This is a genomic window from Methylobacterium sp. XJLW (assembly GCF_003254375.1).
GTDB classification, from domain to species: domain Bacteria; phylum Pseudomonadota; class Alphaproteobacteria; order Rhizobiales; family Beijerinckiaceae; genus Methylobacterium; species Methylobacterium fujisawaense.
This window is the reverse complement of record NZ_CP016429.1, coordinates 5306426-5767798: the sequence shown is the minus strand read 5'-3', so window position 1 is coordinate 5767798 and position 461373 is coordinate 5306426. Positions and strand designations below refer to the sequence as shown.

The 461373-nt window shown below is 69.9% G+C and carries 391 protein-coding genes, 3 tRNA genes and 16 pseudogenes (2 of these 410 only partly in view); 220 read left to right on the top strand and 190 right to left on the bottom strand.

The window, feature by feature from the left end; all coding sequences use genetic code 11:
* A protein-coding gene (locus A3862_RS26545) for an SDR family oxidoreductase (RefSeq protein ID WP_043756025.1) crosses the window boundary here: on the bottom strand, positions 1-911 show its 5' portion. It extends 100 nt beyond the left edge of the window; only the first 911 of its 1011 coding nucleotides appear in the window; it begins with the start codon at positions 909-911; the stop codon falls past the left edge of the window.
* Between the two features lie 178 nt (positions 912-1089).
* Here A3862_RS26545 and A3862_RS26540 point away from each other — a divergent pair, with 178 nt between their 5' ends.
* The 4 genes from A3862_RS26540 to pbpC all read left to right on the top strand — a co-directional run bounded on the left by A3862_RS26540 (position 1090) and on the right by pbpC (position 7514).
* The gene (locus A3862_RS26540) at positions 1090-1338 is read left to right on the top strand and encodes a hypothetical protein (RefSeq protein WP_043354976.1); all 249 of its coding nucleotides are present in this window, start codon (positions 1090-1092) and stop codon (positions 1336-1338) included.
* A gap of 146 nt (positions 1339-1484) precedes the next feature.
* Positions 1485-4898, top strand: coding sequence for an acyl-[ACP]--phospholipid O-acyltransferase (locus A3862_RS26535; RefSeq protein WP_043756026.1), 3414 nt, complete (start codon positions 1485-1487; stop codon positions 4896-4898).
* Between the two features lie 111 nt (positions 4899-5009).
* On the top strand, positions 5010-5261 hold the full coding sequence (locus tag A3862_RS26530; protein WP_236961548.1) for a hypothetical protein: 252 nt from the start codon (positions 5010-5012) through the stop codon (positions 5259-5261).
* Positions 5262-5381: 120 nt separating this feature from the next.
* Positions 5382-7514 carry a penicillin-binding protein 1C gene (gene pbpC, locus A3862_RS26525; protein ID WP_043756030.1) on the top strand — a complete coding sequence of 711 codons (2133 nt, stop codon included), beginning with the start codon at positions 5382-5384 and terminating at the stop codon, positions 7512-7514.
* Positions 7515-7578: 64 nt separating this feature from the next.
* Here the strand turns inward: pbpC and A3862_RS26520 are convergent, their stop codons facing one another.
* The 4 genes from A3862_RS26520 to A3862_RS26505 form a co-directional block, all read right to left on the bottom strand.
* Positions 7579-8022: a hypothetical protein gene (locus A3862_RS26520; RefSeq protein WP_043354970.1), complete on the bottom strand. Its 444-nt coding sequence runs from the start codon at positions 8020-8022 to the stop codon at positions 7579-7581.
* Positions 8019-8852, bottom strand: coding sequence for a nucleotide-binding protein (locus A3862_RS26515; RefSeq protein ID WP_043756032.1), 834 nt, complete (start codon positions 8850-8852; stop codon positions 8019-8021). The genes A3862_RS26520 and A3862_RS26515 overlap by 4 nt, the downstream gene beginning before the upstream one ends.
* Before the next feature lie 683 nt (positions 8853-9535).
* Positions 9536-10249 carry a MarC family protein gene (locus A3862_RS26510; protein WP_043756034.1) on the bottom strand — a complete coding sequence of 238 codons (714 nt, stop codon included), beginning with the start codon at positions 10247-10249 and terminating at the stop codon, positions 9536-9538.
* Between the two features lie 67 nt (positions 10250-10316).
* Positions 10317-11051, bottom strand: coding sequence for a methyltransferase domain-containing protein (locus A3862_RS26505; protein ID WP_111474114.1), 735 nt, complete (start codon positions 11049-11051; stop codon positions 10317-10319).
* Between the two features lie 148 nt (positions 11052-11199).
* Between A3862_RS26505 and gloB the strand changes: the two genes are divergently transcribed.
* The 10 genes from gloB to lpdA (A3862_RS26455) all read left to right on the top strand — a co-directional run bounded on the left by gloB (position 11200) and on the right by lpdA (A3862_RS26455) (position 23531).
* Positions 11200-11976, top strand: a complete 777-nt coding sequence (gene gloB / locus A3862_RS26500) for a hydroxyacylglutathione hydrolase (RefSeq protein WP_111474113.1) — start codon at positions 11200-11202, stop codon at positions 11974-11976.
* A 342-nt stretch (positions 11977-12318) separates the two neighbouring features.
* Positions 12319-12888: a TetR family transcriptional regulator gene (locus A3862_RS26495; protein WP_007560094.1), complete on the top strand. Its 570-nt coding sequence runs from the start codon at positions 12319-12321 to the stop codon at positions 12886-12888.
* A gap of 400 nt (positions 12889-13288) precedes the next feature.
* Positions 13289-14251: a malate dehydrogenase gene (gene mdh, locus A3862_RS26490; RefSeq protein WP_043354955.1), complete on the top strand. Its 963-nt coding sequence runs from the start codon at positions 13289-13291 to the stop codon at positions 14249-14251.
* A 102-nt stretch (positions 14252-14353) separates the two neighbouring features.
* The gene (gene sucC / locus A3862_RS26485) at positions 14354-15550 is read left to right on the top strand and encodes an ADP-forming succinate--CoA ligase subunit beta (RefSeq protein ID WP_043354953.1); all 1197 of its coding nucleotides are present in this window, start codon (positions 14354-14356) and stop codon (positions 15548-15550) included.
* Between the two features lie 2 nt (positions 15551-15552).
* Positions 15553-16437, top strand: a complete 885-nt coding sequence (sucD, locus tag A3862_RS26480) for a succinate--CoA ligase subunit alpha (protein WP_043354951.1) — start codon at positions 15553-15555, stop codon at positions 16435-16437.
* A 172-nt stretch (positions 16438-16609) separates the two neighbouring features.
* Positions 16610-19609 (top strand): 2-oxoglutarate dehydrogenase E1 component, encoded by a 3000-nt coding sequence (locus A3862_RS26475; protein ID WP_043388850.1) that lies wholly within the window; start codon positions 16610-16612, stop codon positions 19607-19609.
* Between the two features lie 10 nt (positions 19610-19619).
* Positions 19620-19919: a YciI family protein gene (locus tag A3862_RS26470; protein ID WP_043756039.1), complete on the top strand. Its 300-nt coding sequence runs from the start codon at positions 19620-19622 to the stop codon at positions 19917-19919.
* Between the two features lie 49 nt (positions 19920-19968).
* Entirely contained in the window at positions 19969-21297 is a 1329-nt protein-coding gene (gene odhB / locus A3862_RS26465) for a 2-oxoglutarate dehydrogenase complex dihydrolipoyllysine-residue succinyltransferase (protein ID WP_043354944.1), read from the top strand.
* A gap of 7 nt (positions 21298-21304) precedes the next feature.
* On the top strand, positions 21305-22060 hold the full coding sequence (locus A3862_RS26460) for an SDR family oxidoreductase (protein ID WP_043756041.1): 756 nt from the start codon (positions 21305-21307) through the stop codon (positions 22058-22060).
* 67 nt (positions 22061-22127) lie between these two features.
* Positions 22128-23531: a dihydrolipoyl dehydrogenase gene (gene lpdA / locus A3862_RS26455; protein ID WP_043756043.1), complete on the top strand. Its 1404-nt coding sequence runs from the start codon at positions 22128-22130 to the stop codon at positions 23529-23531.
* 216 nt (positions 23532-23747) lie between these two features.
* Here the strand turns inward: lpdA (A3862_RS26455) and A3862_RS26450 are convergent, their stop codons facing one another.
* Both A3862_RS26450 and A3862_RS26445 read right to left on the bottom strand, forming a co-directional pair.
* Positions 23748-24605, bottom strand: a complete 858-nt coding sequence (locus tag A3862_RS26450; protein ID WP_043354938.1) for a response regulator — start codon at positions 24603-24605, stop codon at positions 23748-23750.
* 155 nt (positions 24606-24760) lie between these two features.
* The gene (locus A3862_RS26445) at positions 24761-25729 is read right to left on the bottom strand and encodes a tyrosine recombinase XerC (RefSeq protein WP_043388863.1); all 969 of its coding nucleotides are present in this window, start codon (positions 25727-25729) and stop codon (positions 24761-24763) included.
* Between the two features lie 113 nt (positions 25730-25842).
* Here A3862_RS26445 and ruvC point away from each other — a divergent pair, with 113 nt between their 5' ends.
* Positions 25843-26466 carry a crossover junction endodeoxyribonuclease RuvC gene (gene ruvC, locus A3862_RS26440; protein WP_043388865.1) on the top strand — a complete coding sequence of 208 codons (624 nt, stop codon included), beginning with the start codon at positions 25843-25845 and terminating at the stop codon, positions 26464-26466.
* Positions 26467-26483: 17 nt separating this feature from the next.
* On the opposite strand, the gene A3862_RS26435 is transcribed toward ruvC, so the two are convergent.
* A tRNA-Tyr gene (locus A3862_RS26435) sits at positions 26484-26567 on the bottom strand.
* Positions 26568-26868: 301 nt separating this feature from the next.
* Between A3862_RS26435 and A3862_RS26430 the strand changes: the two genes are divergently transcribed.
* From A3862_RS26430 to A3862_RS26415, 4 genes are all read left to right on the top strand, one after another.
* Positions 26869-28674, top strand: a complete 1806-nt coding sequence (locus tag A3862_RS26430) for a DEAD/DEAH box helicase (protein ID WP_236961546.1) — start codon at positions 26869-26871, stop codon at positions 28672-28674.
* Between the two features lie 23 nt (positions 28675-28697).
* Complete coding sequence (locus A3862_RS26425) at positions 28698-29021, top strand: hypothetical protein (RefSeq protein WP_043388869.1); 324 nt, start codon at positions 28698-28700, stop codon at positions 29019-29021.
* Between the two features lie 97 nt (positions 29022-29118).
* Positions 29119-29520, top strand: a complete 402-nt coding sequence (locus A3862_RS26420; protein ID WP_043388871.1) for a DUF3597 domain-containing protein — start codon at positions 29119-29121, stop codon at positions 29518-29520.
* A 42-nt stretch (positions 29521-29562) separates the two neighbouring features.
* The gene (locus A3862_RS26415) at positions 29563-30402 is read left to right on the top strand and encodes an ankyrin repeat domain-containing protein (protein ID WP_236952870.1); all 840 of its coding nucleotides are present in this window, start codon (positions 29563-29565) and stop codon (positions 30400-30402) included.
* A gap of 147 nt (positions 30403-30549) precedes the next feature.
* Here the strand turns inward: A3862_RS26415 and A3862_RS26410 are convergent, their stop codons facing one another.
* Together A3862_RS26410 and A3862_RS26405 are read right to left on the bottom strand one after the other, a co-directional pair.
* The gene (locus tag A3862_RS26410) at positions 30550-31677 is read right to left on the bottom strand and encodes a polyamine ABC transporter substrate-binding protein (RefSeq protein WP_075379771.1); all 1128 of its coding nucleotides are present in this window, start codon (positions 31675-31677) and stop codon (positions 30550-30552) included.
* Positions 31674-32030 (bottom strand): RidA family protein, encoded by a 357-nt coding sequence (locus A3862_RS26405; protein ID WP_043354990.1) that lies wholly within the window; start codon positions 32028-32030, stop codon positions 31674-31676. The genes A3862_RS26410 and A3862_RS26405 overlap by 4 nt, the downstream gene beginning before the upstream one ends.
* A gap of 182 nt (positions 32031-32212) precedes the next feature.
* Here A3862_RS26405 and A3862_RS26400 point away from each other — a divergent pair, with 182 nt between their 5' ends.
* Positions 32213-32476, top strand: a complete 264-nt coding sequence (locus A3862_RS26400; RefSeq protein ID WP_043354988.1) for a GlsB/YeaQ/YmgE family stress response membrane protein — start codon at positions 32213-32215, stop codon at positions 32474-32476.
* Between the two features lie 80 nt (positions 32477-32556).
* On the opposite strand, the gene A3862_RS26395 is transcribed toward A3862_RS26400, so the two are convergent.
* The 3 genes from A3862_RS26395 to rpsO all read right to left on the bottom strand — a co-directional run bounded on the left by A3862_RS26395 (position 32557) and on the right by rpsO (position 36259).
* Positions 32557-32778, bottom strand: coding sequence for a YgaP family membrane protein (locus A3862_RS26395; protein WP_043354986.1), 222 nt, complete (start codon positions 32776-32778; stop codon positions 32557-32559).
* 783 nt (positions 32779-33561) lie between these two features.
* A complete protein-coding gene (pnp, locus tag A3862_RS26390) occupies positions 33562-35781 on the bottom strand; it encodes a polyribonucleotide nucleotidyltransferase (RefSeq protein WP_043388877.1) in 2220 nt (739 codons plus the stop codon).
* A 208-nt stretch (positions 35782-35989) separates the two neighbouring features.
* Positions 35990-36259 (bottom strand): 30S ribosomal protein S15, encoded by a 270-nt coding sequence (gene rpsO / locus A3862_RS26385; RefSeq protein ID WP_012317943.1) that lies wholly within the window; start codon positions 36257-36259, stop codon positions 35990-35992.
* 479 nt (positions 36260-36738) lie between these two features.
* On the opposite strand from rpsO, the gene A3862_RS26380 reads away from it, so the two are divergent.
* From A3862_RS26380 to A3862_RS26370, 3 genes are all read left to right on the top strand, one after another.
* The gene (locus A3862_RS26380; protein WP_043756049.1) at positions 36739-38739 is read left to right on the top strand and encodes a hypothetical protein; all 2001 of its coding nucleotides are present in this window, start codon (positions 36739-36741) and stop codon (positions 38737-38739) included.
* A complete protein-coding gene (locus tag A3862_RS26375; RefSeq protein ID WP_052083555.1) occupies positions 38732-39406 on the top strand; it encodes a hypothetical protein in 675 nt (224 codons plus the stop codon). Before A3862_RS26380 ends, A3862_RS26375 begins: the two co-directional genes overlap by 8 nt.
* 132 nt (positions 39407-39538) lie before the next feature.
* Positions 39539-40927 carry an amino acid permease gene (locus A3862_RS26370; RefSeq protein WP_442919047.1) on the top strand — a complete coding sequence of 463 codons (1389 nt, stop codon included), beginning with the start codon at positions 39539-39541 and terminating at the stop codon, positions 40925-40927.
* Here the strand turns inward: A3862_RS26370 and A3862_RS26365 are convergent.
* The 4 genes from A3862_RS26365 to A3862_RS26350 form a co-directional block, all read right to left on the bottom strand.
* Positions 40911-41321 (bottom strand): flagellar basal body rod C-terminal domain-containing protein, encoded by a 411-nt coding sequence (locus tag A3862_RS26365; RefSeq protein ID WP_043348870.1) that lies wholly within the window; start codon positions 41319-41321, stop codon positions 40911-40913. The two genes, A3862_RS26370 and A3862_RS26365, sit on opposite strands and share 17 nt — an antisense overlap.
* Positions 41322-41383: 62 nt before the next feature.
* On the bottom strand, positions 41384-42244 hold the full coding sequence (locus tag A3862_RS26360; RefSeq protein ID WP_043756053.1) for a formyltransferase family protein: 861 nt from the start codon (positions 42242-42244) through the stop codon (positions 41384-41386).
* The gene (locus tag A3862_RS26355) at positions 42244-43011 is read right to left on the bottom strand and encodes an SDR family NAD(P)-dependent oxidoreductase (RefSeq protein ID WP_043348866.1); all 768 of its coding nucleotides are present in this window, start codon (positions 43009-43011) and stop codon (positions 42244-42246) included. Before A3862_RS26355 ends, A3862_RS26360 begins: the two co-directional genes overlap by 1 nt.
* Before the next feature lie 109 nt (positions 43012-43120).
* Positions 43121-44428, bottom strand: a complete 1308-nt coding sequence (locus tag A3862_RS26350) for a capsule biosynthesis protein (protein ID WP_043348864.1) — start codon at positions 44426-44428, stop codon at positions 43121-43123.
* Positions 44429-44763: 335 nt separating this feature from the next.
* Between A3862_RS26350 and A3862_RS26345 the strand changes: the two genes are divergently transcribed.
* The 3 genes from A3862_RS26345 (at position 44764) to A3862_RS26335 (ending at position 49353) form a co-directional block, all read left to right on the top strand.
* On the top strand, positions 44764-46326 hold the full coding sequence (locus A3862_RS26345) for a capsular polysaccharide export protein, LipB/KpsS family (protein ID WP_236961545.1): 1563 nt from the start codon (positions 44764-44766) through the stop codon (positions 46324-46326).
* Positions 46327-46484: 158 nt separating this feature from the next.
* Entirely contained in the window at positions 46485-47975 is a 1491-nt protein-coding gene (locus A3862_RS26340) for an LTA synthase family protein (protein ID WP_043756062.1), read from the top strand.
* 193 nt (positions 47976-48168) lie between these two features.
* Positions 48169-49353 (top strand): polysaccharide biosynthesis/export family protein, encoded by a 1185-nt coding sequence (locus A3862_RS26335; protein WP_111474110.1) that lies wholly within the window; start codon positions 48169-48171, stop codon positions 49351-49353.
* A gap of 189 nt (positions 49354-49542) precedes the next feature.
* Here A3862_RS26335 and A3862_RS26330 read toward each other — a convergent pair whose 3' ends face one another.
* The 3 genes from A3862_RS26330 to A3862_RS26320 all read right to left on the bottom strand — a co-directional run bounded on the left by A3862_RS26330 (position 49543) and on the right by A3862_RS26320 (position 60061).
* A complete protein-coding gene (locus A3862_RS26330) occupies positions 49543-50910 on the bottom strand; it encodes an aminotransferase class I/II-fold pyridoxal phosphate-dependent enzyme (protein ID WP_043351049.1) in 1368 nt (455 codons plus the stop codon).
* Positions 50907-58349 (bottom strand): type I polyketide synthase, encoded by a 7443-nt coding sequence (locus tag A3862_RS26325; RefSeq protein ID WP_170861887.1) that lies wholly within the window; start codon positions 58347-58349, stop codon positions 50907-50909. The genes A3862_RS26330 and A3862_RS26325 overlap by 4 nt, the downstream gene beginning before the upstream one ends.
* A 368-nt stretch (positions 58350-58717) precedes the next feature.
* Positions 58718-60061 (bottom strand): UDP-glucose dehydrogenase family protein, encoded by a 1344-nt coding sequence (locus A3862_RS26320; protein WP_043351052.1) that lies wholly within the window; start codon positions 60059-60061, stop codon positions 58718-58720.
* Between the two features lie 311 nt (positions 60062-60372).
* Here A3862_RS26320 and argB point away from each other — a divergent pair, with 311 nt between their 5' ends.
* From argB to rplS, 3 genes are all read left to right on the top strand, one after another.
* Entirely contained in the window at positions 60373-61266 is an 894-nt protein-coding gene (argB, locus tag A3862_RS26315; RefSeq protein WP_043351054.1) for an acetylglutamate kinase, read from the top strand.
* Between the two features lie 188 nt (positions 61267-61454).
* Positions 61455-62216 carry a pyrimidine 5'-nucleotidase gene (locus A3862_RS26310; RefSeq protein WP_043756067.1) on the top strand — a complete coding sequence of 254 codons (762 nt, stop codon included), beginning with the start codon at positions 61455-61457 and terminating at the stop codon, positions 62214-62216.
* A gap of 131 nt (positions 62217-62347) precedes the next feature.
* Positions 62348-62749 (top strand): 50S ribosomal protein L19, encoded by a 402-nt coding sequence (rplS, locus tag A3862_RS26305; protein WP_043351057.1) that lies wholly within the window; start codon positions 62348-62350, stop codon positions 62747-62749.
* A 115-nt stretch (positions 62750-62864) separates the two neighbouring features.
* Here the strand turns inward: rplS and A3862_RS26300 are convergent, their stop codons facing one another.
* The 3 genes from A3862_RS26300 to A3862_RS26290 form a co-directional block, all read right to left on the bottom strand.
* Positions 62865-64553, bottom strand: coding sequence for a methyl-accepting chemotaxis protein (locus tag A3862_RS26300; protein ID WP_236961544.1), 1689 nt, complete (start codon positions 64551-64553; stop codon positions 62865-62867).
* 394 nt (positions 64554-64947) lie between these two features.
* Entirely contained in the window at positions 64948-65331 is a 384-nt protein-coding gene (locus tag A3862_RS26295) for a RidA family protein (RefSeq protein WP_043353789.1), read from the bottom strand.
* Complete coding sequence (locus A3862_RS26290; protein WP_052083556.1) at positions 65328-66542, bottom strand: lytic murein transglycosylase; 1215 nt, start codon at positions 66540-66542, stop codon at positions 65328-65330. The genes A3862_RS26295 and A3862_RS26290 overlap by 4 nt, the downstream gene beginning before the upstream one ends.
* 171 nt (positions 66543-66713) lie before the next feature.
* On the opposite strand from A3862_RS26290, the gene A3862_RS26285 reads away from it, so the two are divergent.
* A complete protein-coding gene (locus tag A3862_RS26285; protein ID WP_078947260.1) occupies positions 66714-67055 on the top strand; it encodes a carboxymuconolactone decarboxylase family protein in 342 nt (113 codons plus the stop codon).
* Positions 67056-67105: 50 nt separating this feature from the next.
* On the opposite strand, the gene A3862_RS26280 is transcribed toward A3862_RS26285, so the two are convergent.
* Positions 67106-67759 carry a TetR family transcriptional regulator gene (locus A3862_RS26280; protein WP_043756071.1) on the bottom strand — a complete coding sequence of 218 codons (654 nt, stop codon included), beginning with the start codon at positions 67757-67759 and terminating at the stop codon, positions 67106-67108.
* A gap of 94 nt (positions 67760-67853) precedes the next feature.
* Between A3862_RS26280 and A3862_RS26275 the strand changes: the two genes are divergently transcribed.
* Positions 67854-68525: an O-methyltransferase gene (locus tag A3862_RS26275; protein ID WP_043756073.1), complete on the top strand. Its 672-nt coding sequence runs from the start codon at positions 67854-67856 to the stop codon at positions 68523-68525.
* Between the two features lie 73 nt (positions 68526-68598).
* On the opposite strand, the gene leuD is transcribed toward A3862_RS26275, so the two are convergent.
* Complete coding sequence (gene leuD / locus A3862_RS26270) at positions 68599-69201, bottom strand: 3-isopropylmalate dehydratase small subunit (RefSeq protein ID WP_043350546.1); 603 nt, start codon at positions 69199-69201, stop codon at positions 68599-68601.
* 69 nt (positions 69202-69270) lie between these two features.
* Positions 69271-70002: a HisA/HisF-related TIM barrel protein gene (locus A3862_RS26265; protein ID WP_100793918.1), complete on the bottom strand. Its 732-nt coding sequence runs from the start codon at positions 70000-70002 to the stop codon at positions 69271-69273.
* Positions 70003-70011: 9 nt separating this feature from the next.
* On the opposite strand from A3862_RS26265, the gene A3862_RS26260 reads away from it, so the two are divergent.
* From A3862_RS26260 to A3862_RS26245, 4 genes are read left to right on the top strand one after another with little or no spacing between them, the layout of a single operon-like run.
* Positions 70012-71061 carry a hydantoinase/oxoprolinase family protein gene (locus tag A3862_RS26260; protein WP_111474109.1) on the top strand — a complete coding sequence of 350 codons (1050 nt, stop codon included), beginning with the start codon at positions 70012-70014 and terminating at the stop codon, positions 71059-71061.
* On the top strand, positions 71058-71258 hold the full coding sequence (locus A3862_RS26255; protein WP_043350558.1) for a hypothetical protein: 201 nt from the start codon (positions 71058-71060) through the stop codon (positions 71256-71258). Before A3862_RS26260 ends, A3862_RS26255 begins: the two co-directional genes overlap by 4 nt.
* Before the next feature lie 23 nt (positions 71259-71281).
* A complete protein-coding gene (locus A3862_RS26250) occupies positions 71282-72064 on the top strand; it encodes a hypothetical protein (protein ID WP_043756077.1) in 783 nt (260 codons plus the stop codon).
* 34 nt (positions 72065-72098) lie between these two features.
* A complete protein-coding gene (locus A3862_RS26245) occupies positions 72099-72719 on the top strand; it encodes a GNAT family N-acetyltransferase (RefSeq protein ID WP_043756079.1) in 621 nt (206 codons plus the stop codon).
* Between the two features lie 78 nt (positions 72720-72797).
* On the opposite strand, the gene hpnH is transcribed toward A3862_RS26245, so the two are convergent.
* Positions 72798-73961 carry an adenosyl-hopene transferase HpnH gene (gene hpnH / locus A3862_RS26240; RefSeq protein ID WP_043386340.1) on the bottom strand — a complete coding sequence of 388 codons (1164 nt, stop codon included), beginning with the start codon at positions 73959-73961 and terminating at the stop codon, positions 72798-72800.
* 620 nt (positions 73962-74581) lie between these two features.
* Between hpnH and A3862_RS26235 the strand changes: the two genes are divergently transcribed.
* Positions 74582-77248 carry an MMPL family transporter gene (locus tag A3862_RS26235; RefSeq protein WP_043386381.1) on the top strand — a complete coding sequence of 889 codons (2667 nt, stop codon included), beginning with the start codon at positions 74582-74584 and terminating at the stop codon, positions 77246-77248.
* Between the two features lie 48 nt (positions 77249-77296).
* On the opposite strand, the gene A3862_RS26230 is transcribed toward A3862_RS26235, so the two are convergent.
* From A3862_RS26230 to A3862_RS26205, 6 genes are all read right to left on the bottom strand, one after another.
* On the bottom strand, positions 77297-78172 hold the full coding sequence (locus tag A3862_RS26230; protein WP_043756081.1) for a bifunctional helix-turn-helix transcriptional regulator/GNAT family N-acetyltransferase: 876 nt from the start codon (positions 78170-78172) through the stop codon (positions 77297-77299).
* Positions 78173-78204: 32 nt separating this feature from the next.
* Complete coding sequence (gene hpnK, locus A3862_RS26225; protein WP_043756083.1) at positions 78205-79047, bottom strand: hopanoid biosynthesis-associated protein HpnK; 843 nt, start codon at positions 79045-79047, stop codon at positions 78205-78207.
* A gap of 121 nt (positions 79048-79168) precedes the next feature.
* Positions 79169-80602 carry a hopanoid biosynthesis associated radical SAM protein HpnJ gene (gene hpnJ / locus A3862_RS26220; protein ID WP_043386333.1) on the bottom strand — a complete coding sequence of 478 codons (1434 nt, stop codon included), beginning with the start codon at positions 80600-80602 and terminating at the stop codon, positions 79169-79171.
* Positions 80603-80659: 57 nt separating this feature from the next.
* Positions 80660-81868 (bottom strand): bacteriohopanetetrol glucosamine biosynthesis glycosyltransferase HpnI, encoded by a 1209-nt coding sequence (hpnI, locus tag A3862_RS26215; RefSeq protein ID WP_043756085.1) that lies wholly within the window; start codon positions 81866-81868, stop codon positions 80660-80662.
* 87 nt (positions 81869-81955) lie between these two features.
* Complete coding sequence (locus A3862_RS26210) at positions 81956-82609, bottom strand: MlaC/ttg2D family ABC transporter substrate-binding protein (RefSeq protein WP_043756087.1); 654 nt, start codon at positions 82607-82609, stop codon at positions 81956-81958.
* Positions 82600-83712 carry a flippase-like domain-containing protein gene (locus tag A3862_RS26205; RefSeq protein WP_043756089.1) on the bottom strand — a complete coding sequence of 371 codons (1113 nt, stop codon included), beginning with the start codon at positions 83710-83712 and terminating at the stop codon, positions 82600-82602. Before A3862_RS26205 ends, A3862_RS26210 begins: the two co-directional genes overlap by 10 nt.
* Positions 83713-83921: 209 nt before the next feature.
* Here A3862_RS26205 and A3862_RS26200 point away from each other — a divergent pair, with 209 nt between their 5' ends.
* Positions 83922-85097, top strand: coding sequence for an amidinotransferase (locus A3862_RS26200; RefSeq protein ID WP_043350578.1), 1176 nt, complete (start codon positions 83922-83924; stop codon positions 85095-85097).
* 188 nt (positions 85098-85285) lie between these two features.
* Here A3862_RS26200 and A3862_RS26195 read toward each other — a convergent pair whose 3' ends face one another.
* Entirely contained in the window at positions 85286-86296 is a 1011-nt protein-coding gene (locus A3862_RS26195; RefSeq protein ID WP_043756091.1) for an alpha/beta fold hydrolase, read from the bottom strand.
* A gap of 173 nt (positions 86297-86469) precedes the next feature.
* Here A3862_RS26195 and A3862_RS26190 point away from each other — a divergent pair, with 173 nt between their 5' ends.
* Together A3862_RS26190 and kdsA are read left to right on the top strand one after the other, a co-directional pair.
* The gene (locus A3862_RS26190; RefSeq protein WP_043756092.1) at positions 86470-86958 is read left to right on the top strand and encodes a hypothetical protein; all 489 of its coding nucleotides are present in this window, start codon (positions 86470-86472) and stop codon (positions 86956-86958) included.
* Between the two features lie 10 nt (positions 86959-86968).
* Positions 86969-87823: a 3-deoxy-8-phosphooctulonate synthase gene (gene kdsA / locus A3862_RS26185; RefSeq protein WP_043756093.1), complete on the top strand. Its 855-nt coding sequence runs from the start codon at positions 86969-86971 to the stop codon at positions 87821-87823.
* Positions 87824-87828: 5 nt separating this feature from the next.
* Here kdsA and A3862_RS26180 read toward each other — a convergent pair whose 3' ends face one another.
* Entirely contained in the window at positions 87829-88503 is a 675-nt protein-coding gene (locus A3862_RS26180) for a class I SAM-dependent methyltransferase (RefSeq protein WP_043756094.1), read from the bottom strand.
* A gap of 333 nt (positions 88504-88836) precedes the next feature.
* Between A3862_RS26180 and A3862_RS26175 the strand changes: the two genes are divergently transcribed.
* Complete coding sequence (locus A3862_RS26175) at positions 88837-89175, top strand: hypothetical protein (protein ID WP_043756095.1); 339 nt, start codon at positions 88837-88839, stop codon at positions 89173-89175.
* 64 nt (positions 89176-89239) lie between these two features.
* Here A3862_RS26175 and queF read toward each other — a convergent pair whose 3' ends face one another.
* Positions 89240-89692, bottom strand: a complete 453-nt coding sequence (gene queF / locus A3862_RS26170) for a preQ(1) synthase (protein WP_043386379.1) — start codon at positions 89690-89692, stop codon at positions 89240-89242.
* 194 nt (positions 89693-89886) lie between these two features.
* Between queF and eno the strand changes: the two genes are divergently transcribed.
* Both eno and A3862_RS32245 read left to right on the top strand, forming a co-directional pair.
* Complete coding sequence (gene eno / locus A3862_RS26165; protein WP_043356273.1) at positions 89887-91176, top strand: phosphopyruvate hydratase; 1290 nt, start codon at positions 89887-89889, stop codon at positions 91174-91176.
* Positions 91173-91577 carry a DUF3574 domain-containing protein gene (locus tag A3862_RS32245; RefSeq protein ID WP_236962139.1) on the top strand — a complete coding sequence of 135 codons (405 nt, stop codon included), beginning with the start codon at positions 91173-91175 and terminating at the stop codon, positions 91575-91577. Before eno ends, A3862_RS32245 begins: the two co-directional genes overlap by 4 nt.
* Before the next feature lie 56 nt (positions 91578-91633).
* On the opposite strand, the gene A3862_RS26155 is transcribed toward A3862_RS32245, so the two are convergent.
* Positions 91634-92836 carry an adenylate/guanylate cyclase domain-containing protein gene (locus A3862_RS26155; RefSeq protein WP_043756096.1) on the bottom strand — a complete coding sequence of 401 codons (1203 nt, stop codon included), beginning with the start codon at positions 92834-92836 and terminating at the stop codon, positions 91634-91636.
* 95 nt (positions 92837-92931) lie between these two features.
* On the opposite strand from A3862_RS26155, the gene A3862_RS26150 reads away from it, so the two are divergent.
* The 7 genes from A3862_RS26150 (at position 92932) to lpdA (A3862_RS26120) (ending at position 99798) form a co-directional block, all read left to right on the top strand.
* Complete coding sequence (locus A3862_RS26150; protein WP_043356265.1) at positions 92932-93243, top strand: FtsB family cell division protein; 312 nt, start codon at positions 92932-92934, stop codon at positions 93241-93243.
* A 137-nt stretch (positions 93244-93380) separates the two neighbouring features.
* Complete coding sequence (gene pdhA / locus A3862_RS26145; protein WP_111474108.1) at positions 93381-94454, top strand: pyruvate dehydrogenase (acetyl-transferring) E1 component subunit alpha; 1074 nt, start codon at positions 93381-93383, stop codon at positions 94452-94454.
* 58 nt (positions 94455-94512) lie between these two features.
* The gene (locus A3862_RS26140) at positions 94513-95955 is read left to right on the top strand and encodes a pyruvate dehydrogenase complex E1 component subunit beta (RefSeq protein WP_043356260.1); all 1443 of its coding nucleotides are present in this window, start codon (positions 94513-94515) and stop codon (positions 95953-95955) included.
* Positions 95956-96025: 70 nt separating this feature from the next.
* Complete coding sequence (locus tag A3862_RS26135) at positions 96026-96313, top strand: DUF5076 domain-containing protein (RefSeq protein ID WP_043356258.1); 288 nt, start codon at positions 96026-96028, stop codon at positions 96311-96313.
* 15 nt (positions 96314-96328) lie between these two features.
* Positions 96329-96922: a Uma2 family endonuclease gene (locus A3862_RS26130; RefSeq protein WP_043756099.1), complete on the top strand. Its 594-nt coding sequence runs from the start codon at positions 96329-96331 to the stop codon at positions 96920-96922.
* A 4-nt stretch (positions 96923-96926) separates the two neighbouring features.
* Complete coding sequence (locus tag A3862_RS26125) at positions 96927-98345, top strand: pyruvate dehydrogenase complex dihydrolipoamide acetyltransferase (protein WP_053610583.1); 1419 nt, start codon at positions 96927-96929, stop codon at positions 98343-98345.
* Between the two features lie 13 nt (positions 98346-98358).
* On the top strand, positions 98359-99798 hold the full coding sequence (lpdA, locus tag A3862_RS26120) for a dihydrolipoyl dehydrogenase (RefSeq protein ID WP_053610584.1): 1440 nt from the start codon (positions 98359-98361) through the stop codon (positions 99796-99798).
* 62 nt (positions 99799-99860) lie between these two features.
* Here the strand turns inward: lpdA (A3862_RS26120) and A3862_RS26115 are convergent, their stop codons facing one another.
* Together A3862_RS26115 and A3862_RS26110 are read right to left on the bottom strand one after the other, a co-directional pair.
* The gene (locus A3862_RS26115) at positions 99861-100064 is read right to left on the bottom strand and encodes a hypothetical protein (protein ID WP_043356243.1); all 204 of its coding nucleotides are present in this window, start codon (positions 100062-100064) and stop codon (positions 99861-99863) included.
* 133 nt (positions 100065-100197) lie between these two features.
* Entirely contained in the window at positions 100198-100416 is a 219-nt protein-coding gene (locus A3862_RS26110; protein WP_051045078.1) for a hypothetical protein, read from the bottom strand.
* Positions 100417-100625: 209 nt separating this feature from the next.
* On the opposite strand from A3862_RS26110, the gene A3862_RS26105 reads away from it, so the two are divergent.
* Together A3862_RS26105 and A3862_RS26100 are read left to right on the top strand one after the other, a co-directional pair.
* Positions 100626-101642 carry a threo-3-hydroxy-L-aspartate ammonia-lyase gene (locus tag A3862_RS26105; protein WP_442919046.1) on the top strand — a complete coding sequence of 339 codons (1017 nt, stop codon included), beginning with the start codon at positions 100626-100628 and terminating at the stop codon, positions 101640-101642.
* A 122-nt stretch (positions 101643-101764) separates the two neighbouring features.
* Positions 101765-102142: a HesB/IscA family protein gene (locus A3862_RS26100; protein WP_043356239.1), complete on the top strand. Its 378-nt coding sequence runs from the start codon at positions 101765-101767 to the stop codon at positions 102140-102142.
* 111 nt (positions 102143-102253) lie between these two features.
* Here the strand turns inward: A3862_RS26100 and A3862_RS26095 are convergent, their stop codons facing one another.
* From A3862_RS26095 to A3862_RS32240, 3 genes are all read right to left on the bottom strand, one after another.
* A complete protein-coding gene (locus A3862_RS26095) occupies positions 102254-103312 on the bottom strand; it encodes a GGDEF domain-containing protein (RefSeq protein ID WP_043356236.1) in 1059 nt (352 codons plus the stop codon).
* 101 nt (positions 103313-103413) lie between these two features.
* Positions 103414-105006, bottom strand: coding sequence for a DEAD/DEAH box helicase (locus tag A3862_RS26090; RefSeq protein ID WP_043756109.1), 1593 nt, complete (start codon positions 105004-105006; stop codon positions 103414-103416).
* 209 nt (positions 105007-105215) lie between these two features.
* A complete protein-coding gene (locus tag A3862_RS32240) occupies positions 105216-105443 on the bottom strand; it encodes a hypothetical protein (protein WP_236961534.1) in 228 nt (75 codons plus the stop codon).
* A gap of 623 nt (positions 105444-106066) precedes the next feature.
* Between A3862_RS32240 and A3862_RS26080 the strand changes: the two are divergent.
* Together A3862_RS26080 and A3862_RS26075 are read left to right on the top strand one after the other, a co-directional pair.
* Positions 106067-106932: pseudogene (locus A3862_RS26080) on the top strand (outer membrane protein).
* A gap of 228 nt (positions 106933-107160) precedes the next feature.
* The gene (locus A3862_RS26075; RefSeq protein ID WP_043349409.1) at positions 107161-107652 is read left to right on the top strand and encodes a PRC-barrel domain-containing protein; all 492 of its coding nucleotides are present in this window, start codon (positions 107161-107163) and stop codon (positions 107650-107652) included.
* 45 nt (positions 107653-107697) lie between these two features.
* On the opposite strand, the gene parE is transcribed toward A3862_RS26075, so the two are convergent.
* The gene (gene parE / locus A3862_RS26070; protein ID WP_043349421.1) at positions 107698-109770 is read right to left on the bottom strand and encodes a DNA topoisomerase IV subunit B; all 2073 of its coding nucleotides are present in this window, start codon (positions 109768-109770) and stop codon (positions 107698-107700) included.
* 359 nt (positions 109771-110129) lie between these two features.
* Here parE and A3862_RS26065 point away from each other — a divergent pair, with 359 nt between their 5' ends.
* Entirely contained in the window at positions 110130-110318 is a 189-nt protein-coding gene (locus tag A3862_RS26065; protein WP_043349406.1) for a hypothetical protein, read from the top strand.
* A 177-nt stretch (positions 110319-110495) separates the two neighbouring features.
* On the opposite strand, the gene topA is transcribed toward A3862_RS26065, so the two are convergent.
* The 3 genes from topA to A3862_RS26050 all read right to left on the bottom strand — a co-directional run bounded on the left by topA (position 110496) and on the right by A3862_RS26050 (position 115190).
* Positions 110496-113180 (bottom strand): type I DNA topoisomerase, encoded by a 2685-nt coding sequence (topA, locus tag A3862_RS26060; RefSeq protein ID WP_043387664.1) that lies wholly within the window; start codon positions 113178-113180, stop codon positions 110496-110498.
* A gap of 205 nt (positions 113181-113385) precedes the next feature.
* Positions 113386-114333, bottom strand: coding sequence for a molybdopterin-dependent oxidoreductase (locus tag A3862_RS26055; protein ID WP_043756114.1), 948 nt, complete (start codon positions 114331-114333; stop codon positions 113386-113388).
* On the bottom strand, positions 114330-115190 hold the full coding sequence (locus A3862_RS26050; RefSeq protein ID WP_043387667.1) for a cytochrome b/b6 domain-containing protein: 861 nt from the start codon (positions 115188-115190) through the stop codon (positions 114330-114332). Before A3862_RS26050 ends, A3862_RS26055 begins: the two co-directional genes overlap by 4 nt.
* A gap of 354 nt (positions 115191-115544) precedes the next feature.
* On the opposite strand from A3862_RS26050, the gene A3862_RS26045 reads away from it, so the two are divergent.
* From A3862_RS26045 to coaA, 3 genes are all read left to right on the top strand, one after another.
* Entirely contained in the window at positions 115545-116492 is a 948-nt protein-coding gene (locus A3862_RS26045; protein WP_043356791.1) for an aspartate carbamoyltransferase catalytic subunit, read from the top strand.
* Positions 116493-116616: 124 nt separating this feature from the next.
* The gene (locus A3862_RS26040) at positions 116617-116940 is read left to right on the top strand and encodes a phosphoribosyl-ATP diphosphatase (protein ID WP_043356782.1); all 324 of its coding nucleotides are present in this window, start codon (positions 116617-116619) and stop codon (positions 116938-116940) included.
* Positions 116937-117926, top strand: a complete 990-nt coding sequence (gene coaA, locus A3862_RS26035; protein WP_043356784.1) for a type I pantothenate kinase — start codon at positions 116937-116939, stop codon at positions 117924-117926. Before A3862_RS26040 ends, coaA begins: the two co-directional genes overlap by 4 nt.
* Before the next feature lie 109 nt (positions 117927-118035).
* Here the strand turns inward: coaA and thpR are convergent, their stop codons facing one another.
* Together thpR and A3862_RS26025 are read right to left on the bottom strand one after the other, a co-directional pair.
* A complete protein-coding gene (gene thpR / locus A3862_RS26030) occupies positions 118036-118575 on the bottom strand; it encodes an RNA 2',3'-cyclic phosphodiesterase (RefSeq protein ID WP_043756116.1) in 540 nt (179 codons plus the stop codon).
* Positions 118575-119270, bottom strand: coding sequence for an arylesterase (locus A3862_RS26025; protein ID WP_442919065.1), 696 nt, complete (start codon positions 119268-119270; stop codon positions 118575-118577). Before A3862_RS26025 ends, thpR begins: the two co-directional genes overlap by 1 nt.
* Positions 119271-119363: 93 nt before the next feature.
* Here A3862_RS26025 and A3862_RS26020 point away from each other — a divergent pair, with 93 nt between their 5' ends.
* Both A3862_RS26020 and A3862_RS26015 read left to right on the top strand, forming a co-directional pair.
* Positions 119364-120065 (top strand): ABC transporter ATP-binding protein, encoded by a 702-nt coding sequence (locus A3862_RS26020; RefSeq protein ID WP_374701379.1) that lies wholly within the window; start codon positions 119364-119366, stop codon positions 120063-120065.
* On the top strand, positions 120065-122641 hold the full coding sequence (locus A3862_RS26015) for an ABC transporter permease (protein WP_053610802.1): 2577 nt from the start codon (positions 120065-120067) through the stop codon (positions 122639-122641). The genes A3862_RS26020 and A3862_RS26015 overlap by 1 nt, the downstream gene beginning before the upstream one ends.
* A 57-nt stretch (positions 122642-122698) precedes the next feature.
* Here A3862_RS26015 and A3862_RS26010 read toward each other — a convergent pair whose 3' ends face one another.
* Entirely contained in the window at positions 122699-123178 is a 480-nt protein-coding gene (locus A3862_RS26010; protein ID WP_052083557.1) for a hypothetical protein, read from the bottom strand.
* Between the two features lie 35 nt (positions 123179-123213).
* On the bottom strand, positions 123214-123498 hold the full coding sequence (locus A3862_RS26005; protein WP_043355304.1) for a hypothetical protein: 285 nt from the start codon (positions 123496-123498) through the stop codon (positions 123214-123216).
* Between the two features lie 159 nt (positions 123499-123657).
* Here A3862_RS26005 and A3862_RS26000 point away from each other — a divergent pair, with 159 nt between their 5' ends.
* From A3862_RS26000 to A3862_RS25990, 3 genes are all read left to right on the top strand, one after another.
* Positions 123658-124245: a PAS domain-containing protein gene (locus A3862_RS26000; protein ID WP_043355306.1), complete on the top strand. Its 588-nt coding sequence runs from the start codon at positions 123658-123660 to the stop codon at positions 124243-124245.
* A 376-nt stretch (positions 124246-124621) separates the two neighbouring features.
* The gene (locus A3862_RS25995) at positions 124622-125392 is read left to right on the top strand and encodes a Bax inhibitor-1/YccA family protein (protein WP_043355307.1); all 771 of its coding nucleotides are present in this window, start codon (positions 124622-124624) and stop codon (positions 125390-125392) included.
* Positions 125393-125487: 95 nt separating this feature from the next.
* A complete protein-coding gene (locus tag A3862_RS25990; protein ID WP_111474106.1) occupies positions 125488-126390 on the top strand; it encodes a dihydrodipicolinate synthase family protein in 903 nt (300 codons plus the stop codon).
* Positions 126391-126428: 38 nt separating this feature from the next.
* On the opposite strand, the gene A3862_RS25985 is transcribed toward A3862_RS25990, so the two are convergent.
* Positions 126429-126803: a DUF2794 domain-containing protein gene (locus A3862_RS25985; protein WP_043355313.1), complete on the bottom strand. Its 375-nt coding sequence runs from the start codon at positions 126801-126803 to the stop codon at positions 126429-126431.
* A 353-nt stretch (positions 126804-127156) separates the two neighbouring features.
* On the opposite strand from A3862_RS25985, the gene bluB reads away from it, so the two are divergent.
* Both bluB and A3862_RS25975 read left to right on the top strand, forming a co-directional pair.
* Positions 127157-127795: a 5,6-dimethylbenzimidazole synthase gene (bluB, locus tag A3862_RS25980; RefSeq protein ID WP_043756125.1), complete on the top strand. Its 639-nt coding sequence runs from the start codon at positions 127157-127159 to the stop codon at positions 127793-127795.
* A gap of 174 nt (positions 127796-127969) precedes the next feature.
* A complete protein-coding gene (locus A3862_RS25975) occupies positions 127970-128479 on the top strand; it encodes a L,D-transpeptidase (RefSeq protein ID WP_043355310.1) in 510 nt (169 codons plus the stop codon).
* Between the two features lie 12 nt (positions 128480-128491).
* Here A3862_RS25975 and A3862_RS25970 read toward each other — a convergent pair whose 3' ends face one another.
* Positions 128492-128800: a cupin domain-containing protein gene (locus tag A3862_RS25970; RefSeq protein ID WP_043387678.1), complete on the bottom strand. Its 309-nt coding sequence runs from the start codon at positions 128798-128800 to the stop codon at positions 128492-128494.
* 216 nt (positions 128801-129016) lie between these two features.
* Between A3862_RS25970 and A3862_RS25965 the strand changes: the two genes are divergently transcribed.
* On the top strand, positions 129017-130030 hold the full coding sequence (locus tag A3862_RS25965) for a 2-keto-3-deoxygluconate permease (RefSeq protein ID WP_236961530.1): 1014 nt from the start codon (positions 129017-129019) through the stop codon (positions 130028-130030).
* 33 nt (positions 130031-130063) lie between these two features.
* Here A3862_RS25965 and A3862_RS25960 read toward each other — a convergent pair whose 3' ends face one another.
* Entirely contained in the window at positions 130064-130315 is a 252-nt protein-coding gene (locus A3862_RS25960) for a DUF1674 domain-containing protein (RefSeq protein WP_043345843.1), read from the bottom strand.
* A gap of 152 nt (positions 130316-130467) precedes the next feature.
* Between A3862_RS25960 and A3862_RS25955 the strand changes: the two genes are divergently transcribed.
* Entirely contained in the window at positions 130468-131751 is a 1284-nt protein-coding gene (locus A3862_RS25955) for an RsmB/NOP family class I SAM-dependent RNA methyltransferase (RefSeq protein ID WP_053610806.1), read from the top strand.
* Positions 131752-132167: 416 nt separating this feature from the next.
* On the opposite strand, the gene A3862_RS31685 is transcribed toward A3862_RS25955, so the two are convergent.
* Positions 132168-132386, bottom strand: a complete 219-nt coding sequence (locus A3862_RS31685; protein WP_043756676.1) for a hypothetical protein — start codon at positions 132384-132386, stop codon at positions 132168-132170.
* Positions 132387-132646: 260 nt separating this feature from the next.
* Here A3862_RS31685 and A3862_RS25945 point away from each other — a divergent pair, with 260 nt between their 5' ends.
* The 3 genes from A3862_RS25945 to mscL all read left to right on the top strand — a co-directional run bounded on the left by A3862_RS25945 (position 132647) and on the right by mscL (position 134694).
* Complete coding sequence (locus A3862_RS25945; protein ID WP_012318030.1) at positions 132647-133357, top strand: phosphatidylserine decarboxylase; 711 nt, start codon at positions 132647-132649, stop codon at positions 133355-133357.
* A gap of 4 nt (positions 133358-133361) precedes the next feature.
* Positions 133362-134213, top strand: a complete 852-nt coding sequence (locus A3862_RS25940; protein ID WP_111474105.1) for a CDP-alcohol phosphatidyltransferase family protein — start codon at positions 133362-133364, stop codon at positions 134211-134213.
* Between the two features lie 61 nt (positions 134214-134274).
* Complete coding sequence (gene mscL, locus A3862_RS25935; RefSeq protein WP_111474104.1) at positions 134275-134694, top strand: large conductance mechanosensitive channel protein MscL; 420 nt, start codon at positions 134275-134277, stop codon at positions 134692-134694.
* Between the two features lie 26 nt (positions 134695-134720).
* Here mscL and A3862_RS25930 read toward each other — a convergent pair whose 3' ends face one another.
* The 14 genes from A3862_RS25930 to A3862_RS25865 form a co-directional block, all read right to left on the bottom strand.
* Entirely contained in the window at positions 134721-134996 is a 276-nt protein-coding gene (locus A3862_RS25930; RefSeq protein WP_043352614.1) for a hypothetical protein, read from the bottom strand.
* 133 nt (positions 134997-135129) lie between these two features.
* Complete coding sequence (locus A3862_RS25925; protein WP_043352617.1) at positions 135130-135543, bottom strand: DUF1236 domain-containing protein; 414 nt, start codon at positions 135541-135543, stop codon at positions 135130-135132.
* 125 nt (positions 135544-135668) lie between these two features.
* The gene (locus tag A3862_RS25920) at positions 135669-136409 is read right to left on the bottom strand and encodes a NepR family anti-sigma factor (protein ID WP_043352613.1); all 741 of its coding nucleotides are present in this window, start codon (positions 136407-136409) and stop codon (positions 135669-135671) included.
* A gap of 163 nt (positions 136410-136572) precedes the next feature.
* Complete coding sequence (locus A3862_RS25915) at positions 136573-137358, bottom strand: class II glutamine amidotransferase (protein ID WP_043352612.1); 786 nt, start codon at positions 137356-137358, stop codon at positions 136573-136575.
* Positions 137359-137436: 78 nt separating this feature from the next.
* Positions 137437-137748, bottom strand: a complete 312-nt coding sequence (locus A3862_RS25910) for an oxidase (protein WP_111474103.1) — start codon at positions 137746-137748, stop codon at positions 137437-137439.
* A 1-nt stretch (position 137749) separates the two neighbouring features.
* Complete coding sequence (locus A3862_RS25905; RefSeq protein ID WP_043383401.1) at positions 137750-138409, bottom strand: cytochrome c oxidase subunit 3; 660 nt, start codon at positions 138407-138409, stop codon at positions 137750-137752.
* Positions 138406-140082 carry a cytochrome c oxidase subunit I gene (locus A3862_RS25900; protein ID WP_051976092.1) on the bottom strand — a complete coding sequence of 559 codons (1677 nt, stop codon included), beginning with the start codon at positions 140080-140082 and terminating at the stop codon, positions 138406-138408. Before A3862_RS25900 ends, A3862_RS25905 begins: the two co-directional genes overlap by 4 nt.
* A 394-nt stretch (positions 140083-140476) precedes the next feature.
* Positions 140477-141442, bottom strand: coding sequence for a cytochrome c oxidase subunit II (gene coxB, locus A3862_RS25895; protein ID WP_043354179.1), 966 nt, complete (start codon positions 141440-141442; stop codon positions 140477-140479).
* Complete coding sequence (locus A3862_RS25890) at positions 141439-141927, bottom strand: hypothetical protein (RefSeq protein ID WP_043354181.1); 489 nt, start codon at positions 141925-141927, stop codon at positions 141439-141441. Before A3862_RS25890 ends, coxB begins: the two co-directional genes overlap by 4 nt.
* Entirely contained in the window at positions 141924-142985 is a 1062-nt protein-coding gene (locus A3862_RS25885) for a hypothetical protein (RefSeq protein WP_043756130.1), read from the bottom strand. The genes A3862_RS25890 and A3862_RS25885 overlap by 4 nt, the downstream gene beginning before the upstream one ends.
* Entirely contained in the window at positions 142982-143527 is a 546-nt protein-coding gene (locus A3862_RS25880) for a c-type cytochrome (protein WP_043756131.1), read from the bottom strand. Before A3862_RS25880 ends, A3862_RS25885 begins: the two co-directional genes overlap by 4 nt.
* A complete protein-coding gene (locus tag A3862_RS25875) occupies positions 143524-145548 on the bottom strand; it encodes a quinol:electron acceptor oxidoreductase subunit ActD (protein ID WP_043383409.1) in 2025 nt (674 codons plus the stop codon). Before A3862_RS25875 ends, A3862_RS25880 begins: the two co-directional genes overlap by 4 nt.
* Positions 145549-145550: 2 nt before the next feature.
* Entirely contained in the window at positions 145551-148532 is a 2982-nt protein-coding gene (locus A3862_RS25870) for a TAT-variant-translocated molybdopterin oxidoreductase (RefSeq protein WP_111474102.1), read from the bottom strand.
* On the bottom strand, positions 148529-149188 hold the full coding sequence (locus tag A3862_RS25865; protein WP_043345872.1) for a cytochrome c3 family protein: 660 nt from the start codon (positions 149186-149188) through the stop codon (positions 148529-148531). Before A3862_RS25865 ends, A3862_RS25870 begins: the two co-directional genes overlap by 4 nt.
* A gap of 385 nt (positions 149189-149573) precedes the next feature.
* Here A3862_RS25865 and A3862_RS25860 point away from each other — a divergent pair, with 385 nt between their 5' ends.
* The 3 genes from A3862_RS25860 (at position 149574) to A3862_RS25850 (ending at position 154667) form a co-directional block, all read left to right on the top strand.
* On the top strand, positions 149574-152159 hold the full coding sequence (locus tag A3862_RS25860; RefSeq protein WP_043383415.1) for an ABC transporter ATP-binding protein: 2586 nt from the start codon (positions 149574-149576) through the stop codon (positions 152157-152159).
* A 167-nt stretch (positions 152160-152326) separates the two neighbouring features.
* On the top strand, positions 152327-153520 hold the full coding sequence (locus A3862_RS25855) for a L,D-transpeptidase family protein (RefSeq protein ID WP_043383416.1): 1194 nt from the start codon (positions 152327-152329) through the stop codon (positions 153518-153520).
* Positions 153521-153725: 205 nt separating this feature from the next.
* The gene (locus A3862_RS25850) at positions 153726-154667 is read left to right on the top strand and encodes an MBL fold metallo-hydrolase (RefSeq protein WP_043756139.1); all 942 of its coding nucleotides are present in this window, start codon (positions 153726-153728) and stop codon (positions 154665-154667) included.
* Between the two features lie 9 nt (positions 154668-154676).
* On the opposite strand, the gene A3862_RS25845 is transcribed toward A3862_RS25850, so the two are convergent.
* Positions 154677-154859: a hypothetical protein gene (locus A3862_RS25845; RefSeq protein WP_236952875.1), complete on the bottom strand. Its 183-nt coding sequence runs from the start codon at positions 154857-154859 to the stop codon at positions 154677-154679.
* A gap of 246 nt (positions 154860-155105) precedes the next feature.
* On the opposite strand from A3862_RS25845, the gene A3862_RS25840 reads away from it, so the two are divergent.
* Complete coding sequence (locus tag A3862_RS25840; RefSeq protein ID WP_052083558.1) at positions 155106-156350, top strand: complex I NDUFA9 subunit family protein; 1245 nt, start codon at positions 155106-155108, stop codon at positions 156348-156350.
* 26 nt (positions 156351-156376) lie between these two features.
* Positions 156377-157393: an NAD-dependent epimerase/dehydratase family protein gene (locus tag A3862_RS25835; RefSeq protein ID WP_052083559.1), complete on the top strand. Its 1017-nt coding sequence runs from the start codon at positions 156377-156379 to the stop codon at positions 157391-157393.
* Positions 157394-157421: 28 nt separating this feature from the next.
* On the opposite strand, the gene A3862_RS25830 is transcribed toward A3862_RS25835, so the two are convergent.
* Entirely contained in the window at positions 157422-158201 is a 780-nt protein-coding gene (locus tag A3862_RS25830) for a class I SAM-dependent methyltransferase (RefSeq protein ID WP_043756141.1), read from the bottom strand.
* An 88-nt stretch (positions 158202-158289) separates the two neighbouring features.
* On the opposite strand from A3862_RS25830, the gene A3862_RS25825 reads away from it, so the two are divergent.
* Positions 158290-158745, top strand: coding sequence for an Rrf2 family transcriptional regulator (locus A3862_RS25825; RefSeq protein ID WP_043383423.1), 456 nt, complete (start codon positions 158290-158292; stop codon positions 158743-158745).
* Between the two features lie 141 nt (positions 158746-158886).
* The gene (locus A3862_RS25820; RefSeq protein WP_043345852.1) at positions 158887-159264 is read left to right on the top strand and encodes a PH domain-containing protein; all 378 of its coding nucleotides are present in this window, start codon (positions 158887-158889) and stop codon (positions 159262-159264) included.
* 111 nt (positions 159265-159375) lie between these two features.
* On the opposite strand, the gene A3862_RS25815 is transcribed toward A3862_RS25820, so the two are convergent.
* The 4 genes from A3862_RS25815 to A3862_RS25800 all read right to left on the bottom strand — a co-directional run bounded on the left by A3862_RS25815 (position 159376) and on the right by A3862_RS25800 (position 163439).
* Positions 159376-160581, bottom strand: a complete 1206-nt coding sequence (locus tag A3862_RS25815; protein ID WP_043345863.1) for a CaiB/BaiF CoA transferase family protein — start codon at positions 160579-160581, stop codon at positions 159376-159378.
* Positions 160582-160592: 11 nt separating this feature from the next.
* Positions 160593-161408 carry an IclR family transcriptional regulator gene (locus A3862_RS25810; protein ID WP_051976095.1) on the bottom strand — a complete coding sequence of 272 codons (816 nt, stop codon included), beginning with the start codon at positions 161406-161408 and terminating at the stop codon, positions 160593-160595.
* An 8-nt stretch (positions 161409-161416) separates the two neighbouring features.
* The gene (locus A3862_RS25805; RefSeq protein WP_043756143.1) at positions 161417-162172 is read right to left on the bottom strand and encodes an enoyl-CoA hydratase-related protein; all 756 of its coding nucleotides are present in this window, start codon (positions 162170-162172) and stop codon (positions 161417-161419) included.
* Positions 162173-162422: 250 nt separating this feature from the next.
* Positions 162423-163439, bottom strand: coding sequence for an NAD(P)H-dependent flavin oxidoreductase (locus A3862_RS25800; protein ID WP_170861890.1), 1017 nt, complete (start codon positions 163437-163439; stop codon positions 162423-162425).
* Positions 163440-163785: 346 nt separating this feature from the next.
* On the opposite strand from A3862_RS25800, the gene A3862_RS25795 reads away from it, so the two are divergent.
* The 4 genes from A3862_RS25795 to A3862_RS25775 all read left to right on the top strand — a co-directional run bounded on the left by A3862_RS25795 (position 163786) and on the right by A3862_RS25775 (position 169816).
* Positions 163786-165858 carry a 3-hydroxyacyl-CoA dehydrogenase NAD-binding domain-containing protein gene (locus tag A3862_RS25795; protein ID WP_043756145.1) on the top strand — a complete coding sequence of 691 codons (2073 nt, stop codon included), beginning with the start codon at positions 163786-163788 and terminating at the stop codon, positions 165856-165858.
* Between the two features lie 166 nt (positions 165859-166024).
* Entirely contained in the window at positions 166025-167212 is a 1188-nt protein-coding gene (locus A3862_RS25790; protein WP_043756147.1) for an acetyl-CoA C-acyltransferase, read from the top strand.
* A 4-nt stretch (positions 167213-167216) separates the two neighbouring features.
* Positions 167217-168413, top strand: coding sequence for an acyl-CoA dehydrogenase family protein (locus A3862_RS25785; protein WP_111474101.1), 1197 nt, complete (start codon positions 167217-167219; stop codon positions 168411-168413).
* 248 nt (positions 168414-168661) lie between these two features.
* Positions 168662-169816, top strand: coding sequence for an acyl-CoA dehydrogenase family protein (locus tag A3862_RS25775; protein WP_111474100.1), 1155 nt, complete (start codon positions 168662-168664; stop codon positions 169814-169816).
* A 132-nt stretch (positions 169817-169948) separates the two neighbouring features.
* Here the strand turns inward: A3862_RS25775 and A3862_RS25770 are convergent, their stop codons facing one another.
* The 4 genes from A3862_RS25770 to A3862_RS25755 form a co-directional block, all read right to left on the bottom strand.
* Entirely contained in the window at positions 169949-170821 is an 873-nt protein-coding gene (locus A3862_RS25770) for a tetratricopeptide repeat protein (RefSeq protein WP_043347979.1), read from the bottom strand.
* Between the two features lie 331 nt (positions 170822-171152).
* The gene (locus A3862_RS25765) at positions 171153-172265 is read right to left on the bottom strand and encodes a 5-(carboxyamino)imidazole ribonucleotide synthase (RefSeq protein WP_043383440.1); all 1113 of its coding nucleotides are present in this window, start codon (positions 172263-172265) and stop codon (positions 171153-171155) included.
* Positions 172262-172759 carry a 5-(carboxyamino)imidazole ribonucleotide mutase gene (purE, locus tag A3862_RS25760; protein WP_043756154.1) on the bottom strand — a complete coding sequence of 166 codons (498 nt, stop codon included), beginning with the start codon at positions 172757-172759 and terminating at the stop codon, positions 172262-172264. The genes A3862_RS25765 and purE overlap by 4 nt, the downstream gene beginning before the upstream one ends.
* Positions 172760-172837: 78 nt before the next feature.
* Positions 172838-173098 carry a YdcH family protein gene (locus A3862_RS25755; RefSeq protein ID WP_078947082.1) on the bottom strand — a complete coding sequence of 87 codons (261 nt, stop codon included), beginning with the start codon at positions 173096-173098 and terminating at the stop codon, positions 172838-172840.
* A gap of 131 nt (positions 173099-173229) precedes the next feature.
* On the opposite strand from A3862_RS25755, the gene A3862_RS25750 reads away from it, so the two are divergent.
* The 4 genes from A3862_RS25750 to A3862_RS25735 all read left to right on the top strand — a co-directional run bounded on the left by A3862_RS25750 (position 173230) and on the right by A3862_RS25735 (position 178078).
* A complete protein-coding gene (locus A3862_RS25750; RefSeq protein WP_043347966.1) occupies positions 173230-173412 on the top strand; it encodes a YdcH family protein in 183 nt (60 codons plus the stop codon).
* A gap of 446 nt (positions 173413-173858) precedes the next feature.
* Positions 173859-175784, top strand: a complete 1926-nt coding sequence (locus A3862_RS25745; RefSeq protein WP_111474099.1) for a propionyl-CoA synthetase — start codon at positions 173859-173861, stop codon at positions 175782-175784.
* Positions 175785-176307: 523 nt separating this feature from the next.
* Entirely contained in the window at positions 176308-176727 is a 420-nt protein-coding gene (locus A3862_RS25740; RefSeq protein ID WP_043347948.1) for a CopG family transcriptional regulator, read from the top strand.
* Positions 176728-176788: 61 nt separating this feature from the next.
* The gene (locus tag A3862_RS25735; protein ID WP_111474098.1) at positions 176789-178078 is read left to right on the top strand and encodes an extracellular catalytic domain type 1 short-chain-length polyhydroxyalkanoate depolymerase; all 1290 of its coding nucleotides are present in this window, start codon (positions 176789-176791) and stop codon (positions 178076-178078) included.
* 72 nt (positions 178079-178150) lie between these two features.
* Here the strand turns inward: A3862_RS25735 and A3862_RS25730 are convergent, their stop codons facing one another.
* Positions 178151-178621 carry a hypothetical protein gene (locus A3862_RS25730; RefSeq protein ID WP_111474097.1) on the bottom strand — a complete coding sequence of 157 codons (471 nt, stop codon included), beginning with the start codon at positions 178619-178621 and terminating at the stop codon, positions 178151-178153.
* Positions 178622-178797: 176 nt separating this feature from the next.
* Here A3862_RS25730 and A3862_RS25725 point away from each other — a divergent pair, with 176 nt between their 5' ends.
* Positions 178798-179916: an NADH:flavin oxidoreductase/NADH oxidase gene (locus A3862_RS25725; RefSeq protein ID WP_111474096.1), complete on the top strand. Its 1119-nt coding sequence runs from the start codon at positions 178798-178800 to the stop codon at positions 179914-179916.
* Positions 179917-179924: 8 nt separating this feature from the next.
* Here the strand turns inward: A3862_RS25725 and A3862_RS25720 are convergent, their stop codons facing one another.
* Positions 179925-180677, bottom strand: a complete 753-nt coding sequence (locus A3862_RS25720) for a phosphodiester glycosidase family protein (protein ID WP_442919064.1) — start codon at positions 180675-180677, stop codon at positions 179925-179927.
* A gap of 221 nt (positions 180678-180898) precedes the next feature.
* Here A3862_RS25720 and A3862_RS25715 point away from each other — a divergent pair, with 221 nt between their 5' ends.
* From A3862_RS25715 to A3862_RS25705, 3 genes are all read left to right on the top strand, one after another.
* Positions 180899-181423: a hypothetical protein gene (locus tag A3862_RS25715; protein WP_043347940.1), complete on the top strand. Its 525-nt coding sequence runs from the start codon at positions 180899-180901 to the stop codon at positions 181421-181423.
* Positions 181424-181550: 127 nt separating this feature from the next.
* Positions 181551-182855 carry an MFS transporter gene (locus A3862_RS25710; protein WP_043383458.1) on the top strand — a complete coding sequence of 435 codons (1305 nt, stop codon included), beginning with the start codon at positions 181551-181553 and terminating at the stop codon, positions 182853-182855.
* Positions 182856-182857: 2 nt separating this feature from the next.
* Positions 182858-183727, top strand: a complete 870-nt coding sequence (locus tag A3862_RS25705; protein WP_043347936.1) for an amidohydrolase family protein — start codon at positions 182858-182860, stop codon at positions 183725-183727.
* Between the two features lie 83 nt (positions 183728-183810).
* On the opposite strand, the gene A3862_RS25700 is transcribed toward A3862_RS25705, so the two are convergent.
* Both A3862_RS25700 and A3862_RS25695 read right to left on the bottom strand, forming a co-directional pair.
* Entirely contained in the window at positions 183811-184008 is a 198-nt protein-coding gene (locus A3862_RS25700; RefSeq protein ID WP_043383461.1) for a hypothetical protein, read from the bottom strand.
* A 104-nt stretch (positions 184009-184112) separates the two neighbouring features.
* Entirely contained in the window at positions 184113-184673 is a 561-nt protein-coding gene (locus A3862_RS25695; RefSeq protein ID WP_012318079.1) for a cupin domain-containing protein, read from the bottom strand.
* Positions 184674-184840: 167 nt separating this feature from the next.
* Between A3862_RS25695 and A3862_RS25690 the strand changes: the two genes are divergently transcribed.
* Together A3862_RS25690 and A3862_RS25685 are read left to right on the top strand one after the other, a co-directional pair.
* A complete protein-coding gene (locus A3862_RS25690) occupies positions 184841-186175 on the top strand; it encodes an aspartate aminotransferase family protein (protein WP_043347931.1) in 1335 nt (444 codons plus the stop codon).
* 231 nt (positions 186176-186406) lie between these two features.
* Positions 186407-187468 (top strand): SDR family oxidoreductase, encoded by a 1062-nt coding sequence (locus tag A3862_RS25685; protein ID WP_043383463.1) that lies wholly within the window; start codon positions 186407-186409, stop codon positions 187466-187468.
* 107 nt (positions 187469-187575) lie between these two features.
* Here the strand turns inward: A3862_RS25685 and A3862_RS25680 are convergent, their stop codons facing one another.
* Both A3862_RS25680 and A3862_RS25675 read right to left on the bottom strand, forming a co-directional pair.
* Positions 187576-188868, bottom strand: a complete 1293-nt coding sequence (locus tag A3862_RS25680) for an ArgE/DapE family deacylase (protein ID WP_043756169.1) — start codon at positions 188866-188868, stop codon at positions 187576-187578.
* Positions 188869-188954: 86 nt separating this feature from the next.
* Positions 188955-189839: a LysR family transcriptional regulator gene (locus tag A3862_RS25675; protein WP_043756171.1), complete on the bottom strand. Its 885-nt coding sequence runs from the start codon at positions 189837-189839 to the stop codon at positions 188955-188957.
* A 136-nt stretch (positions 189840-189975) separates the two neighbouring features.
* On the opposite strand from A3862_RS25675, the gene A3862_RS25670 reads away from it, so the two are divergent.
* The 4 genes from A3862_RS25670 to A3862_RS25655 all read left to right on the top strand — a co-directional run bounded on the left by A3862_RS25670 (position 189976) and on the right by A3862_RS25655 (position 192885).
* The gene (locus A3862_RS25670) at positions 189976-190959 is read left to right on the top strand and encodes an NAD(P)H-dependent flavin oxidoreductase (protein WP_043756173.1); all 984 of its coding nucleotides are present in this window, start codon (positions 189976-189978) and stop codon (positions 190957-190959) included.
* 110 nt (positions 190960-191069) lie between these two features.
* Positions 191070-191705 (top strand): L,D-transpeptidase, encoded by a 636-nt coding sequence (locus A3862_RS25665; RefSeq protein ID WP_043383475.1) that lies wholly within the window; start codon positions 191070-191072, stop codon positions 191703-191705.
* A 152-nt stretch (positions 191706-191857) separates the two neighbouring features.
* Positions 191858-192343, top strand: coding sequence for an SRPBCC family protein (locus tag A3862_RS25660; protein WP_043347923.1), 486 nt, complete (start codon positions 191858-191860; stop codon positions 192341-192343).
* Positions 192344-192540: 197 nt separating this feature from the next.
* Positions 192541-192885 (top strand): hypothetical protein, encoded by a 345-nt coding sequence (locus tag A3862_RS25655; RefSeq protein WP_081948680.1) that lies wholly within the window; start codon positions 192541-192543, stop codon positions 192883-192885.
* A 254-nt stretch (positions 192886-193139) separates the two neighbouring features.
* On the opposite strand, the gene fdhE is transcribed toward A3862_RS25655, so the two are convergent.
* The 5 genes from fdhE to A3862_RS25625 all read right to left on the bottom strand — a co-directional run bounded on the left by fdhE (position 193140) and on the right by A3862_RS25625 (position 199589).
* On the bottom strand, positions 193140-194135 hold the full coding sequence (fdhE, locus tag A3862_RS25650) for a formate dehydrogenase accessory protein FdhE (RefSeq protein ID WP_052083560.1): 996 nt from the start codon (positions 194133-194135) through the stop codon (positions 193140-193142).
* A 3-nt stretch (positions 194136-194138) separates the two neighbouring features.
* Entirely contained in the window at positions 194139-194861 is a 723-nt protein-coding gene (locus A3862_RS25645; RefSeq protein WP_075379820.1) for a formate dehydrogenase subunit gamma, read from the bottom strand.
* Positions 194862-195061: 200 nt separating this feature from the next.
* On the bottom strand, positions 195062-195997 hold the full coding sequence (gene fdxH, locus A3862_RS25640; protein ID WP_043756175.1) for a formate dehydrogenase subunit beta: 936 nt from the start codon (positions 195995-195997) through the stop codon (positions 195062-195064).
* 13 nt (positions 195998-196010) lie between these two features.
* Positions 196011-199091, bottom strand: coding sequence for a formate dehydrogenase-N subunit alpha (fdnG, locus tag A3862_RS25635; RefSeq protein ID WP_100793919.1), 3081 nt, complete (start codon positions 199089-199091; stop codon positions 196011-196013).
* A gap of 156 nt (positions 199092-199247) precedes the next feature.
* Positions 199248-199589 (bottom strand): hypothetical protein, encoded by a 342-nt coding sequence (locus A3862_RS25625; RefSeq protein ID WP_043347895.1) that lies wholly within the window; start codon positions 199587-199589, stop codon positions 199248-199250.
* 191 nt (positions 199590-199780) lie between these two features.
* Here A3862_RS25625 and A3862_RS25620 point away from each other — a divergent pair, with 191 nt between their 5' ends.
* From A3862_RS25620 to A3862_RS25590, 7 genes are all read left to right on the top strand, one after another.
* On the top strand, positions 199781-199966 hold the full coding sequence (locus A3862_RS25620) for a NepR family anti-sigma factor (protein WP_043756179.1): 186 nt from the start codon (positions 199781-199783) through the stop codon (positions 199964-199966).
* Positions 199967-200351: 385 nt separating this feature from the next.
* Positions 200352-201389: a sulfate ABC transporter substrate-binding protein gene (locus tag A3862_RS25615; protein WP_043347916.1), complete on the top strand. Its 1038-nt coding sequence runs from the start codon at positions 200352-200354 to the stop codon at positions 201387-201389.
* A gap of 10 nt (positions 201390-201399) precedes the next feature.
* On the top strand, positions 201400-202254 hold the full coding sequence (gene cysT / locus A3862_RS25610) for a sulfate ABC transporter permease subunit CysT (RefSeq protein ID WP_043347891.1): 855 nt from the start codon (positions 201400-201402) through the stop codon (positions 202252-202254).
* Positions 202247-203128 carry a sulfate ABC transporter permease subunit CysW gene (gene cysW / locus A3862_RS25605; protein ID WP_043347889.1) on the top strand — a complete coding sequence of 294 codons (882 nt, stop codon included), beginning with the start codon at positions 202247-202249 and terminating at the stop codon, positions 203126-203128. The genes cysT and cysW overlap by 8 nt, the downstream gene beginning before the upstream one ends.
* Positions 203129-203186: 58 nt before the next feature.
* Positions 203187-204170: a sulfate/molybdate ABC transporter ATP-binding protein gene (locus A3862_RS25600; protein ID WP_043347886.1), complete on the top strand. Its 984-nt coding sequence runs from the start codon at positions 203187-203189 to the stop codon at positions 204168-204170.
* Between the two features lie 39 nt (positions 204171-204209).
* On the top strand, positions 204210-205259 hold the full coding sequence (locus A3862_RS25595; protein ID WP_043347884.1) for a cysteine synthase A: 1050 nt from the start codon (positions 204210-204212) through the stop codon (positions 205257-205259).
* 122 nt (positions 205260-205381) lie between these two features.
* Positions 205382-205537 carry a DUF3309 domain-containing protein gene (locus A3862_RS25590; protein ID WP_085987623.1) on the top strand — a complete coding sequence of 52 codons (156 nt, stop codon included), beginning with the start codon at positions 205382-205384 and terminating at the stop codon, positions 205535-205537.
* A gap of 117 nt (positions 205538-205654) precedes the next feature.
* On the opposite strand, the gene A3862_RS25585 is transcribed toward A3862_RS25590, so the two are convergent.
* Positions 205655-207136, bottom strand: a complete 1482-nt coding sequence (locus tag A3862_RS25585) for a S1 family peptidase (RefSeq protein ID WP_043756181.1) — start codon at positions 207134-207136, stop codon at positions 205655-205657.
* A 194-nt stretch (positions 207137-207330) separates the two neighbouring features.
* Between A3862_RS25585 and A3862_RS31680 the strand changes: the two genes are divergently transcribed.
* The gene (locus tag A3862_RS31680; RefSeq protein WP_164706401.1) at positions 207331-207507 is read left to right on the top strand and encodes a hypothetical protein; all 177 of its coding nucleotides are present in this window, start codon (positions 207331-207333) and stop codon (positions 207505-207507) included.
* Between the two features lie 127 nt (positions 207508-207634).
* Here A3862_RS31680 and A3862_RS25575 read toward each other — a convergent pair whose 3' ends face one another.
* Both A3862_RS25575 and ccrA read right to left on the bottom strand, forming a co-directional pair.
* Positions 207635-207931 carry an alkylphosphonate utilization protein gene (locus tag A3862_RS25575; protein WP_043347877.1) on the bottom strand — a complete coding sequence of 99 codons (297 nt, stop codon included), beginning with the start codon at positions 207929-207931 and terminating at the stop codon, positions 207635-207637.
* Positions 207932-208102: 171 nt separating this feature from the next.
* Positions 208103-209389 carry a crotonyl-CoA carboxylase/reductase gene (gene ccrA, locus A3862_RS25570; protein ID WP_043347875.1) on the bottom strand — a complete coding sequence of 429 codons (1287 nt, stop codon included), beginning with the start codon at positions 209387-209389 and terminating at the stop codon, positions 208103-208105.
* Between the two features lie 613 nt (positions 209390-210002).
* Here ccrA and A3862_RS25565 point away from each other — a divergent pair.
* From A3862_RS25565 to A3862_RS25550, 4 genes are all read left to right on the top strand, one after another.
* Positions 210003-212045, top strand: a complete 2043-nt coding sequence (locus tag A3862_RS25565) for a protein meaA (protein ID WP_043383488.1) — start codon at positions 210003-210005, stop codon at positions 212043-212045.
* A 110-nt stretch (positions 212046-212155) separates the two neighbouring features.
* Positions 212156-213841 (top strand): methyl-accepting chemotaxis protein, encoded by a 1686-nt coding sequence (locus A3862_RS25560; RefSeq protein ID WP_111474094.1) that lies wholly within the window; start codon positions 212156-212158, stop codon positions 213839-213841.
* A 56-nt stretch (positions 213842-213897) separates the two neighbouring features.
* Entirely contained in the window at positions 213898-214935 is a 1038-nt protein-coding gene (locus A3862_RS25555) for a glycosyl transferase (RefSeq protein ID WP_111474093.1), read from the top strand.
* Positions 214932-215867, top strand: a complete 936-nt coding sequence (locus A3862_RS25550; protein WP_043383492.1) for an NAD-dependent epimerase/dehydratase family protein — start codon at positions 214932-214934, stop codon at positions 215865-215867. The genes A3862_RS25555 and A3862_RS25550 overlap by 4 nt, the downstream gene beginning before the upstream one ends.
* A 15-nt stretch (positions 215868-215882) precedes the next feature.
* On the opposite strand, the gene A3862_RS25545 is transcribed toward A3862_RS25550, so the two are convergent.
* Positions 215883-216806 (bottom strand): class I fructose-bisphosphate aldolase, encoded by a 924-nt coding sequence (locus A3862_RS25545; RefSeq protein WP_111474092.1) that lies wholly within the window; start codon positions 216804-216806, stop codon positions 215883-215885.
* Positions 216807-217234: 428 nt separating this feature from the next.
* Between A3862_RS25545 and A3862_RS25535 the strand changes: the two genes are divergently transcribed.
* Positions 217235-217759: a SixA phosphatase family protein gene (locus tag A3862_RS25535; protein WP_111474091.1), complete on the top strand. Its 525-nt coding sequence runs from the start codon at positions 217235-217237 to the stop codon at positions 217757-217759.
* Between the two features lie 4 nt (positions 217760-217763).
* Here A3862_RS25535 and A3862_RS25530 read toward each other — a convergent pair whose 3' ends face one another.
* On the bottom strand, positions 217764-218798 hold the full coding sequence (locus A3862_RS25530; RefSeq protein ID WP_051044692.1) for an alpha/beta fold hydrolase: 1035 nt from the start codon (positions 218796-218798) through the stop codon (positions 217764-217766).
* 205 nt (positions 218799-219003) lie between these two features.
* Here A3862_RS25530 and A3862_RS25525 point away from each other — a divergent pair, with 205 nt between their 5' ends.
* The gene (locus tag A3862_RS25525) at positions 219004-219486 is read left to right on the top strand and encodes an Hsp20 family protein (protein WP_053609183.1); all 483 of its coding nucleotides are present in this window, start codon (positions 219004-219006) and stop codon (positions 219484-219486) included.
* Between the two features lie 150 nt (positions 219487-219636).
* A complete protein-coding gene (locus tag A3862_RS25520) occupies positions 219637-220635 on the top strand; it encodes a GNAT family N-acetyltransferase (protein WP_043347850.1) in 999 nt (332 codons plus the stop codon).
* A gap of 188 nt (positions 220636-220823) precedes the next feature.
* Here A3862_RS25520 and A3862_RS25510 read toward each other — a convergent pair whose 3' ends face one another.
* Positions 220824-221273 (bottom strand): DNA-directed RNA polymerase sigma-70 factor, encoded by a 450-nt coding sequence (locus A3862_RS25510; RefSeq protein ID WP_043347847.1) that lies wholly within the window; start codon positions 221271-221273, stop codon positions 220824-220826.
* 278 nt (positions 221274-221551) lie between these two features.
* Between A3862_RS25510 and A3862_RS25505 the strand changes: the two are divergent.
* The 4 genes and pseudogenes from A3862_RS25505 to A3862_RS25490 all read left to right on the top strand — a co-directional run.
* Positions 221552-221953, top strand: a pseudogene (locus tag A3862_RS25505) (Kdo hydroxylase family protein); the annotation flags it as partial.
* Between the two features lie 17 nt (positions 221954-221970).
* Positions 221971-222270: an antibiotic biosynthesis monooxygenase family protein gene (locus A3862_RS25500; RefSeq protein WP_043347845.1), complete on the top strand. Its 300-nt coding sequence runs from the start codon at positions 221971-221973 to the stop codon at positions 222268-222270.
* Between the two features lie 146 nt (positions 222271-222416).
* Positions 222417-227705 (top strand): alpha-2-macroglobulin family protein, encoded by a 5289-nt coding sequence (locus A3862_RS25495; RefSeq protein WP_043756196.1) that lies wholly within the window; start codon positions 222417-222419, stop codon positions 227703-227705.
* A gap of 280 nt (positions 227706-227985) precedes the next feature.
* A complete protein-coding gene (locus A3862_RS25490) occupies positions 227986-229110 on the top strand; it encodes a mechanosensitive ion channel family protein (RefSeq protein WP_043756198.1) in 1125 nt (374 codons plus the stop codon).
* Positions 229111-229291: 181 nt separating this feature from the next.
* Here the strand turns inward: A3862_RS25490 and rlmN are convergent, their stop codons facing one another.
* On the bottom strand, positions 229292-230566 hold the full coding sequence (rlmN, locus tag A3862_RS25480) for a 23S rRNA (adenine(2503)-C(2))-methyltransferase RlmN (RefSeq protein WP_043756199.1): 1275 nt from the start codon (positions 230564-230566) through the stop codon (positions 229292-229294).
* Between the two features lie 99 nt (positions 230567-230665).
* Here rlmN and A3862_RS25475 point away from each other — a divergent pair, with 99 nt between their 5' ends.
* Positions 230666-231322, top strand: a complete 657-nt coding sequence (locus A3862_RS25475; RefSeq protein WP_043756200.1) for a class I SAM-dependent methyltransferase — start codon at positions 230666-230668, stop codon at positions 231320-231322.
* Positions 231323-231394: 72 nt separating this feature from the next.
* On the opposite strand, the gene grxD is transcribed toward A3862_RS25475, so the two are convergent.
* The 5 genes from grxD to recQ form a co-directional block, all read right to left on the bottom strand.
* Positions 231395-231733: a Grx4 family monothiol glutaredoxin gene (gene grxD, locus A3862_RS25470; RefSeq protein WP_043347809.1), complete on the bottom strand. Its 339-nt coding sequence runs from the start codon at positions 231731-231733 to the stop codon at positions 231395-231397.
* 46 nt (positions 231734-231779) lie between these two features.
* A complete protein-coding gene (locus tag A3862_RS25465) occupies positions 231780-232250 on the bottom strand; it encodes a DUF29 family protein (protein WP_236961526.1) in 471 nt (156 codons plus the stop codon).
* Positions 232251-232306: 56 nt separating this feature from the next.
* The gene (locus A3862_RS25460) at positions 232307-232543 is read right to left on the bottom strand and encodes a BolA family protein (protein ID WP_007568343.1); all 237 of its coding nucleotides are present in this window, start codon (positions 232541-232543) and stop codon (positions 232307-232309) included.
* 26 nt (positions 232544-232569) lie between these two features.
* The gene (gene purL / locus A3862_RS25455) at positions 232570-234795 is read right to left on the bottom strand and encodes a phosphoribosylformylglycinamidine synthase subunit PurL (RefSeq protein WP_043347803.1); all 2226 of its coding nucleotides are present in this window, start codon (positions 234793-234795) and stop codon (positions 232570-232572) included.
* 155 nt (positions 234796-234950) lie between these two features.
* Positions 234951-236792: a DNA helicase RecQ gene (recQ, locus tag A3862_RS25450; protein WP_043756204.1), complete on the bottom strand. Its 1842-nt coding sequence runs from the start codon at positions 236790-236792 to the stop codon at positions 234951-234953.
* A gap of 83 nt (positions 236793-236875) precedes the next feature.
* Between recQ and A3862_RS25445 the strand changes: the two genes are divergently transcribed.
* Positions 236876-237115 (top strand): type II toxin-antitoxin system VapB family antitoxin, encoded by a 240-nt coding sequence (locus tag A3862_RS25445; RefSeq protein ID WP_043756206.1) that lies wholly within the window; start codon positions 236876-236878, stop codon positions 237113-237115.
* 175 nt (positions 237116-237290) lie between these two features.
* On the top strand, positions 237291-237515 hold the full coding sequence (locus A3862_RS32230; protein WP_236961524.1) for a type II toxin-antitoxin system VapC family toxin: 225 nt from the start codon (positions 237291-237293) through the stop codon (positions 237513-237515).
* Between the two features lie 4 nt (positions 237516-237519).
* Here the strand turns inward: A3862_RS32230 and denD are convergent, their stop codons facing one another.
* From denD to A3862_RS25415, 5 genes are all read right to left on the bottom strand, one after another.
* The gene (denD, locus tag A3862_RS25435; RefSeq protein WP_043756207.1) at positions 237520-238497 is read right to left on the bottom strand and encodes a D-erythronate dehydrogenase; all 978 of its coding nucleotides are present in this window, start codon (positions 238495-238497) and stop codon (positions 237520-237522) included.
* Between the two features lie 28 nt (positions 238498-238525).
* Positions 238526-239800 carry a 3-oxo-tetronate kinase gene (otnK, locus tag A3862_RS25430; protein WP_043756210.1) on the bottom strand — a complete coding sequence of 425 codons (1275 nt, stop codon included), beginning with the start codon at positions 239798-239800 and terminating at the stop codon, positions 238526-238528.
* The gene (gene otnI, locus A3862_RS25425; RefSeq protein WP_043756211.1) at positions 239797-240579 is read right to left on the bottom strand and encodes a 2-oxo-tetronate isomerase; all 783 of its coding nucleotides are present in this window, start codon (positions 240577-240579) and stop codon (positions 239797-239799) included. Before otnI ends, otnK begins: the two co-directional genes overlap by 4 nt.
* Before the next feature lie 167 nt (positions 240580-240746).
* On the bottom strand, positions 240747-241661 hold the full coding sequence (gene ltnD, locus A3862_RS25420; protein ID WP_043756213.1) for an L-threonate dehydrogenase: 915 nt from the start codon (positions 241659-241661) through the stop codon (positions 240747-240749).
* 106 nt (positions 241662-241767) lie between these two features.
* Positions 241768-243090, bottom strand: coding sequence for an MFS transporter (locus tag A3862_RS25415; RefSeq protein WP_043756216.1), 1323 nt, complete (start codon positions 243088-243090; stop codon positions 241768-241770).
* Between the two features lie 354 nt (positions 243091-243444).
* Here A3862_RS25415 and A3862_RS25410 point away from each other — a divergent pair, with 354 nt between their 5' ends.
* Both A3862_RS25410 and otnC read left to right on the top strand, forming a co-directional pair.
* On the top strand, positions 243445-244452 hold the full coding sequence (locus tag A3862_RS25410; protein ID WP_043347788.1) for a LacI family DNA-binding transcriptional regulator: 1008 nt from the start codon (positions 243445-243447) through the stop codon (positions 244450-244452).
* A complete protein-coding gene (gene otnC / locus A3862_RS25405) occupies positions 244449-245129 on the top strand; it encodes a 3-oxo-tetronate 4-phosphate decarboxylase (protein WP_043347786.1) in 681 nt (226 codons plus the stop codon). The genes A3862_RS25410 and otnC overlap by 4 nt, the downstream gene beginning before the upstream one ends.
* Positions 245130-245310: 181 nt before the next feature.
* Here the strand turns inward: otnC and glyS are convergent, their stop codons facing one another.
* The 3 genes from glyS to A3862_RS25390 all read right to left on the bottom strand — a co-directional run bounded on the left by glyS (position 245311) and on the right by A3862_RS25390 (position 248886).
* Positions 245311-247410 carry a glycine--tRNA ligase subunit beta gene (gene glyS, locus A3862_RS25400; RefSeq protein ID WP_111474090.1) on the bottom strand — a complete coding sequence of 700 codons (2100 nt, stop codon included), beginning with the start codon at positions 247408-247410 and terminating at the stop codon, positions 245311-245313.
* 52 nt (positions 247411-247462) lie between these two features.
* Complete coding sequence (locus tag A3862_RS25395) at positions 247463-247906, bottom strand: DUF3828 domain-containing protein (RefSeq protein ID WP_111474089.1); 444 nt, start codon at positions 247904-247906, stop codon at positions 247463-247465.
* Positions 247907-247974: 68 nt separating this feature from the next.
* The gene (locus A3862_RS25390) at positions 247975-248886 is read right to left on the bottom strand and encodes a glycine--tRNA ligase subunit alpha (RefSeq protein WP_043347781.1); all 912 of its coding nucleotides are present in this window, start codon (positions 248884-248886) and stop codon (positions 247975-247977) included.
* Between the two features lie 190 nt (positions 248887-249076).
* Between A3862_RS25390 and A3862_RS25385 the strand changes: the two genes are divergently transcribed.
* Both A3862_RS25385 and A3862_RS25380 read left to right on the top strand, forming a co-directional pair.
* Positions 249077-249526, top strand: coding sequence for a GNAT family N-acetyltransferase (locus A3862_RS25385; protein ID WP_043389491.1), 450 nt, complete (start codon positions 249077-249079; stop codon positions 249524-249526).
* A gap of 148 nt (positions 249527-249674) precedes the next feature.
* Complete coding sequence (locus A3862_RS25380) at positions 249675-249953, top strand: hypothetical protein (RefSeq protein ID WP_051044690.1); 279 nt, start codon at positions 249675-249677, stop codon at positions 249951-249953.
* A gap of 90 nt (positions 249954-250043) precedes the next feature.
* Here the strand turns inward: A3862_RS25380 and A3862_RS25375 are convergent, their stop codons facing one another.
* The 4 genes from A3862_RS25375 to A3862_RS25360 all read right to left on the bottom strand — a co-directional run bounded on the left by A3862_RS25375 (position 250044) and on the right by A3862_RS25360 (position 253989).
* Positions 250044-251648, bottom strand: coding sequence for a Na+/H+ antiporter (locus tag A3862_RS25375; protein WP_043389493.1), 1605 nt, complete (start codon positions 251646-251648; stop codon positions 250044-250046).
* Between the two features lie 421 nt (positions 251649-252069).
* Positions 252070-252588, bottom strand: a complete 519-nt coding sequence (locus tag A3862_RS25370; protein WP_051044689.1) for an MmcB family DNA repair protein — start codon at positions 252586-252588, stop codon at positions 252070-252072.
* A gap of 103 nt (positions 252589-252691) precedes the next feature.
* Positions 252692-253468, bottom strand: coding sequence for a cobalamin-binding protein (locus A3862_RS25365; RefSeq protein ID WP_111474088.1), 777 nt, complete (start codon positions 253466-253468; stop codon positions 252692-252694).
* Complete coding sequence (locus A3862_RS25360) at positions 253468-253989, bottom strand: DedA family protein (protein WP_043347771.1); 522 nt, start codon at positions 253987-253989, stop codon at positions 253468-253470. The genes A3862_RS25365 and A3862_RS25360 overlap by 1 nt, the downstream gene beginning before the upstream one ends.
* Before the next feature lie 136 nt (positions 253990-254125).
* Here A3862_RS25360 and pdxY point away from each other — a divergent pair, with 136 nt between their 5' ends.
* The 12 genes from pdxY (at position 254126) to A3862_RS25300 (ending at position 265903) form a co-directional block, all read left to right on the top strand.
* Positions 254126-254974 (top strand): pyridoxal kinase PdxY, encoded by an 849-nt coding sequence (pdxY, locus tag A3862_RS25355; protein WP_043756227.1) that lies wholly within the window; start codon positions 254126-254128, stop codon positions 254972-254974.
* Between the two features lie 261 nt (positions 254975-255235).
* Complete coding sequence (locus A3862_RS25350; RefSeq protein ID WP_043756229.1) at positions 255236-256633, top strand: tetratricopeptide repeat protein; 1398 nt, start codon at positions 255236-255238, stop codon at positions 256631-256633.
* A gap of 14 nt (positions 256634-256647) precedes the next feature.
* Entirely contained in the window at positions 256648-258024 is a 1377-nt protein-coding gene (locus tag A3862_RS25345; RefSeq protein ID WP_043756232.1) for a hypothetical protein, read from the top strand.
* A gap of 264 nt (positions 258025-258288) precedes the next feature.
* Complete coding sequence (locus A3862_RS25340; RefSeq protein WP_043756234.1) at positions 258289-259173, top strand: PhzF family phenazine biosynthesis protein; 885 nt, start codon at positions 258289-258291, stop codon at positions 259171-259173.
* Positions 259166-259891: an NUDIX hydrolase gene (locus A3862_RS25335; RefSeq protein ID WP_043756236.1), complete on the top strand. Its 726-nt coding sequence runs from the start codon at positions 259166-259168 to the stop codon at positions 259889-259891. The genes A3862_RS25340 and A3862_RS25335 overlap by 8 nt, the downstream gene beginning before the upstream one ends.
* 177 nt (positions 259892-260068) lie before the next feature.
* On the top strand, positions 260069-261067 hold the full coding sequence (locus A3862_RS25330; protein WP_043389503.1) for an ABC transporter substrate-binding protein: 999 nt from the start codon (positions 260069-260071) through the stop codon (positions 261065-261067).
* Positions 261068-261184: 117 nt separating this feature from the next.
* Positions 261185-261424: a DUF4926 domain-containing protein gene (locus A3862_RS25325; protein WP_043389506.1), complete on the top strand. Its 240-nt coding sequence runs from the start codon at positions 261185-261187 to the stop codon at positions 261422-261424.
* A 32-nt stretch (positions 261425-261456) separates the two neighbouring features.
* A complete protein-coding gene (locus A3862_RS25320; protein ID WP_124263019.1) occupies positions 261457-261786 on the top strand; it encodes a DUF6883 domain-containing protein in 330 nt (109 codons plus the stop codon).
* Between the two features lie 263 nt (positions 261787-262049).
* Complete coding sequence (gene glgX / locus A3862_RS25315) at positions 262050-264320, top strand: glycogen debranching protein GlgX (protein ID WP_043756238.1); 2271 nt, start codon at positions 262050-262052, stop codon at positions 264318-264320.
* Between the two features lie 141 nt (positions 264321-264461).
* A tRNA-Ser gene (locus tag A3862_RS25310) sits at positions 264462-264551 on the top strand.
* Positions 264552-264969: 418 nt separating this feature from the next.
* Positions 264970-265131: a hypothetical protein gene (locus A3862_RS25305; RefSeq protein WP_236952879.1), complete on the top strand. Its 162-nt coding sequence runs from the start codon at positions 264970-264972 to the stop codon at positions 265129-265131.
* 406 nt (positions 265132-265537) lie between these two features.
* Positions 265538-265903, top strand: coding sequence for a c-type cytochrome (locus A3862_RS25300; protein WP_043357149.1), 366 nt, complete (start codon positions 265538-265540; stop codon positions 265901-265903).
* Positions 265904-266159: 256 nt separating this feature from the next.
* Here the strand turns inward: A3862_RS25300 and A3862_RS25295 are convergent, their stop codons facing one another.
* Both A3862_RS25295 and A3862_RS25290 read right to left on the bottom strand, forming a co-directional pair.
* Positions 266160-266513 carry a hypothetical protein gene (locus tag A3862_RS25295; RefSeq protein WP_236952880.1) on the bottom strand — a complete coding sequence of 118 codons (354 nt, stop codon included), beginning with the start codon at positions 266511-266513 and terminating at the stop codon, positions 266160-266162.
* A 144-nt stretch (positions 266514-266657) separates the two neighbouring features.
* Entirely contained in the window at positions 266658-266924 is a 267-nt protein-coding gene (locus A3862_RS25290; protein WP_043356855.1) for a hypothetical protein, read from the bottom strand.
* A gap of 189 nt (positions 266925-267113) precedes the next feature.
* On the opposite strand from A3862_RS25290, the gene A3862_RS25285 reads away from it, so the two are divergent.
* From A3862_RS25285 to A3862_RS25245, 9 genes are all read left to right on the top strand, one after another.
* Positions 267114-268412, top strand: a complete 1299-nt coding sequence (locus tag A3862_RS25285) for a nucleotide sugar dehydrogenase (RefSeq protein WP_052083562.1) — start codon at positions 267114-267116, stop codon at positions 268410-268412.
* Positions 268413-268468: 56 nt separating this feature from the next.
* Positions 268469-269083 (top strand): CoA-binding protein, encoded by a 615-nt coding sequence (locus A3862_RS25280; RefSeq protein ID WP_111474087.1) that lies wholly within the window; start codon positions 268469-268471, stop codon positions 269081-269083.
* Positions 269084-269774: 691 nt separating this feature from the next.
* A complete protein-coding gene (gene rplM / locus A3862_RS25275; protein WP_043356851.1) occupies positions 269775-270236 on the top strand; it encodes a 50S ribosomal protein L13 in 462 nt (153 codons plus the stop codon).
* A 2-nt stretch (positions 270237-270238) separates the two neighbouring features.
* On the top strand, positions 270239-270724 hold the full coding sequence (rpsI, locus tag A3862_RS25270) for a 30S ribosomal protein S9 (RefSeq protein WP_043356850.1): 486 nt from the start codon (positions 270239-270241) through the stop codon (positions 270722-270724).
* 169 nt (positions 270725-270893) lie between these two features.
* Complete coding sequence (argC, locus tag A3862_RS25265; RefSeq protein ID WP_043356848.1) at positions 270894-271844, top strand: N-acetyl-gamma-glutamyl-phosphate reductase; 951 nt, start codon at positions 270894-270896, stop codon at positions 271842-271844.
* A 254-nt stretch (positions 271845-272098) separates the two neighbouring features.
* Positions 272099-273448, top strand: a complete 1350-nt coding sequence (locus A3862_RS25260; protein ID WP_111474086.1) for a coagulation factor 5 8 type domain-containing protein — start codon at positions 272099-272101, stop codon at positions 273446-273448.
* A gap of 73 nt (positions 273449-273521) precedes the next feature.
* Positions 273522-274766 carry a hypothetical protein gene (locus A3862_RS25255; RefSeq protein WP_111474085.1) on the top strand — a complete coding sequence of 415 codons (1245 nt, stop codon included), beginning with the start codon at positions 273522-273524 and terminating at the stop codon, positions 274764-274766.
* Between the two features lie 23 nt (positions 274767-274789).
* On the top strand, positions 274790-276445 hold the full coding sequence (locus tag A3862_RS25250) for a GDSL-type esterase/lipase family protein (protein WP_111474084.1): 1656 nt from the start codon (positions 274790-274792) through the stop codon (positions 276443-276445).
* Between the two features lie 308 nt (positions 276446-276753).
* Complete coding sequence (locus A3862_RS25245) at positions 276754-277533, top strand: class I SAM-dependent methyltransferase (RefSeq protein ID WP_111474083.1); 780 nt, start codon at positions 276754-276756, stop codon at positions 277531-277533.
* A 52-nt stretch (positions 277534-277585) separates the two neighbouring features.
* On the opposite strand, the gene A3862_RS25240 is transcribed toward A3862_RS25245, so the two are convergent.
* From A3862_RS25240 to A3862_RS25205, 7 genes and pseudogenes are all read right to left on the bottom strand, one after another.
* Positions 277586-279970 carry a glycosyltransferase family 2 protein gene (locus A3862_RS25240; RefSeq protein WP_043756247.1) on the bottom strand — a complete coding sequence of 795 codons (2385 nt, stop codon included), beginning with the start codon at positions 279968-279970 and terminating at the stop codon, positions 277586-277588.
* Between the two features lie 52 nt (positions 279971-280022).
* A complete protein-coding gene (locus A3862_RS25235; protein WP_043756250.1) occupies positions 280023-280439 on the bottom strand; it encodes a hypothetical protein in 417 nt (138 codons plus the stop codon).
* Positions 280440-280604: 165 nt separating this feature from the next.
* Positions 280605-281660, bottom strand: coding sequence for a glycosyltransferase family 2 protein (locus A3862_RS25230; protein WP_051976372.1), 1056 nt, complete (start codon positions 281658-281660; stop codon positions 280605-280607).
* 43 nt (positions 281661-281703) lie between these two features.
* On the bottom strand, positions 281704-283857 hold the full coding sequence (locus A3862_RS25225; RefSeq protein ID WP_043756252.1) for a glycosyltransferase family 4 protein: 2154 nt from the start codon (positions 283855-283857) through the stop codon (positions 281704-281706).
* 605 nt (positions 283858-284462) lie between these two features.
* Positions 284463-285098, bottom strand: a pseudogene (locus A3862_RS32535) (DedA family protein); the annotation flags it as partial.
* A gap of 127 nt (positions 285099-285225) precedes the next feature.
* The gene (locus A3862_RS25215) at positions 285226-286269 is read right to left on the bottom strand and encodes an NAD-dependent epimerase/dehydratase family protein (protein ID WP_051044846.1); all 1044 of its coding nucleotides are present in this window, start codon (positions 286267-286269) and stop codon (positions 285226-285228) included.
* Positions 286266-288938: a glycosyltransferase family 61 protein gene (locus tag A3862_RS25205; RefSeq protein WP_236961522.1), complete on the bottom strand. Its 2673-nt coding sequence runs from the start codon at positions 288936-288938 to the stop codon at positions 286266-286268. Before A3862_RS25205 ends, A3862_RS25215 begins: the two co-directional genes overlap by 4 nt.
* Before the next feature lie 266 nt (positions 288939-289204).
* Here A3862_RS25205 and A3862_RS25200 point away from each other — a divergent pair, with 266 nt between their 5' ends.
* The 5 genes from A3862_RS25200 to A3862_RS25180 all read left to right on the top strand — a co-directional run bounded on the left by A3862_RS25200 (position 289205) and on the right by A3862_RS25180 (position 297675).
* Positions 289205-289849 carry a NeuD/PglB/VioB family sugar acetyltransferase gene (locus A3862_RS25200; protein WP_051976374.1) on the top strand — a complete coding sequence of 215 codons (645 nt, stop codon included), beginning with the start codon at positions 289205-289207 and terminating at the stop codon, positions 289847-289849.
* A 124-nt stretch (positions 289850-289973) separates the two neighbouring features.
* The gene (locus A3862_RS25195; RefSeq protein WP_043756255.1) at positions 289974-291083 is read left to right on the top strand and encodes an aminotransferase class I/II-fold pyridoxal phosphate-dependent enzyme; all 1110 of its coding nucleotides are present in this window, start codon (positions 289974-289976) and stop codon (positions 291081-291083) included.
* Between the two features lie 42 nt (positions 291084-291125).
* Positions 291126-292895: a glycosyltransferase family 61 protein gene (locus A3862_RS25190; RefSeq protein WP_052083566.1), complete on the top strand. Its 1770-nt coding sequence runs from the start codon at positions 291126-291128 to the stop codon at positions 292893-292895.
* Positions 292896-292967: 72 nt separating this feature from the next.
* Entirely contained in the window at positions 292968-295301 is a 2334-nt protein-coding gene (locus tag A3862_RS25185; protein ID WP_043756257.1) for a glycosyltransferase, read from the top strand.
* 283 nt (positions 295302-295584) lie between these two features.
* Positions 295585-297675: a glycosyltransferase family 4 protein gene (locus A3862_RS25180; protein WP_164706400.1), complete on the top strand. Its 2091-nt coding sequence runs from the start codon at positions 295585-295587 to the stop codon at positions 297673-297675.
* Between the two features lie 59 nt (positions 297676-297734).
* Here the strand turns inward: A3862_RS25180 and A3862_RS25175 are convergent, their stop codons facing one another.
* From A3862_RS25175 to fcl, 8 genes and pseudogenes are all read right to left on the bottom strand, one after another.
* Positions 297735-298736, bottom strand: a complete 1002-nt coding sequence (locus A3862_RS25175) for a hypothetical protein (protein ID WP_124263018.1) — start codon at positions 298734-298736, stop codon at positions 297735-297737.
* A 1189-nt stretch (positions 298737-299925) separates the two neighbouring features.
* A pseudogene (locus A3862_RS25170) lies at positions 299926-301017 on the bottom strand (IS630 family transposase).
* A 336-nt stretch (positions 301018-301353) separates the two neighbouring features.
* On the bottom strand, positions 301354-302820 hold the full coding sequence (locus A3862_RS25165; RefSeq protein WP_043756261.1) for a hypothetical protein: 1467 nt from the start codon (positions 302818-302820) through the stop codon (positions 301354-301356).
* Positions 302821-302964: 144 nt separating this feature from the next.
* Positions 302965-304395: a mannose-1-phosphate guanylyltransferase/mannose-6-phosphate isomerase gene (locus A3862_RS25160; protein ID WP_043756264.1), complete on the bottom strand. Its 1431-nt coding sequence runs from the start codon at positions 304393-304395 to the stop codon at positions 302965-302967.
* A gap of 14 nt (positions 304396-304409) precedes the next feature.
* A pseudogene (locus tag A3862_RS25155) lies at positions 304410-305392 on the bottom strand (GDP-mannose 4,6-dehydratase).
* A 137-nt stretch (positions 305393-305529) separates the two neighbouring features.
* Positions 305530-306294 carry a DUF6492 family protein gene (locus A3862_RS31200; protein WP_124263017.1) on the bottom strand — a complete coding sequence of 255 codons (765 nt, stop codon included), beginning with the start codon at positions 306292-306294 and terminating at the stop codon, positions 305530-305532.
* A 505-nt stretch (positions 306295-306799) separates the two neighbouring features.
* Positions 306800-308053, bottom strand: a complete 1254-nt coding sequence (locus tag A3862_RS25150) for a glycosyltransferase family 4 protein (protein ID WP_124263016.1) — start codon at positions 308051-308053, stop codon at positions 306800-306802.
* Positions 308054-309024, bottom strand: a pseudogene (gene fcl, locus A3862_RS25145) (GDP-L-fucose synthase). It lies immediately after the preceding gene.
* A gap of 324 nt (positions 309025-309348) precedes the next feature.
* Between fcl and A3862_RS32650 the strand changes: the two are divergent.
* Positions 309349-309744, top strand: a pseudogene (locus A3862_RS32650) (transposase); the annotation flags it as partial.
* Between the two features lie 96 nt (positions 309745-309840).
* Here the strand turns inward: A3862_RS32650 and A3862_RS25135 are convergent.
* From A3862_RS25135 to A3862_RS25130, 3 genes are all read right to left on the bottom strand, one after another.
* Positions 309841-310851: an STELLO glycosyltransferase family protein gene (locus tag A3862_RS25135; protein ID WP_043756268.1), complete on the bottom strand. Its 1011-nt coding sequence runs from the start codon at positions 310849-310851 to the stop codon at positions 309841-309843.
* Between the two features lie 134 nt (positions 310852-310985).
* Positions 310986-312086 (bottom strand): hypothetical protein, encoded by a 1101-nt coding sequence (locus A3862_RS31195; protein ID WP_124263015.1) that lies wholly within the window; start codon positions 312084-312086, stop codon positions 310986-310988.
* 473 nt (positions 312087-312559) lie between these two features.
* Positions 312560-313521 (bottom strand): IS630 family transposase gene (locus tag A3862_RS25130; RefSeq protein ID WP_100793929.1). Its coding sequence is split into 2 segments (ribosomal slippage): positions 312560-313170 and positions 313170-313521, totalling 963 coding nucleotides; the frame shifts between segments, so codons are not numbered across the junction.
* Positions 313522-313651: 130 nt separating this feature from the next.
* On the opposite strand from A3862_RS25130, the gene A3862_RS25125 reads away from it, so the two are divergent.
* A protein-coding gene (locus A3862_RS25125; protein ID WP_100793923.1) for an IS5 family transposase occupies positions 313652-314457 on the top strand; the annotation gives its coding sequence in 2 pieces (ribosomal slippage) (positions 313652-313982 and positions 313982-314457; 807 coding nt in all).
* Between the two features lie 233 nt (positions 314458-314690).
* Here the strand turns inward: A3862_RS25125 and A3862_RS25120 are convergent.
* Genes A3862_RS25120 through A3862_RS25095 form a run of 6 tightly spaced genes read right to left on the bottom strand, consistent with a single transcriptional unit; the run spans position 314691 to position 319218 of the window.
* Entirely contained in the window at positions 314691-315332 is a 642-nt protein-coding gene (locus A3862_RS25120; protein WP_043756272.1) for an acetyltransferase, read from the bottom strand.
* Positions 315329-316054: an SDR family NAD(P)-dependent oxidoreductase gene (locus tag A3862_RS25115; protein ID WP_043761015.1), complete on the bottom strand. Its 726-nt coding sequence runs from the start codon at positions 316052-316054 to the stop codon at positions 315329-315331. Before A3862_RS25115 ends, A3862_RS25120 begins: the two co-directional genes overlap by 4 nt.
* A 16-nt stretch (positions 316055-316070) precedes the next feature.
* A complete protein-coding gene (locus A3862_RS25110) occupies positions 316071-316298 on the bottom strand; it encodes a hypothetical protein (protein WP_010685059.1) in 228 nt (75 codons plus the stop codon).
* On the bottom strand, positions 316295-317335 hold the full coding sequence (locus A3862_RS25105) for a 3-oxoacyl-ACP synthase III family protein (protein ID WP_043756274.1): 1041 nt from the start codon (positions 317333-317335) through the stop codon (positions 316295-316297). Before A3862_RS25105 ends, A3862_RS25110 begins: the two co-directional genes overlap by 4 nt.
* Positions 317328-317645: a hypothetical protein gene (locus tag A3862_RS25100; RefSeq protein ID WP_012318195.1), complete on the bottom strand. Its 318-nt coding sequence runs from the start codon at positions 317643-317645 to the stop codon at positions 317328-317330. Before A3862_RS25100 ends, A3862_RS25105 begins: the two co-directional genes overlap by 8 nt.
* Positions 317611-319218 carry an HAD-IIIC family phosphatase gene (locus A3862_RS25095; RefSeq protein ID WP_043756276.1) on the bottom strand — a complete coding sequence of 536 codons (1608 nt, stop codon included), beginning with the start codon at positions 319216-319218 and terminating at the stop codon, positions 317611-317613. Before A3862_RS25095 ends, A3862_RS25100 begins: the two co-directional genes overlap by 35 nt.
* Positions 319219-319397: 179 nt before the next feature.
* On the opposite strand from A3862_RS25095, the gene A3862_RS25090 reads away from it, so the two are divergent.
* A complete protein-coding gene (locus A3862_RS25090; RefSeq protein ID WP_043756279.1) occupies positions 319398-320825 on the top strand; it encodes a MaoC family dehydratase in 1428 nt (475 codons plus the stop codon).
* A gap of 196 nt (positions 320826-321021) precedes the next feature.
* Here A3862_RS25090 and A3862_RS25085 read toward each other — a convergent pair whose 3' ends face one another.
* Positions 321022-321546, bottom strand: a complete 525-nt coding sequence (locus A3862_RS25085; RefSeq protein WP_043756280.1) for a hypothetical protein — start codon at positions 321544-321546, stop codon at positions 321022-321024.
* 351 nt (positions 321547-321897) lie between these two features.
* Here A3862_RS25085 and A3862_RS25080 point away from each other — a divergent pair, with 351 nt between their 5' ends.
* The 8 genes and pseudogenes from A3862_RS25080 (at position 321898) to A3862_RS25045 (ending at position 331369) form a co-directional block, all read left to right on the top strand.
* A complete protein-coding gene (locus A3862_RS25080; RefSeq protein ID WP_043349829.1) occupies positions 321898-322500 on the top strand; it encodes an acyltransferase in 603 nt (200 codons plus the stop codon).
* A gap of 343 nt (positions 322501-322843) precedes the next feature.
* Positions 322844-326775 (top strand): annotated as a pseudogene (locus A3862_RS25075) (glycosyltransferase).
* Positions 326776-326859: 84 nt separating this feature from the next.
* The gene (locus A3862_RS25070) at positions 326860-327654 is read left to right on the top strand and encodes an ABC transporter permease (protein WP_043349821.1); all 795 of its coding nucleotides are present in this window, start codon (positions 326860-326862) and stop codon (positions 327652-327654) included.
* 199 nt (positions 327655-327853) lie between these two features.
* Positions 327854-328195 carry a hypothetical protein gene (locus A3862_RS25065; RefSeq protein ID WP_043756281.1) on the top strand — a complete coding sequence of 114 codons (342 nt, stop codon included), beginning with the start codon at positions 327854-327856 and terminating at the stop codon, positions 328193-328195.
* A 50-nt stretch (positions 328196-328245) separates the two neighbouring features.
* Entirely contained in the window at positions 328246-328998 is a 753-nt protein-coding gene (locus tag A3862_RS25060) for an FkbM family methyltransferase (RefSeq protein WP_043756282.1), read from the top strand.
* A gap of 14 nt (positions 328999-329012) precedes the next feature.
* Positions 329013-329333 (top strand): hypothetical protein, encoded by a 321-nt coding sequence (locus A3862_RS25055; protein ID WP_043349814.1) that lies wholly within the window; start codon positions 329013-329015, stop codon positions 329331-329333.
* Positions 329334-329525: 192 nt separating this feature from the next.
* Positions 329526-330944 (top strand): phosphomannomutase, encoded by a 1419-nt coding sequence (locus A3862_RS25050; RefSeq protein ID WP_043756284.1) that lies wholly within the window; start codon positions 329526-329528, stop codon positions 330942-330944.
* 233 nt (positions 330945-331177) lie between these two features.
* Positions 331178-331369 carry a hypothetical protein gene (locus A3862_RS25045; protein WP_043756286.1) on the top strand — a complete coding sequence of 64 codons (192 nt, stop codon included), beginning with the start codon at positions 331178-331180 and terminating at the stop codon, positions 331367-331369.
* Between the two features lie 19 nt (positions 331370-331388).
* On the opposite strand, the gene A3862_RS25040 is transcribed toward A3862_RS25045, so the two are convergent.
* The 4 genes from A3862_RS25040 to A3862_RS25025 form a co-directional block, all read right to left on the bottom strand.
* A complete protein-coding gene (locus A3862_RS25040; protein WP_043756288.1) occupies positions 331389-331706 on the bottom strand; it encodes a hypothetical protein in 318 nt (105 codons plus the stop codon).
* Positions 331707-334800: 3094 nt separating this feature from the next.
* Positions 334801-335727, bottom strand: coding sequence for an NAD-dependent epimerase/dehydratase family protein (locus A3862_RS25035; protein ID WP_043756290.1), 927 nt, complete (start codon positions 335725-335727; stop codon positions 334801-334803).
* A complete protein-coding gene (locus A3862_RS25030) occupies positions 335714-336679 on the bottom strand; it encodes an NAD-dependent epimerase/dehydratase family protein (protein WP_043756292.1) in 966 nt (321 codons plus the stop codon). Before A3862_RS25030 ends, A3862_RS25035 begins: the two co-directional genes overlap by 14 nt.
* A 2-nt stretch (positions 336680-336681) precedes the next feature.
* Positions 336682-337938, bottom strand: a complete 1257-nt coding sequence (locus A3862_RS25025) for a class I SAM-dependent methyltransferase (protein WP_236952883.1) — start codon at positions 337936-337938, stop codon at positions 336682-336684.
* 206 nt (positions 337939-338144) lie between these two features.
* Between A3862_RS25025 and A3862_RS25020 the strand changes: the two genes are divergently transcribed.
* Together A3862_RS25020 and A3862_RS31675 are read left to right on the top strand one after the other, a co-directional pair.
* The gene (locus tag A3862_RS25020) at positions 338145-338687 is read left to right on the top strand and encodes an NUDIX hydrolase (RefSeq protein ID WP_043756296.1); all 543 of its coding nucleotides are present in this window, start codon (positions 338145-338147) and stop codon (positions 338685-338687) included.
* A 98-nt stretch (positions 338688-338785) separates the two neighbouring features.
* Positions 338786-338935: a hypothetical protein gene (locus A3862_RS31675; protein ID WP_164706398.1), complete on the top strand. Its 150-nt coding sequence runs from the start codon at positions 338786-338788 to the stop codon at positions 338933-338935.
* 51 nt (positions 338936-338986) lie between these two features.
* Here A3862_RS31675 and A3862_RS25015 read toward each other — a convergent pair whose 3' ends face one another.
* The 5 genes from A3862_RS25015 to A3862_RS24995 form a co-directional block, all read right to left on the bottom strand.
* A complete protein-coding gene (locus A3862_RS25015; protein WP_236961515.1) occupies positions 338987-340225 on the bottom strand; it encodes an HAD-IIIA family hydrolase in 1239 nt (412 codons plus the stop codon).
* Between the two features lie 10 nt (positions 340226-340235).
* Complete coding sequence (locus A3862_RS25010) at positions 340236-340823, bottom strand: D-sedoheptulose 7-phosphate isomerase (RefSeq protein ID WP_043386513.1); 588 nt, start codon at positions 340821-340823, stop codon at positions 340236-340238.
* A gap of 82 nt (positions 340824-340905) precedes the next feature.
* A complete protein-coding gene (locus A3862_RS25005) occupies positions 340906-341838 on the bottom strand; it encodes an NAD-dependent epimerase/dehydratase family protein (protein WP_043756300.1) in 933 nt (310 codons plus the stop codon).
* 68 nt (positions 341839-341906) lie between these two features.
* A complete protein-coding gene (locus A3862_RS25000; protein WP_051044748.1) occupies positions 341907-342908 on the bottom strand; it encodes a GHMP family kinase ATP-binding protein in 1002 nt (333 codons plus the stop codon).
* Positions 342909-343878: 970 nt separating this feature from the next.
* Complete coding sequence (locus A3862_RS24995; protein ID WP_043349792.1) at positions 343879-344169, bottom strand: hypothetical protein; 291 nt, start codon at positions 344167-344169, stop codon at positions 343879-343881.
* A gap of 239 nt (positions 344170-344408) precedes the next feature.
* Here A3862_RS24995 and A3862_RS24990 point away from each other — a divergent pair, with 239 nt between their 5' ends.
* Positions 344409-344672 carry a hypothetical protein gene (locus tag A3862_RS24990; protein ID WP_043756303.1) on the top strand — a complete coding sequence of 88 codons (264 nt, stop codon included), beginning with the start codon at positions 344409-344411 and terminating at the stop codon, positions 344670-344672.
* Positions 344673-344709: 37 nt separating this feature from the next.
* On the opposite strand, the gene A3862_RS24985 is transcribed toward A3862_RS24990, so the two are convergent.
* Complete coding sequence (locus tag A3862_RS24985) at positions 344710-344937, bottom strand: hypothetical protein (protein ID WP_043349788.1); 228 nt, start codon at positions 344935-344937, stop codon at positions 344710-344712.
* A 412-nt stretch (positions 344938-345349) separates the two neighbouring features.
* Between A3862_RS24985 and A3862_RS24980 the strand changes: the two genes are divergently transcribed.
* The gene (locus tag A3862_RS24980; RefSeq protein WP_043756305.1) at positions 345350-346963 is read left to right on the top strand and encodes a hypothetical protein; all 1614 of its coding nucleotides are present in this window, start codon (positions 345350-345352) and stop codon (positions 346961-346963) included.
* Positions 346964-347338: 375 nt separating this feature from the next.
* Here A3862_RS24980 and A3862_RS24975 read toward each other — a convergent pair whose 3' ends face one another.
* The 5 genes from A3862_RS24975 to A3862_RS24955 all read right to left on the bottom strand — a co-directional run bounded on the left by A3862_RS24975 (position 347339) and on the right by A3862_RS24955 (position 353716).
* Positions 347339-347797 (bottom strand): GtrA family protein, encoded by a 459-nt coding sequence (locus A3862_RS24975; RefSeq protein WP_043349782.1) that lies wholly within the window; start codon positions 347795-347797, stop codon positions 347339-347341.
* Positions 347787-348749 carry a glycosyltransferase gene (locus tag A3862_RS24970; protein ID WP_043349781.1) on the bottom strand — a complete coding sequence of 321 codons (963 nt, stop codon included), beginning with the start codon at positions 348747-348749 and terminating at the stop codon, positions 347787-347789. The genes A3862_RS24975 and A3862_RS24970 overlap by 11 nt, the downstream gene beginning before the upstream one ends.
* A 161-nt stretch (positions 348750-348910) precedes the next feature.
* Positions 348911-352075, bottom strand: coding sequence for an efflux RND transporter permease subunit (locus tag A3862_RS24965; protein WP_043756307.1), 3165 nt, complete (start codon positions 352073-352075; stop codon positions 348911-348913).
* 8 nt (positions 352076-352083) lie between these two features.
* Positions 352084-353442: an efflux RND transporter periplasmic adaptor subunit gene (locus A3862_RS24960; protein ID WP_236961513.1), complete on the bottom strand. Its 1359-nt coding sequence runs from the start codon at positions 353440-353442 to the stop codon at positions 352084-352086.
* Between the two features lie 76 nt (positions 353443-353518).
* Positions 353519-353716: a polyhydroxyalkanoate synthesis regulator DNA-binding domain-containing protein gene (locus A3862_RS24955; RefSeq protein ID WP_043349771.1), complete on the bottom strand. Its 198-nt coding sequence runs from the start codon at positions 353714-353716 to the stop codon at positions 353519-353521.
* A 285-nt stretch (positions 353717-354001) separates the two neighbouring features.
* Between A3862_RS24955 and A3862_RS24950 the strand changes: the two genes are divergently transcribed.
* The 4 genes from A3862_RS24950 (at position 354002) to A3862_RS24935 (ending at position 358211) form a co-directional block, all read left to right on the top strand.
* The gene (locus A3862_RS24950; protein ID WP_043386537.1) at positions 354002-354679 is read left to right on the top strand and encodes a response regulator transcription factor; all 678 of its coding nucleotides are present in this window, start codon (positions 354002-354004) and stop codon (positions 354677-354679) included.
* Positions 354672-356114, top strand: a complete 1443-nt coding sequence (locus A3862_RS24945) for a HAMP domain-containing sensor histidine kinase (RefSeq protein WP_052083569.1) — start codon at positions 354672-354674, stop codon at positions 356112-356114. Before A3862_RS24950 ends, A3862_RS24945 begins: the two co-directional genes overlap by 8 nt.
* A gap of 95 nt (positions 356115-356209) precedes the next feature.
* Complete coding sequence (locus tag A3862_RS24940) at positions 356210-357751, top strand: sensor domain-containing diguanylate cyclase (RefSeq protein ID WP_075379910.1); 1542 nt, start codon at positions 356210-356212, stop codon at positions 357749-357751.
* A gap of 211 nt (positions 357752-357962) precedes the next feature.
* Positions 357963-358211 (top strand): PilZ domain-containing protein, encoded by a 249-nt coding sequence (locus A3862_RS24935; protein WP_043386543.1) that lies wholly within the window; start codon positions 357963-357965, stop codon positions 358209-358211.
* A gap of 117 nt (positions 358212-358328) precedes the next feature.
* Here A3862_RS24935 and A3862_RS24930 read toward each other — a convergent pair whose 3' ends face one another.
* Positions 358329-359057, bottom strand: a complete 729-nt coding sequence (locus A3862_RS24930; protein ID WP_043386546.1) for a GntR family transcriptional regulator — start codon at positions 359055-359057, stop codon at positions 358329-358331.
* A gap of 176 nt (positions 359058-359233) precedes the next feature.
* Between A3862_RS24930 and A3862_RS24925 the strand changes: the two genes are divergently transcribed.
* The 9 genes from A3862_RS24925 (at position 359234) to A3862_RS24885 (ending at position 367000) form a co-directional block, all read left to right on the top strand.
* Positions 359234-359983: a maleate cis-trans isomerase family protein gene (locus tag A3862_RS24925; RefSeq protein ID WP_236961511.1), complete on the top strand. Its 750-nt coding sequence runs from the start codon at positions 359234-359236 to the stop codon at positions 359981-359983.
* On the top strand, positions 359980-361062 hold the full coding sequence (locus tag A3862_RS24920) for an ABC transporter ATP-binding protein (RefSeq protein ID WP_043349755.1): 1083 nt from the start codon (positions 359980-359982) through the stop codon (positions 361060-361062). Before A3862_RS24925 ends, A3862_RS24920 begins: the two co-directional genes overlap by 4 nt.
* Positions 361063-361099: 37 nt before the next feature.
* Complete coding sequence (locus A3862_RS24915; RefSeq protein ID WP_043349754.1) at positions 361100-362143, top strand: ABC transporter substrate-binding protein; 1044 nt, start codon at positions 361100-361102, stop codon at positions 362141-362143.
* Complete coding sequence (locus tag A3862_RS24910) at positions 362140-363045, top strand: ABC transporter permease (RefSeq protein ID WP_111474077.1); 906 nt, start codon at positions 362140-362142, stop codon at positions 363043-363045. Before A3862_RS24915 ends, A3862_RS24910 begins: the two co-directional genes overlap by 4 nt.
* Positions 363046-363052: 7 nt before the next feature.
* A complete protein-coding gene (locus A3862_RS24905; RefSeq protein ID WP_043386552.1) occupies positions 363053-363871 on the top strand; it encodes an ABC transporter permease in 819 nt (272 codons plus the stop codon).
* Between the two features lie 6 nt (positions 363872-363877).
* On the top strand, positions 363878-364630 hold the full coding sequence (locus tag A3862_RS24900; RefSeq protein ID WP_111474076.1) for an aspartate/glutamate racemase family protein: 753 nt from the start codon (positions 363878-363880) through the stop codon (positions 364628-364630).
* Positions 364627-366048: an amidase gene (locus tag A3862_RS24895; protein ID WP_111474075.1), complete on the top strand. Its 1422-nt coding sequence runs from the start codon at positions 364627-364629 to the stop codon at positions 366046-366048. The genes A3862_RS24900 and A3862_RS24895 overlap by 4 nt, the downstream gene beginning before the upstream one ends.
* Positions 366045-366377 carry a hydroxyisourate hydrolase gene (locus A3862_RS24890; protein ID WP_043354274.1) on the top strand — a complete coding sequence of 111 codons (333 nt, stop codon included), beginning with the start codon at positions 366045-366047 and terminating at the stop codon, positions 366375-366377. The genes A3862_RS24895 and A3862_RS24890 overlap by 4 nt, the downstream gene beginning before the upstream one ends.
* A 131-nt stretch (positions 366378-366508) precedes the next feature.
* On the top strand, positions 366509-367000 hold the full coding sequence (locus tag A3862_RS24885; protein WP_236961500.1) for a hypothetical protein: 492 nt from the start codon (positions 366509-366511) through the stop codon (positions 366998-367000).
* On the opposite strand, the gene A3862_RS24880 is transcribed toward A3862_RS24885, so the two are convergent.
* Entirely contained in the window at positions 366942-367274 is a 333-nt protein-coding gene (locus A3862_RS24880; protein ID WP_043354278.1) for a hypothetical protein, read from the bottom strand. The two genes, A3862_RS24885 and A3862_RS24880, sit on opposite strands and share 59 nt — an antisense overlap.
* Positions 367275-367338: 64 nt before the next feature.
* On the opposite strand from A3862_RS24880, the gene A3862_RS24875 reads away from it, so the two are divergent.
* The 3 genes from A3862_RS24875 (at position 367339) to A3862_RS31670 (ending at position 369013) form a co-directional block, all read left to right on the top strand.
* Positions 367339-367692 carry a hypothetical protein gene (locus A3862_RS24875; RefSeq protein ID WP_043386561.1) on the top strand — a complete coding sequence of 118 codons (354 nt, stop codon included), beginning with the start codon at positions 367339-367341 and terminating at the stop codon, positions 367690-367692.
* Between the two features lie 197 nt (positions 367693-367889).
* Positions 367890-368738 carry a methyltransferase domain-containing protein gene (locus A3862_RS24870; protein ID WP_043354281.1) on the top strand — a complete coding sequence of 283 codons (849 nt, stop codon included), beginning with the start codon at positions 367890-367892 and terminating at the stop codon, positions 368736-368738.
* 98 nt (positions 368739-368836) lie between these two features.
* Complete coding sequence (locus A3862_RS31670; RefSeq protein WP_164706397.1) at positions 368837-369013, top strand: hypothetical protein; 177 nt, start codon at positions 368837-368839, stop codon at positions 369011-369013.
* A 24-nt stretch (positions 369014-369037) separates the two neighbouring features.
* Here the strand turns inward: A3862_RS31670 and A3862_RS24865 are convergent, their stop codons facing one another.
* The 4 genes from A3862_RS24865 to A3862_RS24845 form a co-directional block, all read right to left on the bottom strand.
* A complete protein-coding gene (locus A3862_RS24865) occupies positions 369038-369322 on the bottom strand; it encodes a hypothetical protein (protein ID WP_236961499.1) in 285 nt (94 codons plus the stop codon).
* Between the two features lie 64 nt (positions 369323-369386).
* A complete protein-coding gene (locus A3862_RS24860; RefSeq protein WP_111474074.1) occupies positions 369387-369680 on the bottom strand; it encodes a hypothetical protein in 294 nt (97 codons plus the stop codon).
* Between the two features lie 836 nt (positions 369681-370516).
* Positions 370517-371461 carry a helix-turn-helix domain-containing protein gene (locus A3862_RS24850; protein ID WP_043756315.1) on the bottom strand — a complete coding sequence of 315 codons (945 nt, stop codon included), beginning with the start codon at positions 371459-371461 and terminating at the stop codon, positions 370517-370519.
* Between the two features lie 249 nt (positions 371462-371710).
* Positions 371711-372925 (bottom strand): FAD-dependent oxidoreductase, encoded by a 1215-nt coding sequence (locus tag A3862_RS24845; protein ID WP_236961497.1) that lies wholly within the window; start codon positions 372923-372925, stop codon positions 371711-371713.
* A gap of 950 nt (positions 372926-373875) precedes the next feature.
* Between A3862_RS24845 and A3862_RS24840 the strand changes: the two genes are divergently transcribed.
* The gene (locus A3862_RS24840) at positions 373876-374808 is read left to right on the top strand and encodes an NAD(P)-dependent alcohol dehydrogenase (RefSeq protein ID WP_043756317.1); all 933 of its coding nucleotides are present in this window, start codon (positions 373876-373878) and stop codon (positions 374806-374808) included.
* Between the two features lie 2 nt (positions 374809-374810).
* A complete protein-coding gene (locus tag A3862_RS24835; protein ID WP_043756319.1) occupies positions 374811-375512 on the top strand; it encodes a helix-turn-helix transcriptional regulator in 702 nt (233 codons plus the stop codon).
* A 36-nt stretch (positions 375513-375548) separates the two neighbouring features.
* On the opposite strand, the pseudogene A3862_RS24830 reads toward A3862_RS24835, so the two are convergent.
* Both A3862_RS24830 and A3862_RS24825 read right to left on the bottom strand, forming a co-directional pair.
* A pseudogene (locus A3862_RS24830) lies at positions 375549-376002 on the bottom strand (IS5/IS1182 family transposase); the annotation flags it as partial.
* A 76-nt stretch (positions 376003-376078) separates the two neighbouring features.
* Positions 376079-376375, bottom strand: a pseudogene (locus A3862_RS24825) (transposase); the annotation flags it as partial.
* A gap of 77 nt (positions 376376-376452) precedes the next feature.
* Between A3862_RS24825 and A3862_RS24820 the strand changes: the two are divergent.
* Positions 376453-377264, top strand: a pseudogene (locus tag A3862_RS24820) (IS3 family transposase); the annotation flags it as partial.
* 238 nt (positions 377265-377502) lie between these two features.
* On the opposite strand, the pseudogene A3862_RS24815 reads toward A3862_RS24820, so the two are convergent.
* Positions 377503-378778 (bottom strand): annotated as a pseudogene (locus A3862_RS24815) (IS110 family transposase).
* Positions 378779-378924: 146 nt separating this feature from the next.
* Between A3862_RS24815 and A3862_RS24810 the strand changes: the two are divergent.
* Together A3862_RS24810 and A3862_RS24805 are read left to right on the top strand one after the other, a co-directional pair.
* A pseudogene (locus A3862_RS24810) lies at positions 378925-379212 on the top strand (integrase core domain-containing protein); the annotation flags it as partial.
* Positions 379213-379357: 145 nt separating this feature from the next.
* On the top strand, positions 379358-379552 hold the full coding sequence (locus A3862_RS24805) for a hypothetical protein (RefSeq protein WP_111474072.1): 195 nt from the start codon (positions 379358-379360) through the stop codon (positions 379550-379552).
* A 137-nt stretch (positions 379553-379689) separates the two neighbouring features.
* Here A3862_RS24805 and A3862_RS24800 read toward each other — a convergent pair whose 3' ends face one another.
* Positions 379690-380922, bottom strand: coding sequence for an alpha/beta hydrolase (locus A3862_RS24800; protein ID WP_164706396.1), 1233 nt, complete (start codon positions 380920-380922; stop codon positions 379690-379692).
* A gap of 19 nt (positions 380923-380941) precedes the next feature.
* Positions 380942-384841 (bottom strand): CHAT domain-containing protein, encoded by a 3900-nt coding sequence (locus A3862_RS24795; RefSeq protein WP_164706395.1) that lies wholly within the window; start codon positions 384839-384841, stop codon positions 380942-380944.
* Between the two features lie 249 nt (positions 384842-385090).
* Here A3862_RS24795 and A3862_RS24790 point away from each other — a divergent pair, with 249 nt between their 5' ends.
* Positions 385091-385477, top strand: a complete 387-nt coding sequence (locus tag A3862_RS24790) for a transposase (protein ID WP_111474069.1) — start codon at positions 385091-385093, stop codon at positions 385475-385477.
* A 3-nt stretch (positions 385478-385480) separates the two neighbouring features.
* On the opposite strand, the gene A3862_RS24785 is transcribed toward A3862_RS24790, so the two are convergent.
* On the bottom strand, positions 385481-386989 hold the full coding sequence (locus A3862_RS24785; protein WP_111474068.1) for an ATP-binding protein: 1509 nt from the start codon (positions 386987-386989) through the stop codon (positions 385481-385483).
* Between the two features lie 600 nt (positions 386990-387589).
* On the bottom strand, positions 387590-388078 hold the full coding sequence (locus A3862_RS24780) for a transposase (protein ID WP_111474067.1): 489 nt from the start codon (positions 388076-388078) through the stop codon (positions 387590-387592).
* 204 nt (positions 388079-388282) lie between these two features.
* Between A3862_RS24780 and A3862_RS32645 the strand changes: the two are divergent.
* Positions 388283-388831: pseudogene (locus A3862_RS32645) on the top strand (transposase); the annotation flags it as partial.
* 61 nt (positions 388832-388892) lie between these two features.
* The gene (locus tag A3862_RS32210; protein ID WP_236961490.1) at positions 388893-389318 is read left to right on the top strand and encodes a helix-turn-helix domain-containing protein; all 426 of its coding nucleotides are present in this window, start codon (positions 388893-388895) and stop codon (positions 389316-389318) included.
* A 142-nt stretch (positions 389319-389460) separates the two neighbouring features.
* Here A3862_RS32210 and A3862_RS31190 read toward each other — a convergent pair whose 3' ends face one another.
* The 4 genes from A3862_RS31190 to A3862_RS24755 all read right to left on the bottom strand — a co-directional run bounded on the left by A3862_RS31190 (position 389461) and on the right by A3862_RS24755 (position 395281).
* A complete protein-coding gene (locus A3862_RS31190) occupies positions 389461-389796 on the bottom strand; it encodes a hypothetical protein (RefSeq protein WP_124263013.1) in 336 nt (111 codons plus the stop codon).
* Between the two features lie 14 nt (positions 389797-389810).
* Positions 389811-390635 carry a hypothetical protein gene (locus tag A3862_RS31185; protein WP_124263012.1) on the bottom strand — a complete coding sequence of 275 codons (825 nt, stop codon included), beginning with the start codon at positions 390633-390635 and terminating at the stop codon, positions 389811-389813.
* Positions 390636-392154: 1519 nt separating this feature from the next.
* On the bottom strand, positions 392155-392544 hold the full coding sequence (locus A3862_RS24765) for a hypothetical protein (protein ID WP_111474065.1): 390 nt from the start codon (positions 392542-392544) through the stop codon (positions 392155-392157).
* Positions 392545-393082: 538 nt separating this feature from the next.
* Positions 393083-395281: a helix-turn-helix domain-containing protein gene (locus A3862_RS24755; protein WP_111474063.1), complete on the bottom strand. Its 2199-nt coding sequence runs from the start codon at positions 395279-395281 to the stop codon at positions 393083-393085.
* A gap of 228 nt (positions 395282-395509) precedes the next feature.
* Between A3862_RS24755 and hsdR the strand changes: the two genes are divergently transcribed.
* The 5 genes from hsdR (at position 395510) to A3862_RS24730 (ending at position 404558) form a co-directional block, all read left to right on the top strand.
* Complete coding sequence (hsdR, locus tag A3862_RS24750) at positions 395510-398908, top strand: type I restriction-modification system endonuclease (protein ID WP_111474062.1); 3399 nt, start codon at positions 395510-395512, stop codon at positions 398906-398908.
* Positions 398908-400392 carry a class I SAM-dependent DNA methyltransferase gene (locus tag A3862_RS24745; protein ID WP_111474061.1) on the top strand — a complete coding sequence of 495 codons (1485 nt, stop codon included), beginning with the start codon at positions 398908-398910 and terminating at the stop codon, positions 400390-400392. Before hsdR ends, A3862_RS24745 begins: the two co-directional genes overlap by 1 nt.
* On the top strand, positions 400389-401768 hold the full coding sequence (locus A3862_RS24740) for a restriction endonuclease subunit S (protein WP_111474060.1): 1380 nt from the start codon (positions 400389-400391) through the stop codon (positions 401766-401768). Before A3862_RS24745 ends, A3862_RS24740 begins: the two co-directional genes overlap by 4 nt.
* Positions 401768-402691 (top strand): restriction endonuclease, encoded by a 924-nt coding sequence (locus A3862_RS24735; RefSeq protein ID WP_111474059.1) that lies wholly within the window; start codon positions 401768-401770, stop codon positions 402689-402691. Before A3862_RS24740 ends, A3862_RS24735 begins: the two co-directional genes overlap by 1 nt.
* Positions 402692-402908: 217 nt before the next feature.
* The gene (locus tag A3862_RS24730; protein WP_111474389.1) at positions 402909-404558 is read left to right on the top strand and encodes an RNA-directed DNA polymerase; all 1650 of its coding nucleotides are present in this window, start codon (positions 402909-402911) and stop codon (positions 404556-404558) included.
* 80 nt (positions 404559-404638) lie between these two features.
* Here A3862_RS24730 and A3862_RS32205 read toward each other — a convergent pair whose 3' ends face one another.
* Both A3862_RS32205 and A3862_RS24720 read right to left on the bottom strand, forming a co-directional pair.
* Positions 404639-407266, bottom strand: coding sequence for a serine protease (locus tag A3862_RS32205; RefSeq protein WP_236961488.1), 2628 nt, complete (start codon positions 407264-407266; stop codon positions 404639-404641).
* A 249-nt stretch (positions 407267-407515) separates the two neighbouring features.
* Positions 407516-407592: transfer RNA gene (locus A3862_RS24720), tRNA-Arg, on the bottom strand.
* Between the two features lie 195 nt (positions 407593-407787).
* Between A3862_RS24720 and A3862_RS24715 the strand changes: the two are divergent.
* From A3862_RS24715 to A3862_RS24700, 4 genes and pseudogenes are all read left to right on the top strand, one after another.
* Positions 407788-408601, top strand: a pseudogene (locus tag A3862_RS24715) (IS5 family transposase).
* A gap of 811 nt (positions 408602-409412) precedes the next feature.
* On the top strand, positions 409413-410507 hold the full coding sequence (locus A3862_RS24710) for an acyltransferase family protein (RefSeq protein WP_043756488.1): 1095 nt from the start codon (positions 409413-409415) through the stop codon (positions 410505-410507).
* 83 nt (positions 410508-410590) lie between these two features.
* On the top strand, positions 410591-411013 hold the full coding sequence (locus tag A3862_RS24705) for an RNA polymerase sigma factor region1.1 domain-containing protein (protein ID WP_043756490.1): 423 nt from the start codon (positions 410591-410593) through the stop codon (positions 411011-411013).
* 79 nt (positions 411014-411092) lie between these two features.
* Complete coding sequence (locus A3862_RS24700) at positions 411093-411482, top strand: phage holin family protein (protein WP_043756492.1); 390 nt, start codon at positions 411093-411095, stop codon at positions 411480-411482.
* Between the two features lie 228 nt (positions 411483-411710).
* Here A3862_RS24700 and A3862_RS24695 read toward each other — a convergent pair whose 3' ends face one another.
* The 3 genes from A3862_RS24695 to A3862_RS24680 all read right to left on the bottom strand — a co-directional run bounded on the left by A3862_RS24695 (position 411711) and on the right by A3862_RS24680 (position 416711).
* On the bottom strand, positions 411711-413471 hold the full coding sequence (locus A3862_RS24695; RefSeq protein WP_100793942.1) for a sensor histidine kinase: 1761 nt from the start codon (positions 413469-413471) through the stop codon (positions 411711-411713).
* A 6-nt stretch (positions 413472-413477) separates the two neighbouring features.
* A complete protein-coding gene (locus A3862_RS24685; protein ID WP_052083587.1) occupies positions 413478-416339 on the bottom strand; it encodes a hybrid sensor histidine kinase/response regulator in 2862 nt (953 codons plus the stop codon).
* Between the two features lie 153 nt (positions 416340-416492).
* Positions 416493-416711, bottom strand: a complete 219-nt coding sequence (locus tag A3862_RS24680; protein WP_043356299.1) for a hypothetical protein — start codon at positions 416709-416711, stop codon at positions 416493-416495.
* A 222-nt stretch (positions 416712-416933) separates the two neighbouring features.
* Here A3862_RS24680 and A3862_RS24675 point away from each other — a divergent pair, with 222 nt between their 5' ends.
* Genes A3862_RS24675 through A3862_RS24665 form a run of 3 tightly spaced genes read left to right on the top strand, consistent with a single transcriptional unit; the run spans position 416934 to position 420701 of the window.
* Positions 416934-418178 carry an MFS transporter gene (locus tag A3862_RS24675; protein WP_043761057.1) on the top strand — a complete coding sequence of 415 codons (1245 nt, stop codon included), beginning with the start codon at positions 416934-416936 and terminating at the stop codon, positions 418176-418178.
* Complete coding sequence (gene fhuF / locus A3862_RS24670) at positions 418175-418939, top strand: siderophore-iron reductase FhuF (protein ID WP_111474058.1); 765 nt, start codon at positions 418175-418177, stop codon at positions 418937-418939. Before A3862_RS24675 ends, fhuF begins: the two co-directional genes overlap by 4 nt.
* Positions 418940-418952: 13 nt before the next feature.
* On the top strand, positions 418953-420701 hold the full coding sequence (locus tag A3862_RS24665) for an ABC transporter ATP-binding protein (protein ID WP_043756496.1): 1749 nt from the start codon (positions 418953-418955) through the stop codon (positions 420699-420701).
* Between the two features lie 38 nt (positions 420702-420739).
* Here the strand turns inward: A3862_RS24665 and A3862_RS24660 are convergent, their stop codons facing one another.
* Both A3862_RS24660 and A3862_RS24655 read right to left on the bottom strand, forming a co-directional pair.
* Positions 420740-421804, bottom strand: coding sequence for a LacI family DNA-binding transcriptional regulator (locus tag A3862_RS24660; RefSeq protein WP_236961486.1), 1065 nt, complete (start codon positions 421802-421804; stop codon positions 420740-420742).
* A 579-nt stretch (positions 421805-422383) separates the two neighbouring features.
* On the bottom strand, positions 422384-422590 hold the full coding sequence (locus A3862_RS24655; protein ID WP_043382414.1) for a hypothetical protein: 207 nt from the start codon (positions 422588-422590) through the stop codon (positions 422384-422386).
* A gap of 238 nt (positions 422591-422828) precedes the next feature.
* Between A3862_RS24655 and A3862_RS24650 the strand changes: the two genes are divergently transcribed.
* A complete protein-coding gene (locus A3862_RS24650) occupies positions 422829-423050 on the top strand; it encodes a DUF6894 family protein (RefSeq protein ID WP_043382412.1) in 222 nt (73 codons plus the stop codon).
* A 292-nt stretch (positions 423051-423342) separates the two neighbouring features.
* Here the strand turns inward: A3862_RS24650 and A3862_RS24645 are convergent, their stop codons facing one another.
* Positions 423343-424206 carry an SMP-30/gluconolactonase/LRE family protein gene (locus A3862_RS24645; RefSeq protein ID WP_043352263.1) on the bottom strand — a complete coding sequence of 288 codons (864 nt, stop codon included), beginning with the start codon at positions 424204-424206 and terminating at the stop codon, positions 423343-423345.
* A 29-nt stretch (positions 424207-424235) separates the two neighbouring features.
* The gene (locus A3862_RS24640) at positions 424236-425561 is read right to left on the bottom strand and encodes a sugar MFS transporter (RefSeq protein WP_043756500.1); all 1326 of its coding nucleotides are present in this window, start codon (positions 425559-425561) and stop codon (positions 424236-424238) included.
* 160 nt (positions 425562-425721) lie between these two features.
* Between A3862_RS24640 and A3862_RS24635 the strand changes: the two genes are divergently transcribed.
* Both A3862_RS24635 and A3862_RS24630 read left to right on the top strand, forming a co-directional pair.
* Positions 425722-426885, top strand: a complete 1164-nt coding sequence (locus A3862_RS24635) for an aldose epimerase family protein (RefSeq protein WP_205782302.1) — start codon at positions 425722-425724, stop codon at positions 426883-426885.
* Positions 426882-428681, top strand: coding sequence for an IlvD/Edd family dehydratase (locus tag A3862_RS24630; protein WP_043756503.1), 1800 nt, complete (start codon positions 426882-426884; stop codon positions 428679-428681). The genes A3862_RS24635 and A3862_RS24630 overlap by 4 nt, the downstream gene beginning before the upstream one ends.
* A 40-nt stretch (positions 428682-428721) precedes the next feature.
* On the opposite strand, the gene A3862_RS24625 is transcribed toward A3862_RS24630, so the two are convergent.
* Positions 428722-429462 carry a FadR/GntR family transcriptional regulator gene (locus tag A3862_RS24625; protein ID WP_043756504.1) on the bottom strand — a complete coding sequence of 247 codons (741 nt, stop codon included), beginning with the start codon at positions 429460-429462 and terminating at the stop codon, positions 428722-428724.
* Positions 429463-429612: 150 nt separating this feature from the next.
* On the opposite strand from A3862_RS24625, the gene A3862_RS24620 reads away from it, so the two are divergent.
* The 14 genes from A3862_RS24620 to A3862_RS24555 all read left to right on the top strand — a co-directional run bounded on the left by A3862_RS24620 (position 429613) and on the right by A3862_RS24555 (position 444408).
* Entirely contained in the window at positions 429613-431220 is a 1608-nt protein-coding gene (locus A3862_RS24620) for an aldehyde dehydrogenase (NADP(+)) (protein WP_043756505.1), read from the top strand.
* 72 nt (positions 431221-431292) lie between these two features.
* Positions 431293-432273: an AraD1 family protein gene (gene araD1 / locus A3862_RS24615; protein ID WP_043756506.1), complete on the top strand. Its 981-nt coding sequence runs from the start codon at positions 431293-431295 to the stop codon at positions 432271-432273.
* A gap of 1 nt (position 432274) precedes the next feature.
* Positions 432275-433216: a Gfo/Idh/MocA family protein gene (locus A3862_RS24610; protein ID WP_043756507.1), complete on the top strand. Its 942-nt coding sequence runs from the start codon at positions 432275-432277 to the stop codon at positions 433214-433216.
* Positions 433217-433300: 84 nt separating this feature from the next.
* A complete protein-coding gene (locus tag A3862_RS24605) occupies positions 433301-434827 on the top strand; it encodes a carbohydrate porin (protein WP_043756511.1) in 1527 nt (508 codons plus the stop codon).
* A 260-nt stretch (positions 434828-435087) separates the two neighbouring features.
* Positions 435088-436596, top strand: a complete 1509-nt coding sequence (locus A3862_RS24600) for an ATPase domain-containing protein (RefSeq protein ID WP_043355227.1) — start codon at positions 435088-435090, stop codon at positions 436594-436596.
* Entirely contained in the window at positions 436583-437623 is a 1041-nt protein-coding gene (locus A3862_RS24595; protein WP_043355225.1) for a sensor histidine kinase, read from the top strand. Before A3862_RS24600 ends, A3862_RS24595 begins: the two co-directional genes overlap by 14 nt.
* A 145-nt stretch (positions 437624-437768) precedes the next feature.
* Positions 437769-438131 (top strand): hypothetical protein, encoded by a 363-nt coding sequence (locus A3862_RS24590; RefSeq protein WP_043382391.1) that lies wholly within the window; start codon positions 437769-437771, stop codon positions 438129-438131.
* A 445-nt stretch (positions 438132-438576) separates the two neighbouring features.
* Positions 438577-439152, top strand: a complete 576-nt coding sequence (gene msuE, locus A3862_RS24585; RefSeq protein WP_043355222.1) for an FMN reductase — start codon at positions 438577-438579, stop codon at positions 439150-439152.
* An 8-nt stretch (positions 439153-439160) separates the two neighbouring features.
* On the top strand, positions 439161-440120 hold the full coding sequence (locus A3862_RS24580) for an aliphatic sulfonate ABC transporter substrate-binding protein (protein ID WP_043756512.1): 960 nt from the start codon (positions 439161-439163) through the stop codon (positions 440118-440120).
* A gap of 18 nt (positions 440121-440138) precedes the next feature.
* Positions 440139-441161 carry a sulfonate ABC transporter substrate-binding protein gene (locus tag A3862_RS24575; protein ID WP_043756513.1) on the top strand — a complete coding sequence of 341 codons (1023 nt, stop codon included), beginning with the start codon at positions 440139-440141 and terminating at the stop codon, positions 441159-441161.
* Positions 441161-441943 carry an aliphatic sulfonate ABC transporter permease SsuC gene (gene ssuC, locus A3862_RS24570; protein WP_043357563.1) on the top strand — a complete coding sequence of 261 codons (783 nt, stop codon included), beginning with the start codon at positions 441161-441163 and terminating at the stop codon, positions 441941-441943. Before A3862_RS24575 ends, ssuC begins: the two co-directional genes overlap by 1 nt.
* Positions 441943-442794, top strand: a complete 852-nt coding sequence (locus A3862_RS24565; protein ID WP_043382382.1) for an ABC transporter ATP-binding protein — start codon at positions 441943-441945, stop codon at positions 442792-442794. The genes ssuC and A3862_RS24565 overlap by 1 nt, the downstream gene beginning before the upstream one ends.
* A 19-nt stretch (positions 442795-442813) precedes the next feature.
* Positions 442814-443989: an FMNH2-dependent alkanesulfonate monooxygenase gene (ssuD, locus tag A3862_RS24560; RefSeq protein ID WP_043382379.1), complete on the top strand. Its 1176-nt coding sequence runs from the start codon at positions 442814-442816 to the stop codon at positions 443987-443989.
* A 149-nt stretch (positions 443990-444138) separates the two neighbouring features.
* On the top strand, positions 444139-444408 hold the full coding sequence (locus A3862_RS24555; protein ID WP_043357569.1) for a hypothetical protein: 270 nt from the start codon (positions 444139-444141) through the stop codon (positions 444406-444408).
* 4 nt (positions 444409-444412) lie between these two features.
* On the opposite strand, the gene A3862_RS24550 is transcribed toward A3862_RS24555, so the two are convergent.
* On the bottom strand, positions 444413-445858 hold the full coding sequence (locus tag A3862_RS24550; protein WP_111474057.1) for a hypothetical protein: 1446 nt from the start codon (positions 445856-445858) through the stop codon (positions 444413-444415).
* A 296-nt stretch (positions 445859-446154) separates the two neighbouring features.
* Here A3862_RS24550 and A3862_RS24545 point away from each other — a divergent pair, with 296 nt between their 5' ends.
* Positions 446155-448410 (top strand): SLC26A/SulP transporter family protein, encoded by a 2256-nt coding sequence (locus A3862_RS24545; RefSeq protein ID WP_043761061.1) that lies wholly within the window; start codon positions 446155-446157, stop codon positions 448408-448410.
* 34 nt (positions 448411-448444) lie between these two features.
* Here A3862_RS24545 and A3862_RS24540 read toward each other — a convergent pair whose 3' ends face one another.
* Positions 448445-448840, bottom strand: coding sequence for a DUF3307 domain-containing protein (locus A3862_RS24540; protein ID WP_043756514.1), 396 nt, complete (start codon positions 448838-448840; stop codon positions 448445-448447).
* A 360-nt stretch (positions 448841-449200) separates the two neighbouring features.
* Here A3862_RS24540 and A3862_RS32200 point away from each other — a divergent pair.
* Positions 449201-449701, top strand: a pseudogene (locus tag A3862_RS32200) (sigma factor); the annotation flags it as partial.
* A gap of 24 nt (positions 449702-449725) precedes the next feature.
* On the opposite strand, the gene A3862_RS24530 reads toward A3862_RS32200, so the two are convergent.
* From A3862_RS24530 to A3862_RS24520, 3 genes are read right to left on the bottom strand one after another with little or no spacing between them, the layout of a single operon-like run.
* Positions 449726-451138 carry an MATE family efflux transporter gene (locus tag A3862_RS24530; RefSeq protein ID WP_043756515.1) on the bottom strand — a complete coding sequence of 471 codons (1413 nt, stop codon included), beginning with the start codon at positions 451136-451138 and terminating at the stop codon, positions 449726-449728.
* Positions 451135-452466, bottom strand: a complete 1332-nt coding sequence (locus A3862_RS24525; protein ID WP_043382372.1) for a lysine N(6)-hydroxylase/L-ornithine N(5)-oxygenase family protein — start codon at positions 452464-452466, stop codon at positions 451135-451137. Before A3862_RS24525 ends, A3862_RS24530 begins: the two co-directional genes overlap by 4 nt.
* A 31-nt stretch (positions 452467-452497) precedes the next feature.
* Positions 452498-453502: a GNAT family N-acetyltransferase gene (locus A3862_RS24520; protein ID WP_236952900.1), complete on the bottom strand. Its 1005-nt coding sequence runs from the start codon at positions 453500-453502 to the stop codon at positions 452498-452500.
* 186 nt (positions 453503-453688) lie between these two features.
* On the opposite strand from A3862_RS24520, the gene A3862_RS24515 reads away from it, so the two are divergent.
* Both A3862_RS24515 and A3862_RS24510 read left to right on the top strand, forming a co-directional pair.
* Positions 453689-456649 (top strand): amino acid adenylation domain-containing protein, encoded by a 2961-nt coding sequence (locus A3862_RS24515; protein ID WP_043756517.1) that lies wholly within the window; start codon positions 453689-453691, stop codon positions 456647-456649.
* Positions 456646-457425 (top strand): GNAT family N-acetyltransferase, encoded by a 780-nt coding sequence (locus tag A3862_RS24510; protein ID WP_043382476.1) that lies wholly within the window; start codon positions 456646-456648, stop codon positions 457423-457425. The genes A3862_RS24515 and A3862_RS24510 overlap by 4 nt, the downstream gene beginning before the upstream one ends.
* A 27-nt stretch (positions 457426-457452) precedes the next feature.
* Here the strand turns inward: A3862_RS24510 and A3862_RS24505 are convergent, their stop codons facing one another.
* Positions 457453-458433, bottom strand: a complete 981-nt coding sequence (locus tag A3862_RS24505; RefSeq protein WP_043756519.1) for a quinone oxidoreductase family protein — start codon at positions 458431-458433, stop codon at positions 457453-457455.
* Between the two features lie 87 nt (positions 458434-458520).
* On the opposite strand from A3862_RS24505, the gene A3862_RS24500 reads away from it, so the two are divergent.
* Positions 458521-459432: a LysR family transcriptional regulator gene (locus tag A3862_RS24500; protein ID WP_043756521.1), complete on the top strand. Its 912-nt coding sequence runs from the start codon at positions 458521-458523 to the stop codon at positions 459430-459432.
* Here the strand turns inward: A3862_RS24500 and A3862_RS24495 are convergent.
* Together A3862_RS24495 and A3862_RS24490 are read right to left on the bottom strand one after the other, a co-directional pair.
* Entirely contained in the window at positions 459405-459716 is a 312-nt protein-coding gene (locus A3862_RS24495) for a hypothetical protein (RefSeq protein ID WP_100793943.1), read from the bottom strand. The two genes, A3862_RS24500 and A3862_RS24495, sit on opposite strands and share 28 nt — an antisense overlap.
* Positions 459713-460489 (bottom strand): SGNH/GDSL hydrolase family protein, encoded by a 777-nt coding sequence (locus A3862_RS24490; protein ID WP_043756522.1) that lies wholly within the window; start codon positions 460487-460489, stop codon positions 459713-459715. The genes A3862_RS24495 and A3862_RS24490 overlap by 4 nt, the downstream gene beginning before the upstream one ends.
* Positions 460490-460868: 379 nt before the next feature.
* On the opposite strand from A3862_RS24490, the gene A3862_RS24485 reads away from it, so the two are divergent.
* Positions 460869-461373, top strand: the 5' portion of a protein-coding gene (locus A3862_RS24485) for a 3-hydroxyacyl-CoA dehydrogenase (RefSeq protein ID WP_236952901.1). It continues 260 nt past the right edge of the window; 505 of the gene's 765 nt are visible here — the first part of the coding sequence; it begins with the start codon at positions 460869-460871; its stop codon lies beyond the right edge, outside the window.

Sequence of the window (461373 nt, the reverse complement as noted above, 5' to 3'; positions counted from 1 at the left end):
CGGGTGCGGCTCGTGGCGAACTCGGTCCGGCTCGCCTTGGTCCTGTCGGAGAATCGGCCGTCGATCCCGACGGAACCGGGCACAGGCTCGTAGAGGTTGCCCGCCATGGCGGGAATGGTCTCGTCGGAGAGCTGCGCCGACCACATGGATGCGGCCTTGCGGTCGGCGAGCGCCGGCGCCAGCGCCTGCGCTGCGGCCATCATCATCGACGAGCGTCCGACCCAGACCTCCCGGCGCGGATGCTCGACCGCGTACAGGATCGCCTCGGCGCAGAGCCGCGGGTCGAAGACCGGATCCGGCGCGAATTGGCGGTGCCCGGTGCGGTTGCGCGCCCAGTTGAACTGGGGCGTGTTGACCGCCGGCAGGTAGATCACGCTGAGGCTGACATTGACCCGGTCGTGCAGCAGCTCGCAGCGCAGGGCGTCGGTGAAGCCCGACACCGCGAACTTCGCCGCGCAATAGGGCGCCTGCAGCGGCGCCGCCCGGATCGCCAGACCGGACGAGACCTGGATGATCGCGCCGCGATCGCGTCGCTTCATGTAGCGCAAGGCGGCGAGCGTCCCGTAGACCTGGCTGAGATAGGTCGTCTCGGTGACTCGCCGGTATTCGTCCGGCGTGATCCGATCAGCCGGGCTCACCACGGTCGACATGGCGTTATTGACCCAGGCGCGGATCGGGCCGAGTTCGCGCTCCACCCGTTCCGCGGCCTCGTCCACGGCCTGCGAATCGGCCACGTCGGCCCCGATCGCCAGGACCGGCTGGCCGTAGGCGGCCAGCGCCCGCTCCACCGCGGCGAGACGACCCGGATCCCGTGCGATCACCGCCACCGACCAGCCGCGCGCAGCGAATTCATGGGCCGTGGCGAGCCCGATCCCGGCCGTGCCCCCAGTGACGACCGCAACCCGTGCCATACCCACCTCACCGTCGACAGATCGAACCGGCAACACGGATCGGCGCCCTCGGTTGCGTCGTCGGACCGGGCCGCATCGTCACGGGGCGGCCGAATTCCGTTCCGGCGACGCAACGTCCGACGGCCACAGCTGTTGACTGCCTGTACCGCGTCATGCCGAACCATCGAGGGTCGCAGCCATGCGCACCGGACGACGCTTCTCCCTGCCGATCGATCCCTGGCCGCAGGCCTCTCTGGCCGAGCGGACCGCCGTCGGGATGGTGCTGACGTTCCTGCTGCTGCTGCCGGCCTGTGCGGCCGGGGCCGCGCTCTTCGTGATCACGACGCTCGCGGCCCACATGTACTGGTCCTACGACCTCGGCGCCTCGCTGCACGCCCTCATCGCCCGGCACGTCGGGCGGAAGGAGCGCCTGGCCCCGAAGACCTGACGCGGCCTGCCGGCCGATCCGCCACGGGCGGTGCCGGTTCACACGGTCCGACACCGCGACGGCCGTGATCCCTGTGCGTTCGCATCGGTCCGATTTGACCTGACCGTCTCTCGTAGGCCAGTCAGGGTCGGAACCGAGAGAATGCCATGTTCCGTACCCTGATGACTGCGCGGCGGTTCGCGCCGCTGTTCTGGTGCCAGTTCTTCTCGGCGTTCAACGACAATTTTCTCAAGAACGCGCTGGCCTTCCTGATCCTGTTCGGCATCGGCGGCCAGGCGGATGCCCATGCCGGCGTCCTGGTGACCCTGGCGAGCGCCGTCTTCATCGGGCCTTTTTTCATCCTGTCAGGACTCGGCGGCCAGTGGGCCGACCGGTACGACAAGGCCCTGATGGCCCGGCGGCTCAAGTTCGCCGAGATCTTCGCGGCCGGTGCCGCCGTGCTCGGCTTCCTGCTGCATTCCGTGCCGATCCTGTTCGTCGCGCTCGGCCTGTTCGGGACGATCGCGGCCCTGTTCGGCCCGATCAAGTACGGGATCCTTCCGGACCATCTCCGGCGCGAGGAGCTGCCCGCCGGCAACGCCCTGGTGGAGGCGGCGACCTTCCTGGCGATTCTGCTGGGGACGATCGCGGCGGGCGCGGCCTCGGCGATGGGCGGGTCCGGAATCGTGTTCGGCGCCCTGGTGATGGGCTTCGCCGTCCTGTGCTGGCTCTCGGCCCGGATGATCCCGGCGACCGGGGAGGGGGCACCGGACCTGCGCGTCGACCCGAACGTCGCCCGCTCCACCTACGCGCTGCTGCGCGACCTCTGGGCCGACACGCGCCTGTGGCGCGGCTCGCTCACCGTGAGCTGGTTCTGGCTCGTCGGCGTGGTGGTGCTGTCGCTGCTGCCCGTCCTGGTCCGCGGCGCCTTCAACGGCACCGAGACGGTGATCACGCTGCTCCTGGCGCTCTTCTCCATCGGCATCGCATTGGGCTCCGGCCTCGCCTCGTGGCTCGCCAGCGGCCGGATCGTGCTGCTGCCGACGCCGGTGGGCGCGGTTCTGATGGGGCTGTTCGGCCTCGATCTCGCCTGGACGGTCGGCCATCTCCCGGCGCCCCCCGCGGAGCCGATCGGGCCCCTCGCGTTCCTGCAGACCGGCCACGGCCTGCGCGCCGGGATCGACTTCCTCGGACTCGCGGTCTCGGGCGGCCTCTACATCGTCCCGTCCTTCGCGGCCGTGCAGGCCTGGGCCGAGAAGGCGATGCGGGCGCGAATCATCGGCGCGGTCAACGTCATGACGGCGGCCTTCATGGTGGCCGGCACCCTGGCGCTCGCGGGCCTGCAGGGCGCGGGCCTGTCGATCGCGAGCCTTCTCGCCGTGGTGGCGGTGCTGAACGTCCTCGTCGGCGCGATCGTGTTCGCGACCCTGCCGACCAGCCCGTTCCGCGACGCCCTGTCGATCGTGTTCCGGGCCTTCTATCGCCTGGAAGTCCGGGGCTTCGACAACCTCGCGGCGGCCGGGCCGAACGCCATCGTGGCGCTCAACCACGTCTCGTTCCTCGACGCGCCGCTGGCCCTGTCGCTCCTCGAGCAGGAGCCGGTCTTCGCCATCGACAGCGGAATCGCGCAGCGCTGGTGGGTGCGGCCGTTCCTGCGCGTCACCAAGGCGATGCCCCTGGACCCGACCCGGCCGCTGGCCACCCGGACGCTGATCAATGCGGTCAAGGGCGGCGAGACCCTGATCATCTTCCCCGAGGGTCGGCTCACCGTCACCGGCAGCCTGATGAAGGTCTATGACGGCGCCGGGCTCATCGCCGACAAGTCCGACGCGATGGTGGTGCCCGTGAAGATCGACGGGCTGGAGCGCACCGCCTTCTCGCGCCTCTCCCGCCGGCAGGTCAGCCGCCGCTGGTGGCCTAAAGTCGTCGTGACGGTGATGCCGCCGGTGCGCCTGACGGTGGACCCGGCCCTCAAGGGCAAGGCGCGGCGGCAGGCGGCCGGTGCGGCCCTCTACGGCATCATGTCGGACCTCGTCTTCCGCACCACCGACATCGACCGCGGATTGATGGCGGCTTTGATCGAGGCGGGCGAGCTTCACGGCTGGCGCCGCAACGCCCTGGAGGACCCGGTCGGCGGAAAGCTCAGTTACGGCCGGCTCGTGATGGGCGCCAACATCCTCGGCCGCAAGCTGATGCCCCTCGCGCCCCTCGGCGGGCGGATCGGCGTCATGCTGCCGAACGCCAACGGCGCCGCCGTGACGCTCTTCGCGCTGGCTTCCGCGGGCCGGGTCCCGGCGATGATCAATTTCTCGGCCGGCCCCGCCAACGTCCTCTCCGCCTGCCGGGCGGCCGAGGTGAGCCGGATCCTCACCTCCCGGGCCTTCATCGAGAAGGGGCGGCTCGGACCGCTCGTGGAGGCGATCCGCGACTCGGTGGAGCTCGTCTACCTGGAGGACGTGCGGGCCGGCATCACCACCGGGGACAAGATCCGGGGCTTTCTCGCGCCCCGGCGCCCCCTCGTGGCCCGCCGCGGCGAGGATCCGGGAGCGGTGCTGTTCACCTCGGGCAGCGAGGGCACGCCGAAGGGTGTGGTGCTCGCCAACCGCTGCATGCTCGCCAACGTGGCGCAGGTGGCGGCCCGGATCGATTTCGGGCCGATGGACAAGGTGTTCAACGTCCTGCCCGTGTTCCACGCCTTCGGCCTGACGGCCGGGCTGATCCTGCCCTTGGTCTCGGGCGTGCCGGTCTACCTCTACCCGTCGCCGCTGCACTACCGGATCGTCCCGGAGCTGATCTACGGCTCGAACAGCACCGTTCTGTTCGGGACCGACACGTTCCTCACGGGCTATGCCCGGGCCGCCCATTCCTACGACCTGCGCTCGCTGCGCTACGTCGTCGCCGGCGCCGAGGCCGTGAAGGAGACGACCCGGAGGACCTATGCGGAGAAGTTCGGGCTGCGCATCCTGGAGGGCTACGGCGTCACCGAATGCGGACCGGTCGTGGCGCTCAACACGCCGATGTTCAACCGCTTCGGCACGGTCGGGCGGATCCTGCCCGGTATCGAGACCCGCCTGGACCCGGTGCCGGGGATCGACGAGGGCGGCCGCCTGTCGCTACGCGGCCCCAACATCATGCTGGGCTATCTGCGCGCCGAGAAGCCGGGCGTCCTGGAGCCGCCGCCGGGGGGCTGGCACGACACCGGTGACATCGTAGCGATCGACCCGATGGGCTTCGTGACGATCAAGGGCCGGGCGAAGCGCTTCGCCAAGGTCGCGGGGGAGATGGTCTCGCTCGCCGGCGTCGAGGCGTTGGCCGCCGAACTCTGGCCCGATCGTCCGAGCGCCGTGGCGGCGCTGCCGGACCCGCGCAAGGGCGAGCGGCTGGTCCTGTTCACGCAGGAGACGGGCGCCACCCGGGCGGCCTATCAGAGCTTCGCCAAGAGCCGTGGCGCCTCGGACGTGGCGATCCCGGCCGAGGTCGTGGTGCTGGAGGCGATCCCGATGCTCGGCACCGGCAAGATCGACCAAGTGGCCGTCACCAAGCTGGCCCTGGAGCGCGCGAAAGAGACGGCGGCCGCCTGACCGGAGGCCCTCACGCCCCGCGTCACCCAAACGGGGGATGCGGGGTGCCCCGGGATCCGATGGTATCGCGCATACAGCCGCGATTCGAGACGCTCGGCGCGTACGGGTTGCGTGTCTGAGGGGGACGCGGGTCGGTTCGACGAGGGGCAGATCATGCAGAAGGGCAGGCCTATTCCCGCTTGGCTGGCGAGGCGGACCTATTTCAAGCGGATCGGGCGCTGGACGAAGCCCGGCAAGGCGGCGCCGCCGCCCTCCGGGCCGGTGGCGGCCCCGATGCCCTCCAACGTCGTGCCCTTCCCGGTGCGGATGAACCGCCCGGATCGCCCCGTCCTCGAGGACCTGCGCGTGGTCGGCACGGCGTAGGGTCGGGCCTCACCCGGACCGGACGGTCGCGCGCGGTCGGCGCTCGGGATCGCCGGAGGACTTGTCGGCCGCGCCGGAACGGTAAATCCTGCGCCGTCGGAGCCGGAACCGGGGGGATGCGTGCCGCACGACGGGTCCGATCCGAGCAGGCCGGCGCCCCCGCGGGCGCGGCGCATCGGTTCGCGGCTGGCTTTCGGAGCCGCCGCGCTCGGTCTGAGCCTCCTTGTGGCCGGCGTCGGCGCGCTCTGGCGTTTCGCCGACGCGCTTCCCCCCCTCGACCTCAGCCCCGCAGAGGCGCGCTCGACGGTGGTGCTGGACCGGGCCGGCACGCTGCTGCGCCCTTTCGCGACGGCGGACGGGCGCTGGCGCCTGCCGGTCACCGCGGAGACGGTCGATCCACGCTATCGGGCCATGCTGCTCGCTTTCGAAGATCGCCGGTTCGCCGATCATCCCGGCATCGATCCGGCCGCGGTGTTGCGCGCCGCCCTCCAGTGGCTTGTCCGGGGCCACATCGTGTCGGGTGCCTCGACCCTGTCGATGCAGGTGGCCCGCCTGGTCGAGCCGCGGCGGGAGCGCTCCCTCGCGGCCAAGCTCCGCCAGATGGTGCGCGCGGTCGCGCTGGAGCGACGTCTCGGGAAGTCCGGGCTCCTCGATCTCTATCTGGCGCTGGCCCCCTATGGCGGTCCGCTGGAGGGCGTCCGGGCGGCGAGCATCGCGTATTTCGGGCGGGAGCCGGTGCGGCTGACCGCGGCGCAGGCGGCTCTCCTCGTCGCCCTGCCGCAATCGCCCGAGACCCGCCGCCCAGACCGGTTCGCGGAGCGCGCCCGCGCCGCCCGCGATCGGGTCCTAGCCGTCGCGCAGGCCCGCGGCATCCTCACCGCGGCCGAGGCCGAGGCCGCCCGGGCCGAGCCGGTGCCGACGGCGCGCCGGCCGTTCCCGATGCTCGCGGCGCATGCCGCCGAGGAGGCGGTCGCGGCCGACCCGGAGGCTGCAACGATCCGCCTTGCCATCGACGGCCGCCTGCAGGAGAGACTGGAAGCGCTGGCGGCCGAGCGCGCAGCCGCCGCCGGGCCGGACCTCTCGGCCGCGATCCTCGTCCTCGACAATCGTGACGGGCGGGTGCTCGCCCAGGTGGGCAGCGCCGGCTACCTCGACCCGTCCCGGCGCGGCGCCATCGATATGACCCTGGCGGTGCGCTCCCCCGGCTCGGCGCTGAAGCCGTTCGTCTACGCCATGGCCTTCGCGGACGGCCTCGCGCATCCCGAGACTCTGCTGGAAGACCGGCCAGCCCGCTTCTCGGCAAGCTACGCCCCGGAGAATTTCGACCTGACCTTCCAGGGCACGGTGACGGCCCGCCGGGCCCTGCAGCTCTCGCTCAACGTGCCGGCGGTCGAATTGATGGACGCGGTGGGGCCCGCCCGATTCATCGCCCGCCTGCGCGCCGCCGGGGCCGGGATCCAGCTCCCCCGAGAGGCCGCGCCGGGGCTGCCGGTCGCGCTGGGCGGGCTCGGCATCACGCTCACCGATCTCGCCCGTCTCTATGCCGGGCTCGCCCGCGGCGGCGCGGTTCCAGACCTGCTGCGCCGCGCCGACGGGGTCGCGGCCGAATCCCGGCACCGCGTCGCGGAGCCCGTGGCCGCCTGGTACGTCGCCGACATCCTGCGCGGGACACCGCCGCCGGAGAACGCCCTGCCCAATCGCATCGCCTACAAGACCGGCACCTCCTACGGGTACCGCGACGCCTGGGCGGCGGGCTTCGACCGTCACGTCACGGTCGTCGTCTGGGCCGGTCGGCCGGACGGCGCCGCGGTGCCGGGGCTCGTGGGCCGGACGGTCGCGGCGCCGCTCCTGTTCGACGCCTTCGCGCGCCTCGGGATCGAGCCCGAGCCGGTCTCGCAGCCGCGGGATGCGCTGGTCGTGGGGACGGGGCGCCTGCCGCCGCCGCTGCAGCACCTGCGCCGAGAGGCGGCCGAGACGGCGGCCCCGGCGCTGCGGATCGCGTATCCGCCGGACGGGGCGCGGATCGATCTCGGCCTCGGCGCGGACGCCCACGGCGCGGCGGATGGCGGTCCGGGCCTCGCCCTGAAGGCCCTGGGCGGGGTGCCGCCGCTCACCTGGCTGGTCGATGGGCAGCCGGTCATTCAGACGCCGCGACGGCGGGCAGAATGGGTGCCGGGGGGCGCAGGCTTCGCCCGGATCTCCGTCCTGGATGCGACCGGCGCCAGCGACAGCGTGTCTGTCCGGCTCGAATAGGCCTACGCATTCCTGGCTGCCGGCGCAGCACCGGGCGCCGCAGTGGAATCCGGATGCGTCTGGATCAGCGGCCGATCCCGAACCCGCGCGGTGTGTCGGCGGCGCCGCGCTGCCCGCAGGCCTCCAGCGCGGCGGCGATCCGCGTCGCGCTGGCCGCGGACCCGTGCGACAGGCTGAGGACGGTGCCGAGGATCCCGGCGCTCACGAGGACGCCGAGGGCTGCCACACCGAGCAGCACGTAGCTCATCAATCTGTTGCGGCGCAGGTCGGCCGTCAGCGCCCGGATCAGATCCTGGTTGTCTTCGGCCAGTCGATTCCGCGCCGCCACCAGCTCGTTGTACATGTTGGTGATGGCGTTGGTGGACATGTACACGAGCAGCAGGTGGACGACGAAGTCGTCGTCCGTCGTGGTGTTGAGGGCGGCCGCGATCCGCACGGCGAGCTGGCGCTCCCAGGGCTGCAGATCGCGGCCATGGACCGACCGGTAGAACCGCTCGAGGTTGGTCACGGCCGAAGGGCATCCCGCCACGCCGTGTGGAAGTTGCGCCGCAGGCGGCGACCCTCGACCCGAAGGCGCATCGGCGCGCTGTTCGCCAGAGCCTGCCAGGTCATGTGCTGGACCCGCAGGGCCTCGATCAGCCGCTCGCCGATCCGCTCCACCTCGATGACGCGGAAGTTCGACTGCTTGCGCAGGGAGCGCACGAGATCGGACGATTCGAGATAATCGAAATTCGTCGCCTGGGCGGTGTTCTTGGCCAGGATCGCCCGATCGCACTCGATCAGCATGGGCCGGAGTTCCCTGAGGACCTCCAGGGCGGTGGGATCGACCGCGCCGGCCGCAACGACCACGGCGAGGCGGATATTCGCCTCCCGGCAGCTCTCCACGATGATCTCGGCACAGCGGCGCGTCGTCTCGGTATCGCCGGCCGGGAAGTCGACCACGATGAAGCGTTCGGGGGTCTCGATGACCCGTTCGATCAGGTCTTGGCACAGGGTCGGGTCGACGCGCCCCGTGCTGTCTTCGGCACGCAGGCGCTGCCGGAAGCCGGCGATTCCGGACCTGCGCGCCACGAAATTGTCGCTGCCGGGATTGGTCTCCTGCATGAGCGCGGTGTGGAAATGCCGGTTGGCCGGATCGGTGTCGATCGCCAGCACCGGACCCGCCTCCGCACAGAGATCGGCCACCTGAAGGGCGATGGTGGTCTTGCCGACGCCGCCCTTGCCGCCGAGGCAGAGGACGAGAACCTTCGCGGCAGAGCCCAGAAGATCGCGCTGGATGTCCTGGATCTCGTCCGGGCTGTACCAGGCCGGAACTTTACTCTGGGACGTGTCGGTCATGCGCTGTCTCCTTGCTGATTCATGCAGGACGGCCTCGGCACGCGGGGCACCGGGCCTGCGGGCATTCGGGGGTCACGGGACCAGCCCGCACGGGCGCTCCGGGGACGCGGTGCGGGCTCCCGACGGCGCGATCGCACAAAGGGCTCTCGGGCCTTCGTGAGGGAAGGATCCGATCATGCCGGTGCCGACGGGGGCGGGGAGACCCACCGGTGACGCTGGCCTGGGCCGAGCGCGGTCGCGTGCGCCGTCCCTTCGCGTCCCCCCGGCGATAGGCGTCTCGGCTTGGCGTCCGTCGCCACGGTAGGCACTCCGTTCCTGGATCTCTTTCTTCGACAGTTGGACCCAGAAGCTTTCGCATCGCTGCAGCCGCGTTCTGGAAAGATCTGGCGTGCCACAGGAAACGACGCAAGCCATGTCTTATCAGTTTTCCTCTTAAATCTCCGTCTAACGTTCGATCATTAAAAAACTTTTATATTTGATTATAACGCACTAATCGTCGGTTAAATGAGTAATTTTATTATACTCATCGATATACGACAGACATAATCGTCAATTCGGCAGATTCGTCCGGACGGATAGCGAGCCCCTCCGCATATCCGGCATGTCACGGGAAAGGCCCGTCGAAACGATCCGATCCGGGGCGGCCCTCAGCACTTCGCGAATGACGGGTGCGCGCGCGGACGTCAGCGGGCCGCAGCGAGGGGGGCGAACACGTCCAGGAGGCCGTTCACCAGGATCTGCGTGCCGACGCACAGCAGCAGGAAGGCGAAGAGGCGGCCCATCACCCGGGCGCGGGCCGGGCCTATGAACGCCACCACCCGGTCGGCGGAGGCGTAGAGCACGGCGACCGTGGCGGCGACCGCGAGGGCTGCCAGCGTGACGCCGATGTAGAAGCTGAACCGCTCCGCATAGGCCGTCGGCCGGTTCGCCCCCAGGGTGATGGCAACCGCGATCGTCCCCGGTCCCGTGGTGAACGGCAGCGTCAGGGGGAAGAAGGCGATGTCGGAGAGGGGGCCCGGTGCCGGATCGCCCTGCGGCTCTGTCGAGACCGCGCCGCGGGCCGCCGAGCCCGAGGCCTCGGCCTGCTTGCGCGCCTCCCGCGCCTCCGGCCGGTTCAGCTGCGTCCAGGCCGACGACATGACCACGAGTCCGCCGGCGATGCGCAGCGCCCCCAGCGTCACGCCGAAGAAATTGAGGATCGGCGTGCCCGCCCAGAGGGCGCCGAGCATCACCAGGGCGGCGTAACCGCCGATCCGCCGCGACAGCAGCACGCGCTCGGCGTGGCTGAAGGCGCTCGTCACCTGTGCGAAGATGAACGCACCCCCGATCGGGTTCACGATCGAGAACAGGGCCGACAGGGCGAGCAGGAACTGCTGGGTGGTGAGGTCGAGGCTCATCGGGTCCAACCGGATCGCACGCTGTCCTGGACCATCGACCGCCGTGGATGGGGATCGCGCATCCGGATCAGCCCGGGGAGGGGGCCGGCACCAGCACACGGGCCGGCGCGAGACGGCGGGCGCGCCGCACCTGCTGCACGGCGACGGGCCGGTACAGCTGCTTCGTCGCGTCGACGACGTGCAGGCCCGCGAAGGGCAGGGACAGGCTGGTGCCGAGCCACTCCCAGGCGGGTCCGGTGCGCAGCATCAGGCGCGAGCGTGCCGGCGGCATGTACAGGGTCTCGGCCCAGCTCACCGGCGAGAACAGCGTATCCCGCATCAGCCGTCCGAGCTGCGAGCGGCTGTAGGGCTGGCCGTGACCGAAGGGCGTCGCCTCCCGGCGGGCCCAGACGCCCCGGCGGTTGGGCACCACCAGGATCATGCGACCGCCCGGGGTGAGGGTCCGCCAGACCTCCTGCAGCAGCTCTGTCGGGCTCTCCACCGATTCGAGGGCGTGGACCAGGATGACCCGGTCGATGGCGGCCTCGGGCAGCGGCATCATGGTGGGATCGGCCAAAGCCGCGCAGGAACGCCCGGTGCTCGGCCAGTTCACCACGCCCTGCGTGGCCGGCATGAAGGCGAGCGTGCGCTCGGCGATATAGTGGACCGGCCCGAGATAGGGCGTCGCGTAGCCGATCCCGAGGACGCGCAGTCCCGAGACCGAGCCGAGGAAATCGTGGAGCGCGTGGCCGACCACACGATGCGTCGTGCGGCCCAGAGGGCTGGCGTAGAAGGCCCGCAAGCCGTTGACGTCGAGACGCATGGGAACAGAAGATCGCGATCGGAACGGTCGTTGTACTCAATGGTGAGCCGCGCGCCGCGCGGCAAGCGTCCGAGGAACCCGGCGGGACCATCACCTGTTCACGGCAACAGATTTCGCGCCCCTTCGCGTTCCTGGGAGACCCCGTCCGATGGCCGCCGAGACCGAGATTCGCACCTTCCTCTGCCGCAGCGACAATATCGGCGTGCTCATCCGCGATCCGGCGACCGGCGCCTGCGCGGCGATCGACGTCCCGGAGGCCGAGCCGGTCCTGAAGGCCCTCGACGAGACCGGCTGGCGCTTGACCGACATCCTCGTCACGCACCGGCACGGCGACCATGTCGAGGGCATCCCGGCGGTGAAGCAGGCGACCGGAGCCCGGGTGGTCGCCCCCGCCAAGGCCGGGGACGCGGTCCCGCAGGTGGACGTGACGGTGCGAGAGGGCGACACCGTCGCGATCGGCCGCCTGGAAGCCCAGGTCTGGGAGACGCCGGGCCACTGCGCCGACCACGTGACCTATTGGTTCGCCCAGGCCGGCCTCGTCTGCGCCGGGGACACCCTGTTCACCCTCGGCTGCGGGCGGGTGATGGAGAGCCCGCCCGAGACCCTGTACCGCTCCCTGCGGCGCTTCGACGATCTGCCCGACGCGACGCAGGTGTTCAGCGGCCACGACTACGTACTCTCCAACGCACGCTTCGCCCTGGCGGCCGATCCGGACAATCCGGACCTGAAGGCGCGCTTCGCCGAGGCCGAGCGCGCCAAGGCGGAAGGCCGCTTCCTGATCCCCTCGACCATGGGCGCGGAACGGGCGACCAACCCGTTCCTGCGCAGTGGACAGCCGGCCCTGGCCCGGTCCGTCGACCTACCGCCGGAAAACGATCCCGAGGCGGTGTTCGTCGCCTTGCGAGCGTGGAAGAACCGCTTTTAACGCAGGTGATAACGAGAAAAATTTGTTGCCTTCTCAAGGCAAACTGACACATAGGGATGTTTAAGCGGTCCTAATCCGCTCAGGTAACCGGGCTCCCGGGGGGAAGCCGTAACGTCAACGCGAAGCGCCGGGACGCTTCAGCCGGTATGATGGGGGTCCGTCTCGCCCTACCACCTGTCCACTTCCCGCCTGCCGCTGCCTTTCCTCAAGCCAGAGTCCGACGGGTCCAAGGAGGAGGCGCTCAGCGCCAAGCCCAAGATTTCCGTCGCCGACGCACTCCGCGAAAATGGTGACGCGGCCAGTCCTGCGCGCCCGCGGGCGCCGGTTGCGGCCGACGTCCGGCTGCTCGGCATCGCCACCGAGCATCTGTCGCGGCTCGGCCCCAAGCGCGTGACGGTCGTGGCCGTTGCCGCCGAGGCCGGCATGACGCACGCCAACGTGTACCGTTACTTCCCGTCGAAGGACGCGCTCCTCGACGCGGTGGCGGGGCGCTGGCTGCGCGAGGTCGAAGCGCGGCTCGCCGGCATCGCCGACGCGCCCGATCCCGCCGACGACAAGATCGAGCGTCTGCTGACAGCCCTCGCGACGGTCCAACGGGACGCCCTGTTCGACGAACCGAACCTGTTCGCGGTCCATCTCGACGCCACCGTGTCGGCCCGGCCGATCGCCCGGCGGCATCGCGTCCGCCTGCGCAGTCTCGTGGAGCGGGTGGTCGAAGAGGGGATCACGTCCGGGATCTTCTCGGCTCGCGATCGGGAGCGGGCGATCGCCTACATCTTCGACGCGAGCTACCGCTTCACGCATCCCCTGGCGATCCAGCACGATGCCGAAGTGCCCCGCGACCTGATCGAGGCCCGTTTCGGAGCCGTCATCCACGCGATCCAGCGGGTGCTCCGCTCCGGCATCCTCTGATCCACCGCTTTCGCGAACGCCGCTCGCCGGGCCCGGACTCCCCTGTCCGGGCCCTTGTCGTTTCCGCGCTGCGGGCCGATCCGAGCGCCGCCCCCGACCGAAATGACAGGTTTCAAAATCTGTCATCGAGACTTCGGAGCGCCTGCGGAGCCGGGTGCACTGCACCTAAAACCTTCGCGACGTTGACGTTTCGGCACACCCCTCGCCTCGTTGAGAGGCCGCCGGATGCCTCGGACGCGCCGGCCGCGCACCCTGCATCGGGTTGAAGCCACGGTGCTTTTCGGCCACACAGCCGCGCAGATTTCAGAGTGACGAATCCGGTCTCGGACCCTGGCGGCCGAGCACGGCCGGCCTCGCGCACCGCATCACCGAAGTCGAACGCAGCGGAGACGAATCCGACATGGCTCGCAACAAGATCGCGCTCATCGGTGCCGGCCAGATCGGCGGCACCCTGGCACTTCTCGCTGGCCTCAAGGATCTCGGGGACGTGGTGCTGTTCGACATCGTCGACGGCGTGCCGCAGGGCAAGGCACTCGACATCGCCGAGGCCGCCCCGGTGGAGGGCTTCGACGCGACCTACGCGGGCGCGAGCGACTACGCCGCCATCAAGGGGGCCGACGTCGTGATCGTCACCGCGGGCGTGCCGCGCAAGCCCGGCATGAGCCGCGACGACCTGATCGGCATCAATCTCAAGGTGATGCAGGCGGTGGGCGAGGGCATCAAGACCCACGCGCCGGACGCCTTCGTGATCTGCATCACCAACCCGCTCGACGCGATGGTCTGGGCGCTCCAGAAGTTCTCCGGTCTGCCCACCAACAAGATCGTCGGCATGGCCGGCGTTCTCGACTCGGCCCGCTTCCGCCACTTCCTGGCCGAGGAGTTCAAGGTCTCGGTCGAGGACGTCACCGCCTTCGTCCTCGGCGGCCACGGCGACGACATGGTGCCGCTGACCCGCTACTCGACGGTGGCGGGCGTGCCGCTGACCGACCTCGTCAAGCTCGGCTGGACCACCCAGGAGAAGCTCGACGCCATGGTCGAGCGCACCCGCAAGGGCGGCGGCGAGATCGTCAACCTGCTCAAGACCGGCTCGGCCTTCTACGCGCCCGCCGCCTCCGCCATCGCCATGGCCGAGAGCTACCTGCGCGACAAGAAGCGGGTCCTGCCCTGCGCCGCCTATCTCGACGGCCAGTACGGCGTCTCCGGCATGTTCATCGGCGTGCCGATCGTGATCGGCGCGAACGGCGTGGAGCGCGTGCTCGAGGTGACCTTCGACGCGGCCGAGAAGACGATGTTCGACAAGTCGGTCGCCTCGGTGGCGGGCCTGATCGAGGCCTGCAAGGGCGTCGACAGCAACCTCGCCTGACCGGTAAGCGGATACCGGGCCGCGCGTAGCGTTCGGGGATTCGAATCCCCGTCGCTCCACGCTGTTCGTTGCCACCTATTCGCTCCTCCCTACGAGGCTCCGATGAACATCCACGAATACCAGGCCAAGGCCGTGCTGAAGGAGTTCGGCCTGCCCGTCTCCCGCGGCGTGGCCATCTTCAACCCGTCGGAGGCTGAGGCCGCCGCCAAGGAGCTCGGCGGCCCGGTCTGGGTCGTGAAGAGCCAGATCCACGCGGGCGGCCGCGGCAAGGGCACCTTCAAGGGTGCACCCGAGGGCGCCAAGGGCGGCGTGCGCGTCACCAAGTCGATCGACGAGGTGAAGCAGTATGCGGGCGAGATGCTCGGCCAGACGCTGGTGACGATCCAGACCGGCCCGGCCGGCAAGCAGGTCAACCGCCTTTACATCGAGGAAGGCGCGCAGATCGCCGAGGAATTCTACCTCTCGATGCTGGTGGACCGCGCCACGGGCGGCGTCGCCTTCGTGGTCTCCACCGAGGGCGGGATGGACATCGAGGCGGTGGCCCACGACACGCCCGAGAAGATCCACACGATCGCGGTCGATCCGGCCACGGGCGTCATGCCCCATCACGGCCGCGCCGTCGCCAAGGCGCTCGGGCTGTCCGGCGCCCAGGCCAAGGAAGCCGGCGCGCTCACCGAGAAGCTCTACGCGGCCTTCGTCGCCAAGGACATGAGCCTCCTCGAGATCAACCCGCTGGTGCTCACCGCGGACGGGCATCTCAAGTGCCTCGACGCCAAGATGGCCTTCGATTCGAACGCCCTCTACCGGCACCCGGACATCGTGGCGCTCCGCGACGAGACCGAGGAGGACGCCAAGGAGATCGAGGCGTCCAAGTACGACCTCGCCTACATCGCGCTCGACGGCACGATCGGCTGCATGGTCAACGGCGCCGGCCTCGCCATGGCGACCCTCGACATCATCAAGCTCTACGGCGAGGAGCCGGCGAACTTCCTCGATGTCGGCGGCGGCGCCTCGGAGGAGAAGGTCACGGCGGCGTTCAAGATCATCACCGCCGATCCGAACGTGAAGGGGATCCTCGTCAACATCTTCGGCGGGATCATGAAGTGCGACGTGATCGCAAACGGCGTCATCGCGGCCGTGAAAGCGGTGGGCCTGCAGGTGCCGCTGGTTGTGCGCCTCGAGGGCACGAACGTCGAGGAGGGGAAGGCGATCATCCGGAATTCCGGTCTCAACGTGATCCCGGCGGACGACCTCGACGACGCCGCCCAGAAGATCGTCGCCGCCGTGAAGGGAGCCTGATCATGTCGGTGATGATCGACGCCAACACCAAGGTCATCTGCCAGGGTTTCACCGGCAAGAACGGGACCTTCCACTCCGAGCAGGCCATCGCCTACGGCACCAAGATGGTCGGCGGCACGAGCCCCGGTAAGGGCGGCTCGACGCATCTCGGCCTGCCGGTGTTCGACACGGTGGCCGAGGCCCGCGAGGCCACGGGCGCCGATGCCTCGGTGGTCTACGTGCCCCCGCCCGGCGCCGCCGACGCGATCTGCGAGGCGATCGCCGCCGAGATCCCGCTGATCGTCTGCATCACCGAGGGCATTCCGGTGCTCGACATGGTCAAGGTGAAGCGGGCGCTCACCGGCTCGAAGTCGCGTCTGGTCGGGCCGAACTGCCCGGGCATCGTCACGGCGGGCGAATCGAAGATCGGCATCATGCCGGCCAACATCTTCCGGCAAGGCTCGGTCGGTATCGTCTCGCGTTCCGGCACGCTGACCTACGAGGCGGTGTTCCAGACCTCCAATGCCGGCCTCGGCCAGACCACCGCGGTGGGCATCGGCGGCGACCCGGTGAAGGGCACCGAGTTCATCGACGTGCTGGAGCTGTTCCTGGCCGACCCGAAGACCGAGTCGATCGTGATGATCGGCGAGATCGGCGGCTCGGCCGAGGAGGAGGCTGCGCAGTTCCTGAAGGACGAGGCCAAGCGCGGGCGCAAGAAGCCGATGGTCGGCTTCATCGCCGGCCGCACGGCGCCTCCGGGCCGCCGCATGGGTCATGCCGGCGCGATCATCTCGGGCGGCAAGGGCGGCGCCGAGGACAAGATCGCCGCCATGGAGGCCGCGGGCATCCGCGTGTCGCCGTCGCCGGCCCGGCTGGGCTCGACGCTCGTCGAGGTCCTGAAGGGCTGAGGGCAAGCGCGCCTGCGTTGCGGCCATCGCAGGGCCGCAACGCCCATATCGGGCGTGCAGACGATTTCAGCGGGGCGGTCACCCGCCCCGTTTCGGTTTGAGGGCGATCCGCCGCGCTGACGGGGAGCCCGAAGGGCAGGGGAGCCTGCCCGCGCGACAGGATGGACGCACCATGGCACGCCAGGACGTGAACGAAGCGCTCCTCGAAACCTCGTTCCTCTACGGCGCCAACGCCGCCTACATCGAGGAATTGCAGGCGGCCTACGCCCGCAACCCGTCCTCGGTGGATCCGGAGTGGCAGACCTTCTTCAAGGGGCTCGGCGAAGACGAGACCCTGGTCGAGAAGAACGCCGCCGGCGCCTCCTGGGAGAAGCCCAACTGGCCGGTGCCGCTGAACGGCGAGCTGGTCTCGGCGCTCGACGGCAATTGGGGTGCCCTGGAGAAGGCGGTCGGCGACCGCATCGTCGCCCGGGACGGCAAGGACGCCAAGGACGCGAAGCCCGGCAAGCCGCAGGACAGCGTCACCGCAACCACCGGCGTGTCTGTGGAGCAGGCGACGAAGGATTCGGTGCGGGCGATCATGCTGATCCGCTCCTACCGCATGCGCGGCCACCTGCACGCCAAGCTCGACCCGCTCGGGCTTGCCCCCCGCGGTGACCACGAGGAGCTGCACCCGCAGCATTACGGCTTCACCGAGGAATCCGACTGGGACCGCCCGATCTTCCTCGACAACGTGCTCGGCCTCCAGTTCGGCACGATCCGCGAGATCGTCGACATCCTGGAGCGGACCTACTGCCAGACGCTCGGCGTCGAGTTCATGCACATCTCCGACCCCGCCGAGAAGGCGTGGATCCAGGAGCGCATCGAGGGCAAGGACAAGGAGATCTCCTTCACGCCCGAGGGCCGCCGCGCGATCCTCAACAAGCTGATCGAGGCCGAGGGCTTCGAGAAGTTTCTGGATCTGAAGTACACCGGCACGAAGCGCTTCGGCCTCGATGGCGGCGAGTCGATGATCCCGGCGCTGGAGCAGATCATCAAGCGCGGCGGCGCGCTCGGCGTCCGCGAGATCGTGCTGGGCATGGCCCATCGCGGCCGGCTCAACGTCCTCACCAACGTGATGGCGAAGCCCTTCCGGGCGGTGTTCCACGAGTTCAAGGGCGGCTCGGCTTCCCCGGCCGAGGTCGAGGGCTCGGGCGACGTGAAGTACCATCTGGGCGCGTCCTCGGACCGCGCCTTCGACGGCAACAACGTCCACCTGTCGCTCACCGCCAACCCCTCGCATCTCGAGATCGTCGATCCGGTGGTGCTCGGGAAGGTCCGCGCCAAGCAGGACCAGTGGGCCAAACCCAACATCGAGCGTCGCACGGTGCTGCCGCTGCTGATTCACGGCGACGCCGCCTTCGCGGGCCAGGGCGTGGTGGCCGAGTGCTTCGGCCTGTCGGGCCTGAAGGGCCACCGCACCGGCGGCTCGATCCACTTCATCATCAACAACCAGATCGGCTTCACCACCGATCCGCGCTTCTCGCGCTCCTCGCCCTACCCGTCCGACGTCGCCAAAATGGTCGAGGCGCCGATCTTCCACTGCAACGGCGACGATCCGGAAGCCGTCACCTTCGCGGCCAAGGTGGCGGTCGAGTACCGGCAGAAGTTCGGCAAGCCGGTCGTGATCGACATGCTCTGCTACCGCCGCTTCGGCCACAACGAGGGCGATGAGCCGGCCTTCACCCAGCCGAAGATGTACCAGCGGATCCGCAAGCATCCCTCGGTGCTGGAGAATTACGGCCGCAAGCTCGTCGAGAACAGCTCCGTGACCCAGGAGGCGCTCGACGCCCGAAAGGCCGAGTTCCGCGGGATGCTCGACACCGAGCTCGACGTCGCCAACACCTACAAGGCCAACAAGGCCGACTGGCTCGACGGCCGCTGGTCCGGCGTGAAGGCGGTCCACGAGGACGTGGACGATCCGCGCCGGGGCCGCACCGCCGTGCCGGCCGAGACCCTGCAGGAGATCGGGCGCAAGATCACCCAGGCGCCGCCCGGCTTCCACCTGCACCGCACGATCCAGCGGTTCATGGACAACCGCGCCAAGGCGGTGGAGACGGGTGTCGGCATCGACTGGGCGACCGCCGAGGCCCTGGCCTTCGGGGCGACCCTGCTCGACGGCAACCGGGTCCGGCTCTCCGGCCAGGATGTCGAGCGCGGCACCTTCTCGCAGCGCCACGCGGTGGTGATCGATCAGGAGAACGAGCAGCGCTACACGCCGCTCAACGCCATCCGCGAGGGCCAGGCCTCCATCGAGATCATCAACTCGATGCTCTCCGAGGAAGCGGTGCTCGGCTTCGAGTACGGCTACTCCCTGGCCGAGCCGAACGCCCTGGTCCTCTGGGAGGCGCAGTTCGGCGATTTCGCCAACGGCGCCCAGGTGGTGATCGACCAGTTCATCGCGTCCGGCGAGCGCAAGTGGCTGCGCATGTCCGGCCTCGTGCTGCTGCTGCCGCACGGCTACGAGGGGCAGGGGCCGGAGCACTCCTCCGCCCGGCTGGAGCGCTACCTCCAGGCCTGCGCCGAGGACAACATGCAGGTCGCCAACGTCACGACGCCGGCGAACTACTTCCACATCCTGCGCCGGCAGCTGAAGCGCGACTTCCGCAAGCCGCTGGTGCTGATGACGCCGAAGTCGCTGCTGCGCCACAAGCGCGCCGTCTCCAGCCTCGACGCGCTGGCCGAGGGCTCGACCTTCCACCGCGTCCTCTGGGACGACGCCGAGGAGGAGGGCGCGCCGAACAAGCTCGTGCGCGACGACAAGATCCGCCGCGTCGTCCTGTGTTCCGGCAAGGTCTATTACGACCTACTGGAGGAGCGGGAGAAGCGCGGGCTTAACGACATCTACCTGATGCGCGTCGAGCAGCTCTACCCGTTCCCGCTCAAGGCTCTGGCCAACGAGATGGCCCGCTTCCGCAACGCCGACGTGATCTGGTGCCAGGAGGAGCCCAAGAACATGGGCGCCTGGTCCTTCGTCGAGCCCTACCTCGAGTGGGTGCTCGGCCAGGCCGGCTCCGCGGTGAAGCGCGCCCGGTACGTCGGCCGTCCGGCTTCCGCCTCCACGGCGGTCGGTCAGATGTCGAAGCACCAAGCGCAGCTCCAGGCCTTCCTCAACGAGGCCCTGGCGGTCTGATCATCCGGCCATGGCTTATTTCCTGCTCCGTCTGGAACCGCCCCGCCCGAGCTTCCCGTTCGACGCGACGGAGGCCGAGAAGGCGCTGTTCTCGGCTCATTCCGGCTACTGGATGGAGCAGGCGGCCGCAGGGGCCGCCATCGCGGTCGGACCCGTCTTCGAGTCCGGCGGCACCTGGGGCCTGACCCTGGTCGAGGCCGACGACGCGGCCCAGGCCGAGGCGCTCGGCGAAGCAGATCCCGTCCTGATGGCGCAGGCAGGCTTCCGGTACACCGTCTCGCCCGTTCCATCCCTGATCCTGCGGCGCTGACGTCGCGGCCCGACATCCAGAGGAGGCCCCCCGCGGGGCAGAAGAGAGCATGGCAACCGACATCCTCGTCCCGACCCTCGGCGAATCCGTGAGCGAGGCCACGATCGGCCGCTGGTTCAAGAAGCCCGGCGACACGGTCGCGGCCGACGAGCCGATCGTCGAGCTCGAGACCGACAAGGTCACCCTGGAGGTCAACGCCCCGGCGGCCGGCGAGCTCGGCGAGATCCTGGTCAAGGATGGGGAGACCGTGGAGCCCGGCGCCCTGCTCGGCTCGATCGTCGAGGCCGGCGCGGCCGGCAGCGGCAAGAAGGCCGCCCCCAAGGAGGCCCCGAAGGAGGCCGCCGAGATCAAAGCCGAGAGCCGGAGCGAGGCCCCGAAGGCCGCCGCCCCCGCGAAGGCCGAAGCGCCCGCCCAGGAATCCTCTGCCGGCTACGGCAACCACGGCGACGCTGCCGCTCCGGCGGCAGCCCAGCAGCGCCCGGTGGGCGACAACGGCCCGGCGGTGGCGAAGCTCGCCCGGGAATCCGGCGTCGACCCGTCGGCGGTCAGTGGCTCCGGCAAGGACGGCCGCGTCACCAAGGGCGACATGCTCGGCGCCATCGCAAAGGGCCCGTCGGCCGCGCCCGCCAAGGAGGCCCGACCGACCCTGCCGCGCGCGCCTTCGGCGCCGGACGACGCCGCGCGCGAGGAACGCGTGCGGATGACGAAGCTGCGCCAGACCATCGCGCGCCGCCTCAAGGACGCGCAGGACACGGCGGCGATGCTGACGACGTTCAACGACGTCGACATGTCGGCCGTGATGGCGATGCGCAGCCAGTACAAGGATATCTTCGAGAAGAAGCACGGCACGAAGCTCGGCTTCATGGGCTTCTTCACCAAGGCGGTGATCGGCGCCCTCAAGGACGTGCCGGCGGTCAACGCCGAGATCGACGGGCAGGACCTCGTCTACAAGAACTACTACCACATCGGCATCGCGGTCGGGACCGATAAGGGCCTCGTCGTGCCGGTGGTGCGCGACGCCGACGACCTGTCGATCGCCGGCATCGAGAAGAAAATCGCGGGCTTCGGCAAGAAGGCCCGCGACGGCAAGCTCTCCATCGAGGAGATGCAGGGCGGCACCTTCACGATCACCAACGGTGGCATCTACGGCTCGCTGATGTCGACGCCGATCCTCAACGCGCCGCAATCGGGCATCCTCGGCATGCACCGCATCGAGGAGCGCCCGGTGGTCCGGGCCGGCAAGATCGAGGCCCGGCCGATGATGTACCTCGCGCTGTCGTACGATCATCGCATCGTCGACGGTAAGGAGGCCGTGACCTTCCTGGTGCGGGTGAAGGAGGCGCTGGAGGATCCGGCGCGGCTCGTGCTGGACCTCTGAGGTCGTCATGTCGGGCGCTGAGAACAGGGTTGCGATCGTCACCGGCGGCAGCCGCGGCATCGGCCAGGCCGTGTCGCTGCTTCTCGCGGAGCGCGGCTACGCGGTCTGCCTGAGCTACGTGTCGGACGCCGCCGCAGCCAAGACCGTGGTGGACGCGATCACCGCCAAGGGCGGCAAGGCGCTCGCCGTGAAGGGCGATGTCGGCAGCGAGGCCGACGTCATCGCGCTGTTCAGGGCGGCCGACGGGCTCGGGCGCCTCGCGGCTTTGGTCAACAATGCCGGCGTCGTCGACGTGAAGTCCGACGTCGCCGACATGACCGAGGGCCGGCTCCAGCGGATGATGACAACCAACGTGGTCGGCAGCTTCCTGTGCGCCCGCGAGGCGGTCCGGCGGATGTCGACCAAGCGCGGCGGGGCAGGGGGCGCCATCGTCAACCTGTCCTCGGTGGCGGCGCGGCTGGGCGGCCCCGGTCAGTTCGTGGATTACGCCGCCTCGAAGGGGGCCATCGACGCGCTGACGATCGGGCTCGCCCGGGAGGTGGCCGCCGAAGGCATCCGGGTCAACGCGGTGGCGCCCGGCATCATCGCCACCGAGATCCATGCCAGCGGCGGCGAGCCGGACCGGGTGGAGCGCCTCGGCCCGGGCGTCCCGATGAAGCGGGCCGGCACCGCCGAGGAGGTGGCCGCACCGATCGTGTGGCTGCTCTCGGAGGAGGCCTCCTACACCACGGGCGCCATCCTCGACGTCGGCGGCGGCCGCTGAGCCTCAGCCCGACCTGACATTCCCTGCCCGTCTCACACGCGGCACGACCGAGCGGAAGCGAAGCCTCATGTCCTACGATCTCGTCGTCATCGGCACCGGTCCCGGCGGCTACGTGTGCGCCATCCGCGCGGCGCAGCTCGGCCTGCGGACCGCCGTGGTCGAGAAGCGCGCGACCCATGGCGGCACCTGCCTCAATGTCGGCTGCATCCCGTCCAAGGCCCTGCTGCACGCCTCCGAGGCGTTCGAGGAGGCCAACACGCATTTCGCCGATCTCGGCATCGATGTCGGCACGCCGAAGCTCGACCTGAAGAAGATGATGGCCTTCAAGGCCGAGGGCGTGGCGGGCAACACCAAGGGCGTCGAGTTCCTGCTCAAGAAGAACAAGGTCGAGACCTTCCACGGCACCGGCCGGATCGCGGGTGCCGGCCGGGTCGAGGTCGTGTCCGAGGATGGCGGCAACCAGATGCTCGAGACCAAGAGCATCGTCATCGCCACCGGCTCGGACGTGGCGCGCCTGCCCGGCGTCACCATCGACGAGAAGGTGGTGGTCTCCTCGACCGGCGCCCTGGAGCTCGACCGGGTGCCGAAGAAGCTCCTGGTCATCGGCGCCGGCGTGATCGGTCTGGAGCTGGGCTCCGTCTGGCGCCGGCTCGGCTCCGAGGTCACCGTGGTCGAGTATCTCGACCGGGTGCTGCCCGGCATGGACGGAGAGGTCGGCAAGCAGTTCCAGCGGATCCTGACCAAGCAGGGCATCGCCTTCAAGCTGTCCACCAAGGTGACCGGCGTCGAGGTCGGCAAGAAGGGCGGCGCGACCGTCACCGTGGAGCCGGCCGCGGGCGGCGCGGCGGAAACGCTCCAGGCGGACGCGGTCCTCGTCTGCATCGGCCGGGTCCCCTACACGGAGGGCCTGGGCCTCGACACGGTGGGCGTCCAGCGGGACGACAAGGGCCGGATCCTCACGGACTCGCACTACGCCACCAACGTCACCGGCATCTACGCCATCGGTGACGTGATTGCCGGCCCGATGCTGGCCCACAAGGCCGAGGACGAGGGCGTCGCGGTGGCCGAGATGCTGGCCGGCCAGTCCGGCCACGTGAATTACGGCGTGATCCCGAACGTGGTCTACACGTTCCCGGAGGTCGCCTCGGTGGGCAAGACCGAGGAGGAGTTGAAGAAGGACGGCGTCGCCTACAACGCCGGCAAGTTCCCCTTCACGGCCAACGGCCGGGCCAAGGCGAACGGCACCACGGACGGCTTCGTGAAGGTGCTGGCCGACGCCCAGACCGACCGGGTGCTGGGCGTGCACATCGTCGGCGCGGATGCCGGCAACCTGATCGCCGAGGCGGCGGTGGCGATGGAGTTCGGTGCCTCCTCGGAGGACATCGCCCGGACCTGCCACGCGCATCCGACGCTGACCGAGGCCGTCAAGGAAGCCGCCCTGGCGGTGAGCAAGCGCGCGATCCACGTCTGAGTGGCGGGCGGACGCACGAGCGTCCATCCGCAGGGGGGCTGGGACAAAAGGGGCGGCTCACCGAACTGCCCCTTGTCCTGAGTCGCCGGAGCGCAGCGCAGACCATGAGGCAGGGCGCCGGAGACCGTCGCGCTCCCCGAAGCCCTCCTTCGAGGCCCGCTTCGCGGGCACCTCAGAAAGAGGCTGGGAGATCGCGGCCGCCTGCCGGCGGCGGGATCAGGCGATCTTGCGCCGGGAGTTCGGCAGGTCGGCGATCCGCAGGAGGGCACTCGGTGCGGGCGGCGCCGTCAGGGCGTTGAGCAGGTAGGGCCTGCGCAGGCCCAGGGCGTTGTGCAAGGCGAGGTCAATGTCGCGGGCGTAGAACGGCATTCGCAGGACCGCATCGACGCCGAAGTAGCGGCCGGCCTGGGCGACGGGCTCCAGCTCGGACGTCGTCAACAGTGTGATCCGGGTCGGAAGGCTGAGGGGCTGGATCTGGCAGGCCAGTTCGAGCCCGTCGATGCCACCGAGCTTCACGTCGATGAAGGCGAAGTCGTAGGCGGCAAACTTCAGCTGCCTGAGGGCGTGGCGTCCGTCATCCGTCTCGTCGAGGTCGATGGCGAAGCCGCTGCGCGCCACGACGCGGCTGATGGCCGAGCGCCCCGCCGGGGTCGAGCAGGCGAGCAGAGCCCGGGTCGGGGCGCGGCGCCGGGCATCGGCGTGGAGCAGCTGCTCGATATGGCCTGGATCGAGGGGGGTCTTCAGGACCTCGTAGGCCCCGAGGCTGGTGGCGATCTCCTGCCAGTGCGGCAGGACGCGGGTGGCGACCAGAACCAGACAGGGCGGCTCCGCACCCGCGCGACGCGCCACGGCGACGGCTTCGGGCCCGCTCAGGTCGTCAAGCTGAAGCCCGACGAAGGCCAGAGTCGGGCGGTGACGCAGCAGGATGTCGCAGAGCGCCTGACCGGAGGTCGCCTCGTCGATCACAGCGCGTGGATCGAAGCGCAGGACGATCTCTCGCAGGGAGAGGCGCCGGCCCGGATCGCAATCCGCGATCACGACACGTGCCGGCGCCCCTCCGTCCTCAAGCTCCATGACGCCCGCCCAAGCCGATCCGAATGTTCATGCTCATAGTGGCTGAAGATCGTGACGAAGCTCTTAAAAAGCGCGGTTGTGCAATGAGCCGATCGGATGACGCGTCTATAGATGATGTTGAACAGCCCCGAAGTCGAAACTTCCAGCACTCTTGATCAGCGACCCGCCCGGGGATGGGCCGCCGCGTAGGCGCTCATGAGACGGGCGGCATCGACCTGGGTGTAGAGCTGAGTGGTGGACAGGGAGGCGTGACCGAGGAGTTCCTGGATCGCGCGCAATTCACCCTGGCGGGCCAGCAGATGGGTGGCGAAGGAGTGCCGCAGGGCGTGCGGCGTGGCGCTGTCGGGCAGGCCGAGGGCTCCCCGCGCGCGGGCCACCGTATACTGGATGATCCGCGGCGACAGGGCCCCCCCGCGCGCGCCGACGAAGAGCGGCCCCTCCGGCGGCAGCGGCAGCGGGCAGGCGGCGAGGTAGTCGGCCACGGCCTGCGCCACCACGGGCAGGATCGGCACCATGCGCTGCTTGCCGCCCTTGCCGAGCACGGTGACCTGATCGACCCCGGGCAGGGGCGCGTCGCGGCGAGTCAGTCCGAGGGCCTCGGAGATGCGCAGGCCTGCGCCGTAGAGCAGCGCCAGCACGGCGGCATCCCGGGCGAGAACCCAGGGCGCGCGTTCCTCGCCGGCGCGAATCGCCGTGTCGGTCAACGCCACGGCGGCGCTGACGGGCAGGGGTCGCGGAAGCCGCCGCGGAACCTTGGGCGAGCGCACGCCGCCCAGGGCCGAGACGGTGCCGAAGCCCTCGCGTTCGAGGAAGCGTGCGAAGGAGCGCAGGCCCGCGAGCATGCGCATCAGCGAGCGCCCGGAGACCTCCTCGGCCCGGCGCGCCGCCATGAAGGCGCGGATGTCCCGCACCTTCAAGCCGACGAGCATCGGGATGGTCGGCGTGCTCTGCCGCGACGCGAGGTGGTGGAGAAACTGACGGAGGTCACGCCCGTAAGCCTCGACGGTGTTGGGCGACATTCGCCGCTCGCGGGCCAGCCCCTCGATCCAGGCCTGGACGGCCGCGCGGAGGCGGGCATCGCCCGGAAACAGCAGCCGATCGCCTTCGGTTTCGTGCGCGCTCATGGTGCCACTCGACCGGATCATCCTTGCTGGGAGCTTAAGACCCTGCCTTGGTGAAACCGGGCGTTCACGATACGTACGGCAGCCTCGGGCCGTTCACCGAGCCGTGGAGCCCCATGACAACCCCCATCCGCATCCTCGGCATCGATCCCGGCCTGCGCCGCACCGGCTGGGGCCTGATCACCGCGCAGGGCACGAAGCTCACCTACGGCGATTGCGGCGTCGTGACCTCGGACGGCGACCTGCCGCTGGCCCTGCGCCTGCGCGAGCTGTTCGAGGGGATCAGCCGCATCGTCGAGACCGTGCGGCCCGACGAGGTCGCCGTGGAGGAGACCTTCGTCAACAAGGACGCGCAGGCGACGCTCAAGCTGGGTCACGCCCGGGCGATGGCGCTGGTGGTGCCGGCCCTCGCCGGCCTGCCCGTGTTCGAATACGCCGCGAACCTGATCAAGAAGACCGTGGCGGGCTCCGGTCACGCCGAGAAGGTACAGATCCAGGCGATGGTACGCTTCCTCCTGCCGAAGGCCGAGTTCCGCGTGGCGGACGCCGCCGACGCGCTGGCCATCGCCATCACCCATGCCAGCCATCGGGACGCCCACGCCCTTCGGCAGGCGCATCTGCCGAAGGGTAAGCGCCGCACGCTCACGGGCCAAGCGGCCGCAGGACAGGGGCTCGAAGGGAAGGGATTCTCCGCCGCCGCAGCCGCGCGCATCGAGGCCGCATTGGCGAAACAGGGCTGATGGGACCGGGAAGAACTTGGTGGGGGAAGTAGGACTCGAACCTACGAAGCTTACGCAGCGGATTTACAGTCCGCCCCCTTTGCCGCTCGGGACATTCCCCCAAGGCAGGTTTCTCACCCGCGGCGCCCTTATGGTGAGGGGGCGGCCGGGTGTCAACGCTTATGGTGAGCTGATCCGCGTTGGCGCGTGCGGCAACCGTGGAGAGCGGTGCGGTTTCGATCGATCGCACCGCGCGAGCGCCTCCCTGTCCGCCCCTCGGGGAGGGGGACGAAAACGCGAACGTTCCGCGACTCCAGGGATTCACAAAGGAATCCGGATCGGCCACGGTGCGCGGATGTCATCCTGCTTCGCCGGCCCTTGACCCGCCCCGCCCCGTCTCTGCGGTCCCACCAGCGCACGCTGATGGCCCTGGTCGCGGCCATGGCGCGCGGCGAGGCGGCCCATGTCCGGAAGATCCTGGCCGCGGTGACGCCGGGCGGCGGCAAGTCGCTGCTGCCGGTGATCGCCGCGCACGGGCTGATCGCCGCCGGGCTCGTCGAGCGCGTGGTCTGGGTGGTGCCGCGGGATTCCCTGCGATTGCAGGCGGAGGAGGCTTTCGCCGACCCACTCTGGCGCGCCGCGTTCGGGCACGCCCTCAGCGTGCGGGCGGCGGACAACGAGCGCGACCCGGCGCGGGGTCTGGCCGGCTACGTCACCACCTATCAGGCGGTCGCCGCCGCCCCGGCGCTCCACCTCGCGGAAGCCCGGGCGCACCGGACCCTGCTGGTCGTCGATGAGGTCCATCACCTGCCGGTGCCCGGACGGCCCGGCGCCGATGAGAACGCCGCCGAGGACGCGGAAGCGGGGGCGTGGTCCCGCGCGATGCTGCCCGTCATGGAGGCAGCGACCGTTCGCCTCTACCTGTCCGGGACGCTGGAGCGCGCGGACGGGCGACGCATCCTCGGCCTGCCCTATCAGCCCGCCGCGCCCGGCCGCGGGCCGGATCTCGACCTCGACGCGCCCGGCCTCGCGGTGATCGGCTATTCGCGGGCGCAGGCGCTGGCCGAGCGGGCGGTGCTGCCGGTGACCTTCGGCGCCATCGACGGCGAGGCCAGCTGGCTGGAGGGCGGCCGGATCGCCGGCGACAGTCCGCGGGTCGGCCCGCACCGGCTGGGTGCGGGCTCGGTCCGGATCACCACCCGGCCGGCCCTGTTCACCGCCCTGCGGACCGGCTTCGCCCGCGACCTGCTGAGCGAGGCCTTCTTCGCCACGAAGCGCCTGCGTGCCCGGCGCCGGGCCGAGCGGGATCTCCCGCCCGGCGAGCCGGCCCGGGGACTCGGCAAGCTCCTCGTGGTGGCGCCCGATCAGGCGAGCGCGCGGGCCTACCTCGCCACCCTGCGGGACTGGATGCCGGCCGGGCAGGGCGAGCGCGACGTCCGGCTCGCGACCTCCGGCCAGGGCGACGCCCACGCGGCGCTCGCCGCGTTCCGGCTCACGCCGGAACCGGCCGTGCTGGTGACGGTGGCCATGGCGTATGAGGGCCTCGACGCCCCCGAGGTCGCGGTGGTCGCGGCGCTGACCCATATCCGCTCGCGGCCCTGGCTGGAGCAGATGCTCGCCCGGGCCACCCGGGTCGATCCGCATGCGGGCCCCTACGACGGGCAGCAGGCCCTGATCTTCCACCCCGACGACCCGCTCTTCGCCCGGTTCCGCCTGGAACTGGAGACCGAGCAGGGCAGCAGCGTGCGGCCGCCCCGCGAGCGGCCGGCGAGCGCCATCGTGCCCGAGCGGACCCGCTGGCGCGACGACGAGCCGGCCGGGATCACGCCCCTGGAGAGCAACGCGATCGGGCTGCGCTACGCCCTGCTGCGCCCCCGCCTGCCCGAGCCTGTCCCCACGATACCCGCGCCCGAACCGCCGTCCATCACCGAGCGGACCCTGCGCCAGCGGCTCGCCGCCGCGGTGGCGGCCCAGGCGGTCGAGGACGAGACGTCCCTGCGGGTGCCCCGCGGCGGCAACCTCGCCCACCGGTACAACGCCGTGCTCAAGCGCGTCCTCGGCAAGGGGCGTGCGACCATGACCCTGCCCGAGTTGGAGGCGGCCTTGTCCTGGCTTGAACGCAACCGCCTCGCCGACCATCTCGACTGCCTCGACGGCGATGCCCGCTACGCGTGGTCCGCCCGCCAGCGCCGCGGCCGCTGGCTGCCGGAGCGCGCCGCCGGCCGCTGAACCGGCACGGGAGGGAGAGAGCCGTGACCGAGAGCCTGCCCGCCGCCTTCACCGCGACACTCTCGGCGCCCGAGCCGCCGCCCGGCTGGCCCGCACCGCTCGCCGCGCTCTGGTGGCTCGCCCACGATCCGTCCGGACCCGCCTCTGCCGCCTGGGACCGGGCCCACCGCCTCGTTCAGGACGCCGCCGGGCCCGATGCCGCCTGGGTGCACGCCCATCTCCACCGGATCGAGGGCGATGACGGCAATGCGCGCTACTGGTACGGCCGCGCCGGCCAACCGGGCCCGCATGGCACGCTCGCGCAGGAGCGGGCCGCGCTCGTCGGCGCCCTCTTTAAGCCGATCTGATCGCCCGGCCCCCGCCGAGTCTCGGAACGCCCGGCCTCACAGCCAGTTGAATGGCCGCCCGGTGCGGAGATCGGGCCTCGATCATCGGAGCGGATCCATGAGCCTTCTCGGCAGCATCGTCAGCAAAATCCTCCATCCGTTCGGCGGGGGTAGCGCGGACGCGGCCCCCGCCCCCTCCGGCGGCACGACCGGCACGAGCGCCCCGTCCACCCCGTCGGCCCCCGGCACCGCCGGCGGCGAACCCGTGGACGTCGCGGCGGTCCTCACCGGCCTCGCCGAGAAGAACCCGCAGAAGCTCGACTGGCGCCACTCGATCGTCGACCTGATGAAGCTGCTGGGCCTCGATTCCGGTCTCGCCTCGCGCAAGCAGCTCGCCGACGAGCTGCACTACACCGGCGACAAGGACGATTCGGCCAGCATGAACATCTGGCTGCACAAGCAGGTCATGCAGAAGCTCGCCGAGAACGGCGGCAAGGTCCCGGACGATCTGAAGCACTAGATCGCCCGTTTCATCTTACCTGAGCATCGCCGCGGGCGGCCTGTGACGGCCGCCCGCGGCACTGTCCCGGACGATGCGGGCGGGAGAAGCGAGGCTGCCGAACGCCTGCGCTTGTCCCCGGCAGCGGGCCTTGCAGGGGCCCTGTCCTTTCCGATCACATGGACCGCGTCACACAGCGCCGAATCACGGGGCGCCGGGGAGCGATCGGTCATGTCCATACCGATGGGGCATCACAGGGACCCGTTCCGAGGGCTGCACCTTGCGCCCATCGCCGCCGCCGTCGCCCGCGGCGATCTCGCCGGCATCGCCGCGCTGGCCCCGGGCGTGAACCTGTCCGACCGCGGCGACCAGAACATGACCCTCCTCGAATGGGCAATCTGGAACGGGCAGCCGCGCGCAGTGTCCGCGCTTCTCGAGGCCGGCGCCGACCCGTCCGAACCGGGCCTCGACCAAGAGACCGTCATGCACATGGCGGCGATGGTCGAGGATCCGCACTATCTGGAGATCCTGCTGCGGCACGGCGCGCCGGTCGATCCCGTGAGCGTGCCCCGTCACTGGACGCCCCTGTTCCGTGCAGTCCAGAATCGCCGGGAGGCACAGATTGCGTCGCTGCTGCAGGCCGGCGCGGATCCGAACCGGGTCGATGACACCGGCAATTCCCTGCTCCATCTGGCAGCGCAGGTCGGTGCGGCCAATCCGTGGGTGCTGAGGCTGCTTCAGGCCGGCCTCGACCCGACGCTGCGCAATGCACAGCAGAAGACATTCCAGCCGTATTTCTTCACGACGCCCGATCATCTGCTGAACGATGCCGCGCGGCAGACCCGCTCCGCCGTCCGCACTTGGCTGATCAATCACGACATCCCGCTGGACGAGGCGTGCTGACGGGGCATCCACAGGGTCCGACGCGTCAGCGCGGCCAAGGCATGCCCGGGCCGGCCACGCGCGATCCGTCCGATCCGCCGCGAAGCCCCCGCGGGACATCGCATCGGCGGGGGGCCGAGAGGCACACGCCCCCCCGGCTCTCGCCCGTCAGCGCCCGGTGCGGACCCGGGTCCAGAGCCGGGTGACGAAGCGCTGGGTACGGTCGTCCCAGGCGGTGTTGATCGACAGGCGCTGCATCGTCGCCTCGTCCGGGTAGATGCCGGTATTGTTCAGGATCTCGGGCTTCACGAATTTCTTCGCCGCGAGGTTGCCGCTGGCATAGGACACGAAGTTGGTGTTGGCCGCCGCCACATCGGGCCGCATCATGTAGTCGATGAAGGCCAGGGCCTCGGCCGGGTGGGCGGCATCCTTCGGGATCGCGAAGGTGTCGAACCACATCAGCGCGCCCTCTTTCGGCACCACGTAGGCGATGTCGATCCCGTTCTTGGCCTCCTCGGCCCGGCGCTTGGCCTGCATGATGTCGCCGGAATAGCCCACCGCCAGGCAGATATCGCCGTTGGCCAGCGCCTGGATGTATTCCGACGAGTGGAACTTCCGCACGGCGCCGCGCACCTTGTAGAGGGCGTCGGTCACCAGGGTCAGGTCGTCCCAGCGCTTCGAATCCGCCTTGGCGCCGAAGACCGGGAGCAGGCTGGGGATCAGATCCTCGGGGCTGTCGAGCATCATGATCCCGCACTCCTTCAGCTTGTTCGCCGAAGCGGGATTGAGGACGACGCCCCAAGAGTTCAGCGGCGCATTGGGACCCAGCCGCTCGCGGACGGCGGCGACGTTGTAGCCGATGCCGGTCGTGCCCCACATGTAGTCGACGGCATAGGTGTTGCCGGGGTCGTAGGCCGCCAGCCGGCTGGTGACCTCCGGCCAGAGATTGCCGAGGTTCTTGAGCTTGGACTTGTCCAGCGGCAGGAAGGCGCCGGCCCGGATCAGCCGCTGCAGGTAGGGCCCCGACGGCACGACGATGTCGTAGCCGGACCGGCCGGCGAGCAGCTTGGTCTCCAGGATCTCGTTGTTGTCGTAGGTGTCGTAGACGACCTTGATGCCGGTCTCGCGGGTGAAGGCCTCGAGCACCTTCGGGTCGATGTAATCCGACCAATTGTAGATGTTGACGACCCGCTCCTCGGCGGCCGGGGCGGGCGGCACGAGGGGCAGGGCCGCCAGGACGCCTCCCAGCAGGGCGGCCGCGGCGGCCGCCAGCACCGAGCGACGGCGGCCGCTCATCGGCTCTTCGCGGCCACGATCACGATCTCCACGAGGTACTCGGGCGCCGCGAGCTTGGCCTCGACGGTGGCGCGCGCCGGCGGGTTCTCCGGGGAGACCCAGGCATCCCACGCGGCGTTCATCTCCGCGAAGGTCGCGATGTCGGCGAGGTAGATCGTGGCCGCGAGGATGCGCGCCTTGTCGCTGCCGGCGGCGGCCAGGAGACGGTCGATCTCCGACAGGATCTGCTGGGTCTGGATCGTCACCCCGGTGCCGACCGTGTCGGACGCGACCTGACCGGCGAGATAGACCATGTCGCCGAAGACGACGGCCTGCGACATCCGCTTGCCCGGCTCGATCCGCTGAATGTCCATACCCGCCTCCACAACCTTGATAACCGGCGTATCTGCCGTCGCACCCACCCGGCCGTAAAGGGCCACACACGCACGCACCGCTGGAACACGCGGAAAATCGTCACCGCGGGGCAGGGTGCGGGCAACCGTCGCGGGTCTCGAAGCGTTCTGCCGCCATCGACAGTCATGCTTTGGGGTTTGTCATGGGTATCCTCTGGACCATCATCATCGGTTTCCTCGCGGGCGTCATCGCCAAGTTTCTCATGCCGGGACCGAATGAGCCGGCGGGCTTCATCCTCACGACGATCCTCGGCATCGTCGGCGCCTTCGTGGCGACGTTCCTCGGCCAGGCCGTGGGCTGGTACGGGCCGAACCAGGGAGCGGGCTTCATCGGCGCCATCGTGGGAGCCGTGGTGGTTCTGTTCATCTACGGCATGATCGCCGGCCGCCGCACCACCACCTACTGATCCTTCCGGCCGACCCGGAAACGATGAGGGGCGCCCCGCGGGGCGCCCCTTTTTCTTTGTCGTCCGATCGGCCTGCGCGCTCAGAAATGCTCGGAGGCGGCCTTCACGGCGCAGTGGCCGGTCGCGCCACGCACCGCCAGGCCGACGCCGACGACGAGCGCCAGCAGGCTCAAAAGCTTGTTGGGCCGCGGCTGCGCGGCCACGGCCGCGATCCCGAGTCCGAGAGCCACCGAGACAGCGCGCTCGGTGGTGGAGATGTTCGGCTCCCCGCTGAAGATGTCGTGCATCATGTCGTTGGCCATGGACGGATCCCTGTTGTGAAGGTCGCCGGTCGAACGCGGGCGCGCCGGCTGCGTTCCCTTCGCCGTCGGACGGGGCGGCCGCGGATGCCGCCGGACCCGTCGCGCAGGGTGTCGGACGCGGCGGCGATCCTGGTCCTCGCTTACGCTTCCGGTGTTCCAGCGCGGCGCCCTAGCGCTGCGCCGGCCCGTGACCCGCCGAGGCGAGGCTGCGGGTGCTCGACGACACCGTGGACCGCCCGCCGGGCCGCAGACTCCGCGGGCCGTGCTGCGGCACCTCGCGGAGGCCGCGCATGCGTGTCCTCCGGACTGGGTGATCGCCCTCGCGGATCACCGGTCGCCGTCGATCAGGCCTCTTACACATCGGAGGCGCAGGGCCTGTATCCGCCGTTTGGCCTTCGGCTGGCGCCCTTGTCCGCGTGGATCGCGCAGACGCGCGATGTCCTGAAACCCGGAACGGCTTGGGCCGTCGCCCCACTCGCGAGATGACGAGCGACGGGCGCTGATCGCCAAGACAGGTCATGCGCAGGCGTGGCAGCAACGTCCGCTTCGGTGCCTGTGCCGCCGGGACGCGAACCGTCGCGAAGCCACCCATCGCCGCCCCCATGCGGTCGAACCGGGCAGTCTCCGTGCGGGTGTACGGCGACGCGCCCGCGATGAGGGAGGGGGCACCGCTCCGGGCGGAGGCGGGGCGATGCGCCATGAAAAAGGGCGCGGCCCCGAAGGACCGCGCCCATCTGAACCATCCCGCGCCGGCCGAAGCCCGCACGGGGTGCGTGCGCGCGCTTACTCGCCCGCCTCGCGGCGGCGCTCGCCGCGGTGGCGGCCGCCCTCGCGGGGCTCGCGGGACTCGCCGTCCCGCTCGCCGCGGCTGGAATCGCGCTCGGCCTTCACCTTCTCGGTGATGTCCTCGCCGGTCTGCTGATCGACGACCTTCATGGACAGGCGGATCTTGCCGCGGTCGTCCTGACCGAGGAACTTCACCTTGACCTTGTCGCCCTCCTTGACGACGTCCTGCACCTTGGCGACCCGCTGGGCGGCGAGTTCCGAGATGTGGACGAGGCCGTCCTTGGCGCCGAAGAAGTTCACGAAGGCACCGAACTCCATGCACTTCACGATCGTGCCGTCGTAGATCACGCCGACCTCCGGCTCCGCCACGATCGAGCGGATCCAGTTGTAGGCCGCCTTGATCGCCTTGCCGTCGGCCGAGGCGATCTTGACGATGCCGGTATCCTCGATGTTGATCTTGGCGCCGGTCTTCTCGACGATCTCGCGGATCACCTTGCCGCCGGTGCCGATCACGTCGCGGATCTTGTCGGTCGGGATCTGCATCGTCTCGATGCGCGGCGCGTACTCGCCGAGCTCCGGACGGGCAGCGGTCAACGCCTTGGCCATCTCGGCCAGGATGTGGGCGCGCCCGTCCTTCGCCTGATCGAGGGCGACCCGCATGATCTCCTCGGTGATGCCGGCGATCTTGATGTCCATCTGGAGCGAGGTCACGCCCTCGTCCGTGCCGGCCACCTTGAAGTCCATGTCGCCGAGATGATCCTCGTCGCCCAGGATGTCGGACAGGACCGCGAAGCGCTCACCCTCAAGGATGAGGCCCATGGCGATGCCGGCCACGGGACGGCGCAGGGGCACGCCCGCGTCCATCAGCGACAGCGAGCCGCCGCAGACCGAGGCCATCGAGGACGAGCCGTTCGACTCGGTGATCTCCGACACGACGCGGATCGTGTAGGGGAACTCGTGGGCCGGCGGCAGGACCGGGCGGATCGCCCGCCACGCCAGCTTGCCGTGGCCGATCTCGCGACGGCCGGGGGAGCCCATCCGGCCGGTCTCGCCGACGGAATAGGGAGGGAAGTTGTAGTGAAGCAGGAAGCGCTCCTTGTAGGTGCCTTCCAGCGAGTCGATGAACTGCTCGTCCTCACCGGTGCCGAGCGTGGCGACCACGAGGGCCTGGGTCTCGCCGCGGGTGAACAGCGACGAGCCGTGGGCGCGGGGCAGGACGCCGACCTCGGAGACGATCGGGCGGACCGTCTTCAGGTCACGGCCGTCGATGCGCGAGCCGGTGTCGAGCACGTTCCAGCGCACGACCTTCGACTGGGCTTCCTTGAAGGCGGCCTTGACCTTCTCGGCCGGGAACTTCTCGGCACCCTCGGGGCAGAGGGCGGCCATCACCTTCGCCTTCACGGCGTCGACGGCGGCGTAGCGCTCCTGCTTGACGGTCTTGGTGTAGGCGGCGCGCAGCTCCGTCTCGCAGATCTCCAGGACCGCCTTCTCGACGTCGGCGTTCTCGGGGGCCTTGAAGTCGCGCGGCTCCTTGGCGGCCTTCTCGGCCAGGCGGATGATCGCCTCGATCACCGGCTGGAAATGCTTGTGGCCGAACATGACGGCGCCGAGCATCACGTCCTCGGAGAGCTCCTTAGCCTCCGACTCGACCATCAGCACCGCGTCCTGCGTGCCGGCGACGACGAGATCGAGGCTGGATTCCTCCTTGGTCTCGGTGACCAGCGGGTTCAGCCGGTAGCCGCCGTTGATGTAGCCGACGCGGGCGCCGCCGATCGGGCCCATGAACGGGACGCCCGACAGGGTCAGGGCCGCGGAAGCCGCCACCATGGCGACGATGTCGGGATCGTTCTCGAGGTCGTGGGTCAGGACGGTGACGACGACCTGCGTGTCGTTGCGCCAGCCCTCGACGAAGAGCGGACGGATCGGGCGGTCGATCAGGCGGGAGACCAGGGTCTCCTTCTCGGAGGGACGGCCCTCGCGCTTGAAGTAGCCGCCGGGGATGCGGCCGGCCGCGTAGGCCCGCTCCTGGTAGTTCACGGTGAGCGGCATGAAGTCGATGCCGGGCTTGGGCTCCTTCGTGGCGACCACGGTGGCGAGCACCGAGGTCTCGCCGTAGGTGGCGACCACGGCGCCGTCGGCCTGACGGGCGACCTTGCCGGTCTCGAGGACGAGCTTGCGGTCGCCCCACATCAGCTCTTCGCGTTGAACGTCGAACATTCTTGATCTCTTCCTTGCCTGCGACGGGCCTGGCCCGGCGCCGCCCGGGGGCAAGACGGCGCGACACTTCCCGCTGAAGTGTCGTGCGATCCTGCCCCGATGCCGGCGCCTCGAAGCGGCCCGTTTGTCGGGAGGCCGGACCCATTCCGGCAGCCCGCGATGGTGAAACGCGGCCCCGGGCCGGGCCCGGAACCGCGCGAAACGCGCCTTAGCGGCGGATGCCGAGACGCTCGATGAGGGCGCGGTAGCGGGCCTCGTCCTTGCGCTTGACGTAGTCGAGCAGCGAGCGGCGCTGCGAGACCAGCTTCAGGAGGCCGCGGCGGGAATGGTTGTCCTTGCCGTGGGTCTTGAAGTGGCCGGTCAGGTTGGTGATCCGCTCGGTGAGGATCGCCACCTGGACCTCGGGGGACCCGGTGTCCTTGGCGTCCTTGCGGTGTTCCTTGATGAGCGCGGTCTTGCGCTCTGCCGTGATCGACATCGCATGCCTTTCGGGTTGTGCTGGTCGGATGCGGCGCCCCGTTCGGGCGCGCGCGGGCTCGGCGTTCGGCCGGTGCCGGGATGTCGTCCAGCACGGTCACAGCGCCAAGCGGCTCAAGCCCCGCCCGGTAACCCGGGTCGAGGCCGCGCGATCCATACACGAAATCGCCAATTATGCCAGCCCTGGGCGAAGCGGTCGCGACTGAACGGTTCTCGCGGCGACCCGCGTGCCGGCTCCGCCGGGCCGGGCCGGGTCGTGCCAAGCCGCGGCCCCCTGGCGCAGCACCCGTCCGGGAACGGGCATCGGGCTCGCGACGCCCCCGCGGCCCTGGCCCCGACAGGCGGAACGCTCGTGGAAACGGCCCCGATCCTGCGCAAGGACAGGGCGCGAAGCCGCCGCACCAAGGGGCCCCGGATTTTCCAAGGGAACGGTTAACGCGTGCATGGTAGCCGAGCCGGAGCACGAAACGCGGCCCGGCGATGAACGGCACCCTCTCGGATGCGTGCGGCGTCGTGGTGGCGACGCTGCTCGGCATCCCCCTCGTCCTCCTGCCGGGCTACGCCCTGGGCAGGCTGACCGGCATCTTCGGCTTCCGTGCGCTCGCGGCCGGCGACCGCCTGCTGTGCGGGGCGCTCCTCGGGATCGGGCTCCTGCCCGCCCTCGACAGCCTGGTGATCCAGGCAGCAGGCGTCCCGGCTGCGGCATTGGCGAATGGCGCGTTGGGACTCGCCGCGCTGCTTCCGGCCCTGCGAAGCCTGCGGACGTCCCTCAACCGGGCGGTCCTGGCGCTCGCCGCACTCTGGCTCGGCGTCGTAGCCTATGCGCTGATCGACATCGACACCGGCACCGCCCTCTATCAGCCCGTGACGGTCATCGACCTCGTCAAGCACGCGGCTCTCACGCGGGCGATCGTCGCGCATGGGCTTCCGCCCGTGGATCCCTTCTTCGCCCGGCCCGATCGGGCGGGCTACTACTATGAGTTCTATACGCTCACCGCGCTGGTCGACGGGGTCGGAGGGCGCCTCGTCGACGGGCGCACCGCCTTCGCGGGGCTGGCCTTCTGGACCGGTCTCGCGCTCCTCGGCCTGCTGGACCGGCTCCTGGCCGCGACCGGCCTCCTGGGAGACGCCGCGCCCCGGCTCGTCCGCCGCGCGGTGCTGTTGTTGCTGCCGGCGGGCGGCCTCGACATCCTGCTGGTCCTCGCCGATCGGGCCGCGTCCGGGACCTGGCTACCGGTTCCGGAATGGGTGAACGAGCAGGTCCTCAACTGGCCCGCCTCCCTGGTCTGGGTGCCGCACCACGTGGCCGGCGCCCTGGCCGGATGGCTCGGCCTCCTGGCCCTGGCCGAGGTGGCCGACCGCACGCAGCCGAGTCGGCATACGGAAGCCGTGGCGATCGGTGTCGCGGGCCTGGCCTTCGCGGCCTGCGCGGGCCTGTCGGTCTGGGTCTGTCTCGGCACGGCGACCGCCGCGGGGATCTGGCTGGTGCTGCTGGGCCTGGAGCGCCGCTGGCGCGCCGCGGCCCGGCTGGCGGTCGCCGGCCTGCTCAGCGCCGCGCTGGCCGCACCCTGCCTGCTGAGCATCCTGGCCAACCGGACCGATGGTGGCTCGCCGATCCGACTCGCGATCCGGCGATTCGGGCCCCTCGACGGACTCGTCGACGAGCCCGCCCTGAGCGCGCTCCGGATCGTCCTGCTGCCGCTGAACTACTACGTGGCGCTGGGTGTCTTCGCCGCCGGGACGCTGCTGTTCTGGCGGCTCGTCCCGCGCCGTGAAGCGCATGCCCGGGAGGCGGGACGGTTGCTCACCCTCTGCGCAGCGGCCAGCCTGCTCCTCGGCGGCCTCCTCCGCTCGGCGATCCTCAACAACGACCTCGGCGCCCGCGTGGTCCTGCTGGCGCAGGTCGCGGCCCTCGTCTGGACCGTCGTGGCCCTGAGCCGCCTGGTCGAGGCGCGGCGACTCCGGTTCCCCGGCCTGCTCGCCACGCTGTTGATCCTCGGATACGCGACGACCCTCTACGGCTTCGTCGGGATGCGCGCCTATTCCGCCTCCGACCGGCCCGCCTTCGCTCGCTTGGCCGGCCGTCCCGACATCGACCGGGCGCTGCGCGCGGCCTATGCCTGGGCCGGCCTGCACCTGCCCCGGGATCTGGTGCTGCAGCAATCGCCCGTGCCGCGGCGGGTGTTCGATTTCGGCCTCTACGGGCTCCAGCCGACGGGAGTGGCCGATTCAGAGGCGCGGCTGTTCGGCGCCCCGCCCGAGGCCGTGGCGTCCCGGCTCGCCGATGTCGCGCCGATCTTCCGCGACCGCCTGGACGGTCGCGAGGTGCGCCGCCGGGCCGAAACGGCCGGGATCGGCGCCCTGGTCGTCACCGAGCAGGATGCCCCCTGGAGCAGCCAGGATTCCTGGGTCTGGCGGCACCGTGCGGTCTATGCCGATCCGCTCGTCCGGATCCTGCGGGTCGAGGATCTTCATGACTGACGCCGGCTCCAGGCCCCCCGCAGGCCGGCGCGCCGGACAGGTCGTGCGCTGGCTCTGCGCCCAGGCGCTGCTGCAGGCCGGCGCCGTCGCCCTCGGCCTCGGCTGCTTCGTGCTGCTGTTCCAGACGGATCTCTGGTCCGGCGTGACCATCCTGTTCTACCGCGGCCTGATCCTGCTGGGCGTGGCCTTCCTGCTGACCCTGGCGGCGACGGCGGCGCTTGCCGGCCTCGGCCGGGCCTGGGGGCTGCGCCGCCGGGACGCCCTCGGCGCCTGCGTCCTGTCGCTGGCCCTCAACCTGAGCGCCTTCGTGATCCTGCCGGTGACGGTCGACCGCTCGATCAGCGTGTTCCTGCTCGGCCAGATGGCAGCCCATCCCGAGGAGCGCTTCACCCCGGAGCGGGCGCGGACGGTGTTCGAGACGGTCTATCTCGGCGCCTTCCGGCAGATGGAGCGGCGCCTGTCCGAGCAGCAGGCCTCGGGCAACGTCGCGCAGACGGCCGACGGCTACGTCATCACCCCCCAGGGCCGCGCCTTCATCCGCTTCTGCGGCCTCGTGGCCCGGGCATTCCGGACCGACACCCGGATGATCGACGCCGCAGCGTCCGCCCCGTCTGCCGCCCGCGATCCGGGAGCGCCCGACAGGTCCGCGGGCGCGGTGCCGCGATAGGCTGGTCCGCCAACGACCGGACTTGGACCGGATCGGAGTTGGTCACGCCTCCGGGGAGGCCGGCATCCCGGCATGGACTGTGCCAGATGACCATCCGGGCGAGGGAGAAGGGACGCGATGGCGGATCCCGCGATGACCAGGAATGAGCGTGCGGATGCCGGGGAGGGGCGTGAGCTCGCCCGGAGCCTCACCGCTCCGGGCCTCGTCGCCATCGGCCTCGGCGCCACGATCGGCGCCGGCATCTTCGTGCTGACCGGAACGGCGGCGGCGCAGTATGCGGGTCCCGCGCTCAGCCTCTCCTTCGTGATCGGCGGCATCGCCTGCGGCTTGGTCGGCCTGTGCTACGCCGAATTGGCCGCTATGATCCCGGAGGCGGGATCCACCTACACCTACACCCGCGCCAGCCTCGGCCGCCTCCCCGCCTGGATCATCGGCTGGGACCTCGTCCTCGAATTCGCCGTGGCGGCGGCGACCGTGGCGGTCGGCTGGTCCGGCTACGCGCAATCCCTCGCGGCGGAGTTCGGTCTGCATCTGCCGCCGGCTTTGGCCAGGGCCCCCGGCGATGGCGGGCTCGTCAACCTGCCGGCCGTCGGCATCGTGCTGCTGCTCAGCGCGCTCCTGATGCGCGCGACGAAGCAGGCTTCCCTGGTCAACGGGCTGCTGGTCGTCTGCAAGGTCGCGATCATCCTGGCCTTCGTGGGCGTCGGAGCCGCCCATCTCCGGCCCGAACTCTGGCACCCCTTCGTGCCCGAGAATACCGGCGCCTTCGGCGCCTATGGCTGGAGCGGCGTGTTCCGCGGCGCCGCGGTGGTGTTCTTCGCCTTCGTGGGCTTCGAGACCGTGGCGACGGCCGCGGGCGAGTGCCGGGCGCCGCAGCGCGACGCGCCGGTCGGCCTGATCGGATCGCTCCTGATCACCACGATCCTGTACGTGGCCATGGCGGCCGTCCTCACCGGCCTCGTGCCCTATCGCGATCTGAACGTTGCCGACCCGGTGGCCAAGGCGGTGGACGTGATCGGCCTGTCGGGGTTCTCGACCGTGATCAAGGTCGGCGCCCTGATCGGCCTGACGACCTCGGCGCTGACCGCCCTCTACGGACAGAGCCGGATCTTCTTCGCCATCGCCCGGGACGGACTCCTCCCGGAGATCTTCTGCCGGGTCCATCCGGTCACGCGGGTGCCCGTGGCGAGCCAGCTCGTCATCGGCGTGTTCACCGCTGGTGTCGCGGGGCTCGTGCCCATCGACGTGCTCGGCGAGATCGTCAGCATCGGCACGCTCCTGGCCTTCTGCCTCGTCTGCGCCACGGTGCTGATCCTGCGCCGCACCGCCCCGGACCGGGCGCGTCCGTTCCGCGTGCCGGCGGTGACGCTCACGGCGGGGCTCGGGATCCTGTCCTGCGTGACGCTGATGGCCGCCCTTCCGGCCGACACCTGGATCCGCCTCGCGATCTGGCTGGCGATCGGCCTCGCGATCTACGCCGGCTACGGCCGGCGGCACGCCGGGTTCAGCCGATCAGGTTGATCGTGGCCTGCGTGAGCGTTTTGATCGACGACGAGGCGTTGAGGCTGAGCTCGTAGTTCCGGATCACCCGCTGCAGGTCGGCCGATTCCACCGCGATGTTCACGTTCGGCAGGCGGACATAGCCCTGGAGGTCGGCACCGGGATTGGTCGGGTCGTAGCGGCTGCGGAAGCCGGTGGTGTCGCGGACGATCCGGCCGACCGGGTCTCCGGGGGCGTCGGCGACCACGGGGGCGAACACCGCGATCTTGCGCGCATAGGGGGCGCCGCCGGGGGTGGTCGGGACCGAATCCGCGTTGGCGAGGTTCTCGGAGATCGCGCGGATCCGCCCGCTCTGCACCTGCCGGCCGGCGGCCAGCGCGCTGGAGGCCGAGTGGAGGGCGCTGGAATCCGGCATGCGCGGGCCCTGTCGACGGCGAGGATCTGACCGAAACCTTGTCGAACAGCCTTAACCTGCGGTTAAGACGCCCGGGCGGAGAGGCTCAGCGCCTCGCGGAGATCCTGCCCATCCGTCAGACGCAGCCCGCGGCGGCGCAGGGAGGCCAGCATCGCGCGGTCCGGGAATGGGCAGTAGGGCAGCACCGGCACAGTCTGCCCCTCGGGCAGGCTACCGGTCCGGTCGATCGTGTCGAGCAGCCCGTCCAGCATGCCGCGCCCGTGGGCATGCAGCGCCACGGCGGCCCGGGTGGCGGTGGTGCCGGCAGGCAGCGGTACGGCTTCCTGGGCGAGGATCGCCCCGGTATCGATCGCGGCCGCCAGCCGGTGCAGGGTCATGCCGAAGCTGCCGGGGCCCTCGGCGAGGGCGTGGATCGTCGGCACCGGACCGCGGTGGCGCGGCAGCAGGCCGGGATGTCCGTTGATGCCGCCGAGCCGCGCCAGCCCGATCGTCTCGGGCTTGAGGATCTGGTCGAAATGGTAGGTGAGGATCAGGTCCGGCGCCGTGTCCCGCAGGGTCCGCGCGACGTCGGGACCGTTGACGTCGTCGACCGTCACGGTCGGGATGCCCATGCGGCGGCACAAGGTCTTGAGCGGTGTCGCCTCCGGCGCATCGCCGCTTCCGGACGCCGCCTGGGTCAGGGGCGCCAGGGGGCGCAGCAGGTCCGGCAGGCCGAAATTGACCGCCAGATACGGCAGGATCCCAGTGCCCGAGCGCGCGAGGTGTCGCCGGATCTGGCCGGTGAGGCCGCCGCTCGAGGGCCGCTCGGCATTGGAGAGGCCCACGAACGCGATGTCGGCCCGGTAATCGGCGACGAGCCGGCGCACCACGCGGGCGTTCGGCAGCGCCTCCAGGACGAACAGCGCGATCCGGGGCCGCGCCATCAGCGCCGCTTCCGGCGCTGGAATCGGAAGGCGTAGAGGCCGGCCTTGCGGACGTTCTCCGGCAGGAGCAGCACGGTGCGGGCGAGCGCCGTGAGGATGAAGGGGAAGGCGATCACGTCGCGGTTGGCCGCGATGCCCTTGGCGATGCGCACGGCGGCCGCCTCGGCACTGATCTCGAGGGGGCGCCAGCCCTTCAGTTCGCCGCCCATCGGCGTCTTCACGTAGCCGGGCGTGACGACGTTGACCTTCACGCCCCGGGGCGCGACCTTCTGGCGCAGGGCGAGGCCGTGGGCGACGAGCGCCGCCTTGGCGCCGCTATAGGCCGGCGCGTCCTGAAGCGGCGCGTAGGCCGCCAGCGACGACAGCAGCACGATCTGACCGCGCCCGCGCTCCAGCATCCGCGTCAAAGCGGGCAGCATCACGTTGAGCGAGCCGGTGTAGTTGATGTCCGCGGTCTCGAAGGCGACGTCCTCGGCCTCCACCTGCCCCTCTTGATTGCCGCCGTTCACCGCCGCATTGGCGATGACGAGGTCGAGGGGCGCCTCCGTGTCCGACTGCCGCACGAGCGCCACCGTGGCGGCCCGGTCGCGGGTGTCGAGGCGGGCGGTCTCGGCGGTGGCGCCGCTGGCACGGCAGTCGCGGGCGACCGCCTCCAGGCGTTCGGCGTTGCGTCCGACGAGGACGAGGCTCACGCCGGGTTGCGCGTAGTGGCGCGCCAGCGCGGCGCCGATGCCGCTCGACGCGCCGGTGATCAGAATGCGGGGCATGGGGCGGGTTACGCCGCCGCGCATGGAAAGATCAAGGTCGCGAAAGACTCACCGGCGGCGAAAGCCGCATCAAAGGCCGCCGAATGACGACGGGTCGGCGGCCGGCCGGTCAGTAGACCGGCGCGAGTTCGCCGTCCCGCTCGGCCGCCTCGACGACCGCCCGCGCCGCCGCCAGCATCGAATCGGGCAGGGCCGATTCCATCCGCGGAACCGAGCCGGCCACGGCCCGGTCGATCGCTTCCTTGGAAAAGAAGCCGCCATTGACCTGGGTCCGGTGCAGGACGACGCGGCGGAAATCCGCCATCAGGTCCATTTCCGGCGGCGTCGGGCTCTTCCAGAAGCTGTCGAGATCGCCCTGATGGGTCAGGCCGGCCATGTTGTAGATCGCGGTGCCGACCGCGTGGGTCGGACAGCCCATCTCTAGGGACAGCATCCCCACCGTCGAATTGACGATGACCACGCCGCGGGCGCTCTTGATCAGGGCCGGGAGGTCGCCGCCGTCGATGAAGTCCAGCCGATCGCTGACGCCGTGGCGGCGGGCCGAAGCGCGGGCGAACTTGCGCCAGTTGATCAGGCCGCTGTCGAGCGGGTGCAGCTTCACCAGGAGCCGGGTCGGCGCCGAGGAGCCGTCCGCGAAAGACTTGATCACCCGGTCCATGAAGCCCTCGACGCCGAGGAACGGCGAGTGGACCCGGATCTGGTAGTCGCTGTCGAGCTGGAGCGGCAGCAGGAAGTAGTCGCAGCCGACCGCGCGGTAAATCTCGTCGCAGCGCGCCGCCTCGCGGCGGGTATGGGCGCGGCGGGCGAACTTCTTGACCCAGCCGGCATACTCGGCGGCGATATGGGTCGGCCGATGGCTGCGGAAATGCGGGAAGAGGTAGGGGAACAGGACGTTGGCGAGGTTGTAACCGACGTCCCAGACGCTGCGACGGGCCATGTCGCCGGTCGAGGGCATCGCCCGGCCGGGCTGCGGCAGGCGCCGCGCCAGAGCCCGGATCTCGGCGGCCGTCCGGGGGAGGGACGAGAAGCCGTTCACGCCGCCGAGTTCGCAGGTGATCCAGTTCGGCCGGATATAGCCTTCCTCGAACACATGCACCCGCAGGCCGCGATACTCGGCGATCATGCGGGCGGCCTTGTGGAACGGCCGGCAATCGCCGAACAGAACGATGTCGGTCACGGTTTCGCGGTCGAGATAGGCCTCGAGATACTCGCCCCAGGCCTCGCGGCGACCCCGGTAATTGTCGGCGTCGCCGCTCCAGAACAGCCAGTCGCCGGGGCAGAGATTGATGCGCCGGACAGTGTGTCCCCGTGCGCGCAGCGCCTTTCCGAGATCGGAGAAGAACGGCGTCGCGATGCCCTGCAGGAAGAGGAAAGTCGCGGGGCGGTCGCGAGGGACGTCGAGGGCGGGCTGTTGCATTCCGCGGCGCTTCTGTCCTTGACCCAGGGCCGGATGAACCGAACCGACGAGAGACTCTTGAGGTGGCACGGCGCCCGGCGGGCCCGCAATCCGAAGCCATGCCGCGGCATGGCATTTCCGCGCCTGCGTGGCCCGTCTGCAACGGTCGCACGCCTGCGGCTCAGCCTTCGGATTAGGCGGGCAATCGCGGCGACGATATGTCCAAATCCTTTCCAGGACGTGGCGACGGCGACGCGCGCTCAGGTTGTCCCCGCGTTGCACCACATCCCAGGCCGACGAAAATGCGCTACAGGCGGGCCCAGCACCTCACCCGACCGGAGCCGGACGCACCGACCATGCCCCCTGACCCGACCTCGTCGCTCTATGCGACCGGCCGCACGATCCGCCGCCTGCGGGCGGAAATCGAGGCCGCGACGGGCCTCGCCTTCGGGGCGGCGCGTCCGGGCGCGATCGGCGCGGTCTGGGGCGCGGGAAGCTTGGCCGCGCGGATTCTGGCGCTGACGGGCCGGCGCCGCCTCGTGGTCGCCCCCGGGCCGCTCCTGAGCCCGTACGACTCGCCGGAGACCGGCTTCGCATCCCTGCGGATCAGCCTCGACGGGGCGCCGGTCGGCGGGGAGGGGGGCGTCCACTACTTCGACCCCTGGACCCGGCTGCCGATCGACCGCGCGACTTGCGCCGAGCGGGTGGCATGGCTCGCCGCGAGCTTCGCCGAGAACGACCGGCGGGTGGTCTATGTCGGGATGTCCCGCTGGAAGCGGCCCGCCTTGGACGTCCTCGGCGCCGGGCCCGCCGGCCGGCCGATCCACACCATGACCACCGAGGCCGCGATCGCGGCGGGGCGGCGCCATGACGGCCGCCTCCTCGCCTGGGCGACGCGGGCCCCGGGCCAGCTCGAGGAGGCCTGCGCGCGGGCCGGCCTGCCCCTCGCCCGGGTGGAGGACGGGTTCCTGCGCTCGGTGGGCCTCGGCGCCAGCCTTCAGCCCGGCGCCTCCGTGGTGGTGGACGACCTCGGCATCTACTACGACCCGCGCCGGGAGAGCCGCCTGCAGCGCCTGCTGGCCGAGGCCGACTTCACCCCGGACCTCGTCGCCCGGGCGCGGCGCCTGCGCGAGGAGGTCGTGGCGCGCCGGCTCAGCAAGTACAATGTCGGCCTCGACTCCGCGGCCCTCGACTGGCCCGCCGGACGGCGGATCGTGCTGGTGCCGGGGCAGGTGGAAGACGACGCCTCGGTGCGTCACGGTTCGCCGCTGGTCCGCTCGAACCGGGCCTTGCTGGAGGCGGCGCGGCGGCGGAATCCGGACGCGTTCCTGCTCTACAAGCCGCATCCCGACGTGGAGGCCGGGTTCCGTCCCGGCATCATCCCGGAGGCGGAGGCCCTGACCCTGGCCGACCGGATCGTCGCGGGCATCAGCATCGTCGACCTCCTCGACCGAGTGCATCACGTCGAGACCATGACGTCATTGGCCGGATTCGAGGCCCTGATCCGCGGACTCAGCGTGGCGACGCATGGCCGGCCGTTCTACTCGGGCTGGGGCCTGTCGGAGGATCTCGCGCCGGGCGCCGATCGCGGCCGCCGGCTGAGCCTCGACGAGTTGGTGGCGGGCGCCATGATCCTCTATTCGCGCTACCTCGACCCCGTGGCGATGAAGCCGTGCAGCCCGGAGCAGCTCCTCGACCGCTTGAGCGCGGCCCGGGCGGCGGCGCCGCGCAACGCCCTCTCCCTCGGCCGGACGGCCCATTTGGTGATGCGCGCGCGCTACGGCCTCCTCAATCCGGTGGTCCGGGCCCTGCGCCTCCGGCGCGGCGTCGGCCGCGAGGCCGGAGGCGGCCCGCGCTTGACCGGGGCCGTCGCGCGGAATCCGGTTTCACGAGACTCTGATGTGACACCAAAGCGATAGCGCGCGCTGCTAGAGTCAGACCTCAGCAGCCCGCCCCGGGGCCGGTCCCGATCATTCCGGATCAGGAGCGGCTCGCAACTCCTTGCTCCCGCGCGCTGTTTCCCGCCGGACCGGATTCCGGCGGAGAGCAGGCCCGCCCCACGCCGAGTGTCCGAGTCTTGACGACGTTCCTCATCGCCACCGGTCTCGCGCTCGCCGTCTGCCTCGCCCTGGAGGTTTTGGCGGGCGACTCGCTCAGCCGGGCGAGCCTCGCGCCGCGGGATCTCGGCCTGCGGCTGCTCGGCTACCTGCTGATCCTGCTGTTCTGGTTCGCATTCTCCTGGCGCCCCTGGCTCGCCGGGCTGACCTGCGTGATCACGGTGGCGATCCTCATCGTCGTCAGCCGCGCCAAGCGCTCGGTCATCGGCGAGCCGCTGCTGTTCAGCGATTTCGCCCTGCTGCCCCAGGTGCCGCGGCATCCGCAGCTCTACTACATCCCGCCCCTGTGGGATCCGCGCATCGCGGGTCCGGTCCTGCTCACCCTGGCGGTGACCGTGTTGTGGTACCGGACCGAGCCGAGCGTGCTGCCCGCCGCCACGCTGCCGCGCATCCTGGCCCTGCTCGGCCTGCCGCTCGCGCTCTGGCTGCTGGTCAAGGCCGCGCCGCGCCCGCCGCTCGCAGGGCTGATCGCCCGCTGGTTCCCCCAGCCCGACCTGGAGGCGGACGTGACCCGGGTCGGCCTGCCGGCGAGCCTTCTGGGCTACACCGCCCGGGCGATGGCGGGCGGCGAGCCCGTGCCCGAGGCGCCGGCGCTGCCGCACGGGCCGGGCGACGACGTCGTGGTGGTGATCCAGCTGGAATCCTTCGTCGATCCGGAGCGGCTGGGCGGCGCGAAGCTGCCGGTAATGGACCTGTTCCGCACCCGGGCCGCGCAGTACGGGCGCCTTCGGGTCCCGGCGCACGGTGCCTACACGATGCGCAGCGAGCACGCGGTGCTCACCGGCCGGCCCTCCGACAGCCTCGGCTTCGGCCGGTACGACCCCTACACGTCCCGGGGCGGGGACGAGCCGACGAGCCTCGCCAGGCTCGCCCGCGGACGGGGCTACGGCACGTTGTTCCTGCACCCGTTCCACAGGGACTTCTTCCGCCGGGCACGGGTGATGGAGGCCTTCGGCTTCGCCGACCTCGTGATGGGCGAAGCCTTCACGGACACGCCGCGAGTCGGCCCCTATGTCGGAGACATCGCCCTCGGCGATCGCCTCCTCGCGGAGGTCCGGGCCCGGCAGACGCCGCTGTTCCTGTTCTGCGTGACCATGGAGAACCACGGCCCCTGGAAGCCGGGGCGGCTGCCGGGCATTGACGACCCGCAGGCCCAGTATCTCCACCACGTCGCCAATACCGGACAGATGGTGGAGGACATCGTGGCGGGCCTCGACGTCATCGCCCGCGAGCGCCACCAGACCATCACGCTCTGCGTGTTTGGTGACCACGCACCGTCGCTGCCGAGTTGCAAGCCGGGCTTTGGAGGCCGGACCACCGACTACGCCCTGTTCCGCTTCGGCCAACCGCAGGGCGCTCCGGCTCAGGTCGACATCGCCGCCGACGAGCTCGGGCGGGCGCTGCGGGGGATTCTCGCGAGCGCACCGGCGGACATGGCTGCCGGGACATGATAAGGTTAAGCTTGCGCGCCATAAGCGTGGCTGTGCCACGCTGGTGACGCATTGCCCACGGATAGCGCGACCGTCCGCGAGGCGGCCGCCGGTTCGGCGCGGCCGTTAAAGCGATCGCAGCGTTTGGCGGTCAAACTGGATGTCCCGGCCCGGGCCAGCGATGGCGCGGGGTCGGCGAGGAGAAGTCTCTGTGATGCTGCGTAAGACGGCGCGCACCGCCCTGATGGCCGCTCTGGCGGCGGGATCTGCAGGGGGTTGCACCTACCTGCCTGCGGCGGGTCCGACGGCGAGCGCGATCCAGGCGGGGGCGGAGGTGGCCACCGCCGACGGCGGCCTGATCGCCCGCTACGAGATCATCGACGTCACGCCCTCGGTGGTCGAGGCCCTGCGCGGCCGGCCGCTGGACAGCCTGCTCGCCTCCTTCGGCGACCACCGCCCCTCCTCGGAGCCGGTGATCGGCGTCGGCGACATGGTCTCGGTCTCGATCTGGGAAGCCGGGTCGGGCGGCCTGTTCTCCGGGCCGCTGGTGGCCGACCGCTTCTCGGCGGGCTCCAAGTCCGCCCTCATCCCCGAGCAGCCCGTCGGGCGCGACGGCGCCATCTCGGTGCCCTATGCCGGCCGCATCAAGGTCGCCGGCCGCCGCACCCAGGACGTCCAGGCGCTCATCGAGAACGAACTCGCCGGCAAGGCCATCCAGCCGCAGGTGCTGGTCTCGGTCACCCGGCCGATCAGCCAGGCGGTGACCGTCACCGGCGAGGGCGCCGCCGGCGCCCGCCTGCCGCTCTCGGGCCACGGCGACCGCATCCTCGACGTCATCGCCGCCGCCGGCGGCAACCGCGCGCCGGTCAACGAGACCTTCGTGCGGCTCTCGCGCGGCCCGGTGACCGCGACCGTGCCGCTGACCACGGTGGTGTCGAACCCCAAGGAGAACATCTACCTGCGGCCCAACGACGTGCTCACCCTGGTGCGCGACCCGCAGACCTTCATCGCGGTGGGCGCGCTGGGCAACAGCACCGAGCTGCCGTTCCAGGCCGACGGCATCACCCTGGCCCAGGCGCTGGCCAAGGCGCGCGGCCTGTCGGACTTCGCCGCCGACCCGGCCGGGACGTTCATCTTCCGGTTCGAGCCGGCCAGCGTCGTGCGGCGCCTCAGCCCCAGCTCGCGGCTGCTCGGCACGCCGCTGGTGCCGGTGGTCTACCGGATCGACATGCGCGATCCCAACAGCCTGTTCGTCTCCCAGGCGTTCCGCATGCGCAACCGCGATCTGATCTACGTGTCGAACGCGCCGTTCACCGAGGTCCAGAAGGTGCTCACCGCCTTCAGCGGCGTCACCGGACCAGTCTCCTCCGCCGCCTTGGCCTACTCCTACGCCAAGTAGGGAGCGGCCCGCATACGGGACGATCGGGATCGCGGCGCCGCCTGTGCGCGCGATCCTGGATCCCGGCCCTTCCTTATCGAGCCTGCAGACACCCTGGATTCAAAGCGAAACGGGGCGCGGATGACATCCGCGCCCCGTTTCCCGTCATAACGCTCAACGTGGATCCGGGGCCCACGGCCCCGGACGGGCTCAGACCCGCTTGGCCAGCAGCTGCTCGATCAGCGAGCCGCCCTTGTCTATGGCCGCCAGTTCCTCGGCCACCGCGTTCACGGTGTCGCGGATCTGGTCGGGGGTGTGCTCGGAGGTCAGGAAGAAACGCAGGCGCGAGGCCCGCTCCGGCACCGCCGGGTGGATGATCGGCTGGACGTTGATGCCCCGGCGGAACAGCCGGTCCGACAGGGTGACGGCTTTCAGCGAGTCACCGACGATGATCGGCACGACCGCGAGGCCCAGGCTGAAGCCGGTGTCGAGGCCCAGCTTCTTGGCGGTCGCCAGGAACAGGGTGCCGTTCTGACGCAGGCGCTCGACCCGCTCCGGCTCGGCATGCATCACCGCGAGGGCCACCTCGGCAGCGGCGGCGAGCGGCGGCGACATGCCGACGCTGTACACGAATCCGCCCGCCGTGTGCTTGAGGTACTCGATCAGGGCAATCGGCCCGCAGATGTAGCCGCCGCAGGTGGACAGGGTCTTCGACAGCGTGCCCATCCAGATGTCGACCTCCTTCGGGTCGACACCACAATGTTCGAACAGGCCCGCGCCGGTGCGGCCGGTGACGCCGAGACCATGGGCCTCGTCGACCATCAGCCAGGCGTCGTAGCGCTTCTTGAGGGCCACGAGCCCGGCGAGGTCCGGCGCATCGCCGTCCATGCTGTAGAGTCCCTCGACCACGATCAGCGCCCGGCGGTGCTCGTGGCGGGTCGACTGGAGCAGGGTCTCCAGGGCGTCGAGGTCGTTATGCGCGAAGGAGCGCCGCTGCGCCCCCGAGAGTTGCGCGCCCGTGACGATGCTGTTGTGGGAGAGGGCGTCGTGGAAGATGACGTCGCCGGATTCCAGCAGGGCGCCGATCGTCGTGACGTTGGTGGCGTGCCCGCTCACCATCACGACGCAGCCCTCGGACTGATAGTGCTTGGCCAAAGCCTGTTCGAGGCTGATATGGCCCGGCCGCTCCCCCGCCACGACACGGCTCGCCGACGAGGAGGTGCCGTAGGCATCGATCGCCTCGCGGGCGGCGTTGCTCACCCGCGGATGGCCGTTCAGGCCGAGATAGTCATACGACGAGAAGTTGGTGAAGGCCTTCTGGTCGATCCGGGTGGTTGCTCCGGCCTTGGCGTCGTGGACGCGGAAGAACGGGTTGCCCAGGCCGATCAACTCCGCCGCCTGACGCTGAAGCTTCAGCTCCCGGTAGCCCGGCAGGTTCTCAAAGTTCTGCGCCGCCGACTTCCCGGCCGGCGAGGCCGCTTTGACGGGGGCCGGGCGCGGCGTGGCGCGCCCGAGCCGGTTGGTCACGAAGCCGGCGAGCGCCGCCCGCCCGCCGTCCGGCCGTGCCGTGTCGGTCATGAGTTGGTCTCTTTGATCCCGCTGGACGTCTGCTCGATGAGTTCCTTGAGAGGCGCGATCATCTGCGCATCCACCTCACCGCCGACATGCTTCGCCACGAGGCTCATCGCGACGCCGGCGGTCTCATCCATGGGCGCGGAAACCGCCTGAATTAAGGACTCCGACAGTTCGGTGACGGTCATGCCCGAGGACAGGCCCGCGGGCGGCGCGTCGAGGGCGAAGCGCTCCTGCAGGCTGGCGCCGAGTTCGACGCCCATCAGCGAGTCGAGGCCGATCTCCGAAAGCTGGCGGACGCGGCTGATGTCGTCCTTCGGCAGGCGCAGGATCCGGGCGATGTCCTCGACGATCGCATCCGACACGGTCTTGCGGACCGCGTCGAGGTCGCCCCCCTTGAGGAGCGCCCCGATGTTGATCGCCTGGACGCCGCCGGCCTCGACCTGCTGGTCCGACCCGAGTTCCGCGTAGCTCGGCGAGCGCATGGTGGCGAGCCGCTCGCGCGCCTTGCCCCAATGCATCGCCGCGATGGCGATCACCGCCTCGTCGGGGGACGTCCCCTGGCATTCCAGCGCCTCGGCCATCAGGTCGAGGCAGCGGCGGGCCTCCATCGGCGTGACGCCGACGCGACCGGCCAGACCTTCCATGACCGCCCTGTTGCGGGCGAGCATGCCGACATCACCGATGGCCCCCCAGGCCACCGCCAGGGCGGGCAGACCGCGGCGGCGGCGCTGGCGCGCCAAGCCCTCCATGAAGCCGTTGGCGGCCACGTAGGAGCCCTGACCGGGATTGCCGATGAAGGTCGTCGCCGAGGAGAACAGGACGAAGTAGTCGAGGCTCCGGTCACGGGTCGCGGCGTCCAGGTGCTGGGCGCCGATCACCTTCGGGCCGATCACCGCGTCGAGCGCAGCCGCGTCGATGTTGGAGATCAGGCCGTCCTGGAGCACCGCCGCGGCGTGGAGCACGCCCGCGAGCTTCTTGCCCTTCTGCTCGATCTCGGCGAGCAGACGGTCCACCGAGGCGCGGCTGGTGATGTCGACGGCCTTCGCCTCGACGGTCACACCCTGGGCCGACAGCTCGGCGACGATCGCCTTGGCCTCATCGGTGGCCGCCCCCTTGCGGCCGGCCAGCACGAGGTGCTTGGCACCCCGGTCGATCAGCCACCGCGCCGCCTCGAGGCCGAAGCCGCCGAGGCCGCCGGTCAGCAGGTGGACGCCCGTCTCCGAGACCGTGAACGGCTTCGCCGTGTCCTTCATGATCGTGCCGGCCTTGGGCGGGCTGATCACGATCTTCCCGATGTGACCCGACTGCTGCATCAGCCGGAACGCGTCCGAGGTCTCGGCCGCCGTGAAGGGCTGGTAGGGCAGGGGCTTCAGGCCGCCGTCGTTGAACAGCGCCATCACCTCGCGGAACATCCGCGCGCCGTCATCGCCCTGGTGCTGGATCACCTGATCGAGGTCGACGCCGAAGTAGCTGAGGTTCCGCCGGAACGGGCGCAGGCCGATATGGGTGTTGGCGACGTAGTCGCGCTTGCCCAGCTCGACGAAGCGGCCGAAGGGCCGTAGCGCGTTGAGCGAACGCTCCATCGCCTCGCCGAACAGGCTGTTCAGCACGATGTCGACGCCGTCGCCGGTGATCGCCCGGACCTCGTCCACGAAGGCGAGCGAGCGGGAATCGAGCACGTGCTCGGCGCCCAGCGCCTTCACGAGGGCCCGCTTCTCGCGGGAGCCGGCGGTGGCGATGACCCGCGCACCCTTCAGCTTGGCGATCTGCAGGGCCGCGAGGCCGACGCCACCCGCGCCGCCATGGACCAGCACCCACTCGCCGCGCCGCATCCGGGCGCAGGAAACGAGGCCGTAATAGGCGGTGAGGAAGGCCACCGGCACGGTGGCGGCCGCCATCGGGTCGAGGCCCTGCGGCATCGGCGCGACGACGAGGTCGGGCACCACGATATGCGTGGCGAAGCCCGACTGGGCGAAGGCGACGACCGGATCGCCGACCTTGAAGCCCTTCACGCCCGGGCCGACGGCCGTGACGCGGCCGGCGCATTCGAGGCCGAGGCGCGGGCCGGCGAAGCCGTCCTCAAGGATCTCCTCGGGGAGCATCGAGAGCGCCCAGAGCACGTCGCGGAAGTTGAGGCCGGTGGCCTCGACCGCGATCTCCATCTCGCCCTTGCCGGGGGCGCGGCGCTCGGCCGGACCCCAGACCATCTCGCTGAGGCCGCCGGTGTTGCTGCGCTCGAGCCGCGCGGCCTCGGCCGGGACGGTATCGGCCGGATCCCGGTGCTGCGGCCGGCCGGCATGGAAGCGCACGACCTGGGTCCGCTCATCGTCCAGCACGATCTCGGTCTCCGGCGTGCCGGAGAGGATCAGGTCGCGCAGACGCTCCGAGGCGCGCTTCGACGACATCTCGGGGGAGAGGTCGATGCGGCGGACGTCGAGGTTCGGGGCCTCGTTGGCGAGGGTGCGGGAGAAGGCCCACACGCCGGCCTCGATGTTGGTGGTCTGGCCGCCGCGGTCGCGGGTGGCCCCCGGCGCCACGACCCACAGCCGGGTCTGGCGGGCGCCGAGATGCTCCGTGCAGCGCTTCAGGCTGAGGCAGCGGTCGCGCAGCCGCTCGGCCGCCTCGCCGCCGCGGGTGAAGGCGCCGGCCAGGAACACCACCGTGTCGGGGGTCTCCTTCTCCAGCTCCATCAGGGAGGTCTCAGAGTCGAGGATGATCGAGACATGCACGCCGCCCGCGACCAGCAGCGTCGCCAGGGAGGAGGCGGTCTCGGCCGCGAACTCGTCGTCGGAGCCGATGATGAAGGCGAAGCTCTGTGCCGGAGCCGGGCCCGGACGCACCGGCGCCTCGGCCGTCAGCAGGAGGTCATCGCCGTTGGCGGAGGCCGCCCGCTCGACCTCCACCTTGACGAGGCCGTGGGCGCTCAGCGTGCGCTGCCAGCCCTCGATGTCCTCGAGCCGGCCCACAGGCATGCCGCCCACGGCCTCCTCGAACCAGCCGGCCGTGAGACCGAACACGAGGTCGCGGAACAGGGACGCTCCCGGCTCGACCGCCACCAGCAGGCCGCCGGTGGCGAGCGCCCCGGCGAGCTGGCCCGGAAGGGACCGGTCGCCCCGGTGGAGGCTGCCGGCCGCCAGGATCAGGTCGAAGCTGCCGGGAGCGAGCTCCTCGGCGGTCTCGACCACGGCGGCGGCGCGTCCCAGGGACAGACGGGCGCGCTCGGCGAGCCGGCGATCGGTCTCGAAGACGGTGAGCCGGGCCTCGGCGGCGGCCGCGAAGGTCGCGGTTTGCGCCGAGAGCGGGCCGAAGCCGACCTGGAGGACCCGCAGCGCCCGCTCCTTCGGGAGCTGGGCTCGGCTCCGCTCGATCAGGCTGGCGACCACGTCGGCGCCGTGGCGCGCGGTGGCCGAGCGCAGCACGAAGGCGTCGATCGCCCCCTGCGGCAGGGCGGGCGCGTCGGTCAGCTTCCCGGCGAGCAGCCGGTCGACCAGGGCGCCGACATCGGCGATCAGCACCAGTTCGGCCGAGAGATCCGGATGATCACCGGCGATCCAGCGCATGATCTCGTCGGGCGCCGGCAACGCGGAGCCGTCGCCCAGCGTCCAGTTCTGGCCGGCACGCTCGGCGAGGCCGCTGCTTTCCAGGGCGTAGAGGGCGTTCAGCAGCCAGGGGCGCAAGGCCTCGGGCACGCGGCTGTCGGTGACAGAGACGGTCGCACCCTGGGCCAGACCGGAGGCGAGGCGGTAGGCGAGCGAGGTCGCCCAGCCTTCCAGCAGGAGGTGCCCCGGAGACAGGGCGGCGTCGGCCGGCCCCTTCGCCTCGGCGGCCAGCGGGCGCAGCCGCGCGGCCACGCTCGGACGGCGTTCCATTGGGATCGCGGTCGGCTCGGTGGCGAGTTCCGGCACCTGCGAGATCGCGAAGGCCGCGAGGTCACCGCCGCTCTTGGCCCGCAGGGCCTGGAATCGGCCCTCGCGGATCGTGGCGACCACCGCCCCCTCGGCATCGAGGAGGGTGAAGTCCGCCAGGATCGAACGCTCGTTGCAGCGGCGTGTCCGGATGATCGAACGGGCGATCACCGCGCCGGGGCGCAGGAGGCGCACCTCTCCGAAGCGTACCGGGATGTAGGCCTTGCCGCCATTCTCGCCGAGAAGATCGGCGAAGAGCAGGATCAACCCGTGAAAACAGGCATCGAGCCGGTTCGGCACCAGGGCGTAGCGGCTGTCGGGCTCGGCCGGCAGCAGATCGGACACGATGGTGGCGTCGTCCAGCCGGGCGCTCATCGCCACCTGCTGGAAGCTCGGGCCGAAGGCCAGACCCGAGGCGAGGGCCTTGGCGTAGAGCGCGTCGCCGGTGAGCACGTGCTCGCCGGCGGTCTCGAAGCTGAAGCCGTTCAGGTCGGGGGCTTTCGGCGACGAGAAGGTGCCCTCGACGATCTTCGCCTGGGCGTGGAGCTGCCAGGGCGTCTGCGTCAGGCGCGGACGGCTCAGCACCTGGATGCCGTTGCCGGAGCCCGAGAGGCGCACCGCGACCTCGCGCAGGGCCTCCTCGGCGAACACCATCGGCGCCACGATCTCGAAATCAGCCAGCACGACCTCGTCGTCGCGCAGGGCCTCGCGGACGCAGGCCAGCGCCATCTCGACGAAGCCGGCGCCGGGCATGATCACCTGGCCGTCGACCTTGTGGTCCTCCAGCTCCGGCACGGTGACCGGATCGACGAAACCGTTCCATTCCAGTCCGTCGAAGGTCGTGCGCGACCCGATCAGCGGATGGTAGGGGCGGGGGCTCATCGCGCCGACGCCTTCGGTGGTGTCGGCGAGACGGAACGGCCGGCGCTGCCACGGATAGGTCGGCAGGCGGACATCGCCCTTGGGCGCGTCGCCGAACAGCAGGGTCTCGTCGACCTGCGCGCCCTGGACCAGCGCGGCGCTGACCGCCTTGGCGATCGGATCGCCACCGGAGGCCTTGCGGTGCATCACGCCGACCGTGGCGGTCTCGATGCCCAGCGGCTCGACCGCGTCGCCGACATGGGACATGAGGGTCGCGCGCGGGCCGACTTCGACGAAGACGCGGGCGCCGCGGCGGGTCGCGTCCTGCACGGCTTCACAGAAGCGCACCGGCTCGCGGATGTTGCGCCACCAGTAGCCGGCGCCGAAATGGCTGCCGTCCAGCACGCTGCCGGTGACGGTGGAGACCATCGCGGTGGTGCCGGCCTTGGCCTTCAGCCCGGCGAGATCGCGCAGGAGCGGCTTCTCGGTCGGGTCCATCAGCCGGCCATGGAAGGCGTAGGCGAGGTCGAGCTTGCGGCCGCGGCGGCGCTTGCGCGACAGCGCCTTGAGGGCGGCGTCGATATCGGCCACCGGCCCGGCGACCGTGACGGCCTTCGGGCTGTTGTAGGCGGCGATGTCGAGGGACGGGTAGTCCTTCAGGAAGGCCTCGACCTCCTCGGACGGCATCAGCAGCACCGCCATGGTGCCCTGGCCGTGCGTCGTCTCCTGATGGTGGCTGCGGTAGTAGATGACCCGGACCGCGTCCTCCAGGCTCAGGATGCCGGCGGCCTCGGCGGCCGCGATCTCGCCCACGCTGTGGCCGAGGACATAGGACGGGATCAGACCCTTGGCCTTGAGGGCGGCCGTGGAGGCGCTCTCGATGGCGAAGATCAGCGGCTGCGAGACGCTGGTGAGCACGAGGCGCTCGTCCAGGTCGTCGGCGTAGAGGGCGTCCTTGAGCGACCAGTCGGAGTAGCCCTGGAACAGGGTGTCGATCCGGTCGAAGGCGGCGCGGAAGGCGGGGTTCTCCTCGTAGGCCTCGCGGCCCATGCCGGCCCACTGGCTGCCGTTGCCCGAATAGACGAAGGCCACCTCGGCGACGCGGTCGACGGCGGTGCCGGTGAAGGCGTCCTGCGTGTCCTCGCCTTCGCCGACGGCGCGCAGGGCGGCAACCACGTCGGCCTTGCCGTCGAGGGCGATGGCGAGGCGGGCCGACATGCGCTCGCGGCGGTGGGCGACGGCGGCCGCGATGGTCGGAACCTGGGCGGGCTCGGCCTCCAGGCGCTCGGCGTAATCGAGGGCCAACTCGTTCAGTGCGGCCCGGCTCTGGGCCGAGAGCAGCAGCACCTGGGCTTCCGGCGCCGGGGCCGACTCGGCGGCCCTGGACCAGGCCGGGGCGTCGGTGATGACGACATGGGCGTTGGTGCCGCCGAACCCGAAGGAGTTCACGCCCGCGAAACGCTCGCGCGCGCCGCGGGTGATCGGCAGGGCCTTCCGCACCACGTGCAGGTTGAGGTCGTCGAAGGGGATCTCGGGATTCAGCTCAGCCGCATGCAGCGACGGCGGCACGAGGTCGTGCTCCAGCGCCAGCGTCGCCTTCATCAGGCCGGCAAGGCCCGAGACAGGCTCGGTGTGGCCGATATTGGTCTTGATCGAGCCGATCGGCAGCGGCGCCTGCCGGCCGCGGCCGAGCTTCGAGCCGATGGCCGAGGCCTCGATCGGATCGCCCACCGGCGTGCCGGTGCCGTGCGCCTCCATGAAGGCGAGGTCGTCGAGACCGATCTCGGCCTCGCGGTAGACCTTCTCCAAGAGGGCGCCCTGGGCGTAGCCCGAGGGCAGCGAGATGCCGGTGGTGCGCCCGTCGGAATTGATGCCCGAGGCCGCCACCACGGCGCGGACCGTGGCGCCGTTGCGCCGCGCGGCCTCGGCCGATTGCAGCACGAACACCACGCCGCCCTCCGAGCGCACGTAGCCGTCGGCGTTCTTCGAGAACGCCTGGCACAGGCCGGTGCGCGAGAGCATCTGCGCGGTGGAGAAGCAGATGAAGTTGAACGGGCTCGCCAGCACGTTGACGCCGGCGACGACCGCGGTGTCCACCCGGCCCGACCGGATCGCCTGCACGGCGTTGTCGAAGGCGACGAGGGAGGACGAGCAGGCCGTGTCGACCGTGAAGCTCGGGCCCTTCAGGTCGAAGATGTAGGAGATGCGGTTCGAGATGATCGAGAGCGTGTTGCCGGTGGCCGCATAGGCGTCGCCCGACGGCGCGTCGAGGATGCGCAGGTTGCCGTAATCGAGCGACGAGGCGCCGACGAACACGCCGATATTGCTGCCGGCCACGCTGGACGGGCGCAGGCCCGCATCCTCCAGAGCCTCCCAGGTCAGTTCCAGCAGCATCCGCTGCTGCGGATCCATCTGCTCCGCCTCGCGGGGCGAGATGCCGAACACCGCAGGGTCGAACGACCACACGTCGTCGATGACACCGGCGGCCCAGGTGTAGCTCTTGCCGCGCTCATGGGCGCGCGGGTGCGCGAACCGCTCCAGGGAGAACCGGTCGGCCGGCACCTTGCTGACGGCGCAGCGCCCCTCGGACAGGAGTGACCACAGCCCGTCGACGCTGGGGGCTCCGGGCAGTCGGCATGCGCGTCCGACAATCGCAATGTCTGTACGTTGTGTCACGTTCGGTTCGCACACGCTCGTTATCGGAAGTCGGCTCGGCTCTCGACGAGTGAGTACCCTCTCACCCCTTACTGTGGCACCATTGCGGTGTCCAACCAGCCCCAACGCGAGGTCATCCCTCTGCGGCGAAATTGCCAGAGGCTGTGACATGTATTCATCAGCGGCTTATCCAATCCCTGCGCCCAAAACGCCAAGATTGAACCGCTGGACCGCCTGTCGAGACGCGAACTCGACCACGAGAAAGCCACAGTTGCCCCTCGGGGGCGGCAGCCCGTCTAGCGGCATCGGGCCCGATTCCGGAAGAAATCTTCGCGCGCCGGCGCAGATCCCGCACAGGAATTCAGGCCCGTCGGTCTCCACCGCGATGATCAAGACCCGTTCCGCGCGACGCTCTCCTTGGTTCGTCCGACGCCGCAATAGGTGAAACCGTGTCGCGCCGCGCTCGCGGGGTCGTAGATGTTGCGCAGGTCGATCAGCACGGGGGCCGATCCGTCGGAGGACATGATCTGACGCAGCCGGTCGAGGTCCAGCGCCCGGAACGCGTTCCACTCGGTGACGATCACCAGGGCGTCCGCACCCTCCGCGCAGGCATAGGCGTTCTCGGCGTAATCCACAGCCGGCATCAGGATCCGGGCCTGCTCCATGCCCTCCGGATCGTAGGCGCGCACCTTCGCCCCCGCATCCTGAAGCCCGGCGATGATCGCCAGCGAGGGCGCATCGCGCATGTCGTCGGTGTTCGGCTTGAAGGTCAGGCCGAGCAGCGCCACCGTCTTGCCGCGTACGCTGCCGCCGCAGGCCTTGATCACCTTGCGGGCCATGGCGCGCTTGCGCTGGTCGTTGACCGCCACCACCGTCTCGACCATCCGCAGCGGGGTGCCGGCATCCTGGGCGGTCTTGACCAGCGCCAGCGTGTCCTTGGGAAAGCACGAGCCGCCGTAGCCCGGCCCGGCATGCAGGAACTTCGACCCGATCCGGTTGTCCAACCCGATGCCGCGAGCGACCGCCTGAACGTCGGCGCCGACCGCCTCGCACAGGTCCGCGATCTCGTTGATGAATGTGATCTTAGCCGCCAGGAACGCGTTCGCCGCGTATTTGGTCAGTTCGGCGGTGCGCCGCGCGGTGACCATGATCGGGGCCTGATTGAGATAGAGCGGCCGGTAGACCTCGCGCATCACGGCCTCGGCCCGCGCCTCCTCGGCGCCGACCACGATGCGGTCGGGACGCTTGAAGTCGGCGATGGCCGCGCCCTCGCGCAGGAACTCGGGATTGGACACCACCGCGACGTCCGCGCCGGCATTGGTCTCGCGGATGATGCGCTCGACCTCGTCGCCGGTGCCCACCGGCACGGTCGACTTCGTCACCACCACGGTGAAGCCCGAGAGCGCCCCGGCGATCTCCCGGGCGGCATCGAACACGAAGCTCAGGTCGGCGAAACCGTCGCCGCGGCGGGACGGCGTGCCCACCGCGATGAACACCGCGTCGGCCTCGGCCACGGCCTCCCGCATCGATGTGCTGAATGCGAGCCGTCCCTGGCGGACGTTCTCGGTCACCAGCGCGTCGAGGCCGGGCTCGTAGATCGGCATGCGGCCGGCATTCAGGCTCGCGATCTTGTCGGGATCCCGGTCGATGCAGACGACCGCGTGGCCGAAATCGGCGAGGCATGCCCCGGAGACCAGGCCGACATACCCGGCCCCAATCATCGCAATCCGCATCGGGCCCTCCCGGCAGCTCGCCCAGCGGCTTGCTGCGATGCAACATGATCCCGGCCGCCAGACGATGCAAGCCGGGCCAGCCTGGATCCGGTCCAGTCTGTCACGGGAATGCAACACCCGCGAAGGATGACTGTAGTTTGACAGCCACCGGGGCGCCGTGCGCCGGCGGCCGGGCCGCGCGCCGCCGATCCGCGAATGGAGGCGGGGCGGCTTCGCAGCGCGGACGGCTTCCTGTAGAAGCGCCACCGCCCGAAGGGGAGGCCGCAGATCCGCCCCCGAGGACCCGACCCAAGGATCGGCGAAGGACCGCGATGACCGAATTGCCCAACGTGCACGTGCGTGCCGAGGTCCTGGCTCAGGCGCTGCCCCACATGCAGCGCTACGACCAGGAGATCGTGGTCATCAAGTACGGCGGCCATGCCATGGGCGACCGGGCCGCGGCCGAGGATTTCGCCGAGGACATCGTCCTCCTGGAACAGTCCGGGCTGAAGCCGATCGTCGTGCACGGCGGCGGGCCGCAGATCGGCAAGATGCTCGACCGGCTCGGCATCCAGTCTGAGTTCCGCGGCGGCCTGCGCGTCACCGACGAGGCCACCGTCGAGGTGGTCGAGATGGTCCTGGCGGGCCTGATCAACAAGCAGATCGTCGGCTGGATCTCCGCCGAGGGCGGCCGGGCGGTCGGCCTGTGCGGCAAGGACGGCAACATGGTCCGGGCCAAGCGGGCCATGAAGACCGTCGTCGATCCCGAGAGCCACGTGGAGCAGACCGTCGATCTGGGCCTCGTCGGCGAGCCGGATCACGTCGAGCGCGGCGTCCTCGACGCGGTGCTGAAGGCCGAGCTGATCCCGGTCCTGGCGCCCGTCGCCTACGGCGCTGACGGCCAGACCTACAACGTCAACGCCGACACCTTCGCGGGGGCGATCGCCGGGGCGCTTCGGGCCAAGCGCCTGCTGCTGCTCACGGACGTGCCGGGCGTGCTCGACAAGGACAAGAAGCTGATCCCGGAACTCACCGTGGAGGATTGCCGGCGCCTGATCGCGGACGGCACCATCACGGGCGGGATGATCCCGAAGATCGAGACCTGCATGTATGCGCTCGAGCGCGGTGTCGAGGCGGTGGTCATCCTCGACGGCAAGGTCAACCATGCGGTGCTCCTCGAGCTGTTCACCGATTACGGCGCCGGCACCCTGATCCGTCGGGGCTGAGAATCGGACCGACCCGCACCGCGCCGCCTCCCGGCGCGGTGCCGCCCGCATCGGTGGCGGCAACATCTGCGCCCGCCGCGCATTGTCGTACCCCGCCCACAGGACCAGCCCCGGACAAGCATCAAACTTGCGAGCTTGACCGTTCCGGTCCACAGATTCCGTGGGTATCAGCAACCTGAGGGGTTCCGGTGCACCACCCCGGCAAGGCCCAGTTCACCACCCCCGCGGCGCGCGGCTTCGCCGACGTCGACACCTGGGTGTTCGACCTCGACAATACCCTTTACCCGAGCGATGCCGCGGTCTGGCCGAAGGTCGACGAGCGCATCACCCTGTACGTGATGCAGCTCTACGGACTCGACGGGATCTCGGCGCGCGCGCTGCAGAAGCATTTCTATCACCGCTACGGCACGACGCTGTCGGCGCTGATGGTCGAGGCGGGCGTCGATCCCCACGATTTCCTCGACTTCGCCCACGACATCGATCACTCGTCGATCAAGCTCGACAAGAGCCTCGGCGACGCGATCGAGCGGCTGCCCGGGCGCAAGCTGATCCTGACCAACGGGTCGCGCCGGCACGCCGAGACCGTCGCCGCCAAGCTCGGCATCCTCGATCATTTCGAGGACGTGTTCGACATCGCCGCCGCCGACTTCGTCCCGAAGCCGGAACGCACGACTTACGAGCGGTTCCTGGAGAAGCACGCCGTCGAGCCGACCCGCGCGGCCCTGTTCGAGGACATCGCCCGGAACCTCGCGGTGCCGCACGACCTCGGCATGGCCACCGTGCTGGTGGTGCCGAGGGTCACCGATCCCTACCGCGAGGCCTTCGAGCAGGAGGCCGTGCGCGAGCCGCATATCGATCACATCACGGACGACCTCGCCGCCTTCCTGGCCGCCTGCGTGCTGCCCGAGGCCAAGGCGGAGCGAGAGCCGGTCGACCGGGACCGTCGCTGAACCGCGTCCAACGGCAATCGACAAGCCGGCAACGATCCTGTAGAGAGCCGCCCAACTCACAACAGGATCGCCGAAATCCTGGCGCCGATCGCCCATGAGGGGCGAAGCGGCGCGACGGCCGGAGCTATGCCATGAACATCATCGAGCAGCTGGAGCGCGAGGAAGTCGCGCGCCTCGCCAAGACCATCCCGGATTTCGAGCCGGGCGATACGCTGATCGTCAACGTCCGCGTGAAGGAAGGCGAGCGCACCCGCGTTCAGGCCTACGAGGGCGTCTGCATCGCCCGCTCGGGCGGCGGCCTCAACGAGAGCTTCACGGTCCGCAAGATCTCCTACGGCGAGGGCGTGGAGCGCGTGTTCCCGGTGCACTCCCCGATGATCGATTCGATCAAGGTGGCCCGTCGCGGCAAGGTGCGTCGCGCCAAGCTGTACTACCTGCGCGACCGCCGCGGGAAGTCGGCCCGCATCGTCGAGCGCACCGACCGCTACAAGACCAAGGACGCCCCGGCCGCCGCGCCCACCGCCGCCGAGTAAGCTGTCCGAATCGCTCCGCAGGCCGGAGCGATCGCCCGGTTTCAGACCGGCCCGGCTCAGCCGGGCCGGTTTTTTCTTGGCCGGCCGCCCCGTCCCGGCCGCCGATACGATCCGCTCAGGCGGCCCGGATCCCGTCCAGGAACCGGCGGATCTCGGCGGCGAGTTGCTCGGACCTGCGCGACATGTCGATCGCGGCGTCCAGAACGCGCTCGGCCGCCCCGCCCGTCTCCTCGGCGCCCTGCGAGACGTCGGCGATGTTGCCGGTGACCGCCTCGGTGGCCGCCGCGGCGCGCCCGACGCTGCGCACGATCTCTTCGGTTGTCGCGCCCTGCTGCTCGATCGCCGCAGCGACCGTGGCGGCGAGGGTGCTGACCTCCCCCATGGTGCGGCCGATCCCCTGGATCGCCTCCACGGCCTGGCAGGTCGACGCCTGGACCGCGCCGATCCGTAGGGCGATCTCCTCGGTGGCGCTGGCCGTCTGCTCAGCCAGCGCCTTGACCTCGGCCGCCACGACGGCGAAGCCCCGGCCCGCCTCGCCGGCCCGGGCCGCCTCGATCGTGGCGTTGAGGGCCAGGAGGTTGGTCTGACGGGCGATGCCGGCGATCATGTTGGCGACGGCACCGATCTGCTCGGCCCCGTTCGCGAGGTCGCCCACGAGGGTGTCGGTGCGCTGCGCTTCGGTCGCGGCCTGCGCCGTCTTGGCCGAGGATTGCGCCATCTGTCCGGAGATGTCCTGGATGGTGACCGCCATCTCCTCGGTGGCGGCGGCGACGCTCTGCACGCTCCCGGCGGTCTCCTGCGCGGCCCCCGCCACATGCGTGGCCCGGACACTCGTGCGGGAGGCCCGCCGTGCCATGGCCTCGGCGGTCACCTGCATCTGCGCAGCGGCCGCGGAGACGCCCGTCATGAGGGCCCCGGCATCGGCCTCGAACGCCCGGGTGAGCACGTCGAGCCTCTGCACGTGCTGGGCCTTGGCCGCCGCTTCCTGCGCCGCCGTCCGATCCATCTCGGCCTTTGCGATCAGCGCTTGGCGGAAGACCTCCACAGTCCGGGCCATCTGCCCGATCTCATCCGTCCGATCGAGCCCGGGAATCGAGCCCGTCACGTCGCCCTGGGCGAGGGCCTGCATCCGGCGGCCGAGCCGGTCGAGCGGACGCGTGATGCCGCGCCCGATCAGGACCGAGCCGAGCACGCCGAGGGCGCCGACCGCGAGAAGCAGGCCGCTTGCCGCCAGAGCGAGCGACAGGAAAGCGTCCTTGATGTCGTCGGTATAGGTCCCGGCCGCGATCATGATGTTCCAGGGCGTGAACCTGACGGCGCGTGTGGTCTTCAGGTACAGGCCCTCGCGGCCGGGTCGCGGATACTGATACGTCGTCAGGGCCGTGTCGGAGGTCTTCAGCAGATCGATCAGCATCCCGGCCACGCGCACCCCGTTGACCCGGACGTCCAGCTGGTTGCTGCCGACAAGCCTGCGGTCGGGAACCGCCAGAGCCGTACCGTCCATCGCGTAGATGGCGACGTAGTTCGTGCCGTTGTCGAAGCGCATGGCCTTGGCCGTCTCGGCAAGTTCCGCCAGGGCGGCTTCGCGGGTCAGGGCGCCGCTTCTGACCCGGGATTCAAGGTTTTGTGCGTAGGTGGTGAACAGCTCCGTGATCGCGCGCAGGGATTGAAGCCGCTCGGCCAGCATTTCCTCGTAATACAATCGCAATCCGCCAGCGCCAATGGCTGAAACGATCAATACGGTGAGTACAATTTGCGCCATCATACGACGAAACAGACTTACGCTGAAAAATCGAATGCGCATAATAAATTCCCGCAGATCGCCAAATCCAGCGATATCGCGGCATGATCTGATAAATTCGATTGCTCATGTCAACAGAAGCGCGCAGATCAAGATCATGACCTACAAGTTGAACGACCGAGATCTGCAGATGAGGCGACGATGCCGTTGCTTTTGACATGGCGCATGCCGGCCGCACGGATGGGCTGCCGCCAGCGACGACAGAACCTGAGATCGCCCCGGCGAACCGCACCTGCACCGCAGCAATGGACGGGTCGAATGCCCCCGGCACACGGCACGGGCGCGGCCGTAATGCGGGCGCGACGGAGATGATCGGGTCGGAGGATCGGATGGCTCTGCGGCCCGGCGGAACGGCACGCGGGGGCCGCTCGCCGTCGCCGGCGCGATCGGGGCGCCGCTACCGGGTCCGCGCGGTGACCTCGATCTCGACGCGCATCTCGGGGCGTAGAAGACCCGCCACGACCAGGATCGTGGCGGCCGGCCGGACATCGGCCAGCACCCGGCCGCAGACCGCCAGCACGGCCTCGGCGTCGTCCCGGTCGATGACGTAATAGGTGGCGCGCACGATGCCGGCGAGATCTGTTCCGGCCTCCGCGAGCACCGAGCGGATCGTGCGCCAGCAGGCCTCGGCCTGCGCGGCGGCCCCCTCGGGCATGGTCATCGTGGCGTAGTCGTAGCCGGTCGTCCCGGACAGGTAGACGGTGTCCCCGTCGACCACCGCCCGGGAGTAGCCGTAGTCCCGCTCGAACGGGGAGCCCGACGTGATCAGCCGCCGTCTCACCCGCCGCGCAACGCCTCCAGCACCTTGCCGCCGGGACGGCCCGTGGGCGTCATCCCGAGCCGGCGCTCCACGTCCTTGATGGCATCGCGCGTCTTCTGGCCGACCTTGCCGTCCGGCTCACCGACATCGTAGCCGCGGGCGGCCAGCCGGGTCTGGAGATCGCGCCGCTCGGCCCGGGACAGGGGCGGGTCGTCGGTCGGCCAGGCGGCCTGGACGCCGGGCTTGCCGCGCAGCCGGTCGGAGAGGACCGCGATGGCGAGACCGTACGACTCGGCGGCGTTGTACGAGTAGATCGCGTCGAAGTTCTTGGTCACCAGGAAGGCCGGGCCGTCGATGCCGGCGGGCGCGATGATCCCGGCCGGGCCCTCGCCCGAGAGCGGGCGCCCGTCCACACGGGTCACGCCGAGCGAGGCCCAGTGGGCGACCGGTTTCTTGTTCTTGCGTCCGGCGGCTCCGACGTTGAAGCCCCGAGGCAGCTTCACCTCGTAACCCCAGACCTGGCCGTTCTGCCACTTGGCGACGTGCAGGAAGTTGGCGGTGGACCCGACGGCGTCGGCCACCGAATCGACCACGTCGCGCCGTCCGTCGCCATCGCCGTCAACGGCGAGGCGGTGATAGGTGGTGGGCATGAACTGGGTCTGGCCGAAGGCGCCCGCCCAGGAGCCGGTGAGCCGCTCCGGCGCGATGTCGCCGCGCTCGATGATCCGGAGCGTGGCGATCAGCTCGCCGCGGAAGAAGTCCCGGCGGCGGTTGTTCGAGCAGGCCAGCGTCGCCAGCGACTGGACCAGCGGCATCTTGCCGAGGTTCTTGCCGAAATTCGACTCGACGCCCCAGACCGCCGCGATCGTGTAGCGGTCCACCCCGTAGCGCGCCTCGGCCTGGGCCAGGGCCGCCGCGTGCTGGCGCATGGCCGCCCGCCCGTCCTCGACCCGCTCGTCGTCGACCAGCGCCGCCATGTAGTCCCAGATCGGCGTCTTGAACTCGGGCTGCGCCTGAGACAGCTCGATCACCTTGTCGTCGTAACTGATGCCGCTCGTGGCGGACCGGAAGGTCTGCGCCGAGACGCCCGCCGCGGCGGCCTGCCCTTGGATGCCGGCGAGGCAGCGGTCGAAATCGGCCCGTGCGGGCAGGACTGCCAGCGGCACGACCGCGATCCCGGATAGCAGCCCGAGCGCGCGCGCTTTCCTCGGTCCCGTCGGGTGCTTCGGCATGCTGGCGATCCTCACGATGCGGGGCGGAGTCTGGGCGCGGATTCAGGCGACATGTGGGTTAACGAAGGGTGAGGAAATCCGCGTCGTCTTGACCACCGCGCCTACCAATCGATAGGTTGGCTCGGAGCCCGCCAGCGAGCGGCGGGCCCTCCAAGGCGGGAGACGAAACGCATGATGAAGGATTGGAATCAGTACGGCGCCGAGCTGGTGAGCACGCTCGGGCGCATCGGCGCGGTGAGCCCGGACCTGCTCAAGGCTCATGACCAGCTCGCCGCGGCGGCGCCGACCGAGCGCAAGCTCGACGCGAAGACCCGCGAGCTGATCGCCCTCGCGGTGGCGGTGACGACCCGGTGCGACGGCTGTATCGCCGTCCATTCCGAGGCCGCCCGCAAGGCCGGGGCGAGCAAGGAGGAGGTCGTGGAGGCGCTGGGCGTCGCGGTGGCGCTGAATGCCGGTGCCGCCCTGGTCTACACCGCCCGGGCTTTCGAGGCCTTCACCGGCGAGAACGGCTGAGGCGGCGAACCGCGTCGATCCCGGGCCCTCGCGCGGGCCCGGTGCCGGCTTCAAGACGAGGCGCCCGCCCGGCCCAGGCTCCGCAGGCGGTCCAGGTAGGCGCACAGCATGTCGGCCAGCGCGCCGGCGGAGGCTTCCACGGCGGCCTGCGTCCGCGCCGCCTCCGAGATGCGCTCGCCGACCTCGCCGAGGGTCATCGCGATGATCGCGCCCGCGACCTGCAGATCCGCCTCGGGAACCGCCGGAAGCGCCTCGCGCAGGAAGTCGCGAAACGCCTGCGTGCCGGCCAGCTGCGGCTCCGCGGCCTCGGGCGCATCGCGATAGGCCGGGGCGGCTGCGTCGAGGGCCCGTCGCATCGCCGCCTCCGCGCATTCCGAGCGCACGAAGGCGTGGACCGCGGCGCGCAGCCGATCGCCCGGCATCGTCGTGCGATCCTGCAAAATGCCGGCGAGGAGAGCCGTCGTGTCCCGCCATTCGTCGCTCTGCAGCTGGAACAGGATCGCCGCCTTGTTGGGGAAGTACTGGTAGAGCGAGCCGATGCTGACGCCGGCGCGCTCGGCGACCCGCGCCGTCGTGAACCGCTCCGCCCCGACCTCCGCCAGAACCTGAGTGGCCGCCTCCAGGATGGCCGCGACGAGGTCGCTGGAGCGCGCCTGCCGGGGCTGCTTTCGCTTGGAAATTCCGAGGCTTGGCCGATCGGGCATGACGTGTGGCTCGGAACGCGAATAGGCGCGGGCAGGGGGCGCCGGTATTCTGCGTCGTGTTCAGTCGAGCACGCAAGACGGAAAGCAAATCGCCATGTCACGCTCAGCTTCTACTCTCGCCGAGCCGCGTATCGCGTCCTTGTTGGACAGTCTCTTCATGGAATCAGAGGCCTCCTCACCCGTGAGCGCCATCGGCGATCTCTCGGCGGACGAGCGGACGCGCCTCATGGGCAGCCGAACCGGCTACCGAGACTTCTACAGCCGGCTCAAGGACATGCCCCTCGCGGTCTCACGGGAGACCGGCCGGCTGCTCTACATGCTCGCCCGGACCCGCCGCGCGCGGACGATCGTCGAGTTCGGCACCTCCTTCGGCCTCTCGACCCTGCACCTCGCCGCGGCCCTGCGCGACAATGGCGGCGGCCGGCTGATCACCTGCGAGTTCGAGCCGTCCAAGGTGGTGCGGGCGCGGGCGAACCTGATGGAGGCCGGGCTGGCGGATCTCGTGGAGTTCCGCGAGGGCGATGCCCTGCAGACCCTCGGCCTCGACCTGCCCGACTCGGTCGACCTGCTGCTCCTCGACGGGGCGAAGGGGCTCTATCCGGAGGTTCTCAGCCTCGTGGAGAGCCGCCTCGGACCGGGCGCCCTGGTGGTCGCCGACAACGCGGACCACAGTCCGGACTACCTGGCGCGCGTGCGCGCGCCGAGCCGCGGCTACCTGTCGGTGCCGTTCGCCGAGGTCGTCGAGCTGTCGATGCGGCTCGGGTGAGGCAGGGCCCGGTATCCGGGCCGGACCGGCGGCCGCCTCAGCGCGACCGCCGTCGGGACACTCAGCGGGCCGCTCAGGCCCATTCGCGCTGGGCCAGCTTCTGCTCGTAGGCATCGATCGACGCGGCGCGCGCCAGCGTCAGGCCGATCTCGTCGAGGCCGTTCAGCAGGTTGTGCTTGCGGCCCTCGTCGATGTCGAAATGCAGGGTGCCGCCGTCCGGCCCCCGGATGGTCTGCGCCGCCAGATCGATCGACAGGGTGGCGTTCGCGCCGCGCTCGGCATCCTCGAACAGCTTCTCCAGGTCCTCGGGGGACACGACGATCGCCAGGATGCCGTTCTTGGCGCAGTTGTTGAAGAAGATGTCCGCGAAACTCGTGGAGATCACGCAGCGGATGCCGAAATCGGCCAGCGCCCAGGGCGCGTGCTCCCGGGACGAGCCGCAGCCGAAATTGTCCCCGCACACCAGGATCTTGCTGTTCCGGTAGGCGGGCTGGTTGAGGATGAAGTCCGGGTTCTCGGAGCCGTCCTCACGGTAGCGCATCTCGGCGAACAGGCTCTTGCCGAGCCCGGTCCGCCGGATCGTCTTCAGGTACTTGGCCGGGATGATCCGGTCGGTATCGACGTTGATCGTCCGCAGGGGCGCCGCGACGCCCTCCAGGGTCGTGAACTTTTCCATCGTCTGACGGCTCGTGTCGGTGGTCTCTCTGTCGCGCGGTTTAGCAGCCGCAGGCCCGGGCCGGAAGCATCACGCGAGGTCGGGTGCCGTCGCCCGGGACAGGGTGCCGTCGTGGAGGGCGGAGGCGACCAAAGCCCCAGCGATCCCGGCCGCCCGCAGCGCCCGCAGGTCGTCCGGGCCGCGCACGCCGCCCGCCGCGTAGAGGCGGCGGTCCGGCGCCCGCACCCGCAGGGCCCCCAGGGCCGCGAGGTCCGGGCCGGCCCCGGCCCCGACCTGCGCCAGCGTCATGGCGATCACCTCCGGCGGCCAGAGCGACGGATCGTCGTGGAGCGCCGCCGGGCCGAGCCGCTCCGCCCCGCGGGTGTCGAGGGAGAACACCGCCCGGTCGCCGAGCCGCGTCACGAGGCCGGCATCCGCCTGGCTCTCGCTGCCGATCACCGGGCGCCCGAGGCCGGCGGCCAGGAACGCCGCGACGCCCGCATGCTCGGCGAAGCCGGCATCGATCCACAGGGCGATTCCCGGGCAGGCACGGGCGATCGCCTCCAGGGCGCGGAGGTCGGGCGCGGCGCGATCGATGATCGCGTCGAGGTCGGCGACGTAGAGGATCCCGGCGGGCCACGCATCGACCAGCCCGCGGGCCACCGCGGCCGGCGCCGAGCCCTTTGCCAAGGGCGTCTCGATCGGGGCATAGGAGGAGCGCTCGCCCCGGCGCGCCCGCACCACGCGGCCGCCCCGGAGATCGAGCACCGGGATCACCGCGAAGCCGGGGCGCCCGATCCTGTGGTCCATCGAGGCGCTCATCGCGGTCCCATGCGCTCATCAAACCCAATGACGATCGGGTGGGACCTCGGCGGGGTCCACGTCAAGGTCGCCCTGGTGGAGGACGGCCGCGTCGTGGCCGCCGCCCAGGTGCCGTGCCCGCTCTGGCAGGGCCTGCCGGCCCTCGACCGGGCGCTGGAGGCTGCGCCCGACTGGGCCCGCGGCGCGGCCCTGCACGCCGTGACCATGACGGGCGAACTGACCGACTGCTTCGCCGACCGGCGCGACGGCGTCGCGGCCCTGTCCGGATGGGCCGAATCGCACCTCGCCGGAACCGTGCGGATCTATGCCGGCCGATCCGGCTTCGTCGCCCCGGAGGCGGCCGCCTCCCTGTCGGCGGACGTGGCCTCGGCCAACTGGCACGCCACCGCGGCCCTCGCCGGCCGGGTCGTCCCGGACGCGCTCCTGATCGATATCGGCTCGACCACCGCCGACCTGATTCCCGTCGTGGGCGGGCGGCCGGCCGCGACCGGCTACAGCGATGCCGAGCGGCTGGAGACCGGCGAGCTCGTCTATACCGGCGCGGTGCGCACGCCGGTGATCGCGCTGTCCGGCCACGCCCCCTTCGCGGGCCGCCGGACCCGGCTGATGACCGAGACCTTCGCCCACATGGCGGACGTCTACCGCATCCTCGGCCTGCTCCCCGAAGGCGCCGACCAGCAGCCGAGCGGCGACCGCAAGGGCAAGACGGTCGCCGAGAGCGAGACCCGGCTCGCCCGGATCGTCGGGCGCGACCGGGCGGAGGCGCCCGCCTCGGCCTGGACGGCGCTCGCCGCCCACTTCGCCGAGGCGCAGCTGCGCCTGCTCCACGACGCGGCGGCGGAGCTCCTCAGCCGGCCCGATCTCGGCGTGGACGCGCCCCTCGTCCTGTGCGGCGCCGGCGCCTTCGTGGGCGCCCGCCTCGCGGAGCGGCTCGGCCGGCCGGCGACGCCGCTGGTGGCGCTGCTGGCGGACCGGATCGCCGGTGCCCGCGACGGGATCTCGACCTGTGGACCGGCGGTGGCGGTCGGCCTCATCGCCGCGGAGGAGGCAGTCGCATGAGTGCAATCAAGATCCTGGCCCGGATCCTGACGGCCCGGGTGGGGCCGCATATCGAATTAGCCGTGGAGACGGAGTCCGGGGAGGTCCTGAAGGTGCTCGCCACCGAGGACCAGATCGACCGGCTGGTCGACGAGCTGGACGACATCCTCAACTCGCCGGCCGACCCGGAGGATGACGGGCCGCCCCAGGCGGCCTGACGCCGCGGGCCGTTCGGATCGCCATGAGCCTGATCGCCGCCAAGATCATCGTCACGCCGACGCTGATGTGGGCCGTCTCGGCGGCGGCGCGGCGATGGGGCAGCCTCGTCGGCGGCCTGCTCTCGGGGCTACCGCTCACCTCGGCGCCGATCTCGATCTACCTCGCCGCCGAGCAGGGCGAGCGTTTCGCCGCCGACGCCGCGATCGGCTCGGTGGAGGGGCTGGGCGCGGTCACGGTCAGCTATCTCGCCTACGCCGTCTCCGCGCCACGGATGGGGATCCTCGCCGCCATCCTCCTCGCTCTGGCGGCCTTCATCCTCGGCGGCGCCCTGCTGCACGGACTCCTCCAGCCCGGCCTGTGGCTCGCCACGGCGATCGACCTGCCGGCGATGGCACTGCTGGTCGCCCTGTGCCGGCCGCGCGTGGGGACCGAGGCGCCGGTCCGCCGGTCGCGCCCGCCGCGCTGGGACATGCCGGCCCGGCTCGCCGCCGCCACGGCCCTGGTCCTGCTGGTCTCGACGCTGGCGCCACATCTCGGCTCCGGCCTGAGCGGCGTCCTGGCGCCGATCCCGATCATCTCCTGGCCGCTGATCGTCTTCGCCCGGGTTCAGGACGGTGTCGGCGCCGCCCTCGACGTGGTGCGCGGCAGCGCCCAGGGCGCGTTCGGCGTGCTCGCCTTCTATGTCTGCGTGCACCTGCTGCTCGGGCGAATCGACCCGGTCGCGGCCTACGCCGTGTCCATCGCGGTCTCGGCGCTCTGCGTGCTGCCGTGGCTCGTCGCGCGGCGCCGCCCGCGGGCCGCGTGACCGAGCCGCGCCGACGCGACAGCGGAGGAGATTCATGCTGCCGGATACGGGGATCCCGACCCTCACCCCGGGCTACGCGGCGGTGCCGCCGGGCCATCTCGCCTCCATCGTCACCAGCCTGGAGATGCTCCGCCCGCCGCCCCCGCGTCCCGGACGGCCGTTCCCGCCGGGGCTCGCCCTCGAGCCCCTGGCGCGCACCGACCCGGAGACCTACCGGACCCTGTTCCGGGAGGTCGGCGCCGACTGGCTCTGGTTCTCGCGGCTCACACTGGCGGACGGGGCGCTGGCGGCGATCCTGGCCGACGGGGACGTCGAGATCTTCGCGCTCCGGCGGGACGGGCGGAACGTCGGCATGCTGGAACTCGATTTCCGCAGGCCCGGCACCTGCGAGCTGGTCTTTCTCGGACTGACCGGGGATGCGGTCGGAACCGGGATCGGCCGCACGCTGATGAACGCGGCGATCGGCCGGGCCTGGGCGCGTCCGATCACGCGGTTCTGGGTGCATACCTGCACCCTGGACCATCCCGGCGCGCTCGCCTTCTACCGGCGCTCGGGCTTCGTCCCCTTCGCGGTCCATGTCGAGGTCGCGCCCGATCCGCGGCTCGACGGGACCCTGCCGCGCACCTGCGCTTCGCACGTGCCGCGGCTCGGCTGACGCGTTGCGGGGATCCGGAAACCAAAAGACCCGCGGCCTCGCGGCCGCGGGTCTCGTGTCGTCAATCGTTCGGGCCGGTCAGGCGGCGGTGCGCTTGCGGGCTTCCTGCTTCGTGTCGACGCCGGCCGCTTTGATCTCGGACAGCTTCTGCGCGACGTTGCGCGAGAACACGAACTCGGCCGGGCGCTGGTTCTCCAGGCTGACCTCGGGGGCCATCGCGCCGTCGGTCTTGATGCCGCGGATCGCGTGCACCAGCGGCTTCCAGGGCTTGCGGACCGAATCGACCACCGAGGAGGCCTCGTAGCCCGAGTGGACCATGCAGTCGGCGCACTTCTCGTAGTTGCCGGTGCCGTAGGAATCCCAGTCGGTGGTCTCCATCAGCTCCTTGAAGGTCGCCGCGTAGCCCTCGCCGAGCAGGTAGCAGGGCTTCTGCCAGCCGAACACGGTGCGGGTCGGGTTGCCCCACGGGGTGCAATGGTAGGTCTGGTTGCCGGCCAGGAAGTCGAGGAACAGGCCCGACTGCTGGAAGGTCCACTTCTCGCGGCCCTTCTCCTTGCCGTGCCGGAACACGCCGCGGAACAGGTCCTTCGTCGCCTTGCGGTTCAGGAAGTGCTTCTGGTCGGGGGCGCGCTCGTAGGCGTAGCCGGGGGAGACGGTGATGCCGTCGATACCCATCCGGGTCACGCTGTCGAAGAAGTCGGCGATCTTCTCCGGCTGGGAATTGTTGAAGAAGGTGCAGTTGATGGTGACGCGGAAGCCCATCTCCTTGGCCTTCGCGATCGCCGCCACGGCCTTGTCGTAGACGCCGCGCTGGCACACCGACTGGTCGTGCATCTCCTTGTCGCCGTCCAGATGGATCGACCACGTGAAGTACGGGCTCGGCTTGTACTCCTTGATCTTCTTCTCGAGGAGCAGCGCGTTCGTGCAGACGATCGCGAACTTCTTCTGGGCGATGATGCCCTCGACGATCTGCGGCAGATCCTTGTGCAGGAGCGGCTCGCCGCCGGCGATCACCACCACCGGAGCGCCACACTCGCGCACCGATTCGAGGGCGTCGGCGACCGGCAGGCGCTTGTTCAGGATCTCGTCCGGATAGTCGATCTTGCCGCAGCCGGCGCAGGCCAGGTTACAGCGGAACAGCGGTTCCATCATCATCACAAGCGGGTAGCGCTTGCGGCCCGTGAGGTGCTGCTTCAGGATGTAGCCGCCGATCTTCGCGACGTACCGGAGGGGGATACCCAAGATTGCGGCTCCTTACTTCGTCGACCCCGGGGCATTGGGGTGCTTAACGCGAAAAAATCTCGAATTCCAGCGATCTAGCTTGGAACTAATCTGAAACGACCCCGTTTCGGCGAGGTCATGACATCTTATCCTGCTCCTGACGCAACGGCGCCACACGCACCGCTCCCGCGGGATCCGTGAGCGGAGACGTCCGATCGTTGAGGACAGCACGTGCATTGCGTCGGCAATACGACCGGAATCCCAAGATTCTGGTGGCCGCGCCAGGATCGCCGTGCGCTAGCGCACACGGACAGGCGCGGGATGCGCGCCACAGCGGCCGCGTTGCAATCTGGCATCGCCCTCTTTACTGAGCCTCGTGGCCGCGATGCAAGTCCCGGCCCGCGGCGGGTGACCCGACCGCGGGCCGCGTCATCGGGCGGAGTCGGGTCCTGGACGCGCACGGCGTGGCCAGAACGGGCAGTGCGGCGTTCCTCGAACCCGATGCGCACCCGACCGGATCGCGGCGCGATCGGCCGGCGGAGCCCGGGGCCCGTCCGTGTCGGTGGGCGGGGTCTGGACCGGACGAATGACAGGAGCCGGTCGCGCATGGGGCGCGTCCGATGCGAACAGGCAGGGTGCTCGTGATCGAAAGTCTCGTCGCGTTCTCGGTGCGGTATCGGTGGATCGTGATCGCCTTCACGGCGTTCGTCACGGTCGCGAGCCTCGGGGTCGCGGCGCACCTGTTCCGAATCAACACGGATGTCGAGCGGCTGATCGACCCGAAGGAGCCGTGGCGGCAGGACGAGATCAATTTCGAGAAGGCGTTCCCGCAGCGCAGCAACACGATCGTCGCGGTGATCAACGGCGAGACGCCCGAGGAGACCGAGGAGGCGGCCGCCAACCTCGCCAAGGCGCTGACCGCCCACAAGAACCTGATCGAGACGGTCTACCGGCCCGATGGCGGCCCGTTCTTCAACAAGAACGGCCTGCTGCTGATGTCGCAGGCGGACCTCGATAAGACCCTCGAAGCGCTGACCCAGCAGCAGGGCCTGCTCGGGCCGCTCGCCGCCGATCCGTCCCTGCGGGGCGTGATGCGGGTGCTGACGCTGGGCGCCCGCGGCGTGAAGACTGGCGACGCCAAGCTCGAGGATCTCGAGAAGCCCATGGGGCAGATCGACGACACGCTGCAGAAGGTGCTGGCCGGCAAGCCGGCGCGGATGTCGTGGCAGGAGCTGCTGTCGGGGGGCCAGACCAGCGTCACCGACAAGATGAAGTTCGTGGTGATCCAGCCGGTCCTCGACTTCAACGCCCTGGAGCCCGGCTACCAGGCGACCAAGCTGATCCGCAACGTCGCGAAGGATCTGGGGATCGACGGGCAGAACGGCCTGCGCATGCGCCTGACCGGCACGGTGGCGGTGGCGGACGAGGAGTTCGCGACGCTGTCGGAGGATGCGGGCCTCAACAACAGCATCATCGTCGGCGCGATCGTGCTGTTCCTGTGGCTGGCCCTGCGCTCGGGCAAGCTCGTCGGCGCGGTGATCATCACCACCTTCGCGGGTCTCGTGGTCACGGCCGCCCTGGGCCTCGTCATGGTGAAGGAGCTGAACCCGATCTCGGTGGCCTTCGCGGCCCTGTTCGTCGGGCTCGGCATCGATTTCGGCATCCAGTTCTCGGTGCGCTACCGGGCGGACCGCTACGAGCAGCCGACCCTGGAGAGCGCGATCCGCGCCGCCGCCCGCGGGGTCGGCTGGTCTCTGACGCTCGCCGCGGTGTCGCTGGTCGCGGGCTTCTTCGCCTTCCTGCCCACGGCCTTCCGGGGCGTGTCGGAGCTCGGCCTGATCGCCGGCGTCGGCATGGTGGTGGCCTTCCTGTTCTCCCTGACGCTGCTGCCCGCGCTGATCGCGGTGTTCAAGCCCGTGGGCGAGAAGGCGGCGGTGCAGACCAACTGGCTCGTCGGCGTCGATCCGTGGATCATCCAGCACCGCAAGCCGATCCTGATCGGCGTCGGCCTCGTGACCCTGGCCGGGGCGCCGCTGCTCTGGCACCTGCCGTTCGACTCGAACCCGATGCACCTGCGCAGCCCCAAGACGCAGTCCATCGCGACCTATCTGGACCTGATCAAAAATCCCGAGACCAGCCCGAACTTCATCGACGTGCTGGCGCCGAGCGTCGACGCAGTCCCGGCGCTGTCGAAGACGCTTCTGGCCCTTCCGGTCACCGCCTCGGTCAACAGCATCGACACGTTCGTCCCGCGCGACCAGGACAAGAAGCTGGCCCAGGTCGCCGATACGGCCCAGCTCCTCGACCCGGTGCTCAATCCCGGCCGTCGGCCGCCGCCGCCGACCGACGCCGACAACGTCAAGGCGCTCAAGGACGCCGCCGCGGCGCTCAACGGCCTCTCGACAGACGCCAAGGGCGACGCGAAGGGCGCCCAGGAGGCCAAGCGCCTCGCCGGCACCCTCGACAAGCTCGCCGCTGGCCCGGTGCAGATGCGCGAGGCGGCTTCGGTGGCGCTGACCAAGGACCTCGTGCCGCTGCTGGCGCGGCTGCGCGACCTGCTGCATCCCGAGAAGATCACGCTGGAGAACCTGCCGCCGCAGCTCAAGGCCGACTGGGTGGCGGCGGACGGGCGCGCGCGCATCGAGGTCCACCCCAAGGGTGATTCGAACGACGATACGGTGCTGCGCCGCTTCTCGGACGAGGTCCTGAAGGTCGCCCCGCACGCCACCGGTGCGCCCGTGGCCACGACGCAGTCGAGCTACACGATCCTGGGCGCCTTCGTGCAGGCGGCGGTGACGGCCTTCGTGCTGATCTTCGTCATCCTGTCGGTCGCCCTGCGGAAACCCTGGGACGTGGCGATGACCCTCGGCCCGCTGGTGATCGCGACCCTCTGGACGCTCATGGCGATGCGCATCGTCGGCATGCCGCTGAACTTCGCCAACATCATCGCCCTGCCGCTGATGCTCGCGGTCGGCGTGGCGTTCCACATCTACTACGTGATCGCGTGGCGGGCGGGCGTGACCGACATGCTCGCCTCCAGCCTGACCCGGGCGATCTTCTTCTCCGCGCTGACCACCGGCAGCGCCTTCGGATCGCTGGTCCTGTCGAGCCATCCGGGCACGGCGAGCATGGGCAAGCTGCTGGCGCTGTCGCTGTTCTTCACCCTGGTGGCGGCGTTCTTCGTCGTGCCGGCAACCCTCGGTGAGCCGCCGGCGCAGCCCGACGATGACCGTCCGGAAGCCGAGAAGGCGGCCGGCGCGGCCCTGCGCAAGACCGCCCCGCACCAGGATCCGGTGCCGGCCAAATAGGACGGGCCGAGTCGCGCCGGCCGGTCGTGGCCGGCGCTACGGAAGGCCTCAGAGGGCCTTCTCGAAGAAATGGTCCGGGTAGGGGTCGTCGTTGAACCGGTCGATCTCCACCCAGCCCGACCGCCGGTAGAGCGTCAGGGCCTCGGGGAGGGCACTGTTGGTGTCGAGCCGCAGCGTCCGGATCCCGAGGTCGCGGGCGGCCACCTCGGCCGCCTGCATCAGCCGCTTGGCAAGGCCCAGCCCGCGGGCCGCGGGATCGATCCAGAGCCGCTTGATCTCCGCGACCGCGCCGCCGTTCCCCTTGAGCCCGACGCATCCGACCGGCAGCCCGTCGCCGCTCGCGAGCAGGAACACGCCGCGTGGGCGCACCATGGCGGCGGCCTCGGGGTCGCACGACCGGGCGACGTCGAACCCGCCGGCGAATCGGCTGGCCAGCTCGGCGTAGTAGGCGTCGAGGCAGGCGCGGGACGCTGCGCCGGTCGGATCAGTCTCCGTGATGGCGATGGCGTCGTGGCCGAGGGCCAGGGCGACCCGGTCCATGGCGTGCAGGAGCGCGTCCACCTGCGGCGCGCGCTCCAGCAGGGCGACGGCGCGGGCATCCGACAGCGCCTCGTAGGCCGCGAACTCGCTCCGCCCGGCCTCGGTCAGCGACGCGATCCGGCGACGGGCATCCGCGGGATGCGGCGCCGTCGCGACCAGTCCCTCCTCCTCCAGGCCCCGCAGGAGACGGCTCATCAGGCCGGAATCGAGGCCGAGATAGGTGCGGATCGCGCCGACCTCCGTGCGCCCGGCCCCGATCGCGTTCAGGACGCGCGCGGCCCCCAGGGGACGGCCCCGGCCGAGGAACGAGGAATCGAGCGCCCCGACCTCGGCGGTGACGGCACGGGCGAACCGGCGGACACGGGCGATCTCGGCGGGCGTCATTTTATCTGACTAAAGTCAGATATCGGCGCGGGTCAAGTGAGGAAGTCGGAGAAGCCGCCGCGAACCGCGCCCGAGGCTTCGGCTGCCGCGCGGGAGGCGGGGGCGGTCAGCGCATCGCGCTCGTCGGCATAGCGGTAGCCCGGCGCCTCGCCCGGGAAGCCGCCGCCGGTGGCCGGATGGGTGTAGAGTTCGGTCAGGCCGTCGGGGAGCTGGGCCAGCAGCGCCGCGACGCGCGCCGGTGTCATGGCGCCGGACCAGGCCAGGCCGAGGGTGCGGTCGGGGATCAGCAGCCCGGCCTGACGGGCGCGCACGGCGAGCAGCGCCGCCCAGGGGGCGATGTCGAGGGCGGCCCGCGGCCGCGCTCCGGGCTCGGCGCGGCGCAGGATCTCCCGCGGCTCCCGGGGCACCCGCAGGGCGCGCATGCCGAAGTCGCGGCCGATGCGCAGCACCGCGCCCGCGATCAGCGGATGGACGTGGAAATGCTTGTGGGCGTTGACATGGTCGAGCGGCAGGCCGGTCGCCCGGTAGGCCTCGAATTGGGCGCGGATCTCGGCCGCGAGCTGCCGCCGGGCGGCGGGCTTGCGGGCGAAGTCGAGGCCGAGGCGCCCCATGTCGGCGCGCATCAGACCGGCCGCGTCGGTCAGGTCGGGCAGGTCCGCGGCGGGGAGGGTGGGCCACGCCTCGACGAGGACGAGGTGCAGCCCGACCCGCAGGGACGGCATCCGCCGGGCCCGCGCCACCGCGTCGGCGGCGGCCGGCGCCGAGACCATCAGGCTCGCCGCCGTGAGGATCCCGTCGCGATGGGCCTGCTCGACGGCCTCGTTGACCTCGGGGCTCAGCCCGAAATCGTCCGCGGTGACGACCAGACGCTTCACGCAAACCTCGTAACGGGTGTCGAGAGGGCGTGCCCTCTCGCGGGTCCAGGGCGGAGCCTTGGGTAGGGGGCGGGGCTCTGCCCCGCTCCCCGCCGGGGCCGAAGGGCCCCGGACCCCTGACTTACGCCGCCTTGGCGGTGCCCTGACGCTCCTTGAGGAAGCGGTAGAACTCGACGCCCTCGCGCAGGCGGCGCTTCATCATGTCGGGCGAGCGCACCATCTCGCTCACGATCGAGGCGATCTTCGGCGCCCGGAAGTAGAACTTCTTGTAGAACTCCTCGACCGAGGTGAAGATCTCGGTGTGCGAGAGGTGCGGGTAGTGCAGCGGCGCGACCTGCACGCCGTTCTCGTCGACGAGTTCGGCGTTCTCGATGTCGAGCCAGCCGTTCTCCACCGCCTGCTTGTACAGGAATGTGCCCGGGTAGGGCGCGGCCAGGGAGACCTGGATCGTGTGCGGGTTGATCCGCTTGGCGAAGGCGATCGTCTCCTGGATCGTCTCCTTGGTCTCGCCCGGCAGGCCGAGGATGAAGGTGCCGTGGATGGCGATGCCTAGGTCGTGGCAATCCTTGGTGAACTTCTCGGCGACCTCGACCCGCATGCCCTTCTTGATGTTGTGCAGGATGGTCTGGTTGCCGGACTCGTAGCCGACCAGCAGCAGGCGCAGGCCGTTCTCCTTGAGCACCTTCAGGGTCTCGCGCGGCACGTTCGCCTTGGCGTTGCACGACCACGTGACGCCGAGCTTGCCGAGCTCGCGGGCGATCTCCTCGGCGCGCGGGAGGTTGTCGGTGAAGGTGTCGTCGTCGAAGAAGAACTCCTTGGTCTGCGGGAACTCCTTCAGGCAGTACTTGATCTCTTCGATCACGTGGGCGACCGAGCGGGTGCGGTAGGTGTGGCCGCCGACCGTCTGCGGCCAGAGGCAGAAGGTGCAGCGGCTCTTGCAGCCCCGGCCGGAGTAGAACGAGATGTAGGGGTGCTTCAGGTAGCCGATGAAGTACTTCTCCATCTCCAGGTCGCGCTTGTAGACGCTGGTGACGAAGGGCAGCTGGTCCATGTCGGTCATGATCTCGCGGTCCTCGTTATGGACCACGACACCGTTGGCGTCGCGATAGGACAGGCCCTTGATCTCCGACATCGGGACGCCCTCGGCGACTTCCTTGACGGTGAAGTCGAACTCGTTGCGGGCGCAGAAATCGACCACCGGGGCCTGGGCCATGGCGCCGGCGGCGTCGACCGCGACCTTGGCGCCGATCAGGCCGGCGATCAGCTTCGGGTTGGCGGCCTTCAGCGCCTCGATCGTCTTCACGTCGGACTTGAACGACGGCACCGAGGTGTGGAGCACGACGAGGTCGAAATCGTTGGCCTGGGCCACGATCTCGGGAAGCTTGATGTTGTGCGGCGGCGCGTCGATCAGCTTCGAGTTCGGCACCAGGGCGGCCGGCTGGGCCAGCCACGTCGGGTACCAGAACGACTTGATCTCGCGCTTGGCTTGATAGCGGGAGCCGGCACCGCCGTCGAAACCGTCGAAGGTGGGGGCCTGGAGGAAGAGCGTGCGCATGGGGTTCAAGGCCTCAGGGCAATGCCGGGGGGAGGGGGAAGGAAGCGAAAGCCGGGATCAGCGGGTGGGCGCGCCGGCATCGCGGCCGAGTTCGGCGTCCGGGATCAGGGTGCCATCCGCAACCACGTGATAATCGTGACCTTTCCATGTCACCGCCCCCGACACGAAGGCCCAGGAGAAGTTCAGGAAGGAGAGGATGTCGCGGATCGGCAACAGTCCGTAGGGGTGCGGAGCCAAGCCGAAGGCACGCTCCAGTTGCCGACAGAGCAGGATCCGACTCGCCAGCGCCGCAGCGGCGACCCAGAGCGCGCCGGTGCCGGCGCCGGGCAGGAGGGCGCCCAGCAGGGCGAGGGGGAAGGCGTGGGTGACGATCGAGCCGGCATAGCCGGCCGGATCGACGGTGCGGATGGTGCGGTTCCAGCGCAGCTCGTGCCGCCACAGGCCGGCGAGGTCGGTGTCGACGCTGGTATGGCCGATGGTGAAGCTGGGGATCGCCACACGGCCCCCGAGGCCGCGCAGGGCGGCGCCGATGGCGTAATCGTCCGCGAGATCGTTGCGGAAGGTGCGGAAGCCCCCCACCGCCTCGAGGCTCGCCCGGGTGAAGGCCACGGTGGAGCCGAAGCAGGGCTTCGCCAATCCGAGGCTCAGGCCCATCACCACGTTGGGCAGGAACTGCGTGTCGATCGCGAGCGTCGAGAGCTGGTCGTAGAGGCCGCGATAAGCGGGCACGCCGTGATACAGGCAGGTGACGCCGGTGACGCCGTCCTGCGACAGCTCCGCCACGAGGCGCTCCAGATAGTCGGGGCCGACCACCATGTCGCTGTCGGCCAACACCACCACGTCGTGGGCGATGGCCTCGGCCATGTTGATCAGGTTCGAGACCTTCCGGTTCGAGCCGTGCTGGCGGCTGTCGATCACGAGGTCGATGCGGGCATCGGGATAGGCCTGCTGCAGCCGCTCCACCACGCCGATCGCCGGATCGGTGGTCCTCTGGACGCCGAACAGGATCTGGACCGGCCCGGCATAGTCCTGGCGCAGCACGGTCTCGAGATTCGCGTAGAGGTTCGGCTCGAGACCGCAGAGCGGCTTGAGGACGGTCACGGAAGGCCGGGCCGCGCCGCCGGCAAGCACCGGGGGGCGGCGTGCCGCGTAGCGGCCGGCGCAGACGGCGGCGGCCAAGCCGTAGACGCAGCCCGCCGCCGCCAGGATCAGGCAGAGCAGCGAAAGCCACGAGAGGCCGAGCAGCGCCAGCGAAGAGACATCCATCCGGTCGGATCCGTGCGGTCGTCCGGCCGCCTCAGGCGGCGAAGGCCGCGAACGGCCGGTTCAGGTCGGCACTGGCAGAGACGACGCTCACGGCGTCGGCTTCGCGGCGAGCATGCCGTCGGCCCGCGCCCGAAGGAACTTCACGACGCCGTCGGCCCCCCCGGATTTCAGCGGCGCCGACAGGGCGTTGCGCTGCGCGGCGATCTCGCTGACATCGCCGTTGAGCAGCACGTCCTGGATGCGGTTGTCGGCGTTGACCACGAAGTCCACGGCGGAATCGTCGCCATCCGCCGCGGTGACGCGGGTCGGCACCACGCGCTGGGCGCCGCGCTCCTCGATCTTCGGGGTCACCTCGAACTTGCCGCCGGCGGCGCGGGCCAGCCGGTTGGCGTAGGTGACGGTCAGGCTGCGCTTGAAGGCGTCGATCACCGCCGCCTGCTGCTCCGGCGTGAAGCTCGACCATTTCGAGCCCACGGCGATGCGGGTCATGGCGGGAAAATCGAACGCCTTCTCGATCGCCGGCCCGACGGCCTCGACCCGCGCCGACAGGGGGCTCGGGCCATCCTTCAGCGCCGCCGCGAAGGCGGCGTAGAGGTCGCGCACGGTCTGAACGGCGGCCTCGTCGGCAGCCCAGGCGGGACCCGCGGCGAGCAGGGGCAGGGCCAAGGGAACGGTGATCGAGGGAACGGTGCTCAAGGGAGCGGCGACGAGGGCGGCCGCGAGCCGGCGGGTCAGGCGCACTTCTTCAACTCCTCGCCGTCACCGAGCCGCGATCCCATGCGCGGCGGGGCGTAGCTGTAGAACGGCCCCAGCGTCGCGGGCGGCGCGATCCTCTTGGCCTTGCGTCCGGCCTCCGGAACCGGCTCGCGCTCCTCCTCCTCGGGCGCCTCGGACCGGAGCTTGGACTCGATCCGGTGCCAGAGCAGGAGGCTCGGGAGCCCGACGCCGAGATCGGCGAAGCGCTTGACCAGGGAGAGGGCGAGCGCCGCCTCGGCCGGGATATCGAACAGGCCGCACAGGGCGATCAGGCCGCCCTCCTGCGCGCCGAGGGCACCGGGCACCGCGAAGGCCGCGCCGCGCACCGCCTGGGCGAGGCTCTCGATCATCAGCGCCTGCGCGAAATCGATGGGATAGCCCATGAAGCGCAGGCAGACGTAGACCTCCAGCGTTCCGATCACCCAGCCGGCGAGGTGCACCGCCAGAGCCAGCGCGAAACGCCCGTGGTTGCCGTAGAGCCGGCGCAGGCTGTCGTACAGCTGGTCGATCGCGCCGAAGGCGCGCCATTCGCGCCCCGAGGCGAAGCGGCTGAGCAGCCCCTGGATCAGGCGGTGCCCGGCCCGCCGCTGGATCAGGTAGAAGGCGCCGAGGGCCGGGACCGCCAGGGCCAGGCCGCCCTCGACCGTGTGGGCGATCGGGCCGTCGCCGGAGATCAGGACCAGCAGGGCGAGGCCGATCACGGTGAACAGGAGCTGCGTCAGCGCCTGGGTCATCAGATCGACGAACATGCTGGCGCCCGCGAGCGCGCCGGGGACGTTGCGCTTCGACAGGAGGCGCGCGCCGACGAAGTCGCCGCCGACGGTGGCAACGGGCAGAAGCGTGTTGATGCCCTCACGGACGAAGCGGAGGGACACGCAGTCGGCGAGCTTGGCCGCGGCCCGCGGAAAGACCACGTACCAGCCGAGCCCCGCCCAGGCGACGGCCACGATGCGGGCGAGCACCACCAGGGCGGCGCCCCAGCCGGCGCTCACGACGGCGGCCGACACATCCTCCAGTCCGGAGGACATGAACAGGCCGACGACCGTGCACAGACCGGCGATCGAGGCCAGGGTCGTGAGGCGCTTCATTGTCGTCTTTCAAGCTCGCAAAAGGCTTGATGCGGGAAATCGGTCACGGTCGCGGCAGAAATAGGTCCGTCGGCCCGGGAACGTTTCTGTCACGTTGCAGCACGGATTAGCGGTGTCTATCACCCGTTTGACACACCGGGTGCCAAAGCGGCGCGGGGCTTGAGCGCCTACGCAGAAGGCCGCGGCACGTCGCAGAAGGGGCACACGTCATGGAGCGCGAATCACCGATCACGGCCCTCGAGGCCGTGACCGACGAAACGCATGCCGGCGGCCTTACGGGCAGAATGGAACCGGGTGTCCCGGCCCCCCAGTCCCCGGTTATGGCCTGGAACGAGTGGGATCCGCTGGAGGAGGTGATCGTCGGCTCCCTCGACGGCGCCACGATCCCGACCCATCACCTCACGGTGATCTTCAACCTGCCGCGCGCCGCGCAGCCGTTCTACCGGCTGGCCAGCGGGTGGAAGTATCCGAAGTTCATGAAGAAGCTCGCCCAGGCCGAGCTCGACAACTTCATCACTATCCTGGCCGGCGAGGGCGTGAAGGTCCGCCGCCCGGACGCAGTGGACTTCTCCAAGAAGTTCAAGGCCCCGCGCTGGTCCTCCCGGGGCTTCTGCGTGGCCTGCCCGCGCGACCCGTATCTCGTCATCGGCGACGAGATCATCGAGAGCCCGATGTGCTGGCGCTCGCGCTACTTCGAGGGCGACGCCTACCGGTCGCTGTTCAAGGAATACTTCCGCGCCGGCGCCCGCTGGACTTCAGCCCCGCGGCCGCAGCTCACGGACGACCTCTACAATTACGATTACCGGGTGCCGAACCTGAAGGCCGGCGAGCCCATGCAGTTCACGGTGAACGAGTTCGAACCGGTCTTCGACGCCGCCGACTTCGTGCGCTGCGGCCGCGACCTGTTCGTCACCCGCTCCAACGTGACAAACCTGATGGGCATCGAGTGGCTGCGCCGCCACCTCGGCCCGGGCTTCCGCATCCACGAGATCGAGAGCCGCTGCCCGCAGCCGATGCACATCGACTCGTCGTTCATGCCTCTGGCCCCCGGCAAGGTGCTGGTGAACCCAGACTACGTCGACGTCGAGAAGCTGCCGGCCGTGCTCAAGAAGTGGGACGTGCTGATCGCCCCGCGCCCCGACCCGGTCGAGGGCTTCATGAGCAAGATCTCGATGTGCTCGCCCTGGACCTCGATCAACGTGCTCGCGATCACCGAGAAGAAGATCGTCGTCGACCAGAGCCAGCCGACGCTGATCAAGGCTCTGAAGGATTGGGGCTTTGACCCGATCCCGGCGCCGTTCCTCAGCTACGGCCCGTTCGGCGGCTCGTTCCACTGCGCGACCCTCGACGTCCGCCGCCGCGGCGTGCTGAAGTCATACTTCTAGGACCGGTCCACGCCGACGACCGTCATCGCCGGTCGTCGGCGATCGCCGGACGTCCGAACCACGCCCCGCATCCTGAGGTGGCGGGCGATCAACGATCGCTCGGCACCCCAGGATGCGATCGAGGACGGGATTGGCCGGTCGAGCACGCCGTCAGATGCATCCGCGCCGGCACACGGACGACCGGACTTTCACGGCGCGGACATCCCCTTGATCAGCGCCGCATTAAATCCCTCGGGGTCGGACATCTGCGGCGCGTGGCCCAGGGCCGGGAACTCCACGAGCCTGGCCCCCGGGATCGCCTGGGCGGCCGCCTTGCCGAGCTCCGGGTAGTTCCCGAGCCGGCCCCGCACCTCCGGCGGGGCGAGGTCCTTGCCGATCGCCGTGTTGTCCTTCTGGCCGATCATCAGCAGGGTCGGCACCGCGATCTGCGGGAACCGGTAGACCACCGGCTCGGTGACGATCATGTCGTAGAGGAGCGCCGAGTCCCAGGCGACCGCCTCCTTGCCGGGGCCGCCGTTGAGACCCGCCAGCATCGTCACCCACGGCTCGTAGCGGGGCTCCCACAGGCCGGCATAGTAGGTCGCCGTCTCGTAGGCCCGGATCGAATCCGCCGTCACCTTCAGTTCGCGCTCGTACCAGTGCTCCACCGAGGTCGGCGGTACGCCCTTGGCGGCCCAGTCCTCCAGGCCGATCGGGTTGACCAGCACGAGCTGCTCCACCGCCTTGGGGTAGAGCAGGGCGTAATGGGCGGCCAGCATGCCGCCCGTGGAATGGCCGACCAGGACCGGACGCTCGATCCCGAGCTTGGCCAGGAGGGCGTGGGTGTTCTCGGCGAGCTGCCGGAAGGTGAACTGGTAGGCCGCCGGCTTGCTCGACTTGCAGAAGCCGATCTGGTCCGGCGCGATCACCCGGTACCCGGCGGCGCTGAGCACGCGAATCTGGCTCTCCCAGGTGGCGGCGCAGAAGTTCTTGCCGTGCAGCAGCACGGCGGTGCGGCCGTTCGGCGTCGCCGGTCGGACGTCGAGATAGGCCATCTGCAGCGGCTGGCGCTGCGAGGTGAACAGGAACCGCTCCACCGGGAACGGGTAGGCGAAGCCCTCGAGCTCCGGCCCGTAGGTCGGCTGCGGTTGCGGCTCCGCGGAGACGCCGCCGGGCAGCGCCAGGGCCAGGAGGGCGGAGGCGAGGACGGTTCGAAGCATGGCCGCGACGGAGCCTGATCTGCGAGCGGCGTGCGGCGCCGCGCCGCCCGCTCAGATCGGGCATCCGGGATGCCCTGTCCATGCGCAGTCGGCATTTGTCGCGCCGCGGCTACGCGGCTCGGGCAACCCGCGCTATCTGGTGCAAGCCGATCTGTCCTGCCGCGGATTTCCCCATGCTGCGCCTCTCCGCTCTGACTGTCCTCGTCGGCGTGTTCAGTCTCGGATCCGCACCAGCCCGCGCCGCCGACGCCTGCGACACGCTCGCCGCGACGGTGATCCGCGCGACCGGAGCCTCTCTGGCCGGTCGGACGGGCCCCGTCGCGGTATTCCGGGCGCAGGATGCCGAGCGGATGAGCCTCGATTGCCGCGCCCCCGCCAGGCTCACCGTGGCGTCCCTCGATCGCGAGCCGCCCCCGGGCTACTTCATCCTGATCGGCCGCGCGGCGCGGGCGCTGGCCGGGGCTGACGCCGCCTCGGCCGAGGTTCTGGCGCTCAACCTCCACCAGGCCAGCCTTCTGGCGCAGGCCCCGCGCCGGGGCGGCATCGGCCCGATCCTGATGCTGTGCGAGACCGGGCCCCGGACCGATGGCCTGCGGGACGACCTCACCGTCTGCCGGATGGCCCACAGGCCCGGGCTTTCGCGGATCCGCCGCGCGGGCTAGACCGGCCCGCATGTCGCAGATCGAGACACCCGGCCCCGTCGTCCAAGTCGGCGGCGTGCGCTTCGCCAACCACCTGCCGCTGACGCTGATCGCCGGCCCATGCCAGCTCGAAGGGCGCCAGCACGCCCTGGAGATCGCCGCCGCCCTCAAGGAGATGGCCGCGGGCCTCGGCGTCGGTCTCGTGTTCAAGACCTCCTTCGACAAGGCCAACCGCACCTCCGGCAGCGCCGCCCGGGGCATCGGCCTCGACGGGGCGCTCCCGGTCTTCGCCGAGATCCGCGAAACCCTCGGGCTGCCGGTGCTGACCGACGTGCACGCCGCCGAGCAATGCGCCCCCGCCGCCGAGGCGGTGGACGTGCTCCAGATCCCCGCCTTCCTGTGCCGCCAGACCGATCTGCTGCTGGCCGCGGCCGCGACCGGCCGGGCGGTCAACATCAAGAAGGGTCAGTTCCTGGCGCCCTGGGACATGAAGCACGTCGCCGCCAAGGTGACGGAGGCCGGCAATCCCAACGTCATCGTCACCGAGCGCGGCGCCTCCTTCGGCTACAACACCCTGGTCTCGGACATGCGCAGCCTGCCGATCATGGCGCAGGTCACGCAGGGCGCGCCGGTGGTGTTCGACGCCACCCACTCGGTGCAGCAGCCCGGCGGCCAGGGGGCGAGTTCCGGCGGCCAGCGGGAATTCGTCGCCGTCCTCGCCCGCGCCGCCGTGGCGGTGGGCGTGGCGGGCGTGTTCATCGAGACGCACCCCGACCCGGACCGGGCCCCCTCGGACGGCCCCAACATGGTGGCGCTGAAGGACCTGCCGGCGCTGCTCGAGGAACTCCTCGCCTTCGACCGCCTCGCCAAGCGCCGGACCGCCTGAGCGGCTCAGGCGGCCTCCGGCTCCAGCACGTGGATCCGCAGGGGCTGGACGAGGCCGAACCGCCCGTCCGCCTCGCGCGCGGCCGCCTTGTGGAAAGCCTCCGCGATCACGGGGCGCCGGTCCCGAATGGTCGCCGCGCGGGCCGGGTCCACGGCGCTGACGCGGGCGAGGAAGGCGTCGAGGGAGTCGAAGTGCTCCCGCCGCTCGACGGTCACGTCGCGGCGGCACGCGTAGGCGCGGCGGGCCAGGGCGTCGGCGATGGCCGCCTGGGCCGCGGCCCGGACCGCCGTCTCGTCCTCGATCGGCCGCAGGGCGTCGAAGAAGCTGCCCTCCGCCAGGGGCTCCACCACGACGAGCCGGCCGCCCGGGACCAGCACGCGCGCCGCCTCGGCGAGGGCGGCCGCCGGGTCCGGCACGTGGTGCAGGGCGTTCAGCATCACGGCGCCGTCGAAACCGGCATCGGGGAAGGGCAGGGCCTCGCCGGTCGCGGATTCGAAGCGCGCCTCCGACACGGTCTCCCGCGCCCGGGCGAGCGCCGCCCCACCGGGGTCGATGCCGGTGACCGCCGCGCCGGCGTCAACCAGCCGGCGCGCGAGCGCCCCGGGCCCGCAGCCGATGTCGAGGATCCGCTTGCCGGGCAGGGGCGCGAAGCTGTCGCGAATTAGGGTCCAGGCATCCATCGTCGGTCCTCCGGACGGAGCCGTAGCACGACCGCCCCGGAGGAGGGCGGATTTCCGCCGCCGGGCCCGGCCGATCGCCAATGCGCCGCCCTCGAGCCCCGGCCGTCGCCGGCCGCGGCCGCGGCCGCGCCAGGCTCTTCGCAAGAGTTCGGGCGTGCTCCACAGGCGAACGCTCAAGCTTGACCGCAATCACGGCGGCGCGAGCGCCGATGAACAACGGTTCAGGATCCAGACTGTGTGCGCATACGCACCAAAACTCCGGGCGAGATCTGGAACGGTATCGGGGCGACAACGTTATCGGGCATGTTCGATCGAGGATCGAGAAGGAACACTATGCGCAAGATCGGTATCATCGCCACCGCCGCCGCCATGGCCATTGGCAGCGTCGCCGCTACGACGGGCGCCGAGGCGCGTCCGTGGGGCTACCACGGTGGTTACGGCGGCTACGGCCACGGCTACTACCGCGGCCGCCGCGGCATCGGCACCGGTGCCGCCATCGGCCTCGGCATCGCCGGCCTCGCCGCCGGTGCGATCGCCGCCGGCGCGGCCCGCGACAGCTACTACGGCGGTGGCTACGGCTACGCCCCGTCCTACGGCTACGGCTACGCCCCGGTCTACGGCGGCTACGGCTACGCGGCTCCAGGCTACGGCTATTACGGCTATGGCTACTGAGATCTGAGATCCGGATGGATCGGGGGCGACCGGCGCGAGCCGGTCGCCCTTTTCGTTTGGCCGGTCAGCGTCCGCGGTAGGGCGGCACGCCCGGATCCGGCAGCCACGCGTTCTTCGGCAGCTCGCCCGTCTGCCAGAACACGTCGATCGGGATGCCGCCGCGGGGATACCAGAAGCCGCCGATGCGCAGGTAGCGCGGCTCCAGAAGGTCGCGCAGCCGCTTGCCGATCGCCACGGTGCAATCCTCGTGGAACGCGCCGTGGTTGCGGAATGAGCCGAGGTAGAGCTTCAGCGACTTCGACTCCACGAGCCAGTCGCCGGGCACGTAGTCGATCACCAGGATCGCGAAATCCGGCTGCCCGGTGACCGGGCAGATCGAGGTGAATTCGGGCGCGGTGAACCGGGCGACGTAGTCGGTGTCCGCGTGCGGGTTCGGGACCCGGTCGAGTCGCGCCTCCTCGGGGGAGGTGGGGAAGGGCGTCGGCTGGCCGAGCTGGAGGTCGTTGGCGGAGGTCATGGCGGGCATATAAAGCCTGTCGGCGCCGCGCGCATCTGTCTGATCCGCGACGCTTTCCCGGGTGGACCGGGCTGTGCGCCGCCCGTCCCGACGCTTGCCGCCGGCCGCCGCTTGACGGATAAGCCGCCGCGATGCGCCGCACCCTCTGATTTGGGCGCGGCCACCGACCCGCGGCCCCCGCGAGAGGACGTTCCATGACCGCGATCACCAATATCAGCGCCCGCGAGATTCTCGACAGCCGCGGCAACCCCACGGTCGAAGTCGACGTCATCCTGGAGGACGGCTCCTTCGGCCGCGCCGCGGTGCCGTCGGGCGCCTCCACCGGCGCCCACGAGGCCGTGGAGCTGCGCGACGGCGACAAGAATCGGTTCCTCGGCAAGGGCGTCCTCAAGGCGGTCGAGGCGGCCCAGACCGAGATCCTCGACGCGATCGGCGGCATGGAGGCCGAGGATCAGGTCGCGGTCGACGAGGCGATGATCGAGCTCGACGGCACGCCCAACAAGGCGCGGCTCGGCGCCAACGCGATCCTGGGCGTCTCGCTGGCGGTGGCGAAGGCCGCGGCCGAGGCGTCCGGCCTGCCGCTCTACCGCTACGTCGGCGGCGTGCAGGGCCGGGTGCTGCCGGTGCCGATGATGAACATCATCAACGGCGGGGCGCATGCCGACAACCCGATCGACTTCCAGGAATTCATGATCATGCCGGTGGGCGCCGATTCGCTCGCCGAGGCCGTGCGCATGGGCTCCGAGGTGTTCCACACCCTCAAGGGCAAGCTGAAGAAGGCCGGTCACAACACCAATGTCGGCGACGAAGGCGGCTTCGCTCCGAACCTGCCGTCCGCCGAGGCCGCTCTCGACTTCGTGATGGAGGCGATCAGCGCCGCCGGCTTCAAGCCCGGCCAGGACATGGCCCTGGCGCTCGACTGCGCCGCCACCGAGTTCTTCAAGGACGGCGCCTACGCCTACGAGGGCGAGGGGAAGACCCGCACCATCGAGGCGCAGGTCGATTACCTCGCGCAGCTCGTCGCCACCTATCCGATCGTCTCCATCGAGGACGGCATGTCGGAGGACGACTGGGCCGGCTGGAAGCTCCTGACCGACAAGATCGGCGCGCAGTGCCAGCTCGTGGGCGACGACCTGTTCGTCACCAACGTCGAGCGCCTGTCCCGCGGCATCGCGGAGGGCACGGCCAACTCGATCCTGATCAAGGTCAACCAGATCGGCTCGCTCACCGAGACCCTGGCGGCGGTCGATATGGCCCAGCGCGCCGGCTACACCGCGGTGATGTCGCACCGTTCCGGCGAGACCGAGGATTCGACCATCGCCGACCTCGCGGTCGCCACCAATTGCGGGCAGATCAAGACCGGCTCGCTCGCCCGCTCGGACAGACTGGCCAAGTACAACCAGCTGATCCGCATCGAGGAAGGCCTGGGCCCGCAGGCGCTCTATGCCGGCCCGGCGGCGCTCAAGCAGCTCGCCCGGCGCTGATCCGGCGGATCCTGCTGACCGGCCTGCTCACCCTCGGAGCGGCCGGCCCAGCCTGTGCCGACCCGCTCTGCGACGGCGCACGTCCGACGCTCAGCGCGCAACTGCTGTTCGGCCTGTCGCGGCCGGATGGCGGCCTCATCCCGCAGCGGGCCTTCGACCGGTTTCTGGCCGAGCGGATCACCCCCCGCTTCCCGGACGGGCTGACGGTGTTCTCCGGTCGGGGCCAGTGGCGCGGGCCGGACGGACGGCGCGTGCATGAGGCTGCCCGCATCGTCCTCATCGTCACCGGGGCGACGCCCGAGGCGGTCGCGGCCCTGCGCAGCATCAAGGAAGAGTACCGGGAGCACTTCGCCCAGGGCGCCGTCGGGCTGGTGCTGCAGCGGAGCTGTGCGCTGTTCTGAGGGCGGCGGCAGGACGGGGGGAGGCCGGTCTTCCGGGCCCCGCAGCCTGCGCCGCCTCAGGCCGACGCGGCATCGGACGGCTCCGCCGGCACGGTCCAGACCCGCATCGGCCGCGACAGGCCCCGCAACTCGATCGTCCCGACAGGCTCCAGCCGCCGGGCGCACCGCTCGGCGAAGGAATCCGAGACCAGGAGCGCATGGCCGAGGGCCGCGCACTGGCTCTCGATCCGGCTGGCCTCGTTGACCGCCCGCCCGATGATCGTGAAGTCGAGGCGCCGCTCGGTCCCGACATTGCCGTAGATGACCGTCCCGAAATGCACGACGCACTCGGCCGGCAGCTCCGGCAGACCCGCGGCGCGACGGCGGTCGTTGAGCGCCGCGTTGGCGGCGAGCCCCTCGGTCGCGGCATCCAGGGCGCCGCCGCAGACCGGGCAGGGGAGGGTGTCGGCGTCCGGCACCGGGAAGATGGCCAGGAACCCGTCACCCAGGAATTTCAGGATCTCGCCGCCGTGCCGCGCCACCGGGTCGCCCAGCGCGTCGAAATGCTCGTTGAGCCACGTGACCATGTCGGCCGGATCGACCCGGTCGGCCAGCGCCGTGAAGCCGCGCAGGTCCGTCAGCAGGATGGCGGCCGGAATGGCCCGCCCCTCGCCCCGCCGGATCTGGCCGTCGAGCACCCGTTCGGCGGTGGAACGGCCGAGATAGGTCGCCGACACCTCGCGGAACGTGTGGGCCAAGCTCATCTTGGCGATCGCCAGCGTCAGGAACGGCAGGACGTCGGCGATGGCCGACAGGTGCGCCTCGGTGAAGCCGCCGGCGCCGCGGGTGCAGAACGACACCGCGATGCCGCGCAGCGCAGTGCCGGGCGCAAACTCGACGATGTGCAGCACGTAATCGACGCCGCCCTGTGCCCCGAGGGCCTTCAGGACCGGAAAGTCCGTCTCCAGCTCGGGCGCGTCGAGGCGCCAGCGGCCGAAGGTCTCGCCCTTCTCCACCAGCGCGTAGACGGGGCTCAGGAGCCAGTCGCTCTCCTCGTCGGCACCGTGGGCGTTGGCCACGAAGGACAGCCCCTCGCCCGCATGCCAGTTCAGGCTGACGCCGCGCAGGGTCGGATCGAGGGCCGGGGCCATGACGCTGACCCGCCAGACGGGGATGCCCGCACCGACCAGCGCCTCGCAGAAACCGGAGAGCAGGCTGTCGTGGTCGTCGGTCGCCGTTGCGTGCGCGGCGACCCAGCGTCCCAGATGCGTCAGGTCCATCCCTCAGCCTCGCCCCTGTCCGTGCCGATCGCGCCCCGACCCTGTCGCGGCACGATCGCAAAGAACCATTAACCTTTCCGCGCGAGGGTCGCGCCATGGTCGTGCGCCGCCGAGTCAGAATGGTTGTGTTGCCGCTGGGTCTCTGGACCCTGTCGGCGCTCGTGGTCGGCTATTTCGTATGGCAGGCCGAGAGCGGCAACCGCGGACTCGAAGCCAAGAAGGCGCTGAAAATCCGCGCCTACGGCCTCAATCAGGAACTCGCCGCCGTGCGGGCCGAGCGCGCCACCTGGGAGCACCGGGTCGCGCTGCTGAAGAGCGACCAGATCGACCGCGACCTCCTGGAGGAACGGGCGCGGATCGTGCTCGGCCGGGTCCACGCCAACGACGTGGTCATCATCACGCCCTGATCGCCGCCGGGCCCCGGGAGCCCGCCCCGAAAGTCCTCTGACAAGAGCGGCTTCCTGTCAGAGCGGCAGCCCTCGCTTTCCAATCCTCGCTGTCCTACACCCCCACCACGTCGCGTGGAATCACGGGGAGAGCGCCGATGGACGCCGCCAAGGAGCCTGCCAAGGACGCTTCGTCCTCCCAATCGCAGGCCGCGAGCCCTCAGGCGGCCGAGGCGCACAAGCCGGCGCCCAACATGCCGCAATTCACCCGGGACGAGGATCTCCACGCCTACCACGAGATGCTGCTGATCCGGCGCTTCGAGGAGAAGGCCGGCCAGCTCTACGGCATGGGCCTGATCGGCGGCTTCTGCCACCTCTATATCGGCCAGGAGGCCGTGGTGATCGGCATGCAGATGGCCTCGGTCGAGGGCGACCAAGTCATCACCGGCTACCGCGACCACGGCCACATGCTGGCCTGCGGCATGGACCCGAAGGGCGTCATGGCCGAGCTGACCGGCCGCCGCGGCGGCTACAGCCGCGGCAAGGGCGGCTCGATGCACATGTTCAGCCGCGAGAATCAGTTCTTCGGCGGTCACGGGATCGTCGGCGCACAGGTCTCGCTGGGCACGGGCCTCGCCTTCGCCGACCATTACCGGGAAAACGGCAAGGTCAGCCTGACCTATATGGGCGACGGCGCGGCCAACCAGGGCCAGGTCTACGAGAGCTTCAACATGGCGGCGCTCTGGAAGCTGCCGGTCGTCTACGTCATCGAGAACAACCGCTACGCCATGGGCACCTCGGTGGCCCGGGCCTCGGCGCAGACCGACTTCTCGAAGCGCGGCCTCTCCTTCGGCATCCCGGGCGAGCAGGTCGACGGTATGGACGTGCGCACCGTCCGCGAGGCCGCCACCCGGGCGATCGAGCACGCCCGCAGCGGCCAGGGGCCCTACATCCTGGAGATGCAGACCTACCGCTATCGCGGCCACTCCATGTCCGATCCGGCCAAGTACCGGACCAAGGACGAGGTCTCGAAGATGCGCGACGAGCACGACCCGATCGAGATGGTGCGCAAGCGCCTGCTCGAGCTGCACGGCGTGCCCGAAGCCGAGCTGAAGGCCACCGACGCCAAGGTCCGCGAGACGGTGAACGCCTCGGCCGAGTTCGCCACCAACGATCCCGAGCCGGATCCGTCCGAGCTGTGGACCGACATCCTGCTGGACGCGCACGCCTGAGCGCGTCGCCGACGACGCTGGCCGCCCCCCAAACGAGACGACGACCGCAGAGCTGAGCATGGCGACCGACATCCTGATGCCCGCCCTCTCGCCCACCATGGAGGAGGGCAAGCTCGCCAAGTGGCTGAAGAAAGAGGGCGACCCGATCAAGTCCGGCGACGTGCTGGCCGAGATCGAGACCGACAAGGCCACCATGGAGGTGGAGGCGATCGACGAGGGCGTGCTCGCCAAGATCCTGATCGCGGAGGGCACCGAGGGCGTCGCGGTGAACACGCCGATCGCCGTCATCGCCGGCGAGGGCGAGGATCCGGCGAGCGTCCAGTCCGGCGGCGGGGCGAAGCCCAACGGCGCCGGCGGCCATCCGGCGCCGACGCCCGACATGCAGGCCGAGGGCATGGCCGACAAACCCGCGCCCGCCGCCAAGACCGGCGACGACGCCCCGAAGGCGCCGGCGGCACCGGCCGTCATCACCAACAAGGCCCGAGAGCCGGTGATGGAGGAGTTCCCGGCCGACACGCCGATGGTCACCCAGACGGTCCGCGAGGCCCTGCGTGACGCCATGGCCGAGGAGATGCGCCGCGACGGCGACGTCTTCGTCATGGGCGAGGAGGTCGCCGAGTATCAGGGCGCCTACAAGGTCACCCAGAACCTGCTGCAGGAATTCGGACCGAAGCGCGTGGTCGACACCCCGATCACCGAGCACGGCTTCGCCGGCATCGGCGTCGGCGCGGCGCTCGCCGGGCTGAAGCCGATCGTGGAGTTCATGACCTTCAACTTCGCCATGCAGGCGATCGACCAGATCATCAACTCGGCGGCCAAGACCCTGTACATGTCCGGCGGCCAGCTCGGCTGCCCGATCGTGTTCCGCGGCCCGAACGGCGCGGCCGCCCGCGTCGCCGCCCAGCACAGCCACGACTACGCCGCGTGGTACTCCAACGTGCCGGGTCTCAAGGTGATCGCGCCCTACACGGCCTCCGACGCCAAGGGCCTGCTCAAGGCCGCGATCCGCGACCCGAACCCGGTGATCTTCCTCGAGAACGAGATCCTGTACGGGCAGTCCTTCCCGGTGCCGCAGCTCGACGACTTCGTGCTGCCGATCGGCAAGGCGCGGATCCACCGGACCGGCAGCGACGTGACCATCGTGTCCTTCGCGATCGGCATGACCTACGCCCTCAAGGCCGCGCAGGCCCTGGCCGAGCAGGGCATCGAGGCGGAGGTGATCGACCTGCGCACGATCCGCCCGATGGACACCGAGACGGTGGTGGAATCGGTGAAGAAGACCGGCCGCTGCATCACCGTCGAGGAGGGCTTCCCGCAATCCGGCGTCGGCGCCGAGATCGTGGCGCGCCTGATGGTCGACGCCTTCGATTTCCTGGACGCGCCGGTCCTGCGCATCACCGGCAAGGACGTGCCGATGCCCTACGCGGCGAATCTGGAGAAGCTGGCGCTGCCGAATGTGGCGGAGGTGGTCGAGGCCGCCAAGAGCGTCTGCTACAAGTGACGGGCGCGCGGGCGGGGCGCATGTCCCCGCCTCCGTCCCGGCAGGGGGCCCAAGGAACAGCCGGCGCGCCATGAGCCAAGATTCCAGCAGCGACTTCGCCGAACTCGCCATCCCGCCCGACGCCCTCGAACAGGGCGGCATCGAGGTGCTGCGCGCCGCCGTGGTCGACGGCGCGGTGAGCGTGGCCCTCCGCCGCTCCTTCGACGACCCGGCCACCTGGGGCCGGCTCCTGGCCGATCTCGCCCGACAGGCAGCCCGCGCCTACGCGCTGGAGACCGACATGTCGGAGGAGGAGGCGGTCGAGCGCATCCGCGCGGGCTGGGAGGCCGAGGGGCTCGACCCCGGCGGCCTCAACTAGCGATGGCTGCCGACCATGGCTGAGGCGGCTGTCCGGCAGGCGACCTACGCGGATCTGGAGGCTGTCCCCGCGCATCTCGTCGCCGAGATCATCGACGGTGTGCTGGAGACGCATCCGCGGCCGCGGCCCCGGCACGCGATGGCCGCGTCCGATTTGTCCACCTTGCTGGGCACCCCGTTCCGTTATGGACGCGGCGGACCCGGCGGCTGGATTTTCATGATTGAACCGGAACTCCACCTGGGTGCCCATGTCGTGGTGCCGGATCTGGCGGCTTGGCGCCGGGAGCGGGCGCCGACCGACTTGGAAGCGGCCCACATCGAGATCGCGCCGGACTGGGTCTGCGAGATCCTCTCGCCCTCCACGGTCCGCCTCGACCGCGGCCGCAAGCGCCGCATCTATGCGGAGGCCAAGATCGGTCACCTCTGGCTGCTCGATCCAGCCGCGGGCGTGCTGGAAGGCTTCGCCCTCGCGGACGGGCGTTGGGTGCTCCTCGCCACGGTCCAGCGCGGCGAGGCCGTGGCCCTTCCACCCTTCGACGCCGTCCCGTTCCCCCTCGACGACCTCTTTCCCTTCGACGATCCGGCCGCCCCGGCCTTGCCCGAGACCTGATGCCATGCCGATCAACGTGCTGATGCCCGCGCTCTCCCCGACCATGGAGAAGGGCAACCTCGCCAAGTGGCTCAAGAAGGAGGGCGACGCGGTCAAGTCCGGCGACGTGCTGGCCGAGATCGAGACCGACAAGGCCACTATGGAGGTGGAGGCCATCGACGAGGGCGTGCTCGCCAAGATCCTCGTGCCCGAGGGCACCGCGGACGTGCCGGTCAACGACCTGATCGCCATCATCGCCGCCGAGGGCGAGGACGTGTCGGCGGCCGCCGCCGGCGGTGCGCCGAAGGCGGCCTCCAACGGAGCGGCCAAGCCTGACGCCAAGCCTGAGCCGAAGGCCGACGCCTCGGCGGCCAACCAGAACACCACGCCCGGCGGCGGCCACATGGGGTACGAGCGGGTGAACGCGGCGCCGGAAGGCGCGCAGCCCGGCGGGGCGCCGCAGGCCAGCACGGGCGGACGGGTCTTCGCTTCGCCGCTCGCCCGGCGGATCGCCAAGCAGGAGGGTGTCGATCTCGGCGCCGTCCAGGGCAGCGGCCCGCACGGCCGCATCATCGCCCGGGACGTCCAGGCCGCGAAGGCCTCCGGGGCCACCCAGGCGCCCGCCGCCCCCCAGGCCGCCGAGGCGCCGAAGGCGGCCACCCCCGCCCCGAAGGCCGCCGCCGCGGGCGGCGCGCCGGCTGGCCTCACGACCGATCAGGTCAAGGGCTTCTACGCCAAGGATGCCTACGAGGAGGTGCCCCTCGACGGCATGCGCAAGACCATCGCCAAGCGCCTCACCGAGGCGATGCAGGTCGCCCCGCACTTCTACCTGACGGTGGATTGCGAGCTCGACGCGCTGATGAAGCTGCGGGAGACGCTCAACGGCTCCGCGGCCAAGGACAAGGACGGGAAGCCCGCCTTCAAGCTCTCGGTGAACGACTTCGTCATCAAGGCGATGGGCCTCGCGCTCACCCGCGTGCCGGCCGCCAACGCGGTCTGGGCCGAGGACCGGATCCTGCGCTTCAAGCACGCCGAGGTCGGCGTCGCGGTCGCCATCGACGGCGGGTTGTTCACCCCGGTGATCCGCCGGGCGGACGAGAAGACGCTCTCGACCATCTCCAACGAGATGAAGGACTTCGCCGCCCGGGCCCGCGCCAAGAAGCTGAAGCCCGAGGAGTACCAGGGCGGCGTCACCTCGGTGTCGAACCTCGGCATGTTCGGCATCAAGCACTTCACCGCGGTGATCAACCCGCCGCAATCGAGCATCCTGGCGGTGGGCGCCGGCGAGAAGCGCGTCGTCGTGAAGGACGGGGCGCCGGCCGTGGTCCAGGTCATGACCTGCACCCTGTCCTGCGACCACCGCGTCCTCGACGGCGCGCTCGGCGCGGAGCTGGTCTCGGCCTTCAAGGGGCTGATCGAGAACCCGATGGGCATGCTGGTCTGAGCCGGAGCACACGATGTCCGACACCTACGACGTCCTCATCATCGGCGCCGGGCCCGGCGGCTACGTCACGGCGATCCGCGCGGCGCAGCTCGGGTTCAAGACCGCCGTGGTCGACCGCGAGCATCTCGGCGGCATCTGCCTGAACTGGGGCTGCATCCCCACCAAGGCGCTGCTGCGCTCGGCCGAGATCTACCACTACTTCCAGCACGCCGGTGATTACGGGCTGACGGCGGAAAAGGTCGGGTTCGACACCGCCGCCATCGTGAAGCGCTCCCGCGGCGTCTCGGGCCGGCTCAACGGCGGCGTCGGCATGCTGCTCAAGAAGAACAAGGTCGACGTGATCTGGGGCGAGGCCGCGGTCGACAGCGCCGCACAGGGCAACCAGCCCGGCCAGGTCACCGTGACGGAGACCAAGCGCGCCGAGGCGCCGAAGGGCGCCAAGGGGGCCGGCACCTACAAAGCCAAGCACATCATCGTGGCGACCGGCGCCCGGCCCCGGGCGATCCCCGGGATCGAGCCCGACAAGAATCTGATCTGGACTTACTATGAGGCCATGGTCCCCGAGACGATGCCCAAGAGCCTGCTGGTCATGGGCTCGGGCGCGATCGGCATCGAGTTCGCCTCGTTCTACCGCACCATGGGCGCCGAGGTGACCGTGGTGGAGCTGCTGCCGCAGATCCTGCCCGTGGAGGATGCCGAGATCGCAGGCCTCGCCCGCAAGCGCTTCGAGAAGCAGGGGATCAAGATCCTCACCGGCGCCAAGGTCACGAAGGTCGAGAAGGGCGCGGATTCGGTCACGGCGACCATCGAGGGCGGTGACGGCAAGACCCAGCAGATCACCGCGGAGAAGCTGATCTCGGCGGTGGGCGTGGTCGGCAACATCGAGAATATCGGGCTGGAGAAGCTCGGGGTGAAGATCGACCGTGGGATCGTGGTGACGGACGGGCTCGGCCGCACCAACGTGCCCGGCCTCTACGCGATCGGCGACGTCGCCGGCCCGCCGATGCTCGCCCACAAGGCGGAGCACGAGGGCGTCATCTGCATCGAGACGATCAAGGGCCTGCACACCCACCCGATGGACAAGGCCAAGATCCCGGGCTGCACCTATTGCCAGCCGCAGATCGCCAGCGTCGGCCTGACCGAGGCCAAGGCCAAGGAGCAGGGCTTTGCCGTGAAGGTCGGCCGCTTCCCCTTCGCGGGCAACGGCAAGGCGATCGCGCTGGGCGAGCCGGACGGGCTGATCAAGACCGTGTTCGATGCCAAGACCGGCCAGCTGCTCGGCGCCCACATGGTCGGCGCCGAGGTGACCGAGCTGATCCAGGGCTACGTGGTGGCGATGAACCTGGAGAGCACCGAGGAGGAGCTGATGCACACGGTGTTCCCGCACCCGACGCTCAGCGAGATGATGCACGAGAGCGTGCTCGACGCCTACGGCAAGGTGATTCACACCTGATCCGGCAGTGGGAAGCCGGGCTCGGGTCGGGCTCCGGTCCGGCCCAGGCCGGCACGGGCCCGTCAGTCCGAACCGGGTGCCGCCGCGCGCGTCAGGCTCACCAGCTGAAACAGGAGGATCACCGCGACCGTCGCCGTACTGCCGCCGACGGGGATCAGGAGCAGCGCCGCGATGGGATCGAGCCCCCGGACGAGCAGCAGCGTGATGCAGCTGCCGAGTACGGACGCGAGGGTCATCCGGAAGATGCAGCATTCGGAAGGTTGCATGGTCCCTCCAGTCGAGCGTCCACGGGAATGTGGGAGCGCGCGGCGGTTCGGCAACCATAAATAGATAAAACTCAAAAACAAATGCTGAGGTTGCGCAAGGCGATGGCGATCCGCGCCGACACCGGAACGCCCGTCAGCGGCGCAGCCGATCCACCGGCTCGGCCTGATCCGGCGAGGGGACGTAAGCGCACCACTCGCAGATGCCGCGCTCGGCGCCGCGCTGTGCGTTGCGCTGCGAACAGAGCGGGCAGACGAGCAGGATCAGGCGCCGACCGGATTGCAGGGCCAGCCCGCGGCCCCGGAATGTGACCTCGGTCGCCGCATCGCCGGAGGCCTGATCCCGGGCGCTCATGACGCCACCCCGCCGACCGCCGGCCGGATTGCAGGTCTGCACATGGTCTCGATCCGCATGGCGATGCCGCCCCCCAGCGTTCCTGCCAAGACGTCGCTGCGGGGATAAGCGGCGAAGGGCCGAATGGCTCCGCTTCCGCATGTGGACCGGGCCGGATGCGCACGGACCGAAACGGCCCTATGACGTCCGGCACGACCGGCGCAGGAGCGATGCGAAACGCGATGCAGGACACGATGCAGGGCGACCCCATCGACGCGGCCGGCGGCCTTCCCACCTTCGCCGATGTGGCCCGCGCCGCGGAGCGGATCGCCGGGGCCGCTCATCGCACGCCGGTCCTGACCTCGCGCACCGCGGACGCGATGACCGGCGGCTGGCTGTTCTTCAAGGCGGAGAACCTGCAACGGGCCGGCGCCTTCAAGTTCCGCGGGGCCTACAACGCGATCAGCGCCCTTCCGGAGGCGGCCCGCGCCCGCGGGGTGATCACGTATTCCTCCGGCAACCACGCCCAGGCGATCGCGCTGGCGAGCCGGTTGCTCGGCGCCCCCGCCACCATCATCATGCCGGGCGACGCCCCCGCCGCGAAGATCGCCGCCACGCGCGGCTACGGCGCCGAGGTGGTCCTGTACGACCGCTACAGCCAGGATCGCGAGGCGCTCGGCCGGGAGATCGCGCAGGCCCGCGGCCTGACGCTGATCCCTCCCTTCAATCATCCCGACGTCATCGCCGGGCAGGGGACCCTGGCTCAGGAGCTGATCGAGACGGTCGGCCCCCTCGACATGCTGGTGGCCTGCCTGGGCGGCGGCGGCCAGCTCGCGGGCTGCGCGCTGGCCGCGGCGGAGCTGTCGCCGGGCTGCCGGGTGATCGGCGTCGAGCCGGAGGCGGGCAATGACGGGCAGCGCTCGTTCCGCGAGGGCCGGATCGTCACGATTCCCGTGCCCCGCACCATCGCCGACGGGGCGCAGTCGACGGCGCTGGGCGACCTCACCTTCGCGATCATCCGCGCGGGGGTGTCCGACATCCTCACCGTCACCGACGCGCAGCTCGTCGAGACCATGCGGTTCTTCGCCAGCCGGATGAAGCTCGTGGTCGAGCCGACCGGCTGCCTCGCGGCGGCGGCGGTGCTCCACGGGCTCGTGGACGTCACGGACAAGCGCGTCGGCGTGGTGATCAGCGGCGGCAACGTCGATCTGGCGGCCTTCGCGCGGCTCACCGGCGAGTCGGCCTGAGGCGTCGATTGCCGGGCCGGTGTGCTCCCGCCGCGGTGGACCGGCCCCGACCCAATGCTTATCTTGTGGCTGCCAGAATGCGCGTCCCCGGGCCTTGAACCCGGATGGGCGGGAGGATGACAATGTCCACGAGCTTCAAGGTTCTGTCGCTGACCGATCGGGCTGCCGATCGGATCAAGGCGATCATGGCGGAGGCCGACCGGCCGATCGCCGGTCTGCGCGTCGGTGTCCGGAACGGCGGCTGCGCCGGGATGTCGTACACGATGGAGTATGCCGAGGCGGTCAAGCCCGGCGAGGACGTGGTCGAGGATCGCGGCGTGCGCGTCTTCGTCGATCCGAAGGCGGTGCTGTTCCTGCTCGGCACGGAGATGGACTTCACCACCACCAAGCTGGCGTCGCAGTTCGTGTTCAACAACCCGAACCAGACCTCGGCCTGCGGTTGCGGAGAATCCGTGGCGATCACGCCGGTCTCGGCGGACCGCCTGTCCGCGCCGGCCTGAGGCTCCCGCTCACAGTCGGCGCCGGGAGCGCGGCGGCCCGGCCGCGCCCCCGGCGCGGAGGTCTCCCGCTCCCGAAGCGCTCCGCCGCGGGCGGGCGCCGTCGCGGCGCCCCTAGGCCACCTGCGACAGCGACTCGGCCGCATCGTCCAGGAAGCGGTTCCGGCCCGCGCGCTTGGCCGCGAACATGCACAGGTCGGCCCGCTCCATCAGCGAGGCCGGCGTATCCCCCGGGCACAGCACCGCGACCCCCAGGGAGATGGTGATCTTGCCGAGCGACTCGCCGGTCGAGCGCTTGACCAGTTCGCGCCCCATCACGCTGGTGCGGACCGTCTCGGCCACCCGCTTGGCCACGGTGCGGTCGGCTCCGGGGAGGATGATGCCGAACTCCTCGCCGCCGAACCGGGCGAGCTGCGCCTGCTTCCCGGCATTCTCGCGCATCACGATCGCCACGAGCCGCAGGACCTGGTCGCCCGTGAGGTGACCGTACAGGTCGTTGAAGCGCTTGAAGAAATCGATGTCGAGGATGATCAGGCTCATGGGATCGGTGCGCGCCCGCGCCGAATCCATGGCCGCCTTCAGCGTCTCCTCGAAATGCTTGCGGTTCGCCAGCCCGGTCAGGGCGTCGGTCAGGCTCTCGCGCCGGCTCGCATCGAGCTTCTCGCGCAGCGTCTCGATCTCGCTGCGCGTCTCGCGCATGCGGGCCTCGAGGATCCGGTTGTTGGCGGCGACTTCCCGGGTCGTGGCGGCCAGGGTCGCCACGATCTCGCCGAACCGCGCCCGGCTCGGAAGGCCCTGGGAGAGATCCTGGGCGACGCCGCGCAGCGATTCGCTGTACTGCGCCGTCGAGCCCAGGGAGAGGTCCAGGATCTCGGTGACCGCCGCGATCTCGCTCAGGACCACGCGGCTGACGTCGTCGGTGGTGCTCGCGAGGCGCCGCCCGTCGAGATAGGTCTCGTGCAGATCGTCGATGTCGCTCTCGGTGAGGCAGCCGTTCTGGGTGGTGAGGCGCTTCACGGCATCGGCGAGGAGCGGCAGCTCGCCCGACACGTAGGCATACCAGACCGCGTAGGCGCGCGGCGTCGCGGAGGGGCCGTAGTCGCGGATCAGGTCATGGCTGCGCTTCGCCAATGCGAAGCTGCGATCGCGGTCCGAATAGGTCTCCTGGCTCATCCGTATCCCGTGGTCCCGGGCGATCGGCGCGCATGCGCCGCGACCCTGACTTGATATACGGCAGTCTGGTAGCCGGACTGTTAAGCTCGAAAAGACCCTTGTTACCTTTCTTTCTTCGCCAACACTGGTCGAAGCAGAAATGCCGGGACGTGGGAACCCAAACCGACGGGCGTATCACCGTCCGCATCGTTCCGGCGCCCGCGCTCCTCGCGCCCGGCCGCGCCGGCGCGCGCCGTCGTGCGTCCCGCAGCACGGCTCTCCGGGCGAGCCTCTTGGCGCCCCTCCTGCCGACTCTCTTGACGACTCTCCTGGCGTGCCTCCGGACGCTGCGCGGCCGCCGCACCGCGACCGGTGCGTGCCCGCGGACGCTCCTCCCGGGCCTCCTCGGCCTCGCCGGCGCTCCGGATCTCCTTGGCGTCGCCGCGACTGGCGTCGCCGCTCCTCGCGCGACCGCCCCGGGCAGCACCGCCCTTGTCGCCAGCCTTCGCGGAGCGCGCGCCGCGGCGGCCCTCGCCCGACCGGCCGCGGTGACGCGTCCCGGTGTCACCGGACGGCTCGGCCACCGTCGACAGATCGCCGTCCAGCCAGGGGATCGGCTGGCCGATCAGCGCCTCGATGGCGCCGAGGGAGCGCGTGTCCTCGGGGGCGACCAGCGTATAGGCCGTGCCGCTCCGGCCCGCGCGGCCGGTGCGGCCGATCCGGTGGACGTAATCCTCGGGGTGATGCGGCACGTCGAAGTTGAAGACGTGGCTCACGGCGGGGATATCGAGGCCGCGCGCCGCCACGTCGCTGGCGACGAGCAGGGCGGTCTCGCCGTTGCGGAACGCGTCCAGGGCAGCGGTCCGCGCCCGCTGATCCATGTCACCGTGGAGGGCGGCGGCGTCGAAGCCGTGGCTGACCAGGGACTTCTGGAGCAGGGCGACGTCGCGCTTGCGGTTGCAGAAGATGATCCCGTTCTTGAGTTCCGCCTCGCCGCGGATCAGGTCGCGCAAGCGCTCGCGCTTGGCATGCCCCTCGGCGCCGGTTGCGACCAGGCGCTGGGTGATCGTCGTGGCCGTGGAGGCGGGACGGGCGACCTCGACCCGCTGGGGGTTGTGCAGGAACATGTCCGCCAGCCGCTCGATCTCCGGCGGCATGGTCGCGGAGAAGAATAGGGTCTGCCGGGTGAACGGCACCATCTTCACGATGCGCTCGATATCGGGGATGAACCCCATGTCGAGCATGCGGTCGGCCTCGTCGATGACGAGCAGCTCGACGCCGGTGAGCAGGAGCTTGCCGCGCTCGAAATGGTCGAGGAGGCGACCGGGTGTCGCGATCAGCACGTCCGTGCCGCGCATCAGCTTGGCGTCCTGGTCGGCGAAGGACACGCCGCCGATGATCAGGGCCACGTTGAGCTTGTGGTTGGTGCCGTAGCGGTCGAAATTCTCGACCACCTGGGCCGCCAGTTCGCGGGTCGGTTCCAGGATCAGGGTCCGGGGCATCCGGGCCCGGGCGCGTCCGTTCTCCAGAAGCGTCAGCATCGGCAGCGTGAACGCCGCCGTCTTGCCGGTTCCCGTCTGGGCGATGCCGAGGACGTCGCGACGCGCCAGCACGTGGGGAATGGCCTCGGCCTGGATCGGCGTCGGCTCGGTATAACCCGCCGCTTCGACGGCGTTCAGGACTTTGTCACTCAGTCCCAGGTCGGAAAAAGGCATCTGCGTTCAGGAACCGTTGCGCGCCCGGCCGGCGCGAAGGACACCGTCGCGGCAACGGCTGGGAAAGGCTCGCGCGGGGCGATCGGGCGCTCCCGGGGCCGCGGGGCGCATCACGCATGTCAGTTAGGGCCCTGGCGCGACTTGTCAATCTCGCAATGGTGATGGCGCCCGCCGACGCACAGGGGATCGGGCGCCAAAACGGGCCTCGATCAGGGCCGGAGACGGTCGGATGCGGGCACGAGGCAGGGATCCAGGCGGGTGGACCGGGCGAATTCCGATGCCGCGAGGGCGCCGGTCGTCTGCGGATCCGCGATCCCCGGATGGGCCGGTCCCGCCACAGCGGCGACCGCGGCGGCCATCGGTGCCGCATCGGGCCGGCTGAGCCGCGCGAGCTGGTAGGCGCCAACCACCGTGAGGAGCCCGACGAGTCCCGCCATGCGCAGGGTCCAGGGCAGGGGCCCGGCGGCCCGCCTCGGCCGCGCAGGATGCGATGCCGGGCCGGGAAGGCTCGCCGGAAGACCGGCCATCCCCTCCGGAGTCCGGCGCCTGCCGAAGGTTCTCCGGCTCCGTTCGTCGTGGCTGAGCATGGATGGACGGCTGTCTCCACCGGGCGAGGCGGCCGGCCGCGATGCGGGAGCCGGCAGGAAGCCGGTCGCGGGTGATCGAGAGGGTCGGCCCGCCCGCAGCGACGGACCATCGGCGGATACGGTTAACCGATCGCTTACGACCGCGCGCACCCTCTCGCCAAAGTTGTGCCGGAATAAAACGGCCGCCCTGCATGCAACCGGCGAGACGCCGGACGCTATCGCGGCACCCGTTGAGGCGTGCCCGAATATGCACGTCGCGCAACACAGCTAGTCTTCCGAGCCTTTTCAGCTGTCCGCGTACAGTCTCGACGGGCAAGCGAGCCGGCTGCTTGGGAGACGGTCGGTTAGTCTTCATCTTTCGTTGACGGGATGTCCCTAGTCTGAGGATGCTTGTTGCAGGAAAGCGACAGACCCGCCATCCGAGAGCGCCTAGAAGGCTGCCGGCTCAAGCTAACCCCAGGACCGACACCACCATGAAGAAGCTCCTACTCGCATCCACCGTCCTCGCCGGCTTGACCGCAACGGCGTCCGCCGCCGACCTGCCGCGCCGCGCTGCGCCGCCGCCGGTGTTCACGCCGGTGCCGGTGTTCACCTGGACCGGCTTCTACGTCGGTGTGAACGCCGGCTACGGCTTCGACGCCAACAGCCGCAACACCACCAGCTACGCCCTGCCGGGCGGCTCGCTGATCAACTCCCCCGGCACCTCGGGCGTCGTCAGCGTCAACAACCGCAACAACAACGACGGCTTCTCGGGCGGCGCCCAGATCGGCTACAACTACCAGTTCACGCCGGGCTCGGGCGTGGTGATCGGCTTCGAGGCCGACGCCCAGTACGTCGACTTCGCCCGCCGCGCCAACGCCACCCAGAACTACAGCTTCCTGGGCTTCCCCGGCGTCGCCTTCTCCAACCCGCCCGCCTTCGTCGCCACCAGCGGCAACGGCCTCGACTACTTCGGCACCGTCCGCGGCCGCCTCGGCTACGCCTTCGACCGCACCCTCGTGTACGGCACCGGCGGCTTCGCCTACGGATCCGGCCAGGACGACCAGAACTTCTCCGGCAACCGCTTCCGCGACAGCTTCCGCACCGGCTGGGCCGCCGGCGGCGGCGTCGAGTACGCCCTGCCCACCGACTCCTTCCTGAACTTCTTCCGCTCCTCGGCCGTCACCCTGAAGGTCGAAGGCCTGTACGTCAGCCTCGACCGCCAGAAGAACTCCGCCGGCGGCGTCTTCTACGGCAACCTCCTGCCCCGAACGGCACCGCCTACCTCAACGGCGCCGCCGCCAAGACCGAGTTCGCCGTCGTCCGCGCCGGCCTGAACTACAAGTTCGGCTCGTACTAAGATCGAACGTCGGAGCCGGCTCGACCGGCTCCGCGCAACGGAAGGGCTCGGCCGCAAGGCCGGGCCCTTTCGCGTTTCAGGGTCGTGCCGCCGGACGGGTCGGGTGCGACAGGGAGCGCCGGAACCGCGCGTGCCACCCGCGATTGAGACCGCGGCGCCTCATGGGGACCGAGCGGGGACCGGGACGGGAACCCCGCGACGGGTCCGGGCGCACCGGAGCGATCAGCCATGCGAAGCCGAATCCTTCTCCTGTCGCTCGCGGCCCTGGCTCTGGCGGGAGCGCCTGCACGCGCGCAGGATGCCTCCGTGATCGGCAAGGATACGGTCCTGCCGGGCACGGGGCCGGGGACCTCGACGGACGGCCAGGGCGTCGGGCGGCTGATGGCGGCGGCGAATGCCGAGGACGCCGCCAAGCGTCAGGGGCTCAAGCCTGTGGCCTTCCTGGCCTCCAAGATGATCGGCGTGACGGTGCGCAACGCGGCAGGCGACAGCGTCGGCAAGATCGACGACCTGCTGATCACCGATGGCGGGACCCTCAAGGCCGTTGTGATCGATGTCGGCGGCTTCCTCGGCCTCGGCAGCAAGGTGATCGCCGTGGAGCCTGGTGCTCTGGTGCTGCGGCCGGGAGGCGAGCGGTTCTCGGCGGTCCTCAACATGAGCACCGACACGGTGTCGGCGGCCCAACCCTTCGACCCGGCCAAGGCGGTTACCAAGCCCTGACGGTCCGGTCGGCCGGCGCGGTGGAAACCGCGTCGGCGCGACGGTTCAGATGTCGAGGTCGGCCCCCTCGGCGAAGGCCGCGCGCTCGCTGATGAAGGCGAAGCGGGCCTCGGGTTTGTTGCCCATCAGCCGCTCAACCGTGTCGCCGGTCGATTCCCGGGCCTCGTCCAGGACCGCGACGCGCAGCAACGTGCGCTTCTTCGGGTCCATGGTGGTCTCCTTGAGCTGGGCCGGCATCATCTCACCAAGGCCCTTGAACCGCCCGATCTCGACCTTGCCGGCCTTGAACACCGTCTTGATGATCCGCTCCCGGTCGGCGTCGTCCCGGGCATAGGCCACCTTGGAGCCCTGCTGCAGCCGGTAGAGCGGCGGGATCGCGAGGTAGAGATGCCCGCGGTCGATGAGCTTGGGCATCTGGCGGTAGAAGAAGGTGATCAGCAGCGAGGCGATGTGGGCGCCGTCGACGTCGGCGTCCGTCATGATGATCACCTTGTCGTAGCGCAGGTCGGCCTCGCGGAAGGCCGCGCCGGTGCCGCAGCCGAGCGCCAGGGTGAGGTCGGAGATCAGCTGATTGGCGCCGAGCTTGTCCCGGCTCGCCGAGGCGACGTTGAGGATCTTGCCGCGCAAGGGGAGGATCGCCTGGGTCGCCCGGTCGCGGGCCTGCTTGGCGGAGCCACCGGCCGAATCGCCCTCGACGATGAAGATCTCCGAGCCCGCGGTGCCGGCGGCCGAGCAATCGGCGAGCTTGCCGGGCAGGCGGAGCTTGCGGGTGGCGCTCTTGCGGGCGACCTCCTTCTCCTGGCGGCGGCGCAGGCGCTCCTCGGCCCGGTCGATCACCCAGTCGAGCAGCTTGTTGGCCTGGGCCGGGGAGGCGGCGAGCCAATGGTCGAAGGCGTCGCGCACCGCCGTCTCGACGATGCGCTGGGCCTCCACGGTGGCGAGCTTGTCCTTGGTCTGGCCCTGGAACTCGGGCTCGCGGATGAAGACCGAGAGCATGGACGCGCAGGTCGCCATGACGTCGTCGGTGGTCACCGCGGTCATGCGCTTGGCCTGGTTCACGCGCTCGGCGTGCTCGCGCAGGCCCCGGAGCAGGGCGACCCGCAGGCCGGCCTCGTGGGTGCCGCCCTCGGGCGTCGGGATGGTGTTGCAGTAGGAATGCGAGAACCCGTCCTCGGCGACCATCCAGGCCACCGCCCATTCCAGCGACCCGTGCGAGCCCGGCTTGGTGATCTTGCCGGAGAACATCGCGTCGGTGACCAGCTCCTTGCCGTCGATGTCGCGGGCGAGATAGTCGCGCAGGCCGTCGGGGAAGCGGTGCACGGCTTCCGCAGGTACGCCCTCCAGCCCCTCGAGGAGGGCGGGGGCGCAGCGCCAGCGGATCTCGACGCCGCCGAACAGGTAGGCCTTCGAACGCGCCATCTTGAACAGGCGGCGCGGGTCGAATTTCAGCGAGCCGAAGATCTGCGCGTCCGGGTGGAAGCGGACCCGGGTGCCGCGCCGGTTCTGCACCCGGCCGATCAGCTCCAGCGCGCCCTGCGCGTGGCCACGGGAGAAGGTCTGGCGATAGAGGGTCTGGTTGCGCGCCACCTCGACCTCGAGGAGGTCGGAGAGCGCGTTCACCACCGAGATGCCGACGCCGTGCAGGCCGCCCGAGGTCTCGTAGACCTTCGAGTCGAACTTACCGCCGGCATGCAGCGTGGTCATGATGACCTCGAGCGCCGACTTGCCGGGAAATTTCGGATGCGGGTCGACCGGGATGCCGCGGCCGTTGTCGGTGACCACGAGGGCACCGGTCTCCTCCAGCTCCACCTCGATGAAGCTGGCATGGCCGGCCACCGCCTCGTCCATGGAGTTGTCGATCACCTCGGCGAAGAGGTGGTGCAGCGCCCGCTCGTCGGTGCCGCCGATATACATGCCGGGGCGGCGCCGGACCGGCTCCAGCCCCTCCAGCACCTCGATGTCGGAGGCGGTGTAGCCGGAATCGGGCTCGGCCGCTGCGAGCGCCGTCACGGAGGCCGTGGCGTCCAGGCGCCGTCGCGGCTCCGGCGCGCGAGACGGGGCTGTCGAGGCGGCCGCCTTGCCGCCCGGTCCGAACAGGTCGCGGGCCGGATCGCTCACGCGCGGCCTCCGCGGGCGCGGCGCATCGGCCGGCTCGGATTCGCGCAGACGGGTCTTGGGTCGTGGAGCATGCGCCTTCATCCCCGCATGATAGCGGAACAAAACGTAAACATCAAAACCGTTCGCCCCCAGGCGACGCGGCCGCACCATCGCATGCTGCGGCGCCGCGAGCGAGGGCCGGAACCGCCCCGACCCCCGAGGGGGCCAGGCGGCCCGTCATCACGACGTTGCACAACGATGGGTTAAGGCTTTCCCGTGACCAGCCTGTTCGACCTCCACAGGCCGCCGCCGGAACAGACCGGGACGATCGACGTTGACGGCGGAGATAAATCTTGACCGTGGTCAGGGAGCCGCAGCCCATGAGCGATGCCGCGATCGAGGCCCGCCGCCTCACGTTGATCCGCTTCGAGCACGCGGCCGGCGCCGCCTTCGGCTGCGACGACGACGCGGCCGGCGTGCCGCCCGGCCGGGCGCTCATGAATTCCACCACGATCGCGCTGGCGACCTTCGCGACGGCGCTCGCGGCGACCATCACCTACCTCGTCTGAACCGGGCGGCCGGACCCGGAAACCGGGACGTGCATCCCGTTCTCCGCGTCGGTCTGCCCCTGTCTCCCGCCCCCGGGAGAGCAGCGGAGGACCGCGTGCCCGCCCTGGACACGGACCGGCGCGGCTGACGCGCCTTGCACCCGGCGAGCGGGTGAAGGCCGCCTCGACCTGTCTGCGTCAGCCGGCGCCCGTCTTCTTGGCCGCGGTCTTCTTGGCGGCGGGTTTCTTCGCTGCCGTCTTCTTGGCCGCCGGCTTGGCGCCGCTCGCCGCGCGCGTCGCGGTCTTCCGGACAGCGCCCCGTTTCGCCGGCTTGCCGCCGCCCGAGGCACGCTTGGCGTTGACCAGGGCGATCCCCTCGTCGAGCGTCAGCGCCTCGGCGCTCATGGTCTTCGGCAGCGTGGCGTTCACCTCGCCGTCGGTGACGTAGGGGCCGTACTTGCCGGCCTTCACCACGAGGTCGCGCCCGCTCGCAGCGTCCGTGCCGAGCGGGCGGCCGGGATCGGCAGCCGGACGGCCGCGGCCGCCGCCCTGCTCCTTGGCGACGATCAGGTCGATGGCGCGGTTGCCGCCGATCTCCAGCACGTCGTCGTCCTTGCCGAGATTGGCGTAGGTCTTCCCATGCTGCACGTAGGGCCCGAACCGGCCGAGATTGGCCAGGATCGGCTCGCCGGTCTCGGGGTGGCGCGCCACCTCGCGGGGCAGCGCCAGCAGCGCCAGCGCCTTCTGCAGGTCGACCGCCGAGGGACTCAGCCCCTTCGGCAGGGAGGAACGCTTCGGCTTCTCCGCCCCCTTCTCGGTGGAGGCCTCACCGAGCTGCAGGAACGGCCCGAATCGGCCGTCGCGCAGCGTCACCGGCAGACCGGTGGCGGGATCGTCGCCCAGCACCCGGACGCCCGGCTGGCCGCCCTCGGCCGAGGAGCCGTCCCCCTCGCCCTCGACGCCCGAGGCCGAGAGCTGGCGGGTGTACTTGCACTCGGGATAGTTCGAGCAGCCGATGAAGGCGCCGAACTTGCCGAGCTTCAGCGACAATTGTCCGGTCCCGCAGACCGTGCAGGTGCGCGGGTTCGAGCCGTCGCCCTTGTCGGGGAAGATGTGCGGCCCGAGGAGGCCGTTCAGCGCCTCCAGCACGTCGGTGACGCGCAGCTCCTTGGTCTCGCCGATCGCCGCGGAGAAATCGCGCCAGAAGTCGCGCAGCACCGCCCGCCAGTCGATCTCGGCATTGGAGACGCGGTCGAGCTGCTCCTCGAGGTCGGCGGTGAAATCGTACTCGACGTAGCGCCGGAAGAAGCTCTCCAGGAAGCCCGTGACGAGCCGCCCCTTGTCCTCCGGCTGCAGCCGCTTCTTCTCGATCTTGACGTATTCGCGGTCGCGCAGCGTCTGGAGCACCGCCGCGTAGGTCGACGGGCGGCCGATGCCGAGTTCCTCCATGCGCTTCACGAGGCTCGCCTCGGAATAGCGCGGCGGCGGCTCGGTGAAGTGCTGGGTCGAGCTGATCCGCTCGCGGGTGAGCGGGTCGCCGGCCTTCATGGGCGGCAGGCGGCGGCTCTCCTCGTCCTCCTCGTCGTCCTTGCCCTCCTGGTAGAGGGTGAGGAAGCCGTCGAACTTCACCACCTGGCCGGTGGCGCGCAGGTCGATCTGGCGGGGGCCGACCTTCGCCGTGACGTCCACGGTGGTCCGCTCCAGCTCGGCCGATTCCATCTGGCTCGCCATGGTGCGGGTCCAGATGAGATCGTAGAGCCGGGCCTGCTCGGGCTCGAGGTGGCGCGCCACCATCTTGGGCAGGCGGCTCATGTCGGTGGGCCGCACCGCCTCGTGGGCCTCCTGGGCGTTCTTGGCCTTGACGCTGTACTTGCGCGGCACGTCCGGCACGTAGCGGTCGCCGAACTCCTTGCCGATCACCCGGCGGGCGTCCTGGATCGCCTCCGGCGCCATGTCGACGCCGTCGGTCCGCATGTAGGTGATGATGCCGACGGTCTCGCCGCCGATATCGACGCCCTCGTAGAGGCGCTGGGCGACCCGCATGGTCTGGGCCGGCGCCATCCCGAGCTTGCGCGAGGCCTCCTGCTGCAGGGTCGAGGTGGTGAAGGGCGGCTGCGGGTGGCGCTTGGCGGGCTTCGCCTCGACGCTCGCCACCTGGAAGGTCGCGAGTTCGAGGTCGCGCTTGAAGGCGGCGGCCTCGTCGCCGGTGCCGACGTCGAGGCGCTGGATGCGCTTGCCGTCGGCGCCGACGAGGCGGGCCTCGAAGGTCGCGCCGTCGGCGGTCGTCAGCGTGGCGATGAGCGTCCAGTACTCGCGCGGCTTGAACCGCTCGATCTCCATCTCGCGCTCGACGACGAGGCGCAGCGCCACGGACTGCACGCGCCCCGCCGAACGGGCGCCCGGGAGCTTGCGCCACAGGACCGGGGAGAGGTTGAAGCCGACGAGGTAGTCCAGCGCCCGGCGCGCCAGATAGGCGTCGACCAGGGCCTGGTCGATCTCCCGGGGCTTGCGCATCGCCGCCTCGACCGAGGCCTTGGTGATGGCGTTGAAGGTGACGCGTTCGACCGGGATGCCCTTGAGCGCCTTGCGGGCGGTCAAGGCCTCCAGCACGTGCCAGGAGATCGCCTCGCCCTCGCGATCCGGGTCGGTGGCCAGAATCAGCTTGTCGGCGCCCTTGACCGCCTTGGCGATCTCGGAGACCCGGCTCGCCCCGCGGTCGGCCAGTTCCCAGACCATGTGGAAATCCTGCTCGGGATCCACGGAGCCGTCCTTGGCCGGCAGGTCGCGGATGTGCCCGAACGAGGCGATCACTTCATAGTCGCGGCCGAGATACTTATTGATCGTCTTGGCTTTGGCCGGCGACTCGACGACGACGACTTTCATTCAGACCTCTGCCCCTGACGGGACCTGAGCGCGACGGACGAATTCTGATCGTAATTCGCGTGGGACATATGCCCGCCGTCGGGCCGGGGCCGCGCGCCGGGGACAAGTGGGTCACGGGCGGCGGGATGTCAAATGGCGGGCTGTGCCGCCGGTGTGGGGTCGAGCCGCTCCGTCGCGCATGCCCCGGCTGGCGCGGCGCCGAAACTCAGATCCCCGCGTACCATTCGTAGCCGCGGTCCTCCCAGTAGCCGCCGCCGCCCTGGCCGATGCCGTCGAGCGATTCCACCATCTCGACGCGCATCACGTACTTGGCCTGCTTGTAGCCGAGCTGGCGCTCGACCCGCAGGCGCAGGGGCGCGCCGTTGGAGACGGGCAGCGGCTTGCCGTTGAGGTCGTAGGCCAGGATCGTCTGCGGATTGAAGGCGTCGTAGAGGTCGATGCTCTCGTAGTAGCGGATCGGCGTACGCTTATCCTCGGGCTCCGCGGCCGGGCTGCCCTGGCCCCAATCGTCCTTGGGCGCGTCGGTGGCGGTGGGCGCGCCGCCCCAATCCTCGGCGGCGGCGAGCTGGATGTAGGCGTCGCGCACCGCGCCCGGATGCCCGGGGCGCCCCAGGAAGGCGCCGTCGCCGCCTTCGAGGCCGCCGCCGGCATATTCCAGCGTGTCGGCGCAGTGGAACACCGCGTAGCGCGCCTGCGGCTTCAGCCCGGCCCGCTTCAGCACCTCGGCGAGCGGCACGCCGGCCCATTGCCCGATGCAGCTCCAGCCCTCCACGCAATCGTGACGGGTGATCTGGGTCCGCGACGGCAGGGCGCGCAGGTCCGCGAGGCTCAGCGAGAGCGGCGTCTGGACGAGCCCGTCGACCGTGAGCTTGAACTCCGCGAACTTCTTGGCCGCGAGGGCCCGGTAGGCGCGGTCCGGCGGGTCGATGGTGCCGTTCGGCTTGAACCAGGGCGAGATCATCGCGGCCGGGAATTCCCGGGCCAGGGTCGTCGGCGACATCAGCAGGCGCTGGACGTACTGGTTGGCGTCCTCGCCGACCTGGAGGGTCTGCCGGCCCGCATCGGATCCGGCGAATCTGTCGCAGCCGCCGAGCAGGGCGGTGCCCATCAGGCCGGCACCGGCGGTGAGGAGCTTGCGGCGGTGGAGGATCATCGGGCACCTTCCCGGTCACGGCCGAGGCTGAACCAGCCGGTGATCATGCCGCGCATGTTGTTGACGAGGCCGGAGACCAGCACCAGCAGCACGTGGACCACCACGAACAGCACGATGAGCCCGGCGGCGATGAAGTGGACGCTGCGCGCCGATTGCCGGCCCCCGAACAGCTCGGTGAGCCAGGGCCAGGCGGCATCCATCCCGGGCGACATGGCGAGTCCCGCGAGCACCATCGCGGGTAAAAGGCCCAGCACCAGGACGAGATAGGTGAGCTTCTGGATGACGTTGTAGCGCTTGGCCTCCGTGCCCTCAGGGAAGCGCAGGAGCAGGTGCTCCTTCACGGAAGCCCCGAAGTGGCGGATCTGGTCCCCGTCCGGAATCAGGCGACGGCGGAGCTGGCCGCTGAACAGGCCGTAGGTGAGATAGACGGCGCCGTTGATCACCAGCAGCCACGCGAACAGGAAGTGCCAGCGGCGGCCCGTGGCGAGGTCCTGGTCGGCCGGCAGGGTCGCCCAGGACGGGAAGGCCCGCTCCACCTCCGTGCCGCCCTCACGCGACAGGCCGAGAACGCCCGTGGTGTCGAAGGTCCGCGTGCCGACCGTCACCACCCCGCGGCTCTTGCCGTCGCGGCCCTGATCGCTCGTGATGGCGAGCGCCGGGTCGTCGAAGGTCGAGACCGCGCCCCAGTAGAGCGCGGGGTGGGCGTTGAAGATCTGGAGGCCGCTCATCAGCAGCACGAGCAGCACCGCGGCGTTGATCCAGTGCGCCAGACGGATCACCAGCGGATGGCGGTAGAACCACCGGCGCCCCTGCCGGTCGACGGTCTCGGGGGCTTGGAGAGCAGGGGAGGCGGCCAAGAATCGGGTCCCGGTTGGGCGTCGCTGGGCCGGGGATCGTCCGAACCCCGACCGTTCGGGCCAATACGTGGCGCGAGGAGCACCGGTTACCATCGGGCGGAAAAAAGGCCGCAGGTCCCGTCCGGCTTCCCCGGCGCGGCGGCGGGCTGCAGGGCCTGCGGGGGCTCCAGGCACGGGGCCGAGGGCGGAGCGCGGCCTGACCCTTTCCGAGCGGACGCCAGCCGGGAGCTCACGCCGAGCCAGCCCCTGTGCGCCGGAGGACGCGTCCCGGCCTGAACCGCGATGGATGCGCGCGATGGATGCATCGGACAGCCTTGCCGGGACGGCGCGCCGCACCTACACCCGGGCCTCATCATGACGACGCCCGCGCCCCCGGCCTTCCCGCACCGGCACCTCCTCGGCATCGAGGGTCTGACCCGGCCCGACATCGAAGGGCTGCTCGACGCCGCCGAATCCGCCGTCGACCTCTCGCGGCAGGTGGAGAAGAAGCGCACGACCCTGCGGGGCCGGACGCAGATCAACCTGTTCTTCGAGCCCTCGACGCGGACGCAATCCTCCTTCGAACTCGCCGGCAAGCGGCTCGGCGCCGACGTGATGAACATGTCGGTCGCCTCGTCCTCGGTGAAGAAGGGCGAGACCCTGATCGACACCGCGGCGACGCTGAACGCCATGCGGCCCGACATCATCGTGGTCCGCCACGAATCGGCCGGCGCCGTGCACCTGCTCGCCCGGAAGGTCGACTGCGCGGTGGTCAACGCGGGCGACGGCGCCCACGAGCACCCGACCCAGGCGCTCCTCGACGCGCTCACCATCCGCCGCAACAAGGGCCGGATCGAGGGCCTGCAGGTGGCGATCTGCGGCGACGTCCTGCACTCGCGGGTGGCGCGCTCCAACATCATCCTGCTCCAGGCCATGGGTGCCCGGGTCCGCCTGATCGCGCCCTCGACGCTGCTGCCCGCCGGCATCGAGCGCTTCGGCGTCGAGACCTTCACGGACATGCGCAAGGGTCTCGTCGGCTGCGACATCGTGATGATGCTGCGCCTCCAGCGGGAGCGCATGAACGGTTCGTTCGTGCCCTCCGTGAAGGAGTATTTCCGCTATTTCGGCCTCGACGCCGAGAAGCTGGCGCTCGCCAAGCCCGATGCCCTGGTGATGCATCCGGGCCCGATGAACCGCGGCGTCGAGATCGCCTCGGACGTCGCCGACGGGGCGCAGTCGCTGATCCGCGAGCAGGTGGAGATGGGCGTCGCCGTGCGCATGGCGGTGCTGGAAGCGCTCGCCCGGCACCTCCCGAACGGCTGAGCCCCGGACAAAGCCCATCCGCCTTCACCCGCGCCGCTTGCTCGCAGGGCGGTCGTGGCGCAGTTTCCTGCTGAAATCCGGCCCGGAGCCGTATAAGGGGCCGGCGCAACATGCAGATCGCTTCATGACCGCCTACACGCTCGCCGACCTCGCCGCCCTCGTGGCGAGCCGCGCCGGGACCGATCCGGCCACCTCCTACACGGCCAAGCTCCTGTCCGAGGGCCCCGCCAAGGCGGCCAAGAAGCTCGGCGAGGAGGCGGTCGAGGCGGCGATCGCGGCCGTGCAGGGCGACAAGACCGGCCTGAGGAACGAGGCCGCCGACGTGCTCTACCACCTCGTCGTGCTGCTCCGGGCCGGCGGCGTGGAGCTCGAGGCGGTGATGGCCGAGCTGGAGCGACGGACGGCCCAGAGCGGCATCGCCGAGAAGGCCGCGAGGCGCCACGCGTGAACGCGGCCGCGCTGCCGGGCTCGGTCGAGGCGATCCTCGACGCGTCGGACCGGCTCTCGCCCTATCGCCGCTTCAGCCGGGAGGAATGGGCGCAGCTGCGCGCCGACACGCCGCTCACCCTCAACCAGGAGGATCTGGAGCGGCTGCAATCGATCAACGATCCGATCTCGGTCGAGGAGGTGGTGGCGATCTACCTGCCGCTGTCGCGCCTGCTGGCCCTCTACGTCGCGGCGACGCAGGGGCTGTTCAAGGCGACGCAGCGCTTCCTCATGGCCGAGCGCGAGACCAAGGCGCCCTACATCATCGGGCTCGCCGGGTCGGTGGCGGTGGGCAAGTCCACCACGGCCCGCATCCTGACCGCCCTGCTGGCGCGCTGGCCCAACACCCCGAAGGTCGACCTCGTCACCACCGACGGGTTCCTGCTGCCCAACGCCGAACTCGCCGCCAACGGCCTGATGGAGCGCAAGGGCTTTCCCGAAAGCTACGACACCGCCGCGCTGCTGCGCTTCCTCCACGACGTGAAGGCCGGCCACAAGCGCGTGACCGCGCCGCTCTACTCGCACCTCGTCTACGACCGGGTGCCCGGGGAGGAACGGGTGGTGGAGAGCCCCGACATCCTGATCGTCGAGGGCCTGAACGTGCTCCAGCCCGCCCGCCTGCCGCGGGACGGCACCGCGATCCCGTTCGTGTCCGACTTCTTCGACTTCTCGATCTATCTCGACGGCCACGAGGACGACCTGCACCGCTGGTACGTCACCCGCTTCATGAAGCTGCGCCAGACCGCCTTCCGCGACCCACGCTCCTACTTCCGGAAATACGCCGAGATCCCGGAAACCGAGGCGCTCGACATCGCCGACCGGCTCTGGACCACGATCAACCTGCCGAACCTGCGCGAGAACATCGTGCCCACGCGGCAGCGGGCGAGCCTGATCCTCACCAAGGGCGCGAGCCACCGGATCGAGAGCGTGGCGCTGCGGCGGCTGTAGGTCGGTCCAACCCTCCAGCTGATCCTGAGGTGACCGCGAAGCGGGCCTCGAAGGAGGTCTTCCGGGCCCACAGAGCCCTCTGGATGAGGGGAGGCCTGAAGCGGCCGCCTCACGCGAACGGAAAGTCCGCCTCCGCCACATACGGCCCACCCCCGGTCGATTCCCGCGCCGAGAACAGCGTCACCCGGTCAACCGCGAAGGCCAGCGGCGCGAAGACCGGCGCCTGCGACAGGTACATCGCCGTCGCCTCCGGCGTGGCGTCGCGGCGCAGCCGGGCCAGGGTGACATGCGGGGTGAACTTCCGCCGTTCCGGCTCGACCCCGGCGCGGCGCACCAGCCGCTCCTGCTCGGCCTGGAGATCCGTCAGCGCCGGATCGGCCACCACCGCCGCGTAGAGCGCCCGCGGCCTGTCGCCGCCGAAGATGCCGAGGCCGTCGAGAGTCACCGTCAGGGGCGGGCGTACCCGCATCTCGGCCAGCGCCTCCACGACATCGTCGGCGACGGTGACCTCGACATCCCCGAGGAAACGCAGGGTGACGTGAAAGTCGCCGGGCTCGATCCAGCGGGCGCCGGGCAGCCCGCCCTGGTAGGCCTTGAGGGCGTCGGCGACCGCCGGCGGCACGGCGAGCCCTGTGAACAGGCGCGGCATCAGCGGACCGGCGCCTGGCGGATCCGGTCCAGGAACGAATCGACCGTCGGCAGCATGCGCGCCGCGATCGTCTCCACGCCCTGCCGGTTCGGGTGGATCATGTCATCGAGGTGCTGCGCCCGGTCACCCACGATCCCGTCGAGGAAGAACGGGTAGAGGGTCAGCCCGTAGCGCTCGGCGAGGGCCGGAAAGATCGCGTCGAACCGCGCCTTGTAGTCCGGCCCGAGATTGGGCGCGGCCTGCATGCCGGCCAGCAGGACCGGGATGCCCCGGGCCTTCAGCCGCTCGATGATCGCCGACAGCGCCCCCTCGGTCACCTTCGGGTCGGTGCCGCGGAGCATGTCGTTGGCGCCGAGTTCGAGGATCACGCCCGCGGTCCCGTCGGGCACCGACCAGTCGACCCGGTCGAGGCCACCGGTGGCGGTGTCGCCGGAGACGCCGGCATTGGACACGGTCACGTCTTCGCCCTTGGCCTTGAGCAGCCGCTCCAGGACGGTGGGGAAGGCGGCATCGGCGGGCAGCCGGTAACCGGCGGTCAGGCTGTCGCCCAGGGCGACGAGCTTGACCGGGCCGTTCGGGGCGGCCTGCGGTGCCGTCATGAAAGGGACCATGAGGACGGCTAGCGCTGCGGCAAACAGGGCCGTGCGCCGGAACACAGCGCCGCCGTCATGGCGCGGCCCCAATGCGGATCCCATATCGCGGTGCCCCTGCGGCCCGTGCAGCCAAGTTCGCAGCCAACCGAGGACCTCGCGCGCCATGCTCGTCATCGCCCACAGATCGGCTCGCCCGTGAGCCAAGGCAAGGTGCTGCGCGATCCGGCGATCGCGCTGTCGAACATCGATCTCAGCCTCGGCCGCGGCGCCGCCCGGGTCCACATCCTCCGCGGCATCTCGCTCACCGTCGACCGCGGCGAGGCTGTGGGGCTCGTCGGTCCGTCCGGCTCCGGCAAGTCGACGCTTCTGATGGTCATGGCCGGGCTGGAGCGGCCCGATTCCGGCGGCGTGGTCATCGAGGAGACCGATCTCGTCCGCCTCGACGAGGACGCGCTCGCCCGCTTCCGGGGCCGGCGCATCGGCATCGTGTTCCAGGCCTTCCACCTCGTGCCGACCATGACGGCGCTGGAGAACGTGGCGCTGCCGCTGGAACTCGCCGACCGGCCCGGCGCCCACGAGCGGGCCCGCGCCGAGCTGGAGGCGGTGGGCCTCGGGCACCGGCTGCACCATTACCCGGCGCAGCTCTCGGGGGGCGAGCAGCAGCGCGTCGCCATTGCCCGGGCGGTCGCCCCGGATCCGGCGATCCTCGTGGCCGACGAGCCCACCGGCAACCTCGACGAGGCCACCGGCCGGCAGATCGTCGATCTCCTGTTCCGGCTGAAGCGCGACCGCGGCGCGACCCTGGTGCTCGTCACCCACGACAATGGCCTCGCCCGCCTGTGCGACCGCACGGTACGCCTGCGCTCGGGCCGGATCGAGGAAGCGGTGACCGCCTGATGCACGGCACGATCACCCGACCGGCCCCCGGGCCCCGCCGCCTCCCGCTCATCCTGCGGCTGGCGCTCCGCGAACTGCGCGCCGGCCTCACGGGCTTCGCGGTGTTCCTCGCCTGCATCGCGCTGGGCGTCGCGGCGATCGCGGGCGTGGCGTCGATCTCGCGCTCGCTCTCAGACGGGCTCGGCCGGGAGGGGCGGCGGATCCTCGGCGGCGACCTCGCCTACAACCTGATCAACCGCGAGGCCACCGACGCCGAGCGGCAGGCCCTGGCGCGGGAAGGCCGGCTCGATAGCGTCGCCTCCCTGCGGGCCATGGCGGTGGCGGAGAGCGGCGACGCGGCCCTCGTCGAGCTGAAGGCCGTCGACCCGGCCACCTATCCGGCGGCGGGCGACCTCGCCACCGACCCGCCGGGCCGCCTCGCCGACCGGCTGGCCGAACGGGACGGGGTGCCGGGGGCGCTCGCCGACCCGGCCCTGCTCACGCGCCTCGACGTCAAGGTCGGGGACCGGATCGCGCTGGCCGGGCACAAGGTGGCGATCCGCGGGACCATCGTGTCCGAGCCCGACAAGATCGCCGGCGGCATCGGCTTCGGGCCGCGGCTGATGATCTCCGAGCCGACGCTGCGCGCCACCGGTCTCGTCCAGCCCGGCAGCCTCAACCGCTGGAGCTACCGGATCCTCCTGCCGCCGGGCACGCCGGATGCCGATCTCGACGCCGCGCAGGCCCGGATCCGTGCCGCGACGCCGGAGGCGGGCTGGGAGGTCCGCTCGCGCAGCAACGCCGACCCGCGCTTCGCCAAGAGCATCGAGCGCTTCACGCAGTTCCTGACCCTGGTCGGGCTCACCGCGCTGATCGTCGGCGGCGTCGGCGTCGGCAATGCCGTCCACGCCTTCGTGGAGCGCAAGCGGGCCTCGATCGCGACCCTCAAGAGCGTCGGCGCGCCCGGCTCGCAGGTGGTCGCCCTCTACCTGACGCAGGTGATGCTGATCGCCGGGATCGGCACCCTGATCGGGCTCGCGATCGGCGCGAGCCTGCCCTTCCTCCTCGACGCGCTGTTCTCCGCCGACCTGCCGCTGCCCCTGAACCCGACGCTCGCCCCGGGCGAACTCGCGCTCGCGGCCGCCTACGGGCTCCTCACCGCCTTCGCCTTCGCGATCACCCCGCTCGGCCGCGCCCACGACGTGCCGGTCTCCGGCCTGTTCCGCGACACCGTCGATCCCGCACGGGTGAGGCCGCGCTGGCGCTACCGGATCTGGTTGGGCCTGAGCCTCGCGGCGCTGGTCGGCCTGTCGGTGGTCACCGCCTTCGACCGGCGCGTGGCGCTGATCTTCATCGCGGCGGCCGCCATCGCCTTCGGCCTGCTGCACGGGGTGGCCCTCGGCCTGATGGCGCTCGCCCGCCGCCTGCCGCATCCAAGCTGGCCCGCGCCCCGGATGGCGCTCGCCAACCTCCACCGGCCAGGGGCCCTGACGCCCGCCATCGTCCTGTCGCTGGGCCTCGGCGTGACGCTCCTCGTGACGCTCAGCCTGATCGACGCCAATGTCCGCCGGACGATCAGCGCGACCCTGCCGGCCCGCGCGCCGAACCTCTTCTTCCTGGACATCCCCTCGCGGGACGCCGCCCAGTTCCGCGAGTTCCTGGCGCGCGCCGCCCCGAACGGGAAGATCGAGGACGTGCCGATGATGCGCGGCCGGATCGTCGCCCTGAACGGCGTGCCGGCCAGCAAGATCCGGCCCCCGGAGGATGCCGCCTGGGTGCTCGACGGCGACCGGGGCATCACCTACGCCGACACGGTGCCGGAGGGCTCGAGCCTCACCGAAGGCGCGTGGTGGAGCGCCGAGCAGGGCGCCAAGCCGCTGGTCTCCTTCGAGGCCGACCTCGCCCGCCAGCTCGGCCTCAAGCTCGGCGACACCGTGACGGTGAACGTGCTCGGCCGCGACCTCACCGCGACGATCTTCAACCTGCGCCGGGTGGAGTGGCGCAATCTCGGCATCAACTTCGTGATGGTGTTCTCGCCGGGGACCTTCCGCGGCGCGCCGCATTCCGACCTCGCCACGCTGACGCTACCGGGCGGCACCGACGCGGCCGCCGAGAACCACATCCTGCGCGACGTCGCCAAGACCTTCCCGTCGGTGAGCGCCGTGCGGGTCAAGGACGCGCTGGACGCGATCGGCGACCTCGTCGGCCGGCTGGTCCTGGCGATCCGGGGGGCGAGCGCGGTGGCGGTCCTGGCGAGCCTGTTCGTTCTGGCCGGCGCCATCGCGGCCGGGCACCGGGCGCGGCTCTACGATGCCGTGGTGCTCAAGGTGCTGGGCGCGCGCCGGTCGCGGCTGCTCGCCGCCTACGCCCTCGAATACGCCGCCCTGGGCCTCGCCACGGCCCTGTTCGGCCTCATGGCCGGGACGCTCGCAGGGTGGGTGATCGTCGCCAAGGTCATGCACCTCGACTTCCGCCTCGACCTGTCGGGCGCGCTGGTGGCGGCGACGGCCGCCGTCGCGCTGGCGATCCTCCTCGGGCTCGCCGGCACTTGGCGGATCCTGGGGCAGAAGCCGGCGCCGTATCTGCGGCAGATCTGAGGAGCGCCTCCCGGTCCCGGGAGGACCGCCCGGGCGCTCAGACCCGACGGGCCGCCGTCAGCGCCAGAATGTCCACCAGGGCCGTCGCACGACGGGCACCTCGCGATAGCCGCTTCCCGAAAAGCCGTGCTGGAACGCCCCGGGCGCACTCTCCGCGACGTCCGCAGGCCGGGGGAACGGCTTGGAGCCGCCGAGCAGGAGGTTCTCGACCAGGAAATCGAGACACCGCGCCTGATACTCGGCTCCGTGCGTCGCGAGCATCGGCTCCGCGCACAGGGCCGACACGACGCGGTATGTCTCGCCGTGCCGCTCAAATCCGACCCGGTAGACGCCGAGGCCGGTCCAGCTCCGGTGGAAGCAGAGATCGAGTCCGTCGAGATAGATGAACCACTTGTCTTCCATCACCTCCGGACGCAGCCCCTTCGCCAGCTCCGCGAATTGGGCGGGGTCGAAGGCCGCGCGATAGGGGATCGGGGACATCGCCGCGAAGGGCAGGCGCTTCCAATCGTCCGGCTTCGCCGTCGCCCGTATCGCCATGTTTCCGGGGTCTCCAGCCTTTGCCGCCGGCGGCGTCAGCCCTCGGCCGGTTCCGAGCCGACCATCCCGAGGACCGCCTCGCCGAAGCGTCGGCGCGCCGCCGGATCGAGCTGGCGGAGATGGACCTTCACCAGAGCCAGGAGCCGCTCCGTCTCCCAATCGATCGCCGGCCGCGTGGCGGGGCCGCACCGATCCGGCTGGTAGAACGCCTCGATCGGAAGATCGAGGGACTGCGCGATTCGAATGAGGGCTTGGGACGACGCAGTGTCCGCTTTCGCGCCGGCAATCATGCGCAGACGTTCGAGCCCGTTCTCATCCATGACCGACCCTCGAACATCTCCAGGAAGGCGCAAATCGACCCACAGCACCGCGGAGTGCCCGACCGCAACTTTATCCGCAAGTGAACTCTTTGTCATTTGTGTGATATATTGGTACGGAGAAAGACGTTCGGGCTCCGGCCGACCAGAGGACCAACCGTCATGGGCATTACCGTCATCGATGGCTACGGGGAGGATACGGAGCGTCTCCGTGCCGCCCTCGAAGCCTCGTGCGTCGTGGGTGCCTGGGAATGGGACCATGTCGGCGGCCGTGTCGTCTACGATGAGGGCGCGGCCATGTTGCTGACCGGCACCCCCGACCTCGCCAATCGCCCGATCAGCGGACCGATGGCACTGGCCGCGGTGCATCCGCAGGACATGACCTGGCTGATGGACCACATGCTCCGGGCCGTCCGGTCCGGTGGACTGGTGCTGGCCGAGTACCGCGTCTTCAAGACGGACGGCTCGGTGCGATGGCTCCTCAGCCGCGGACGGACGCATCGGGACGCGGCCGGCCAGCCGGTCCGCTCGCACGGGATCCTGATGGACATCACGGAGATCCGGGACGGCGGCGATCGCTACGTCCTGGGCAGGCCTCCTTCGGGGGGCGCCCCGCTGGAGCGCGCGGCCGACCTGGCGATCGCGCTCAAGGAGACGCTCACCGACGATATGCCGGCCGAGGTGCAGGTCGCCGCCGAGCTGATGCTGCTGAGCCTGGGCCGCGCCTTCGCCCGCAGGGCCGCGCACTGAGCCCTGGACGTCCGGTCCGCCGGAACCCTGCGGACGGGCGGCGGTCGGCCCGCGCCGGACAAACCGGCGCGGGCGCTGCCGCGGGTGGCATCAGGAAACCGTTAAGACTGCTCGCACGGCTATCGAAACACCTGCATCCCGGCAACCGTCAGTCGAACGACACGCTTTGCAGCAGGAAATGCATTTTAATCCCTGCCCGGATGGACAAAAATACATCCTCCGGACACGGAAAACCCGGGCCGCAACCGTGGCCGGGGACTTGTGTCCAGGACGCGGGCGCAACATATTCCTGACCGAGGCGCCAGCCTGGCGCCAGAGGTCCTGCGTGGGCCTCGCCCGAACACCACGCTGAGAGAGCCTCCGCAAGGAAACTCCCATGGCATTCGAGAATAGCCCCTTCCGGTACGGCGCCCAGCAGCCGACCGGCTACGCCGGCACCCAGGTCGAAGTCGACCAGGGCCTGCGCACCTTCATGCTCGGCGTCTACAACAACATGGTCGTCGGGCTTGGCATCTCGGGTCTCGTCGCGCTCGGCCTGAACATGGCCTCCGTGGCGGCCTACCAGGGCACCCGCCCGATCCTGACCCCGTTCGGTCAGACCCTCTATCTCAGCCCGCTGAAGTGGGTCCTGATGCTCGCCCCGCTGGCGTTCATCTTCGTCTTCTCCATGCGGATGGACCGGATGTCGGCCTCCTCCGCGCGGACGATGTTCTTCGCCTTCGCGGCGGTGATGGGCGCCTCGATGTCCTCGCTCCTGCTGGTCTTCACCGGTGGCAGCGTGGTCCAGGTGTTCTTCATCACGGCGGCGGCCTTCGGCTCGCTCAGCCTCTGGGGCTACACCACGAAGCGTAGCCTCTCGGGCATGGGCTCGTTCCTGATGATGGGCCTGATCGGCATCATCCTCGCGTCGCTGGTGAACATCTTCTTCGCCTCGTCGGCCCTCCAGTTCGCCATCTCGGTGCTGGGCGTGCTGATCTTCGCGGGGCTGACCGCCTACGACACGCAGAAGCTCAAGGAGATGTATCTCTACGGCGGCTTCGACGGTGAGATGGCGGCCAAGATGTCGGTGAACGGCGCCCTGACCCTCTATCTCGACTTCATCAACATGTTCCAGTTCCTGCTGAGCCTGATCGGCGACCGCCGCTAAGCCGCAAGAACCGACCGTTGACAGAAACCCCGGCGGGCAACCGCCGGGGTTTCTTTTTGCCTCGCCGCACCGACCGGATGCGCTAAGCTCGGGCCATGCCCGCGCTCTCCGGCCTTTCCGGCCTCTCCGCCTTCCCGATCACCCCGAGCGACGCCGACGGTCGGGTCGATGCCGGAGCCCTGCAACGCCTGCTGGAGCCCCTCGTGGCCGCCGGGGTCGATTCGATCGGCCTGCTCGGCAGCACCGGGACCTACGCGTATCTGAGCCGCGACGAGCGCCGCCGGGCGGTGGCGATCGCCCGCGAGGCCGTGGGCGGCCGGGTACCGCTCCTGGTCGGCATCGGCGCCCTGCGCACCGACGAGGCCATCCGCCTCGCGCAGGACGCACGGGCGGCCGGCGCGGATGCGGGGCTGCTCGCCCCCGTCTCCTACACGCCGCTGACCGAGGCCGAGGTCGAGGCGCACTTCGCAGCCGTGGCGGAGGCGGGCGGATTACCCCTCGTCCTCTACGACAACCCCGCGACCACGCATTTCCGCTTCACGCCGGCGCTGATCGGCCGGCTCGCCCGCCGTCCCGGGATCGTGGCCGCCAAATGCGCCGCGCCGGCCCCGGCCGACGCCGCGGCCGGTGTCGCCGCCCTGCAGGCAACCGTCCCGGCGGGCTTCCCCCTCGGCTTCAGCGGCGACTGGAACGCGACCGAGGCGCTGATCGCCGGCGGCACGGCATGGTACAGCGTGGCGGGCGGCCTGTTCCCCCGGACCTGCCGCGCGATCGTCCGGGCCGTGGAGGCCGGCGACACGGACCGGGCGCGCACCCTGAACGCGGAACTGGAGCCGCTCTGGACGCTGTTCCGGACCCATTCCAGCCTGCGGGTGGTCTACGCCTTGGCCGATATCCTGGGCCTGTGCCGCGCCGAGCCGCCGCGGCCGATCCGTCCCCTGCCGCCGGAGGTCGTGGCCGAGATCGCCGCGACCGTCCGGCGGATGCCCCTGTCCTGAGGGGCGGAGCGGGATGCTGTGCGGGGGCAGACCGCCGGTCAGACCGCCTTGGGCGCCGGCTCCAGCACGGCGATGACCCGGGCGAGTTCCGAGCCGCGCTTCAGGATCTGGCCGCTCGCGGCGATGACCGCGTAGGCCCCCTGGCGGCGGGCAAGCTTGGGATCCTTCTCGATCCGGTAGAGCGGCATCTCGGAGGCGCGGCGGTAGATCGAGAACACCGCCCTGTCGCGGCGGAAGTCGAGGGCGTAGTCGCGCCATTCGCCCGCGGCCACCTGCCGGCCATAGAGGTTGAAGATCGTGCGCAGCTCATCCCGGTTGAAGGCGACCTGTGGAGGAGCCGCGCGGGCGGGGAAGGGAATGACATGCCCCGCCGCCTCGTCGGGCCTCGGCCCGGCGCTCGTCCTTTCGGTCATCACCACTCCCGTGCATCGTTCCTTTGCCGGATGATGGGCTTCGCCGCAGCGGCCCGCAAGGGTGACGGCCGCCCCGCGCCGTGACCTGCGAGACACGCCCAAGCGACAAAAAACATGGTTTGGCCAGATTCGCGCCTTTTGCAGGCCGCGTTGCCGCGCGACAACAGACGTCGAACCTCGCCGGGTCCTGCCCGGCCGGCGCCCGACACCCAGCTCCCCAGCCATCGGCCGCCGTTCGGGATCCCAGGATCCGGCACTCCGAGGTTTCGAGACCCAAGACTTCAGGCCGCCCCTCCGGGCGGCCTTTTTTCTGTTTCCCGTTGGGCCCGGGAAGCGGGTATGCCACCGGCATCATGGGCCCGCCCGCCTTCGACGACGCCTTCCTGCACGACCTCGACGCGCTGTTCGCGTGGCGCCGCGACGTGCGCCGGTTCCGGACGGATCCGGTGGACGAGGCGTGCCTGCGCACCTGCCTGACGGCGGCCCACCGGGCGCCGTCGGTCGGCAACAGCCGGCCCTGGCGGTTCGTGCGCGTCTCGGATCCGGTGCGGCGCCGCGCGGTGTCCGACAACTTCTCCGGCTGCAACGCCGCCGCGGCCGCAGGCTACGATGCGGACCGCGCCGCCCGGTATCGCGGCCTCAAGCTCGCCGGCCTGCGGGAGGCGCCGGTCCATCTGGCCGTCTTCTGCGACGCGGCGACCGAGACCGGCCTCGGGCTCGGACGGGCCAGCATGCCGGAGACCCTGGCCTATTCGGTGGTGGGGGCGGTGCAGTGCTTCTGGCTCGCCGCCCGGGCGCGCGGCCTCGGCGTCGGCTGGGTCTCGATCCTGGAGCCGCAGACCGTCTCGGCGATCCTGGCGGTGCCGGAGACGTGGCGGCTCGTGGCCTATCTCTGCGTCGGACACCCGGTGGAGGAGCATCTCGACCCGGAGCTGGAGCGCCACGGCTGGCAGCCCGAGGACAAGCGGGGCAGCACGCTCTACGAGCGCTGAGGGGCGGCCGAGCGGCCCCGCCGCGCCCCCGCGCCGTCGATCGTGGTTGCTCTTTTACCGTGCCTCACGGATGCGGCACGCTGACCCCACATCAACCATAGCTATTCTTGGAACGGTAAGCTCGGCCGCGGATTACTTGCCCGCGTCAACTCTTGCTTGTCGAGGATCGTAGTGATGTCGGGTCGGGTGGCGGCTGTATTCGGTTTGGCCGGCGCGATGCTGGCCGGTTGTCTTCAAACGGCGCAGGCGCGCGAGGTCGTGCCGTTCCAGAACGGTGTCGCGCCGGGCTCGGTGGTGATCAGCGTGTCGCAGCGCAAGCTCTATCTCGTGAACGGCGACGGCACGGCGATCCGCTACCCCGTGGCGGTGGGCCGGCCCGGCAAGCAGTGGTTCGGCACGAAGCCGATCGACGGCAAGTACGTCGCCCCCGCCTGGTCGCCCCCCGCGGAGGTGAAGCGCGACAACCCGCGCCTGCCGAACCTCATCGCGGGCGGCTCGCCGCACAATCCGATGGGTGCGGCGGCCATGACCCTCGCGGGCGGCGAATACGCGATCCACGGCACCAACCGGCCGAGTTCGGTGGGCACCTACGCGTCCTATGGCTGCATCCGGATGTACAATCAGGACGTGGTCGACCTCTACGCGCGGGTCGATGTCGGCACGCAGGTCTACATGACCCACTGAGGCCCGCGGGCCTCAGCCGGCCGGCGGCGCGGTCGCCTCGACGGCCGTGAACGTCTCCAGGATCCGGTAGGTGTGCGCGGCGCCCGCCGGCACGCAGTAGGAATCGCCCGGAGCGAGGGCGAGGGTCTCGCCCTCCAGGACGAGCTCCGCCCGGCCGCTGACCACGTAGCCGACGGTCTCGTAGGCCGATTTGGTCATCGGCTTGTCGGCGTTCGGCTCCTCCGCCCGCCACATCCGCATCCCGAGCCGCTCGCCGCGGGCCAGGGTGATCGCGCCGTGCGGTCCCGCGACCGCGCTGCGCGCCGATACCGTTGTCGCCATGCTCGCCTCCTCCGGGTGAATCCGCTCAACGGGCCCGGAGGCTCTACGTTCCGCGCCGGACGTTCCGTGCCCGACGGCGTGCCGCTTGACGGCCCGCACCGGGCCCCGACAGGATGACGCACCGGTTCGACAGACGCCCGACAGAGGCGCGGACCGGGGCGGCGCCCGCGAACCCGCCCGGGTCCGATGCGCCGGCGAGCGATCCGGATCGGGAGGATGCGCGCCATGCAGATCAAGGCGGCGATCGACAGGATTCCCGGCGGCCTGATGCTGGTGCCGCTGCTGCTCGGAGCCCTGTGCAGGACCTTCGCGCCGGGGTCCCCGGCCTATTTCAAGGGCTTCACGCAGGGGATCATGACCGGCGTGATCCCGATCCTGGCGGTCTGGTTCTTCTGCATGGGCGCCTCGGTCAGCCTGAGGGCGACCGGGACGGTGCTGCGCAAGTCCGGCACGCTGGTGGCGACCAAGCTGGTCGCCGCCTGGGCGATCGTGCTGGTGGCCGGGCTGTTCATCCCGCCCGAGGGGATCCAGACCGGCTTCTTCGCCGGCCTGTCGATCCTGGCGATCGTCTGCGCGATGGATATGACCAATGGCGGCCTCTACGCCTCGCTGATGCAGACCTACGGCAGCCGCGAGGAGGCCGGCGCCTTCATCCTCACGTCGATCGAATCCGGCCCGCTGATGAGCATGATCATCCTCGGGGCTTCCGGGGCGGCGCATTTCGAGCCGCAGATCTTCGCGGGCGCGGTATTGCCCTTCCTCGTCGGCTTCGCGCTCGGCAACCTCGACCCGAAGCTCCGGGCCCTGTTCGCCCCGGGCGGCCAGCTGATGATCCCGTTCTTCGCCTTCGCGCTGGGGAACACCGTGGACCTCAGCAACCTGCTCTCGCCGCTCGCGGGGCTCGGCATCGTGCTGGCGCTGGCGGTGATCGTCCTGACCGGCATCCCGCTGATCCTGGCCGACCGGGCGATCGGGGGCGGGACCGGCACGGCGGGGCTGGCGGCCTCCTCGACGGCCGGGGCCGCCGCCGCCAACCCGCTGGCGATCGCCGCCGTCGCCCCGCACTTCGCCCCGGCCGCGCAGACCGCCACCGTGCTGGTGACGATCTGCATCATCGTCACCTCGATCCTCGTGCCGATCCTGACCGGGCTCTGGTACCGGCGGTTCGGGGCGGGTGCGGCGGAGGCCCGGACCGAGGCCGGCCCGCCGCTGGCGGTCCCGGCCGAATAGGGCCGGACCGGTGCGCCGGCCCCTGCGCCGTCCTCAGAAGTCGACCGCGAGGCCCTTCACCTCCCAGTCGTCGTAGCGCACCGGCTCCAGGCCGCCGCGCCCCTGGCGCTCGGGGCGGGCGCTAATCTCGGCGGCCCGGGCGTCGATCGCCGCGCGGCGCTCGGCGGCCTCGGCCAGGGCGCGCTGCGCCGCCGGGCTGAGCGCGCGGGGCGGGGCCGTGCCGTCGCCGGCCTCCGGTCCGTCCGGATCCTGCCTGTGCGGGTCTTGTGCGGTCGGCTCTTGCATCGCGCTCGCTCGAGTGTGAGGGCGTAGGCCCAGAAGACGTTGGATCTGGAGCAGAAGTGGCATCGCGGGACACAGGCCGCAACACGCGGAAGGAAGCTTCGACGGGCGAGACCGGGCCGGATACGGCAGGCCTGGGCGCGCGCCGCGCGGCGATGCAGGCGGTCGCGGCCCTGATCGGCCAGGAGCGCCCCCCCGCCCTCGACGACGCCCTCGCCCAGGCGATCCGCGCCGAGGCGCTGGCGCCGGCCGATGCCGGGCTGGCGCGGGCCATCGCGGTGGCGACCTTCCGCCGCTACGGGCTGATCCGCGCCGCCCTGGCCGCGCGGCTGGAGCGCGGGCTGCCCGCGGCCAAGCCGCAGCTCACGGCCCTTTTGGCCACCGCGACCGCCCAGCTCCTCGACCTCGCGGTCCCCGACCATGCCGCCGTCGACCTCGCGGTGCGGCTCGCCAAGGGGGATACCCGCACGGCCCATCTCGCCGGGCTGGTCAACGCGGTGCTGCGCCGGATCGCCCGGGAGCGCGACGCGATCCTGGCCGCGGACGCCGACGCCCTGGCGGTCAACACGCCGGACTGGCTCGCCCGCCGCTGGGTCGCGGCCTACGGGCCCGAGCGCGCGGCGGCGATCGCCCGCGCCCATCTCGCCGGGGCCGCCATCGACCTGACCCCGCTGCGCGACACCGCCGACTGGGCGGAGCGTCTCGGCGCCGTCACCCTGCCGACCGGCTCCCTGCGCCTGCCGGAGAACGGCCCGGCGATCCCCGACCTCCCCGGCTTCCAGGAAGGGGCGTGGTGGGTCCAGGACGCCGCCGCGGCGCTCCCGGCCCGCCTCCTGGCGCCGCAGCCCGGAACCCGCGTCCTCGACCTCTGCGCGGCGCCCGGCGGCAAGACCCTGCAGCTCGCCGCCACCGGCGCTCAGGTCACCGCCGTCGACCGGTCCGCGCCGAGGCTGGAACGCCTGCGCGAGAACGTCGCGCGGCTCGGCTTCGCGGTCGAGATCGTGGTGGCCGACGCCCTCACCCTGGAGCCGCGGGACCACGACGCGGTCCTGCTCGACGCGCCGTGCTCGGCCACCGGGACGATCCGGCGCCACCCCGACGTGGCCTGGACCAAGGTGGAGGCCGATATCGGGCGACTCGCCGCGCTCCAGGCCAGGCTCCTCGACCACGCGGCCGGGCTGGTGCGGCCGGGCGGGCTTCTCGTCTACTGCACCTGCTCGCTGGAGCCGGAGGAGGGCGAGGCGCAGATCGCGGCCTTCCTGGCCCGCGACTCCCGGTTCACGCGGGTGCCGGTCCGGCCCGAGGAGGTCGGTGGCGCCGCGGCTCTGATCGACGGCAACGGCGACCTGCGCACCCTGCCGTGCCACCTGGCGGAGGTGCCGAACGCCCGCGGCGGCCTCGACGGCTTCTTCGCGAGCCGGCTCCGACGGGCGGATTGATCGGGCACGCAGGCCGGATCTCCGGAGGTGGACCGGCGGTCCGGTCCAGCCGCCCGTCCTTCCGGAGCGCCGCGGGCGGACAGAGGGAAATGGCGCACGGCAGCGTGTGTCGCGCCGCCCGCGCCTTGACAATGTTCCTATTTTGTGCTTCCTGACCGCACCTGTCCGCGGCGGCCCGGGAGCGATCCCGGGGCGTCCTTCGGGGGCCCGCCCGGTGGCTGACCGGGCGGGTCCGGGGCGGGGCGGCGCCCGCGTCGGTGGCTTTCAGCCGCCATCGCCCCGGGCGGCGGACCGGTGCGGGGCGTGTCTCGGAAGCGGGCGTGAGACCGGGCGGCAGTTTGCCCGGCGGGGTCGAGGAAATGCCCCCGCGCCGACCCGCCTCTGGGCCGACCCTGAGCGACCTGCGGACCCGCCCACTACGAGGCGGGGGGCGGCTGGAAGGCCACGGCGCTGATGCGGGTTCCGGAGGTGCGGGCACGGCGTGCCTGGGCCTCGCCCGAGACCGCGAACAGGGAGTCGCAGGACCGGGGCGCTGGAGACGCCGCGACGAGAAAGACGGCACCGGCCGGGGCAGGCGCCCGGTCGATGCCGCGGGGCGCCGCGGGGATCGGATCCCGCGCGACTTTGGCCGACACCTGGGTTCCCGCGGCGTCCCGCGTCCCTCGTGTTCGCTCCCGGGCCATGCCCCCGGCGCCACCGGCGCGCGGGGACGATGACGCGTGGCGGGAGGTCCGCGCGCCCGAATCGGTGCCCGACGAAGCGGAACCCGGCAGGGGCGGGCGCGACGTCCCGCGGCGATCCGCGACCCCTGGAAAGTTGACGGCGGCCCGGCGGACTGCCATCCGCCCGTCCGACACGTCCGCCTGCCGGCGGTTCCCTCGAGTCCGAAGAACCCATGACCGACCTGATCGAGACGATCCGCCGGACGCTCGTGCCGATCCACAAGGAGGGCTATCCCTTCATCCTGATCGGCATCGTGCTGACGGTCCTGGCGGGCTATTTCTCCCAGTTCTTCGGCTGGATCTTCCTGATCCTCACCCTCTGGGTCTGCTACTTCTTCCGCGATCCCGAGCGGGTCACCCCGGTGGCGGACGGACTCGTGATCTCGCCCGCCGACGGGCGCGTGAACCTCATCGCCACCGTGCTGCCGCCGCCCGAGCTCGACCTGCCGCAGGTGCCCACGCTACGGGTCTCGGTGTTCATGAATGTGTTCGACTGCCACGTGAACCGGGTGCCGGTGGCCGGCCGGATCGGCCAGATCCACTACACGCCGGGCCTGTTCCTCAACGCCGAGCTCGACAAGGCCAGCGACGACAACGAGCGCAACGGCATGGTCATCGAGACGACCCATGCCGGCCAGCCGAAGCGCGTCGGCGTGGTGCAGATCGCCGGCCTCGTGGCCCGGCGCATCGTCGGGTTCGTCTCGGCGGGCGACGTGCTCGGCGTCGGCGAGCGCTTCGGCCTGATCCGCTTCGGATCGCGGGTGGACGTCTACCTGCCGGCCGGGTCGACCGTGCTGGTCGGGCTCGGCCAGAAGGCGGTGGCCGGCGAGACGGTGCTGGCCGATCTCGGCGGGGGCCCGGAGCGCCTGTTCAAGCGGATCTGAGGCCATGGACGATCTCTTCCCGCCCTTCGCGCCCGATCCGAACGAGCCGCGGCCGCGCCGGTTCAAGCCGGTGCCGTTCCGGATGATCGCGCCCAACATGATCACCCTGATGGCGCTCTGCCTCGGGCTCACGGCGATCCGGCTCGCCTTCGAGGGCAAATTCGAGCCCGCCGTCATCGCCGTGGTGGTGGCGGGCGTGCTCGACGGCATCGACGGGCGGGTGGCGCGGCTGCTCAAGGGCACGTCGCGCTTCGGCGCGGAGCTCGATTCCCTCGCCGACTTCGTGAATTTCGGCTGCGCCCCGGCGCTCATCCTCTACGGCTTCGTGCTGTTCCACCTGAAATCGATGGGCTGGATCGTCGCGCTGATCTTCGCCATCGCCATGGCGCTGCGGCTCGCCCGCTTCAACGCGATGCTCGACGATCCGAACCGGCCGGAATGGAAGAAGGACTTCTTCGTCGGCATGCCGGCGCCCGCGGGGGCGCTCACCGCGATGCTGCCGCTCTACCTGCACTTCCTGGGCTTCGGCATCGAGACCTGGGCGGCGCCCGCGGTCCTGATCTACGTGCTGTGCATCGCGCTGCTGGTCGTCTCCACGGTCCCGACCTATTCGGGCAAGACCATGGGCAAGCGGGTGCCGCGCAGCCTCGTCCTGCCGATCTTCCTGTTCGGGGTCGCGGCCTTCGGCATCCTGATCAGCTACCCGTTCGAGGCGCTCGTCGCGGTGAGCGGGGGCTATCTGCTGACCATCCCGGTGGTGGCCGCCCAGTATCGCCGCCGGGTCAAGGCGGAACTCGCCACCTTGGGCGAGGACCGGCCCGCCCTAGCCACGGCCGGCCGACCGGCATCGGAATAGGCGCTGGCCTTCGCGGAGCCGTCCTCTATCTTGGCGGTATCAAGCGGGCGGGGGCTGGCGGATGCTCGGGGATTTCAAGACGTTCGCGCTGCGCGGGAACGTGGTCGATCTCGCGGTCGGCGTGATCATCGGCGCGGCCTTCGGGGCCATCGTGACGTCGGCGGTCCAAGACATCTTCATGCCGGTGATCGGCGCGATCACCGGCGGGCTCGACTTCTCGAACTACTACATCCCGCTCTCGTCGAAGGTGCAGGCAGGCCTGCCCTATGCGGATGCCAAGAAGCATGGCGCGGTCATCGGTTACGGCCAGTTCCTGACCCTGACCCTGAACTTCCTGATCGTCGCCTTCGTGCTGTTCCTAGTGATCCGGGCGATGAACCGCCTGCAGACCGCCGAGGCCAAGAAGCCCGACGCGATGCCGGCCGACGTGAAGCTTCTCTCCGAGATCCGCGACCTGCTGGCCGAGAAGCCGCGCGTCTGACACCGGTGCAGGCGCCCGGTGCCGCCTCAGCCCTTGGGCTTGTCGGTCTCGTCCGGCTTGACGCCGAGGGCATCGAGGATCTGGTCGAGGGCATGACCGACGGCTTCGGTCCCCTCCTCGTGGGTCTTCAGCCGGGTCTCGAGCCGGCGGATCTGCGGCTCGAAGGCATCCGGCACGGGATCATCGCCGAGGAAGCGGGGCTTGTCGGACCCCACCGGCAGGACGCCGCGCAGCTGCTGCCCGAGGTGGTCGCGCACGGGCTCCGGCAGAGTGGTTTTCGGATCGGTGGGTGCGTCGCTCATGATCGCCTCACGGCTCGGGCCATCTCTCAACGGCCGGACGGATGAAGCGTTGCGCCGACGGCCGCGGCTATGAAGATGCCCCCGGAGCCGGGCTCCGGGGGCACTTGGGCCAGCGCAAGACCGGCCCGGGGTCTTAGTCGATGACCTCGACAATGCGGTGGCCGCGATCGACCAGCACCGGACGATCGTTCACCACGGTGTAGCGGTAGCCCGGCTGCACGCGGTACTCGTTGGGCACGTCGTAATAGGTCACGCCCGAAGCCGGCAGGGTGGTGCCGACGGCGACGCGGCCGTCATAGTCGTAGGAGCGGACATTGCGCTCGCGGACATAGCTGCGGAAGCGCGGGGCCATGTCGACGCCGAGGATGCCGCCCACCGTGCCGGTGGCCGCACCGACCGCGCCGCCGACGATGCCGCCGATCGGGCCGGCCGCATCGGCACCCGCCGCCGCGCCGCGCTCGGCGCCGGGGATCGTGCCCTGGGCCTGGGCGGCCAGCGGAAGCGACAGGACGAGGGCCGAGGCGGCGATAAGGGTCTTGAAGGTCATGCGGGACATCTCCGTTCCGTGGTGTTTCGCCACGCAGGCGCAGCGAAGCTCGGGCCGGTAACGCCCGACCCCCGGAATCGGATGCATCTTTTTTTGTGGAACGCCGGATGCAGCCGGCTGAGCCCTCACGCGTCCTTGGGCATCGCCGACTGGATGAAGCGGTCGGAGCCGAGATCCTCCTCGTCGTAGCCCAGCAGCTCCGCGAGCCTGCCACGGGCGCGGCTGACGCGGCTCTTCACCGTGCCGACCTTGCAGCCCATGATGGCGGCAGCCTCCTCGTAGGAGACGCCCTCGGCGCCGACCAGGACCAGGGCCTCGCGCTGATCCGGCGGCAGCTTGGCCAGCGCCGATTGCAGATCCTCGACGTCCAGCCGGTCACCCTGGTGCGGGGCGGTGGCGAGCCGGGCCGCGTAGGACCCGTCCTGATCCTCGACCTCGCGCACCCGCTTGCGGTGATCCGAGTAGAAGATGTTGCGCAGGATCGTGAACAGCCACGCGTTGAGGTTCGTCCCCGGCTGGAACCGGGCGCGGTGCTGCCAGCCCTTGAGCAGGGTGTCCTGCACGAGATCGTCCGAACGGGCGGGGTTCGACGTCAGCGACAGCGCGAAGGCGCGCAGGGACGGGACGGCCGCGAGCAGACCGTTGCGGAATTCCGGCTCGATCGCCTCACCGCGGGCGCGCAAAGCCGCCTCGAGCTTCTCGATCAGCTCGGCGAAGCGGGACGGCAGCGTCTCCTCGCCGATCCGCTCGTAGACGGTGCGCAGATGCTCCCCGAGATGCGTGCGGATCCCGGGAGCCAGGTTCGGGCGGCCATCCCGAGTCCCGTCCTCCTGGGACAGGACGGTGTCGGTGTCGTCGCGGGTCATGTGTATCGCGCTCGTCAACTCGTCGTGGCTCGACCTGTGGTCCCCGGCGGGTCGAGGCGGAGCGCTTGTCGGCCCGATCCGGTTGGAAAGCCCGGCCGATGCGCTCCTGTTACCGGAGTTCTAGCGCATCGGGCGCGGGCATGCACCCTCAGGCAAAACACACTTAAGCTAAGTTGGCCGGTCTCAACAGCCGGATCGCCCCGTCGCGCAGGGTCAGGACGTCGCCGCGGGCGAGATCGGTCCAGCACTCGTCCCGGGTCAGCGCCTGGGTGGCGATCACCGTCACCACGTCGTGCTCGGTGGTCTCCTCGGCGAAATCCACCTGCCAGTCCTCGTCGATCAGGGTGGCCTTGCCGAAGGGGGCCCGCCGGGTGAGGTAGCAGAGGCGCTTGCCGCAATGGGCGTAGAGGGTGCGGCTGTCGGTGAGCAGCATGTTGAACACGCCGAGGGCGTGGAGTTCGCCCGCGAGGTCGGCCACGGCCCGGTCGAGGGTCTCGGGCCGGGGGAGGGCGCGGAACCGGGCTTGGAGCCGGCCGAGCATCCAGCAGAAGGCGTGCTCGCTGTCCGTCGAGCCGATCGGCATGAAGCCGCCCAGCGGCAGCCGCTTCACGCCCTTGAGCTGTCCGTTATGCGCGAAGGTCCAGCGGCGGCCCCACAATTCCCGCGAGAACGGGTGGGTGTTCTCCAGGCTGACCCGGCCGCGGTTGGCCTTGCGGACATGGGCGACGACGATGCGGCTCTTGATCGGCATGTCGCGCAGCAGCCGGGCGAGCTGCGAGCGGGCGCTCGGCTCCGGCTCGTGGAAGCTGCGGCAGGTGCGCCCGTCGTAGAAGCTGATCCCCCAGCCGTCCGCATGCGGCCCGGTCTCGCCGCCGCGTCGGGCGAGGCCCGCGAAGGAGAAGCGGATGTCGGTCGGCACGTTGGCGCTCATGCCGAGCAGTTCGCACATCGTCTGTCAGCCGGGCTATGCGGGGGAGCGGCGACGTTTAGGAGTGTTCGGCCGCCCGGACAACGGATTTCGCGTCGCTCAGCGCGCCAGATAGTCGGTCAGCGTCATGCCGACCAGGATGGCGACCCAGAAGAAGCCGAGCCCCGAGAACAGCCGGATCAGCGGCGGCTCATGGATCACCTCCATGGAGACGAGGAGGATCAGCGCCACCATCACGGCGACCACGGCGAGTTCGACGATCCAGACCTGCGCGAAGGGGAGGGTGGCGCCGAGGGTGACGTTGACGGCCAGAAGCGCCAGCAGCGCCAGGAAGGTGAGCACCGGCGTGCGCAGGCGCCGCCGGATCAGGGCGCGGTCGTCGGCGCTCAGGGTCGCGAGGGGGTTCCGCATCCTACCGGTTCACCACGTAGAGGATCGGGAAGGCCAGGATCCAGACGAGGTCGATGAAGTGCCAGTACAGGCCGTAGACCTCGATCCAGTTCTGGTGCCGGGCGAGGAACCCGGCCTTGGCGGCCATCCAGGTCATGCCGAGCAGGAGCGCGATGCCGGTGAACAGATGCAGCGCGTGGAGCAGGGTTGCGACGTAGTAGAGGTTCACGAACAGCCGCGCCGCCGGCGTCTCGGCCAGCGCGAAGGGCCGATCGCTGAGGAACGGCATCATGTGCTCGGCCCAGTCGGCGTAGTACTCGTAGCCCTTGAGGACGAGGAACAGGCCCCCGAGCGCCGCGGTCGCCAGCATCGCCCGCACCATGGCGCGCTGCCAGCCCATCCGGGAGAATTCGATCGCCATCGACATCGTGAGCGATGAACAGATCAGCACCACGGTGTTGGTGGCGCCGATCCAGAACTTGAGGTGCTTGGCCGCCGCGATCGTCGCTTCGGGATGCTGGATCCGGGTGATCAGCGCCACCAGGAACAGCGCCGAGAACAGCAGCAACTCGGTGATCAGCCAGGCCCAGATGCCGAGCGTCGCCGCCTCGCGCTGCTGGGCCACGCTCTCGAAATGCTCCGCGCGCGCGACCCCGACGCCGTCGGCCAGACCTTTGCTCATCCGTGCTGGTCCCGGGATTCCTGGGCCTGGATCGGGTAGTCGTAGGGGATGCGCGGCACCTCGGGCGGGGACAGGAAATTGTGCGTCGGGGGCGGGGAGGCCGTCTCCCATTCGAGCCCCTTGGCGTTCCACGGATTGGCGGGCGCCTTCCGGCCGAACCAGAGGGAATAGACGAGGTAGAGCATCGGGAAGATGTAGCCCGCCGCCAGGATCGTGGCGCCCGCCGAGGACAGCACGTTGAGCAGCTGGAACTCCGCCGGGTAGGTCGCGTAGCGCCGCGGCATCCCGAGGTAACCCAGGATGAATTGCGGGAAGAAGGTCACGTTGAAGCCGAGGAAGATCAGCAGCGCCGAGACCCGGCCCCAGGGCTCGCTGTACATCCGGCCGGTGAATTTCGGCCACCAGAAATGCAGGCCGCCGAGGAACGCCAGCACCGTGCCGCCGACCATGATGTAGTGGAAATGCGCGACCACGAAGTAGGTCGCGTGGATGTGCTGGTTGATCGAGAGCGTCGCGAGATAGAGGCCGGTGAGGCCTCCGAGCACGAACAGGCCGATATAGCCCATCGCGTAGAGCATCGGGGTATCGAGCCGGAGCGAGCCCTTATGGATCGTGGCGGTCCAGTTGTAGACCTTCACCGCCGAGGGCACCGCCACCGCGAAGGACAGGCCCGAGAACACCAGCGAGGCCAAATCGCTCTGGCCGTTGACGAACATGTGGTGACCCCAGACGAAGAAGGTCACGGAGGCCAGTCCGATCGACGCGTAGGCGACGAAGCGGTAGCCGAACAGCTTCTTCTGCGCGAAGGCCGGGACGATCTCGGAGATCACCCCCATGCCGGGCAGGACCATGATGTACACGGCCGGGTGGGAGTAGAACCAGAACAGGTGCTGGAACAGCACCGGGTCGCCGCCATAGGCCGGGTCGAACACGCCGATATGGAAGGCGCGTTCCGCGATCAGCAGGATCAGCGCCGTGGTGATGACCGGCGTCGCGAGCAGGAAGATCAGGCTCGTGGCGTAGTGCGCCCAGACGAAGATCGGCAGTTTGAACCACGTCATGCCGGGCGCCCGCATGGTGTGGATCGTGACCACGAAGTTGAGCCCCGTCAGGATCGACGAGAAGCCCACGATGGTGACGCCGATCAGCGCCGGCAGCACCCAGGTGTTGGAGAAGGCCGTCGAGAGCGGGGCGTAGAAGGTCCAGCCGGTATCGACCCCGCCCAGCACCACAGAGACCAGGGTGAACAGGGCCCCGGTCATGAACACGTACCAGCTCGTCAGGTTGAGCTTGGGGAAAGCGAGGTCCTTGGCCCCGATCATCAGCGGGATCAGGAAATTGCCGAAGGTCGCGGGGATCGACGGGATCAGGAAGAACCAGACCATCACCACACCGTGGATGGTGAAGGCCTTGTTGTAGGTGTCGTTGGTCATGATCGCGCCGTTCGGCACAACCAGAGCAAGGCGGACCACGCCCGCCGCCAGGGCGCCGATCACGAAGAAGCCGGTGATCGAGGCGAGGTAGAGGATCGCGATGCGCTTGTGGTCGGTGGTGAGGAACCACGAGCGCAGGGTCGATTCCGCGTGCAGGTAGTCGGATTTGCGCCCGATCGTGGATTCCGGGGTGTGGGGTTCCCGGTGGGCGGTGCCGCCGATGCTGCCCGATGCGCTCATCGTGTCGCCCTCGATAGGCAGCGTCGGAAGCCGGACGTCAGGACGTTCGCGGGCTCGTCCGACCCCGATCCGCGGGCCGCGATGTTCACAGGTCTGAGGCGGACATCGCCGCTGGCGACAGAGCGCGACGGGCCCCCTCTCCCGGGCGGGAGAGGGTTGGGGTGAGGGACGAGAAGGCTCAGGATCGAGCACACCCTTGAAGCATCGACAGGTCGCGCCTCGTCTGGAGCGTTCTCATCCCTCACCCTGTCCCTCTCCCGCTCGGGAGAGGGGACCCGCGCTCGATCCTGAAAACGCAAGGCCAGATCGGAGGTGTGAAACCGCGAGCAGGGCGAAGAGCTGATCCGGTGCACCTTGCGATCCGACGACTGAATTTTCAGGTTGACGCAGCTCATCATCGTGTCGCGTCCGCGGCTTTCGAGGTCGGATAGGCTTTCAGAAAGTCGATCAGCGTCCCGAGTTCGTCCGCCGGGATCCGGCCGGCGAAGCTCGGCATCACCTGCTTGCCCCCGCCGGCGAGCCGGTCGCCGTTCGGATTCAGGATTTTCTCGCGCAGCCACGCCGCGTCGGCGGTGACGGTGCGGCCGTCGGCGAGCCTCACCTGCGACCCGAACAGGCCCGCGAGGCTCGGCGCCTTCACGGACGTGCCGGGCTCGTGGCAGCCGGCGCAGCCATAGGCCTCGTAGAGGGCCCGGCCCGCCGCGATCTTGCCCTGCTGCGCGCCGGCATGGGTCAGCCAGTCCTGGTAGTCGCCGGGGTTCATGAAGGTGACCTCGCCGCCCATCACGGAGTGGTCGGTGCCGCAATATTCCGAGCAGTAGAGGTGGTAGGTGCCGGTCTTGTCGGCCTTGAACCACAGGTCGGTGTAGCGGTCGGGCAGGGCGGCGACCTGCATCCGCACGGCCGGCAGGTAGAGGGCGTGGATCACGTCCTGGCTGATGATGTGCAGGCGGATCGGCTGGCCGATCGGCAGGTGCAGGTTGTTGATCTCGGACTGGCCCGTCGGGTGCTGGAACTTCCACATCCATTGCCGGCCGATCGCCTCGACCACCATGGCGTCGGGGGGCGGGTTCTTCGACTGGATGAACAGCTTCGCGCCCCAGACGAAGAAGATCAGCGTCAGCAGGAACGGGATCAGCATCCAGCTGATCTCGATCAGGTTCGAGCGGATGCCCGAGGGGCTCCGGTCCGCCTCGGACCCCTCGCGGTAGCGCAGGGCGAAGTAGGTGATCGCCACGAAGACCGGGACGGTCAGGAGCAGCGTCAGGACCGTGAAGGCCAGGATGAGCAGGTCGGTCTCGCTCGCGGTGGCGGAGACCGCCGCCGGCCAGAGCTGGAGGGAATCGTGGCTCGGCGTCATCGCGCAGCGGGCTCCGCCGGTTCGAGGGAGCGGCCGACGATCAGGTCCATGGCGCGCCCGATCGGGATTCGGGCGCGGGTCCGGGCTTCGTCCCGGTAGCCGTAGCCGGCGAGAGACGCTTCGGCCGCCGCCCGCGCACGGTCGATATCGGCGTACGGGTCGGCCTGAAGGTTCGGAGGCGGCGGCGCCAACTGCGTGGTCTGCTGCGGCGTCAGGGCCGGCAGGGCCCGGCGCTGACGCGCCGCGAAGGTGTCCATCAGCCAGATCATCGTCCCCACGACCGCCAGGACCGTGAGCGCGAGGCCCGCCATCACCATCACGGTGTTGCGGACATTGACGTCCCGGGTCTCGTGCCCGGGCTCATTCGGATCGCGCTGGGTATTGGCAGCCGGACGGGGCGGCCGCCCGTTCAGGAGCCCGCTGCCGCGCAGGGTCAGCCCGGCAAGGATCGCCGGGATCAGCCCGGAGGGGCCGTCGGCGCTCATGCCGGCCTCCCGGCGCGCCGGGCGTCGGAGGCCACGCGGTCCGCTCGCGGCCGCAGCACCGGTCGGAGCGCGGCCGCGAGGCAGGCCACGGCAGCGGCGGCGAGCACGTCGCTCGGCCGGAGGACGAAGCGGTCGCGCACCGCCGGTGTGATCAGCCAGAACATCTCCAGGGCGTGGACGGCCACCGCCGCGCCGGCCAGGATCCGGGTGGTCGGGCGTCCCGGCCGGAGGGTCGCGAGCCCGGCCAGCACGACGACGGCGCCGGCCACGACCGCCAGCGCCCGCCCGACCCAGCCGCCGCGGGCGAAGTACCACGTCACCTCGGGCGGCAGATTCGCCGACCAGACGATCAGGAACTGGACGAAGTGCAGATAGGCCCAGAGGCCCAGAAGCACCACGAGGGGCACCAGCCGGCCCCGTCCGGGCGCGGTACGGCCGCGGCCGACGGGCTCCGGTTCCTCCCAGGCGAGGAGGATCGCCGCCGCGAAGGCGAGGCCGCTCCAGGCCGTCATCACCAGGAGGCCCAGAAGGGTGGAATCGAGCCGCGGATCCAGGGAGGCGACGACGTCGGTGACGAACAGCGTGCCGACGACCGCGTGCAGTCCCACAGCCGGCACGGTCCGCCCCTCGCCGGGAGCGTCGAACGGCCTGGCGAACCTCAGCGCCAGCCAGGTCCAGGCTGCGAGATAGACGATCGCCCGGATCGCGAAGAACGGCACCGTGAACCACAGGGCGGCCAGCGGCGTGCGCGCCGGAGCGCTCACCCAGGGATAGAGCAGGGGCGTGGCGGCCAGAAGCGGCAGCGACAGCACGGCCGCGACCGGCATCAGCGCCATCAGCCGGCGCAGACCCGCCAGCATCTCGATGCCGCCGCGCTCGCGGACCCGCTTGCCGAAACGCTCGGCGACGATGACCACCGGCAGGGCGCCGACCGGCAGGGCGAGAAGGACGAGCCACGCCGCGAGATACGAGGCCGCGGCCCCGCGCCAGCCGCCCGCGAGCAGGCAGACGGCCAGGAGGACGAGGCCGGCGAGGCCGAGCAGGGCGGGGCGCCTCACGGCGTCGCCTCCAGGCGGGTGCGATCCTCCGGGGGCAGGCTCGCCACCGGGGTGTCCTGGCTGAGCTGGAGGGCGCGGAGATAGGCGATGATCGCCCAGCGGTCGGCCGAGGGGATCATCTGGGCCATGCCGAACATGGACTTCCGGCCGTTCGAGATGGCGTCGTAGAGCTCCGCCGCGGAGGCCATGCGCACGGGCTCCGCCGTGAGATTGCCGGGGGAGGGAAATCCCCGTGCCACGATCATGCCGGCGCCGCGCCCGTCCTGCCCATGGCAGGGGGTGCAGAAGACTCCATAGCGTTCCCGGCCCTGGTCGAGCAGCGCCCGGCTGATCGTCTGCGGCTGCGGCGCCGTCCGGGCCGGATCGATCCGCGGCACGGTGCCGGCCACCGGCTGGCGCATGGTGATCTCCCGGGGAAAGAACGGGTTCTTGTCCCAGGTCTTGGCCCGGGCCTGATCGGCCATGTCGGCCTCGCCGCAGGCCCCCAGCGGCGCGAGGGCGAGGAGGGCGAGCGGCACGGTGCGGAGGGCGGCGCGCCTCATCGCGGGATCCGCCGGAGCTCGAGGGGACGCCCGGCCTCGGCCGGCAGGGCCGCGAGCCGCCGCTCGATCCGGCCTGCGTCGAACCGGTCACCCCGCGCCTCCGCGGAGAGGAAGAACCGGTCCTCGGAAGCCCGCAGGAAGCCCGGGATGTTGAAGGCCGGGTGATTCAGCCGGGGCAGGCGGTTGAGCACGAGGAGCGCGAAGTGGATCGCCACGCAGCCCGCCATCATCGCGACGGAGACGCTCGGCACCACGAACGAGGGCCAGGACAGGCGCGGGCGCCCGCCGATCAGGAAGACGTAATCGTAGGCCGTGGCGTAGAGGCATAGGGCGAAGAAGCCGACACCGCCGAGCAGGGCCCCGGCCAGGGCGTAGGGCAGGATCGAGCGTCCCTCCAAGCCCAGAGCCCGCAGGGTGCGGGGCATCGGCACCGGCCCGTGCCCGTCGAGATGGACGTGATCAGGACTGATCCCGGAGACCGCCTGGAGGGCGGCGGCGAGGTCGCCCTGACTCGCGAAGGTCGCGGACACGCCCCACAGGGGCGCGGTGACCGGGTCGTCCTCCGGGCGACCGGTGGCCCGGGATGCGGCCGCGCGGGCCGCCTCCTGCGCGGCCGGCGACACCATCAGGGCGAGGCGGCGGCTCTCGACGATCGACACGGCCGGCAGGTAGCGCAGGAACAGGAGGAGCAGGGTCAGGAACAGGCCCACCGAGCCCGCGAAGGTGGCGATACCCCAGACATCCGTCGTGTAGGGCAGCCGCGAGGACGGCAGGAAATCCTGCGTTAGGGTGACGACCAGGACCATGACGTGGTCGGCATAGGCGCCGATCGCCACGAGAAGGCCCACCACCGCGATGGCGACCGGCGCCGTCCGGGCCCGCGCCGACCACAGGATCTGTGCGGGCAGGACGAGGCACAGGATCGCCGTCCAGGACACGAGGGCGTGGTCGCCGGTCATGCGCCGGACCAGGACGCCGCGCCCCGCGGCGTCGCCATTGAGGAACGTGTCGAAATACTCGGCCGCGTAGCAATAGGCGCTGGCGCAGCCGAGACAGAGCAACAGCCGCCCGAGCACGTCGAGATGGCGGTCCGTCACCAGGGCGCCGAGGCCGTACACGAGGCGGATCAGCATCACGATCACCGCCGTGACGCCGACGCCGGAATAGACCGCATTCACTAGGAAGCTCACCGGCAGCAGCGTGCTGTGCCAGCCGGGCATCAGCGAGCCCGCCAGCATCACCGAGGCCCCGGTCTGGACCGAGACCACCAGCAGCACACCGAGCAGCGCCACCGTCCGGTAGGCCTGAACCCAGATCTGCCAATGGGCCGCCGAGCCGCGCCAGCCCGAGGCGAGGATGCCGTAGACCTGCGCGCGCAGCAGCGCGCGCTTCCGGGTCGCTGCCTTCGTCTCCCGCTGGCGCATCGCCTCCGCGTGGGCACGGTCGCGCAACGTGGCGAGGTCCGGCAGCAGGCCGATGAACCAGAGGCTCACGCAGATCACCAGGAAGGACACGATGTCGATCGCGTCCCAGAGGAGTGGCGAGCGGAACTGCGGCCAGAGATCGTAGGTGTTGGGGTAGGGCAGGTTCCAGAAGAAGAACCACGGCCGTCCGAGATGGATGATCGGGTAGAGCCCGGCGGCCGCGGTGGCCAGCAGTGCCAGGGTCTCGGCCACGCGGTTCACCGCCCCGCGCCACTCCGCCCCGAGCAGGAGCAGGATCGCCGAGACCAGCAGGCTGCCGGACGCGACGCCGATCCACCAATCGTAGCTCGCGATGTCGAGGGCCCAGACGACGGCGTTGTTGTTCGCCCAGATGCCGGGACCGGCATAGAGCAGATAGCCGAGGGTGAGCACGAACAGGCCGAGGAGCGAGGCCGCCGCCGCGAAGGCGATCCACCAGCGCCGGTTCCCCGGATGCGTCAGCGGAATCGCCGTGACCGCGCCGCCGATCCCCTGAAGGGTCTCGTCGGGCCGGATCAGGGGGCCGGGCTGCGGACCGCCGGAGAGGGGGCCGGCCATGCTCAGCCCTCCCGTCCGTTCGGATCCGCGGCGGGCGCGAGCCCGGCGAGATAGGTGGTGCGCGGCCGCGTGTTCAGGTGGCCGAGGAGCGCGTATTCCCGCGTGTCCCGCCGGGCGGCCGAGACCCGGCTTCCCGGATCGGCGACGTTGCCGAAGGTGATCGCCCGGGTCGGGCAGGCGCCCTGGCAGGCGGTCTCCACGGCCCCGTCGGGGATCGGCGCGTGGGCGTCCTTGGCCGATGTGATCCGCGCCGCCGTGATCCGCTGGATGCAGTAGGTGCACTTCTCCATCACGCCCCGGGACCGGACTGTGACCTCGGGATTGCGCTGCTGCTGCTCCACCGGGGTCATGCCGCCGGTGTAATCGAGGTAGTTGAAGCGGCGGACCTTGTAGGGGCAGTAGCTCTGGCAGGTGCGGGTTCCGACGCAGCGGTTGTAGACCTGCAGGTTCAGGCCCTCGCTGTCGTGGAGCGTCGCCTCCACGGGGCAGCCGAGTTCGCAGGGCGCCTGCTCGCAATGCATGCAGGGCACCGGCTGGAAATGCGTCGTCGGCGCGTCGAGGTCGCCCGCGTAGTAGCGGTCGATCCGCAGCCAGCCCATCCAGCGGCCGAGTTCGACCTCCTCGCGCCCGACCACGGGGATGTTGTTCTCCGCCTGACAGGCGGTGACGCAGGCGTTGCAGCCGGTGCAGGCATCGAGATCGATGGCCATGCCCCATTGCGCGGCGACCCAGCGGTCCTGGCTCTCGGGGGGCGGATAGAACGAGGCGGGCGTCGGCGCGCCCTTCGGATCGCCCACGGGTGCGGCGCCCAGAGCCTGCACGCGCACGAGATCCTGACCCTCCATCGTGCCGAGATGCTGGGTGGTGACCGGCCTGCGCTGCTGTCCGGTCTTCGTCAGCCGGGCTCCGGCGAGCCCCCAGGGAGAACCCGGTGGCCGCAGGGGCGCGGCGTCGTAGCCGAGGCCGCGGGCGAGGTGGTCCGGGACGTCGCGGCCGTAGCCCAGGGTGAGGGTCACGGTGGTGTCGGCCTGCCCCGGAAGGATCCAGGCCGGCCCCTCGACCGCGCGGCCGCCGGCCTCGACCCGCAGGATGTCGCCCGTGGCGATCCCCTCGCGCTCGGCGAGGCGCGGGCTGAGCGCGATCACGTTCTCCCAGACCACCTTGGTCAGGGGCTTCGGGAGCTCCTGCAGCCAGGCGAGATCGGCATGCGTGCCGTCCCAGATCGTCGGATCGGGCCGGAACAGCACCTCGACCCCGTCGGCGGCCGGCGCGGGCGATGAAGCCGCTTCGGGGGCGGCTGCCGCCGCCTGCGTCAGCGCCACCGTCTCGGCCGGACGCGCGCTGTCCGCCCAGAAGCCCAGGCGCAGGGCCTCGGAGAAGCGGGCCTCGAAGGCCGCCTCGTCCTCGCCCGGGTTCCGTCCCTGCGCCTTGAGGAGCCCCAGGGCGTCCTGACCGCCCTCCCCACCCTCGCCGCTTGCCAGGAAGGCCAGCATCTCCGCGAGCGTCCGGCCGTTGTACAGGGGGGCGACCGTGGGCTGGATCAGACCCACCGTCCCGTCGAGGGACCGGATGTCGCCCCAGGATTCCAGCGGGTGGGCGGCCGGCAGATGCCAGTCGGCATGCGCACCGGTCTCGTCGTAGTAGAGCCCCGCATGGATCTTGAGGGGCACGCGCGCCATCCGGGCGGTGAAATCGAGGGCGCCGGGCGCCTCGTAGACCGGGTTGGCGCCGAGGACGACGAGCACCTTGACGGCACCCCGATCCATGGCCTCCGCGAGATCCGCGAGGGTCCCGGCGCCCGTCTCCGCCACGGGCGCCGTGTGGACCAGGGTCGCGCCGGTGTTGCCGAGGGCGCCGTTGAGGCGGTGAACCAGCGCGTGCAGGTCCGGGCTGGCGGTCAGGCCGGCGGTGACGATGCCGCTTCCCCGGGCCTCGGCGAGGGCCGTCCCGGCGCTCCGCGTCCAGCGCGCGACGGGATCGTCGCCCGCCGGGGCCGCGCCGCCCGCGGCCAGATTGAGCAGATCCCGGGCGAGGGCCTCCAGCCGGCCGGCCGGGACCACGAGCCCCCGATCCGCCTTGGCGCTGGTCAAGGTCGGTGTCGGCGCCGCCGCGTGGAGGGTGAGGAGGCGGCCCTCCGCGTAGGCCGCCCGCCGTGCCTCGCTCCAGCGCCGCGACAGGCCGACCTGACCGGGTCCGAGATCCAGAAAGTCGCCGTCCAGCGCCACGATGGTCCGGGCGCGACCGAAATCGGGGCGGGTCTCCAAGGGCCGTCCATAGGCCTGGCGAGCGCCCTCGTAGATCCCGTCGCGCCCCGCCCCGGCGCCGACATACCAGCGGAGCGCCGGGTAGGCGGCCCGCAGCCGCGCGAGCTGGGCCGCCACGCCGGGCGAGGTCACGGGGCCGGTGAGCAGGGCGAGACCCTCGCCCCGGCTCTCGCGCCAGCTCGGCATCCGACCCTGCAGGTCTGCCCGGAACGCCGCCCAGGAACTCGGCCGGCCGAGATGCTGCACCGCCTGGGAGCGGAACGGGTCGTAGAGCCCGAGCACCGAAGCCTGGGCCAGCACGTCGGTGCCGCCGCGGCTCCAGGGATGCTCGGGATTGCCCTCGATCTTCAGGGGCCGGCCGTTGCGGGTGGTGACCAGGATGCCGTTGCCGAAGCCGTCGAACACGGCCGAGGAGGCGTAGGACAGGTCCGTGCCGGGCACGATCCGCTCGGGCTGATTGACGTACGGCACCTCGTAGTCGCGGCCGCCGCCCCCGCCGCAGGCGGTGAGGCCGCCCAGCGCGAAGGAGGCGGCCATCAGCTTCAGGAAGCCGCGCCGCTCCGGGGCCGCGGCGAGCCGGGACGCCGACGGGAACTCGGCCGCCAGATAGGCGCGGAACTCGGGGCTGTCGGCCACGGCGTCGAGGCTGCGCCAGAAGCGCGGACCGTCGCCGCCGGCGAGTTTCGCGCGCAGGGCCGCGATGTCGGGGGCGCCGGTCATCGGTGGCAGATCCCGCATTCGGTCAGCCGCTCCCCGCCGCGGATATGGTACTGGGCGACGAGCTTGGGGCCCAGCGTCGCCTGGTCGGAGGGCGGCGTCCAGGTCATGTTCCAGACCTGATCCGGCGTGCGGACGTACTTCTCCGGCGCCCGGTGGCAATCGAGGCAGAACTGCATCTCGAAGGCGTTGGCCCGGTAGGTCATCTGCATCGCCGTGACGTCGCCGTGGCAGGTCGAGCAGCCGATCCCCTTCGTCACGTGGACGGAGTGATTGTAGTAGACGTATTGCGGCAGCTTGTTCAGCCGCTTCCATTCGAGCGGCTTGTCCTGCGCGTAGCTGTCGCGCACCGGCTTGAGCATCTCGGAGCCGGTCCAGATCTGCGAGTGGCACGTCATGCAGGTATGCGTCGGCGGGATGCCGGCCGTGGCCTCCCGGTCGACCGTGGTGTGGCAGTAGCGGCACTGGATGCCGAGTTCGCCGGAATGGTGCTTGTGGCTGAACGGCAGGGGCTGGGCCGGCGCGACCCCGACGCCCGTGACGTAGTTCGAGCGCACGATCCCGGCCGCCAGAACCGGGAGCCCAACCAGGCAGGCGACGCCGGTCATCAGAGCGAGGCGGTAGAGCGCGTCGGCCCCGGGCGTGAACAGCTGCGCCATCAGGCCGACCCGCAACAGGCGAAGGCCGGGAGATGGCGCTCGGTCTTCTCAGCCCCTCGCCGCAAGCGTCGCCCCACCTTCTGGTCCCGGTCGAAATCGTGCGGTGCGCCGGCCGGCCGCGCGATACGGCTCGGGCGCCCGCGGCGATCAGGCTTGGAGGTCCCGCGCCTCGCAGATCCGAGCCACGGCCGCGCCATGCCCCATGGTTGTAACGCTGGAGCGCTTCCAAACCAGGGCCACAACCGCAAACAACCCGGCCGACATGTCGCAGCGGCCGGCGGCAAGGTCCGCGCAAGGGAAGCCCGCGCCCGCGACCCTTCCCGTGACCGGCGCGAACGCCTATGCCCGCGCGACGGTTGAGACGCCCGATCCTGTCCGGAGACGCATGGAATCCGATCCTCTCGTCCTGACGTGGCGCGCCGCGCGGCCTCAGCACACCGCGGCGGCGGCCCTCGCGGTCGGGATCGGCGCGCCGCTCTGCGCGCTCGCGCTCCTGTGCCTGCGCGACCTGATCGCGGTCCTGCCGCGCGACGAGGCGCCGGTGCTGCCCTTCCTGCGCGTGGCGGTCGCGCTTCCGGGCGGAGAGCTGGTGCTGGCCCCCGGCATCCCGATGCGCCCCGCCGAACTCGAGCTCACCGCCTTCCTGTGCATCGCCGTCTGCGCCCTGGCCCTGGCGGGCCTCGGCTGGTGCGTGGCGCGCCTGTGCTTCAAGGCGCAGAACAAGGCCGGGGACGCCGTCCGCGAGGGCGTTCTGCGGGCGATCCTCGACGCCCCCGCGGGGGCCCGGGACGAGGCGCGCAGCCTGGCCCGGATCGTCGGAGAGGTGCTGGCCCGAGCCGACCGCCTGCTCGCCGCCGGCATCGTCCTGCCGGCGATGACCCTCGCGGCCCTGATCCTGGCCCTCGGCTTCGCGGCCCTGGCCGCGCCCCGGCTGATCCCGGCGGCCGTGATCGGACTGGCGGCGATCGGACTCGCCTACGGCTTGGTGCTCGAACGGGCGCGCGACCGGCAGGAGTTGCGCCTGCGCTCCAGCGCGCGGGCGGAGGAGAACCTGAACGACCTCGTTCGGCGGCTTCCTGCCGTGCGCAACCACGGAGCGGCGGCCATCGAGCGCAGACGTATCGCCGCCCGCGTCGCCGCGATGCGGACCAATGTCGGTCGCGCCGAGGCGCGGCTGGCCTACGCCCGGGCGCCCGCCCTGGCGCTGGCGGTGATCCTGCCGGCCATCGCCGCCGGTACGGCACTGTGGCGCTCGGCGCCAGGGCAGCCGCCCGCGGCCCCGGTGGATCCGGCCGCCCTCCTGGCGGCCGTCGGCGCCTTCGGCCTCGCGGGCTGGCTCGCCGCCATCTGCGCGCGGTTCTGGATGGTCCGCCGGTCGGTGCGCCCGCGCCTCCGCGACCTCGCCCGCATCATCGCGTCCCTCGAGGGGCGGCGGGCGAGGGCCGCCCGGATTGGTGCGGCCGCATTGCCGCTGCCCCGGTCCGGGATCCTGGCCACGGAAGGCGTCGGAGCCTTCGATCCGGCCACGGGCGAGCGCCTGACCGGCGTCGCCGTGGCCGTGACGATGCCGGGCCACGTGGCGATCACGGGCAGCCGCGGCAGCGGCGCCCGGGCGCTGGCGGCGGTGCTGGCCGGGCAGGTCGAGCCGACGGCCGGGGCCGTCACCTATGCGGGCACGGACCTGCGCGACTTCGACGCCGCGGAGCGCGCCAGGCGCATCGCCTTCACGTCGGGGGAGGCGATCCTGATGGAGGGCTCCCTCCGGCAGAACCTGCTCTACGGCACCGATCCGGCGACCGCGCCCGACGACATCGCGCTGATCGGCATCAGCCGGCTCACCGGGCTCGACGGCTTCGTATACGCCCGCGGGCTGACCGGACGGCTCGATCCGGCGGCCCAGCCGCGGCTCGCCGCCGCGATCGTCACCGCCCGCCGGACCATGCGAGTGGCGCTGGCCGCCAAGGGCGCCGAGCGCCTCGTCGAGCCCTTCGATCCCGACCGCTACAACAACCAGGCGAGCATCGGCGAGAACATCCTGTTCGGGGAGCCGGTGGGCGGCACCTTCGCGCCCCTGCGTTTCGCCCGCCACCCCTATCTGCGGGCGGTTCTGGAGGCCGAGGGGCTGGTTCGCCCGCTCACCGAGATCGGCCTGTCGGTGGCCCGCAGCACGGTGGAGATCTTCGCCGACCTGCCCAACGACCATCCCCTGTTCGACGCCTATTCGCTGTTCCAGGCGGCCGAGCGGGGCTATTTCGAGGATCTCGTGGTGCGCCTGCCCAACGCGGCGAGCCTGCGCCGGGGACCGGCGGGCCAGCGCGACCGCTTGCGGTTGATCGGCCTGGCGCTGCGCTACAACGAATCGCGCCACCGCTTCGGCCTGATCGACGGCCCGTTCGAGGAGCGCCTCGTCCAGGCGCGGCGGTCCTTCGCACGGATGCTGCCGCCCCACCTCGCGGGTGCGGTGGAGTTCCACGACCCCTCCCGGGTCAATCCGGCCGCCAGCCTGGAGGAGAACCTCCTGTTCGGCCGGATCAGCCTCGGCGAGGCCAATGCCGAGCCGCGGGTGCGCGAACTGGTGCGCCGGGTTCTGGCCGACGAGGGCCTTGAGGCCTCGGTCTATGGCCTCGGCCTCGACAGTAAGGTCGAGGCTCAGCCCAGCACCGGGGCTCTGGCGGACGGCGCGATCAATGCCCGCGAACGCGTGGCGATCGAGCTGAGCCGCTGCCTCGCCCGTGATCCCGACATCCTCGTGGTCGCGGTCGCGATGGACGAGCGGAAGGTCGAGGGCGCACGCGAGCGCCTCGCCCAGCTGCGGCAGGCGCGGGCCGGGCGCGGCCTGATCGTCTGCCTGCCCGAGACGAGTCTTGCGGAGAACGCCGCGCCCTTCGACGCGGTGATCGCCGTGGAGAACAGCGCGGTCATCGCCCCCGTCCCGGCCGCCGCCGAGCGGGACCCCGCACCGGCAGCCTGACAGGACGTCACGATCCGCCGGCGCCGTCGGCCTTCCGCGCGCAGCGGGACAATCCAGCGGGGTCGGGCTGACCGGACGCGCAGCCTCATGGCCGCCGCAATAATCCGTCAGGCCGCGAGGCCGCGCCTGTCCGGCAGCCATCCCGGCCGATCCAGCGCGGACGGTTCATGCCCCTGTCGACCTCGATCCCCCTCGCTGCCGGCCTCGTCGTGCTGGTCCTCGCCGGTCCGGCCGCCGCGCAGGCCGGCAAGGCGGAGGCGCCGATCCCCGCCGCGACCCTTGCCCTGATGGCGCAGAAGGGCGTGACGGCCGCCTCGCCGGTCCTGTTCCGGGCCTACAAGAAAGAATCCGAGATCGAGGTCTGGAAGAAGGGTCGCGCCGGCTACGTCTTCATCAAGACGTTCCCGATCTGCCGCTGGTCCGGCCAGCTCGGGCCCAAGCGCAAGAGCGGCGACCGGCAGACCCCGGAGGGGTTCTATACGGTGCCCCGGCGCCAGATGAACCCGAACTCGCACTACTACCTGTCCTTCGACGTCGGATATCCGAACGCCTACGACCGGGCCCATGGCGGAACCGGGTCCGCCGTGATGGTCCACGGCATCTGCTCGTCCATGGGCTGCTTCGCCATGACCAACGGTACGGTCGGCGAGATCTACGCCATCGCCCGGGACGCGCTGAACGGCGGGCAGGCGGCCTTCCAGTTCCAGTCCTACCCGTTCCGGATGACCGCCGAGAACATGGCCCGCCACCGGACCGACCCCAACATCGCCTTCTGGCGGGAACTCAAGGCCGGCTCGGATCGGTTCGAGGCGAGCCGCGAGGAGCTGCAGGTCTCGGTGGTCGCCGGCCGGTACGCGTTCGCGCCTTCGCGGGATCCCGCCATCGAGGCGGCGGTCACCACCCGCCGGGCGGTCGAGGAGGCGCGGATGACCGCGCTCGCCGAGGCGGGCGAGCCCGCCGTGCGCACGACCTATTCCGACGGCGGCCAGAACGCCTTTTGGGCGGCCTACACGGCCCGAGGCGGGGCGGTCGGCGACATCAGCCGGCCGGAAGCCCTGGCCTTCGCCGGCCAGGAGGTGGTGGTCGTGCCGGGCCATCGCGCCCATCGCCCGGTGCCCGACACGGTCTGGGCCAGCTGGGCCGCGCCCGAGTCGGGCCTGTCGCCGCGGCAGATGGCGGGCTTCGTCCCGGTCTACGAGCGCGCCCCCGATCCGTTCGGGGCGCTGGTCGCGCCGCTCCCGACCCGCTACAGCGACGCGCTTCCGTCCTGGCTGGCCGCCGGCCTCGCCGGATCGGGCTCCGGACGCCCGATTCTGGCCGGTTCGCCGGGCGGTCTCCTGGCCTCGGCCGAGGCGCTCTGAGCATGCGAGGGTCCGGTCAAGCGTCCCGTGCGTGTGCGCGGACGCACATCACGACCGCCTGCGGCACACCAATTCATGATACGGCAGGGGATGAGCGGTACACCTGCTCCGTCGGCCTGCCTTATTCAAAGCTACCTTCCCGGAACGGCGACGGGGTTTCGATCATAACCGATCGGGACCGACTGTCCGCGGATTCGTGATCGCCATGTCGAACAGTTCCGAGCCGACTCTCCTGACGGCCGACCAAGACCTCGTACTCCGCTTCTGGGGCGTCCGCGGCTCGACGCCCGTCAGCGGCCCGCAATACGCCGAATTCGGCGGCAGCACGCCCTGCATCGAGGTGCGGTGCGGCCAGCGGATGTTCATCGTCGACGCGGGCTCGGGCATCTACAATCTCGGACAGGGTCACCGGACCGATCTGCCCCGGGAAGTCGATCTGCTGTTCAGCCACCTGCATCTCGACCACACCGCGGGGCTCCCCTTCTTCAAGCCGGCGGTCCTCGACTGCGACCGGGTGATCAACACCTATTGCGGCAACCTCGGCGGCGAATCGGCCGGCCCGACCCTCGACCGCCTGTTCGCGCCGCCGCTGTTCCCGGTTACGCTCGACAGGCTGTGCTGCACCTTCCACCACCACGGCTTCGAGGCGGGGCAGACCCTGACCTTCCCGGACGGGACGCGGGTCGCCACGATCCTGCTGAACCATCCGCAGGGCTCCGTGGGCTACCGGTTCGAGCATGCCGGCAAGCGCCTGTGCCTGATCAGCGACATCGAGCACAGCGACCCCTGGCCCGATCCCAACCTCGCCGCCTTTGTGGCCGACGCCGACCTGATGGTCTACGACGGCATGTTCACCGACGGCGAGTATCCGACCTGCCGGGGCTGGGGCCACTCGACCTGGCAGAAGGGCGTGGAACTCGCCCGGACGGCGGGCGTCAAGGCGCTCGGGATCATTCACCTGCACCCGGCCCATTCCGATACGGCGCTGCGCGACATGGAGGCCGACATGCAGGCCGAGATGCCGACCGCATTCATCGCGCGCGAATGTCAGAGCCTCACGGTCGGGGCTCCCCGGGCGGTCGGCGGCCGTCCAAACGGGCGTCCGGCCGTGGCGCGGGAGATGCGCCGCCGGATCAAGGTCGCCTGAGCCGGCGGATCAGGCGGAGTGCCGCCTGCGGGTCCGGCTGTACCGGGACCACGCGAACAGCACGAACAGCGCGACGCCGATGATCAGAATGCTCCAGCCGTAGTTGCTGACGAGCTGCGCGTCGATCGGGTGCCCGACGAACCCCAACGCGACCAGCAGGCCGAACACCGCGATCGCCGCGGAAACGAGCATCCCTACAATCATCGAAGTCCCCGGCGCGTCCCATCCGCGCGATTCGGCAGGGCCGTATGGTGGGGAAGAATGCTTGGCGGCCGCACCCGTTCCAGCGTCCGGCCCTCTGCCGCGCCGGTCATCGGCCCCACGCTGTTCACCGGAATGGCGCGGCGGCTCATTCGGCGGCTCCCATCGCGCCGAAGTTAGGCTAAGTAGGCCGCCTGACGGCGCCCCGGGGCGCGCGAGGAGCTCGAGACCACGGCGATGAGCGGCCAAGAGAACACGACGGCGCCCGCGGCGGCGCACACGAGTCCGGAGACGCAGTCCGCATCCGCCGCCACGCCGGGGCTCCTGCGTCCGCAGGACCAGCTCGTGACGATCTACGGCGGCTCCGGCTTCCTGGGACGGCACGTGGTGCGGGCGCTGGCCAAGCGCGGCTACCGGATCCGCGTCGCGGTGCGCCGGCCGGATCTCGCGTTGTTCCTGCAGCCCCTGGGGAAGGTCAACCAGATCGTGGCCGTCCAGGCCAACCTGCGCTACCCGGACTCGGTGGTCCGGGCCGCCGAGCGGTCGGACGTGCTGATCAACCTCGTCGGCATCCTGCAGGAGACCGGCTCCCAGAGCTTCGCGCGGCTGCAGGTCGACGGGGCCGAGGCGATCGCCCGCGCCGCGGCGCGCCAGGGCGCCCGGATGATCCACGTCTCGGCGATCGGGGCCGATCCGGCCTCGCCGTCGGTCTACGCGCGCACCAAGGCAGAGGGCGAGGCGCGGGTCTTCGCCGCCTGTCCGGACGCGGTGGTGTTCCGGCCCTCGCTGATCTTCGGGCCCGGCGACAGCTTCTTCAACCGCTTCGCCGGCCTCGCCCGGGCGCTTCCGGTTCTCCCGCTCGCCGGCGGCCAGTCCCGCTTCCAGCCGGCCTTCGTGGGCGACGTCGCCGAGGCGATCGCCCGCGCGGTCGACGGCACCGTGGCGCCCGGCAAGGTCTACGAACTCGGCGGCCCGGAGGTGGGCACGCTGGAGCACTTCGTGCGCTACATGCTGAAGACGATCCGGCGGAAGCGGGTGGTCGTGGACCTGCCTGCGCCGGCGGCCAAGCTCCAGGCCCGCATGCTGGAGATCGCCGACACCCTGACCTTCGGCCTGCTGCCGGATTCGCTGAAGCTGACCCGCGATCAGGTGACGCTGCTTCAGAACGACAACGTCGTCTCGGAGGCCGCCAAGGCCGAGGGTCGGACCTTCGAAGGCATCGGCATCACGCCGACCGCCGCCGAGGCGGTGGTGCCGGGCTATCTCTGGACCTTCCGCAAGGCGGGGCAGTTCGCCACCGACCAGGACGAGTCGTACCTGTCCGAGGTGCCGGACACGCTGGCATCGAAACCCCTGGCGGCCGGCTCTCAGCATCGGCCCCAGACCGCCTCCGGCCCGGCGATCGGGGCCGATGCCGGCAGCTCGCCGGGGGCCGGGCAGGGCAGCAGGGGCGTGCGCTGGGGAACTCGGAAACCGGGCTAGGTGACGGCCCGCGCCCGGATCGCGCCATGAGCGCGCTCTCCCTCCACGGATCCGGCGGCCCGGTCGGGCGGCGCATCCTCGTCACCGGGGCGGCCGGCTTCGTGGGCGGCCACGTTCTGCCGCTCCTGGCGACGATGAGCGCGGGAGCGGGCGATTGCGTGGCCGGGATCGGGCGGGGGCGGGCGCCGCACCTGCCGGAGGGCGTCAGCTACGCGGCGATCGATCTCCTCGACGAAGCCGCGCTCCGCGGCTTCGTGGCGCGATTCCGGCCGACCGCGATCCTCCATCTGGCGGGCCTCGCCTCGGTGGCGGATTCCGCCAGCGGCCCGGGCCAGACGTGGCGGGTCAACGTCAACGGCCTGATGAACCTCGTGGCCGCGGTGGAGGCGGTGCCGGGCTGCACCTTCTTCTTCGTCAGTTCCGGCGAAGTCTACGGCAGCGCCTTCCTGGCGGGCCACGCCCTCAGCGAGGCGGTCGAGCCCCTGCCGCGCAACACCTACGCCCGGTCGAAATGGGTGGGCGAGCAGCTGCTCCGCGACCTGCTGCCCCGGATCGGCGTGAAGCTCGTCGTGCTGCGGCCGTTCAACCATATCGGCCCCGGCCAAGACGAGCGCTTCGTCGTAGCCTCCTTCGCGGGCCAGATCGCCCGGATCGAGGCCGGCCTCGTGCCGCCCTGCCTGGAGGTCGGCAACCTCTCCTCCTACCGCGACTTCCTCGACGTCGCCGACGTGGCGAACGCCTACGCCGACCTGATCGGCCGGGCGGACGCCCTGGCGGACGGGAGCGTGTTCAACATCAGCTCGGGCCAGCCGCGGACGATCGCCAGCGTCCTCGAGGACCTGCGCGCCCGGGCCCGGGTCCCGTTCGAGATCCGGATCGCCCCGGAGCGCGTGCGCCCGACCGAGATTCCCCTGGCCGCGGGCGATGCCGGCCGCCTCCACGCCGCCACCGGCTGGCAGCCGCGGGTCTCGTGGGACGCGGCCCTGACCCGGGTGCTGGACGACGCGCGGGCGCGGCTGGCGGACGCGCGCAAATCCGGCTGAGGCGCCGGGTTTGGCGCCACCGCGGCGCTCAGCGCTCCGCGACGGCGATCAGGGCGGTCGAGGGGATCGGCAGGACGGGTCGACCGCCCGCCATGCGCCGCGCCTCCGCGATCACCGCGGCCCGGTCGGCCGCGCTCAGGTCGACCCAGTCCGGCGACAGACCGAACACCGTGTCGGGGTCGTCGAGCATGGCGACGTCGAGCGCGTAGTCGAAGGTCACCCGGTCGATCCGGGGGGCTGCGTACCCGGCCGCGACCAGCGCCCGGGTGAACCCCGCCGGATCGCCGAGCGCCCGCACCCCTTCGGGCATCGCCCGGCTCTCGCGCTCGGGGAACAGCTTGCGACGGATCTCGCCGAGCAGCAAAAACGTCGCCGCGCCCTGATCCTGCCACGTGGCCACGACGCCCGATCCCCCGGGCCGCGTCACGCGCGCCATCTCGGCGAGGCCCTTCCGCCAGTCGGGGAACATGATCACCCCGAAGATCGAGAACACCGCGTCGAAGCCACCGTCGGGTAGGGCGAGGGCCTGTCCGTCCATGACCCGCGCGTCGACATTGGGCAGTCTCGCCCCGGCGATGCGCGCGACCATGCCGGGCGAGAAGTCGACCGCGAGGACCTGCGCCCCCGTCCGCGCCGCGGCCAGCGCGAGGGCACCGGTGCCCGCCGCGACGTCGAGGACGCGGCTGCTTCCGGTCAGCGGCACCCGCGCGAGCGCCGCCTCGGCGAAGCGCGCCGTGAACGGATGGGCGGTCGTCTCGTAGTGCTCGGCGACCCTGTCCCACCGATCCGGGTTCTCGAACTCGCGCACCGCTTCAGCTCCGCTCCATCACGTAACTTGATAAGTATCGTGATGGCGCACGGTTGCCAATCCCGAGTCCGGTGTGATGGATCGACGGGTGCGCACCGACAGCCGCCTCTCCCGAACGCTCCATGTGCTGCTTCACATGGCGCGCCACGACGGACCGATGACGTCCGAGGCGATCGGGCGGATGCTCGGGACGAATCCCGTGGTCGTCCGCCGCACGATGGCCGGGCTCCGGAACGCGGGCTACGTGACGTCGGAGAAGGGGCACGGCGGCGGATGGACCATCGCGGCGGACCTGAACGCGGTCTCGCTGCTCGACATCCACCGCGCGGTCGGCGGGCCACGCATCTTCGCGATCGGCAGCGATCGCGCGAACCCGGCCTGCGCCGTCGAGAAGGTCGTCAACGCGGCGGTCGAGGACACGCTGCGCGAGGCCGAGGCTCTCCTGATCACGCGGCTCGGTTCCGTCAGCCTCGCCGAGCTCGCGCGAAGCTTCGACGCCCGGTGCCGGCCCGAGGGGGCATCGGACACCTCGACCTGCGCGTGACGGCGGGCGCGGCGGCGGGCATCGCCGCGCGCGACCAGGCTCGCGGTCGGAACGGAGTGTCGGATCGCGGCGGGCGCTTGCCGCGCCGACGGTCGGGCGCCATGCTCCGCCTCGACGCGGACCAGCACGAGATGATCGGCCATGGGCCTTCTGGACGGATTGCTCGGACACGGCTCGGCCGTCGATGCGGCCTCCCTGGAGCGCCGGCTCGACGGCATCCTGATCGACGGCGAGACGGCGCGGCTCGCCTTCAAGATCATCCGGGACGTGTTCGTGTTCACCGAGCGCCGCGTCATCCTGATCGACGTCCAGGGCGTGACCGGCAGCAAGGTCGAGTTCCTGTCGGTGCCGTACCGCGCGATCGTGCGCTTCTCGGTCGAGACCGCCGGTACGTTCGACCTCGACGCCGAGTTGAAGATCTGGGTCTCGGGCGCGGCGGAGCCGATCCAGCGGACCTTGAAGAAGGGCGCGGACATCCGGGGCATCCAGCGGGCCCTGGCCGAAGGCGTGCTGCGCTAGCCCACGGCCCGACCGCGCGGATGACGGCCCGCTCCGACCCGCGGCGAGCCATCCACGGCACGCGACGGCAGGAGGCGAGCTGCAGGAGGCGACCTGCAGGAGGCGACCTGCCTACCGGACCACGCCCTTGGCCCGCAGCGCGTCGCGCGCGCCCTCCGGATAGTCCAGCTCCTCGGCCAGGATCTCGGCGCTCGAATCCCCGAGGCCCGGCGGCATGCGCCGCACCGGCAGCCGGCGGCCGTCGAGCCGGTAGGGCGGGGCGATGACGTGGGCATTGCCGGGCGCCGTCACCACCAGCCCGGCCTCCTGGGCCCGGTCGCAGGTGAGCGCCTCGCGCAGGCCCATCACCTCGCCGCAGGGGATGCCCGCGGCCCTGAGCCGCGCGATCAGCGGCGCGCGCTCCCACTTGGCGAGTTCCGCCTCCAGCACCGGGATGAAGGCGGCGCGGTTGCGCGATCGGTCGAGGTTGGTGGCGAAGCGCGGGTCGGCGACCCAGTCCGGCCGCTCCAGCACCTGCTCGCAGAAGCGGCGGTACTGCCCGTTGTTGCCGACCGTGATCACCACCGGCCCGTCGCCGGCCTCGAACACCCCGTAGGGCACGATCGAGGGATGGGCATTGCCGTAGCGGGGCGGATCGATGCCCCGGGCCAGCGCCTCCAGGCCGTAATAGGAGGTCAGCGCGACACCGCAATCGAACAGAGCGAGGTCGATCGTCTTGCCCCGTCCGGTCCGCTCCCGCTGGTACAGGGCCGCCAGCACGGCCTGGGCCGCGAACTGCCCGGTGAACAGATCGACCGCCGCGACCCCGAACTTGAGCGGCGGCCCTCCAGCCTCGCCGTTGAGCGCCATCACACCGGATTCACCCTGCACGACGAGGTCGTAGCCGGGTCGTCCGGCCTCAGAGCCGTCGGAACTGTAGCCGGCGATCGAGCAGTAGATCAGGCCGGAATTTTCCGCCGACAGGTCGCCGTAGCCGAGGCCGAGCTTCTCGGCCCCGCCGGTCTTGAAGTTCTGCACCAGGACATCGCTCTCGCGCGCGAGCGCCTTGACGATCGCCAGCCCGTCCGGGGTGGCGAGATCGATACCGATAGAGCGCTTGTTGCGGTTCACGCTGTCGAAATACGAGGTGTTGCCGGGGCTCGTGGGCACGCCCCAGTCTCGGGTATCGTCGCCGCGCTCCGGGTGCTCGATCTTGATCACGTCGGCGCCGAGATCGCCCAGCACCTGCGCGCACCACGGCCCCGCCAGGACCCGGGACAGGTCGAGGACGCGGATCCCGGCGAGCGGCAGGTCGTCGGTGGCGGATTCGGCATCCATCGCGGACATCCTCAGGCTCCCATGACGCCGTCGAGGCTGCGGACGGCTGCGATGAGTCTCGGGCGCGCCACCTCCATGAGGAAGCGTGCGTCGGTGATGACGGTGGGGGCGCCGCAATTGACCGACATGGGCGGCAGGCCGCCGCCGGGATGGAACCCCACCGCGATGGCGCAGACGGTTTCCTGCCACTCGCCGAACGAGGTGCAGCAGCCGATCTCCCGATGCTCGGCCACGGCCCGGTCGAGACCGGCCCGGAGCGCGGGCCAGGCGACCGGGTCCAGGGCCTTCAGGTCCTCGTAAATGCCCTCGCGCTCGCGATCCGTGCAGATTGCCACGTAGGCTCGGCCCATGGCGCTGCGGGCGAGGGAGATGCGCGAGCCGGTATCGAGGTTGAGCGAGATCGCCGCCGGGCCGCGCTGGCAATCGACGTAGCGCATGCTGAGACGGTCGCGGACGCCGAGTCCCACCGAGGCGTTGGCGGCTTCGGCCACGGCGCGGAGCACGGGCCGGGCGATGCCGCGGACGTCGAGGCCTCCGAGAGCCGCCGAGCTGAGCGCGATCGTCGCCGTGCCGAGGCGGTAGCGGCCGATCTCGGGCAAATGCTGCAGGTAGCCGAGCTTGGTCAGCGTGTAGGTGAGCCGCGACACGGTGGAGCGCGGCAGGCCGCAGGCCTCCGCAATGTCGTGGTTGGCGAGGCTCGTGCGCCCCGGGCCGAAGCAGGCCAGCACCGACAGCCCCCGCGCGAGGGCCGTCACGAAGTGCCGGTCCTCCTTCGCGCCGAGTCCGGCGGTGTCGGGATCGGCCAGCAGGGCCGCGTCCGCATCCATCTGCGCCCTCATCGGTGCAGGAACGCCGCGAAGGCCGCCTGCGCCTCCGGGGCGCGGCGGAGCGCGTGGAAGACCTCCGCCTCCTCGCCGAGCGTCCGGACAACAGCTTCCTCGTGGCCACGGCGCAGGGCCTGCTTGGTGGCGGCGATCGAGAGCGGGGGCAGGGCCGCGAGCGCGCGCGCCTTGCCCAGGGCGGTCTCCAGCGCCATCCCCGCCGGGACGGCGGCGTTGACGAGGCCCGCCGCGGCGGCCTCCGCGGCCGTGAAGGGCTCGCCGAGCATCAGGAGTTCGGCGGCGCGCTTCGAACCCGCCACCAGGGGCAGCAGGTAGCTCGATCCGCCCTCCGGGCTGAGGCCGAGCGCCGTGAAGGGCAGGCGGAACCGGGCGCCGTCCCCCGCATAGGCGAGATCGCAATGAAGCAGCAGCGTCGTGCCGATCCCGACCGCATGGCCCTCCACGGCCGCCAGGACTGGCTTCGGGCAGGCGCGCAGAGCCTTGAGGAAGGTCAGGCCGGGGCTGTCGCCGCCGGTCTCGACGTCCTGAAAATCCTTGAGATCGTTGCCGGCGGTGAAGCAGCCGCCGGCGCCGGTGAGCACGACGGCGCGCACCGCCTCGTCCCGGGCCACGGCCACGATGGCCGCGGTCAGGCCCGCATAGGTCGCCCGATCGAGGGCGTTGCGCCGCTCCGGCCGGTCGATGGTGACGAGCCGGATCCCGGGCTCCGGGTCGGCGACGCGCAGGTTCGGGGGGGCGGATTCACACATCACAGGCGCGCCCCCGTCTCCCGAGCAGGCCGCTGTCCCCTCGCCGGACGGGCAACGGGCGGCGAGATTCGCGTGCCCCCCGCCATCGCCGACGGAGCGCGACAGGCTTCCGCCCCCGTCCGGGGGCGGGGACCGGCACCGCGCTGGGGCGCCGAAGCTCGGATATCCGGAGCCCGGACCTCCATCGCCCATCCCGTGAAGGGGATGAGACGAGCCGCCTGCGCCGCGAGAGGCGGATGCACCCGGACGCTCACGGCACGGCCTCGCCCGCGTACTCCGCCGACAGGCCGGCCATCCGCCCCCGCGCCGCCGCGTATTCCCGCGCGAGACGGGCCACGAGGTCGGCGGTGGCCGGCGCGTCCGCGATGGTGCCGACGCCCTGGCCCGCGCCCCAGACGTCCCGCCACGCCTTCACGCCGCCGCTGCCGAAATTCATCGCGGTCTTGTCGCGCACCGGCAGCGCCTCGGGATCGAGCCCGGCGGCGCGGATGCTGGGCGTCAGGTAGTTGCCCGGCACGCCGGTGAAGTAGGGGGTGTAGAGGATGTCGGCGGCCGCGCTGCCGGCGATCATGTCCTTGTAGGCGGGGGCGGCGTTCGCCTCCCGGGTGGCGATGAACCGGGTGCCCATGTAGGCGAGGTCGGCCCCCATGGCCTGGGCGGCCAGGATCGCCGCGCCCGAGGTGATCGCCCCCGAGAGGATCAGCGGACCGCCGTAGAACCGCCGGATCTCGCCGACGAGGGCGAAGGGGCTCAGCGTGCCGGCATGCCCGCCCGCGCCGGCGCAGACGAGGATCAGCCCGTCGACCCCGGCCTCCAGCGCCTTCTCGGCATGGCGCACGGTGGTGACGTCGTGGAAGACCACGCCGCCATAGGCGTGAACCGGGCGGATCACCGCGTCGGGCGCCCGCAGCGAGGTGATGATGATCGGCACCCGGTGCCGGACGCAGGCCTCGACGTCCTGGGCCAGCCGGTCGTTGGACGCGTGGACGATCTGATTCACCGCGAAGGGCGCGACCTTGCACGACGGGTCGGCCGCCCGGGCCTCCGCCAGCGTTCGCGTGATCCGCGTGAGCCATTCGTCGAGCAGAGCGGCGGGCCGGGCATTGAGCGCCGGGAACGAGCCGACCACGCCGGACAGGCACTGGGCGATCACCAGTTCCGGCCCGGAGACGATGAACATCGGCGCGCAGATCACCGGCAGGGCGAGGCGTCCGCGCAGGGCTTCGGGCAGGCGCCCGGACAGGGTCTGCTCGGGACCGTCGCTCACCGCCCGCTCCCTGCCGCCCGATTCCGCGCCGGACAGGCGCTCCCGGGCCGCTCGCCCCGATGGATGCCACGCACCGCGATCCTCCCCTGCTTCGGGCAGCCCGATCATCGCTCACCCGGCGGCGACCGCAACCGAGTCCCGCCCGGGGCCGTTTTGATGACATGGCGCCGGGGCGCGGGTCAAACGGCAGCATCCATCGATTTCTGCAATGCAGAATGATCGGTTCGGAGATGACGTCAGCCGCAGACGAGTCACGGCCCTCGCTTGACGCTCGCGTCGACCCGGACCAACATTCATCCAACGTGCAGACCATTATTCTGCATTGCAGAATGACAGGGAGTGTTGTGTGGTTCGTCAGGAGGTCGATGGCGGCGTGGCCGTGCTCACGCTCGCCAACCCGCCGGTCAACGCGCTCGGTGCCGCGTTGCGGGCCGCCCTCGACGGGGCCCTGGACCAGGCCATCGCGGACGAATCGGTCCGCGCGATTGTGCTGGCCGCCGAGGGTAAGGTGTTCGTCGGCGGGGCCGACATCACCGAGTTCGGCAAGCCGCAGCAGCCGCCGAGCCTGCCCGACATCCTGGACCGCCTCGATGCCAGCCCGAAGCCCGTGGTGGCGGCCATCAACGGCGTGGCCCTCGGCGGCGGCCTCGAACTGGCGATGGCCTGCCACGGCCGGGTCGCGGCGCCCGCCGTCAAGCTCGGCCTGCCGGAGATCAAGCTCGGGATCATCCCGGGGGCGGGGGGCACGCAGCGCCTGCCGCGCCTGATCGGCCCCGACGCCGCCTTCCCGATGATGCTCACCGGCGAGTCCGTCTCCGCCGAGAAGGCGGCGGCGCTCGGCATCGTCGACGCCGTGGTCCTGGGCGACCTCGTGGCGGAGGCCCGGACCCGGGCCCTGGAGCTGGCCGATGCGGGCCGCCTCCCGCGGGTGCGCGACCGGTCGGAGAAGCTCACGCCGGAGGCCCGGGAGCGGTTCGAGAGCCTGGCCGCCGAGGCGGTGAAGCGGGATCCCGACGCCACCAACGTCCACGCCCTGGTGCGGGCCGTGCGCGCCGGCCTGGAGCAGGATTTCGACGCCGCCGTCGCGGTGGAGCGGGCCGAGTTCCGCACCCTGGTGGAGGATCCGCGCTCGAAGGCCCTGCGCTACGCCTTCTTCGCCGAGCGCGAGGCGGCCCGCGTCCCCGGCCTGCCGAAGGACACGCCCCGCCGCCCCGTCCGGACGGCGGCGGTGATCGGCGCCGGCACGATGGGCGGCGGGATCGCCATGTGCTTCGCCAATGCCGGCATCCCCGTGACGGTGATCGAAACGGAGGCCGGTGCCCTGGAGCGCGGTCTCGACCGGGTGAGGGGCCTCTATGCCGGCTCGGCCAAGCGCGGCTCGATCACCGAGGCGCAGCGCGACGAGCGGGTCGGCCGGATCACGGGGGCGATCGGCCTGGAGAACGCCGCGGAGGCCGACATCGTCATCGAAGCAGCCTTCGAGGACATGGGCGTCAAGCGGGAGATTTTTTCCAAGCTCGACGCCATCGCCAAACCTGGCGCGATCCTGGCCACCAACACCTCCTACCTCGACGTGAACGCCATCGCGGCGGTGACGAGCCGGCCGCAGGACGTGCTCGGCCTGCACTTCTTCAGCCCCGCCAACGTCATGCGCCTCGTGGAGGTAGTCCGGGCCGAGAAGACCGCGCCGGACGTGCTCGCCACCGCCCTGGATCTCGGCAAGCGCCTCAACAAGCTGCCGGTGACGGTGGGGGTCTGCTTCGGCTTCGTCGGCAACCGCATGCTGGAGCGCCGCAGCCGCGCCGGCGAGCGCCTGCTGCTCGAGGGGGCGCTGCCGCACGAGGTCGACACGGCGGTGACCGGTTTCGGCTTCCGGATGGGCCCCTTCGCCATGAGCGATCTCGCGGGGCTCGATATCGGCTGGCGCTCTCGCAAGGATTTCGGAGGCCGGGCGCCGGTCGCCGATTCGCTGGCCGAGCAGGGCCGCTACGGCCAGAAGACCGGCCGCGGCTTCTACCTCTACCCGGACGGCGCCCGCACCGGCACCCGCGACCCGGACGTGGAGGCCCTGATCGCCCGCGTCGCCGCCGAGCACGGCATCGCGCGCCGCAGCTTCACGCCGGACGCGATCGTGGCGCGACTGATGTACCCGATGGTCAACGAGGGCGCGCGGATCCTGGAGGAGGGCATCGCGGCCCGGCCCGGCGACATCGATGCGATCTGGATCAACGGCTACAACTGGCCGGCCTGGCGCGGCGGCCCGATGCACTGGGCCGATACGGTCGGGCTGCGGACGGTCGCCGAGGCGCTGTCGCGCTTCGCGGCCGAGACCGGCGACGACAGCCAGGAACCGGCACCGCTCCTGAAGCGCCTCGCCGCCGAGGGCGGCCGCTTCGCCGACTGGAAGGCTTCGGCCTGATGCTGTGTCGGCTTGCGCACACCAAGTCCCGGTTTCGAAAGGTCCGGGACCTTTCGCGGGTGCAGGGCAGCGCCCTGCTGACGGCCGAGGCCGCATCCGTCGGGGCCTCGCCCCGACACCCCACCAAAGGGCGTGACGCCCTTTGGGAACCCCAGAGGATTCCGGCATGACCGACGCGGTGATCGTCGCGACCGCTCGCACGCCCATCGGCAAGGCCCATCGCGGCGCGCTGAACCTCACCCGCGGCGCCGATCTGGCCGCCCACGCGATCCGCGGCGCCCTGGACCGGGCGCGGCTGGAGCCGGAGGCGGTCGAGGAGGTGGTGCTCGGCTGCGGCTATCCCGAGAACGCCACGGGCGGCAACGTCGCCCGGCACGCCGCCCTGGTGGCGGGGATCCCGGTCGAGTCGGCCGGCGTCACCGTCTCACGCTTCTGCGCCTCGGGCCTGGAGGCGATCGCCAGCGCGGCGCGCCGGATCATCCTCGACGGCGTGCCGGTGGCGGTGGCCGGCGGGGTCGAGTCGATCAGCCTCGTGCAGCCCAAGGTTCAGCGGGAGCTGACCCGCAACGCGTGGCTGGAGGCCCACCTGCCGGCGATCTACATGCCGATGATCGAGACCGCCGACATCGTGGCGGAGCGCTACCGGATCTCCCGGGAGGCGCAGGATCTCTTCGCCCTGGAGAGCCAGCGCCGCACCGCCGCCGCGCAGGAACGCGGATTGTTCGACGACGAGATCGTCCCGATGAGCGCCGTCATGGCGGTGACCGACAAGGCCACCGGCGAGACCCGGGAGGTCGAGACCCGGCTCGCCAAGGACGAGGGCAACCGGCCGGACACGACCCTGGAGGGTCTCGCCAAGCTCAAGCCCGTGCGCGGGGAGGGGGCCTTCATCACGGCGGGCAATGCCAGCCAGCTCTCGGACGGGGCCTCGGCCAGCGTGCTGATGTCGGCCGATGAGGCGGCGCGGCGCGGCCTCGAGCCCCTCGGCATCTTCCGGGGCTTCGCCTCGGCGGGCTGCGGGCCGGACGAGATGGGCATCGGCCCCGTCTTCGCGGTGCCGCGGCTCCTCGAACGGCAGGGTCTGCGCGTCTCCGACATCGACCTGTGGGAGCTGAACGAGGCCTTCGCGTCCCAGTCGGTCTATTGCCGCGACCGGCTCGGGATCGACCCGGACACGGTCAACGTCAACGGCGGCGCCATCGCGGTCGGCCACCCGTTCGGCATGTCGGGGGCGCGGCTCGTGGGCCACGCCCTGCTGGAAGGCCGCCGCCGCGGCGCGCGCTACGCCGTGGTGACCATGTGCGTCGCCGGCGGCCAGGGCTGTGCCGGCCTGTTCGAGATCGCCCGGAGCTGAATCGATGGATCTGCGCTTCACCGACGAGGAAATCGCGTTCCGCGACGAGGTCCGGAACTTCTGCCGGACGGAGATCCCGGCCGAGATCCGAAAAAAGGTCTCGGAGGGGCGCAGCCTCTCGAAGGACGACTACGTCACCAGCCAGCGGATCCTCAACGCCAAGGGCTGGGCGGTGCCGCACTGGCCGCAGGAATTTGGCGGCCGGGATTGGAGCCCGATCCAGCGCTACATCTACACGGAGGAGCTGTTCCAGGCGGCGGTACCCCTGCCGCAGCAGTTCAACTGCTACATGTTCGGCCCGGTGCTGGCGACCTTCGGCCGGCAGGACCAGAAGGAACGCTTTCTCCCCCGCGCCGCCAACCTCGACGATTGGTGGTGCCAGGGCTTCTCCGAGCCCGGGGCCGGCTCCGACCTCGCTTCGCTCAAGACCAAGGCCGTGCGCGACGGCGACCACTACGTCGTGGACGGCCAGAAGACCTGGACGACGCTCGGCCAGCACGCCGACTGGATCTTCTGCCTGGTCCGCACCGACTTCGAGGCCAAGAAGCAGCGCGGCATCTCATTCCTGCTCATCGACATGAAGAGCCCAGGCATCACCGTGCGCCCGATCCTCACCCTGGAGGGCCGGCACGAGGTCAACGAGGTCTTCTTCGATTCCGTGCGCGTGCCGGTGGAGAACCTCGTCGGCGAGGAGAACAAGGGCTGGGACTACGCGAAATTCCTGCTCGCCAACGAGCGCACCGGCATCGCCCGGATCGGGCTCACCAAGGAGCGGATCGCCCGGATCAAGCGCCTCGCCCGGGAAATGCCGGCCGGACCCGGCACGATGTGGGACGATCCCGCCTTCCGGTCCCGCGTCGCGGAGGTCGAGGTCGAGCTGAAGGCCCTGGAGATCACCCAGATGCGGGTGGCGGCCAAGCAGGGCCGGGCGGATTCGGTGGAGCCGGACCCCGCCTCCTCGCTCCTCAAGATCCGCGGCTCGCAGCTCCAGCAGGCGGCGACCGAGCTCCTGGTGGAGCTCGCCGGCCCCTTCGCCCTCGCGGCGCCCGCGCGCGGAGCCGGGGCCAACAACCTGCCCGGCGGCTTCGACTGGGTCGATGCAGCAGCGCCGAGCTACTTCAACAACCGCAAGGTCTCGATCTACGGCGGTTCGAACGAGATCCAGCACAACGTCATCGCCAAGGGCATTCTGGGGTTGTGAGACGATCCCGGATCCGCTTGCAGGCTTGAGAAACGCGGCGGTCGCGGCCTCGGCTCTCCCTCCCCCCTCTGCGGGGGAGGTTGGCCCCCGAAGGGGGTCGGGAGAGGGGAGCGACGTTTCAGGACGCGGGCCCGCCCTTCATGCCGGTCGCGCCCTGTCCTGCAGCCGGGTTCCCCTCTCCCGGCCCCTGCTGACGCAGGGGCCACCCTCCCCCGCAGAGGGGGGAGGGAACGTCCGAGGACACCACCATGGATTTCGACCTGAACGAGGACCAGTCGCTCCTGCGCGACAGCGTCGAGCGGCTGGCCGCCGATCTCTACCCGTCCCTGGAAAGCCGGCAGGCGCGGCTCAAGGCGCCGCTCGGCTTCCCCGCGGAGGGCTGGGCGGCTTTTTCCGAACTCGGCGTCACGGGACTGCCCTTCTCGGACGAGGACGGCGGCCTCGGCGGCGGCCCGGTCGAGACCATGCTGGTCATGGAGGCGGTCGGCCGCAACCTCGTGGTCGAGCCGCTGCTGGCGAGCCTCGTTCTCGGCTCGACGGCCCTGCGGCTCGGCGGCAGCGCCGCGCAGAAGGCGCGCCTCGTTCCCGACTTGGTCTCCGGTGACCTGCGCCTGACCCTCGCCCACACCGAGCGCCAGTCCCGCTATGACCTCGCCGACGTGGCGACCACGGCCCGACGCTCCGGCGACGGTTTCGTGTTGAGCGGGGCCAAGAGCGTCGTACCCAACGCCGACGCGGCCGGCCTGATGGTGGTCTCCGCCCGCGTGTCGGGGGAGCGGCGCGACGCGCAGGGGATCGGCCTGTTCCTGGTCCCGGCCGACGCCGCCGGCGTCGCGATCGAGGCCTACCCGACGCAGGATGGCGGCCGGGCCGCGGAGGTGTCCTTCTCGGAGGTACAGCTGCCCGACGACGCGGCGCTGGGCGATCCCGAAGCCGGCCTGCCGCTGCTGGAGCGGGTGGTGGAGCACGGGATCGCGGGGCTCGCCGCCGAGGCGGTGGGCTCCATGGACGCGCTCCACACGCTCACGGTCGAGTACCTCAAGACCCGCAAGCAGTTCGGCGTCAGCGTCGGCTCGTTCCAGGCGCTGCAGCACCGGGCGGTGGACATGCTGATCCAGCTGGAGCAGGCCCGCTCGATGGCCCTCTACGCCGCCATGATGGTCGACACGCCGGATGCGGCGGCGCGTGCGGCGGCCCTATCGGCCGTGAAGGTCCAGATCAACAAGGCCTGCCGGTATGTCGGCCAGGAGGCCGTGCAGCTCCACGGCGGCATCGGCATGACCCTCGAGTATATCGGCGCCCACCACTTCAAGCGGCTCGCCATGATCGAGTACCAGCTCGGCGACACCGCCCATCACCTGCGCCGCATCACGCAGGACGCGAACGGACTGCTCGCGGCGTAACCCACGCGGACAAGGGGCTTCCAAAGGGCGTGCCCTTTGGTGGGGTGTCGGGGTGAAACCCCGACGAACAGGTCTCCGCCCCAGGCAGGGGAGGCGGAGACCTTGTGAAACCGCCTTCAGACCGTCGAGCGGTCAGTTGAACAGCGAGCCGACCCCACCCTGCACCCGGCCGAGGCCGGCGCGGGCGACGGAGTTGTTCGGATCGATCGTCGCTGCGCGCTGGTAGTTCTCCATCGCCTCCTTGCGCTGGCCCGACTTCTCGTAGGCCAGGCCGCGATAGGCCCAGGAGGTGGCGTCCTTGTTGTTGACGTTGAGGGCCGCGTTGTAGTCCTCGATCGCCTTCGGGTACTGGTTCGTGGCGATCAGGCTCTGGCCGCGCGCGGCGTAGGGCGCGGACTTGAAGGGGTCGCGGTCGATGGCGGCGTCGAAATCGGCGATCGCCTGCGTGTCCTGACCCTGCTTCTGCCGCACGAGGCCGCGGGCATGATAGGCCTCGGCCGATTCCGGCATCAGCCGGATCGCGACGTTGAGGTCGTTGAGCGCCTGGTCGAGGTTGCCCTGGGCGCGCTCGACATTGGCGCGGCCGATATAGGCCGGGCCGTAATTCGGATCGATCCCGATCGCCTTGGTGAAGTCCTGCAGGGCAGGGCCGTCGCGGCCGATCTGGCGGCTCGCCAGGGCGCGATTGTTGTAGGCGGAGGCGGAGTTCGGATCGAGCTGGATCGCCTTGGTGAAGTCGGCGATGGCATCGTTGAACTGGCCGGCGCGGGCATAGGCGGCGCCGCGGGTGTTGTAGGCGGCCGCGTCGTTCGGGTTGCGCTGCACGACCTCGGTCAGGGAGGCGATGTTGACGTTCGTGGCCCCCGTGGTGTCCTTCTCGAGGACCGCGTATTGCCGCGGGCCGGCCGCGCTCCCGACGGTCTCGCAGCCCGCGAGGCCGGCGGCCGAGACCATGGCTGCGCCGATCAGTGCCGTCTTTCGTCCCAGCCCGTTGCGTACGTTCATTGCCCCACTCTCCCCGAGGCGTCGCCCGCCTTGCGCGTGCCCGCCTCGCCCCTCACAGTCCAAGAGCCCGCGCCGTGCGCCGGGCACGCCCGAATCCGGGGCACCGTCGCGCATCACGGTGAAGGCCGGCTTAAGAAGCGCCGCGTCGTGATCCGGCCCCCGCCCGTCCCGGGGACGAAGGCGGTACAGGCGGAATCGATCGACAGCATTCGGAACCGACCACGCTGTGGTGGAAGCGGTGGGATGTGGCGAAGGTATGGCTCGACGGTTCCGGGACGCCGCAGGCGGGCTTCCGACCGCCATGCGACGATGCAGGTGTGCCTTCGAAGCCTCAGGAACCGGCCGGGACGGGCCCGAGGCGGGTCACGTGACCCATCTTCCGGCCGGGACGCGCCTCGCCCTTGCCGTAGAGGTGCAGATGGGCGCCGGGCTCGGCCAGCAGGGCGTGCCAGTCGTCGGCCTGGGCGCCGATCAGGTTGCGCATCTCCACCGGCAGGCCGCCGACCCGGCCCGGATCGCCCAGCGGCCAACCGCAGACGGCCCGCACGTGCTGGGCGAATTGCGAGGTCAGTGCCCCCTCGCTGGTCCAGTGGCCGGAATTGTGGACCCGGGGCGCGATCTCGTTGACCACGAGCCGCTCCGCCCCGTCCTCGCGGACGAGGAACATCTCGACGGCGAGGACGCCGACATAGTCGAGGGCGTCGGCGATCCGCCGGGCGATCTCGAGGGCGATGCGGCCCGTCTCCGGGGCCACGCCCGGGGCCGGCACCCGCGTCAGAGCGAGGATGTGATCGCGGTGCTCGTTCTCGCACAGGTCGTAGGCCGCGAAGCTGCCGTCGCGCCCGCGGGCGCCCACCACGGAGACCTCACGCTCGAACGGCACGAAGCCCTCCAGGATCAGCGGCGCGCCGCCGAACTCGGCGAACAGGGCGTTGCGGTCGCCCTCGGCCCGCTCGCGGAGCATGCGCTGCCCCTTGCCGTCGTAGCCGAAGCGGCGGGTCTTGAGCACCGCCGGCAGGCCGATCACCTCGATCGCCCGGTCGAGATCGTCGGGCGTGTCCACCGCCCGGAACGGCGCCGTCGGGATGCCCAGCCCGTTGATGAATTCCTTCTCGGAGAGGCGGTCCTGCGTGGTCGAGAGCGCCCGCGCGTTCGGGTGCAGGGCGGCGTGCCGGGCCAGGATGTCGGCCGTGGCGTGCGGGATATTCTCGAACTCGTAGGTCACGACATCGACGCTGCGCGCGAAGGCGGCCAGCGCCTCGGCATCGTCGTAGGCCGCGCAGGTGGTCCGGGCGGCCACGTCGAAGGCGGGGCTGTCCGCGTCGGGGGCGTAGACGTGCGCCTTGAGGCCGTAATCGGCCGCCGCCAGCGCGATCATGCGCCCGAGTTGGCCTCCACCGACGATGCCGAGGGTGGAGCCGGGGCCGAGGATCTTGTCCGTCACGCGTTCTCTTCCGTCACCGGCCGTTCGGCCACCGAGGCGGTCTGGGCCGCGCGCCACGCCTCCAGGCGCTCCGCCAGATCCGGATCGGAGAGCGCCAGGACGGCGGCGGCGAGCAGGGCCGCGTTGATGGCCCCGGCCCGGCCGATCGCCAGGGTCCCCACCGGGATGCCCGCCGGCATCTGGACGATCGAGAGGAGGCTGTCCTGGCCAGACAGGGCCTTGGATTCCACCGGGACGCCGAAGACCGGCAGGCGGGTCATCGCGGCCGCCATGCCGGGCAGGTGCGCGGCGCCGCCCGCCCCCGCGATCACGACCTTGAGGCCGGCCGCGACCGCGCCTTTGGCGAAGGCCACGAGCCGGTCCGGCGTGCGGTGGGCCGACACGATGCGCGCGTCGTAGGGTACGCCGAGGGCATCGAGCGTCTCGGCGGCATGCCGCATGGTCGCCCAGTCGGACTGGCTGCCCATGATGATCGCGACCGGAGGCGACGCCATCGTTGATCCCGGAAAAAGAGGGCGCTTACAGGCGGTGCGGGCCCGCGGCAAGGCGCGGCCCGAAGACGTCCACCGGCATCAGGCGATGATGTCCGGCGTGAGCGCGTCCTCGATGTGGAAGATGCGGTCACGCAGGGTGAGCTTGCGCTTCTTCAGACGCTGGATCTGGAGCTGGTCGCCAGCCACGCTGCGCTCCAGCGCCTCGATGGCACCGTCGAGATCCCGGTGCTCCTCGCGCAGCCGCGCCAGTTCGCCCAGGAGGTCCGACTGCGCACTCTCACCCGCCTCGTCCGCCATCGTCACCTGAGGACCCGAAGACCGTTCATGGCCCGAGAGCATGCGTCACGCTCCGGCGCCGGACAAGACGGCGCGGTAAGCAATCATCAGACTTAGCAGCAGAAAACGCTTCGACAGGTCCGGCATCTTGTGCCAATCTCGGTGTGTCGAAACGATGACAGGAGATTCGGCTCATGTCGCTGCAGACGCATCTGAACCAACTCGCCCGGAAGCACGAAGCCCTCGAGCGTGAGATTCAGGAAGCGATCCACAGGCCTTCGGCGAACGACCTTCACATCGCCGAGATGAAGCGACGGAAACTCCTTCTCAAGGACGAGATCAACAGGCTGCAGGCGAACGGCAATACGCTGCACTGAGCCCCTGATCCGTCCGCACGGATAGCAAAAACGGCACGACAGCTGCCGCCGCATCGGGAGACCGGTGCGGCGGTTTTGCGTTCTGCGACCGCTCGTTTGGAGAAACGGCCGCCTGGGGATCGCCGATCCGGGCGGGCGTCGTGCTCTCGCGGATGTGACCCCGGAGCCTTGGCGACGGGGCGCCTGCCGCGCCCGCACGCCCGGGGATCGAAACAGACGACCCGCGACCTCCCGGCAGATGCGTTTCCCGCCGGCCACGCCGAGGCGCCCGGCTTCGAAGCAGCCGATCCGGGATGCATCCGGCGAACGCGTCACGGATCACCCCGATCGCGCGAGCGAAGGTGCGCGGCGGTTCCGGCGACCCACAACCGGCCTCGCACCCGCGGAAGAATGCGCTACTCTGGGCCCCGCCGCCGGAGAGCGGCCCGCGAGGAAACGCCGAACCGATGACGAGAGCCAGCCTGCCGGGCCGCTACCCGGACATCTACGACTCGGCCCGCCGCGAACCGGAGGCGTTCTGGCTCGGCGCGGCGCAGGCGCTCGACTGGGCGGACGTCCCGCAGCGGGCCTTCGCGCCGGATTCCGGCCCCTACGGCCGCTGGTTTCCGGACGGCACCCTGAACGCCTGCCACAATGCCGTGGACCGTCACGCCGACGGAGCGCGGGCGGATCAGGTGGCGATCCGCTACGATTCGCCCGTCACCGGGACCAAGCGCAGCATCACCTACCGCGCGTTGCGCGACGAGGTGGCGGTACTGGCCGCCGTCCTCGCCGGCCTCGGCGTCGGCAAGGGCGACCGGGTGATCCTCTACATGCCGATGGTGCCCGAGGCCCTGTTCGGCATGCTGGCCTGCGCACGGCTCGGCGCGGTGCATTCGGTCGTGTTCGGCGGCTTCGCGGCCAACGAGCTGGCGGTGCGGATCGAGGACGCGGCGCCGAAGGTGGTGCTCGCCGCCTCCTGCGGGATCGAGCCGAACCGCGTGGTCGCCTACAAGCCGCTCCTCGACGCGGCGATCGCGGCCTCGCGCCACAAGCCGGAAGCCTGCCTGATCCTGCAGCGCCCGCAGGCCGCCGCGACGCTCATGCCGGAGCGGGACCGCGACTGGGCCGAGACCGTGGCGGCCGCCCGTGCGGCGGGGCAGCGGGCGGCCTGCGTGCCGGTCGCCGCCACCGACCCGCTCTACATCCTCTACACCTCCGGGACGACCGGGAAGCCCAAGGGCGTGGTCCGCGATACCGGCGGCTACCTCGTCGCCCTCGCGTGGTCGATGCCGAATCTCTACGGCGTCCAGCCCGGCGAGACCTATTTCTGCGCCTCCGACATCGGCTGGGTCGTCGGGCACTCCTACATCGTCTACGCGCCGCTCCTGCACGGCTGCACCACGGTCCTGTACGAGGGCAAGCCGGTGGGCACGCCGGATGCCGGCGCATTCTGGCGGGTCGTCGCCGAGTACGGGGTCGTGTGCCTGTTCACCGCGCCGACGGCGCTGCGGGCCATCAAGAAGGAGGATTCCGCCGGCGCCCGGATCGCCGATTACGACCTCTCCGCCTTCCGCAGCCTGTTCCTCGCGGGCGAGCGCGCCGATCCCGATTCGGTCGCCTGGGCCGAGCGGGTGCTGAACCGGCCGGTGATCGACCATTGGTGGCAGACCGAGACCGGCTGGCCGATCGCCGGCAACCCGATGGGTCTCGGCCTCCTGCCGGTGAAGCACGGCAGCACCTGCGTGCCGATGCCGGGCTACCGGGTCGAGGTGCTGGACGAGGGCGGCAAACCGGTCCCGGCCGGAACCATGGGCACCATCGCGATCCGCCTGCCCCTGCCCCCCGGCTGCCTGCCGACGCTCTGGGGCTCGGACGCGCGCATGCGGTCGAGCTACCTTTCCACGTTCCCGGGCTACTACGACACCTCGGATGCCGGGGTGATCGACGCGGACGGCTACATCACGGTGCTGGGACGCACCGACGACATCATCAACGTCGCCGGGCACCGCCTGTCCACTGGCGGCATGGAGGCAGTGCTGGCGGGCCATCCGGACGTGGCCGAGTGCGCGGTCATCGGCATCCGGGACGCCCTGAAGGGCGAAGTCCCCTGTGGCTTCGTGGTGCTCAAGGCCGGCGTCGACCGGCCGACCGAGACGATCGAGCGGGAACTCGTGGCCAAGGTGCGCGACGAGATCGGCCCCGTGGCGGCGTTCAAGCTGGCCCTCACCGTGCCGCGGCTGCCCAAGACCCGGTCGGGAAAGATCCTGCGGGCCACCATGAAGCGCATCGCCGACCACGAGCCCTGGACGATGCCGGCGACGATCGACGACGCCGCGGCCCTCGACGAGATCGACGAGAGCCTGAAGGGGCGGGGAATCGGCGCCGATTGAGGCGCCGGACGGTCCCGCGATCGGGACAGGCGCCGAGTCCAGGCGGCTCTCCCCGCGCGGTGCCGGGACACCGCGCAGCCCAACCGCGTCCTGCGGATAGAGCCGGAGCGGCGGTGAGGGTGATGATGCAGGAGGCAGCCGCCCTGACCCGCCGTCGCCCCTCTGCGGCCGCCGCGCTCAGCGCGCCTGCGTGATCCGCAGATTTCCTCCCGGCGCCACTGCCCCGGGAACGCGAGTGCGGCCTCCCCCACGCTCAGGGGAGAGGCGACGGGTGGGGGCGGGGCAGATGGCACCGCACCGCTCGAGCCTGCGCCATCCCGCACGGAATCTGCGACCCTGGCACGCTCTGGGACGCCACCACTCCCCGGGAAGAACGCGCGCGGGCTGCCGGGCAGGTTCCCGGGCCGCATGACCGGCGTGCGCGGCGCCGCCGCCGGTCTCGATACGCCAACGCCCATTGTGCTTCGGATGCCCATCACCATCTCTAAACCATCCAACGGGATGGCCTGGAGATGTTTCGACGATGACCGACACCGCGCGCGACCTCCGTCCGAAGGTGCCGGACAGCGAGAAGATCACGGTCAATCTCGGCTTCGTCGATCTCGGGCGCGTCGACCTGATGGTCCGCGACGGCTTCTACGCTAACCGGGCCGACTTCATCCGCACGGCCGTGCGCAATCAGCTGGACCGGCAGGAGGAGGCGGTCCGGCAATCGGTGGCGCGGCGCCAGCTCCGGCTGGGGCTCTCGCACTTCTCCCGCGCGGACCTGGAAGCGGCCCGGGATGCCGGCTCGCCCCTGCACATCCAGGTCCTGGGCCTCGCCACGATCGCCACCGACGTCACCCCCGAACTGGCGCGGGCCGCGATCGCGTCCGTGGAGGTCCTGGGTGCCTTCCAGGCCAGCGCCGCCGTCAAGGCGGCACTGGCCGACCGGACCACCTGACCGTCCGCGCCCCGGTCGCGCGGAATCTCCACCCGAACCACGCCGTATGAGGATCCTCCCCATGTTCCGTTTCCCCAAGATTGACCCGTCGAAGTTCGACCTCTCGGCGTTCGGAATGTCGCAATTCGACCCGCACGCCTTCGGATCCGCGACGGCGAAGGGCAGGGGAACGGGGCCAGGAACCGGGGCAGCGGACCGGACCGCCCGGATGCAGGACGCCATGGCGCGGTTCCGCCGCGGCCAGGAGGCCGCCGTCGCGCAATGGACCAAGGCACGACGCGGCATGGCAGACCGGCCCGGCACCGCCGGTCATGCCGAGCAGACCCTCGACATGGAGGCGCCGACGGCGGCCGGCGGTGCCTGGACGGCGCCGGATCAAGGCGGCGGTTCGCGGCCGGGGACGGCTCCGGACCTGTCGGCGATGTTGCGCGCCCTGCGCGAGCGGCTGTCGAATGCCGGTCCGTCAGCCCGCCGCCCTGCCGCCGAAGTCCCGCCCGGGGCGCGGTTCGAGGATCGCGTTTTCACGGAGGCCGCCGGCAGCCGGGGCTACAAGGTCTACGTCCCGAGCGGCTACCGCGGTCAGGCCCTGCCCGTCATCGTGATGCTCCACGGCTGCACCCAGAACCCCGACGATTTCGCGGCCGGCACGCGGATGAACGCCCTGGCCGAGGAGCAGACGTTCCTGGTCGCCTATCCGGAACAGCCCCCGTCGGCCAACCTGCAGCGCTGCTGGAACTGGTACGCGGCGGGCGACCAAGTCCGCGAGGGCGGCGAGCCGGCGCTGATCGCCGGCATCGCCCGGTCGGTCGTGGCGGAGTTCTCGGCCGATCCCGGCCGGATCTACGCGGCCGGGCTCTCGGCCGGCGGCGCCGCGGCGGCGATCCTGGCGGCGACCTATCCGGACCTGTTCGCGGCCGTGGGCATCCATTCCGGGCTGGCCTGCGGAGCGGCCCGGGACATGCCCACCGCCTTCGCGGCCATGCAGGGGCAAGGGTCGGCTCCGGGGCCGAATCGGCAGGCGGTCCCGACCATCGTGTTCCACGGCGACGGCGATCGAACCGTGCATCCCGTCAATGGCGATCGGGTCGCGGCGCAGGCCGTGCCGGCCCCGGGCCTGGACGAGACGGTCAGCCGGGGCACGAGCCCCGGGGGCATGGCCTATACCCGGACGGTCCGCAGCGACGCGACCGGCCGGCCGGTGCTGGAGCAGTGGGTTCTGCACGGGGCCGGGCACGCCTGGTCGGGCGGAAGTCCCGACGGATCCTACACCGATCCGCGCGGGCCCGATGCCAGCGGCGAGATGGTCCGGTTCTTCCTGGCGCAGGAAGGAGCGTCCGCGGACCGTGCCTGATCGTGACTGACCGCGGCGAGCGACGGCGCGGCCGGTCCGCCGCGCCGTCACCGTCGGGCGCTCATGAGGGTGTCAATCGGCGTCCGAATCGTCGGCGTCATCCTCCAGGCCGGCGGGGGCCGATCGGTCCAGCGCCGGCGCGTAGGCGTCCTGCGTCGCATTCGTCGAAACCGACGCCGGCACGCTCCGCGCGTTCGGGTCGGTCGGGATCAGGGTCGCGCTGGCCGCGACGAGGCCGGCCATCGAGCGGACGTCCTGGGGCTGGCGCGGATCGCGGGAGATCAGCGTGGCCTCCCGTTGCAGCCGGAGATTGCAGGCCTGCGAGGGCAGCCCGCCATTCGGCGTGCAGGCATCGTGGCGGGCGCAGGCGGCGTCGAGGGCATCGATCGGCGGCAGCGGGGCGTTGTTGCCCGGACCGCAATAATTGCCGTGAACGAGCATCTTGGGTCCGCCGAAGGCGGCCGGCTGGGCATATGACGGCGTTGCGAGGGCGGCGCAGCCGGCGGCCAGAAGGAGCGAGGCGGCAAGTTTCGTGATCATCATTCAGGACCTCGGGCGATCTCGCCCCCTCAGGCGGTTCGCGTCGTGGCGACAGCGTCAGAAACGGTCAGCCGCATCGGCGAGTTCCCGAACCCCCAGCCGCAGGGCTGACCTGCCGCAGCGCGCTGGCCGGCGCGGCCGTCCTGCGCCAGATTGACCGGACGCATCCGGAGCCACCCATGACTGCACGCCTGTTCGAACCGCTGGTTCTCGACGCGCTCACGCTCGAGAACCGCATCCTGATCGCCCCGATGTGCCAGTATTCGGCCCGGGACGGCGAAGCCACCGACTGGCACATGATGCATCTGGGCCAGCTCGCCATGTCGGGGGCGGGCCTGCTCACCCTGGAGGCGACCGCGGTCTCGCCGGAGGCCCGGATCACCGCCTGGGACCTCGGCCTGTACAACGACGGCTGCGAGCGGGCGCTCGGCCGCGTGCTCGACGCGGTGCGCGAATACGCGCCGATCCCGATCTGCATCCAGATCGCCCATGCCGGCCGCAAGGCATCGAGCGCGGCGCCCTGGGCCGGCGGCCAGCAGATCCCGCCGGAGCATCCCTACGGCTGGCGCACCGAGGCGCCCTCGGCGGTGGCGCACGGGGAGGACGAGGTCCCACCCCACGCCCTCGACGCCGCCGACCTGAAGCGCGTCCGCGACGCGTTCGTTGCGACCGCCAAGCGGGCGGTCCGGCTCGGCATCGAGGCCGTGGAGTTGCACGGCGCCCACGGCTACCTGCTGCACCAGTTCCTGTCGCCGATCGCCAACAAGCGCACGGACGCCTACGGCGGCAGCCTCGAGAACCGCATGCGCTTCCCCCTCGAGGTCTACGACGCGGTGCGCGACGTCGTCCCGTCGGGCAGCCCGGTCTGGCTGCGCGTCTCGGCCACCGACTGGGTCGAGGACGGCTGGGACCTCGACGAGACCGTGGCGCTGGCCCAGGCGCTGAAGCGCGCGGGCTCGCCGGCGCTCCATGTCTCGACGGGCGGCGTCTCGCCGAAACAGGCGATCAAGCTCGGGCCGGGCTACCAAGTGCCCTATGCCGAGCGGATCAAGGCCGAGACCGGGCTCACCACCATCGCAGTGGGGCTGATCACGGAAGCCCGGCAGGCGGAGACGATCCTGCAGGAGGACAGGGCGGACGCGATCTCGCTGGCCCGCGCCATGCTGTACGATCCGCGCTGGCCCTGGCACGCGGCCGCCGAACTCGGAGCCCGCGTCCGGGCGCCCAAGCAGTACTGGCGCTCGCAGCCGCGGGAGTACAAGGACCTGTTCAAGGACACGGCCTTCGGGCAGCGCTGAGGCCACCCTTAGCGCGGCAACGCCCCGACGAGCGGCCCCAGAGGCCGGCTGATGTCGGCGCGGCTGAGATTCGGCGCGTAGAGGCTCGAGACCGAGCCGTCGAGGAACAGGGCGTTGCGGCAGCCGAGATCGTCCCGGAACAGCCGCGCGAAGGCCCCGAAGGTCACCGGTCGCTCGGAGATGGCGAAGATCGCGACGTGCCCGTCGCCGGGCACGCCGACGCCGTTGCGGATCTTCTGGCTCGGCCCGTCGGCGGCGATCTTCGGGTGGATCTGGCCGTCGATCACCAGCATCGGTCCGGACTGCGTGGCGAAATCCGGGCGCATCTTCGCGCGGAGATAGCGGGCGGTGTCGACCACTCCGGCGCGCTCGCCCTTCACCCAGAAGATCCCGTTGGGCTTGAGGTGGAAATTGCCCGGCCCGTCCGCCGTGGAGGCGCGCTTCAGCTCGTGGCCGTCCTCGATGTAGAGGCCCACCGGCGCCTGGTCCTTGTCGTACATGCCGGCATTCATCGCGAAGGCGAGACGGCCGCCCTGCTTCTCGGCGAGGGTGCCGAGGGCGCCGTAGGGCTTGCCGTCGTCCGAGAGCCAGAACAGCCGCAGCCGCTGCCGCCGCAGATCGATGGTGCAGACCGTGAAGGTCTCGCCCTGCGCCTCCACCGGCCGGCACGGTTCCGCCGCCGCCGGGGTCGCCGCCCGGGCCGGGGCCGCGAGGGCGAGCAGCGCGATCAACAGGGCGTGAGCCGGTCGCAACATCATCATTCGTTCCATGCAGCTCGGGGACGGCGAGTCGGGGACGGCGAAGCTAGATCGGCGCGCGTCTCGCTCTGGAAAGCGGCGATTTTCGTGTCTCGGCCCGACCGGGACGCGTCAGGGGATCTCGCGTGGATCTCGCGGCTCCGCGCCGCGGGGCGGGGCTGGACCGTTTTGCCGATTCGCACGTTCTTAGCCGCAGAGGGCATTTTTTCCACGGAGATGACGTGATGAAGGGTGCAGTGCTCGGATCGGCCCTGCTGGCGGCGGGTGCCCTGGTTCTGGCGCCGGCCAGCGCGGACGCGCGTGGCTTCGGCGGCGGCGGCTTCCATGGCGGCGGCTTCGGAGGCGGATTCCACGGCGGCGGCTTCGGCGGCGGCGGCTTCCGTGGCGGCGGGTTCGGGGGATTCCGCAACGGCGGCTTCGGCGGCGGCTTCCGCGGCGCCGGCTTCCGTCCGGGCGGCTTCGGCTACGGCCGCGGCTTCTACGGTCGGGGATACGGCTGGCGGGGCGGCTACGGCTATCGCGGCGGCTACGGCTACGGCCTCGGCGGCCTGGGTCTCGGCGTCGGGCTCGGCCTCGCGGCCGGCAGCCTCTACGGCGGCTATGGCTACGGCTATCCGGGCTACGGCTACGGCGGCTACTACGCGCCGGCCGCCTACGATTACGGCTACGGCGGCGGCTGCTACACCGTCCCGCGGGTGCGCTGGACCCCCTACGGCTACCGCCGGGTCCTGGTCGAACGCTGCTACTGAGCGTCATCGACAGCGAAAAGAATGGGACAGGCCGCCTCCGGGCGGCCTTTTCCTTGCGTGGCCCGCCGCATCGTTGGACAGCTCAGCCTGGGACGCCGATACTGGTATCCGGCGGCGGGAGACGGTGATGAGTTCAGCAACCGGGCAGGGGCGCGCGGCCGTGGAGGTGGTCGAGATCCGCGACGCCAGCCTCACCGCCTTCTATCGTTCGATGACCCCGCCGGAGCGGCACACCTTCTGGGCCTGCGCGGCCGGCTGGTGCCTCGACGGCATGGACTTCATGATCTACCCGCTGGTGATCGGGACGATCATGGCCCTGTGGCACGTGGATGCCGGCACGGCCGGTCTCGCCGCCACGGTGACGCTGCTGGCCTCGGCGCTGGGCGGCTGGCTCGCGGGCTTCATCGCCGACCGGATCGGCCGGGTTCTGACCCTGCAGATCACCATCCTGTGGTTTTCCTTCTTCTCCCTGCTCTGCGCCTTCGTGCAGAATTTCGAGCAGCTCCTCGTGGCCCGGGCGATCCTGGGCCTCGGCTTCGGCGGCGAGTGGGCGGCCGGCGCCGTGCTGATCGGCGAGACCATCCGGGCCGAGTATCGCGGCCGGGCGGTCGGCTCCGTCCAGTCCGGCTGGGCCATCGGCTGGGGGCTGGCGGTCCTGTCGCAGGCGGTGACCTTCTCGCTGCTGCCCCCCGAGATCGCGTGGCGCTGGATGTTCGCGGTGGGCGCCCTGCCGGCCCTGCTGATCTTCTACCTGCGCCGCTACGTCCAGGAGCCGCAGGTCGCCGCCGAGACCCGCGCCCGGGCCATCGCCACCGGCGACCGGCCGAAGATCTGGGAGATTTTCTCCGGGCCGATCCTCAAGACCACCCTGCTCGCCTCGCTGGCGGCGGCGGGCTGCCAGGGCGGCTATTACGCGATCACCACCTGGGTGCCGCGCTTCCTCACCACCGAGCGCGGCCTGTCGGTGGTGTCCTCCACCGGCTACCTCGCGGCGCTGATCATCGGCTCGTTCACCGGCTACCTGGTCGGCGCCTGGCTCGCCGACCGGCTCGGGCGGCGGCCGCTGTTCCTGATCTTCTCGCTGGGCGCCATCGCGGTGATCGTCGCCTACACGCAGATCCCGCTCTCCAACAGCGTGCTCTGGGTGCTGGGCTTCCCCCTCGGGTTCTTCGCCTCCGGCTACTTCTCCGGCATGGGCGCCTTCCTGACCGAGCTCTACCCGACCCGCCTGCGCGGCTCGGGGCAGGGCTTCTGCTACAATTTCGGCCGGGGCGTCGGCGCCCTGTTCCCGGCGCTGGTCGGCTTCCTCGCCGAGCGCGCCGGCCTCGCCTCGGCCATCGCGATCTTCGCGGCCATCGCCTACGGGATCTTCTTCCTGGCGGCCTTCGCGCTGCCCGAGACCCGCGGCCGGGTCCTGCACGCGGATACCTGACCATGCCGGAGATCCGAGACTGCCCCGCCCCGGATCCGCATCCGGGCGGGCCCACCCGCTACCGGGTGCCCGCCGGCGCGGTCGACACCCACGCCCACGTGATCGGCCTGCCGCCGGCCTATCCGCTGGTGGCCGACCGCAGCTACACGCCCCCGGCCGCCCCGGCGGACCGGTATCTCGCGATGCTCGACGCCACCGGCATGGCCAACGGCGTACTGGTCCAGGTCAGCGTCCACGGCACCGACAACCGGCTGATGGTGGAGACGCTCCGGGCCAACCGGGAGCGTCTGCGCGGCATCGCGGTGATCCCGCTCGGCCTGCCCGACGGGGAACTCGCCGCCCTCAAGGAGGCCGGAGTGGTCGGCCTGCGGCTCAACGTTCTGTTCGGCGGCGGGGTCGGGCTGGATCAGGTCGAGTCCTACGGGGCGCTCGCCCGCGAGATGGGCTGGCACCTCCAGTTCCTGCTCGATGCCCGTGAACTGCCGCCCATCGCGGGCCGCCTGTCGCGGCTGCCGGTGCCGCTGGTCTTCGACCATATGGGCCATATGCCGACCTCGGCCGGCGTGGACCATCCGGGCTTCCGGGCGCTGCTCGGCCTCGTCGCCGACGGCAACTGGGTGAAGCTGTCGGGCGCCTTCCGGGATTCCGTGACCGGTCCGCCCTACGCCGACACGATCCCGTTCGCCCGCGCCCTCAACGACGCCGCCCCCGAGCGCTGTCTCTGGGGCTCGGACTGGCCGCACGTGGCCGCCTGGGACGGGCCGCCCCGGACCGCGACGCTCCTCGACCTGATGGCCGACTGGGTGCCGGACGCGGATCGGCGCCGGATGGTCTTCGCCGACAACCCGCGCCGGCTCTACGGATTCGGGTAGGGCAGGGGTTCAACGCCGGCCGGAGACCATGCCGTCTGCGCGCGCGGAATTCGTTCGCGCCGCCGGCAAGGCGGGGGCCCCGGTCAAACCCGCAGGTCGACGCTCAGTCCCTGTCCGGGGGGCGCCGGGGGACTGGCGCTTGCCGCGCTCTGGGCGCTGTCCGCGACGAGCCCGGCGACGGCCTTGTCGGCCGCGAGCTGCTGCTTGGCGACGGCGATGCCGATCTGCTGGTTCTGGGACGAGCCCAGCATCTGAACGGCGGTGGCGGCCAGGGTATCCATGACCCTCTTCTAATCCTCCCGCCTGAATCCCGCGTTACGCAGATCCGGGGCTTTCGAGCGAATCCGGATCAATCGGCCCGGACGGCACCGCGGGCGGCCTGCCGTCAGAAGCTCGGCGGCGTGCAGGCGCTCACCACCTCGCAGGGGTTGGGCCCGACGCAGCGGAACCGGTGCGGGCGGCGGCTGTCGAAGCTGTAGGCGTCGCCGGGGCCGAGGATCCGGCGCTCGGCGTCCACCGTCACCTCCAGGCGGCCGGAGAGCACGATGCCACCCTCCTCGCCCTCGTGGGAGAGCGGCACCCGGCCGGTATCGGCCCCGGGCTCGTAGCGCTCCTTGAGGATCTGGAGCTTGCGGCCGAACAGGCTGTCGCCGACCTGGCGGTACGAGATCGCCCCCTTGGCGGCCCGGCGGCCGATCTCGGTCAGCTCCTCGGCGGCGAAGAACGCCTTGCGCTCCGGCTCCGGCTCCAGGGCGAAGAACTCGGCCATGCCGATCGGCACCCCGTCGAGGATCCGCTTGAGCGCACCCACCGACGGGTTCACCCGGTTCGCCTCGATCAGCGAGATCGCCGAGTTGGTCACGCCGGCGCGCTTGGCGAGCGTCCGCTGCGACAGGCCGTGGCGGGCGCGCACGAAGCGCAGGCGCGCGCCGACATCGATGCTCATCCGGCTCAGGCCCGTTTCAGGTGTTGCGGATCCCGCAACGGTGCCACCCGCGGCCCCATTCCTGCAAGGGGTTGGCGGCGACCAGAAAAGGACTTGTTGCCCGATCGGCGAAGGTGTCCCCTGGTCCCGCCGCCCGATCCGCGCCGCCCGCCCCGGAGAACCGCCCCATGACCGACCATCCGCTCCGCAACACGCCCGCGATGGACGCCTTCTGGATGCCGTTCACGGCCAACCGCCAGTTCAAGGCGGCGCCACGCCTGCTCGTGTCGGCCGAGGGCATGCACTACACCGCCGATGACGGCCGCTCAGTCCTCGACGGCACCGCGGGCCTCTGGTGCGTCAATGCCGGCCACGGGCGCCGGGGCATCGCGGCGGCCGTGGAGCGCCAGCTCGCGACCCTCGACTTCGCCCCGACCTTCCAGATGGGCCACCCGATCGCGTTCGAATTCGCCGAACGCCTCGCCGAGATCGCCCCGGGCGGCCCCGACAAGCGCCTCGACCGGGTGTTCTTCACCAATTCCGGCTCGGAATCGGTCGACACGGCCCTCAAGATCGCGCTGGCCTACCAGCGGGCGATCGGGCAGGGGACCCGCACCCGGCTGATCGGCCGCGAGCGCGGCTATCACGGCGTCGGCTTCGGCGGGCTCTCGGTCGGCGGCATCGTGTCGAACCGCCGGGTCTTCCCGCAGCTCAACGGCACCGACCACCTGCGCCACACCCACGACCCGGCCCGCAACGCCTTCGTGAAGGGCCAGCCCGAGCACGGGGCGGAACTCGCCGAGGATCTGGAGCGGCTGGTGGCCCTCCACGGGGCCGAGACCATCGCGGCCTGCATCGTCGAGCCGGTGGCGGGCTCCACGGGGGTGCTGATCCCGCCGAAGGGCTACCTGGAGCGCCTGCGCGAGATCTGCACGAAGCACGGCATCCTGCTGATCTTCGACGAGGTCATTTCCGGATTTGGCCGCCTCGGCGCGCCGTTCGCGACCGACTTCTTCGGCGTCGTCCCGGACCTCGTGACCAGCGCCAAGGGCCTGACCAACGGCACGGTGCCGATGGGCGCGGTCTTCGCGAGCCGGGCGGTCCATGACGGGCTGATGCACGGCCCGGACGGGATCGAGCTGTTCCACGGCTACACCTATTCCGGGCATCCGGTCGCCTGCGCGGCCGGCATCGCCACGCTGGACATCTACCGGGACGAGGGGCTGCTGACCCGCGTCACCGACATCGCCGACGACTGGGCCGCGGCGATGCACGACCTGCGCGGGCGCAAGAACGTCATCGACATCCGCACCATCGGGCTGATCGCCGGCATCGAGCTGGCGCCGCGGCCGGACGCGCCCGGCAAGCGCGCCTACGAGGTGTTCGTGGACTGCTTCGAGCGCGGCCTGCTCACCCGGGTGACCGGCGACATCATCGCACTGTCGCCGCCGCTGATCATCGAGCGCGGCCAGATCGGCGAGATCGTGGACGTCCTGGGCGCGGCGATCGACCGGGCCGCCTGAGAGCGCTATCCGCCTTTGCGAGCGCAGCGAAGCAATCCAGGGTCGCGCCATGCTTAAGGATGTCGCGCTGCCCTGGGTCGCGTCGCTGCGCACGCGGTGACGGAGAGGGGTGACGCGATCCCGCAACCCTTGCGGTCCGCACAGGCGCCCCCGGCGCGCGGTGGGGTTGTCGCGACACTGCCGACGCCCATCTGCCCCGGACCCGGATTTGAGCCGGGCATGAGGGTTTCTATGTCGAACACCGCCCTGATCGTCGGCGCCAGCGGCATCGTCGGCAGCGCCACCGCGGCGCTGCTCCATCAGGAGGGCTGGCAGGTTGCCGGCCTCGCCCGTCACCCGGTGCGGCAGGACGGCGTCGCGCCAGTGGCCGGCGACCTGCAGGATCCGGCCTCCCTGGCGCGGGCGCTCGCCGACATCGCCCCGTCCCACGTGTTCCTGGCGACCTGGCAGCGGCGTCCCACCGAGGCGGAGATGATCCGCATCAACCGGGCCATGATCGAGAACCTGCTCGAGGCCCTGCGCCCGAAGGGCAGCGTCCGCCACGTCGCCCTGGTGACGGGGCTGAAGCACTATCTCGGCCCGTTCGAGGCCTACGGCAAAGGCCGCCTGCCGCAGACGCCGTTCCGCGAGGACCAGGGCCGGCTCGATATCGAGAACTTCTATTACGCCCAGGAGGACGCGGTCTTCGCGGCCGCCGCGCGCGACGGCTTCACCTGGAGCGTCCACCGCCCGCACACGATCATCGGCAAGGCGGTGGGCAACGCCATGAACATGGGCACGACGCTCGCCTGCTACGCCACCCTGTGCCGGGAGCTGGGGCGGCCGTTCGTGTTCCCGGGCTCGGCCGTACAGTGGAACGGGCTCACCGACATGACCGACGCGCGGTTGCTCGCCCGCCAGCTGCTCTGGGCCTCCACGGAGCCGAAGGCGGCGAACGAAGCCTTCAACGTCGTCAACGGCGACGTCTTCCGCTGGAGCTGGATGTGGGGCCGGATCGCCGACTGGTTCGGGATCGAGGCGGTGCCCTTCGACGGCACGCACCGGCCGCTCGAGCCCCGGATGGCGCAGGACGGGCCGGCCTGGGCGGAGATCGCCGCGCGGCATGGGCTCGCCGAGCCGAACCTCGAGAAGCTGGCCTCCCCCTGGCACACGGATGCCGATCTCGGCCGGCCGATTGAGGTCGTCACCGACATGAGCAAGAGCCGGCGCCTCGGCTTCACGGCCTACCAGCCCACGGACGACGCGTTCTTCGACCTGTTCGGCCGGCTCCGGGCGGACCGGCTGATCCCCTGAGCCGGGGCTGTCCGGTCAGCGCGCGTCGCGCTGCGAAGAAAGCACGCGCACCAAGCCCTCTCCCCTGCGGGGGGAGGGAACCCGCCCCCGACCCCGGCCTGCCGACCTCAGGCGGCCTTGCGCTCGGTCCCGCACCACTCGGCCACGAACAGCGCCATGGCGGTGGTGCAGCGTTGCACGGAGGCCAGGCTCACCCGCTCGTCGAAGCCGTGGATGTTCTGGGCGGTCGGACCGTAGCAGAGCGCCGGCACCCGGTCGTAGAGGGCGTGCACGCGGGTATCGAGGTAGGAGGGCGACGTGAAGCTCTGCAGCGGCGAACCGATCGCCCGCGCGTGGGCGCGGCCGAGCACGGCCTCGGCCTCGGAGCCCGCCTCCAGCACGTAGCCCTCGACGAAGAAGCCGTTGAAGACCACGCGCGGCGGATTGTTGGCCAGGAACGGGTCGCTACGGGCGAAGCGCGACACCGCCGCCTCGATCTCGGCGGCGGCCTGGGCGGCGGTCACGCCCGGATAGAGCGCGATGCGGCAGTGGATCCGGCACCAGGCCGGGACCGAGGAGGCCCAGTCGCCGCCCTCGATCTTGCCGATATTGAGATTGATCGGGTGGTCCTCGTTCTCGAAATGCGGGTGCGCGCTCGTCTCGGCGTTCCAGCGGGCCTCGACCTCCCGGAGCGCGCCGATCACCCGGTAGGTGGCGTCGATGGCGTTGGCGCCCGCCCCCATCTCGCGGACGTGGACCGGCACGCCCCGGACCTCCACGGCGAACCAGAGCACGCCGGTATTGGCGCGCACGAGCTTCTCGTCCTCGGGCTCGGGGATCAGCACGGCGTCGGCCCGGTAGCCGCGCAGATGGGTCATCAGCGCGCCGTTGCCGGTCGATTCCTCCTCGACCACCGACTGCACCGTCACGGAGGCCGCCGGCTGCAGGCCGAGGCGGGCCAGGGCGTCGAGGGCGAACAGGTTCGCGGCGTGTCCCGCCTTCATGTCGCCGGCCCCGCGGCCGTATAGCCAGTCGCCCTCGACGACCGGGTCGAAGGGCCGATGGGTCCAGAGATCGAGCGGGCCGGTCGGCACCACGTCGACATGCGCCTGCAGGATCAGCGAGCGCCCGGTCTCGGTGTTCGGGCGGTGGTGGCAGACGACGATCGGCGCGTCCGAATGGAGGGCGTCATCGATCTTGGAGCCCCCCGGATGCGCCGCGATGGCGGCGCGGTCCATGGCGAAGCGCTCGGTCGCGTAGCCCCGGGCGCGGAATTGCGCGAAGACGTAATCCTGGCAGGCATGCTCCGCGCCCCGCAGGGAGGCGAACCGGACCAGAGCCTGCGTGTGGGCGACCTGATCGGCAAAGCCCTCCGCCACGGACGCTTCGATCTCGGCGGCGAGGGTGGGGTCGAGGGCCATGGGAACTCCGAACCGTCTGTGGCCGAAGGAGGCCCCCGGGCTCGGGCCGCTGTCAACCGGCGGTCGGTGAGGCATGGTCCGTGCCGTCAGGCCGGGAAGGCTGCGCGGATCTGCTCGGCAAACCGCATGAACGCCGCGCTCGGCTGGCTGTCCCTGCGGTGGACCAGCAGGGTCTGGGCATGTCCGTCGCCATCCGGAAGCGGATGGACCGATACGCGCCCGGCGCGGCGGGCGGGCTCCGCGACGACGCGCGGGATCAACGTCACGCCCAATCCGGCGGCCACGCAGCCGAGGATGCCGTCGAGGGTCCCGAATTCCATGCGGCGGACATGCACGAGGCCCTGCCGGGCCAGAAAGTCCTCCAGGCGCCTCCGGTACGTGCAGCCGGCCCGGAACACGAGCACCTTCGCCTCCCGCGCGCGGCCCAGCCGGTCGAGCAGCGCCGCCGGGTCGCCGACGGCCGGATGCGCCACCAGCACCAGGTCCTCCGTGAGCACCGGGATCGCGACGAGGTCGGCCTGAATGACCGGACCGGCGACGAAAGCCCCTTCGAGGACCCTGTCGAGAACCCGGGCGATCAGCTGCTCCGTCGGGCCGGTCTCCAGCTCGATGTCCACCTCCGGGTGGCGGGCGGCGAAGGCGGCGAGCGGACCAGGCAGGCGCAGGGCCGCGGTCGTCTCCATGGCGCCGATCCGCAGCGGTCCGCGCGGCTCGCCCTCGGAGAGCAGCGCATGCCGCGCCTCCGACAGCAGCCGCCCGACCTGGATCGCGTAGGGCAGGAGCCGCTCTCCGGCCCGGGTCAGCGTCACCCCACGGCTGCCGCGGTGGAAGAGCGGCACCTGCAGGGCCTGCTCCAGCGCCCGGATCCGCCCGGTGACGTTCGACTGCACGGTGTTGAGCCGGGCCGCCGCGCGCCCGATGCCGCCGGTCTCGGCGACGGCGGCGAAGAACATCAGGTCGGTGCTGTTCATGCCATCTGCTTTCGCGATGACATCCTTCTGAAGGAATCATTTTTTCTGCGTCAAGCGGGTCGATAAGCCTGAGATCCCGTCGGCGGCGCCGCGTGCGCGACCGAGGGTCGAGCCGGATGCGAAGCGGGGAGGGACCATGGCTCTGAGGACACGACTCACCGAGGCGTTCGGGCTGCGCCATCCGGTCGTGCTGGCCCCCATGGACCCGGCATCGGGCGGGGCCCTGGCTGCGGCCGTGAGCGCGGCCGGCGGACTCGGGCTGATCGGCGGCGGCTACGGCGATCACGACCGGCTCCAGCGGGAGTTCGCCGCCGCCGGCAACCAACGGATCGGCTGCGGCTTCATCACGTGGTCCATGGCCCGGGACCCGTCGCTCCTCGACGCGGTGCTCGCCCGCGCCCCCGCCGCCCTGATGCTCTCCTTCGCCGATCCCGCCCCCTTCGCCGCGCGGATCCGGGCGGCCGGCGTGCCCCTGATCTGCCAGGTTCACACCCTCGCGCATGCCCGGCGCGCCCTGGAGGTCGGTGCGGCCGTCGTGGTCGCCCAGGGGACGGAGGCTGGCGGCCACGGGCTCGCCGCGCGCGGGACGATGGCCTTCGTGCCCGTCGTCGCCGATCTGATCGCCCGGGAGCACCCGGAGACCCTGCTGCTGGCGGCGGGCGGCATCGCCGATGGCCGCGGTCTCGCCGCAGCCCTGGCCCTCGGGGCCGACGGCGTGCTCGTGGGCACGCGGTTCTGGGCGACCCGGGAAGCCCTGATCCACCCGGCCGCGAAGCAGCGGGTGCTCGCCGCGACCGGCGACGACACGGTGCGCACGCGGGTCTACGACATCGCCCGGCAGCGGCCCTGGCCGGCATCCTATACCGGCCGGCTCCTGCGCAACGCCTTCATCGACACCTGGCACGGCCGCGAGGACGCGCTTCACGCGGCCGCCGCCGAGCGGCGACGGGACGTGGAGGAGGCCGACGCGGCGGGCGATTACGATGTCGCCAACGTCACGGTCGGGGAGGCCGTCGGGCTGATCGAGGATCTGCCCGGGGCCGGCGACGTGGTGCGGCGGATCGCCGACGAGGCGGAGGCCGCGATCCGCCGCAGCGCCGGCCACATGGCGGCGCCGTGACGGCCTCGGCAAAGCGTGACTACGCAGGGCCGGAGCCGGCCGGAACCTCGGCGTTGCCAACGGCTTAGCGTGACGGCAAACCGCCGCGGTTGTTCACGCCGGAGTCGTCCATGCGTATCGGTCTGATCTCGGTCCTGTCCGGCCTGCTCCTGTGGAGCGCGACCCCAGGCGCAGCCCGCGCGGATGTGGTCGTGAACGTCGACAAGACCACCCAGCGCATGGAGGTTTCGGTCAACGGCCAGCCGCGTTATTCCTGGCCCGTTTCCACCGGCGTCGCGAGCTACGACACCCCGTCCGGCTCCTACCGGCCCTTCCGGATGGAGCGGACGCATTTCTCGAAGGAGTGGGACGACGCCCCCATGCCCTTCGCGATGTTCTTCACCACCCAGGGCCACGCCATTCACGGCACCAATCATGTCCGCAGCCTGGGGCGTGCGGCCTCGCACGGCTGCGTGCGCCTGTCGGTGCGCAACGCCGCGACCCTGTTCAACCTCGTCAAGGCCGAGGGCGTCGGCCGGACGCGGGTCGTGATCGAGGGCGCGGACGTCCCGATGGCGGATCGGGGCCAGCGGGGGACGCGCGTCGCCCGGCGCCGCAACCCCTATCAGCCGGACGATCTGCTGGCGGACAACGATCAGATGGGCCGCCGGTCGCTGCCGGCGTATTATCGTCCCGCCGGGTCCGGCTACGCGCCCGCAACCGTCTACGGATACCCGGCCGAGACCGACGGGATGGACGGCTGGTAGCCCGGCCTCGGACGGCATCGTCCAGGCACGATCGTCATGCGCGGCCGCCGCGACCCATTGCCGAGAGCGTGATGCCGGCCTAGCTCCTGCGCGGCCATCAGAGCCCCTCGCGGCCGATGCTGCGATTTCAGACGGACGGAGACACCCCCAAGATGCCCTTCGCTTTCTGCCGCTCCCTCCCCTTTGCCGCCCTGGCGCTCGCGGCGGCCACCGTGCCGGGTTACGCCCTTGAGGTGACGCGCTCGGCCGACATCGCCGCGCCCCCGGCCAAGGTCTGGCAGACCATCGGCGAGTTCTGCGGCATCGGCGACTGGCATCCCGCCATCGAGAAGTGCGTCCTGTCCGACAAGGACGGCATGAAGGTCCGAACCCTCAGCCTGAAGGGCGGCGGCACCATCAAGGAGGAGCAGGTCTCCCGGGACGACAAGGTGATGAGCTACACCTACACGATCCTGGAGAGCCCGCTGCCGGTCTCGGACTACAAGTCCACGCTCTCGGTCGCCCCCGCGGAATCCGGCTCAAAAGTGACTTGGACCGGGACCTTCAACGCCAAGGGCGCGCCGGACACGGTCGCCAAGGACGCGATCCAGGGCATCTACGATTCCGGCCTGAAGGCGATCTCCGAGAAAGCGAAGTAGGCTCCGTCACGATTCGGAGCGCGCTGCCGGACCCGGTCGGCGGCAGCGCGCGCCAACCTCTTCTGAAGACAGCCTGTTTCGCGGTCTCGACCCTGACCGCCCGCCGGCCGCGCCCGATCGGCCTGCGGCCGGGGCGATTGACCCACTGCCAAGCTCGGCTCACAACCCCGGCGGCGCAGCCCGTGCGCCCCAACAGGATGACAGCCGTGCCCGCGTCCCGTCGATCGATGCGTCTCAGCCTCGCCGCCCTCGCCGTCGCGGCGTTGGGCGCCTGTCAGCAGCGCGCTGCGCCCGCGGTCTCCGAGCCCTCGCCCGTCATTCCGGCCCCGATCGTCCTGCCGACGGGCAGCGGCTGCGGCCCTGAGATCGCCCGGACCAAGGCGATCGTCGACAGCGACGTGGCCACCGGCAATCTCAACAAGCCCGTGGGCGACCGCTTCGGCGCCGACCTCGCCCAGGCCGCGGCGGAATGCGCGGCCGGCAAGTCCGGCGAAGCCCTGCACCTGCTCGCCGCCGCCAAGAGCCGGTATGGCTATCGCTGAGCGGACGCGGCCGGTCCGACCCGCTCGCGCAGGATCGGCCGCATCCACTTGACGGGCTGAGCTTTGCGGCATCCCGAGCGGTTCCGACCCGCCCCCATCCGGAAGCGGTGGAGCGTTGCCGAGCCTGCACGAAGGGCCGTCCAGCCGGCCACGCCGCTTTCTGCAGGCCGCCGTCGCGGCCGTGGATGCGGGTGTGTTCGCACGGGGGTGCGGTCCGGGACGTAAACCGCGCCGGCGCGGATGCCAGAGTCCGGCTAGATCACGAAGAGCAGGTTCAGTCCGGCCCGCCGAAACCCTTCCTCGGCGATCTTCAGATCGAGCCCATAGGACGCGATGTCGTCCGCGACCGGGTCGAGGGTCGGCGCCCGGTGCTGGTGCAGGTGCTTGATGTAGCTGTGGCAGGTCGTGCAGGTCTCGACCTGGACGTCCTTCGAGACCTCGTCGAGGCCGTAATAGCTGACGCCCTCGCCGTCGCCGCAGGCGGTGCAGCGGATCCGGACGTGATTCCAATACGTGCCGCAGAGCGAGCAGCTCAGGTAACGCGCCTTGTCGGCCGGGGTCCAGGCGACGATGACGCTCGCCACAGGCGCGCCGCCGCAGCAGGGGCAGACCCCGTCGGCCACGGGCTTCAGGGTCTTCGTGTCGAGCCGCGCAGCCTGCTCGGCAAGACGGACCTGCAGGGCCGCCGAGACGAACACGCATTCGGCGATCCGGTCCACCGGCAGCGCACCCTCGAAGACCTGGAGGGCCAGATCGAGGCGATCCTCCCGGGACGCCGCACGCAGGCTGTCGCGCGCCGCGACCGAGGCCTCAGGCGCCGTCGTGAGGTCGAGTTCGGCGAGCAGCGCCAGGAGCCCGTCGTCGAACCCCTGGTCCGCCTCGAGGCTATGCCGCGACAGGGGCGGCATGCCGTGCTCGCTCCGCAGCGCCAGATCGGAGGCCTCTGGAAGCGATGCCGGCGGCCCCTCCGCCTGGATCACGGCCTGAGCCCGGGCGACCTCGGCGACGAACCGGAGATAGGCCTCCATGGGATGCCCGGGGGCCGCCTCGAGAAGGCGCGCGGACCGGTCGGCGAACAGCCGTGCGGGATCGGGCAGGCGGACGAAGGGCACCGACCCGGAGATCCCGATCTTGTCGGGATCGGGCTTCAGCTCGCTGAAATCCCGGCGGCGGGGGCTCGTCGCGGGTGCTGCGGTCGGCGTCTCATCCGCGGCCGGAGCCGCGGATTTCCGCTTGAAGAAACGGGCCAAGGCTCAGGATCCGCGCTTGTCCACCGAACCCCGGCGGCCCGTGCCGCCGGCCATCTGACGGAACCACTTGCGGTGATGGCGGTAGGCCCAGCCGCCCGTGACCGTGCCGCGGACCATCGCCCGGCCGGTGCCGCGGACCCAGATGCCGGCGTAGATGTGCACCACGATGATCGCGATGGCGATCACCGCGGCGAGGGAGTGGGCCAGAAGCGCCCAGCGCTGGGTCTCGATGGAGGTGAGGCCGCCGAAATAGGTGTTCCAGATCACGAGCCCGGTGACGAACATCACGCCGATCAGCGCGGTCTGCCCCCAGAACACGCCCTTCTGTCCGGCATTGTACTTGCCGAGCTCCGGGAGCCGGTCCTCACGGTTGGTGACCACGTCGCCGATATGCTTCGTCCACTCGACATCGTCCTTGTTGGGGATGTTGAGCTTCCAGAAGCGCACGAACAGGAAGAAGAAGCTGACCGCCAGCGCCACGCCGAACCAGGGATGGATCGCCCGGGTCGCCTGCCCGCCACCGAACAGGCCGGTGAGCGAGAACAGGTAGGGCGTGAACATCGCCAGGCCCGACAGGGTCAGCAGCGTGAACAGGATCGCGGTGATCCAGTGGTTCACGCGCTGCACGCCGGTGTAGCGCGGGACGTACAGCACCTCCGTCGCCTCGGACTTGGCGTGGTGCAGGGGGCGGGGATCGCCGTCCCGGATGTCGCGGTGGATCGTCATCGACCTTCACTCGCCTGATGCGGCGCCGGCCCCGCATCGCGGCGGAGGGGGCTCTCGGAAACTCAAGATAGGGGCTGTCGGCCCCGCCGTCTTCGATTCCCCGATCCCTGCGTCGTCGGAGGGGACCGCGGATCTCCTCTCCCCTGCGGGAGAGGGCGTCCGTCGCGTTGCCCGGGCCGCAGAGCGACCCGGGCTTGGTCTCAGTGCGGCCTGGCCTCGCCGCCGCCGGTCTCGCGGCGCTTGGCCTCGTCGTATTCGACCGCCTCTTCCTCCTCTTCGGGCACGACCTCGTTGGGGCCGGCCGTCACGTAGTGGAAGAAGCCCGCCACCGCGGCGAAGCCCATGGCAGCGAGACCGAACACCTTCGCTCCGCCCTTCCAGAAGGCGACGAGCGGCGAGATCTTCGGGTCGTTCGGCAGACCGGCGTAGAGGCTCGGTTGGTCGGCGTGGTGCAGCACGTACATGACGTGCGTGCCGCCGACGCCGGCCGGGTCGTAGAGGCCGGCATGCGCGAAGCCGCGCGACTTCAGATCCTCGACGCGGTCATGCGCCTGGTCGATCATGGCCTGCTTGGTGCCGAACATGATCGAGCCGGTCGGGCAGGCCTTGGCGCAGGCCGGAGCCTGACCCACCGCCACCCGGTCCGAGCACAGGGTGCACTTGTACGCCTTGTGGTCGGTCTGGCTGATGCGCGGGATGTTAAAGGGGCAACCCTTCACGCAATAGCCGCAGCCGATGCAGTTCTCCTCGATGAAGTCGACGATGCCGTTGGAGTACTGCACGATGGCGCCGGGGGACGGGCAGGCCTTCAGGCAGCCCGGCTCGGTGCAGTGCATGCAGCCGTCCTTGCGGATCAGCCATTCGAGGTTCTGGGTCTCGGGGTTCTCGTACTCGGTGAACCGCATCAGGGTCCACGACTTCGGGGTGAGGTCGTGGGGGTTCTGATACGTGCCCGTGTTGACGCCGATATCGTCGCGGAGGTCGTTCCACTCCTCGCAGGCCGATTGGCAGGCCTTGCAGCCGATGCACTTCGACACGTCGATGAGCTTGGCGACCTCCACCTGGCGGCGGATCTCCGGCGGCGTCTCCGTGGAGGCGGAACGCTGGCGGATGTCGAGGGAGCTGTAGTCAGCCATGATTCAGCTCCCCTTACGCGACGGCATCGGACGGAGGCGTGGTCGGCTCGATATTCACGAGCCAGGCCTTGAACTCCGGCGTCTCGGTATTCGCGTCGCCCACGACCGGCGTGAGCGAGTTCGGGTGCCATCCTTTCTTGGTGTGGCCCATGAAGCCCCAGTGCTGCGGGATGCCGACGACGTGGACCGGCTTGCCGTCGCAGATCAGCGGCTTGATGCGCTTCGTCACCACGGCCTTCGCCTTCAGGGAGCCGCGCTTCGACCAGACGCGGACCCAGCCGCCCTTGGCGATGCCCTTCTCCTTGGCGAGTTCCTCCGAGATCTCCACGAAGGCCTCCGGCTGGAGGATCGCGTTGATCCGGGCGTGCTTGGTCCAGCCGTGGAAGTGCTCGGTCAGGCGGTAGCTCGTCGCCGCGTAGGGGAAGTCCTTCGCGTCGCCGAGATCGGCCAGGTCGTCCTTGAAGATGCGAGCCGCGGGCGCGCCCTTGATCTTCGGGAAGGCGACGTTCTGCACCGGGGACTCGAAGGGCTCGTAGTGCGTCGGGAACGGCCCGTCGCGCATGAGTCCACGGGTCCACAGGCGGGCGACGCCCTCCTGGTTGAGGATGAACGGACCGACGCCCTTATCGGGGGCGACGGTGACGCCGTAATCCGGCACGTCGAAGCCGATCCACTGCTTGCCGTTCCACTCGATGAGCTTCTTCTTCTCCGACCACGGACGACCCTCGGGGTCGCACGAGGCGCGGTTGTAGAGCACGCGCCGGTTGGCCGGCCACGCGAAGGCCCAGTTGGGCGCGATGCCGCGATCGCCGGGATCGGTGTTGTCCCGGCGGGCCATCATGTTGCCCTTCTCGGTGTAGCAGCCCGAGTAGATCCAGCAGCCGCAGGCCGTGGTGCCGTCGTCCTTGAGCTGGGCGAAGCCGTCGACCTGCTTGCCCGCCGGGATGACGGTCCCGTTGAGATCCGGCGTCGGCGCGAGCGTGTAGCCGTTGAGCTCGCGGGCGAGCTCCGTGGGCGTCGGCGACTCGGCGATCGCGTAGTCCCACTTCAGATTGACGATGGGGTCGGAGAAGGCCCCGCCGTCCTTCTTATAGGCTCCGCGGATGCGCAGGAAGATCTCCGACATGATCTCGATGTCGGAGCGGCACTCCCCCGGCGCGTCCTGGGCCTGCCAGTGCCATTGCAGCCACCGGCTGGAGTTCGACAGCGAGCCTTCCTCCTCCACGAACAGAGTGGTCGGCAGTTCGAACACCTCGGTCTGGATCTTGGTCGGATCGACGTCGTTGTACTCGCCGTGGTTCTCCCAGAACCGCGCCGTCTCGGTCTTGAGCGGATCCATCACCACCAAGAATTTCATCTTGGAGAAGGCTTCCGTCATCTTGGCGCGGTTCGGGAACGACAGCAGGGGGTTGAAGCCCTGGATGACGTAGCCGGTCATCTTGCCCTGCTTGGCGAGCTCGAACCCACGCAGCACGTCGTAGGTCGGCACGTCGAGCTTGGGCAGGTAGTCGTAGGCCCAGTCGTTCTCTTTCTGGGCCTTGTCGCCCCACATCGCCTTCTGGAACGAGACGAAGAACTTGTTGTAGTTCTGCCAGTAGCTCGTCTGCCCCGGGCGCAGCGGCTTGAACTGTCGCTTGGCGATGTAGCTCGCGTAGTCGGGCTCCTTCTCCACGGGGATGTTCAGATAGCCGGGGATGAGATTGCTCATCAGCCCGATATCGGTCAGCCCCTGGATGTTGGAGTGGCCGCGCAGGGCGTTCATGCCACCGCCCAGCATGCCGATGTTGCCCAGCAGCGTCTGCACGATGCACATCGAGCGGATGTTCTGCGAGCCCTTGGAATGGTGCGTCCAGCCGAGGGCGTAGAGCGACGTCATCACCCGGTCGGGCGCGGCCGTCGTGGCGATCAGCTCGCAGACCTTGAGGAAGGTGTCCTTGGGCGAGCCGCAGATCTTCTCCACCATCTCGGGCGTGTAGAGCGCCACGTGCTTCTTCAGGAGCTGCATGACGCAGCGCGGGTGCTGCAGCGTCTCGTCGACCACGGCGTAGCCGTCGGGACCGATCTCGTAGTCCCAGGTGGTCTTGTCGTAGTCGCGCTTGTCCGCGTCGTAGCCCGCGAACAGACCCTCGCTGAAGTCGTAGCCCTCGCGGACCACGTACCCGGCGTTGGTGTAGGCGGAGACGTAGCGGTGCTGCAGCTTGTCGTTGTCGAGCAGGTACTTGGCCACGCCCGACAGGAACGCGATATCGGTCCCCTGCCGGATCGGGCAGTAGAGATCGGCCACCGACGCCGTGCGGGTGAAGCGCGGATCGACGACGATCAGCTTGGCGTTGTTATGGGCCTTCGCCTCGACGACCCACTTGAAGCCGCAGGGGTGAGCCTCGGCGGCATTGCCGCCCATCACGGTGATCACGTCCGCGTGCTTGATGTCCATCCAGAGGTTGGTCATCGCACCGCGTCCGAAGGAGGGCGCCAAACTGGCGACCGACGGACCGTGTCAAACCCTGGCCTGATTGTCGAAGACCAGGGCCCCCATGCTTCGGACGGTCTTGTAGGTCAGCCACGCCGTCTCGTTGGTCGTGGCCGAGGCCGCCAGGAATCCGGTCGTGGTCCAGCGGTTGACCGTGAGATCGCCGTTCTTGGCCACGAAGTTCTTGTCGCGGTCCTCCTTCATGAGCTTCGCGATCCGGTCGAGGGCGAAGTCCCAGGAGACGCGCTTGAACTCCGAGGAGCCCGGGGCGCGATGAAGCGGGTACTTGGTCCGGGTCTCGGCGTGCACGAAGTCGAGGAGCGCCGAGCCCTTGGGGCAGAGCGTGCCGCGGTTGATCGGATGATCGGGGTCACCCTCGATGTGCATCACCGAGGAGCGCGCGTTCTTCGAGCGATCGCCCAGGCTGTACAGGATGACGCCACACGCGACCGAGCAATACGGGCACGTGTTGCGGGTCTCGCGCATCTGCGCGAGCTTGAAGGGCCGCACCGCGGCGGCCATAGCGGGCTCGAGTCCCCCGAACCCGAGGGCACCCAGCGAGCCGCCCGCGAGGCCGGCGCCGGCCCCCTTGAGCAGGCCACGCCTTGAGACCTGGACAGTCATCTCCGCCTCACAGAAAAGCGATCTGGTATAATTCCAGGGTGTCCCAAAAAAGCCCGCGCGAGGCAAGTGCGGTTGCGTGACACAGCAAGTCCCTGTGTCTCGGACGAAGCACCACGTTCGTCCGAGCCGGTATCATCCTGCCGAGAAACGATTTCTTTACTTGCTGGGGATCGCCGGATTCATCCCCGAGGGGCTCGCCGTGCGGTGCTCCAGGGGAGCCTGCGGCTCCGTGGCGGACGAGCCGCCGGGATTGGCCTGCGGAACCGGGCGGTTGGCGTTTTCCTTGGTCGATTGGCCGCCCGGGTCGGGCGCATCCTTGGCGGCCGATTGCTCGCGGGGAACCGGCGCCTGGCTCCAGCCGTCCTGGGCGCTGCGGGATTTGTCGCCCATCGCGTCGACACCCTTGATCTCGCCCGGCTTGGTCTGCGCGAGGCACGGGGTGCCGACCGTCACCGCCCCGAGGAGCACCAGCATCATCAGGGGAATCGAGCGAGGCAAGGGACGTCTCCGGGGAACGGGCAGGGGGATGCGCGGGCAACGTGCCCTGCACCGCCCCAGTTCCGGCCTGCGACACCGCCCCTCCGAGAGGCCGCCGGATCGGACGACCCGTCGATGCGCCGGCGTCGGTGACGGCTCCTTAACCACGCCCTGCAACGCTGCGTGCTGGCAGGTGCGAGGATCGCCCCATCATGTCGAAGCCGCATCCGGAGCGCGCCTCCGAACTCGAACAGATTCCAGAAGCAGCGCCGCTCCCCCCCGGCGTCCGCCGCCATCTCGGCCAGACGTTGCGCACACTCTATACCGATACGCTCTCGGCCCCCGTCGACGAGCGCCTCAAGGCCCTGATCGCCCAGCTCAGCAAGCCGAAGCGCTGACGCAGCCCGCCACCGGCGCGATCGCCGGACATCCGGATGGGACAGGGCAGGGACCCCGCGTCGCACCGCCAGCGCCTCACGCCCCCCCCCGACGGAGGCCCACTGAAGTGCGCCAGCGCACATAAGATTGTTCGTTCTGAGAAACCCGATCCGGCATTGCGATTCTTCTCCTGTCGCGGAGATCCGGAGAAGATCCATGCGTTCTGGCGGCCTACTGCGCTGATCCGCCTTGCATTCCGGCCGACGACGCCGTTCCTGAGCGAGCGATGCCATCCCGCGTGCCCGCGTCCGAGGCTTGACTTCGTTCGGTAAAAAGAACGATTTCCGGCCTCCGGGGATGCAGGTCCCCTGGATCGCAATCGCGCATGGCGGGGGATCGGACGTGATGAAGAACGCTGCAGGTCGCGGCCGGATGGCCCGGGCGATCGGGTTCTCCCTGCTGGCGGGTGCCGGCCTGTGGGCCTGCGTGCTGCCGGCCGCGGCCGAGACCGCGCTCCTCAACGTCTCGTACGATCCGACCCGCGAGCTCTATCGGGAGATCAACGCCGCCTTCGCGGAGGAGTGGAAGGCGAAGACCGGCGAAGCGATCACGATACGGGCCTCGCATGGCGGGTCGGGGGCGCAGGCGCGCACGGTGATCGACGGCGTCGACGCCGACGTGGTCACCCTCGGCATCCCGTCCGACATCGACGCGATCGCCAAGCTCACGCACAAGATCCCGGAGGATTGGCGCAGCAAGCTACCCAACACCGCCACGCCCTACACCTCGACGGTGGTGTTCCTCGTCCGCAAGGGCAACCCGAAGGGCATCAAGGACTGGGCCGACCTGATCAAGCCCGACGTCAAGGTGATCACCCCGAACCCGAAGACGTCCGCCGGCGGGCGCTGGAACTTCCTCGCCGCCTGGGGCTACGCCTACGGGACCGACAAGGACGCCGCCAAGGCCGACGCCTTCGTCGGGCAGGTCTACAAGAACGTCCCGGTGCTCGACACCGGCGCCCGCGGCTCGACCGTGACCTTCGCCCAGCGCGGGCTCGGCGACGTGCTCCCCACCTGGGAGAACGAGGCCTACCTCGTGCTCCAGGAATTCGGGGCCGACAAGTTCGACATCGTCTCGCCGCCGAGCTCGATCTACGCCGAGCCGCCGGTGGCCCTCGTGGCGGTCAACGCCGAGCGGAAGGGCACCACCAAGGCCGCGCAGGCCTATCTCGACTTCCTCTACACCGACCGCGCCCAGGCGATCTTCGCCAAGCACCATTACCGGCCGATCCGCCGGGAGGCGGCCGCCCAGGCCGACCTCGCCCAGCTGCCCGACATCAAGCTGTTCAAGATCGAGGATCTCCAGGGCTCCTGGGACGAGATCCAGAAGCGGAACTTCGATGCCGGCGGTCTGTTCGATCGGCTGAGCCGGGCCGGCCGCTGAAGGGCGCATCATGGTCGAGACGCACCGCCCCCGATGGACATTCCGTCGGCCGAGCGTGATCCCGGGCTTCGGGATCAGCTTCGGCTACACCCTGACCTGCCTTGGGCTGATCGTGCTCCTGCCACTCGCCGGGCTGGTTGTGAAGGCGTCGGGGCTGGGCCTGTCCGGCATCTGGGACGTCGCCACAGACCCGCGGGTGGCGAGCGCCCTGCGGATCAGCTTCGGCGTCTCGGCGCTCGCGGCCCTCGTGGCCTCGACCTTCGGCTTCCTCGTGGCCTGGGTTCTGACCCGCTACCGCTTCCCCGGCCGCAAGCTGGTCGACGCGGCGGTCGACCTGCCCTTCGCGCTGCCGACCGCGGTCGCCGGTATCGCGCTCGCCTCGCTCTACGCGCCGGACGGGCTGCTCGGCGCGCCCCTCGCACGCCTCGGCATCCAGGCGGCCTACACGCCGTTGGGCATCTTCATCGCCATGGTGTTCATCGGCCTGCCCTTCGCCGTGCGGACCGTCCAGCCGCTGATCGCCGAAATCGACAAGGAGATCGAAGAGGCCTCCGCGACCCTCGGGGCGACGCGGTTCGCCACCCTGACCAGGGTCGTGCTGCCGCCGCTGATTCCGGCCGTGCTCACCGGCTTCGCCCTGGCCTTCGCCCGGGGCGTCGGCGAGTACGGCTCGATCATCTTCATCGCCGGCAACCTGCCCTACGTGTCGGAAATCGCGCCGCTGCTGATCGTCATCAAGCTCTCCGAGTTCGATTACGGGGGCGCGGCGGCCATCGCCACGATCATGCTCGGCATCTCGTTCCTGACGCTGCTGGCCATCAACCTGATCCAGGCCTGGTCACGGAGGCGGTTCGGCTATGTCTGAGATCTTCTCGCCCGCCTTCGTGCCGGCCACCAAGCAGGGTCCGGTCGCCTCCGAGGGAGCCGCGACCCGCACGGTCCTGATCGGGATCGCGGTTGCGTTCCTGGCGCTGTTCCTTGTTCTGCCGCTGTTCGCGGTCTTCATCCAGGCCTTCTCGAAGGGGCTCGGAGCCTTCCTGGACGCGTTCCGCGAGCCCGACGCCTGGAGCGCGATCCGCCTGACGCTCACGGTGGCGGCGATCGCGGTGCCGTTCAACGTGGTGTTCGGGCTGGCGGCCTCCTGGGCGATCGCCAAGTTCGAGTTCCCCGGCAAATCGCTGCTGATCACCCTGATCGACCTGCCGTTCTCGGTCTCGCCAGTGGTCTCGGGGATGATCTACGTGCTGCTGTTCGGCTCGCAGGGCCTGTTCGGCTCCTGGCTGATCGATCACGGCATCCAGATCCTGTTCGCGCTGCCGGGGATCGTGCTCGCCACAGTGTTCGTGACCTTCCCGTTCGTCGCCCGCGAGCTGATCCCGCTGATGCAGGAGCAGGGCACCGCCGAGGAAGAGGCGGCGCTGACGCTCGGCGCCTCGGGCCTGCACGCGTTCCGCACGGTGACGCTGCCCAATATCCGCTGGGGCCTGCTCTACAGCGTGCTCCTCTGCAATGCCCGGGCGATGGGCGAATTCGGCGCGGTGTCGGTGGTGTCGGGCCACATCCGCGGCCTGACCAACACCATCCCACTCCACGTGGAGATCCTCTATAATGAGTACAACTTCGTCGCCGCATTCGCCGTCGCTTCGCTCCTCGCCGTCCTTGCCCTCATCACCCTCGTCCTCAAATCCGTCCTCGAATGGCGCTTCGCGGGGGAGCTCGCGGGCGGCCGGTCTCACTGACCGGCCCTCCACGGCCATCCGGGTCGAGAACGTCTCGAAGACCTTCGACACGGCCGCGGTGCTGCACGACCTCTCCCTCGACGTGCGGGCGGGCGAGCTGATCGGATTGCTGGGCCCCTCGGGCTCGGGCAAGACGACGCTGCTGCGGATCATCGCCGGCCTCGACGCGCCGGACAGAGGACGCATCCTGTTCGGGGACGACGACGCGACCGGGCTCGCCGTGCAGGAGCGCGCGGTGGGCTTCGTGTTCCAGCACTACGCCCTGTTCAAGCACATGAGCGTGGCCGACAACATCGCCTACGGCCTGAACGCGCGCCGCCGGGCCGACCGGCCGGCCAAGGCCGAGATCAAGCGCCGGGTCGGCGACCTCCTCGACCTGATCCGGCTCTCGGGCTTCGGCGACCGCTACCCGTCGCAGCTCTCCGGCGGCCAGCGCCAGCGGGTGGCGCTCGCCCGGGCGCTCGCCGTCGAGCCGCGGGTCCTCCTGCTGGACGAGCCCTTCGGCGCCCTGGATGCTCAGGTCCGCAAGGACCTGCGCCGCTGGCTGCGCGAGATCCACGACCGCACCGGCCAGACCACGATCTTCGTCACCCACGACCAGGACGAGGCCCTGGAGCTGTCGGACCGCGTGGCGGTGCTCGACCGCGGGCGGCTGGAGCAGGTGGGCACCCCCGACGAGGTGCAGGAGAACCCGGCCTCCGCCACCGTGATGAAGTTCCTCGGCGATTCCGTCGAGGTGGAGGCCATCGCCGAGGGCGGCCGGGTGCTGGTCCGGGGCCGGGAGACGCCGGTTGCGGCGCCGGCCGGGACCATCGGTCCGGTCAAGCTCTACGTCCGGCCCTGGCAGTTGCAGCTCGCCGAGCCCGAGGCCGCGCATCTCTCCGGCACCGTGCGCAGCTCGTACAGGACGCAGGGGCGTCAGCGGATCGAGGTGGTCGATGCCGAGGGGCGCGTGCTCGCGGTGGAGGATTTCGACGGGGTCCGCTACGCGGCCGGGCACCCGGTGGGCCTGCGGATCAACGGCGGCCACGTGTTCGGGTGACGCTCGCCAGCGGCAACGCAGCATCCTAGGCTCCCGACCATGACCGTACCGAGTCGCGAACCCGCACCCGATGTCCTGGCCGCCATCGGCCAGACACCGCTGATCCGCCTGCGCCGGGCCTCCGAGGCGACCGGCTGCGACATCTACGGCAAGGCCGAGTTCCTCAATCCCGGCCTGTCGGTGAAGGACCGCGCGGCGCTCTCCATCGTGCGGGACGCGGAGGCGAAGGGCCTGATCCGGCCGGGCGGCACCATCGTGGAGGGCACCGCCGGCAATACCGGCATCGGCCTCGCCCTGGTGGCTTCCGTGCGCGGCTATCGGACCCTGATCGTCATCCCGGTCACGCAGTCCGAGGAGAAGAAGCAGACCCTGCGGCTCGCGGGTGCCCGGCTGGTGGAAGTCCCGGCCGTGCCCTTCGCCAATCCGAACAATTACGTCCATGTCGCACGGCGGCTGGCCGAAAAGCTCGCCGCCACCGAGCCGGCGGGCGCCTTCTTCGCCGACCAGTTCGACAATGTCGCCAACCGGCAGGCCCATGTGGAGGGCACCGGCCCGGAAATCTGGGCGCAGACCGGCGGCCGGGTCGACGGCTTCGTCTGCGCGGCCGGGACCGGCGGCACGCTGGCCGGCACCGCGGAGGCTTTGCGCGCCCGCAACCCGCAGGTGCGGATCGCGCTGTCCGATCCGGAGGGTTCGGCCCTCTACGCGCATTACACGACCGGAACCCTGAAGGCCGAGGGCAGCTCGATCACCGAGGGGATCGGCCAGGGGCGCATCACCCGGAACCTCGAAGGCTTCACCCCCGATCACGCCTTCCGGATCCCGGACCGCGAAGCCCTCGACATCGTCTTCGGGCTGATGCGGGAGGAGGGGCTGTCGCTGGGCGGCTCGTCGGGCATCAACGTCGCCGGGGCGATCCGGCTGGCCCGGGAACTCGGGCCCGGCCACACCATCGTGACGATCCTGTGCGACGGGGCGGCCCGTTACGCCTCGAAGCTGTTCAACCCGGCCTTCCTCACCGAGCGCAATCTGCCGGTACCGGGCTGGCTCGACGCCCCGCAGGATCCCCTGCCGGACTGGCACGCCTGAGCCGGGGGACCGCATCCGGACTTTTCCGCATAAAAGCGTAGCTTGGCGTTGAACGGAACGGAATGTCGCAGCGTTTGAACGGTCACGCTCGCACCAGCGCGACCGTCCGGAGAACGCGACCGATGTCCCTCGTCACCATTCTGCTCATCATCCTGATCATCCTGGCCTTCGGCGGCGGCGGCTTCCTCGGCGGCGGTGCGTATCGCGGACCCGGCTTCGGCCTGGGCGGCATCCTCCTGATCGTGCTGATCGTCCTGCTGGCGACCGGGCGGCTGTAAGGCGGCCCTCTCCGCCTGGACGGACGCGCGCCGGCCTGCCGACGCTTCGTCCGCTCAGGCCATCGGGCGGGCGCAGGTCCGTCAGCCGGCACGGCGGCCGTCCCGGCAGCGCGCCGGCTAGCGGCAGGTGATCGCCACCACCGCCGGCGCGGCCGCGGCCGGTCCGCCCTCCGGCCGCGGTGCAGCCACGGGAAGACCTTGCGCGGCCAGGAAGGCCGCCACCGCCCGCGCCGGCACCAGCGGCAGGCGCGCGGGCGGGACCACCCCGGCGACGCGGCGCGGCGCCGAGGGATAGCGGGCCACGAGGCCGACGAGCCTGCCCGCGCGGTCGAGCACCGGCGCGCCGCCGGAGCCCGGCTGGAGCGCCGCGATCACATCGTCCCCGCGCGCCTCGCCGGGGGCCGCCAGGATCCCATCGGGACTCGGCGCGAGGGCGATCAGGTTGTCCTCGCCGGCGACGGGTTCGGTCCGGATTGCGGGCCGGAATGGGGCGGGGGCGCCTTGTACCTCGAGAAGCGCGAGGCCGGCCGGATCGGTGGCGAGCACACGCGCCGGCGCCGACCCAATCTGGGGCTGGGCGCACCCATCCAGCACGGCAGCGGCGGTCAGCACGCGTCCTGGCGCCACCACGAGGCCGGCGCCCGAAGCCGGAGCGGACGACAGGCTCGCCGGCCTCAGGGGCGCGGGGGCCTGCGGCTGGGGCACCGGATTGCCGGCGGCGCGGGTGGTCCCCGCTGGCGTCCCGGGGCTTGCCGGCATCTGCGCGGCCGGCGCTGCGGCGGGGTCCGGAAACGGCACGAAGGCATTCGCCACGGCGATGACGAGCCGGCCGACCTCCGGCGCGAGGGTGCGGTCATAGCCGAACAGGAAGCCGCGGACTCCCTCCGGACCGGACGCATAGCGGATATAGGACAATCCCGGCCCGGTCTCGGCGGTGACCACCACGGTGTCCGGCCGCCGCAGCTTGTAGGTCACCTTGCGGCCGGGGAGCGGCGCGGTGGCCTTCTCGAAGAGGGAATCCAGGGTCTCGGTCCCGGGCGGGAAGGTGCGGGATTCCAGGGTCACGCGCCCGTCCTGGCTCTGCCAGCGGGTTCCGGCGGGGAGAGCGGTGCGCTTCGCCAGCAGGCGCTCCGGCACCCCCAGCAGGGCGCCGCTCCCGGAATCGACCGCGACGCGGAAGCGCGCCGCGTTCCGCGCGGCGGCACCGGCGGCCAGCAGCGCGGACCGGCCGTGGGGATCGAGGGGATCGCCTCCCCCGGTCCGGGCGCCGTAGGCGTGGAGCGCCTCGAAGGTCCGGCGCCCGAAGGCTCCCGACACCACGGCGTTGAAGTCGCCGGTCCAGACCAGGGCGTCCTGGACCGCCTTGCGGTCGGCCTCCGGCAGGGCCTCGAAGGTCGCCTTCGCCGCCTCGAAGGCGGGATCGGCCGGAGCCCCGGCAACCGGCGCCGGCCTCGGCGCGGTGCGGGCCGGGACCGGCCGGTCCTGAGCCTGAACCGGCCCAAGGCCGAGGGCGATCAGGATCGCGAGCGGTGTCACGCGCCGGGAGCGGCCGCGCGAGGCGCCCGGGAGCCGACACCGCGACGCATCACCCGAATCCATCGCCGCCCCCCGACCCCCGTCGTCGCGATCCTGGCAGAGGCCGCAGCGGCAGGCCAGACCAATCCGTCTCCGGCCACCGTGCGTCCGGGGCGACGATGCGCTAAAGGGCAGATGTCCGGTCCTGGGCGGCGGCCGGATTCCCGGATCGGTCGTCCGGCCATGCGATGCCGTCACGGTTCGACGCGGAGCCCGGCATGAGCGACACGAACACCACCTTCAAGAAGGCGCCCAAGCGCAAGGCCGCCAAGGGCAAGAGCATCAACGTCTCTCCGGAGATGCGGCAGGCCTATGCCGACCTGATCCAGGAGCGCGCGGAGAAACAGGAAGTCTATGGCCGCCACCTGCCGCAGGATGAGACGCGCCGCCGGTAGCCGGAGGCCGGCCCAGGAATGCGGCGTCGCCGCGATTCGTCCGGGCGGGCGATAGCGGGGCGTCCGGTTCAGACGCCGGATCTAGGCCGCACCGGCAACCGCCGACCGACCCGGTAAGGCCGTCCATTCAGCGCTTGCGCACGAATTCGGTGCGCAGGACCAAGCCCTTGATGGTGTCGTGGCGGCAATCGATCTCGTGCGGATCGTCCGTGAGCCGGATCGACCGGATGACCGTGCCCTGCTTGAGGGTCTGGTTCGCGCCCTTGACCTTCAGATCCTTGATCAGCGTGACCGAATCGCCGTCGGCGAGGGCGTTGCCGGCCGCGTCGCGGACCGCCGCCTTCTCGGGGGGCGCGGCCGCGGACCCGGGCGGGAGCCATTCGCCCGTCGCCGCGTCGTAGACGTAGGCCTCGTCGTCGTTCACAGCCGTACCCCGGGTTCGGATCGTGGCCGGGTCCTGTCAGGATCTCGTGGGCCCGTCATCCGCGCGCGTCCCGGCACACCGAACCGGTCGCCGAATCGGCGCGGGACGCCGCGAGCTTAGCCGATCGGGCCGGCCCCGCGCGAGAGCGGCGGGCCGGCCCGACGGAGTGCCTTACCGCTTCAGCGGGCCGGCCTCGATCACGTCCTCGACCGTGCGCAAGCCGGCGCGCGGGGAGTTGACGAGGCAGGCCATGTTGCCCGGCGGGTGCTGGTTCTTCCACATCTTGGTGTGGGCCTGGGGGATCTTGTCCCAGGGGAAGACCTCGCTCATGCACGGGTCGATCCGCTGGTCGAGCACGAACTGGTTCGCCGCCGAAGCCTGCTTGAGGTGGGCGAAGTGCGAGCCCTGGATGCGCTTCTGCCGCATCCAGACGTAGCGGGCGTCGAAGGTGATGTTGAAGCCGGTCGTGCCGGCGCAGAACACCACCATGCCGCCGCGCTTCACCACCAGCGCCGAGACCGGGAAGGTCGCCTCGCCGGGATGCTCGAATACGATGTCGACATCCTGCTTGCCGGTGATGTCCCAGATCGCCTTGCCGAACTTCCGCGCCTCCTTGGTCCAGGCGTGGAACTCGGGGCTGTTCACCTTCGGGAGCTGCCCCCAGCAGTCGAAGTCCTTGCGGTTGATGACGCCCTTGGCGCCGAGGCTCATCACGTAGTCGCGCTTCGACTCGTCCGAGATCACCGCGATGGCGTTGGCGCCCGACGCCGCGCAGAGCTGCACGCCGAACACGCCCAGGCCGCCCGAGGCGCCCCAGATCAGCACGTTCTGGCCCGGCCGGACCGTGTGCGGCGCGTGGCCGAACAGCATGCGGTAGGCGGTGGCCAGCGTGAGCGTGTAGCAGGCCGCCTCCTCCCAGGTGAGGTGCTTCGGCCGGTGCATCAGCTGGCGCGACTGCACCCGGCAGAACTGCGCGAAGGAGCCGTCCCCGGTCTCGTAGCCCCAGATCCGCTGGGTCGGTGAGAACATCGGGTCGCCGCCGTTGCACTCCTCGTCGTCGCCGTCGTCCTGGTTGCAGTGGACGATGACCTCGTCGCCGACCTTCCAGCGCTTCACCTTGGCGCCGACCTTCCAGACGATGCCGGAGGCGTCGGAGCCGGCGATGTGGTACTCGCCCTTGTGCACGTCGAAGGGCGAGATCGGCTCGCCGAGGCCGGCCCAGACGCCGTTGTAGTTCACGCCCGCGGCCATGACGTAGACCAGCACCTCGTCGTCGCCGATCTCCCAGACCGGCAGCACTTCGAGCTGGTGGGACTGTTCCGGCGGCCCGTGCCGCTCGCGCCGGATCGCCCAGGCATACATCTTGGCCGGCACATGACCCAGCGGCGGGATTTCACCCATCTCGTAGAGGTCCTTGACCTCCCCGCCCGTCGGACTGATCGCAGCGCTCGCCGCCATCTCGCTCTCCTCTCGTCCCGCGTGTTTCTCACGGCCGCGGTTCTCCATCGCGCTATAGCGGTGATGCCGGAGGCGTCCAAGTGGGCCGAAAGTCGAAACCCGATGGTTTCCGACACGAAAAAGGCGTCGGCACAGGGCGGGCAGCCACGTATTCAAAATCGGCTTTCCGGCAGACCAAGTATTATTCGCCCCTCGCCATGACGGCGCCGGTCCCGAGACCTTGCGCGGCGGCGCCACCGCGGGCCTGTGCTGCTCCCGGGCGCCCCGCAAGCCTCGCCAGCTCTAAGTCATTGTTCTGACGCGTTCTCTCGCGCCAGACCAAAGGCCGCTCCTGCGAAGAACAGTTCAGGTAGACTTTATACCAGCAGCGACGATGCTGATCGGGATCGGCGCGGGATGCCATCCGTGACCGGATGGGACAGGGTCCTGCGGGGAGATCCCGCGTCGCCGCCTTCAAATCCCGCTGTTCCGGCGGGCAAGTTTTTTCATGGGCCGCGGAGGCCCGCGGGAGCCGTCTTGCACTTCCGTCCCGGATGACGCGTGCCCAAGCCTTCGCTACGGTGTCCGCAAGGCCGCGCCCAGCGCGGATACAAAGATGACACGGAGGCGAGGAATGGGCGCGAGCGTCGCCGAGACCAAGAGCGACAAGTCGAGCCGCGACAAGCCCTGGATCATCCGCACCTATGCGGGGCACTCGACCGCGGCGGAGTCCAACAAGCTCTATCGGGGCAACCTCGCCAAGGGCCAGACCGGCCTGTCGGTGGCCTTCGACCTGCCGACCCAGACCGGCTACGACCCCGACCACGAACTCTCCCGCGGCGAGGTCGGCAAGGTCGGCGTCTCGATCGCGCATCTCGGCGACATGCGGACCCTGTTCCAGGACATCCCGCTCGCCCAGATGAACACCTCGATGACCATCAACGCCACGGCCCCGTGGCTGCTGGCGCTCTACCTCGCGGTGGCCGAGGAGCAGGGGGCGCCGCTCGCCGCCCTCCAGGGCACGACCCAGAACGACATCATCAAGGAGTACCTGTCGCGCGGGACCTACGTGTTCCCGCCCGCACCGTCCCTCCGGCTCACCAAGGACGTGATCCTGTTCACGACCAAGAACGTGCCGAAGTGGAACCCGATGAACGTCTGCTCCTACCACCTGCAGGAGGCGGGGGCGACGCCGGTCCAGGAGCTGTCCTACGCGCTGGCCATCGCCATCGCGGTGCTCGACACCGTGCGGGACGATCCCGAATTCGACGCCGCGAGTTTCTCCGACGTCTTCGGACGGATCTCGTTCTTCGTGAATGCAGGGCTCCGGTTCGTCACCGAGATCTGCAAGATGCGGGCGTTCTCGGAACTCTGGGACGAGATCGCCCAGGAGCGCTACGGCATCGACGACCCGAAGAAGCGCATCTTCCGCTACGGCGTACAGGTGAACTCCCTCGGGCTCACCGAGCAGCAGCCGGAGAACAACGTCCACCGCATCCTCATCGAGATGCTGGCGGTGACGCTCTCCAAGCGCGCCCGCGCCCGCGCGGTGCAGCTGCCGGCCTGGAACGAGGCCCTCGGCCTGCCGCGCCCCTGGGACCAGCAATGGTCCATGCGGATGCAGCAGATCCTGGCCTTCGAGACCGACCTGCTGGAATACGACGACATCTTCGACGGCAGCCACGTGATCGAGGCCAAGGTCGAGGCGCTGAAGGCGCAGACCCGGGCCGAGCTGGAGCGGATCGGCGGCATCGGCGGCGCCGTCGCCGCGGTGGAAACCGGGGCGCTCAAGCGCGCGCTGGTCGAATCGAACGCCCGGCGGATCTCGGCCATCGAGGCCGGCGAGCAGATCGTGGTCGGCGTCAACAAGTGGCAGCAGGGCGAGCCCTCGCCGCTCACCGCCGGGGAGGGGGCGATCTTCTCCGTCTCCGAGACCGTGGAGATGGAGGCCCAGACCCGCATCCGCGAATGGCGCGGTCGCCGCGACGCGAACGCGGTCGGTCAGGCCCTCGACGCCCTGGAGCAGGCGGCGCGCTCCGGCGCCAACATCATGCCCCCCTCCATCGAGGCCGCGAAGGCCGGCGTGACCACCGGCGAATGGGGCGCGCGCCTGCGGGACGTCTTCGGCGAGTACCGGGCGCCCACCGGCGTCACCCTCGAGACGGTGTCCAGCGGCGCGGCCGAGGACGCCAAGCTCCTGATCGCCGATCTCGGCGAGCGCCTCGGCGAGACGCCCAAGCTCGTCGTCGGCAAGCCCGGCCTCGACGGGCACTCCAACGGCGCCGAGCAGATCGCGCTCCGCGCCCGGGATGTCGGCTTCGACGTCACCTATGACGGCATCCGCCAGACACCGGCCGAGATCGTCGCGAAGGCCAAGGAGACCGGTGCCCACGTGGTCGGCCTGTCGATCCTGTCGGGCTCCCACGTGCCGCTGGTGCGGGAGGTCCGTGCCAAGATGCGCGAGGCAGGGCTCGACCACATCCCGGTGGTGGTCGGCGGCATCATCTCGCCCGAGGATGAACTGGTTCTCAAGAACATGGGCGTCCGCGCCGTCTACACGCCCAAGGACTACGCCATCGACCAGATCATGGTCGGGCTCGCAAAGGTCGTGGAGAAGGGTCTGGAGCGCCGGGACGGCCCATCGGACCAGCCGCGCGCGGAGGCACAAGTCTACTGAGACGTGGCGGCATTAAAGTTGAATCAATAGCTGCCATATCTCAAACAAGTTTAACCGTTTCCGCATCATGATGTCCTCGGTCCCCCTTTCGGGACCGAGGAAGAAGCGACATGCGCCCTAGCATCTCGATCGCGGCCAAGCTCGGATTCTGCCTCGCCGCACTGGCTGTCCTGATCGCCGCGACGAGCGGCCTCTCCCTGACGGAACTGCGCAGCGTCAACGCCACCGCGGCGGAACTCCGCGACGTGCGCGTGCCGGCGACCGACGTGCTCGGCCGGATCGGCGTCATCATCATGCGGCAGCGGGTCAACGGCGGGCGGTTGATCACCGCCGACACGCCGGAGTTGCGGACCGAGGTCGCGGCCACGATCGCCAAACGCGACGGACAGCTCGCCGCGCAGTTCGCCCGCTACGAGGCGCAGCCGCTCACGCAGGCTGAGCGCGACGCCTACGCGGCCCTCCGGCGCCAGCTGGACGCCTACAGGGCGTTGCAGACGGAAGCCTTGGACAAGGCTGCCTCCGGCGACGTCGCCGGTGGCCAGCGGATCTACAACACCACGATGTCGACCGGCATCAATGGGGTTCTGGCCGAATGGGACCGGCTGGTCGACCTGAACGCCGCCGGCTCGCAGGCGAGCGGCGCGCGGATCGAGGCGACCTACGCGGCCGCCAACCGGAACATGCTGGTGCTCGCCGCGCTCGCGCTGTTCGTCGCGCTGGGCGCCATGGTGCTGGTGCTGCGCGGCGTCAGCCGGCCGCTGCGGGCGATCGCGGCGGCGACCCAGCGCCTCGCCGCGGGCGACGCGGAAGTGGGGATCCCGGGCCAGGGCCGGCGGGACGAGATCGGAGCCCTGGCCGGCTCCGTGCTGGTGTTCCGCGACAACCTCGTCCGCTCGCGCGCCCTGGAGGCGGAGACGGCGCTGGCCCGCGCGGATGCCGAGACACAGCGCCGGACCGCGACCCGTGCCATGGCCGACGCCTTCGAGCAGTCGGTGGGCGGCATCGTCGGCGGCGTGTCGGCGGCGGCCACCGAGCTGGAGGCCACCGCCCGGTCGCTGACCGGTAGCGCGTCGGATGCCGCCGGGCAGTCCGGCACCGTCGCGGTCGCCGCCAGCGAGGCCGCCGCCAACGTCAACACCGTCGCGGCAGCCGCCGAGGAACTGGGCTCATCCGTGCAGGAGATCGGCCGCCAGGTCAGCGGCTCGGCGGAACTGGCGCGGGTCGCCGTCGCGGAGGCGACCAGCACGGTGGCGCTGGTGCACGATCTCAGTGCCGCGGCCGCGAAGGTCGGCGACGTGGTGGCGCTGATCTCCGGGATCGCCGCCCAGACCAACCTTCTGGCCCTCAACGCCACGATCGAGGCCGCCCGCGCCGGCACCGCCGGACGCGGCTTCGCGGTGGTGGCGTCCGAGGTGAAGGCGCTCGCCGAACAGACCGCCCGGGCCACCGAGGAGATCACCGGCCAGATCGGGCGGATCCAGTCCTCCACCGGGCAGGCCGCGTCGGCGATCGACGGGATCGGCCGACGGATCCGCGAGATCGACGACGTGGCCTCGAGCATCGCGGCAGCCGTGGAGCAGCAGGGTGCGGCCACCCAGGAGATCGTCCGCAACGTCGCCGAGGCCGCGGTCGGCACCGGCGCGGTGACCGGGACGATCGCGAGCCTTGCCCACTCCGCCGAAGAGACCGGTGCGGCCGCCGCCCAGGTTCTCGGGGCCGCAAGCGAGATGTCGCGTCAGTCTGAGCATCTGGGGGCCGAGGTCGCGCGCTTCCTCGCCACGGTGCGGGCGGCCTAGGGCGCCCACTGACGGTCGGGCGGCAGATCGCGTAGGACGGCGCCATGCCGTCCGAAATGCCGTCCGCCCTGCCCACGATCCTGCTGCTGGCGGTGCCCCTCGCCGCCGCCCTCTCGGCGGGCCTGATCCTGCGCCTGCGCCCGCTGCTGCAGCGCTACGCCCTGGCCCGGCCGAATGCCCGCTCGAGCCATACCGTGCCGACCCCGCAGGGGGGCGGGATCGCCGTGGTCACGGCGTTCGTCACGATCTCGGGCCTGCTGATCGCGGCGCCGGAGATCGGAGGCCGTCCGGACTGGATCTGGCTTTCCGGCTGCGCCCTGGCCCTGGCGCTCCTCGGTGCGGTGGACGACATCCGGCCGCTGCCGGCCGCGCTGCGGCTCGCCGTGCAGGCTCTGGTGGTCGGCCTGCTGGTCTGGCACGTGGACGGGCGCTTGCTGCCCGGTCTGCCGCTCTGGCTGGAGCGCGGCCTCGCGCTGCTGGCGGGCCTGTGGTTCGTCAACCTGACGAACTTCATGGACGGGCTCGACTGGATGACGGTGGCGGAGATCGTCCCGGTGGCGGGCGCGCTCCTGCTGTTCGGCCTCGCCGGGCGCCTGCCACCGCTGCCGACGCTGGTTGCGGCGAGCCTCCTGGGGGCGGTGCTCGGCTTCGCGCCGTTCAACCGGCCGGTCGCAAAGCTCTTCCTCGGGGATGTCGGCTCGCTGCCGATCGGGCTCGTCACCGCCTGGCTGCTGTGCCAGCTGGCCCTGGCGGGCGGCCTCGCCGCGGCCCTGCTGCTGCCGCTCGTCTATCTCGCCGATGCCAGCCTGACCCTCAGCGCCCGGGCGGCGCGGGGCGAGCGAGTCTGGGAAGCCCATCGCGGTCACCATTACCAGCGGGCCACCGTCAACGGGCTCAGCGTCCCCGGCGTGGTGGGCCGTGTGTTTGCGGCCAATCTCGCCCTGGCGGCGCTCGCCGCCGCGACCTTGCTTTGGCCGTCCTGGCCGGTCACGCTCGCCGCCCTGGCAGCCGGGCTCGCCCTGGTCGCCGCCCTGCTCCGCCGCTTCGCCCGCGCCCCGGCGCCGGCCCCAGCCGAAGGTGCCGCTCAGCCGTGACCGGACTCATCGCGCTCACCGGGGCGACCGGCTTCATCGGCCGGCATCTGCTCGCCGACCTCACCGCGCGCGGCTACCGGGTCCGCGTGCTGCTGCGCCGGCCGACGAGCGTGCCGGAGGGCGCCGCGAGCGCGGTGGTCGGCGACCTGACGCGCCCGATCAACATGGCGGCGGCCCTCAGCGGCGTCGACGCGGTGGTGCACTCGGCGGGCCTCGCCCACGCCAACCTCGGCCCGACGCCGTCGGGCGCCCCGGAGGACGATTACCGGACGCTCAACACCGAGGCGACGCGCAAGCTCGCGGAGGCGGCGGCGCGCGCGAAGGTGCGCCGCTTCGTGTTCCTGTCCTCGATCCGCGCCCAGGTCGGGGCGAGCGCACCGGGCGTGGTCGGGGAGGGCGATCCGCCCCGGCCCACCGACGCCTACGGCCGCTCCAAGCTGGAGGCCGAACGAGCGCTCGCCGAGACCGGGCTGGACTGGGTCGCCCTGCGCCCGGTCCTCGTCTACGGGGCGGGCGTGAAGGGCAACATGGCCGCCCTGCTGCGGCTGGCGCGCAGCCCCTATCCGCTGCCGCTGGGCGGCCTCGCGGCGCGGCGCTCGCTGATCTCCCTGGAGAGCCTGTCGGGCGCCGTGGACGCGGCGCTGGCAGCGCCCGGCCCCCTGAACCGCGCCCTCATCGCCGCCGACCCGGATCCGCTCAGCCTGCCCGAGATGATCGCGTCCCTCCGCCAGGGCCTCGGCCGCGGCCCGGGCCTCGTCCCGGTGCCGGCCGGGCTCATCAAGCTGGCCTGCCGGCTGACCGGCCGGGACACGCAGTTCGCCCGCGTCGCCGAGGGGCTCGTCGCCCACGCCGACGGCCTCGCGGCCCTCGGCTGGAGGCCGGCCGGGCCGACCCGCGACGGACTCGCCCGGCTGGCCCGCGACGGCGGCTGACGGCGCGGGCCAAGCTCAGCCGCCCGCGTAGATGTCGGTGATCGTGCCGAGCAGCGACAGGGCGTCCGCCTTCGAGCGCTGGAAGGCGTTGCGGCCCACGATCGAGCCGAAGCCGCCGTCCGCCTGGATGGCGCGGATCTCGTCGAGGAAGGGAGCCTCCTCGGCGTGGGCACCGCCGGAGAAGATCACGATCCGCCGGCCGTTGAAGGCGCATTGCACCACGTGGCGGACGCGCTCGGCCACGGTGCCGATCGGGATGCCGGTGGCTTCGTAGACCTTCTTGGCCGCCGGCTGCTCGATATGGGCGGTGGGCAGCTTCACCTTGATGATGTGCGCGCCGAGCTGCGCGGCGATCTGCGCCGCGTAGCCGATGACGTCGATGGCGGTCTCGCCCGCCTTCGACAGGGCCGAGCCGCGGGCGTAGGACCAGATCACCACGGCGAGCCCGACGCTCTTGGCCTCTTCGGCGATCGCCCGAATCTGACCGTACATGGCGTTGCGGTGGGCGGAGCCCGGATAGATCGTGAAGCCAACGGCGCAGGCGCCGAGCCGCAGGGCGTCCGCCACCGAGCCGGTGATCGCCTGCTCGGGATCGTCCTCGTCGGCCAGGAGGTCGTGGTCATTGAGCTTGAGGATCAAGGGGATGCGCCCCGCATAGTCCCGCGCCCCCGCCTCCAGGAAGCCGAGCGGCGCCGCGTAGGCGTTGCACCCCGCCGCCAGGGCCAACTCGAAATAGTACAGCGGGTCGTAGGCTGGCGGATTCGGGCCGAAGCTGCGGGCGGGGCCGTGCTCGAAACCCTGGTCCACCGGCAGGATCAGCATCTTGCCGGTGCCGCCGAGCTTTCCGTGCTCCAGCATCCGGGCGAGGTTGGCGAGCGTCCCGGGGCTGTCGGCCCCGTACCACGACAGGATCTCGGTGACGCGGTGGGATCGGTCCATCGGGCAGACTCCTGGTCGGGCAGACTCCTGGTCGGAGACCGTCGCGCCGCATGCCGTGCCACGCCGTACCATGCCGTGCGCGGACGGCCCGCCTTCGGAACGGGGCGGGAAAAACCGAGGTTCCCGCACGCGGCGCTTTCGGCTAACCGGATGGGGAGATGGGCGCCAGGAATCCGGTGGCTCAAAGCCCCGGGATCGGCCCAGAGATTCGCATCAGAGGTTCGCTCATGCGCAGGCTGATCCTGTTGCGGCACGCGAAGTCCGACCGTCCGCCGGGCGTGGCGGACCACGAGCGCCCGCTCGGGGCGGGAAAAACCGAGGTTCCCGCACGCGGCGCTTTCGGCTAACCGGATGGGGAGATGGGCGCCAGGAATCCGGTGGCTCAAAGCCCCGGGATCGGCCCAGAGATTCGCATCAGAGGTTCGCTCATGCGCAGGCTGATCCTGTTGCGGCACGCGAAGTCCGACCGTCCGCCGGGCGTGGCGGACCACGAGCGCCCGCTCAATGCCCGCGGCCGGCGGGCGGCCCCGGCGGTGGGCGCCCACCTCGCGCGGGAAGGCCTCTGCCCGGATCTCGCCCTGGTCTCGACCGCTGCACGGACGCGCGAGACCTGGGAGGCGATGGCGGCCACGCTCGGCAATCCCGAGACGCGCTGGCGGCCCGAGATCTACGAGGCGCCGGCGCAGCGGATTCTCGCGGTGATCCGGGAGGCGCCCGACACCGTCGGCACGGTGATCGTCGTCGGCCACAATCCGGGACTCGGCGACCTCGCGGCGGGGCTGGCGGGGGCGGGGCCGCGGGCGGCGCGGGACCGCCTCGCCCTGGAATTCCCGACCGCGGCCTACGCGGTGATCGACTTCGCGGGCGACCTCTGGGCCGAGGTCGCGCCGGGCCGGGGACGCCTGGAGCGGTTCGTGCGCCCGCGGGACATCGACCCGGATCTGGCCGGCTGACGCCTCAGGCGACCGGCACCGCGACGGCGTGCGCCTCGACCTCGGCGTGGCTCGGCAGGGGCGAGCCCGGCACGAAGGCCTCGAAGGCCGCCCAGAAATCCTGCCGGATCGCGTCCCGCTCGGTGAGGATCTCGTGCCGGGAATCCGGCAGGACCAGGATATGGCCGGCCTTCAGCCGGGCCGCGAAGCGCTCGGTGTCCGGCGTGCCGCAAACCGGGTCGGCCCCCGCCGCGACGATCAGGGTCGGCAGCGTGATCCGCGGCGCCGCCCGCGGGTCGCGCAGGCGCGCCATCGCGCGGAACGCCTCGGCGAGCCACGCGATCGTCGGATCGCCGACCGCGCCGGCGCCGACCTCCCGGGCCGCCGCGGCATTGCGGGCGTAGCGGACCGGATCCCGCGACAGCCTGTTGCCGGCGAAGGGGTTGGTGGCGATCGAGACCGGCTTGCCGAGCGGGATGTACCGGCTCCCGAGGCCCAGACGGTGCAGGCCCTGCGACAGCAGCGCGGCGCCGGCCGGCCAGCGGATCATCCGGATCGACAGCATCGGGGCCACGGTCACCAGCCGCCGGAACGGCAGCCAGCCGTCCAGGGCGCCCAGGAGAGCGACGCATCCGCCCATGGAATGCGCGAGGCCGACATGGGGCTCGGGCATCAGGGGCACCAGGACGGTCTCGGCCACGGCCCGCAGGTCGAGGCGGTAATCGTCGAACCGGGCGACGTGGCCCTTGTGGGGATTGTCCACCCGCCGGTCCGATTCGCCCTGGCCGCGCCAGTCGAAGGCGACGACCGCGAAGCCCCGCGCCCGCAGCTCGTGGATCGTCTCGTAGTACTTCTCGATGAACTCGGCCCGGCCCTGGAGCAGGCAAACCGTACCCCGGCAGGTGCGCGCCGTCGTCTGCCAGTAGGCCGCCCGCAGGGTGCAATCGTCGCGCGTGCCGACCGCGATCAGCGTGCCGCCCGGCGGGACCGGATTGTCGGGCGTGCTGCGCAGGGTCAGGAGCGGCGGCTCGCGCCCGGTACCACCGTCGAAGCGTCTCACTGGCCTCACCTCAGCGCGTCCGTGCACCGCCCGCTGCACCCGCGGACCGTAGCGAAAAAATTGCGATTCCTGCCATCGCCCGGGGTCTTGAAGGGCGATTTTCCCCCTCCGATATCTCGTCTGTGCCGGCCGTCAGGCGGCACGAAAGACGGGTCCGGCCCATCGGGCGGACCGGAATTGCATGTTGCTCACACGAGGATATGTCATGCGTCAGTTCGATCTCGCTCCCCTGTACCGTTCCACCGTCGGCTTCGACCGCCTGTTTTCCGCCCTCGACCAGTTCGCGAGCGCCGAGGCGGCCCCGACCTATCCGCCCTACAACATCGAGCGGACCGGCGAGAACGCCTACCGCATCACCGTCGCGGTCGCCGGCTTCACCGAGTCCGACCTGTCGATCGAGGTGCGGGAGAACGCCCTCACGCTGAAGGGCGAGCGCAAGGCCGAGGGCAAGGCGGAGTTCCTGCACCAGGGCATCGCGGCCCGCGCCTTCGAGCGCCGGTTCCAGCTCGCCGACCACGTCCAGGTGACGGGTGCGGCGCTCGAGAACGGCCTCCTCCACATCGACCTCGTCCGCGAGGTTCCGGAGGCGAAGAAGCCCCGTCGCATCGAGATCGCCACGGCGGCGCGCCCGAGCGCTCCGGTGATCGAGGGCGATGTCCGCAAGGACGCGGTCCAGCAGGCCGCCTGATCCCGCGCCCGCGCGGAACCGTCAGGTTGATGGAGCGCCCCGGCCCCGGCCGGGGCGCTTTCTTGCGTGGGCTGTCATAATGGCGTGTGCCCTTCGTGCTCTGTGTCGGATTCGACGGTGCACGGACGCGCACCCGGAGTGAACCCGACCATGGTCGCCAATCTCGCCCGCGGAGCCTACAGCGCGCTCGGAGCCGGCTGGCACAAGGGCGTGCAATGGGGGGTCGGCGCGCCGATCGCGAAGCTGCGCCGCCGGTCGATGCCGCTCCCGGGCGTCGAGGGGGCGAACGGAATCGCCGATCTCCTCTCGGCCGAGCGGGCGATCCGCCTGCCGGAGCCGTTCGAGGGGCGCAGCCTCGGCCGCATCGGCAGCCTGGAGGTGCGGCTGGCGACGCGAAAATCCGAGATCCGGCGGGCGCAGCGGCTGCGCTACAAGGTCTTCTACGAGGAGATGTCGGCGGTGCCCTCCGGGCTCGCCGCCCTGTCCCGGCGCGACGTCGACAGCTACGACGCGGTCTGCGATCACCTCCTCGTCCTCGACCATGCCGCCCCGAAGCGGAAGAAGCCCTTCGTCGAGCCGCGTCCGAAGGTCGTCGGCACCTACCGGTTGCTGCGCGGCGCGGTGGCCGAGCGGCATACCGGCTTCTATTCCGAGAGCGAGTACGACCTCGCGCCGCTGCTGGCCGCCCAGGGGCATCGGCGGCTCCTGGAACTCGGCCGTTCCTGCGTGCTCAAGCCGTACCGGAGCAAGCGCACCGTCGAGCTGCTCTGGCAGGGGATTTACGCCTACGTCCTGCACCACAAGATCGACGCGCTGATCGGCTGCGCCAGCCTGGAGGGCACCGATCCGGACCGGCTGGCCCTGCCGCTCGCCTTCCTGCACCACCATGCCCGCGCGCCGGAGGGCTGGCGGGCCCGGGCACTGCCGAAGCGTGCCGTGGCGATGGACCGGATGCCGAAGGAGGCCGTGGACACGAAGGCCGCGCTTCACGCCCTGCCGCCGCTGATCAAGGGCTACCTGCGCCTCGGCGCGACCTTCGGCGACGGCGCGGTGATCGACCACCAGTTCGGCACGACGGACGTGTTCGTGACGCTGCCGGTGGAGGTGATCGGCGCGCGCTACCGGGGCCATTTCGCGCCGGCCGGGTGAGGGGCCGGCGCGGCCCGAGGCCGTCATCCAGCCACCCCTCCTCATCCTGAGGTGCGGGCGCGCAGCGGCCGCCTCGAAGGAGAGGTCCAGCCAGCCGCGCGATCCCTGGAGCCCGCCTTCGGGTCCGCTTCGCGGTCACCTCAGGATGAGGGGACCTGTCGGGAGGAACGAACTCTTCGGCCCCGTCCCTACAGATCCCCCAGCGCCAGCTGACCCTGGTTGCGTGCCTTCGGCGGCGCGGCCTTGCGCTCCTTGGCCCGCGCGGAGGCGGCGCGGGCAACGGGCGGCTTCTTGGGCTTCGGGTCGCCGCGCATCCGGGCGACCGCCTTGTCGCGGGCCACGGCCTCCGGGGCCGTGGGATCGTCGGTCAGCCACTTGCCGCGCTTGATCACCTCGTTCACGCGGCCCTGGTTGACCCCGACCTTGAAGGCGATCTCCTGCTGGGTCATGCCGGTCGTGGCGTGCAGGTCGAGGATCGCCCGGGCGAGCTCCGGGGTCATCTTCTGACCCGTCAGGCGCCGGGCGGGCTTCACCGTCCGGGTCGCGCGGTCGCGCTCGCGCAGGCGCTCCAGAAGCGCCAACGCCATGTTCATGCCGTGCTCGCGCAGGGCCTCTTCGAATTCCTTCAACGTCGCCATCGGCGCCAACCTCCGCCGGGCTCTCGGGCCGGTTACTCGCGGGGGAACGTGCCGGGAACGAAGCGGTTGCGCAAGCCGAGGGGCGAGGGGGGCCGCACCGTGTCGGTGGACGGCGGGTGTCATCCACCGGAAATGCGCGGCCCTGGCCTCCCCCGGCGGCTCGGCGCCAGGGGCCGGGGGTCAGGACGGCCGTCAGTCCGCCGACGATGATCACCCCGATCCGCAGGATCGCCTCCGGCGAGGCGCCCGGCTTCCTCGTCCGGGCGCCGGAGGCGGGGGCGGCGGGCGAGCCGCGGCGCTGGCGGATCGGCGAGGATTTCAGGTCGCTGGCGGAGGGGCTTATGCCGCGGCTGCCGGGCTACGCGCCGCTCAAGGCGCGGCTGCTCGCGGCCCTGCGCGTCACCAAGGCCAAGCGCTCGGGATACGACCACCTGATGCCGCACCTGCACGACGCACTGAAGCGGGACGAGACCTGTCAGGCCGAGTCGCCCCAGGCCGACGTGGACTTCCAACCCGGCGAGACCTGGGGCACTTTCTCGGACCTCGTGATGCACGGGGCCATGGGCGGCCGTTCCATGCTGGAGCAGACCGTCTATCTGCCGGTCTCGGCGCAGGCCGACCCCTCTTCAAGCCCGCATCGCATCCTGGCGGCCAAGCTCGGCCGCGCCCTCCGCACCTGAGACAAGGACATCAGACCATGATCCTCGAGATCGCGCAGATCGAGATCAAGCCCGGCATGGAGGCCGAGTTCGAGGCAGGCATCACCGAAGCCTCGGCGATCTTCAAGGCGGCCAAGGGCTGCCGGGCCTTCGAGGTGCGGCGCTCCGTCGAGCATCCGCAGCGCTACCGGCTTCTGATCCACTGGGACACGCTGGAGGCCCACACCAAGGACTTCACCGGCTCGCAGCCCTGGCAGGAGTATCGCGCCCTGGTCTCCCACTGCTTCGCCGGACCGGTGGCCGTCGAGCATACCGAGCAGGTTCTGAAGGCGTTCTGAGCGCCGCCGCGCTGCGCCCCGGACGGCGCCCGCCAGAGGGGCGACGCGTTGCGGCGCGCGCCTCCGGTGCTAGGCTCCCGCATGAGCGAACCCGAAGCGAATCATCGGGGGCGCGGCAGGCGGGAACCAGGCTGGGGAACAGGCTGATGGCGCGGCTCGGACAGCTCGCGGGTGCCCTGGCGCTCCTCGGATGGATCGCGGGGCCGGCCCTCGCCCAGACCGCGCCGGCGGCCCGCACGACCGCACGGGCGGTGTCGGCCGCATCGGCGTCGTTCGCGAAGAGCTTCGTCCGGGCCGACCTCGCCAGCGCTGCGGTCCGCCTGGAGACCGCGCTGAAGGCGGAAGCCGGGGGACCGCTGCGGCCGGCCGGCCAGTCCCGCGCCGCCGGGCTGGCCCTGCTCACCGCCGACAAGCCGGACGAAGCGCTGGCGCCGCTCGCCGCCGCGGTGGCGGCCGACCCGGCCGACGCGCGCAACTGGCAGGCCTATGCGCGCGGGGCCGCGGCGGCCCTGGGCGCGCTCGAGGACAACGACTATCAGGGCCGGTCGCGCCTGCGCGGTCGGGTGACGGCCGCCGCCTACCGCGCCTACGAGCGCGCCGGCACGGCCGCCGACGCCGCGGCGTCGCTGGCGGCCCTGGGGGCGGCAGAGGCCGAGCAGGAATCCTGGCGCCCGGCGCTGGACGCCTACGCGGCGAGCCTCGCCCTGGCCGAGACCGGTCCGGTCCGGGAGACCTACGAGACCCTGCGGGCGCAGCACGGCTTCCGCATCCTCGATTACAAGGTCGATTCCGACGCGGCCGCCCCGCGGGCCTGCTTCACCTTCTCGGAGGCGATCAAGCCCAAGACCGACTACGCCCCCTTCGTCGCCGTCTCGGGTAGCAGCGCGGCCGCGGTGACCGGGGAGGGCTCCCAGGTCTGCGTCGATGGGCTCAAGCATGGCGGCCGCTACGCCATCGTGGTCCGCCCCGGCCTGCCGTCGGCCGTCGGCGAGAGCCTGCTCAAGGCCGCCGACTACGAGATCTACGTCCGCGACCGCGCCCCGCAGGTGCGCTTCACCGGGCGCAACTACGTCCTGCCGCGCACGGGGCAGGCGGGCGTGCCCCTGGTCTCGGTGAACGCGCCCAAGCTCGACGTCGAGGTGCTGCGCATCGGCGACCGCAGCCTGCTGCCGACCCTGCGGTCGGAGGACTTCCTGGGCCAGCTCAGCGGCTCCACCGCCCGGACGATCGCCTCCGAGAAGGGCCAGCGCGTCTGGAAGGGCACCCTCGACACCGCCAAGGCCGAGATCAATCAGGAGGCCGTCACCGCCTTCCCGGTGCTGCAGGCCGTGGGCAAGCTGGAGCCCGGCCTCTACGTGATGCTGGCCCGCCCCTCGGGCACGGCCGCCTCCGACGAGGAATACGATACGCAAGCGACCCAGTGGTTCGTGGTCTCCGACCTGGGACTCACCGCCACCAAGGGCCGGGACGGGGTCACCGTGGTCCTGCGCTCGCTGGCCTCCGCGCAGGTGATGGCGGGCGCCGAGATCCGGCTGATCGCCCGCAACAACGAGGTGCTGGGCACGCGGACCACGGATTCGCAGGGGCATGTCGCCTTCGATCCGGGTCTCGCCCGCGGGGAGGGCGGCTTGGCGCCGAGCCTCGTGGTCGCCCAGGCGGGCGGCGATTACGGCTTCCTCGACCTCAACCTCGGCGCCTTCGACCTTACCGACCGCGGCGTGAAGGGGCGGCCCGAGACCGGCGGCCTCGACGCCTACCTGTTCCCGGAGCGCGGGGTCTACCGCACGGGCGAGACCGTCCAGCTCACCGCCCTGCTGCGCGATCCCCGCGGCGCCGCCGTGCCGGACCTGCCGCTGACCCTGGTGGTCAAGCGGCCGGACGGCGTCGAGTACCGGCGCGTCTCGGTGCCCGACCAGGGGCTCGGCGGCCGCGCCCTGCCGCTGCCGCTCCTGTCGGGGGCGATGCACGGGACGTGGCGGGTCTCGGCCTACACGGACCCGAAGGCGCCCGCGATCGGCGAGACCAGCTTCCTCGTGGAGGATTACGTCCCCGAGCGGCTGGAGGTGACCCTCAAGGCCCGGCAGGCGGCCCTGAACCGGGGCGAGGCCGCGCAGGTCGACGTCGCCGCCCGCTACCTCTACGGCGCCCCGGGGGCGGACCTCGACGTGTCGGGCAGCGTGACCGTGCAGGCGGCCGCCACCAGCGGCATCAAGGGGCTCGAGGCCTACGCCATCGGTCTCGACGACGAGGCCGTGGAGCCGGCGACGCAGGAACTGCAGGAGCATGCCACCACGAACGCGCAGGGCGGGGCCACCGTCACGGTGCCGGTGCCCCAGGTCGCGGCCCCGCGCGCCCTGGAGGCGAAGATCACGCTGGCGGTCGGCGAGCCCGGCGGCCGGGCGCTGTCGCGCAGCCTGACCCTGCCGATCCTCCCGGCCGGCCCGGTCCTCGCCCTGCGCAAGGGCTTCACCGACCTGAAGGAGGGCGGGGTCGCGGGCTTCGACGTGGTGTTCGCGCGCCCCGACGGGGCGCTCCTCGCCCGGCCGGGCGTGAGCTGGACCCTGTCGCGGATCGATTCCTCCTACCAGTGGTATCGGACGGACGGGCGCTGGTCGTTCGAGGCGGTCAAGTCCGCCCGGCGCATCGCCAGCGGCACCGTCGACCTCACGGCCGCCGGTCCGAGCCGGATCGAGGCGCCGGTCGGCCTCGGCCGCTATCGGCTGGAGGTCTCGGCCGCGGGTGCCCCGGAGGCGACCGCGAGCCTCGGCTTCGAGGTGGGCTGGGGCGGCTCCGAGACCGCGGAGGCGCCCGACCTCCTCGACCTGACCCTCGACAAGGCCGCCTACGCGGCCGGCGACACGCTGCGGGCCAAGCTCAGCCCGACGTTCAAGGGTCAGGCCAGCCTGATGGTCGTCAGCGACCGCGTGCACCACACCCTGGAGGTCAGCGTGCCGGAGGGCGGCACCACGGTCAGCATCCCGGTGAAGGCCGAGTGGGGCGCCGGCGCCTACCTGGTGGCCACCGCCTACCGGCCCCTCGACCAGGCGGCCAAGCGCCTTCCGGGCCGGGCGCTGGGTCTGGCGTGGTTCTCGGTGGACCGGGAGCGGCGCAGCCTCGGGGTCGCCCTGAAGGCGCCGGAGCGGGCGCGCCCGCGCCAGGACCTGACCCTACCGGTCCAGCTCACGGGCCTGAAATCCGGCGCGCCGGCGCGGATCACCGTGGCCCTCGTCGATGTCGGCATCCTCAACCTGACCCGCTACGCGGCGCCGGATCCGACCCAGTACTTCCTCGGCCAGAAGGCGCTCGGGCCGGAGGTCCGCGATCTCTACGGTTACCTGATCGACGGCATGCAGGGCTCGGCCGGTGCGATCCGCTCCGGCGGCGACGCGGGCGGCGGCGAGCTCGCCGATTCCCCGCCGACGCAGGCGCCGCTGGCGCTCTATTCCGGCGTCGTGACCGTGGGGCCGGACGGCGCGGCCAGCGTCACCTTCCCGATCCCGGCCTTCAACGGCACCGGCCGCGTCATGGTTACCGCCTGGAGCGGCGACCGGGTCGGGCAGGCCCAGGCCGACGTGATCATCCGCGACCCGGTCGTGCTCAGCGCCACGCTGCCGCGCTTCCTCGACACCGGCGACCGCTCGCGCCTGTTCGTGGCCCTCGACAATGTCGAGGGGCAGGGGGGCGAGTACACGGTCGACCTGAGCCCGACCGGCCCGGTGGTGGTCGGCGCCAGTGCGCTGCGCCAGACGCTGCGGCTGGAGGCCGGCGCCAAGGGCCAGTTCGCGATCCCGCTCACCGCCGCAGGACCGGGCACGGCCCGCCTCGACCTCGCCTTGTCGGGGCCCGGGCTCCCGTCCACCCTGAACCAGAGCTTCGCCCTGGGGATCTCGCCGGGAACCGGGGCGCTGCTGCGCCGCTCGGTGCGCAGCCTCGCCCCCGGGGCGGGGCTGACGCTGACGTCGGATCTCCTCGCCGACCTGCAGCCGGGGACCGGCAGCGTCTCGCTCTCGGCCACACCCCTGCCGGGGGTCGATGTGGCGGCGCTGCTCCGGGCTCTCGACCGCTACCCCTACGGCTGCTCCGAGCAGGTGGTGAGCCGGGCGATGCCGCTGCTCTACGTCAACAAGCTCGCGGCCCTGGAGAAGCTCGCCCTCGACGCGGGCGCCGACGATCGGGTGCGCGAATCGATCGAGCGCCTGCTCGCCCGCCAGGATTCGAGCGGCGATTTCGGCCTGTGGTCGGCGCAGGGATCAAGCGACCTCTGGCTCGACGCCTACGTGACCGACTTCCTCACCCGCGCCCGGGAGCGCGGCTTCGCGGTGCCGCAGAAGGCCTTCGCCCAGGCGCTGGACTACCTGCGCAACGCCGTGGCCAACGCCACCGAGGTGCGCAACGGCGGCGCCGACCTCGCCTACGCGGCCTACGTGCTCGCCCGGAACGGCCGACCGGTGATGGGCGACCTGCGCTACCTCGCCGACACCAAGATCGGCGACTTCTCCTCCGCCCTCGGGCGGGCGCAACTCGCCGCCGCCCTGGCTCTGCTGGGCGACCGCGGACGGGCCGCCAAGACGATGGACTCGGCGCTCACCCTGCTGCGCGCCGACCGCGACAAGGGAGTCTATCGCGCCGATTACGGCTCCCGCCTGCGCGACGGGGCCGGGCTGATCACGCTCGCCGCCGAGAGCGGGCTGGCGCAGGGGGCACTGGGCCCCGCCGCTTCCGTGCTCGGCGAGGAGCAGCAGGCCGAGCGCTCGACGAGCACGCAGGAGAATGCCTGGATGGTGCTCGCCGCCGAGAGCCTGTCGAACGAGGCGGGCGCCCTGTCGTTCACCGTGGACGGCGCCCCGCAGACCGGAATGCTGGCCCGGGTCTACCGGGAGGCGGCCCTGGCCGACCGGGGCGTTCAGCTCACCAATACCGGCCGCGCGCCTGTGCAGGTGGCCGTGACCGTCAACGGCAGCCCCCTGGTACCGGAGCCGGCGGCGCAGCAGGGCTACACGATCGAGCGCAGCTTCCGCCGCCTCGACGGCAGCACCGTCGACCCGGCGAGCGGCCTGCGCCAGAACGACCGGCTCGTGGTGGTGCTCAAGGTCACGGAGGCCAAGGCGGAGGCGGCGCGGCTCCTGCTGGTCGATCCGCTGCCGGCGGGGCTGGAGATCGACAATCCGAAGCTGCTGGACGCCGACGCGCTCCAGGGGCTCGCCTTCGCCAAGTCGGACGTGCAGCCGGTCCACACCGAGTTCCGGGACGACCGGTTCGTGGCGGCCTACGACCGCGACCCGAGCCAGTCGGCCTTCTTCACCGTGGCCTACACGGTGCGGGCGGTCTCCCCCGGGACCTACGTCCATCCGGGCGCCACCGTGGAGGACATGTACCGGCCCGCCCGGTTCGGCCGGACCGCCTCGGGCAGCGTGACGGTCGGGACGGCGAAGTAGGACGGGCGGCGTTCGAGCACTGCGCTCCCGTCATCGCGAGCGAAGCGAAACGACCCGGGGCAGCGCGCCATCGGTGCGCGTGGCGCTGCCCTGGATGGCTTCGCTGCGCTCGCAAGGACGTCGGTGCTGAAGCCCTCGTCCGGGACCCGCCTCGGACGCGACGGCGCAACCCGCCGGGCCGGGCCGCTGCGTTGCGGCGGGCACATGGTGCGTCGCGGAACCCCCGTAATCGCCCGTCCTTTCCCACTGGTCCCGTTCGGAACCCGTGGAGCGATGCCCGATGCCGGACCTCGACGCGCTCGCCGGCTCCGCAGCCCGCGCGCTGGCCTACCTGCCGTGGTGGGCCGAGAGCCTGATCCTCATCGTCGCCTGCTGCGCCGTGGTGATGCCCCTGCACGGTGTCGTCTACCGGGCGATGAAGCGGGCGGTCGCGGGCAAGAGCCTGTTCTGGCGCTCGCTGGTCTCGCGTACCCGCGGGCCGAGCCGCCTCGGCCTGATCGTGGTGGCGATCAGCCTCGCCTCGACCACGGTGCATCTGTCCTGGGAGGTGCGGATCGCCCTCAACCAGATCCTGCTGGTGGCCTTCGTGACGCTGACCGGCTGGTGCTGCGCCACCGCGCTCCACATCGCCACTGTCATCTACCTGCGCCGGTTCAAGCTCGACGCCGAGGACAACCTTCTGGCGCGCAAGCACTTCACCCAGATGCGCATCCTGGAGCGGGCCGGCGTGACGCTGGTGGCGCTGATCACCCTCTCGGTGGCGCTGATGACCTTCGAGCCGGTGCGCCAGTACGGGGTCAGCCTGCTGGCCTCGGCGGGCGCGGCGGGCCTCGTCCTCGGCCTCGCCATGCAGCCGGTCCTGTCGAACCTCGTGGCCGGCATCCAGATCGCCATCACCCAGCCGATCCGGATCGAGGACGCGATCATCGTCGAGAACGAGTGGGGCTGGGTGGAGGAGATCACCGCCACCTACGTGGTGGTCCGCCTCTGGGACTGGCGCCGGCTGGTCCTGCCGCTGACCTACTTCATCCAGAAGCCGTTTCAGAACTGGACCCGCGACGGCGCCTCGCTGATCGGCAGCGTGTTCGTCTACGTCGACCACCGGGCGCCCGTCGCGGCGATGCGCGAGAAGCTCGCCGAGATCGCCAGGGCCACGCCCCTGTGGGACGGCAAGGTCGTGAACCTCCAGGTCTCGGACGCGAAGGAATCGACGATCGAGATTCGGATGCTGGTGAGCGCCCGCAACGCGCCCCAGGCCTGGGACCTGCGCTGCGTGGTCCGCGAGGCGATGATCACGTGGCTCCAGGCCGAGCACCCGGAGGCCCTGCCGCGGCACCGGACGGAATGGGTCGGCGCCGAGGAGCCGGCCCTGCGCCGGGCGGAGGAGCGGCGGTTCGCGGCGTGAGGTACTGCGTTCAGTGTTGCGGGATTCCCAGCCACGCCCTCATCCTGAGGTGCCGAAGCGCAATGGAGGACTCGAAGGAGGGCTCCAGGAATCGCAGCGGCTTCTGGAGGGCTCCTTCGAGGCGGCTTCGCCGCACCTCAGGATGAGGGCGCGGGTTGGATGTCTTCCGATGGACCGTCGCTCAGTCGTCGGCGCCGGCGTAAAAACTCTCCACGCCGATGCCCTCCTCCTGCATCAGCCGGGCGCGGGCGCGCAGCTTCTCGGTCTCGCTCTTGAGCTGGCCGCAGGCCGCCAGGATGTCCCGGCCCCGGGGCGTACGCACCGGCGAGGCGTAGCCGGCGTTGAACACGATCTCGGAGAAGCGCTCGATCCGGTCCCAGTCGGAGCATTCGTAGCGGCTGCCCGGCCAGGGATTGAACGGGATCAGGTTGATCTTGGCCGGGATGCCCTTGAGCAGGCGGACCAGCTCCCGCGCGTCCGCGTCCGAATCGTTGACGCCCTTCAGCATCACGTACTCGAAGGTGATCCGGCGGGCATTGCTCAGGCCCGGATAGGCCCGGCAGGCGGCGAGCAGCTCGGCGATCGGGTATTTCCGGTTGAGCGGCACCAGCTCGTCGCGCAGGTCGTCGCGCACGGCGTGGAGCGAGATCGCCAGCATGGCGTTGGCCTGCTCGCCGAGGCGCGGGATCTGCGGCACGACCCCCGACGTCGAGACCGTGATGCGCCGCCGGGACAGGCCGAGCCCCTCCTGGTCCGACATCACCCCCACCGCGTCCACCACGGCGTCGAGATTGTAGAGGGGCTCGCCCATGCCCATGAACACGATGTTGGTCACGAGCCGGCCGACCTCGCCGGCACCGCCGGCGTCGCGGCTCGGCATCTGGCCGGGCCAGTCGCCGAGCTCGTCCCGGGCGGTGACGAGCTGCTGCACGATCTCGGCGGCCGAGAGGTTGCGCACGAGGCGCTGCGTGCCGGTGTGGCAGAACGAGCAGGTCAGGGTGCAGCCGACCTGGGAGGACACGCAGAGCGTGCCCCGGTCCGGGCCGGGAATGTAGACGCACTCGATCTCGGCGCCGCGATTGTGCTCCTGCCGGTTGGTCGGCGCCATGCGGAGCAGCCACTTGCGGGTGCCGTCCCGGGAGACCTGCCGGCTGGCCACCTCGGGCCGCTCCAGGGTGAAGTGCTCGGCGAGCTGCGCCTTCAAGGCCTTGCCGACATTGGTCATCTCGGCGAAGTCGGACGCCCCGCGGAAATTGACCCAGTGCCAGACCTGGCCGGCGCGCATCCGGCTCTCGCGCTCGGGCACGCCCATGCCGACGAGCTGCGCCTTGAGGGCGTCGCGGGTCAGGCCGACCAGCGATGGGCGGCGGCCGGGCAGCGCCTCGGGGAGGAGATCGGGCGCCTTCTCGATCGCGGCATCGGCCGCGCGGGCGCTGTCGAGCGACGGCGTCGCCATGGCGTTCAAACAATCCATACGATTGGAAAGGGTCTGATATAGGCGATCGCGCCGGCGAATGCGAATGCGCGCTGGCGACGGCTGACCCCACGGAGAGCCATGACGACCGACACGCAGGCCGGGCAGGCGATCTACAATCCGCGGACGCTGCAGATCTACGACCTCGTCGTGCTGCGCCTGTCGAACCCGCTGATCTGGCGCTGCCCCACGGCGCGGATCCTGGATCTCTACGACCGGCACGCGGGCTTGGCGCATTGCGACGTCGGGGTCGGGACCGGCTGGTATCTCGACCGGTGCCGCTTCCCCGCGCCTGCGCCGCGCATCGGCCTGATGGACCTCAACGCCGACAGCCTCGCCTTCGCGGCCGACCGGATCGCGCGCTACCGGCCCGAGACCTACCGGGTCGACGTGCTCGGCGCTCCGGCCACCGGCATCGCGCCGTTCGACTCGATCGGGATGACCTACCTGCTCCACTGCCTGCCGGGCGACATCGCCGCCAAGGCGAAGGCCTTCGACACGGTGCGGCCGTGCCTGCGGGACGACGGGGTGGTGTTCGGCGCCACGATCCTGTCGGGGGGCGTCCCGACCACGGCTGCGGCGCGCGCGCTGATGCGAGTCTACAACCGAAAAGGGGTGTTCTCGAACAGCGCAGACACGCTGCCGGCCCTGCGCGCGGCCCTCGATCAGCGGTTCCGGTCGGTGGAGATCACGGTCGTCGGCTGCGTCGCCCTGTTCGTGGCGCGGGAGCCCCGCTGACCCGGCCACCGTCCGCGCACACGAAAAAGGGCGCCCGCAGGCGCCCTGATCCGTTCGGCCAGTCCCAAAAAATCAGGCGGCTGCGGTCTTCACCGGCACACCCTTCTCGGCCAGGAAGGTCTGCAGCTCGCCCGACTGGAACATCTCGCGGGTGATGTCGCAGCCGCCGACGAACTCGCCCTTCACGTAGATCTGCGGGATGGTCGGCCAGTTCGAGAAGGCCTTGATGCCCTCGCGGATGCCCTGATCGGCCAGCACGTTCACGCCCTTGAACGGCACGCCGAGGTAGTTGAGGATCTGCACCACCTGCCCCGAGAAGCCGCATTGCGGCATCTGCGGCGTGCCCTTCATGAACACCACCACGTCCTGGGAGGCGATCTCGTTCTGGATGGTCGTGTTGGCGTCGGTCATCGAGTTAGTCCTCGTTCGTCCTGTGACGGTTTATCGTGCAGCAAGCTTATAAGCTTGGCGTATGCTTCCTTGATTCCGCGATTTGCAGCAGTATCGCGTCCATATCAAAGCGTGCCGAAAGAAGCTCGTCCGGATCAACCGGACAGCTATCCGGCAGGTTGGGCAGAAGGCCATCACCGTATGGCGTAAGACCCAAGTTGGCGGTTTCGCGTGCGGATTTCCAGATCCGGTCCCAATCCAAACGCTGCCGCATCGATCGCTCGAACCTGTTGCGCGCGGCGATTTGGAACGTCAGCGTCTCCTCACGCCAGGGGCGGGTGACGGGCAGATCCGGCGCCGATAGGCGCTTCAGCATATGGGCGAGAGCCTGGACCAGCAAACCCTCAACGGCTCGAAGTTGAGACCGTCCTACGCTCTCGATCTCCTCGGCGACATTCTCCCAGTCAACCGCATTCGACAGGTCGCTGCGGGCTCCGAGCGCGCGCAGAGCCGCAGCCTGCTCCTCGGCCGAGGTCACGATGTCGTCGTCGTAGAGACTCGGTCGATCCATCGGGAGAGCTACCGCGAGAAGGCCTAATCCTGCGGGACACCCGTGGTCAGCGCAAGGGCGTGGAGGACGCCGCCCATCCGGCCCTGAAGAGCGCCGTAGACCATCTGGTGCTGCGCCACCCGTGTCTTGCCCTTGAAGGCCGCCGACAGGACGGTGGCGGCGTAGTGGTCGCCATCGCCCGCGAGGTCGCGGATCTCCACCTGCGCGTCCGGCAGCGCTTCGCGGATCATGCGCTCGATCTCGCCCGCATCCATCGGCATCGGCAAACTCCTGGGCGTAAGGGGGTTCAGGCGGCGGGAGCGGCCGGCTGGCTCGCCATATAGGCGGGCAGCCAGCCCTCGTGCGCCGTAGACAGGTCGGCCAGCGATATGGTCTCGCCGCCCGGCAGGGTCAAACGGTCGGAGCCGGTAACGCCGACCACCGCCGCGTCGATCCCCTGCGCCGAGGCGCTGTAGAGGAGGTCGCTGGCAGCTTCCGGATCGATCGCCAGCAGGTAGCGGCCCTGGTCCTCGCCGAACAGGTAGGCGTGGGGGGCGAGATCCACCGGCACCTCGGGCAGGGCAGCGCCGATGCCGCCGGCCATCGCCATCTCGGCGAGGGCGACCGCGAGGCCGCCGTCGGAAAGGTCGTGGACCGTGTCGACGGCGCCCGACTGGATCAGGGTGCGGACGAAGTCGCCGTTGCGGCGCTCCAGGGCGAGATCCACCGGCGGCGGCGCGCCCTCCTCGCGGCCCTCGATCACCGACAGGTAGGCGGATTGGCCAAGCCAGCCCTCGCCGGAGCCGATCAGCACCAGCACGTCGCCCTCGCGCTTGAGGGCGATGGTGGCGTGGCGCGCCACGTCGTCGAGCACGCCGACGCCGCCGATGGTCGGGGTCGGCAGGATGCCGACGCCGTTGGTCTCGTTGTAGAGCGAGACGTTGCCGGACACGACCGGGAAGTCCAGCGCCCGGCAGGCCTCGCCGATGCCCTGCAGGCAGCCGACGAGCTGGCCCATCACCTCGGGCTTCTCGGGATTGCCGAAGTTCAGGTTGTCGGTGATGGCGAGCGGCTTGGCCCCGACCGCCGTGATGTTGCGCCACGCCTCGGCCACGGCCTGCCGGCCGCCCTCGACCGGGTCGGCCTCGCAATAGCGCGGGGTGACGTCGCAGGTGAGCGCCAGCCCCTTCGGCCCGTCCTCGACCCGCACGATGGCGGCGTCGCCGCCGGGCTTCTGGACGGTGTTGCCCAGGATGAAGTGGTCGTACTGCTCGAAGACCCAGCGCTTGGACGAGAGGTCCGGGGAGCCGACGAGGCGCTTGAGCGCGTCGGTGAGCGAGGCCGGGGCCGGAACCTCGGAGGCCGCGAGCACCGGCAGGTGCGTGTTGGACAGGTGCGGCCGGTCGTAGAGCGGCGCCTCGTCGCCGAGCTCCTTGATCGGCAGGTCGGCCACGGTCTCCCCGTGCCACTTGATCACGAAGCGCAGCGTGTCGGTGGTCCGGCCGATCACCGCGAAGTCGAGCCCCCACTTCACGAAGATGGCTTCCGCCTCCGCCTCCATGCCGGGCTTGAGCACCATGAGCATGCGCTCCTGGCTCTCGGAGAGCATCATCTCGTAGGGGGTCATACCCTCTTCGCGGGCCGGCACCTTGTCGATGTCGAGTTCGACGCCGAGGTCGCCCTTGGCGCCCATCTCAACGGCCGAGCAGGTGAGGCCGGCGGCGCCCATGTCCTGGATGGCGATCACCGCCCCCGAGGCCATCAGCTCCAGGCAGGCTTCGAGCAGCAGCTTCTCGGCGAAGGGATCGCCGACCTGCACGGTCGGACGCTTCGACTCGGAGGCCTCGTCGAACTCGGCCGAGGCCATGGTGGCGCCGTGGATGCCGTCGCGGCCGGTCTTGGAGCCGAGATAGACGATCGGGTTCCCGATTCCGGCGGCGGCCGCGTAGAAGATCCCGTCGGTGCGGGCGAGCCCCACCGCCATGGCGTTGACCAGGATGTTGCCGTCGTAGCGCTTGTGGAAACCGGTCAGACCGCCGACGGTGGGCACGCCGAAGGAGTTGCCGTAGCCGCCCACGCCCGCGACCACGCCGGAGACGAGGCTGCGGGTGCGCGGATGGTCGGGGGAGCCGAAGCGCAGGGCGTTGAGCGCCGCGATCGGCCGAGCGCCCATGGTGAACACGTCGCGCAGGATGCCGCCGACACCGGTCGCCGCGCCCTGATAGGGCTCGATGTAGCTCGGGTGGTTGTGGCTCTCCATCTTGAACACGCAGGCGAGCCCGTCGCCGATGTCGATCACGCCGGCGTTCTCGCCCGGTCCCTGGATCACCCACGGCGCCGAGGTCGGCAGCCCGCGCAGGTGCTTGCGGGAGGACTTGTAGGAACAGTGCTCGTTCCACATGGCCGAGACGATGCCGAGTTCGGTCAGCGTCGGGTCGCGCCCGATCAGGCCGCGAAAGCGCTCGTACTCGTCCGGCGTCAGGCCGTGCTGGGCCACGAGCTCGGGGGTGATCGGAACGTCGTTGCGGAACATGGGGCAGCCTCGACGAGGGCGGTCCGGGAGCCCCGACAGGACCCCCGACCCGATAAGCGACCCGAACCGGGCAGCGTGCGGCGACGGTGACGGATTAGTGCGTTCTCCCACCGCGTTGCAATACGCCGTCTGACGCCACCGTGGATGAAGCCCGGTCACGCGGCCGGCGGATGGGCCAGGAAATCGGCGATCGCCGCCACGAACTTGTCGCCGTAGGCCTCGCGCTTGCGCTCGCCGACCCCGTGGACCGTGCGTAGAGCCCAGAGGTCGACGGGCTTCTGGCGGGCCATCTCGATCAGCGTTCGATCGGGGAAGACCATGAAGGCCGCGATGCCCTCGGCCCGGGCCAGCGTGGCGCGCAGGCCGCGCAGGTGCTGGAACAGCGCCTCGTCGGCCTCCGAGAGGGCGATCTCGCCGTCCTCGCGGGATGCAGGCCGGCGTCGCTCGCGGGATTCGGCCTTCGGCTCCGGATCCGGGCGGAGCTGGACCGGCTCCCGGCCGAACAGGATCGCCTCGCCCTTCTCGGTCATGGACAGGCCGCCGAAGCCGTCGGCGTTCTCGGCGATCGCCCCGGCCGCGAAAAGCTGGCGCAGGATCGCCCGCCACGCGGCCACCGGCTTGTCGGCGCCGACCCCGAAGGTCTTGAGGCTCGCGTGGCCGTTGCGGCGGATCTGCTCGCTCTCCTTCCCGTGGACCACGTCGCAGATATAGGCCGCGCCGAAGCGCTGGCCGGTGCGCACGATGGCCGAGAGGATCTTCTGCGCCGAGACCGTCCCGTCCACGAGGGTGACGCCGCCGCGGCACAGGTCGCAGCGGCCGCAAGGGCCGCTCGCCTCGCCGAAATAGGCGAGCAGCGACTGGCGGCGGCAGGTGGCGCCCTCGCACAGGGTGATCATCGCCTCGAGCTTGCGCCGCTCGACCCGGCGGCGCTCGTCGGAGATCTCCTTCTCGTCGATCTGGCGGCGGCGCAGCGCCATGTCGTCGAGGCCGTAGAGGGTCAGCGTGTCGGCGGGCAGCCCGTCGCGGCCGGCGCGGCCGATCTCCTGGTAGTAGCCCTCGACGTTGTTGGGCATGTCGGCGTGGCAGACGAAGCGCACGTCGGGCTTGTTGATGCCCATGCCGAAGGCGATGGTGGCGGTCATCACCACCCCGTCCTCCTGCAGGAACCGGTCCTGGTTGCGCATGCGCGTGCCCTGGTCGAGGCCGGCATGGTAGGGCAGGGCGTCGAACCCGTCCTTCTTGAGGGTCTCGGCCAGTTGCTCGACGCGCTTGCGCGAGGAGCAGTAGATGATCCCGCTCTCCGCCCGCCGATGCTTCAGGAACCGCTCGATCTGCCGGGCCGGGTTGTCCTTGGGCTGGAAGGTCAGCCGGATGTTCGGCCGGTCGAAGGAGTGGACGAAGATCTTCGGGGGCCGGTCCTGCGGGAACAGCCGCTCGGCGATCTCCGCGCGGGTCGCGGCATCGGCGGTGGCGGTGAGCGCCAGGGTCTGGATGTTGCCCAGCGCCACCCGGGCCCGGGCGATCTCCCGGTACTCGGGCCGGAAATCGTGGCCCCATTGCGAGACGCAATGCGCCTCGTCCACCGCGAGCCGCCGGACCCCGGCCCCGCGCAGGGCCTCGATGCAGCCCTCCATCAGCAGGCGCTCGGGGGACACGAACAGGAGACGGAGGTCGCCCGAGCGCAGGGACCGCCAGGTCTCGCGGGACTCCGTCTCCGCCACCGTCGAGTTGAGGGTGGCGGCCTCGATGCCGACGCTCTTCATCTGCTGCACCTGATCGTGCATCAGCGCGATCAGCGGCGAGACCACGACGGTCAGACCGGGCTCGACCAGGGCGGGGAGCTGGTAGGTCATCGACTTGCCGGAGCCGGTGGGCATCACGGCGAACACGTCGGCGCCGTCCAGCACCGCGCCGATCACCTCGTCCTGCCCGGGCCGGAAATCCTCGTAGCCGAAGGTCTTCTTGAGCGCGGCGCGGGCCTCGTCGAGGCGGGTCATCGGGATCCTTGATCGGGGTTCTGGCCGCCCTTGCGGCAGGGGTGTGTAGACACTGGCCTCCGTGCGTCTATACGGGGGCTGCCATGCCGCTCAACATCCGCAGCGAAGAGGTGAATCAGCGCGCCGAGAAGCTGGCATCGCGGACGGGCGTGAGCAAGACCGAGGCGGTGCGACCCGCGCTCAAGAACGGACTGGCGCGGCAGAACGCGGAGCGCGAGGCTTTCCTGGAGCCGGTCAAGCCGATCCAGGACAGGTTGGCATCCTTCCCGTCGACGGGCCTCAAGGCGGATGAGGCCTTCTACGACAGCCTGAACGCCGCGTGATGTTCGTCGACGCGTCCGCCAGCATGGCGATCGTCGCCGGCGAGCCGGGACATTCTGCGCTGATGGATCGGTTGCGCGACAGTCCCGTGCGGCTCACGAGCGGCGTTGCCGTGTATGAGGCGGTGCTCGCCATCACCCGGCTCCAGGCCGTCTCGCCCGAAGTCGCCAAGAGATCGTGGACGATTTTCTGGCCGCCACAGGCGTCACGCGGGTCCCGATCGCCGAAGCGGAGACGCGCCTCGCCCTCGCGGCCCACGCCCGCCACGGCAAGGGCCGCCACCCGGCGCGCCTGAATCTCGGCGACTGCTTCGCCTGTGCCTGCGCGCGGATGCACGGCGTGCCGCTGCTCTACGTCGGCGACGCCTTTCCGCAGACCGACATCCGCTCCGCCCTGGCCTGACGCCTCAGCCGCCGTGGAACTCGGCCACGTGCTGGGCCACGATCGCGTCGAAGGATTCATCCGCCCGGAAGCCCAGAGCCAGGGCCGCCTCCGGCTCGAAGGCCTCCGGCCAGGAGCCGACGATCCGCGCGATGGTCGCGTCCGGCGCGCGCCGGATCAGCGCCACGGCCTTGTCGCCCGCCGCGCGGCGCAGGGCCTCGATCTCCTCGGCGACCGTGGCGGAGACGCCCGGCATGGTCAGGCTGATCCGGGGGCCGATCGCCGCGAGGTCGAGCCCGGCGGCGTGGACGAGGAAGCCGACCGCCGCGGCGGGGCTGGCGAACCAGTGCCGCACCGTGTCGGGCACCGGCAGGATCGCTTCCTGGCCGGCCAGCGGCTCGCGGATGATGCCGGAGAAGAAGCCCGAGGCCGCCTTGTTGGGCTTGCCCGGCCGCACGCAGATGGTCGGCAGGCGCAGACCGATCCCGTCGAGGAAGCCGCGGCGCGCGTAGTCGGCGAGCATCAGCTCGCCCATGGCCTTCTGCACCCCGTACGAGGAGGCCGGTCGCAGGATGTGGTCGTCCGGGATCACCTTGGGGAAGGGCGGCCCGAACACCGCGAGGGAGGAGGTGAAGACGAGCTTCGGCCGGTAGCCGTCCGCCGCGTTGGCCGCGCGGATCGCGTCGAGGAGCAGGCGGGTACCGTCGAGATTGACCCGGTAGCCGAGTTCCAGGTTGGCCTCAGCCTCGCCGGAGACCACCGCGGCGAGGTGGAAGATCACCCCCGGCCGCCCGGCGATGGCGGCCTCGGCGGCACCCGGGGCCGTCAGGTCGGCGGCCTCGGCCCGCACCGGGCCGGAGAAGCCTTCCGGCGCCGCGGGCGGAACCACGTCGAGCAGGGTGAGGGCGCTGAGCATCTGCCCGCCGACCTGGCCGTCCTTCACCAGGGCGTCCACGAGGCGGCGGCCGATCATGCCGGCGGCACCGAGAATCAGGGCGTGCATGGGAAACCTCTCGTCGGAGTATGCGGCCTCAGGCCATCATGTCGAGGGCGCGGCCGAAGAAGTCCGGGCCGCCGAAATTGCCGGATTTGAGGGCGAGCAGCATCGGCTCCGGTCGCCCTGCGGTCCGCAGCACCGGTACGCCCGCGGCGATCTCCGGCCCGAGCAGGAAGGCGGTGAGGCCCAGCCGGTCGACCACCGACCCCGAGGTTTCGCCGCCGGCGACCACGAGCCGGCGCACGCCGCGGGCGACGAGGCCCTCGGCGATGGCGGCCAGCGCCGCCTCGATGGCGTGGCCGGCCGCGTCGACCCCGTGTTCGGCCTGGAGGGCGCGCACCGCCTCGGGGGGCGCCGAGGACGCGATCAGCACCGGGCCTGCGGCGAGCCGTTCCGCCGCGAAGGCCAGGGCCTCGGCCACCACGTCGGCGCCGGCGAGCAGCCGGGCCGGGTCGAGGCGCATCACCGGCATGATCTTCTCCGCCGCGGCGACCTGCTGGAGGGTCGCCTGCGAGCAGCTGCCGGCGAGGCAGGCGGCGGCCCCGCCCACCGGCTCGCCCACGGCGGCCCCGGCGGCATCCTGCGTGCCGCGCCCGTCGGCCACCAGCGCCCGGGCGAGCCCGAGCCCGAGACCGGACGCCCCCACGGAGAATTTCTCGGCGATGATCGCCCGCCCGAGGGTTTCGAGATCGCTGTCGAAGATCGCGTCCGCGATGGCGGCGCCCTTGCCCTCGGCCGCCAGGTCCTGGAGGCGGGCCGCCACGGCCTCCGCACCCCGGGCCACCGTGGCGGTGTCGATCAATCCGACCGGGCTGGCGCTCTGGCGCCCGAGCACGCGCACGAGGTTGGCGTCGCGCATCGGGTTGAGCGGATGGTCCTTCAGGGGACTCTCGTTCAGCGGCACGGATCCGACGAACAGGTTGCCCTGGTAGACGCTCCGGCCCGTCTCCGGGAACGCCGGGGTCACGAGCGCGATGGCCGCGCCGGCCTCGGCCCGCAGGGCGTCCATCACCGGGCCGATATTGCCCGCATCCGTCGAATCGAAGGTCGAGCAGACCTTGAACATCACGTGGGCCGCGCCCCGGGCCCGCAGCCAGGCTTCCGCCTCGCGGGAGCGGGCCACGGCCTGGTCGGCCGGGATCGAGCGGCTTTTCAGCGCCACCACCACCGCGTCGGCCTCCGGCAGGGCGCGGCCCTCCTCAGGCACCCCGATGGTCTGGATCGTGCGCAGGCCCGCCTTGGTCAGGGTGTTGGCGAGGTCCGAGGCGCCCGTATAGTCGTCGGCGACGCATCCCAGCGCGAGGCTCATCGGGCGCTCCCCTTGTAGGCGGCGAGCCAGCCGAGGCCCGCGACGGTGTCGGCGGCCGGGATGTACTCGCAGCCGACGAAGCCGCGGTAGCCGAGCCGGTCCAGCTCGTCGAACAGGAAGAAGTCGTTCATCTCGCCGGTTCCGGGCTCGTGGCGCTCGGGCACGCTCGCCGTCTGGACGTGGCCGATGATCGGCATCAGGGCGCGCAGCCGCATGGTCACGTCGCCGTGCAGGATCTGGCAATGGTAGAGGTCGAACTGCAGCTTCAGGTTCGGCAAAGCCAGCTCACGGATCAGGTCCGCGGCGCGGCCGAAATCGTTGAGGAAGTAGCCCGGCATGTTCCGGCCGTTGATCGGCTCCAGGACGAGGTCGAGGCCGGCGTGGGCGAGCCGCTCGGCCGTCCAGGTCACGGCCCGACGGTAGGATTCGGCGGCCTTGGGATCGTCCCAGGGGGCGAGGCCCGCCATGAGGTGAAGCCGGCCCACGCCGGTCGCCTCGGCGTAGCGGAGCGCCGTGTCGACACCCGCCTTCAGCTCGTCGAACCGCTCGGGGAAGGCGGCGATCCCGCGCTCGCCCCCGGCGAAGTCGCCCGGCGGCAGGTTGAACAGCGCCTGGGTCAGGCCGTTCGCCCGGAGCCGCGCGCCGATGGCCTCGGGCGGATGCTCGTAGGGGAACAGGAACTCCACGGCGTCGAACCCGGCGCGGGCCGCAGCCTCGAACCGGTCGAGGAACGGCACCTCGTTGAACATCAGGCTGAGGTTGGCGGCGAAGCGCGGCATTCTTTTGGGACTCCCTGCCCGATCCTTAGAAACGCGACGGTCCGCTCAGCGGACCACGATCCAACCCAATCCCCGCATCCTGAGGTGCCGGAGCGCAGCGGAGGCCGCGAAGGCGGCCCGCTGGCGCGGGCACCTCAGGATGAGGAAGCGGGTGGGATCAGGCCTCCTCAGGCCGTCCCCGGCAGCTTCGCCCCCGAGACCTGCGCGTAGAGCCGCGCCACGGAGGCGTCGTCGTCGCGGCCCATGCCGGCGCCGGACGCCATCAGGAACATCTGGAGCGCCGCGGCCGCCACCGGGACCGGGTACTTCTCCGCCCGGGCCATGTCCTGCACGATGCCGAGATCCTTGACGAAGATGTCGACCGCGCTCTTCGGGCTGTAATCCGCGTCCAGGATGTGGGGCACCCGATTCTCGAACATCCAGGAATTGCCGGCCGACTTGGTGATCACCTCGTAGACGCGCCGGAGATCGAGGCCCTGCTTGGCCGCGAAGGCCATCGCCTCGCAGGCGGCGGCGATATGCACCCCGGCCAGCAGCTGGTTGATCATCTTGAAGGCCGCGCCCTGGCCGGCCGCGTCGCCGAGCTCGTAGAGCGTGCCCGCCATGGCATCGAGGGCGGGCCGCGCCTTCGCGAAGGCCGCCGCCGAGCCCGAGGCCAGGAAGGTCAGGCCGCCGTCGGCCGCGCGGGCGGCGCCCCCGCTCATCGGGGCGTCGAGATAGTGGCGGCCGGTGGCCTCCAGCCGGGCGGCGAGCGCGCGCGCGACGGCCGGATCCATGGTGGCGGAGGAGACGAACACCGCGCCCTCCGGCATCGCGGCGGCAGACCCGTTCTCGCCGAACAGCACCGCCTCGGTCTGGGCGGCGTTGACCACCACGCTCACCACCACGTCGGCATCCCGCGCCGCCTCGGCGGGGTTCGCGGCGCCCCGGCCGCCGGCGGCGGCGAAGCGCGCCACCGCCTCCGGGTTCACGTCGCAGGCGGCGACCGAGAAGCCCGCCCGCAGGAGCGAGCCGGCCATGCCGGAGCCCATGGAGCCCAGGCCGATCACCGCGGCGCGGCGGGTGGGGGTGTCTGTGGTCATCGCGGGCTGATCCTGCCTGAAGGGAAGGGCGCCCCTGCGTCGCCGCGCGGGGCCCGAGGCCCCACTCCCGCCGGGAGAGGGGCCGTGTCGCGCTCGGCTCGAAGCCTCAGCGGTTGACCATCCGGGCCGGCGTGACGAACACGCAGACCGAGCCGACCACCAGCATCGCGGCGAGCGCGTACATGCCGGCGGCGGTGCTACCGGTGGCGTCGCGCAGCGCCCCGATCACGTAGGGGCTGACGAAGCCGGCAAGATTGCCCACCGAGTTGATCAGGGCGATGCCGGCCGCCGCGCCGGCGCCGCTGAGGAACGCCGTGGGCAACGACCAGAACAGGGGCGAGCAGGTCAGCACGCCGGCCGCCGCCACCGAGAGGGCCGCCACCGCGATGGTGGTCGAGCCCGCGCTCGCCGAGACCACGAAGCCGACGGCGCCGAGCAGGGCCGGGACGATCAGGTGCCAGCGGCGCTCGCGCATCCGGTCGGCGCTGAGCCCGAACAGAACCATCACGATGGCCGCGCACAGGAACGGGATTGCGCTGATCAGGCCGATGTTGAGATTGCCCTGCACGCCCGACGCCTTGACGATCGTGGGCATCCAGAAGGTGAGGCCGTACTGCCCGGTCACGAAGGCGAAGTAGATCAGGCTCATGAACCACACGCGGCCGTTGCGGAACACGGTGGCGATGGAGTGCGGGCTCGATTCCTTGCCCCGGTTGTCGGCGGCGATGTCGCGCTCAAGGAGCTGCTTCTCGGCGTCGCTCAGCCACTTCGCCTCGGCCGGGCGGTTGTCGAGGTAGAAGAACACGGCGAGTCCGATGAGCACCGCCGGCACCGCCTCGATCAGGAACATCCACTGCCAGCCGGACAGGCCCTGGGCGCCGTTGAACGCGTCCATGATCCAGCCGGAGAGCGGGTTGCCGAAGATCCCCGAGATCGGGATCGCCGCCATGAACACCGCGATCACCTTGGCGCGGCGATGGGCCGGGAACCACGACGTCGTGTAGAGGATCACGCCCGGATAGAAGCCGGCCTCGGCCAGCCCGAGCAGGAAGCGCATCCCGTAGAAGCTCCACTCGGAGTTCACGAACAGGAACGCGCCGGAGATGATTCCCCAGGTGATCATGATCCGGGCGATCCACACCCGCGCGCCGACCCGGTGCAGGATCACGTTCGAGGGCACCTCGAACAGGAAGTAGCCGAGGAAGAAGATCCCGGCACCGAGGCCATAGACCGTCTCGGAGAACTTCAGCTCCTGGGACATCTGGAGCTTGGCGAAGCCGACATTCACCCGGTCGAGATACGCCACCACGTAGCAGAGCATCAGGAACGGCACGAGGCGCCAGAACACCTTCGCGTAGGTGCGGTCGGCGAAGGACTTTTCGTCCGCGGGCGTGGTGGCGCCCCCCAGCGGAGCGGCTTGGACCGGCATGGCGTTCTCCCTCGCCCATACGCTCGCGCGGATGGGCGGATCATGGTCTTCGCCGCTCGTCGGGCGGCGCTGGGGCGGTGCCATATCGCCTTTTGGCAGCGCTGCCAATCCGGTTGTGCGACATAATGCAGGCCGCTATGTCAGGGGTCGGATCGCTGAGGACGGTCTTCCCAATTGCACCCCCATCCCGCGGTGGCGCAGCGCAGCGGAGGCCTCGAAGGAGCCCTCCAGGGAGCGCCGCGCCGTCTGGAGACCTTCTCCTTCGGGGCCCGGTCGCGCGGGCATCCCGCGATGAGAGGGCGGATGGGCGATGCGACGGACGTCATCAGAGACCACGCCGGGAGAAGCGGGGCCATGGACGAATTCCAGCCGCCGGGGCGGCTCGTGACGCTCACCGACGTGGCCCGTGAGGCCGGGGTCGGCGAGAGCACGGTCTCGCGGGTCCTGCGCAACCACGGCTCCTATTCCAAGCGCGCCGGCGCGCGGGTGGCGGAGGCAGTGGCCCGGCTCGGCTACGTGCCGAACCGCCTCGCCGGCAGCCTCGCCGGCCAGGGCGCGAGCGCGCGGCTCGTGGGCGTCGTCATCCCGTCGCTCGCCAACGTGGTCTTCCCCGACCTGCTGCGCGGCCTGACATCGGCGCTCGATGCCGAGGGCATCCCCTGCGTGATCGGGGTGAGCGAGTACGATCCGGACCGGGAGGAGGCGCTGGCCGCCGCGCTCCTGTCGTGGCGGCCGGCGGCGCTGCTGCTCACCGGGCTGGAGCACAATCCCGGGACGGTGGCCCTCGCCAGGGCCGGGGGCGTGCGCGTCGTCGAGATGATCGACACGGATGGCGACGGGATCGACACGGTGGTCGGCTTCTCCAACCGGGCCGTGGGGGCGGCGAGCGCCCGCCACCTCGTCGCGCGGGGCTACCGCCGCATCGCCTATCTCGGCCACGACTTGCGCATAGACGTGCGGGCGGGCAAGCGGCTGGCCGGGTTCGAGGAAGCCCTGGCGGAGGCCGGGCTGGCGCTCCAGGCCCAGGAGATCCGGTCGGGGCCGTCCTCGCCGGCCTCGGGGCGGGCGGGGCTGGAGGCGCTGCTGGCGCGCCACCCGGATCTCGATGCCGTCTACTTCTCCAACGACGACATGGCGCTCGGCGGCTACTTCGCCTGCCTGGCGGCGGGGCTCGCGGTCCCGGGACGGATCGCGCTGTTCGGCTTCAACGGGCTCGACTTCGCGGCGGCGATGCCCCAGCCCCTCTCGACGGTGCGCACGCCGCGCCTGGAGATCGGCCGGCGGGCCGCCGCCTGCCTGACCGATCAGAGTCCAAAGAAAATCGATCTCGGGTTCGAGCTGATCGAGGGAGCGACCGCATGAGCGACGAGAGCCGGCTGCGCGAAGACATCTGCCGCTACGGCCGCTCGCTGTTCGAGCGCGGCCTGACGCCGGGCTCGTCCGGCAACATCTCGCTGCGCCTGCCCGACGGCGGCTGGCTGGTGACGCCGACCAACGCGTCCCTCGGCTTCCTCGACCCGGCGCGGATCTCCCGGCTGGACCAGCAGGGGCGCCTCGTCTCGGGCGACAAGCCCACCAAGGAGATCCCGCTGCACAGCGCGCTCTACGAGAGCCGCAGCGAAGCGAAGGCGATCGTCCACCTGCACTCCACCCACGCGGTGGCGGTCTCGATGCTGCCGGAGATTGACCCGCGTCAGGTTCTGCCGCCTTTGACGCCCTATTACCTGATGCGCACCGGCGGCACGGCGCTGGTGCCCTATTACCGACCCGGCGACCCGGCGGTCGCGGACGCGATCCGGGGGCTCGCCGGCCGGTACAGTTCGGTGCTGCTCGCCAATCACGGCCCGGTGGTGGCCGGGGACAGCCTGGAGGGCGCGGTCTTCGCCACCGAGGAGCTTGAGGAGACCGCCAAGCTCTACCTGCTGCTCCGCAACCTCAACCCGCGGCAGCTGAGCCCCGGGCAGGTGGCCGATCTGGTGAGCCATTTCGGCCTGACCCTGCCGGAGCCGGAGGACCATGCCGGGCACGATCACGGGTGAGGGTGGCCCTCAGTGGTCTGTGCGAAGGCGCAACGCGCCCACTCTCCCATGCGGGAGAGGGTCGGGGTGAGAAATCGGGTCTTTCCGGTGAGGTCGCACCCCTCACCCTGTCCCTCTCCCGCACGGAAGAGGGGAGCCGCGCTCCGTTCAGATGGCGATTGTCCGCGGGGAAGGCTCCGCCTCACCCCTCGATCTTCGCGAACTCCGCCACCTCCCGTGTCGCAGCGCGCAGGGCGTTGAGCAGAGCCAAGCGGTTCTCGCGGAGCTTCGGATCGGGCGCGTTGACGGTGACGTCCTGGAAGAACGCGTCCACCGGCGCGCGGAGCGTGGAGAGCGCCTGCATGGCCCCGGCGAAATCCTCGCGGGCGACCGCCGCCGAGGCGGTCTCCCGGGCCTTTGCCAGCGCCTCGGCCAGCGCCCGCTCGGCCGGCTCGCCCGCGGCGGCGAGGGCGGCGTCGGGCGCGGCATCGTAGGCGCGGCCGTCCTTCTTCTCCTCGATGCGCAGGATGTTGGCCGCGCGCTTGTAGCCGGCCAGCAGGTTCTTCCCGTCCTCGGTGTCGAGGAACTGTCCGAGCGCCTCGACGCGGCGCACGACCATCAGCAGGTCGTCCTGGCCGGGCAGGGCGAAGACGGCGTCGATCAGGTCGTGGCGGGCGCCCTGGTCGCGGAGGTAGACCTTGAGGCGGTCCGCGAAGAAGCCGAGGAGATCCCCGGCATCCGCACCGGCCCGCCCGGCGAGGCCGCGATCCGCCGCGCCGACCTGCTCGAGAAGGCGCAGGCGCAAGCCGCGGTCGAGGATCAGCCGGATCACGCCCAGAGCCGCCCGGCGCAGGGCGAACGGGTCCTTGCTCCCCGTGGGCTTCTCGTCGATCGCCCAGAACCCCACCAGCGTGTCGAGCTTGTCGGCCAGCGCCACCGCGATGGAGACCGGATCGCTCGGCACCCGGTCGGAGGGGCCGAGCGGCTTGTAATGCTCCTCGATGGCCGCGCAGACGCTTTCGTGCTCGCCCTGGAGCGCCGCGTATTTGCGGCCCATCAGGCCCTGGAGCTCGGGGAACTCGCCGACCATCTCGGTGACGAGGTCGGCCTTGGCGAGACGGGCCGCGCGTTCGGCGAGCGCCGGGTCGGCGCCCACGCGCGGCGCGAGGTCCTTCGCCAGCGCGGCGATACGGGCGATCCGCTCGCCCTGCGTGCCGAGCTTCTCGTGGAAGACGATGCTGTCGAGCTTCGGCAGCCGATCCTCCAAGCGGATCGCCTTGTCGGTCTCCCAGAAAAACTTCGCGTCCGACAGGCGCGCCCGGACCACCCGCTCGTTGCCGGCTGTGATCGCCCGGCCGCCGTCGCTGGCGACGAGGTTCGAGACCAGGATGAAGGCCGGCGCCAGGTCCTCCGACCCGCCCTTGCGCAGGACGAAGCACTTCTGGTTCGCCCGGATGGTCGCCCGGATCGCCTCGGCGGGGATGTCGAGGAAGGCCTCGTCGAAGGAGCCCATCAGCACCACCGGCCATTCCACGAGGCCCGACACCTCCTCCAGCAGCCCCTCGTCCTCGACGAGGTCGAGGCCGCGGGCGAAGGCGAGGTCGCGGGCGTCGTGCAGGATCACGTCCTTGCGCCGGTCGGCGTCGAGGATGACCTTCGCCCGCTCCAGGGCCTGGATGTAGTCGTCGAACCGCCGCACCTCGATCGCCTCCGGGGCGAGGAAGCGGTGGCCGTAGGTCACCGTGCCGGCCGCGATCCCGCCGACCGCGAACGGCACGACCTCGGGGCTCTCGGTCTCCGGCCCGAAGGTCGCGACGATCGATTGCAGCGGGCGCACCCAGCGGAGGGACCCCGGCTCCGCCGAGGCCGCGCCCCAGCGCATGGATTTCGGCCAGGGGAAGTTCTTGACGATCTCGGGCAGGAGCTCGGCCAGGACGTCGAGCGTCTCGCGGCCGGGCCGCTCGATCACCGCGAGATAGAATTCGCCCTTCTTGGGATCGGTGACGGTCGTGGCCTGATCGAGGCTCGTCAGTCCCGCGCCCTTCAGGAAGCCCTGGACGGCCGCCTCGGGGGCGCCGACCCGCGGGCCGCGGCGCTCCTCACGCACGGCCTCGCCCCGGGCGGGGAGGCCGGCGATGTGCAGCGCCAGCCGGCGCGGCGTCGAGAACGCCTTGGCGCCCTCGTACAGGAAACCGCGCGCCACCAGGGCGTCGGTGACGAGCTTTTTCAGATCCTCCGCCGCGCGCCGCTGCATGCGGGCGGGGATCTCTTCCGAGCGGAGTTCGAGCAGGAGGTCGGGCATGGCGCGGCCATATCGCCGCGCCGCACCCCTGTCGAGGGTCGACGGCCCAGGCTCAGCGCGCCTCGCCCTTGAGGATGGTCGTGAGCTGCCACTTGCGGTCGCCGATCGCGTGGGCGTCGGAGACCTTCCAGCCCCCATCCTCGCGCACGAGGTCGTAGACGATCGCCTTCGATCCGTCGCCGCCCTTGCGCTCCACCGTGACCTTCGCCTGGTCCTTGCCCTCGGTGGCCTCCTTGAAGGTCAGGTTCTTCACCGTGTCGGGCTGCAGGGGCTCGCCGTTCAGGCGGTAGTCGAAGTCGAGGTTGCCGGTGGCACCGTTGGCCTGCTTCGCGTCGGCGTCGAACAGGCCCTGCAGGCGCTTCGAGTACACGGAGGAGTGATTCGGGTGCGGCTCGGCGTAGAGCTTCTTGACCGTGGCCTCAGGCCCGGGATCGGCCGCCAGCGCGGGGGCGAGGCCGAATCCGAGGAGGCTGAGGGCGAGGATCGTCTTCTTCATCACGAGGTTCCCGCGTCTGCGGACGCGCCGGAGCGCGCCGGTTGGCGGGGGTTGCAACGCGCGAAGGCTCAAGGGGCTCCGCCGGCCGCGGTCTTCAGCCACGCGGCCCCGCAGGCCTTGGCGAGTTCCCGCACCCGCAGGATGTAGCTCTGGCGCTCCGTCACCGAGATCACGCCGCGCGCGTCGAGGAGGTTGAAGACGTGGCTGGCCTTGATGCACTGGTCGTAGGCCGGCTGCGCCATCCGGTGGCGCTCGCCCTCCGCGGCGGGCGCGCCCGCCGCGAGGTAGGACCGGCAGGCCGCCTCCGCGTCGGTGAACTGGCGGAACAGCATCGTCGTGTCGGCGGACTCGAAATTGTGGCGGGAATATTCCTGTTCGGCCTGCAGGAACACGTCCCCGTAGGTGATCCGGTCCGCACCCTCGGCGCCGTTGAAGTCGAGGTCGTAGACGTTCTCGACGCCCTGGACGTACATGGCGAGCCGCTCCAGCCCGTAGGTCAGCTCGCCCGCCACCGGCGCGCACTCGAAGCCCGCGACCTGCTGGAAATAGGTGAACTGGCTGACCTCCATCCCGTCGCACCAGCATTCCCAGCCCAGGCCCCAGGCGCCGAGCGTCGGGCTCTCCCAATCGTCCTCGACGAAGCGGATGTCGTGGAGCTTGAGGTCGACGCCGATGGCCGCGAGCGAGGCGAGGTAGAGCTCCTGCAGGTTCGGCGGGTTCGGCTTCAGGATCACCTGGAACTGGTAATAGTGCTGGAGCCGGTTGGGGTTCTCGCCGTAGCGGCCGTCCTTGGGCCGGCGCGACGGCTGGACATAGGCCGCCTTCCAGGGTTTCGGGCCGAGCGCCCGCAGGGTCGTGGCCGGATGGAAGGTGCCGGCGCCGACCTCCATGTCGTAGGGCTGGAGGATCACGCAGCCCTGCGCCGCCCAGAATTCCTGAAGCGTCAGGATCAGACCCTGGAAGGATTTCTTTTGGGACATGGGTGTCGGAGGCTCGGGCTCGCGCGGCGGCTCGGGCCGCTGGCGGGCCGGTTTAGGTGCGGGCGGGCAGGGGTGCAAGGCGCAGGGTGTCGGGTGAAGGCGATCGGGTGACGGGTCTTCGGCGCCGGCGGCCCGGGTTGCCTGTCCGGGCCGGATGAGGTCCGATCCGTCCGGACCAGCGGAGAGAATCATGGACAGCAGCCTCGCGATCCGCCGGATCGGCGCCGGCGACCGGGATGCTTGGCTGCCGCTCTGGCGGGGCTACCAGGCGTTCTACAAGGTCGACCTGTCGGACGCCGTCACGGAGACGACCTGGCGGCGCCTCAACGACCCGGCCGAGCCGGTCGACGGAGCCCTGGCGTGGCGCGGCACGGAGGCGATCGGCCTCGTCCACCACATCCGCCACCGCTCGGCCTGGACGGTCGGGGATTACTGCTACCTCCAGGACCTGTTCGTGGCGGACGGCGCCCGGAATCTTGGGATCGGGCGGCGGCTGATCGAGCACGTCTGCGAGGCCGCGAAAGCCGCCGGCTGCTCCCGCGTCCACTGGCTGACGCACGAGACCAACACCGACGCGATGCAGCTCTACGACCGGATCGCCGAGAAATCCGGCTTCGTGCAGTACCGCAAGATCCTCTGAGGGCCCGCGCCCCAGGTGCGGCGGGACACGCAAGCGTGGCGGTTTTTGGGCAATACCGGGAACCGCCAAGCCAACGGCCAAGTTATCGCTGCAACAGGGGATCTCGGCACCTCAGCGCTGCCGAACGCAATACGACGGACCACTCGTCATGTTCAATGCTCGCACCCGCAACACCTTCGGCCGCAAGAACATCGCCGTCTTCGCCGCGCTCGCCATCTCGTCGCTGGCCGCGACGCCCGTCGTGATGAGCGCCAGCCGCGCGCTCGCCACCTCCGAGGACCAGCCGGTGGCCGCGACCCTGCGGGTCGAGCCGGTGGACGTCGCGCCCGTGGCGGTGGCGCCGAAGTCCGAGGGGACCTGCCTGCGCAAGGTGCGGGTCGTCTACAGCGGCTACGGCCAGCCGGCGGACGGCTGCGCCGCCCATTGAGGAGCCGCACCCCGGCCGGGCGCGGCTCCAGGCCCCTGGTTCGACGCGCTCTCCGACGCCGGACGGGATCCCACTTCGGCGGAGAGCGTCCTAGCCATGGGCCGGCGCGGTCCCGGCCAGACGCTTGAGATGGAGCTCTTCCAGATCGATCTCCGTTTCCAGCTGACGCAGCACCGAGCTGTGGACCCGGTTCTGCCGGTGCAGGTCGATCAGCGCCGACCGGCCTGACCGCACGGCGAGCAGCGCGGCGGCGAAGTGCTCGTTCTTCTCGGCTTCGAGCGCCGTCCGCTCGTCCCGGTCCCGCGAGGAGGCCCGGACCCGGCGACGATACTCCTCCACGAGGCGCGGGTGCTGCAGCGCCCCGGTCTCGGGGAACACCAATCCCTCCAGGGCGGCGAGTCCCGCCTCGTTGACGACGACGCGGGCCATGGGCGCGTCGAGATGGCCGTCGGGCAGGTGCGCCACGGGATCGAGGCGGAGCCGGCGGATCAGCGGCCCCAGGGTCGTGCCCTGCACCAGCACGGTGAACAGGATCACCACGAAGGCCGCGACCAGGATTGCGTCGCGGCCGGGGAAGTCCACCGGCAGCGCCAGGGCCGCCGCAAGGGTCACGACCCCGCGCATCCCGGCCCATCCCACGATCAGCGGCACGGCCGGGTTCGGGGAGGGTTCCCGCGCGCGCAACCGCGGCGACAGGAGCCGCCGCAGGTAGACGGCGGGAAACACCCAGAGCAGGCGGGCGACGACGCAGGTGGCGGTGACGGCGAGCGCCAGGGGCAGCCCCGCCGAGAGCGAGCCGTACTCGCCGCCGGTCCGGGCCAGCACGCCGCGCAGCGCCAAGCCGATCAGCACGAAGACCAGGGCCTCCAGCACGAACACCACGAATGCCCACACCGCCACGGAATGGCGGCGGGCATGGGCGTCGAAGGTCTCGTGCTCCCGGCCGCCCATCATCAGGCCGCAGGCCACAACCGCGAGGACGCCGGAGGCGTGGACCTCCTCGGCCGCGAGGTAGGCGACGTAGGCGGCGAGGAAGCTCAGCACCGTGATGGCGTTGGCGTCGTGCAGCCGCCGCATCCCGGCGTTCACCGCCAGCCCGCAGGCGAGCCCGACCGCGACGCCCGCCACCGCGAGCCACGCGAAGCTGCCGGCCGCCGCCCAGGCGCTGAAGCTCCCCGTCAGCGCGGCCGCCACGGCGAAGCGGTAGAGCACGAGGCCCGAGGCGTCGTTGACGAGGCTCTCGCCCTCCAGGACCGTGATCATCCGGCGGGGCAGGGCGACCCGGGCCAGCACCGCCTTGGCGGCGACCGCGTCCGGCGGCGAGACGATGGCGCCCAGGGCGAAACAGGCGGCCCAGGGCAGGGCCGGCACCACCGCGTGGGCGACGAGCCCGACGATCAGGGTCGTGAACAGGACCGCCCCGAGCGAGAGCGACAGGATCGGGCCGAGGCTCGCCCGGAAGTCGCGCCAGACGGTGAAGTAGGCGGATTCGAGCAGGAGCGGCGGCAGGAACAGGACCATGATCAGGTCCGGGTCGAGCGTGAAGGCCGGCAGGCCCGGCACCACCGCCAGCGCCATGCCGCCGATGACCAGGGCCGCGGCCGGCGGGAAGCCCAGGCGCCCGGCCGCCAGCGACAGCAGCAGGGCCGCGCCGAGGAGGCCGAGGATCAGCTCGAACAGGGCGACGGAGGTCATCGATGAATCGGGCTCGGCGCTGGATCGGCGGGAAGCGCGGCCGTTCTACGCAGATTTCAATCGTCGGTGGAATACCAGTGCAGACGTACCAGACCGAAGCCCGCCGTCCATCGCCAGTCGGTCGTCTGCGCGATCAGCCGCCCTGCGCGGCCTGCCAATCCAGCGTGGATGTCCTTCCCGCAGATGGCGGATCGCTCACGCGATCCTCGGGAGCCGGTGGGAGGCCGCCCTGCGGTTCATGACGCGATCGAACGCATCCGTGTCCGCGCCTCGTCCGCGCCTCGACCACGTTCGGCGAGACAGCTGCCGCTCTCGTCGCCGAAAGCTTCTCGGCCACCGCCGACGCGACGGATGGGTCCAGCGTCGTTCAGCCGTCCCGGGCGGTCCGTCGCGTCGGCGCGAGTCGGCCGCCGGCCGTATCCTACAGCGCCCCCTCCCGCACCGCGCCCGGATCGGCGAGCGCGTGGAGGATGCGCGCGGCGCTGTGGGCGAAGCGGAGCGTCACGGCCTTGCGCCGGGCGCCGCTCAGCGGATGCTCGGGCGCCGCACGCAGGATCCCGGCCCCGTAGGCATCCGCGACGATCAGGCCGCATTCCTCCGGGATCAGGGATTCGGGCACGTCCTCGGGGATCGCGAAGAAGAACCGGTCGCAGAAGTCGCGGTAATCCGGCCATTTCCGGTCCGCGCGGAAATCCGCCACGCTCGACTTGATCTCCACGATGGTGAGCTTCCCGGCGCCGCACAGGGCGATCACGTCGGCGCGGCGGCCGTTGACGAGGGAGAATTCCGGCAGGGTGACGCAGCCCATCTCGGAGAACAGCCGCCGCACGCCGCGCTGGATGCGCAGCGCCGTCGGCGACTGCCGCCGGTCGGGCGGCAGGAGCGCCTCAGCCGCCGGGGGCGGAGAAGCCGAATCGGAAATGCCGATGGAAGCGGACATCAATCTCGGGGAATGCGCCTGTGCCGAATCGGGACATCCTGCCAATCCCGGCGCCGTCCGTCACCTGCGGCGCGGCATCGCCCCGGGCAATCATCCAAGGCGGTCATCCGAGGCAGGCCCGGATCGCGTCGAACCCGTCGGTGAGCGCGGCCGGGCCAGGCTGCAGGATCAGCGGCGACTTGATCTCGTGGATGCGCCCGTCGCGCACGGCCGGGATCGCCGCCCAGCCGGGTCGGGACCGGATGCGGTCGACATTGACCCGCTTGCCGCACCACGAGGCGAGGATCACGTCGGGCGCGGCTTCGATCACCTGTTCGGGCGTGACGATCCGGTCCTGCGCGGCCGGCTGCCGGCTCAAGGCCGGGAACACGTCCCGGCCGCCCGCGAGGCCGATCAGATCCGAGACCCAGCCGATGCCGGAGATCATCGGCGCGTCCCATTCCTCGAAGTAGACGCGCAGGGTCGGCCGGTCCCGCACCGCCGCGGCGGCCTCCGCCATCCGCGCCTCGAAGCCGGCCGCCAAAGCCTCGGCCCGTTCCGGCAGACCGACGAGGGCGCCGAGGGTGCGGACCATGGCAAGGCAGCCCGACACGTCGCGCTGGTTGAACAGGTGCACCGCCACGCCGGCCCGGGCGAGGTCGGCGACGATGCCGGCCTGGAGGTCCGAGAAGGCCAGGACGAGGTCAGGCGCCAGCGCCAGGATCTTCGGGATGTCCGCGCTGGTGAAGGCCGAGACGCGTGGCTTCTCCTTCCGGACCCGGGGCGGGCGCACCGCGTAGCCCGAGACGCCGACGATCCGGTCCTCCGCACCCAGCAGGTACAGAGTCTCGACGGTCTCCTCGGTGAGGCAGACGATCCGCTCGGGCGGGAAGCGCCGCATCAGCGATGGAACCACGTGAGCAGCCCGGCCCCGGGGGCCAGCAGCACGAAGGCCCAGACCAGGGCGGAGGCGACGTTGGCCAGCTGGAACGGCAGCCGCGCCAGGCCGAGGATGCCGGCGAAGAGCGGCACCAGGGCCCTGGCCGGCCCGAAGAACCGCCCCAGCGCCACCGCGGCGATGCCCCAGCGCCCGATGAAGGCCTCGGCCTTGGCCATGAGCTCGGGGTAGCGCCGCAGCGGCCACTTGGTCTTGGCCCCCGGTCCGAGCCAGCGCCCGGCCTCGTAGGAGATCCAGTCGCCGAGCGCGGCGCCCACCGCCGCGGCGATCACCACCGGCCAGAACGGGATGTCGGCGCCGCCGACGAGGGCGCCGATGCCGACCAGGATCACGGTCGCCGGCACGAACAGCGACAGGACCGCGATCGATTCGCAGAAGGCGAGGCCGCCGGCGATGAACGGCGTCCAGGCCTTGTGCGCCTCCACGAAGGCGAGGGTCGTGGTGCGCAGCGCTTCGATGTCCATGGGGCTCTGAACGGGGCTCGGCGGGTGGGAGGAGGGTCGGTCCCATCTGAGGCGCGCGGGGGAGGGCGGCAAGCGATAGGGGTGCAGGCGGCGCGGGAACCGGCTAACCGTAGCGGGACAACGAGCGAGTCCCGCGTTGAACGTCCTGTCGATCCAGTCCCATGTCGCCTACGGCCATGTCGGCAACGCCTCGGCGGTGTTTCCGATGCAGCGGCTCGGGGTCGAGGTCTGGCCCGTGCATACGGTGCAGTTCTCCAACCACACCGGCTACGGCGCGTGGCGCGGCCCCGTCTTCGACGCGGCGATGATCCGCGAGGTGGTGCGCGGCATCGGCGAGCGCGGCGTGCTCTCGACCTGCGACGCGGTGCTGTCGGGCTATATGGGGTCGGCCGAGATCGGCGCCGCGATCCTGGAGGCGGTGGACGCCGTGCGGGCGGCGAACCCCCGAGCGCTCTACTGCTGCGACCCGGTGATCGGCGACGTCGAGGAGGGCGTCTACGTGCGGCCCGGCATCGAGGCGTTCCTGCGCGAGCGCGCGGTCCCGGCCGCCGACATCCTCACCCCCAACCAGTTCGAACTCGGACTCCTCACCGGCCTGCCGAGCCGCACCCTGGCGGAGGCCGGAGCCGCGATCGCGGCGCTCCAGGCGCGCGGGCCGCGGGTGGTCCTGGTCACCTCGGCGCTCTGCGCCGACACGCCCGCCGACAGCATCGACCTGCTCGCGGGCGCGGAGGGACGGGTGTTCCGGGTCCGCACCCCGCGGCTCGCCATCGCGGTGAACGGGGCGGGGGACTGCATCGCGGCCCTGTTCCTGGTGCACTATGCCCGGACCGGCTCGGCCGAGGCGGCGCTCGGCGCGGCGGCGGCCTCGATCTACGGACTGCTCAAGCGCACCGCCGAGGCAGGATCGCGGGAGATCCTGACGGTGGCCGCGCAGGAGGAATACGTGAACCCGAGCGCGCGGTTTCCGGTCGAGGCGGTGTGAGCGCGCTGCCATCGCGCGATCGATCTGCCGCATCGGCCCGGGCACCCGCGCGCTGTGCGCCGCGCCCCATGCCCACATCGCGCACCGCCCGCGTCGAAGCCTGTCCAAGCACCGTAGCCGCCGCTACGCCCAGCGACGCAGCATCAACCTTAAGGTAATCGCTGGGGAAAATTCAATCTTAACGAGAAGAACACGTAGTGCCAGCCGGCACGCGCATGTCAGAACCCACAGATACGGTTCTTCGTCGATGGCCGCTCGCCCGTGCTCAGACTTCAAACGCAGATCAGCGAAACGATCATCGTCCCAGATCTCAACAAAGCTGCGGAAAAACTGCGCGACCGTGCCCCTCTGACGCTCGCCTGCGCCGGGGCGCTGCTCATGATGATCGGTCCTGTCCGGGCCTACGACGGGGGCGACTGCGTCCGGCAGGAGACCGTCCCGGTCACCGTCGAGGAAGCTTACGGAACGTGGTCCGAGATGGACGCGGCCCGCAAGCGGGCCCTGGACCGCACCAACCAAGTGGCGATCGGCCAAGTGATCGGCTTCGAAGTCAAGTCGTCGCGCGAGAACCGCGCGGAGATCGTGAACAGCGACGCCGAACAGCGCTTCAAGCAATTCGAGCAGACCAATCTCGCCGGGTTCGTGCGGGTCAAGGTCCTCGAAGAGACCCGCAAGGAGGCGGATGCCGGTGGCTCCCTCTCGCTCAAGTCCGAGGTTACGGTCTGCGTGCCGAAATCGCAGGCCGTGAAGAAGGAGGAGCAGGAGCGTGCGGATCGGCGCCTGCGGCCGCCGAAGCCGGTCGATCCGACGAGCGCGGCTTGGTTCGATCCCGTCACGGGGCAACCGCGGGTCTGGTACTGGCGCGAAGGGCTGACGTACGAGTTCTTCGACAATTCCGGATTTCATCCGAGGACCGGCGACAAGCTGCTGATCGTCGACCGAAAGGTCGTGACCGAGTGGCGGCAGAGCGTCGAGCGGGCGAAGCGGGAAGCCGTGGAGCGTGCCCAACGGGATGCGGCCCAGCGGGAGGTCGAGGCCCAGCGCCAGGCGAGGATCGCGCGGGCGGGCGATCTGTGCGACCAGGCGGCGGCCGGCCTGTACGATCCCGATCGCCCGAAGGCGCTGCCCGGTGTCCCGTGGGATGTCCTGAAAGGGGCGGGGACCGACGCGATCGAGGCCTGCGAGATCGCCGTTCGGCAATACCCGGAGGAGCGGCGCTACCGCTACCAACTCGCTCGGGCGTACCAGACGTCCGATCCGAAACGGGCGCTACCGCTGCTGCAGGTGCTGATGCGGCAGAACTACCGCGCAGCCTATGACAATTTCGGATGGGCTCTCTTGGATACCCGCGTCGGCCGCAACGATCTGGCGGGGGCCATCGCGAGCTTCCGGCAGGGCGCCACTCTCGGCGATCCGGACGCGATGGTCAGCCTCGCGACGATGATTTCGAAGGGTCGCGTCGAGGGATCCGGGCCGGATGACGCGTATCGGCTCTTCAAGCGTGCGGCATCGATGGGACACCGCGAAGCGGCCGACGCGGTCGAACGCTTGATGGAAGGCCAGCGCCAGGCCGAGCAGCAACGCCTTCAGAATGAGCAGGCGGCGCGGGCCTTCATGGGAATTGTCGGCGGTGCCCTCGGCGGCATCGGCCGGCGCTGATTGGGAGAAACCGGATGACCGCGATCTGCCGCCAGGCCTTCGGTCTGGCCACCCTGTTGCTCGCCGGCCTGAATGGAGCCGCCGCTCAGTCGCCCGAGCCGGCCGGGTCCGCGGAAGCGGCGGCGGCGCTCAACGGCGGCGCCCATCTCACCGCGGGCGCGCAGCCCGCCTCGGTCGAGACGTGCTGGGCGGACTGGAAGGCGAAGGAGAAGCTCGAGGACGGCAAGAACGAGAAGAAGAACGGCTACTTCGTCTACGTCGCCCACGAGCAGGCGGCGGTCGCCGAGCCGCCGGGCTCCCGCAATTGGCTCGTCGGTCGCAATGCGGCCTTCACCTACGCGGAGATCAGCGCGCGAAAGTCCCTCGCGGAGTCGATGCGCTCGACGATGCGGTCGAGCCGGTCAGCGGCCGTCCAGATGTTCGGCGGGAGCGACGCACCGCCGTCCCTGCGGCCTGTCGTCGAGCAATTGTCGATCGTCGACAAGTCGCGCGTCCTCGCGGACAAGGCCCTCGATGCCGAGATCAAGAAATTCGATCCGCAATGGTCGGGCGGGACCGCGGCGCAGCAGCGCGCGGCGATCGCCACGCAGCAATTGCGGATCGACCAGAGCATCGAGAGCAGGGCGGAGATGTTCGCCTCCGGTGCGTTCACCGTTGTTCAGTGCGAGGGGCCGAGCGTGGAGGATGCAGGCAAGTACCACGTCCTGACAGGTCTGATCTGGTCGCCGAAGCTCGCCGGCATCGCGGAGACCATCTGGAACACGACGTTGACCCTGCAGCGTGAAGCCCCTCAGCCGCCGATCCGCCAGCAATTCGAGGCGATCAAGGCCGGGAACCCGGATTGGCTCGCCTACACGATGGGTGCCCGCGTCTTCACGGACGAGAACGGCGAACGCGTGGTGGTCGGCTTCGGCGTCGCCCCGCAGACCAACCTGATGCCCGCCGACCGAAGCCGTGCCAGCTTGGCGGCCATGGCGGCCATTCAGCAATTCGTCAGCGAGCGGGTCGTGGCGAACAGGATCGGCAAGGACGCCTACGAGTCACGCGGCATGAGCGACGGCTCGGTGCAGAGCTTCAATCTCGGAACCTATAACGAGGCTGTCAGGGCCCAGGCCGCGGATCTCCAGCTGAAAGGCGCCGCCGAGATCCTGTCGTGGCGGGGGGAGCATCCCTGGTCGAAGGCGAAGATGCAGGTCGTGGCCGTCGCCTGGAGCCAGCGCTGGGCGAAGGATGCCGACGCCGTCGGTCGGGCCATGGGCGCGGCAGAGCAGCGCATGACGAAGCAGGGCGGCCTTCCCCGGGCGTCCGCCACAGCCGACGAGGGCGATGGCGGCGCGCCGGCCGCCGCGCCCGTGCGGGCGGGCGCCGCTGCGACGACATCGGATTTCTAAGTCGCCGACGACGGCGGTAATCCGCGCGGACGACCGTCGGACCGGCGGTCCGTCCGCTGTCACCGAGGAGTTGATCGCCTGCACGACGGTGACGCGACCACGCGTGTCCCGGCCGCGGACGGCCGCGTGATCTCCGCGGCACGGCCGCCGTCGCATCGCGTGACCTCAGCTGGACCGTCGGTTACGAGTCGAGCCGCTGCTCGCTGACGGTCATCAGCATTGGACGGATGTCAGGCGGCAGCCAGATCAGGAAGGCCCGACACGATGGCGCGCCGCTTCGTCACCCTCGACGTGTTCACCGAGCAGAGGCTCGCCGGCAATCCGCTGGCCGTGGTGCTCGACGCGGAGGGGCTCGACACCGCCGCCATGCAGGCCATCGCGCAGGAGTTCAACCTGTCGGAGACGGTGTTCGTCATGCCGCCCACGGAGGCCCGGCACCGGGCGTCCTTGCGCATCTTCACCCCCGGCCGGGAGCTGCCCTTCGCCGGCCACCCGACGGTGGGCACCGCCGTGCTGCTGGCGCTGCAGGATCCGTCCCGGGGCGATGCCCGGGCCTTCGGCCTGGAGGAGCGGATCGGAATCGTCCCCTGCGTGGTCGAAACGCTGGCGGACGGCAGCGGCGGACGGGCGCGGTTCCGGCTGCCGATCCTGCCGGAATACCTCGGTCCCGGCCCCGAGCCCGCCTTGCTGGCCCCGCTCCTCGGCCTCAAGCCCGCCGACATCGGCACCGGCCGGCACGCGCCGAGCCGCCACGGCGTCGGGCCGAGCTTCACCTGCGTGCCCGTGGGCTCGGTGACGGCCCTCGACGCCGCCCGGCCGGCCCAGGCGCCCGACCCGAACGACGGGCTCTACCTCTACACACCCGACCCCGAGGGCACCGGCCTGAGCTGGCGGGTCCGCATGTTCGCGCCGAATTTCGGCGTCACGGAGGATCCCGCCACCGGCTCGGCGGCCTCCGCCTTCGCGGGGGTGCTGATGCAGTTCGAGGCCCTGGGCGACGGCACGCACGACGTGGCGATCCGCCAGGGTGAGGCGATGGGGCGGCCGAGCGAGATCGCGCTCCAGCTCACCATCGAGGCGGGGGCCCTGCGGAGCGTCGAGATCGGCGGGGCCGCGGTGATCGTGGCCGACGGCACCCTGCATGTCTGACGGCTTCCGGATCACGCAGCTTGCCGCCGTGACGGCGCGGTTCGTGACCTACGACTGGGCCTTCCCCCGGGAGAATGCCGACGCCATCGCGGCGCATTGGCAGACCCGGATCGCCCGCGCGCCCGGCATGTTCGACGGCACCGTCCTGCTGTGCTGCGATCACGCGGTCGCGGACGGGGCCGCCCGCCTGGACCTGTTCGCGACGCGCTACGCCACCTTCACCTACTACCGGGACACCCGGCACGCCGACGCCCGCATCGCAGACGCCCGCATCGCCAATGCCTTCGCGGCGATCGTGCCCTGGACCTCGGACGGCGCCGTCCTGCTCGGCGAGATGGGGGCCCGCACGGCCAATGCCGGCCAGCTCTACTTCCCCTGCGGCACTCCGGATCCGGACGACATACAGGGCGCGCGGGTCGATCTCGCCGGCAGCGCCGCCCGGGAACTCGCCGAGGAGACCGGCCTGGCGCTGCCGGACGAGGCCGAAACGGATTGGGTGCTGCTGGAGGGGGAGGGCCAGCTCGCGTTCCTGCGGCCGGTGCGCTTCCCGGAGACGGCCGCGCGGCTCGTGGCGCGGATCGCCGACCATCTCGGCGCCGAGGCCGAGCCGGAACTCGCCGGGATGCACGTGGTGCGGGGCCGCGACGACATCGATGCCGCGCGGATGCCGGGCTTCGTGCGGGCCTACCTGGCGGACGCGTTCCCGCCCGCCCGCTGATCGGCGCGGCGCGGGGAAAGACGTTCGTCTCCCCGCGGGGGCGGCCGGATGTCATCTCTAGCATCAATCGCGGGCAATACAGATTTTCGTTTCATTGACCGCCCTCGCGGCAAGCATAAGCTCGGCCTTCCACAGAACAGCCCCGCACAACGCGGGCAGCGGATCGCGGCAGGCCCCATGCTCATCGGATCTCACGCGCGTCCCGGCGTCCGCCGGTTCGCCGGCGCGCTGCTCGCCGCCGCACTGACGCTGGCCACGACGACGCTGGTCACGACGACGCTAGCCGCGGTGGCCGCCCGCGCGGAGGAGGTCGTCCTGCGGGTCGGCGACCAGAAGGGCGGGAACCGGTCACTCCTCGAGAGCGCCGGCTCCGCGAAGGATCTGCCCTACCGGATCGAATGGTCGGAATTCCCCGCCGCCGCGCCGATCCTGGAGGCGCTCAACGCCGGCGCCCTCGATGTCGGCTACACCGGCGACCTCTCCTTCCTCACGGTCGTCGCGGCCGGGGCACCGATCAAGGCGATCGGCGGCACTAAGTCGGATCCGCGGACGCAGACGATCCTGGTCCGCGCGGATTCGCCGATCCGCTCGGCCGCCGACCTCAAGGGAAAGCGACTCGCCGGCACCCGCGGCGGCTGGGGCCAGTTCCTGATCAGCGCGACGCTGGAGAAGGCCGGGATCGCGCCATCCGAGGCCACCTTCGCGCCGCTCAACCCGGTCGACGCCAAGGTCGCGCTGATGGCCGGCTCGGTGGATGCCTGGGCGGTCTGGGAGCCCTACGTCTCGTTCGCGACGCTCAGGGACAAGGCCCGGCCGATCGCGGACGGCGCGGGCCTCACGCCGACCATCACCTTCATCGTCGCCTCGGACAGCGCCATCGCCACCAAGCGGGCCGCCCTGCAGGACTTCCTGAGCCGCCTGGACAGGGCGCGGCTCTGGTCGCTGGACCATCTCGACGCCTACGCCCGGAACACGGCCGCGCTGACCAGGCTGCCGGAGGACGTCCTGCGCGCGGCCTACACGGCGCAGCGGACGCGGCCGATCGCGCTCGACGACGGTGTCGTGACGGAGGTCCAGGAGGCCTCGGACCGGGCGACGCGGTACGGGATCCTGTCGAGGACGCTGGACGTCGGGCGGGCCATGGACCGGAGCTTCACCGCCGCGGCCTCGAACTGAGCGCGGCGCGCAGACGGGAGGAGTCTTTCGTCTTCAAGCACCCGTCATGCATGGGAAGCGCGGCCCGTCCGAGGAGCGCGGGTTGCGCGCGTCTCCGCGGTGCGCCAGGATCACGCCATGTCCTTCGAGACGATGCACACGTTGCGCAAGGCGCCGGAGGTCACGCCGCTCTTTCCCGAGCTGAGCGTGGTCATGATCCTGCGCGACGCCGTCACGGACGACGGCCTGCCCGTGCCAGCCGGCGCCCGCGGGACCATCGTGGAGGTCTACGCCGATGGCGAGGCCTACGAGGTCGAGTTCGCGAGCCCGGTTGCGGGCACGGCGACGATCCTGGCCGAAGCCCTCGCGGCTGCCTGACCTTAATGTCACGTTTCGGCGGGCGTGTGCCGGTGCCCTGCATCCCGGACGCGAAGATCGGCGGCTATCTGCTCGACGACCGGCATGCCGAGGGAGGCCCGAAAGCCGCGTTCTTTCTGTCGCGCGGCTTCACCCGCGAGGATCCCCGCAGCTTCATCGCCGCCCTGCTCGAGCATGGATGCAGCGATAATCTCGTCGCCAGCGTCGAGAACAGATTTGTCATCAAGTACATCTGCGAAGGTCCGATGCAGATGCCCGACGGATCGCGTCATCCCGTCAGATCCGTCTGGAAGCAGATCGACGACGGCGCGCTCATGGCGCTGGTCACGGCTTACCCGATCACTCCACCATCCGCGCGATGACTTCGGCATTGCCGCGCCTAAGCCCGGACGCGGCGGTCGCCACCCCGACGTGGGGCGGATCGACGTCCGACCTTCCCCTCCCCTGAAGCCGCCCGGTCCTCCCCACCGGGAACGCCGTCGCCCGGTCGCTGAGGTGTCCCGGCCTCACCGCGCAGCACCCCCGCGATTTTTGCGGCACCGCGGGAGCTTCGCTGTTTCCGGCACGTTCACCCGACGCTCCCCGCGGCGGCACGTGGCCGGGCGGGTCGCGTTCCGGAGTGTCCATGTCCTCTACTCGTCGTCCCGCATCGCAGTCCCGCGCGGCCCGCACGCGCATCCAGGAAGGCCAACCCTACCCCCTGGGCGCCACCTGGGACGGGCTCGGCGTCAACTTCGCCCTGTTTTCCGCCCACGCCACCAAGGTCGAACTCTGCCTGTTCGACGATGCCGGCGAGCAGGAGATCGAGCGGATCGAGCTGCCCGAGTACACGGACGAGATCTGGCACGGCTACCTGCCCGACGCCCGCCCCGGCACGATCTACGGCTACCGGGTCCACGGCCCCTACGAGCCGAAGGCCGGCCACCGGTTCAACCCCAACAAGCTGCTGATCGACCCCTACGCCAAGGGGCTCGTCGGCTCGATCACCTGGAACCCGGCCCTATTCGGCTACAAGATGGAGACCGGCGACGACCTGACCTTCGACGAGCGGGACAGCGCCCCCTACACCCGCCGCTCCCGGGTGATCGACCCGGCCTTCACCTGGGGCCGGCACCAGAAGCCGCTGGTGCCCTGGGACAAGACCATCGTGTACGAGGCCCACGTCAAGGGCATGACCAAGCTCGACCCGCGGGTGCCGGAAAAGCTACGCGGCACCTATGCCGGCCTCGGGACCCGGGACGTGCTCGACTACATCAAGAGCCTTGGCGTGACCTCGGTGGAGCTGCTGCCGGTCCATTCCTTCGTGCAGGACGACTACCTGCAGGAGAAGGGGCTGGTGAATTACTGGGGCTACAACACGATCTCGTTCTTCACCCCAGCCCGGCGCTACGCGGCGGTGCCGGACTTCGCGTTCTCCGAGTTCAAGGAGATGGTCTCGCGCTTCCACGGCGCCGGCCTCGAGGTGATCCTCGACGTAGTCTACAACCACACCGCCGAGGGCAACGAGAAGGGCCCGACCCTGTCGTTCAAGGGGGTCGACAATGCCTCCTATTACCGGCTCCTGCCCAACGAGCCGCGCTACTACATCAACGACACCGGCACCGGGAACACCTTCAACCTGTCGCATCCGCGGGTGCTGCAGCTCGTGACCGATTCCCTGCGCTACTGGGCGCAGGAGATGCAGGTGGACGGGTTCCGCTTCGATCTCGCCACGATCCTGGGCCGCGAGCCCTACGGGTTCGACGAGGGCGGCGGCTTCCTCGACACCTGCCGCCAGGATCCGGTGCTCAACAACGTCAAGCTCATCGCCGAGCCGTGGGATTGCGGCCCCGGGGGCTACCAGGTCGGCGGCTTCCCGCCCGGCTGGGCCGAGTGGAACGACCGGTTCCGCGACGACGTCCGCGCCTACTGGAAGGGCGATGGCGGGCTGCTGCCGGATCTGGCGGCGCGGATCGCGGGCTCGGCCGACAAGTTCAACAAGCGCGGGCGCAAGCCCTGGGCCTCGGTGAACTTCCTCACCGCCCATGACGGCTTCACCCTGCACGACACGGTCTCGTACAACGACAAGCACAACGACGCGAACGGCGAGGGCAACCGCGACGGCCACTCGCACAACCTCTCGTACAATTACGGGGTGGAGGGCCCCACCGACGACCCGGAGATCCGGGCGGTGCGCCTGCGCCAGATGCGCAACATGCTGGCGACGCTGTTCCTGTCCCGCGGCACGCCGATGCTGCTCGCCGGCGACGAGTTCGCCCGGACCCAGAACGGCAACAACAACGCCTACTGCCAGGACAACGAAGTCTCCTGGCTGGACTGGGATGCGATCGGCGACGAGGAGCGGGATCTCGCGGAGTTCACCCAGCGCCTGATCATCCTGCGCAACGCCCTGCCGATCCTGAGCCGCGGGCGGTTCCTCACCGGCCAGTACGACGAGGAGTTCGGCGTCAAGGACGTGACGTGGCTGCGGCCGGACGGGAGCGAGATGGCAGGCGAGAACTGGTCGGACGGCGAGGCCCGCGCCTTCGCGGTCCAGCTCGACGGGCGCGCCCAGGCCACCGGCCTGCACCGCCGCGGCGGGGACGCCACGCTGCTGATCATGTTCAACGCCTACCACGACCTCGTGACGTTCACGCTGCCCGAATCCGTGGGAGGCGTGGCCTGGACGCGGCTCCTCGATACGAACCTGCCCGACAGCCAGGACGTGGAGAGCTTCAAGTTCGGCTCCGGCTACGACGTGACCGGGCGCTCGCTCCTGATGTTCGTGCTGAAGCCCGAGGACAGCCCCGGGACGGAGGACAACGCCATGGAGCGCTCCTACCAGCACGTCATGCAGGCCTTCGAGCGGGCGAACGTGGAGCATGTCCGCTTCCACCTCGACGACGCCGAGGGGTGAGGGACGCGGCCGGGCGGTTTTCGCATCGCCCGGCCGACTGCGCCTTGCGCCGGACGGCGCACCCGGCTAACAGCACGGCACCGCGCGGTCCTGGCCGCGCCCGGCGCGCCGCGTGCGCGGCCGGGCGCCCGGTTCGCGGACGGAGGGGTGGCCGAGTGGTTGAAGGCGCACGCCTGGAAAGTGTGTATACCGGAAACGGTATCGCGGGTTCGAATCCCGCTCCCTCCGCCACCACAAGCGCCGAAACGCGGTCTCTTCGAGCCTTCTGCGGCTGAGCGCCGACACGGCGGCTGTCGCGCGGTCGCGGACCGTCGAGTTCGGCCCCGACGTGGCGCCCCGGAGATGCGTGGCAGCACCGATCCGTCCGGCAGGCTTGCACCCCGCACTCCGATCACCCGGCCGACATCCCGAAACGACTTGGCCGGTCGGTGGACCGCGCGGGGCTCGCGGGCCTGGCGACGCGTCGAACCATCGGGCTTGGCCAGCAGCCGCATCGGCGCGCCTCCAACCGCAGCAGAGGCCGTCCAGCGCGCAGGATTGCGCATCACGTCCTCGCGCGCATGCCCGGCAGAGACATCGCGGTAACCATTCAGGCGCATTGCCCGCTGCAGCAGCCGCCGGAGCCCACATGCCCAGCCCCCGATCGACGATGCCCCGCCCGTTGACGGCGACGCCCCGCACCCTGGAGACGACGGTTCTCGCCGATCGGATCAAGGCGCTCACGGCCTGGGATGCCGGCGCGGCGATGGCCCGAACCGCCAAGGCTGCGGATAGCGACCCGCCGGTGATCAGGCTGCCGCTGGCCGCCTAGCATCGACACGGCCCGTCTGCGGGGACCCGCCCGGCTCGGCCGCAGCGGGCCTTGTCGTGCGCGCGGCGTCCAGCCGGGAAGGACGCATCATTTTCCGGCGCGGGCCGGATTATCGCCCCGCATCGGACGTCAACACTCCGACATGCCAAGTTTGGAAGCATTCTCAGATCCGCCGTTCGCCCGTCCCGCCGCCCGGGGACGCGCCCCGCGGATGCGCGCGAGCGGGCCACCGATCCGAGGCCTGCCGAGACGCGCCGAGAACGAACCGCGGAACCGGGCATGACATCCGAAATTGTTTGATGCATCGTTCAATATAATCTGCACGGCTTCGCAGATTTTTTCCCTTGCATCGAAGAATTTTTCTGTCAGAAACGCGAAGCTTATCTGATCAATTCGGGGTCTATACATGCGTATGCTTGCACTCGGCGCCGTCCTCGCCGTCGTCATGCCCCTCGCGGCGCAGGCCCAGGAGGCCGGGGATGCGGCCGCCGGCGAGAAGGCGTTCGCTCCCTGCAAGGCGTGCCACAATTTCCAGAAGAACGGCGTGGGTCCTGACCTGAAGGGTGTCGTCGGCCGCAAGGCGGGCACCTACGAGGGCTACAACTACTCCGCCGCCCTGAAGAATTCCGGCATCACCTGGGACGAGGCCAACCTGCACGAGTGGCTGAAGAACCCGAAGGCGAAGGTCCCGGGCAACAAGATGATCTTCCAGGGCATCACGGACGACAAGAAGATCAACGACGTCATCGCCTATCTGAAGACCCAGTCGTAAGGCCGATCCGCCTTCGGAGCGGCGACGCGAGCGATCGGCGCTCTGGATTCACTGATTTCACCCCGTCCGGCCGAGCCGGACGGGGATTTATTCGTCACTCTACAGTATTGAAGAAATAATTTGCCGGATTTGTCATCGCGAGAGCTTCACATCGCGAGCAATGATGGTATTCTAAAACCAGTCGCCCGACGTAACGCACCGGGCGTCCTCAACCTTCAGCCCCGCCGGCACCCGCCGCGCGGGGCTTTTTCGTGGCTCAGCGTCCGCTGCCGGAGGACAAGCTCGACCCGACGCTTCCGGAGAGCTGGCTCGGCGTTCCCAGCTGGGTGCCGTTCGGATTGGTGTCCAGGCTGAGATCGGGCGACACGAGGCCGCCGGGCGCGGGGTTCGTCGACTGGGCCGGCTCGAAGGCCTGCCGGGCGCCGGCGAGCGGAATGATGACCCGGTCCGGTCGGATCGTGGTCTCGCAGAGCCCCTGGCAGATCGGAATCGTGAGGTCCGTCTCCTGGCAGATCGCCTTCATCTCGCCCCGGACGCACGTGCAGCGGCACAGCGCCGAGGCCGGGACGGGCAGGGCCAGCAGGGCGGCGGCGAGCATGATCGTGCGCATGATGATCGACCTCAGGGCCCGCGACAGGGCGATCGGGGCTCATAGCACGTTGCGCCCCGGAGCCCGAACGCGCCGGCACCCCCGGCATCCCGCGTCGCAGCGAAGCCGGGCGAGGCTGACGCGGTCCTGAACCGCCCCGGGGAATCAGGAGACCGGCGCGCCGGTCTCCCGGATGATGCGGACGGGCCGAAAGGCGCGCGCGGACACCTCGGCCTCGACCCAGGCGCGGGCCGCGTCGGCCGCGGGATGATCGGCGAAGGCGGCCGGGCGCGGCGGCCATTCCGATCCGGACTGGACGACGTAGCCGCGCATGCCCGCGGCGCACGGGCCGACATAGCCGAAGACCTTGCCGGTGCCGTCCACGAGGTCGGTGCAGTGGACCGGCCCCTCGGTCCAGCGGAGGTCAGGCATCGTCTCGCCTCATGCGCGCCCCGGGCTCGATCGGTCTCTGCCCGTCGGTCAGGTGGTCTTGGTGCGCCGCGACCGGCCGGCGACGCGCCGCGCGGGCCGAAGCGAGTCGACGCGGGCCCGGGCCGCCCCTATACGCGCCCGGCGGCCGGACCGTCATCGGCGCCTTCCGAGCCCGCAGAGGGATCCGGCGTGGCGGACAGCTCGGCAGACAGCGTGGCGATCGTCGGCCTGGGCTATGTCGGGCTCCCGCTCGCCCTGGCGTTCGGCCGGGCGCGGATCACGATCGGCTACGAGCGCGCCGCCGACAAGGTGGCGGCCTACCGGGCCGGACACGACCCGGCGGGAGAGATCGACGCGGCGGCGTTCCGGGCGGCCGGGCACCTCGCGATCACCGACGACCCGGCCGCCCTGAGCGCGGCGGACGTGATCATCGTCACGGTCCCGACCCCGGTGGACGCGGCCCAGAGCCCCGATTTCACCCTGCTGATCCGGGCCTCGGACCTCGTCGGGCGGCACATGCGGCCGGGCGCGACCGTGGTGTTCGAATCCACCGTCTATCCCGGCGCCACCGAAGAGGTCTGCATCCCCGTCCTCGAGCAATCCTCCGGCCTGCGCTGGAAGACGGATTTCTTCGTCGGCTACTCGCCGGAGCGGATCAATCCGGGCGACCGGGAGCACAGCCTCGCCAAGGTGGTGAAGATCGTCGCCGGCGACACGCCCGCGACGCTGGAGCGGCTGAAGGCCCTCTACGGGTCGATCATCGAGGCGGGCCTCCACGCCGCCTCGTCCATCCGGGTGGCCGAGGCCGCCAAGGTCATCGAGAACACCCAGCGCGACCTGAACATCGCGCTCATGAACGAGCTGTCGCTGATCTTCGACAAGCTCGACCTCGACACGCAGGAGGTCCTCGCGGCGGCGGGGACCAAGTGGAACTTCCTGCCGTTCCGCCCCGGGCTGGTCGGCGGCCACTGCATCGGCGTGGACCCGTACTACCTCACCCACAAGGCCGCGATGATCGGCCATCATCCCCACGTGATCCTGGCGGGGCGCCGGATCAACGACAGCATGGCCGCCCACGTGGCGCGCAGCACGGTGAAGCGGATCGTCCGGCGCGGCGGCCATGCCGGGCGGGCGCGGGTCATCGTCCTCGGCCTGACCTTCAAGGAGAACTGCGCGGACCTGCGCAACTCGAAGGTCGCCGACCTCGTGCGGGAGCTGGAGGAATTCGGCTGCGCCGTGTCGGTCCACGATCCCCGCGCCGGATCGGCGGAGGCCCGGGCCGAGTATGGCATCACCCTCGTCGACTGGGCCGACCTGCCCGCCGACGCGGACGCGGCCGTGATCGCGGTCCCGCACCGGGATTATGCCCGGCTCGGGCCGGAGGCGATCGCCGCCCGGGTGAAGCCCGGCGGCCTGATCGTGGACGTGAAGGCGCTGTACGAGCGCGCGGCGTTCGCACGGCTGGGCTACGAGGTCTGGCGGCTGTGACCGTTGCCGGGCCGCCGGCAAGCATTGCGATCATCCGGACGACGAGGGGACATGCCATGGACGAGACCGGCCACGATCACCGGCAGCCCGCGCCCGGCGACCTGGCGGCGCTCGCGGAGCGCCACGCCCGCTACCCCGACGCGCAGATCCGCGCCCTCCTGAACACCACGCGCACGATCGCGCTGGTCGGGGCCTCGGCGAACCCGGCGCGCCCGAGCTGGATCGTCCTGAAATACCTGCTCGACCGCGGCTACGCGGTGACGCCGGTCAATCCCGGCCTCGCCGGCCAGGACCTGCTCGGGCGCCGGGTGGCGGCCTCCCTGGCCGAGATCCAGGCCAGCCTGGGCGACCAGCCGATCGACATGGTCGAGATCTTCCGCAATTCCGCCGCCGCCGGGCCGCTGGTCGACGAGGCGCTGGCGCTCAGCCCGCCGCCGAAGGTGATCTGGATGCAACTCGGCGTGCGCGACGACGCGGCCGCCGCCCGGGCCGAGGCGCGCGGCCTCACGGTGATCATGAACCGCTGCCCCAAGATCGAGTACGGCCGGCTCTCGGGCGAGATCGGCTGGACCGGCGTGAATTCCCGGATCCTCAGCGCCCGGAAACCGGTGCTGGCGGCCAAGGGCGTCCAGAAGCTCACCATCGCGGAGCGGGGCCGTCGGGGCGACTGAATCCGATCCTCATCCGATCCGAGACAGCGCCCCGTGGCCAGCGCCCCATTCGCAGCGCCGCGTCCGATCGCGTTGCGACGGTCTGGACGGAAGGCGATTCCGTTCGAGACAGCCGCGCCATCCTCCCTCTCCCGTTCGGGAGAGGGTCGGGGTGAGGGACACGACGCTTCGCGGTCGAGCGCACCATCACGGCTCGGGCAGGCGAGCCTCGTCCGGACGAACCTGATCCCTCACCCTGTCCTTCTCCCGCACGGGAGAGGGGACCCGCGCATCGCGTGGAACGGGCTCGGCTATCGCCCCCGTCTCAGCGCGATCGGGAACGATTCCCGCCGGATCGGGTCAGCCCACCCAACACCCTGATTCCGAGGCGTGAGCGCAGCGAGCCTTGAAGGAGGCCTCCGCCGCTCTGCGGCCCCTCACGATGCGGCGGTGACGGGAATAGCCGACCCGGCCCTCTGCGGCCCCGTGCCCGCCATGATGTGGTATTCTGATACCTTAACCGCCAAACCTCTCTGATTGCTCGCCTTTTCGCGATTTCCGATTTCGCTGTTGACCCGGCATCCGGGCCCGTCTATGCACTGGCCACCGCCGCCGCGTGTGCCCCACGCGGCGGCTCGTTTTTCGGCACCCCGATGTTCTCGGATCCCGACGCGTCGGGGCCCTGGTCCGTCGGAACCCCTGGGATTTGGCTATGAAGACCACCTCGCTGAAGCCCGCCGAGGTCGACAAGAAGTGGATCGTGATCGACGCGGAGGGCCTCGTCGTCGGCCGCCTCGCGTCGATCGTGGCGATGCGCCTGCGCGGCAAGCACAAGGCCGCCTACACGCCCCACGTCGATTGCGGCGACCATGTCATCGTCGTCAACGCGGACAAGGTGAAGTTCACCGGCCGCAAGTACGTCCAGAAGCGCTACTACTACCACACCGGCTATCCGGGCGGGATCAAGGAGCGCACGGCCAAGTTCATCCTCGAGGGGCGCTTCCCCGAGCGCGTGGTGGAGAAGGCCGTCGAGCGCATGCTGCCCCGCGGCCCGCTCTTCCGTCAGATCCTCGGCAACCTCCGCGTCTACAAGGGCTCCGAGCACCCGCATGAGGCCCAGCAGCCGCAGGCGCTCGACGTCGGCGCCCTCAACCGCAAGAACGTGAGCGCTTGATCATGGCGACCCTGCAGTCCCTCGCCGACCTCAACCGGTCGAACACCGGCGCGGTCGATCCGGCCAACGAAGCGCCCATCCACGTCCAGAAGCTGGACGCCCAGGGCCGGGCCTATGCCACCGGCAAGCGTAAGGACGCGGTCGCCCGCGTCTGGATCAAGCCCGGCAACGGCACGGTCACGGTCAACAAGCGCCCGGTGGAGACCTACTTCGCCCGTCCGGTGCTGCGCATGATCCTGCGCCAGCCGCTGGAGATCGCCGGTCGCGTCGACCAGTACGACATCACCGTCACGGTGGCGGGCGGCGGCCTCTCCGGTCAGGCCGGCGCGGTGCGCCACGGCCTGTCGAAGGCCCTGACCTACTACGAGCCGGAGCTGCGTGCCCCGCTGAAGCGCGAAGGCTTCCTCACCCGCGACGCCCGCGTGGTCGAGCGTAAGAAGTACGGCCGCAAGAAGGCCCGCCGCAGCTTCCAGTTCTCCAAGCGCTGATATCCGGTCACACCGGTGTCACGGAGAGGGCGGTTCCTGCGGGAGCCGCCCTTTCGCGTTTCGGGGCTGCGGCGCGGCCGTTGACAGGCTGTCGCACCGCGCTCACCAGTTTCCCGGCCGCGATGGCCGACTCGGGCGGCACTGCCTTTCGGAGAGAGCGAGACGGACGATGGCTGGCGACGGCGTACAGAAGCCCACCGTGTTCATCGACGGCGAGGCCGGCACCACCGGCCTCGGCATCCGCGAGCGCCTGGAGCGCGACGGGCGGGTCGCCCTGCGCAGCATCGCGCCGGAGCACCGCAAGGATCCGGAAGCCAAGCGGGCGCTGCTCGCCGAGGTCGACCTCGTGGTGCTCTGCCTGCCGGACGAGGCCGCCAAGGAGACCGTGGCGCTCGCCGACAGCCTGCCCGGCGGCGGCCCGCGCGTCCTCGATGCCAGCACCGCCCATCGGGTCGCGGAGGGCTGGACCTACGGCTTCCCCGAGCTGACCCGGGAGCAGGGGGCCGCGGTGGCCCGCGCCCGGCGGGTGGCCAATCCCGGCTGCTACCCGACCGGCGGCGTCGCGCTCCTGCGCCCGCTCGTGGAAGGCGGCTTGATCCCGGCCGATCACCCGATCAGCATCAACGCGGTCAGCGGCTACAGCGGCGGCGGCAAGAGCATGATCGAGGCCTACGAGCAGGGCACGGCGCCGCCGTTCCAGCTCTACGGCCTCGGCTTCGCCCACAAGCACCTGCCGGAGCTGCAGCGCTACAGCGGGCTGACCCGCCGGCCGATCTTCGTGCCGGCCGTGGGCAACTTCCGGCAGGGAATGCTTGTGAGCGTGCCGCTCCATCTCGACGCGCTGCCGGGCCGGCCGGCGGCCGCCGATTTGGAGGCCGCCCTGCGCGACTGGTACGCCGGTCAGCCGCTGGTGCAGGTCGTGCCGGGCGCCGCCACCGGAGCGCACCGCGAGAAGATCGAGCCGGAGGACCTCAACGACACCGACCGGCTGGAGCTGCGGGTGTTCGGCTCGTCCGAGCACGGGCAGGCGGTGCTGGTGGCGCGGCTCGACAACCTCGGCAAGGGCGCCTCCGGGGCGGCCGTGCAGAATCTCGGGCTGATGCTCGGGCTCGACGGCTAGCCGGCGGCGGCAGACACATCAGCCCCGGCTTTGTGCGCGGAGCGAAGGAATCGAGGGCCGCGCGCCGTTTGGCGGCGTGCCGCGTCCCGTTCGATTCGCCCCGCGGGCAAGACGTCGAGGGCCGTGTCGGGCTCCGCGTGAGCACGACCCGGCAACGCGAGCCTCAGGCCCTCCTCGACAGAGGGGACGCCGCCGGCGAAGAAAGGGCCGTGAGGCAAGGCCCTCGAACCGCTCCCTTCGCACCGCGAGAGGCGATGAACGGCGACCTGATCGATGTGGCGTTCGGCCGGCCCTGGCGCAGCGGGGACGCTGCGGCGGACGAGACCGCCCTGCCGCGCGGCACCCTGAGCTTGCAGGTCGATCTCGGCTTTCGATGTCCGATTCGACGCGTCGAGATCGGATCCGCTTGTGCCGCGCGGCCGAGCCTCGCCCTGTCCGATGACGGAAAGGTCTGGCGCACGCCCGACCTCGACGCCTCCCAGAGCGGGGCGGAGGCCGCGGCCCTGATCCTCGGAGCCGAGGAGGGCGCCTGGGCGCGGCATGTCCGCGTCACCCTGGACGCGCCCGCCGGAAGCGGCCTGCCTGCGGTACAGGTCCTGTGCGCGCAGGCCGATTTCGACCTCATCGTCCTGCGGCGCGTGCTGGACGTGCCCTTCGACATGGCCGACGAGCGGCCCGGCGCGAACCCTTACGTCTCCTACCGCCTCGTCAGCGCCGAGCGGCCGCGTTCGCGCGCCCTGGTGGGGCTGGCGCTCTACGAATGCGGCGCTTTCGGCAACTGCCTGATCCAGTTGCTGCTCGCCATCGGCATCGCCCGCAACCTGAACCTGAAATACATCAAGCTCCCGGCCGCAGACCGCAGCGAAGTGATCGGGCTGACCGGCCCGCTGACCTGCGGCGGGATCACCTTCATCCCCGGCTCCGCGCCCCTGCCGGACGACGGCGCCTTCCTGTCGGGGATGTATTTCGATCTCGGGATCCAGCAGCTCGCCGGCCCCCTCGGCCCCGCCGAGACCCGGGACATCGTCCGAACCTGCATCCGGCCGCTGTTCAGCCGGCTGCCGCCGACCATCCCCGCCAAGCCCGACGACGCGCTGCTGATCCACATCCGCTCGGGGGACATCTTCAGCACCTGGGTGGCGCCGACCTACCCGCAGCCGCCGCTCGCCTTCTACCAGATGGTCATCCGGCGGCTCCTGTCGGAGGGCCGCATCCGTCGGATCACGATGGTGTTTGAGAACCGGCTCAACCCGGTGATCCCGGTTCTGGAAGCCTGGATCGCGGATCTCGGCGTCCCCCTGACGACGCAGAGCGGCACCCTCGTCGACGACGTCGCCGCGCTGATGAACGGGCGCTACCTCGTCTTCGGGCTCGGCACCTTCGGACCGGGCGTCTGCCAGCTCTCCGAGCATGTCGAGCAGGTCTTCTACTTCGCCTCCGGCTGGCCACAGCACTTCAAGAGCATCCCGACCATCGGGCGCGTCGTCGAGGTGCTGGACGTGGCCGGCGCCTACACGAAGGTGGGCGAATGGGACAACTCCCCCGAGCGGCGCGCCCTGATGCTCGACTACCCGGCCGAGAACCTCGCCTTCGACGACGCCTGATCCCGCCGGGACCGCCTTGCCGAAGCCGGCAAAACCAGTGACAAGCGCCCGGCTCATCCGTCGGAGGACAGATTTGGCCAGCGCTGACCAGCCATCGGAAGCCCTGCGCATCAACGCCTTTGACATGCACCGCGCCGAGGTCTTGATGCTGCAGCGGCGTCGGCTCCGGCCGCGCCATGCCACCCTGGTCAGCTTCGCCGCCAAGTATCACTACGTCGAGAGCCAGCGCCGGCTGGTCGCGGCGGCCGCCGCCACGGGCGATTTCGACACGATCGAGAGCTGGTCCCCCGACCGGCTGCGCGAGACGCCGTTCTACCACGCGCACCGGGGGATCCTCGACCGGTCCCGGGGCGCCGGGAACTGGGCCTGGAAGCCCTACGTCATCGCCGAGGCTCTGGCGCAGCGCCGCGACGGCGACTTCATCGTCTTCAGCGACACCGGCATGCAGGCGGTGGGCGACGATCCGCTGCCGCCGGTGGCGCCGCTGCTCACGTGGCTCGACAGCTCGGAGCGCCGGGTCGCGGTGGGTGTGCTCCACGGACGGCCGCAGCGGGCCTGGACCAAGCGCGACTGCTTCGTGCTGATGGACTGCGACGCGGAGCGCTACTGGGAGGCCGACCAGATCCAGGCCTCCTGGATCGCCTTCATGGTGAGCCCCGCCACCCGCCACCTCGTGGCCGAGTGGCTGCGCTACGCGGGCGATCCGCGCATCGTCACCGACAGCCCCAACGCGATGGGCCTGCCGGATCTCGACGGCTTCATCGACCACCGCTTCGACCAGAGCATCCTGTCGAACCTGATCTACAAGCTCGATCTGGAGATCCCGCCGCTGCGGCAACCGTCCAAGCAGATCCGGACCCTGATCGAGGAGCTGGAGACGGACACGCTGGTGACGGCGCGTCCCTCGGAGAACATCGCGCTGGGCAAGGCCTGGCGGGCGAGCTCCGCCTCTGCCTGGTCGGGGACGACCGGCACCTACGGGGAGCGCACCACCGGCGACCCGTCCTTCTTCTTTCACACCGGGCTCGACCGGAACCCCTGGTTCGTCCTCGATCTCGGCGCGGTCGAGCGAGTCTCGGAGATCCGGATCTACAATCGCTGGGGGCAGCTCAGCGAACGGGCGCAATTCATGCGCGTCTGGCTGGGCGAGACCGAGACCGATTACCGTCTCGTCTTCGATGCCGTGGACGCCCATTGCCATCCGGGCCTGCCCCTCCACCTGCGGTTCGACAATGCCCGGTTCCGCTACCTGAAGATCGATCTCGACGAGGAGCAGTACCTGCACCTCGACGGGGTCGAGATCTTCGCGGCGCGCTGAGACGACAGAGCCATCAGTCCCGCATGAGCGCTCCGGCACAGGACAAACCGCTGTTTCCGTTCGGGCCGATCCTGTTCTTCGGCGATTCGGTGACGGCGGACCTGACGGCCGAGACGCCGCCGCTCTTCTCCGGCCCTCAGACGGTCGCGCGGGGGATCGGCGGCCAGTCGACCCGGGACATGGTGCGGCGGCTTCGCTCCGACATCGCGCTTTACGGCGCGCGGGGCCTCCACCTCATCGGCGGCCGCGACGATATCCTGAGCCGCGATCGGGCGCCGTCGCTGGACCGCATCGTGACCGATATCGCGGCCATGCTGCAGGACGCACGCGACCTCTACGTGCGGACCTGGGTCGGATCGATCCCGCCGGTGGATCCGGACGCGCCGGGCGCGGCCGGATTGCCGGTCTCGCTCATCGGGGACGTCAACGCGTGGCTGCGCGACCACGTGGGGACCTACGGGGCGCAGTTCATCGACTACGACGCCGTCCTGGCCACCGAGACGGGCGCGCTGAGGCCTGGATTCAGCGACGACGGACTCCGGCTCAACGCCGCCGGCTATGCGGCGCTCCGGGACGCGATGATGGCGGCCCTGACGGCCCCGGGTGTCGAGCAGATCTGGGCGCCGCCGGAGAGCGAGGACGCCGTACGCCGGCGCAAGTTCCTGCACCATTTCGGCTATCTCGATTCGAACACGCGCTATCCGAGCCCGTTCATCCAGTTTGCCGGCAAACCGGGTGCCAGCCATTACGGCGTGCCGTTCGACGCCGACGGCTTCCTCAACGCCGCCCCCATCGTGGAGCGCAAGCCGCGAAGCGAGACCCGGATCTTGGTCGTCGGCGATTCGACCACCATCGACGGCGGCGACATCGCCAACACCCTTCCCGGCCGCCTCGAACGGATCCTGCGGGCGGAGGGGCTCGACAGCGCGAAGGTCTACAATTTCGGGGTCATGTCGAGCTGCCTCACGCAGATGACGCACCTGATCTGGTCGCGTCTCGTGACCTACGCTCCCGACGCGATCCTCGTGCTCAGCGGCAGCACCGACCTGTTCCAGCCCTGGACCTACGATCCCCGGCCGGGCCATCCCTACAACGCCTTCATCACCCAGCGGCTCTACGACCATTTCTTCGACACGCACGATCCCCGGGCCCGCGAGGACGGCCTGTCCTACGAGGCGCTGATCACGCTGATCTACGAGGAGCTGAAGCGGCTGCGCACTGAGGTGGGCTGGCAGAGCCCCGGCTGGGAGGATGCCATCATCCACCATTACGCGCTCGCGGCCCACCGGCTGACCAAGCTGTCGCACGACCACCAAGTGCCGATCGTCAGCGTCCTGCAGCCGACGATCCTGCGCAAGCGGCACCTCACCGAAGCGGAGCGCGGCGTCGCCTCGGGGGCGTTCCTGGCCTATCTCGACCGGCAATACGCCAAGCTGGAGGCCTTCACCGCGCAGCTCGCCGCGCGGCGCCCTTACCGGCGCACCTTCACGGCCCTCGACCTCAGCGGGATTTTTCGCGACCGGGAAGAGGGGACCTTCTACGACATCGTCCACTACGACGATCCCGCCCGCGAGATCGTCGCGACGCGGCTGGCTGTCGAAGTGCGGCGGCTGCTCGCGCAACCCCGCTCCCCCATGACGCGGGTCCGCCGCTTCCTGACGGGCGGCCGCAGGCGATAGGGCCGCCGCGGCTCCGTCTCAGCCGGCGCTCAGCCGTTGAGCGGATGACGGAGAGCCCGGTTCCCGGGGCGGGCAAACGAGGCCCCGCTCCCGTCGCCGCGGCGAACGGACATCGCCGAAATCTGCGAAGCGCAGGACATGCCACCGGCTTCCGGGCCCTGGTCGTCGGCAGGGCGGCCAGCCCTCCGAGGCCGGCAACTTCTGGATGCCGTATCTCAATTTTTTTCGCCCATTCGGAGAGTGTTTACGTTTTGCTGAGGATGGTCGATCTTCTCTAGGTTGTCGCAGTCCGAGAGGAAATCGTTCCGATGATCAGCTCCGCGGATCGGGCGGCCAAGTTCGAGCGCTTCAGACATATCCTTGAGGAGCCGTGGCACCAGTCGAAGGCAGGAACATTTCCGCTCTTCACCACCGATTGCTCCTACGATCTTGAGAATTACCAGAGCGAGAGCCAGGGCAATCCCCCCGAAATCTTCACCCACTTCGTCGAAGTCCAGCCGGACAAGCTGTTTATGGACCTCGGATGCGGATATCGAGGCGACATCCTTTTCCACAATGTTCTGAATGTGGAAGTCTACCCGAGCCGCTCGGCAGATCTCATCGTCGATCCGACCCGCCCGTACCCGATCCGATCCGAAACTCTGGATGGCATCGGCTGCTTCGCCGTCCTCGAACACACCCGACAGCCTTGGGTTGTCGTCCGGGAGATGCGGCGCATGCTGCGCAAGGGTGGGACGGTCTTCATCGACTGGCCCTTCCTGCAACCCGTTCACGGCTACCCGAGCCACTATTTCAACGCGACGCGGGAGGGGCTCAAGACCATCTTCGAGGACGAAGGGTTCGAGGTCGAGCTGTGCGACACGTTCGTCAACCAGACGGTCGCCTACACGGTCTCCTGGGTGCTGGGCGCCTTGAACCACCATCTGCCCGCCGAGATCCGGCCGGAACTGCTCAACATGACGGTCGGAGAGCTGATGGCCCTCGACGTTCAAGGGGAGCAGTGGCGCAGGTGGCTTGAGGCCTTGCCCGCAACCGCCCGGGAGGAGCTGGCCTGCGGAAACTCCCTGGTGGCCAAGAAGGCAGCCTGAGCGAGAAGGCAGCCTGAGGCGACCGGACCGCCGTCGGCTCGGGGGACGGGCTCTACCCCTGTTGACCCGACCGCTTGACCCGGTGGGTGAAGATCACCGAGAGCCAGGGCACCACCGTATGCTCGACCTCGATCGAGATCAGCACCTCGAGGTGGAGGGCGTAGGGTAGGGTGAAGCGGAAGCCGCAGCGGGCCTCCTCCATGGTGGTGGGGATGTCGCCGAGCACCGCCGCGATCACGTCCGGCCGGTGGACGTCCACGGGGATGCGCTGGACCTCGCCGTCCACCTCCACGACCAGGGTCGCCTTGGCGCGGCTCGCCGACACGACCCAGCCGGCCAGCACCACCTGCCCGTCCTGGATCTCGGCCCAGACCCGATCCTGCGGGGCTTCGAGGTTGGCGCGGGCGAAGGAATCCGGCAATTCGCCGTCGAGCTCGGCCACGGTGCAGCCGACCTCGTACTTCTCGAAGCCGCGCCCCTCGCCGAAGATCCCGGCGAATTCCTTCTGGTACTGGGCGATCCGGGCGTTCTTGATGTCCTCCGGCAGGCCCGACCACTGGCCCTTGGCCTGAACCGTGTAGACCGAGAGCAATTCGCGCAGGAACGCGATGCGCCCCTTGTCGGCGACGTAGAGGTTCATCAGCCAGTCGGCCGCCGACGCGTTCTCGTAATAGGCCTCCGGCACCCGGCGCAGGGCCTCGGCGCGGTAGAAGCAGCAGGAGAAATTGGCGGTGAGCGGCGAATTGGCCAGCACCGGGAAGCTGATCGTACCGGTCGGGTAGCGGCCCTGCTCGTCGTGCGGCAGGTAGGAGCCGGTGGCCGGGTAGTGGAGCAGCACCCAGTTGAAGCACATGTCGAGGCTGCGGTCGTTGCGCAGCATGCGCATCTGCATGGCGATCTTGCGGTCGGACAGCCAGTAATCGTCCGCCTCGCAGAAGGCGACGTACCGGCCCGTGCAGGCGGAGAGGCAGTCCTGCATGTTGCGCAGCATGCCGAGGTTCTGCGGGCGGGGCCTGACGACGATCCGCTCCGGGTGGCGCGCCCGGTAGCTCTCGACGATCTCGGCCGTCCCGTCGGTGGACGTGTCGTCACCGATCACGACCTGCATCCGGAACAGCCCGCGCTGTCCCAGCACCGCGTCGAGGCAGCGGCCGATCTCGGCGGCGTGGTTGTAGGCCGTGACGATGACGCTGACGGTGAGCTGCTCCATCAGCCACGCGCGCAAGGCGTCCGGCTCACCGGACAGCGCATCGGGCGCGTCGAGGCCCATGTCGTGCAAGGCCGCGCGGGCGATGTCGGGATTGGCCTCGATCAGCCGTCCGAGGCTCGGGACGTCCTCCTCGTCGAGATAGGCCTCGGCCAGCCGGCGGAAGATCGATTTCTGCGCGGCCTCGTAGCCTGCCGCGTAGCGGCCGCCGAAATGGCCGCGCAGCTTGCGGAAGAACGCGATCTCGGAATTGCCGAGCTTCTTGTGCCGGGCGAGTTCGGTGGCGTAGGTCGCCCACATCCCGGCGGCGTGCTTGCGGTAGACCGCCATCACCTCCGGCAGGAAGCCGATGCGCCCGACCTCGGCATGCATCAGGTGGACGTACCAGTCGCCCGGGGCGATGCCCTCGTCGAACGCGAACGCCTCGGCACCGTGGTAGCGCCAGCGATAGAGCACGCTGTTGGTCTGGACGAAGTTGTGGGCCACGAGGTCGGACAGCGACGGCTGCGGGCTGCACTGCTTCGGGTACAGCTCCTCGACCCCCGGCATGTCCTCGTAGACCACCCGCACCCGATGGAAGCAGAGGGTGAATTCCGGGCGTGCCCGCAGGAAGTCGACCTGGCGCTGGAGCTTGCGCGGGTCGGTCCAGTAATCGTCGCCTTCGCAGATCGCCACGAACTCGCCGCGGCAGCGTTCCGTGAGGTCGGCGAAGTTCCTGTTCGGGCCGAGGTTCTCGCTGCGCAGGACCGCCACGAGGTTGGGATGGCGCGCGGCGTACTCGGCGACGATCTCGGCGGTCCCGTCGGTGGAGCGGTCGTCGCCGACCAGCAGCTCGAAGGGGAAGTCCGTGGCCTGGCCGAGGATGCTGTCCAGGGTCTGCCGGATGAAGGCCGCCTGGTTGTAGGTGATGCACAGGACCGAGACGACCGGCCGGTTCCAGGCCGGCGCGGGCTGGGTCTCGGCGCGGGCCCGGATCCAGGCCGCGAAGGGATTGACGAAGCTGCCGTCGAAGGTCTCGTCCGGCGGCGCGGTGAAGTCGGCCCGGGGCCGGCGCCCGAGCCGGGCACCGTACTTCACGTAATGTTCGAGGGGCGACAGGTCGGTGAGACCCACGTCGGGATAGCGCGTCGCGTAGCCGATATGGTCGAACAGGCCGCTGGCGTAGATCGTCGCGAAATCGTCCTGCCACGGCTCGAGCGCCGGCGCGGCCTCTCCTGCACCGTCCTGCATCGATCAGATCCCTCGAACGCGCGTCAGCGGGCCGCTTCCCCAGACCGGACCCTCAGAGGGTGCTGGGGAGGCGCCCTTCCTCGGAGCCGTGGTTGTAATAGTGCTGCGTCGGATCGGCGCCGGCATTCGCGACGTCGTCGTTGCACGCGAGGTAGTACTGGCGGTCGAACAACCCGGAGGTTTCGAGCCATCCGAGCATCGTTGCCTCGGGTACGACGGGGGCACGATCGGGCGTGGCAGCGGCAGCCTCGCGGTAGAGATGCGCGAACCGGGCGATCCGGGCGGCCACCTCCTTGGCGGCGGGCCTGCGGACCGAGGAAGCGACGACGCTCGACTGCTCACCGGGGCGCCAGCGCTGAAGGTCGGCCTCGGCCAGACGCACCAGACGGGCGAGTTCGCCCTGGGCCTCCTTGAGCCGTGCCTGGGTCTCGGCGAGCTCGGCCCGCAGCGCTTCCACGTCCTCGCCCACGGTCGGCTCCGTCTCAGTCGCGACGCTCTCAGGAGCTGGCGCGCACGGGCGCGGCGTGAACGGCCGGGGACCGGCGCGACAGCGCGCTCCTGTCGGGTGAGGCGGGGTGATACGATTGCCCCCCAGACCGGTCAACCCTGAGGCATCGGCGCGCCCGGCCGCGTGTCAGCGCGGCATCAGCAGTCCGACGACGCGGCGCAACGCCAGGGCGTCCTGTACGGGGGAGGGGGCGGTGCGGAAGCCGCCCGCCGCCCCGGCCTCCGTCGACAGCCAGGCGGGCTGCGTCTCCGGGTCCGGAAAGAGCTGCCGGGCGACGGTTTCGATCGGCTCGCCGGTGAACCACGGCGCATAGGTCGCGGTGAAGAACCGGAAGTAGACCGGCCAGTTCTCGGGCGTCGGTGCCAGCCGGTTGTCCGTCGCCCCCCGGGCGATCAGCGACAGATAGGTCTTCAGCGCCGCCGATCCCTCGCCGTGCATCAGGTCGCCGGTGGATTTGAGCGTGTTGGTCGCATGGGTCCGGTAACGGAGGTGCGGGGTCGGCACGAAGACCGGCTCCACGTGGACCATGCAGCGGATGAGGAAGTCCCAGTCGTGGCACATGCGGTAGGCCGCGAAGGGGCCGACCGTCTCGTAGAGCCCGCGCGAGAAGACGAGGTTGCCGCTCGTCACCGCGATGTTGTGGCGGAGGAGCGCGAAGCCGACGGTCGGGCAGGCCCCCGCCTGGCCCAGGACGTCACGGTACCACGTGCGGACCGGGTCGTCCTCGGCGAGCCGGGCACCCGAATCGTCCATGAAGTCGACACCCGTAAAGGCGATGAAATCACCCTCCGGCGGCAGCGCGTCGCAGATCACCCGGAACCGGTCGGGGCCATAGGCATCGTCTGAGTTCAGGATGGTGAGCGCGTCGCCGCTGGCCTTGGACAGGCCGAGCGCGATCGCCGCATGCGCCCCACCGTTGCGGTCGAGCAGCGCGCACTGGATCCGGACCGGTCCGGCATAGCCCTCGATCGTCCGGGCGATGACGGCCCGCGACTCGTCGGTCGAGCAATCGTCGACAATGATCAACTCGTCGACCGGGCGGTCCTGATCCAGGACGGAGCGGATCGCCTGCGCGATGTAGGGCGCGTGGTTGTAGGATGGGATGACGACCGAGATCCGCCGCGCCGTCGGCGGGCGGGCTTCGGGCCGCGGGCGCGCGGACTTGGTCAGGAACCGCAACATCGGCGCGTGCACCTATCTCTGCGCGATCCGCCGGGCCGCGCCTCTACGCGGCATCGAGCTGTCCCCGAAGCAGGTCGAGGCGCGGCCGCATCTGCCGCTCGAAGCTGTATTCCCGCAGGATGGCGAGCCGGCCGGCCTCGCCGAGCCGCCGGAGCGCCTCCCGGTCCCCGGCGTAGAACTCGATCCGGGCGGCGATCCCGTCGGCGTCGCGCGTGATCAGCTCGAAGTCTTCGCCGGGCAGCATGGCGGGGGACCCGTCGAGCCGGCGGTTCAGGGCAAGGGAATCGGAGAGGAACATCGCCACGCCGCGCAGGCCCGCCTCGACGCAGGATGTGGTCGGGAAGCCGTCGAAGGATCCGCGGCCGCCGTCGCGCTCCATCGGCGACTGGTTGGGCGAGATGACGATGTCCATGCCGGGATAGAAGTCCTGGAAGAACGAGGCCGGCTGCACGCCGTGGAAACGGACACGGTCGATCCGCGTGAGGCCGAGCAGGTCCGGCGTCCAGTCGCCGACATAGTGCCACTCGAAGCGCGGATCGTCCGCGTAGCGGCGGACGAGGTCGGTGAAGACGTCGCAGCCCTTCTCGATGCCGAACTCCGTATAGCGCTGCGCCACGAAGCAGATCCGGATCGTGTCCTGCAGCGGACGCCCGATCCGCGAGCAACGCGCGCTCGCCGCGACATCCCAGCAATCGGGCGAGACGGCGCCGAAGACGAAAGCGATCTGATCCGGATCGCACCAGCCCCGGTCGAGCAGGTAGTCGCGCTGCAGGGTATGGGTCGTGAGCACCTTGGCGAAGCGGCGATCGCCGAGCACACGCCGGAGCTTGGCATCCGACACGGGATCGTTCGGCATGAAGCCGCCCCCCGGATAGAGGGTGAAGACGAAGCGCTCGGCGCGCAGGTCCGGGTTCGAGGCCAGCAGCACGGCGGCGTTGTGCAGGAAGGTCGTGTGCAGGACCTTGGCGCTGAGATCGTGGCCGGTGTTCAGGGCGCGCACCCGGCCGGCCAGGGTCGGATGCTCCGCCTCGAACTGCCGCACTTCGTCGAGGAAGGTCCGGTCCGGCCGGTAGCGGTCGATGTCGCGCAGCGACGAGGCGGCCCGGCTGTCCGGGATGGCGGACAGATAGGTGAGCAGCTCGCCGTAGCGGAACGCCGAGAACCGGGACGGGAAGCTCGAATCGACGAGGAGGAGGCCGGTTCCTCGGAGCCGGGCCGGCCGGATCGGACCCGTCACCTGCGGGTGGGCGGCCCAGGCCTGGTTGGCCGCCTGCCACGCTTGCGGCGCGAAATCCGGAACGGCACGGCTCTCGGCATGGAGCCGCTCGGCCTGGGTCCGGTCGCGGGCGAGGAGGTCGTGGAGGGCTCGGGTATGGGGGCTGGCATCGCCGAGTTCGAGGGCGAGGCGCGCCTGCTCCTCGGATTCCACGAGCCGGCCCCAGGTCCGGAAGATGACCGCGAGGCGGAACCGGAACAGGGCCGGATCCTCGCAGCCCACCGCCAGGGCGATCTCGTAGGCCGCCGCTGCGGTCCCCAGCCGGCCCAGCGTCTCGGCCTGGTAGGCGGCCAGACCGCACCGGGCGATCAGGCCGGCGCCCTCGACCTCCGCGGCTGCGCGGGCAGCCTCGAGCGCCCCGTCGCGCCGCCCCAGGGCGAGCAGCGCTCCGACGCGCACGAGGAGCGCCTGAAGGCCGGCGACCGGACCGCCCGCCAGCAGCGCGAGCGCCGCCGCGGGATCGTTGGCGTGCAGCCGCTCGGACGCGGCCTGGACCCGTGCATAGGGGTTTTCTGGATCGTGGGTCAGCGCCGCCGCACTGGCCTCGGCGAGGGCGCGGCCTTCCAGGAGGTTGGGCAGCCGTCCTTCCGGGGCCCCGTAATGGAGGTAGTGGCCCAGGGGATTGACCCCGGCTGCGGCGATATCGGGATAGAGGGTCAGATAGGTGCGGGTGCTGAACAGCGGACCGGGATCGAGCCCGATCGCGGCGCCATGGACGCAGTAATGCTCGGCCGGGCTGAGGCTGGCGGCCTCCGCGGCCGACACCTGCGCCCGGTAGAAGGCCGAATCGAAGAGGGGATTCGGATCGCGTTCGGAGCACCAGCCCTCGGCCGCGTAGGCTTCCGGCGTCGCGACGCCGCGGTGACCGTAGCGGCGGGTCACCGAATCCGCGTCGAACAATCCAGCCAGATCCGGATGCATGCCGTCGTCCGTTTCTCTCGGCGCGCCCGCACGGGCCGGCTCCGGACGGAGGGACGTCTGACCGTCCGGCCGGCGCGCTCACGTCCCGCCGAGCCGTTGCGCGGGGGCTTCTCGCATAGCGGGTCCCGTGTGCCTACCCTGCCCGACGGCGGAGGAGGGGCCTGAGGCGCGGGCCCGCTCCATCAGGCCAACGCGCCGGCGGTCCCCTCTGCGGTGTCGGGCGCGGCGCCCGGGCCCGTCAGACGCCAGCCGACGACGATCAGGAGAACGACCGGCACGACGAGGATCAGCGCGGCGCCGAGGATCCCGACATGCCCGACGAGGCGTCCGTAGAAGCCACCGGTCACGCCATCATGCCACGAGACCAGCGTCATCCCGACGGCCGACGCGACGATGAGGGCGGGGATCTTGAACCACAGGGGCAGGGCGCGTCGGCGCGGCGGCACGATCGCATCGAGGCCGGTCTCGCTCCGGCCGGCTTCCCGCTGGGTCAGGAGTGCTTCGACCTGGTCGGCGAAATCCGCCTGGATCCGGTCGCGCCGCGCGGCGTCGTCGTCGCGCGCAAGCGGCGCCGCCTGCGGCGCGGTCCCGTCCGGCACCTCGGCCAGCGGCCCCGGGATCGCCGCCTCGGCGGCGACCATCAGGCGCGCCTCGTGCCGGCGCATGAACAGCCAGAGTGCGACGGCGCCCATCAGGACGAAGGCCAGCAGCCCGAGGCCGACCGGCCCCATGACGTTCTCGATGGAGCGCCCGCAGAGATACGCGCCGAAGCCCATGATCGAGGCCCAGGCGACGCCGCCCAGCGCATTGAAGGCGAAGAAGCGGCGGGCGTCGAGCTTGTTCACGCCGGCAAGCACCGCCGCATAGGCGCGCAGCATCGCGGTGAAGCGGCCGAAGAACACGATCTTCCCGCCGTGCCGGCGGAACAGGTATTGGCCGAGCTTGAGCCGGCCGTGATCGAGGCCGATCAGGTGCCCCTTGCGCAGGAGCAGGGGCAGACCCCAGCGGCGGCCGACCCAGTAGCCGGCATTGTCGCCCAGGATGGCCGCGGTTGCCGCGATGGCCACCACCACGGCGATGTTGATGTTGCCGGTGCTGCCGGCATAGGCCGCCGAGGTCAGCAGGACCGTCTCGCCCGGCAGGGGCAGGCCGGCGCTCTCCAGCGTGATGATGACGAAGATCGCCAGGTAGCCATAGTGCGCGATCAGGTCGGCGATCGGCAGATCGTGCAGGAAGGACATGCGGTCTCCGTGCGGCTCGCAGGTCGCGCTGTCGACGACAAACGTGGCCGCTCCGGGGCGGCGTGACGATCAAGCCCGCCGCACAGGCTCCGTCGCGCCGTCGGCCGCGACGGCGGTCACGGGCGCTTCATCCCTCACGGGCGGGGTGCGGCGCCGCAGCGCCCGCTCCGATCTCGGCGAGATGGGCGCGCATCCACGCGATGGTGCTGATGAGCCCCTCGCGCAGGGCGACGCGCGGTTGCCAGTCGAGCTCGGACCGGATCAGCGCGGTGTCGAGGACGTTGGCGGGCACGTCGGCGGCGCGGCTCGGCTTGTGGATGCAGGGCAGGCGATCCCGGCCGAAGGCGACCTCCAGCTCGGCGATGATCTGGTTGACGCTCAGGCCCCTGCCGCTCCCGACATTCAGCACCTTGTGCGGCCCGTCATAGGACACCGCGGCGAGGAACGCGTCGCTGACATCGTCGACGTGCAGGAAGTCGCGCACCACCTCCCCGGTACCCCAGACCTCCAGCGGCAGGCCCAAGAGGACACGGTGGATGTAGCTGCCGATCAGGCCCTGGTGCTTGGTGCCGAGCTGGAACCGGCCGTACGGGTTCGCGATCCGGAGGATCTGGTAGTCGATCCCGTGGAGATGCCGGTACAGGTGGAGCGACTTCTCGATCATCAGCTTGCCGATGCCGTAGGCCGAGATCGGGTCGGTCGGCGCCTGCTCGGGGATCGGGATGGCCCGGGGAATGCCGTAGATCGCGCCGCCGGAGGACGAGAACACGAGCTTCCTGATCCGGGCCGAGCGGCAGATCTCGAGCAGATGCAGGGTGGCGATCGGCGCGGCGGCGAGTTCCGCGGACGGATCCCGGTTCGAACTTTCCGGGATCGAGCCGGCGATCAGGTGGAAGACGACGTCCTGACGCTCGACGGCGTTGGCGATCGCGAGGCGGTCGGCGAACTGGCCGGTGACCCGGGCGACACGTCGGTCGAGCACCTCGGACTGGATGTGGCTGCGGCTGAAGCAGGTGACTTCGGCCCCCGCCGCCGCGAGGCGGTTGCACAGGTTCAGCCCGAGGAAGCCGCCGCCGCCCAGCACGAGGCAGCGGAGCCCCGCCATGGACGGCGCGGGCTGACCGGATCCGGCGGGATCGAGCGGCTGCGGGCCCTGCCGGGTGTCACTCATGGCCGACATTCAGCGCCGTCTTGGATCGGCGTGGGGGCCGGAAGGGCATCTTCCGGCCGCCGGCCCGGATCGGCGGGATCGCGCTCACGGGCCTCGATCATGCGCTCGACCAGCGCAAGGGCCGAGCGCTGAAGCGCCTGCCGCGTCGGTTCGAGGGGCGCCTTCCCGCAGGCGCGGGCCGCCGCGTAGGCGGCCGCGTAGGCCGCGTCCCAGCCGGCGGCGAGGACTGACGGGCCCGCGGCCTCCAATGCGTCCCGAACGGCGCCCCAGGCCGCTTGATGGGCCGCGTCCCAGGCCGCGCCCCGAACGGCCGAGCCGGTCTGCCGCAGGGTCAGGTTGGCGACGGCCGCCCGCTTGCGCGCGCGCTTGAGGTGATCGCACAGGGAGACGAGTTGGGCGACGTCCTCGACCTCGGGCAGGTCGGCCAGTTCGTCCCCCTCCACGTTCAGCTTGGCGAGGCGGAACCACGCCGGCAGGTGGGTGCGGATCAGCCAATCGGCCACCAGGGCGACCCGCCGGCGCTCCAGGGCCTCCGAGCCCCGGGTGCCGACCAAGCGCGGAACGAGCGGCAGGATCAGGGCATCGCGCGCATCCTGCGGCAGGCGATCGCTCCAGGTTCGGACAAAGGCGGCGATGCTGGGCGACGCGCAGGCGGGTTCATCCGAATGCGGCTCGCCGGCGACGTAGGCCACCGCCTCCAGGGCGCACAGGCCTGCCTCCGCGCCCGCATGGGGGCCGGCCGCGAGCGTCCTGACCCGCGCAAGCCGGACTGGGTCGACGCGCGCGGGCCCGACGGTCCGCTTGTCCTGCAGCCGGGAGGCACCGCGATCCGGCACACGGATCGGCCGATCGTCCGCAGCCGCGATCGAAAAGCCGGCCGGTGCGCCGGTGGCGACCTCGGCCTCGAGTGCGGCCACGGCGGCCACGACCCGCCCCGGGTCGACCGTATAGCTCACGTGGAATGCGTGCACGCCGGGGCGCGGGAGGGTCCGGCCGCGCAGGAACAGGATCCGCGCGCCCCCGGCCTCGATGAAGCTGGCATAGCCCCGGAAGTTGAAGGACAGCTCCTCGTGGATCAGGCCGAGGATCCGGCACCCGGGCCGGCAGAACAGGGCGTTGCTGAGCGCCGAACTCGATGAGCCGACCACCAGTTCGGCGGAATGGAAGGCCTCGACCTGTTCGAGGAAGGTCAGCGTCTCCGGATAGATCACCTCGAAGCCCAGGGGGCGCAGCCGTTCGGCGATCTCCGCCTCGTTGACGAGGGCGCGTTGGGTGAAGGCCTTGCGCGAGATGAACAGGCGCCGGTCGGTCCGGCCGGAGAGGGCCCCGCGCGCGCGGGCGCGGTCGAGGATCTGCTGGCGGATCGCCCCGAAGACGTCGGCCGGCCAGACCGTGTCGTAGAAGGGGCGGCCGGGCTTCATGTCGAAGGGGAAGAAGGCCGGCACCGGCGCCATCCCGAGGAGCCCGAACGCGACGGGCCTGGGCGGCAGCGCGATCACGGGCCGGTCGCGCGTGTCGAGAAGGCCCAGGATCTCCGCGTGCGCCCCCGGCATGTGGTCGTCGATGCAGAGCGGGATCCCGTCGGGGCAGCGCGGGTCGTTGTAGCAGAGCATCCGCGGCACGAACTCGCAGAACCAGTGCCCGTAGTTCCGGCTCTGCAGGCCGAACATCATGAGGCCGGCCGCGATCGTGTGCTCGGCCTCGGGCACCTCGACGAGGGCCCGCGTGGCCCCGAAGGCGGCGGTCATGATCTGGTCGGGGTTGAGGCCGTCCTGCAGCAGGATGTCCGGGCGCCGCGGATGGGCGGCGAGGTCGTAGACGAGCTTGCCGCCGGCGATGACGACGTTGCTGCGCGGGAAGGCGCGCGCGCCCTCCAGGAAAGCGAGGTACTGGGCCGGGATGTCCAGGCTGCCGGCCTCCGACCGGAGGGCCGGGGGCGGTTCCCAGAAGCGCAGATCGGGCGCGGCGATGCGGCGCTCCGGGAGCACCGTGATGACGCGGGCGCCGCCGGCCGCCGCCAGGGCCTGGACGGAGACGATGTCGTAAGCCTCCAGGGGCCCGGAGCCGGTGACGTGGCGCGTCGCCGCGTGGAGCGCGATCGCCGCGTCGAAGCGCCCGTCCTCCAGCAGGGTGTCGAGGAGCAGGCGGCGCAGGTTCTTGACCTTGGTGCTGAGCCGGTCTCCGTCCTCCGTCGTCACGCCCGCGTCGCCGCCGTTGAGGTCGTAGGCGAGGCGGTAACAATGGAGGCACGGCTCGGGCTGGTTCCGGCACTCGTAGGCCCATCCGAGCCGCAGCAGGGTCGCAAGCCCGTCCTGGATCAGCACGGGCGCCTCGGCGTCGGCGCGCAGGCCCGCGATGTAAGCCTCGGCCTCGGCGAACCGGCCGCGCTCGCACAGGTCGCGCAGGCGCGCCGTGGCGGCGGCCCTCGTCCAGCGCGCCCGGGGGCCGGGGACCAGGGCGGCGATCAGGTCATAGGTCTCGGCGGCGGCGCCGAGCCGTTCGTCGCCCTCAAGCCGGAACGCGAGGGTTTCGAGGTGCCGGCACAGCGCGCCGCGCCGGACCGGCTCGCGCTCCTCGGCGGCAAGGGTGCGGATCTGCGCGAGGACGTCCGGCGCGTTGTCGCGATGGACCGTCCGGATCAGGTCGATGAAGGTCTGCGTCGGCCTCATGTCGGTTGCGCGCCTGATCGACCCTGCCCGTCCGCGCGCCGGTCGACCGGCGCGCCCTCGCGGGCGGTGTACTGGAACCAGCGTGCCGTGACGAGATATCCGAATGCCCCTCGCCTGGGAGGGCCGGCGGACGCGGCGCTGGAGGGCGCACGCGGTCTCGTGTAGGGCAGGGCACCGGGCAGGCAGGGATCCCCGCGCATGGACGACGACCGGAACGACACGCTGCATTCGGGCCGCGGACGGATCCGATCCCGGATCCGGGCACGATGACCGTCCGCCTCGTCCTGTACGGCGCCGGCGCGCTCGCCCGCGAGATTGTCGACGCCCTGCAGCGCCTCAACGCGCACGGGACCGCGATCGAGCTGCAAGCCAGCATCGTCGATCCCGGGATCGACGCGCCGGAGACGTTTCGGGGCCGGCCCGTGATTCGGGATGTGCGCAGCCTGGCGGGCGACGCGAGCCTGCGCTTCGTCGTCGCCCTCGGCGAGCCCGGGCCCCGGGCCCGGGCGGTCGCGCATCTTCGGGCGGAGATCGGCGCCCAGTTCACCTCGATCATCGATCCGGGGGTGCTGATCGGAGCGAGCAGCCGGATCGGCGCGGGTGCCGTGATCCTCGGCCATTCCTCCATCACGACGGATGCGCGCCTCGGGGAGCACGTCCTCGTCAACCCGGGCTGTACCGTCGCCCACGACGACGTGCTCGAGGATTTCGCCACGCTGAGCCCTGGGGTCCACCTGGCCGGGCATGTCCGCGTCGAGGAGGGCGCGTTCCTGGGCACCGGGGCCTGCGTGATCCCGCGGATGCGGATCGGCGCGCACGCCGTGGTCGGCGCCGGCGCCGTCGTGATCCGGAACGTGGCGCCGGGCCAGACGGTGTTCGGCAATCCGGCGCGGTCCCTGCGGCGCGCCTAGGCGGGGAGGGGCCGGCATCCGGATCGCCGCCTTCCGCGGTCCTGTCCGGCCATGTATAGCGGGCGCGTCACCTTAGCATGCCCGTGAGGATGGTGGCAGCAGACAGTCAGGACGTGTCTCGACGATGATCCCCGTGCTCATTCCAAGCCTGCCGGAGACGGATGCCATCGTCCCGTATCTGCGCCGGATCGATCAGTCGCACATCTACAGCAATTACGGTCCGCTCTCCCGGGCGTTCACCGAGACGCTCTGCCGCTTCGTCTCGGAGCGCGCCGACGGCGCGCCGGTGGCGGCGACGATCACCGGCAGCGGGACGACGGCCATCGAGCTCGCCCTGCGCTACCGGATCGCCGGTCGGAAGGGCCGGCTCTGCCTGATGCCCGCCTACACCTTCGTCGCCACCGCGCATGCGGCGGTCAATGTCGGCCTGGAGCCGTTCTTCGCGGATGTCGATCCCGAGACGCTGGCGCTGACGCCGGCCATTGCCGCCCGGGCCCTGGCGGCGGCCGGGGGCGATGTCGCCGCCGTGGTGGTGGTCAGCCCCTACGGCGCGCCGATCGACGTCGCCGCCTGGGAAGCGTTCGAGACGGCGCACGGCATCCCGGTGGTGTTCGACGCCGCCGCCGCCACGCTCAACCTGCACCGCGTGGGCGCGCAGCCGATCTGCGTGAGCCTGCACGCCACCAAGGCGCTCGGGATCGGGGAGGGCGGGGCGATCCTCACCACCGACACCGATCTGGTCGCCCAGACCACCGCCATGACGGGCTTCGGCTTCTCGGCGAGCAGCCGCGTGTCGGAGGTGCGGGGCGGCAATTACCGGATTTCGGAATACGCCGCCGCGGTCGGACTGGCGGTGTTCGACGGGCTCGAGGCGCGCATCCAGCAATTGCGGGACGCATCCCTCGCCTATGTCGCGGGCTTCGAGCGGATCGGCGTGCGCATGCAGCCGGGCTTCGGCAGGGACTGGCTGACCATGACGATCACCGCCCTGTTCGAGCCCGGCACCGCCGATGCGGTGACGGCAGGCTTCGACGCGGACGGGATCCAGTGGCGGCGCTGGTACGGGACCGGCTGTCAGGCGCACCCCGCCTTCGCGACCTGCCGGCACGACGGGCTGGCGGGGACCGCCGCGGCGGCCGCGAGCGCCATCGGGGTGCCGTTCTTCCCGGCGATCACGCCGGCGCAGATCGATGCGGTCTGCGGCAGCGTGGAGCGGTCTCTGGCGGCCCGCTGAGCGGCGACGGTGGGCCCGGGCCGAGAGGAACGGTCGAGGACGATGCAAGGCGATTTTCGGCGTATCCTGAGTCAGGCCGATCCCTCGAACGGCGCCGCTGCGCTCGACGCGATCGAGGACGGCCTGTCCGCACTCACGAACAGCCGACCGGCGGTCGCTGCGCAGCACCTCGCCACGCTGGCTTTCCGGTTCATGGGCGAGAACCGGCTCGACCTCGCGGCGCGTGCCTACGACCTCGCGGCCCGGGTGACGCCTGCACCCGCAGCGGCCTATCGGCTCGCCGCCATCCGAACCCGCATCCTCGATCTCTGCCGCCGCAAGGCGTTCGATCCGGTGGAAGGGTTGCTCCAGGAGTTGCGCGCGGCGAAGGCGGCCGCCGGGGATCACGGGCAGAACGACCCGTCGCTCATCCACATCGCCTGGGACTACGAACTCGCCGGGGACGCCGAAGGCGCGGTGCGCAGCTACCTGCTCGCGCGGATCGCGCGGGACCAGCTGGGCGGTCAGGCGCTGACGATCGACGGCGACACCCTTGAGCGCAAGATCCGGAACCTGCGCATCCTGCAGATGAACGCCCTGGCCGAGGCGGGCCGGCACGAGGAGGCGCAGACGCTCCACGAACGGACGCGGCACGTCCTGGGGCTCGGGCCGCTGCGGATCTACGACATTGTGTCCGCCCGCCAAGCGGCCGCGGACGGGCAAGGCGAATACCGGGAGCTGCTCGGGGCCCGCCGGATTGCCGAGCCGGAGATCGCCTTTCTCGAAGGGCCGGTGGCGCTGACCTCAGCGTGCGGATCCCTCGACGCGCCGCCGCAATACATCGCGCGGTTCAAGGATTGCCTGACCTTCCCGCGCAGCAATCTCGTGCTTCAAGGCAACCGCCTGATCTACGATCTCGCCGCCCACCCGCTCAGCGGCATCGCCGACATCAAGGACGGGGTAAACCCCGACCAGATCATGACGGCCGTCTACGGCGCGAAGCGGGCCCTGGTCGAGGAGCCGGCCGAGACGCGCACGCTCGATGCCGGGCTGATGATGTTCGGGCTCCAGAGCAAGAATTATGGCCACTGGCTGCTCGAGTTCGTGCCGCGCATGCTCTGGTTCAACGATCCCGCCTGCCCCGCGGACTTCCCGATCTGCATCGACGACCACATGCCGGAGACGCATCGGCAGATCGTCGAGTTGCTCGACGAGCGCGATCGGCCGATTCTGCCGCTGTCGGCACAGGCGACGCGGTTCCGCGAGCTCGGCGTCGCCCCGGTGCCGACCTTCTTCCCGTTCGATTCACGGCCCGGCATGCCGGTCTACGACGCGATCTGGCCGAAGGATGTCCTGGCGGGCATGCGGCGCGCGGTGCTGGACCGGCTCGCCTCCCGCGGTGTCGACCTGCGGCCGTCAGGGCGCAAGATCGTTCTCTCTCGCCGCGGCTTCGCGCAGCGCCAGCTCCTCAACGAGGCGGAGATCATCGAAGTGCTGACCCGGCAGGGTTTCGAGGTGGTCTATCCCGAGACACTGTCCTTCGTCGATCAGGTCAAAATCTATCACACGGCCGACACAATCGTCGGATCAGCAAGTTCTGCGCTGACTAACTGCATTTTCTGCAATCATCAGGCGCAAGTTATCGCTCTTATTCATGAAAATCTGTCGTTCAATTTTCGCGGATACACCAGTATGATCGAGTCGAGTCAGGCAAGACTGGTTTTTATTCGCGGTACTACGGTGGCGGGCGAAGCGGTACACCATTTCCATGCGAATTACCGAGTCCCGGCTGCCCAGGTCCTGAAAGCCATCGACCGCATCCACATACTTTAGGCAGACCGCCCGCGACGGATCGCGCCCCCTTCCGCTCAGACCGATTGCCCCGTCCTGCCAAGAGTCGAACCCATGCCTAACACCCATCCTCCTGACGCGCCCGGATACGTCGATACGGCCTGGTACCTGTCGCGGTACCCGGACGTCGCGGCGGCGGGCCAAGACCCGGCCGATCACTACAAGTCCTACGGCCGAGCCGAAGGCCGGTACCCGAATGCGGCGGCAGAGGACGCCGCGAGCCTACGCGCCCAGGTCGATCCGGTCTGGTACCGCGAGCGCTATCCCGACGTTGCCGCAAGCGACATGGATCCCGCCGACCACTACCTTTCCTACGGCCGGGCGGAGGGCCGTTTCCCCGACGCGGCCACCGAGAAGATCGCAGTCGTGCGCCCCCAGGTCGATCCGGTCTGGTACCGAGAGCGCTACCCCGATGTCGGCGCTGGGGACATGGACCCAGTAGATCATTATCTCCGCTTCGGCCAAGCGGAGGGCCGCTTTCCTGACGCGGTTGCCGAGGAGCGCGCCGTGCTGCGGACGCAAGTCGATCCTGTCTGGTACCGGGAGCGCTATGCGGGTGAGATCGACGCGGCCCAGGACCCGATCGACCACTACATCCTGAAGGGGCGCTTCGAGGGCCGGTTCCCCAACGAGGCCGCCGAGGTTCAACGGCTCCTGGCGCACCGGATCGACGTGGCCTGGTACCTGCGGCGCTATCCAGACATCGCCCAAGCCGGCCGCGACCCCGTCGAGCACTACCTGGCTTTCGGGGTGCAGGAAGGCCGGGCGCCGAATGCCCTCGCGGAGGAATATCGGAACGAACCGCAGACCATCTTCGAGGCTCTGCTCCGGAAGATCTTCTTCGCCACCACCGGGCGCGACGCCACCGGGCCTGAAAAGAAGGCCTGGCATCGCAAGTTGAAATTGGGGCTCGATTACAGCTCGATTCAGGCCGCCCTGGAAGGCAGCCGCGACCTCGCGGGACAGGCGGCGCCGGCGCTGTCATCAGCGACCCCGGACGGCACGGTCGCGCTGTCCGAAGCCGACTTTCGCGATTATCTCCTGATGTTCCATGACCGGTTTCTGGGTCGGGCGCCTCGGGACGACGAGTACCTGAAATACATGGCGCTCAAGGCGCAGGGCAGCCGCCTCAGCGACATTATTGAGACGATCGAGTTCGGGGAGGAGGCCCAGAAGCTGCGGCACCGGCCGGATCTGGCTCTCCTGCCGGAGGGTCAGTTCGTGCAGCTCTTGTTCGAGATCGCCTTCGGCCGCGGCGCCACCCCCCGGGAGGTCGAGCATTACGCGAACGCGCTTGTGCAGAAGACAGTCGGGCGGAAGGACCTGATCGAGAGCTTTTTCAACTACGCGGCGGTCGAGAAGCTAAACCCGACTCGCGCGCAGTTCGGGCTCGCGCAAGCCCATGTCGCGCATCTGTACGGCGAGAGAGAGAACCTGACGATCGACCGGTGGCGCGAGCGGCGGGATCGGCTACGGGGTGACCCGAAGGCCGATTTCGACACGACACGTCGCCATCCCCGGTTGCCGTACTCCCGTTCGGCTAAACCGGAAGTCAGCATCATCACAAGCATGTACAAAGGGGCCAAATATATCAAGAATTTCATGGAAAATATCACGTCACAGACGATCTTCGAAGATTCCGAATTGATCATCGTCGATGCTGCCTCACCAGAGGACGAGATCAGCATCATACGGCCCTATCAGGCCAAGCACGCCAACATCCATTATCATCGGATCGACTACAGGATCGGGATCTACGATGCGTGGAACTACGCCGTAGAGAAGAGCACCGGCCGATTCCTCACTAACGCGAACCTGGATGATTGCCGTGCCGCCGAGTCGTTGGAGATCCAGGCCGCAGCGCTCCAGACTCTGCCCTTCGTCGATGTGGTCTATCAGGACGTGTTCTACGCGATGGAACGCGATCTCAGCTTCGACGATATCCGCCGCTGCGGCTTCGCGACGAATCTGCCGGTCGTGAGCCGCTATAACCTGCTGGAGTTCAACAGCCCGCACAACGCCCCCATGTGGCGGCGGAGCCTCCACGACGAACTCGGCCTGTTCGACACGAACTACAAATCAGCCGGCGATTACGAGTTCTGGATGCGGTGCCAAGTTGCAGGAAAGACTTTCTTCAAATCGAACGTTCCACATGTCGCGTATTACGTCAATCCTGAAGGTTTATCGACACGGCCGGACACCCGCGGCATCGCGGAGGCGAACGACATCACGAAGCGATATTGTAGGCAGCTCGTCTCGGAACATCTAACCAGCACCGAATCCGACTTCTTCCACGCTCTGCCCGGCTTTGACGCCGAGCAGGACGGCGGGAAATCGCGGTACGAGGTGGTGCAGTCATGCCTCAGACGTCTCGCATCAGCCCCTTAGGGTGCAACCTGCGGCGCCGGACTCGAGTGGGGGGCGGCCCGCCCACCCCCGGCGCACTCCGATACCGGTGGCGACGCGCGAGGTGAAAAGGCCGGTCGACGCGGCCAGCGTCTGAGATTCGGGCCGCAGCGATGAGGCGCCGGATCCGGCGGGCCTCTGCGCACGACGCACATGCCCGGCCTCCGGCCGGAGCGGGCCCCGTCGACGCTCCCTCGAAGCCTCCCGGCTCCCAGTCACAGGAACCCGCATGCCGCACGCCTTTGACGAGGATCTCTATCTCGCGTTGAACCCCGACGTCCGGCGCGCCATCGCGGATGGCACATTCAAGTCTGCCGACGAGCACTGGAAAGCGCTGGGCAGGCGCGAGGAGACCGAAGGCCTGCGGCCGACCATCGGCAAGCATCTGCGGGATCTGGCGGCCGCCGGGACGTCCGTCTGGTCGCCCGCGTCGGCGTTCAATCCCATCACATACCTGAACGCGCACCCGGACCTTCAGGCGGCGTTCGGCCATGATCTGAACGCAGCGCATGACCACTGGCTGCAGCACGGGCGCCGGGAGGGCCGGACGATCGGCGAAGGGCCGGCGTATCGGCGGCGCACCTGCATCGCCAGATTGTTGGGCCGGCCGCTGGGCGTGAACTTCTATGCGCCCCTGTCCTCGCAGAGCGGACTTGGCGCCGCGGCACGGGGATACCGCGCCGCATTTCGGGCCGCGAACCTGCCGCTGCGCCTCGTCAATTACGAGTATTTCGACGGACATTTTCACATCGATCCGCAGGACGCGGAGCCGGCGGCGCCCTATCGGATCAACGTCATCCAAGTCAACGCGATCGGCATCAAGCAATTCATGTCCGAGTTCGGGCAGACCTTATTTGACGATGCCTACAACATCGCGATCTGGGCCTGGGAACTCAGCACCTTCCGGCCGGACTGGCAGGACAGGTTCGAGAATCTCGATGAGATCTGGGCGCTGAGCGACTTCAATCGGGACGCGATCGCAACCGTGTCCCCCCTCCCGGTGACGACCATCAGGCCCGCCCTAACCCCGCGCCTGGACCCGGCCGACGCTCCGAAGGTCTGGAACAGACCGGACGGGTTCGTCTTCGTCTGCGTCTTCGACGTCGGCAGCCAGCTCGAGCGGAAAAACCCGCAGGCCGTCATAGCGGCCTTCCGAGCCAGCTTTGCGCACCGCGAGGATGTCCATCTTCTCCTCAAATTCCACTCCGCGCATTACAACCGCGCCGAGGTCGATGACCTGCTGCGCGCGATCGCCCCCGACCGGAATATCCACGTCGTCTCCGATCTCCTAACGCCGGCGGCCCTCCAGAACCTGCTGGACAGCACGGACTGCCTCGTCTCCGCGCACCGCGCGGAAGGATTCGGCCTCAACATCGCCGAGTATATGCGGGACGGCAAACCGGTCATCGCCACGTCGTACTCGGGGAACACGGATTTCACCCTTGAGGACTGCAGCTTCCTGGTGAGATACGAGCTGGTCAGGACAGGCCAGGCTCCCTTCCCCTACGAGACTGGGAGCGTGTGGGCGGATCCGAGCGTGCCTCACCTGAGCGAGCTCATGAATTACGTGGCCGACAATCCGTCGGCGGCGCAAGCCGTCGGTTCGCGTGCGGCGCGGCACGTGCAGGAGATCCTCTCGCCGGAGCGAATCGGCCGCGCCATTGCCGACCGCGTCGCGCAGCTGCGTTTCGAGGCGGACCTCCCCGCCTTCGTCAGGCACCTGTCCGGCAACAGCGCGGCCCCGGCTCCCGCGCGTGCCGCTACGCCGGATGCCGAACAGGATCCGACGGACGCCCAGCATCGGGTCAGTATCTTCGTCGATCTGACTTCTTGCCGATCGGCCGAACTCGCACGGTTCGTCGAGGATGTCCTGTCGATCGGATCCCTCGCTTGTGAGATTTGCCTGATCGTGTCGTCCCGGCTCGATCCCGACGTGATCGACACGGCGATGTCCTACAGGGGCTCTGACGCACGGATCAAGGTCCGGCCTCTCGGGGATGCCGTCGACAAGGTCGCGTCTCTGCAATCCTTCGCCGAGATCGCCTCGGGCGCGTGGTCGCTTCTGGTTTCGAATCCGGCCTTCTCGCAGGACCACGATCTCGAACGCATCTGCACGTCGATCCGCGCCCGGCCCGGGGCCGACATCGTTATCGCCCCCAGGATTTCCTGGTCGCAGACGGCCCTGCTGCTCCTTGATCGCTCTCGCGTGCGGTCACTCGGCCGCGTGGTGCGGGATCCCGGCGTGCCCGTCGGATGCTGTCTCGTCCGGTCCGACGTGCTGTTGAAGCTGGCCTTCGGGCAAACGTACCGGACGGTCCGGCCGCTCCTCTTGGCCGGCGCGTTCGCGGAGATCTGAGGGCAGCCAGACCTCCCGCGCCGGCCCGGGCGCCCGGGGCCTGCCCGCTCGGGTGCTGGCTACTGGCCGCCGCTGAGCACCCTGATGACGTGGTCCTTCTTTTCGCGATCGTCATTGATCACGTCGATTTCCCTGACCAGACGATTGATCAGTTCATCCTTGGCCGACCGGTCCTCATTGATCGCCACGATCTCGCGGGACAATCGCTCGATCACCTCGTCCTTCGCACGGCGGTCGGCATCGACTGCCTCCCGATCCGCGCACAGGCGCTCGATCAGCCGGTCACGCGAAGCCGTGAGTTCCGCATCGAGATGTGCCTTCAGGCCGGCATCGTCGATCCCATGCGCCGCGCACGCATCCCTGAGGAACTCCACCATCTTGATCTCGGAGAGGATCCAATAGGACCAGAAAACGCAGTATTTGCTGCCCGCCGCGGCCGAGAGTCCGACATGCGGGTCCAACTCGGCGTAGGTCGGAGGCCGCTGGTTCACTTCGTAACTGAGGGACGGCGCGGCATCGTCGACGAAGCGCCATTCATAGGCATCGTTCGTATAGCGGTGCGCGAACGCGCCGTAGATCATGAACTCGCTCGGCGGCATGCCCGGATGGAAAATTTTCTCCCTTGGGATCGCCTCCCGGATGCGCTGCAGGACAGGGCGCGCGAAGACGTATTGCGCTCGGTCCATGAACTGATGCGGCGGATCGAAGCCGAGCACGTCCGCCGTCGGCTTCCGCCACCGCAGGCTCGGTTCGTTGTCCCAGGGACGCATGAGCCAGATCGGCCGACCCTGCGCGAAAAAATCGCTCTCGCTGACGAAATCCAGCAGCAGGTAATCCGAGTCAATGACCCAGACGTAGTCCTTGTCACTGTAGAGATCGATGTTCAGCTTGATCGCCATTTGACGCCGGAAGTCGTCGCCGGGAATCCCCAGGGATTGCTTCGCGATGAGCCGATGTCGGGGCGGCAGGTCCATCCGGCGGATCGCGTCGCCATCGTCCTCATCGTGGAAGATCAACAGAGACCCCTCGGTCCGGCAGAACCGGGAGTAACTCTTGAGCATGAGGCTCAGGAGTCCCAGATCGCGACGGCAGGTTACGACTGCCGTATCCATACTGATAGCTGGACCCATGATCCTTCATCCTCAACGCGCTGGAGGCCGCGGCGCACCGGCGATGCGTTCGGCCGTTCGGGATGTCGTGCGTGGCGCGGCTGCATCTCGGCTTCGACGATCACCCCACGTGCTCGGCAACCCTAGGGTCGTCAAGCGCCCGCGCGATTCTCGCTGGATCGCGGGCAGGCAGTTCGCGTGCAAGTCGCCCTGGCTTGCCTTGCCTGCGGCCGGAAACGGCCCAGATCGCGCGGGTCCCAGCCCGGCGGCGGGAACCGGCCGGCGCAGCGCCTCTCTCCGCCACCGCTCCGCGCGGGCCATCCCCGAGCTGCGACGCGCGATCCGTCCCCATCAACCCGGTTGCGACGGCTGAGGCGCGGGCGGCCTCGACGGTCAGCAAAGCACCGGCGTCCCGGCGGATTGCGCCCCGCGATCCTCACGCTCGACCGCTCGGCCTGCATCGCCAGCGAGAGGTATTTTGACTATCGTGGGCCGGAGATGGGCCCATCGACCGCCATCATCCGTACGTGATCGAAGCCTGGAAGCCGGAACGGGCCATGCGTGTCGTCATCTATGCGAACTGCCAGGGTATCGGTGTCAAGAAAATCGTCCGGCGCTGACACGCGACATTTTCGAAAATCAGATCAAAAATTTCAATAATTATAAAATCACTTGCGGCGAAGACAGCTATGACGGCTTCATTCGCGCGACAACTCTGGCCGACATCTACATCTATGAGCCCTGGGAGCAAGCCAGGGGCTGTTTTCGACCGTGGCTGGCGAGGACAAGGTGATGTCCTACGCGCGCAAGATCTCGCTTCCCTGACATCTACAATGATGGCCTCTGGCCGCTGTATCACGAGGGCACCGTGCAGAACGCGGAGCCGATCGACGCGCTCTTCGCAGGCGGCGCGAGCGCTTACGAGATCATCGAAGCCTACGACGTGGCAGATCCTCTTCAACTTCAAGGATCGGGTCGCGCAGAGCCTCGATATTCCTGCGGGGCGCGAGGCCCAGACGGGACGTCAAGGTGGTCTATTTTCTGCAGACGCATATCAGGCATAGGGAGCTGATGCTGACGCAGAACCATCCGATCACGAGACGTTCACCCACGCCCTCGATCACATGCTGACGATCATGCTCTAGTGGTTTGATTTAGAAGTCCGCGTGCAGAAGCGAGCGATACTGGCCAAGATCGCGTCGGCTGACTTGGTCCAGACGAATGGCTTGGGATGAGCGTTTGTCTCAGTGATGTAGTCTCGGATCGCGGCCTCCAGATCCTCTGTGCTGGTGAACGCACCGCGCTCCAGCCGACGCCGGCTCAGAACGGAGAACCAGCACTCCACGAGGTTGAGCCACGACGCGCTCGCCGGTGTGAAGTGGAGGTGGAACCGCGGGTGTTGGACCAACCAGTCATGCACCAGGGTCGTCTTGTGCGTCATTAGGTTGTCGAGCACGAGATGCACCTCCAGATCGCGTGCGACGCTGCTCTCGACCTGCTCCAGAAAGGCGCGGAACTCGACGCTGCGATGACGCGGCTTGCAGCTCCCGATCACCGTTCCGGCTTTCACGTCGAGGGCGGCAAACAGGTCGAGCGTGCCATGCCGGCGATAGTCGTGCGTCACGCACTCGGCCCGGCCCGGCCGGAGGGGAAAGGCTGCAGCCGTACCCTGCACCGCTTGGATCTACGGCTTCTTGTCGACGCACAGCACCAGCGCGCGATCGGGTGGAGCGAGGTAGAGGCCGACGACGTCGCGCACCTTTTCGACGAACGCGGGATCCGCGGAGAGCTTGAAAGTGTCGGCCTGGTGCGGCCGCAGACCGAAGGCGCGCCAGATGCGTGACACCGCACTCTGGCTCATGCCCGTACGGCGCGCCATCGTGCAGGTGCTCCAGTGCGTGGCGTTGGCCGGTGCCTCTTCCAGAGTGAGGGCGACAAGGCGCTCGACGGCCTCATCGTCGATGCTGCGGGGCGCTCCGGAGCGTGGTGCATCGACCAGCCCCTCCAGCCGATGCGCGGCGAAGCGGGCCCGCCACAGCGCCACCGTCTGGCGGGTGACCCCCAGCGCCTTAGCCACCCCCAGGTTGGTCGCGCCCGGTTCGGCACAGGCCAAGATGATACGCAGGCGCGAAACCAGCGCCTGCCCGGTCCCGTGTCGGCGCAGCAGGCGCTGGATCTCACCCTGCTCCTGCTCGCTGAGATCGAGAGAGACGACCTTTGGACCACGCGACATGGCGCACCTCCATCAGGAAGCACCTAACGATCCGCAAACCCGACTAAACTGTCAAACCTCTTCTAACTCAGGCCACTAGGGCCGCTTTGCGCGCCCGGATCTGGATCTCGCACCCCTCGGCAATAACCATGCTGCGCTGCCGTGCCGGTACCCGCTCGATTAGCTATGCGTTGAGGAGGGCGGACTCACGTACACGAGCGGACCAAAGGAGGGCGCGAAGATCTATTAGCATAACCTAATTCATCTCCGCTCCCGGGAACTGGGCCTATCCTGAGGCCGCTCCGCAGCGGTACGCCTTCGGGACGTGTCCGCCCTACCGGCGCGGCGCGGAGGCGCTCAGAGGCCGACCTGCGCGCCGCGCTGCACCTTCATCCGGCCGTGGCGCGCCAGGATGTTCGTTTCGAGATCGGATGCGCCGTCGCCCCGCCAGCGCGCCGTCAGGGTCAGGACGCAGTTTCCAGCCGGATCTGTGCCTTCGGCCGTGGCGATCGTCGGCCATCCTGGCGGCACGCCGGCCGTCGCGTCGGCCGAGATCTGATTTCCGCTGACGAACACAGTCCGCATCGCGCCGCGCGCGCCGCACGCGACGTCGAAGGTGCTGATCACGCCGCCAGCGCCCAGGGTTCCGGCGGAACCGGTGACCGAGACCTCGATGCGCGTCATGGAACGCGGGGCGATCGTCACTTTCCAGAGTTCCGCGACGTTGGTGGCAGCGCCGCCGTCAGCCGTCCGGCCGTGCTCGACGATGTGGGCGCCCGCACTCCATCCCGACCCGCCGAGATCGTCGACCGCGCTATGTCCGAGCGGTGGCACGCCCGACCAGGGCGCGGATCCCCCGAACGAGCCACGCGCCATGACGCGGGAGGGGGGCGTCGGGCCGCCGTCCCACGCCAAGACCTCGGTCGATCCCGCGTCGACCTGTGTCCCGTCGACGACGATGTTGCGGTTGAACGTCGTGTTCGGGCCGATCGAGATGACCCGGCCGCCGCCCAGCTGACCCGCCGTGACCACGATGTCGCCGACGACGAAACCCGGCCCCTCGTAGCGGAGGAAGGCGCGCTTCGGGGCGCCGCGGAAATTCGTGTAGGTGTTCCCCGTCGAGGATCCGCGCGGGTAGAGAAGGAAGCTGTCCGGCCGGATGCCCTGGCTGCCAGGCCCACCGTAGAGATCGGAGAAGTCGTTCCAGCCAGAGTAGCTTTCCCACCCGTCCCCCGACTTGGCGCCCGGATCCGTATCGATCTTCACGATGTGGTCGATCGCGTAGCCGCCCAGGTCCCGGAAATGGCCGTAACTCCAGCCCGGGGATGCGCCTTCGATGTCGATGAGGGCCGCGCGATCGTGGGACGCAGCCGCGGATGGCCACTGCGCCTGCGTGTTGATATGGGCGATTGTGCGTCCGGTCTGCGGGACATTCGCCTGAACGGTCGCGCGGATAACCGGTCCGTTGTAGTTCGCGAGCACGAACAGCGTCTTGTCGCCCTCGCCGGAGAGGCCCGGGCAGTTCTGGCCGGAAGCCGTCGGCCACGCGGCGGTCCCGGAGAAGAGATAGGTCCCGGCCGGCGCGAGGACCGGCCGCCCCGTGACGCCGCAGGCGTCGAGCGCGGCCTGGAGCGCAGCGGTCGAGTCCCGCCCCGAAACCGCCCCAAAATCGGTCAGGAGCAAGGGCCTGACCGCGCGTGAGGCCCCGTCCGGGTCCTTGTTCCGCGCAGGCCCTTGCTGCTCCGGCGATGCTTGGGATTGCCCGGGCGGCAGGCTGAGCCCGGCCACGAGGGCGAGGACGATGAACGGGTGCAGCAGACGCATGGGGCTGCCTTTGCGATCCAGATCAGAAGCCTCGCCTTGGTCGGCGAATCGGGCCGGGCGCATCTCGGGCGGCGATCGGCTACGCTGTCGCAGCCGGCTAGTGGGAGGTTTTCGGTCTGCACGGCCCCGAGCGCGGCAGCTGGCTCAGCGTCCGTAGATGTCCTCGACGCGGATGATGTCGTCCTCGCCGGTGTAGGAGCCGACCTGGACCTCGATCAGCTCCAGCGGGATCTTCCCCGGATTGGCCAGCCGGTGCATCGAGCCGATCGGCAGGTAGACCGCCTCGTTCTCGTGGACCAGCACCACCCGGTCGTCGATCGTCACCTCGGCGGTGCCGCGCACCACGACCCAGTGCTCCGCCCGGTGGTAATGCTTCTGCAGCGACAGGCGTCCGCCCGGCACCACCTGGATCCGCTTCACCTGGAAGCGCTCGCCGATGTCGATCCGCTGGTACCAGCCCCAGGGCCGGTACATCCGCAGATGCGCGTCCGCCTCCGGTGCGCCCGAGGCCCGCAGGGCGTTGACCAGATCCTTCACCTGGCCCGAATGCGCCTTGGAGGCCACCAGCACCGCGTCGGGGGTGGAGACCACCACCACGTCCTCCAGGCCCACCACCGCGGTCAGGCCCTCGCCCTGGCTGTGCACGAGGCTGTTCTTCGTGCCGATCAGCGACACCCGGCCCCGCACGGCGTTGCCTTCCGCGTCGTGGTCCAGCACCTGCCAGACCGCGTCCCAGGTGCCGACATCCGACCACGAGAACGACACCGGCAGCACCCCGGCCCGGGCGGTCCGCTCCATCACCGCGAAGTCGATCGAGATCTTGGGCGCCCGGGCGAAGGCCGCCGCATCGAGGCGCACGAAGTCGAGGTCGGTCACCGCCGCCTCCAGCGCCGCGCGCGCGGCCGCCAGCACCTCGGGGACGAACGCCTCCAGCTCGGCCAGCATCAGGTCGGCGCGGAACAGGAAGTAGCCCGAGTTCCAAAGGGCGCCGTCCGTGATCAGCGCCTCGGCGCCGGCCCGGTCGGGCTTCTCGACGAAGCGGGCGACCCGGGCCGCGCCGGGCGCCTCGGCGATCGGCTCGCCCCGGCGGATGTAGCCGTAATCGGTGGCGGGCCGGTCCGGCTCGATGCCGAGCGTCATGGTGTAGCCGGCCTGGGCGCCGGCGGCCGCGCGCCGCACCGCGTCGACGAAGGCCTCCGTGTCGGGCACGACGTGGTCGGCGGCCAGGATCAGCACCACGGCCTGCGGGTCGGCGGCGGCGGCATGCAGCGCGGCCACCGCCACGGCGGCGGCCGAGTCGCGGCCCTGCGGCTCCAGCAGGATGTCGGCGGCAAGACCCAGCTGGTCGCGCTGCTCGGCGACGATAAAGCGGGCCTCGGCCGAGGCGATGACCGTGGGCTTGGCGAAGACGGACGCGTCCGACACCCGCGCCAGCGTCGCCTGGAAGGTCGAGCGCTCGGCATCCACCAGCCGGGCGAACTGCTTGGGCATGCTCTCCCGCGACGCCGGCCACAGCCGCGTCCCCGTCCCCCCACACAGGATCATCGGGTGTATCTGGATGGTGAAATGAGACATCGTAGGCAGCCGTCTCAGGCGTTGGCGCTGAGGCGCTTGATGTCGGCGTCGACCATCTCGGTGATCAGGGCCTCCAGGCTGGTCTCGGCCTCCCAGCCGAAGGTCGCCTTCGCCTTGGCGGGGTTGCCGAGCAACACTTCCACCTCCGCGGGCCGGAACAGCGCCGGGTCGATGACGAGGTGGTCGTCCATGGTCAGGCCGACATGCTTGAACGCGATCGCGCACATGTCCCGCACCGTCGTGGTCCGGCCGGTGGCGATCACGTAATCGTCCGGGCGGTCCTGCTGCAGCATCAGCCACATCGCCTGCACGTAGTCGCGGGCGTGACCCCAGTCGCGCTTGGCGTCGATGTTGCCGAGCCGCAGCTCCTTCTGCGTGCCGAGCTTGATCCGCGCCACCGCGTCCGTGACCTTGCGGGTCACGAACTCGACCCCGCGCAGCGGGCTCTCGTGGTTGAACAGGATCCCGTTCGAGGCGTGCAGCCCGAAGCTCTCGCGGTAGTTGATGGTCATCCAGTGGGCGTAGAGCTTGGCCACACCGTAGGGCGAGCGCGGGTAGAACGGCGTCGACTCGCTCTGCTTGGCCTCCTGGATCAGCCCGAACATCTCCGAGGTCGAGGCCTGGTAGTAGCGCGCCTGGGGGCGACCGAGCGCAGGCATTCCAGCATGTGCGCGGCGCCGAGGCCGGTCACCTGCCCGGTGAGAAGCGGCTGCTGCCACGACGAGGTCACGAAGGACTGGGCGGCGAGGTTGTAGATCTCGTCGGGCTTGGCGGCCTGGACGATGCGCATCAGCGCCGAGAGGTCGAGCAGGTTGCCGTCGACCAGCTCGACATCGTCGAGGATGCCGAGCCACTTCAACCGGTGGTCGAACACGCCGGCATGGCTGGAGCGCCGCACGATGCCGGTGACGGCGTAGCCCTTCTGCAGCAGCAGCTGCGCCAGATAGGCGCCGTCCTGGCCCGTCACACCCGTGATCAGCGCTCGCTTGGCCGTCATGAACCCGTCCCGTCCCGAAGATGCCCGGCTGCTACGACCGCAACGGGCCGCGCGTCAAGGCAGCTGACAGGCCCACCGACCGCCGGAGGATCAAACTCTGCGGCCGATAAAGCGTGTAGGTGACCTTATTTGACTTTCTAAAGATCGATTATTCGCTCAATTTCTAAAATCTCCTCACTACCCGCCGACCGATCAGCTCGTTCGCCACTAAGACAATATTGTTTGACAAAATGTTCAGGATTGCAATCTCCCCAATTCAAATGAATATGATAAGCCGGCGTATCAGTAGGCCTATAGTAACTAAACGCCCCCATAAGATTGAACTCAGAAAATTCGTGACGGAGTTTCAGCCGCGGTTCAATGCCCTCATATCCGAAACCGTGAGTGCCACTAAACCATTCCTCGAGATCGACATACAATCTCCGCGGATAAATAAGCGGAAACAGCGCCATAAACTCGAAATCGACCTGCCGACACAGAAATTTTGATGTAATATATTGCCACGGCATCTCAACCTTTTCTCGGTAGAAATAGTCATACTCCCTGTGATAAAGCACAGGCAACCCATTGAAAAAATGCGAAGCCAAATCGAATGGTTTGATAAATATACAATCGCTATCGACATGAAGGACAAAGTCACAATTCGTATAAATATGAGACCTCAATTTTGTTATCTGCTGACCTATGTAGTCGAAATCATAGTCTGGGCAAATTGAAAACTTGAAACGACTGTAACGCGAAACAATCGGCTCTATTGCCGACCGGCACCGCTCGCGACAGACTACGACGTATTCATCAAGTTCTTTGCAATACTTATCAATTGATTTTAATAAGAACTCGAGCCTCTGCGCATCGTCGGCGTAGGTTCTAACTAAAAGGGAGCAACTTGGAGTACCTGACATAATTCGGATCCGCCACATGGACGCTGCCCAGCAGCGCAAATTTACATGGGATTTAGCGGGAAGCTCGGAGGTTGGCCATAGCTGAGTTGGTATAATGGACGGCGATCCAGCGCTTCCTGTACGACGATAGTCTTTTCGAGATAATCGGCGCGAGCAACTCCAATCCGTATCTGGAGCTCGCATTAAACATTATAACGGCCCCACATGGCCATGTCTCACCGTGCTGGCAGGCTCCCTAATCGAACCAAGCCAACCGGAGGGAGGTCATGGCCGCTCCTTAAGACTTGCAAGCCAGGGCGTGAAAGTATCCGCAGCGCTGTGAGAGACATATGGAGCCAACTATTTGCGGGTTGCAGCCTATCCAGGATGCACGACGTGCAGCCCACGACCGCATTTCGGCGCAGTAATGGATCAACGGCGGGTCGCTTCCCCCAGTCCTAAACCACCGGCTCGCCGGGGCGCATCAAATGGCTCCTCAACCCTTGACTGCCATCAGCGGCGCTTTTCAGAATATTGCTTTGGTATTAACTTGAGATTGGATAGATCGAAGAAGCGTCCATTTATCGTAAAAGCCTTGGCGTTCACCCTGCTTTGCATCCTTTAACGCGTCACAACATGCGTCAAAGAGCGCCCGCCCAATGTCGTTCCAATTATACTGAAGACAGTCCCTCAAGCCGGCCGCGCGCATTGCTTCTCTGCGGCTCTCGTCGTCGAGCAGCGTGAGTGCGCCGATCATATCGTCGACGGAGTCAGGCTCAACAATTATGCATGCCGGTTCTCTGGCAATCTCGGCCAGAGAGCCCTTGTTGGTTGTGACGATGGGGCAACCACAAGCCATGGCCTCTACGACTGGCAGCCCGAATCCTTCATAGAGGGAGGGATAGATGAACGCTCGGGCCGCTGAGTAGGCATGTGCAAGTTCCTGGTCGGTCGCCTCGATGCGCATCACACGAAATTGATTTCCGATTTCAGCGATCAATTGCTCGTCAAATTTCTCTTCGCCGCCTATGCACAGTACGTCTAAATCGCATCTGCCTGAGTTGAGCAGCGCTTCAAATAAAATTTTCCCATTTTTATATCCTTTATTCTGATCTCGGGACCCCACCATCAGGAGAAATGGCCGCCGAAGCCCATAGGCATTCAAAAATTTCTCGATTTCGGCCGGACTTGATCGCACGAAGATAGACTTATCATAGCCAAGGTATTCAAACCGGACATTGCTCGGAGATATTTCTGGATAGAGATGCAACAAATCACTTTTTGTCGTCCTCGAAATACAGACAAACCAGCGCGCATAAGAAAGCGCGGTTTCCTTCTCGGCCCAGAAACGGTCGCGAAGATCGAACGAAAACCTTTCCGGGATCATGTCGTACACCACTTGAACACTCGGAGTTTCCAGCGGGGTGGTGAAGAAGGTTGACAAAAAGATATCGGCCCTGTGAAAATCACAGAGCTTTTGCAGGAGGATAGAATCGTCCGCCGCGTAGGACGCATGGTATGCTGGAAACGGAACGGATTTTACGCCCACGATGTTGGGACAGTTACCTCGATCGGCGAGAATGATCGAAACGTCAGGATAAGAATTGAGTATAGGAATAAGCGAATTCCATACTCGCGCAATCCCAGACTGCGCAAGTTGGAAGAACACGCCGTCGATTAGGATCCGCATCTTACAACCATAATCAGAGAAAATTCTTCCGCTGCCCGGCCAAAAAGCCTGTAGAGACGCTGCGCTGAGATCAGATTTATTCTTAACCACTCAGCTCCGAATCGAGGCGTGGTACTCGAGGAACCATCCATAGGTCTGGCGCAGCCCGTCCTCCAGGCCGATCTCCGGCCGCCAGCCCATGGCCCTGAGGCGCGACACGTCCATCAGCTTGCGCGGCGTCCCGTCGGGCTTGGTGGCGTCGAAGTCGAGCCGGCCTGCGTAGCCGATTACCCGGGCCAGCGCCTCGGCCAGTTCCCGGATGGTGCAATCCTCGCCGGTGCCGACATTGATGTGCGACAGGTCCGGCCGCGTGTTGGCCGCGTAGACCCCGTCGTCCATCTCCATCACGAAGACGCTGGCGCGGGCCATGTCGTCCACGTGCAGGAACTCGCGCATCGCCCGGCCGGTGCCCCAGACCGTGACCGACGGGCGGCCTTCGACCTTCGCCTCGTGCAGGCGGCGCATCAGCGCCGGCAGGACGTGGGCGTTCTCGGGATGGAAGTTGTCGTTCGGCCCGTACAGGTTCGTCGGCATGACGCTGCGGTAGCGCCGCCCGTATTGGCGGTTGTAGCTCTCGCACATCTTGATCCCGGCGATCTTGGCGATCGCGTAGGGCTCGTTGGTTGGCTCCAGGAGCCCGGTCAGGAGCGCGTCCTCGCGCATCGGCTGCGGGGCCAGCTTCGGGTAGATGCACGACGAGCCGAGGAACAGCAGCCGGTCGACATCGTGCGTGTGCGCGGCGTCGATCAGGTTCGACTGGATCAGCAGGTTCTCGTGGATGAATTCGGCGGGATAGGTGTTGTTGGCGTGGATGCCGCCGACCTTGGCGGCCGCAAGGTAGACCTGATCGATGCGGTTGTCGGCGAAGAAGCGACGGACCGCCGCCTGATCGAGAAGGTCGAGACTCTGGCGGTCGGCCGTGAGGATGCGCTCGTGGCCCAGCTCACGCAGCCGACGCACGATCGCCGAGCCCACCATGCCCGATGGCCCGCCACGAAAATGGTCTGACCTCGACCGTCCATCACGCGTCCGTTCCCTGCCGAAAGCTCGGATTTCCAAGCCCCTATAGCCTATTTGCGGCGCGATAGCGTCGGGCACACACGCATTCTCGCAGTCGATGATCTGAGGTGTAAGACGCCAGCATCTTCCGACCAAGCCGTGTTGCCCCGATCAGCCCATTCCGGGCGCAGCGCTAAGAGCGCTTGATTAGCGGCATGTTAGCACAACGATAATCCCACCGAGGCGAGCGGGCAAGCGCCGCCTAGCAGCACCCGGCAGGCGACTCAGACAAACATTTGCCAACGCTCGCGTTCTCTTCGTGAGTTTGGGGTTTTCAGCGCAGGAGGATTGCGAGGGCACGGTTTTACCGGCTCTCGGATGAGGCCTGGGCGCTGATCGAGCCGCATTTGCCGGACGGCCAATCAGACGAACCTCGGATCGAGGACTGGCAGGTGGTCAGCGGCATCCTGCACGTCCCAAGGTCGGTCGCCGCTGGCAGGACGCACTCTCCGCCTCCGGGCCCGCACACGACGATCTAACCCCCCACAGGCACATCCCAGAGCCGTCGGGTGACCGGCCCTATCCCGTCCACGGGCACTCGGACGGTGCCCTTCCAGCATAGCCGCATTGCCTCCCGGTGGCGCAATCGGATCGCGCGCCTGTCCGGCCATCTCAAGAATCGGCGGCGCGCTGCGACCCGCTACGACCGCCTGGCCTGCAACTATCTCGCTGCAGTCGCGCTATCCTTTAACATTGCCGTTCATGCCCGTGGAAACAAACGCCCTCCCGCTCGTTTGGCGGGAGGATCGGATGCAGCCGCGCTTCCCTAAAACCCGGCCTTAGAAACGGGACGACGTCGCCTCTGAGAGGCCTTCAAGCCAACTGTCCAAAAGCCTCAATTCCCCGCGGCCGACAAGTTCGAGTGCCACCAATCGCTCGTAGCAAGCGCGCATGTTGTCGGGAATATGCGCTATCCCCGCTCCGACCTCAACCTGATCGAGGGCGTCTCGAATGGCCGTATTATGGAGGTATCCCGGCACTTCCTCGGCGAAGTCCCGCATCAGATCGTGAACGTTGCGCTCTTGAAAGACGGTGGCTGCGTGGAACAACACGCCCCATCCGTTGGCATACGCGATCCGCTGCGCAACGAAGCTGCGCCAGATGTCAGTCATTCGAAACGAGCAGTGATAGGGCAGGTAGAGAAGCGGAAAGGCGTCCGGCCACCAGGTCGTGTTCTGACTGTTGAAGGGGCACCAGGCACCTCGCAATGCCAACGCGGGGGCCTCGTTGAAGCGGAACGGGATGGGCAGGAGGAGCCTATAGATCGCATCGACGTCTGGATTATCGTCGGCCAAACCCTGCTGGATAGGACAGTAGACGTCTTGAGCGGATATCGGCTCGGGCAGAGGCGCGTTCACCTGGTCGAGGGGCAACCCCCGCGGCCAGACCAATCCATCATGGAAGTAGCGGTAGACATTGGTCCAGGCCGGCTGGCTAATGACCCGAGCCGAAACGCGGGCAGACCGAGGTTTCCAAAACTCCGGATGCGGAATGTTGTCATCGTCGGTCTCGATCAGAACAGTCGCGCCCGCGGCGATCGCGTGGAGATAGCCGACGTTCTTGCGGGCATAATGCTGCGCCGGAGCTTCAACCGCGTAGCGGAAACCGGTGCGCGCCTGAGCATCGAGATCTAGATACGCGGCGCCGGGCTGAGCGAAGTCGGGTGGGCTTTTACTGTCCCCGACGATGACAAACCGCGCATCCAGTCGGCCTGCGTCGCGAGCAATCTCGGTTACGGCTCGTGTCGGGTAGTTGATACTCGTGATGACGATGGCGTATTTGTCCGACATATCTATGATAACCTTCAGTCCTTGTGTCTCAGCTTCAATTGTTTTGCTAACGTAACCGCAGAAACCTATCAATAATTCCGCAACAAGGGACCAACATTGATATCGTAAATTTCACGCACCAATCACAAGTCATATTATTTCAATAAGTTTAACCAAGCTCGCGTTGCACCTTCGAAATCGCGGGCCGATTGATTTTTCTGCTTGCGACTTTGATTGAAATTATTGAAATGACTAAGCATCTCTCCGAGTTCATCGAGGCTGTCGAACAATTTGACCCCATCCCAGTGGTACCAGTCGGAATATTGCAGCCAGAAGCGAACCGCGTCTCTGTCGAAGTCATTCTGGGGATCCGGCATCGTTTCGATGACCGCCGCCATTCGTGACGCGCACATTGGCTTCAGGGATGGCTTGCGCTCGACTAACAGGTAGTTCGAGCAGTGCCACTCGGTCAGGAGTCGGAGCGACGGGAAGAACAGTGGTATACCCATCGAGAGGTATTCGAAGAACGATCCGCTGCTCACCGCATAAGGTATGACCACCATCGCGCGGCACTCGCATAACTTTTCCCAGGAGTGGCCGTCCGGAAATGCTGAGGCGACCGTCTGCACGTTCAGCCCGAAGCGCGAACGCGTTTGTTCCGCTATAAAATCCATGAGGTAAGTGCCGTAACTATAATGCCTGCCTGGGCCAATCAGAACTCGATCAGATTGAGGATTGTAGTGTTTTTCAATATATGAGCCCGTCGATGGAATGTATGTCGGCTGAATGCCTGTGTAGTAATAAAAATACATGGCATCGTAACGGTTGTTTGCGCTCAACTCGAGACGTCCCGATCCAGCCAATCCGATCAGCAGATCCCGGAGAGCCGCGGCATCGCTGGGAAGAAGCTCATGGTTGTCGTCAAAGCGAAACGACAACTGACAGTAGATTGGGATCTCAAGATATTTAAACAGATGCACAAGCTTAGATGTAAAACTAGTGTAGAAGAAATCAGCTCTATTTCCATTTTGCGTGAACCACTCTGTAAAACGATGAGCCAATCTCTCGAAGGCTTCCTGAGAGTAAGGGGCCGACACTTCCGCGCGCGTTATAGGCAGACCTATAGCAGGATCCTCCTCGTAGAAAAAGCGCCAATGAGAACTTAAACAGTGATCACTTCCGTCCAGTCCAATATTATGAAATATTTTTTTTGCCGATTGCGTAGTGAATACGTGAAGATCATTCATCCAGTACACGTAAAATCTCCGCCCAATCGTCGCGATTCGTTGGCTGCACTGATCCGGAATTCGGATGCGTCCACCACTTTGTAAGCGCGTCCGTTCCCTGTGAATCTGGTCAAGGCTTTTGTGGGTATGGATTTGACTCCATAGAGGATTTTGGCTCGAGGGGAAATTGGCCTCTTCCCGCCGAGGGCTCGTCGCATCGGAGAGGCAGTGCACGCCGACCTTGTGTTATGCTCGCCCCATTCACAAATGGGCGTCCGCAGTGATGCAAGAGGCAACGCGGCGAGGATTTGGCCGTCGGTTCGGAAATTTGCTAAGGATCAAGCTCAGCCAGCCTCTGCCCCGCCGGGTCAGTAACCGAGAGCGAATCCGGTTATCGGAGCGGTCAAAGTCTGACTTCGATGCCACGTCGCAGAAGACGCTTCTCTGATTGTGGTCGGCGAGGTATCGTTGCAGAAAAGGCCCCTGGTTAGAGCCGTTCCCGCTTACGTAGCGACGGCCAAGTCGTTGTCGTAGCCGGCGGCGGCGAGGCTGTTGCGGCACTCGTCTGGAGTGAAGCGGGTGAAGGCGTGCCGGATGGCGTTCCAGAGGTCTGGCACGGTGCGGGCGGCTGCGCTCCGCAGCAGGGCTTTCAGCTTGGCGAAGATCTGTTCGATCGGGGTGAACTCGGGGCTATAGGGCGGAAGGTAGAGCAGCCGGGCGCCGGCCGCCTCGACCCGCTCGCGGATGCCGCTGACCTTGTGAGCTTGCAGGTTGTCGAGGATCACGACGTCGCCGGGCCGCAGCACCGGGACGAGGCGGTTGGCGACGTAGTCGCGAAAGCGCTGGCCATTGGTAGCGCCATCCGCGAGGTCGAAGGCGCACAGGCCGGTGGTGCGCAGAGCGGCGGTGATAGTGGTCGTTTTGTAATGGCCCTGGGGCACGAGGAGCCGGCAGCGCTTGCCGCACGGGGCGCGACCGTAGCGGCGGGCCATGTTGGTGGCGGCCGCCGTCTCGTCGAGGAAGACGAGCTTGTCGGGGTCGAGGTCAGGCTGAGCCGCGAACCACGCCTCACGCGCCGCCTTCACGTCAGCCCGCTCCTGCTCAGTTGCGTACAGCGCCCCTTTTTACGGGTGATCCCATGGCGAGCGAAGAAGCGTGACAGCCCGCTCGTGCTGGTCTGCACGCCCTGCTCGGCCAGGGCGTCGCGCAACTCGCGCAGGAAGCGTTCGGGCCGGGCCTCGTCGAGGGAGAGGATCAGATCCGCATGCGCCTCGATCGCTGGCAGGCGGTCGTCGCCGTGCGTCGGTTTGGGGGCGACGTGACCCTGCTGCGCAAACCGTTGCGACCTGCGGCTGGCGCTCGACACGCTCACCCCGAACCGCGCCGCCGCCTGATGGAAGGAAGCGCCCTCTGTCACGGCCGCCACGACGCGCTCGCGCAGATCGACAGACAACGGTGAAGGCATCGCTGGCTCCTTCACCCGTCAACGCTCCAGCCACCGTCCTGTCGCAACACCGCCGGGCACGGCTCTAAGCAGCACGGATTAGAGCGCCTAACAGAACGGGCACGGATCGGGCGGGTGGGCGTTGGTCGTAATGGCTCGTCCGCTTCTGCCCGATGGTCTCTGGACCGAGATTGCGCCGCTTCTGCCGCCGCCCCGCCCACGTCCAAAAGGTGGCCGACGGCCGATCGAGAACCGAGCCGCGTTGACCGGCATTCTGTTCGTGCTGCGCTCAGGCATTCCCTGGGAGATGCTGCCAGCGGAGATGGGCTGCGGCTGCGGGATGAGTTGCTGGCGGCGCCTGCGCGACTGGCAGGCGGCCGGCGTGTGGGCCCGCCTGCATCAGGTGCTCTTGGAGCGCCTGCACGGGGCGGGCGAGATCGACCGGAGCCGAGCGAGCCTGGACAGCGCCGCTGTCCCGGCCAAAAAAGGGGCTCTGCCACCGGCCCGAACCCGACGGACCGGGGCAAGGCGGGCACGAAGCGCCACCTCGTCACCGACGCGCGCGGTACACCGCTCGGCTTCCGCCTGAGTGGGGCCAACCGGCACGACAGCGTGATGATGGCACCCACCCTCGATGCCATCCCACCCGTGCGCAATGGTCGGCGAGGCCGGCCGCGACACCGCCCGGACAAACTGCACGCTGACAAAGCCTACGACGCTCAACCGCGCCGACACGAGTGCCGGGCGCGTGGGATTGCCCCACGCATCGCACGCCGCGGCATCGAAAGCAGCGAGAGGCTGGGCCGGCACCGGTGGGTGGTGGAGCGCACACACGCTTGGTTCAACCGCTTCCGTCGGCTGCCCGTGCGCTATGAGCGACGTGCAGACATCTACGAAGCCTTCACCAGCCTCGCTGCCAGCCTCATTACACTCAACCAGCTCAAACGGTTCTGTTAGGCGCTCTTAATCTGAGAAGCCGGCGCGACCGAGGCCGGCACCAGCGCTCATCCGGTCTTGTTCAGGGTCGTCCCGAAAGCGGGGCCTCAGGCACGGACTCGGCGCGATAGCGCCCGTCAGGCTGGTATCGCGCCAGACCTCAGCGGAACTTAGTGCTGATCCAACGCATCCATGGAAGCACTTTATCTTTGCACGGCCCTAATTTTCGACCCGAATTATCCCATGTGGACGGATCACGGGGTTCCAATAGGGTTGTCGGGCTTCGGCCAGATCGCCGCGTCGTTCGGAACGCCGCGCAGCACGGTGCAGCCCATGCCGATCATGGTCCGCTCACCAATCTTAAGGCCCTGCAGTACTTTGGCCAACGGTCCGACCAAACTGTCTGCACCTATTGCGCAGCGCCCACCGATGAACGCCGCGGGTGAGATCGTCGTGTTGTCGCCAATCTCGGCATCGTGCCCGATAATGGCGCCGGTGTTCAACACAGAGAACCGCCCGAGCCGCGCATCGACGTTGACGATGACTCCATGCGCTACGAACGCCCCCGCGCCCAGCCCGACGCCCTGGCTGACGATCGCATGCGGCGAGACTAGGGGCGGGCAGGGCAGGGCGTGGTGGTCGAGCCACGCGATGATCTCGGCCCGCGCCTGGATCGCCGCCCGGCTCACCCCGCCCACGGCCAGGGCCACACCTGCATAAGCGGCGCGGTCGGCCAGCAGTTCGTCGAGATAGCCCCTGTAGGTGCCGACCTGCGCGCTCGGCTGGCTCGAATAGGTTGCATCGACGGTATAGCCGCACATTTGCGCGACCTCGGCGATCTCCTTGGAGAATCCGCCACCGCCGATCAGCGCGAGACGCTGCCCCGGCGCGGTCACAACATGGCTCCGCCATCGACCCGGAGGATCTCGCCGGTGACGTGCCGGGCCTGGGGCGACATCAGGAACGCGATGGCGTCGACCACGGATTCGACGGTCGCGGCGCCTGCGGGGCTCCGTTTCTCCAGCGCGTCCTTGAACTCCGGGCCGTACAGGCGGGCATGGGCCTGAGTCATCTCGGTGTCGAGCCATCCTGGGGCGACGCCGACGGCGCGCCGGGGGGCAAGTTCCCGGGCCAGCCCCTTGATCAGGGCGTCGAGCCCCGCCTTGGAGGCGGCATAGGGCACGATCGCCGGCTCGGGCCGCTGCGCCGCGACGGACGACACCGCGCAGAACACCGCGTCCCGGGTCGAGACGCGGGCGCTGCCGAAGGACGCCGCAAACAGGGTCGGCGCGACGAGGTTGGTGCGGTAGAGTCGTTCGATCTCCTCGACGCCGAGGCTGCGCATCGGCTTGATGATCTGAACGCCCGCGCAATACACGAGCCCGGTCAGAAGGCCCCGCTCGGCCACCGCCGCCTGCAGCACGCAGCCGATCGCCGGGAGATCGGTGACGTCGGCCGCGACGACGGCGCAGCCGAGCGCCTCCAACTCGGCGAGCCGGTCCGCCCGCCGGGCGAGTGCGGTGATCCGCATCCCGCCCGCACGGAGACGCTCGGCGACGGCGCGGCCGATGCCGCTGCTGGCCCCGACGACGAGGACGTGCCCCCCTGGCTGCGACATCGGCTCCGACATCGGCTCAGGCCTGTAGCTTCGCGCCAGCCAGCGCGATCAGGTCGTCGGTTGTCGCCGCGCCGGCGATCCGCTGAGGATCCACCTCAAGGCCTAGCGTGTCGTAGAGTGCCATGATGTTGAGGATGCCCAGCGAGTCGAAGGTCTCGATCTCCCCGAGGCTCTGCCCGCGGGCCAACGGCCCCGGCTGATCGAGGATCGTGCCGAGCTCGTCCAGGAATGCGCCCTCGGTCATCGGATGGTCTCCTCGTAGGTCATGACCGGGGGCGCGTAGATCCGGTCGGTAGTGATCGTGCAGGCCCCCCAGCTCAGGCCGACCCCGAAGCCGGCGAGCAGCGAGCGCACTTGTCCGTCCGCATAGGCCTCCGCGAGGAAGCCCGAGATCGTGCCGGGGATCGAGGCCGAGTTCTGGTTGCCGTAGACCGACTGGGTGCCGGTCGGAAGCTTGCTGTCGTCGAGTCCAAGGCGGCGCTGGAGGTTCTTGAGGATGTATTTGTTCGGCTGGTGCAGGACCAGGAAATCGAGGTCCTCGGCGCGCGTGTCCGAGAAAGCCAAGATGCCCTCGATCAGCGGCGGGACGCGCTTGAGGGAGAAGTTGAAGACCTGCGCCCCATCCATATGCATCGTCGCGGACTTGTCCGCATCCGCCGCGTCGGCCCGCAGGCCGCTATGGGGGATGAACAGCGCCTTCTCCCCCGAGCCGTCGCTGTGGAGCTGGAAGACGCTCTCGCTCTCGCGCCGCTCGATCAGCACTGCGGCGCCGGCATCGCCCATGATCGGGGTGATCGAGCGGTCATTGGTGGCGACCATGCGGCTCGCGACGTCGCCGACGCAGAGGAGGACGCGGTTGAGGCCGGATTCGATGAGGCTGTAGGCGACCGACAACCCGTAAACGAAGCCGCTGCAGCCGAGGCGGATGTCGAAGCAGAGCGTGTCGGTCCGCATGCCGAGGCGGTGCTGCATTGCGATCGACGTGGAGGGCGAGCTGTAATCCGGCGTCTGGGTCACGAGGATCAGCCCGTCGACGGCGTCGGGCTGCAGGTCGAGGCCGCGCAGCAGGTGGCGCGCCGATTGCAGGCAGAGATCCGCCGTCGTGGTGCCGGGATCGGCGACGACGTGCCGGGTCGAGAAGCCCATCGCGCGCTTGAGGCGCTGCGCCTCCTCGGGGGCAAGCCCGAGGGCGGCCGCCTCGTCGTCGAAGGCCAGGACGCGTGCGCCGACCGTGGTGACGAGCCCCGAGAGGGTCGCGCGCGAGAACCGCAGGTCAGCCATGCTCGACCGTCTCGGCGACGTAGTCGATCCAGCCCTGGAAGCGGCGGAGGGGCGACTTCGTGCTGTCGAGGATGCTCTCGTTGGCGAGCGGCACGTAGCGGCCGACCGTCCGCTCGATCTCGGATTCCGTCTCGAGGAGGAGCTCGACCACCGCGAAGGAATCGAGCCGCTCGTAGACGTCGTCCTCGGGCCCGGGATTCTCCAGGTCCGGGCGCCCCCAGGTCTCGACGAGCCGCGCGAAGGTCGCGCGGGCAGCCGCCTCGACGGCGCCGCGGTCACTCCGCGACGATGTGGATGTAGGGGGTGTCATCCGGTCCTCGTGTCAGTCGGTACGTCTTGCCCTCGGGGCCAGCGCTGAGGGGTTCGAAGCCGTTGTCGTCGAGGAAGGTCTCGACCATCCGGTTCTTCGCGCTCGGGCGATACCGGGCCTTCAGGTCCCGATCACCCTCCTGGTGGCAGACGTGGCGCAGAATTTGGGCCTCGATGCGGCGACCGAGCGCCCGGCAGCTCATCAGGAAGGTCTCGAGTTCGCCGCCCCGGACGATGGCGACCCCGACGATGCCCATGTCGCCAAACCGGTCGACCACCCGGGCCGCGTAGACGCCGCCCTCCTGCATGGCGGTGGCGACCTCGTCCTCGGTGTAGCGTCGGGTCGTCAGGTTGAACTGGTTGGTCTTGTTGATCAGCTGCGTGACCCGCCGCAGGGAGCCCGGGTTGTTGCGCGCGACATGAACCCGGATCTCGAGGGAGGCGAGGTAGTCGTCCATCGAGGCGGCCGAGCGCTGCAGCTCCTGCCGCTGCGCCTCGCCGCGGTACTGCTCGGTCTTGGCCAGATCCTCGGCGGTGACGTTCCGGGCGCGCAAGGAAGCGATGCCGTCGAGCAGGGTGAGCGCCTGCTCGGGGCGCGTCCGGTCGAACAGGTGGCACTCGACCCCGGGGAGCCGGGCGCGGACCTCCTCGATCTCGAAGGGGTTGTCGTCGAGGAAGACGAAGCTGTCGAGGCCGAGGTTCAGCGTCGCCGCGAGGTCGCGGATGTTCTCGCTCTTCTCCGACCAGTTGCTGCGGTAGGCCACGAAATCGTCGAGCCGCAGCGGCATCGCGCGCTGGGCGAAGACCGCGCGGAAATCCTCCTCGTTGTTCTTCGTCACCGCGCAGAGCAGGATCCCGAGGCCCTTCAGGCGCAGGAGCTGGCGCTGGAGCTGGGTGTGGACGATCCCCGGATAGTCGCTGTCGACCTCCAGGTTCTCCACCCCGTCCTCGCCGACGACGCCGCCCCAGAGGGTGTTGTCGGCGTCGACCACCACCACCTTGCGCCGCGCCCGCAGCCGCGCCGCGACGGCGTCGGCGTAGCGCGCGTTGAGCGCGTCCACGGCGGCCGGGGCGTAGGGCATCTGGTACATGTACCGGTTGCGCTCGCGGAAGGCGTTGGCGAAGCCGAGCAGCGCCAGGGCGCCGGCGGCGTCGACGACGCTGACCCGCTCCTGAGCCCGGGCGAGGTCGAACAGCACCGCGTTCACCCGCGCCAGGGCCGCCAGCTGGTCGTGGAGGTCGCTCTCGACGGAGGAGACCGGCACGAACGGCACGGTGTTGAGGATGATCGTCCCCGGCGCCCGGGCGAGCCGCGCCGAGACCAGCTCGGCGAGGCCGCGCGCGCGGGCGACGGCCGCCTCGTCCGGGGCGACGTCGAAGAACCAGCGGTGGTCGAGATGCACGATCAGGACGTCGGCGGCGGCGGGACCCGCCAGCACCTGCTCGATCTGTCCGATGGGGAGATGCTCGCAGGAGACCGTGGCGAGATCCGCAAGGCGGCCCGCCATCTTCCCGAACGGGTTGGTGACGACGTTTCCGACGAAGCCGATCGACAGGGCGCGAGCCGTGGTCATCCTCGATACCGGTCCCTGCGACATCCTGCGGATGCCTGCCCTCCGGCGATCGACCGGCCCCTTACCGTGCGTGCGAGCGCCGCCCTCTTGCGAGATCGCGTGTCATAAAGCAAGGGGCCGGGCACCCGGCGGCCGGCCAGCCCGGCCGGGGCGGGGACCGGCCGAGGAGGAGCTGCGCGATGAACGGATCCGGTTCGGACGACGCCGCCGCGACGCGGATCTGGACCGAGGCGCACCAGGCGGCCTTCGCGCGGGCCACGGGGGACGTGAACCCGATGCACATGGATGCGCGGATGGCCCGGCGAACGCTCGCCGGCGAGCGGGCCGTCCACGGCGTCCACGCCGCCCTCTGGGCCCTCGATGCCTGCGCCGACGCCCATCCCCTCGACCGGCTCGCGACACTGCAGATGCGGTTCGAGCGGTTCGTGCTGGTCGGGGATTGCACCGTGCTGACGGTCCACGCGGCGGAGGCGGGGCAGCTGCGCCTGTCCCTGGCGGTGGACGGCGTCCGGACCCTGACGATCAAGGCGACCTTCGCGGCGGACAAAGCCCCGGCCCAGCCGATCGAGACGGCGCCCACCGCGATCCCCGCGGAGCCGGTTGCCCGCGATCCGGCGGCCCTGACGGGGCTCGCCGGAGCCTTCACGCTGCCGGACCCTGCGGCGATCGCCGCGCTGGCGCCGCGCCTCGCCCGCGCCCTCGGTCCCGGCCGGGTCGCCGCCCTGGGCGGACTCTCGACGCTCGTCGGCATGTTCGTGCCCGGCCTCCACTCGATCCTCTCGAAGATCGACGTGACCGTCACCGACAGGGATGCCGGCTCGAGCCTCGGCTACGCGGTGAAGCGGTTCCAGCCGATGCTGCAATCGGTGACGCTGGACGCCGCCGGCCCTGGCCTCATGGCGCGGGTCGAGGGCTTCGTCCGCCCGCGGCCGGTGGAGCAGGAGAGCCTGCAGGACCTCGCGGCCCTGGTGGAGCCGGGCGCCTTCGCCGACGTGTCCGCGCTGATCGTCGGCGGGTCGCGGGGCCTCGGCGCCGCGACCGCCAAGCTGATCGCCGCAGGCGGCGGGACGGTGTGCATCACCTACGCGTCCGGCGCCGACGAGGCGGAGGCCGTCGCCCGGGAAATCCGCGACGCGGGCGGGCGCTGCCAGGTCCTCCGCTACGACGCCGCCGAACCCGCCGCCGCGCAGCTCGCGGCGCTGGCGATGCGCCCGTCGCAGCTCTACCATTTCGCGACGCCCCGCATCTTCCGCCAGAAGCGCGCGCCCTTCGAGCCGGCCTGCCTGGACACGATGATGCGCGTCTACAATGCCGCGTTCTACGAGCTGAGCCAGTTCTGCCTCGACCGCAGCGACGCCGTGGCGGCCTTCTACCCGTCGACCACCGCCATCGACGAGGCGCCTCGCGACACCCTGGAATACGTCATGGCCAAGATCGCGGGCGAGACCCTCGCCGCGACTTTGGGGCGGACGCTCCCGAAGCTGCGGACCGTGATCGAGCGGCTGCCCCGGGTGAAGACCGATCAGACGGCCACGATCTTCCCCGTGCCGGCCGCCGCCCCGAGCGCGCTGATGCTGCCGATCATCCGGCGGATGGCGTCGGCCTGACCCGAAGGACCGGGGCGCGGAATCGACGGGCCGGACGGGGCCGTCACAGGGCTGTCGATCAATTCAAGCCCCCCCTGCACCGACACGAGCGCAGGACGGTGAGCCCGGCCAGCGCGACATCTCCGCGCGCGGCGCCGCTGTCTTGTTTCGCTCCGCCCGCCAAAGCCGGCACCATCGCCCTCGCCGGACGCCCGGCTCACTCGGCGGCGTCGTGTTGGACCTCCGCATCCGAGTCCGGGTCGGCCTCGTCCTCGGCGTCAGCCTCACCGTCCTCGGACTCCACGGGCGCGGCGGCCGTGAAGAAGTCGCCGTTTCGGATCGCCTCGCCGCCGGTCACCAGCATGCTGAGATAGGTGTTGAGGGTATTCGGCGCGACGTCGGGCAGCCGCTCGGCGATCTCGACATGCGACAGGCCCTGCGGGCCGGCCGAGCCGAGCAGCGCCTTCAGCCGTCCCTTGGCCGAGTTCGCACGGGGACCGCGGGCGCCGCGCCGTCCGCCGGAGGCGGGCGCGGCGCGTTCGGCCGCGGAGGCCCGCAGACCTTCGGGCGCGTGGAGACCGGAGGCGTCCAGCGGGATCCCTTCGACGATCGAGGTCAGCGCCGCCTCGGCCGCCCGGAGCTTGGTCAGCTCGGCTCCGATCCGGTCGTAGTCGCTCTGGAGCGCGGCCCTGCGCGCCCGCACGTCGACCAGGGCCTTCGTCAGGGTGTTGTCCTCAGCCACCGGACGGCCTCATCCCATGATTTCGCTGGGTGACGGCATACGTCATAGGACCATTGCGGCGTCAACAGGCGCGCGGAGGCTCGCCGGCCGGGCCCGGTGACGGCCCGCGATCGGCAGCGCGAGTTGTGAGGACGACGCCCGATGGCTTAGAGACATCTTCGAACGCCTCTGCCGGCTTGGAGTCATCGGCGCAATTGCCGAATCTCGACGGATTCCGATTTCGGCACGCCGATACCGTAATCGTCACGTCAGAAGGCGAACGTTCTTCCACGGGTTCGATGTGCGGCCGTCCGCTCCGGGACGTCGGCCGCGTCGCGCCCAGGGGCATTCATAGATCCCGCAGAGCAAATTATGTCTTTGAATATTTTCGACAAAGGGGAGAATAATGTCATCGACATCGATTCGCGGGATCAGCACAGCCAAGCCGGAAAGATCTACATCAACGGCGACAACAACTACATCCGCATAGGCAGAGGCTGCGTGTCCGACAAGGACATGCACATCGTCATCGAGTCCAACTGCCGGTTCGATGTCGGCGAGCACGTCCGGCTCTCGATGGCCAACATCTATGTCGGCCCCAGCTCGATCCTGCGCATCGGCGACAGGACCGGCTTCACCGGTCTGGTCCATCTCAATCCCGTCGAGGCGAAGGCGATCGAGATCGGGACGGATTGCTCCATTGCGTCCGGCGTCTGGATGACAACGAGCGATTTTCACTCGATCGTCACCCGGGATACCGGGCAGCGGCTGAATCCGGCCAAGCCCGTTCGCGTCGGCAATCACGTCTGGATCGCCAATCACGCCACGCTCCTCAAAGGCTCCGTGGTCGGCGACAACGCCATCATCGGCGCACACGCTGTCGTCACCGGAACCGTGCCGCCCCATTGCGTGGCCGCCGGCAATCCCGCACGCATCGTGCGGGAGGACGTGACGTGGCGTCCGGACCTGATCTGACCGCACCCGCGATGAGGCAGGCGAGGGCGGACGGCTCCGGGCCTCGGACCGGTCCTGCGGAGCACCGTCGGCGCCCCGTTGTTTACCCGGTGCGCGTGTTCCGTTAGGGCGATGAACCGCCGACACGGCGTCTCGTCCGACGCGCCGGCACGCCTTCGATCAAGCCCATAATCGGCCCGCGCGAACACATGCTCCTCCGAGCCTCAGGTCTCGTCTCAAGCGCCGCCGGGCCGAAGCCCGCCTCGGGGCTGGTGGCCTGCACCGCCTCCGACGCCGCGGATCGCGGACCGGCGCGCGCGGCGCGCGGCGCAGCGCGAGCGGTGCGTTGAAGCGGTTCTTCCGCCTGTACCGCAGGATGCGCGGCAATCCGCTGATCCGGCTGGCGGTGCGCCGCGGCCTTCCGGCGGCGAACGATCTCGTCACCGCGGACGCGCAGATCGCGACTCTGGCCCCGCATGTCGATGCGGCCTTCTACGCGAGCTGGTACGGGATCACGGCCGATCCGGTGCGCGACTACCTCGTCCGCGGCTGGCGCGAGGGGCGCGACCCGCGCCCCGACTTCGACTCCGCCGCCTACCTCGCCGACCGCCCCTACCTCGCCCGGGCCGGCATCAACCCGTTCCTGCACGCCCTCACGCGCCGGCGCGCCCGGGCCGGCGGCGAGGGGGGCAGCGAGGGCAGCGGCGCGGGCGGGGCGGCCGGCGCGCCCCTGCCCAAGCCCGACACGGCCCGGGCCGAGCGCCTCGCCCGCCGCCTCGTGGACAGGGCCTTCTACCTGGCCAACAACCCCGACCTCGCCGCCGCCGGCGTCGATCCGGTCGACCACTACATGGCCTCCGGCTGGCGCGAGGGCCGCGAGCCGGCACCGCAGTTCGACACCCTGGCCTACTGCCTCACCCGCGGCCTCACCTTCGCCACCCAGAACCCGCTGGTGCACTACGTCCGCAACGGCGGACCCGCCCGGCCCGACCCGGACGCGGCGCTGGCCCTGCGGATGGAGACCCTCGCCCCCTACTTCGACGCCGCCCATTACCGGCAGCGCCTGCCCGGCCCCCAGGCCGAGGCGCTGGCCGGGGCCTCGGACACCGCGCTGCTGCGCCACTACGTGGCGGAGGGCTGGCGGGCGCGGGTCAGCCCGCGGCCGGACTTCGACCCGGCCGGCTTCGTGCAGGCCCGCGCGGGCAGCCGGGCGGTCGGCGACGACCCGTTCTTCCGCTACGTGGCCGAGACCCGGCTGTCCGGGGGCGCGCCGTTCGCCGAGCCGCACCGGCTGAACCTGCCGGCGGTGGATGCGGACTGGTACCGGGCGACCTACCCGGACGTGGGCGGTCGGGAGCCGTACCTGCACTTCGCCGAGGCGGGCTGGCGGGAGCTGCGCGACCCGGGGCCCGGGCGCTCGACGCTGGCCGCGCTGCTGGGCGTCTGCGGCCTGCGCCCGGCGCGGGCGCCGATCGCCGATACGGGCTGGCTGGGGGCGATCGGGCAGGCGGCCTGCGACCGGGACGGGCTCCTGGACCTGCAGGCGCGGCTGGTGGCGGGGCATTTCGACCACGGCTTCTACCGGGCGCGCTACGGGCTGTCAGAGGCGGACGACGCCGTGCGCGACTATTGCGACACCGGCTGGCGGAACGGCCGCAACCCCAGGGCCGACTTCAACGGCTGGGCCTACCGCGCGCACCATCCCTACGTGGAGGCGACGGGCATCGCGCCCTTCGTCCACCATCTGGCCCGGGCGCTGCTGCGCGGCGACGACCTCGCGGGCGATGCCTTCGATCCGCGCTACGGCGCGCCGCCGGCCGCGGAGGACGCGGAATTGTTCGAGCAGGCCCGCCTGATCGAGCCGTTCTTCGACGCGCCCTGGTACCTCAAGCGCTACCCGGATACCCGCGGCTTCGAGAACGGGCCGGCGATCCACTTCCTGTCCCACGGACAGGAGGAGGACCGCGATCCGAGCAAGACCTTCTCGACCCGCTTCTACCGCCGGGCCTACGGCCATCTCCTGGGTGCGGGGGAGTCGCCGTTCCTGCACTACGTGCGCACGGGCCGGGCCGCCGGGCTGATGGCCGCCCCCGAGGATCTCGGCACCTACCCGCCCATGGAGGCCCCCGCGCCCGAAGCATGGGACCGCCTGCCCCGGGCCCTGCCCATCGACCAGGCCCGGGTCGTCGTGATCGTCCCGGTCTACAAGGGCCGCGGCGAGACCCTGCGCGCCCTCCACGCCTGCCTGTCCCAGCCCCAGGCCACCCCCTTCACCCTGCTCGCCGTCAACGACCGCTCCCCCGACCCGGAACTCACCGCAGACCTCGCCCGGCTCGCCGGCCGCGGCCTGTTCCACCTCGTCGAGAACGAACGCAACCTCGGCTTCGTCCGCTCGGTCAACCGCGCCCTCGGCCTGCGCCAGGGCCGCGCCGTCGTCCTGCTCAATTCCGACGCGCAGGTCTTCGGCGACTGGCTCGACCGGCTCGTCGCCCACGCAGACCCCAAGGTCGAACCCGAGGCCGCCCCCAGGGCCGAACCTGAGGCCGAACCCGGGGCGGGGCTGCGCGTGGGCAGCGTCACGCCGCTGTCCAACAACGCCACGATCTGCTCCTACCCGCGCTTCAACGCCAACAACACCATGCCGCTGGAGATCGACCGCGCCGATCTCGACCGCATGGCCGCGCAGGTCAACCGCGGCCACGCCGTGCCCGTGCCCACCGGCGTCGGCTTCTGCATGTACATGACCGCCGCCGCGCTCGACGCCGTCGGCACCCTCGACGCCGAGGCCTTCGGCAAGGGCTACGGCGAGGAGAACGACTGGTGCCTGCGCGCCATCAAGGCGGGCTTCGTCAACCTGCTCGCCGAGGACGTGTTCGTCTACCATGCCGGCCAGATCTCGTTCGGGCTCGACGAGGGCGGCGAGTACGTCCAGGGCCAGGCGGCCCTGCTGGCCAAGCACCCCGACTACCCGGCCCGGGTCGGCCAGTTCGTCCAGGCCGATCCCGGCCGGCGCGGGCGGGCGCGGCTCGACCGGGCGCGGCTGGCCCGGCACTTCGCCGGCCGGGCGCTCCTGTACGTGACCCATTCCTGGGGCGGGGCATCCAGCGGCACATCGACGACATGGTCGCCCAGGCCCGGGCCGAGGGCCTGAGCGTCGTGCTCCTGCAGATCGACCGGACCCGCAACCTCGAGGTCCACGTCGCCTACCGCAGCCCCGAATTCCTGTACCTGCCCAACCTCGACAGCCTGTACCTGCCGCGGGACGCGGACGAACTCGCCGGCTTCATCGCAGAGCTGGCGCCGGTCCTGATCCACGTGCACTCGCTGGCGGGGCTGCGCTGGGCGGCGGCGCGGGCGCTGATGGATCGGGTGGCGGGGTCGGGCCGGCCCTACGCCTGGACGCTGCACGACTACTCGCCGGTCTGCCACCGCAACCACCTCGTCCAGCCGGACGGGCGCTATTGCGGGCTGGCGCCGGTCAGCGCGTGCCGGGCCTGTCTGGCTTCGGACGCGGACGGGTTCGAGGAGCCGGATCCGGGCGAGCGGCGGGCGGCGTTCGGGGCGTTCCTGGCGGGAGCTTCGCGGGTGTTCGCGCCGTCCGCCGACACGGCGGGCCGGATCCGGGACGTGTACCCGGATCTCGCGGTCACGGTCCGGCCGCATGTCGAGCCGGAGCGCAGCGTGCGCTCCACCGCCCTGCAGCGGCCCGGACGCGTCCGCCGCGTCGCGGTGCTCGGCGCGATCAGCCTGCCCGAAGGCGGATTGCTGCTGCAGGCTTTGGCGTCGGACGCGCGCAAGCGAGACCTGCCTTTACGCTTCTCGATCGTGGGCTTCTCCGACCCGACCCTGACGGGCGGCCTGGAGCGGGCCGGCGTCACGGAGACAGGGCGGTACTCCACCGACGACCCGACCCTCGACCGGGTCGCCCGGGCAGCCCTCCAGATCGCCGAGACCGGCCGTCATTGGGAGGATGACGAAATCCTCGATCTCGTGACCCAGGTCTCTGCCGATCTGGTGCTGATGCCGTCGATCTGGCCGGAGCCCTACGCGTACGCGATGACGCTGGCGCTGCGCACGGGCCTGCCGGTGGCGGCCTTCGACCTCGGCGAACCGGCGGAGCGGCTGCGTGCCGACCCGGACGGCCATCTCCTTCCCTATGCCCTCGCTACCGACCCGGCCGCCTGCAACGACCGCCTGCTCGCCCTCGACATTCCGGCTGGCGGCCGAGTCGCCACGCCGATCCGGGTCGCCACCTCTGACGGCCTGATGCGCGGCTACTACGCTCTCACCCCCTGACGCCGACCGGCGCGGGACGCGCCCGTCAACGCACTTTGGCCCCTTTTCTCGTCGAAGCAGGCCCGGCAACGCGAGGTCAAATCGATGCCCGCCCTCCCGACGGCTCCCGGGCAAAAGAGCCCGATCGAGTCCTATCTGCATGTCCTGCACGCCCTGATGCTGCGGGACATGCGCACCCGATTCGGTGCCTCGCTCTGGGGTTACGGCGTGGTCGTGCTCTGGCCCTGCGTCCACGTCTTCATGCTGATCGCCATCTACACGTTCCAGAAGCTGGCGGCGCCGCTCGGCGACAACCGGGCCCTGTTCTTCGCGACCGGGGCGGTTCCGGTTCTGGTTTTCCAGTACATCTCCCGCGAGGTCATGAAGGCGGTGATCATGAACCGACCGCTGACCTACTATCCACAGGTCAAGCTGTTCGACGTGATCCTGGCTCGGATCCTCGTGGAGATCGTGACCGGCTTCCTCGCACTGCTGGTCGTCTGCTCCATCCTGATCGCCATCGGGACCAATCCCGTCCCCGCAGAACCGTTCACGGCCATGTGCGGCTATCTCGCCGCCATCATCCTGGGGGTCGGGATCGGTACGATCAACGTGGCGGTCATCGGCTTCTTCCCCGGCTGGATGATCGGCTACGCCCTGTTCAGCATCATCCTGTACGTGTCCAGCGGCGTCATGTTCCTTCCGAGCTACATGCCCGACAAGGTATATTACTGGATGAAGTACAATCCCGCCATGCAGTTGGCGGAATGGGTTCGATCGGCATACTATCCCTATGCCGGCATTCAGGTAGATTACCTCTATGTCGTCATGTTCGGATTGACCTGCGCCAGCATCGGCCTGCTGCTCGTCAAACATGTCGTCAGCAAGATGCAGGGGTGAGCCGGGACGGGATTACGCCTGTCCCGAGAGCCGCGCCTGACGCGGTCGGCACGATTCTCGGGCCGGTCTGGCACAACCGGAGGCACGCGGGAGCCGCGGCATCCGACCGGCCAGACCGGATGCCGATCCGGATCCGGGGCCGCAGACGGACCCTCGGGCCTCGAAAACTCAACCCGCTCCGGGTCAGGGCTGCCGCACGATGACGAATGCCGTTCATGCGATCGATACGACGTACATCCGCCGGATCCAGCAGCAGCAGATCGAATTGACCCTTCTCAGGGCCGAGCGCGACGCCGCCCTGCAGGAACGCGATCTGGCCCGGGCGCGGTCCGAGGCGACATCGACTCTCCTCGAGGCGCTCGTGGGAGGCCTGCGGCCCTACGGATTCAGCCGCAAGCGCTTCCTGTCCGCGATCCGCAGGGCGGCGCGGACCGTGCCGGATCACGGCCCCGCCGCGCTCCAGCACGGCATCCTGTTCGAAGGATCGAACCGGATCCTGGCGGGCCCGCGCAGGCCTGTCCAGGCGGCGGCACACCGCTGACACCCCCGCGCTTGCGCGCGTTCCCCGTTCGGAGACTGGAGCCGAGGACCATGGATGTCGAACTCCTGACGGTGTTCAATGCCCTGATCAACCTGAGGGACAATCTGGACGCGCGCCCGCACATCCTCGGCTCCGAACTCGACTTCCTGTCCTTCGCTACCCGGATGGCGCCGTACTCCAACGCGCAGCTGCTGCAGGACCTGTGGGTGCTGTATGAGCTTCAGGAGAAGCGGAACGGCTATTTCGTGGAGTTCGGCGCCTGCGACGGCGTCAGCCTCAGCAACACGCTCCTGCTGGAGAAGACCTACGCCTGGCAGGGCGCCGTCGCTGAGCCCGCCCGGGCGTGGCACGCGGCGCTGCAGCGCAATCGCAACTGCTACATCTCCGACAAGTGCGTCTACAAGACCGACGGGATCGAGGTGCTGTTCAACGAGGTCGACATCGGCGAACTCTCCGGCATGGAGGACTTCGCAGACGGCGACTTCCACGCCCAGTTCCGGCAGGAGCGCCGGCAATACCCGGTGGCCACGATCTCGCTGGACCGGTTCCTCGCGGAGGCGCGGGCGCCGCGGCGCATCGATTACATGAGCATCGATGTGGAAGGCGGCGAGTTCGACGTGCTTCAGAGCTTCGATTTCACGCGTCACGACATCGCGCTGATCAGCGTCGAGCACAATTTCTCGGGCAGCCGGGAGAAGATCGACGCGCTGCTGACCGGTCAAGGCTACCGGCGGCGCTTTCGTCAGCTCTCCCTGTTCGACGATTGGTACGCGCGCCCGGATCTCGTGGCCGCACGGTCCTGACGGAGGGCGGGGCCATGTCGGCACAGACCGCGATCGCGATCCTCGATTCCATGTTCGACCTGTTCAAGGAGATGGGCAGCGGCATCGCCCTCGACCTGAACTGGCTCGCCATCGCCCGGCGCCTTCAGCAGGTCCGGGCGCAGGCCGTCTGGTCGGCCGATCTGGACTTCGTCGCCACCAAGCTGAAGGCGCACGCCGCCCATTATGCGGCGACCTACCGCCCGCCGCTCGGCTCGGAGGCGATCAGCAAGGCGAACGCCGACAGGCTCGATGACGTCGTCCGCCACTACTCGATCCTGCGCGCGCATCTCGAACAGCAGTTACCGGCCTCTTGAGGCGCTGGCGGCGGGTCCGCCGGCACAGAGGCGTTCCGAGCGCGGGCCGCACCAGGCAGCGCCGCCCGCGTCCCGGGGCGGACCAGTCTCGCCCGGCCCGAGCCAATCCGCCGGTCCCAAGCGTTGAGAATGCGAACGGTTTGGGGCATCGATCGCGAGCGCGTGCGTCGAAACGGAGCCGATGGGGATCTCGTGAGCAGTCTGAAATTCGGGACGAGCGGCTTGCGCGGTCTCGTGACCGACCTCGTCGGCGGGCCGAGCTACGCCTATGCCAGCGCATTCTTCCGATCCGTCTCGGCGGATGACACCCACCGAGCGGTGGTGATCGGGCGGGACCTGCGCGACAGCAGCCCCGCGATCGCCGCCACGGTAGCGGAGGCGGCCGCGGCCGCCGGCTTCACCGCGATCGATTGCGGCGCCCTGCCGACCCCGGCCCTGGCCCTCGAAGCGATGCGGCGCGGCGCCTATGCGGTCATGGTCACGGGCAGCCACATCCCCGAGGATCGCAACGGCCTGAAGTTCTACCGTCCCGACGGCGAGATCACCAAAGCCGACGAGGTGGCCATCCTGGCCGCCCTGGCGGACATCCCGGCCGGCGGCGAGAAACCGGCGGCGTCGTCCGCGACGCCCGAGCCTGACGCCATCACGCGCTACCAGCAGCGCTACGCCGCCGCCTTCGCGCCGGACATCCTGAAGGGCCTGCGCATCGCGGTCTATCAGCAGAGCTCGGTGGCCCGCGACCTGCTGGCCGACCTGCTCGCCGCCTTCGGCGCGCAGGTGACGCCGATCGGTCGGTCGCAGGTCTTCGTGCCGATCGACACCGAGGCCCATCGTCCCGAAGACATCGCCTTCATCCGCGATGTCATGGCACCGGGGTCTTTCGACGCCCTTGTGACCACGGACGGCGACGCCGACCGGCCGCTGGTCGCCGATGGGACGGGCCGGATCCTGCGGGGCGACGTGCTCGGGCTCATTACGGCCCGTTACCTCGACGCCGACACGGTGGTGGTGCCGGTCACGGCCGGCTCGGCCCTCGAGCAGTCCGGGGGCTTCCGGACAGTTGTGCGCACGAAGGTCGGCTCGCCCTTCGTCATCGCCGGCATGGAGCAGGCGACGTCCGCCGGGGCGCGGATCGTCGTCGGGTTCGAGGCGAACGGTGGGTTCCTGCTCGGATCGGACGTCACGCTCCACGGTAGGACTTTAGCCGCCCTTCCGACGCGCGACGCGATGCTGCCGATCCTCGCCACATTGGCAGCGGCGCGCGCGACCGGCACCGCCCTCGCAGATCTCGTGGCGTCCCTAGATGCGGGCGAGATGGCGAGCGACCGCCTGCCCAACACCCCGTCCGACACCAGCACCGCCTTCCTCGAGCGCCTCCAGGATGCGGACTACCGCGCCGCCTTCCTCGGCCCGATTGGGTCATCGAACTCGATCGATCAGCAGGACGGGATCCGGATCGAACTGAACGGCGGGCGCACGATCCATTTCCGGGCTTCGGGAAATGCGCCCGAGCTGCGCTGCTATGCGGAGGCCAAGTCGGCGCAGGAGGCGCAGGACCTCGTCCGATGGGGACTTGCCTCCGCCGCGACCGCGATGGCGGCAAACGCCTGAACCCTCACGAAGCCTCGGAGCGATGCCCGAACAACGCAAGAAGCCGGGGCTCTCTTCAAGGCGCGCTGACGACCTTCACCTCTTGGCGCGACCGCGCGGGGAAGGCCAACGGACGGGCTTCGCGCGACATGCCCGATGGCCACACGCGCCCTGCTACCGGTCGGCGTACCCCGCCGCGACGGGCCTGCGCAGGCCCGCTTCGAGATCGATGTGCGGCTGCGTCGAGTGCGCAGGTGCCGGTCGTCACGTTCCTGCGCCGGGTCTGGTTGCAGAACTTCCGCCTCAACGAACGTGACGATGACGCACTGTACGCAGACGATCGGGTCCGGTGGCGCGCCGAGACCGACGGCAATCCGGCCGCCCACACGATGGTCGCCTCGCCCTACGACCTGGACGTCCATAACGCGAAGAAGTGCATCACCTGAATCGATCACGAGGTCCACATCACGGAGCGGTACCACGACGGCGGCCGCCGGTGATCGCCCACAGAGCGTCGATCCCGGCCCGGTCTCGAATCACGCGCTGCTCGGCCGGCGGCACATCGCGCTCGCGGCGGAGGACCTGCTCCAAGCGCACGATCTCGTCGACGTCGTCTCCATCGACGCTGAAGGCCTCGCGTCGACCATGGCTTATCACGGTGGCGACCTCATCGGGCCAATGCCGGGGAACAACCAATTGGAGGCGGGCACCGAGGGAGCATTCGCGCTCGAAGATTTCCAGCTCGATCGGTATCGCTAGGTCGCTGTCGACCCGGCCGGCCACAGCAGCCGGATCCGGCATTTCGACTGCAACTTCGGACCTAAGGTGGTGCACACCCGGTTGGCGATGAGGACCACAATGCCTGCATCCTGCAATGGCGCTGCACGCGCTCGGAGCGCCGCCTGGGGACACCGCGCTCGTGAGAGGAACATGGGGCACACGGCGGCACGGGCGCGCGAGGGTCAGCCAGCTGTCGCACTGCCGACTGGGGAAGGCGAGTCGGTTTCGAGGGCACGTGTCGCGCGGGATGCGGGCGATGTGGCTGCGCGGAAGTCGCCATCTCGCCTTGGCCAATTCGGCACGGCTGAGATTTGACTACAGCACTTGGTGACGACCGCTCTTATCAACCTCAATCGCCTCGCTGCGCCTGGATCGACGACACGCCCGCCGCCAGAACCCCGCGCTCCGCCTTCACGCGCCTTATGGCTTGGCCGACAGGCGCGTAGGCGTTAACCGGCAGGATCGAAAACGGGGCGTTCCCGATCCGGGCACGCCCCGCCTGCGTCAGAAGTGCGGAAGAACCCCAGTTTGCCGTGTCGCTCGACAACGGCTTACGTTGGGTTCGTGCCAGTGCTGGCGAGCCTGTATCGAGTCGCTACGAGGTTGGAGTTGGCGGAGGGAGGTCCCTTTTTGCATTCTGGACGAGGCTCGCTCGATCAGTGAATGACACGTAGCGTAAGCGTATCAGATCTTCGGCTCCTTCTGGAGCTCGGGTCTGGATCGGCTTCCAGCCGCTTGCTGCGGAACGAGGCGCATAATCGCGAGAGGCTGTCTCGTCGGTCGCGTGGCCGAGCAGTGCCGCGACCTCGGTTCGGGTCTTAGCAGCCTTCAGGCGTGCCGCCGCGACGTGCCGACAGGTGTAGGGAGTGACAGGCCTCCTGATCAAACCGGGGATCCCCGTCGCTATGCAGGCAGCCCGGAGAGCCCTGCGAATCCCGGCATGCACCCGGCGCCATTCACCATCGGCCGTGGCCCGTGCCAACGCTGCGATGAACTCGCCGAGCCTTTCAATGTAGCCCTCGGAATACGCGTCCAGTTTGATCGTCCGAGTCGATCCGTTCGCGCGGCCATTGGAATTTTTGCCGTTCTGGACGACCAAGCTGGTGCCAATGATCTGAGCCGTTGGCCATTCGCTTGGACGCAGCCCGAGAAGCGACGCGTAGGAGAGGTAGGGCCGCGCGAGGAACGCGTACCGGTGGCGTAGGCCTAAGAGGGCCGCGTCAACCGCGTCGAATTCGGTCGCGGTCAGGGACTTCCGCTTGCCCGCGCTTGTGCGCCGAGGCGTCTTGATGGCCCGTGGGGCGGCGAGACGGCCGGTTTCGGGGTCCATCACCTTAGCCAGGAGATCAAGAGCTGTGTCTATGTGCTTCGATCTGGCCGGGTTTAATATGCCGAGGTAGACGAGGCATTCCCGGATTGAGGCTCGATAAGTCCGGATCGTGGACCGGGACCAGCGATCCTTTTCGCCCAGGAATCACTCGGCGAACTGGATCGGCGTGAGCGGATCGATCCCGGTCTCTCTGGTCGCCATTTCCAGGAGAAGGGTACCTCGCTTAACATAGGCTTTGACGGTCGCCGGCGCTCGTGTCCGGTCTCGATTGGCTGGATCCACCACAGACCACCCCTGTTACATGCGCCGAGAGCCCTCTCCGCCGGCCGCATTCACAGCGTGCTCACCAACCACGAAAATCGCCATCGCACTCCGGCCTACCCGCCCAGTCTTCTGGTCCGAGTCCAAAGGCGGCAAGCGCCACGGCCTCGTACGCGTATCGCCGATGTGGGCGGCAGAACGTGTGTCCCTCGTCCGCGCAGATGAAAGCCGCGCGCGCCTCGCAGCCGCGCTCACTGCATCGGGCATACCACCCAGAATTTGGCAAGCGATCGATCAGGTCTTGGACATGGGTACGTTGAAGGTCGCGCGTCCACTCTGAAAAGGGCACAGACGCCTCGGGACGCCGGTTACCGTCCCGCGAGGGTTTACACCGTCCGGCAACCTTGACGGCCGCTGGCTCCGTCACTGCGATATCCTCAAGTTTGCGATTTAGAGCCTCGCATGAGGAGGGTTTCAGATCGGGGTCCGCACCGACACTCGGTTCTAGGCCTATAGCCGCATGCGGTAGCGACAGCCGCATTTCGGATAGGGTCGGATCAAGGGTTCGAATGTGTTGGACGACCTTGCCGGCCGCTGGCGCCGTTATTGCGGCCTCCTCGAGTTCGCCATTCAGCGGCTCGCATGAGGCAGGTTCCGGATCGGTATCCGCACCGACACTCGGTGCTAGGCCTATAGCGGCATGCGGTAGCGATAGCCGCTCTTTGGTGAGGCTCGGTTCAAGAATTGGAATGTCCTGGACGATATTGATTGTCGCTGGCGCCGTCATTGCGACCTCCTCGAGTTCGCAATTCAGCGACTCGCATGAGGTATGCTTTGGATCGGTACCTGCACCGACAATCGGTGCTGGGTCCATAGTGACACGCGGTGTCGATAGCTGGTCTGTGGCGAGGACCGGAAAAAGGGTTCGAATGTCCTGTCCGCGGCTCGTACGCCACGTCCAATCGATGTGACCGCGCGACCGCAGCTGCAATATCGCATTCTTGACGGTGTTCTCCGCCACCCCCAGTTCGGCGGCGATTTCCGCATCCGTCGCCCGGCAACGCGCTCGGCCAAACTCAGAGCGATCCGCTAGGGCCCAGGCCACAAAGCGGGCGGCGCGCCGTATCTCCCGGTCCCATCGGACATTGGCCGACCAAGCTCGTACTGAATCCGCTACCGTCATGGCTATGCTCGCTCGCCTGCAGGTCTCGGAAGGCTAGCAACGAACGTCGCAAGAGCGATGGCTGCACCGAATGTCGGTGCGCTTGCTACGGAGCGCTCGGGCGGGCACCAATCTCGCGCGACATCCGGAACCACTCCCTCGCGTTGCCTTATGGTGGGATGTAGCTTCGAGGAAGCCTACGCGATCACCGGCCGGAGCCTGGAGGATCAAACTGCCAGATTCGCCTCGTTGTAGAGAGCACTCTTGCCAGTCGGCACATAGCTCGAACGCACGGCGAAGTGGACTACCTCAAGCCAAACAAGTCCAGTCCCGAATGCGGCTTGTCAGTGCTCGGCGTACTCCGCCGCGACGAGCCTGCGCAGGCCCGCTTCGAGATCGATGCGCGGCCGCCAGCCGGTCCGGTCGAGGAAGCGCGTCGAGTCGAGCAACTTGTAGGCCGCGCCCTGGAAGGAGCCGGGCGGGCTCACCAGGGGGACGGACCAGTCGAGGGCGGCCAGGGCCGCCCGCGCCACCGCCTCGACGGTGACGGGCGTGTTGGCGGCGCAGTTGAGGATCTCGTTGTTGAACGCCCGGTCGGCCGCGAGGATCGCGTCGATCTGGTCGTCGACGTGCAGCACCTCGCGGACGGTCTGCGGATTGCCCCACACCTCGAACTCCCGCGCGTCCGCGGCCTTCTCCCGCACGGCCCGGTCGAGGAGGGCGCCTACGAAGTGGCTGCGGTCGGAAGCCGTGTTGTCGTGCGGACCGTACAGGGTCGCCAGCACGCAGTGCAGGAAGCTCAACCCGTACTGGTGCGCGTAGGCCGCCGAGCCCGTCGCCAGGACCTGCTTGGCGAGCCCGTAGCCGATCACGGAGGGATGGGTCGGTCCCTGTCCGAAGCGCGCCTCGGGGAGGGGCTCGGCCGATTCCGGATAGGTGCAGGACGAGCCCGTGGAGACGAGCTTGGCCTGCGGCTGGTACAGGCGCCACGCCTCGAGGACGTTCAGGTGGATCCGGGTGTTGATCGCCAGGAGCTCGCCCTGGATGTCGTACTGAATCGCGCCGGTCCGCTGGCGGGTCACCACGTGGAAGATCCGGCCGGCCGGGGCGGCGTCGCGCAACGCCCGCTCGACATTGGCCCAGTCGGACAGGTCGCCCGCCGCGCGGCCGATCTCGACGACCTCGCGGCCCTCGGCCCGGAGCCGCGGCACGAGGTTGCGCCCGAGGAAGCCGTCCGCCCCGATGACGATGTCGCGCTCAGGCCCCGGCATGGCGGTACTCCTGGCGATACCACGAAATCGTCGGCCGCAGCCCGTCCGCGAGCCCCGTGAAGGTCGACATTCCGAAGCGCTCGCGCAGCCGCCGGTTGGTCGAACGGCGGGCGAGGACGCCGTGGGTCGTCGTGTCGGAGGCGTGGACGGGCCGGTCCTCTCCCGCCACCTCCAGGATGGTGCGGGCGAGGTCGAGCAGGGTCGTGGTCTCGCCGCGGCAGAGGTTGAGCGCGTCGCTCGTCTCCCGGATCACGAGCGACCGAGCGAACACGTCGACGACGTCGCCGACGTAGATGAAGTCGCGCTCGACCAGCGGGTTGCCCTTGATCGTGAAGCGCTCGCCCGGGGCCAGCGCGCGCATCACGAAGGCCGGCAGGACATGCGCCTTGCGCGGATCCGTCGAGTCGTGGGGACCGTAGGGGTTGCTCAGGCGGAAGCTGATCGTGTGGATCCCGTAGCGCTCGGCGTGCAGGTCGGCGACCACCTCGGACCAGCGCTTCGACCACGCGTAGAAGGCCTCGTTCGGATTGGGCGGCGCGTTGAGGTCGACCGGCCGCGCGTCGTCGAGGGGATCGCAGGCTGCCGGGTAGACCGCGACGCTCGAGGCCGCGCGCACCTCGCGGATGCCCTTCGTCAGGCAGAACCGGTAGAGGCGGTTGGCGATCTCGGCGTTGCCGGTGAGCAGGTCGCTCTGCGCCGTCTCGAACTTATCGGCGTCGTAGCGCTGCGCGGCGACGTTGACGACGATCGCGTCGGCGGGGACCGAGAGCGCCTCGAGGGCGTCGAAGCGCGCGGCCTCGGTCGCCCCCGGCACCGCACGGCCGGAGGGGCTGACCGCGATCAGCCGCGACACGCGGCCGGCGAGATGCGCGACGAGGTTGCGGCCGACGAACCCGGTCGCACCGACGACGAGGACGGCCTCGGGCAAGGGGGCTGAGGGGAGGGCGGCCACGCTCAGGCTGCCGGCAGGTCGGCGGCGGTGATCACCTTGAGGTCCGGCACCGGAACGATGAAGGCGCCGCCGTTCTCGAGGTAGCGGCGCTCGCGCGCCAGGAACTCGTCGATGAAGTTCCAGGCGAGCACCAGATAGGCGTCGGGCGCGGGCACGCTGCCCTCCTCGACGATCGGGATGCGGGCGCCGGGGATCAGGCGGCCGAACTTCAGCGGATTCTTCTCGGCCGCATATTGAACCAGCCGCGGGCCGATGCCGAAGGCGTTGAGCAGCGTCGCGCCCTTGGCCGGGGCGCCGTAGGCGTGGACCGTCTTCCCCTCGGCGTTCATGCGCTCCAGCAGATCGAGCAACGCCGCCTGCAGGCGCCGGACGTTCTCGGCGAAGCCGACATAGGTCTCGAACGTGCCGTAGCCGCGGGCCTCCTCGTCGGCGCGCATGCGCTTGACCGCGTCGCTGACCGGGTGGGCGCCGGGGAAGCCGACATGCGCCTCGAGGGAGCCGCCGTGGACCGGGACGACGCTGACGTCGAAGACCTCCAGGCCGTGGCGCGCGAACAGCTGCTCCAGGGAGCGGAGCGTGTAATAGCACAGGTGCTCGTGGTAGATCTGATCGAAGGCGGTGTTCTCGATCATGCCGCCCAGGTAGATCGCCTGCACGACGAAGACGCCGTCCGGCTTGAGCAGCGTGACGATGCCTTTCACGACGCTGTGCAGTTCCTCCAGGTGGAAGAAGACGCCGGCGGCGGTGATCAGGCTCGCTGGCCCGTCCTGCGCGCGGACGATCTCGGCGGTCTCTTCGTTGAAGAAGCGGTTCAGTGTCGGCACGCCCGCGGCGCGAGCCAGTTCCACGACGTTGGCGGCGGGCTCGACGCCGCAGCGGCGCAGGCCGAAGGGCTCGTACTGCCGCAGCCACGTGCCGTCGTTGCTGCCGATATCGACGACGAGGTCCTGCGGCCCGAGGCCGTACCGCTCCACGAGCCGGGCCGCCGTCTGGCGGAAATGCTCCACCAGCGTCTTCGTCGTGCCAGAGACGTAGGGGTAGTCGCTGAACATGCTCTCCTTCGGGATCGTGTGATCGATCTGGACGAGCGTGCAGTCGTGGCAGAAGCCGGCGCGCAGGGGGAAATGCGGCTCGCGCCGGTCGGCGAGGTCCGGCGGGATCAGGCGGTTGCAGTGCGGCTGATCGGTCAGGTCGAGGAACAGCTCGACATCGCGTCCATCGCAGACGCGGCATGCCATGGCGAGTTTCGTTCCCGTCATCGTACGACCTATGACATCCGCGGCGCGAGACTCTACGTGCCCGAGACGCTTACCGGCTGAGCTGGAGGGGCGCAACGATCGCTCCGGCCCGGATCGACGACAGGGCAGGACCACTGGATTCGACCCGATCCATACCGCCCGCACCCTCGCGCTGTTCAGCGCATCTCTGCCAAAACACTACCAATATCTTCGATTTGGAAACAATCATGCCCGAAACCGCGTGGACGATCCGCAAGTCGCACTACATCATGAAGGATCGATGGCTCGGCCTCCGTGCCGACGACTGCGTGACACCGTCGGGCCACGTCCTCGATCCCTATTACGTGCTCGAAACCGCGGACATCGCCCTCGTGCTGGGCATCGACGCGGCCGATCACGTCATCCTCGTACGCCAATACCGGCACGCCTATGGGAGCCCGAGCCTGGAGCTTCCGGGCGGGGCCATCGACCCCGGCGACACGGATATCCTCGCGGCCGCCGAGCGCGAGATGCGCGAGGAAACCGGCTACACCTTTGCCGATGCCGAACGCGTGGTCACCCTCAACGCGGATCCGGCCCGCTACGCCAACCGCATGCATCTCATCCGCGCGCGCGTGATCGCGGCCGGGCCGGCGCGTCCGGATCCCGGCGAAGACATCGCGGTGATGCGCGTGCCGCGGGCCGAAGCTCTGCGGCTCGCCCAGTCGGGCTCCATCGTCGGAGCCGTGCATGCCGCCATGATCCTGATCGGTCTGTCCGGCCGCGGATGAGGGGCGTCACCGGATTGTGGATCGAGCGATCGAACCGCTGACAAGGCCCGCGCGTTCCGCCAATACGATTAATCGCAGGTTAAAGAGCGGATTGAAGCGTGCCCGAGTACGACATCAAGATCGTCGCTCCGCGAGATCGGAAGGCCGCGGACGCCGAGCGCGAGACGCCGCCCAAGCGCCGGCTCGACTGGGACCGCGCCATGCGTGAGGCGGCCGAGGCGGAGCTCTCGATTCAGTCCCACGACTGAACCCGCCGCGCGGCGACGCGCGCCCTGGTCCCCCACACGTGTTGCCGCTTCCTAGCCCGTCAGCGCGGCCTCGCGCAGGAAGGCGAGCAGGTCGTCCGACCGGAAGTGATGCACGGCGAGCCCCGCCGCCCGGCCGGCGGCGAGATCGGTTTGCTGATCGCCGATCAGGAAGCTGCGCGCGCGGTCGATGTCCCACTGGTCCATCAGGTCGAGGATCATGCCGGGTTCGGGCTTCCGCCAGCCGTGGACCGCCCTGTAGGCCTCCACCGTCCCGTCCGGATGATAGGGGCAGTACCGGAGATCATCGATATGCGCGCCCGCCGCGCGCAGGTCGTCCCGCATCCAGGCCGTCAGACGGGCGACATCGGCCTCGGTGTAGAAGCCGCGGGCGACCCCCGCTTGGTTCGTGACGACGAACACGAAGAAGCCGGCGTCGTTCAGCGCGCGGACCGCATCACGCGCGCCCTCCATCCAGTGGAACCGGTCCACGGAACCGACATAGCCGTGGTCGTGATTGAGGACCCCGTCCCGGTCGAGGAAGGCGGCCGGTCTCGTCCGGCGGGCCGGGATCTCCACCTGAGCGCGGTCGTAGCTCTCGGGCACGCCGATATCGAGAAAGTAACCGTCGTAGGCCTCGCCCACGACGCGGCCCTCGGCGACCAAAGCGGGCAGGACGTCCCGTTCCAGCGAGCAGGCCGGCGGGAAGCCCTTCAAGGCGTCGCGGCGCACCAGATAGACGCCGGCATTGACGAGACCGGGGCCCGGCTCGGGCGGCCGCTCGAGGAAGGCGGTGATCCGCACGCCGTCGAGGAGCGCGACGCCGTAGCGTGCCGCGTCCGGCACCCGGCGGAGCGACAGGACCATCGCCGCCTCCGGATGACGCGCCGCCAGGGCGGGCAGGGCCAGCAGGTTGACGTCGAACCACGAGTCGCCGTTCAGCAGGAGGAAGGTCTCGTCCGCCTCGGGGAGGGCGTGCACGACGGCGCCGCCGGTCCCAGCCTGCTCCGGCTCGATCGAGACCCGCAGCGTCATGCCGAAGCGTCGCGCGACCGCGTTGTCGGCGGCGTAGGCGCGGATCTTCTCGCTGTGGAACGAGGCCAGCAGCACGATGTCGGTGAAGCCGTGGCGGCCGAGCTCGAACAGCAGGACGTCCAAGAACGGCTCGCCCGCCACGGGCAGCAGCGGCTTGGGCATCGCCGACGTCAGCGCGCCCAGGCGGGTGCCGAATCCGCCGCACAGGATCATGGCCTGCCGGACGGGGCTGCCGGCGCCTCTCGGTCTCTCGGTCACGGGCCGCCCTTCACGCCGCCGTCCCGCGGGGGAACAGGCTTTCCTCGACGAGGCCGCACACGATGTGCGCGGCGGTGATGTGGACCTGCTGGATCAGGGGCGTCGCGTCCGACGGCGCGTACAGGCACAGATCCGCCCGTTCCGGCATCGCTCCGCCCGTCGCGCCCGTGAACGCGACGACCCGCACGCCCAGCGCCCGCGCCGCATCCATCGCCTTCAGCACGCTCGGCGAGCGCCCGGAGGTGGAGAGGGCGAGCAGGACGTCGCCCGGCCGCCCGAGGGCGAGCACCTGCCGCGCGAACACGTGCTCGTACCCGTAATCGTTGCCGATCGCGGTGATCACCGAGGTGTCCGTGGTCAGCGCCAGGGCGGCGGCGGGCGCCCGATCGTAATTGAGCCGCGAGACGAACTCGCCCGCGATGTGCTGCGCGTCGCCGGCGCTCCCGCCATTGCCGATCGTCAGGAGCTTGCCGCCGCCGCGCAGGGATGCGGTCACCACGTCGGCGATCTCGGCGAGGGTCGCCTGGAAGCGGGGATCGTCGAGGGCCGCCTGGAAGGTGTCGCGGGTCTGCGTGAGGAAATCGACGATCGCGCTCATGAGCACCTCGGTCCGTGCCCGCGCCGGCCGACCTGTCGGGCCGTCCGGCGGGGTGATCGCTGCTGGGCTGGAGGCGTCCGGATCAGACGTTGGCGAACCGCGAATTGCGGATCATCCGGAAGCCCTTGATAAGCTCCTTGATCCCCCGGTCGAGGTCGAAGTCGGGGAACCAGCCGGTCGCCTCCAGCTTCGCATTGGACACGATGTAGTCGCGCTTGTCCGGATCCTCGCCGATCGGGGCCTCGACATAGACGAAATTCGGCACGTGCGCCTTGATGCGCGCGCAGAGTTCCAGCTTCGACAGGTTGGCGCTCGACAGGCCGAGATTGTACGCCTCGCCGCGCATCCGGTCGTAATTGTCGATCGCGTGGATGAAGCCTTTGGCCACGTCGCGGATGTGGATGTAGTTGCGCTTGAAGTGGCCCTCGAAGACCAGGAGCGCCCGGTCGGTCACGGCCCGGTGGGTGAAATCGTTGACGAGGAGGTCGAGGCGCATGCGCGGCGCCATGCCGAACACCGTGGCGAGCCGCAGGCTGACGCCGCGCCCGCTGTCGAGCACGGCCGTCTCGGCCTCGACCTTGGTGGTGCCGTAGAGCGAGATCGGCCGCAGGGGCGATTCCTCAGTGCAGAACTTGCCGGCCTCGCCGACGCCGTAGCCCGAATTGGTCGTTGGGTAGACGATCCTCTGCTCGCCGCCCGCGCGCTGGACCAGGGCGATGACGGCGTCACGGTTCAGGGTCGTGGCGCCGATCGCGTCCTCCTTGCACAGGGGAGCGCCAACCAGGGCCGCGAGGGGAATGAGCACATCGTGCTTCGGGATGAGGTCGTCGAGGATGCGCGTATCGCGGGCGTCGCCCTTGATCGGCTCGAACGTATCGTACTGGCAGGCCGAGGACAGGTCCGGACCTCCGGACTTGAACGTGTCGAGAACCGTGACGTGATGCCCGCGCTCCAGGAGCATCGGCACCAGGATCGTCCCGATATAGCCGGCGCCGCCGGTGATCAGAATTCGCATCGTTGCCTCTCGTCGCGATGAGCCGTCGGGCCGCCTGCGGCCGGGCTGGAATGATGGGCGGGCGCCGCTCAGCGGGTCTGGCGATAGATCAGGGTCGACCCGTCGACATCGATGCCGATCGGAACGACGGATAGCGGCGCCACCCGTTCGGTCAGAGTCGGAAGCCGGTCCGGATCGATGAGGGCGAGGAAGAAACCGCCCCCGCCCGCGCCGCACAGCTTCGCCCCGTAGGCCCCCGACGCGATGATCGCCTCGAACAGATCGTCGAGCACCGCATTCGAGACCTCACGCGACAGGGTCCGCTTGATGCGCCACGAGGCGGAGAGCATATCGCCGAGCTGCGTGAGCCAGCCGCTCGTCCCCGCCTCCAGCAGCGAGACGCATTCCTCGACGAGACGGTAGAGTTCGGACAATTCCTTGTCGATCGCGCGCGCGCGCGTCACGGCGATCTGGGCGGCGACCGTGGTCGTCGCGCGCCGCGCGATGCCCGTATGGACCAGCACCATCGACGCGTTGAGCTGTTGTGTGGCCGCAGAACTCATCTGAACGGGGGAGATGCGGATCGCGGAACCGCTGAAATCGAACCGGTTGATCCCACCGAAGGCGGCATGGAGCTGGTCCTGCACGCCGACATTCTCGCGCAGGATCTCGCGTTCGACTTCAATGGCCTTCTTCGACAACTCGATTTTTGTCGGTTTCTGGTTCAGAATTGTATAGATTGTCCGAAGAAACCCGACAGTGAAGGCCGACGAGGATCCGAGTCCGCTGCCTGCCGCAGGCAAATCGGATATGATGCTTATGTCGAGCCGACGATTGACATCGAAATGCTTGAGGACTTCCCGGACGACCGGATGCTCTATGTCCTCGACATTGTTACAATGCTCGATCCGGGAATAGCTCAATCTATAATTGTAATCCTGGCAACCAATCAAATCGAGCGCAGCGATGATAATGTATTTGTCAATCGCCGTCCCGACGACCGCACCGGGCGCGCGCTCAAAATATTCAGGATAATCAGTGCCGCCACCGAAAAGGCTGATTCGAAGTGGCGTCCGAGTGACCGTCAGCATCTAGGCATTCCAGATCTTGCATGCGCGTCGTTGTTTTGGACATTGAAAACACGGTCCGACCGGATCAATCGAGCGCACTGCAACGCGCACACGCAAGAAACAGTGCCATGGCGCCTGTGGCAGGAGCAACGGCAAGGGCTCTTCCTCAAGCGCGACACGTCAAATGTCCTTGTCGGTCTATTTATCGACAATCCTTCAGATCGAACGGGCGAAGATTTTCATATGGCTTTGAACCCGGGATCCCATGAGAACCGGATTTCGTCCTGCGCGAGCCGATGCCGAACGGCCTCGTCCCGGGCGCTCTCTCTTGGAACGATGCGGGACCAGCCCATCCTGAAGCCGACCGCGCACGCCCCCGATCGCAGCGGCGAAGGCGCCAGACCGGACATCCTCGGCCCGCCGGAGAGCGCCCCTGCGGCGTTCGCGCCAACGCGTCACGCCGTTGCAGATCGCGCGCCCCAGCTGCGAAGCCCCCGCGGACACACGTCTCCGGCCGCCGAGCACTGTCCCGGCCGTCACGATCCCGTCGGCTGTCGTCGATCGTCCCGCCGGCCCCGTCCCGGCGCCGCGCCCTGCGGGAGGGATCGATATACGCATCCCATCGGACGACCGGTGATCCTGGCCCATATATCCCGACTGCGACCGCAGTTTCGAAGCGGTCGTTCCTGTGGATGCAGCTTCCGAAATCAGGGTTAAAGGTTCGTAAACGATCGTTTGGGCCCAGGATGAGGATCCGCGCATCCGTGTGCATCGGTCCGTCGGTTCGACGGCCTCCCGGCACGGCAACGGACAGCCCCGCGCCGGACACGAAGTCTGCACGGATGCCGGGTTCCCTCTGCGAGCCGTCTGCCGCCATCGGTCGGCCCGGCCTCCGGCAGCGCCTCGAACGGCCTCGCTGAAACCGCGGCGCGCCATCACGCAGGGCTCGCGGCGGCGTCCGTGCCGCGAGCGCCGGGGCGGGTTCACCGGCTCAGGCGGCCCGCACGCCGGGCCCATCCCGCCCATGCGCCTGATCCATGATCTCGCCGATCCGCTCGCCGACGGCGACGGCGATCTCGACCGAGGCCGCCCCTTCCGAACCCTGCCGGCAGATCCGGGTGAGGACGTCGGTCACGCGCTGCTCCATGACCCCGAGGATCGCCGCGGCCGCCTGCGGCTGCGCGCCGCGCAGCACGGCGGCGAGGTCGCAATAGGCGTCCTGAAGAAGTCGGAGCGTGAGCCGCTCGACCGCTTGTTCATCCTCCGCCGACAAGGCTTGCATCAGACCCCACTCCCGACAGCGCCCCCAGCCTTGCCCCGACATCTTAACAAGCCGTGAAGGATGCCGCGGGACCGCAAGATTCGGCTAACCCTGCCGCAGGGCCGGGGGACGCCCGCTCACGCGCGACGCGGATTCCGGGCAGCCGAGGCGGCGCAGCGCGATCCGCGGCCGGGCGGAGGGAACTTGGCGGGCCCTCGGCGGGTCGACCCCGCAAGATCCGTCAGCGCGAGAGCCTCCCCATGCGCCTCCTCATCACCACGAGCCTCTGTCTGGCCGCCATCGCCGCGACACCGGCATCGGCCCAGGTTCAGCAGACCAATCCCAACGCCGCCAACCGATCCATGGAAACCGGCGGCCAGTTGCGCGCCCTGCGGCAGGAGCAGACGACCCAGAGCAACACGCTGCGGATGGACATCCAGCGCAACCAGGCCGCGACGCCCGCCCCGAATACCGGACCGAACGCGATCGGCCCGACCGGCGGTACGGGTGTGATCGGCCGCTAGGACCGGGACGGTGCTGGCCGGAACCGGTCCACGCTCCCTACACGTCCGGCAGGCGCCGCCCCTTCACGACCACCCGCGGCCACCGGTCCAGCCCGATCGGCATCAGCACGGCGATCCCGGGCGGCACCGCGGCGTCGCCGAGCAGGCTCTCGAGGGAGACCCGGCAGGCTTCCTCGAGTTCGCCCCGCGTGCGTGCGCCGGACGTCTTGATGTCGGCGATCAGGAGCGCCGCGATCTCGTGGGCAAAGGCGTCGCCGTCCAACATGCCGGGCTCCTGTTCTACGCGTGATCCCGTAGAGCCTCTCGCACAACGCCCGGAGCGCGGTTGCGGTCGGAGGCGAAGCCGCCGGCGCCCGAGAGTCTTGTGGGAAACCCTTAGCCGTCTCGGGCCCCCGCGAGCAGCCGGACAGAATTACGTATCCCCATACCGATTGCGGATGGTGTCACCGTCCGGTCCCGGGCGGCCATCCCCCGCGAGACGACCGTGCCGGCCCCCTACCCATAAAGGAGAGATAGTCCGCCCCGGACGGCCCGTGCCACGTCGGACCGGCAGATCGCGGCTCGGAAGCCGCTTGCCGATCGGCGGCGCGCTCCTGGGCTCGCGTGACGGGGACCAGGGTCCGGGTGCCGTGGGGACGCAGCCCGCGATGGCGCCAGAGGGATCGAGGACCGGACCGATGATCATCGTCGACGAGCGCTCCGGCCCCTTGAGCCCTGGCGCCGCCCCCGCCTGCATGCGCGCGTCCGCGGAGAGCTCGCCCGCCGGACGCCGGGGCGCCGGGCGACTGGCGATCCTGGTGTCGGCGGGGACGATCCTGTTTCTGATCCCGGCCCTCTGGAACGGCCACCCGTTCCTGTTCCCCGACAGCGAGCACTACTTCATCATCGGCCGGAGCATCCTCAGCGGTCTCGCCCGGCTCGGCGGCTCGGCGGCGGCGGCCGGCAGCGGCGGCGCCGTCATGGCCGATCCGGCCGCGAGTTCGGATGCGGCGGGCGGCCTTGCCGCGATCGCGGGCGGGCGCTCCCCGGTCTATGCGCTGCTGCTCTACGTCCTGTCCGCCCTGGCGAGCGTGTGGTGGATCATCGTCCTCCAATCCGTCCTCGTCTCCTGGCTGACCGTGACATTCCTCGACCTCGTCTGGGAGCGGCCCCGGCCCGGTGCGGTCCTGGCCGGTCTGGCGGCCTTGGCGCTGCTCACCTCCGCCGGGGCGTTCAGCGGCTTCCTGATGCCCGACATCTTCGCGGCGACCTTCGTCCTGGCGGCCCTGCTGCTCGTCTTCGACACAGCGGCGTCCCGCGGAAAAACCCTCGCCTATGCGGGCGTTGTCGCCCTCAGCCTGGTGATGCATGCCACGATCGTCCTGCTGGCCGGATCCGCGCTCGTCCTGATCGCGCTGTGCCGGCTCGTCCCCTTCGCAGACCGACATGTCCGCAGGGCGTCGCTGCTCTGGATCGGGGGGGCGCTGATCCTGGGGCTCGCCTTCAATGCGGCCTATCTCCGGCTCGCGGAACGCGTCTCCGGGCACCCGGTCGGAACGCCGCCCTACCTGATGGCGCGCGTCATCGCCGATGGGCCGGGGCGTCTGCTCCTCACCGAGACCTGCACGCCGTCCGATCGCCCCTTCGCGGCCTGCGCCTTCGCAGGCCGGCACTTCGTCGACCACAATGACTTTCTCTGGGGCAGCGGGAGCCCCGGTCCCAACTTCAGCACCGCGCCCGCCGCCCTGCGCACGGCGCTCGGCGCCGAGGAGGGGCGCTTCGTCCGCGCGGCAATCCTGCATCATCCGATCGCGCAGGCGGCGGCCTCGACGCGCAACGCCCTGCGGCAGCTCGTCAGCGTGGACATGACCGAGTTCGTGATCGGGACGCATCTCCTCGTCGACGATGCCGAGTTCAGGACGGCCGCGATCCTGAAGACGATCCCCAAGCTCGACCGGTGCCTCGCGCAACCCGGCGTGTGCCCGCCGGAGGCCGCGCTCGTCCCGACCCTGCAGGGTGCCTTCGGCGTCAACCTCCTGTCCTGCTTGGCCGCGATGGCCGTCACCGCGCTCTACTGGGCACTGCGGCCCCGGCTCGGGGCCGACACCCGGGCGCGTCTGGATCGCCTCATGCTGATCGGGACCGGGATCTGCCTCCTGCTGCTCGTCAACGCGGTGGCCTGCGGCGCTCTGTCCGGACCGCATGACCGCTACCAAGCGCGCCTGGCGTGGCTCAGCGCGCTGTTCATGGTAGCGCTCGCGGTCCGTGCGGGCGGGCCGGGCGAGCCGCAGCCGGCGCGCAAGCCGGTGTGACGGGCGCTGCGCGTGCCGAGCCGACCCGTCCGCGGCGGGACGGACGGCATGCGCCGGCGGAGACGCGAAGCGGCCACCTCCGGGGGATGCACGGCGGCGGTCCCCCCGCGGTCGGGCATCAGGCGCGGATCGCGCTACCCGGACCTTCAGACGATCTCACCGGGCAACGAACGGGCCCGTCCCGAAGCTGAACCGGCTCCAGCGCCTTCCGGCAGCCGAAGCCGACGGTGCGGATTGGTCCAGCACGGCCGGACCGAGAGGCCGGCTCCGTCCAGGGAGCGATCCGGACACGGCCGTCCGCTACGGCCGGACCCGTCCCGATATCGCGGCGCGGCCTGCGGATCGGAGGCTGGCCTGGGCAGCCGCGCCGCCCCGCTATCGAAGCTCGGGGGCGGACGACAAGCCGACCCGGGAGCCGACCCGGGAGAAGACGAGGAGGCGCGCGCCCGCATAGTTCAGGACGAGGGCGACCGCGGAGGCCAGGGCCAGCGCGGCGAGGGGGGCGGAGAACGGCTCGGGAAGCCGGAGGATCGCCAGAGCGAAAACCAGCATGTTGCAGGCGAAGCCGAAGGCCTGCACCAGCAGGTAGCCAGCCAGGGCGCTCAGGACCGGGCGCCCCCGCAGATCGGCGAAGCTGAGGCTCCTGTTGAGCAGGAACGTGACCAGCACCGCCACCGTGAAGGACACCGCCCGGGCGGCGAAGGGCCCGCAGCCGAAGCCGTGGATGCAGAGCGCCATCAGCCCGGCATCGGTGACGAATCCGATCCCGCCGACGAGGCAGAAGCGCGCGAAGCGCTCCGCCTCGCTGCGGGGTGCCCGGGCCTCAGCGGACATCGAGCTGCCGGGCCACCGAAAGGTAGAGCAGGCGCTTCAGCTCCTGACGGGTGCGGGTCGTCAGGTCGAGGACGATCCCGGTGAAGAAGGTCAGCACGCTGAGGATCACGATGCCGAGGCTCAGGACCGCCGTCGGCAGGCGCGGCACGAGGCCGGTCTCGACGAAGGTGACGATGACGGGCGCGACCAGCACGAGCGCGGCGAGCAGCAGCGCCACGCTGAGCGCGCCGAAGAACTGGAGCGGCCGCTCGTCCTTCATCAGGCGCAGAATCAGGTACAGGATGCGCGCACCGTCCCGGTAGGTGCGCAGCTTGCTGACCGATCCCGCCGGCCGCTCCTGATAGGCCGTCGTGACCTCGGCGGCGGGCATGCGCAGCTCCAGCGCGTGGACCACGAGTTCGGTCTCGGTCTCGAAGCCGCTGGACATCGCCGGGAACGACTTCACGAAGCGGCGCGACATGACCTTGTAGCCCGAGAGCATGTCCCGGAACTCGCGCCCGAACACGCCCTGGACGAGGCCGGTGAGGACGCGGTTCCCGAGGCGGTGGCCCGGCCGGTAGGCCTGCTGCGAGACCTCCGCGCGGGCGCCGTTGACGAAGTCGAGGTCGTCCTTGAGCACCCGTCCGACCAGGAACGGTGCCGCCGCGGCGTCGTAGGTGCCATCCCCGTCGACCAGGATGTAGATGTCGGCCTCGACGTCGCCGAACATCCGCCGGACGACGTTGCCCTTGCCCTGGCGCGGCTCGATCCGGACGATCGCGCCCGCGGCTCGGGCGACCTCGGCGGTCCCGTCGGTGGAGTTGTTGTCGTAGACGTAGATCTGCGCCGTCGGGAGGGCCGCGCGGAAATCGCCGACGACCTGCGCGATCGTCAGGCTCTCGTTGTAGCACGGGACCAGAACGGCCAGGCGGGGCGGGCGCGCGGTTTCGGCGACGAGGCCAAGGACGGACATGGCGGGGCTCCGCGGCCTCTGCCTGAGGCCTGCCGCCACCGTGCGGGCCGTCCGGATCGACCACAATCGGCCGCGCTCCGGAGCCGGACCGCGCTTTCGACGTAGCGGCGCCGGCCGAAGGAGGGCGGGCTACGTCCTTCGGCGGACCCGGCCGCGCGGGCTCACGCCTCGGCCCGCGCCCGCTTCCGCGCCTCCGGGACGGCGGCGGGCGCCGCGCGGCCGGGTCCGCCGAAGGGCAGGCGCAGGCCCGCGACCACCGGATAGACCGCCGGCAGCACGACGAGGGTAAGCAGCGTCGCGGAGATCAGGCCGCCGATCACCACGGTGGCGAGCGGCCGCTGCACCTCCGCGCCCGCGCTCGTCGAGAGCGCCATCGGCAGGAAGCCGAGCGCGGCGACCAGGGCGGTCATCATCACCGGCCGCAGCCGCATCTCGGCGGCGCGCGTCGCGGCCTCCTTGGCGCCAAGGCCGGTGGCCTCGAGGTCCCGGATGTAGCTCGTGAGCACCACGCCGTTCAGGACCGCGATGCCGAAGGTCGCGATGAAGCCGATCGCCGCCGAGATCGAGAACGGCATCCCGCGCAAGGTCAGCGCCAGGATGCCGCCGGTGGCCGCCATCGGCACGTTGAGGAAGATCAGGCCGGCGATGCGGATGTCGGCGAACATCACCACCAGCAGGATCAGGATCGCCGCGAGCGCGGCCGGGACGACAACCGTCAGCCGGCCGGTCGCCTCCTGCAGGTTCTGGAACTGGCCGCTCCAGACCAGGGCGTAGCGCGGCGGCAGCGTGACCTGCTGCGCCACGGCGGCCTGGGCGGCCGCGACGAAGCTCTGCACGTCGCGGCCCCGGACGTTCGCCTGAACGGAGATCCGCCGCTGCAGCCGCTCCCGGCTGATCTGCGCCGGTCCCGTCGCGACCTCCACGCTGGCGACCATCGCCAGCGGCACCATCATCCGGCTGCCGGCCTCTCGACCCGCCTCCTGGCCGGAGCGGCCGACCGGCAGGGCACGGATGCGCTCGATGTCGCCGCGGTCGGCGGGATCCAGGCGCACCACGATGTCGGTGATCGAGTTGTCGTCCCCGTAGACCATGCCGGCGGTGCGGCCGCCGATGCTCTCGACGACGTCGAGCACGTCGGACACGGTGATGCCGTAACGGGCGGCCCGGGCCCGGTCGACCTGGATCGAGAGCGCCGGCATGCCGGCCTGCGCCTCGGCCTTCACGTCCGCGGCGCCCTCGACCCCCGACACCGTCCGCACGATGGCATCGGCCGTGTCCTTCAGGACCTTGAGGTCGTCGCCGTACAGGCTGATCGCGACGTCGCCGCGCACGCCCTCCAGCAGATCGTCCATGCGCATCTGGATCGGCTGCGAGAAGCTGTAGGCGACACCGGGCACCTCCTCCTTCAGCCGCGTGTCGAAGGCGGCCACGAGGCCGTCCTGCGTCGCCGCGGTGGTCCAGGTGGCGGGGTCGGCGAGGGTGATGAAGCTGTCGGTCGATTCGACGCCCATCGGGTCGGTGGGGATCTCGGCGCTGCCGGTGAGGGAGACCACCCGCTTCACCTCGGGGAAGGATTTCAGGACCCGCTCGATCCGGCCGACCGTGGCCAGCGACGCGTCGAGGGCGATGCCCGGCAGCTTCTCCGAGGTGACGACGATCGCGCCCTCCGACAGCTTCGGCAGGAACTCGCCGCCGAGGCGCGTGGCCAGCACGCAGGAGCCGGCGAAGAGCGCGAGCGCCACCCCGACGGTCAGGACCACGTGCCGCTCGGCGCCGCGCAGCAGCGGCCTGTAGGCGGCGCGCATCCCCCGGACGAGGCGCGTCTCGCGCTCGCCGACGCCGCGACCGGCGAGGAAGAGGGCGGCCAGGGCCGGCATCAGCGTGAGGGTGACGACCAGAGCGCCGGCGAGCGCGAGGATCACGGTCAGCGCCATCGGCACGAACATCTTGCCGGCCACGCCCTGCAGCGCGAGGATCGGCACGTAGACGAGGATGATGATCGCCACCGCGAAGATCACCGGCCGCGCCACGGCGGCGGTGGCGTCCCGGACCACCTCGGTGGCCGGCCGGTCCGGATGCTCCCCGCGCGCGCGCAGCACGTTCTCGATCATCACCACGGCGCCGTCGACGATCAGACCGAAATCGATGGCGCCGAGGCTCATCAGGTTGCCCGACAGGCCGAGCAGGCGCATGCCGGCGAACGCCATCAGCATCGCGAGCGGGATCGCGACGGCGACGATCAGGCCGGCCCGCAGGTTGCCCAGCAGCAGCAGCAGGACCACGATCACCAGCACCGCCCCCTCAAGGAGGTTGTGCGCGACCGTATGGATCGTGCGATCCACGAGGGCGCTGCGGTCGTAATAGGGGACGATCGCCACCCCGGGCGGCAGTTGCGGGCGCAGGTCGTCGATGGTCTTCTTGACCCGCTCGACCACCGCGCTGGCATTCTCGCCGTAGCGCATGAGGGCGATGCCCACGACCGTCTCGCCCGCGGCGTCGTGGGTGACGGCGCCGAGCCGGACCTTGGGCGCCTCCTGCACGGTTCCGAGCGTCGCGAGCGTGACCGGGACGCCGCCGGGGCCGGTCGCCACCACGACGTCGGCGATGTCCTGCGGGCCCTTGGCGAGGCCGAGGCCGCGGATCACCTCCTGCTGATCGTTGTGCTCCAGATAGGCGCCGCCGCGCGCGGCATTGTTGTCGGCGAGCGCCGTGTAGACCTGGGCGAGGGTGACCCCGTAACGGCGCAGGGCGTCGGCGGAGATGCGGGCCTCGTAGGTCGGCATCTGGCCGCCGTAGATGTTCACATCGGCGATGCCCGGCGTCAGCTTGAGCTTCGGGGCGATCGTCCATTGCAGGATGCGCTTGAGCTGCATCGGCGTGTAGGCCGGCCCGCGCAGCTCGAACTGGTAGATCTCGCCCAGGCCCGTCGCCATCGGGCCCATCTGCGGGTCTCCGACGCCGGCCGGCATCAGGCTCTTGGCCTGCGGCAGGCGCTGGAACACCTCGGCCCGGGCCTCGGTCACCGATACGGATTCGTCGAAGGTCGCGTAGACCGCCGAGACCCCGGCCCGGGACGTGGAGCGCACATTGGCGAGGCCCGGCGCGCCCGCCATGGCATTCTCCACCGGGAAGGTGACGAGACGCTCGACCTCCAGGGGGCCGAGCCCCGGCGACAGGGTCAGGACCATCACCTGCCGGGGCGAGATGTCCGGCACCGCGTCGATGGAGAGGCCCTCGAGGTTGGCGATCCCGCCCGCGGCGGCCGCGAGCGCCACCACCAGGACCAGGAACCGGCGGCGCACCATCAGGGCGAACCAGGTCTTCATCGCGGTGCTCAATCCGTGGAGCCGAGCAGGCTGCGCATGAGGATCGCCTTGAGGCCGAAGCTGCCCGCCGTCGCGACGCTCTCTCCGGCCGCGACGCCGCGTGTCACCTCGACCCAGTCCGCCCGCTGGATCCCGAGGGTCAGGACGCGCCGTTCGAAGCGGTCGGGGGCGACGCGCACGAAGGCGATCGGGCCCGCCTCGGTCTGCTGGATCGCGGCGGCCGGGACGGTGACGCCCGACCGGCCGAGATCGGCGGCCACCGTGACCGACACGAACATGTTGGCGCGCAGCAGGTCCTCGGGATTGTCGAGTTCGAGCCGCGCGGGCGCGGTGTTGGTCGCCGGATCGAGGGCGGCGTTGACGGAGCGCACCCGGCCCTCGAAGGGCGGCTGGCCGGGGATCGGGCTGTCCACCGTGGCCGCGTCCCCGGCCTTCACCCGGGTGATGTCGGGACCGTAGAGATTGGCCAGCACGACGACGCGGGCCGGATCGGCCACCGTGAACGCGTCGCGGGCGGTGTCGACGACCTCGCCGAGGGTCACGCCGACCTGCGTCACGACCCCGGCGATCGGGGTGACGACCGCGCTGGTGCCGGGCGCGGCGCCCTCCGCGGGGGCGAGGCGCTGATACTGCGCCCGGTACATGTCGGCATTGGCCTGGGCGGACTGGACCGCCGCGCGCGCCTTGGCGAGATCGACCTGCCGCCGCTCGACCTCGGCCTGGGCGACGCCGCCGAACTTGAGCTGCTCCTGGCCGCGCTTGAGCTGTATCTCCGCGGCCCGCTCGGAGGCCTGCGCCTCGCCCAGGGTCGCCTGGGCGGCCTGGAGGCCGTTGCGCGCGTCCAGGATCCCGGCGGCGTCGAGGGTCGCCAGGGTCTGGCCGGCCGCGACACGGTCGCCGGGCTGGACCGCGAGGCTCAGGACCCGCCCCTGCGTGCGCGGCTTCAGATGCGTCACGCGCCGCTCGTCGAAGGCGACGGTGCCGGGGGCGCGCACCGGCAGGACGATCCGGCGCGTCTCGGCCGTCCCGAAGGCGAGGCCGGACCGCTTCTGGCCGTCCGCGTCGAGGGTGACGAAGTCCGATTGTGCCGGCGCGTCCTCCGTCTTCGCGGCGGACGAGGCCGTCGCCGAGGCGTCGTCCCCGGTTTGGGCAGGCCCCAAGCCGAGCCGGTCGCGCAGCGCGTCGCGCGAGATCCAGCCGGCGCCCAGGAGCGCGGCGAGGATCAGGACGAGCCAGACCAGGCGTGCGCCGCCGCGCCGGGCCTTCCCGGGCTGGACCTCCGGAGCGGCCGCCGCGGTCGGCCCCACATCCGGATGCGGCGCCTGCGCGTCGGTCTCGGCCTCCCGCGCGGCGTCGGAGGCGTCCATGGTCAGCGCCATCCGATCCACCGCAGGCCTCCCCATCGCCCGGCGCCGAGCGCCGCAGCCGACTCGACCGGCCGCCTCACGCGTCGAGACCCGGCTTGAGCACGTCCTCGGTCACGAAGCGCCCGGTCTCGACCTCACGGACCACGACCTCGTAGCCCGCGCTGCGCAGATCCTTGAGGTGATCGAGGGTGACGTAGGCCCGGGTCTCGACATCGTACAGGCGGCTCGCCGCGTAGCGGTTGATCAGGCGCCGCGGGCGCCGCTTCCTAGGCATGCACCGACGTCCACGGATCGGGCGCGAAGCGGCGGGACGGGCAGGGAAGGCGAGACCAAGTCCGCATCGAGGGAATCCGGAAGCGCACCGTCCGGCGGCCGAGGGGCACGCGGGTACGGGCTAGAGTCATTCCAATAAAGAGGGCCAACGCGATGCGGTGCCATTAAATTCGGGTTCATGCGGACGGTCGCGGGGCGATTTGCGCCGCGAAGTCCGGCACAAGGGTCCGGGACCGGGAAACAGCCGCGCCTGCGCCGGGGCGTGGAACCGGGGCGGGGGCCGCGCGTGGCGAAGCTGCTGCTGATCGAGGATGATGCGGAGACGGCCGGGGACGTGCTCGACGACCTGCGCGGACGCGGCCACGAGGTCGTCTGGACCGCGACCGGTCCGGACGGAGCCCGGGCGGCCCGGGACGGCGGCTGGGGCGCGATCATCCTCGACCGGATGCTCCCCGGCCGGGACGGCCTGAGCGTCCTCCAGGATCTGCGCCGCGACGGGGATCGGACGCCGGCGCTGGTCCTGAGCGCCCTGGGCGACGTCGACGAGCGGATCCGGGGCCTGCGCGCCGGCGGGGACGACTACCTCGCCAAGCCCTTCGCGCTGGCCGAACTCGCCGCACGCATCGAGGCGCTGCTGCGGCGGCCGGTCGACAGCCGCGAGACCGTCCTGCACGTGGGCAACCTCGCGATCGACCTGATCGCCGGCACGGGCCGGCGCGGCGCCCGCGACCTGGAGTTGCTGCCGCGCGAACTCAAGCTCCTGGCGTATCTCATGCGCCGCCCCGGCCAGATCGTGACCCGGGCGATGCTGTTCGAGGAGGTCTGGAACTACCGGTTCACGCCCAAGTCCAACCTGATCGACGTCCATGTCGGGCGCCTGCGCCGGAAGCTGGAGGCGGGGGGAGAGCCGCCCCTGATCCACAGCGTGCGCGGCACCGGCTTCACGCTGACGCCCGATGGTTGATCGGCTCCGCTCGGCGGACCTGTTCCGCTCCACCGCGATCCGCTGGGCGCTCGGCATCGCCCTGTGGTCGCTCCTGCTCGCCCTGGCGATGTTCGCCTTCGTCTACTGGCAGACGGCCGACTACCTGCGGGAGGAACTCGCCGAAACGCTCCGGCTGGAGGTCCGGGCGGCCGCGGCCGATCCTGGCGTCGCGGCGACCCGGGTCGATACGTGGATCGCGATGGATGTCCACGCCACGCATTACGGCGGCCTGTTCGCGCCGGACGGGACGCGCCGGGCCGGCAATCTCGGGGCGTTGCCGGCCCGTCTGGCGCGCGACGGCGACGCGTACCGGGTGAGCGCGACGGTCGATCTCGCCGGTCGCAGCCTCCAGGACGAGATCTGGGCGGCCGCGCTGGCGCTCGCCGACGGCAGCACCGTGGTGATCGCCCACGACACCGACGAGATCGACCGCGTGAAGGCCACGATCCTGCGCGCCCTCGGCCTCGGGCTGGTGCCGACGCTGGCGCTCTCGGCCCTGGGCGGCCTGCTGCTCACGAGCCGCGCGCGCCGCCGCCTGGCCGCCACCGAGGCCGCCGTGGCCGAGGTGATGCGCGGCGACCTGGGCAAGCGCCTGCCGGTCGGCCCGGGCGACGACGAGTTCGACCGGCTGACCCGGACCGTGAACCGGATGCTCGACGAGATCGAGCACCTCATGGGCGAGGTCCGCAGCGTCGGCGACGCAGTCGCCCACGACCTGCGCACGCCGCTCACCCGCCTGCGCGCCCGGCTCGAGCGCACCCGGTCCCAGGCCCGGACCGTCGCGGAGTTCCACGAGGCGATCGACCAGGGGCTCGTGTGGATCGACCAGACGCTCGCCATGGTCACCGCCGTCCTGCGGATCGGCGAGATGGAGGACGGGCGGCGGCGCGGCGCGTTCACGCGGGTCGATCTCGGCGAGGTGGCGGCCGTGGCGGTCGAGTTCCACGCGCCGCTCGCCGAGGAGAAGGACATCGACCTCACGCTCGCGGCGCCGGACGGGCCGCACCCCGTCCACGGCGACCGCGACCTGTGCTTCGAGGCCCTCTCTAATCTCCTCGACAACGCCCTGAAATTCACGCCGCCCGGCGGCCGCGTCGCGGTGGGATTGCAGCGGACCGAGGCCGCGATCGTCGTGACCGTCGCCGATACCGGCCCGGGGCTGCCACCGGGGGAGCGCAGCCAGGTGTTCCACCGCTTCTATCGCGCGGAGGCGGCGCGCCAGACGCCCGGCCACGGCCTGGGCCTGAGCCTCGTGGCGGCGATCGCCGACCTGCACGGCGCCCCCGTGGCGATCCGCGACGCGGCGGGCGGCGGCTGCCATGTCGAGCTGCGCTTCCCGCACGCCGAGGCGGAGGCCGGCCCTCGGACGGCCCGGTCAGCGCCATCCATCACAAGTGGACCGTCATCCCCATAATTCGCCCGTGATGGCTCGGCCGCTCGGGTGCGAAAGCCGCGGTTAAGGCGCGCCATGTCAGTACCCGGCAACGAAACGACGCCTGTGTGGGGCCGATGAACGTGTTGCGGCGCGCCGGTTCCTGGCTCAGATCGGCCCGCACCTGGATCGCGCTCGGCGTCCTGGCCCCGTTGGGCATGGTGGTGACGTCCGGCCTGATGCTGGCCGATCTGCGCCGGGACGCCTGGGACAGCGCGGACCAGACCAGCCGGAACCTCCTCCAAGTCCTCGAGCGCGACATCGTGCGCAACATCGAGATGTACGATCTCTCGATCCGCGCGGCCGTCGACAACCTGAAGGTGCCGGGCCTGACCGAGGCCGATCCGCGCCTGCGCCAGCTCATCCTGTTCGACCGCGCCGCGACCGCCCGCGACATGGGCGTGATGCTGATCCTGAACGAGGAGGGCGATGTCGTCGCGGACATCGCGGCCGTCCCGCCCCGCAAGGGCAACTACGCGGATCGCGAGTACTTCCAGGTTCACCAGGCGAGCGCCGGGCTCGGCCTCCATGTCGGGCGCCCGATCGTGTCGCGGCTCGACGGCGAGCGGATGCTGCCGTTCAGTCGCCGCATCGACAGGCCCGACGGCAGCTTCGGCGGCGTGGTTCTGGGCACCGTGAAGCTGTCCTACTTCACGCACCTGTTCAGCGAGATCGACCTCGGGCCGGGCGGGGCCATCAACCTGTACCTGACCGACGGCACCCGCATCATGCGCTATCCCTACGTGGAGGCCGATCTCGGGGCGAACATCGCGCAGGCGCCGACCTTCAGGCGGTTCCTGCGGGAGGGGCGGGGCAGTTTCGTCAGCACCTCCGTGCGCGACGGCGTCGAGCGGAGCTACAAATTCACGCGGATCGGGACCCTGCCGCTGATCCTGAACGTCGCCCTGTCCACGAAGGACGTGGAGGCGGACTGGGCCGCGAAGGCGACGATCATCGGCGGCATCGTGCTGGCGCTGTGCGGCCTCACGATCGCGCTGTCGCTCCTGTTCGGGCGGGAGCTGCGCCGCCGCGAGGCGATGCGGGCCGAGATGGCCGCTTTGTCGCGCACCGACGCCCTGACCGGCCTGCCGAACCGCCGCTGCTTCGAGGACATGTACCAGCGGGCTCTGGACGCGGCCCGGCGCGACGGCCATCCCCTGTCGCTGCTCATCGTGGATGCGGACCATTTCAAGCGCTTCAACGACCAATACGGGCACCCGGTGGGCGATGCGGTCCTGCAGGGCCTGGCGCGCAGTCTGTCGGCGAGCGTGCACCGCCCGCAGGATCTCGCCAGCCGCATCGGCGGCGAGGAGTTCGCCGTGCTCCTGCCCGAAACCGACGAGGCGGGCGCCCGGCGCGTCGCCGACACGATCCATGCCGAGGTGGCGAAGCTCCCCGTCCCGTCGGCCGGGCTCGGGGCAGGCGTCGTGACGGTGAGCATCGGGCTCGCCGCCGCGCGGCCGAGCGGCGACCGGAGCGCGCCCCTGCCGGACCTGTACCGCTTGGCGGACGGCGCCCTCTACGAGGCCAAGACCGGCGGCCGCAATCAGACCCGCAGCGCGGCGCCATCACCCGCGCCGCTCCAAAGGGGCGCGCTGCAACTGGTGAAGACGTCCTGACGGGGCCCGGCTGCGATCGGTCTTCCGATTTCTTGACGGAATCGACACGAAAACCGTGATCTTCTCGCGCCGATGGCTGACGGACCGGCCCGTGCCGCCCGTCGTCATCGCGCGCCGATGGACGGGTAGGCAGCGGGACCCGTGCGTCGGATCAGCGATGCTCGTGTGGATTTCGCGTGGAATCCGGCCCCGCAAGCCAAGGGTAACGAGGATGGACGACAGACGTGTGGCGCCCCGCAGACGGACGCTTCTCGAGGGGCACATCGAACTCGCCGGTGGCGGTGCGATCGACTGCACGATCCGCAACATCTCGGACGGCGGCGCCCGCCTGCGCGTCGTCAGCGTGATCGGCGTTCCCGACGCCTTCGTGCTGTCCTACGGGATCAACGGTCAGCGTCGGCCGGTTCGCGTCACGTGGCGTCAGGAAACCGAACTCGGGATCGCGTTCGACGACGCCTGACGGCCCGCGCCGGACGAGGCTTCCACGCCCACCCGTGTTGAGGGGCGGATCGGAGGGGCGTGGAAGGCCTGCATCCGGCTGGTGGCCCACCGATGCGCCGACAGGGTTAACGTTTCCTTACCGGGCGGCGGGGGCCGCGCGCCGGGCGTGGAGCGTCTCGGCGATCACCACGCCGGTCCGCAGCACGTGGCGATGGGCGATGGCCCCGGCCTCGGCGGCGTCCCGCCCGGCGAGGGCCTCGAACAGATCCCGGTGCTCCCGGGCGGATTCCGCCCAGCGGCTGCCGCTGGAGAGCGCGCGCAGGCGCGCCCACTGAGCCCGGGCCTGGAGCGGCGCGTGGGCCTCCGCCAGCGGACGGTTGTGGGCGGCCGTGACGATCGTCCGGTGGATCTCCTGGTTGAGGGCGAAATAGGCGTCGAGCACCTGGTCCCGGTGCATGCGGTCGAGCTGAGCCTGCTTGCCGCGCAGGTCGTCCATCAGGGCCTCGGAGATCCGCGGCGCGGCGAGTTCCGCGGTGAGCCGCTCGATGCCGGCCAAGGCCTCGAACAGTTCGAGGATCTCTTCCGGCGTCCAGTCCGGGACGCGCGCGCTGCGATTCGGGTGCAGGTCGACCAGCCCCTCCGCGGCCAGGAGCTTGAGGGCTTCCCGCAGCGGGGTCCGGGAGACCCCGAGCGCGACGGAGAGGTCCGTCTCCACGAGGGTCGCGCCCGCCGGCAGCACGCCGCGGACGATCATGTCCTTGAGCCGGGCCGCCGCCTGCTCGTGCAGGCCGATCCTGTGCACCTGCGCGGCGGGGACGATCAGGGCCTTGCGGGGCCGGCCCCGGCCTCGTGCGACGACGTCCATCGATCCTCCCGCTCCACCGCGCCAGCCTAGCGCGTGCGGCCGCCCGATCGATGATCCATTTTTCGGCCACTTGCGCTGCCATATCATGCATTTGCGCAAATTGCATGCAGCATGCAGAAAATACCTTGTCGCTCGTCCCGGCCTGTCGGATGCTCCGCGTGTCGGGGAAGGATGCGATGGAACGACCGAACCGCACGACGCGCCTGGGCATGCTGACGCCCTCGTCGAACAGCGTCCTCGAGCCGGCCACCGCCCATCTGCTGGCCGGCTGCGCGGGTGTGAGCGCCCATTTCGCCCGCTTCCGCGTGACGGAGATCGGCCTGTCGGCGGCGGCGCTGGACCAGTTCGACCCCGAGCCGATCCTGAGCGCGGCCGACCTGCTCGCCGACGCCCGGGTCGCCGCGATCCTGTGGAACGGCACCTCCGGCGCGTGGCTCGGCTTCGACGCGGACGAGCGCCTCGGCGCCGCGATCACCGACCGGACCGGACGCCCGGCCTCCACCGCCGCGCTCGCCTTCCGCGACCTGTTCCGCGCCCGGGGCTTCCGGCGGATCGGCCTCGTCACGCCCTATACCGGCGACGTCCAGCGCCGGATCCAGGCCAACTGGGGTGCGGCCGGATTCGACTGCGGCGCCGAGCGCCATCTCGGCCTGTCGGAGAATTTCGCCTTCGCCGAGGCCGGTCCCGAGGCCATCGCCGGCATGGTCCGGGCGGTGGCGGCCGAGGGCGTCGACGCGGTGGCGATCGTCTGCACGAATCTCGCGGGCGCCGTCCTGGCTCCGGATCTGGAGGCCGAACTCGGCGTGCCGGTGATCGATTCGGTGGCCGTCACCCTGTGGAAGGGCCTGGACCTCGCCGGCTGCTCGACCGCGCATCTCGCCGCCCATGGCCGCGCCTTCGCGGCGGACGGGGAGGGCCGTCCGTGAGCGCCGGAGCCGGAACCACCCTGATCCTCGACGGGATCACCCAGCGCTACGGGACGGCGCTCGCCGTCGACACCGTGACCCTCGACATCAAGGGCGGCGAGCTCGTGGCGCTGCTCGGGCCCTCGGGCTGCGGCAAGACCACCCTGCTGCGGGCGGTGGCGGGCTTCCTGAAGCCGACGGAGGGGCGCGTCATCATCGGCGGCCAGGCGGTCGACCACCTGCCGCCGAACCGCCGCACCGTCGGCATCGTGTTCCAGAACTACGCCCTGTTTCCCCACATGAGCGTCGCCGACAACGTCGCCTACGGCCTCGCGGCCCGGGGGGTCGGGCGGGCCGAGCAGAAGGCACGGGTGGCCGAGATGCTGGCGCTGGTGCGGCTGGAGCACCTCGCCGGGCGCTACCCGCGGGAGATGTCGGGCGGCCAGCAGCAGCGCGTGGCGCTGGCCCGGGCGCTCGCCGTGCGCCCCTCGATCCTGCTCCTCGACGAGCCCTTCGCGGCCCTCGACAAGAACCTGCGCCTCGACATGCAGATCGAGATCAAGCGCATCCAGCGCAGCGCCGGCACCACCACGCTGATCGTCACGCACGACCAGGAGGAAGCCCTGTCGATGGCCGACCGGGTCGCCGTGCTCAATGCCGGCCGCCTGGAGCAGTTCGCACCGCCCACCGACGTCTACGACCGCCCCGAGACGCTGTTCGTCAACACCTTCGTGGGCACGGCCAACGTCCTGCACGGCCGGCTCGCGACCGGGCCGGGGGGCACCCGCGTGGTGGCTCTGGAGACCGGCGGCCTTCTCCCCACCGTCACGGCCCTGCCGGACGGGACGCGGGTGGCCGCCTGCCTGCGGCCCGAGCACGTCGCCTTCGCGACCGGAGGGGAGGGGCTCGACGGCGTGGTCGAGATCGGCCTGCCGCTCGGCGCCACCCTGGTCCACGAGATCCGCCTCGACGGCGGCGCCCGCCTGAAGACCGCCGAGGCCCGGGCCGCGGGCGCCCGGCCCCGGCCGCCCGGCACCCGCGTGCGCCTGTCGCCGACCGCGCCCGAGCGGGTCAGCGTCTTCCCCGATTCCCGCCACTGAAGCCGAGCCGCCCGAGTCCGAGCCAGGAGAGCCGACCATGACCCTGCACCGCCGCAGCCTCCTCGCCGGCGCCCTGACCCTCGGCGCCGCGCAGGCCTTCCCGGGCCTGTCCCGCGCGCAGGCGCGCAAGCTCGTCTTCGCGACCTTCACGGGCAGCTGGGAGGAGGCGCACCGGGCCGTGCTGGTGCCGGCCTTCCGCAAGAGCTCGGGAGGCGACGTCATCCTCGATCCGATGCTCTCGGTCGACCAGATCGCCAAGGTCCAGGCCGCCCGCGCCAACCCGCCGATCGACGTGATGCTGCACGATCCGGGCCCCGCCCTCACGGCCATCGCCCAGGACCTCGTCGAGCCCTATCCTGTGGCCCAGTCGGCCCATTACGGCGACCTGATCGCCGACGCGCAGGAGCCGATGGGCCCGGCGCCGTTCTTCCAGATCGTCGGCCTGACCTACAACCCCGAGAAGGTGAAGACGCCGCCGACCTCCTGGGCCGACCTGTGGAAGCCCGAGTACAAGGGCCGGGTCGGCATCACCAACCTGAACTCGACGCTCGGCACCGGCTTCCTCGTGGAGATCGCCCGGATGCACGGCGGCTCGGAGACCGATGTCGAGCCGGGCTTCAAGGCGCTGGAGGCGCTCAAGCCGAACCTCGCCGCCGTGGCGGCCAACCCGGGCGCCCTGGCGGCCCTCTACCAGCAGGAGCAGGTCGACATCGGGCCGGGCAATTTCAACGCGATCCAGATCCTGAAGGCCCGGGGCGTGCCGGTGGAGTTCGCGATTCCGAAGGAGGGCATCATCGCCTTCAAGACGACGATCCACATCGTCAAGAACACGCCGGTGAAGGAGCTGGCCTTCAAGCTGATCGAGGCCGCCCTCTCGCCGGAGGTGCAGGCCAAGCTGATGCAGAGCCCCTACCTGATCGTGCCGACCAACCGGAAGGTCGCGATCGAGGGCGCGATCGCGAAGGTGCTGGCCAAGGACGCGGACGAACTGAAGCGCAAGTCGGTCTTCCAGGACTGGGCCGCGATCAACCGCAGCCGGTCGGCCTGGATCGAGCGCTTCAACCGCGAGATCCGGGTGTGACCGCCGGCCCGGCCATGGCGACGGCGGGCCCGGTCGCGGCGCCAGGCCGCCCGGTCCGCGCCTGGACGGCGGCCTACGACATCCGCCTCGCTCTGCCCCTCGGTGCGTTCTTCCTGGTCTTCTTCCTGGCGCCGCTGGCGCTGCTGCTGCTGGTGAGCTTCTACGCCGATCCGGGCATGACCCGGTTCGGCCTCGACCAGTACGCCCGGTTCCTGCTCGACCCGTTCTCCCTGCGGGTGCTCGGCGCGACCCTGTGGCTCGGCGTCGAGGTCACCGCGCTCACCCTGCTGCTCGGCCTGCCGCTGGCGCTGCTCCTGACCTGGGCGCCCGGCCGGCTGCGCGGCCTGCTGACCCTGATCGTGCTGCTGCCGCTGCTCACGAGCGTGGTGGTGCGGACCTTCGCGTGGATCGTGATCCTCGGGCGCCAGGGCATCGTCAACGCCGCCCTGATCGGCCTCGGCCTAAGCGACACGCCCCTGAAGCTGCTCTACACCGAGGGCGGCCTCGTCCTGGCGCTGGCGCAGGTGCAGATGCCCCTGATGGTCCTGCCGCTGGTCACCGCCCTGTCGCGGATCGACCCGAACCTCGCCGACGCCTCGGCGGCTCTGGGGGCGGGGGCGTGGCGCACCTTCCTCCGGGTGACCCTGCCGCTCTGCCTGCCCGGCATCGTGGCGGGCTGCCTGCTGACCTTCGCGGCGGCGATCACCGCCTTCATCACCCAGTCGCTGATCGGCGGCGGGCAGATGCTGTTCATGCCCATGTACCTGTACCAGCAGGCCTCCTCGCTCAACAACTGGCCTTTCGCGGCGGCGATCGCGATCGTCTTCCTCGTGGCGGTGCTGGCCTGCGTGACGCTCCTCAACCTCGTGGGCCGCCTGTCGCGCGGCTACGCGCAAGCCTGAGGTCACCATGCGGACGTCCCTGCGGCGCGACTTCGACTGGTTCAGCTTCCACGGCACCGTGCTGCTGCTCGCCGGCCTCTGCCTCGTCCTGCTGGCGGCGCCGACCGTGATCGTCGTGGTGGTCTCGTTCACCAACGGCTTCTCCCTGCGCTTCCCGCCGCCGGGCTATTCCCTGCGCTGGTACGCGGCGCTCGCGGAGGCCGAGCAGCTCCAGGCCGCCGCCTGGAACAGCCTGGTGGTGGCGGGCTGGGCGACCCTCCTGTCGGTGGTGCTGGGCACCGCGGCGGCGCTCGCCATCGCCCGGTCGCGGCGGCTTTCCGCGCGGCTCCTCGACAGCCTGTTCCTGTCGCCGCTGGTCCTGCCGGCCCTGGCCTTCGGGCTCGCCGCCCTGATGCTGTTCAGCCTCGCCGGGATCCCGGTCTCGCCGCTGACCCTGATCCTCGGCCACACCGTGGTCTGCGTGCCCTTCGTGGTCCGCACCACGGTCGCGGCCCTGTCGCAGATGGACCCGGTGCTGCTGGAGAGCTCGACCTCCCTCGGCGCCTCGCGCCTCTACACGTTCCGCCGGGTGACCCTGCCGCTGATCCGGCCCGGGATCCTGGCCGGGGGCTTCATCGCCTTCATGGCGAGCTTCGACAACGTCCCGGTCTCGCTGTTCCTGCGCGACGCCGCCACCGACATGCTGCCGATCCGGATGTGGCAGGATCTGGAGGGGCGCCTCGACGTCACGGTGGCGGCGGCCTCCAGCCTGCTGATCCTGGTGACGGTGGTGCTGGCGGTGGTGATGGAGCGGGCCGCCGGCCTGTCCCGCCGGATGGCGGGCTGACCCGCCATGCGGATCCTGCTCCTCAACCCGAACACCTCCGCGGCGATGACCGAACGCATGGCGCGGGCGGCGCAGGCGGCGCTGGCCCCCGATGCGCGGATCACCGCGCTCACCGCCACGACGGGCCTGCCCTACATCGCCAGCCGGGCCGAGGCGCAGCTCGCCGGCGCGGCGGTGCTGGAGACGCTCGCCGCGCACCAGGCCGGCCACGATGCCGCGGTGATCGCGGCCTACGGCGATCCCGGGCTGATCGCGGCGCGGGAGCTGTTCGACCTGCCGGTGGTCGGGATGGCCGAGGCGGCGATGCTGACCGCCTGCCAGGTCGGAGCGCGCTTCGCGATCGTCACCTTCGCCCCCGCGCTGCTGCCCTGGTACGAGGATGCGGTGGCCCTGGCCGGCCTGTCGGCCCGCTGCGCCGGCCTCTACGCGGTGCGCCGGCCGTTCCAGGCGGTGACCGAGGTCCAGGACGACTTGCGGCCCGAGATCCTGGCCCTGGCTGAGCGGGCGGTCGAAGAGGGGGCCGACGCGGTGATCCTGGCCGGGGCGCCCCTCGCCGGCCTCGCCACGACCCTGCAGGACGCGGTGCCGGTGCCCCTGGTCGACCCGCTGGCGGCCGCCCTCGGCCAGGCGCAGGCGCTGGTGCGGCTCGGGACGCGGCCGCCCCGGGCCGGACGCTTCGCCCGGCCGCCCGCGAAACCGGCCACGGGCCTGAGCGGGCCGCTCGCCCGCTGGATCGCGCATCGCGAGGGAGAGCCATGATGCAGACCGATGCGACGGGCCCGCTCTGGACCCTCTCGGCCACCGCCCTGGGCCGACGCTACGCCGCCGGGACGGCGAGCCCGGTCGCGGCCGCTCGCGCCTGCCTGGACCGGGCCGAGGCCGTGAACCCGGGGCTCAACGCCCTGGTCGCCGTCGATCCCGAAGGTGCGGCGCGCGCCGCCGCGGCGAGCGCGGCCCGCTGGGCGGCGGGCCGGCCGCTCGGCCCCCTCGACGGCGTGCCGGTGACTATCAAGGACAGCCTGAACGTCGCCGGGTTCGCCACCGGCTGGGGCAGCCGGCTCTACGCGGGGCAGGGGGCGGACCGGGACGAGACGCCGGTGGCCCGCCTGCGCGCGGCCGGAGCGGTGATCCTGGGCAAGACCAACGTCCCGGAACTGACCGTCCAGGGCTATACCGGGAACCCGGTCTCCGGCGTCACCCGCAACCCCTGGGATCCGGCGCTGACCCCGGGGGGCTCCAGCGGCGGCGCCGTCGCGGCGGTGGCCGCCGGGATCGGCCCCCTGGCCCTCGGGACCGATGCGGGCGGCTCGATCCGCCGCCCCGCCTCCCATACCGGCCTCGTCGGCCTGAAACCCACCGCCGGACGGGTGCCGCGAACCGGCGGGCTGCCGCCGATCATGCTCGACCTCGAGGTGGTCGGGCCGATGGCGCGCACGGTCGACGACCTCGCGGCGCTGATGCGGATCCTCGGGGCGGCCGATCCGAACGCGGTCGCGCCGAACGGCTTCGGCCCGTTCGGGACCGCCGCAATGCCGGAGCGCCCGCTGCGGATCCTCCATGTCCCGGCCTTCGGCACCGCCCCGGTCGATCCCGAGATCGCCGACAGCGTCGCCGAGGCGGCCGGGCGCCTCGCCGGCCTCGGCCACCGGGTCGAGACCGGCCGCTTCGACGCGGCGACCGCCATCACGGAGGCGTGGCCAATCCTCGGCCAGGCCGGAATCGCCTGGCTGATGCGGGCGCATCCGGGCCGGCGCGACGACCTCGGCCCCGACATCCGCGCCCTGGCGGAGGCCGGGGCGGCCCTCTCGGCGGCCGACCTGTTCGACGTGCAGCGGATGGCGCTGGCGCTGCGTCAGGATCTCGCCGCCCTGTTCGCCGCGCATGATCTGCTGATGACGCCCACGGCGGCGGCGCTACCCTGGCGGGCGGAGGACACCCATCCGGAGCGCATCGCCGGGGTGCCGGTGGGCCCCCGCGGCTCGGCGACCTTCACGGGCTTCGTCAACGCCGCCGGCTGTCCCGGGATCTCGATCCCCTGCCGCCCCTCCCGTGCCGGGCTGCCGATCGGGTTCCAGCTCGTGGCGCCCTGGGGCCGCGACGAGGCTCTGGTGGCGATGGCGGCGGCCTACGAGGCCGCCCATCCCTGGCGGATGCTCTGGGAGGGCGGCGCCCCGTGACCGGCCTGTCGCTCCACGCCGTCGACGCCGCCACGGGCCGGCCGGCCGCGGGGATGCGCGTGCGCGTCCTGCGGGCCGGGTCCCGGCGGCGGGTGCTCGCCGAGGGGCGGCTCGGCGCGGACGGGACGCTCGATCATCCGATCGTGCGGACGCGGCTCGCCGCCGGACTCTACGAGGTCGTGTTCGCGATCGGGGACTTCGTCGGGGCGGCGGGGGAGGGGTTCCTGGAGGAGGCCGCGATTCGCTTCCGGATCGACGACCCCGACGGCCACTGCCACCTGCCGCTGAAATTCACCGCCTTCGGCGTCGCCCTGTTCCGCGGCTGCTGAGCCGGGGTGCGTCGTCCCGGCACGCGCCTGCGGCGGCGCGGCCCTGCCGGCTCCCTCTCCCTTTGAGGTGACCGAGGCCCCCGGAGCGCCTAGACTCGATTCCGATCGGAGCGGGGCGCAGGAGGAAGCCGATGCGGGTTCAGGCGATGACGATCCCGGCCGCGGCCGGGCGCGCGACGCGCGGCGCCCCTCCGGCGCGCATGATGCTGGCCGCGCTGACGGTCCTCGCACTTCCGCTGGCCTGGATCGCGGCCGGACGCTCCCCTGCGGCCGAAATCGACCCCGATCTCGTGCGGGTGATCCGCTTCATGGCGCTGATCAAGGGCGGGTTTGCCCTGGCGGCGCTGGCCGGCTGCCTCTGGCGCCTCGGACGCCCCGCGGCCGCGTGGCGGAGCCTCGTCTACGTGGCCGGGCCGCCGCTCATGGCGGTCGGTGCGGCCGGCCTGTGGTCCCTGCACGATGCCGGCTCGGCGGCGCTCGCCCTGCATCTCGGTCTGTTCGCGCTCCTCGCGGCGGCGCTGACCGACCCCGATGCCCTGCCCGACGGTTCCCTGCGGCACGCCGTCAGATCGTCTCGTAGGCGAACAGAACCGAGATCAGCGTCAGACCGATCAGCCCGATGACGAAACAGATGTCGGCGCAGCGCTCCAGGCGGATCGCGAGGTCGCTGACATCCCCCAGACGGATCGACAGGTAGGACGCGATCGCGCTGACCAGGAACAGGACCGCCGTCAGGGCGGCGGCCTCGTCGACGTGGCTCGGCCCGATCCAGCCCTCGGCGATCTTCACGAGGCCGATCAGCGTGGTGCAGACACCGACCATCGTACCGGCATTGGGGAGGATGTGGCGCGACAGGCCGTCCTCGCCGGATCCGGTGGCCTTCCGCCTTTCGGCCATGCGCTCCTCGTACAGCTCCGCGCCGGCCGATCCCCCTTAGATATCGCGCCCGTGGAGGTTCGTCATGAAGCGACCGCTCACCACCAGCTTCTCCGCGCCGCCGCCGGCGCAGGCCGCCTCCCCCGAGCCGGCGACCTCGGCGGCGACCACAGCGGCATCCTGGCGCGACGTCGCCCCGTTCGCGGCGGCCCTGATCGCCACCCTGGAGGGGATCGAAACGGGGCCGAAGGCGGGGCCGGCGATGCGGGCACACCGCTCCGCCATGCGCCGCCAGGGCGCGGCGGCCGCGGCGCTCGGCGGATCCGAGGCGCTGGAGGCGGTCCTCCACCAGGTCGCGGAGGCCGACGCGGCGCGGGCCGCTCAGCGCCTCGCGCTCATCCGCGAGGCCTGGACCGGGCTGCCGGGGGCGGGGGCGTGAGGCGTTCGGTCGGCCTACCGGACCGGGCTGGCGGCAGGTCCCGGACGCAGGTCCCGGACGAAGCGCGCCGTCGGGCGGGGCGCCGCCGCTTCGCGCCCCGGATTCAGACCGTCGCGTAAAGATTTGATACAGGATCTGGGATAAATTCGGGCTCAGCCACGCCGCGTCACACCGAGATCGATCGTCAGGAATTTGTGATGAACGACCAAGACAAGCAATTCATCACCCAGCAGATTCTTGATGTGGGCCGCCAGCTCTACGCCGCCCTCGACAGCAAGATCATGGCGGCTCACGCGCAGCAGCTCGCACAGATGCAAGATGTCAGGCGCCTCGCCGTCGTTCAGCTGGCGCCGAAAAACAACTTCTGTCTCGTGACAGATCATCCGATCGCCTACGAGAGCAACGATCACACGGTTCCGCGCGGAACAAAGGATGACAATACACGCAATCAGCGGTTCTGTCATGCGATCGAAAGCCATTTCGGCCGAAAGGTCACCGCCCTGGACCTCGGCTGCGCAGGGGGCGGCCTCGTCTTCGATTTCCTCATCAGAGGCAACGCGGCATTCGGAATCGAGGGAAGCGATTACTCCCTTCGCGCGCAGCGCGCCGAATGGTCTATCATTCCAGATTATCTAAAGACATGCGATATTACCAAGCCATTTTCTCTGATAGATCAGAAGACGGGTACGAAAGCCAAATTTGACGTCATCACGATGTGGGAGGTCCTCGAGCACATCGAGGAATCGTTGCTTCCTCAGCTGTTTGCCAATGTGAAATCTCATCTGGCCGACGGCGGTCTTTTCGTGGGCTCCGCCGCGACATACGACGATGTCGCCAACGGCGTGAGCTACCATCCTACAGTCAAGCCGGAGACGTGGTGGCGCGAGCTTGTCCGGCAGCACGGGCTCGAATTCGTCCCGAAGAGCATGTTTCAGTTCAAGGATTTTTGCCGAGGTTCCGGCAATGAGAACGCATTCTACGATGCCGATTTCAGCAAGAACCCCGAACTCGGCTTCCACTTCGTGATGAAGCACGTCGCCGCTTAGGTGCGGGGCATCCGAACGCGGCCATGAGGGCGCCGCACGCTTGAGCGGACCGAGCGCGCGCCCCACATGGACGGGAGCGACAGCATGGGGGGCCGGCCGTGTACGACCTCATCCACACCCTCCGCCTCTGGCTCTGGCGCCGTCAGATGTGGGCCATGGCACGGGCGTGCCGAGTGCCCGCGACCGGCGACGGCGACTGGATCGCCGCCACCGTGGCGGCCTCCGCGACGAGCTCGGGCGCGCCGGTCTCGTACGTGAGCGGCGCCGGCCTGTAGCGGATCCCGCTTTACCGGGAGCGATCAGCCTTCCGGAGATGGCTCGGCGGCGGCGGCGCCCGGCTCGGGTGCCGGGCCGGTGTCGAGGGTGCCGCTGTGGACCAGGGCGCCGGCCCAGGCGCTCGCGATGATCCGGACCTGCTCGATGGCCTCGGCGCGGGTGAAGGCACTGTCGCCTCCTCCCGGCCTGCCCTCGTCCCAGTAGACGAAGCCGGTGCGCCGGCCGCCGGCATCCTCGACGCAGGCGGCGTTCTCGAGGACGCAGATCCGGAGCGGGAGCTTGAGGCCGAGTGTGGGCATGGGGCCCATATAGGGCGCCGATCCCGCAGGAAATCGGCGCGCCCGCCGCGTGACGGTGCGCCTCAGGCAGGCCTCAGGTGGGTTTGACCGCGTTGAGCGCCCGCGTCAGGTGCGCCACGACCTCGTCGCCCTTGGGCGGAGGCTCGGCTTCCTCGACCCGCCGGGCGACTTCCATCACGAGGTATGTCACCGATGGCGGCCACGATACGCCGTTGTCCAGGAGCATCCGGGCGGCGCTCACGAGCATCCTGAACTGGTCCGGCGGGATCGTGAGACCGGCCTCGTGCTGCGCGAGGATGTGGTCGGCGATGGCAGCCGCCAGTCCAGCAACCTCGGCCATCTTGTCGGGCGGACCCTCAGCCGTCATCTCAGATCGCGCTTCGTCTTGGAACGTTCGGTGCGGAGCATCTGTCACCTCTCCCAGGCCCACACGGTTCCACAAGCAATCCTGGGCAGCAAGCCACGCGGGCGGTTCGCAACTCCGACGTGTTGGATTGTGAACCATCGACGTCATGCGGCGGATCGGGCGACCCATGCGTCTGCGCGGCTGGCCGTGCGCCCTGGCATCCCCTCATCGAGGCTCCCCGTTCGTGGCCGCTCTTCACCCGGCGGCCGGCCCCGTGCGGCCAGGGAAGCGGGCCATTGCCGCCCGTGAATGGGATCCGGGGCTCGCGTCCGTGCGGAGCCGCGCGCCCGGCCCTCCGCCGTCCACCCGAATGCGATGTGACGGGCGCTCCGACGCGGCTTGACCGGTGAGCCAGCTGCGCTGGTCTGGGAGGCAACCGCGTCCTGACCGAAGCCGCGGGCCTCGAAGATCCTGTGGACGACGCCTGGCCGCTTCGCCTCGTCCAGCCCGATCGTGACGCAGGCGAGGGCAGCGGGGCGGCCCTGCGGGACAGCGACCTGCATCTGCTGGTCGACCGGCCACAAACGGAACGGCGACGGGCCGCGCGTGCGTCAGCGTGCGGGCGGCGGCGCGGACGGTAGTCGTCCCATCGATGGCCACCGTCACGCCGTCGGGTTTCCCGTCATCCGAGCGACTGACAAAGATCAGCCCGGCGGTCGGCGCCCCTATCCGGCCGACCCGGAGCGGACCGGTCGGGGCAATGTCGAAGTAAGAGCGGACGGTCCGTCTCCGACCCAATTCGGCCCCTCGGCGGACTCGGACGACAGCCCGAAAACGGATGCGGCCGACGGCACGTCCTACCTGTGCGCCCGCCGGTAGTCACGCGGGCTCATGCCGTGGCGATCCTTGAAGCGGCGCGCGAAATGCGCCTGGCTGCTGAAGCCGCAGCCGTAAGCCAGCATGCCGATCGACAGGTGGGCGCAGGCCGGATCGGCTAGGCGCTTGGCTGCCGCCTCTAGCCGGCGTCCCCAGATGTAGTCGGAGATGTGCCGGTCGCGCTCGTGGAACAGCTCCTGCAACCGGCGCAGCGACACGCCGACCGCGGCGGCGAGCTTCGGCGGGTCGAGGGTCGTGTCACTCAAGTGCGCCTCGACGTAGGCCTTGGCGCGCTGGACGGTGGCGTTGCCGTGTATGGAGCGGGGCACCTCCTGCGCCAACCGTTCGGCGAGACTGGCCACGACGAGATCGATCCCAATCGACGCCATGCGCGCCGCACCGTCGGGGTTGAGCCGATCTCCCACCCGGATCAGTTCCTGGACGTAGGTGTTCGCCAGCATCGTAGAGGCGAGGTTGGCCTCGACCGCGAGGGCAGTGAACAGTTGAGACGGGCCCAGCACGCTCTCCAGGCGCTCCCGCGGCAGGTCGAGGATCAGGAAGGTGCCGGTCTCGATCTCGCTCACGCCCGGTCGATGATCGAGCACGACGAAATCGCCGGCCCGAGCCAGCGCCTCACGCTCGTTCTGCTGGACGGCATGGCGGCCGGATTGGCTGAAGACCGCGTAGAGGCGGTCACCCCGGCCGTTCCGCCGCACCGCCTCGGGTGTCACTTCGGTCCGGGTGGAACTCTGAACGCTTCGCGTGATCGGCAACGCTCCGATCGCGGTGACCTCGATCCGGCCGTGGAACGGCGCAGCGTCAAGATTCCGGATCTCGTTCGGAACCATCTGATCGCACATCATCTCCCGCCATCGCCGGAAGGCGATCCTGGGGTGGAGGCCCTCAGTCGAAAAAAGCGGTCGCATCCGCGGTCTCGGTCCACAGGTCGCCATAGGAGGGCGGAGATTGGACGGGCCGCCCGTCTATTGTATATAATCTAACGATTCAAGCATTGCGGGCCGCCCGAAAACGGACCGGCGGAAACCCATCCCGAGCCGCGTTTCCGGACGCGACCCATGCCAGACGCTTAGGCGACGATCAGCGCATCCCGGAAGCGATCGTAACTCGTTCGCGCCCCACTTTCGTTCGAGGCCGGGTTGGCTGTCGCCGTCGTTTCAACTCGGCGACAGGGGATCCTGTCCAAGGAGCTTTGCACCCATATCCGCCGAACGGCGAACCACCTCGAAGCCATAGGTGGTCATCTCCCGCTCATACGCCTGAAGCGCTGCATCGCAGGACAACTCGCCTTTGTGATGCTTCACGATCCAGTTCCTCAAAAGCCCCGCATCGCGCAAGGCGACGTTCGCGCCTCGCCCCAGGCTGGGTGTCATCGTGTGGATCGCGTCGCCCAGGAGCGTGACCCTCGTCTCCGGCTGGAGATCGAAGGGAATGCAGGAGGCCATCTCGACATAGAAGAATGAACCCGCTTCGCCCGCCTGCGGCACCTTTGCAGCCCCTGACGGCCACTCTGCCAGAAGCCGGCTCGCCAGATCCTGCAGCGTGTCGCTGGAGGCCGCGCGCAGGGCGGCTTCGTCGTCCCCGAACAGCTCCTTGCGCCCCGCGATGATGCAGCCGATGTAATCATCCTGCGTCCGAAGCCTCGCCTGCGGCAGCAAGGCGCGGGCCGCTTGATCGGGCGCCATCGGATAGATCACAGGCCCCACGCCCAGGATCAACTTGCGGGTGTCGAAGGCGGCGGTGAAAATATCGGCCAGGGCGTGAGGCGGCAGAACCCGCCGCGCGTCGCTCAAGGCCAGGCGGCCATAGATGGCGCGGGCACCCGAATCCATCATCTTCGCGTCAGGCGCCCTTTGACGGCGCAACGCCGACCCCGCGCCGTCCGCACCCACCAGCATTGTGCCGCGCGCCGTCCGGCCATCGGAAAAAATCGCGGAGACCCCCGTCTCATCTGTCTCATAACCTTCGAGCCGTGCATCCCAGTGACAAACATCCTCCAGATCCTGCAACAGGATCTCGCGCAGGGTCGCACGGTTCACGTTCAGATGCTGGGCAATGCCGTCGGTCAGGTGATGCTGCGTCTTGCTGTAGTCGTCGGTCTGGAACCGGCGCTGGATTGCGAAACTCGTGTCCATGATGGTCGTGTAGGGCAGCGGGTGCATCGAGGTGGCCTCGAACAGCGCAAACAGCGGCCCAGGCAAGGCGGCTTTCAGCGCCGAGATGCCATCGGCATCCAGATGCAGGCGGTAGCCCTGCTTTCGATCCCAGGGGCCTGCATCTCGATCATAGACCGCGACCTCAATTTGCGATGCGCGCAAATGTTGCGCAAGACAAAGGCCGCCGATCCCCGCACCGATGATGATGATTTTCACGTTTGTTGTCCTTGATATAGGCCTAGATCGAGCGACCAGCCGCCGGGGCGGCCTGCGAAAGGACCTGGAGCTACCAAGGTAAGCGCTGAGATGGTTTTCGAGACGATGTCTGTTAAGCGTTCAGACATAAGGCGCCCATCTCCACCGGCGCGCTACGCGCACGCCTACGTTCACCTTGGCGTCCGCCAGGTTTGAACGTCGTGGAGCCAGTTGGGCGATGAGAAACCGCAAGCGGCGACCGCGCTACCAATCGGTCTGCTCTCTTCTCGACATGGAAATCATATTCTGAGTCGCGCCAAAATCAACCTGCCGAGCGCGAAAATCGAAGCGCGAAGGGTGGTGATATCCTGGTTCCAAAACGTCGGCCCATAACCGAGCAATAGGAGATCATCACGTGCATCAGACGGCCATCGACTGAGTGTCCTTCTGGATCCTCGTAAACGCGTCTGCTTCTTGCGTTTTGCGCCCGGAAGCGGATTGTCAGAAACCCACCCTGAGCCGCCGGTCCGCACCCAACCCCTGCCAGCCGTGCCGCCAGCTTTCGCCGACACCCGGAAGCAGCCATTTACCGCCCCTCCGACACCTTCGGCTGAGGGTGGACAGCGGACCGTAGATCGTCGTCCAGAAGCCGACGTTCAGCCTCCGACCGACCATCGTTGCACATGTTGCGGCCTGACTCGCGCCAGATCTGACAGAGATTCCGATCCAGATCTCAAACAGGAACTGCGATCTATCCACCACGTCTCGATCGCGAAGGTTCGGACTGCATCATGGATCGGGGCCAATCAGCGGCCGAGCGCTCCCTGACTTGCTGTTGAAGCCAGTACGCCCCCGCCATCAGGGCGCGCTCCCACGCGGGCGGATGCTGTCCGCCGCTCCCGCTTCCACGATGGTGACAGAAATTGTCACCACGGCGGCGTAGGACGCCGCCTCGGGTGAAAGGCGAGTCCATGAAACGCATTCAATATCACTCCTACGGCGGCCCCGAAGTCATGCGGCTCGAAGAGTTTGCACTGGGAACGCCAGGGAAGGACGAAGTGGCGGTCGCCGTCCGTCGCGCCGCGCTCAACCCGATCGACTGGAAGGTCCGCAACGGGGCGATGAAGATCGTGACCGGGCGATCGTTCCCGCGTGGAATGGGTCTGGACCTGGCCGGCACCGTCACCGCGGTCGGGGCCGACGTGACCCGATTCAAGATCGGCGACGCGGTCTTCGGCATGGCGCGCTTCAAGGAGGCCGGTTCACTGGCCGAAGCTGTCATTGCCAAGGAAGCCGCGCTCGCGAAAAAGCCGGAGACCGTCTCCTTCGAGCAGGCCGCATGCCTCGGGACGGCGGGCGTCACGGCTTGGAATGGCCTCATCGACAAGGCGCAACTGAGGCCCGGTCAGAGCGTGTTCATCAATGGATGCTCGGGTGCTGTCGGAGAGGCCGGCGTGCAGATCGCACGCATGTTCGGCGCCGAGGTGTCGGGCAGCTGTGGCGCCGAAGGGATCGAGCGTGCCCGCTCGCTCGGGCTCCAAACAGTCTATGATTATCGGGTCAAGGCCGCATCCACGATTTCCGAGGTATTCGACGTGGTGTTCGATGCTGCAGGAACGCTCTCGACGTCAACCGGTATCGGCCTGCTGCGCAAGGGCGGCACCTTCACCACGGTCGAGCCTACGCCCGTTCGGTTCTTGCGTGCCGTGTTCGACCGGCGGATGAAACCGATCGTCGGAAAGCCACGTGCGGACCTGCTCGACCGCCTGGCAAAGGCAGCCCATGACAGGACGCTGGTTCTGCCGATTGCCGAAACCGTGCCGCTCGCGCAAGCTATTCCGCTGATCTCGGCAATCGAGGCGGGCCGCAAGCTGCGCGGCAAAGTGGTCGTCACGATCGGGTAGCCGTGTCGCGCAGTCACCGTCTCTTCGACCTCCTCCAGCGTCTCCGCCGTCACCGAGGGGTGGTGGCGGGCGCGGTGCTCGCTCGCGAGGCCGGCGTCTCCTTGCGCACCATCCGCAGGGATATCGCGACTCTGCAAGCCATGGGGGCCGACATCGATGCGGAGGCCGGCGTCGGCTATGCTCTCCGCCCTGGTTTCTTGCTCCCGCCGCTCTCATTCACCGAAGAGGAACTGCACGCACTGGTCATCGGTGCGGAATGGGTGAGCCGTCAGACCGACGCCGCCCTGGCTGAGGCCGTTCGCAATGCTCTCGCTAAGATCGATAGCGTGCTGACTCCGACCCTGCGGCCGGCTCTCGACGACAGCAGTTTCTACGTCGCCTCCGGCCCTCCCTCGGTCGCCACGCGCTTCGATCTGGCGCAGTGCCGCCGCGCGATGCGCGAGCAGCGTAAGATGCGGGTTGTCTACCGTGAAGAAAGTGGCGGCACGTCGGAGAGGATCGTCTGGCCGATCATGCTTGGTTTCGACGGTTCCGGGCGAAGCTTTGCAGCTTGGTGTGAGAGAGAGGCCGGTTATTGCATTTTCGACGCCGAACGCGTTGTCGATATGACCCTTCTCGTGGAGCATTACCCGGGAAGCCGTCGACAGCTGGTCAAAGCGTGGCGCGCCGTGGCAGAACGACTGTGCGCGCAAAGGGTCCGATAAGGCCGCGGTCCTCCGCAGGGCTGCCGAGGAAGCGGCCGCACCAGCCGTGCAGTCAGCGGCCGGCCCGCCGATCAGCAGGAAAGCGAGCGGGCGGCAGGCGCGGTCGGGGGGGGCGCGTGGATCCCGGCCGTGCGTCCACCGCGCGAGCGCCCGCTTGCCCGCATCGGTTCTCCCCTTCGCCTCCCGTGGAACAGCGATGGGCCTCCACCCCGGATGCGTCGATCAGACCCTGGGCCGGCGGTCCGCCAGCCTGAGCCAGAGCTTCGAACAGACCGCCCGTCCTTGCCTGCCCAGCGCATGAAGCGGTCAAGGTCTTCTTCGGGCCGTAGATCTCGCGCGGTGCGTCCGCCCGACGTCCGCCGGATTTCAGCCCGTGACCGATGCCGCCGATCACGCGCGGGTCGTCGACGCGCTCCTTGCCTCGCGTATCGGTGGGCAGGTGCGGAGCGATCTTCGCAGACTGCTCGTCCGTCAGCCAGGAATGATCCATCGGCGCCTCCGGCAGGAGCCGTGAATCACATCCTGCCGGGCCGCGCTATCGTTATGGGGGACGACACTTAGAGCGCCTAACAGAACCGTTTGAGCTGGTTGAGTGTAATGAGGCTGGCAGCGAGGCTGGTGAAGGCTTCGTAGATGTCTGCACGTCGCTCATAGCGCACGGGCAGCCGACGGAAGCGGTTGAACCAAGCGTGTGTGCGCTCCACCACCCACCGGTGCCGGCCCAGCCTCTCGCTGCTTTCGATGCCGCGGCGTGCGATGCGTGGGGCAATCCCACGCGCCCGGCACTCGTGTCGGCGCGGTTGAGCGTCGTAGGCTTTGTCAGCGTGCAGTTTGTCCGGGCGGTGTCGCGGCCGGCCTCGCTGACGTCCCCCCATCGCTTTGGTCCGGCGTGAGTGCGAGTTTTCCGGTTGTGTGAGACCCTGATGGGAGGAGCAAAGCCGTGAAGAAGAGCAGGTTCACCGAAGAGCAGATCGCCTTCGCGCTGAAGCAGGCCGAGACCGGGACACCGGTCGCGGAGGTGCTGCGCCGGATGGGCATCTCGGAGCAGACCTTTTACCGCTGGAAGAAGCTCTACGGCGGCTTGGGCACTGGCGAGTTGCGGCGGCTGAAGCAGCTCGAGGACGAGAACCGCAAGCTCAAGCAACTCGTCGCCGATCTGAGCCTCGACAAGCACATCCTGCAGGACGTGCTCGCAAAAAAGCTCTGACGCCTGGTCGGCGACGCGAGCTCGTGCACCAGGTTCAGGAGGCGCACGGGGTGAGCGAGCGGCGCGGCTGCGCCGCGCTCGGCGTCGGCCGGTCGGGTATCCGCTACCGCTCAACCAAGCCCGATCAGGCACCGCTGCGGATGCGCATCTGCGATCTGGCCAAGAGCCGGGTGCGCTACGGCTACTTCCGGATCTACATCCTGCTGCGCCGGGAGGGTTGGCGGGTGAATCACAAGAGGGTCCACCGTCTCTACCGGGACGAGGGGCTGAGCCTGCGGCTCAAGCGGCCGCGCCGGAACGTCAGCGCGGCACACCGTGAGCGTCAGCCTGCTGCGCTCCGGCCGAACGAACGCTGGTCGATGGACTTCGTCTCCGACGCGCTGTTCGACGGCCGCCGGCTGCGGGCCCTGACGGTCGTCGATGCGTTCACGCGCGAGGCTCTGGCGATCGAGGTCGACCAGGGCATCAAAGGCGAGCAGGTCGTGGCTGTCGTCGGTCGCTTGGCGCTGCTGCGCGGAGCACCGGGCGCGATTCAGGTCGATAACGTCCTACGTAGCGATGAAGGACGGCTGGCCAGGCAACAGGTCTCCGTCCGCGAACATGCGCCCGCGGTGTGTTTGTCGTCAACGTCGATCCAGGCGGCTCCTGCCGATCCGGAAGAACTCTCGGCCATAGCGAACACAGGATCCAGCCGATGCACGCGGCACCGTGGTCCTCACCGTCCTCAACACGAGATGTCGATCCAGGCAGGAGACCCGAGCATTATCTACAGGGTCGTGGTTCTCACGCCCTCACGGCTCTGCTGAGAGGGTTCTCCCACCTGGCACCGGCCCTCGACGAAGGGCCGGTAGTCGGCACCGGTCTTGATGACGGCGTGCACCACGCGCGCCATCTTGGCGGTGATCGCGGTCAGCGCCTTACGCCGCAGGTCGGCATTGTGCCGGTCGCGGGCGATGTAGCGCTCGAACTTGTCGCGGAAGCCGTTCTCCCGCTGCCGGATAGCGACCTGTCCGGCCAGCCAGAGCGTACGCCGGAGCCGGGCGTTGCCGTACTTCGACAGCTTGGTCTGGCCGCGGAAGGTGCCGGATTGCTGGGTGGCCAGATCGAGCCCGCAGAACTTCAGGAACTGCCGGTGATGGCTGAAGCGGCGCAGGTCGCCGGCCTCAGCCAGGATGGTCAGGGCGTTGATCGGGCCGATGCCGGGGATGCGGCGCAGCAGCTTGTAGTCGGAGCTGTCGGTCAAGAGGGCGTCGGCCGTGGCCTCGATGGCGTCGCGCTGCTGGATCAGCCCGCGCGCCTCGCCGATGACGAGCCGGAACATGCTCACCGCCGGAGCGTCAGGCGGCACCGGCAGGCCGATCGAGCTGTGGGCCGTCTCGTAGATGTCGCCGAGCAGTTGCGCCTTGGCGACCTTGCGCCCGACGACATCCCAGGCGGCGGCGATGAAGGCTTCCTTGCTCAGCGCGGTGATGCAGGCGGGCGTGGGGAAGCGATCGAGGAAGGCGAAGAACCAGTCCGAGCGGCTGTTGTGGCGGAAGCGGTCGACCTCTGGGAAATACAGCGGCAGGTAGTGGGTCAGGATCCGATGCAGCACCTCGGTCTTGGCCCGCGAGACGGCGTCGTGCGTCTTGGACAGCTCCTGCACGTCGTTGATGCCGGCGGCGAGCGGGTCGTGATACACCTGCGAGGCGCCGATGCGGATCATGTGCAGCATGACTTGGGCGTCCTTCGGGTCGTTCTTGTCCCAGCCGTTGTGCAGGGCCTCGCGGGTGCGGGCGAGCCCCACGGAGGAGATCAGGCGCACGGCAAAGCCGGCCTGGAGCAGGCGCCAAGCGATCGGGCGGTGATAGTTGCCGGTGGCCTCGAAACCGCAGGTCACCGGCTGGCCGAGGTTCGACAGGAGCGCGATCAGACGGTCGTGCTCGGCGCGGGTGTTGAGGACGCTCAACCGGCGTCGTCGGCCGGAGCCGGGCACCTCGATGAGGACCTCGTTGCGGGCCTTGGCGACGTCGATGGCTACGAGAACGCCGGCCGGCGGCGTAAGCTGTGGTCTGGTCATGGTCGATCCGTCTCCGGAATGAGGCTTCGAACACCGTCATTCTAGAGACCTGTCGATCGGCCATGACCGCCCAGGGCGGCGCGCTGCGCTCAGCATGGCTTCGCGCGCCGCCCCAGAGCCGTCGAGCCATCTTCCCGATGTGCTACGGGCCTGAGTTCGTCTCGAAAGCCCTCGACCGCTGGGCCTACGAGAACGGCGTCACGTTGGACTTCTCACGACCTGGCAAGCCGACCGACAACGCACTGGTCGAGTCGTTCAACGGCCGGCTGCGCGACGAGTGCCTGAACGCGAACTGGTTCTTGTCGTTGGCCGACGCGAGGAGCAAGATCGAGACGTGGCGGCGGCACTACAACGAGAGCCGTCCTCACACCGCCCTGGGGTGGCGAACGCCCCAGGAATTCGCCCTGGCGGCGGCCCTGCAGGCCGCCGAATGAGACCCGGAGGCTCACCTTTCGGCCGGACCAAGATCCGGGGGACCCTCAATGGCGGCCCCCGTCGATCAACTGGACGGCGTGGCTTCTGCAGGCGGACCCGAGCGCGCGCGTTGCGGACGATCGCCGCTTCCTCGATCGCCTGCGAGTGGAGGCACCCGATCTGGCGAAGTTCGCCGCCGGTCTCGAGCGCGACAGGGACGCGTTACGCGGCGCGATCACGGCGCCCTGGTCGACGAGTCCGGTGGAGGGGCAGATCGGCAGGCTGAAGATGCTTAAGCGCACGATGTTCGGCCGCGCGGGCTTCGCGCTGTTACGCCAGCGCGCCCTCACCGCGCCCTGATCTGGCGTTCCGCGCCACACGAGATGCGGAAGAACGAGACTTCGGCACCCGTTGACAGACTCAGACCAAACCGAAAATGCTTTATAAAAGGGTCAGCAGTATCGAGCTTCCCCAGATTGGGATACTGAGTTCGCACACTATCTGCGCAAGCTCCAAAAATTTGCGTCGCCAGTGGAAAACACTTCTATACGCTGACGTCGACCGGGGGATTCGTTATTGCGTATCAAATCGTAGATGTCGTGCAGTATCGCCTCTGCTTGAGAAAAATAGGAATGACCTAAAAGGTCCAAGTCGAAATTTGGGACCGTAATAGTATCGATTGATGGAGCAACAGTGTAAGGTTCAAAATAGCCGGCGCGAGGCGCGTCGTGCAACTTCGATGATAGATGCACCGGCCGGTCAGCATTCGATATGTAGAGTGTGGTCCGCTCGCCGTGCTGCGCGTAGAGGTAAGCGAGGTCAAGGAACAGGTCGCGGTCGATATCCGGCGCAGCAAGGACGATCTGACCGAACTGTATTTTGCCGCTAGTGTTGGCATCGGCGGCGATCCGCTGCAGCGCGCGCAGGAATCCGCGATTTCCCATACTATGGGCGATCACGTGCAACTTGCGAGCGCCACTTTTGGTTGCGAAATCGACCAGGAAGTTCTTGATTGCCTTCTCGCTCGCTTCGATCGCTGCCTCATCTACCGGATATGCGATCGCGCTACCACGTGAGGGCCAACTGAAAAAAGCCGTCGCCCCGATGACCTTGAGGTCATACCCGATTTGTGCGGCTCGAATGGCGGCCTCTTCAAAGCCGACGTTATAGCCGTGCAGGAATACGAGTCCGTGCGGCTCCTCGCCGCTCTCGACCGCGGCATTCATGACGCCCCGTAGGTCCGCCATGAAGGCGTCTGGCTCTAAAACCTGCATGTCCAGCATCTTTAGACGATCGTCCGAGATGTTGAAGCGAAGGAGGCGCTTCCAGAACGGCGTGCCGGTCTCGCCGAAGCGGTGCGCGTGCGGAATTTGGACTTCTACCCGCCCATAGACCACTCGATCGCTGCGTTCGCCCGAGAAGCCCAGCTTGTCGGACGTTGGCCGGCGGCTGGTACCGAACCATACCGGGTAGACGACGCCGTCACTGCTGCCACGCTCGAGGTCGAACGAATCAATTGTGATGCTTGGCGGCGCCGACTTGGCGTCTTCAAACTCAGTCATCAAGGCCCTGACCCGGCGCTCAAGTGCGGCGCACTCCGCCGCCGCCTCTGCAAGCCCCTGCAGGATTGCCTGTTGGAGCTCCAGGATACGATCCGTGTCTCGAGTCCGAACCGCCTGCGCAAGCTCCGCCACCATGAGGTCGAGCGATAGTTTTTGGGTTGGGGACATCGGGAGTTCCTCGCTGTCGCTATATCGAGCCGCGGTTGCGGAGCTTTTCGCGCAGGCGATCCAAGTTAGCTTGCAGAGCTCCGACATCGACGCCCTGCAGCGCCTCGCTAAGCGGCTGGAACGCGGCGTCCGCCATTAGGTCTCTGATTGACAGGCTGCCTGCATCCGCGCTGCTGGCTAAGAGCTGCCCATAGCCCTGCACTGCCATCCTGAATTGAGCTGCTCCTCCTGAGAGAAGTCCGTATATAAGGGCAGCGACCCGATTTTTTTCGGCTGGTAATTTCTGAATCTCAAGATAATTTGCGAGATTATGGTGCGCAGCGCTGCGATCTTCAAAATATGGCAATGCATCAAATATCGTGATCGCTCGCCGCTGTTGTCGCACAGCCTCTGACGTGTCGCCTGTTTTTTCCAAAATTTCCGCAATGTTATGCAGCGCCCTAGCCCGGCTCAGTGGATTATTCTTAAATATATCGAGAGATCTCTCTAGCACGCGCTTAGCCTCACCGAGTCTCCCGAGTTGGGTCAGGAAAACAGCGCGATTATTCTCCTCAGACGCTAAATCCCCTAGAGGTGATCCTAGGGACTTCAACACGTCAAGTTTCTGATCGGTCAGCCTCAACGCCGACGTCCAATCTTGCCGTTGGGTGTGAGCCATCCGGGCTGCATCAAGCCCACTCAGCAAAAATTGGGCAAGCAGACCGTGATGGGGGGCATCGGGCGGTACATCTCCCGCAATGCTCTGGGACCACCATCGCTCAATCTCGGCCACCCTAGCCTCAACGTCAGGAAGCACCTCCTCACTTCGTCCGTCCAGGATATCAAGCCGCAGCATTTCCAGCTCGCTGCCGATAATGTGGACAGCAGGCGCCGCGGCCTTCCTCAACGCTTCGGCGTTCTCGCTTTGCCGTTTGCGGGAGGCACTCAGATCGCCGACTTTCCTCAAGGCAGCTGCCCAATTGCCGAGGATAACCGAGAGATCGGACCATTCCTGACGGCCGTCGCCGCCTGCTTGCCTGGCTGCCGTTCTGGCGAGATCGGCAGCCTGGTCGTAGAAGGTAAGGCTCTCTGGCGACCGTCCCGAATTATCCAGGGCGTCGGCCAGAATCAGGAGGCAGACGGCGCGGCCGTGCTCTTCGGGCGCTTGTAGCGCTGCGTTCTGAAGATACGGCATCAATACGTTCAGAGTCTCAGGGTCGCTCGTATGGATGATGACGCCGTCGGCAAAGTAACGGAGTTGGTCGTAGGCCCTGGCGTCGAGGAAGTAGACGATCGCCCGTCGGCCGGCTTCCAGTGCCGCCCTCATATCCGTTCGTCGCATTTCCCTAAAGAGCGAGCCAAGAAGCGTGCCGTAATAGGTGCGGACGTACGTTGCGGTGAGGCCGTCCAGGTCGTCAGGATGCTCGTTCATCCACGCGAAGATGCACTCACGAACCACCTCGTGGCATCTGAACAGGGGGGGGCCGTCGTCAGGCTCGGCCGTCTCCTCGGTGACCAAGCCCAGAGCTACGAGATGGCGCAGGAGGTTGACCGGATCCGGCTTCGCCAGCCCGGTGTGAGTTGAGCCGATGGCGGCGGTGGCTGCCAAGCGCGCGCGCCGCGCTTCCACGTCCTTTAGGTCGTCGCTCCAGACGGCCAGTATCATGTGCCGGTTGATCGGCTCGTTGGCGAGGGCGATCATCCAAAGCAGGCGGCGTGCTGCAGGGGGAGATATCTCGATCAGGCCGGTGTTCGAATTAGCAAGCGCATCTTGAAGATACGCGATCTCATCCCGATCGCCGCGGGTAGCCTCGAAGAGCGCTGACAATCTATCATGGCCGTCAGTGGTCTCTGAGGCTTGCAAGGCTTTTAAGAGCTGAGGTCGCAAGGTCGGGCCGCCGCTGGCCAGGCTCGCGAGCCGAGACATCATGAGCGGATGGAACCGGCTGAGATTAAGCAGGCGGATGGCAAGCATCCGCTCGCCCTCGTCGCCGCCGAACATCATTCGGCTCAAGCCGGGATGGTCGCGCAGGTACAGGGCGGCTTCGTTAGACGACAGGGACCCGAGCCGGACCGTATGGACATTGCCGCAGGCGAGGGCCGCGAGCGGCCGCCGGCAGGTCACGAGCACGCGAGAGTGGGTGCCAACTAGCTCTTCGGCCATGCGTCGCAGGCAGAGATCCCACGCCGGATCCTGACAGGCCCAGGTAGGTTCGCCTTCTGGCGAGAGAGACGCCGGATGAGACGCCAGGTTCGTCTCGAAATTGTCCAAGATGAGGAGGATCGGCTCGTCCCGAAGCGCGCGGATTAGGTTGTTGGTCAGACGGTCGACCCTCGCAGGCCCCGTAAAGCCAGACGTGCCGATGCGATGGATGGCGTCGGCCGGGTTGGCCTCCACATGCTGGTGATAGAGGCCGAGCTCGCCCAGGAGTTTTTGGTGGATGTCGTTCAGCGTGGCGTCAAACGATAGTGCGTTCGGCTTAGCTTGGTAGAGCAGCACCCATTGGAAGCGCTGCTCCCAGAGCGCCAGCGCTTCGGCCGCAAGCGCCGTCTTCCCCATACCGCCGAGGCCGGTCACTTGCGCGATCGACTTCGCGTCGTCGTCGCGGCCGGCGCCGATGAACTCCGCGCCGAGGCCCGCAAGCTCCCAAGTCCGGCCGACGAAACTCTCGTGCTCGGATGCTTTCAGCTCGGCCATTCGGTGAAGCCGTGGGTCTCGCGTGATCAGGCCTGGGCTGCGGCCTGCCGGCAGGACGAGGCCAGGATGCTCGGCGCCGTACAGCAGGGCTGTGACGTGATCGCAGGCGGCGAAACGTGCCCGATGTTCGTGCGCAGGCTCGCGTAGGGCGTGTCGTGCAATCGCCAGCGCGGCTGCGGCACCCTTGGGCTGAGGATGCGCGAGGAGCGCCCGATAAAACTCTACAGCCAGCTCGCGTGCGTAGTCGTCCCCGACCGCATAGCGCATCGCCACTACGGATGGTACGCCGCCAGCAATTAGCGCCTGCGCTATGCCGGAATACCCAGGCTCCTTAGGCCGGGCGTTCGGTTCCACCTGCGGCGCCTCGCGGATAACTTTCGCCTCTTCGCCCTGTGCCAGGGCCAGGAAGTCCCGCCAGTTCCTGATCGGCACGGACTCACCAGATTGGCAGGCACTCAGGACAACGAGCGCCGGAACAATGCCGCCTGCCTGGGCGAACAGATCGAGCAGTTCTTGCCCCGAGAGGCTATCTTTCGCGCCGCCTGGTCCAGCAAGCTCCAGCGCGTTAACGTGGCCGTGCCCGCTCCAATGCACAATGTGATAGCCACCGTTCTCCTGAATCTGCTGGTGCAGTCGTTTGCGCGTCACACCGTAGGATAGGGTGTCGGCAACGATCCGGCGTTTCGGGTAGATTTCTCGCTCGAACAGGCGCTGCAGTTTTTTCCGCTCGCGCCGCGCACCAAGGGCTCGCGAGCCTCGCGCCTCCGCGAAGACGAACAATACGCGGAGGCTTTCGCTTGGTCCAAGCACCAAGGAGGGAGGCGCCCCTTCGCCTTCTCGGCCAACGCGAAACGACAACCTGCGATCGTCGAGCGTGGGCTGGTCCTGGGCGGTTCGGCCGATCTCCCAAGGGAAGCGGGCGAGGGCGGCGGCTAGCCAATCGTCGCTTGCTGAAGGTAGCCGGACACGGACCGTCCCACCCGGCGAAGCGTCCCATAATAGTCTGAAGATCTCGGGGCCTAGGACATCTTGTGCGATGCACACGCCAATTTCAGCGAGGGCGGTGCTTTCCTGTCCGGGTTCGACGTAATGGCGCAGAAATTCACGCAGGTCGAATAGGCCGTGCCGGCGCGACAAGGGTACGACCTTGAAGTCGACGCGCTGGTATCCGAGATGCACGCCATGCTCATCTAGAAGACGGATTTCCGCCGTTTGGCTCGGCGCATCGGTCGAGATGAGCATATCAAAGCTAGGAGGCATCGGCCCTGACCTTGCGTGAAGAGTTTCGGCCCGCGAGCCATCCACCCACAACCTTCATCTGTGGACAGCCCGTGGAACGCAAGCGGCTTTTGGTGTGGAGTCACGAGGTGGGCTGCTGCCATCTGGCCGGCTTCTAAGCTCGACTTTGGCCAATCGGACGGGCGGTTGGGCGGCAGGTGACGAAGCAAGCATGACGGGTAGGCTCGGTGTGTCCCGACCAAGAGACACCCAATGCCTGGTCTGCCCGCCCGCTTCGCCGGGCTCATCCTTGCGTTCGCGCCGCTGTTCGTCCACCGCTCGTGGCGACACGCGCAACTGCTGTTGATCGGTGCGATCCTGACCCCGGAGCGGCGCACGATGGGGAGTGACCTGCGCATCATGGGTCGCGCGCAGGATCGGCGGTTCGTGAACGTTCACCGCATCCTCAACCGCGCCGCGTGGAGCCCGCGTGCTGGCGGCCGTATCCTGCTCGGGCTGCTGATCGCCGCTTTCGCTCCGCGCGGTCCCGTCGTCATGGCTCTCGACGACACGATCGAGCGCCGCCGCGGCAAGCGGATCGCCGCCACGGCGACCGTCCAGTGGAACTGGCAGAACTCGGCGACGACGAGCCATAGCTGATCTTTAGGACGAACGCCGCGGGCGTCCTCTCCCCCTATAGGTCCCGTTCGCGATCTTGGAGTTCTTGTCACTCGCGCGACGACGCCTTCCGCGCTCGACCTCAGCGAGACGCCTGCGTTCGTTGCGCTCAGCCGCGGTCTCAGGCTTGCTCCCGGTGTTGGGCGTGGCTCCAGACACCGATCCTGTGGCATCCATAATCCCGACCTCGGGAATAGGGATGATCATCACGTCGGTGTAGCCGCCAGCGATCAGGCGATCCTGGAGACGCTGTGCTTGTCCTTCATCGTAGACGTGGATCTCGAAGAGCCCATCGAAGTCAGCGTCTCGGATGGCGCCGCGCGTGACGAATTGGAAAATGTCTTGGTCTTCGCGGGCTGCCCTGATGGCCTCCCGGCTGAGTCCCAGGGCGTCCATGATCGCCGCGTCGTTCGGCGTGGCCTTGGCGCTGTAAAGCAGGGCGGCGCTGACGTGGTGGCGGAGACTGTTGGTCCCGGCGAGCTTCGGGCTGCACTGCTCGCCGCCGATGCGGCCGACGAAATACGGGGTAATCTTCTCATTCGCGGCCCAGTAGCCGTCGAACCCAGCCGCTTCCAGATGTCGCGAGATCGCGACCAAGCAGGCCGCCCCCTGCGGCTTCGCCCAGAACGCCGTCGAAGCGGGTTGCCGGGTGTAGAAGTAGACCCTGACCTGAGGCTGTCCGATTCGCTCGGCGCCCACCGGCACGACTTCGACCCGAACACCGCCGGCCCGCTGGACGGCATACTCAGCCAAGCTGCCCTTGTACCCGGCGGCGGCGACCTGAAGGGACGCGCAACCTCGGAGCATGGCTAGCGACCAGATCGAGCGCCACTGGACTTCGCACCCGGAGACCCCGGCATCCGCCCAAGCGCCGATATTGACCTCGACGATCCGGCCGCGCGAGCCCGCGAGGCGATGCAGCTCGACGAGGTCCCGACCGACGTCCCCGAGGACCTGCCGCAGCCCGATCGCGTCTCGCCGTAGGACGAGCTGAAACCAACCGGGCTGCGCACCGGGCACGAGATCGTAGATGGCAGCCAAGGCGGGCCAGGAGGCGCCGAGACCGACCTTGCCGGACACGAGATCTGCCTCGGGCAACTCGTCCCACCAGATGTGCCAGCCCTCGATGTCCTGAGGCTCCTGACCCATCAGGGCGGCATGGGTAGTGAGGATCAAGGTCCGTGGGCTTGTGGCCGCGTCGAGGGCATCCCGGAGGCGGCGTTCGACCTTCCCCTGCGTACCGGGCTGGCGAGAATGGATCTCGACGATGATCGGGGGCTCGGTCTCGCCGGACGACATCTCGCGCAACCGAGCGACATGCTGCTGGAGGAGATCGATCCGCGGGACCGCGATGATCTGAGGGGCATCCAGAGCGAGGGCCCCCTTGAGAATCGTCGTCGATTTGCCCCCACCTGGGGTGCCGTGGAGGAGTTGAAAGGTGAAATCGCCCGCGAGTGCTTGCTGGGGCGTCGTAGAAAATTCCGTCCGCTGCATGTCTATAGGAGTAATCGGCTTGAATTAATGGGGTCTCTGGTGCGGATCTCGGTTTAACATAATGGGAATGCGACGCGTTAATTCAAATCAATCTTGACTTCTTCAACGCGCATTGCGCGTACGCGCGCTGTTGTCGTCGGGTGCGGGCCGTGCCCGTGCCCGAAGGAGACGAGCGCGCACAGCGGCGGGTCGCGCGTGCGCGACCTCGCCCTGTCCTAAAGGTGGTCCACCATCCCGAGATCGATCCCGTGGCGGCGCAGATCGCGCCGCAACAGGACCTCTCGCCACGTCGCTTCGCTTCGACCGGGGCTGGCGCCCCACTCGGTCTGCGCTCGTGGCGTTCTTGGAGTGCTCATGTGATGGCCGACATGTAGTTACCGCGCGACTACCTCGTCATCGGGTTTCTCTCGTCGCCTCCCTCGACGCCACTGTCTTCTCTGCGGAAGGCGCCGAAGGCGCCGTCCAGGCACGCAGCGGACGGGAAAGGCAATTTTTGCGATCGGTTGGTCAAACATGGAGGCACGGCGCCTGACACCCGCCACGTCTAAAGAGCTGTCAGCGGGCGTTGAATACTGGTTCTCCGTCACTTCGTGTGGTGGGTCAGATCGCGTCGAGGACGCGCTGACGCAGGAGTTCGAAGCCGGCGCGGCCATACATCTGTCGCTTGATCGTCTTCAGTCGGCTGATCTCGCCCTCCGCTGGCCCTGTCGACCACGGCAGGGCGATGGCATTCTCGATCCCGGCCGCATCGCGTTGCAGGCCAGCGGCTAACCGCTTCAGCACACTCGAGCGAGCCGCGGCCAGCCAATCCGCGACTGGCTCTGAGGACTGACCGCGCAGCATGCGCGCGAAGCGAACTGCCAAGTCGGCCACGTTGGCCAGTTTCGGTGCAGTGCGCCTCAGGCGCGCGATGAACACGCCGTCCGCGCCGGCTATCCCCTCAGCGTCGCTCTGCAGAAGCCGGGCGATCCGCCTCGTTCCGGGCGGCTTCCAAGAGAGAGCGACGCCCTGGCCGCCGGCATCGAGCGTGTCGCCGCCAAGCCGGCGCCGCGCCGTCGCCCAAGCGCGCACCACCCGTGGATTGCCCATGCCCAAGCGCCTGCTCCCGTTCAGTCCGCCCTCGCTGCGGGTCGTCGCCGTCACGGCCGAGCCCGAGCACGTGATGGTGCTCGCGGTGCCGCGGTCGACAGCACCGCGCTGTCCCGCCTGCCGTAACCGGTCGGACAGCGTTCACGGCACCTACGAGCGACACCTTGCCGACTGCCCTGCCAGGACCGCTCCGTCGGCCTGTGCGTGCGGCTACGCCGCCTGCGCTGTCGCAATCCCGCCTGCCCCCGCCGTACCTTCAGCGAGACCCAGCCGGACGTCGCGGCGCCGCACGCACGACGCTCGCAGCGCCTTCATGACCTGCAGCGCCAAATCGGTCGCGCCCTCCGCGGAGCCCCGGCCGCGCGGCTTGCCCACCGTCTGGCCATCCCGGCCAGCCCATCCACCGTCCTGCGCATCGTCCGGGCCGGGCCGGCCCCAGTCGCGCTACCGCCGCGCGTGATCGCTATCAATGAGTCGGCCTGGCAACGCGGGCGCCGCTACGGCACGGTGATCGTCGATCTGGAACGTCGGGTCGTCGCCGATCTCCTGCCCGATCGCGAGACCGAAGCGGTCGCCGGATGGCTGCGGCGCCATCCCGGGGTTGAGATCGTCACCCGCGACCGGGCCGAGATCTATGGCGAGGCCGTCCGGCTGGGGGCGCCCGAGGCGGTGCACGTCCTGGACCGCTGGCATCTGCTGCGCAACCTCGGCGAGGCGTTGCAGGAGGCGGTCGGCAGCGAGCACGTCGTGATCCGCTCTGTGGCGCGCAAGCTCAGAGATGAGCGGGCCGCGGCGCACCGGACCCAGCAGAACCATGCGCGTCCGGCCACAGCCGCCGACCGGCGCCGGCTCGCCAGGCACGCGCCGGGTGCGTCACGCCGAGGTCCTGCGGTTGCATGGGGCCGGCGCCTCCGTGTCCGGCATCGCGCGCCATCTCGACCTCGATCGCAAGACGGTGCGGTGCTGGCTGCGCCGGGACGAGCCGCCGAACTGGGCGAAGCCAGCGCGCCCGCGCCTCATCGACCCTTACCGGCCCTATCTCGACCAGCGCTGGAGCGAGGGCTGCCGCAACGCGGCGGCCCTGGCCCGCGAACTCGATCGCCTTGGGGCTCGTATCAATCTCGGACGACCATCATCCTCATCCGAAGCCGCTGGCGGCACGCCGGGTCCCGGTCCGCCCACCCCACCACACGAAGTCACGGAGAACCAGGCTTCGGCGCTCGTTGACAGAACCGGGTAGCTGGACCGGCATCACGCGGCGGTCGACAGCGCTACCATATTAGCAAAGAGGGGGGGGCGGCGACTGGCCCGAACCTAACGGGCCGCAGCAAGTCAAGTAAAAATGCCGCCCCTCAGGCGACTTGACCGCTAACAGACTGAAATCATCCTGTGTTTCTTTTTGGACGGTCTTTTGGACCGAAGTTTATATCGAATATTGGGTCCGTCTCCGTCGCGGCAACTAGCGCTGTTCCAATCTCTGTATTTCGAAGATTTGGCCTTTTTGCTACAAAATTCTTAATAAAGTTTGCAGAATCTCGATCAAGGATTACTTTTGTCTTCGCTCTTTTTGATGCTCTGCAGAAAGTTTCGAGATCATTGTGCTCCTCCATCGCTCTCAAAATTTTGGCAAGATCGGATGCTTTCATAGAGACAGAATTCTCTACATTTACTACCGGCTTCTTGACTCGTCTCTTGCCTGAGTTGACATTGCTCGGCATGTAAGATCCTCACGTTATCGTGGCAATATGACCGTTTGTCTGAACAGATCGCGGGTCAGGGCTTGGTTGACGGCCTCGGCAGCGGCTTGTTCCGGACCGCCGCCCGCAGCAGTTAGCAGGCTGCCGAACAATGTTCCGCGTTGAGCGGCAAATTTATTGATTTGATTTACGCTCGCCAACGACAAGCCCATAGTAAGCTTATGCACATCCTTCCGAGTGAGTTCAGCGGTTAGACCAGCGTCAGCAATATGCAGATTCCCCAGGCGTGGTGTGAACGTCAATTTAGGTGTTAGACTGGTACCGAGTGCGGTCTGGAATTCGAGTTCGTCAACGATAGTCGGCGCAGTGTTCGGTGTTTTTCTGTCAGGCGACAGGTTAGCGAACAACGCAAGCTTTACAAAATCTTGGACAAGAGGCTCGACCCCTATCTTTCCAGTGATAGGATAAGCAAAATTTTCTTCTGCTAACATGCCTTTGCAATAGCGCTGATCAATCTTTAGTAGATTACTGAATCTGTCAGTTAATGTGAATGTTCTAGTATTCCTTCGCTGCCGATCAAAATCAGCAGAAAATCCAAAGGATCTTTTGGAAGATGGCAGCGAACTCAATACATTTACGGTTGCTCCGAGGTTATTCGTTTCCGTCATATCCAATGAAAAATTATAGGCAACGCCAGTATTCCAGAAAAATTCTACAAACGAACGGGCAAATCCACTTAAGAGTCCCGGCTCGAAAGTAGATATCGGGACACTCGTCTCGTTGTATAATTTTCCCACAGCACGAGATCTATCATCAACTTTAGGATCGTATAATAGAAACCCTATAAAGGATTGAAACACGGCATCTCTAGTTTCACATCTGACTTGCCTTGCTATTTGATAGGTCGGAACCCCTGTATAATCTTCCGGTAGAGGCCGTATTGCACATCCTCCGACTGAGAGTCCTATTGCAGCCGATATAATAGACGCGCAAAACTTCATAATGAGATTTCCGCCGGGAACGGGCCCTGACCAACTCTAATTACATCGGACCCGCAGAGTCAAAAACGGATGCCGTTATAATTGATTTGGCATACACATGTTGCAAAGAAGCAACTTCAGATCATGTGTCCAATAATTAAGCTTGTATTTCCAGCTGAGGCATATAAATCTCGGTCTAACGTACGTCACGAATATCAAAGTCTGAATAAAATTTGATATATACAAATGATATTCCGACAAAAGTAAGCGTTATACTCGAATATGAGTTCGGCCGCGACAGTCGAGTATCCAAATTATTTTGCAGCCGTATCAGCAATGACGAGTTTTGCGCGCCGTCAATTCAGTAGCTCAGCCTCTTAAGCCGTTCCAGTTGAGCACGATGACGTGTCGCATAAGCATCTATATTTCGCCAACACAGTATTCGATGCCAACACAATATGTCAGAATCAAAACTAATTTTCTGGGGGAAGTACCTTTTGGTAATCCAGTACGCGGTTTAATCAGTATGCCGGTGAACGCAGCAAAATCCGGGGTGGGCGTCGGTCGACATGAGAAGCGGACTGACGAGCCGTAGGAGCGGCGCGATCGCCGCCCAGCAATCATCGGGGGCGAGAGCTTTGACCCGCCCCCTTCAATGCACCAGACCCGGTTCCATTAGGCGCTCTAGATTACGGAGCACTGACTCCGGCAGGCTCAATCTCCGAGATATCGAGCGCGCTTCGGGTAGGTGTCCGGTAAACATCCGCGAACGCGATGCAGTTCGACGTCGGCGGCATCTTCGGTTTTTAATGGCGGGCCAGCTTGAACGAACACCACATGCCCTGGCGCAAAGCCTAGGAACTTTCCCGAAAATTATTGCAGGTTTTCGTCGAGCGGAATCGAGCTTGGCGCTCAAATGCTCGGACGTCGTCGCTCATACGCTCCGGCGGACTATCAGGATACGACGCGAGAACTATCCACCATCCTTCAAGAGGCTGAGCCAATGCGCACTTGCTCCAGAAGAGTGCGGATAGTACGAAAGCGATACGCATGCTTATCCCTGATCATTCTGGACAATCAATGCATAAGTCATTTCTTATCTGTTTTGCAGCATCATGCCTCGCCTTTACAACAGGCCGTGCCATAGCATCCACTGGAGACTGCTATCTACGCGTCTCCGGAAAGGTGTATCTCGATGAACGCTGCAACATCGTTGCCGACAAAGGCGGAAGTTTTACGATCGGCGTTACGGACGAACCGCCTCGATCAAAGTACTTTGCCTACGTGAATAACGTCAATGCAGCTACAGGCAAGCGTGACGGGTTCTGGAACGGCCCACCCGCTGCAAGTCATGCTCAGTGGCCACTCGGCGAGCTGACTCGTCGGGGAGGATGTTGGTTCAATACGACTGCGAAGGTGTGTGCCTGGAAGCTGGGTACGAAGCCGGAGCAGTTCTGAGATCCATCCCGGTTTTAGCTTGCCCATGCGGGACGTTCCAGAGGTGGGCGTCCAACGTCCCGTACAGGTCGGTGTAGAGCGGCTTGGCTTCGCCCATTGGCAGGATGCGCAGCCGCTGCACCGGGTGGCCGAGGCCGCGCATGTAGTCCCGGAAATCCGACACCAGCCGCGCCTCCCGACGCTGCGCCTCATGCTCTTCCGTGCGCGGGCGAACGGCGGCCTCATACTGACCCGGCAGACAACCGCCCGAGATCAACGACGAACCCCGCCTTACTACCGGCTGGTCCCACGCGATCCTCAGCAGCGAACGGGCCTCGTTGATCCGCGCCAACGAGATGTCTCTTCCCAGGCTTCCGAATGGGATCTGCCGCCGCTCGTGCCTCCGCCGTTAGATCCCGACGAACTGGTTTGGGCGGGGCAGATTTTTTAGGGACGCTGGATAGCAAGCGGTTTCCAATGAGGCGAGTAGAGGTACTTACCACCGGCTTCCCGATCGTTGAGCTTTGCCCGGATACGAAAGCGCGCACCTACCAGATAATTGCGACTGAATGATTTTGAACAACTAACTCGCAGTTTCGTCGAAGAGCAGCTGTCGGCCGTGGGACGAACATGTACGCTTCCGTGTAGCCTCCCAGTCTTTGCCGGCTCGTAACTTTCAACCCAAATTTCGACATAAGGCTCTGCGGGCTTCGCCATCGTGTGAGATCCGCTTTCCGCAAGCTCCGAGCTTGCCTAGCGCAGGCGCCGCACCGTGCACCAGCGCAGAGGTACCCTTCCTATCGCATAGTTGGTCACAGCCTGACGCTCCTAACGGCGCCAGGGCATATCGGATGCCCCAGCGGCCATAGTTGAATTATCCAGTAGACAGCTTACCCCGCGGCACGCGACGGGAACGCGACGACGTTCGAGTAGGCCCCCGCTCCGCTTTCTTGCGGGGCGCTTTCGTCGGCCAAGCGCATTAACGGGGCGATGACCTGCTTCTCCCAGGAGGCCGTGACGCCTTCCTCGACTTTGTCGAGGTGCTGCTTCTCTGCCTGGAACCAGTCCTCCAGGTGCTTCGCCACCCGGTCCTTGAAGCCGGAGCCCTTGCCCCACTCCGCAGCGCACTGCTGCCAGACCGGCGACTGCCTGAGCGGTTCGCGGTAAACCTCCATCCCGGTCTGCTGGACCGTGTCGAGGAACGTGGTCTTCGAAGCCGCAGCGCTAACGCGGATCTGGTCGATCGTGCGTCCCGCCTGTGCGAGGTCGTCGTCCGCCTTCAAGGAGTTCAGAAAGGCGTCGAGTGCCTTGAACCATCCATCACACCGGGAGCGCGCGTCCCGCGCAGCGCCAGACCCCATCATGTGGACGATGTTCAACCCCGAGTATTCCCCGTTGCGACGGCTCGCAGCCCACAGGGTGGAAGCGTAGCGGATGCCCCGCAGGGTGCTCATCACGTCTACGTAGGGAAGCCGCTCCCGCGCGCCGAGCCGCCGATTTGCCTGAAGAAAGGTGCTGAGCCGCTTGGAGACCTCCTCGATCGCCAACTGGATTGCCTGCTGCTCGATGTTCTCCATGAGGTCTTCGATGGCGGCGCACAGGTCGAGCAGGTGATCGGCGCCGCGCTGGCGCATCCGCATCAACTGCTCAACCACGTTCTCTCGGACCGCGACCGGCTCGTCGGAGATCACGTTGAAGAACATGACCGGGAGGGCCTTCACCCCCTCAGCCGTTAGCTTCTCAGCAATCTGAGCCTCTTTCAGTTCGTAACCCTCGGCGTCGCTCTCGGCCTCGTCGCCCACGTCGTTCTTCATCGCTGTCGCTTGGCCGGAGAGCGGCAGTGCGAGGATGGCGGCCTTGCCAGGGTCGAAGCCCTCGGCGAACGTCTCGCGCATGTGCTTGAGCAAGGCGCCCGTGGTCGGACCGGGCGCGTCGTTGAACCCCGAACAGAAGACGACGGCCGTGCGCGGGTCCTTGAGGCGTGCTTCTAGGTCCTCACGGACGGCGTGATCCTCGACACCCTTGGTATCGATCAACGTGAGTTCCAGATCGCCGAAGCTCTTGCCGAAGTTCGGGACGAGGAGATCGATGGTCTCGGGCAGCGGCACATCGCCGATCTGGCCCTTGTTGATCTGGCTGAAGACCTCCTTCACCCACTCCATTGGGTGTTTATGGGTCGCGCTGTCGTACCAGAGTTCCCGGCGGGTTCGCTCCGGCAACTGCATCCGCTCGATCACCCGAGCCCTGAACTCCGCCTCGCTCTCGCATGACCGGGCAAGATCGGCGGCCGGGTCGCTAGTAACCTTCTTGCCGGTTCCTGTATCAGTGCGGCGGTTCAGTTGCGCCATGTTGCGCAGGGCACGGTCCATCTCCTTGCTCACGCGGGCGATCTCACCGGCCGGATCCTGCGCGTCACTGTACACGCTGTTCCAGGTGACATTGCAGAAGTCCGATATGCGCTGGCGCATCTCCACGTCGCTTAAAGGCACGACCGTAACGCCGAACTCCGGCCCCTTCTTGATGTGAACCTCGCAGATGGTCGTGCCGCCTGCGCCTGTCTCCAGGACGGTGCGCTTGAGCGGGTTCGTCACCGTCGTCGCTGGGACCAGCAGGTCGAAGAGGAAGCTGATCGCGGTCGATTTGCCGACGCCGATATTCCCGATGAACGCGATGTTGTGGTTCAGGCGCGTGAGGAACGAGGTCGCCGACAGCAGTAGGTCGCGGTGGCGCTCAATGTGTCGGCGAACCGGCCACGGGTGCTCCGACTCTGAAAGGAACAGGGCGACATTATCGAGGACCTCGTCCGCCTGTTCGAGGTAGCCACGCTGCGGGTTCCAGAACGAGGGCGGCTCGACGTGCTGCCACTCGCGCTCCAAGAACGCCTTGAAGTCCATCGCATGCATTGAACCGAGGGCGGCGAGGGCATTGAGGATGCTCTTGACCTCCGTCGCGCTGAGGACTTCCCCCTTCTCAAGCCTGGACACCCGGCTTTGGTCGAGCTTGGCCTCATCGGCTACGACCTTCTGGGTCACTCCGAGTTCAGCGCGAAGGCGGGCAACAACCGAGGCGATCTGATGACTGGGCGACATGGCTCTTCCTTATGCAGCATTCTTTTAGACATATATGCAGCATGCTTGAAGATTGTCAATTGGCGCTCAGTTCGGGTCCGCTCCGGCTAAGGGCGATGGACTGGGCTCGATGGCGTGGCCGAAATGCCGCTCCCCGTCCTATCTGGCCGCTCTCCCTCTACTCAAGGTTGAGAAGCTCATGAGCGCCCATTACGGTCAGGCCGAGAGCGCGACAGGCGTCTGGGACCGATGGCAGAAACCGCCAACTTCGGCTTCATGGGAGGGTACGGGCAGAACCTTGAGGCGCTGCCCGCGCTCGCGGAGAGCTATTTCCGAACGGATCCCTCGACGGCCCTGATCAAGCTGCGGCAGTTCGCCGAACTCCTGGCCAAGGAGATCGCCGCCCGCCAGGGCCTGTATCAGCCTGAGCGTCGCGACAGCTTCGAGACTATCCTGTCGCGCCTGTCCTACGAGCGTGTCCTACCACGCGAGACCGCGGACCTGTTCCACGGCCTGCGTAAGCTCGGAAATGACGCGGCCCATGAGGTCAAAGGCACGCACGCCGAGGCGCTGTCGGGCCTAAAATTTGCCCGTCAGATCGCGATCTGGTTCCATCGCACTTACGGCAAGCAGCCCGACTTCAAGCCGGGCCCGTTTCTGCCGCCGCCGCCGCCGGTCGATGCATCGGCAACCCTGCGCGAGGAGATCGCCGCGCTGCGGCTGAGCCTCGCCAATAGCGAGGGCGCAGCAGAGGCGGCCCGGCTTCTCGCCGAGCAAGAGGCGCGCGAGCGTGACAGCCTGTCTGAGCGCCTGCGTCGCGAGAGTGAAGACCGGGCAGTCTGGGAGGCGCTCGCCCAGGAGGGCGAGGTCGAGAAGGCCGAGTTGGCCTCCAGACTCGCAGCCCTTCAGGCACAGGCGGAGAAAACCCCGGTCACTACCCTCCAGGCTCTCGTCACGTCGGGCGAGAAGGCAGCCGAGAAGATCGACCTCGACGAGGCTGACACCCGGGCGCTGATCGACCGGCAGCTAAAGGACAACGGCTGGGAGGCCGACACGCGACGGCTGCGCTGGAGTGAGGGCACCCAGCCGGTCAAGGGCCGCAACATGGCCATCGCCGAGTGGCCTGTCTCCAAAGGGCGTGCCGACTACGCGCTGTTCATCGGCCTGACCCTCGTCGGCGTGGTCGAGGCGAAGCGCAAGAACACCAGCGTGTCGAGCGCCATCGATCAGGCCGAGCGTTACGCCCGCGACATCACCGAGACCGGCGGGGTCACGTTCGTCGATGGCGCACCCTGGCAGGACGGGCCGCACGCCTACCGCGTGCCCTTCGTATTCGCCGCCAACGGCCGCGTGTACCTTCGGCAGATCGAGACGCAGAGCGGCGTGTGGTTCCGCGACGTGCGCCGCTCGTCCAACCTTCGCCGCGCGCTCGTGGATTGGCCGACGCCGGAGGGCCTGCTGGGCAAGCTCAACGTCGATGTCGAAGCGGCGACCCAGGCGCTCAAGGACCAGCCGATGACTTTCGGCTTCCCGTTGCGCGACTATCAGAAGGCTGCCGTCGCCAAGGTCGAGGAGAACTTGGAAGCGGGCCGTCGGACGATGCTGGTGGCGATGGCGACGGGCTCGGGCAAGACCAAGCTCGCCATCGCGCTCCTGTACCGCCTGCTCTCAACCAAGCGCTTTCGACGTGTCTGCTTCGTCGTGGACCGGTCGGCACTGGGCGATCAAACCGAGGGCGAGTTCTCGACCACCAAGGTCGTCACCGGCAAGACCTTCGCCGACATATTCGGCCTGAAGGGCTTGAGGGACGTGGTGCCAGATGCCGAGACGAAGTTGCACATCTGCACGATCCAGGGGTTGGTGAAGCGCGTCCTGCTCACCGACGACCCGGCGCAGGCCCCCGCAATCGACCAGTACGACCTGATCGTTGTGGACGAGTGCCACCGCGGCTACCTGCTCGACCGCGAACTCTCCGACGCCGAGTTGAGCTTCCGCGACGAGGCCGACTACGTCTCAAAGTACCGGCGCGTGCTCGACTACTTCGACGCGGTCAAGGTCGGCCTGACCGCCACGCCCGCGCTGCACACCACGGAGATCTTCGGCGAGCCGGTCTTCACCTACTCGTATCGCGACGCGGTGATCGACGGCCATCTCAACGACCACGAGCCGCCGGTCCGTATCGAGACCGAGTTGGCGCGCTACGGCATCGAGTTCGCCCAATCCGACCAGTTGGAGTTCTTCAATCCCCAAACGGGTGAGATCGACCTCGCGCACGCGCCCGACGCCCTGCGCTTTGAGGTCGAGCAGTTCAACAAGAAGGTGGTCACCGAGAACTTCAACAAGGTCGTGGCCGAGGAACTCGCGCGTCACATCGATCCGAGCCTGCCGGGCAAGACCCTGATCTTCGCGGCCTCGAACGACCACGCCGACATCGTGGTGAAGCAGGTCAAAGATGCTTTCCAGGCCGCCTACGGCGAGATCGACGACTCCGCGGTGAAGAAGATCACCGGCAAGGTGGACAAGGTCGGCGACCTCATCCGGGCCTTCCGCAACGACGCCAACCCGAAGATCGCGGTCACGGTGGATCTCCTCACCACTGGCATCGACGTGCCGTCGATCACCAACCTCGTGTTCCTGCGGCGCGTGAACTCCCGCATCCTCTACGAGCAAATGATCGGCCGGGCGACGCGGCTATGCCCGGACATCGGCAAGGATGTGTTCCGGATCTTCGACGCGGTGGATCTCTACCCCCACCTCCAGAAGATCACCGACATGAAGCCGGTTGTGGTCGCGCCCGCGATCGGGTTCGAGCAACTGGTCGCGGAACTCGCCTCCGCCGACGATGAGCGGCAACGCGAGACCGTGCGGGCGCAGTTGGTGGTCAAGCTGCGGCGTCGGCTCAAGACGATGCCCGAGGAGGCGCGCAGGCGCTTCGAGGCGGTCGCGGGCGAGACGCCGGAAGCGACGTTGGCCCGGTTGCACGCGGCGCCCGGCGAGGATCTCGTCAACTGGGTGCGTGCTCACCAGGGCATCGGAACCGTGCTCGATGCGTCCAGGAGCGACGATGAGCCCGACCGCAAGCCGATCTCGCACCACCCAGATGCGGTCATCAGTGTGACGCGCGGTTACGGCACCGCCGAGAAACCCGAGGATTTCCTCGACGGCTTCGCCACCTTCGTGAACGAGAACGTGAACACCCTCGCGGCCTTGAAGGTGGTGGTGCAGCGTCCGCGCGACCTCACGCGTGCACAGCTACGTGAACTCCGTGCTGAACTCGACCGCGCAGGGTTCCCGGAAGCGACGCTCAAGCGCGCCTGGAAGGACGCGAGGAACGAGGACATCGCCGCCTCGATCATCGGCTACGTTCGCCAAGCCGCATTGGGTGACCCGCTCATGCCCTACGAAGAGCGTGTCTCCGCGGCGATGAAACGGATCATGGCGCGCCAGCCCTGGACGGACCCGCAGCGCGGGTGGTTGAAACGAATCGGCGAGCAGATCGTGCGCGAGGTCGTCGTCGATCGCGAGGCGCTCGACCGCGAGCCCTTCCGGGCGGACGGCGGCTTCAACCGCCTGAACAAAATTTTCAGCGGCGGCGTGGAGACGCTCCTCGCCGACGTGAATGAGGAACTCTGGAAGCAGGCAGGCTGATGGAAGCGGTCACCCCCACTACGCGCGATATCGTCGCCAAGCTCTGGTCGCTCTGCCACGTCCTGCGCGACGACGGCGTCGGCTACAACGAGTACGTCACCGAGATCACCTACCTGTTGTTCTTGAAGATGCTCGCCGAGACAGGCGGTGAGGGACGCCTGCCCGCGCAGTACCGCTGGGCGGGGCTCGCCAGGCGCGAGGGGCTTGATCAACTCGACCACTACAAGCGCCTGCTGCTCGACCTCGGCAACCCGAAGATCGAGACCGACCACCTCGTGCTCGCGATCTTCACGGACGCGCAGACCCGCCTGACCCGGCCGACGAACCTGAAGGCGCTCACGAGCGCGATCGACAAGCTCGACTGGTTTTCGGCGCGTGAGGAGGGCCTGGGCAACCTCTACGAGGGCTTGCTGGAGAAGAACGCCGCCGAGAAGAAGTCGGGCGCTGGGCAGTATTTTACGCCGCGCCCGCTCATCGACTGCATCGTGCGGCTCATGCAGCCGCAGCCGGGCGAGGTGATACAGGACCCGGCCGCTGGCACAGCGGGGTTTCTCGTGGCAGCGGATCAATACATCAAGGCCAAGACCGACAACCTCTACAAGCTGCCGGAGTCGCAGGCGTTCTTCCAGCGCAACGGCGCCTATCACGGTGCCGAACTCGTGCATGACACGCATCGTCTCTGCCTGATGAACCTGATGCTGCATGGCATCGAGGGGGGCGTGGAGCACGTGGACACGCTCTCGCCGGACGGTGAGGGGCTGGGCAAGGCCGACCTGATCCTCACGAACCCACCCTTCGGGACGAAGAAGGGCGGCGGCCGTCCCACGCGAAACGACTTCTCGGTGACAGCCGAGACCTCGAACAAGCAGTTGGCGTTCGTGGAGCACATCGTCCGGGCGTTGAAGCCCGGCGGCCGGGCGGCTGTTGTGGTGCCTGACAACGTCCTCTTCGAGGACAATACTGGGCGTCGTCTGCGCACGTGGCTGATGGACCTGTGCAACCTGCACACGATCCTGCGGCTTCCGACCGGCATCTTCTACGCGCAGGGCGTGAAGACGAACGTGCTGTTCTTCCAGCGCGGAAAGACGGACAGGGGCAACACGAAGGTGGTCTGGGTGTACGACCTGCGTGCCGATATGCCCGCATTCGGCAAGACACGCCCGCTGAACGTGGCGGACTTCGCGGCCTTCGAGACCGCCTATGGAGCCGACCCCAACGGCGGGGCGGAGCGCAAGGACGAGGGCGAGACGGGACGGTTCCGGTCCTTCACCCGCGAGCAGGTGATCGAGCGCAACGACAACCTCGACATCGCGTGGCTCCGGGATACCGAGGCGGACGCTGAGGAGGGTCTGACAGAACCGGACGACATTGCAGCAGCCATCATCGGGCACCTCCGGGCGGCGTTAGCCGACATCGAGGCGCTGTCGGACGAACTCGACGGCAACCAGAGCACGGCTACCGTCCTGCCGGAGGCGGCAGAATGAACACGCTACCTTTAGGTTGGATCTATTCGACATTAGAGCAGGTCTGTGTCTACATCCAACGCGGCAAGTCGCCGAAATATGCACCTGTGAGTGATTTGCCAGTAATCAACCAGAAATGCATCCGTTGGGAAGGGATCGAAGAGCAGCATCTGAAGTTTGTTGATCCCTCCCAAGCTTCCGCCTGGGGACCCGAGCGATACCTTTGCTCAGGTGACATACTTTGGAATTCCACAGGAACAGGAACCATCGGGCGAGCTTCGCTCTTCGGCGGCTCAAGAACCTATCCGCGGATGGTGGCCGACAGTCATGTGACAGTAGTTAGACCTTCTAACCATGTAGAAGGCCGCTTCATTCACGCCTTGATATCGTCTCCGATCGTACAATCCAAGATCGAGGACATGCAAAGCGGCTCTACAAATCAGGTCGAATTGAGCCGAGAGCAAGTTCTATCGACCTTAGTGCCTCTTCCGCCACAAGAGGAGCAGCGCCGGATCATTAGTAAGATCGGAAGCCTCTCGACGAAGTCGAAACGCGCGCGCGACCATCTGGAACACGTGCAGCGACTGGTTGAGCGATACAGAATACTCGTTCTAGGTGCGGCTTTTCGAGGTGATCTCGCCTCCGCATGGCGTGCGGTGCATGCGCTTTCGCGACCTCCGATGAAACCGTTGGGGGAAGTCGTTAGCGAAATCCGTTATGGCACTGCGCAGAAATGCGAAGTTACCGCAAACGGCATTGCCGTCCTTCGCATACCTAATGTTTCCTCGGGCTCGATCAGTTTGTCTGGCCTCAAGTACGCACAACTTGATGCGCGGGAGTATAAGAAAATTCGGCTTGAGGAGGGTGATGTACTTGTTATCCGCTCGAACGGGAGCGCCGACCTTTTGGGTCGAGCCGCTTTAGTTCCGAGTCAAGCGAGCGGCATGGCGTATGCCGGATATCTGATCCGCCTTCGAGCAGATCGTTCGATCATCGATCCGAAGTTTATGAATTTTATGTTGGGCGCGCCTCAGATCAGGGAAATCATTGAGGTGAGTGCTCGCTCGACAAGCGGCATACATAATATCAACACCGTCGAGCTTGCCTCGTTGATGCTGCCCGTACCAACTTTGTCCGAACAGCGTGAAACGGTCCGTCGAATTGAGGCAGCCTTTGACTGGATCGGTCGCCTCGACACTGAAGCGTCAAGCGCCCGCAAGCTCATCGATCGCCTTGATCAGGCCGTCCTCTCGAAGGCGTTCCGCGGCGAGCTTGTCCCTCAGGATCCTGATGATGAAGCCGCGAGCGTGCTGCTGGAGCGGATCAAGGCTGAACGGGCGGGGTCAACACCCGCGCGAAGCGGCCGAGGTCGCCCACGCCTCGCAACAGCGACCTGATGTCCATTCCCGACTTCCAGACCCTAATGCTGCCAGTGTTGCGCGAGGCGGCCACAGGAGAGAAGCGCATCGGCGATGTGGTCGAGCACCTCGCCGATGAGTTTGGTCTCAGCCCTGAGGACCGCTCGCATCTACTGCCGTCCGGTCGTCAGACGACCTTCGCGAACCGCGTCCATTGGGCCAAGAGCTACCTCGGCAAGTCTGGTCTCATTGAACTCACCCGTCGCGCCCACTTCCAGATCACCCCACGCGGGCGCGAAGTGCTCGATCAACCATCCGCGCGTATCGACATTAAATTCCTGGCCCGGTTCCCGGAGTTCCAGTCCTTTCGCGTCGCTCAGGATGGCGCCGAAGAACAGGCCGAAGCAGCCGTCCAGACCAACGATGCCACAGCGAGCTTGACGCCCGATGAGGTTATGCGTGCTGCTGGACGGCAGCTTGAAGCGGCACTCGCCAGCGAGTTGCTTCAGCGCGTAGTGGCTGGCACGCCCACATTCTTTGAGAGCCTTGTCGTCCGCCTGCTGATTGCGATGGGCTATGGCGGCTCGGTCAATGATCTCGATCGCGCTCTCGTCGGCAAGTCGGGCGACGGCGGCGTGGACGGCGTGATCGACCAGGATCCACTCGGACTCGACCGCATCTACGTCCAGGCAAAGCGCTACTCCGCCGACAACACGGTGGGCGCCTCGGCCATCCGTGATTTCTTCGGGAGCCTCGACCGCTTCAAAGCGACGAAGGGGCTGTTCGTGACGACCTCATCGTTCACATCCTCGGCGCGCGAGACGGCAGAGATGCTGAGCAAGCGCATGGTGCTGATCGACGGCCCGCAACTCGCGCGCCTGATGATCCGGCACGAGGTCGGCTGCCGGATCGAGGAGCGACTCACAATCAAGAAGCTCGATGAGGAGTTCTTCGACGGGTAGCTCCAAATTCAAATCTACCAGAATACGGTTCATTCGAATAATCGACCCAGCGATCACACATGTAAAGCTGCTATTTCGTAGCCGCCCCGCACAAATTATATCAAGACGACAGAAATGCGCGGCAATATCTTAGAAGTGATGCTCACGATGCTTGCATGGCAACACTTAATTAGAGCTGCCATGCCGAAGTCCAACCGCCCGATGAAGTTAGGATCCGATGGTTTCTACGAGAGATCTCTTAATGGAGAAGGGCTTATTTCCAGAAACCCTTCCACCGTGCTTTGATAGCTCAGGAATTATCAAAGCTTTCCACGGCATTATTTCCGAAATTAACGATCGATCGCTTCATAAGGGCCGGTTCACACGATACGCTAGATATGTCGGAACCAAACACGACGGCAATCGGCGATTTTATGCCACGCCCAACCCAGTCTCCTATCTGCCGATAGCGCAATTTTTGCAAAGTCACGAAAGAACTCTGTTTCGACAATATAATAAGTCAGCATTTTCGATAAGCGCGCCACAAATCAGCGAGCCAAGCGCCGACCGAGCGATATCCATAAGCTCGCTGAGCGAATTGTCAGGCAGACTATCTGGAAAGATCAGATATGCGCCATATTTATTGAAGACGGACATTGCTCAATTCTTTCCGAGTATATACACTCATGTCATTCCTTGGGTTGCGCACGGCATCAGCTCGGCTAAAATCGATCAAAATAGACATTCAAAAAGTGTAACGTTTAACAAACTAGATTGGTATTGCCAGCAGTGCCAAAACAGCCAGACTCGTGGGATACCGATTGGACCGGATGCTTTCCGAATGATAGCCGAGTCCATTGCCTGTGAAATTGACAAACAATTGGCGCAGCGCGCAGAGAAGTACATTATTGGCGCCGTCAGACACGTGGATGACTATTACATAGGAATAAAATCTGAGTTTGATGCTGCAATTGTGCTTTCTACATTGCGGGATGTGCTCCAAAATTTCGAACTTCAAATCAATGATGCAAAGACAAGAATTGTTTCCGGCCTAGAACCAATTGATGATATTTGGGCGCAGAGATTGCGCGCCCTTGATGCATCTCCATTCAGTTTGGATGGTCCAGGTAGATTACTTGATGAAGCATATGCTCAGTCGAGAGCAATCAATTCTGAAAGCCCGATGAAATTAGCACTCCGACGCCTAGACCAATTGCGTTGCTATGAAAGCAGTTCGCACTGGACAAGGATCCAAAATCAGCTTCAAAGGATCGCATTTCATTTTCCTCATTCTTTGGATTATATTTGTCTTTTGGCCGTAAAAAGGTTTGCCATATCGGGAGAGATCGACATCGATGGCTGGAGTGAGGTCGCCTCTGCCTTGATCAGCAGACACGCTGATTTTGGGCACCATCATGAGATTTGTTGGATGCTATGGCTGGTCTCGTGCTGCCGCCTGAACGTACCACGTGCGATCATAGATCGAGTTTCTAATATCCGCGACACTCACACGAGCGCGCTATTGATTGCCGCCTATGTATCCGGACGAATCTCGCACAAACCTGCAATAGCATTCCCAAAAAAATTAAGCTCAACTGATGAAAATTGGCTGCATAACACAGTGGCCCGGTCGGACGAATTTGTAAAATCAAGCTTTGGTGGCCCTCTAAGTGGCGAATTCGAACATATAAGCTCAAGACACGTTAGATTAATTGATTTCGAGAAACATCTTAGTGCCGTTGCGCTCGAAAACGCCAATGCGATCAGTCGGTCTAAGTATGGGTATGATTTGGAAGATTCCGATGAGGACTATACGGATAAAGATGACGAGTATGATCGCCAGCCGTATGATTTTGACTCCGGTGATGAAGAAGATTTCTGGTCGTGATAAGCGCGTCCCACGGGTTTGATGATGGAAGACCCGAAGCGGCTGCTGTCGGCCTATCTCCACCCGCCCGCTGCGTGCTCCTATCGACAGGCTATGAAAGCGCTGAGCCCTTTGGCATGCTCAGCCAGATCGGCCGGAGGCAGGGCGGCGGTGTCGGTCCCTGTCGCGTAGGCCACGCCGTTGCTCTCCAGGAATGCCCCCGCCAGCGACCCCTTGATGGCGAAGTTCACGTTCTGCGGGATATCGCCATTCGTAGCCACCATCACCTTCAAGGCATTCAGCTTCGCGCTCACCACACCGATCAGGTTGCCGGAGGCGTCCACGAGCGGGCCGCCCGAGTTGCCCGGCTGAACGGGTGCTGAGATCTGGAAGTAGCGGCTGTCATCGGCGAGCCCCGTCAAAGCCGTGACGTTACCCAGCGTGAAGTTGCCCGAGGTCGAGAGCATGCCCGACATCGGGTAGCCGAAGACCGCCACCGCCTCGCCGAGCCGCACGCCTGTGCGCAAAGCGGCGATCTTCACCGGAGTGATCTCAGCCTTCAGAAGCGCAAGGTCGTTCGTCCGGTCCTGGGCCACAAGCCGAGCGGCTACCAGCCCATTCGGTCCATTCACCTCAATGGCCGCGCAGTCCTGAACGACATGGGCGTTCGTCAGCAGGTGGCCAGCGCGGCTGATGAAGAATCCGGTGCCCGATGAGGCCGTATGCGGCTTGGAATCCGGCGGCCGAGGAGCGACTGCGGGCGGCATCGGGACGACCGGCTGTGAGGGCGTGGCCACCGCGACCGCCGGAGGCGGCGGAGCCACGGCGATCGGCGCCGTGAACGGCGCGCCCGACATGCTGGCGGCCAGCGACCCCGAAACCAGCACCGCGACGCGCTCCATGTGCAGGTCGGTCTCGGCGGACTTCCAGGCCAGGAAGAAGCCGAGCGTGCCAGCCCCGTCCCGATGGAAGCGCATGTACCAGTCAAGCCCGTCCGTTCCGGACGCCGAGATCGCGAAGAAGTCCGGGCGCAGCACCTTGTAGTTCACCCGTGCGCCGTCCCCGGCGAGCCGTTCGAGGGCGGCGCGGTAGCCGTCTTCGAGCGCGCTCGGGGTGGCGATGTAGGTGAGCGTCGCGCGCTTGGCCGGGTCGGTCCAGGTCACGCCCGAGCCCGTGCGCTCCTCGCGCAGCCCGAGGCCAAACGGCACCCAGATCGGGTGGCCCCGGTACGGATGCGCCGCGGCGCGAAAACCCCAGATGCGCAGCAGCGGGGTCGCCTCGCTCATGAGCGCGGTAGCTTGCCCCCCATCGATCACCCCGGTGACGGGTAGCCCGCTCTGCGACTGGAAGCGCACCACCGTCTCGAACAGTCGCTTGGAGAAATCGACGTTCGGCACGGCGACCTGATGGCCGGTGGCGGTCAGCAGCACCTGGAGGCGGATACGCTCATTCACCGGCTGGGACTCGAAGGCCGCAGCGGCGACCTCGTACCGGGCAGGGCCCGCAGGCACAGTGATCGCGGGCGGTGCCACCGCCAGCGGTCCGAGCCAAGGTGTCGGATAGCCCGCTTCGTTCAGGTGACGCCGTAACGTGGTCGGGAAGTCGGTCTTGCGTCTCCGCGCGTCTGGGCATTTGGCCAGGGGCAGGGCGACCGTGCATTCCTCGTAGGGCCACTCGGCATTGCGGTCGTAGAGTTGCAGCATGCGCGCCCACGCGGCCTCACCGCGTCCGACGAGGATGCTTTGCGCGACCCAGCCGCCGAGGAAGTTGTTATCATGCCACCGCTCGGGGTCGAGGTTTGCCGCGTGCTCCATCCCGGCGAGCCGCTGGCGCTGGTAGCCCGCGAAGTTGGCGTGGCGGGTCACATCCTCCAGCCGTCCGGCCCGCACCCAGTGGATCTGAGCGGGTGGATTGGACGAGGCATAGGGGCCGAAGGCATACAGGAAGCTGTTGTCGCCGTTGAGCAGTTCGTAGGTGCCGTCTCCGTCAAGGTCCTCAAAGGCGTAGCCGCCGCTATCCAAGGTCTCGCCGTCCGCGACCAACCAGCGGTCTGTGCGCGAGTCCTGCGTGGCGATCTTCGTCACCGTGCAGCAGTGGGCGCCGCCCCAGAACGATGAGAACACGAGGCTGACGCGGGGCGAGATCGGGTCGAGACGCACGGCGGCGACCTCGGCGAAGTCCGTGTTCGAATCGTCGTCTGTCCCGCGCGTGGATTGATCGAGGGACATGGCAAAGGCCGCCTGTCCATCCTCGCGGCCCACAGCAACCGGGTGGCGATCACCATCCTTCCCTCTGGCGCTGCTGAGGTGCACGGACAGGCTGCCGACGCGCAGGATGCTATCGTGCTTACCGTCAAACTTGGCGCTCGGCCCGCTGGGCGAGGGCGGTGGCGTCCAGACCTGCTCGACGTAGCTATCACCGCGCGAGAAGATGAAGTCGCTCGGCAGACCACCTGTGCGGGTGAGGCGCTGGCGCAGGGCGCGCGGATCCGTGGCGTTCTCCGGCCCAGCGACGACCGCGAACCAGCCGTTGGCCGCACGCATGACACGCACGCTCGGGAACTGCCAGCGATGGTAGCGGGCGACGCCGATGGCAGCGTCGAGGTCAGGTCGGCTGGCCAGAACGACCCACCGAGCGTTGCCGGACAGCGCGAGGCCGCCTGCGTAGGCGTGACAGGGCGGCGCGATCAGAAGGATCGCCGCAACAAAACCGGCCCACAATCTGCCCATGCCAACCTCCGGGAGGCAAACTGGCTGGGTCAGGACACCGAATCAACCTGAAGTCGGAGGCTATCCAACCCTCACGCGAGGGCTCGATCTGCCAATGTCAAAAATTTTCTGAACGTGCGACGCTGTTGAGGTGGTCTCTATCACGCCCACAGGCGACATCTTTGGCACACCTCCGGCACACCATCCCTCGAAAGGTCAGGGGCGCCAGATAGGTGAATCAGATAAGTCGCTGACGAATGTGGGAAAATTTGGCGCACCCGACACGATTCGAACGTGTGACCTTTGCCTTCGGAGGGCAACGCTCTATCCAGCTGAGCTACGGGTGCTGGCCGTGGCCATTCCCTAGCCCAAGCGCGCGAGGAGCGCAACGGCGGCGATACGATCACGCTCCGCCTCCAATCGCCTCGACGGGGACGTCGCGGGGCTCCTGCGGCCACGGTCGCAGGTTCGAAGCGTGTCGGGAGCGCGTTTCGCTTCGAAAGCGTTGCGTCCCCGACCTTCGCCTACAGCCAGTTGGCAGGATGCAGTCCCGCCGTGCCTATCCGTCCGATGTCAGCGATGAAGAATGGGCGCTGGTCGCCCCCTACCTGACCTTACTTCCCGAAACGGCCGCTCAGCGCGAGCACAATCTGCGGGAGGTGTTCAACGGGCTGCGCTACGTGGTGCGATACGGCGTGGCTTGGCGTGCGATGCCCACGATCTGCCGCCCTGGCACGCGGTGTACGATCAAGCCCAACGCTGGCTGAGGGCGGGCTGCTTCGAGACCTTGGTCCACGACCTGCGCGCCGTGCTGCGCCTGGCTTCGGGCCGGACCGAGGAACCTTCGGCCGTGGTCCTCGACAGCCGGACGCTGCGCTCGACGCCCGAGAGTGGGGCCCGCGCCGCTTGGGACGGCCATAAGCGCACCCGGGATCGAAACTGCACGCGGCCGTCGATACGCTCGGGCAGGTGCTGGCGTTGCACGTCACGCCCGCCAATGCCGACGACCGCGCCGCCGTGGCGAGGTTGGCTGATGCCGTGCAGGAGGCGACCGGCGACAGCGTGAACCTCGCCTATGTCGATCAGGGCTACACAGGAGAGCGTGCGGCGAAGGCAGCAGCCGATCACGGCATCGCTATGGAGGTTGTGAAGCTACCCGAGGCCAAGCGCGGTTTCGTGCTGCTGCCACGCAGATGGGTCGTCGAGCGTGCCTTCGCTTGGATGGCCCGCTTCCGCCGATTGGCTCGCGACTACGAGCGCCTGCCAGCCACTTTGGCCGGATTGCACCTCGTCGCCTTCAGCGTCCTGCTCCTCCGCAGGGCCGCTGACTTCGCTGCAGTCCGTAACAGCCTCTAGGGCACGGAGGGTTGGGGATCAGGGTTGGGGACGAGGGCGGGGCCGAGGTCGACGGGGCGGCCTCTCGACCGCAAGACGCTGTTCCACCTCGATCAGGACGAGCAACGGTCGGTACGGAGGCGCGGCGCGCGCTGGAGCCGCGACGTCGCCCCCGACACGCGCGACGAGGGACGGCGCTTCCGGCATCCGCGTCGTGGTCGACGATAGCTCGCGGGCGTGCGCGGCGCTTGGGACGACCATGCGGGTGGCGACAGAAGGCACACCCGCGTCGGCACGCCGGATCGTCCAGGACGTCACCCGCGCGGCAGCGGAGGTACCGATACCGACACGAGCCCGACAGGCTGGATCTCGCGCGGCACTTGGGGTGGTGTAGGTAGGAACAGTGCCGTTGAAGGCGCACATCGATCGTGCCGGCCCGACGGCCCGGCCCGACGGACGCGGCTTTCAGACGCGGCTTGCCCGCTGCGGAAGGCAGTCGCGGCGAGTTGCCCGATGGGCCCCAACGGCGCCGCGAGCGCGCCACACGCGATGACCGGCAGTTCGGCGATCGGCTCAGAGACTGAATTCTATCGCAGCCCTCAGCACCTTGAAGGGTCGGCCCCTCCAGCTTCGGAGGGCGACGCGCTGTCCGGCTGAGCTGCGGGCCCGGGCCACGGCCATGCCCTGATCCGACTGCGTCGCCCGTGCAACGGCGCCCGTCCCATCGCGCGGCGCCGCCCGATCCCCATCCGGTGTGGCGCCGGCGTCCTTGCCTTCGCGCGCCGCTTCTTGACCCCTGAACACCGGGCAGAGGGGTCGGGAGCGAACAGCGGTGGCGGAGGTGACGGGCGGCCGGGATCCGCGGGCGAACAATTTCGGGTCCCTGCGCCTCCTGTTCGCGACCCTCGTGATCCTGGCCCACGCCCCCGAACTCGTGGACGGGAACCGGTCGCGCGAGTTGCTGACGCAGGCCTTCGGCACCCTGTCCCTCGGGGAGATCGCCGTCGACGGGTTCTTTCTCGTGAGCGGCTACCTGATCACCGCGAGCTACCGCGCCAAGCGCTCCTTCGCGGATTACCTGATGCGGCGGGCGCTGCGGATCTACCCGGCCTTCGTGGTGGCGTCCCTGCTCTGCATCGCCGTGGTCGCGCCCCTGGGCGGCGGCGACCTCGCGGCGGCCTCGCCGCTGGAGGCCCTGGCGCGGCTGTCGCTGCTCCTCATGCCGGTGGTTCCCGGCACCTTCGCCGGGCTGCCCTATCCGCTGCTCAACGGATCGATGTGGACGATCCCCTGCGAGTTCGGCTGCTACCTGCTGCTCGGCCTCGTCGGCACCGCCCGCGCCCTGCGCCGGCGCGGGCGCTATCTCGGTCTCCTCACGGGTCTCGGCATCCTCCTCGCCCTGCGCTGGCTCTACCTGCCCATCGGGCATCCGGGAGATGCCCTCGGCTCCCTGTCGGAGATGATCCGCCTCACCTTCGTGTTCTGCTGCGGCGGCGCCTTCCGGCTCTTCGCCGACCGGATCACCTACACGCGCCGCGGCGCCGGCCTCGCCGCCTTGCTGCTGGTGCCGCTCCTGTTCAGCCGGCCATTGGCCGAGCCGGCCTTCGCGCTCCTCGGCGGGTATCTGATCTTCTGGTTCGCCTTCGCGGTGCGTCCCAATGCCCTCAGCCGCGCCACCGCCCAGATCGATCCGTCCTACGGGCTCTACCTCTACGCCTGGCCGCTGCAGAACCTGCTGATCGCCCGGATCCCCGGCATTTCCCCCTGGGCGGTCGCGGCCCTGGCGCTCGGGGCCGCCATGCCCCTCGGCCTGCTGAGCTGGTTTCTGATCGAACGGCCGATGCTCCGGTTCCGCGCGGGAACGGGCGCCGCCGCAAGCCCCGAGCCCGGCCCCATACCGGCGGCGCGTCCGGCGCTCAGCGCCTAGCGCCGGACGCGCCGCCGGGTAACCGGGCCCGCCCGGGCGCGTTTCGCGATAGACCATCGGGTCGCGGCCGGGGAGGACGGGGCATGACGCAGGGTCTGGATCGCGGCACGCTCGACCGGCTGATCGCCCTCGGCCGGAGCCGGGGCGCCATCACGGCCGACGATCTGCGCACCGCGCTGCCCGTCGAGCGCATGGATGTCGATGCCCTGGTTCTGGTGATGCTGGAGCTGGAGGCGGCGGGCGTGAGCGTCGAGCCCGAGGCCGTCGGCCCCCCGGCGAACCGGCCGGTCTCGACCGCGGTGGAACTCCCGGCACCGAAGCCCGGCACGCCGCCGGACCGGGCCACGGAGGCAGGATACGGCGCCGCCGCCTTCGCTGCGCCCAGATCCGCTGCGGCGGCCCCGCCGGAGCCGATCCCGGACGACCGGGCCGATGCCAGCCGGGCGGTCATCCTGGCCGGCCTCGCGACCGTGCTGATCCTCGGCGCGGTGCTCCTGATGCTGTGAGCGTCGGGGGCGGAACGCTTCGGCCCGCGGCCCCGTTGGCCCGGGACGGCCGGAAACGGCCCCGAGGACCATCGTATCCATGCGTCAGACCCCGGACGGAACCCTCGCCCTGCTGATCGCGGCCTTGCGCGAGGGGACCGCGCACGTGGAGGCGCTGCTGACGCTGGCGCGGACGGAGATCGACGGCAACATCCGGGCGATCGTATCGCTGGTCGCCATCATCGGCACGATCCCGGTGCTCCTGATCGTCACCTTCTTCCTCGGCCTCGACGCCGTGGTGAAGCTGCTGGCGGTGCCGTTCGGTGCCGAGGCGCCGGCCGCGCTGCTCGTCGCCGCGCCGTTCCTGGCCGTCGCGCTCGGCCTCGGCTGGATGGGCGTGCGCCGGATGGCGCTCTCGAACCTGGAACCCTGGCGGACATGGCGACAGGTGAAGCGGGACGTCCGGGAGGTTACACGCATCAGCACCTGATCCCGGGACCGAAAGGTCGTTTTCCGTCAGGTGGCTATGCCCGTTCGTTCACGTGTGACGCGAGCGGCCCGGCGCTTCGCCGGCAGAGGGACTGCTTCGTCGTTCCGCATCCTGTCCAAGCCAGCCGGCCCATCGCGCCCGGCTGATCCGGATGTGCTGAACCGATCAATCAGAATGTCGCCTCAACGCCCTGTCGTATCGAGACAATCTTGCTGAACCCCGTGGGCTCTAGCCCGTGGGTGCCAGCATCGTGCCGAGCCCCGGATCCAGCGGCACGTCGATCCGGCACTGGAGGCCTTGGGGCTCGAAGGCGAGATCGACCGTGCCGGCGAGCTCGCGCCGCACGCCGCCGGCGATCAGCCGCGTCCCGAAGCCGACCCGGGTCGGCGGCTGCACCGGCGGGCCGCCGCTCTCCTCCCAGCGGAACCGCAGATGTCGCGCGCCCGGCGCGAGCGACCACGTCACCCGGACGCGGCCCTCGCGGACCGAGAGGGCGCCGTACTTGGCGGCATTGGTGGTCAGTTCGTGGATGGTCATGCCGAGCGCGAGCACCTCGCGGGGGCTCAGCGAGACGTCCGGACCGTCCAGGCGGATCTGGTCGCCGCCGGTCCGGTAGGGGCTTAGTTCGTTCTCCAGCACCTCGCGCAGGGACGCCCCGCTCCAGTCCTCGCGGGTCAGGAGGTCGTGGGTCTTCGACAGGGCCAGGATCCGCGCCTCCAGGACGTCCGCGGAGCCGCGGGACTGGCGGGCGAGGGCCTGGACGGTCGCCAGGGTGTTCTTCACCCGGTGGTTCAGTTCGTGCAGCATCGTGCCCTGCTGCGCCTGCAGGGCGCGCCCGTTCTGGATCTCCGCGTGCAGCGCGGCGGTGCTGCGTTGGAGGGTGCCGGCCATGGCGTCGAGCTTGCTGCCGAGGCGTTCGAACTCCGTGGCGCCGCGCAGGCCGGTGCGGGCGGCGAGATCACCGGCCTGCCAAGCCGCCGCGATGTGCAGGAGCCGCTCGACCGGGCGGCGGATGAAGAGCCGCCCGGCCACGAGGGCGGCGGCCAGCGCCAGCGCCGCCCCGAGCGCGATCAGCACCAGCCCGCGGCGCGTGGCGGCGTCGATATCCGCGAAGGCGGCGGCATGGTCGCGCCCGACCACGACGCGCACCCCCGCCAGCGGGCCGTCCGGCGTTGCGGCCGCGATGATCCGCAGGCGGCCGTCGAGCCCCTCGGCGACGCGGACTTCGCTGCCCTGGATCTCCCGCATGGCGCGCTGGTCGGGCGGGAGCGGCTTGCCGATCCAGGCGGCCTCGTCCGGACGGCGGGCGATGATCAGGCCGTCGCGGTCCGTGACGGTGATCGCCGTCTCCGCTTGATGGAGCGTCTGTTCCAGATGATCGGAGAGCCAGTCGAGGTCGACGGCGGCGAGGAGGACGCCGGTGGGGGCCGCCGTCGCGTCGCCGGCATGGACGGCCCGGGCGAAGTGGATCGAGGGCCGCCGCGTCTGGAGGCCGACCGCGTAGCCGCCCACCGCGTAGCCGCCCGTCTCCAGGGCGCGGCGGTGATAGGCGCGGTCGCGGCTCGTGTAGGAGCCCGCCGGGGAGCTGGCACTGTCGCAGAGCACGGCGCCTTCGGGATCGGTGAGGGCGATCAGCAGCACGTGCGGCAGCCGGGCGGCGGCGCGCCGCAGGTAAGCGGTGCAGGACGCCGGGTCGCGGGTCTGCACGGAGGCATCCCCGGAGATCAGGTCGAGAGCCTGCTGCATCCGCTCGGAGATCTGCGCGAAATCCTCCGCGACGTCCCGCGCGATGGCGCGGGCCTCGGCCCGCACAGCCGCGTCGCGGCTCGCCCGCAGGGCGACCTCGTTGTAGCCCTGGATCGCCAGCGCCGGGGCGAGGGCGAGCAGGACGAGCAGCAGGATGCGGGTCGTCAGCGACAGAGGCAGCGAGAGAGGCGGCGGCGGCGGCGACGGCGGCGGGGCGGCGGGGCGTGGGACGCGGGGCGGCATCGGCGGTCAGTCGCGACCGGCGATCATCGCCCGCACCCGGGCGGCCAGCACCTCCACGGAGAACGGCTTGGTGATCATCTGCATCCCCGGTTCCAGGTGACCGGTGCCGAAGGTCGCGTTCTCGGCATAGCCCGTGATGAACAGGACCTTCAGGTCCGGCCGGTGCGGGCGGGCCGCATCCACCATCTGTCGGCCATCGAGGCCGCCGGGTAGGCCGACATCGCTGATCAGAAGGTCGATCCGGCCCGGTCCCCGCAGCAGGGCGAGCCCCGCCCGGGCGTCCGCGGCCCGGACCGCGGTGTAGCCGAGGTCGGCCAGCACCTCGACGATCAGGTCCCGCACCACCGGCTCATCCTCCACCACCAGCACGGTCTCGCCGCGCGCCGCCCGGTGCAGCACCGTGCGATCCGAGGCCACGGATTCGGGCTCCGCGACGCCGCGGTGGCGCGGCAGATAGAGCGTGACGGCGGTGCCGCGCCCCGGCTCCGAATCGATCCGGACATGCCCCTCGGACTGCCGGGCGAAGCCGTAGATCATCGACAGGCCGAGGCCGGTGCCCTGGCCCAGCGGCTTGGTCGTAAAGAACGGATCGAAGGCCCGGGCGGCGACCTCCGGGCTCATGCCGGTCCCGGTATCGCTGACGCGGATGCTCACGTAGGAGCCCGCCCTCGCGCCGGCCTCCAGCCTTGCGTCGGCGTCGCCCAGGCGGGCGTTTCCGGTCTCGATCACGAGGCGGCCGCCCTCCGGCATCGCGTCCCGGGCGTTGATGGCGAGGTTGAGGACGGCGTTCTCGAGCTGGTGCGGGTCGCACAGGGTCAGCCACAGGTCGGCCGCCGTGACCAGGGCGAGTTCCACCCGCTCTCCCAGGGTGCGGCGCAGGAGCTCCTCCATGCCGGCGATCAGCGGGTTGGCGGCGGTCGGCTGCGGCGCCAGGGGCTGGCGCCGGGCGAAGGCGAGCAGCCGGTGAGTCAGGGCCGCCGCCCGGTTGGCCGATGCCATGGCGGCGCCGGCATAGCGCTCGATCGCGTCGAACCGCCCCTGCCGGATGCGGGTCTGCATCAGCTCGAGGGAGCCGATGATGCCGGTGAGCAGGTTGTTGAAGTCGTGGGCGATGCCGCCGGTGAGCTGACCGATCGCCTCCATCTTCTGCGCCTGCAGGAGCTGTTCCTCGGCGCGGCGCTGCTCGGTCAGGTCCCGCCCGACGATGTAGAACAGCCCGGCCCCGGGCTCGGGCACCGCGGTCCACATCACGACCCGGCGGTCGCCCGCGCGGGTGAGGACGCGGTCGACGAAGCCCGCCACCCTCTCGCCGGCGGCGAGCCGCCCGACCACCGCGGCGGCCTCGGCATGGTCGTCCGGATCGATGAACGTCGCGAACGGGCGTCCGAGGAGCTCGGCCTCGGTCCAGCCGAGCATGCGCGCCCAGGCCGGGTTGACGCTCTTGAGGAAGCCGTCGAGCCCCGCCGTGCCCATCAGGTCGTTGGTGGTCTCCCACAGCCGGTCGCGCTCGCGGGTGCGCTGCGTGACCTCGGAGAGCAGCGCCGCCTCGACCTCCTTGCGGTCGGTGATGTCCTGGACGAACACGTGGAAGCCGTCGACCGCCCCGCCGGCATCGCGCCGGGGCAGATAGCGGATCTCGGCATCCCGGTGGCGCCCGTCCGCGTGGGGCCACGCCGCCTCGAACAGGACGGCCTCGCCGGCGAGCGCGCGCTCGATATAGGTGCGCCGCAACTCGGCATTCGCCGGAGTCAGGAGCGCACGCACGTCGCGGCCGACGATCTCGGAGGCCGGGCGGAAGAACCAGTCCTGATAGGCCGCATTGGCGAAACGGTAGATGTAGTCCCGGCCGATGAAGGCGATCAGCACCGGCAGCGCATCGGTGATGAGGCGCAGCTCGCGCTCGTTGGCCTCGGCGAGCCCCTCCGCGGCCTTGTGGTCGGTGATGTCGCGCACCGCGCCGACGAACCGGACCGCACGCCCCGCGCCGTCCCGCTCGAACGCGCCGCGCCAGGCGATCCAGCGCTCCGCGCCGGTATCGGCCCGCCGGATCCGGTAGGCGACGTCCCGCGCGGCGCGGCCGGCCGCGCGGTCGGCCCGCCGGGCGATCAGGCCGGCATCGTCCGGGCTGACGAGGCTGGCGATGACGTCGACGGGGAGCCGGTCCTGCTCCGGCAGCCCGTAAAGGCGAAAGAAGTTCGGCGTCCCGTGGACGGTGTCGCTGGCGATGTCGATGGTGAAGACGCCGACGCCGCCGGCCTCCTGGGCCCGGCGCAGGCGGCCCTCGGAGGCGCGCAGAGCCGCCTCGGCCCGGGCCTGCGCGCCGATCTCGGTATTGACCCCGAACCAGCGCGCCACCCGTCCGGTGGCGTCCCGCAGGGGCACGATCCGGGTGAGGAAGGGCCGGAACACGCCGTCGGCGCCCCGCAGGGGGAAGACCATCTCGAACGGTTCGCCGGTGGCGATCGCGGCGGCCCAGACCGCCTTGACCCGCGGCAGCTCGGCGGGGTCGTGGACAGCCTGCCAGCCCCAGCCCGCCATCGCCTCCTGGGTGGTGCCGCAATAGTCGAGCCAGCGGCGGTTGTACCAGAACAGGTAGCCGTCGCTGCGGGCGAGCCAGCACAGGATCGGCAGGTGGTCGGCGAGGTTGCGGAACTCGGCATCGTCGAGCCGTGCCGGGTCGGGATCGGGCAGGGTCGCGTCGATCCGCGCGGGCGCGCGCCAGAAGGCGCGGCCGAAGGCGGTCTCGTCCGCCGGTGCGACCGCGGCGTCTGTCTCCGCCCGGGCCGCGAGGGCGGCACGCAGGCCTGCGACCTCGTCCGCGAGCGCACGGTTGCGCTGCCGGAGATCCGCGACCTCGTCCACACTCATGAATCGCCGCCGGATCGGGCGGACGCGATCGACACGCGCGCGCAGGCGGATTCGAGAGCGGGATGCGGTGCCATACCGGCGTTTTTGCAGAACCGGCCGGCCCTTGCCAGTGCGCCGCGGGATCCGGGCGCCGGAAGCGTGGGCGGGATCGTCTCAGCGCCCGCGGGGGCGGCCGGCCTGCGGGCGCAGGTACAGGAAGCTGCGCTCGCCGGTAGCGGCTTCGGCCACGTGCTGGATCGTGTCGAGCAAGTCGGCCACGGCCTGCGGCGCGGCCGGACGGAACCCCGCCTTCGGCTCGACCCAGCGCTTCTGCGTGCGTCCCGCGGCGATCTGAGCTTCGCTCAGCGCGTCGAAATCCCGGCGTCGGGTCATGGTTCTGCCCTCCGCCTGGGATTCTGTCGGCGGTATGGTTGACGAAAGGTTAACGCAGGATCCGCTCTCCGCGAGGGGACAGCGCGCCGCATCTGCCGACCGGCTTGATCCAAGACCCGGCCCCCTCTAAACAACAAAAACTGAGGTAAATCAATAGATTAGTGTGATTATAAACTGCAGCCCCCGGGACGGCGCGGGACTCAGACCAGCGTGTGGGCCGCGGTGACCGGATCCGCCGGCCCCGCCATCGGCACCCGGGTCGTCGACGCCCTGGCCGGGCTGCGGCCGCTGGCGCCGTTCTTCTGCCTGTACGTGACCTTCGGGGCCACGCTCGGCTTCCTGTCCGGCGGGGCGCCGCTGATCCTGCGGGCCCGGGGCGTGGAGCTGGCCGAGGTCGGCCTGCTGCAATTGATCAACCTGCCGGTCGGGCTGACCTTCCTGTGGGCGCCCGTCCTCGACCGGCTACGCCTGCCGTTCCTCAGCCATCGGATCGGCTGGATCGTGGTCGCGCAGGCCGCTTCGGTGCTCCTGCTGGTCGCCCTGAGCTTCGGCGAGACCTGGCCGCTCCCGGCGCTGCTCGCCCTGGCGATCGCCGCCTGCGCCTGCGTGGCGACCATGGATATCGCCCTCGAGGCGCTGGTGGTCGAGACGGTCCCGGCGGACGAGCGGGCCTACGTGGCCTCGGCCAAGCTGTGCGGGGCCTCCCTGGGCGGGATCCTGGGGGTCGGCGTGCTGGTCGGCTCCTACGACAGCCTGGGCTGGCACGGGGCGGTCCTGGCCTGCGCGGCGCTCGACGCCCTCTGCCTGCTGCCGATCCTCGGCTACGGGGAGGCGCGCCTGCGCGGGGCCGGGCCAAGACTGGAGCGCGGGTCGGGCGCGCTGGCGCGTCTGCGCCGCCTGGCCGGACGCGTGCTCGTCCTCGGGGCCTATTTCGCCGCCTCCTATCTCGTCGCCGGGCCCAACACCCTGGCGCTCCTCGATCTCGGCGTGTCGCTCGGGCAGGTCGGATCGCTCACCGGCACCGTCCTGCCGGCCGTGAACCTGGTGATGGCCCTGGCGGCGGGGGGCTTGGCCGCGCGGTTCGGCACGGTCCGGCTGATCGCCGCGGGCGCCCTCGGCGTCCTGGCCTCAGGGGGCCTGATGGCCGTCGCCTGCGCCGGCCGGATGGCGGATCTCGGAATCGCCGCCACGGTGCTCAGCTTCGTCGCGGGCGGTTTCCTGGGCGTGCCGGTCTTCAACATGATCTACCGGTGGGCCCAGGGGCCGAGGCCCGCCACCGACTACGCGCTGCTGTTCGGGGCCGCCTTCTTCGCCGCCATGCCCCTGCGGGTCGCCGCTCCGGCGCTCGCCGGCTGGGTCGGCTGGCCGGGCTACTTCGCCGCCAGCCTGCCGCTCTACGCCGCCGCGGTGGCGTGGCTCGCCGTCGCGGTGGGCCGGACCCTGCGGGCCGACGGGGTGGCGCGATGATCGCCGAGGTCGCCGCGCAGATACCCGACTCGCTCGCGGCCTATCGGGACGGCGTCGCGGACGGTCCCGGCGGCCCGGAGGCGGTGCCCCTCGGCGCCCTGCGCGACCCGGACGTGTTCGACGCGACGCTGGCGGCCTTCGGGGCCGGGTTCGGCGCGGAGTTCCAGACCGCGGATCCGCGGATCCGGGTCTCGTACTGGAGCCAGTTCTACCTCGCGGCCCTGGCGACGCCGGCGCTGACGGCCCTGGTCCGCCTCGGCCGGCCGTTGCCGCTCGCCTTCGATGCGATGCGCCTCGAACTCGACGCGGCGGGGCGGCCGTGCCGCTTCCGCCTGCCCGCGAACGGGTCCGGCTGCGCGGCCTGCCCGGCGCCCGGCCTCACCGGGCTGGTGGAGGCGCATCTGCGCCCGTTCGTGGAGCTGTGCCATGCCCGATGTGGCATCGCCCCCCGGATCCTCTGGGGTAACGCGGCGGTGATCCTCGACTACGTCGCCCGGGAACTCGGGACCCCGCTCGGGGACGGGGGCGGGGACGGGGCGGGGGCCGGGGCGCCCCCCGCCTGCGCCGCCGCCTGTGACGACGTCGCGGCCTGCCTCGGATGGCGTCCGGGCCCGGGCTGCGTTAGGAGCCCCCTGGCGCAGGCGCTCTGTCCGGGGACGTCGGGGTGCCGGCGGCGGCGCGTCTGCTGCCTGCGCCAGCGCCTGCCGGGGGTGCCGTCCTGCGGCGCGCTCTGCCCCGTCGCGTGCGCCGCCCCACGCTGATCCGAGCCGCGCGATGCTGAAGGCCTTCCTCGCCTATTACCGGCCGTACCGGACGCTGTTCCTGGTCGATTTCGGCTGCGCGGTGCTGTCCGGCCTGCTCGAACTCGGCTTCCCCATCGCCGTGAAGGGCTTCATCGACAGCCTCCTGCCCCGGCAGGATTGGGGCCTGATCCTGCTCGCCGCCGCGGCGCTGGCGCTGGTCTACGTGGCCAATGCCGGCCTGATGGTGGTGGTCACCTACTGGGGCCACGTGCTCGGCATCAACATCGAGACCACCCTGCGGGAACGGGCCTTCGACCACCTGCAGAAGCTCTCCTTCCGCTTCTACGACGGCCAGAAGACCGGCCACCTCGTCGCCCGGGTGACCAAGGACCTGGAGGAGATCGGCGAGGTCGCCCATCACGGGCCCGAGGACCTGTTCATCGCCGTGATGACGCTGCTGGGCGCCTTCGCGCTGATGCTCACGGTGCACGCGCCGCTGGCGCTGATCACGGCGGCGATCCTGCCGCTGATCGCCTTCGTGTCGATCCGCTACGGCGGCCGCATGACCCGCAACTGGCAGGCCCAGTACGGCCGGGTCGGGGCCTTCAATGCGCGGATCGAGGAGAATGTCGGCGGGATGCGGGTCGTGCAGGCCTTCGCCAACGAGCCCCACGAGCGCGCCCTGTTCGCCCGCGACAATGCCCGCTACCGCGACACCAAGCTCGAGGCCTACCGGCTGATGGCGGCGGGCCTGTCGATCAACTACCTGGGCCTGCGCCTCGTGCAGATCGCCGTGCTGCTCGGCGGCGCGGCCTTCGTGGTCCGGGGCGACCTGACGCCCGGCGGCTTCGTGGGCTTCCTGCTCCTCGTCGGGGTGTTCTACCGGCCGCTGGAGAAGATCGGCGCCGTTGTCGAGACCTACCCGAAGGGTGTGGCGGGGTTCCGCCGCTATCAGGAGTTGCTCGCCACCGCGCCCGACATCACCGACCGGCCGGAGGCCCGCGCGGTGGAGTCCCTGCGGGGCGACATCGGCTTCGAGGGGATCGGCTTCGGCTACGGCCCCGGGCGCCCGGTCTTCGCCGGCCTCGACCTCACGGTGGCGGCGGGCGAGACGGTGGCGTTCGTGGGCCCCTCGGGGGTTGGCAAGACCACCCTCTGCGCCCTGCTGCCGCGCTTCTACGAGGTCGAGGCGGGCCGGATCACCGTCGACGGGATCGACATCCGCGACATCACCCTCGCGAGCCTGCGCCGGCAGATCGGCATCGTGCAGCAGGACGTGTTCCTGTTCGCCGGCACGATCCGGGAGAACATCGCCTATGGCCGCCTCGACGCCACGGAGGCGGAGATCAACGCCGCCGCCCGGCGCGCCCGGCTCGGCGGGCTGATCGACGGCCTGCCGGAGGGCCTCGACACGGTGGTGGGCGAGCGCGGCGTGCGCCTGTCGGGGGGGCAGAAGCAGCGCATCGCCATCGCGCGGGTCTTCCTCAAGAACCCGCCGATCCTGATCCTCGACGAGGCGACCTCGGCGCTGGACACCGAGACCGAGCGGGAGATCCAGCGGGCGCTCGCCGAACTTGCCCGCGGGCGCACGACCCTGGTGATCGCCCACCGCCTCGCGACCATCCGGGACGCCGACCGCATCGTGGTCCTGGGGGAGGGCGGCGTGGTCGAGGAGGGCCGGCACGCGGCCTTGCTCGCCGCCGGCGGCCCCTACAGCCGCCTGCACGCGGCGCAGTTCGGACGGGGCGACCCCGAGACGGGCATCCTCGCGGCGGAGTGAGGCGCCCATACGGGCCGCGGAACGCCGGCCTCGGCCTCCTAGGCCTGCGGCCGCGCCGCGGTCGATTCGCGCACGACGAGGCGCGTGGGAAACAGCCGCTGGGCGAGGTCGTCTGGGGCGCGCGTCCCCTCGATCAGCTCGACCAGAGTCGCGAAGGCGAACCGGACCATGTCGAGAGTCGGGACATCGACCGAGGTCAGGCTCGGGACCGAGTAGGCCCCCTGGGTGAGGTTGTCGAAGCCCACGACGCGGATCTCCGCGGGGACCCGCACGCCGCGCTCGTGCAGCGCCTTCAGCGCGCCGAACGCCACCCGATCGCTGGCGGCCACGATGGCATCCGGCCGGTCTCCTGACCCCGTGTCCAGCCGCTCCAGCAGCGCGCGCGTCGCCCGATAGCCGCCCTCGGACGTGCAGTCGCACGCCACCACGCGGTCGTCGCGCAGCGGCAGCCCCGCCTCCGCGAGCGCGTCCCGGTAGCCGCGGAACCGCTCGGCCCCGGCACGCCACCGCCGACCGTCGCCCGCGCCCGTGAAGAAACAGATGGACCGGCTCCCGGCCTGGATCAGGTGGCGGACGGCGTCGCGGGCCGCGTCGCGCTCGGCCTGCATGGCGTAATGCGTGCCGGGAACGTCGAGGCCGAACACGACGAACGGGAACCGCTTGGCCTGCAGCAGGCCGATCAGCGGGTCGTCCTGGCGGTCGGCGAAGACGACGATGCCGTCGACCCGGGCCTCGCTGACCAGGCTGGCGATCCGGCTCAAGCCGTCCGGGTCGTCGCCGCGGCGACACCGGTGGACCAGGGTATAGCCCTGCTGGTCGGTCACGTACCCGAAGGTCTGCAGGACGAGGCCCTGATCGGCCTCCTCCCTCAGGCGGAACGTGGCGTCGGCGGGCTGCGCCCCGAGGGAGAACACGCAGGCGATGCTGCGACTGGGCTTCTTGCGCAGGGACCGGGCGGCGAGGCTCGGCACGAAGTCCAGGTCGCGCATGGCCGTCTCGATGGTCTCGCGCGTGGTCCGGGCGACCTTCTCCGGATGGTTCAGGACCAGCGAGACCGTCTGGAAGCTCACGCCGGCCCGTCGGGCGACGTCCTTGATCGTCATCTGGCCCATCGTCACCTCGGGAGCCGGTCTGCCCGGCAGGACGGCGCGCCCGCGCCGGGACGGGCCCGGTGCCGGCTCGTTGGGCCCGCGAATCTAGATCTGTATCGATTGGAGATAAAGCCGCTGGCACGGCAACGAAGACGGGTCGTGTCAGCACTAGACCGGTCGTTTCGGCGTGAAATCCGGTCAATCCCTCAGATTGTCGGCGGCTCCGCCGCGCCGTCCCCGGCCTGGACGGCGCGGTTCGCCAAGCAGGTTTTCCGGGCAGGATCTCCAGGCAGGCCCCCCAGGCGGGACCTCCAGGCGGGATCGGGCCGTGTCGCGTGGCCCGCCCCATCGGCAGGCGTCCCCCCCCCCGCACTCCACCGCGCCGCAGCCGAGGGCAGGGGCGCAAGACGGCCGCCCGACGGCCGGCGTCCGACCGCTGTCGCGTCAGCCGGCCCGGGCGCGCAGCCGCTGCATCAGCCTGAGCAGCACGCTACGGATATGGGATCGGAGGCGGGTGGTCTCGGCCATGGGACGCGGTTCGAAGCGCCGGAGCGCGGCGCCTTGAGAAACACGTCCATCGGACGAGCGTTGCTACGCAAAAAGCGGGTTCGCTCCGGCGGCGATGCCCCGGAACCACCGTCCAAGGGTGTAGCGCGAGACCCGCATCGACGCGCGGCCGCGCCCCGTATGATGACTGCGGATCGTCGACAGAACGTTCTTGATATGCGCCCGCAGCGTGGCTTTGCGGAGCGCGGCTTTCTCGGCGCGCGCGTTGGGCGGATCGGCGGAGGTCGACATGTCAGGGGTCCCGACTCCAAGAGCGCCACCTCAGCAAGCCATCGGACATCGGCGGCGGCGTGCCTGGTTCTTATAATCGATAATTCAATCGAGACTGGGCCGCCTTCGCACAGATACAGGCAAATCCGCGTTTTAAATGCATTAAGGTTTATCCGATCAAAGACCGGTCCCAGTCATATTCCGGACTACGTAGAGAGATCAGGACGACCGCCGGAGGGCGGCAGCAGGGGGGAGGTCGGTGTCCGAACGCTTCTACTTCGACGTCGAGAGCGGCGAGGAAACGATCCGCGACGAGGAAGGCGTCGAGGTCGGCAGCCTGGACGAGGCCCTGGCCGAGGCACGCAGCGTGATCGCCGAGATGGCCGATGAGGTCTGCGCGGCCGATCCCGGCCGCTCCTGGAGCCTGGTGGTGCGCGACACCGCCGGGCGGCCCATCCGCCGGCTTCCGATTCGGCGGTAGCGCCGTGTCGGCGACATCCGACAAGGAGCCCGCCGCGGCAGGGCCGGGCGGGCTGAAGGTGATCTCGTCTCGGAGAAGTGGCGAGCGTAGAGACCGGCCGGGGACCGCGCATCCCCCATCCGGATGAGGCGGCCACACGATCCTGCGAGGATTGCGTCGAGGCCCGCGCGGACGCGGATCGGGCTGCCGCACGGATCGCGTCGGCCGCCCGGGACAACCCGGTCGCCATCAGGCCCCGCCGTCCGGGGACGCTACAGCCACAGGGAAAGGCCTTCCACGGCCGCCGGGCCGGTCAGCCCCCGAAGGCGCGGGGCGGCAGGCCGGTCACGCCGACATCGAGTTCGAACAGGGCCCCCGCCGCCGGCACGTGCTCGGCGCCCCGGGCGGCCGAGGTGACGAACAGGCGGTCGAGCCCTTCTCCCGCGAAGGCGCAGCTCGTGATGTTGGGGGCGGGCAGTGGGATCGCCCGCATCAGTCGCCCCTCGGGATCCACGCGGCTGAGCCGGCCGCCGCCCCAATGGGCGATCCAGAGGCAGCCCTCGGAATCCGTGGTCATCCCGTCGGGCCAGCCCCAGGCCTCCGGAAAGCGCAGGAAGGCGCGCTTGCCCGTCAGCGTGCCGTCCGCGGCGAGGTCGAAGGCGTAGACCGTCCGGGCGGCGCTGTCGCTGTGATAGAGGATCCGGCCATCGCGGCTGAAGGTCGGCCCGTTGGCGACGCCGTAGCTCGTGTCCATCCGCCGCCAAGTCAGGTCGGGATCGAGCCGGTGGAGGGATCCCGAAGCCGCGGTCTCGGCCTGGTGCATGCTCCCGGCCCAGATCCGGCCGGCGCCGTCGACCTTCGCATCGTTCAGGCGGTTGTCGGGCTCGTCGGGCTCCGGATCGCCGATCGGCGTGATCCGGTCGGCCTCGAGGTCGTAGATCGCGAACCCGCTCTTCAGCCCGACGATGAAGTCGCGCCGGCCGGCGCGGGGGATGATCCAGCCCAGCGGCTCCGGGAACGGATGGGTGCCGGTCTCGCCGCGGGCGAGGTCGAGCCAGTTCAGGGCCGGGGCCTCGATGTCGACCCAGAACAGCAAGCCCCGCTCCGGAACCCAGATCGGGCCTTCGCCGAGCCGGTCGCGCCGGGGCCGGTCCAGGATGCGGATCCGCGGGTCCATGGCAGAGCGCTCCCCGATGCCGCCGACGCTCAGGCGCCCGCCGGCCGCGCCGCGGCGGCGGGGCGGCAGCCCCAGAGAGCGTAGAACAGGACGTAGAGTTCGCAGGCGGCGGTGATCAGGAAGGAATGCTGCAGCCCGAACCGGTCCGCCGCCCAACCCTGCACCACCACCAGGGATCCGCCCGCGATCGCCATGATCAGCAGCCCGGCGCCCTCCTCGGTGAGCGGCCCGAGGCCGCGGATCCCCAGGGTGAAGATCGTCGGGAACATGATCGCGTGGAACAGGCCCACCGAGATCAGGGCCCACATCGCCCAGTGGCCGGTCGCGAAGGTCGCCACCAGCATCACCGCGCAGGCGCCGATCGCCGCCCCGGCCAGCACGGTCTCGGCCGCCCGAGCCTGCATCAGGTAGCTGCCGGCGAAGCGGCCGACCATCATGCCGCCCCAGAGCAGGAACAGGTAGCGCGAGGCCTGGGCGTGGGTCAGGTCGCCGATCTCCGGCTGTGAGACGAAGTTGATGAACAGGTTCGACACCCCGATCTCGGCGATCAGGTAGATGAAGATCGCCGGCACGCCGAGCACGAGGTTGCGGTGGCGCCAGAGGGACAGGCCGGCGCGCTCGGCCTTGACGGCCCGGGCCGTGGCGTCGCCGGCGCCGCCCAAAGCGGGCAGCGGGAAGCGGGCGATGATCACGGCGAGACCGACGAGGATCGCCGCCACGATCAGGTAGGGCAGCTGCACCGATTGCGCGTCGGCCAAGCGCTCGGCCGGTGTCAGGATGGTGCCGGCGGCGGCGTTGCCCGCGGCGGAGCGCCCGAGGATCAGGTAGCCGCCGAACAGCGGCGCCAGGGTCGTCCCGAAGGAGTTGAACGCCTGCACGAGGTTGAGGCGCGCCGGAGCGCTCTCGGCCGGGCCGACCACCGCCACGTAGGGGTTCGCGGCGACCTGCAGCAGGGTGATGCCGCTGGCGATCACGAACAGGGCCGTGAGCGTGATCGCGTAGGAGACTTGGTGCGCGGCCAGGATCATCCCGAGCGTGCCCAGCGCCATGATGCCCAGCCCCGCCACCAGGGCGCGCTGGTAGCCGACCCGTTCGATCAGCTTGGCCGCCGGGATCGAGGCCACGAAATAGGCGATGAACCAGACGGACTCGATCAGCGTCGTCTGCGTGTAATCGAGGTCGAACACGCTGCGCAGGTGCGGCAGCAGCGTGTTGTTGATGACCGTGATGAAGCCCCACATGAAGAAGAGGCTCGCCAGCAGCGACAGGGCCGGGCGGTAGGCGCCCCGGTCGCGCGCGGCCTCCGCCCCCGTCCGGGGCGCCGTCGTCCCGACGGTCGCGATCGGTCCTGCCATCCGGCGTTGTCCTCTGCGTTCCGGGCCGCCTTGCCGGCGGTCCCATGTTGTCCATTTCATTTGTCTGAGTATATATCGGATTCGCGGACGTCAACCGCGTCCCCGTCGCGTGCCGGCGCAGGATCGGCGGGACGGGCGGCTTCATCGAGGGGAGGATGCGATGCGTGGAGTGGGACCCCTGGCGCTGTGCGCCTGCGCGGCAATCCCGGGCCTGACCCCGGCTCCGGCCCAGGCGGCCGAACCGGTCCGGACGGTGTTCGGCACCCTGCCGGACGGCCGGTCGGTGGAGGAGGTGACGCTGACGAACGGCAAGGGGATCACGGCCCGGATCCTGTCGTGGGGCGCGCTCCTGCGGAGCCTCGACGTCCCGGACCGGTCCGGCAAGGCCGCGGATGTGGTGCTCGGCTACAACGACCTCGCCTCCTACCTGACCAAGGGCAGTTATTTCGGCGTGAGCGTCGGGCGCTACGCCAACCGCATCCGCGCCGGGCGCTTCACCCTCGACGGCCAGACCTACACGCTGGCCACCAACGACGGCCCGAACGCCCTGCACGGCGGCGCGGCCGGCTTCGACAAGCGGCTCTGTACGATCACCGCGGTCAAGGGCGGCGCGGCCCCGTCGGTCACCCTGCGCTACGTCAGCCCGGACGGGGAGGAGGGCTATCCCGGAACGCTCACGGCCACCGCCACCTACACACTCGACGCGACCGACACGCTGACGGTCACCTACGAGGCCACGGCCGACAAGCCGACGATCGTCAACCTGACCAACCACAGCTTCTTCAACCTCGCGGGTGAGGGCTCGGGCCGCTCGATCCTCGATCAGACCCTGACCATCCCGGCGGAGCGCTTCACGCCGGTCGACGCCACCCTGATCCCCACCGGCGCGCACCTGCCGGTGGCCGGAACGCCCTTCGACTTCCGCAAGCCCACGGTGATCGGCGCGCGGATCCGCGACGGGCGGGACGAGCAGATCGTGCGGGCGCGCGGCTACGACCACAACTGGGTCGTCACCGACGCGCCCACGGCCGAGCCGCACCTCGTGGCGCGGGTCGAGGATCCGGAATCGGGCCGGATCCTCGAGGTGGCGAGCAACCAGCCGGGGGTGCAGTTCTATGCCGGCAACTTCCTCAACGCGACGGTGGTGGGTAAATCCGGCCTCGCCTACCGGCAGTCGGACGCCCTGGCGCTGGAGCCGGAACTCTTCCCCGACACGCCGAACCAGCCGGCCTTCGGCTCCGCCCGGCTCGACCCCGGCAAGACCTACCGGAACGTGATCGCCTACCGGTTCTCGACCAGCCCCGCTCACCGGACCCAGAAATGACCGACCGACCGATTGCACGGCCCCTGCGCTCCCGCGCCTGGTTCGACAACCCCGACAATATCGACATGACGGCGCTCTACCTGGAGCGCTACCTGAACTTCGGCCTCAGCCTGGAGGAGCTGCGCTCGGGCAGGCCGATCATCGGCATCGCCCAGACCGGCTCGGACCTGTCCCCGTGCAATCGCCACCATCTCGTCCTCGCGGAGCGGATCCGCGAGGGCATCCGCGAGGCGGGCGGGATCGTCCTGGAATTCCCCGTCCACCCGATCCAGGAGACCGGCAAGCGGCCGACCGCGGGCCTCGACCGCAACCTCGCCTATCTGGGCCTCGTGGAGCTGCTCTACGGCTACCCGCTGGACGGGGTCGTGCTGACCACGGGCTGCGACAAGACCACCCCGGCCTGCCTGATGGCCGCCGCCACCGTGAACATCCCGGCCATCGCCCTGTCGGTGGGGCCGATGCTCAACGGCTGGTTCAAGGGCCAGCGCACGGGCTCCGGCACGATCGTCTGGAAGGCCCGCGCGATGCTGGCGGCCGGCGAGATCGACCATGACGGCTTCATCAAGCTCGTCACCTCGTCGGCGCCCTCGACCGGCTTCTGCAACACGATGGGCACCGCCACCACGATGAACACGCTCGCCGAGGCCCTGGGCATGATGCTGCCCGGCTCGGCCGCGATCCCGGCGCCCTACCGCGACCGGCAGGAGGCCGCCTACCAGACCGGCAAGCGCATCGTCGCCATGGTGGCCGAGGACCTGAAGCCCTCCGACATCCTGACCCGCGACGCCTTCCTCAACGCCATCGCGGTCAATTCGGCGATCGGCGGCTCGACCAACGCGCCGATCCACCTCGCGGCGATCGCCCGCCACATGGGGGTCGACCTCGACATCACGGACTGGCAGACCCACGGGCTCGACGTGCCTCTGCTGGTCAACCTGCAGCCGGCGGGCACCTATCTCGGCGAGGATTACTACCGCGCCGGCAGCTTGCCCGCGGTGGTGGCGCAGCTCATGCGCCGCGACCTGATCCGGGAGGGCGCGCTGACGGTCAACGGGCGCACCCTCGGCGACAATTGCCGCGGCGCCGTGATCGAGGACGAGGACGTCATCCGGCCGATCGACCGGCCCCTCAAGGAGGCGGCGGGCTTCCTGGTCCTGCGCGGCAACCTGTTCGACGCCGCGGTCATGAAGACCAGCGTCATCGGCGACGAGTTCCGCGCCCGCTACCTGTCGAACCCGGAGGATCCGGACGCCTTCGAGGGTCCCGTCGTGGTCTTCGACGGACCGGAGGATTACCACGCCCGGATCGACGACCCGAGCCTCGGCATCACCGCGGAGACCATCCTGATCATGCGCGGGGCCGGGCCGATCGGCTATCCCGGGGCCGCCGAGGTGGTGAACATGCGCCCGCCCGCGCAGCTGATCCGGGCCGGCGTGCACGCGCTGCCCTGCCTGGGCGATGGGCGCCAGTCCGGCACCTCGGGCTCGCCGTCGATCCTCAACGCCTCGCCCGAGGCGGCGGCCGGCGGCGGCCTCGCGCTCCTGCGCAGCGGCGACCGGGTGCGGATCGACCTGCGCCGCGGCACCGCCGACATGCTGGTCGACGCGGACGAGATCGCCCGCCGCCGCAGCGCCCTGGAGGCGGCGGGCGGCTACGCCTATCCGGCCTCGCAGACGCCGTGGCAGGCGATGCAGCGCGCAGCCGTGGGGCAGATGCACACCGGGGCCATCCTGGAGGGCGCCGAGGCGTTCCAGCGCATCGCCCAGACCCGGGGCGTGCCGCGCGACAACCACTGAGACGAGGGCCGGGCCGGCGGTGCGGACGCCGCCGGCTCCGTCAGGGGCGCATCGCCAGCTCGGTGTCGGCGAGGGCGAGGCGGACCAGCTCGGTCATGGTCTCCCGGGCGGCGGCCGGGTCGCCCGCCACGATCGCGTCGTAGAGGGCGCGGTGGTCGGGCATCGGATCCCGGGGCAGGCCCTGGCGGCGATGCTTGAAGATCGTCGTCCACGTGACCGCGGCGGCGATGGAACTCGACAGGGCCATCAGCGCCCCGTTGCGGGCCGATTCCAGGATCGTGTTGTGGAAGGCCTGGTCGGCGGCCCGTCCGGCCTCGGTGGCGAGGCCGTGGCGGCCCATCTCCTCCAGGGCATGGCCCATCCGGGCGAGGTCGAGGCCCGAGCGCCGCTCCGCCGCGAGCGCCGCCGCCGCCGGCTCGACGATCATCCGCAGCTCGAACAGGTCGCGGATGAAGGACTCGCTCGGCTCCGACTCGAAGGCCCAGGCGAGGATGTCGGGGTCGAGCAGGTTCCAGCGGCTGCGCTGGCTCACGCGGGTGCCGGTGCGCGGGCGGCTCTCGACGAGCCCCTTCGCGCTCAGGATGCGGATCGCCTCGCGATAGGCGGTGCGCGAGACGTTCAATTTCTCAGAGAATTCGATCTCCCCGGGCAGCACGTCCCCGGGAGCGTAGCGGCCGCCAAGGATCGCCACCCCCAGATCGCGGGCGACCGAGCCGTGGATGCGGCGCGAGCCCGAGGCGAGGGGCAGCGTGACGTTCTCCGGACCGCGATCCTGCCTCACTCGTCCACCTCCAGTCCGGGCCACCGGGTCGGTCGGGGCGGGATCGGCGTGATTCTATCCTGAAGTTGTAGGAGCGCAAAGAGGAACACCCCCTTCACCGGAATCGCGGCCGCGCTTGCGGCGGGAGGCGAACTGCCCTAGCCTAATTGTATGAGTAGTGAATCGCCAGGATCCGTGACGATCCGCGGCAGCGTCCTGATCGGCGCCGCCGACGTGACCACAGCCGCGCTCTTCCGGGCCGTGGATCCCGCCACCGGAGCGCCCCTGGAGCCGGCCTTCTCGGCCGCAGGCCCTCGGGAGGTGGAGGCCGCCTGCACGCTGGCGGAAGCGGCGTTCCCGCATTTCGCGGAGACGCCACCAGAAACACGCGCTCGCTGTCTCGAAGCTGTGGCCGAGGGCATCGCCGATCTCGGCGCGCCGCTCGTCGAGCGGGCGATGGCCGAGACCGGCCTGCCGCGGGCGCGGCTGGAGGGTGAGCGCGCCCGCACGGTCGGGCAGCTGCGGCTGTTCGCGGATCTCGTCCGCTCCGGCGCGTGGATCCGGGCGACGATCGATCTGGCGCAGCACAAGCGGCAGCCGCTGCCCCGGCCGGACCTGCGCCGGCGCCACGTCGCGATCGGCCCGGTGGCGGTGTTCGGCGCCTCGAACTTCCCGCTGGCCTTCTCGGTGGCGGGGGGCGACACCGCCGCCGCCCTGGCGGCGGGCTGCCCGGTGGTGGTGAAGGGCCATCCGGCCCATCCCGGGACCGGGGAGCTGGTCGCGCGGGCCGTGCGTGCGGCGGTGGCCACCGGCGGCCTGCCCGAGGGCACGTTCTCCTACCTGCCGGGACCGTCCACGGACCTCGGAAGCGCCCTGGTCGCCGACCCGCGGATCAAGGCCGTCGGCTTCACCGGGTCGCGCGCGGGCGGGCTCGCCCTGATGCGGGTGGCCGCCGGCCGGCCCGAGCCGATCCCGGTCTATGCCGAGATGAGCGCGGTCAACCCGGTCGTGCTCCTGCCCGGCGCCCTGCGGGCCCGGAGCGCGTCCCTGGCGGCGGGCTTCGTCCAGTCGCTGACGCTGGGGGCGGGGCAGTTCTGCACCAATCCCGGTCTGCTGATCGGGATCGCCGGCTCCGACCTCGACGCCTTCGCGGAGGCCGCCGCCGCGGCGATCCGGGAGAGTGTGCCGCACACCATGCTCACCCCGGACATCCGCGACCGGTTCGCGCACGCCGTCGCCGCGCTGGCGGCCCGACCGGGAGTGACGGTCGCGGCGCGCGGGGCGGCCGCCGGCCCGGGGGGCGCCCCCGCCTGCCTGCTGCGCACGGAGGCGCGCCACGTCCTCGCGGATCCGGCCCTCGCCGACGAGATGTTCGGTCCGGCCGCGCTGCTGGTCGCCGCCGCCGACATGGCGGAGGTCACCCGGCTCCTCGAGTCCCTCGGCGGGCAGCTCACCGCGACGTTGCACCTCGACCGCGCGGACGAGCATCTCGCCGCCGGGCTCGTGCCGCTGCTGGCCCGCAAGGCCGGACGGATCCTGGCGAACGGCTGGCCCACCGGCGTCGAGGTCGCCCCCGCGATGGTGCATGGCGGGCCGTTCCCGGCGACCTCGGACGGCCGGAGCAGCTCGGTGGGCACGCTGGCGATCGAACGGTTCCTGCGCCCGGTCTGCTACCAGGACCTGCCCGACGCGCTCCTGCCGCCGCCCCTGCGCCCGGACAATCCCTGGCATCTCGCGCGCCGGATCGACGGCGTTCTCGACCCGCAACCCGGCCGCTGACAGGCCGCCGCGCGACCCTCGACGGCCGCGCGTTCAGGACGACCCGAAGCGGTCGTCCCCGGGAGGACACAGATGGGACGATCACTCCTACAATTCCGCGCCGCCGACGGGCAGCGGGGCGTCGCGCTGCTCGCCGACGGTCGGGCGCGGCGGGTGCTCGGCGTCGACAGCGTGCGCGCCCTGGCGCGCAGAGCTCTCGAGGCGGGGGACGATCTGGCCGCGACGGCGGAGCGGGCGGGACTCGGCGTGCCCGTCGATCTCGACACGGTCCGGCTCCTGCCGCCCATCGACCACGCCGATCCCGCCCACCTGATGCTGAGCGGCACCGGCCTGACGCATCTCGGCTCCGCGGAGGGCCGCGACGCGATGCACCGCGCGGCCGCGGCCGACCCGGCGCCGACCGACTCGATGCGCATGTTCCGGATGGGCGTCGAGGGCGGCAAGCCGGCGCCGGGCGAGGCCGGCGTGCAGCCGGAATGGTTCTACAAGGGCGACGGCTCCGGCCTGGTCGCCTCCGGCGAGCCGCTGGTCTCGCCGGCCTTCGCCCGCGACGGCGGCGAGGAGCCGGAGATCGCCGGGATCTACCTGGTCGACGCCGACGGCACCCCGGTGCGCCTCGGCTTCGCCCTGGCGAACGAGTTCTCCGACCACGTGACCGAGCGCGGCAACTACCTGTGGCTCGCCCATTCCAAGCTGCGCCCGGCCGCCCTCGGCCCGGAGCTGTGGCTCGGGGCGCTTCCGCCGGACGTGCGCGGGACCAGCCGCATCCTGCGCGACGGCGCCGTGCTCTGGGAGAAGCCGTTCCTCTCCGGGGAGGCGAACATGTCCCACAGCATCGCCAACCTGGAGCGGCACCACTTCAAATACGCACCCTTCCGGCGCCCCGGCGACGTGCACGTCCACTTCTTCGGGACCGCCACCCTGTCGTTCAGCGACGGCGTCGCGACCCGGCCCGGCGACGTGTTCGAGATCGAGGCTGCGCCGTTCGCGCTGCCCCTGCGCAACTCCCTGGCGGCCGCCCCGCCCACCGATCCGACCGTGCGGGTGCTCTGAGATGGCGAGCCCGATCCGCATCGGTCTGGTGGGTGTCGGCAAGATCGCCCGCGACCAGCATCTGCCGGTCATCGCCGCCTCCCCGGATTACAGCCTCGTGGCGGTGGCGAGCCGGCATGGCGGGCTCGACGGCGTGCCGAGCTACGGCAGCCTGGAGGCGATGCTGGCGGCGCACGGCGACCTCGACGCCGTCGCCCTGTGCCAGCCGCCGCAGGCGCGGTTCGCGGCAGCCCTGGCGGGGATCGCGGCGGGCCGCCACGTCCTCCTCGAGAAACCCCCGGGGGCGACGCTGGCCGAGGTCGGGCTCCTGGTCGAGGCCGCCCGGACCCGGGGCGTGAGCCTGTTCGCGAGCTGGCACTCGCGCTTCGCGCCGGGGGTGGAGCCCGCGCGCCGCTGGCTGTCGGGCCGCCGGATCCGGTCGGTGGAGATCGCTTGGCTGGAGGATGTCCGGCACTGGCACCCGGGCCAGGACTGGATCTGGGACGCGGGCGGGATGGGCGTGTTCGATCCGGGGATCAACGCCCTGTCCATCGCCACGCATATCCTGCCGCCGTTCCACCTGACCGGCGCGACCCTGTCGGTGCCGGAGAACCGGCAGGCGCCGATCGCCGCCGACCTGCATTTCGCCGATGCCGCCGGCACCCCGATCCGGGCCCGGTTCGACTGGCGCCAGACCGGGCCGCAGACCTGGGACATCCGGGTCGAGACCGACGACGGTACCCTGGTGCTTTCGCAGGGCGGGGCCGTCCTGACGATCGACGGCCGCGACCAGCCGCTCCCGCCCGAGGCGGAGTACCGCGGCCTCTACGACCGTTTCGCCGCCCTGGTCCGCTCCGGCGCCAGCGACGTCGACCTGAATCCGCTGATCCACGCCGCCGACGCCTTCATGCGCGGCGAGCGCCGCACGGTGGAGGCCTTCACGGACCGACCGGACACGGACTGACCGGACACGGACTGACCGGGAGGCCCCCTGCGGGACACGAACGCGACAGAGCCAGGCAAGGCCGCGCGGTTAAGGGGGAGTCACATGGGAAAGCATAGGCGATGGGCCGCGCTCGCATTCTGTGCCGCGACGGTCACGGCGGGCGCGTGTCCGGCGGTCGCACAGGTTGAAGCCACGGCTCCGGACGGGGGACCATCGCTGGTGAATCCGGGGCCGAAGGCGAATCCGGCGCAGAAGGCCCGGTACCGGGCGAACCGCGCCCGGCGGCGGGTCATCCGGGAGGCGCGGAGCTTCTCGGGCGCCAGCAGCGCCGCGGCCAGCCTCGACGTGCAGGGCAGCAGCGCGACGCCGCCCAGCCTGCCGCCGGGCACCCTCGATCTGGGCAACGGGATCAGCATGATCCTGAACTACACCGGCGAGTTCGCCGCCAACCCGTCCGGCGGCATCCGCCAGGGATCGGCCTATGCCGGCCAGATCGCCTTCGGCCTCGACGCCGATCTCGCGCGTCTCGCGGGGATCGACGGCGGCTCGGTCCACACCGTCGTCACCCAGCGCCACGGACGGAGCCTGGCGCAGGATTCCATCGGCTTCGACGGCAGCGTGCAGGAGATCTACGGCGGCGGCCAGACCGCCCATCTGACCCTGCTGTCCTATGAGCAGAAGCTGTTCGACAACCGCCTCGACCTCGAGGTCGGCCGCCTGCTGGCCAACCCGAACTTCCTGGCCTCGCCGCTCTACTGCAACTTCCAGAACAACGCGACCTGCGGCGCCCCGAAGTCCATCTTCAAGCTGACGAACTTCACCTACTGGCCGATCGCCACCTGGGGCGGCCATGCCAAGGCCTGGGTCAACGACAAGGTATTCCTGCACGCCGGCATCTACGAGGTGAACCCCCGCGACCAGTTGCCGACGCAGAACGGGATCGACTGGTCGACCAACGGCGCCACCGGTGTCCTGGTGCCGGTGGAAGTCGGCTACTCGACCAATTTCGGCAATGACCCGCTGCCGCGCAACTACAGCGTCGGCGTCGTCTTCGACCGGTCGGACTACAAGGATCCCGTGCTCGACCAGCGGGGCGGCGCCCGGGTCTTCAGCGGCCTCGATCCGCTGACCCGGTTCGGCCGCTCGGCGGTCTACGCCCGCTTCGACCAGATGGTCTGGCGGCCGGACCCGAGCGGCATCCAGGGCCTGTCGGTCTTCGGCGTCGCGCTCGGCGGGACCGGCGGCCGGCAGACCCAGGATTACTTCCTGGAGGGCGGCGCCGTGCTGACCGGCACCTTCCCCGGCCGGCCCTACGACACCCTCGGCTTCGTCTTCGCCATGGAGAAGCTCTCGCCGCTGGGCACGGCCAACATCCGGGCGGCGCGCACGGCGCTCGGGCTCGGCACCCGGAACGTCGAATCCCTGCAGACCATCCTGGAGCTGAGCTACGGCATCCAGCTCACCCCGGCGGTGCGGCTGATGCCGAACCTGCAATACGTGATCGACCCGGACCAGACCCGCTTCCCGTTCCGTCCGAAGCCGATCCCGGATGCCTTCGTGATCGGCGCGAAGCTGTCGGTGGACCTGTTCACCCTGGCCGGCCTGGCGAAGGGTCCGGGCAGCCAGTGAGCGCGCGAACCCCCGGCGCCCGCAGGATGCGGGCGCCGGTCCTCCATCGCGGCGCCAATCCCGGCTGCCGCACGGCGCGGCCGTCCGGCAGGACCGATGTCCCGGTCGCGCCGACGGTCGCGCCGACGGTATCGGCCGGCGCAGGAGCGCGGCGGACGGGGTTTCGCCCTGCGCGCTCCTTCGTGTACGAGACCGGGCTCCGCGTTCCGTCACGCGGTCGGTGGGCTGCCCGCCCGTCGGGCGACGGCAGAGACCTGGACATGGCAGTGACCGATCAAGACGCGGCGCCGGTCTGTACCGGAGTGGCCGGCCTCGACCACATCCTGGACGGCGGCTACGCGTCCCGGCGCTCGCACCTCATCGAGGGCCGGCCCGGATCCGGCAAGACGACGCTGGCGATGCAGTTCCTGCTCGACGGCGTGCGGCGGGGCGAGCGCTGCCTGTACATCACGCTGTCCGAGAGCCGGCGCGAGCTCCTGAACGTCGCGGGGCGCCACGGCTGGTCCCTCGACGGCATCGAGATCTTCGAACTCATCGCGCCGGAACTCAGCCTCGACCCGAACCAGCAGCAGAGCCTCGTCCATTCGTCCGATCTCGAACTCGGCGAGACCATCCGCATGGCGATCGCCGAGATCGAGCGGACCAAGCCGCAGCGCGTCGTGTTCGACAGCCTGTCCGAGATCCGGCTGCTCTCGCAGGGTTCGCTGCGCTACCGCAGGCAGGTCCACGCCCTGCGCAGCTTCCTGCTCATCCAGAACACCACGGCGCTGCTCCTCGACGATCTGACCGCCGAGGCGGACGACCTGAATCTGCACAGTCTCAGCCATGCCGTGATCCGGCTGGAACAGCTCGCGCCGCTCTACGGCGGGGAGCGGCGGCGCCTGCGCGTGATCAAGATGCGCGGCACGCCGTTCCGGGGCGGGTTCCACGACTACGTCATCCGGCGCGGCGGTCTCACGGTGTTCCCGCGGCTCGTCGCGGCCGAGCATCTCGGCACCTTCGCCGACGACCAGTGCGGCACGGGCAGCCCCGAGCTCGACCTGCTGCTCGGCGGCGGCATCGATCGCGGGACCAGCACGATGCTGATCGGCCCGTCCGGCGTCGGCAAGTCGACGGTGGCGCTCACCTGCGTCACCGCGGCGATCGCTCGCGGCGAGAAGGTGCTGATCCTCAGCTTCGACGAGACCACGAACGTGCTGCGGCGCCGGGCCCGCGGCCTCGGCATGCCGATCGACGCCGTGATCGCCTCCGGCGATCTCCGGGTCGAACAGATCGATCCGGCGGAGGTCTCGCCCGGCGAACTCGCCGACATCGTGCAGGAGGCGGTCGAGCACCAGGGCGTGACGACGGTCGTGATCGATTCCCTGACCGGCTATCACAACGCCATGCCGGAGGAGAACTACCTGCTCCTGCAGATGCATGAGTTGCTGACCTACCTGAACCAGCAGGGCGTCGTCACGCTCCTGGTCCTGGCCCAGCACGGCATGATCGGGGCGATGGGCGCCAATGTCGACCTGACCTATCTCAGCGACACGATCCTGCTGTTCCGCACCTTCGAGGCCGATGGCCGGCTGCGGCGCGCGATCTCGGTGGTGAAGAAGCGGACCGGCAGCCATGAGAACGCGATCCGCGAATTGCGGATCGACTCCGACGGGATCCGCGTTGGCGAACCACTCAGCGCGTTCAGGGGTATCATGACCGGCGTTCCGACATTCGAAGGTGAACGGTCGTCCCTCTTGCCCACCCACAGGGCTGATGACCGACGCTGAACCGCCGGTTCTCCTCTTCACGCCGGGGGGCCGCGACGCCGTCGTCGCCGCGACCATCCTCGGCGAGGGACAGATCGCGTCGCAGATCTGCGGCAGCCTCGCGGAGGTGGTCGCCCGGCTCCACACGGCCGCCTGCGCGGTCCTGACCGAGGAGGCGTTGCTCTCCTCGAACCGGCAGGCGCTGGCGGACTGGATCGCCGCCCAGCCGCCCTGGTCCGACTTCCCGTTCATCCTCCTGCGACTGCGCGGCGCCGAGCCCAACACGCAGTTGACCGACCTCTTGGGCAACGTGAGCGTGCTGGAGCGCCCGTTCCATCCGGCGACCCTGATCATGGCGGCCCGGGCCGCCCATCGCGCCAAGCGCCGGCAGCTCGAGGCGCGGGCCCATCTCGAGGAGCGCGAGCGGACGACGGAGCGGCAGGCGCTCCTGATCCGCGAGCTGCATCACCGGGTGAAGAACACGCTGGCGACGGTGCAGGCGCTGCTCGGGGCTTCGGCCCGGTCCGCCACCACCGTGGACGCGTTCTACGAGGCGTTCTCGGCGCGGGTGATCTCGCTGGCCAAGACCCACAATCTCCTGACCGAGGATTACTGGCAGCAGGCCCCCCTGCGCGAGATGCTGATGAACGAGCTGGGGCCCTACAACGACGTCGAGGGCTCCCGCATCCAGCTGGACGGGCCGCCGATCGACCTGATGGGCGACCTCGCGGTCCCGACCGGCATGGCCATCCACGAGCTGACGACCAACGCGGCCAAGCACGGCGCCTTGTCGGTTCCGGAGGGCTGTATCCGGATCCGCTGGGGTGTCGAGCAGACGCCGGCGGCACGCATGCTCCATCTCGACTGGACCGAACGGGGCGGCCCGTTCACGGAGACACCGACGCGGAAGGGCTTCGGCTCGACGCTGCTGCAACGCGTCCTGAAGCTCCAGTGCCAGGCGGAGATCGCCTTCGATTTCCAGCCGGCCGGCCTGCATTTCACCATGCGTGCGCCGCTGCCCGAGACGCGCGTCGTCCCGACCTACTGAGCGCACCGGTCCTCGAAAGCCGGCGGCCCGGATCCGACCGCGGGATGTGCGCTTTCACACAGAAGTGTGGTGCATCCTCCGGCTCAGGTCGAACCGATCGCAGGTGCGAGATTTGGGATGTCGCAGCACAGCGACACGTTTCTCGATGACCAAGTTTGCCCCTCTCGTCGCCGCCATCCTCGCCTGGGCCGCCTTCGGCACCTGGGCCGAAGCCCGGCGATCCGCGCTCCAGAAGGATATTCCGGCCCTGCGTCCGGGCATCGAAGCCGATCTGGCCGCCCGGAACTGCCCGAATGTCCGCATCGACACGGAGCGCTTCCGCCAGTTCTCGCGAGAGAACCACCTCAACCACGCCGATTTCTTCACGAAGAAGCGCTCGGTCGCCCTGCAGCAGGACCTCGACGCGGAGGCGACGCAGTTCCGGGAGCGTCCGGAGCAGGCCTGCGCGCAGATGTGGGACAAGTACGGCGACGACGGTACCGTGCTGCATCTCCTCGCCCGCAAATAGACGGACCGCCGGCCGGGCGCGTGCTGGAACCGGCCCGCCGCCCGGCGGGCCGCCAGGGTTCGCGGCCGACGGGTGAGCGTCTGCCGGTTGCCGGCCCGCCGGGCTCCCGGCCGATGAGGCCCTTCCAAAGCCCCGCGGAATGCGAGAGCGCCCTTCTCCCGCCCGGCTCTCCGGGAGACGAAATCTTCGATTCCCGCGCGACCACGCCGCCGCGGCACAAGATTTCGGCGCGAGTCCGCCCGGAATCCTGAGATAAAATCTCATCCGGGGCGAGATGTTTCGAGCAGAACGTTTTGCGTTCGCGAGACAATTGGGAACCGCGTTTCATTGACGGCGGAACGTGGGGCGATCAATTCTATCGACCTATTCGGATGTCCGGCCGCACCATCCTCGCTCTTCGAGATCGCGGCGGCTCGCCATCCTGTCCCGCAGCAAGGCACCCGGAATGACACGACCGAGACTCGTCGGCCTGAGCGCGAACGTGCAGCGGCCCTCCAAGACCCGGACGCTGGTGGATGCGGTGCTGCGCGAGGCCGGCGCCCGGGCGCCCCTCGATGTGCGCCTCCTCGACTTCGTCGATGCCGGAACCGGCCTCGGCGCCGCCTGGACCCGCGACCAGCTCCCGGCGTCTTCGCGCAGCGTGCTCGCGGCGATCGAGGAGGCGGACGGTCTCGTGGTCGGCTCGCCGGTCTACAAGGGCGCCTATACCGGCCTGTTCAAGCACCTGTTCGACCTCGTCGATCCGGGGGCGCTGGCCGGCAAGCCCGTGGCGATCGTGGCCACCGGCGGCGGCGCGCGCCACGCGCTCGTGGTCGAGCACGCCTTCCGGCCGCTCTTCGGCTTCTTCGGCGCCCTCCAGATCCCGACGGCCGTCTACGCCTCCGATCCCGATTTCAGCGACGGCGTGCTCACCGAGGCCGGCGTGCGCGCCCGCGCCGCCGAGGCCGGCGGGCAGCTCGCGGCCCTGCTGGTCCACCGGTCGGCCTCCGCCGCGCCCCTCGCCCTGGCCGCCGCCGAGTGAGCCGGGCGATGCTTAACCGCCGCAGCCTGCTGGCCGCCCTGGCGGCCCTGCCCCTCGCGCCGGCGCTGGTCCGGGGCGCCCGCGCGGCCGAGCCCGGCGTGGTGCGGATCGGCTACCAGAAGAACGGCATCCTGGTCGTCGCCAAGCAGCAGGGAATCATCGAGAAGCGCCTGGAGCCCCTCGGCCAGAGCGTGCGCTGGGTCGAGTTCTCCTTCGGGCCGCCGCTGCTGGAGGCCCTGTCGCTCGACGGGATCGACTTCGGACAGACCGGCGACGCGCCGCCGATCTTCGCGCAGGCCGCGCGCGCCAACCTCGTCTACGCGGCCGCCCAGGAGGCCGGCGGGTCGGGGGCGGGGATCCTGCTCCCGAAGGCCTCGGCGATCCAGAGCCTCGCCGAGCTCAAGGGCAAGCGGGTCGCCTTCGCCAAGGCGTCGAGCGCCCACAACCTGACCATCGCGGCCCTGGAGAAGGCCGGCCTCAGCTACGCCGACATCACGCCGGTGACCCTGGCGCCCGCGGACGCCGCGGCGGCCTTCGCCCGGGGCAGCATCGACGCCTGGACGATCTGGGACCCGTATTTCGCCATCGCCGAGCAGGGGGAGGGGGTGCGGGTGCTGGCCCGCGCCAGCGACATCACCCCGCAGAACAACTACTTCCTGGCGAGTCGCCCCTTCGCGGAGACCCGCGCCCCGGTGCTCCAGGCGGTGATCGACGCGCTCGGGGACGTGGCGGCCTGGTGCACGCAGAACCGCGGCGCCGTCGCCGACCTCCTGTCGCAGGGCACCGGCGTGCCCCTCGCCGCCACGCGCCGGGCGGTGGACCGGACCGACTACGTGATCGGCCCGATGAACGACCGGGTCGCCGCCGAGCAGCAGCGGATCGCCGACCGCTTCCACGCCCTGAAGTTGATCCCCAAGCCGATCCGGATCGCCGACGCGGTCTGGACCGCCCCCGCCCGCAACGGCTGACACCGACTGCCGAGAGCCATGACCGACCGCATGCCCCGCGCCCTGGCCCTGCCGCCGTCCGACGGCCCGGCGCCGAACCGCCGCCTGCTCCTGTCCGCCGGGCTCGGCCTCGCGGCGGCCGCGATGCTGCGCCCCGCCCGGGCCGCGGGCAGTATCCGGATCGGCTACCAGAAATACGGCTCCCTGGTGCTGCTGAAGGGCCGCGGCAGCCTGGAGACGGCGCTCCAGCCGCTGGGCGTCACGGTGGCGTGGTCGGAATTCCCGTCCGGGCCGCCGCTCCTGGAGGCGCTGAATGCCGGGGCGATCGATTTCGGCTCCGCCGGGGAGGCCCCGCCGATCTTTGCCCAGGCCGCGAGCCCGGAGCTGCGCTACGTCGCCACCGAGCCGCCGGCGCCGCGGGGGGAGGCGATCCTCGTGCCCAAGGACAGCCCGGTGCGCAGCGTCGCCGACCTGCGCGGGAAGACCATCGCCCTCAACAAGGGCTCGAACGTCCACTTCCTGCTGGTGCGCGCCCTGGCGCAGGCGGGCGTGCCCTATGACGGGGTGAAGCTCGCCTTCCTGGCGCCGGCGGACGCCAACGCCGCCTTCGTGCGCGGCTCCGTCGACGCCTGGGCGATCTGGGATCCGTATCTCGCCGCCGCCGAGCGCGCCACGGGCGCCCGGGTCCTGGCCGACGGGCAGGGGCTCGCCCCCAACCGCCAGTTCTACCTGTCCCGGCGGGGCTTCACCGATTCCAGCCCGGAGATCGTGTCGGCCGTGCTCAAGGCGATCGGTGAGGTCGATGCCTGGGCGGAGGGCCACGCGGACGCCGTGGCGGCGGAACTCGCCCCCGCGGTGGGCATCCCCGCGCCGGTTCTCGGCGTCGCCCTGGGACGGCTGTCCTACGGCGTCGCGCCCCTCGACGCCGCGGCGGTCGCCGACCAGCAGAAGGTCGCCGACGCGTTCCACGGGCTGGGCCTCCTGCCGCGACCGATCCGGGTCGCCGACGCGGTCTGGACGCAGCCCGAGCGCCGGGCCGAGAATCGGGCGGAGACTCGCTGATGCGCAACGCCAAGCTCGATCGCCTCGGCGACACGGCCCTGCCCTGGCTCCTGCCGGCGGCGCTCCTTCTCGGCTGGCAGGCCGCGGTCTCGGCTGGCCTCGTCTCCAACCGCTTCATGCCGGCGCCCCTCGACGTGGTCCGGGCCGGCTGGGAGGCCGGGCGGACCGGGGAGCTCTGGACCAATCTCGGCGTCAGCACCCTGCGGGCGCTCGCGGGCTTCGTGATCGGCGGCGGCATCGGCTTCGCGCTCGGCCTCGCCAACGGCCTGTCGCGCCTGTCGGAGCGGCTCACCGACACCTCGGTGCAGATGGTGCGCAACGTGCCCCACCTGTCGCTGATCCCGCTGGTGATCCTGTGGTTCGGCATCGGCGAGGAGGCCAAGCTGTTCCTCGTGGCGCTCGGCGTGTTCTTCCCGATCTACGCCAACACCCTGCACGGCATCCGCTCGGTGGATCCGGGCCTCGTGGAGATGGGCCGGGTCTACGGCATGTCCCGCAGCGAGCTGTTCGCCCGGGTGGTGCTGCCCGGCGCCCTGCCGTCGATCTTCGTCGGCCTGCGTTACGGCCTGGGCATCATGTGGCTGACGCTGATCGTCGCCGAGACGATCTCGGCCTCGTCGGGGCTCGGCTACATGGCCATGCAGGCGCGCGAGTTCATGCTGGTCGACGTCGTGGTGCTGGCGATCCTGATCTACGCGGCCCTCGGCAAGCTCGCCGACGCCCTGACCCGCCAGCTCGAGCGCACCTGCCTCGCCTGGAATCCCGCCTACAGGAGCGCCTGATGCTGCTCGACGCCGTCCGCCGCGAGGCGCTTCCCGACGCCGGATCGGCACCCCGTCAGGCCGGGGGATCCGCATCGTCACGCCCGCCCGCGGAGCCCGCGGGCCGCGGCATCGCCGTCACCGTCCGCGACCTGCACAAGAGCTTCGACGGCACCGCCGTCATCGAGGGCCTGAACCTGTTCCTGCCGGCCGGCGGGTTCACCGCGGTGGTGGGCCGCTCCGGCTGCGGCAAGAGCACCCTGCTGCGCCTGATCCTCGGGCTGGAGACGCCCACCGGCGGCCGGATCGATCTGGAAGGGCCGGCGACGTCGCCCCGCCGGTCGGAGCCGCCGAAGCGGATCATGTTCCAGGAGCCGCGCCTCCTGCCCTGGGCGCGGGTCGTCGACAACGTCGCGGTCGGCCTGTCGGGCCTCGGCTCCCGGGCCGAGCGCCGGGAGCGGGCGCTCGCGGCGCTCGCCGAGGTCGGGCTCGGCGACAAGGCGGGACAATGGCCCGCGACCCTGTCGGGGGGCCAGCGGCAGCGGGTGGCGCTGGCCCGGGCGCTGGTGAGCCGGCCGGGCCTGCTCGCCCTCGACGAACCCCTCGGCGCCCTCGACGCCCTGACCCGCATCGGCATGCAGGACCTGATCGAGCGGATCTGGCAGGCGCAGGGCTTCACGGCGCTGCTCGTGACCCACGACGTCGCCGAGGCGGTGGCGCTGGCCGACCGCATCCTCGTGGTGGAAGCCGGGCGGATCGCCCTCGACCTGCGGGTCGACGTGCCGCGCCCGCGCCGACGCGGGGATCCGGATCTCGCACGCCTCGAAGGCCGTATTCTCGATCATCTTCTGGGCGCGCCGCAGGCCGCCTGACCCGCAACGGAGCTTCCCGATGACCGCATCGCACGACGGGCGCGCCGACGTCCTCTGGTTCCTGCCGACCCACGGCGACGGGCGCTATCTCGGTGCCCAGGAGGGCGCCCGGGACGTGTCGCTCGGCTACCTCCAGCAGATCGCGCAGGGCGCCGACGCCCTCGGCTATTACGGCGTGCTGCTGCCCACCGGGCGCTCCTGCGAGGATTCCTGGATCGTCGCCTCGGCCCTGGCGCCCCTGACCCGGCAGCTGCGCTTCCTCGTGGCGGTGCGGCCGGGCCTGATGGAGCCCTCGGCCGCCGCCCGCATGACCGCGACCCTCGACCGGATCTCCGGCGGGCGCCTGCTGATCAACGTCGTCACCGGCGGCGACCCGGTGGAGCTCGCCGGCGACGGCGTGTTCCTGTCCCACGACGAACGCTACGCCGTCACCGACGAGTTCCTGACGATCTGGCGCGGCCTGCTGGCGGGGGAGACCGTGACCTTCCAGGGCGCGCATCTGCGCGCCGAGAACGGCCGGCTGATCTACCCGCCGGTGCAGAAGCCCTATCCGCCGCTCTATTTCGGCGGCTCCTCGCCCGCCGGGATGGCGGTGGCGGCCGAGCATTGCGACGTCTACCTCACCTGGGGCGAGCCGCCGGCGCAGGTCGCGGAAAAGATCGCCGCCGCCCGGCAGGCCGCCGAGGCGAAGGGCAAGACCTTCTCGTATGGCATCCGCCTGCACGTGATCGCCCGGGAGACGGAGGGCGAGGCCTGGGACGCGGCCGAGCAACTGATCTCGAAGCTCGACGACGCCACCATCGCGAAGGCGCAGGAGACCCTGAAGCGGCAGGATTCCGTCGGCCAGAGCCGCATGATGGCCCTCCACGGCGGCAAGCGCGACAAGCTGGTGGTGTCGCCCAACCTCTGGGCCGGCGTCGGCCTCGTGCGCGGCGGTGCCGGGACGGCTTTGGTCGGCTCGGCCGATCAGGTTGCCGACCGGATGAAGGAGTACATCGATCTCGGGATCGACCGCTTCATCCTCTCGGGCTACCCGCACCTGGAGGAGGCCTACCGCTTCGCCGAGCTGGTCTTCCCGAAGCTGCCGCTGCGCGCCACCACGGGTCGCCCGGCCACCAATGCCCGCAACGACGGCCCGTTCGGGGAGATCGTCGCCAACGACATCGTGCCCAGCCGCCGCGTCGGCGCGCACTGACCGGAGGATCGGGCCGCCCTCCGGGACCGGGCATGGCTGATCTGCATTCGCGCTGCCCGGGTGTCATGGTGACGCCATCCTTGGCGTCCATCCGCCCCGCCCATCGCCGCGCGCCGTACGCGCGCGGCCGGGACGAGTAAAGGATGTCCATGACTTCGACCAAGACGGCCCTGCTGGCCATCGGTCTCTGCCTCGGCCCCGCCGCGGCCTTCGCGGAGCAATCCCCGGCCCGGGAAGCGCTCAAGCAGTACTGCACCGGCGACTACATGGATTTCTGCAGCGCCTACGCGCCGGGCGGCCCGGAAGTCGAAGCCTGCTTCAAGGCCAATCTCAAGAAGCTCTCGCCCAACTGCTCGGCGGCGATCACCGCCTACAAGAAGGAGCAGCGGGCGACCAAGCGCTTCAGCGAGGCGCGCTGAACCGTCACCGCACGGCGACGCCCAGAGGCGCGCCGCTGCAGTCGAGATGCGCCGGGTTGGTCGAGACCACCCCGGCATTGCACCCCGCCTGCGTCCCGACATAGAGGGGCGTCCCCCCGGATCCGGGCCGCGCGAGGTAGCCGATCGGCCGCGTGCCGGCGTCGAGATGGCGGGGATTGCTGGTGACGAGGCCTGCATCGAGCCCGGCCGCCGTGCCGACATAGACGGGCGGGTCGCCGGGGTTACCCGGTTGCGCCAGCGTGGCGCCGATCGGCGCCGTGGCGCAGCCCTTGTACCCCGGGTCGATCGTCACCTCGCCGGCGTTGCAGCCGCCCTGCGTGCCGACATAGAGCGCCGTACCGGGCGCCCGGGCGGCCGGGGGCGGCGCGACGGCCGCCTGCGGCGCGATAGCAGCCCGCGGCGCTTGGGCGGCCCGCGGCGCTTGGGCAGCCTGCGGCGCTTGGGCAGCCTGCGGCGCTTGGGCGGCCGGCCCGCCGCCGAGCGCCGTCCGCAGGGCCGCGATCCCCGCCTTGACGTCCTCCAGCGTGCCGACCACCACGTAGCAGGTGTAGCTGTGCGCCCCGGCCGGGACGTTGTTCTCGCGGAAGACGCAGTTCCACTTCACCGTCGCGTTGCCAGGGCCCGGCAGGGTCGCGAAGTTGAACCGGCCGTAGCCCGCGTTCGGCACGCTCGGCTGGGGGAGGGCGGGGCTGTACACGCCCATGGCCCGGGATCCGTCGGCATTGGCCAGGATCACCGGCACGCCCTGCTCGGCCGGCCCCGCGGAGAGCGGCGCGGAGCGGCCCGTCGCCGGATCGTAGCTCCAGAACTGCGCGAAGTCGGGGGGCATGTAGGCGGTGGCCGCCTCGAAGGTCGCGGAGGCATGCGGCTCGGCGGTGACGTAGGTGGCGCGGTACGCGATGGCGTTGGCCACGCCCTCGGCGCCGAGGGTGACGCGCTTGGCCAGGACGTCGTTGGAGCGCGGCCCGGCATGGGGGACGGGGCCCTTCGGGCAATTGCCGGTCGTCGCACCGGGCCCGATCCAGTAGGCCATCTGGGACCGGGTCTCGAGCGTGTCGGCGCCGACCTGCAGGGCCGTGAGCAGGCTCGTGCTGCGCGGGCCGGTGCCGTCGGCATCGCTGCCGGCCTCCGTGGGGTTCAGGCACTCCCCGTAGCCGTCGAAGGCGGCGGCCGATTGCAGCTCCCGGCCGTGGTCGCGGGCGTTGATGAACTGCGTGCCGCCCCAGGTCAGGCTGTCGATGGCGCCCGCGGTCCGGGACGAGACGCCGACGGCGAGGGGCGATCCCTTGAACGGCCGGCTGATCGTCGCCCGGCCGCCGGGCTCGGGCCATGCGATCGACGGCGCATCCGCGGCGCGGGCGGACCCGGCGAAGCCGGCGAGCAGCAGCGCCGCGCAGGCGGGACGGGTGGGTCGGATCGGTGCGGTCATCGGCGACTCCTGGGCGCCGTCGGCTTAGCAGGTGCGGGCGCGCCGTCCAGGATCGCATCCCGGACACCCGACCGGGACCCGCGCGCCGCAACCGGGCCTCGTCGGTCCGCCGCCCGCGCCGATGCTGCCTTCGGGCAGCCTCACGCCTGCACGATAATTTAAGCCCGTGGCCGCCATCAGGTTAGGACACGCGCGGCCGAACTCCGAGTCCTGCGGCTCTGTGATGATCGGCCCGCGCGACTATCGGGAACCTGTCTCGGCAGTCCCGGAGACTGCACGATGTGGAGGCCGTGCCGATGACGACACCCGACCTGACGTCCGCCGGAACCGCCTCCCGGGCCGGCGGCCGCGAGGGGCTGCTGCGCGGTGCACGCATCGGCGCCGCCGCGGCGGTGACCGTGATGGTGCTGCTGCTCGATCTCATCAGCTACTCCCAGCTCATCTTCGCGGGGCCGCTGGCGGAGAGCCGCGCCGCCGGCCTGTCGGGCCTGCTCGCGGCCTACGTGCTGGGCAGCCTCGTCTTCATCGCGCTCCGCCGGACCGCGCGGATCTCGCTCTCCTTCATCGGCGCGGCCGCGATCGTGCAGGCGGCGATCGCCGCGGGCGTCGCCGGGCAGCTGGAAGCGGCGGGCGTGACCGATCCGGAGACGGTGGGCCAGCTCGTCCTCGTCGCCTGCGGCGTCTCGACCTTCGCCACCGGATTGGTCTTCGCGCTGCTCGGCACGCTGCGGGCCTCCCTGCTGGTGCAGCTCCTGCCCTATCCGGTGCTCGCCGGCTTCCTCGGCGGAGTCGGGCTGCTGTTCCTGCGCAGCGGCGTGCAGATCGGCGGCCATGTCGACGATCCGCTGGCGGCCCTGCTCCGCACCGTCGACCCGGCGGCCCTCGATCCGGGCCGGATCGATGCCGGAGCGCTGGCGCGCATCGCCCTGACCCTCGGCATCGGCTTCTGCGCCTTCTACTTGCCCCGGATCGTCCGGCACTGGGGGACCTATCCCACGGTCATCCTGTCGAGTCTCGCCGTGGTCCATCTCGGACTGGCCTGGACCGGCACCAGCGTCGCCGCCGGGCAGGCCGCGGGATGGCTGATCGAGCCGCTGCCGGCGGGATCGCTGCTGCGGCCGCCCGCCATCGGCAGCCTCATGGCCTTCGACCCGCACCTGCTCCTGCCGATCTGGCCCAAGATCGCCACCCTGGTCGTCGTGGCGGTGATCATCCAGATCCTCTACGTGGTGAGCGTCGAGCTGGAGATCCGGCGCGACCTCGACATCGACCGGATGTTCGTCGCCTCCGGCGCCACCAACATGGTCGGAAGCCTGTTCGGCAGCTCCGCGATGGGCTTCGGCCGGACCTCGACGCTCCTGCTGCACAACATCGGCGGCGGCCACTGGCTCGGCTGGTGGCTGACGCTGGCCGTCATGGCGGCGCTGCTCATCGTCGGCGCGAGCCCCCTGGCGCTTCTGCCCCGCCCGCTGGCCGGCGGCGCCCTGATCGCCATCGGCATCGGGCTGCTGTTCAACCTGAACCTCGCCTGCCGGACCCTACCGGGCTGGGAGATCGCCATCGCGCTGGTCGTGTGCGCCGCCACGGCGTTCTTCGGGGCCACCACGGGCTTCCTGGTCGGCGTCCTGCTGGCGATCCTGATCTTCGGGGTCCAATACGGGCAGATCGGCGCGATCCGCCGGTCGCTCTCGGGGGCAGAGCGGCGCAGCAGCGTCATCCGCGGTCCCGACGCCGCGGCGCGACTGCAGGAAGCCGGCGGCCGCACCCGGATCTACACCCTGCAGGGCTACCTGTTCTTCCTCAACGCCCAGGCGATCTACCGGCGCGCCGGCGCGGAGGCCGGGGATCTGCGCGTCCTGATCCTGGATTTCCGCGAGACGGTCGGGCTCGACAGTTCGGCGCTCATCGCGTTCCGCAAGGTCGGCCAGCTCGCCGAGCAGCGGGGCTTCGACGTGCTGCTGGTCCATCTCGATCCGGCCGCACGCCTGCAGATCGCCCGCAACGGCCTCACCGCGGACCCGCATATCCGGATCCGCGACACCCTGGACGAGGCCCTGCGCGAAGCCGAGGCCACCCTCCTGGTGGAGGCCGGGGGAGCCGGCCCGGGGGAGGTCGCCGTCTTCGCCCGGCACATGGCCGATCGGCTGGGCAGCACGTTCGGGCCGGACGACTTCGCACCGTATCTGACGGTCCGCGACCTGACGGCCGGGGCGACGCTGATGCGCCAGGGGGAGGCGGCCGACGCCCTCTACTTCCTGGAGCAGGGCGTCGTCTCCATCGAGATGGAGGTTCCCGGCCGCGGAAACCTGCGCCTGCGCACCACCACCGCGGGCACGGTGATCGGCGAGATCGCGCTGGTCCAGGGCGGCCGGCGCACCGCCACCGCCATCGCCGAGAGCCCCTGCCGGGTGGTCGGCATCGACCGCGCCGGCCTCGCCCGCATGGAGCGGGAGCGCCCCGATCTGGCGCTCACCTTCCAGCGCTTCCTGATGCTGGAACTCGCCGGCAAGGTCTCCGACACGAACCGGCTGCTCGAGGCGGAGATGCTGTGACGCGCCCGGCGGCGCCCGCCCTCCGCACCGCGGATCAGGCCGCCGCCAGCATCACGGCGAACCCGAGATGGGTGACCTGATGCAGGAACTGGTCGATGCCGACCAGCCACCAGAACCGGGCATCCGTGGTGGGCAGGCGCGTCCGCTGGGCGACCAGCGCCTTGCCGCGGTCGATCGCCGTGTGGATCGCGAAGTCCGCCAGCGCCAGCCACCACAGGGCCGGCTTCACCGCGAGGGCGATCAGCAGCGTGCCGAGGCCGTGCAGGCCGGTATGGGCGCAGAGCGGGACGAGCCACGCGGACGGCCGTTGCTTGCCTTCAGCCATCCAGTTGGTCTGGAACAGGAAATCCGCCGCGAGGTGCTTCACGGCGAACGCGAGGACCAGCAGCGCGAAGGCACCCACCGGGACGAGCGTATCGACGGACGGCATCGCGGCCCCGGCTCTCCTGACGCGATCCTGCGGGGAAGGGTTCGGATGCGCATCCCGCGCTCCGAATCGACAGGCCGCCAGCATACACGCGCCGACCGGCCCTGGCGCGGACGGAAATCCGATCCCACGGCCGCTCCGGCACCGGACGCCAGACACCAGACGCCGGACCGCAGGATTCAAGACTTAGAAAGTCGTCACGACCTTCTTCGCACCCGGAAATCAGATATTTTCGATAATCGCTGCGAAAACATCCCGAACAGCGAATATTTTAATCATTCTAATTCACGAAGATAGACATTGTTGTCCAAATCGACCGCATGATAGCTGTCCCGGCTGCGTGAGCTACGCAGGCGGGACAATGTGAGCGGGATCGTGGCGGCCCGGAATTACGACGCTGGCCTCTCCGGCCAGAGGATCACGGCGGCTCCCGTGCCCGGCTCCGGCCGGCAGCCGCCCGGCGGATCCTGGAACCTCGCGGCGTTCGAGCGCCATCGCGCCGCCTATCTGGCGAGCGCGCGCCGCATCCTCGGCTGCCCGGCCCAGGCCGAGGACGTGGTGCAGGACGTGCTGCTCCGGCTCATCGCGGATCCGCCTGAGGCCGGGGATGCGGTCCAGGCCGCCTATGTCGGGCGGATGGTGCGCAACCTCGCCCTCGACCGGGCTCGGCGGCAGGGCTTCGAGCGGCGCCTGTTCACCGGCCTCGATGCCGCCCCGGATCCGGCCGACCCGGGGATCGGAACCCCCGAGGCGGCCGCGGCGTCGCGCGAATCCCTGCGGCAGGTGGAGGCCGCGGTGGCCGAGCTGCCGGAGCCGGTGCGGACCGCCTTCCAGCTCCACCGGGTCGAGGGCGTTCCGCAGATCGAGATCGCGGCCCGGCTCGGGGTCTCACGTGCCCTGGTGTGCGGCCTCGTGCGCCGCGGCCACCTGCATTGCCTCGCGGCCCTCGACCGGCGCTGCGCCGCCTGTCCGGCGCGCGCCGACGCACCACGCGAGCATCAGCGCCAAGCCGATCCCGTCGGCCAGGAACTCGGCCGCGACCCGGCTGGCGAGCACCCCCGTATAGCCGAGGAGCGGCGGCAGGATCAGGAGCGGCGGGATCAGCGCCAACCCCTGCGCCGCCAGCGACACGGCGGCGGCCCGGCGCGGCGCGCCGATCGCCTGGAACAGGGTCGCGGCCGTGAGCTGTAGGCCCACCGGCATGAAGGCCACGGCGAAGATCGCGGTGGCGCGCGCACCCTCCCGGGCGGTCCCCGGATCCTGCGCGAACAGGCCCGCGAGGGGCTCGGCCAGCACGATCATCAGGCCGCCCACGATGGCTCCGTAGGCGAGGGCGGCGGTGAGCACGAAGGCGAGGGCGCGGTGCAGGCGATCCCGGCGGCCGCCACCGGCGGCGTGGCCGAGGACGGCCTGGGCGCCCGCCATCGTCCCGAGGAGCGGCAGCGCCGCCACCAGGGTCAGCCGCAGGGCGATGCCCTGCGCGGCGACGGCGGCGTCGCCATAGGGGGCGGCCGCCTCCACGAACAGCGCCATCGCGAAGGCCGCGAGGAGGCTGGAGCCGGTGGCCGGCACGGCGAGGGTCAGGGCCTCGGCGAGAGCCGCCCGCCCGACCCGGCTGCCGGGCCATCGGACGCTGATGCGGTCCGGCCCCCGCGCCCGGGCGAAATGCAGGCCGTAAGCGGCCGCCCCCGCGAGCTGCGCGCCGATCGCCGCCCAGCCGGCTCCCGCCGTGCCGAGACCGCAGACCCGGATCAGCACCCCGTCGAGCAGGATGTTGAGGCCGAAGCTGCCGACCATGACGGCGCCGCTGAGGCGCGCATGGCCCTGGGCGCGCACGATGAAGCCGCCGACGATCATCACCAGCATCAGCGCCGTGCCGACCGTGGCGAGCGCCGTGTAGGGCGCGGCCTCCGCGGCGAGGGCGGCATCGGCGCCGAGGAGGCGCAGCCAGAACGGCGTGTCGGCGACGATCGCGGCCGTGACGGCGAGCCCGGCCGGCAGGCTCAGCCAGAAGCCCAGGCCGGCAGAGGCCGCGGCGCGGTCGTCGTCCCCCGCCCCGAGGGCGCGGGAGACCTGCGAGGCCGCCGCGATCCCCGCCCCGTAGCCGAGCGCCGCGACCAGCAGCGTGACCGGATACGCGATGGCGATGGTGGCGATCGCGGCCGCGCCGAGATCGGCCACGAACCACGCATTGACCAGCATCTGCAGCGCGTGGGCCGAGATGCCGAGGATCGCCGGCCCCGACAACCGCAGGACGAGGGCGACGACCCGGTCCTGGTCGAGATCGACCGGCCGCCTCACGGGGCCGCCGCAGCCGACCGGATGGCCGCCCGGGCGGCGCGTTCCTCTTCGAGGATCGTCTGCGCGATGGCGCCGGCCCGCACGGGCAGGATCGACAGCAACGTCTCGGTCAGACCATGCGTCGGCTCGCTGAAGCCCTGGAGGTGCAGGCTCACCCGGGGCTCGGCGCGCTCCAGCGGCAGGCGGTAGTGCCGGTCCGCGGTCTCGCCGGCCATGAATGGGCGCACGGGATCGAGGATCGCCGGCACCGCGGCGCGCTGGTAGCCGGTGGCGCAGATCACCGCCGCGTAGCTCTGCCGTTCCTCGGTGCCGGCGACGTCGTCGCGCAGGGTCGCGCGCAAGCCCTCCGATGCCGGCTCCAGCGCCACCACCCGAGTGCTCCGCCGCAGCCGGTAGCGGGTCACGCCGCTCACCGTCTGCTCGTAGAGCGTGGCGTAGAAGTCCTGGATCAGGTCGGCGTCGACCACCGCATAGTTGGTGGCGCGGTGGGCGGCGATCAGCTCGGCCCGGACCGGCGCGGGGGCGCCGTGGATCCGGTCGACGGCCGCAGGGTCGAAGATCTCGTTGACGAAGGGACTGTCGTCGGCGGGCTTCAGGGCGGGCCCGCGGATCGCGAGGTCGACGAGCGCCCGCGGGTAGCGTGCGCCGAGATCGGTGACGATCTCCACGGCGCTCTGGCCGCCGCCCACCACCAGGATGCGGGGCTCCGGCCCGTCCAGGCGCGGCGCCCCGAGGGCCTGCGCGATCCCCGGCAGGTACCAGGAGGAGTGGATCAGCCGCCGGTCCTGCGCGTGGGCCGCGAAGGGGGCCGGGATCGCCGGGTCGCCGCCCGCGGCCACGACGAGGTGACGGCAGCGGCGCAGGCGGCGCGTCCCGGCGCCGTCCCGGGCCTCGACCACGAAGGCGGCGAGCCGGCCGTCGCGGATCTCCGGCCGCACGGCCTCCACGGTCTCGCCATACGCGACCACGTCCGAGAAATGGTCCGCCGCCCAGGCCAGGTAGTCGTTGTACTCGACCCGGGACGGGTTGAACGTCTTGAGGTTGAGGAAGGTGCTGAGCCGCCCCTTCACGTGCAGGTAGTTGAGGAAGCTGAACGGGCTCGTCGGATCGCGCAGGGACACGAGGTCCTTCACGAAGCTGATCTGCATGTCGGCGCCGGGCAGCATCATCGCCCGGTGCCAGCCGAACCGATCCTGCCGCTCGATGAACCGCAGGGACGTCCGCGGCGGCCCGTCGCCCATCGCGTCCCGCAGGGCGATGGCCAGGGACAGGTTGGCCGGGCCGAAGCCGATGCCGATGATGTCGTCGGTCGCGGGGTGATCCGTCATCGCTCGCATCTCTGTTCGCTCGGGGGGCGGTCTAGGCCGGCACGGCGGGGGGCCGCGGCGCGGCGTCGGCGGCGGCCGCGCCCGGCACCCAGAGCCGGTCGCGGACGAAATGCTCGCGCGACAGGGCGACCAGGGCCGCCCGCTTGTGGGGGAAGTCGACGGTGGCGATCGTCGCGAAGCCGGAGGCGTGAAGATTCCGGATCTGCTGGGCGTGATCGGCCCGGGGCTCGCCGACGATCCGCTGCGTGCGCGGCTCGTCGAGGAGCAGGTAATGCATCAGCGACGGCAGCCACGCCGAGAGAACGGGCCGCCCGCGGACGGCTTCGTCGCCGATCGCCACGTGCCAGCCGCGGTCGTAGGGCCCGGCTTCGTAGAGCGGCCCGAGGCGGCTCTCCCGCGCCCAGTACAGCTCGAAATAGCCGAACGGCTTCCCGTCGAGGCAGCCGAACAGCGGCAGGGTCGCGGGATCGGACTGGAGCTTGGCGATGTATGCGGCATGCGCCGCGAGGGTGCCGGTCTCCTGCCAGATCGCGGCGACCCGGGGATCGTTCATCCAGGCGGAGAACAGGGCGACGTCGCCGGGCTCCGTCATCGTGCGGAAGCTCACGGTGCGGCCGAGCCAGGGGATCGCCCGCGCGTAGACCGTGCCGGCGGGCGTCCCGGGCCGCAGCGGGTGGCGGCGCCCGTCCGTGGCGGTGAACAGCTCGGGGAACGGCGGCCGGACCGCGGGAAGCCAGCGGGCGGCGCATTGCCAGAGAAGCCCCGGCAGGATCTCGACCCCGTCGCCGCTGCGCCGGGCCGCGCCGAGGTCGAGCAGTCGCCCGGTCGTCGCCGGATCGGCCGTCACGGCGATGCGCAGGACCCGCGTGTCCTCGGCGGTCAGCGCCTCGGCGCGCGCCAGGATCGCATCCACGGCGGCCGCCGGCTCGACCGAACCGGCGAGGCGGATCACCGGCACCTCCCGGGTCCCCTCCAGGGCCAGCGGCACCCGCGCGTCGGCGTGCGCCGTGTCGTCGTGCATCCCGTCCCTGGACATGCTGGGCCTCGAAGCGTCCGTCATCCGTCCTCCGCGTGTCGCCGGCACCTCCCTGACGGATGGGGCCGCCCGGCGTTCAGACCTTTCGTGCGGGCGCGGCCCGGAGGCCCCGGGGACGCCGCCGTGAACGGCCCCACGCCTCAACCGTCAGTTCATCGAGGCCCGGAGCGGCGCAGGAGCGAGCGGATGGACAGGCAGACCGGCCAGGCGGCGATGGCGGACGAGGCGGCGATCGCGGACACGGGCGCGGACACGGGCGGGGACACGACCGCGGACGCGGCCGGGGATTGGACCCTGGCACCGGTGGTGGTGGCCTTCGACCGGGCCGGGCGCGGCGCCTTCTGGCCGGCCGGCCGGGCGCTGCCCGCCGGCTGGAGCCGGGCATACGGCCCCTGCGGGATCGCGGCGGCGCGGGACTGGATCGCCGATCCGGCGCACGCGCCCGAAGCCGTCCCCCTGTCGGAGCCAGCCCCCGACGCCGACCGCGAGAGCGTCCCGGCCCGGCTCGCCCGCCTCGCCGCGGCCGAGCCCGGGCGGCCGGCGGTGGTGTTCGGGAACCGGACGATCACCCGGGGCGAGCTCGACACCTGGGCCTGCGCCCTCGCGGCCGGGCTCGCGGCCCGCGGGATCGGGCGCGGGGACCGCGTCGCGGTGGCGCTGGAGCGGTCGCCGGAGATGATCGTGGCGCTGCTCGGGGTTCTGCGGGCCGGCGCGGCCTTCCTGCCCCTCGATCCCGCATACCCCGCCGCCCGGGTGCAGCTGATGCTGGCGGATGCCGGCATCGCGCATTGCGTCACGACACCGGCGATCGCCGCGCGCCTGGAGCTTCCGGCGGGCCTCGCCCGGCTCGATCCAGCCGCCCTGGAAGCCGACCGAGCCGCCGCCGTCCCGGTGATGCCGGAGCCGGGGGATGCCGCCTACCTGATCTACACGTCGGGCTCCACCGGCATGCCGAAGGGCGTGCTCGTGGAACACGGCCCGCTCGCCATGCACTGCCGCACCACGGCCGCGGCCTACGCGATGGACGCGGAGTCGCGCGAGCTCCATGTCCTGTCCTTCGCGTTCGACGGCGCCCACGAGCGCTGGATGACGCCCCTCGTGGCCGGCGGCTGCATCGTGCTGCGCGGCCCCGACCTCTGGACCGCCGCCGAGACCCTGGCGCAGATCCGCCGGCACCGGGTGACCCATGCGGGCTTCCCCACGAGCTTTATCGGCCAGCTCGCCGACTGGGCCGAGCGCCTGGGCGAGGCCCCTTCGGTCCAGGTCTACTCCTTCGGCGGGGAGGGGATGCCCCGGGAGACCTTCGCGCGGCTCGGACGCGCCCTGAAGCCCCGGCTGCTGATCAACGGCTACGGCCCGACCGAATGCGTGATCTCGCCGCTGATCTGGGCGGTGCCGCCGGACGCGACCTTCGACGAGCCCTACGCGCCGATCGGCGGCCCGGTGGGCGCGCGGGCGGCCTACGTGCTGGGGCCCGATCTCGAACCCGTGGGCGCGGGGGAAACCGGCGAGCTCTACATCGGCGGCGGCCTCGCCCGGGGCTATTGGGCGCGTCCGGCGCTCACCGCCGAGCGGTTCCTGCCGGACCCCTTCGCCGCGGGCGGCGGCCGGATGTACCGAACCGGCGACCGCGTGCGGCGCCGCCCCGACGGCAGCCTCGCCTTCGCCGGACGGGCGGACGATCAGGTCAAGATCCGCGGCCACCGGATCGAGATCGGCGAGGTCGAGGCGGCTCTGCGGGGGCTGCCGGGCGTCGCGGAGGCCGTGGTCCTGCGCCGGGAGGGCCCGGCCGGTGCCTATCTCGCGGGCTACGTCGTGCCGTCACGCGGGCGCCGCCTGGAGCCCGGCCGCCTGCGCGCCGGCCTCGCCCGCACCCTGCCGGAGCCCATGGTGCCGGCGAGCCTGACCCTCCTCGACCGGCTTCCGGTGACCGCCAACGGCAAGCTCGACCGCCACGCCCTGCCGGACCCCGCCGCCGACGACCGGCGCGGGCGGCCCCCCGGCTCCGCCACGGAGCGGCGGCTCGCCGGGATCTGGTCCGAGGTCCTGGGCTTTCCGGTCCGGGTGGCGGACCGGCGCTTCTTCGAACTCGGCGGCGATTCCCTGTCGGCCCTGCGGCTGGTGGCGCGCCTGCGCCTCATCGCGCCCCGGGGCGGGATCGGCGTGGCGGACCTCCTGCGCGATCCCACCATCGCGGAGCTGGCGGCGCGGATCGATGCCGGAGCGGAGGCGGCCGACGAGGGCCTCGCCCCCACGGTCCGGCTGTCCGCCGGGCAACCGGAGAGCGACCGGCCGGTGCTGGTGCTGTTCCCGGGACTCCTGGTGAGCACCCGGGAATACGAGCCCCTGGTGGCCCATCTCGGCCCCGGGCAGGAGGCGCACGGCTTCCTGTGCGCCTCCCTGGTGGAGGCGGTCCGGCCGCTGCCGGCTGTGGCCGACCTCGCCGACGCCTATGCCGAGCGGGTGCGCGGCCTGATGCGCGGCCGCGCCGGCACGTGCGTCTTCCTGGGCTGGTCCTGGGGCGGAGTGCTGGCCTACGAGACCGCCCGCCGGCTCGGCCCCGGCTTCCCCCTGGCGTGCGTCGGCATGCTCGATGCCTGCGGCCTGGAGGCCAATTTCGCCCCCGGCGCCGGCCGGCCGATCGCGCCCGAGGAGCGGGCGGCCCACGAATCGCTGGTCGGCGCCTGGCTCGAGCGCTCGCCGATGCGTGCGCATTGGGCGGCCCTGCGCGCCCGCATGGACCCGGAGGCCGACCTGCAGTTCCTGCGCTTCCTGGCCGCCGAGCCGCAGCCCCTGCCGACCGACGGACCCGAGGTCGGAAGCCGGGAGCGGATGCTCTGGACGCTGGTCGACCACGCCATTCAGTTCCGCGGCCTCCGGCTGGAACCCGCCGCGGTGCCGGTCCACAGCTTCGTGGCGGCGGAGTCCCTGACCCGCGGCCTGCCGGTGATCGACTGGTCCGCGCTCACCAGCCGGCTTCTCGCGGTGGAGACCGTACCGGAAACCGATCATCTCGACATCGTCCTGTCGCCGTATCTCCACGACCGGATCGCCGCGCTGATGGCGCCCGGTGCCGGGGCATGGGGCCGGGCCGCGCGGACCGTCGCCGGGACTGCCGCCGGAGCCGCCGCCGGGACCGCCGCATGACTCCGCGGGATCCCGATCTGACCTTCGAGGCCCTGCGCGACGCCCATGTGGCCGCGCTCACCGGCTCCCTGATCGACGGCGTCGAGCACGGCCCCGGGGGGGCGGGTTACGTCTGGTCGCGGAGCATTCCGGACCCGACCCTGAACTTCGCCTTCGGGGTGCATCGGCCCGACCAGTTCGCCTGGGCGGGGGCCGCGGCCCTCGGGCGTGCCCGGGCGCCGGCCTTCCTGGCCCGGGACGACGCGGAGGTGGCGCTGCTGCGCGATCTGTTCGAGCCGGCGGCGCTCTACCCGGCGAGCTGGATGGTGGCGTGGCCGCGGCCGTCGTCGTCCGCGGCGGGTGGCGCGATCACCGTGCAGGCGGCGCCCGCACCGGGGCCGGATTTCGAGCGAGTCTTCGCTCACCTGTCCGACGACCCGGGCGTGCGGACGCATCTGCGCCGCTTCTATATCCCGGCCCTGCGCGCGGCCCGGAGCAGGACGGGACTCGCGCCGTTGCACCTCGTCCTGCGCGACGCCACCGGTCCGGCGGCCTGCGCGAGCCTTTACCTGCGCGGCGACAGGGCGGGGCTGTACAATGTCAGCACGCGGGCCGACCGGCAGCGTCGCGGCCTGGGCACCGCCGTGACCGTGGCGGCCCTGCGCGAGGCGCGGGCCCGCGGGGCCACACAGGTCTTCCTGCAATGCCCGGCCGGCGGCGCGGTCGAGGCGCTCTACGTCCGGGCGGGCTTCCGGACGGTCTGCGCGCCCACCCTGCTGTGCACGAGCCCGCCTTGATCGGGGCGCGTGATACGCGGCCCGGCGTCATGCCGAAACCGTGAGGATCACACTCCCGGTCGTGCGTCCCGCCTCCAAGTCGGCATGGGCTTGGCCCGCGTCCCGCAGCGGGTACGCGGCACCGATCGGGTTGGTCAGTCCGGATTGCAACGCCGCCAACAGATCGGAACAGCCCCGGCGGTAGCAGTCCGGATCGTTGGCATAGGCGATCACGCTGGGGCGCATCAGTGCGAGCGCGCGGCTCCCGCCCAGATCCTCGACCCGGACCGGCGGGATGGGTCCAGCCGGCTGCCCAATGCTGGCCACCATCCCGAACGGCCGGACCGCGTCCAAGGTTCGGGTCAGCATGGCGCCGCCGATGCCGTCGATGGCGAGGTGGACACCCACGCCATCCGCGACGGCGCGGGCGCGCGCGACCCAGTCAGCCTGTCCGTGAAGGAACACCGCATCGGCGCCGGCAGCTTCAGCCTGAGCCCGCTTGCTCTCGGACCCGACCGTGCCGATCACGCCTGCGCCGATGCGTTTCGCCCATCGGGTGACGAGCTGGCCCAGTCCGCCGCCGGCAGCGTGGACCAGGATCCAATCTCCCGGCTGCACGACCCGCACCGAATGCAGCAGCATGTGAGCGGTCAGGCCGCGCAGCATCGTACCGCCCATAACGTGTTCGGAAAGGCCGTCGGGCAGCTTGATCAACCGGCTCTCCGGCAGGACGCGGGCCTCGGCATAAGCCCCCATCGGCATGCCGTGATAGGCGACGCGGTCACCGACCTTGAGCGACACGACGCCCAAACCGACAGACTCGACCGTCCCGGCACCTTCGAACCCCAGAACCGCAGGAAGTCCTTCATGGGGATAAAGACCGGTGCGATGATATATATCGACGAAATTTACGCCGATGGTTGATTGGCAAATACGAACCTCACCGGGCCCCGGATCCTGCACTTTCACTCTGATCGGCAGAAGAACTTCCGGTGTACCGGGTCTGCTCATTGCTATGGCTATCGTCATGGTCCACCTCCGCACCGGCAGAGAATGGCTTTTTGACCGGCGAGGAAATTCCGAGTTTTCTCACAGCCTCCTTGCGGAGATCCACGGATGCTCGACTGGCAGGACCTTCACTACTTTTCGGTTCTGGCGCAGTCCGGCTCCCTCTCGGCCGCAGCGCGGGCGCTGGGCGTCGATCACGCGACCATCGGGCGGCGTGTCTCGGCCCTGGAGAAGGCCCTTGCTGTTCGGCTGGTCGAACGGCTACCGCGCCGTGTCGCCCTGACTGGAGAGGGCAGGGCGATCGCCGCCATGGTCGAGACGATGTCTGGAACGGTGCATGCCATCGAGCGCTGTGCGCGTGGACTCGCGGCTTCACCCGCCGCGACCGTCCGCGTCAGCGCCCCGCCCGCTGTCGCGGCCCGGCTGATCGCCCCGCAGGTGATAGACTTCCATCGAATCCATCCAGGGACCACGCTTATCCTTTCGGGGACCTCCCACCGGGCGGCGCTGGATCGGGGGGAGGCGGACATCGCCGTACGGTTGACGCGTCCTGACGACCCGGACCTCGTCATCCGGCGCATTGGGCTCATGCGATTCGCGCTGTATGGCACGCCGGAACTCGCAACGCGGCCGCCGGCCGAATGGACCTTCATCGGCTACGATCCGGCTCTGGACCATGTGCCGCAGCAGGCTTGGCTGCGGAGCCTGCTGGCCGGGCGACCCATCGTGTTTCAGGCCAGCGATCTGTTCGGACAGCAAGAAGCGGCGCGGGCGGGCCTCGGTGCGGCGGTTCTTCCGCGCTTTATCGCAGACGACGATGCAGCCCTCGTCCGCTTGCCCATCAAGCCGATGCCGCCGATGCGCGAGATCTGGCTAGCGACCTATCCAGACCTGAAGCGTTCGCTCCCGATCCGTGCCACGATGGCCTTCCTGATGGCAGCCGTTGGCCGAGGCTGCCCGGTCACCGCACCGGAGGCGCAAACGGCAAGCTCTCAGAACTTTTCCGCGCCATACCCATAGGGCGTGACCTGGAAGACGAACCCAATCTCCGCCTCGGAGTCGCGCAAAGCCAGGGCGCTCGCCGGCCCGGTCACAATCTTACCGGCACCCACCCGCCGGGCCTCATACCGACCGCGGAGCCCGAGGGCCGCCAGAGCCGCCAGGGCGTGCCGCGCAGCCCGGGGTCGCCGGACGCCATTCTCGGCGAGCCAGACCGTCGCGTCCTCGGGCCAGAACCGCAGGGGCAGCTGCGGCGCGGCACAGCCCGGATCTGGGCGCGCGGCCCGGAGCGCGCGGATCCTCACGGCCGGCCGACCCAGGCCGCGCGCAGGACCCGCAGGGGCGCCGTCGCGGCAGGCGCCGTCGCGACGGGCGTCGGGCGGGGCCCGGGACAGGGCACATCCGGGCGGAGCGGCCGCCCGGCCGGAGGGACCATGCCCGCCACCGCGCGGGAGAGCGCCGCGGCCAGGGGCGCGTAATCGGCCAGATGCACGCCGTCCCGGTGGAGACCGGGGCCGGCGAGCCCCCCGGTGCCGGCGCGCCACGCCGCGAACGGGTCGAAGAAGGTGTGGCCCCCCTCGGCACACAGCCTCGCCAAGCGGTCCGAAAAGACCGCGACGGCGGCGGGATCCCGGCCGGTCGCCCCGATTCCCACCGGCGGTACGGCGGCGACGAACACCTGTGCCGACCACGCCTCCAGACTGCGCAGGATGCGCCGGACATCGGCCTCGAACCGGTCGACCACGCGGGCCCGCTCGGGATGCCGCCAGCGCTGGAGGTCGTTGGTGCCGATGATCAGCACCGCGGCCGCGCAGCGGGTCGGCACGCGCAGCTCCGCGAGATGGCGGCCGCAATCGACCGCGGTGCTGCCGCCGACGGCGATGTTGATGCAGGCCCGGCCGCCGAGATCCGGCGTTCCGACGAACTCCGCGTGGGAGTTGCCGGCCAGCAGCACGCTGTCCGGCGCGGCCGCCCGCAGGGCTGCGCGGATGCCGGGACGCCGGTCGGCGAACCGGCGCCCGACGATCCGCCCATGCCGCCAGTGCCGGGCGGCGGTCTCGATCCAGGGGACGTCCATGACTGTCCTGATCAGGCGTGAGGGCTCGGCCGCTCCCGGATGGCCGGGACCGGAGAATGACGGGTGCGGTCCGCGACAGAACCGTCACGACCGCACGACTCGGCCGCACCATGACTTGGCCGCTCCCTGACATGGACACGGCATGACTTGGCGACCGGGCACCGAAGCGCGGGAAACACGGGGACATCCGATCCGCAACCGCAGATCGTCTTCGCATCTTCTATGTGGGAAAATTTCACACGTCAATCGCCCAGCGGAACGGATCGGTCCCGGATCTGAACGGGGACGACTTCCGGCCGCTGCGGCGCCGCGCTAGGTCGGTGGCCGCGGGGCGCCGTCGGTCGCCCGGAACCGTCGGGGGGCCAGGATGGCCAGCGAGATGATCAGGGATCGGGTCTTCATCGTCACGGGCGCGGGCTCCGGCCTCGGGGAGGCGACGGCGCGGGGCCTCGCGGCGGCGGGGGCCCGGGTGGTCGTGGCCGACATCGCCCGGGAGGCCGGCGCCCGGGTGGCGGCGGATCTCGGGACGCAGGCGCGCTTCGTCGAGACGGACGTCACCCGCGAGGCCGATGGCGCGGCGGCGGTCCGGACGGCGCTGGACGCCTTCGGGCACCTCCACGGGCTCGTGAACTGCGCCGGCATCGCGCCGGGGGAGAAGGTGGTCGGCCGCGACGGGCCGCACCGGCTCGAGACCTTCGCGCGGGCGGTCTCGGTCAACCTCGTCGGCACCTTCAACATGATCCGGCTGGCGGCCGACGCCATCGCCCGGGAGGCGCCGGACGCGGCGGGCGCCCGGGGCGTGATCGTCAACACCGCCTCGATCGCGGCCTTCGACGGCCAGATCGGGCAGGCCGCCTACGCGGCCTCGAAGGGCGGCGTGGTCG

Excerpts from the sequence above, each read along its gene's own strand:
- A3862_RS26540 (WP_043354976.1), top strand. The coding sequence starts at position 1,090 with ATGCGCACCGGACGACGCTTCTCCCTGCCGATCGATCCCTGGCCGCAG.
- A3862_RS26535 (WP_043756026.1), top strand. The coding sequence starts at position 1,485 with ATGTTCCGTACCCTGATGACTGCGCGGCGGTTCGCGCCGCTGTTCTGG.
- A3862_RS26515 (WP_043756032.1), bottom strand. The coding sequence starts at position 8,852 with ATGACCGACACGTCCCAGAGTAAAGTTCCGGCCTGGTACAGCCCGGAC.
- A3862_RS26510 (WP_043756034.1), bottom strand. The coding sequence starts at position 10,249 with ATGAGCCTCGACCTCACCACCCAGCAGTTCCTGCTCGCCCTGTCGGCC.
- A3862_RS26505 (WP_111474114.1), bottom strand. The coding sequence starts at position 11,051 with ATGCGTCTCGACGTCAACGGCTTGCGGGCCTTCTACGCCAGCCCTCTG.
- gloB (WP_111474113.1), top strand. The coding sequence starts at position 11,200 with ATGGCCGCCGAGACCGAGATTCGCACCTTCCTCTGCCGCAGCGACAAT.
- mdh (WP_043354955.1), top strand. The coding sequence starts at position 13,289 with ATGGCTCGCAACAAGATCGCGCTCATCGGTGCCGGCCAGATCGGCGGC.
- sucC (WP_043354953.1), top strand. The coding sequence starts at position 14,354 with ATGAACATCCACGAATACCAGGCCAAGGCCGTGCTGAAGGAGTTCGGC.
- sucD (WP_043354951.1), top strand. The coding sequence starts at position 15,553 with ATGTCGGTGATGATCGACGCCAACACCAAGGTCATCTGCCAGGGTTTC.
- A3862_RS26475 (WP_043388850.1), top strand. The coding sequence starts at position 16,610 with ATGGCACGCCAGGACGTGAACGAAGCGCTCCTCGAAACCTCGTTCCTC.
- A3862_RS26470 (WP_043756039.1), top strand. The coding sequence starts at position 19,620 with ATGGCTTATTTCCTGCTCCGTCTGGAACCGCCCCGCCCGAGCTTCCCG.
- odhB (WP_043354944.1), top strand. The coding sequence starts at position 19,969 with ATGGCAACCGACATCCTCGTCCCGACCCTCGGCGAATCCGTGAGCGAG.
- A3862_RS26460 (WP_043756041.1), top strand. The coding sequence starts at position 21,305 with ATGTCGGGCGCTGAGAACAGGGTTGCGATCGTCACCGGCGGCAGCCGC.
- lpdA (WP_043756043.1), top strand. The coding sequence starts at position 22,128 with ATGTCCTACGATCTCGTCGTCATCGGCACCGGTCCCGGCGGCTACGTG.
- A3862_RS26450 (WP_043354938.1), bottom strand. The coding sequence starts at position 24,605 with ATGGAGCTTGAGGACGGAGGGGCGCCGGCACGTGTCGTGATCGCGGAT.
- A3862_RS26445 (WP_043388863.1), bottom strand. The coding sequence starts at position 25,729 with ATGAGCGCGCACGAAACCGAAGGCGATCGGCTGCTGTTTCCGGGCGAT.
- ruvC (WP_043388865.1), top strand. The coding sequence starts at position 25,843 with ATGACAACCCCCATCCGCATCCTCGGCATCGATCCCGGCCTGCGCCGC.
- A3862_RS26430 (WP_236961546.1), top strand. The coding sequence starts at position 26,869 with ATGGCCCTGGTCGCGGCCATGGCGCGCGGCGAGGCGGCCCATGTCCGG.
- A3862_RS26420 (WP_043388871.1), top strand. The coding sequence starts at position 29,119 with ATGAGCCTTCTCGGCAGCATCGTCAGCAAAATCCTCCATCCGTTCGGC.
- A3862_RS26410 (WP_075379771.1), bottom strand. The coding sequence starts at position 31,677 with ATGAGCGGCCGCCGTCGCTCGGTGCTGGCGGCCGCCGCGGCCGCCCTG.
- A3862_RS26405 (WP_043354990.1), bottom strand. The coding sequence starts at position 32,030 with ATGGACATTCAGCGGATCGAGCCGGGCAAGCGGATGTCGCAGGCCGTC.
- A3862_RS26400 (WP_043354988.1), top strand. The coding sequence starts at position 32,213 with ATGGGTATCCTCTGGACCATCATCATCGGTTTCCTCGCGGGCGTCATC.
- A3862_RS26395 (WP_043354986.1), bottom strand. The coding sequence starts at position 32,778 with ATGGCCAACGACATGATGCACGACATCTTCAGCGGGGAGCCGAACATC.
- pnp (WP_043388877.1), bottom strand. The coding sequence starts at position 35,781 with ATGTTCGACGTTCAACGCGAAGAGCTGATGTGGGGCGACCGCAAGCTC.
- rpsO (WP_012317943.1), bottom strand. The coding sequence starts at position 36,259 with ATGTCGATCACGGCAGAGCGCAAGACCGCGCTCATCAAGGAACACCGC.
- A3862_RS26380 (WP_043756049.1), top strand. The coding sequence starts at position 36,739 with ATGAACGGCACCCTCTCGGATGCGTGCGGCGTCGTGGTGGCGACGCTG.
- A3862_RS26375 (WP_052083555.1), top strand. The coding sequence starts at position 38,732 with ATGACTGACGCCGGCTCCAGGCCCCCCGCAGGCCGGCGCGCCGGACAG.
- A3862_RS26370 (WP_442919047.1), top strand. The coding sequence starts at position 39,539 with ATGACCAGGAATGAGCGTGCGGATGCCGGGGAGGGGCGTGAGCTCGCC.
- A3862_RS26365 (WP_043348870.1), bottom strand. The coding sequence starts at position 41,321 with ATGCCGGATTCCAGCGCCCTCCACTCGGCCTCCAGCGCGCTGGCCGCC.
- A3862_RS26360 (WP_043756053.1), bottom strand. The coding sequence starts at position 42,244 with ATGGCGCGGCCCCGGATCGCGCTGTTCGTCCTGGAGGCGCTGCCGAAC.
- A3862_RS26355 (WP_043348866.1), bottom strand. The coding sequence starts at position 43,011 with ATGCCCCGCATTCTGATCACCGGCGCGTCGAGCGGCATCGGCGCCGCG.
- A3862_RS26350 (WP_043348864.1), bottom strand. The coding sequence starts at position 44,428 with ATGCAACAGCCCGCCCTCGACGTCCCTCGCGACCGCCCCGCGACTTTC.
- A3862_RS26345 (WP_236961545.1), top strand. The coding sequence starts at position 44,764 with ATGCCCCCTGACCCGACCTCGTCGCTCTATGCGACCGGCCGCACGATC.
- A3862_RS26335 (WP_111474110.1), top strand. The coding sequence starts at position 48,169 with ATGCTGCGTAAGACGGCGCGCACCGCCCTGATGGCCGCTCTGGCGGCG.
- A3862_RS26330 (WP_043351049.1), bottom strand. The coding sequence starts at position 50,910 with ATGACCGACACGGCACGGCCGGACGGCGGGCGGGCGGCGCTCGCCGGC.
- A3862_RS26320 (WP_043351052.1), bottom strand. The coding sequence starts at position 60,061 with ATGCGGATTGCGATGATTGGGGCCGGGTATGTCGGCCTGGTCTCCGGG.
- argB (WP_043351054.1), top strand. The coding sequence starts at position 60,373 with ATGACCGAATTGCCCAACGTGCACGTGCGTGCCGAGGTCCTGGCTCAG.
- rplS (WP_043351057.1), top strand. The coding sequence starts at position 62,348 with ATGAACATCATCGAGCAGCTGGAGCGCGAGGAAGTCGCGCGCCTCGCC.
- A3862_RS26300 (WP_236961544.1), bottom strand. The coding sequence starts at position 64,553 with ATGCGCATTCGATTTTTCAGCGTAAGTCTGTTTCGTCGTATGATGGCG.
- A3862_RS26290 (WP_052083556.1), bottom strand. The coding sequence starts at position 66,542 with ATGCCGAAGCACCCGACGGGACCGAGGAAAGCGCGCGCGCTCGGGCTG.
- A3862_RS26285 (WP_078947260.1), top strand. The coding sequence starts at position 66,714 with ATGATGAAGGATTGGAATCAGTACGGCGCCGAGCTGGTGAGCACGCTC.
- A3862_RS26280 (WP_043756071.1), bottom strand. The coding sequence starts at position 67,759 with ATGCCCGATCGGCCAAGCCTCGGAATTTCCAAGCGAAAGCAGCCCCGG.
- A3862_RS26275 (WP_043756073.1), top strand. The coding sequence starts at position 67,854 with ATGTCACGCTCAGCTTCTACTCTCGCCGAGCCGCGTATCGCGTCCTTG.
- leuD (WP_043350546.1), bottom strand. The coding sequence starts at position 69,201 with ATGGAAAAGTTCACGACCCTGGAGGGCGTCGCGGCGCCCCTGCGGACG.
- A3862_RS26265 (WP_100793918.1), bottom strand. The coding sequence starts at position 70,002 with ATGAGCGCCTCGATGGACCACAGGATCGGGCGCCCCGGCTTCGCGGTG.
- A3862_RS26260 (WP_111474109.1), top strand. The coding sequence starts at position 70,012 with ATGCGCTCATCAAACCCAATGACGATCGGGTGGGACCTCGGCGGGGTC.
- A3862_RS26255 (WP_043350558.1), top strand. The coding sequence starts at position 71,058 with ATGAGTGCAATCAAGATCCTGGCCCGGATCCTGACGGCCCGGGTGGGG.
- A3862_RS26250 (WP_043756077.1), top strand. The coding sequence starts at position 71,282 with ATGAGCCTGATCGCCGCCAAGATCATCGTCACGCCGACGCTGATGTGG.
- A3862_RS26245 (WP_043756079.1), top strand. The coding sequence starts at position 72,099 with ATGCTGCCGGATACGGGGATCCCGACCCTCACCCCGGGCTACGCGGCG.
- A3862_RS26230 (WP_043756081.1), bottom strand. The coding sequence starts at position 78,172 with ATGACGCCCGCCGAGATCGCCCGTGTCCGCCGGTTCGCCCGTGCCGTC.
- hpnJ (WP_043386333.1), bottom strand. The coding sequence starts at position 80,602 with ATGCGCACGCTCTTCCTCCAGGCCCCCACCTTCGACGGTTTCGACGGC.
- hpnI (WP_043756085.1), bottom strand. The coding sequence starts at position 81,868 with ATGGATGTCTCTTCGCTGGCGCTGCTCGGCCTCTCGTGGCTTTCGCTG.
- A3862_RS26205 (WP_043756089.1), bottom strand. The coding sequence starts at position 83,712 with ATGAAGCGCCTCACGACCCTGGCCTCGATCGCCGGTCTGTGCACGGTC.
- A3862_RS26200 (WP_043350578.1), top strand. The coding sequence starts at position 83,922 with ATGGAGCGCGAATCACCGATCACGGCCCTCGAGGCCGTGACCGACGAA.
- A3862_RS26195 (WP_043756091.1), bottom strand. The coding sequence starts at position 86,296 with ATGCTTCGAACCGTCCTCGCCTCCGCCCTCCTGGCCCTGGCGCTGCCC.
- A3862_RS26190 (WP_043756092.1), top strand. The coding sequence starts at position 86,470 with ATGCTGCGCCTCTCCGCTCTGACTGTCCTCGTCGGCGTGTTCAGTCTC.
- kdsA (WP_043756093.1), top strand. The coding sequence starts at position 86,969 with ATGTCGCAGATCGAGACACCCGGCCCCGTCGTCCAAGTCGGCGGCGTG.
- A3862_RS26180 (WP_043756094.1), bottom strand. The coding sequence starts at position 88,503 with ATGGATGCCTGGACCCTAATTCGCGACAGCTTCGCGCCCCTGCCCGGC.
- A3862_RS26175 (WP_043756095.1), top strand. The coding sequence starts at position 88,837 with ATGCGCAAGATCGGTATCATCGCCACCGCCGCCGCCATGGCCATTGGC.
- queF (WP_043386379.1), bottom strand. The coding sequence starts at position 89,692 with ATGACCTCCGCCAACGACCTCCAGCTCGGCCAGCCGACGCCCTTCCCC.
- eno (WP_043356273.1), top strand. The coding sequence starts at position 89,887 with ATGACCGCGATCACCAATATCAGCGCCCGCGAGATTCTCGACAGCCGC.
- A3862_RS26155 (WP_043756096.1), bottom strand. The coding sequence starts at position 92,836 with ATGGACCTGACGCATCTGGGACGCTGGGTCGCCGCGCACGCAACGGCG.
- A3862_RS26150 (WP_043356265.1), top strand. The coding sequence starts at position 92,932 with ATGGTCGTGCGCCGCCGAGTCAGAATGGTTGTGTTGCCGCTGGGTCTC.
- pdhA (WP_111474108.1), top strand. The coding sequence starts at position 93,381 with ATGGACGCCGCCAAGGAGCCTGCCAAGGACGCTTCGTCCTCCCAATCG.
- A3862_RS26140 (WP_043356260.1), top strand. The coding sequence starts at position 94,513 with ATGGCGACCGACATCCTGATGCCCGCCCTCTCGCCCACCATGGAGGAG.
- A3862_RS26135 (WP_043356258.1), top strand. The coding sequence starts at position 96,026 with ATGAGCCAAGATTCCAGCAGCGACTTCGCCGAACTCGCCATCCCGCCC.
- A3862_RS26130 (WP_043756099.1), top strand. The coding sequence starts at position 96,329 with ATGGCTGAGGCGGCTGTCCGGCAGGCGACCTACGCGGATCTGGAGGCT.
- A3862_RS26125 (WP_053610583.1), top strand. The coding sequence starts at position 96,927 with ATGCCGATCAACGTGCTGATGCCCGCGCTCTCCCCGACCATGGAGAAG.
- lpdA (WP_053610584.1), top strand. The coding sequence starts at position 98,359 with ATGTCCGACACCTACGACGTCCTCATCATCGGCGCCGGGCCCGGCGGC.
- A3862_RS26115 (WP_043356243.1), bottom strand. The coding sequence starts at position 100,064 with ATGCAACCTTCCGAATGCTGCATCTTCCGGATGACCCTCGCGTCCGTA.
- A3862_RS26110 (WP_051045078.1), bottom strand. The coding sequence starts at position 100,416 with ATGAGCGCCCGGGATCAGGCCTCCGGCGATGCGGCGACCGAGGTCACA.
- A3862_RS26105 (WP_442919046.1), top strand. The coding sequence starts at position 100,626 with ATGCGAAACGCGATGCAGGACACGATGCAGGGCGACCCCATCGACGCG.
- A3862_RS26100 (WP_043356239.1), top strand. The coding sequence starts at position 101,765 with ATGTCCACGAGCTTCAAGGTTCTGTCGCTGACCGATCGGGCTGCCGAT.
- A3862_RS26095 (WP_043356236.1), bottom strand. The coding sequence starts at position 103,312 with ATGAGCCAGGAGACCTATTCGGACCGCGATCGCAGCTTCGCATTGGCG.
- A3862_RS26090 (WP_043756109.1), bottom strand. The coding sequence starts at position 105,006 with ATGCCTTTTTCCGACCTGGGACTGAGTGACAAAGTCCTGAACGCCGTC.
- A3862_RS32240 (WP_236961534.1), bottom strand. The coding sequence starts at position 105,443 with ATGGCGGGACTCGTCGGGCTCCTCACGGTGGTTGGCGCCTACCAGCTC.
- A3862_RS26075 (WP_043349409.1), top strand. The coding sequence starts at position 107,161 with ATGCGAAGCCGAATCCTTCTCCTGTCGCTCGCGGCCCTGGCTCTGGCG.
- A3862_RS26065 (WP_043349406.1), top strand. The coding sequence starts at position 110,130 with ATGAGCGATGCCGCGATCGAGGCCCGCCGCCTCACGTTGATCCGCTTC.
- topA (WP_043387664.1), bottom strand. The coding sequence starts at position 113,180 with ATGAAAGTCGTCGTCGTCGAGTCGCCGGCCAAAGCCAAGACGATCAAT.
- A3862_RS26055 (WP_043756114.1), bottom strand. The coding sequence starts at position 114,333 with ATGATCCTCCACCGCCGCAAGCTCCTCACCGCCGGTGCCGGCCTGATG.
- A3862_RS26045 (WP_043356791.1), top strand. The coding sequence starts at position 115,545 with ATGACGACGCCCGCGCCCCCGGCCTTCCCGCACCGGCACCTCCTCGGC.
- A3862_RS26040 (WP_043356782.1), top strand. The coding sequence starts at position 116,617 with ATGACCGCCTACACGCTCGCCGACCTCGCCGCCCTCGTGGCGAGCCGC.
- thpR (WP_043756116.1), bottom strand. The coding sequence starts at position 118,575 with ATGCCGCGCCTGTTCACAGGGCTCGCCGTGCCGCCGGCGGTCGCCGAC.
- A3862_RS26025 (WP_442919065.1), bottom strand. The coding sequence starts at position 119,270 with ATGGGATCCGCATTGGGGCCGCGCCATGACGGCGGCGCTGTGTTCCGG.
- A3862_RS26015 (WP_053610802.1), top strand. The coding sequence starts at position 120,065 with ATGCACGGCACGATCACCCGACCGGCCCCCGGGCCCCGCCGCCTCCCG.
- A3862_RS26010 (WP_052083557.1), bottom strand. The coding sequence starts at position 123,178 with ATGGCGATACGGGCGACGGCGAAGCCGGACGATTGGAAGCGCCTGCCC.
- A3862_RS26005 (WP_043355304.1), bottom strand. The coding sequence starts at position 123,498 with ATGGATGAGAACGGGCTCGAACGTCTGCGCATGATTGCCGGCGCGAAA.
- A3862_RS26000 (WP_043355306.1), top strand. The coding sequence starts at position 123,658 with ATGGGCATTACCGTCATCGATGGCTACGGGGAGGATACGGAGCGTCTC.
- A3862_RS25995 (WP_043355307.1), top strand. The coding sequence starts at position 124,622 with ATGGCATTCGAGAATAGCCCCTTCCGGTACGGCGCCCAGCAGCCGACC.
- A3862_RS25990 (WP_111474106.1), top strand. The coding sequence starts at position 125,488 with ATGCCCGCGCTCTCCGGCCTTTCCGGCCTCTCCGCCTTCCCGATCACC.
- A3862_RS25985 (WP_043355313.1), bottom strand. The coding sequence starts at position 126,803 with ATGACCGAAAGGACGAGCGCCGGGCCGAGGCCCGACGAGGCGGCGGGG.
- bluB (WP_043756125.1), top strand. The coding sequence starts at position 127,157 with ATGGGCCCGCCCGCCTTCGACGACGCCTTCCTGCACGACCTCGACGCG.
- A3862_RS25975 (WP_043355310.1), top strand. The coding sequence starts at position 127,970 with ATGTCGGGTCGGGTGGCGGCTGTATTCGGTTTGGCCGGCGCGATGCTG.
- A3862_RS25970 (WP_043387678.1), bottom strand. The coding sequence starts at position 128,800 with ATGGCGACAACGGTATCGGCGCGCAGCGCGGTCGCGGGACCGCACGGC.
- A3862_RS25965 (WP_236961530.1), top strand. The coding sequence starts at position 129,017 with ATGCGCGCCATGCAGATCAAGGCGGCGATCGACAGGATTCCCGGCGGC.
- A3862_RS25960 (WP_043345843.1), bottom strand. The coding sequence starts at position 130,315 with ATGCAAGAGCCGACCGCACAAGACCCGCACAGGCAGGATCCGGACGGA.
- A3862_RS25955 (WP_053610806.1), top strand. The coding sequence starts at position 130,468 with ATGCAGGCGGTCGCGGCCCTGATCGGCCAGGAGCGCCCCCCCGCCCTC.
- A3862_RS25945 (WP_012318030.1), top strand. The coding sequence starts at position 132,647 with ATGACCGACCTGATCGAGACGATCCGCCGGACGCTCGTGCCGATCCAC.
- A3862_RS25940 (WP_111474105.1), top strand. The coding sequence starts at position 133,362 with ATGGACGATCTCTTCCCGCCCTTCGCGCCCGATCCGAACGAGCCGCGG.
- mscL (WP_111474104.1), top strand. The coding sequence starts at position 134,275 with ATGCTCGGGGATTTCAAGACGTTCGCGCTGCGCGGGAACGTGGTCGAT.
- A3862_RS25930 (WP_043352614.1), bottom strand. The coding sequence starts at position 134,996 with ATGAGCGACGCACCCACCGATCCGAAAACCACTCTGCCGGAGCCCGTG.
- A3862_RS25925 (WP_043352617.1), bottom strand. The coding sequence starts at position 135,543 with ATGACCTTCAAGACCCTTATCGCCGCCTCGGCCCTCGTCCTGTCGCTT.
- A3862_RS25920 (WP_043352613.1), bottom strand. The coding sequence starts at position 136,409 with ATGACCCGCGACGACACCGACACCGTCCTGTCCCAGGAGGACGGGACT.
- A3862_RS25915 (WP_043352612.1), bottom strand. The coding sequence starts at position 137,358 with ATGTGCGAACTGCTCGGCATGAGCGCCAACGTGCCGACCGACATCCGC.
- A3862_RS25910 (WP_111474103.1), bottom strand. The coding sequence starts at position 137,748 with ATGCGGAACCCCCTCGCGACCCTGAGCGCCGACGACCGCGCCCTGATC.
- A3862_RS25905 (WP_043383401.1), bottom strand. The coding sequence starts at position 138,409 with ATGAGCAAAGGTCTGGCCGACGGCGTCGGGGTCGCGCGCGCGGAGCAT.
- A3862_RS25900 (WP_051976092.1), bottom strand. The coding sequence starts at position 140,082 with ATGAGCGCATCGGGCAGCATCGGCGGCACCGCCCACCGGGAACCCCAC.
- coxB (WP_043354179.1), bottom strand. The coding sequence starts at position 141,442 with ATGACGCCGAGCCACGATTCCCTCCAGCTCTGGCCGGCGGCGGTCTCC.
- A3862_RS25890 (WP_043354181.1), bottom strand. The coding sequence starts at position 141,927 with ATGAGCGCCGACGGCCCCTCCGGGCTGATCCCGGCGATCCTTGCCGGG.
- A3862_RS25880 (WP_043756131.1), bottom strand. The coding sequence starts at position 143,527 with ATGAGGCGCGCCGCCCTCCGCACCGTGCCGCTCGCCCTCCTCGCCCTC.
- A3862_RS25875 (WP_043383409.1), bottom strand. The coding sequence starts at position 145,548 with ATGGCCGGCCCCCTCTCCGGCGGTCCGCAGCCCGGCCCCCTGATCCGG.
- A3862_RS25870 (WP_111474102.1), bottom strand. The coding sequence starts at position 148,532 with ATGACCGGCGCCCCCGACATCGCGGCCCTGCGCGCGAAACTCGCCGGC.
- A3862_RS25865 (WP_043345872.1), bottom strand. The coding sequence starts at position 149,188 with ATGGCGCAGCTGTTCACGCCCGGGGCCGACGCGCTCTACCGCCTCGCT.
- A3862_RS25860 (WP_043383415.1), top strand. The coding sequence starts at position 149,574 with ATGGAATCCGATCCTCTCGTCCTGACGTGGCGCGCCGCGCGGCCTCAG.
- A3862_RS25855 (WP_043383416.1), top strand. The coding sequence starts at position 152,327 with ATGCCCCTGTCGACCTCGATCCCCCTCGCTGCCGGCCTCGTCGTGCTG.
- A3862_RS25850 (WP_043756139.1), top strand. The coding sequence starts at position 153,726 with ATGTCGAACAGTTCCGAGCCGACTCTCCTGACGGCCGACCAAGACCTC.
- A3862_RS25845 (WP_236952875.1), bottom strand. The coding sequence starts at position 154,859 with ATGCTCGTTTCCGCGGCGATCGCGGTGTTCGGCCTGCTGGTCGCGTTG.
- A3862_RS25840 (WP_052083558.1), top strand. The coding sequence starts at position 155,106 with ATGAGCGGCCAAGAGAACACGACGGCGCCCGCGGCGGCGCACACGAGT.
- A3862_RS25835 (WP_052083559.1), top strand. The coding sequence starts at position 156,377 with ATGAGCGCGCTCTCCCTCCACGGATCCGGCGGCCCGGTCGGGCGGCGC.
- A3862_RS25820 (WP_043345852.1), top strand. The coding sequence starts at position 158,887 with ATGGGCCTTCTGGACGGATTGCTCGGACACGGCTCGGCCGTCGATGCG.
- A3862_RS25815 (WP_043345863.1), bottom strand. The coding sequence starts at position 160,581 with ATGGATGCCGAATCCGCCACCGACGACCTGCCGCTCGCCGGGATCCGC.
- A3862_RS25810 (WP_051976095.1), bottom strand. The coding sequence starts at position 161,408 with ATGGATGCGGACGCGGCCCTGCTGGCCGATCCCGACACCGCCGGACTC.
- A3862_RS25805 (WP_043756143.1), bottom strand. The coding sequence starts at position 162,172 with ATGTGTGAATCCGCCCCCCCGAACCTGCGCGTCGCCGACCCGGAGCCC.
- A3862_RS25790 (WP_043756147.1), top strand. The coding sequence starts at position 166,025 with ATGACCGACGCGGTGATCGTCGCGACCGCTCGCACGCCCATCGGCAAG.
- A3862_RS25785 (WP_111474101.1), top strand. The coding sequence starts at position 167,217 with ATGGATCTGCGCTTCACCGACGAGGAAATCGCGTTCCGCGACGAGGTC.
- A3862_RS25775 (WP_111474100.1), top strand. The coding sequence starts at position 168,662 with ATGGATTTCGACCTGAACGAGGACCAGTCGCTCCTGCGCGACAGCGTC.
- A3862_RS25770 (WP_043347979.1), bottom strand. The coding sequence starts at position 170,821 with ATGAACGTACGCAACGGGCTGGGACGAAAGACGGCACTGATCGGCGCA.
- purE (WP_043756154.1), bottom strand. The coding sequence starts at position 172,759 with ATGGCGTCGCCTCCGGTCGCGATCATCATGGGCAGCCAGTCCGACTGG.
- A3862_RS25755 (WP_078947082.1), bottom strand. The coding sequence starts at position 173,098 with ATGCTCTCGGGCCATGAACGGTCTTCGGGTCCTCAGGTGACGATGGCG.
- A3862_RS25750 (WP_043347966.1), top strand. The coding sequence starts at position 173,230 with ATGTCGCTGCAGACGCATCTGAACCAACTCGCCCGGAAGCACGAAGCC.
- A3862_RS25745 (WP_111474099.1), top strand. The coding sequence starts at position 173,859 with ATGACGAGAGCCAGCCTGCCGGGCCGCTACCCGGACATCTACGACTCG.
- A3862_RS25740 (WP_043347948.1), top strand. The coding sequence starts at position 176,308 with ATGACCGACACCGCGCGCGACCTCCGTCCGAAGGTGCCGGACAGCGAG.
- A3862_RS25735 (WP_111474098.1), top strand. The coding sequence starts at position 176,789 with ATGTTCCGTTTCCCCAAGATTGACCCGTCGAAGTTCGACCTCTCGGCG.
- A3862_RS25730 (WP_111474097.1), bottom strand. The coding sequence starts at position 178,621 with ATGATGATCACGAAACTTGCCGCCTCGCTCCTTCTGGCCGCCGGCTGC.
- A3862_RS25725 (WP_111474096.1), top strand. The coding sequence starts at position 178,798 with ATGACTGCACGCCTGTTCGAACCGCTGGTTCTCGACGCGCTCACGCTC.
- A3862_RS25720 (WP_442919064.1), bottom strand. The coding sequence starts at position 180,677 with ATGATGATGTTGCGACCGGCTCACGCCCTGTTGATCGCGCTGCTCGCC.
- A3862_RS25715 (WP_043347940.1), top strand. The coding sequence starts at position 180,899 with ATGAAGGGTGCAGTGCTCGGATCGGCCCTGCTGGCGGCGGGTGCCCTG.
- A3862_RS25710 (WP_043383458.1), top strand. The coding sequence starts at position 181,551 with ATGAGTTCAGCAACCGGGCAGGGGCGCGCGGCCGTGGAGGTGGTCGAG.
- A3862_RS25705 (WP_043347936.1), top strand. The coding sequence starts at position 182,858 with ATGCCGGAGATCCGAGACTGCCCCGCCCCGGATCCGCATCCGGGCGGG.
- A3862_RS25700 (WP_043383461.1), bottom strand. The coding sequence starts at position 184,008 with ATGGATACCCTGGCCGCCACCGCCGTTCAGATGCTGGGCTCGTCCCAG.
- A3862_RS25695 (WP_012318079.1), bottom strand. The coding sequence starts at position 184,673 with ATGAGCATCGATGTCGGCGCGCGCCTGCGCTTCGTGCGCGCCCGCCAC.
- A3862_RS25690 (WP_043347931.1), top strand. The coding sequence starts at position 184,841 with ATGACCGACCATCCGCTCCGCAACACGCCCGCGATGGACGCCTTCTGG.
- A3862_RS25685 (WP_043383463.1), top strand. The coding sequence starts at position 186,407 with ATGTCGAACACCGCCCTGATCGTCGGCGCCAGCGGCATCGTCGGCAGC.
- A3862_RS25680 (WP_043756169.1), bottom strand. The coding sequence starts at position 188,868 with ATGGCCCTCGACCCCACCCTCGCCGCCGAGATCGAAGCGTCCGTGGCG.
- A3862_RS25675 (WP_043756171.1), bottom strand. The coding sequence starts at position 189,839 with ATGAACAGCACCGACCTGATGTTCTTCGCCGCCGTCGCCGAGACCGGC.
- A3862_RS25670 (WP_043756173.1), top strand. The coding sequence starts at position 189,976 with ATGGCTCTGAGGACACGACTCACCGAGGCGTTCGGGCTGCGCCATCCG.
- A3862_RS25665 (WP_043383475.1), top strand. The coding sequence starts at position 191,070 with ATGCGTATCGGTCTGATCTCGGTCCTGTCCGGCCTGCTCCTGTGGAGC.
- A3862_RS25660 (WP_043347923.1), top strand. The coding sequence starts at position 191,858 with ATGCCCTTCGCTTTCTGCCGCTCCCTCCCCTTTGCCGCCCTGGCGCTC.
- A3862_RS25655 (WP_081948680.1), top strand. The coding sequence starts at position 192,541 with ATGACAGCCGTGCCCGCGTCCCGTCGATCGATGCGTCTCAGCCTCGCC.
- A3862_RS25645 (WP_075379820.1), bottom strand. The coding sequence starts at position 194,861 with ATGACGATCCACCGCGACATCCGGGACGGCGATCCCCGCCCCCTGCAC.
- fdxH (WP_043756175.1), bottom strand. The coding sequence starts at position 195,997 with ATGGCTGACTACAGCTCCCTCGACATCCGCCAGCGTTCCGCCTCCACG.
- A3862_RS25620 (WP_043756179.1), top strand. The coding sequence starts at position 199,781 with ATGTCGAAGCCGCATCCGGAGCGCGCCTCCGAACTCGAACAGATTCCA.
- A3862_RS25615 (WP_043347916.1), top strand. The coding sequence starts at position 200,352 with ATGAAGAACGCTGCAGGTCGCGGCCGGATGGCCCGGGCGATCGGGTTC.
- cysT (WP_043347891.1), top strand. The coding sequence starts at position 201,400 with ATGGTCGAGACGCACCGCCCCCGATGGACATTCCGTCGGCCGAGCGTG.
- cysW (WP_043347889.1), top strand. The coding sequence starts at position 202,247 with ATGTCTGAGATCTTCTCGCCCGCCTTCGTGCCGGCCACCAAGCAGGGT.
- A3862_RS25595 (WP_043347884.1), top strand. The coding sequence starts at position 204,210 with ATGACCGTACCGAGTCGCGAACCCGCACCCGATGTCCTGGCCGCCATC.
- A3862_RS25590 (WP_085987623.1), top strand. The coding sequence starts at position 205,382 with ATGTCCCTCGTCACCATTCTGCTCATCATCCTGATCATCCTGGCCTTC.
- A3862_RS25585 (WP_043756181.1), bottom strand. The coding sequence starts at position 207,136 with ATGGATTCGGGTGATGCGTCGCGGTGTCGGCTCCCGGGCGCCTCGCGC.
- A3862_RS31680 (WP_164706401.1), top strand. The coding sequence starts at position 207,331 with ATGAGCGACACGAACACCACCTTCAAGAAGGCGCCCAAGCGCAAGGCC.
- ccrA (WP_043347875.1), bottom strand. The coding sequence starts at position 209,389 with ATGGCGGCGAGCGCTGCGATCAGTCCGACGGGCGGGGAGGTCAAGGAC.
- A3862_RS25565 (WP_043383488.1), top strand. The coding sequence starts at position 210,003 with ATGGGCGCGAGCGTCGCCGAGACCAAGAGCGACAAGTCGAGCCGCGAC.
- A3862_RS25560 (WP_111474094.1), top strand. The coding sequence starts at position 212,156 with ATGCGCCCTAGCATCTCGATCGCGGCCAAGCTCGGATTCTGCCTCGCC.
- A3862_RS25555 (WP_111474093.1), top strand. The coding sequence starts at position 213,898 with ATGCCGTCCGCCCTGCCCACGATCCTGCTGCTGGCGGTGCCCCTCGCC.
- A3862_RS25545 (WP_111474092.1), bottom strand. The coding sequence starts at position 216,806 with ATGGACCGATCCCACCGCGTCACCGAGATCCTGTCGTGGTACGGGGCC.
- A3862_RS25535 (WP_111474091.1), top strand. The coding sequence starts at position 217,235 with ATGCGCAGGCTGATCCTGTTGCGGCACGCGAAGTCCGACCGTCCGCCG.
- A3862_RS25525 (WP_053609183.1), top strand. The coding sequence starts at position 219,004 with ATGCGTCAGTTCGATCTCGCTCCCCTGTACCGTTCCACCGTCGGCTTC.
- A3862_RS25520 (WP_043347850.1), top strand. The coding sequence starts at position 219,637 with ATGGTCGCCAATCTCGCCCGCGGAGCCTACAGCGCGCTCGGAGCCGGC.
- A3862_RS25510 (WP_043347847.1), bottom strand. The coding sequence starts at position 221,273 with ATGGCGACGTTGAAGGAATTCGAAGAGGCCCTGCGCGAGCACGGCATG.
- A3862_RS25500 (WP_043347845.1), top strand. The coding sequence starts at position 221,971 with ATGATCCTCGAGATCGCGCAGATCGAGATCAAGCCCGGCATGGAGGCC.
- A3862_RS25495 (WP_043756196.1), top strand. The coding sequence starts at position 222,417 with ATGGCGCGGCTCGGACAGCTCGCGGGTGCCCTGGCGCTCCTCGGATGG.
- A3862_RS25490 (WP_043756198.1), top strand. The coding sequence starts at position 227,986 with ATGCCGGACCTCGACGCGCTCGCCGGCTCCGCAGCCCGCGCGCTGGCC.
- rlmN (WP_043756199.1), bottom strand. The coding sequence starts at position 230,566 with ATGGCGACGCCGTCGCTCGACAGCGCCCGCGCGGCCGATGCCGCGATC.
- A3862_RS25475 (WP_043756200.1), top strand. The coding sequence starts at position 230,666 with ATGACGACCGACACGCAGGCCGGGCAGGCGATCTACAATCCGCGGACG.
- grxD (WP_043347809.1), bottom strand. The coding sequence starts at position 231,733 with ATGACCGACGCCAACACGACCATCCAGAACGAGATCGCCTCCCAGGAC.
- A3862_RS25460 (WP_007568343.1), bottom strand. The coding sequence starts at position 232,543 with ATGCCGATGGATGCGGGCGAGATCGAGCGCATGATCCGCGAAGCGCTG.
- purL (WP_043347803.1), bottom strand. The coding sequence starts at position 234,795 with ATGTTCCGCAACGACGTTCCGATCACCCCCGAGCTCGTGGCCCAGCAC.
- recQ (WP_043756204.1), bottom strand. The coding sequence starts at position 236,792 with ATGACCCGCCTCGACGAGGCCCGCGCCGCGCTCAAGAAGACCTTCGGC.
- A3862_RS25445 (WP_043756206.1), top strand. The coding sequence starts at position 236,876 with ATGCCGCTCAACATCCGCAGCGAAGAGGTGAATCAGCGCGCCGAGAAG.
- denD (WP_043756207.1), bottom strand. The coding sequence starts at position 238,497 with ATGCACGCCCTGATTCTCGGTGCCGCCGGCATGATCGGCCGCCGCCTC.
- otnK (WP_043756210.1), bottom strand. The coding sequence starts at position 239,800 with ATGAGCCTCGCGCTGGGATGCGTCGCCGACGACTATACGGGCGCCTCG.
- otnI (WP_043756211.1), bottom strand. The coding sequence starts at position 240,579 with ATGCCGCGCTTCGCCGCCAACCTCAGCCTGATGTTCAACGAGGTGCCG.
- ltnD (WP_043756213.1), bottom strand. The coding sequence starts at position 241,661 with ATGACCACAGACACCCCCACCCGCCGCGCCGCGGTGATCGGCCTGGGC.
- A3862_RS25415 (WP_043756216.1), bottom strand. The coding sequence starts at position 243,090 with ATGCCGGTCCAAGCCGCTCCGCTGGGGGGCGCCACCACGCCCGCGGAC.
- A3862_RS25410 (WP_043347788.1), top strand. The coding sequence starts at position 243,445 with ATGGACGAATTCCAGCCGCCGGGGCGGCTCGTGACGCTCACCGACGTG.
- otnC (WP_043347786.1), top strand. The coding sequence starts at position 244,449 with ATGAGCGACGAGAGCCGGCTGCGCGAAGACATCTGCCGCTACGGCCGC.
- glyS (WP_111474090.1), bottom strand. The coding sequence starts at position 247,410 with ATGCCCGACCTCCTGCTCGAACTCCGCTCGGAAGAGATCCCCGCCCGC.
- A3862_RS25395 (WP_111474089.1), bottom strand. The coding sequence starts at position 247,906 with ATGAAGAAGACGATCCTCGCCCTCAGCCTCCTCGGATTCGGCCTCGCC.
- A3862_RS25390 (WP_043347781.1), bottom strand. The coding sequence starts at position 248,886 with ATGTCCCAAAAGAAATCCTTCCAGGGTCTGATCCTGACGCTTCAGGAA.
- A3862_RS25385 (WP_043389491.1), top strand. The coding sequence starts at position 249,077 with ATGGACAGCAGCCTCGCGATCCGCCGGATCGGCGCCGGCGACCGGGAT.
- A3862_RS25380 (WP_051044690.1), top strand. The coding sequence starts at position 249,675 with ATGTTCAATGCTCGCACCCGCAACACCTTCGGCCGCAAGAACATCGCC.
- A3862_RS25375 (WP_043389493.1), bottom strand. The coding sequence starts at position 251,648 with ATGACCTCCGTCGCCCTGTTCGAGCTGATCCTCGGCCTCCTCGGCGCG.
- A3862_RS25370 (WP_051044689.1), bottom strand. The coding sequence starts at position 252,588 with ATGTCCGCTTCCATCGGCATTTCCGATTCGGCTTCTCCGCCCCCGGCG.
- A3862_RS25365 (WP_111474088.1), bottom strand. The coding sequence starts at position 253,468 with ATGCGGCGCTTCCCGCCCGAGCGGATCGTCTGCCTCACCGAGGAGACC.
- A3862_RS25360 (WP_043347771.1), bottom strand. The coding sequence starts at position 253,989 with ATGGACATCGAAGCGCTGCGCACCACGACCCTCGCCTTCGTGGAGGCG.
- A3862_RS25345 (WP_043756232.1), top strand. The coding sequence starts at position 256,648 with ATGACCGCGATCTGCCGCCAGGCCTTCGGTCTGGCCACCCTGTTGCTC.
- A3862_RS25340 (WP_043756234.1), top strand. The coding sequence starts at position 258,289 with ATGGCGCGCCGCTTCGTCACCCTCGACGTGTTCACCGAGCAGAGGCTC.
- A3862_RS25335 (WP_043756236.1), top strand. The coding sequence starts at position 259,166 with ATGTCTGACGGCTTCCGGATCACGCAGCTTGCCGCCGTGACGGCGCGG.
- A3862_RS25330 (WP_043389503.1), top strand. The coding sequence starts at position 260,069 with ATGCTCATCGGATCTCACGCGCGTCCCGGCGTCCGCCGGTTCGCCGGC.
- A3862_RS25325 (WP_043389506.1), top strand. The coding sequence starts at position 261,185 with ATGTCCTTCGAGACGATGCACACGTTGCGCAAGGCGCCGGAGGTCACG.
- glgX (WP_043756238.1), top strand. The coding sequence starts at position 262,050 with ATGTCCTCTACTCGTCGTCCCGCATCGCAGTCCCGCGCGGCCCGCACG.
- A3862_RS25305 (WP_236952879.1), top strand. The coding sequence starts at position 264,970 with ATGCCCCGCCCGTTGACGGCGACGCCCCGCACCCTGGAGACGACGGTT.
- A3862_RS25300 (WP_043357149.1), top strand. The coding sequence starts at position 265,538 with ATGCGTATGCTTGCACTCGGCGCCGTCCTCGCCGTCGTCATGCCCCTC.
- A3862_RS25295 (WP_236952880.1), bottom strand. The coding sequence starts at position 266,513 with ATGCGCACGATCATGCTCGCCGCCGCCCTGCTGGCCCTGCCCGTCCCG.
- A3862_RS25290 (WP_043356855.1), bottom strand. The coding sequence starts at position 266,924 with ATGCCTGACCTCCGCTGGACCGAGGGGCCGGTCCACTGCACCGACCTC.
- A3862_RS25280 (WP_111474087.1), top strand. The coding sequence starts at position 268,469 with ATGGACGAGACCGGCCACGATCACCGGCAGCCCGCGCCCGGCGACCTG.
- rplM (WP_043356851.1), top strand. The coding sequence starts at position 269,775 with ATGAAGACCACCTCGCTGAAGCCCGCCGAGGTCGACAAGAAGTGGATC.
- rpsI (WP_043356850.1), top strand. The coding sequence starts at position 270,239 with ATGGCGACCCTGCAGTCCCTCGCCGACCTCAACCGGTCGAACACCGGC.
- argC (WP_043356848.1), top strand. The coding sequence starts at position 270,894 with ATGGCTGGCGACGGCGTACAGAAGCCCACCGTGTTCATCGACGGCGAG.
- A3862_RS25260 (WP_111474086.1), top strand. The coding sequence starts at position 272,099 with ATGAACGGCGACCTGATCGATGTGGCGTTCGGCCGGCCCTGGCGCAGC.
- A3862_RS25250 (WP_111474084.1), top strand. The coding sequence starts at position 274,790 with ATGAGCGCTCCGGCACAGGACAAACCGCTGTTTCCGTTCGGGCCGATC.
- A3862_RS25245 (WP_111474083.1), top strand. The coding sequence starts at position 276,754 with ATGATCAGCTCCGCGGATCGGGCGGCCAAGTTCGAGCGCTTCAGACAT.
- A3862_RS25240 (WP_043756247.1), bottom strand. The coding sequence starts at position 279,970 with ATGCAGGACGGTGCAGGAGAGGCCGCGCCGGCGCTCGAGCCGTGGCAG.
- A3862_RS25230 (WP_051976372.1), bottom strand. The coding sequence starts at position 281,660 with ATGTTGCGGTTCCTGACCAAGTCCGCGCGCCCGCGGCCCGAAGCCCGC.
- A3862_RS25225 (WP_043756252.1), bottom strand. The coding sequence starts at position 283,857 with ATGCATCCGGATCTGGCTGGATTGTTCGACGCGGATTCGGTGACCCGC.
- A3862_RS25215 (WP_051044846.1), bottom strand. The coding sequence starts at position 286,269 with ATGAGTGACACCCGGCAGGGCCCGCAGCCGCTCGATCCCGCCGGATCC.
- A3862_RS25205 (WP_236961522.1), bottom strand. The coding sequence starts at position 288,938 with ATGAGGCCGACGCAGACCTTCATCGACCTGATCCGGACGGTCCATCGC.
- A3862_RS25200 (WP_051976374.1), top strand. The coding sequence starts at position 289,205 with ATGACCGTCCGCCTCGTCCTGTACGGCGCCGGCGCGCTCGCCCGCGAG.
- A3862_RS25195 (WP_043756255.1), top strand. The coding sequence starts at position 289,974 with ATGATCCCCGTGCTCATTCCAAGCCTGCCGGAGACGGATGCCATCGTC.
- A3862_RS25190 (WP_052083566.1), top strand. The coding sequence starts at position 291,126 with ATGCAAGGCGATTTTCGGCGTATCCTGAGTCAGGCCGATCCCTCGAAC.
- A3862_RS25185 (WP_043756257.1), top strand. The coding sequence starts at position 292,968 with ATGCCTAACACCCATCCTCCTGACGCGCCCGGATACGTCGATACGGCC.
- A3862_RS25175 (WP_124263018.1), bottom strand. The coding sequence starts at position 298,736 with ATGCTCAAGAGTTACTCCCGGTTCTGCCGGACCGAGGGGTCTCTGTTG.
- A3862_RS25165 (WP_043756261.1), bottom strand. The coding sequence starts at position 302,820 with ATGCGTCTGCTGCACCCGTTCATCGTCCTCGCCCTCGTGGCCGGGCTC.
- A3862_RS25160 (WP_043756264.1), bottom strand. The coding sequence starts at position 304,395 with ATGTCTCATTTCACCATCCAGATACACCCGATGATCCTGTGTGGGGGG.
- A3862_RS31200 (WP_124263017.1), bottom strand. The coding sequence starts at position 306,294 with ATGTCAGGTACTCCAAGTTGCTCCCTTTTAGTTAGAACCTACGCCGAC.
- A3862_RS25135 (WP_043756268.1), bottom strand. The coding sequence starts at position 310,851 with ATGTCGGACAAATACGCCATCGTCATCACGAGTATCAACTACCCGACA.
- A3862_RS25115 (WP_043761015.1), bottom strand. The coding sequence starts at position 316,054 with ATGTCGCAGCCAGGGGGGCACGTCCTCGTCGTCGGGGCCAGCAGCGGC.
- A3862_RS25110 (WP_010685059.1), bottom strand. The coding sequence starts at position 316,298 with ATGACCGAGGGCGCATTCCTGGACGAGCTCGGCACGATCCTCGATCAG.
- A3862_RS25105 (WP_043756274.1), bottom strand. The coding sequence starts at position 317,335 with ATGGCTGACCTGCGGTTCTCGCGCGCGACCCTCTCGGGGCTCGTCACC.
- A3862_RS25100 (WP_012318195.1), bottom strand. The coding sequence starts at position 317,645 with ATGACACCCCCTACATCCACATCGTCGCGGAGTGACCGCGGCGCCGTC.
- A3862_RS25095 (WP_043756276.1), bottom strand. The coding sequence starts at position 319,218 with ATGACCACGGCTCGCGCCCTGTCGATCGGCTTCGTCGGAAACGTCGTC.
- A3862_RS25090 (WP_043756279.1), top strand. The coding sequence starts at position 319,398 with ATGAACGGATCCGGTTCGGACGACGCCGCCGCGACGCGGATCTGGACC.
- A3862_RS25080 (WP_043349829.1), top strand. The coding sequence starts at position 321,898 with ATGTCTTTGAATATTTTCGACAAAGGGGAGAATAATGTCATCGACATC.
- A3862_RS25070 (WP_043349821.1), top strand. The coding sequence starts at position 326,860 with ATGCCCGCCCTCCCGACGGCTCCCGGGCAAAAGAGCCCGATCGAGTCC.
- A3862_RS25065 (WP_043756281.1), top strand. The coding sequence starts at position 327,854 with ATGACGAATGCCGTTCATGCGATCGATACGACGTACATCCGCCGGATC.
- A3862_RS25060 (WP_043756282.1), top strand. The coding sequence starts at position 328,246 with ATGGATGTCGAACTCCTGACGGTGTTCAATGCCCTGATCAACCTGAGG.
- A3862_RS25055 (WP_043349814.1), top strand. The coding sequence starts at position 329,013 with ATGTCGGCACAGACCGCGATCGCGATCCTCGATTCCATGTTCGACCTG.
- A3862_RS25035 (WP_043756290.1), bottom strand. The coding sequence starts at position 335,727 with ATGCCGGGGCCTGAGCGCGACATCGTCATCGGGGCGGACGGCTTCCTC.
- A3862_RS25025 (WP_236952883.1), bottom strand. The coding sequence starts at position 337,938 with ATGACGGGAACGAAACTCGCCATGGCATGCCGCGTCTGCGATGGACGC.
- A3862_RS25020 (WP_043756296.1), top strand. The coding sequence starts at position 338,145 with ATGCCCGAAACCGCGTGGACGATCCGCAAGTCGCACTACATCATGAAG.
- A3862_RS25010 (WP_043386513.1), bottom strand. The coding sequence starts at position 340,823 with ATGAGCGCGATCGTCGATTTCCTCACGCAGACCCGCGACACCTTCCAG.
- A3862_RS25005 (WP_043756300.1), bottom strand. The coding sequence starts at position 341,838 with ATGCGAATTCTGATCACCGGCGGCGCCGGCTATATCGGGACGATCCTG.
- A3862_RS25000 (WP_051044748.1), bottom strand. The coding sequence starts at position 342,908 with ATGCTGACGGTCACTCGGACGCCACTTCGAATCAGCCTTTTCGGTGGC.
- A3862_RS24995 (WP_043349792.1), bottom strand. The coding sequence starts at position 344,169 with ATGCAAGCCTTGTCGGCGGAGGATGAACAAGCGGTCGAGCGGCTCACG.
- A3862_RS24990 (WP_043756303.1), top strand. The coding sequence starts at position 344,409 with ATGCGCCTCCTCATCACCACGAGCCTCTGTCTGGCCGCCATCGCCGCG.
- A3862_RS24985 (WP_043349788.1), bottom strand. The coding sequence starts at position 344,937 with ATGTTGGACGGCGACGCCTTTGCCCACGAGATCGCGGCGCTCCTGATC.
- A3862_RS24980 (WP_043756305.1), top strand. The coding sequence starts at position 345,350 with ATGATCATCGTCGACGAGCGCTCCGGCCCCTTGAGCCCTGGCGCCGCC.
- A3862_RS24975 (WP_043349782.1), bottom strand. The coding sequence starts at position 347,797 with ATGTCCGCTGAGGCCCGGGCACCCCGCAGCGAGGCGGAGCGCTTCGCG.
- A3862_RS24970 (WP_043349781.1), bottom strand. The coding sequence starts at position 348,749 with ATGTCCGTCCTTGGCCTCGTCGCCGAAACCGCGCGCCCGCCCCGCCTG.
- A3862_RS24965 (WP_043756307.1), bottom strand. The coding sequence starts at position 352,075 with ATGAAGACCTGGTTCGCCCTGATGGTGCGCCGCCGGTTCCTGGTCCTG.
- A3862_RS24960 (WP_236961513.1), bottom strand. The coding sequence starts at position 353,442 with ATGGACGCCTCCGACGCCGCGCGGGAGGCCGAGACCGACGCGCAGGCG.
- A3862_RS24955 (WP_043349771.1), bottom strand. The coding sequence starts at position 353,716 with ATGCCTAGGAAGCGGCGCCCGCGGCGCCTGATCAACCGCTACGCGGCG.
- A3862_RS24945 (WP_052083569.1), top strand. The coding sequence starts at position 354,672 with ATGGTTGATCGGCTCCGCTCGGCGGACCTGTTCCGCTCCACCGCGATC.
- A3862_RS24940 (WP_075379910.1), top strand. The coding sequence starts at position 356,210 with ATGAACGTGTTGCGGCGCGCCGGTTCCTGGCTCAGATCGGCCCGCACC.
- A3862_RS24935 (WP_043386543.1), top strand. The coding sequence starts at position 357,963 with ATGGACGACAGACGTGTGGCGCCCCGCAGACGGACGCTTCTCGAGGGG.
- A3862_RS24930 (WP_043386546.1), bottom strand. The coding sequence starts at position 359,057 with ATGGACGTCGTCGCACGAGGCCGGGGCCGGCCCCGCAAGGCCCTGATC.
- A3862_RS24925 (WP_236961511.1), top strand. The coding sequence starts at position 359,234 with ATGGAACGACCGAACCGCACGACGCGCCTGGGCATGCTGACGCCCTCG.
- A3862_RS24915 (WP_043349754.1), top strand. The coding sequence starts at position 361,100 with ATGACCCTGCACCGCCGCAGCCTCCTCGCCGGCGCCCTGACCCTCGGC.
- A3862_RS24905 (WP_043386552.1), top strand. The coding sequence starts at position 363,053 with ATGCGGACGTCCCTGCGGCGCGACTTCGACTGGTTCAGCTTCCACGGC.
- A3862_RS24900 (WP_111474076.1), top strand. The coding sequence starts at position 363,878 with ATGCGGATCCTGCTCCTCAACCCGAACACCTCCGCGGCGATGACCGAA.
- A3862_RS24895 (WP_111474075.1), top strand. The coding sequence starts at position 364,627 with ATGATGCAGACCGATGCGACGGGCCCGCTCTGGACCCTCTCGGCCACC.
- A3862_RS24885 (WP_236961500.1), top strand. The coding sequence starts at position 366,509 with ATGCGGGTTCAGGCGATGACGATCCCGGCCGCGGCCGGGCGCGCGACG.
- A3862_RS24880 (WP_043354278.1), bottom strand. The coding sequence starts at position 367,274 with ATGGCCGAAAGGCGGAAGGCCACCGGATCCGGCGAGGACGGCCTGTCG.
- A3862_RS24875 (WP_043386561.1), top strand. The coding sequence starts at position 367,339 with ATGAAGCGACCGCTCACCACCAGCTTCTCCGCGCCGCCGCCGGCGCAG.
- A3862_RS24870 (WP_043354281.1), top strand. The coding sequence starts at position 367,890 with ATGAACGACCAAGACAAGCAATTCATCACCCAGCAGATTCTTGATGTG.
- A3862_RS24865 (WP_236961499.1), bottom strand. The coding sequence starts at position 369,322 with ATGGGCCCCATGCCCACACTCGGCCTCAAGCTCCCGCTCCGGATCTGC.
- A3862_RS24860 (WP_111474074.1), bottom strand. The coding sequence starts at position 369,680 with ATGACGGCTGAGGGTCCGCCCGACAAGATGGCCGAGGTTGCTGGACTG.
- A3862_RS24850 (WP_043756315.1), bottom strand. The coding sequence starts at position 371,461 with ATGCGACCGCTTTTTTCGACTGAGGGCCTCCACCCCAGGATCGCCTTC.
- A3862_RS24840 (WP_043756317.1), top strand. The coding sequence starts at position 373,876 with ATGAAACGCATTCAATATCACTCCTACGGCGGCCCCGAAGTCATGCGG.
- A3862_RS24800 (WP_164706396.1), bottom strand. The coding sequence starts at position 380,922 with ATGTCCCCAACCCAAAAACTATCGCTCGACCTCATGGTGGCGGAGCTT.
- A3862_RS24795 (WP_164706395.1), bottom strand. The coding sequence starts at position 384,841 with ATGCTCATCTCGACCGATGCGCCGAGCCAAACGGCGGAAATCCGTCTT.
- A3862_RS24790 (WP_111474069.1), top strand. The coding sequence starts at position 385,091 with ATGCCTGGTCTGCCCGCCCGCTTCGCCGGGCTCATCCTTGCGTTCGCG.
- A3862_RS24785 (WP_111474068.1), bottom strand. The coding sequence starts at position 386,989 with ATGCAGCGGACGGAATTTTCTACGACGCCCCAGCAAGCACTCGCGGGC.
- A3862_RS24780 (WP_111474067.1), bottom strand. The coding sequence starts at position 388,078 with ATGGGCAATCCACGGGTGGTGCGCGCTTGGGCGACGGCGCGGCGCCGG.
- A3862_RS32210 (WP_236961490.1), top strand. The coding sequence starts at position 388,893 with ATGCGCGTCCGGCCACAGCCGCCGACCGGCGCCGGCTCGCCAGGCACG.
- A3862_RS31190 (WP_124263013.1), bottom strand. The coding sequence starts at position 389,796 with ATGCCGAGCAATGTCAACTCAGGCAAGAGACGAGTCAAGAAGCCGGTA.
- A3862_RS24755 (WP_111474063.1), bottom strand. The coding sequence starts at position 395,281 with ATGTCGCCCAGTCATCAGATCGCCTCGGTTGTTGCCCGCCTTCGCGCT.
- hsdR (WP_111474062.1), top strand. The coding sequence starts at position 395,510 with ATGGCAGAAACCGCCAACTTCGGCTTCATGGGAGGGTACGGGCAGAAC.
- A3862_RS24745 (WP_111474061.1), top strand. The coding sequence starts at position 398,908 with ATGGAAGCGGTCACCCCCACTACGCGCGATATCGTCGCCAAGCTCTGG.
- A3862_RS24740 (WP_111474060.1), top strand. The coding sequence starts at position 400,389 with ATGAACACGCTACCTTTAGGTTGGATCTATTCGACATTAGAGCAGGTC.
- A3862_RS24735 (WP_111474059.1), top strand. The coding sequence starts at position 401,768 with ATGTCCATTCCCGACTTCCAGACCCTAATGCTGCCAGTGTTGCGCGAG.
- A3862_RS24730 (WP_111474389.1), top strand. The coding sequence starts at position 402,909 with ATGGTTTCTACGAGAGATCTCTTAATGGAGAAGGGCTTATTTCCAGAA.
- A3862_RS32205 (WP_236961488.1), bottom strand. The coding sequence starts at position 407,266 with ATGGGCAGATTGTGGGCCGGTTTTGTTGCGGCGATCCTTCTGATCGCG.
- A3862_RS24705 (WP_043756490.1), top strand. The coding sequence starts at position 410,591 with ATGACGCAGGGTCTGGATCGCGGCACGCTCGACCGGCTGATCGCCCTC.
- A3862_RS24700 (WP_043756492.1), top strand. The coding sequence starts at position 411,093 with ATGCGTCAGACCCCGGACGGAACCCTCGCCCTGCTGATCGCGGCCTTG.
- A3862_RS24695 (WP_100793942.1), bottom strand. The coding sequence starts at position 413,471 with ATGCCGCCCCGCGTCCCACGCCCCGCCGCCCCGCCGCCGTCGCCGCCG.
- A3862_RS24685 (WP_052083587.1), bottom strand. The coding sequence starts at position 416,339 with ATGAGTGTGGACGAGGTCGCGGATCTCCGGCAGCGCAACCGTGCGCTC.
- A3862_RS24680 (WP_043356299.1), bottom strand. The coding sequence starts at position 416,711 with ATGACCCGACGCCGGGATTTCGACGCGCTGAGCGAAGCTCAGATCGCC.
- fhuF (WP_111474058.1), top strand. The coding sequence starts at position 418,175 with ATGATCGCCGAGGTCGCCGCGCAGATACCCGACTCGCTCGCGGCCTAT.
- A3862_RS24665 (WP_043756496.1), top strand. The coding sequence starts at position 418,953 with ATGCTGAAGGCCTTCCTCGCCTATTACCGGCCGTACCGGACGCTGTTC.
- A3862_RS24660 (WP_236961486.1), bottom strand. The coding sequence starts at position 421,804 with ATGACGATCAAGGACGTCGCCCGACGGGCCGGCGTGAGCTTCCAGACG.
- A3862_RS24655 (WP_043382414.1), bottom strand. The coding sequence starts at position 422,590 with ATGTCGACCTCCGCCGATCCGCCCAACGCGCGCGCCGAGAAAGCCGCG.
- A3862_RS24645 (WP_043352263.1), bottom strand. The coding sequence starts at position 424,206 with ATGGACCCGCGGATCCGCATCCTGGACCGGCCCCGGCGCGACCGGCTC.
- A3862_RS24640 (WP_043756500.1), bottom strand. The coding sequence starts at position 425,561 with ATGGCAGGACCGATCGCGACCGTCGGGACGACGGCGCCCCGGACGGGG.
- A3862_RS24635 (WP_205782302.1), top strand. The coding sequence starts at position 425,722 with ATGCGTGGAGTGGGACCCCTGGCGCTGTGCGCCTGCGCGGCAATCCCG.
- A3862_RS24630 (WP_043756503.1), top strand. The coding sequence starts at position 426,882 with ATGACCGACCGACCGATTGCACGGCCCCTGCGCTCCCGCGCCTGGTTC.
- A3862_RS24620 (WP_043756505.1), top strand. The coding sequence starts at position 429,613 with ATGAGTAGTGAATCGCCAGGATCCGTGACGATCCGCGGCAGCGTCCTG.
- araD1 (WP_043756506.1), top strand. The coding sequence starts at position 431,293 with ATGGGACGATCACTCCTACAATTCCGCGCCGCCGACGGGCAGCGGGGC.
- A3862_RS24610 (WP_043756507.1), top strand. The coding sequence starts at position 432,275 with ATGGCGAGCCCGATCCGCATCGGTCTGGTGGGTGTCGGCAAGATCGCC.
- A3862_RS24605 (WP_043756511.1), top strand. The coding sequence starts at position 433,301 with ATGGGAAAGCATAGGCGATGGGCCGCGCTCGCATTCTGTGCCGCGACG.
- A3862_RS24600 (WP_043355227.1), top strand. The coding sequence starts at position 435,088 with ATGGCAGTGACCGATCAAGACGCGGCGCCGGTCTGTACCGGAGTGGCC.
- A3862_RS24595 (WP_043355225.1), top strand. The coding sequence starts at position 436,583 with ATGACCGACGCTGAACCGCCGGTTCTCCTCTTCACGCCGGGGGGCCGC.
- A3862_RS24590 (WP_043382391.1), top strand. The coding sequence starts at position 437,769 with ATGACCAAGTTTGCCCCTCTCGTCGCCGCCATCCTCGCCTGGGCCGCC.
- msuE (WP_043355222.1), top strand. The coding sequence starts at position 438,577 with ATGACACGACCGAGACTCGTCGGCCTGAGCGCGAACGTGCAGCGGCCC.
- A3862_RS24580 (WP_043756512.1), top strand. The coding sequence starts at position 439,161 with ATGCTTAACCGCCGCAGCCTGCTGGCCGCCCTGGCGGCCCTGCCCCTC.
- A3862_RS24575 (WP_043756513.1), top strand. The coding sequence starts at position 440,139 with ATGACCGACCGCATGCCCCGCGCCCTGGCCCTGCCGCCGTCCGACGGC.
- ssuC (WP_043357563.1), top strand. The coding sequence starts at position 441,161 with ATGCGCAACGCCAAGCTCGATCGCCTCGGCGACACGGCCCTGCCCTGG.
- A3862_RS24565 (WP_043382382.1), top strand. The coding sequence starts at position 441,943 with ATGCTGCTCGACGCCGTCCGCCGCGAGGCGCTTCCCGACGCCGGATCG.
- ssuD (WP_043382379.1), top strand. The coding sequence starts at position 442,814 with ATGACCGCATCGCACGACGGGCGCGCCGACGTCCTCTGGTTCCTGCCG.
- A3862_RS24555 (WP_043357569.1), top strand. The coding sequence starts at position 444,139 with ATGACTTCGACCAAGACGGCCCTGCTGGCCATCGGTCTCTGCCTCGGC.
- A3862_RS24550 (WP_111474057.1), bottom strand. The coding sequence starts at position 445,858 with ATGACCGCACCGATCCGACCCACCCGTCCCGCCTGCGCGGCGCTGCTG.
- A3862_RS24545 (WP_043761061.1), top strand. The coding sequence starts at position 446,155 with ATGACGACACCCGACCTGACGTCCGCCGGAACCGCCTCCCGGGCCGGC.
- A3862_RS24540 (WP_043756514.1), bottom strand. The coding sequence starts at position 448,840 with ATGCCGTCCGTCGATACGCTCGTCCCGGTGGGTGCCTTCGCGCTGCTG.
- A3862_RS24525 (WP_043382372.1), bottom strand. The coding sequence starts at position 452,466 with ATGACGGATCACCCCGCGACCGACGACATCATCGGCATCGGCTTCGGC.
- A3862_RS24520 (WP_236952900.1), bottom strand. The coding sequence starts at position 453,502 with ATGTCCAGGGACGGGATGCACGACGACACGGCGCACGCCGACGCGCGG.
- A3862_RS24515 (WP_043756517.1), top strand. The coding sequence starts at position 453,689 with ATGGACAGGCAGACCGGCCAGGCGGCGATGGCGGACGAGGCGGCGATC.
- A3862_RS24510 (WP_043382476.1), top strand. The coding sequence starts at position 456,646 with ATGACTCCGCGGGATCCCGATCTGACCTTCGAGGCCCTGCGCGACGCC.
- A3862_RS24505 (WP_043756519.1), bottom strand. The coding sequence starts at position 458,433 with ATGACGATAGCCATAGCAATGAGCAGACCCGGTACACCGGAAGTTCTT.
- A3862_RS24500 (WP_043756521.1), top strand. The coding sequence starts at position 458,521 with ATGCTCGACTGGCAGGACCTTCACTACTTTTCGGTTCTGGCGCAGTCC.
- A3862_RS24490 (WP_043756522.1), bottom strand. The coding sequence starts at position 460,489 with ATGGACGTCCCCTGGATCGAGACCGCCGCCCGGCACTGGCGGCATGGG.